We start from the raw sequence: 451,121 nt of genomic DNA on the forward strand, positions 1-451,121 counted from the left end.
TGGCCTGCGGTGCCGAGGCGGTGGCGTGGCCGAGGCGTGCGCCCGAGCCGCCGAGCACCGAGTCGGCGATGGAAGTCGGCAGCGGGGCCGGCCGTTCGAAGATGCCGATCAGCGCCAGCGCCAGGAAGAAGCCGAAATACAGCACCGTCAGGATGCGCGAGATCGTGACATAGGGCTCGTCGGCCGGCATGGCGCCGAGATAGCCGAGGCCGATGCAGACCAGCACGAACATCCAGAAGAACTGGCGCGCGATCGGGCGGTAGGTCATCGACTTGACCTTGGAGGTGTCGATCCAGGGCAGGAAGGCGAGGATCACGATCGCGCCGCCCATGGCGAGCACGCCGCCGAGCTTGTCGGGAATGGCGCGCAGGATCGCGTAGAACGGCAGGAAGTACCATTCCGGCACGATGTGGGCGGGCGTCGAGGCCGGGTTGGCCGGAATGTAGTTGTCGGCGTGGCCCATGAAGTTCGGCTGGTAGAAGACGAACCAGGCGAAGACCAGCATGAAGCAGACCATGCCGAACAGGTCCTTGATCGTCGCATAGGGCGTGAAGGGAACGGTGTCCTTCTTGACGTCCTTGACCTCGACGCCGGTCGGGTTGTTCTGGCCGACATGGTGCAGTGCCCAGATGTGCAGCCCGACGACGCCGGCGATCATGAACGGCAGCAGGAAGTGCAGCGAGAAGAAGCGGTTCAGCGTCGGGTTGTCGACCGAGTAGCCGCCCCACAGGAAGGTGACGATCGTCTCGCCGATCACCGGCAGCGCCGAGAACAGGTTGGTGATGACGGTCGCGCCCCAGAAGGACATCTGGCCCCAGGGCAGCACGTAGCCCATGAAGGCCGTGGCCATCATCAGGAGGAAGATGATGACGCCGAGGATCCAGAGCACCTCGCGCGGCGCCTTGTACGAACCGTAGTACAGGCCGCGGAAGATGTGGATGTAGACCGCCACGAAGAACATCGAGGCGCCGTTGGAGTGCAGGTAGCGCAGCAGCCAGCCGAAGTTCACGTCGCGCATGATGTGCTCGACGGAGTTGAACGCCATGGTCGCGTTCGGCGTGTAGTGCATCGCCAGGATCACGCCGGTGATGATCTGCGCCACCAGCATGAAGGCGAGGATGCCGCCGAAGGTCCACAGCAGGTTGAGGTTGCGCGGCACAGGATAGGAAACCGCGGAATCGTGCATCAGCCGCACGATCGGCAGCCGCGCATCGAGCCAGCGCTCGATCCCGGTCTTCGGTTGGTAGGTGCTGTGCCCGCTCATGCTCGCCTCAAGCTCTCTCAATTCCGCTCGATGCCGTCCTCGCCTTCAGGAGGCTCAGCCGATCTTGATCTTGGTGTCCGCAGTGAACGCGTAGGGCGGCACCGGCAGGTTCAGCGGCGCGGGACCCTTGCGGATGCGGCCGGAGGAATCGTAGTGCGAGCCGTGGCACGGGCAGAACCAGCCATCGAACTCGCCCTTCGGCTCGCCGGGGGCGTTGCCCAGCGGCACGCAGCCGAGATGGGTGCAGTTGCCGTAGACGATGAGATAGCGCTCGTGGCCCGCCTTGGTGCGCTGCTCGTCGGTCTGCGGATCACGCAGCGTCGCGACATCGACGGCCTTGGCCTCGTCGATCTCCTTCTTGGTGCGGTTGCGCACGAAGATCAGCTTGCCGCGCCAGAACAGCTTGATCGCCTGGCCTTCCGCGATCGGGCCGAGGTCGAGATCGATCGGCGCGCCGGCGGCGACGACCTGCGCGTCGGGGGCCAGCTGGCCCAGCAGAGGCACGACGACGGCGGCAGCGCCGACGGCGCCGAAAGCGCCGGTCGTCAGCATCAGAAAATCGCGGCGGGTGGGTTCGGTGCCAGTCGTATCGGTCGCGTGCGCCACGATCCAGTTCCCTGCTCGGCTGCCGGCCTGGCCGGCTGAAACAAATCAAGCGCCCCATGGGGGCGCGGGCGCACAGCCGCCTTGCGGCGGCGCGTCGCCTGCCGCGCTCTTTGGCATGCAGTTTTGACGAAGTCTACTGTCGCGCGTGCCGCAGCCCACTGCATCGCAGCAATGCCGCCGTGCAGTTTACTCAGGCCGGAATCCGCTCACTGTCGGCCAATGCGAGGAAGCCGCCGGACTGCCGGGCCCATAGACGGGCATAGAGCCCGCCGCGACGCACCAGCTCGTCATGGCTGCCCATGTCGACGATCCGGCCCTTGTCGAGCACGATCAGCCGGTCGAGCGCGGCGATGGTCGAAAGCCGGTGCGCGATCGCGATCACAGTCTTTCCTTCCATCAATGTGGAAAGCTGGGCCTGGATTTCGGCCTCGACCTCCGAATCGAGCGCCGATGTTGCTTCGTCCAATATCAGGATAGGAGCGTCCTTGAGCAGCACGCGGGCGATCGCGATACGCTGACGCTGGCCGCCCGACAGCTTCACGCCACGCTCGCCGACACGCGAATCGAAACCCTGGCGGCCATCCTGGTCGGAGAGGCCAAGAACGAAGTCGTGCGCCGCCGCCCGCTTGGCAGCAGCGGCGATCTCATCCTGCGTCGCGCCGATCCGGCCATAGGCGATGTTGTCGCCGATCGAGCGATGCAGCAGCGAATTGTCCTGCGTGACCATGCCGATCTGGCTGCGCAGCGATTCCTGCGTGACATGGGCGATGTCCTGCCCATCGATCAGGATCCGGCCCGAATCGAGCGGGTAGAGCCGCAGCAGCAGGTTGACCAGAGTCGACTTGCCAGCCCCGGACGGGCCGACCAGCCCGATTTTCTCGCCCGGCCTGATCTCGAGGTCGAGATTCTCGAACAGCCCCTGCGGCTTGCCGTAGTTGAAGCGGACATGTTCGAAGCGCACCCCGCCCTGCGCCACCTGGAGCGGCACGGCGTCGGCTGCGTCCGGCAGGTCGTGCGGCTTGGCGATCGTCTCCATGCTCTCCTGCACCGAGCCGATATTCTCGAAGATGCCGCGCACCAGATGGATCAGCCAGCCCGACATCTGCACGAGGCGCAGCACCAGCCCGATCGAGGCCGCGACCGCACCCGGCGTCATCTCGCTTTGGCTCCAGAGATGCAGGCAGAGCCAGGCCGTCGCCACGACCAGCAGGCTGTTCATCGTCTGCAGGATGACGCTGACGCCGGTGATCAGCCGCGACAGGTTGAGGAAGGAGGCGTTCCAGCGCGTCAACGAGTCGCGCACGGCCGAGCGCTCGGCATCGGCGCGGGCGAAGAGCTTCACCGTCAGGATGTTGGTGTAGGAATCGACGATGCGCCCGGTCGTGCTCGAACGTCCCAGCGAATTCGCCTCCGAGCGCTTCTTGGCCCGCGGCACGAAGTAGATCAGCAGCGCGACATAGGCCGCCAGCCAGACGATCACCGGCATGGCGAGCCAGAGGCTGGTCGATCCGAAGAAGCCGATCGCGACCGAGGCGAAGATCAGCGCATACCAGAGATCGTCGATCACCTCGATCGTCGCGCCGCGGATCGCCTGCCCTGCCTGGATCACCCGCGACGAGAGCCGGCCGGCGAAATCGTTCTGGAAATAGGAGAGCGCGTGGCCGAGCGTGTAGACATGGTTGCGCCAGCGGATCTGGTTGGTGATCTGCGGCACCACCACCTGGTCGACGATGGCGTGGTTGGCGAAATAGACCAGCGGCCGCGCCACGGTCACCACAAGCGCCGCGCCGATCAGCAGCCAGCCATGCTCACTGAAGACCTGTTCGGGCGAGTTCTTGGTCAAAAGGTCGACGAACCAACCGACCATCAGGTACATCGCCGCCTCGATGCCGGAAAAGCCGAGGCCGGTCAGCATGATCAGAGCCATCCAGCCCTTCACGCCCCTGATGTGGTGCCACATGAAGCGGAACACGCCGGTCGGCGGCGTCTGCCGCTCGTCGAAGGGCGCGAACACGTCGATGCGGCTTTCAAGGAAACGGAAGAGCGGGGCGAACATGGACTTGAGGAGGCCCTCCTCGGGCAGCTGGCGATGACGACGCTTCGTTATATGGGTCCACTGCCAAATGAAGGCCAGAGCATGGCCGAGCTGCTGCTTGACGCGTGCCTTGCGTGGGCAGCATGACGCCCCTCATGCTACGCCTCGCCCTCTACCAGCCCGACATCCCGCAGAACGCCGGCACGATGATCCGCCTGGCGGCCTGCCTTGGCATTGCCGTCGACATCGTCGAGCCGGCCGCCTTCGACGTCTCCGACCGCAATTTCCGCCGTTCCGGCATGGACTATATCGAGCGGGCGGCGGTGGCGCGCCATGATTCCTTCCGCGCCTTCGAGACCTGGCGGCGCGAGGCCGGCCATCGTCTGGTCCTGGCCGAGACCGACGGCGCCTGTGCCCATATCGACTTCGCCTTCCGGCCCGGCGACATCGTCATGGTCGGGCGCGAAAGCGCAGGCGTTCCGCCGGAGGTCTATGCTGCGGCGGAAGCCAGCGTGCGCATCCCGATGCGCCGTGATTTGCGCTCGCTCAATGTCGCCATGGCCGCGGCGATGGTAGTGGGCGAGGCGCTGCGCCAGCTCGGTGCCTATCCCGCACCGACCGACGCCTGATGAAGAGACCGCACATGACCGCACAAGCCACGCCAACCCCAGCTGTCGATCCCGCCGTCGTCGAAGCCCTGAAACCGCGCGCCGCCGCCTGGTTCGAAAGCCTGCGCGACCGCATCTGCGCCGCCTTCGAGCAGATCGAGGATGAGGCGACCGGCCCATTTCCCCCTGAGACCGACCAACCCGGCCGCTTCGTTCGCACGCCCTGGCAGCGCAGCAACCATGACGGCGCGCCCGGCGGCGGCGGCGTGATGGCGCTGATGTCGGGCCGCGTCTTCGAGAAGGTCGGCGTCCACGTCTCGACCGTGCATGGCAGCTTCGCGCCGGAATTCGCCGCACAGATTCCCGGCGCCGCGGAAGACCCGCGCTTCCACGCTACCGGCATCTCGCTGATCGCCCATCCCTGGAATCCGCACGCGCCGACCGTGCACATGAACACCCGCTTCGTCGTGACGACGAAGCCCTGGTTCGGCGGCGGCGCCGACCTCACCCCGGTGCTTGATCGCAGGCGCACCCAGGACGATCCCGATGCGCAAGCCTTCCATGCCGCGATGCGCGCCCCTTGCGAGGCCCATGCCGGCGTCGCCGACTACGAGCGCTTCAAGGCTTGGTGCGACGAGTATTTCCACCTCAAGCACCGTAACGAGCCGCGCGGTATCGGCGGCATCTTCTACGACTATGTCTGGACCGGCGATCCGGAAGCCGATCTCGCCTTCACCAAAGCGGTTGGCGAAGCCTTCCTCGACATCTATCCGCGCATCCTGCGCGGCAATCTGGCGACGCCCTGGACGGACGCCGAGCGCCATGAGCAGCAGGTCCGCCGCGGCCGCTATGTCGAGTTCAACCTGCTCTACGACCGCGGCACCATCTTCGGCCTGAAGACCGGCGGCAACGTCGCCTCGATCCTGTCCTCGATGCCGCCGACGGTCAGGTGGCCGTGACGTGACCGCCGGCCCGGTGCGCGCGTCCTCCGCCAAATGAAGGACGCGCCAGGGAGAATCCTGCCTTAGGCCACGGTGACGGAGCGGTCGATCACGGCGGGAACGATATGGCGAGACTGACACACGAGCTTTTCGTCCGAGCCAACGAGATCACGCTCGGCGACGCGGCGGTCGACAACGAGACAAAGCAGCAGATTCGCGCCAAGAAGCTCAACGTCACCGACCGCCTGGAGCAATGCGCCGTCAACGACGGAGCCAATATCCATCAGGGCAAGCCGCCCGGGCCGCATGTCCGCATCATTCACAGGGCCCTGATGAAGCTGCGTGAAGCTTCCGCGGCGAGCCCGGATCTCAACCTCGACGAAATCGAGGGCGAGAGCTTCAACGCGATGATCAAGGCGCTGAAGGCGACGCCGCCGATCTCGCCCGACGAGCTGAAGCGTGGCAGCTACGGCCCCTCCACGGTCGCCCTGGTCTACGCCTACAAGAAGGCCAGGGACATCCGGCGCTCGGCGCAGGCGGCCGTCGACAAGGTCGTCGGCATCCAGACGATCCAGTCGCTCGATGCGGATCTCAATCTGGCCGACGCCAAGCCCGCTCCGGCGCCGGAACCGCAGGCTGCGAAGCCGATGGACATCTTCATCAAGTACAGCGGCTTCGGCAAAGGCATCGCCCCGGGCTCGTGGGACCATGTCACCGACAACCTCTTTCAGAGGACGTTCGTGACTCCGGCCTATCTCAATACCCACGAGAAGCCGATGATCGCCACCTTCTTCGGTGGCCGGGGCGGGCAGGATCCAACCGCAGAGGTCGTCAAGAGAGTCAGGGCGGTGCGTCGCCGCGCGCCCAAGGGGGTCACGGTCGTCGTCGCCTTCAGCGCCGGCGGGTTTTCAGCCTTGCACACCGCCGCCAAGCTGACGGGTCTCGGTATCCGCATCGACTTCGTCGGCATCGCCGACGGCGCCTTCTTCGTCGAGGATGGCGACGTGATCGGCCTGGCGCCGGCCCGGATCAAGGCGCCGGGCAGGATCAATGCCGTCAAAACCCTCAACACCTTCCAGCAGCTCGGCCACGAAGTGCTCCGCGGCAAACCGCCCAACGTCAACACCATGGGGCTTCTGCCGGGAACGGAGGTGCATGGCTCGATCGCGGGGCTGACCGACGACGAGCTCACGGAGGCGAACGACAAGACGATCAGGGAACTTTCGCTGAGCTCCGACAGGATCATCGAAATCCCGATGATCAGGAAACATCGTGTTTCCGACCCCGCGCACATCCGGGCCGTCGCCGCTGGCCAGGACAAGATCAGCGCCGAGGTGTCTCGCCTGTTTGCGCCCTGACCTCGGCGCCGACGGCCTTCGCCGCGACCAGCGCCATCTGCGCATCGCGATCGGCCGGGCACCCCGCCTCGATCCAGGCCTCACGGGCCGCCTCGAGCACCTGCCCGACCTTCGGGCCGGCGTCGACGCCGAGTGCCAGCACATCCTTGCCGGTCGGCAGGAAGGGTGGCGTCCGCACCAGCTCGGCGATCAGCGCTTGCGTGTCAGCCGATCCGCCATCCGCTCCCAGAAGCACCAGCCCGCCCGCGACCGCATCGGCTCCGATGCGATGAGCCAGCCGCCGGAGCGCCGCGATCTCCGGCAGGCTTCCTCTCCCCGACAACGCCTCCAGCGCCGCGGCGATGCCGGAAATCCGCTCGAACTCTGCATTGGAGAGCCGCAGCCGCTCGCGCAGCCTGAGCGCATCCTCGTCGACAGCGACCGCCAAGGCCGCCAGCCGAAAGGCAGGATACACGCCCTCCCCCGGCCCATCGGCGATCGCAGAAAAGCGCGACAGGTGCGGAACGCCGCCGATCACCGGCATCAGCAACCCGGCGCCGGCCATCACCTGCAGCGTTTCCGTTGCACGCGGCGCAACGAGCAATTTGCGCAGCTCCGCCCAGACCCGCTCGCGCGACAGCCCGTCCAGGCCAGCGCGCCCGGCGATGCAGGCATCGAGCGCGCCCCGATCCGGCTCGCCGACGCCGTAGCGGGCATGGAAGCGGAAGAAGCGCAGGATACGCAGGAAATCCTCGGCGATCCGCTCGCCTGCCACACCGATGAAGCGCACCCGCCGCACTGCGAGATCGGCGAGCCCGTCGGCATAGTCGTGCAGTTCGCCCGTCGCATCGAGCCCGAGTGCGTTGATGGTGAAATCGCGCCTGAGCGCATCCTCGCGAAAGTCGCGGCCGAAGGCGACGACGGCGTGGCGACCATCCGTCTCGACATCGCGGCGCAGCGTCGTGACCTCGAAGGGCGCGCCGTCGATCACTACGGTGACGGTGCCGTGCTCGACCCCGGTCGGCACCGCCTTGAAGCCCGCAGCGCGCGCCCGCCGCATCGTCTCTTGCGGCAGGCAGGTCGTGGCGACGTCGATATCGGCGACCGGTTCGCCCAGCAGCACATTGCGCACCGCGCCGCCGACGATACGGGCTTCCTCACCATCACAATTCAGGGCGGCGAGTAGCGCGGCGACGTCGGCGCGCGCCAGCAATTCGCCGAGGCGTTGCCGTTCGACACCCATCATCGCTTCGGCCGGTCGTCGAACTCGCCGGGAACCAACTTGCCGTTCTCGACATGCGGCGGCACGAACGGCCCGGTATGGCGCGGCGCGACCAGGCCGGCATAGATGAAGGAGCCGATGCCCAGCATGAGCCCGACCACCGACAGCCAGAACAGATGGCGACTCCAGTGCTCGACATCGAACGGATTGCGCCGCCGGATCACGAGATAGCCCGCGAACAGGCAGAACGGCAGGACGAAGAGCAGGAACTCCTCGATCAGCGAGCGCAGCATTCGGCGTGACCTCTTTAACCGGCCAGCCGCTCGTAGAGATTGCGGATCATGCCGGCCGTCGCTCCCCAGATATAGCGATCGCCATGCGGCATCGCATAGTAGGTGCGATAGCGGCCGCGGAATTCGCGGCCATGGCGCTGGTGATTGGCCGGATCGAGCAGGAAGGCAAGCGGCGTCTCGAAGGCCTCGTCGACCTCATGCGGGTTGATCGTCAACGCCAGCGGCGGCTCGACCAGCCCGACCACCGGTGTGACGCGATAACCGGTGCCGGTGAGGTAGGCGTCGAGATAGCCGACCGCCCTGACCTTGCCGGGGGCAAGCCCGACTTCCTCCTCCGCCTCGCGCAGCGCCGCGACCAGGGGCGAGCCGTCGGTGGCGTCGATACGCCCGCCCGGAAAGGCGATCTGCGCCGAATGGCTGCGCAACGACGCGGCACGCTGGGTCAGGAGCACGGTCGGCTCGCCCGGATGCAGCACGATCGGGATCAGCACCGCCGCCTCGACCGCGCTGGCTTCGTCGGGGATGTCGATCGGATCGGACTGGAGATCGTGATCGCCGCGCGGCCGCGCGATCAGGTCGCCATGGGCCGGCGGCTCAGGCCTCAAGGTGCGGTGCAGCAGCGCTTCGAGGTCGCCCCCGTTCCAGAACGCCGTGTCGGCGAGCCGCTTGGCAAGATGCTGCATCAGAATCCCTCGATCTCGCTGGCCGGCGCGACCACGTGGAAGACGCCACCGGCCGCGATGCCGAACTGCGCCTCTTCGCCGCCCTCCCTGATCTCGCCGAGCGCCAGCAGATCATAGGTCAGTGCCCGCGTGAGCCGGGCCCAGAGCCCGCGCCGGACATGCACATAAGGCTTCACGCCCTCGTTCGCAGCCCTCTCGAAGCGCAAGATATTGTCAGGCCCGACGGTGACGAGATCGTCGGTGCGGGTCCGGAAGGCGATGCTGCGCCGGTCGCTCTCGCCCTCCACCGCCATCTCGACGGCCTGGAGCGGCGCATCCTCGACGGTGATCCCGACCTTCTCGACCGGGGTCACGAGAAAGTAATCCTCGCCCTCGCGCTTCAGCACCGAGGAGAACAGCTTGACCAGCGCCGGCCGCCCAATCGGCGTGCCCAGATAGAACCAGGTGCCATCCGCAGCGATGCGCATGTCGAGATCGCCGCAGAAGGGCGGGTTCCAGCGCTCCACCGGCGGCAAGCCGCGCGACGGGCCGCTCCCGAGCGCGCTCAGCAGGCGGTTCATCGCGCCCGCGGCCTCTCCAGTCACATCACCTCGCGCTTTCGTCATCGGCATGCCGGTTGCATCGCTCTCTCGCCTTGAACTCTACATAATCGTGAAGCGGACTGTTGTGCACCGCCGCCCTCTGCCCCTTGAGCATGCTCCCTGCGAGGGTCAGAGTTTGGAATCGGACAGGAAGGCCCGCGAGCGTGAGGCTGAAGGAGATCGCAATGGTGGCGCAAGCCCGTGACGCAAACGCCCCGATCAACCTCGACACCGGCATTGTCGAGGCGGCGGAAGCGGCCCTCGCCGCCATCGGCGCCGCCCGCGCCGAGATCGGCCAGGTCATCTTCGGCCAGCAGAAGGTGGTCGATCTCTCGCTGATCACCCTGCTCGCCGGCGGCCACGGCCTGCTCGTCGGCGTGCCCGGCCTCGCCAAGACCAAGCTGGTCGAGGCGATGGGCACGGTGCTCGGCCTCTCGGCCCGCCGCGTCCAGTTCACGCCCGACCTGATGCCCTCCGACATCCTCGGATCCGAAGTGCTCGACGAGAGCGAGGGCGGCAAGCGCCATTTCCGCTTCATCAAGGGCCCGGTCTTCGCCCAGCTCTTGATGGCGGACGAGATCAACCGTGCCTCGCCGCGCACCCAGTCGGCCCTGCTGCAGGCGATGCAGGAGCATCACGTCACCGTCGCGGGCGAGCGTCACGATTTGCCGGCGCCCTTCCACGTGCTGGCCACCCAGAACCCGATCGAGCAGGAAGGCACCTATCCGCTGCCGGAAGCCCAGCTCGACCGCTTCCTCCTGGAGATCGACGTCGGCTATCCTGATCGCGAGGCCGAGCGCCGCATTCTGCTGGAAACCACCGGCGCCGCCGAGCACAAGCCGGTGCAGGCGATGACGGCCGAGACGCTGATGTCGACGCAGCGCCTCGTGCGCCGCCTGCCGGTCGGCGAGGCCGTGGTCGATGCCATCCTCGACCTCGTCCGCTCGGCCCGGCCCGGCGACGGCGAGAAGGCGATCACCGACAAGCTCGCCTGGGGCCCCGGCCCGCGCGCCAGCCAGGCGCTGACCCTCGCTTGCCGCGCCCGTGCCCTCGTCGAGGGTCGCCTGGCCCCCTCGATCGACGACGTTGCCGCCCTCGCCGCTCCCGTGCTGAAGCATCGTATCGCATTGACCTTCGCCGCTCGCGCCGATGGCGAGACCGTCGAGGGTATCGTCGCCAAGCTGGTGGAGCGTCTGGGTTGAGGGCATTCTGATGCTGCGCACCCGCGTCCTCGGCCAATCCGAGCGCCAGCCGGGCCAGCCGGTCCTCAAGGCGTCGCTCGATCTCGCCGCACGCCTGCCCAGGCTGGTGCTGGAGGCGCGGCGGGTCTCGGCCAGCGTGCACGGCATCCATGGCCGCCGGCGTTCCGGCCCCGGAGAGACCTTCTGGCAATACCGGCCGCTGGTCACCGGGGAAGCCGCCTCGCGTATCGACTGGCGCCGCTCGGCCCGCGACGGCCATCTCTTCGTCAGAGAGCGCGAATGGGAGGCCTCGCACGCGATCTGGCTCTGGATCGACCGCTCGGCCTCGATGGGTTTTTCATCTTCGCTCGCCCAGGTCAGCAAGGTCGACCGCGCCTTGATCGCCGGCTTCGCGCTAGCCGAAACGCTGGTCGAGGGCGGCGAGCGCGTCGGGCATCTCGGCCTGACCCGGCCGATGGCCTCGCGCCGCATCGTCGAATTGCTGGCGCAGGCGATCCTGGCCGACCGCCGCAATGGCGAGGCCGACCTGCCGCCGGAAGAGCCGCTGCCGCGCCTCGCCGACGCGATCCTGATCACCGACGGTCTGACGCCGGCCGCAGCACTCGCGAAACGCATCGCCACGTTGGCCAGCAGCGGCGCCAGAGGCCACATCCTGCTGATCGCCGACCCGATCGAGGAGACCTTCCCCTTCTCCGGACAGGCGGAACTATTCGATCTGGAGGATGGTCTGACGCTGCGGGTCGGCGATGCCGGCAAATGGGGCGAGGACTACCGCGAGCGGCTGCAGGCCCATCGCGACGCCATCCGCGAAGCCTGCCGCCATGCCGGCTGGACGCTGACCCTGCACCGGACCGACCGGCCGGCCAGCGAAGGCGTCCTGCGCATCGCCAGCCTGATCGCCGCCTCGCGCGGCGGCCCGGCCGGCTAGCGGGAGGAGACGACGATGCTCTCATCGCTGCCGATCGCCTTCTCTGCCCCGCTGGCCCTGATCGCGCTCGCCCTGCTGCCCGTGCTCTGGCTGATCCTGCGGGTGACGCCGCCGCGGCCGAAGCGCATCGACTTCCCGCCTTTGAAGATCGTGCGCGACCTGATCCCGCAGCGCGAGACGCCGGCGCATACGCCCTGGTGGCTGCTCGCCCTACGCATGGCCGTTGCTGCCCTGGCGATCCTCGCCGTCGCCGGCCCGGTCTGGAACCCGGTGCGCGATGCTGCTGCTTTGCGCGGCCCGCTGCTGCTCCTGGTCGACAACGGTTTTGGCGCCGCGACCGACTGGCTGGAACGCCAGGCCATCGCCGAGAGCCGCATCATGGCCGCCGCGCGCGAAGGCCGGCCCGTCGCGGTCGTCGGCCTCGCCGAGGCGCCGGCCGGGATCGCGCTCGCCGAGCCGCAAGGCGCGCTCGAGCGTCTGCGCGCGCTCGGCCTGCAGCCGCATGCCCCTGATCGCAGCGCCCATCTCCAGCGTCTCGAAGCCTTCTGGCGCGCCCAGCCCCAGGCCGAGACGGTCTGGGTCGCAGATGGCCTCGGTGTCGGCGGCGGCGATGCCGATTTTCTGGCGCGGCTGAAGCAGGAGGCGAGCGCCAATCGGCTCTCGATCCATGCCGGCCCGCCCGAGCAGCGTGCCCTCGCCGCGCCCGAGAACCTCGCCGGCGCGCTGACCGTCAAGGTTCTGCGCCCGACCACGAATGCCGCCGCGAGCGGCCAGGTCCGCGCGCTCGACCTCAAGGGCCTGCCGCTCGGAGATGCCCCCTTCGTCTTCGGCAGCAGCGATCTCGAAACGACCGCGCGCCTCACCCTGCCAATCGAGGTCCGCAACGCCGTCTCGCGGCTGGAGATCGCCGGCGAGCGCAGCGCCGGCGCCGTCGCTTTGCTCGACGACCGGGCCAAGCGTCGCCGCGTCGGCATCGTTTCCGGCGCCACAGCCGATACCGCCCAGCCGCTGCTCTCGCCGACCTATTACGTCTCGCGCGCGCTCTCGCCCTTCGCCGAGATCCGCGAGCCGCGAGCCGGCTCGACCGACCCGGTCGGCGAGTTGCTGGCGCAGAACCTCTCCGTGTTGATCCTCGCCGATATCGGCGCGCTCGATGGCGACACCGCCGCCAAGGTCTCGGCCTTCGTCGAGCGCGGCGGCGTGTTGCTGCGCTTCGCTGGAGCCCGCCTCGCCGCCTCCTCGGACGAGCTGACGCCGGTGCGCCTGCGCCGCGGTGGCCGCACACTCGGCGGCGGCCTCTCCTGGGAGGCGCCGCGCAAGCTCGCGCCCTTCACCCGCGAGAGCCCCTTCTTCGGCTCGTCCCTGGCCGAGGATGTCCGCGTCACCCGCCAGATCCTGGCCGAGCCGGAGCCGGACCTCGCCCGCAAGACCTGGGCGGCGCTGGAGGACGGCACCCCGGTCGTCACCGGCGAGCGCCGCGGCGACGGCGTGCTCGCCATGGTCCATGTCACCGCCGACACGACCTGGTCGAACCTGCCGCTCTCCGGCCTCTTCGTCGAGATGCTGCGCAAGATCGTCGCCATGTCCGGCACAACGGCCGCCGAGAGCCAGGGCGGCGAGATCAAGGTCGAGACCCTGTCGCCGACGCGCGTCCTCGACGGCCAGGGCGCTTTCCGCTCACCGCCGGCAACCGCGCAGCCCGTCGCACGCAACTTCACCGGCCGCGCCACGCTCGCCCACCCGCCGGGCATCTATGGCCCGACCGACGGGGCGATGGCGGTCAACACGCTGGCTCCGGCGGATACGCTGGCAGCGCTCGACCTCGCCGCGCTGGGAGCGCCGATGCTGCCTATCGACCAGCCCGTCGCCCGCGACATCCGCCCGCAACTCCTGGTGCTGGCGCTGCTGCTCCTCGTTGCCGACACGCTGGCGACGCTCTGGCTCGGAGGCCGGATGAACCTCGCCCGCTTCCGCCGTGCGGCCCCTGCTGCGCTGCTCCTCGCCGTCGCCCTCGTGGCCCTCCCTGGCCCGGACACTGCGCAGGCCCAGCAGCAGCCGGCGCCCCCTGCCCCGCCGGCCGATCAGCGCCCGCCGGTGCCGCGCGATCTCGTCACCGCCGCGAGCGCGACCCGGCTCGCCTATGTCCTCACCGGCGACAAGACGGTCGACGACATGTCGAAGGCTGGCATGGCCGGCCTCAACATCGTGCTCGGGGCCCGCACCGCGCTGGAGCCGGGCGAAGCCGCCGGCGTCGACGTCTCCCGCGACGAGCTCGCCCTCTACCCCATTCTCTACTGGCCGGTGGTCGCTGGCCGGCCGATCCCCTCGGCCGAGACGCTGCGCAAGGTCGAGGCCTATATGAAGGGCGGCGGGCTGGTGATCTTCGACACCCGCGACGCGCTGAACGTGCGGCCCGGCGGCGGCACCACGGCGGAGGGCGATCAGCTCCGCCGCATGCTGCAGACGCTCGACATCCCCGAGCTCGAGCCGATCCCGCGCGACCACGTCCTGACCAAGACCTTCTACATCCTCGACGGCTTCGTCGGCCGCTATGACAGCGGCACGACCTGGGTCGAGGTTCTTCCGCCCGCCAGCGAGGATGGCCGCCGACCCGCGCGGGCCGGCGACAATGTCTCGCCGATCGTGATCACCTCGAACGACCTCGCCTCGGCCTGGGCCGTCGGGCGGCGTGGCGAGGCGCTCGTGCCGATGTCCGGCTCCGATCCGCGCCAGCGCGAGATGGCGCTGCGCGCCGGCGTCAATCTCGTGATGTACGCGCTGACCGGCAACTACAAGGCCGATCAGGTCCATGTCCCGGCCCTGCTCGAACGCCTCGGTCAGTAGCGAAGGAAATCCTGCCCGATGTGGAGCCTGACCTTCGCCCCGCTCGTCCCGCTGCCGCTGCTGATCGGCCTCGCCGTTCTGGCCGCGGTCGCCGCCGGCATGGCGCTCGTGCTGGCCGGACGGAGCGCGATCCTGCGTGCGCTGGCGCTCACGGTGCTCGCCGTCGCCCTCGCCGATCCCTCGCTCGTTTTCGAGGATCGCGAGCCGGTCAAGGACGTCGTCGCTGTCGTCGTCGATAAATCCGCCTCGAATCGCCTCTCCGACCGCTCGCAGCAGACGCAAGCCGCCCAGGCCGAGGTCGAGCGGCAATTGCGTGGGGTTTCCGGCGTCGAGGCCCGCACGATCGAGGTCACCGACCAGCAGGGCGCCGGCGACGGCACCCGCCTGTTTGAGGCGCTCGCCTCCGGCCTCGCCGACGTGCCGTCCGAGCGCGTCGCAGGCGCGATCGTTCTGAGCGATGGTCTCGCCCACGACGCGCCCGCCACGGCCGAGGCGCTCGGCCTGCGCGCTCCGCTGCACGTGCTGACCACCGGCCGTGAGCGCGAGATCGACCGGCGCATCGTGCTGGTCGATTCACCGCGCTTCGGCATCGTCGGCAAGGAGCAGAATGTCCGCCTGCGCGTCGTCGAGAAGGGCGGGCCGGGCCGGGCCGCGATCACGGTACGCCGCGACGGTGAGATCATCGCAAGGCGCGAGGCCATCGCCGGCGAGACCGTCCAGGTGCCCGTCCGCATCGATCGCGGCGGCCCGAACGTCATCGAGATCGAGGCCGCTCCGCTCGACAACGAGCTGACGCTCGCCAACAACCGCGCCGTCATCACCATCGACGGGGTGAGAGACAAACTGCGGGTGCTGCTGGTCTCCGGCGAGCCGCATCCGGGCGAGCGCACCTGGCGCAACCTGCTGAAGGCCGACGCCAATGTCGACCTCGTCCATTTCACCATCCTGCGTCCGCCGGAGAAGCAGGATGGCACACCGATCAACGAGCTCTCGCTGATCGCCTTCCCGACGCGCGAGCTGTTCCAGGTCAAGATCAAGGATTTCGACCTGATCATCTTCGACCGCTACGCCAACCAGTCGATCCTGCCGCTGGTCTATTTCGACAACATCGTCCGCTATGTCCGCGACGGCGGCGCCCTGCTGATTGCGGCCGGGCCGGAATATTCCGGCGCCCAGTCGCTGGCACGCACTCCGCTCGGCCAGATCCTGCCGGCGCAGCCCGATGGCAGCGTCATTGACGAGGCCTATCGCGCCCGGGTCAGCGAACCCGGCAAGCGCCACCCCGTCACCCGCGACCTGCCGGGCTCCGAGGTCGAGCCGCCGCGCTGGGGCGAATGGCTGCGCATGGTTGGCGCCCGTACCCGCTCGGGCTCTGCCGTGATGACCGGGCCGGGCGAGCGCCCGTTGTTGCTGCTGGCGCGTGAGCAGAAGGGCCGCGTCGCGCTCTTCCTCTCCGACCATGCCTGGCTCTGGGCCCGCGGCTTCCGCGATGGCGGCCCGCATCTCGATCTGCTGCGTCGCCTCGGCCACTGGCTGATGAAGGAGCCGGACCTCGAGGAGGAGGCGCTGCGCGCCAGCGCCCGTGGCCGCAACATCGAGATCGAGCGCCAGACGCTCGGCGACAACCCGGCTCCCGCGCTCATCACCGCGCCCGACGGTTCGACCCGGACCGTGCCCTTCGAGGCCGGCCGCCCCGGCCTCTTCGTCGCCCGTACCGCAGCGAGCGAGTTCGGCCTGCACAAGATCACCACCGAGAACCTGACCGCCTTCGCCAGCGTCGGCCCGGAGAATCCGCGCGAATTGATGGAGGTGGTCAGCGACCCCGGCAAGCTCCAGGCGCTCGCCGAGGCGACCGGCGGCTCCTCGCGGCGGATCGGCCAGGAGACCGGCTCGGGCGTCACCATCCCGCGCATCGTGCCGGTCCGCTCCGGGCGACAGTTCGCCGGCGCCGACTGGATCGGCCTGCGCATCAGCGATTCCGGCATCGTCCGCGGCGTCTCGATCTCGCCGCTCTTCGTCGGGCTGATCGGCCTTGCCATCCTGTTCGGGGCGCTGGTCGCCGGCTGGATCGGCGAGAGCGGGCGCAGGTTCAAGCGCGAGGCGTGACCACAATCGTCATGCTCGGGCTTGCCCCGAGCATCTCAGGCAAGATGAGGCTCCAAGCAGCGTCTTCTCGTCATGAGATGCTCGGGTCAAGCCCGAGAATGACGCCTTGACCTATCTCAGCGCCGCCACCGCGCCACGACGCTGCGCCAGCACGCCCTCGACCAACTCCAGCGCCAGGAAGCGCCCCGGATCGGCTGGACCGGGCAGGATCAGATGCCCCGGCTTGACCGGCTTGAAGCCGAAGCGGACGTAATAGGGCGCATCGCCGACCAGCAGGATCAGTTCGTGGCCGTGCTCGCGCGCCGCCTCGATCGAAGCGTTCATCAGCGCCGCGCCGATGCCACGTCCCTCGAAGGCGGGATCGACGGTGAGCGGTCCGAGCATCAGCCCTGGCCCGCCACCGGCAAGGATCGGCGTCACCCGGACGGATCCGACCAGAAAGGTGCCGACATGGCTGGCGAAGGACAGTGCCGGGTCATGCGGCGCACCTTCACGCAGGCGCGAGGCGGTGCGCGCATAGCGGCCCGGCCCGAAGGCGCGCTCGTGCAGGCGCTCGATCGCCGCGGCGTCGCCAGGCAGCTCCTGGCGGATGGTGAGGGGAAGCGAGGTCATGGTCGGGATCGCGGCATGGCCGAATTCGGCGTGATTGGCAATGGCCTCACACCGGCCGTGCCCACAGGTCCTGATGGCCGATAGTCACAGAGGCGCCGCGCTTGGCCTCCAGCCAGTTTGCAATGGTCTCTGGCGAGACATGGCCTGTCTCCGTCACGGCGGCGGCGATCCCGGCCGCCAGTTCTCGAACGAGATCGACGTGATCCACGCCTAGCTGCCATGGGCTCTCGCCGACCGTCACCGCTGTGCCAGCCTTGCGGAAGGCCTGCGCCAACGCCTCGGTGGCCTCCGGCCCGGCAGCGGGGCCGAAACCCTTGTCGCTGTGCTGGTGATGGTGGAAAGCCGCCAGCATGCGCTGATCTTCCGGATGCGCCGGTTCCCAGCTCTCGCGCCCGTCATAGGTCAGCACGGTGTAGAGCGGCAGCCGCATGCTGACGAGCGAAGCGACGAAGCGCTCGAGCCAGCGCACCGAGGCAAGATCGAACAAGGCCGCGGCCGTGACGAGGTCTGGCTGCCAGCCGAGCACCCATTCAAGGTCCTTGGTCAGGTCCGCCTGGCGGAAATCGACCGTCAGCGTCTTGTCGTCCTTGCGCAGCACGAGTTCCTCGCCCTGCTCCTGAGCCTCGTCGGCCCATTCGGCGAGCTTGCGCCGCGCCACGGACAACAGGCGCGGATCGGCATCGACCAGCGTCCAGTGTTGGCGAGCAGGCAGCACGCCGTAGCTGCCGCGCAGGTTCGAGCCGGCGCCGCAACCGAGGTCGATGATCGAAAGCGATTGCCGGCCAGCGAAGGTCGAACCCACCGCTGCCAGCACCTGCGGATTGCGGGCTGCATGGTCGGCCGGTTCACGCAGAGCGAGCCAATCGGGAGAAAATCCGCTCATGGGAATACCTTCGCACAGACTTCAGCGACGATCGTCGCAGTCCCGCGCCAGCGCGGCAATGTACCGGCTGCCTGCCAGGCTGCATCGGAGCGCCGCAGACGCTCCTGCCTGTCATCCAACAACCGTGCCAGCCCGGTACGCAGCGCCGCGACATCGCCAGGCGGCACCTTCAATGCAGCCTCGTCAGGCGCCGTCTGCGCCGCCGCACCGCCCGTGGTGCATAGGATCGGCAGGCCGCGCGCCAGCGCCTCGGTCAGCACCATGCCATAGCCCTCGAACAGCGAGGGCATGACGAAGAGATCAGCCTTCGCATAAGCGGCGTCGAGCTCGGCTTGTCCGAATGCTCCGGCGAGCCTGACCCGCTCGGATAGGCCGGCGGTCACGATCTGCTTTTTCAGCGCCGCCGTCGTAGCAGGAACGCGATCATCGGCGCCGACGATGGTGAGACGCCATGGCTTGTCGGTCATCCCCTCCAGTGCCGCGATCAAGACGTCATAGCCCTTGCGCGGCACGAGCGAGCCAACCGCAAGCAGTTCGACGGTCTCGCCATCGGAGCCGACAGCGCGCTCCGCCGGATCGACGCCCGGTTCCGCCACGGTGACCTTCTCCGCCGGTACAGCGAAATCGGTGACGAGCAGCCGCTTCGTCGTCTCGCTCGTGGCGATCACCGCCGACGCATAGCGCAAGGCCGCCGTCTCCCGCCTGACGAACTCGGTAGCCTGCGCCGGTGTCAGTCCCGTCTCAAGCCCGAGCGGATGATGCACCAACGCGACGACACGGCCTGCGAGCCCGGCCGCGACGCTCTCGGGAAAGGCGCCATAGGCGAGCCCGTCGATCAGCAGCACGCTGTCATAGGGCTGCGACAGGATCGCCCGCCCGGTCTCGGCGAGATCGGCCTCGCCTGGATTGGGAAAACTCGCCGGCAGCGGCAGATGCCGCGCCGCGACGCCCATCTCGCTCCATTCCGCCAGCAGCCGCCGGTCATAACCATAGCCGCCGGTCGGCAGCGAGAGATCGCCGGGAATGGCGAAGACGATCTCGCTCACGCGAGCGCGCCCTCATAGCTCGCCCGCGCCAGATCGGTCTCGTGCAGCGTAACGCGGATCCTGGCGAGATCGGCGGCATCGGCGCCGAGCTTGCCGGTGCGGGCCGCCAGTGCCATCGCGTCGAATACGTATTTGCAGAGAAATTCGGTGGTGGTCAGCACGCCCTCGAACTGCGGCAACGTGTCGAGGTTCTTGTAGTTCAGCGGCTTCAGCGTCTCGTTCAGCACGGTCAGCGCCGCGCCGATATCGACCACCACGTTCTGGCGGGTGAGGTTCTCGCGGAAGAAGGCGACATCGACGACGAAGGTCGCGCCATGCATCGCCTGCGCCGGGCCGAAGAACGGATCGGGCAGCGAATGGCCGATCATGATGCGGTCACGGACTTCGACGGAAAACATGGGGCAGTCTCCTTCTGCGCGCGCAGTCTTGGCGAAGGCCGGGGCGCGGCGTCAATAGCGCAAGACGGCGGTCAGCCCCGCGCCGGCGAACAGCGCCGGCAATCGCGCAGACGCATCCCTGAAGGCGATCTCGTCGGTGATCAGCGCATCGAGCCGCTCATCCGCCAGCAGCGCCAGAGCGGCCTGCATGCGGCGGGCATAGTCGAAGCGCGGCCGACGCGACGGCGAAACCTGCCCGACCTGCGAGGAAACCAGCTGCAGGCGCCGGGCATGGAAGGCGCCGCCAAGCGGGGCCGCGACGCTGCCCTCGCCATACCAGCTCAATTCGACGATGCGTGCCTCGAAGCCGGCTGCGCCGATCGCGGTCGCGAGGCCGGCGGCGCTCGCACTGGCATGGAAGACAATGTCGGCATCCACAGGGCAATCGGCCGGCAGCGCAAAGCGGCAGCCCAGCGCCTGCGCAAGCCCGGCGCGGCTTTCGTCGAGATCGACGACCGTCACTTCCGCCCCCGGCAGCCTGGCCGCGATGAACGCCACCAGCAGGCCGAGCACGCCACCGCCGACCACGACAATGCGATCGGCCGGGCCGGAGCCGGCATCCCAATGCGCGTTGAGCGCCGTTTCCATATTGGCAGCGAGCACGGCGCGTCTTGCCGGAAGCGCCTCCGGCAACAGAGTCACGCGGTCCGCAGCAACGACGAAGCGATCCTGATGCGGATGCAGGCAGAACACCGTCCGGCCAAGCAGTTCGTCCGGCCCCGCATCCACCATGCCAACGGCGCAGTAGCCGTATTTCACCGGGAACGGAAAGGCGCCCTGCTGGAGAGGGGCCCGCATGCGCTCATATTCACTCTCGGGCACGCGGCCTTCGAAGACCAGCCGCTCGGTGCCGCGGCTGATGCCGCTCCACAGCGTGCGCACCAGGCAATCGCCCGGCCCGGGCGCCGGCAGCTCCTCGATGTTCAGGACGCATTCACGCGCGGCGGCATACCAGAGCGCGGTCGCCTGCGCGCTTGCTTCATTCGCAATTGCCGGCTTTACCACGCATCGCCCTCCGCGCCGTTCCCCGCCAGCCTCGTGAGCCCATGACGGAAACCGCCATGAACCAGCGTCCCGCTCCGACCACGTTCCAGGCGGCGGCGCAAGAGGACAGCAGGCTGACGCCCGCGGGCTTGCAGTCGGTATCGACCTTGCGGGCGAGGCGCTTTCTGGTCGCGACGTTGAACCTCGCGACGCTGGCTGCCCTGCTCTGGGGCCTCGCGCATGTGCTCTCGGCTGGCGGCTGGAGCCTCGCCGACATCGCGATCTTCATCGCCTTCCTGTTCGGCGCCCCCTGGACCGTGCTCGGCTTCTGGAACGCCGCGATCGGGCTCTGGCTGCTGCACGGCACCAAGGACGGGCTCGCTCAGGTCGCGCCCTTCGCCGCGGCCGGCGAGGCACAGACCCCGCTCGCGATCCGCACAGCCGTGCTGATGACGCTGCGCAATGAGGATCCGGCCCGCGCCTTCGCCCGGCTGCGTATCGTCAAGGAAAGCGTCAACGCGACCGGCGAGGGCGGCTGGTTCGACTATTTCGTGCTCTCCGACACCAACGACCCTGCGGTCGCGGCGCAGGAAGAGGCGCTTGCCGCCGAATTCTCCCGCGATGCCGGCGAGGATTGCACGATCGTCTATCGTCGCCGCAGCGACAATACCGGCTACAAGGCCGGCAATGTCCGCGATTTCTGCGAGCGCTGGGGCGATCGCTACGAATTGATGCTGCCGCTCGACGCAGACAGCGTCATGTCCGGCGAGGCGATCGTGAAGCTCGCCCGGATGATGCAGGCCTATCCCAGGCTCGGCATCCTGCAGAGCCTGGTCGTCGGCATGCCGAGCAAGTCCGCCTTTGCCCGCATCTTCCAGTTCGGCATGCGCCACGGCATGCGGCCCTACACCATGGGCTCGGCCTGGTGGATCGGCGATTGCGGCCCGTTCTGGGGCCACAACGCCATGGTGCGGATCGCCCCCTTCCGCGATCATTGCCATCTGCCGACCGTGCCGGGCGGGCCGCCGCTCGGTGGTCCCATCATGAGCCATGACCAGGTCGAGGCGACCCTGATGCGCCGCGCCGGCTACGAGGTCCGCGTGCTCCCGGTCGAGGCCGGCAGCTGGGAGGAGAACCCGCCGACCATGCTGGAATTCGCCCGGCGCGACCTGCGCTGGTGCCTCGGCAATCTCCAGTACCTGAAGATCATGGACATCCCCGGCCTCAAGGCGATGAGCCGCTTCCAGCTGGCCTGGGCGATCCTGATGTTCATCGGTCTCCCTGCCTGGACACTGATGATCGCGCTCCTGCCGCTGAAGGTGCTGGAGGATCGCGGCATCGCCGATTACCCGGCCGGCTTCGCCGCCTTCCTCTATGTGCTGTTCTTCGCGATGTATCTGTCGCCGAAGCTCGCCGGCTTCGCCGACATCCTGCTGACGAAGGATGGCACGAAGCGCTATGGCGGCACCGCCCGCTTCGTCGCCTCCTCGCTGATCGAGATCGTCTTCGCCTTCCTGCAGGGCGCGGTCTCGACCTTCCGAACGACGCTGTTCATGGTCGGCCTCGCCTTCGGCAAGGCGAAGATCGGCTGGAATGGCCAGGCGCGCGATGCCCATGCCCTCTCCTTCGCCACGGCCTGCGCCGGCCTCTGGCCGCATCTGCTGTTCGGGCTGTACATTTTCGGCACGCTCGCTGTGCTCTCGCCGACGGTGCTGATCTGGTCGCTGCCGCTGACCGCCGGCTACGTCCTCGCTATCCCCTTCGCAATGCTGACTGCGGCGCCCGCCCTGGGAGCCTGGTTCGTCCGCACCGGCCTCTGCGGCATTCCCGAGGATTTCGACCCGCCGGCCGAGATCGTCGCGATCCAGGGCGGCAAGGCGCGATGAAGCCGGTCGCCTACCCGGAGGGCACCGCCCGGAGCCTGTCGCGCTCGCTGCGCGTCTACCATGGCGACCACGTCCGCAAGGCGGCGATGGATTCGCTCTATGCCCGCTTCCTCAGGGCCGGCGATCTAGCCTTCGACATCGGCGCCCATGTCGGCGACCGCATCTCCTCCTTCCGCCGGCTGGGCGCCCGCGTCGTCGCGCTCGAGCCGCAGCCCGGCCCCGCCCGGGCGCTGCGCCTGATCCATGGCCGCGATCCCAAGGTGACGCTGGTCGAGGCCGCCTGCGGCGACAGCCAGGGCAGCGCGACACTGAGGATCAACAGCGCCAACCCGACGGTGTCGACCCTCTCGGGCGAGTTCGTCGATGCGGCCCACGGCCAGGATGGCTGGCGCGAGCAGGTCTGGGACCGCGAGCTCACCGTGCCCTGCTCCACGCTCGATGCGCTGATCGGCGAGCATGGCCTGCCCGCCTTCATCAAGATCGATGTCGAGGGCTTTGAGGCGCATGTCCTCGCCGGCCTCTCGCAGACGCCGCCTGCCCTCTCCTTCGAGTTCACCACGATCCAGCGCGATGTCGCGGACGCCTGCCTCGCGCGGCTCGAAGCGCTTGGGCCCTATCGCTTCAACGTCGCGCTCGGCGAGAGCCAGCAACTCGCCTTCCCTGAACCGATCGGTGGCGAGGCGATGCGCGGTTACCTCCACGATCTCCCGCATGATGCCAATTCGGGCGATGTCTACGCTCTGCTGTCGCGCTGATCTCTCCTAAGCGCCGCTCTGCCCCAACCAGGCGAGCCCGGCCGCGATGAGCAGGCCGAGCCAGCCGGGGTGCCGGCCTTTGGTCGCATAGAGTACAAGGACTGAGCCGGCGAGCGTCGCGATCGCGATGATGCGGATGTGAAGCTTGTGCGTTGTCAGATCGGGCGCCCCGGCGATCACGATCAGCAGCGCCGCCAATCCCCAGCCGAGCACTGAGGTCAGGTGCCAGTTCGCCCAGAGTATCCGCAGATGCCGCTCGCGCAGCGGCGGCGGCGCGAGAAGCGGCACGATCGTCCCTGCCCGCAATTGCCGGAAGATCAGGATCTCGCCGATCACGGAATGGACGATGCCGATCAGGATCATCAGCACGCCGGAGGCCAGCAGATAGCTTTGCATCGAAGGCGGTCCCTGCACGTAAGGACCGGGCGCGCCTCACGCAGCGGCAATCTGGCCTTGCCCGCGTCGATTGCGAAAGCTGCCACGGTGTCGCGCTTTCTTCGCAGGCGCATCGGCTCTATGACCCGGCTCAGCCCACATTCATCTTGCGCTGTCCAGGCTGACCACGAACGCAACCGACCAAGGATGACCATGCTCGCTCTCGTTCGCCCGCTCGCCATCTCCATGACGCTTCTGCTGACCGCCGCCGCGGCCCACGCCGCCGGCGACGTCGCCGTAGAGGTCAAGAACGAGTCGGAGCAGGTTGCCTGCGCCGAGAAGGACAACGTCACCATCAAGGCGATCTCGCCCGAGGTCCGGCGTTTCCGCATCGAGGCGGCGCACCCGGCCTATATCGCCGGCCTGCTGCGCGACAACTGGGACGCCGACTGGACCGATTGCGACATGAGCGGCGATCCCGTCCACAAGGCACCGGTGCCGCCGCAACGCATCACCTTCTACGAGAGCATCGAGTACTGGCTGGTCGGCTACACTTTCGAGAGCTTCTGGCGCCCGGCCGAGACGACCTTCCGGGTCGGCGACCGCGTCGAGAAGGGCCTCCATCTCGTCCAGCTCTGGAAGCTCGGCAAGACCGGCTCCTACGAGGTGCTGGTCGTCTATCCGCAGGACGGCTACTGGCGCGTGCGGCCGCTGCCACCGCAGCAGCTCTCGGCTGCCGCCTATGGCTCCTCCTTCCTGTTCGGACCGGTCGAGCAGGATGGCGCCCGGCCGGTGGTGAACATCAAGGAGATCGCCTTCGATCCCAAGACGCTCTCCTTCAACCTCGCCTTCAAGGATGGCAGCTCGGGCACGCTCAAGCTCGACAGCGTCGACGAGAACCGCATGGTGCTCGACGCCGTGCTCGACAAGCCGGTCGCCGGCGGCAAAGCCTTCGCCGCGCTGCGCTCGATGTATGTCACCGAGTTCAACAACGACGTCGCCCGCATCGCCATCCGCGAGCCCGGCGCCAAGGGTTGGCGCGAGGAGGCCCTGATGCCGTTCACCGGCGGCAAGGCGACCGATGTCTGGATGGGCCGCACCACCCATTCGCGCCACAACACCTCCTCGCCCGACATGGTCTTCCGCAGCTTCTCCAGGGACCCGAATCCGCCGGCCAAGCCGGAGGCGAAGAAGTAGCTCGCCACTCTCCTTTTTCCGCGCGTCATCCCGGACAAGCCGCGCCAGCGGCGCCGATCCGGGATCCATTCCGGAACGCTTCTCGGTGAGGTTCCGGAATGGATCCCGGATCTCCCTTCGGTTGCCCGGGATGACCAGCGCTTGATTATCGATACGAGTGATCGATCAGGCTGCCCCAATGGACACCAACACCATCCTGAGCCTGATTCTCGGAGCCGCTCTCGCCGGCTTCGTGCAGGGTCTCTCCGGCTTCGCCTTCAGCCTGGTCTCCTTGTCGGTCTGGGCCTGGACGCTCGATCCCAAGCTCGCCGCGGTCATGGCCGTGTTCGGCGGTTTGACCGGCCAGACCATCGCGGCCGTGACGGTGCGCCGCGGCTTCGACTTCGCCCGGCTCTGGCCCTTCCTGCTCGGCGGCCTCGCCGGCATCCCGGTCGGCGTCCTGCTATTGCCGCTGGTCGATGCCAACCTGTTCAAGGCCGGGCTCGGCATCCTCCTGGCCGTCTGGTGCCCGATCATGCTGTTCGCACCGCATCTGCCGCCCGTCCGCTTCGGCGGGCGCCTGGCCGACAGCGCGATCGGGCTCGGCGGCGGCATCATGGGCGGCTTCGGCGGCTTCTCCGGCGTGCTGCCTACGCTATGGTGCAGCTTACGCCGCATGGACAAGGACGTGCAGCGCTCCATCGTCCAGAACTTCAACCTGACCATGCTCGCCGCGACCATGCTCGGCTATGTCCTGGCCGGGAATGTCACGCGCGAGATGTGGCCGGCCTTCGCCATCGTCGCGCCGGCGATGCTGATTCCCTCGCTCCTCGGCGGAAAGCTCTATATCGGCATCAGCGATCAGGCCTTCCGCCGCATCGTGCTGACCTTGCTGACGCTGTCCGGCCTCGCTCTGCTGTCCTCGTCCCTGCCGCGTCTGCTCGGTGTCTGATGAGGCGGAACCCAGACCATCCGCTCAGGTTATCGATGACGTACCGGTCCTAACGGGCTAGCTTGCCGCCTCGATCCGACTGATGAGACCGACCCATGCCGCGTTTTGCCGCCAATCTCTCGATGATGTTCAACGAGTGGGAATTCCTCGACCGCTTCAAGGCGGCGGCCGAAGCCGGATTCGAATCGGTCGAGTTCCTGTTCCCCTATGAACACGCACCGGAGAAGGTCGGCCTCGCGCTCGCCGGCGGCGGGCTGGAGCAGGCGCTGTTCAACCTGCCGCCCGGCGACTGGGCCAAGGGCGAGCGCGGCATGGCCGCCCTGCCCGGCCGCGAGGATGAGTTCCGCGCTGGCATCGAGACGGCGCTGGCCTATGTCCACGAGACCGGCGTCAAGCGCCTGCACATGATGGCCGGCCTCACCGACCCGAACGATCCGGCGGCCCAGAAAGCCTATCGCACCTCGCTCGCCTACGCCGCCGACAAGCTCGGCGAGCACGGCGTCGACCTGCTGCTCGAGCCGATCAACGGCAAGGACATGCCGGGCTATTTCCTCAATGATTTTGATCAGGCGGCGGCCTATGTCCGCGAATCCGGCCGGCCCAACGTCAAGCTGCAATTCGACATGTATCATTGCGAATTGATCCACGGCGATGTCGGGGCGCGGCTGGAAGCGCTCTACCCGCTGGTCGGCCATGTCCAGATCGCCAATGCCGAGGGCCGGCACGAGCCGGACGGCACCCGGCCCGACTATCCCGCGCTGTTCGCCCAGCTCGATTCGCTGGGGTATCCCGGCTTCGTCGGCTGCGAGTATCGCCCCCGCGCCGGCACGCTCGAAGGCCTCGGCTGGTTCTCGCCCTGGAAGAAGCACGCGTGAGCTCGGGCTTTCCCCATCCGGTGCTCGTCGCCGATATCGGCGGCACCAATTGCCGGCTCTCGCTGGTCCCGACCCCCGGCGCCCTGCATGAGCCGCTGGCCCGGATCAGCACCGGCGCGCATCCGACGCCGGAAGCTGCGCTCGGCTCGGTGCTGTCGACGCTGACGGTGAAGCCACGCTCGGCCATCCTCGCCGTCGCCGGCCCGCTCGACGGGCGCAAGGCCCAGCTCACCAATGCCAGCTGGCATTTCGACGGCCCCGAACTTGGCCGGGCGCTCGGCTTCGAGCAGGGTCTGCTGGTCAATGATTTCGAGGCGCTGGCGGCCTCATTGGCGGTGCTCAGGGATCGCGACCTGGTCAATCTCGTCCGCGGCCAGCCCGAGCCGGAAGGCCCCCGCCTCGTGCTCGGCCCCGGCACCGGCTTCGGCGCTGCAGCCCTGCTGCGGCGCGGCGACACCGGCATGCTGGTGCCGACCGAATCCGGCCATATCGGCATCGGCCCGGAGGACCCGGCCGAAGTGAAGCTCTGGCCGGCGCTGGCCGAGGGCATCCCGCGCGTCACGATCGAGGAACTGCTCAGCGGCAGCGGCCTCATCCGCTTTCATCGCGCAGTGATGCGTCAATCCGACGTCGCCGAGCCCGATGTCAGCGCCGCCGACGTCACCGCGCTGGCGCTCGACGGCAATCCCGGCGCACTGATGGCGGTGGTCTGCTTCTGGCGGCTGCTGGCGCGCGTCGCCGGCGATCTCGCGCTCGGCTTCAAGGCGACGGGCGGCGTCTATCTCGCCGGCGGCATCGCACCGCGCATCTTGCCGCTCGCCGACAAGGCGACGATCCACGCTGTCTTCGCCGGCAAGCCGCCGGTCGAGGATCTCGCCGCCCGCTTCGCGCTCAACGTGATCACCGCCGACGATCCCGCCGAACAGGGCCTGGCCGCCATAGCCTCGGCTCCCGGCCGCTTCGGTCTCGACGATCCCGCGCGCTTGTGGTTTGCCTGAGCGCAGCCACACTCGCCTTCCCCCTTTCAAAGACGATCTGCACCTTGCCCCAGCTCTACGGCATCCAGGTCCTGCGCGCGCTTGCGGCGCTGATGGTCGCCGTCCATCACGTCCAGGCCGATGCCGGCTTTCTCGCAGCCAGAGCCGGCACCGCCTTCGCGCCCTCGCATGCCTTGCCCTGGAATGCCGGCGTCGACCTGTTCTTCGTCATATCCGGCTTCATCATGGTGCATTCCTCGGCCGGGTTGTTCGGCAGGCCGGACGGAGCGCGCCTGTTCATCGCCCGGCGCATCGCCCGGATCGTGCCGCTCTACTGGGCAGCAACCACGCTCTTCCTCGTCGTGCTCCTCGCCTCGCCTGCGCTGCTCAATTCGGGTGCCCCGAATCTCCAGCAGATCGCCGCCTCCTATCTGTTCTGGCCGATGGCGAATGCGGTGGGCGAGCTACAGCCGATCTATTCGCTCGGCTGGACACTGAACTACGAGATGCTGTTCTACGCCCTGTTCGGTGCAGCGCTGCTCGCGCCGGGACGGCTGGTCGTGCCGCTCGTGACCGTGGCGCTCGCCGGGCTGGTCGGAGCGCAGACTCTGACCGGACCGCTCGCCCTGCCCTTCGGCTTCTGGGGCCAGCCGATCGCGCTCGAATTCGCCGCCGGCATGGCGGTCGGCCTGCTCCGCCAGAATGGCCTCCGGCTCGACGGCCGCCTGCGCTGGCTGATGGCCGCGGCCGGCATCGGTTTGCTCGTTGCCGCCGCCGGCGATGGCTGGGCCCAGACCGCCTGGGGGGCGGTCGCGCTGCGCGGGCCGGCGGCGCTGCTCCTGGTCACCGCCGCGGCCTGCGGGCGCAATGTCACCGCCCCTTCGGCGCTGGTGAGATCGCTCGCCATCCTGGGCGATGCCTCCTATGCGCTCTACCTTGTCCACCCTTTCGCGATCCGGGCGCTGCGCGAAGTCTTCGCCCGGATTGCTCCAAATGCGACCGGCCTGTTCATCGTGCTGGCATTGGTCACGGCCGTGTTCGCGGCGCTGGCGGTCTACCACTGGTTCGAGCGCCCGATGACGAAGGTGTTGCGGCGGGCTCTGCGGGCCTGAGAGGCCTACGTCTTCTTCAACCTCATCCCCTTCAGCGACTGCCCGACCACGCCGCCGTCGCGCCGGCGCTGCGGCCGCTTGGCGACGATCGTCTCGACGTGACTTTCCTGCGGGAAATAGCCGCGCTCCAGCACTTCGAGCGTATATTCCTCATAGGTCAGCCCGAGCGCCTCGGCCCGTTCCTGTCGCCGAAGCGCGATCTCGCGCGGTTTCTTCCAGGCCTTGCGATGGGCGAAGCGCCAGTCGAAAGAATGACCGATCTCGCTCTTGTCGGTTCGCGGCTTGCGCTTCTTCTCCTCGAGCGGCGGGCCGCCATTGTCGCCGATACGGGCGGTACGAGGCTTGCGGAGAGCCGGCTGTCTCATGAGCATTATCTCATATGAGATACAAATCGTATCTCATAGTGGATCAAGCAAAAGCACTCGGCAAGACCCGACAGGGTGACAGGCGCGTCGCCGCAGTCTATCCCGCCCGCCATGGCTCCTTTGCTCCACCTTCGCGACGTCGCGCTCACCTTCGGCGGCCAACCCTTGCTGGAGGGCGCGGAAATCGCCGTCTCGGCCGGCGAGCGGGTCTGCCTGGTCGGCCGTAACGGCTCCGGCAAGTCGACTTTGCTCAAGATCGTGGCAGGCATCGTCGAGCCCGACAGCGCCGAGCGCTTCGTCCAGCCGGGCGCGACCGTCCGCTATCTGCCGCAGGAGCCCGACTTCTCCGGCTACAAGACCTCGCTTGCCTATGTCGAGGCGGGCCTGGGGCCCGGCGACGATGCCTATCGCGCGCAATACCTGATCGAGGAACTGGGCCTGACCGGCGAGGAAGACCCCGCGAGCATGTCGGGCGGTGAATCGCGCCGCGCCGCGCTCGCCCGCGTGCTCGCGCCCGAGCCCGATATCCTGCTGCTCGATGAGCCGACCAACCATCTCGACCTGCCGGTGATCGAATGGCTCGAGCAGGAGCTGAAATCGCTGCGCTCGGCCATGGTGCTGATCAGCCATGACCGCCGCTTCCTGAGCTCGCTCTCGCGTGCCACGATCTGGCTCGACCGCGGTGTCACCCGCCGTGTTGAGCGCGGCTTCGGCGAGTTCGAGGCCTGGCGCGACGAGGTCCTGGCGCAGGAGGAACTCGACCGCCACAAGCTCGACCGCAAGATTGCCCGCGAGGAGGACTGGCTGCGCTACGGCGTCAGCGCCCGGCGCACCCGCAACCAGCGCCGGCTCGGCGAATTGCATGGCCTGCGCGAGCAGCGCCGCACCGCCCGCCAGGCCGTCGGCTCGGTCAGGCTGGAAGCGAGCGAGGCGCAGGCCTCGGGCAAGCTGGTGATCGAGGCTGTCGACATCGCCAAGGCCTATGACGGCCGGCCGGTGGTCAAGGACTTCTCGCTGCGCGTCGCCCGCGGCGACTGCATCGGCATTGTCGGCCCCAACGGCGCCGGCAAGACGACGCTGATCAACATGCTGACCGGCGCGCTCAAGCCCGATTCCGGCACGGTCAAGCTCGGCGCGACGCTCGAAATGGTGACGCTCGACCAGCGCCGCGAAAGCCTCGACCCGGCGACGCCGCTCGGCGATGCGCTGACCGGCGGTGGCTCGGACCAGGTCATGGTCGGCGGCACGCCGCGCCACGTCATCAGCTACATGAAGGACTTCCTGTTCCAGCCGATCCAGCGCGGCACCGCGGTCGGGGCGCTCTCCGGTGGCGAACGCGGCCGGCTGATGCTGGCCCGCGCGCTCGCCAAGCCCTCGAACCTCCTCGTGCTCGACGAACCGACCAACGATCTCGACATCGAGACGCTCGACCTGCTGCAGGAACTGCTCGCCGACTATGGCGGCACCGTCCTGCTGGTCAGCCATGACCGCGACTTCCTTGACCGCGTCGTCTCCTCGACCCTGATCTCGGATGGGGACGGCGTCTGGACCGAGTTCGCCGGCGGCTATTCCGACATGCTGGCCCAGCGCGGCCGCGGCGTCGGCGCCAAGGTACGGGCCGTTCCGGTGAAGGGATCGGCGGTGCCGTCACCGACGCCCGCTCCAACCGCCAATACCGCTACTGCGAAGCGCAAGCTCTCCTTCAACGAGCAGCACGCGCTGAAGACCCTGCCGCAGCAGCTCGACAAGCTGCAGGCCGAGGCCGGCAAGCTCAATGCGGCGCTGGCCGGTGATCTCTACACCCGCGATCCAAAGCTCTTCGCCAAGGCGACGGCAAGGCTCGACGAGGTCACACGTGAGATCGCGCAGACCGAGGAGCGCTGGCTCGAATTGGAGATGCTGCGCGAGGAGATCGGGGCTTAGAGCCGTAAGCGCTCTCTCCGTCATGCTCGGCCTTGTGCCGAGCATCCACGTCTTGAACAGCGCCCCCGATCGATGAAGACGTGGATGGTCGGGACAAGCCCGACCGTGACGAGAATGCCAAACTGCGCGATCGGCCGCCCAGCCCATACAATTCCGCTATCCGGCCAATCGCGAAAGCGTATTTATCCCGCCGGCCAAATCGTCCCACAGTCGGCGTGCAGATAGAATCCTCGAGGAAGCACCATGAGATTGAAGGGCAAGACGGCGCTGATCACCGGCGCGGCGCAGGGCTTTGGCCTCGGCATCGCCGAGACCTTCGTGCGCGAGGGCGCGCGGGTCGCGGTGCTCGACATCAACGGCGACAAGGCTCGCGAGGCCGCCAAGGCGATCGGCCGCAAGGCCTTTGCCGTCGCCTGCGATGTCGGCAAGGCCAAGAGCGTCGATGCGGCCGTGGCCAAGGTGATCAAGCGCTTCGAGCGGCTCGACATCGTCGTCAACAATGCCGGCATCAGCCATCGCAACCAGCCGATGCTGGATGTCACCGAGGCCGAGTTCGACCGCGTCTTCGACGTCAACGTCAAGTCGATCTTCCTGATGGCCAGGGCGACGGTGCCGCATTTCCGCGAGCATGGCGGCGGCGTCATCCTCAATATCGGCTCGACCGCGGGCGTGCGCCCGCGCCCGGGCCTGACCTGGTACAACGGCTCGAAGGGCGCCGCGAACCTGCTCTCGAAGTCGATGGCGGTCGAGCTTGCGCCCGACAGGATCCGCGTCAACGCCATCGCTCCCGTCGCCGGCGAGACGCCGCTGCTCGCGACCTTCATGGGCGAGGACACCCCGGAGAAGCGCAAGGCCTTCACCGCGACGATTCCGTGGGGCCGGTTCTCGACGCCGCAGGACATCGCCAATGCCGCGCTGTTCCTGTGCTCTGACGAATCCGAGATGGTGACCGGCTCGATCCTGGCGGTCGACGGCGGCCGCTGCGTCTGAGGAAACACGTCATGCTCGGGCTTGGCCCGAGCATTTCTTGCCGGAGGAGGTTCCGTTGGCACCTTCTCGTCCTGAGCTTCTCGGGCCTGCGCTTCGCTCCGCCCGAGAATGACGGCTAGACTATCCCGCCGCCGGTCAGCGGCATCAGCTGCAATTGCTTGACCGTGCCGTCGAGATCGAAGGCACGGCGCTCCAGGCTGATATGCGGGGCCGCCGGCGGCCCCTCTATGCGCAGCAGATGCCAGCAGGCGAGCTCGCCATGGCCGCCGCGCGGGCCGATCGAGGCCGAGGGCACGCCGACGATCGGCACGTCATGATCGAGGCCAGGTCGCCAGGCCAGCGAGAAACGGTGGTTGTGCCCGTGCAGGACGAGCTCCGCCCCCACCCGGCGCAGCATCTCCTCGAAGGCGTCGGCATCGACCAGCTCGCGCGTTCGCCGCGCACCGCCGACATAGGGCGGATGGTGGATCAGTACGACGCGGATCAGCCCATCGGCCTTGGCTTGCGCCAGCAGCTTCTCGGTGACGGCGATCTGGGCCGAGCCGACGCGCCCGGTCGCCATCAGCGGCATCGTCGGAATGCCGCTGTTCATCCCGATCAGCGCGACCGGGCCGCGCTGGCGATACCAGGGATAGCCCGCCTCACCGCCATCGCCGGAGCACCAAGGCTCGAGCTCATGCGAAAGCGCAGCGAGCGACGAGCGCGTATAGCAGTCGTGATTACCGGGCACGAAGCTGACGGTATCGCGCGGGCCCAGCGTGTCGAGGAAGGTGAATGCCGTCTTGAACTCGGTCGGCAGGCCGATATGGGAGACATCGCCGGTGCAGGCGATGTGGTCAGGCTTCTGCGCCAGGATGTCGGCGACGATCAGCCCGAGGATTTCCATGTCATGGGCGTGGCGCCGCTTGCGTCGCCAGTTGACATATCCGGTCGCACGCTTGCCGATCAGCTCGCGCAGCGAGAACTTGGTCAGCGGCCCGAGATGCGGGTCGGAGAGATGCGCGAGCGTGAACACACACAAGCGCTTGCCTTCAACGCCCGCGCCGCGTCAAGCATGACGGCGGCGGCGGGCGAAGATGACGCAGCCTGAAAGGCTCAGTTGGCCGAGCCCATCAGCTCCGAGACGATGCGCGGATCGGTCAGGGTGACAGCCGGCTTCCAGACGAAGCGGGGCTTGGCGTTCAGGCGGGCAGTGATGAAGGCGAGAAGCATGGTAATTTCCCCAGCGGTAACGGCGTGAGCTTGTGACCCCTATTTAAGGCGCGTTTGTGTTATATCGAGAGGGGAAACAGAGTTCTGTTATGCGTCCATTGCATAGACAATTAACCCGGCAGCAGGATTTGCCGACATCGTGAGCAACGAGGACGGATCCGGCCCGCGCTCCGGCGCATCAGGGATCGAACGGGTGCCGCGCGGGCTGCGGCGGCTGGCCGGGAAAACCTTGCACCTCTATTTCCGCCTGCGCCGCGGCATGACGCTGGGCGTCCGCGCCGCGGTGCTGAGCGAGGCTGGCGAGATCCTTCTGGTACGCCATACCTATACGCCGGGCTGGCACATGCCCGGCGGCGGGGTCGAGCCGGACGAGACGCTTCGCGACGCGCTCGCCAAGGAGCTGCGCGAGGAAGCCAATATCGCGCTGACCAGCCCGGCGGTGCTGCACGGCATCTTCCTCAACCGGCATGTCTCCGTGCGCGACCATGTCGCCGTCTTCATCGTGCGCGCCTTCGCGCAGAGTGCGCCGAAGCAGCCGGATCACGAGATCGCCGAGGCGCGCTTCTTCCCGCTCTCAGCCCTCCCGGACGGGACGACACCGGGCACACGCCGCCGGCTGGCCGAGATCATCGAGAGAAACGCGCCGCCTGCAGAATGGTGAGCCCTACTTCGCCCCCGGCAGCATCCGGCGCAGCACGCCATCCTTGCGGATGACGTAATGGAACAGCGCCGCACCGATATGCGCGCAGACCAGCAGCGCCAGCAGGATGGCGAGCCAGCCATGGACGAAGAGCACGCGCTTGGCCGCTTCCTCGTTCGGCGCCGCCAGTGCCGGCAGGTCGAACAGGTTGAACACCATCAGCGACGGGAAGAGCGAGACGCCGATCCAGCCGAGCATCGGTACGATCAGCAGCAGGCCATAGAGCGCCCAATGCACGAGGTGCGAGGCCGCCTTCTGCCACCATTCCAGCGTCGGCTCGTCCGGCGGCGCGCCATGCAGCAGCCGGTAGAGCAATCGGCCGGCGCTGAGCCAGAGCACCAGGAAGCCGAGCAGCTTGTGCGAGGAATAGAGCGCGTCGGTCACCCCGTCCCAGATGTCGAGCGTATTGCCGCGATAGGTCATGGCGAGCCCGAGCGGGATCATCACGAACACCGCCGCGACCGTGATCCAGTGCAGGGCGCGCGCCGTTGGACTGTAAACGGCGCCGCGGCCCGCGTCCGTCGTTACCGGGTCATGTCCCTGCGTCATTTCCGTTATGCGCTCCCGATCGCCATATCTGGTCAGGGTCCGCTGCCGCGACTATTCATCTGGTGTTCAATCTCGCGCTTTTATAGGCCAGTCTGCAATCGGTCGTCGGCCGGGCCTGTTGCGGCCCTGTCCTGGGAACCACGCAGAAGCGGATACGTTGTAGGAACGCGGTGTTGCATCGGATGCATCTGTCCAGGCGAGACGCGCGTAGCTAGCTCACATTCCTCCGCGCCTTCGGGCGCAATCTGACGGACTTTCCGATGCCTCAGTCGCGTAAGCTTTTCGACCGGCCGGGCGAGACCGATCTGGTCGCCGTCGACCGCGCCCTTGCCGAGTTCCGCGCCGCCCGTCCGGTGCTGCTGCGCCAGGGCGAGGAGCTGGCGCTGGCCCTGTCCGCCGAGCTCGCCGAGGCCGATCTTACAGCCCGTCTCGATTTCCTCTCCGCCGGCAAGGCTCGCCTCGTGCTGAGCGCTGCGCGCCTGCGCCGCCTCGGCGCCAAGGGACGCACCGAGACCGGCACCCTCGCCATGCCGGCGATCGACCTTGCCCGCATCGAGACCCTCGCCCTCAAGCTCGAAGCCCGCGTCGACGCCCCCGTCGGCCCGGCCAATGCGCTCGACAACGCCGCGCTCGAACTTGCCCGCCTTTCACTGGTGCTGCCGGCCGTGATCCTCGTCCCGGTCCAGGCCGCCCAGGTCGCAGGCGAGCCGCTGATCGAGGTCACCATCGACGCCGTCAACGGCTATCGCGCCGCGCAGGTCGCGCGGCTTGCCATCGTCGGCCGCGCGCCGGTGCCGCTGGAAGGCGCGCCGGAGACCGAATTCGTCGTCTTCCGCGGCGGCGAGGGCCTGCGCGACCAGGTCGCGATCATCGTCGGCAAGCCGGACCTTTCGGCTGCCGTCCCGGTGCGGCTGCATTCGGCCTGCCTGACAGGCGACCTGTTCGGCTCGCTGAAATGCGATTGCGGCGACCAGCTGCGCGAGACCGTGCAGTGGATGGCAGAGAACGAGGGCGGCATCCTGCTCTATCTCGACCAGGAAGGCCGCGGCAACGGCATCTCCAACAAGATGCGCGCCTACAAGCTGCAGAGTCAGGGCTGGGATACCTACGACGCCGACGAGGTGCTCGGCTTCGATCTCGACCAGCGCCATTTCGACTTCGCTGCTGCAATGCTGAAGCAGCTCGGCGTCTCCAGCGTCACGGCGCTGACCAACAATCCGCTCAAGATCGGCGCGATCAAGGCCGCCGGCCTCGAAGTCGCAGCGACCCAGCGCGTGCTCGGCCGCCCGAACGTCCACAATGTCCGCTATCTCGCCTCGAAGCGCGACCGCGCCGGCCACTTCATCGACATGGACGCGCTGATGGCGCGGGCCGCTCCGAAGGATTGATCCCAAGCCGGGCCTGGGGCAGGAAGCCCTCATGTCCGATGCTCCCCTGCCAGATCGGGACCACCACGAGACCGAGCCGCCGCCCGCCCCCTGGCCGACCGCCAGGGTGATGCTGCTGGTCTGTGCCGGCTGGCTGGCGCTGTCCTGGCCCTGGCTTTCCGGCGCAGTCACCGTGCCCTGGGACGCCAAGGCGCATTTCCACCCGCAGCTGCAATTCCTCGCCAGCGCCCTGCACAAGGGGCTCTCGCCGTTCTGGACGCCCTTCGTCTTCGCGGGGTCACCGCAGGTCGCCGATCCGCAATCGCTGATCTTCTCGCCGCCCTATTTCCTGATCGCTCTGCTCAATCCCAGCCCGGATTTCCGCTGGAGCGACGGCGCCCTATTAGGGTCGCTGCTCGTCGGCGCGCTCTGTCTCGTCCTGCTTTTCCGCGATCGCGGCTGGCATCCGGCCGGCGCCGTGGTCTGCGCTCTCTCCTTCGCCTTCGGGGCGGCCGCGGCCTGGCGCATCCAGCATGTCGGGCAGGTACTGAGCCTGTCCTATTTCGCGGTGACGCTGCTGCTGCTCTCTCGCGCGCTCGAACGCAGCTCCTGGCGCTATGGCTTCGCGGCCGGGCTCGCCGCCGGCTTCATGGTGCTGGGGCGTGATCAGGTCGCCCTGCTCGGCGTCTACGTCCTCGCCGGGCTGGTGCTCGCCGCCATCGCCATGGCCGACAGGCCGCTCGCGGCGCTGCGCGCCAGCCTGATGCCACTGCTGCTCGGCGTGCTCGGCGCCACGTTGGTCGCGACCATCCCGATCCTGCTCACCGCCGTACTGGCGGAGGAGTCGAACCGGCCGGTGATCGATCTCGCCGGCGCCGGCAAGGGCTCGCTGCATCCGGGCTCGCTGCTGACCGGGCTGATCGCCAATCTCTATGGCGCCTCGGGGCCGCTGGAGAATTTCTGGGGCCCGCCCAGCCCGGCCTGGGAGAAGCGCTTCGGCCCGCTCGACCTCTATCTCGCCCGCAATATGGGCGAGCTCTATCTCGGCCTGCTGCCGATCCTGCTCGTCGGCGGCGTCGGCATCGTCCGCGGCGCCCTGCTCCGGCGCGAGATCGTGGCGCTGAGCGTGGCCACACTGATCGTGCTGGTCTTCGCGCTCGGCCGCTACACGCCGGGCTTCGCTGTGCTCTTCCACCTGCCCGGCATCGACTTCTACCGCCGCCCGGCCGACGCGCTTTTCATTCTCGGCGCGCTGCTCTCGATCCTCGGTGGCTATATAACCCATCTCGTCCTGACCGATACCGCCCCGCGCCCGCGCGGCTGGCAGATCGCACTCGAAATCATCCTGCTGCTGGCGGGCTTCACTGCCGCGATCTGGCTGGCATGGACGGTCGGCCGCCTGCATGTCGCCTTCGTGCCGCTGGTGACGGCTGGCCTCTGCCTGACGCTGGTCGCCGGTGCGCTGGTCGCGGCGCGCGGGCTCGCTCTGCAGGGCGCCGGCATGGCCGCGACCATCATCCTCGCCATCGCCATGGTTGTCGATCTCGGCGTCAACAACGGCCCGAGCGAGTCGACCGCCTTGCCGGCCGGGATGTACGAGGTGCTGCGCGCCGACAGTACGAACGAGACCATCGCCCTGCTCAAGCGCGAGACCGCCCGCACCGCCGGCCCCGATCGGCGCGACCGCATCGAACTCGCCGGCATCGACTTCCACTGGCCCAATGCCAGCCTCGTCCACGGGCTCGACAACACGCTGGGCTACAATCCGCTCCGGCTCGGCCTCTACAGCGAGGCGACTGGCGCCGGCGACCATGTCGCCTTGCCCGACCAGCGCACCTTCTCGCCGCTGATGCCGTCCTATCGTTCACTGCTCGCCGACATGCTCGGCCTGCGCTTCATCGCCACCGGCGTCCCGGTCGAGGAGATCGACAAGCGGCTGAAGCCCGGCGACCTCGTCCAGATCGCGCGGACCAAGGACGCCTATGTCTACGAGAACCCGCGCGCCTTGCCCCGCGTGCTCCTCGTCACGGAGGCGCAAGCTGCCGATTTCGGCGCCATCCTGAAAAGCGGGCAATGGCCTGTTGGCTTCGACCCGCGCCGCACCGTCCTGTTCGACAAGGCGCCCCCGCCGCTGCCGACCGGCCCGGCGCAAGCTGGAAGCGTCCGCATCCGCAACTACGGCACGACCGATGTCCTGCTCGACGTGGACGCGCCGCGCGGCGGCTTTGTCGTGCTGAACGATGTCTGGCAGCCCTGGTGGCAGGTCGAGGTCGACGGCAAGCCGGCACAGCTGCTGCGCGCCAACGTCATCTTCCGCGCCGTCATGGTGCCGCCCGGCCGCTCGACGGTGCGCTTCGTCTTCCGCCCGCTCGACGGGCTCTATCACTCGATCGGCGAGCGGATCCGCAAGGCGAACCCGCCGCCGGTCTGATCAGCCCAGCGCCGCCATCGCCGCGACCGGCAGGGGCCGATGCGCCGCCAGCACCCGCTCAAGCCCATCGGGCACCACCGCGCCATCGCAGATCGTCTCGTCGCGATGGATGCCGCCGGCGATGAACAGGCTATCAAAGCCCATCATCTTCGCGCCAGCGAGGTCGGTGCGCACGGCGTCGCCGATCACCAGCACGCGCGCCTGATCGACGTCGCGCCCTGCCCGTGCCTCGCGGGCGGCAGCGAGAGCGAGGTCATAGGCCGGACGGTGCGGCTTGCCGGCCCAGGCGACATGGCCGCCGAGCTCTTCATAGATCGTCGCCAGCGCTCCGGCGCAGGGCAGAAGGTCATGGCCGACATGGACGACGAGGTCGGGATTGCCGCAGATAAAGGGCAATCCGCGCTTGGCGAAGCGCGACAGCAGCGGTCGGTACTGCTCCGGCTGCTCCGTACGATAATCGTTGAGCTCGGTCGCGACGACGAACTCGGCGTCATCCTCGCCGACGATCTCGACGTCGAAGCCCTCGAACACCGCCCGGTCCTGCGGCCAGCCGATATGATAGGCCTTGCGCAGATGCGTCTCGGCGATCAGCGCGCGCGTCACGTCGCCCGAGGTCACCAGCCGATCCCAGGCGGCGCGCGGCACACGCTTGTCGTCGAGCACGCCGGCGATCTGAGCCGAAGGGCCCGGCGCATTCGAGAGCAGCACCACCGTGCCGCCGCCCTCGCGATAGCGCATCAGCGCCTCGCAGGCCGGATCGAGCGCCAGCACACCGTCATGGACGACGCCCCAGACATCGCTGATCAGCACGTCGTAGCGGGCGAGCAGCGCGCCCGCTTCCATCAGGACTGGAACGCTCATGCCCGGCCAGCCACTTCCTGCGCGATCCGCGCTTCCACATCGGCGCGGCGTGGCAGCGGCGCCACCGCGCCATAGCCCTGCGTCGAGAGCGCTGCCGCGACATTGGCATAGGCGCCGGCAGCGAAGGCATCGCCCGTGCGGATGTATTCGGCGAGGAAGGCACCGTCATAGCAGTCGCCGGCACCGGTCGCATCGATCGCATCGACCTTGATCGGCACGAAACGCTGGCGGCTGGAAGGCGTCGCGACCAGCGAGCCTTCATGGCCGAGCGTCAGCGCCACGACCTTGGCACCGAGCTTGAGATAGAAATCGACGATGGCGTCGGGCTGCTCCAACCCCGTCAGCAGCTTGGCGTCGCCGTCGCCCGGCAACACGATGTCGGCCATCCCGCAGGCGGCGTGAACGATCGCCCGTGCCCGCGTCAGCGGCCAGAGCTTGAGCCGGAGATTGGTGTCATAGGCGGTGAGCACGCCGTTCTGGCGCGCGATCGCGAAGGCTTCGAACACCGCGTCGCAGGCGCTCGCCGAGATCGCCTGGCTGATGCCGGAGGCCTGGATCACCTTGGCGGAGGCGATGAGATCCCTAGGCAATTGCGCCGGGCCATAGAGGCTCGCGGCCGAGCCGGCGCGCAGATAGGAGAAGACATGGCCCTGCGGGCCGTGGGAGACGAAATAAAGTCCGGTCGGGGCCGAAGGATGGGTCGAGACATGGGCATGGTCGACGCCCTCCGCGGCCCACAGCGACCGCCACGTGCGACCAGGCTCGTCATCGCCGAGCGCGCCGACATAGGCGACGCTCGCCCCTTGCCGGGCTGCCGCGACCGCACAATTGGAGGTGTCGCCGCCGAGGCCGAAACGGTAGGCGCCCTCTTCGCCTCGCGTCGCGTTGAACTCGCCGAGAGGCTCACCGATACAAACGATATCCGTCATCATCCCAACCGAAACCGCCGGCCGCGAGCGCGGCCGCCCTTTCCCTAGAGCACGCGCCGATCAGTTTGCAACGCAATCTGATCGGATAACGCGTTCGCTCTCATGAGCTTGGAGACGGATTCGCTGATCAGGCTGATTCAAGCTGATCAGATCTGCCTCTGGAGCATGTTCGGCAAAAGAGGAAAACCCTCGCCGGCAGGCGCCTATTCCGCCGCCTCCCGGCTTTCCGATGCGACCAGCAGCGCATCGGCCAGCCGCACGATCTCCTGGCGCAAGGCTGCTTCTCCCGCCGCCTTGCCGCCATTCTGCTTGCGCAGCGCCGCGAGCTCGCGCTTCAAGCCTGCCCGGTCGGCACGGGCCTGATCGCGGGCGCCCTGGATTGTACCGATCTCGGCATGCAGCGCCTCGGCCATCTCATCGCGCTCGCGCAAGGCAGCGCGATGAGCGACCGCCTCGCCCGCCATCTGCTCCTTCAAGCGGGCCTCGGCCGCAGCCGCAGCCTCGATCTTGCCCTCCAGCGCCTTGATCCCCGCCAACGTCTCCGCATGCTCGGCGGATGCCTGGTTCATCGCCGCCTCCTGTCTTGCGATCTCGGCGCCGAGCTTGATGGCGTTCGCATCGGCCGTGCGCAGCGCCGCCTCCGCCTCGTTCGCGCGTGTCGTCAAGGCGTCGGCCTGCAATCTCTCGCTGTCGCGGTCGAGTTTCATGGCGGCAAGGTTGGTCCGCACCTCGGCGAGCGCCGTCTCGGCGGCGGCCAGCCGCGCCGACAGATCATCGCGCCCGGCTTCGAGCTTGAGCCTGAGCGTGCCGGCCTCGACCAGAGCGACACGCTGGAGATCATGTTCGCTGGTCAGCGCCGACAGGGCCTGGTCGCGCTCGGCGAGCATCGTCCCGGCCTTCTCATGCAACGCCCTCAGCTCGGCAAGCTCATGGCTGCGGGCGGCGAGGTCGGCCGAGGTACCGCTGAGCGACTGCCGGGTCTCGGCCAGTTGCGCTTCCAAGGCGGCAAGATCGCTGACGCGGCTCGACAGGGTCGCCTGCGTAGTCTGGTGACCGGCGCTTTCGCTGGCCAGCATCTCCCGCGCCTGCGCCAGGTCCTGCGTCCTCTGCCCGAGTTCGCTCTCGAGCGCCTCGATCCGCTGCTTGCGCTCGCTGAGGTCGGTTTCCAGCCGGCCGATCGTCATGTCGCGCCGGCCGATCTCGCTCATCGCACCGGCCTTGGCGGCAAAGCCGCTCTCGGCCTTCTGTTCCAGCGCCCGCTCGCGGACCGCCAGTTCAGCGCGCAGGTGATCGCGGTCAGCGGCGATCTCGGCGAGCGACAGCGGGAATGCGGCCTCGGCCCGGCGCCGTGCCAGCCGATCGGCCCTGCGGCTCAGCGCCGGCAAAGCCGCAAGGGCGAGCAGGCTTGCCGACAGGAAGCCGAGCGCGACGAGCATGGCGGCTTCGATCAAGGCGAGGCGGCTCCCATGTCTGTGATCAGCCTGGGCTCAGGCTGCCATGCCTTGATAGATAAGGCCAGCAGCCGTGAATTGTCAGGTCAGAACGGGTTCCACGTCGCCTCGGGCGTGAACTTCAGATAGCCGAGATTGACGCCAAGCCTCCAGCCGACGCCGGTGCGGATCGGCACGACCATGACACCGCCGGCCGTCAGCGCCGTGAAGCCGAACCCGCCGACGAAATAGACCGAGCCATCGACGCCTCCGAAGCGCTGATAGAGCGCACTCACGCTCGGCAGATTGTAGACCAGCATCATCGTGCGGGCGCCGTCGCCGCCGAAATCGAAGCCGACTGACGGCCCCTGCCAGTACACTTTGCGGTCGCCGGCATTGCGGGTGAACAGCGTGCCCTCGCCATAGCGCAGCCCGCCGACGAAGGCACCCGACGCCTCCTGGCCAAGCACATAGCCGTTCGGCTCGCCCCAGCGGCGCACGGCTTCCTCGATCGTCAGCGCAAGACCACGCGAGACATTGCCGAAGAACTGGTGGCCGGAGCCGACCAGTTCGTTCTGGGTGAAGGAACGCTCGGCCTGCTGGGCGGCAGCGGGACCGGCGGCCAAGCCTGCGCCGAGCAGCAGGGCGCTGGCGAGCAGGGTGCGGCGGGTAAAGTTCATCTCATCGTCTCCAGGCAAGCGCCGGGCATTGGGCATTCGGCCTCCTGCCGGGGTGGCGTCGACGGCGGATCGCGCGAATCCACGCGGTCACGGTAACCTCCTGGATACGCCGTATGTGTATCCAAGCAGTGAACTGCGGCGCAGGACGCGCCGTGACGCGACTAACGACCAAGGATTGGTGGGCGATGAAGGCCGCAGCAAGGCATGCCGGGATTGTGATCGCCGGCATTGTGACGGGCTGCGTTCTCCTTCTCGCCGCGCCGACGGGGCGGGCATCGGTCCTTCCGCCGGGCCTGCCGGAACTCCCCGGTCTCGGCGAGGCCATGCAGCGCGACAACCGGACCGGCCTTGCGCTCTCGGGCTTCGATCCCGTCGCCTATTTCCTGAACGATGCAGCAGTGCCGGGGCTGCCTGGCTACGAACTGCTCCATGACGGCGCGGTCTGGCGCTTTGCCAACGCCGCCAACCGCGATGCCTTCCGCGAAGCGCCGCAGGTCTATACGCCGCGCTTCGGTGGTCTCGATGCCAGCGGCGTGGCGGATGGGCGCGCGGTCGATGCCGATCCGCATTACTTCGCCGTCATCGGCTCGCAGCTCTATTTCTTCCGCAACGACGAGAACCGCCGGCGTTTCCTCAGCGAGGCGACCTTGCGAGTGAAGGCCCAGGAGCGCTGGGCGGCTGTTACGAACCTGATCGCGCGCTAGATCACGATGATTTTGGATCGAATCGATCCAAAATCATCGTGGTCGATTCTTGGAGCTTAGAGCAGGATTTCTGCGAAAAACCGGCTCCCACTTTTTCGTATCCTGCTCTGATGCCGAATCAACTGCAGCGACAGGTCGCCGCCTTCTCGATGGCGAGCCGGGCCAGACGCTCGCAGCTCGCAGCGACGAAGGGCGGATTGCGGAAGTCCCGGTCGGCATGGCCATAGCCGGGCTTCTCACCCTCGAGGGTCAGCACGATACCGCCCGCCGCGGCGAGGATCGCGTCACCAGCGGCGATGTCCCATTCCATGGTCGGCCCGCCGCGCACATGCAGGTCTGCCTCACCCGAGGCGATCAGTCCGAACTTCACGGCCGACGACACCGGCGCGCCGTCGCCTTTCGCGACCGCGGCCGCAACGCCGGCGCTGACCGGGTCGCCATGGAAGCGGCTGACCAGCATCAACGGCCCTTCCACCGGCTCGGCCCGGACATGGACCTGCCGCGCCGCGCCAAGCGGCATCGCCTCGGCATCGAGGTCCTGGGTGAAACTGCGCTCGCCTCCAAACCAGAGCCGGCCGATGGCCGGCGCGGCGATCGCCCCTGCGAGCGGGCGTGCGTCCCGGATCACGGCGATGGCGACGCAATAGCTGTCACCGGACGCGAGGAATTCACGCGTACCGTCGAGCGGATCGAGCAGGATGAAGACGGAAGCCGGCGCGACCTCGCCGACGCTCTCCTCGCTGATCACCGGAAAGCCCGGCAGCAGCTCGGCCAGTGCCTGCTTGGCGGCGAAATCGGCGGCAAGGTCGGCGGAGCAGACCGGCGAGCCGTCGGCCTTGAGCTTGACGTCCCGCGCCGCTCGCTTCGCCAGCAGGACCGCGGCGGTGCGCCGCGCTGCCTCGCCGAGGGCGCGCGCCAGCCCGTCCCGGTCGGTCAGGCGTGGATCGTCATGAGCGATGGCCATCGTTCGAACCAGTCTCGCCGGCGCCGTGTGCCATTCTCTGTTTCATGCCGGGCGGCGCCTCCGGCGATATCACGTCATTAGCTAGTGCATGGCGCGGTAAAGAAAAAGCCGGCTCGCCTTCTGGCAGCCATCTTGCCGGGGCATGCCGGCAGGATACGTCCGCATATTCCCACCCGAGCGCGCCCACGAAGCTATGGTTAACCAGCTGCAAACCAGCCTGGCGCATGCTTCACCACCGACATGGGGCGCGCGCCGCCCTGATTCTCTTGACCGCAGGACCGGATCATGACCGCCATCTCGCTTGAGCCGCTCGATCTGGCCGCGCTTCTCTGCAGCCGCGTCTGCCATGACGTGATCAGCCCGGTCGGCGCGATCGTCAACGCGCTCGAAGTGCTCGAGGAAGACGATCCCTCGATGAAGGAGTTCGCGCTCGACCTGATCAAGAAGAGCGCACGCAACGCCTCGGCCCGGCTGCAATTCGCCCGGCTCGCCTTCGGCGCCGCCGGTTCGGCCGGCGCGATGATCGACCTTGGCGACGCCGGCGCCGTCGCCAACGGCTTCCTCAACGACGAGAAGCTCTCGCTCGACTGGGAGGCGCCGCGCGCCCTCTTGCCGAAGAACCAGGTCAAGCTCGTGCTCAACCTGCTCGTATTGGCGACGCAGGCGATCCCGCGCGGCGGCAAGATCACCAGCCGCTGCACCGTGACCGGCGAGCAGGGCAGCTTCGCCATCACCGCCACCGGCTCGCATGCGCGCATTCCCGCCCATGTCGAGGAGCTGATCGCCGGTCGTTCGGAAAGCGGCGCCATCGACGCCCATGCGGTCCAGCCGGTCTACACCGGCATGGTCGCGCGTGCCGCGGGAATGAAGATCTCCTTCTCGATAGAGGGCGACACGGTCAGCATCGGCGCCGAACCGGCCTGACGCGTTAGGGAAAACCGTCCGTCGCCAGGATTCCATGCGGTTTCCGCTCGCTCTCAACTGATCATAAACCCTTGCGCCGCAATATCCGCGGCAGCATCGGTGGCGTGAGTGAGCGGTCCTTACATGGACGAGTTGCTGCAAGAGTTTCTGGGAGAGACCGGCGAGCACCTCGACATGGTCGATCGGGAGCTTGTCCGCTTCGAGCAGGAGCCGAACAACGGCGACATCCTGCGCAACATCTTCCGGCTCGTCCACACGGTCAAAGGCACCTGCGGCTTCATCGGCCTGCCGCGACTGGAGGCGCTGACCCATGCGGCCGAATCCGTCATCGGCCAGTTCCGGGACGGCGCGAGCGTTTCCTCCAGCGCCGTCACCGCGATCCTCGAGACGATCGACCGGATCAAGGAGATCATGGCCGAGCTCGCCGAGAAGGGCCAGGAGCCGCCGGGCCATGACGGCCAGCTGATCGACGAGTTGCGCGGCCTGGCGGAGCGGGCCAAGCAGGAGCTGGCCAGGCGGCAGCCCCAGGCCTCGCTCGATCCCGTCGCCGCCTATCTCGCCCGCACGGCTGAAGCGAGATCGACAGAAGCGGCCAACCCGCTCGCCTCAGGTTCGATCCCGGATGAGATGGACCTGGTTTTCCGCACTGCGCCGAGCCCGCTCGACCAGCCCGGCATGGCTCATGGCGAGACCGTCCGCGACGCCAGGGCGACCGGCCCGGCAACGCTGCGCGTCAATGTCGACACGCTCGAGCATTTGATGACCATGGTCTCCGAACTGGTGCTGACCCGCAACCAGTTGCTCGAGATCGCCCGCCGGCAGGAGGATGCCGGCCTCAAGGCGCCGCTGCAGCGGCTCTCGCTCATCACCGCCGAACTGCAGGACGGCGTGATGAAGACGCGCATGCAGCCGATCGGCAACGCCTGGTCGAAGCTGCCACGCATCGTCCGCGACCTCTCCGCCGATCTCGGCAAGCAGATCGAGCTGGTGATGGAAGGCGCCGAGACCGAGCTCGACCGCCAGCTGCTCGACCTGATCAAGGACCCTCTCATCCACATGGTGCGCAACTGCGCCGACCATGCGATCGAGGAGCCCCAGGAACGCACCGCGCTGGGCAAACCGGCAGCCGGCACGATCCGCGTCTCCGCCTATCACGAGGGCGGCTCGGTCACGATCGCGATCTCGGATGACGGCCGCGGCATGGATGTCGCACGCATTCGCAGCAAGGCGATCCAGCGAGGCCTGGCGAGCGAGGCCGAAGCCGAGCGGATGAGCGAGTCGCAGCTCCTGCGCTTCGTCTTCCACCCCGGCTTCTCGACCTCCGATTCCGTCACCGCCATCTCCGGGCGCGGCGTCGGCATGGACGTGGTCAAGGTCAATGTCGACGCGATCGGCGGCATGATCGACATCGCCAGCATCGCCGGCGCCGGCACCACGATCACGATCAAGATCCCGCTGACGCTGGCCATCGTCTCCGCCCTGATCGTCGCGACCCAGGGACAGCGCTTCGCCATCCCCCAGGTGGTCGTGCGCGAGCTGGTGCGCGTCAAGGCCAATGGCGAGCACCGCATCGAGCGCATCAACAACGCGCCCGTGCTGCGCCTGCGCGAGCGGCTGCTCCCGATCATCGCGCTGGCCGGGGTGATGAACCGGACGACGGACGCAGGCATCGCCGATGACGGCTTCATCGTGGTGACCCAGATCGGCGAGCGTCAGTTCGGCATCCTCGTCGAATCGGTGTTCCACACCGAGGAGATCGTGGTGAAGCCGATGTCGACGCGGCTGCGCCATATCCCGCTGTTTTCGGGGAACACCATCCTGGGCGACGGCGCCGTGGTGCTGATCGTCGATCCCAACGGCGTCGCCCGCCTCGTCGGCGTGGCGGCAGCGCAGGACGAGATCACCTCGGACGACCCCGTCGAGATCGGCTCTCCCGCCGAGCGCACGACGATGCTGGTCTTCCGGGCCGGCAAGGACACGGTGAAGGCCGTGCCCCTCTCCCTCGTCACCCGGCTCGAAGAGGTCGAGGCCGGGCTGTTCGAGAATGGCGGCGGACGCGCGTTGCTCAATTACCGCGGACGGCTCATGCCGGTCGTCCCGGTCGAGGGCTGCACCCTCCGCCAGACCGGCCTGCAGCCGATGGTGATCTTCTCGGAAGGTGATTTCAGCATGGCGCTGGCGGTCGACGCCATCGTCGACATCGTCGACGAGGTGCTCGACATCGAGATGCTGGCCATGCCCGAGCAGGGGCTGCTCGGCTCGGCGATCATCCGCGGCCGGGCCACCGAGATCCTTGATCTCGCGCATTATCTGCCGAAAGCCAATCCCAACTGGCTGCATCTGCGCCGCAGCGAAACCGGCTCGCCGCGGGTCCTGCTGATCGAGCCCTCCGAGTTCCTGCGCGAGATGCTCGCCCCCGTGCTGAAGGCAGCTGGCCTGCAGGTCGTCCATGCCTCGGATCCGGCGATGGCCGCCGGTCTCGCCTCCGGCAGTGCCGCGCTCGACGCCGTCGTCATCGACATCGATCGCGACGCCGACGCGGCCTTCGCCCTTGCCGCGCGACTGCGGGCTGAAGATCGTCATGCCAGGCTGCGCATCATCGGGCTGACCAGCCTGCCGACTCCCGAAGCGCATGTCGCCGCGATCCAGGCGCAGTTCGACGAGGTCGTCGCCAAGTTCGATCGGCGTGCGCTGATCGCCGAGCTGGCTGAGACCGGCCCCAGACTGAGGCGAGCCGCATGACCGAACCGCGTGAGGACAGCCCGTCCGGTCTTGCCGCCTTCGAGGACTCGCTCGACTACGTCACCGTCACGGTGGGCGGGCAATTGCTCGGCCTGCCGATCGGGCGCGTGCAGGACGTGTTCATCGCCACGCGCATCACCCCGGTGCCGCTGGCCCCGTACGAAATCGTCGGCCTGATCAATCTGCGCGGGCGCGTCGTCACTGCGATCTGCATGCGTCGGCGCATGCGCCATGCCGACACCGGCGCCGTGCCGACCGGCACCGAGGAACACGAGCTCACCGCCGTCGGGCTGGAGCAGGCCGGCGAGGCCTTCGCCCTGATCGTCGATGCGGTCGGCGAGGTGATGCGCCTCAGCCGCACGACCTTCGAGCCGGTGCCGATCCATCTCGACCGCGCCTGGGCGGCTATTGCCAAGGGCGTCCACCGCCTCGACGACCGCCTCCTGGTCGTCATCGACGTCGACGCCGTCCTCAACATCGAATTGCCGATCGCCGCCTGACGATCCGCCGCCTGGAGCCATGTCATGAAATATTGCCTCGTCGTCGACGACTCCGCGGTCATCCGCAAGGTCGCCCGCCGTATCCTGGAAGGGCTGCAGTTTCGCATCGCCGAGGCGGAAGACGGCGCGCGCGCCATCGACGCCTGCAAGGGCGAGATGCCGGACGCAATCCTGCTCGACTGGAACATGCCGATCATGGACGGCTACGACTTCCTGCGGAACCTGCGCCAGATGCCCGGCGGCAAGCGGCCCAAAGTGGTGTTCTGCACCACCGAGAACGACATCGCCCACATCGCCCGCGCCATGCATGCCGGCGCCGACGAGTACATCATGAAGCCGTTCGACAAGGAGATCGTCGCTTCGAAGTTCCACCAGGTCGGCCTGCTCTAGAGTTCGCGCTGCGCCCTCCAGTCCCGCTCTCCCATCGCGTGCCTCCATGATCGCCACGCCGCATTTCGCCGACCGGCAAGCAGCGCGCCCGAGCACCGTGGTGATCGCCGACGATTCCGTCGTGGTGCGGGGCCTGTTCGCGCGCTGGCTCGGCGAGAGCGGCCGCTTCCATGTCGTTGGGGTCGCGGGAGATGGCGAGGCTGCGATCGAGCATGCCGGGCGCCACCATCCCGACATCATGGTGCTCGACCTCGACATGCCAGTGCTCGACGGCGTCGAGGCCCTGCCACGGATCGTCAAGGAGAGCCCCCGGACGGCCGTCCTGCTGACGACCACGCTGACCGAGCGCAATGCCAGGCTGGCGATGCAATGCATGAGCATGGGGGCCGTCGACGTCCTGCCCAAGCCCGACAGCCGCAGCGGCCTGACGCTCTCGCTGGACTTCCGCAGCGAGCTGCTCGGCAAGCTCGGCAGCATCGCACAATCCCGCCTCCGCGACGGCGAAGCGGCCGCCGATAGCGTCCTCTCCGTCGTGCCGCCTAGCGGAGTCGCCGACCTGCGCCCGCTCGTCTCGGTGATGCCGCGCTATCTGGTCGTCGGCGCCTCGACCGGCGGGCCACGAGCCGTGGCGCGCGTCCTGTCCGATCTCGGCGGAGCCCTCGCCAATCTGACTACCCTGGTCGTCCAGCACATGCCGCCGCTGTTCACGGCCTCATTCGCCGACCAGATCGCCCAGCAGCTCGGCGTGCCGACGCGCGAGCCCCATGACGGCGAGCGGCTCGCCCGCGGCACGATCTATGTCGCACCGGGCGGGCGCCATCTCGGTATCGAGCGCAAGCTCGGCCACATCGTCGCCAGCGTCAGCGACGGGCCGCCGGTGAATTTCTGCCGCCCGGCGGTCGACGTCCTTTTCGCAGACGCCGCTCGCCATCTCGGCCCGGCCGCACTCGGCGTGGTCATGACCGGCATGGGCAGCGACGGGACGGATGGCGCAACGGCGCTGCGCCGCGCCGGCGCCGCAGTGATCGCCCAGGACGAGCCCTCGAGCACGGTCTGGGGCATGCCGGGCTCGGTGGTGCGCGCCGGCCAGGCCAGCGCCGTGCTGCCGCTCGGCGGCATCGGCCCCGCCATCCGCTCCCTCGTCGGCGGAGGTCGTCCGGCATGACCGAGCTCGACTTCGACTTCCTGCGCATATTGCTGCAGCGGCGCTCCGGCCTCTTCCTCAGCACCGAGAAGCGCTATCTGGTCGAGAGCCGCCTGGGCATGCTCTGCCGCCGCCGTGGCATCACCGGCATTACGGCTTTGGTCGTTCAGCTGCGCACCAGCCCCGCTTCCGACCTCGAAGCCGCGGTCATCGAGGCGATGACGACCAACGAGACGCTGTTCTTCCGCGACCGCACGCCTTTCGACCTGTTCCGCGACGTCGTGCTGCCCGAGAAGCTCGCTGCCAATGCCGAGAGCCGGACGCTGCGCATCTGGTGCGCTGCGGTCTCGACCGGCCAGGAAGCCTATTCGCTCGCCATGCTGCTCGACGAGGCTGCCGACCGCTTCGCCGGCTGGACGATCGAGATCCTCGGCACCGACATCTCCCTCGAGGTGCTCGACCGGGCCCGCCAGGGGCTCTACAGCCAGTTCGAGGTCCAGCGCGGTCTGCCGATCCAGCTCCTGCTCAAGCATTTCCGGCAGGAGGGCGACAAATGGCGCCTGTCCGAGCGCATCCGCGACATGGTCAAGCTCAGGCAGCATAACCTGCTCGAGCCGAGCCATCAGCTCGGCCAGTTCGACGTCATCTTCTGCCGCAACGTGCTGATCTACTTCGACGTCCCGACCAAGGCGCGCGTCATGGCGGCGCTCGCCGAGCGACTGGCCCGAGGCGGCGCCTTCATCCTCGGCGCAGCCGAGACCGTGATCGGCATCACCACGACCCTGGTGCCGGACCCGCAACACCGGGGCATCTACCGGGACGCCGCATCGACCCCGCAGGCGCGGCGACCGCCCTTCCCTGCCGCCCCCGAGCTCGGCGGCCCATTCTCCTCGCGGAAGATCGCGCGGCCCTGAACGCACCGGCGCTGGTTGACGACGCGCTGCTGCCGACAAACAAAAACCCCGCCTCGCGGCGGGGTCCCCGTTCACCTGTCGTGTACATCCGACGATCAGGCGATCTAACTGTTAGGCGTCGACGATGACGCCATGATGACGATATCAGGCCGGGATGCGCTCTTCGGCGTCGTTGGGCTCGCGCAGCACATAGCCGCGGCCCCAAACCGTCTCGATGTAGTTCTTGCCGTCGGAGGCGTTGGCGAGCTTCTTGCGCAGCTTGCAGATGAAGACGTCGATGATCTTCAGCTCGGGCTCGTCCATGCCGCCGTAGAGGTGGTTGAGGAACATTTCCTTGGTCAGCGTCGTGCCCTTGCGGAGCGAGAGCAGTTCCAGCATCTGGTATTCCTTGCCGGTCAAGTGCACGCGGGCGGCATCCACCTCGACGGTCTTGGTGTCGAGGTTGACGACGAGGTCGCCGGTCGTGATCACCGACTGGGCATGGCCCTTCGAGCGGCGCACGATGGCGTGGATGCGGGCGACGAGCTCGTCCTTGTGGAACGGCTTGGTCAGGTAGTCGTCGGCGCCGAAGCCGAGGCCCTTCACCTTGTCCTCGATGCCGGCGAGGCCGGAGAGGATCAGGATCGGCGTCTTGACCTTGGCGACGCGCAAGGAGCGCAGCACCTCGTAGCCCGACATGTCCGGCAGGTTCAGGTCCAGCAGGATGATGTCGTAATCGTAGAGCTTGCCGAGATCGACGCCCTCTTCGCCCAGATCGGTCGTGTAGACGTTGAAGCTCTCGGACTTCAGCATCAGCTCGATGCTTTGAGCGGTCGCGCTATCGTCTTCGATCAGCAGAACCCGCATGTCACGTCCCCAATTTCGCCCCGAGGCAGCGATTTCGCTCAACCGCCCACAACCCTCGTGGTTATGGGGGGACGAACGCTTGCCCGATGAAACGCTACGCGACACGCTACGGGGAAATGGTTAACAAACCCTGATTCCCGCACGCAAGCGCTTCTTGGCAAAAGGTTGACGATCCTTGTCGAGGTGAGTCGAATTTGACACGGATCGTTCGAGCTTCGGCCGCGAAAGCGCCTTTCGCGGAAGCCCGTGTCGCGGAAACAGGCGAAAATCGCCCGACTCTTTGGCACGGCTTCGAAACGCAGTGTTAATCACTCCGCTTAATGGAAGGTAAACGACAGGGATCATGAGCGGCGCACGACCAGGCCAGGATCGGTTATCCACACTCGCGACGATGATCGGCGAGCTCGATGCGACGTCCGTCTATGGCCGCGTCACCGCCGTGCGCGGCCTGCTCGTCGAGGTATCCGGCCCGATCGCGGCGATGAGCCTCGGCGGCCGTGTCGGCATCGAGATCGCGCCCGGCGTCCGCGTCCCCTGCGAGGTCATCGGCTTTTCCGGCGAGAAGGCACTGGTCATGCCTTATGGTGGGCTCGACGGCGTCCGCCGCGGCTGCCCTGCCTATGTCGACCGCGCCGTCGCCGGCCTGCGCCCGACCATGGCCTGGCTCGGCCGCGTCGTCGATGCGCTCGGCCGGCCGGTCGATGGCGGGCCGCCGCTGCCGCAGGGCGAACACACCATCCCCTTCCGCAACGACCCACCGCCGGCCCATGCCCGCAGGCGCGTCGGCCCGCCGCTCGATCTCGGCGTGCGTGCCCTCAACACCTTCCTGACCTGCTGCCTCGGCCAGCGCATGGGCATCTTCGCCGGCTCGGGCGTCGGCAAGTCGGTGCTTTTGTCGATGCTGGCGCGTTATGCGCGTGCCGACGTCAACATCATCGGTCTCGTCGGCGAGCGCGGCCGCGAGGTCCAGGAGTTCCTGCAGGACGATCTCGGCCCGGATGGTCTTGCCCGCTCGATCGTCGTCGTCGCGACCTCCGACGAGCCGGCGCTGATGCGCAAGCAGGCGGCGCTGACGACGCTGACCCTTGCCGAGTTCTTCCGCGACCAGGGCCTGCAGGTGATGTGCCTGATGGATTCGGTCACGCGCTTCGCCATGGCGATGCGCGAGATCGGCCTCGCCGCCGGCGAACCGCCTACGACCAAAGGCTATACCCCGACCGTCTTCGCCGAACTGCCCCGGCTGCTCGAACGGGCCGGCCCCGGCACCGGCGACGGCGCGATCACCGGCCTCTTCACCGTGCTGGTCGATGGCGGCGACCATGACGAGCCCGTCGCCGACGCGGTGCGCGGCATCCTCGACGGCCACATCGTCATGGAGCGTTCCATCGCCGAGCGCGGCCGCTACCCGGCGGTCAACATCCTGAAATCGGTGTCGCGCACCATGCCGCGCTCCTGTGACCCACTTTATTATCCCGTCGTCCAGAAGGCGCGCGCCACGCTCGCGACCTATGCCGACATGGAGGAACTGATTCGGCTCGGCGCCTATCGCCAGGGCGCATCGGCCGAGGTCGACGAGGCGATCCGGCTCAATCCCGAGCTCGAGGCCTTCCTGAAACAGGCCAAGGACGAAGCGACCCCGCTGGGCGACGGCTATGCCCGGCTCGCCCGAATCATGGGGATGTGAGCGGCGCTACAGCCGCCCGACATGGTCGAGCAGCGCCAGCGCCGCAGGCGAAGCCCAATCCGCCTCGCCGAGCATGTAGCCGCGCACGCCGCCGCGCCGATCCGTGACATAGATCACCGGCAATCCTTCGGCTGTCGACAGTGGTTGCCCTGCCCCCGATGCCGCGATGACCTTGCCGCCGCGATCGTAGAAGACAGGCAGGCGCTTGATGCCGAGGCGCTTGAGATACGCTCCGACATGGGCCAACTCGCGCTCGTCGGTGCTGATCGAGACGATCTCGACGTCGCGCGCCTTGAGTTCGGCAAGCTGCCGCTCGAAGCGCGGCAAGGTGATTCGGCAGACCGGGCACCAGGTCGCCCAGAGATAGATCAGGTTGACCTTGCCCGGGACCAGCCGGGCAATGGCAGGCTTTCCGTCGAGGCCCTGCAAGGCAAGCGGCGCCATCGGCTCGACCGGATCGAGCTCGATGAACTGGTAGCGCGCCGTCCGGAACTGCGGCAGCCGCGCCTGCGCCAAACCCGGCGCTGCGAGCAATCCGAGCGAGACCTGCAAGGCAAGGCGGCGAGTCATCGGATAGGGCGGCATCAGGTTCTGGCACTCGCTCTCACTGGAAAGGCAGCGTGATAGGTCGGGGCCTGCGCAGCGCCTAGGCACGATCGCGTCAGTGATGCAGCTGAGATTGGACGCAGCCGAGCTTGTCCTTTCGGAGGTGCGTTCACCTGCGCAGCCGCCGCACCAATACGATCATCGAGAACAGGGCGATGCACTGGATCGCAGCCGAGACCATCAACGTGCCCGAGGCCCCGAGCCGCTCGATCATCAGCGCGAACAGCAGCGGCGCGGCGGCGAAGGTCAGGTTCTGCGGCACGGTCAGGCGGCCGAGCATCTCACCGAAGCCTTTGCGGCCGAACAGGGAAAGCGGCAGGGTCGCGCGCGCCACGGCGATCACGCCCATCGCGGCATTGAACAGCATGACGAAGACGATCGCGACCGTGCTCGACCCCGGCGCCAGTGACAGCAGCAGGCAGGCGACGGGTCCGAACACGAGCCCCGCCAGCGCCACCTTCTCGACCGGAAGGCGCTCGCCCGCCACTGCGTCGACCGCCCGGGCCACCATCGTGGCCGGGCCGCTCAGCGAAGCGATCATCACCGCGGTCGCGCCTGATATCCCCGCGCCCTGCATCAACCCGATGATGTGCAGCGGCAGCCCCCAGGAGACCAGCCCACTCGCCGAGAAGCTCAGCGCCAGCAGCCAGAAGATCCCCACCCGCTGACCGGGCGGTACCCGGCCCTGCTCCTCGGCCGGCGCGACGGATGGCCCGGGGTCGGCCAATGGCTTGGCGCGATAGGCCGGGATCGCCAGATGGATCGGTAGCACGACCATGAGCTGGATCGCGGCGAACACGAAAAGGCAGGCGCGCCAGCCGTATTCAGCGCTGAGCCAGGCGGCCAGCGGCCAGAACACGCTGGACGCGAGGCCGGTCACCAGCATCATCAGTCCGATGACACGGCGGGTACGCTCGCCCATCAATTGCGCCACCGTGACATTGCCGGTGTTGGCAAGCTGCATCGCATGGCCGACGCCGATCACGAGCCAGGTCGCAAAATAGCTGATCGGCCCTTGCGCCAGTGCCAGCAATGCCAGCCCTAGCGCCGAGATCAGCGCGCCCAGCGCCATGGCCTGGCGCGTGCCACGACGATCGAGATGGCGCCCGAGCAGGGGCGAGATCAGCGCTCCGATCACCAGCAGGATGGTGATGCCGCCAAAGACAATTGTTGGGCTGAGGCCGATATCGCGTTCGAGATAGGCCGCCAGAACCGAGGGCGAATAATAGATCGAGCCCCAGCCGATGATCCGCGTCAGCGCGAGTCCGGCCAGCAGCAGACTGTATTCGGGGAGGCGGCGCGAGGCGGGCAAGGACGTGTCCGGCGCGTTGTCTCACGCGCCCCTTGTTTTGATTCGCATGAGACTAGCGCGAGCCATGCTCGGCCGGCAGAGCGCGGCACGCACCCTTCTCATGCATCGAAAGCGAGCGATCCTGGTAAGGAACGGTCAACCTCCTTGGGCCATTGTACTTTTCGTCTCGCGGGTGTTGGGCGGCGAGCCGAGGGGTCGGCTCATCGCCATGCGTAATCAGGAGTTCGGCACGACATGAAGTCGCGAGAGACCCTTTTGCGTCTCAAACGCTTCCAGGTGGACGAGAAGCGCCGCCGGGTAAGCCAGATTGAGATGATGATCGCGGAATTCAACCGTATGGCTGGCGATCTCGATCGCGAGATCCAGAATGAAGAGACCCGTGCCGGCATTTCCGACCCGGCCCATTTCGCCTATCCGACCTATGCCAAGGCAGCGCTCGGCCGTCGCGACAATCTGCGTCAGTCCGCCGACAACCTGCAAGGTCAGCTCGACGAGGCCAAGGGCGAACTGCAGGAAGCCTTTGAGGACATGAAGAAGGTCGAGATTCTCGACGATCGCGAGCGCGCCTCCGAGCGTGCCGCCGAGGCCGCCCGCGACCAGGCGATGATGGATTCGATCGGCCTGCGCACGCGGGCCTGACACGAACCTATTCGATCACCGGACAATGCGGGACGGCGCTGCGCGGCATCGCCCCGCCAAGGCGCGGATCGTCGACGACCTCGACCCCGCGCCTGAACGCCGAAAAGCCTGAGCGCTGATAGAATTCGACTGCGCCCTGATGGTCGAGCGTGCAGGTATGCACCCAGAAGCGGCTGATCGGCCTGGCCCAGGCGCGCTCCAGCGCCCGGTTCATCAGCCAGCGCCCGGCTCCCTTGCCGACGACGCTCTCGTCGAGGCCGAAGAAGGCCAGCTCGCCCTCGCCTTCCACCCGGAAATCGAGCTCGAGCAGGCCGACATCGCGCCCGCCGAAGCGGACCGCGAAGAACTCGACCAGCGGATCGGCCAATATCCCCTGCAGCTCGGCCACCGGCTTCACCAGCCGGCTGAACCACATCCAGCGCTCGCCGAGCAGGCGATAGACGGCCAGATAGCGCGCCACGTCATCGCGCCCGATTGCCTCGAGCGAGAAGCCCTCGACACCCGGAGGGTCGGCCCGCCGCACCGGCGCGGACACCATCTCGAGCGAGGTCACGATCGCGGCGATCTTGCCGGCGGGCAGATCGGTGGTGCCGTTCAGGCTGATGGCGAAGGTCTCGGACATGGTCTCGGGCGCGGCTTCCTGCATCGGCAGCCGCATCAGCGCGGCTGCACGCTCTCTGCTATCGCTTGGCTCCGATTCCGTCGAGCAGGGTCGTTATGGCCAGCGCCGCGACCTGTTCGCTGCTGGCGCCGCTGGCGCGCATCCACTCCGGCACGCGGTTCAGCCCGCCGAGGAAATACGGCACCAGCAATTGCAGATCCTGCCCATTCGAGGCCTCTCCGCTGGCGACACCGCCCGCGAACAGATCGTGCCAGAGCTGGGCGTATTTCTCGCGCATCTTGCGGCTGCGCCGCTTGATGATCGGCGGCAGGTGCTCGTAGACATGCATGTACTTCTGGTCCTTGCCGACCAGGCTCGAAACATGCAGCCCGACCGCCGCGGACAACCGGTCTGCGAACGGAGCCTCCTTCGGCAAGCCGCGCATCGTCTCCGCCAGGCGGGCATAGAGCGTCTCGATACCCTGGTTGAGGATTTCCTCGACGATCTCGTCCTTCGACCTGAAATGGTAATAGAGGCTGCCCGCCTTCATATCGACCAGCGCTGCCACCGCCCGCATCGTACAGGCGTCATAGCCCTCGCGGACGATGATCTCCGCCGCCGCGTCAAGGATCTCGTCCCGTATCGTCCTTTGCTTCGTCGTCGCCGAGCCGGCCGCCACCGGCTTTCCCGCATTGCGCGCTTTCATCCTGGATCCGCCCGTCCCCAGCGTTCGCGACGACCCGCCCCCTTTCGGGTCGACCATGCGTCCATCCGGAAGCGCATGATTACCGTCACTACTTTCCCTTGCGCTGAGGATCAAGGCGACAACCTTTCCGTTCAAGCTGAAATTCCATAGTCATCGCGTAAATTTTAAACCGAACGATAGTTTGATTTATCTTGTCGCAAGGACTTCCAGACGGTTTTTCAGCGCCGAAATCATCGCTGCGCGATCGCGCTCAGCGGAACGACCTGAGCATGATGGATTGACCGCGCGGGACGACACCGGCCTCGCAGGAGCGACATGACCGTGGCCCCGATGGGTCAGTGCTTGCCGGAGACGTCCTCGCGCTGATGCTTGCCGGCCGCCAAGCCATCGGGGTCGTCCGGCTCGTAAGGGGCATGCGGCCCGGTCGGATGGACGGAGCGGGGATTGGGGCCCGCCCGCCGCTGCTCATGCGCGCCGGACTGGCCGGGGCGCGGCGCAGTCACGAAAGCGGCGGGGGTATCGGTCAGGCGTTTCTCGTGCTTGTTCGGCATGAGGCGATCCTCTCGGGAGGAGAACTGCCTCATGCCCCATGAGTTCCGACGTAAGCGGCTAACCCGCCATGCCTGCGTCGACATGCAGCGCAAAGCCGCGCGCCTCCGGCGCGCCCAGCTCGGGCCGCAGGGTCATCGCCGGGATCAGGTAGTCACCGAAATTCTGGCGGCGGTAGCGGATCGGCACAGTCGTCGCCAAGGTTCGCATGCGCTCGCGCAGCTGTTCCGCCGCCCACTCGAAATCCGCCTCCTTGAACCGGTCGACCCGGTAGACGACGTGCGGCGGCAGCACCTCGTAGCCGGGATAGTAGAGAATGCCGTGGTTGATCGGAAACAGCAGGTCCTCGATCGGCCCGTTGATACCGCGCGGCGAGTAGTGCTCTTCCCAGCCGCCGGCAGTGACGAGCAGCATGGCGCGCTTGCCCGCCAGCGTGCCCTCGCCGAAGCGATTACCCCAGCGCTTCTCGCTATGCTCGCCGACGCCATAGGCGAAACCATAGGCGAAGACCCGGTCGACCCAGCCCTTGAGGATCGCCGGCATCGTGTACCACCACAGCGGGAACTGCAGGATCAGCGTGTCGGCCCAGAGCAGCTTCTCGATCTCGGCCTTGACGTCGGCGGTCAGCGTGCCCTGCGCGAAAGCCTGCTTCGAGGCGGCGCCGGCGGCGAAACGTTCTCCCTCGGGCCAGCTCGGGAAATCGGCGCGGCCGACCTCGGACTTCCAGCCCTCGGCATAGAGGTCGCTGACGCGGACCTCATGGCCCTGGGCTTCCAGTTCGGCAACGGCGACGTCGCGCAGCGCGCCGTTGAGCGAGCGGCGTTCGGGATGGGCGAAAACAAGCAGGACCTTCATGGCGGAGCCTTTCCGAGAGGATGAGGCTTTCCAGCTAGGCGCTACTCCGCTTCCGCGCTACAACGGCGCAATGGATATGATTATGCCATTTCATGGATAAATCAGATATCACCCTGGAGCGCATGCGCAGCTTCGTCCGCGTCGCCGAGCGCGGCAGCCTGTCGGCGGTGGCGCGCGAGCTCGGCCTCGGTCAATCCACGGTGACGCGGCAGCTCAACGAGCTGGAGGAGGCGCTCGGCATCGCCCTGCTCAGCCGCACGACCCGCCGCGTGACGCTGACCGATGAAGGCAGCCGCTATTATCAGCATTGCCTCGCCATCCTGTGCCTGGTCGAGCAGGCGAGCGACGAGGCCCGCAGCGCCGGTGGCGCCCCTGCCGGCACGGTGCGTCTCTCCTGCACCGCCTCTTTCGGCATCCTGCATGTCACGCGGCTGCTCTTCGCCTTCCAGGATCGGCACCCTGGGATCGACATCGATCTCAGCCTCAGCGACGAGCGCATCGACCTCGTCCGCGAGGGCATCGACATCGCCATCCGCCTCGGCCCTCTCGCCGACAGCACGTTGAAGCTGCGGCCTCTCGGCCGATCGCAGCGATTATTCGTCGCTGCACCGCATTATCTGGCCCGGCACGGCACCCCGACCTCGCCGGACGACCTCGCCCGGCATCAGGGCATCCGCATGACCAACGTCGCCGGCAGCGCCCTGCTCGCTTTCGCGGGCAAAGCCGGGGAGCGGTACAGCGTACCCTTCGACGGACGGCTGCGGGTCAATCACGGCCTGGCCGTGCGCGAGGCCCTCCTCGCCGGCCGCGGCATCGCCCCCACCCATCGCTGGCTGGTCAACGATCTGCTCGCCTCCGGCCAGTTGGAGCCGATCCTGAGCGGCTACACCCTGCCGAGCGTGCAGCTCAGCATGTTGATCGTCCCTGAGCGGGCGGCCGTCGCGCGCGTACGCCTGCTGATCGATTTCCTGGCGGCCGAGATCGCAACGCTCCCCGGTATGACGCCTGCTTGAGCAGGGCTTAGCGCAGCAGCGACTGGCCGGTCATCTCGGCCGGCTGCTCCAGGCCGAGCAGCGCGAGCAGGGTCGGCGAGACATCGGCGAGACGCCCCTCGGCCAGCTCTTTGGCCTGCCCGCCGATCAGCATCACCGGCACCGGGAACGTCGTGTGCGCGGTGTGCGGGTTGCCGGTGACGGGATCGACCATCAGCTCGGCATTGCCGTGGTCGGCGGTGACCAGCAGCGCCCCGCCCTTGGCGAGGATGGCCTGCGCGATCTGGCCGAGGCTCGCATCGATCGTCTCGACCGCCTTGATCGCCGCCGAGAGCACGCCGGTATGGCCGACCATGTCGGGATTGGCGAAGTTGAGCACGAAGAGGTCGTACTGCCCGCTCTCCACCGCGGCGACGACCTTGCCGGTCAATTCGGGCGCCGACATCTCCGGCTGCAGATCATAGGTCGCGACCTTCGGCGAGGGCGTCATGCTGCGCTCCTCGCCCTCGAACGGCTCCTCGCGCCCGCCATTGAAGAAATAGGTGACGTGCGGATACTTCTCGGTCTCGGCGAAGCGGATCTGCTTCAAGCCTGCCTTCGACACCGTTTCGCCCAGCCCGTTGGCGAGGCTCTGCGGCGCAAACAGCGCCGGCATGATCGGGTCGAGCTCGGAGCTGTAGGAGGTCATCCCGACCGCGCCGACGAGCTTGGGCATGCGCGGGCGCGGGAAGCCGCTGAACGCGGCGAACAGCAGCGGCGCCAGGATCTCGCGGATGCGGTCGGCGCGGAAATTGAAGCTGAGCAGGCCGTCGCCATCGGCCATGCCGCTATAGCCGCCGATCACCGCCGGCTTGATGAACTCGTCGTTGATAGCGGCGGCGTAGGCCGCCTCGATCGCCGAGCCGGCAGTCGGCATCCGCTCGCCCTCGCCGAGCGCCAGGGCCTTCCAGGCGAGCTCGACGCGCTCCCAGCGATTGTCGCGATCCATCGCGTAATAGCGGCCGCAGACCGTCGCGACCTTGACCTGCGCCGGCAGCGCGGCTTCGAGCGCCGCGACATATTCGGCTGCCGAGCGTGGCGGCGTATCGCGGCCATCGGTGAAGACATGAACCACCGCCGGCACGCCGGCGGCGACGACGAGCTTGGCCAGCGCCACCGCATGGTCCTGATGGGCGTGGACGCCACCAGGCGAGACGAGGCCGAGGATGTGGCAGGTGCCGCCGCTGGCCTTGAGCCGGCCAATCAGCCCGCTAGCGTCGAGCGCCTGCTTCAGCGTGCCGTCGGCAACCGCCTGGTTGATGCGCGGCAGGTCCTGCATCACGACACGGCCGGCACCCAGATTGAGGTGGCCGACCTCGGAATTCCCCATCTGGCCCTCAGGCAGGCCGACATCGAGGCCGGAGGTGCGCAGGAAGGCATGTGGCGAGGAGGCCCAGAACCGGTCGAAATTCGGTGTCTTCGCCAACAGGACGGCGTTGTTTTCCCTGTCGTCGCGCCAGCCCCAGCCATCGAGGATCATCAGCATGACGGGGCGGCTGGACATGCGCGTATCCTATGCATCTGCGAACAAGTGCTTGTGCGGATATCACGCTCCGCGCGGCCAAGGCGAGCGCTATCATCCCAATCCGAGTCATCCCGACCAAGCCGCAAAGCGGCACAGAGCCGGGATCCATTCCGGAACAGTTCAGGCATGGATCCCGGGTCTCCCTCCGGTCGCCCGGGATGACAATGCGGGTGATGGAAGGAGTTGCCATGCCGATCAAGGCCGTCGTCTTCGATGCCTATGGAACCCTGTTCGACGTCCAGTCGGTCGCCGGCGTCACCGAGGACGCCTTCCCCGGCCATGGCGAGACCATCACCCAGATCTGGCGCCTGAAGCAGCTCGAATACACCTGGCTGCGAGCCTTGATGGGCCGCTACGAGGACTTCTGGAGCGTGACGCAGGCCTCGCTCGACTTCACGCTGAAGACGCTCGGTCTCGAAGCCATTCCCGATCTCCTCGCTCGCATCGCGGCGGCCTATGATGCGCTGGCGCTCTATCCGGAAGCGCTGACGGCGCTGCAGGGCCTTGCTCCGACCCGCCTCGCCATCTTCTCCAATGGCAGCCCGGCCATGCTGACCAATCTCACAGGACAGGCCGGGATCGACGGACTGCTGGAAACCGTGATCAGCGTCGACGAGATCAGGACCTACAAGCCCGATCCGCGCGGTTATCGCCTGGTCGAGGACCGGCTCGGGCTGTCGAAAGACGAGATCCTGTTCGTCTCCTCCAACGGCTTCGACATCGCCGGCGCCAAAGCCTATGGCATGACGGTGGCGCGCATCGAGCGTGTAACCTTAAAGGCCCTGCGCGACGAACTCTCAGGCGCAGCGCTGATCGGGCCCAAAAGCCTGTTCAAGGCGCTGCGCATGCAGGAGGAGCAACTCGGTGCGGGTGCTGATCTCACCATCTCGGCCTTGACCGAACTCGTCCCCTACGTCGCCGCGCGCCGCTGAGCCTTTGCCTCCAGGAGACCATCCATGATCCGCTTCTACTACCACCCCTCGCCCAACCCGGCGAAGATCGCGCTCTTCCTGGAGGAAGCCGGCCTGCCTTATGAGCTCGTGCCGGTCGACACCCGCAAGGGCGACCAGTTCAAGCCGGACTTCCTCGCCATCAACCCGAACGGCAAGACCCCGGCCTTGACCGATGGCGATGTCCGGATTTTCGACAGCAACGCCATCCTGCTCTACCTCGCCGAGAAGACCGGCCAGTTCCTGCCGCCGGACACGCCCGAAATGCGCGGCCAGATGCTGTCCTGGCTGATGTTCGTCGCCACCGGCATCGGCCCCTATACCGGCCAGACCGTGCATTTCTCGCGCTTCGCGCCGGAGAAGGTGCCCTATGCGATCAACCGCTATGCCCGCGAGGCCGAGCGGCATTGGGGCCTGCTCGACGACCAGCTCGGCAGGCATCGCTACATGCTCGGCGACGATTATACGCTGATCGACATGGCGGTCTGGGGCTGGGCGACGCGGGCGCAGTTCGCCCTCGGCGACGAGGCCTTCGGCAAGCTCACGAACGTCAGGCGCCATCTCGACGAAATCTCGGCCCGCCCGGCGGCGCAGCGCGCCGTCGCGCTCAAGGATCAGTTCGCCTGGAAGACCGAGGTCGATGACGAAGCGCGGAAGATCCTGTTCCCGTCGAATGCGTTTTTGAAGGCTTAGGCCGATCGACCCTCATGCTCCGGTCAAGCCCGAGCATGAGGGTCGTTGCTTCACACCACCGCGGTCAGGCCGCCATCGACCATCAGCAGATGGCCGCTGACATAATCGGAGGCTTCCGAGGACAGGAAGATCGCCGCGCCCGCCAGCTCCTTGGTCTCACCCCAGCGACCGACCGGAGCGCGGCTCTTGACCCAGTTCGAGAAGGTCTCGTCGGCGAGCAGCGCCTGGTTCAATTCGGTGACGAAATAGCCCGGGCCGATCGCATTGACCTGGATGTTGTGCTTGCCGAGTTCGGCCGCGAGACCCTGCGTCATCAGGGCGACCGCGCCCTTCGACGCCGTGTAGGGCACGATGCTCGGCCGGCCGAGCTTGCTCATCACCGAGCCGATACTGACGATCTTGCCGCGGTTGCGCGGCGCCATGCGCTTGGCGACCGCCTGGGTGACATAGAACACCGAGTGCAGGTTCGTCGCGATCAGGAAGTGCCAGTCCTCGGCCGGGAACTCGACGAAGGCGCCGCGCCTCTGTGTGCCGGCATTATTGATCAGGATGTCTATCGGCCCGACATCCGCTTCGATCTTCGCCACGCCCGCCTCGACCGCCTTCTGGTCGGTGACATCGAAAGCGGCGACGGAGGCCTTGTGGCCAGCCGCCGCAATGGCGCTGCGCGCCTTCTCCAGCTTGGCCGCATCGCGCCCGTTCAGCACGACATGGGCGCCCGCGGCGGCGAGGCCTTCGGCGATGGCGAGGCCGATGCCCTGGCCGGAACCGGTGACCAGCGCGATGCGCCCGTCGAGCTTGAACAGATTGAGCGACATCCTATCCTCCCGAGACTTGCCCTGACCTTACCGCTTGTTAGCGTCTCAAGGGTTGGGTAAGCGCTTTAAAACGATTAGACAACCAGCCAGACGTGTCGCAGCCGCATGGCTGCCGCCCCTTCAGGAGTTCCGCCATGCGCGCCGTCGTGATCCATGCCGAGAAGGATTTGCGCGTCGAGGACGCCGCCGTACCGGAACTCGGCCCGCTCGGCGTCAAGGTCAAGATCAAGGCCGGCGGCATCTGCGGCTCCGATCTGCACTATTATCTCCATGGCGGCTTCGGCACGATCCGGGTGCGCGAGCCGCTGATCCTCGGCCACGAGATCGCCGGCGTCGTCGAGGCTGTCGGCTCCGAGGTCAGCCGGGTCAAGCCGGGCGATCTGGTCGCGGTCAATCCGAGCCGGGCCTGCGGCCGCTGCCGCTATTGCCAGGCCGGCCAGCAGCAGCACTGCCTCGACATGCTGTTCTATGGCAGCGCCATGCGCTTCCCCCATGTCCAGGGCGGCTTCCGCGAGATCCTGGTGATCGAGGAGCGCCAGGCGGTGAAGCTGCCGGCCCATGTCGGCGCAGCGCAGGCCGCCTTCGCCGAACCGCTCGCCGTCTGCCTGCACGCGGTCAAGCGCGCCGGCGCGCTGCTCGGCAAGCGCGTCCTCGTCACCGGCTCCGGCCCGATCGGCGTGCTGACCGTAGTCGCGGCCCGCGCCGCCGGCGCTTCCGAGATCGTGGTCACTGACGTCGTCGACGGCCCGCTGCCGACCGCCCTCAAGATGGGCGCCACGACCGCGATCAACGTCATGGCGCAGCCGGAGCGGCTGAAGGCCGATTATGGCGCCGAGAAGGGCGCCTTCGACGTGATGTTCGAATGCTCGGGCAACCAGCATGCGCTGACCGGCGCCTTCGATGCGCTGCGCCCCGGCGCGGTGATAGTCCAGATCGGCGTCGGCGGCAATTTCACCATTCCGATGAACGTCGTCGTCGCCAAGGAATTCGACCTGCGCGGCTCGTTCCGCTTCCACGAGGAGTTCGACTGGGCGGTCGAATTGATCGCGTCCGGCCGCATCGACCTCTCGCCGCTGCTGACCGCCTCGATCCCGATCGAGCGCGCGGTCGAGGCCTTCGACCTTGCCGCCGACAAGTCGAAAGCGATGAAGGTGCAGCTGGCGTTCTGAGGAAAGCCGTCATGCTCGGGCTTGCCCCGAGCATCTCAGTCCGGATGAAACTCCGGCCTACCCCACCCGCCGCAACGCCGCATCGGATTGCAGAGCGTCGATCACGACGCCGTCGCGCCCGCTGTGCTTGACACGGTAGAGCCCCGCATCGGCACGGGCGGCGGCGTCGGTCAGACTGTCCTCCGGCAGCGCCATGGCCGCTCCCAGGCTCGCGGTCATCGGCACTGCGCGGCCGTCACTCAGCGTCACCGGCGCCTCGCGCAGCAGCGCCGCGATCTTGTTCGCAACCAGCGCCAGCAACTGCGCCGTGCAATCGCTGATCAGCAGGATGAATTCGTCGCCGCCCCAGCGCGCGCAGGCATCGTAGCTGCGCAGGGCAGGAAGCATCCGGCGCGCGCAGGCGACCAGCACCTCGTCGCCGGCCCGGTGGCCATAGTCGTCATTGACCAGCTTGAAACGGTCGAGATCGACGATGATCAGGCCGCAGGCCGTGCCGCTGCGCTGCGCCCGGTTCTGCTCGCGCGCGAAGGCTTCCTCGAAGCCGCGGCGATTGAGCACCGAAGTCAGCGGATCGTGCTGCGCCAGCTCTTCGAGCTTCTGCGTGCGCTCGCGCACCATCGCCTCGAGCCGGCCGGTATTGTCGCCGACGGCCTGGGCCATCTCGTTGAAGGCGCGCGACAGCCGGGCGATCTCGTCATTGCCGTCCTCCTTCGCAACCGCGGTGAAATCGCCAGCGCGGACCCGGGTGACGCCCTGCTCGACCCATGCCAGCCGGTCGAGCACCTTGCGCTTGAACAGGACAGTCAGCAGCCCGGCCACGGCGATGAGGATCGCGACCATCAGCCCGGCGATCGGCGCGAACAGCTTGCGGTCGATGATGGCGTCGACATCCATCACCGTGACGTTGAACCAACCGAGCCGGTCTAGGAAGCCGACGCCCACCAGCACCTCATGCCCGTCCATCTGCATGAAGCGCGAGAGCACCAGCGCCTCGCCCTTGGCGACGCGCTGCATCATCCCGGCGAGCGCCTTGCGGTCGCCCTCCTCGTCGAGCAGGTTGAAGATGGTCCGCTTGGCCGAGGCCTCCTTGGTCAGGCTGTGGAAGTCGACGACGCGCGGGTCGCGATGCGCCTGCACCGCGCCCTGCAGGTCGACGAACATGCTCTGCACGCCGGTCTGCGGGAACTCGACGACCTCCTTGATGAACTGGGTCAGGTCGACGCCGGTGCCGATCAGGCCCAGCACCTTGCCGTCCTTCTGGATGATGCAGTTGATCCAGACCTTGGTGACCGACAGCACCTCGTCACGATTGACGTTGAGATGGCAGCCTTTGCCGAGCGCACGAGTCTTGAAGTACCAGATGTCCTGGGGGGCGTCCGGCGAGACCGTATAGCGCAGCCGGTTGTGCTCGTAAGCGTTGTCCTTGTCGTTGAAATAGTAGTGGCCGCTCTTGTCGACCACGGCGAAATAGCTGCGGTCGGTGAAGGAAAGCCGATAGTGCTCGAGCTCGGCGAGGCCGCGCCTGGCCTTCTCCGGATCGGTCTCGTCCTGCGCCCATTCGACGATCACCGGCGCGCGCGCCACCGTCTCGGCCAGCGACACCTCGCGCATCAGCGCTTCCAGCCCGCGATAGCGGTCGAACAGGATCTGCTTCTCGGCGAAGAGCGTGCCGAGCTTCACCACCGTGCCGTTGACCATCCAGAGGAAGATGCCTGATGCCGGCAGCGCGATCGCGACAAGCGTCGCCAGCACGAGCACGAGCACGCGCGCCTTCAGGCCCGAATTGGTCCAGGCGGTCCGCAAACCCATCTCGTCGGCATCTCCCGCGCTCTCCGACATCTTCGGAATCGCGCGGGCGCATGGTGGCCGGGATATGGTTTACGTTTCGTTGACGAATAGGGTGGGCGCCGTGCCCGGCCGTAAGGGCTAGAACAGCCCCTCGATCTGGCCGTGCGCGTCGATATAGATGCGTTCCGCCGCCGGCTGCCGCGGCAGGCCCGGCATGGTCATGATGTCCCCGCAGATCGCGACGACGAAGCCGGCGCCGGCCGAGAGCCGAAGCTCGCGCACCGGCACGGTGTGGCCCGACGGCGCGCCGCGCAAAGTCGGGTCGGCCGAGAAGGAATATTGCGTCTTGGCGACGCAGACCGGCAGGTTGCCATAGCCGGCCGCCTCGAGCTCGGCGAAACGAGCGGTCACCTTGGCGTCGGCCGAGATGCCGGCCGCGCCATAGATTTCGCGCGCGACCGTCTCGAGCTTCTGGCGCAGCGGCATCGCGTCCGGATAGAGCGGCGCGAAATCGGCTTCGCCGCTCTGCGTCAGCGCCGCAACCTTGGTCGCGAGCTCTTCGGTGCCGGCCCCGCCTTCCGCCCAATGCTGGCAGATCACCGCCTCGACGCCGAGATGGTTGCGGCAGAAATTCTGGATCAGCGCGTGCTCGGCAGGCGTATCGCTGGTGAAATGGTTGATCGCGACGATCGCCGGCACGCCGAACTTCCTGACGTTCTCGACATGGCGGGCGAGGTTGGAGAGGCCCGCCTCCAGCGCCTTGAGGTTCTCGGTGCCGAGCATGTCGCGAGCAACGCCGCCATGCATCTTCAGCGCACGGACGGTCGCAACCACCACCGCGACATCGGGTTTCAGCCCCGCCTTACGGCATTTGATGTCGAAGAACTTCTCGGCCCCGAGATCGGCGCCGAAGCCGGCCTCGGTCACGACATAGTCGGCGAGCTTCAGCGCGGCGCGCGTCGCGATCACCGAATTGCAGCCATGGGCGATGTTGGCGAAGGGCCCGCCATGGACGAAGGCAGGCGTGCCTTCCAGCGTCTGCACCAGGTTCGGCATCAGCGCATCGCGCAGCAGCACGGTCATTGCGCCCTGAGCGTTGAGCTCGGCCGCCGTGACCGGGCGCTTGCTGCGGGTGCGGCCGATGACGATGCGGCCGAGCCGCTCCTCCAGATCGGCGAGGTCCTTCGCCAGGCAGAAGATCGCCATCACCTCGGAGGCGACAGTGATGTCGAAGCCGTCCTCGCGCGGGAAGCCGTTCATCGCGCCGCCGAGCGAGGAGACGATCGAGCGCAGCGCCCGGTCGTTCATGTCGACCACGCGCCGCCAGGCGATATGACGTTCGTCGAGGTCGAGCCCGTTACCCCAGTAGATGTGGTTGTCGAGCATTGCCGCCAGCAGGTTGTGGGCGCTGGTGATGGCGTGGAAATCGCCGGTGAAGTGCAGGTTGATCTGCTCCATCGGCACGACCTGAGCATAACCGCCGCCGGCCGCCCCGCCCTTCTGGCCGAAGCAGGGGCCGAGCGAGGGCTCGCGCAACGCGATCATGGTGCGCTTGCCCAAGCGCGTCAGCCCGTCGCCGAGACCGACCGTCGTCGTGGTCTTGCCCTCGCCGGCCGGCGTCGGGCTGATCGCGGTAACGAGGATGAGCTTGCCGTCCGGCTTTTCGGCGAAATCCGGGATCGCGCCGGTGTCGACCTTGGCGATGTACTTGCCATAAGGCTGCAGCGCCGCATCGGGGATGCCGGCCACCTCTGCGATCGCGCCGATGGGCCGCAGGGTCGCCGCGCGGGCGATCTCGATATCGGTCGACATGCCGTTCCCTCATCGTCTCGTCGGATGGAACGCCTGTGCCGGCCAATTCCTCGCAGGGCGGACTATTGCCAAAAAGCGCCCGCAATCGCCAGCGCTCGGGCACATGGACGCAATGTGCCCACAGAAGACTTCACGCCTTCCCCGCCATCACAGTTCGGCGAGGCACTGCCTCTGCCCGAAATCGGACATCGGTCGCATGGAAAGAGGGTGATGCCGCAGGCGTGAGGAGAAGCCATGACAGATATTCCAAGTCGCCGCGACCTGCTCGCGCGCCTCTCGGCCGCGGGCTTCGCAAGCCTCGCCCTCCCGGCCGACGCACTCGCGCAGGGCGCCGAATTGCCGGCGACACCGGCCTGCGAGGGGCATGCCGCTGCGACTCCGCGCCAGACCGAAGGCCCCTATTTCACGCCCTCCTCGCCACAGCGAGCCGATCTACGGGACGACGGCAATGGCACGCTGCTGGTGCTGAGCGGTTTCGTGCTGACCCGGCAATGCCGGCCGGTTCCCGGCGCCCTGCTCGACTTCTGGCATGCCGATACCTCCGGGCAATACGACAATCGCGGCTTCCGCTTCCGCGGCCATCTCTTCGCCGACCAGCAGGGGCGCTACCAGCTCGTCACCCGCGCGCCCGGGCTCTACACCGGCCGCACCCGCCATCTCCATGTGAAGGTGCGAGCGGGCGGCCAGAGCCCGGTGCTCACCACCCAGCTTTATTTTCCGGACGAGCCCGGCAATCGCCGCGACGGCCTGTTCGACCAGAAGCTGTTGATGACTCTCCGCCCCGCAGAAGGCGGCCAGCTCGGCCGTTTCGATTTCGTGCTGGCAGCCTGAACACTATAGCCGCGCCTGCGGATCGGGGTGGCCGTCGATCCGCATCTGGAACAGGAAATAGGTCGGCGAGCAGAAGCCGTAATCCTTCACGGTCGAGGTCGCGCCGGGCACATCATCCGGGATCGCCTGGCACATGTAGTCCTCGCGGCAGAAGCTGGTGGCGCTGCAGGTGCCGCGATTGCCGCGGGTCACCGCCTTCGACAGGCAGTCGTCGAAACGATTGGTCGCGACGCAATCGTCGAAGGCCTTGCCGCCGGCGAGCCCGCAGATCTCGTCCGGCACCTTACCGTTCGCGAAGCCGGCGAAGGTCCGATCGGCCGGCGTGCACTGGCGATAGGCCATCCCGGCGGGAACCCCGATCTTGGCGGGCCGGCAGTTGAAGGCGGTCTGCGAAAAGCCGGTGGCGAAGGCACCGAACTGCCCGGTCTTGCGATAGCGGTCGAGATAGGGCTTGCCGACAGCGGTGGTGATCGCGCCGGTCAGGCAGGGCTGGCCGGAGAAGTTGCGGGCCTCGTCGAGCCTGATGCATTGGCCGAGCTCGATCCCAACCGCCTTGCTCTCGACCAGAGGCTTGCAGGCCGCACCGGCAGCACAGCCCCAGCTCTCGCCGAAAGCCTTCGCGCTCTCGCCTGTGAGGCAAGGCATGGTCAGCGCCGCCGGCCGATAGGTGAAGGGCTGCTCCACCTGCCAGCTTGCCGGCGGCGCGAAGGAAGGCGGGCGATAGCGCTCCGGCTCGGCGCCATGGGCAACCGCTGTGGCATAGGCCGCGCGGCGAAAACCCTCGGCATAGAAATGCGGGGAAATCCCGGTCTTGATCCGGTTCAGCGCCGAGGTCGAGCCGTCGTCGAGCCCGAACATGTGGAAGCCGGCGGTGGCGCCGGCCTGATGGCAGCCCATGCAGGAGCCGTTGTCGAGCCGCTCCAGCAGCGCCTTCTCGCTGCGCACCAGCCGGGTCGCGCGAAAATCGAGCCCGGCCAGCGCGCTCGCCGGCAAGGCCTCGGTGAAGGGATGATTGGCCAGCCGGGCGCTGCCGAAGGTCGAATAGGAGATCGCCTTGGTCGCCAGGAAGCGCTCGGGCAATTGGTAGACGCCCCGGTCGATCGACGGGAGATTGGTCCTGACATAGTCGATCAGGCCCTGCCGGAGCGCCGCATCGCTCTTCAGCTTCGCCACATCAGGCGTGTTCTCCAGTGGCTTGGGTTTCAGCGTGAGGCCGCCCTCGCTCCGGCCAGCCGCGAAGATGCGCTGCAGATAGGCAGCCTGCCCGCCGAACTCGGTTTCCATCCCGGACGGGAAGCGCACGATCTGGGCGTTGAGCTCGATCTGCTTGAGGCTGATCCGCTCCTTCGAAAGCGGCCCGCTGGCGAGTTGCCGCGCAAAGGCGGCCGGGTCGCCGCCGGGCGCGATCGACCAGGCCTGCGCCGCCTCGCGGCAGGAGCCGCCCTCGCCCGCCTTGACGCTGAACACCGCATTGAGTGTGAACGGCAGGCGTGAGGCCAGCCGGCGCTTCAGCTTCGCATCGTCGAAGGCATAGGCCAGCCGGTAGATCAGGCGGACCTCGCCGCAACCGCGCTCGCCGAGCAGCGTCGCGAAATCCTGTCGGTCGAGCCGGTTGACCACCGCGGTCAGCTGGAAGCGCGCGATCGGCGAGCGCAGCCAGCGCAGGTCGATCACACGGCCGACATTCCCGTCGGTGACCTCGTAGAGCTTGCGGCCATTGGCCAGCATCTCGGCGCGCAACGCCGTGACGTCTTCGCCCACCTGGCTGGCGATGGTGCGAAAGGCAGGATTGTCGCGGGCGAGATCGGCCGTGCTTCCAGCCCGGCCACCGCCGAGCACATCGGGCAGCCCGTAGCCGGTTGCTTCAAGGCGTCGCAGCGTGGCGACATCCTGGACATCGAGCAGCGGCTCGGTTGCTCTGGCGGACGCGCTCGCGGCGATACAGGCCAGCACCGCCAGACCAAGCCTGCGCCGACCCGCCCCCCGCATGACGTCCGTCTCCGGCCAATTCGCGCCACCTTGCGCAAGGGAAGGATAGCGTCACGCCTGCCAACGTCCAGCTGGAACCGATCGCGCTGACTGCCGACCGGTCAAGCCGAGCTGCGCTTCTCGCGCAATTCCCGCGCCTTGCGCGCCAGCTCCTCGAACTCAGCCCGCATCTCCTCGAGCTTGTCCTCGTCGAGCTCTTCGAGATCGAGCAGTTCCTCGCGCGCCCCTTCGAGCTTGTTGATCAGCTCGTCGAGCTTGATCTGCATCGCCGCCGTATCGCGGTTCTGGCTGTTCTGGATGATGAACACCATCAGGAAGGTGACGATCGTCGTCGAGGTGTTGATCACCAGTTGCCAGGTGTCGTTGAAGCCGAAGAACGGCCCTGACACCGCCCAGACGACGATGATGGCGAGCGCGACGAAGAAGGTCTGCGGCTTGCCGGCCCAATGCGCCGTCGCCTGCGACAGGCGGGTGAAGAGGGAGCGGGTGCTGCCCGCCGCAATGCTGGTTGCCATGGCTGCCCTCCGGTTAGGCCTGCATCGATCAACACCGATCGCGCGCAGGCGTTCCCGGAGGGCGATGGCTCGGAGTCAGTAGACGACCACCGAACGGATCGACTTGCCCTCATGCATCAGGTCGAAGCCGTGATTGATCTCGTCCAGGCTCAGCTTGTGGGTGATCAGGTCGTCGATGTTGATCTTCCCCTCCATGTACCAGTCGACGATCTTCGGCACGTCGGTGCGCCCGCGCGCCCCACCGAACGCCGTGCCCTTCCAGACGCGGCCGGTGACGAGCTGGAACGGCCGGGTCGCGATCTCCTTGCCGGCCTCGGCGACGCCGATGATGATCGACTCGCCCCAGCCGCGATGGCAGCACTCCAGCGCCTGGCGCATCACATTGGTGTTGCCGGTGGCGTCGAAGGAGAAATCGGCGCCGCCGCCGGTCAGGTCGACGATCGCCTGCACCACCTTGTCGTTGCCGATCTCGGCCGGATTGATGAAGTCGGTCATGCCGAATTTCTCGGCCATGGCACGCTTGGCAGGATTGATGTCGACGCCGATGATCTTGTCGGCGCCGACCATGCGGGCGCCCTGGATCACGTTGAGGCCGATGCCCCCCAAGCCGAAGACGACGACATTGGCGCCAGGCCAGACCTTGGCCGTGTAGATCACCGCGCCGATGCCGGTGGTCACACCGCAGCCGATATAGCAGATCTTGTCGAAGGGCGCGTCCTCGCGGACCTTGGCGAGCGCGATCTCCGGCAGAACGGTGAAGTTCGCGAAGGTCGAGCAGCCCATATAGTGGAACACCTCGCCGCCATCGCAGGAGAAGCGCGAGGTGCCGTCCGGCATCAGCCCCTGCCCCTGCGTGGCACGGATCGAGGTGCACAGATTGGTCCGGCGCGACAGGCAGGACTTACAGCTGCGGCATTCCGGCGTGTAGAGCGGAATGACGTGGTCGCCGGGCTTCAGCGTAGTGACGCCCGCGCCGACCTCGCGCACGATGCCCGCGCCCTCATGGCCGAGGATCGCCGGGAACTTGCCCTCGGAATCCAGGCCCGACAGCGTATAGGCGTCGGTGTGGCAGATGCCGGTCGCCATCACCTCCACCAGCACCTCGCCGGCCTTCGGCCCGCCGATCTCGATGGTCTCGATCGTCAGTGGCTTGCCGGCCTCCCAGGCCACGGCTGCACGTGTCTTCATTTCAGCATCCTCCTTCAGAGCGTTGCCCGCGCCTATTTCAGATAGGTTCGCAGCATCCGTATGATTTCGTCGAGCTCGGCTTCGGGCTCGAAACCGGCCTGTTCGTCGCCGCGATGTCCATGTCCGAGTGCAAGACCGAAGGTCTCGCGCAGATGGCTCTCCAGAACCTCGGCCATCAGCCCGTTGGCAGCCCCGCGCAAAGCGGCGATCTGTTGCAGCAGCGCGCTGCAATCCACGCCCGCCTCGACCGCGCGCTCCAGCGCCTCCGCCTGCCCCTTGATGCGGCGCAGGCGCGCGACGGCACGCTTCTTGTCATCCGGGCTATGCGGCATGGCGCTTCATGCCATAGGGCTAGGATACTCCATGGGAGTATGTCAACCGACAGCCCTGCTCCAAAACGAAAGCCGCGCGAGCGAGGCTCGCGCGGCTGTTTTCTTTGACTGTCGGACTTGGTCAGTACTTGCGGACGACCGGAGCCGGCGCGTAGGCGACCGGGCGCTCGACCGGGCCGCAGCAATCGGGCTCGCCGAAGTTCCAGCGCATGCCGATCTTGATGTCGTGGCTATCGATGTCCTTGATCTTGAGCGGCCCCTGCACCTGCCCGCCATAGGCGTTGACGAGGCGGCCCGACTGGGCATCGCCGAGGTTGAGGTAGCGATAGCCGACTTCGAGGGTCAGGTTCTTGTTCACCTCGTAGCCGACACCGGCCATCAGCGCCCAGGCGACACCGCTCTTGGTGCCGGCATTGGCGGTGCCGAGCGTGCTGTAGCCAGGGCCCCAGCCGCCTGGGTTCAAGGTGCTCATGACGCCCTGGTCGGTGACGCCGTGGATGCGGTTGCTCGCATAGCCGATACCAGCGCCGATATAGGGCGTCAGGCAGTTCCAGGTGCCGAGGTCGACATAGGCGTTGAACAGGGCCACCATCGAGCTGAGGTTGCCCTTGTAGGTGTTGTGCAGGACGGTTCCGCCGCCGAGATCGACCTGGTCGGTCGCACCGAAGCTGCCGCCGCCGCGATACTCGAAGGTACCGTCGACGCGGAACCAGTTGTTGAAGCGGTAGCCGATACCGAGGCCAGCGAAGAACGTGGTCGAGCGATCTTCCTTGGCAGGCCACGTTCCGTTCGCCTGGCGAACATCTTCCTGCTCGTACTTGCCGTAATTGGTGATGCCGACGCCGATATCGCCGCGCAGGTAGATGCCCGACGAAATCGTGCCGCGCAGTTCGGGCGGCGGCGGAGGAACAGGCTGGGCCATCGGAAAGTCTGCGGCACTGGCGATGGCGGATGCGCTCACGGCCATGGCGCCTGCAAGCGCAAGGGTCTTCAGGCTGCGCATGGCAGGCCCCTTCGAGTTTGCATGCAGCTGGACTCAAGTGCACGCGAGTTACCGATGGGGAAACCTTGCCAGAGATTTCTTAAACGAGACTTAACCCTAAAAACTAACCCTATCGATGCGTAAACGGCAGCATTGAACCTGGGAGCTCAGCTTCCGCGAAGGCTTTCATCGGGCGAACCGGGCCACCTCTCCAGGACAGCGCCTTGTCATTCAGATCGCGTGAAACGGAGTGCCAAAATCGATCGCAGGGCTCAGCGCCCTACGATAGATTCCGGAGCTGCCAGCCTTTGGTGCTCGCCCGGGATAATTGCGCAAGGGCTGCGGCAGCCGCTCAGGCCGCCGCCTTGGTCACCGCCTCGACCACCCCGTCGACCGCCCGCAGGACGAGATCGCGGTCGTCGCCCTCGGCCATGACGCGGATCACCGGCTCGGTGCCGGAGGGACGGATCACCAGCCGCCCACCCTCGCCGAGCAGCTGCTCGGCAGCCTTGATCGCGCTGACGACCGGCTTCTCCTCCAGCGGACGGCCCTGCTTGTAGCGGACGTTCTTGAGGATCTGCGGCAGCGGCTCGAAGCAGTGGCAGACCTCGGAGACCGGCTTCTCCTGGCGCTTGACCACGGCGAGCAATTGCAGCGCCGCGACCAGCCCGTCGCCGGTCGTGCCGTAATCGGAAAGGATGATGTGGCCGGACTGCTCGCCACCGAGATTGAAACCGTTGGCCCGCATATGCTCCAGCACATAGCGATCGCCCACCGCAGTGCGTGCCATCGACAGGCCAAGGCCCGCCAGATAGCGCTCCAGGCCGAGATTGGACATCACGGTAGAGACGATCCCGGGCGCCGAGAGCCGGCCGTCCTCCTGCCAGCTGCGCGCGATCACCCCCATGAGCTGGTCGCCATCGACGATCTGCCCCTGCTCGTCGGCGATCAGGACCCGGTCGGCGTCGCCATCCAGAGCAATGCCGAGATCGGCGCGCAATTCGCGCACCTTGCTCGCCAGCGCCTCCGGCTTGGTCGAGCCGACATCCTTGTTGATGTTGAAGCCATCGGGCTCGTCGCCGATGGTGATGACCTCGGCGCCCAGTTCCCAGAGCGCCTCGGGCGCAACCTTGTAGGCGGCGCCATTGGCGCAATCGAGCACGATGCGCAGGCCGTCCAGGCCGAGATTGCGCGGCAGGGTCCGCTTGGCGAATTCGATATAGCGGGCATGGGCGCTTTCGACGCGCTTGGCCCGGCCGAGCATCGCCGAAGACGACAGTTGCTTGCCGAGATCGGAATCGATCAGCCGGGTGATCTCCGCCTCGACCTCGTCGTTGAGCTTGTAGCCGTCCGGGCCGAACAGCTTGATGCCGTTGTCCTCATAGGGGTTGTGCGAAGCCGAGATCATCACGCCGAGATCGGCCCGCATCGAGCGGGTCAGCATCGCCACCGCCGGCGTCGGCATCGGGCCGAGCAGCAGCACGTCCATGCCGACGGAGGTGAAGCCAGCAACCAGCGCGTTCTCGATCATGTAGCCCGACAGGCGCGTATCCTTGCCGATCACCACGCGATGGCGGTGCTCGCCGCGGCGGAAGGCGATGCCCGTGGCCTGCCCGACCCGCAGCGCCAGATCGGGCGTGATCACACCGTTGGCGCGTCCGCGAATGCCATCGGTGCCGAAGTATTTGCGTGTCATGAGGTCAGTCCTCGGAGCCTTGCCCGGCTCGTTGCTTTTGCAGCTCATACAGGCTCTTTGCCTGCTCAGCTTCTCACAAATTGTGTCGGACCGTATCCGCCAGGCACCGGCTATCCCCAGCCCGCATGGCTGGCGGAGGCCCGCATGACAAAGGGCGGCTCGAAGGCCGCCCTTTGATCGTTCAGGATTTGGTCGCGCCGTCAGGCCTGCGGCTGCGGCTCCAGCCCGGCATCGGGCTCGTCGCGCTTGCGGCCCTTGCCGGCGCTCGGCACGGCCGAGCCGCGCGGGGCGTGCGGCGTGTCGGCGTCGTCGCGCGCGGGACGCTTGCCGGCGATTAGGTCGCGGATCTCGTCGCCGGTCAGCGTCTCGAACTCGAGCAGCGCCTCGGCCACCGCGACGAACTCGTCATGGTGCTTGGTCAGGATCTCCTTGGCGCTGACATAGCCCTCATTGACCAGGCGGCGGACCTCGCTGTCGATCTTCTGCGCGGTCGCCTCCGACAGGCTCTGGCTGCGGCCCATCGACATGCCCAGGAAGACCTCTTCCTGGTTGTCGCCATAGGCGACCATGCCGAGTTCGTCGGAATAGCCCATCTGCGTGACCATGGCCTTGGCCATCTTGGTCGCCTGCTGGATGTCGCCGGTGGCGCCGGAGGTGATGTTCTCCTTGCCGAAGGTGATCTCCTCCGCCACGCGCCCGCCCATGGCGACCGCGAGCTGCGAGGTGAACTCCTTGTACTTCATCGAGTAGCGATCGCCCTCGGGCAGGAACTTGACCATGCCGAGCGCGCGGCCGCGCGGGATGATCGTCGCCTTGTGCACCGGCACGCCGGCCGGGACATAGAGGCCGACGATGGCATGGCCAGCCTCGTGATAGGCGGTCAGCTTCTTCTCCTCCTCGGACATCGCCATGGATTTGCGCTCGGCGCCCATCATGACCTTGTCCTTGGCGTCCTCGAACTCGGCATGGGTGACCATGCGCTTGCCCCGGCGGGCAGCGAGCAAGGCGCCCTCGTTGACGAGGTTCATCAGGTCGGCGCCCGAGAAGCCGGGCGTGCCGCGGGCCAGCACCTTGAGGTCGACGTCCGGAGCGAGCGGGACCTTGCGCACATGCACGCGCAAGATCTTCTCGCGGCCGGCGACGTCCGGGTTCGGCACGACGATCTGGCGATCGAAGCGGCCGGGACGCAGCAGCGCCGGGTCGAGCACGTCCGGACGGTTGGTCGCGGCGATGATGATCACGCCCTCGTTCGGCTCGAAGCCGTCCATCTCGACCAGCAGCTGGTTCAGCGTCTGCTCGCGCTCGTCATTGCCACCGCCGAGGCCGGCGCCGCGATGGCGGCCGACCGCGTCGATCTCGTCGATGAAGATGATGCAGGGCGCGTTCTTCTTGGCCTGCTCGAACATGTCGCGCACGCGGCTGGCACCGACGCCGACGAACATCTCGACGAAGTCGGAGCCCGAAATGGTGAAGAACGGCACGTTCGCCTCGCCGGCGACGGCGCGCGCGGTCAAGGTCTTGCCGGTGCCGGGAGGGCCGACCAGCAGCACGCCACGCGGAATGCGGCCGCCCAGGCGCTGGAACTTCTGCGGATCGCGCAGGAACTCGACGATCTCCTGCAGGTCTTCCTTGGCTTCGTCGATGCCCGCGACGTCCTCGAAGGTGACGCGGCCATGAGCCTCGGTGAGGAGCTTGGCCTTGGACTTGCCGAAGCCCATCGCCCGGCCGGCACCGTTCTGCATCTGGCGGGACATGAAGATCCACAGGCCGATGAAGATCACGAAGGGCAGCGAATTGACCAGCAGCGCCATGAACCAGGGCGTGCCCTCGGAGGGAGCGCGGGCCGAGACCTGCACGCCCTTCTGCGCCAGCGTCCGAACGAGCTGCGGGTCGTTGTACGGCGCATAGGCGACGAAGTTGCGGCCATCGGTAAACGTACCGGTAATCTCGGGCCCGGCCACCACGACATTGGCGATACGGCCGGCCTCGGACTCGTTGATCAGCTGGCTAAAGGGGATTTCATTGGTGCTGGCACGCTGGCTCGGGCTCTGGAACAAGGTGACCAGCGCCAGGACCAGCAGGAAGATCACCACCCAGAGGGCGAAATTGCGGAAATTCGGATTCATTACGGTTCCGATCCGCTCGCCGGCGGGATTGCCGCGCGAGCCTGTGGTTTTCGCTGCTTAATCTAGGGCCGCCATGCCCCCTTGCCAAGGGAAGCCTGACCCTTCTTAGGGTTATACCGTCGCAGGGTGAACGCCCCGGCGCCTTTCGCCTTCGCGCATCAGCGTCAAAACGCCATCGCCGGCCAGCGACAAGCGAAAGCCGCCGAGCGTGCGCCGCAGCGCCCTACCCTCGCGCGCCGCGGCGATCAGTACTTTCGCGCAATCCTCGAGCCGCGCGAGACGCGGCGGTACGCTGGCCTGCGCCTCGCCATCCTGCGCCGCGGCAAGCGCGAGCCCCAGGCTCCGGATCGCGATTTCCTCAGGCTCCCCGCAGAGCCGCGCGAAATCGAACCAGCGCTTGCCGTCCTCATCCCCGGCCGGCACGCTCGCCAAGGCACGCGCCGCCAATCTGTCGAGCGCCTCGTCGGCCCGCGCCAGCCGATGCGCGAGCTGCCCGAGTCGCCCGACGGTCAGCCCTTCACGGGCCAGGACCGGCAGCATTCCGCGCCAGCGGATGCGGGCGAAGCGCGGATCGTCATTGGACGGGTCGCGGATGAAGGGAAGCCCTCGTGCCTCGCAAGTCGCGACAAGCCGAAATTTCGCGATCCCGAGCAGCGGTCTCGCCAGCACGATCCCGTTCACCGCGCTGCGCGGCGCCATACCCGCAAGGCCGGCGAGACCGGAGCCGGCCGCCATGCGCATCAACAGCGTCTCGGCCTGGTCGTCGGCAGTATGCGCGGTGACGATCGCGGTAGCGCCTGGCACCCTCGCCTCCTCCGCCAGCAGCGCATAGCGCGCCGAGCGCGCCTTCTCCTGCACGCCGGCCTGCGGCTTCGGGCCCTGCCAGCGCCGCGTACGATGCTCGACACCAAGCCTCGCGCACAGCTCGCCGACCATCACTGCCTCCTGCGCCGCCTCGGGGCGCAGGCCGTGATCGATGGTGACAGCCAGGAGCCGCGGACGCCCCAGCCCGGCCCATTCGGCGAGAAGTGCGAGAAGAGCGATGGAATCCGGCCCGCCGGACACGGCGACGATGAGCGCATCCTCGCCGGCGAGCGGGCGGAACAGGGTGTCGGCTTCCGCCGCCGTCAGCGGCTCGGAGTCGGCAGGTTCTGCGGGCGCCGCGGTCAAGCGCAGCGGGCGCGCTGCCGTTCGCGCTCGACACCCTGGCGCACCGCATTCGAAGCGGCCGGATAATCGACACCGACCTTGGCGAAGGTGGCGCAGGCCTGGTCACGCGCGCCGAGCCCGTTCAGGGACATGCCGAGCTTGAGCAGGCTGTCGGCGCCCTTGCCGGCCTTCGGAAAATCGCGCGAGATCTTCAGGAACTGCTCGGCTGCCTCGCGATAGCGCCGACGCTGGTAGTAGCTCTCGCCGAGCCAGAAGGTCGCGTCGGCCGCCAGACGGTCGCGCGGATAGCTCTGCAGGAACTCGCGGAAGCTCATCTCGGCGCGCTCGTATTCCTTGCGCAGCACATGGGCGTAGGCGACGTCGTAGAGCTCGCGCGGACTGCCCGCCTGCCCCGTCGCCGCGACGCTCGAGCCGCGCGGCGTCGCCGGAGGCAGCGCACCTCCCGGAACCGGACGCCCGACGCTGGACAGGTCCATCGGGCCCTGCCCCTGGTCCCCGGCGAACTCCTCGTCGATGATCTGGCCGAGCTGGCGCGGTCCGCCTGCGGCGCCTGGCTGGGCGGCGGGATCGAAGGCGTCGCCGCGGCGCTCGCGGCCCGGCGTCTGCTGGGGAGCGGCCGGACGAGGCGCCTGCGGCGCCGGCGCAGCAGCTGCGCCGCCACGCTGTCCGCCGCGCTCGGAGAAGCGGAAGTCGACATCTTCCTGCATCTTGCGCAGCTGCTCGGTCAGCCGCCGGTTCTCGAACTGGAGTTGCTCGATCTGGCCGGAGAGCTGGCGCAGCTGGTTCTCGAGCCGGCTCGTGCGCACCACGAGATCGGCCGCATCCTGCGCGGCGGCAGGCTGGGTCAGGCCGATCGCCAGCAGCGAAAAACCGGCAAGCAGGGCATGCCGCAGCGAGAGCCGCTTCCGGCCCGAAATCGAAATCGTCGCAAAGCTCATATCAGGCAAAACCGCATCGCCCCGGGGACTGACCTTATCACACGCGAATACCGCGGCCAAAATATGGAAAAGCCGGCGCTTTCCTTGCGGTAAGCGCCGGCCACGTCAAGCTTTTATCGAGCTGTCCGGTTCAGACGCCGCCGGCGCCGTCGAGCACCGTCACGGCGCGGCGGTTCTGCGACCAGCAGGAGATGTCGTTGCAGACCGCGACCGGCCGCTCCTTGCCATAGGAGATGGTGCGGATGCGGTTGCCGGGGATGCCGCGCGAGGCGAGGTAGTCGCGGACCGTCTGGGCGCGGCGGGCGCCGAGCGAATAGTTGTATTCGCGGGTACCGCGCTCGTCGGCATGGCCTTCGATGGTGAAGGTGTAGCGCGGATAGCGCTGCAGCCAGCCCGACTGCTTGTCGAGCGTCGCGACCGCGGTCGGGGTCAGGTCGGTCGAGTCGGTCTCGAAGAAGACGCGATCGCCGACATTGACGACGAAGTCCTGGGCGCTGCCCGGCGTGGCGGCGCCGCCGGCGCCGAAGCCGTCGGCGTTCTGGTCCTTGGCGCAGGCGCCGAGGGCGAGCGCGCCCATCAGGGCGGCGGCGATGCGCACGGTACGGGCGCTGGCTGCGAAGGAAGCGAGCATGTCAATTCTCTCCGAATTTCGGGCGCGGAGCGCGCCGGGCGGCGTCACGCGTTATCCCAATCAATGATGTGTCAACCTAAACGAGACCTTGCCAAAACAAGGCGAAGTGGCGGCATTGCGGCGTATGGTTAACCAAATATGGCCGGAAACCGACGGTTCGATGATGTTGTATTCCTGCATCAGCGCGGCACGCGCTAACGCGCGGCGGTGAGCAGCGGCGACCAGGTCGGATCGGAGGCGAAGGACGGCGTCGGCACCGGCACCTCGACCCGGCCGGTGATGTCGACCATGTAGAGCTTGCCGCCGGACTGCCCGCCGGGATCCCGGAAGAACATGATGTACTGGCCATTCGGGGCCCAGTTCGGCGCCTCGTTGTGGAAGCTCTCGGTCAGGATGCGTTCGCCCGAGCCGTCAGGCTTCATCACGCCGATCCCGAAGGTGCCCCCGCCCTGGCGGGTGAAGGCGATGAGGTCGCCGCGCGGCGACCAGGACGGCTGCGAATAGGAGCCCTGGCCGAAAGAGATGCGCTTGCCCTCGCCGCCCCCGGCGCCCATCACGTAGAGCTGCTGCGAGCCGCCGCGATCGCTCTCGAAGACGATCTGCGACCCGTCGGGCGCATAGGACGGCGAGGTGTCGATCGCTGCCGTCGACGTCAGCCGCTGCGTCGTGCGCGAGCCGATGTCGATCGCGTAGAGATTGGCGTTACCGCCCTGCTGCAGGCTGAGCGCGATGCGCGCGCCGTTCGGCGAGAAGCGCGGGCTCGTGGTCATGTCCGGGAAGTTGCCGACGACCTGGCGCTGGCCGGTCTCGATATTGAGGACATGCACGCGCGGCTGTTCGCCGGTGCGCTGTGCCATGTAAGTGACCTCCTGGGCTACCGGCGAGTAGCGCGGCGTCACCACCGAGGTCTCGCCGCCGGTCAGGTAGCGCACATTGGCGCCGTCCTGGTCCATGATGGCAAGACGCTTGCGCCGGGCCTCCTTCGAGCCGGATTCGTCGACGAAGACCACGCGGGTATCGAAGAAGCCGCCGACGCCAGTGATCTTGGTGAAGATCGCGTCCGAAATGATGTGCCCGACCCGGCGGGAATTGTTCGGGTCGGTGAAATATTGCTGGCCGTCGATCTGCTGGCCGGCGACCACGTCCCAGAGCCGGAACTCGGCCCGCAGCCGCCCGCCCTCGCGCGCAACGCGGCCGATCACCAGAGCCTGCACGCCAGCCGCCTTCCAGGCCTCGAATTGCGGCGCCGCGTCGAAGGGCGGGTTCTTCTCGGGATGGCGCGCCTTCTCGATCGGCACGAAATAGCCGCAGCGCTTCAGGTTGTTGGCGATGATACCGGAGACCAGCCCGCCGCCCTCCCCGGCGAAATCGGCGACCGCGATCGGCATCGGCTGGAAGGTGCCCTTGCGCAGGTCGATCACCAGCTCGGCCCGGGCCGGCGCGACGAGCTGCGGCAGGATGAGCCCGGAGCCAGCGAGTGCGAGTGCGCCGCGGCGGGTCAGCCCGGAGGGACGAGAAATGGAATGATCAATGCGGTCCATGGCGGTCACAGCACGTCCCTGGCGTCGAAATTCACGATGACGTCGCGCCAATCGTCGTAATAGGCAGCAAATTGCGCGGGAATGCGCAGCGGCGAGCAACGGCGCGTCGCCGTCAGCGCCGAGTCCGCCGCGACCCGGAAGAGCGGGTCCGACGAGGAGTTGGTCACACTCGCCTGGCCGATCAGCGAGCCGTCGGTGTTGAGCTTCATGCGCACCTGCGGCACCACCGGCTTCGAGGCGCTCTGCAGCGCGATCGGCACGTTCCAGCACTTCTGGAGCTGTTCCTGGATGATGCCCATCAGCTGCGTTCGCAGCGACGGCGAGAGCTTCTGCGCGGAGCCGGTCTGGGTGCCGAGCGAGGCGGTCCGGTTGATCTGCGGCGCACTCGATCCCGAGGACTGCGCCTGCTCCTTCGATTGCAGCAGCTTGGCGATGTCGTTCGGGTTGAAATTCTTGGCGATCTCGGCTTCGCGCTTGGCCTTGGCTTCCGCCTCGCGCTTCGCCTTTGCCTCGGCCGCGATCTTGGCCTTCTGCTCGGCTTCAGCTTTCGCCTTGGCTTCAGCGACGGCCTTCTCCTTGGCGGCCTTGGCCGCTTCGGCGCGCGCCTGCGCCTCCGCTTCGGCCTTCGCCTTGGCGGCGGCCTTGGCCTCCTGCTCGGCCTGCTTGGCCTTGCGCTCGAGCTCGGCTTCCTCGGCGAGCTTGGCCTGTTCCTCGCGGCGCTGCTCCGCTTCCTGGGCGGCCGCCTGCTCGGATTTCTGCGGCGGCTGCTTCACCGGTTCGGCCGGCGGTGTCGGCTTCGGGGTCGGACGGGCAGGCGGCAGCGGCGCAGCGGCATTGTCGTCGGCGACCTTGAGCTCGGGCGGCCGCGAGGGCGGCGCCGGCGTATCCTGCTTGGCCTCGCCCGCTTCCTTGCGCTCGACGATCTCGGACTGGCGCTCCGCCCGCTGCTGCGGCTTCTCCTGCACCTTCTCGGCCTGGCGCTCACCGCGGGTGACCTGGTTCAGCGCGGAAGGGTCGATCACCTCGACGGCGATCGCCTCCTGATGCTCGGGCAGCGGCGTCGCACCGGCAAAGGCCAGCAGCCCCGCGACCAGGACGGTCGCGTGGCCCAGGGCGGAAACCGCCAAGCCCGGCTCTGAGCGCGAAAGCATCAACGCAACGGCACCTTCTCGTTCAACGCGAATGTGGTTCGGTGACCAGCGCCACGCGCTTGAAGCCGGCGCTGGTGATCGTCGCCATCACCGAGGCGACGCGGCCATAGTCGACCTGCTTGTGGCCGCGCACATAGATCCGGTCCTCGAAGCCCTGCTTGGCGAGGCCCTGCAGCTTCTGCACGAGGTCGGGCTCGAGCGTCGGCTGGTCCTGCAGGAAGATCTGGCCCTTCTCGTCGATGGCGATGGTGATCGGCTTCTGATCGACGTTGATCGGTTTGGCGCCGGTCTGCGGCAGGTCGATCGGCACGCCGGTCGCGATCAGCGGCGCGGCGACCATGAAGATGATGAGCAGCACCAGCATGACGTCGATGAACGGCGTCATGTTGATCTCGGCGATGGCTCCGTGGCGACGCGGTCGACGCCCGCGGCGCCCCCCGGCCTTCCCGCCGGCAGCGGCTGACATTCCCATTGTCTACGCCCTCACGCCGCCAGACGTTCGTCGATCTGCCGCGACAGGATCGCGGAGAATTCGTCGGCGAAGGCCTCGAGCCGGTTCTGCGCCTTGGCGACCTCGGCCTGCAGCTTGTTGTAGGCCATCAGCGCGGGGATCGCGGCGAATAGGCCGATCGCGGTGGCGAACAGCGCCTCGGCGATGCCGGGCGCGACGACCGCGAGCGAGGAATTCTTCGAGACCGCGATCGCGGTGAACGAGGTCATGATGCCCCAGACCGTGCCGAACAGGCCGATGAAGGGCGCCGACGAGGCGATGGTCGAGAGCACGAGCAGCTTCGATTCGAGCCGTTCCGCCTCGCGCTGGATGGTGACGTCGAGCACCTTGTCGATGCGGGCCGACAGGCTCGCGACCGAGCGCCCGCCATTCTCGAAGGAGCGCTTCCATTCGCGCATCGCCGCGACGAAGACGGCGGCCATGTCGTTGACCGGCCGGTTGGAGAGGTCGCGATAGAGCTCCTCGAGCGAGCGCCCGGACCAGAACACCTCCTCGAACGCGTCCATGTCCTGGCGCGTGCGGCGATACAGCAAGGTCTTGTCGATGATGATCGACCAGCACCAGATCGACGCCGCCAGCAAGCCCATCATCACCAGCTTGACGACGATGTGGGCGTGCCAGAACAGCGTCCAGAACGACATGTCGACCTGCGGCGCGGCCTGCGCGATCTCCACGGCGGGGTTCATCCTGTCACCTTTCTCTCTCGAGCCTGTACCGACCAGGCTGTCACGGCCTGATCGAATCCGGCTCTGGCCGACGCGAAACCGAGTGCGGCCTCGCGCAGCCTGTTCTTTGCGCCGCGAAATTCGCGCCGCCGCCCGTTTCTGCGCTCCGGGGGTATGCCATTGACACCAATTGCCGCTGAATTCGGCGAAAGATGGGCCAAACGGCGATGTTCCCGTGCGCCAAAGGCCTTGTGTCCGGTTACGTCACCGTCAAGGTTAAGGGCCTGCATGGTTAATATCGCGTTATGACGGCCATGCGGCCGTCGGCGGGCGACCTGGCGGCGACCGAGGGTTGGGGCGATGCGGTTTGGCGAATGGCTGGCAGGCCAAGTCCGGAGCTATGCCCGGAACTATGTCTGGAATCGCACGACGCTGAGCGCGATCCTGATCGTCTCGCCGGCCATCCTCTCCTCGATCGCGACCTTCGCCCTGTCGAACTCGCTCGACCGGCGCAGCGCCCGCTTCACCGAGGAGCGCGATGGCATCGCCCGCGACCTCGGCGCGCTGGACGGCCATGTGAAGAGCTTCGAGACCCTGCAACTCGGCCGTGGCGCCCTGCTCCTGGTGCTGAACGGCTCGCAGGCCGACATGCAGTACAAATACCTGCTCGACCGGCTGTTCCGGCTGAACGCCAAGCAGACAGTGCGCCGTATCGCAGCGGTCGTTCACCCGCAGGATTGGCAGAGCCGGATGGCGCCCTATGACGCCCTCGTCGACCAGGAGTACAGCGACGCCGGAACGATCCAGAGCATCCAGGCGATGGAGAACGCCATGGTTCTGGAGGCGAGCGAGAAGCTGACCGCGCTCCAGCTGCGTCACAACATCGTCACGGGGCGTATCGCCAAGATCGAAAGCCTGAAGGCGCAGATCACCGCTGTCCTGGCTTCGCTGACCTCTGCTCTCACCATCGTGATCTTCTTCATCACCACCAACAAGCAGAAGCCCGCGCCGGCCACCGCACCAGCAGCGCCGGAAAAACGCCAACGGCCCGCCTCCGTAAGGAAGCGGGCCGCCGACGATCGATAGCTCTGAAAAGGGGCGATCAGGCGCTTTCGACAGTATCGGTGCCGGTGCTGGGGCGGCGCGTATTCATGAACTCGTCGAACTCGGCCTTGTCCTTGGCCATGCGCAGCCGGCCGAGGAAATCGTGGAACTCGCGCTGCTCGTCCTCGAGACGACGCAGCGTCTCGTCGCGGTATTCGTCGAAGGCGCGGTTGCCGCTCGACGACGGGCCGCGGCCCCAGCCGCCGAAGCCGCCACGGCCACCCCACTGCTGGGCGCCGCCCATGCGCTCACGCAGGCGCTCCATCTTGTCCTGCAGGCGATTCATCCGGTGCTCATAGCGAGCCGGTCCGCAACCATGTCCCATGCGTCCACTCCAGAAAAGAAAGGCCAGGGTCGCCAGACCCAGCGGCCAGAAGATGATGAAGCCGAGCACCGCGAAGGCGATCCAGGCTCCCTTTCCATATTCGTCAAGCTTCGCGACGATCGGCATCGATCCCTCTCGAACCTGAATGGCAGCGGCGGATGCCGCTGCCGGCCAACCTCCCGATCGGCTCTCGCCGACCGTGTGAATGTAAATCACATTCACATATCTGGACGCCACTGCCAAGGCTTTCAAGACGGCCGGATCAAAAATTTCGGAAGGAGGTCAGCCTGCCTGGTCGGGCGGCAGGCCCAGACCCTTGAGATAGATCAGCATTCCAGCTTCGAGCAGGTCGGAGGCCGACATCGGCAGTGGGCGCCGGCCGGCATCGGCGCGGCCGAACAGAGCGGCGACGCCGTGCGACATCGCCCAGATATGCAACGCCATCATCAGGGCCGGTGGCCTCTTGCCCTGGGGCAATGCCGCGATCAGCGTCTCCGCCGCCTGGCGCAATTGCTGGAACGAGCGGTCGGCGGCAGCGCGCAATTCCGGGCTGGCATCGAGAGGAACGCCGGCCTCGAACATCGCCGAATAGAAGGCCGGCTGGTCATGAGCGAAGGCGAGATAGGCCCGGCCGAGCCGATGGAATGCCGTCTCCGGATCGGGCCTGCCATTGTCCCAGGCCTTGGCGAGGGCAGCCTCGAAGGCGGCAAAGCCGTGGACCGCGACATCGGCGAGCAGTTCGTCGCGGTCGCGATAATGCCGGTAGGGTGCCGCCGGGCTGACGCCGGCCATGCGCGCGGCCTCGGCGAAGGTAAAGCCATTCGGCCCCTTCTCGCCGATCAGGCCGAGGGCGGCGCGGACCAGCGCCTCCTTGAGATTGCCGTGGTGGTACCCCCGCGGCTGCTCGGGCTCGTTGCGTTTCCAGCTCATGTTACGGGCCCTAACATGGCGATCCGCCAGCGTCGATGCCAGCCACCGCAGGAGCGATCAGAGGATTTCGAGGCCGAGGCGGTGCCGCAGCACGTCCGGGATGCGCCGTGCCTTGCCGCCGCCGACGCAGGCGACCTTGACCTGCGCCGTGACCAGCACCTCCTCGCCGCGCAGGATGCGCTGGTCGAGTTCCATGGTCGCGCCACGCGCGAGGGTCGGCTTCGTCTCGATGGTCAGGAGGTCGTCCATCACCGCGGGCCTGACGAAATCGATCAGCATGCGCCGGACTGCGAAGCCGAGCGCAGCATCGCCGTCGAAGAGCTCGCGCTGCTCGATCCCGAGATCGCGGATCAATTCGGTCCGGCCGCGCTCCATGAAGCGCAGATAGGAGGCGTGGTAGACGACGCCGGAGAAGTCGGTGTCCTCGTAATAGACACGGACGGAGATACTGTGAGCGGCGGCCATAACGGTCTTTCCGGGAGATAACGCGGGCGTTCTAGACCGCCATGCGCGCCCCGGACAACCTCATGGAACGCGCCCCGCCGCTCAGCGCTTGCAGGGCTTGCCCATGAACGAGCCGCAATCATAGGGCTGCGCCAGATCGCGCCGGACCGAGTTCTTGCCGGCGCCGATATCGTCGATGCGCCAGCCCCCGCCTTCCTCGACCATGCGGAACGGCACCGACATGGCCTTGCCGAAGCTGCGGAAGCTCGCCGTCACCACCGCCTTGCCGCCGGCCGGTCCTTGAGTCACCGTGACCTTGAGGTTCTTCACCTCGCCATCCTGGCCCTGGATGAACGGATCGGCGCCGATATGGCCGATATCGCCGCTCTCGTCCTGGTAGCGGTCGTCGCGGGCGAACAGCGCTGCCAGGCTCTTGCTCATCAGCGCATCGCGATGCGGCGGGCGCCAGGGCGGCTCGCCGCCGCCGTCCAAGGTCTTCTGCGTGGCCGCATAGGCCTTGCGCACGGTGGCGTCGGGCGTGGGCTCTGCGGCATGGCCAGCCACGGAAACCAGCATCAGGCCGGCCAGTATCATTGCAGATCGCATATCGCTTCTCCCAGCCTCGCCTGATCGAACCCGATGACAGCACGATGGGCAGGAGGCCGCATCATCCAAATGCGGGACAACCTTCGTCCGGCATCAATCCTCGTCCCCATCCCCGAACAGCCCGAACTGCGCGCCCTCGCGGCTCGGCTCGGGCATGCCGAGATGCCGGAAGGCGTGCGGCGTCAGCAGCCGCCCGCGCGGCGTGCGCTGGATGAAGCCCTGCTGCAGCAGGAAGGGTTCGATGATCTCCTCGATCGCATCGCGCGGCTCGGAGAGCGAGGCGGCGATGGTCTCGATCCCGACCGGGCCGCCGCCGAAATTGATCGCGACCGTCGTCAGATAGCGCCGGTCCATCTGGTCGAGGCCGATCGCATCGACATCGAGCAGGCCGAGCGCCTTGTCGGCCACCTTGCGGGTGACGATCGCGTCACCGTCGACGATGGCGAAGTCGCGCACGCGCCGCAGCAGCCGACCGGCGATGCGCGGCGTCCCGCGCGCACGACGGGCGATCTCGTTCGCCCCGTCATCCGACATGGGAACCCCGAGCACCCGCGCCCCGCGCGCGACGATGCCCTGCAATTCCTCGACGGTGTAGAACTGCAGGCGGATCGGGATGCCGAAGCGATCGCGCAGCGGCGTCGTCAGCAAGCCAGCGCGGGTGGTGGCGCCGACCAAAGTGAACTTCGGCAGGTCGATCTTGACCGAGCGTGCCGCCGGCCCCTCGCCGATGATCAGGTCGAGCTGGTAGTCCTCCATCGCCGGATAGAGGATTTCCTCCACCGCCGGATTGAGGCGGTGGATCTCGTCGATGAAGAGCACGTCGCGCTCTTCGAGATTGGTCAGCTGCGCCGCAAGGTCGCCGGCCTTGGCGATCACCGGCCCCGAGGTCGAGCGGAAGCTGACGCCGAGCTCACGCGCCACGATCTGCGCCAGCGTCGTCTTGCCAAGGCCGGGCGGACCGACGAACAGGACATGATCGAGCGCATCGCCGCGGGTGCGGGCAGCGTTGATGAAGACCTGGAGATTGGCGCGCGCCGCCGCCTGCCCGGTGAAATCGGCAAGCGAGAGCGGCCGCAGCGAGGCTTCGCTGTCATCGTCGCGCTTGTCCGCCGTCATCAGGCCGGGACGCTTCGGCTCACTCACAATTCAATCTCCAGCTCCAACGCATCATGCACCGGGATGTCCTGGTAGCCGGTCTTGATGATCGTCGGAACCATGGCGCGATAGGCGTCGATCGCCTCGACATAGAGGCCGGAGAAGCGGAAGCCGTGCTTCTGGTAGAAGACCAGCGCCGGCATGTTGTCGTTGGTCAGCATCGCCCTGAGCTTGCGCGCGCCGGCCGCCTTCGCCGCCGCCTTCACCGCCTCGAGCATGCGCGAGGCCGCGCCCTCCCCCGGCTTCAGCGAATGCAACGCGCACAGCACTGCGATATCGCCGTCGCGCGTCCAGCTCGCCACCGCCAGCAATTCGCCCTCGGCCGTGAACATGCCGATCAGGGGCAGTTCGGCGCAGTCATAGAGCTTCGAGCCGATCATCATCCGATGCGAGCCCCAGTGCCGCATCATCAGGGCGAGGAAGGCCGACTTGTCGGCGATCTCGCGGAAGATCACCGCCGGTCCCTTCTTCATTTCGCCAGCTCCTTCAGGCCGAGCCGGATCAGTTGCGCCGTACCGGCGCCCTCGCCCGCCTCGCGCGAGGCAGCCGCGATCGCCGCGACCGCCTGCGCCTGTGGGTAGCCGAGATTGGTCAGCGCCGAGACCGCGTCCGCCACCGGCTGCGGCAGCCGCTTGTCCTCGAGCGCGCCGGAGAGCTGCGCCAGCCCCGGGTCGACATGGCCGAAGGCCGGCGCCTTGTCCTTGAGCTCGGCGCAGATGCGCTGGGCGAGCTTGGGACCGACGCCCGGCGCGCGTGCCACTGCCGCCTTGTCGTTGGTTGCGATCGCGGTCGCGAGCGCGCCGGGCTCGAGCGTCGAGAGGATGGCGAGCGCGACCTTGGCGCCGACGCCCTGCACCATCTGCATCAGCCGGAACCAGTCGCGCTCGTTATCCGACATGAAGCCGTAGAGCCGGATCGCATCCTCGCGGACATGCGTCTCGATCGACAGCGCCGCCGCCTCGCCGATCTTGGGCAGGCGCTGCAGCGTGCGCGAGGAGCACTGCACGACATAGCCGACGCCCTGCACGTCGACGATGACATGGTCCTCGCCATACGAATCGATGAGGCCCTTGAGCTTTCCGATCATGCCTCCTGTTAGCATGGCCGCAGCCCGCCGCCAGACCGGATCATTCGCGGCGATCATGCGTTCTCCACCGGCGATGCCCGGGAGCTCGATGTGCTGACGAAAACGAGGGATCTGCGGACCGGCCGCTCAGTCTGGCAGGACAAGCGACCGCCACGCTTTCCAAGGCACGAGATCACCGGCGACACGCAAGCCGACGTCGTCGTCATCGGCGCCGGCATCTCCGGCGCGATGCAGGCCGACGCGCTGAGCACAGCTGACTTCGACGTGCTGGTGGTCGACCGGCGCGGCCCGGTCCGCGGCTCGACCCCGGCGAGCACCGCTTTGCTGCAATACGAGATCGACCAGCCTCTGACGAAGCTGACGCGCCAGATCGGCGAGGACGCCGCGATCCGCGCCTGGCGCCGCTCGCGTCTCGCCCTCGACAGTCTGGCGGCACGGATCCAGGAACTCTCGATCGCGCGCGTCGCTCGCCGCGACTCGCTCTACCTCGCCGGCGATGTGCTCGACGCCGATGCATTGGCCCGCGAGCACGAGGCGCGCCGGCACGCCGGGCTGGAGACCGCCCTCCTCAATGCCGACATGCTGAAGGAGCGCTTCGGCATCGAGCGCCCCGCTGCCCTGCTCGGCTACGACAATCTCGAAGCCGATCCAGTCATGCTCGCGGCCGGTTTCCTGCGCGCTGCTCTCGCCCGCGGCGCCCGTCTCGCCTGGCCGGTCGAGATCGTCGACCTCGACACCAAGCCGCGCTCGGTCAGCCTCCGCACGCGTGAAGGCCACCGCATCCGCTGTCGGCACCTCGTTTTCGCCACCGGTTACGAACTGCCCTTCGGCATGCTGCCCAGGGGCCACAAGGTGCTCTCCACCTGGGCTCTGGCGACGGTGCCGCAGACGAGGCGCCTCTGGCCAGAATGCTGCTTCATCTGGGAGGCATCCGACCCTTACCTCTATCTGCGCAGCACCCGCGACGGCCGCGTCATCTGCGGTGGCGAGGACGAGGATTTCGTCGACGAGGACAAGCGCGACGCCCTGGTCGAGCGGAAGACGGCCGCGATTCGGCGCAAACTCGGCGAGCTCCTGCCGCAGCTTTCGACGGAGGTCGACTATGCCTGGACCGGAACCTTCGGCACCTCCGAAACCGGACTGCCGACGCTGGGGCCGATGCCGGACCTGAGGAATTGCTGGGCGGTGATGGGCTTCGGCGGCAACGGCATCACCTATAGCCGCATCGGCGCAGAGATCGTGCGCGCCGGCCTGCTCGGCAAGGCAGATCCGGATGCCGAGATCTATGCCTTCCGCAGCTGATACTGTGCCAGCAGCGCCCGGGCACCGCGGTGCTGCGCATGGCAGATCGCGACAGCGAGCGCATCCGCCGCGTCGGCGCTGCGCGTCTCGGCCTTGGGCAGGAGCACGCGGATCATCGCCTGCACCTGCTTCTTGTCGGCATGGCCAACGCCGACCACGGTCTTCTTCACCAGATTGGCGGCGTATTCGGCGACGTCGAGCCCGGCCAGTGCCGGCACGACCAGTGCGATGCCGCGTGCCTGTCCGAGCTTCAGCGCCGATTGCGGATCGCGGTTGATAAATGTCTCCTCGACCGCGGCCTCCTGCGGCCGATGCCGCGCGATCACCTCGGTTATGCCCTCATGCAATTGCCTGAGACGATCGGCCAAGGGCTGCTTCTCGTCGCTTTCGACCACGCCGCAGGCGACGAAGGAGAGCTTGGTTCCCTCACTGATGACGAGACCCCAGCCAGTCTTCCTGAGACCGGGATCGAGGCCGAGAATGCGAATCGGATCGGACATGCGCGAACGCTATTCCCGATCTGGCTCCGACGCACCCTGTCGCCGCGAAAGAGGGGTCGAGGCGCGAGCCCCGACCCCGTCTTGCATGACGCAACCGCGGAACGGCTTGCTCAGGCGCCCTTCAGCCGGGTGTTGCACTGGCTGTAGTAGCCGCCGCCCTTCTGGATCCATTTCAGGTCGCCATTGCCGCCATTGGCCTTGTTGGCGTTGTACTGGTCATTGCAGGTCTTGAAGCGCTGCTTGCCGGCCGAGAGGGTCGAGTATTTCGGATCGACCTTGCTCGGGAACGTGGCGTTGCCGGCCGAAGCGGGGGCCGCTGCGGGCTTGGCGGGAGTAGCGGGCGCACTGGCAACCGGCTTGGCCGGAGCGGTCGTGGTCGCCGTGGCAGGAGTCGCAGCGGCAGGAGCAGCCGCGTCGCCGCATTGCGCCTTGCGGAAGTCGTTCCAGGACTGGCCGCCGAGCGTGTTGCCGGTCTTGGCAGCGTTATACTTGGTGCTGCACTCCTTCATCGTCAGCGCGAGCGCCGGCGACGATGTCTGCAACATGAAACCGCCGCTGAGCGCGAGAAGGCCGGCGGCAAGCGCGAATCTGGTGCGTGTCATGAGCGTCATCCCCTATGGGGCCGGGTGGGCGCTGCGTCGGCCTGGCGGGACATTCCGGGAGGTCACGCGGCAGGAGGACGCTAGGATCGCCAAGATGAACGCAGGATGATGGGCTCCATTAAAGTTTCGTAACGTACTGCCTCCGTCGCGCTGGCCATCCGCCTCCGCGCAAGAGCCCATCCAGCCGGGAAGCAGAGCGAAAGACCGGGACGCAGCCCAGGCATCGATGAGCCGGGCTCATCGATGCCATCACTGCAACGGGGGTTGATCGTTTCGCAGCTTGCGTGGAGGAAAGAAAATCCTTCTCCGGCGGCGTAATGACCGAACTCCTTCCCCTGCTCTTTCCCGGCGTCACGCTCCAGGGCATCGTCGTCCTCCTCGTCGCAACCTTTCTCGGCGGGCTGGTGCGCGGCTTCACCGGCTTCGGCTTCGCCATGGTGTTCATGCCGCTGGCCTCGGCCGTGCTCGGTCCCGTCGCGGCGCTCGGGCTGATCTGGGTGATCGACATGCCCTTCGCCTTGCCCATCGGGTTCCGGGCGGCCAAGCGCGCGGAATGGGGCGAGGTCATCCCCCTGCTGATCGCCGCGACGCTGACCCTGCCAATCGGCATCGCCCTGCTGACCTGGCTCGACCAGCAGACCATGCGCTGGATCCTGGCGCTGCTCGTGCTGGCGGCGGTCGCGCTGATGGCCTCGGGCTGGCGCTATCACGGCAAGCCCGGCATCCCGCTCTCGCTCGGCGTCGGGGCAGCGTCCGGCCTGTGCAACGGCCTCGCCAGCATCGGCGGCATGCCGCTCGCCGTGTTCTGGCTCGGCGCCCAGCGCAACGACCGGCACAAGACCCGCGCCAACCTGCAGACCTATATCGGCCTCAGCACCTTTGTCAGTGGCACGATCCTGGCGCTCAAGGGCATCATCACGCTCGCCTCGGCGCTGATGGCACTGCCGCTCTTTGCGATCTACGGCATAGGCCTCTGGCTCGGGACGCACGCTTTCGGCATCGCCTCCGAGCAGACCTTCCGCCGCATCGCCTATCTGACGATCTTCCTCAGCGCCCTCGTCAGCCTGCCGCTCTGGGATGCACTGATCGGGCGCTGACGGGAGCCGTCATGCTCGGGTTGGCCCGAGCATGACCATGGACAGGTCTCAGCCGAGCTTGGCCATGATGTCGTCGGCGATCTCGAAATTGGCGAAGACGTTCTGGACGTCGTCGTCATTGTCGAGCGCTTCCATCAGCTTCATCATCGAGGCCGCCTTCTCCTCGTCGAGCGGCGCCGTGGTGGTCGGCCGCCAGACCGGCTTGGCCGAAGCCGGGGCGCCGAGCGACGCTTCCAGCGCCTTGGAGACCTCGTTCAGGGCGTCGAAGGCACACAGGATGGTGTGGCCGTTCTCATCCGAGATCACATCGTCGGCGCCGGCCTCGATCGCCGCCTCCATCACCTTGTCGGCGTCCCCCGCCTCCGGCGCATAGCTGATCTCGCCGACGCGGTTGAACATGAACGAGACCGAGTTGCTCTCGCCCATCGCCCCGCCCGACTTGGTGAAGTAGGAGCGGACGGCGGAGGCGGTGCGGTTGCGGTTGTCGGTCAGCGCCTCGACGATCACGGCGGTGCCGCCGGGGCCATAGCCCTCGTAGCGGACCTCGTCATAGTTCTCGCCCTCGCCGCCGAGCGCCTTCTTGATGGCGCGCTCGATATTGTCCTTCGGCATGTTCTCGGCCCGCGCCGCCAGCACGGCCATGCGCAGGCGCGGATTCATGTTCGGGTCGGGCATGCCCATCTTGGCGGCGACGGTGATTTCACGGGCCAGCTTCGAGAACAGCTTGGAGCGCACCGCATCCTGCTTGCCCTTGCGGTGCATGATGTTCTTGAACTGTGAATGGCCGGCCATACGCCCTGATCTCCGCTGTTTATGCGCCGGCCGGCTTATACCCAGCCGGCTCGGCGCGAGGCAAGCGCAGCCGCAGCCTTTCCAATCTACTCGCTCTCCACGCCAGGCTTAAGCGTTTGTTGGCGAACTGCCAGCAATGTCGCTGTCGAGCCTCCCAGCGGAATCGAACACAGCGCGCATGAGCAACTCCATCGTCGAGCATACTGCGCGCCTGCGGACCTTCCGGATCGACGCCACCGACATCGGCCAGCTGCGGCAGCAGGCGGACTTCGCCCGCCGGCGCCTGCCGACACTGCTGCCGGAGCTGCACTCGCATTTCGAGGCCTGGCCCGAGATCCTGAGCGCCATGCAGCGGCCGGACGTGCATGAGCTGCGGCTGGCGCACTGGATCAGGCTGGTCTCGGGCGAGCTCGAGGACGGCTATCTGCAATCGGCGCACGCCCTCGCCAGCATCTTCAACGACAATGGCGTTCCCCCCCATGCCGTCGCGATCTGCCATGCGATCGTCGGCAACGCGGTCGGCGCCGAGCTCGGCCTGCTGCGTGACGGCCTCGCCAGGCTCAGCCATGTCTGGCAGGCCAAGGAATACAACCGGCGCATCGCCCTGCGCGCCGCTTTGAACAAGGCGATCCAGCTCGATCTCGAGCTGCTGCTCGAGACTTATAGCCACGTCCAGCACGAGAGCCGCGAGCGGACAAGGCGCGAGATCTCGGCCTTCGAGGTGACGATCCGGGAGGTCGTCGGCGCGGTGACCGGCAGCGCCCGCATCGTCGAGGACATGGCCCATACGATGAACGGGCTGGTGAAGGAGACCGGCACCCAGGCCGTCGCCGCCGCACGGGCTTCGGACGAGGCCTCCGACAATGTCGGCAGCGTCGCCAGCGCGACCGAAGAACTGTCCATCTCCCTCAGCGCGATTTCCGGCGAGGTTGCCCGCGCCACGACCAAGGCGCACGATGCGAGCAATGCGGCGCTGCGGACAGAGGCGATCGTCAAGGGGCTGGCGCAATCGGCGCAGACGATCGGCTCGATCGTCGACCTGATCCGCGACATCGCCGCACAGACCAATCTGCTCGCACTCAACGCTACCATTGAGGCGGCCCGCGCCGGCGAGGCCGGGCGCGGCTTTGCGGTCGTCGCCCAGGAGGTGAAGCAGCTCTCCGCGCGCACCGCCAGGGCGACCGACGAGATCGCCGCCCAGGTCCCGGCCATGCAGGCCGCGACACAGGAGGCCGTAGAGGCGATCGAGAGCATCGTCGGCTTCGTCGGCGACATGGACCAGACGACGCTGACGATCGCGAGCTCGGTCGACGAGCAGCGGGCTGCGACCCAGGAGATCGCCCGCAGCATCAGCTTCGCCTCGCAAGGCACGCAGGAAGTCGCTCAGGCCATCGCCAGCGTCAACGACTCCGCCCAGGCCGCCGGAACCGGCGTCGGCGAGATGCTAGGCCTCGCCCAGACCTTGGCCCAGCGGGCCGGGACGCTGACCGAAGCCTTCGAGAATCTGAGCAGGCAGAACCGCGTCGCCTGAGCGGAACCCGCTGCATCGGCCAGTCCGCCCACTTCCGAAACGAGAAACGCCCGGCCTGAGCCGGGCGTTCTTGTTCTGCGAAAGCCGGTGTATCGGCCTACAGGATCGTCACGCCGCCTTCCTGGCGCCGAAGGTCGGGTCGAGCTCGCCCTTGGCGTAGCGCTTGGCCATGTCGGCCAGCGTGATGACGCGCTTGATCTTCGAGGCCTGGCCGGCGGTGTTGAACTCCTCCAGCCGCTTCTTGCAGAGCGCGGTCATCGCCTCCATCGCCGGCTTCAGGTACTTGCGCGGATCGAACTCGCCGGGGTGCTCGGACAGGATCTTGCGGATCTGGCCGGTCATCGCCATCCGGTTGTCGGTGTCGATGTTGATCTTGCGCACGCCGTGCTTGATGCCGCGCTGGATCTCCTCGACCGGCACGCCCCAGGTCTGGGGCATCTTGCCGCCATACTGGTTGATGACGTCCTGCAGGTCCTGCGGCACCGAGGAGGAGCCGTGCATGACCAAATGCATGTTCGGCAGCTTCTTGTGGATCTCCTCGATGACATGCATCGCCAGGATCGCGCCGTCGGGCTTGCGGGTGAACTTGTAGGCGCCATGCGACGTGCCCATGGCGATGGCGAGCGCATCGACCTTGGTCTCGGCGACGAACTTCACGGCTTCGTCGGGGTTGGTCAGGAGCTGGTCGTGGCTGAGCTTGCCCTCGAAGCCGTGGCCGTCCTCCTTCTCGCCCTCGCCTGATTCAAGCGAGCCGAGCACGCCGAGCTCGCCTTCGACCGAGATGCCGCCGAGATGGGCCATGTCGGTGACGGTCTTGGTCACGCCGACATTGTAGTCCCAGTCGCCCGGGGTCTTGCCGTCGGCCTTGAGCGAGCCGTCCATCATCACCGAGGTGAAGCCGGCCTGGATCGCGGTCATGCAGGTCGCCGGCTCGTTGCCGTGGTCGAGATGCACGCAGACCGGGATATGCGGATAGATCTCGGTGACCGCGTCCATCATGTGCTTGAGCATGATGTCGTTGGCGTAGGAGCGCGCGCCGCGCGAAGCCTGGATGATCACCGGCGCGTCCGTCGCGTCGGCAGCGGCCATGATCGCGAGCGCCTGCTCCATGTTGTTGATGTTGAAGGCCGGAACGCCATAGTCGTTCTCGGCAGCATGGTCGAGCAATTGGCGAAGCGTGATGCGGGCCACGATGATCCTCCGGTTGGGCTCTGCTTTATCCGGAGGGTTTAGAATCGAACTGTGGCAGACGCAAAGCGAAACCAGCCAGAAAAGTGAACGCGATCAGCGGCCGCGTGCTTTCAGCACCCCGACGCGCTCCTCTCGCTCAGCCCTTCCGCAGCGCCTCGACGCCCGGCAGGGCCTTGCCTTCCATCCATTCGAGGAAGGCGCCGCCAGCAGTCGAGACGTAGGTGAGGTCCTCTGCGACCTCGGCATGGTTCATCGCCGCGACCGTATCGCCACCGCCAGCAACAGCGACGAGCCTGCCGTCGCGGACGCGCTCCGCCACGGCCTTTGCCACCGCGACCGTCGCGGTGTCGAAGGGCGGTAGCTCGAAGGCGCCGAACGGCCCGTTCCAGACCACCGTCTTCATGGTGTTCAGCTTGAGCACGACCTCGGCGACGCTGAGCGGGCCGGCATCGAGGATCATCTCGTCGGGACCGACTTCGCCGATCGAGACGACGCGATGGCCGGGGTTGGCCCTGAATTCGCGCGCCACCAGCGCATCGACAGGCAGGATGATCTCGCAGCCGGCTGCCTTGGCCTTCGCCTCGATCTCGCGGGCGGTCCCGGCGAGATCGTGCTCGCAGAGCGACTTGCCGACATTGACGCCGCGGGCGGCGAGGAAGGTGTTGGCCATGCCGCCGCCGATGGCGAGCACGTCGACCTTCTGCACGAGGTTCCCGAGCAGTTCGAGCTTGGTCGAGACCTTGGCGCCGCCGACGATCGCCATCACCGGCCGGGCGGGATTGTCGAGACCGGCCGAGAGCGCTTCCAGCTCGGCCTGCATGGTGCGCCCGGCATAGGCCGGCAGCAGATGCGCCAGACCTTCGGTCGAGGCATGGGCGCGGTGGGCGGCCGAGAAGGCGTCGTTGACATAGAGATCGCCATTGGCGGCGAGCGCCTTGACGAATTCGGGGTCGTTCTTCTCGTCGCCGGCGTGGAAGCGGGTGTTCTCCAGCAGCAGGATCTCGCCATTCTTGGCCGCAGCGATCGCCTTCGGCGCTTCCGTGCCGATGCAGTCGCCGACGAAGATCACCGGCTGGCCGAGCGCATGCGCCAGCGCCGGCACGACCTGACGCAGGCTGTTCTTCTCGTCGCGTCCCTTCGGCCGGCCGAAATGCGCCAGCAGGATGACCTTGCCGCCCTTCTGCGCGATCTCGCGGATCGTCGGCAGGATGCGGTCGATGCGGGTGGTGTCGGTGACCCTGCCCTCCTCCATCGGCACGTTGAGATCAACGCGGACGAGGACACGCTTGCCGGCGAGATCGGCGTCGTCGAGGGTGCGGAAAGCGGGCATGGCGGGCTCTCTTACAGGCGTTGAAACAGGCTGGGATAATCGATGACGAGGCCGTCCTCGTCGACCGGAAGCTCGGCGGTGAAACTGCCATCGGCCGTCTCGAACCGGAAGAGCCTCGGCGCGATGCAAGTGTAGATCTGCTCGGTGACGAACGGCTCGAAGCTGTCGAACGGTACGAACAGCATGGCGATGCGCCGTTGCTCGCCCGGTTCCCAGGCGAGGCGGCGGATCGGCAGCGTGTTGGTGAAGGGCGTGGCCGAGAGGTCGATGTCGATACAGGCGTCGAAAGCCGGCAGATGACCGCTCGACCTGTCGTGCCAGGCGCCGTCGCGCCGGGTCATGGCGAGACCACGACCATCGGTCGTCGCGATCTCGAAGGAGCGGACCGCAAAATCGGCGTCGCCATCGATGCGATAGCGCGCACCGAAGCGCTGTCCCTCACGTTCGCCGAGGATCACGGCATCGGCGCGAAAGCCGTTCGCCTGCGCGCGCAATGTCAGATGTTCGAGTCCGTCACCTTCCAGCGCCCGCCAGCGGACACTGCGCCCGTCCGCAAGATCGGCGGCCGGGCGAAAGCTCATCGCGGCAGGATCGGCGGCAGCACGCCGGGAACGCCGCTCTTCAATACGATCACCGTCAGGATAACGGTCAGAACCGCCGTGACGATGCCGGTGAGCAGCAGGGCGCCGAAGCGCGGGGTCGAATTGACGCGCTGGCGCAGGGCCGAGAGCTCCTCGCGCAAGCCGGCGAAGTCCATGGTGCCGGCGGCAAGATCGACCTTCTGGGCGCTGCGCTCCAGCGAGGCCTCGGCGCGGGTCAGCACCGCCTCGTAGCGCGCGAACTTCTCCTCGATCCGCGCAGTCTTGTCCTCGATGCGCGAGAGCTGGTCGAGCTTGCGCGGATCGCTCGGCGCGAGCGGCTCAGCCGGCTTCGCCTCTGTGGCGCGCGCCGCGGCGATCTCCGCCATGCTCGGGGCCGGCGGCACGATGACGGCCTCGGGAGACGTGGTCGACGTGGCGACGGTCGGCTCGATCTTGTTCATTGCGCGGTCCGTTCCTCGGCGGCGTGGAGGCGGCCGCACCAGATAGGCGCGGCCGCAGCGTTTGTATGGATCAGATGAGCTTCGCCATGGCGACGGCGGTGTCGCTCATGCGGTTCGAGAAGCCCCACTCATTGTCGTACCAGGTCAGGATGCGGACGAGCTTCTCGTCCAGGACCTTGGTCTGGTCGAGCGCGAAGGTCGACGAGGCCGGATCGTGGTTGAAGTCGATCGAGACGTTCGGCTGATCGGTGACGGCGAGGATGCCCTTCAGGGCGCCGCGCTTGCTCGCCTTGATGATGGCGTCGTTGATCTTCTCGACCGTGGTCTTGCGCTTCGAGATGAACTTGAAGTCGACGACCGAGACGTTCGGCGTCGGCACGCGGATCGAGGTGCCGTCGAGCCGGCCCTTGAGCTCGGGGATGACGAGGCCGATCGCCTTGGCGGCGCCGGTCGAGGTCGGGATCATCGACATCGCGGCGGCGCGGCCGCGGTAGAGATCCTTGTGCATCGTGTCCAGCGTCGGCTGGTCGCCGGTATAGGCATGGATCGTGGTCATGAAGCCCTTGTCGATGCCGACGGCGTCATGCAGCACCTTGACCACCGGCGCGAGGCAGTTGGTCGTGCAGGAGGCGTTCGAGACGACGATATGGTCCTTGGTCAGGGCCTCGTTGTTGACGCCGTAGACGACCGTGAGGTCGGCGCCGTCGCAGGGCGCCGAGACCAGCACGCGCTTGGCGCCAGCGGCGAGATGGGCCGCCGCCTTGTCGCGGGTGGTGAAGATGCCGGTGCATTCCAGCGCGATATCGACGCCGAGCGCCTTGTGCGGCAGGTCCTTGGGATCGCGGATCGCGGTCACCTTGATCGGGCCGCGACCGACATCGATCGTATCGCCGGAGACCGTCACGGTGCCGGGGAAGCGGCCATGCACGGAGTCGAAGCGGAAGAGATGGGCGTTGGTCTCGACCGGGCCGAGATCGTTGATCGCCACGACCTCGATGTCCTTGCGCTTCGACTCGATGATCGCGCGCAGCACGTTGCGCCCGATACGGCCGAAGCCGTTGATCGCCACCTTGACCGTCATCTCAATCCTCTCCTTCGCCATTCGCCGGCAGAGCCGGCGTCATTCACGCGGGCAAATCGGCCAAACCATGGCGGAACGCAAGGGCAGGCCTTAAAAATTTCAAGGAGGTCAGCCGTTGTGACGCTTGATCGCGGCCTCGGCCACCGCTTCCGGCGTGATGCCGAAATGCTTGAAGACCTCCTTGTAGGGCGCACTCGCGCCGAAGGAGGACATGCCGACGAAGCCGCCATCGGCGCCGATCACGCCATCCCAGCCGAAGCGCACGGCGGCCTCGACCGCGACCTTGACCGGGGCGTCGCCGATGACCGCGGCCTTGGTCGCATCATCCTGCTCCAGCAGCGCTTCCAGCGAAGGCACCGAGACGACGCGGGCGCGAATGCCCTTGTCGGCCAGCAGCTTGCGGGCAGCGACCGCGATCTCGACCTCGGAGCCCGAGGCGAAGAGCGAGACCTGCGCCTTGCCACCTTCCGCCGCCAGCAGCTCATAAGCGCCCTTGGCCGAACGGTTCGTCGCCGAGGCGTCGGTGCGGACCGGCGCGAGGTTCTGGCGCGAAAGGGCGAGCACAGTCGGCCCGTCAGTGCGCTCCAGCGCGATCTGCCAGGCTTCCGCCGTCTCGATCGCATCGGCGGGACGCAGCACGCGCATGTTCGGCATGGCGCGCAAGCTGGCGATCTGCTCGATCGGCTGGTGGGTCGGCCCGTCCTCGCCGAGGCCGATCGAATCATGGGTCATGACGTAGACGACCGGCAGCCCCATCAGCGCGGCGAGCCGCATCGACGGGCGGGCATAGTCGGCGAAGACCAGGAATGTGCCGCCGGCGGTGCGGAAGCCGCCATGCAGGGTGATGCCGTTCATCGCCGCGGCCATGCCGTGCTCGCGGATGCCGTAGCGGACATAGCGGCCCTTCGGGGTCTTCGGCGTGAAGTCCTCGGCCGCCTTGGTGCGCGTGTTGTTGGAGGGCGTCAGGTCAGCCGAGCCCATCACCAGCTCCGGCATGACCGGCGCGATGGCTTCGAGCGCCAGTTCGGACGCCTTGCGGGTCGCGACCGTCACCGGGTTCGCCGCCAGCGCCTTCTTGTGGGCGACCAGCGTCTTGGCGAGCTTGGCCGGCACAGTATGGGCCAGGCGACGCTCGAACTCGCCGCGCTTGCGCTCGGACAGCGCCGCCAGGCGCTCGTTCCAGGCCTTGCGTTCGGCGAAGCCGGTGGCGCCGAAGCCGCGCCAGGCCTTGAGCACGTCGGCCGCGACCTCGAACGGCCCGCCAGTGATGCCGAGCGCCTTCTTGGCGGCGGCGAGCTCTTCGGCGCCGAGCGGCTCGCCATGCGCCTTGGAGGTGCCGGCCTTCTTCGGCGCGCCGAAGCCGATCACGGTCTTGCAGGCGATCAGCGTCGGCTTGTTCGACTTCTGGGCGCGGCGGATCGCCGCCTCAATCGCGTCGGGATCATGCCCGTCGACCCGCTCGGCCTTCCAGCCGCAGGCCTTGAAGCGCGCGACCTGGTCGACCGAGTCGGAGATCGAGAGCGGTCCGTCGATCGAGATGCCGTTATCGTCCCAGAGCACGATCAGCTTGTTCAGCTTCTGATGGCCGGCGAGCGCGATCGCCTCCTGGCTGATGCCCTCCATCAGGTCGCCGTCGGAGGCCAGCACATAGGTCTTGTGGTCGACCAGCTTCTTGCCGAACTCGGCGGCGAGCATGCGCTCGGCCATCGCCATGCCGACCGCGGTGGCCAGTCCCTGGCCGAGCGGGCCGGTGGTGGTCTCGACGCCGGCGGTCATGAAGTTCTCGGGATGGCCCGGCGTCTTCGATTCGAGCTGGCGGAACTTCTTGAGGTCGTCGAGCTCCATGCCGGGCGTGCCGGTGAGATAGAGCAGCGCGTAGATCAGCATCGAGCCATGGCCGGCAGAGAGCACGAAGCGGTCGCGATCCGGCCAGCGCGGCTCGGCCGCATCATATTTCAGGATGCGGGTGAACAGCACGGCCGCGACATCGGCCGCGCCCATCGGCAGGCCGGGATGGCCGGACTTGGCCTGCTCGACGCCGTCCATGGCGAGGGAGCGGATGGCGTTGGCGAGCCGCTCGTGCTGGGCGCGGTCGATCGCAGGCGTCGTCATGGAATCTCTCCGGCGGGGGCGGAACGAGGCTCGTACCGAAGCTGGCCGGCGGCGAGCAGCGAACTCTTGAGAAAAAAGGTCGCGCGTTCGATAGGCCGCCCGCTCAAGCGGAGTCAATTCGCCTGCAAGGACGCAGATATCGAGTTTTCCCCACGCTTCGATCGGACCGCACCGGCCAAAGCGCTTTTCACGGCGATATTTGTTAAACTAGGCTTCCGAATCGGATGAGCCGGCTTCCCCGGCACGCAAAGGAAGAAGCGTGGCGTCTCCAGCACTGGATCACGCCCTGTCGCGCCTCGAAGGCGCGCTCGGCCAGCTCGAAGCAGCCGCCCGCAGACGGCTCGAGGTCGAGCGTGGCCGCGCCAATCTCGAAACCGAGCTCACCTTGATGCAGGACGATCGCGCCCGCCTCGCGGTCGAGCTCGACGGCGCCATGGCCCGGATCGGCCAGGTCGAGGGCGTGGCGCAGGAGGTCGACCGCAAGCTCGACCGCGCCATGACGGCGCTTGCCGAAGTGATCGCCCGCGTCGAGGTCCAACCCGACGAAGAAGCCGAGCAGGACGCCTGATGCCCCAGGTCAACGTCACCATCTCCGGCAAGGCCTACCGTATGGCCTGCGGCGAAGGCGAGGAGCCCCATCTGGAGGCGCTCGCCCAGCTCTATGACGGCAAGATCGAGGAAATGCGCCAGGCCTTCGGCGAGATCGGCGACATGCGCCTGCACGTCATGGCAGCACTGATGGTCGCCGACGAGGTCACCGAGCTGAAGAAGAAGGTCGAGACGCTGGAGGGCCGCCTGCACTCGCTGCAGGGCGATGCCGGCTTCGCCGACCAGCGCGCCGGCGAGGTCGAGGAGAAGGCCGCGGCCGCACTCAATGCCGCAGCCGAGCGCATCGAGAGCGTGGCGAAGAGCCTGCTGCCGGGGCAGACCGGCTGAACGGGACGACTGCTGCACCTATCGCCTTTGCAATTCCTCAATCATGCCCGACTGACGCTTCCGGACAGAAGCGAATCGATGAAGGCGGCGACGATGGGCGACAGGGTACGGGTGGCGGTTCTCCTCGGGGGCAGATCTTCCGAGCACGAGGTCTCGCTGATGTCCGCCGCCAATGTGGTCAAGGCGATCGACAAGGCGAAATACGACGTCGTGCCGATCCTGATCACCAAGGCCGGCGCGTGGCGCGAGCTCGAATTGCAGAATGGCGTCCTGCCCGACCCGATCCCGCAGGACGGCGCCGAGCTGTGCCTGCTGCCCGGCGGGAACGGGCGCCTGCTGCGCCTGCAGGACGGCGCCGCTCCGCAGGCACTGCCGAAGATCGACGTGCTCTTTCCGGTGCTGCATGGCCTCGACGGCGAAGACGGCTCGGTCCAGGGGCTGGCTCAGGTCGCCGGCATCCCGCTCGCCGGCTGTGGCATCGTCGGCTCGGCCAATGCGCTCGACAAGGACATCGCCAAGCGGCTGCTGCGCGAGGCCGGCCTCGGCGTCGCCCGCTCGCTCACCGCCCGGCTGGGCGAGGCGCTGAGCTTCGAACAGGCCAGCGCCGCGCTCGGCCTGCCGCTCTTCGTCAAGCCCGCCCGGCAGGGCTCCTCGGTCGGCGTCAGCAAGGCGACGGATGCCGAAAGCTTCCAGGCGGCGCTCGCGGAAGCCTTCCGGCACGATCGCGTGGTGCTGGTCGAGGAGTTCATCGCCGGCCGCGAGATCGAACTCAGCGTGCTGGAGCAGGCCTATGGTGAGACCATCGTCTCGCTGCCCGGCGAGATCGTCGCCGCCGCGAGCCATGGCTTCTACACCTATGAGGCCAAATATCTCGACGAAGACGGCGCCCGCGTCGAGGTGCCCGCCCATCTGCCGGAGGAAACGATCGCCAATCTGCAGGAGCTGGCCAAGCGCGCCTTCTATGCGCTCGGCTGCGACGGCATGGCCCGCGTCGACTTCTTCCTGCGGCCGGACGGCAGCGCGCTGGTCAACGAGGTCAACACCATCCCCGGCTTTACCGACATCAGCATGTTCCCGAAGGCGCTCGCCGCCAGCGGCGTCGCCTATCCCGACCTGATAGACCGGGTGATCCGGCATGGGATGGCGCGCGGGGCGTGAGGCGAAAAATCCTGACGGGTTTTCGCTGGCCGCCTCTGGCGCTTTGCCGGCATGCGCCCTACCTTGTCGCGGCGGGGCTGCCTGGTGCGTGCGAGTCATGTATTCCCGGGCCCATACGACTCCCTAGGGAGCTGTCCCTGACTGGGTCCCTGGACCCGGACACACGGCGCCCACCTACTTTGTAGGTGTCCCGGGATCGAAATCTCCACGGCCGAGGTGGCTCCGCAGCCCATGACCGACAGCGTCTCTCTCGCCCCTTCCCCCCGCAAGGCAGCGCTCCGCGTCGAGGCGCTCGCCCGGCGCGATGCCCTCGAGCTCGACGACCGCCTGATCTGGGATGAGGCCATCGTCGAACGTGTGCTGGCACTCCCAGTATTCACGCAAGGTCCCGTCTCCGCCTATTGGCCGATGCGCTCGGAGGCCGATCCGCGCCCGATCCTCGAAGCCCTTCACGAGCGCAGCCTGCCGCTCTGCCTGCCCGCGATCGCCGGGAAGCGCATGCATTTCCGGCGCTGGGCGCCCTGGGAGCCGATCGTTCCCGGCGGCTTCGGCACGCTGGTGCCGGCTCCCGAGCAGCCCGAGATCAGGCCGACGATCCTGATCGTCCCGCTCGCCGCCTTCGACCGGCGCGGCTACCGCATCGGCTACGGCAGGGGCTATTACGACCGCGCCATCACCGAGCTCGAACCGACCCTGACCATCGGCATCGCCTACGCCGCACAGGAGATCGCCGAAGTTCCGGCCGAGCCGCATGATCGCCGCCTCGACTGGGTTGTCACGCAGGACGAGGCGATCCGCTGCGGTTGATTTCGCCGCGGCGATCACGTCATTAGCGGCTGCGCCTTTCCTTCAAGACGCCGCCGTCCCGCCGTGTTTTCTCGAAACCGCAAAGTTGTCACCGCGCGGCCTGGGAAGAACCGGGACGATCGGCTTGCGTGAAAGCGCAACGGGACGGGCCGTAATCGGACAGCTCAATGGTTGGATCGTGATATGCGTCTGCTCTTTCTCGGTGACATTGTCGGGCGCGCCGGCCGCCTCGCTGTCCAGGATCGTCTTCCCGGCCTGCGCGAGCGCTGGAAACTCGACTGCGTCGTGATCAATGGCGAGAACTCCGCAGGCGGCTTCGGCATCACCGAGGCGATCTGCGACGAGACGCTTGCCGCCGGCGCCGATGTCGTCACGCTCGGCAACCATTCCTGGGACCAGCGCGAGGCGCTGGTCTTCATCGAGCGCCAGCCACGCCTGATCCGCCCGGCGAACTATCCGCCCGGCACGCCCGGCCGCGGCGCGACCGTGATCGAGGCAAGGAACGGCGCCCGTGTCCTCGTCGTCAACGTCATGGGCCGGCTGTTCATGGACGCGCTCGACGACCCCTTCGCCGCGCTGGAGCGCGAGCTCGCCGCCTGCCCGCTCGGGGATGCCGCCGACGCCGTCATCGTCGACGTCCACGCCGAGGCGACCAGCGAGAAGCTCGCCATGGCCTATTACCTCGACGGCCGCGCCAGCCTCGTCGTCGGCACCCACACCCATGTCCCGACCTCGGACACCCGCGTGCTGCCGGCCGGCACCGCCTACCAGACCGATGCCGGCATGTGCGGCGACTACGAGTCGATCCTCGGCATGCAGAAGGAAGAGGCGATCCGCCGCTTCCTGCAGAAGACGCCGGGCTCGCGGCTGGAGCCGGCACTCGGCGAGGGCACGCTCTCCGGCATCGCGGTCGAGACCGACGACCGCACCGGCCTCGCCAAGGGAGCCTGGCCGGTGCGCCTCGGCGCCACGCTCGCCGAGACCTGGCCGGCTGCCTGGGACGCATAGGCCGACCGATGTCGCAGTTCTTCTCCGCCCTGGTCGCCGCCTTCGTCGGCTACTCGGCCTCGGTCGCGGTGGTGCTCGCCGCCGCGCAGGCGATGGGCGCCACGCCGGCGCAGACCGTCTCCTGGGTGGCGGGCCTCGCCATCGCGCAGGCGCTTGCCGGCTTCTTCCTGTCCTGGCGACACCGCATGCCGATCATCTGCGCCTGGTCGACGCCTGGTGCGGCGCTGATCGCCTCTGCCAGCGGCGCCGATATCGCCTCGGCCGTCGGCGCATTCCTCGTTGCCGCGGTGCTGATCATGGCGACCGCTGCCTTCCGCCCGCTTGGGGCGCTGGTCGGGCGCATTCCCATGAGCATCGCCTCCGCCATGCTGGCCGGCGTGATCTTCCGCTTCGTCGTCGCCGTCTTCGACGAGATGCGGCTGCAGCCGATCCTGGTGCTGACGCTGCTCGTGGTCTTCCTGCTGGCGCGGCTGTGGAGCCCCTTCCTCGGCGTGATCGCGGCTTTGGGCGCGGGGCTTGCGCTCGCCTTCGCGACGGGCACCGCGACGCTGCCGGCCGGACCCGTCGCCCTGACCCATATCGAGCTGATCGTCCCGCATCTCGATTTCACTGTGATCGCCGGCATCGGCATCCCGCTCTATCTCGTCACCATGGCGGCGCAGAACCTGCCGGGCTTCGCCGTACTGCGTGCCGCCGGCTACCAGCCGCCGACGGCCTCCTGCCTGTTCGTCACCGGTCTGATGTCCTTCCTGACCGCGCCGACCGGCGCGCATATGGTCAACATGGCGGCGATCAGCGCCTCGATCTGCACCGGCGCCGACACGCATCCCGACCCGAAGGAACGCTGGAAGGCCGGCATCTGGTATGCGCTGTTCTACCTCGCTATCGCCGCCACCACGGGCCTGTTGCTGGCGCTGATCCTCGCCATGCCGAAAGCGCTGATCGTCGCCGTCGCCGGCCTCGGCCTCGTCGGCTCGCTGACAGGGGCGCTCGGCCAGGCGATGGGTAGGGACAAGGACCGCTTCGCCGCGGTCGTCACCTTCGCCGTCGCCGCCTCCAGCCTGTCGCTGTTCGGGGTCGGTTCGGCCTTCTGGAGCCTGGTCGCCGGGCTTATGGTCTTGACATTGGACCACGCCGCGGGCCGTTTGCGCGGACGATCATGAACACATCTGTCCCCCGCACCCGCCTGATGCTCGTCACGCCGCCGATCTCCGATCCCGGCGCCATTTCCTTTCGCCTGATGCAGGCCTTCGCCGGCGGCGATGTCGCCGCCGTGCTGCTGCGGCTCGCGCCCGGCGACGAGCGCAGCCTGACCGAACGGGTCAAGGCGCTGGCTCCGCCGGTGCAGGCGCAGAACGTCGCCCTGGTGGTCGAGGCCTCGGCGCAGGTCGCCAGCCGCGGCGGCGCCGACGGCGTCCATCTGACCGCGGGAGCCGAAGCCATCGCCGAAGCCCGCTCCAGCCTGAAGCAGGAGCGCATCATCGGCGCCGGAGGCTTGCGCTCGCGCCATGACGCCATGGATATCGGCGAGACCGGCGTCGACTACGTGATGTTCGGCGAGCCGCGGGCGGACGGCTCGCTGCCGGCACTGCCGGCGGTGATCGAGCGCGCCTCCTGGTGGGCCGAGATCTTCGAGACGCCCTGCATCGCCTATTGTCCGGATGCCGAGTCGGTTCCGGCCCTGATCGAGACCGGCGCCGAATTCATCGCCCTCGGCGAATGGGTCTTCGCCGAGGATGTCGACATCCGTGCAGCGGTCGCGCAGGCCGATGCCGCGATCGCCGCGCAGCACGCCCGCAGGACGGCGCGATGAGGCTTGCGCTCGCAGCGCTCGCCCTGACGTTCGCCCTCCCAGCCTCCGCGGCGGAGCCGGACCTCGCCTACGGCGCCTACCAGGCCGGACACTACCGGCGAGCCCAGGCGGAAGCCCTGAAGCGGCTCGAGGCCGATCCGAAGGACGCCGCGGCGATGACGCTGCTCGGCGAGATCTACCGGCAGGGGCTCGGTGTCCGCATCGACCCCAAGGCCGCGGCCGACTGGTATCGCCTCGCGGCAGAGAAGGGCGACATCAACGCGATCTTCGCTCTCGGCATGGCGATGCTGGAAGGTCGTGGCCTGACGCGCGATCCGAAGGCCGGCGGCGCCCTGCTGGAGAAGGCAGCCGCCGCCGGGCATCCCGCCGCCAACTACAATCTCGCCCTTGCCCTGCTCGCAACCGGGCGGCCGCAGGACGACCAGCGCGCCATCGCCTGTCTCAGGATCGCTGCCGCGGCCGATCTCGCCGACGCCCAGCACGCGCTCGGCGTGCTCTACAAGATGGGCCGCGGCGTCGCGCAGGACGATACCGTGGCGGCCGAATGGATGGGCAAGGCAGCCGCCAACGGGCTGATCGCCGGCGAAGTCGAATATGCGATCATGCTGTTCAACGGCGACGGCGTCGCCAAGGACGAACGCGCCGCGGGGAAGCTCTTCATACGTGCCGCCAACAAGGGCAACGCCATCGCCCAGAACCGGCTGGCCAAGCTCTACCAGTTCGGCCGCGCCGTCCCGCCCGATCTCTCGGAGGCGGCGGCCTGGCACCTCGCCGCGCGCGCCCAGGGCCTTGCCGACGCCACGCTCGACCAGGTTCTGGAGCGGCTTTCGCCGGAGCAGCGCGCTCGCGCCGCCCGCCTCGCCGCCGACCGGATCGAGGCCACGGCCTTGACGACGCCGAGCCAACCGAGCAAGTGACGGCTTGAAGCCGCGCCGCGCTGCACCTGCAACTCGGCCGCTACCGCTCTTTGATAGCCTGTTCCGTTCTGCCGCGCCTGTCGCGCCCCGAGGTTTGACCTATGATCCGCTCCCCCCTGATGACCGTGATGACCGATGCCGTGATGAAGGCGTCGCGTTCGCTGAAGCGCGATTTCGGCGAGGTCGAGAACCTGCAGGTCCTGGCCAAGGGCCCGGGCGATTTCGTCTCCAAGGCGGACCACAAGGCCGAGGAGATCCTGCGCGCTTCGCTGGAGAAGGCCCGCCCCGGCTATGGCTTCGTCATGGAGGAGAGCGGCATCGTCCAGGGCACGGACGAAAGCAATCGCTGGCATATCGACCCGCTCGACGGCACCCACAACTTCCTGCGCGGCATCCCGCACTGGAACATCTCGGTGGCGCTGGAGCGCGACAACCAGTTCATCGCCGGCGTGATCTACGACGCCGCCAAGGACGAGCTCTTCATCGCCGAGAAGGGCAAGGGCGCCTATGTCAACAACCGCCGCCTGCGCGTCTCCGGCCGGCGCGAATCGGCGGACATGCTGATCGGCATGGGCGTGCCGCATATCGGCAAGGGCGGCCACCCGCTGTTCCTGAAGGAGCTCGGCGCGGTGATGAGCCGCTTCGCCAATGTCCGCCGCATGGGCTCGGCCGCGCTCGACATTGCCTATGTCGCCGCCGGCCGCATGGACGCCTATTGGGAACGCGGCCTCAACACCTGGGATTTCGGCGCCGGCGCGGTGATGGTGCGCGAGGCGGGTGGCACCTTCGGCACGCTCGACGGCAAGCAGCCGACCTCGGCCAAGGACGTGATCTGCGGCAACGAAGCCGGCGAGCCGGCGTTGCGCGCAGTCCTCAAGACGGTTCTTTGACGAAACTGAGGCCGTTTTCGGCTTGATCCCGGCGTGGCGGGAGGCGACAGTCGCCGCCGCGACGAAACCGGATCGGATGAGCAGGTATGGCCAATGACGAGGCGGCCCCGGAGGTCCCGCCGCTGGAGCCCCCAGCGACGAGCCCCAATCGGCCGCAGACGTTCCGCTTCTCCCGCCCGCTGCGCTATTTCTTCCGCGCACTGGTCTTCCTCGCGCTGATCGGCTTCCTGATCTTCATCCTGCAGGACGGGCTGCGCACCGCCTTCATGACCAATCCGGGCCTCAACGGCCTGATTGTCGGCGCGCTCGCGGTCGGTGTGCTGCTGTCGCTGCGCGAGCTCTGGCGCATCGACAGCGAAGCCCGGGCCGCCACCCGCCTCGCCACCGACCCGTCCGGCGCCACGCTGCGGCGCAACCAGGTGATCAGCCCGCTCGCCCCCGTGCTGCCGGCGCTGGAGCAGCGCAGCCTCGCCCCCAGCCAGGCGGCGACCCTGCTCGAATCGATCGCGGTCCGGCTCGACGACGGCCGCGAGGTGCTGCGCTATCTCGCCGGCCTGCTCGTCTTCCTCGGCCTGCTCGGCACCTTCTGGGGCCTGCTCGAGACCGTCTCCTCGGTCGGCAACGTCATCAAGAGCCTGCGCACCGGCGCGGAGGCCGGCGTGCTCTTCGACGAGCTCAAGGCGGGCCTTGCCGCCCCGCTCGCCGGCATGGGCCTCTCGTTCTCATCCTCGTTGTTCGGCATCGCCGGCTCGCTGATCCTTGGTTTCCTCGACCTCCAGGTCGGTCAGGGCCAGCGCCGCTTCCGCAACGAGGTCGAAGGTTATCTCGGCACCGCCACGGCGCATTCCGCGACGATTCCGCTGGCGATGCCGGTCGCCGGCCCGACTGTCGCCGGCGACGTCGTCGTCGAGCGCCTCGACAAGCTCCAGGCCGCCATGCAGGACGGCTCCAACAACCGCGCGGCGACGCAGGCGCTGGCCAATCTCGCCGAGGGCATCCAGGGCCTCGTCCAGCACATGCGCTCCGAGCAGCAATTGATCCGCGACTGGGTCGAGGCGCAGGCCGCGCGCGAGAAGGACCTGAAGCGCCTGATCGAGCGCCTCGCCGCCGAGCGCGTGAGCGAGTCATGAGCCTGCCATGGTGCTGCGGCATCGCAGGGGCGACTGAGAGGGAAGGCTGAGCATGGCCCTGTCGCGCTCGCATCGCCGGGAAGAGGTCAATTTCTGGCCGGGCTTCGTCGACGCGCTCTCGACGATGCTGATCGGCATCGTCTTCCTGCTCTCCGTCTTCGTCCTCGGCCAGTTCTTCCTGTCGCAGGAGATCTCCGGCCGCGATACGGTGCTCGACCGGCTCAATCGCCAGATCTCCGAGCTCAGCGACCTGCTCGCCCTCGAGCGCTCCAGCGGCAAGGAGGCGAAGGATTCGCTGGCCCTGCTGCAATCCTCGCTCGCCAGCGAGCAGGCCGAGCGCGCCCGCGTCCAGGGCCTGCTCGACGGCGCTGCCCGCGCCAACGCGCCGACCCAGCTTGCCGATACGCAAAAGGCGCTCGACGCCGAAAAGCAGCTCTCCGCCAAGGCGCAGGCCACCGTCGAGCTGGTCAACCAGCAGATCGTCGCCATGCGCCGCCAGCTCGCCGCGCTGGAGGAGGCCATCGCCGCCTCCGAGGCGAAGGACAAGGAATCGCAGGCGCGTATCTCCGAGCTCGGCTCGCGCCTCAACGTCGCACTGGCCCAGCGCGTGCAGGAACTGGCGCGCTATCGCTCCGACTTCTTCGGCCGCCTGCGCCAGGTGCTCGGCACGCGGCCCGACATCCGCGTCGTCGGCGACCGCTTCGTCTTCCAGTCGGAGGTGTTCTTCGATGCCGGCCAGGCCGTGCTGAAGCCGGAAGGCCGCGGCGAACTCGACAAGCTCGGGGCGATCATCGCCGATCTCGCCCGCGAGATGCCGCCCGACCTGCCCTGGATCCTGCGCGTCGACGGCCACACCGACAACCGGCCGATCCGCTCGCCGCAATTCCCGTCGAACTGGAGCCTGTCGACCGCGCGCGCCGTCGCCGTGGTCGAGTACCTCGTCAGCAAGGGCATTCCCGCCGACCGCATCGCCGCGACCGGCTTCGGCGAATTCCAGCCGCTCGACGTCGCCAACAATGACGACGCCTGGCGCCGCAACCGCAGGATCGAGTTCAAGATCACCGAGCGGTGACGGAGTCGGAACGCGCGCGCCTCAATGCCGCTGGGCGATCTGGATCAGGTTGCCGCAAGTGTCGTCGAACACCGCGGTCGTGACCGGGCCGAGATGGACCGGCGGCTGGGTGAAGGCGACGCCCAGACCCGCAAGCCTCTTATGCTCGGCATGGACATCCTCGACCCCGAACGACGTCGCCGGGATGCCGTCGGCCACGAGCGCGCTCTTCCACGGCTTCGCCGCCGGATGCTCGTCGGGCTCGAGCAGGAGCTCGACGCCGTCGGGGTCACCGGCGGAGGTCAGGGTGAGCCAGCGATGATGGCCCATCGGGATGTCGTGCTTCAGTTCGAAGCCGAGGATGTCGCGGTAGAAGCGCAGTGCCTTCTCCTGGTCATCGACCAGCAGGCTCGTCACGACGATCTTGATCGGCATCGCTCGTCTCCTTCTCCGGCGGCTCGGCCAGCGGCCGCATCCACACATCCCACATCCGGCGCAGCGGCGAGCGTTCGAGGAAATGGTGTTTGCTACGCCAGCGCCATTCGGTCCGCAGCAGACCGGCCTCCTCCAGCACCTGCAGATGCTTCGACAGGGCCTGCCGCGACAGGCTCGCCCCGTGCCAGCTGATCAGGCGGACATGCAGTTCGAACAGCGTCTGACCGTCACGCTCGGCGAGCTCGTCCAGCATGCGCCGGCGCGTCGGATCGGCCAGCGCCCGGAAGAGGCGATCGAAGTCCATGACTTGTTGCTAGCACGCCGACTGCAGTCATGCAACTGAATGGTTACATGATGACGCCCCATAGGCGCCATCGTCGGCTGAGCGCAAACCTATGCGCGCAGATCCCGCAAAAAGCGGCGGCACGCCATGCCTTCACGCTAGGTGCATCGTCCCGCGTCCATGCTAGGCTTACGACTGGTATGGTAGTATCCCAGACATAGAACGCCGCAGCCGTGCCGGGCAGGAGCAGCATGATCGATATCCGCATCACCCCCGACAAGAACGAGCTCGGCCGGCAGGCCGCTGCATTCGGCGCCGAGGCGATCCGCGCGGCGATCGCGCGCCATGGCGAGGCGACGATCATCGTCGCCACCGGCGCGAGCCAGTTCGAGATGCTGCAGAATCTCGTCGTGGCCGAAGGCATTGACTGGTCGAAGGTCACCGCCTTCCATCTCGACGAATATGTCGGCCTGCCCGAGAGCCATCCGGCGAGCTTCCGCGGCTATCTCAGGGAGCGCTTTCTCGCCCCGCTCGCGGTCAAGCCGGCCTTCAATTTCGTCAATGGCGAGGGTGACCCCGCCGCCGAGACCAAGCGCCTCAACGCGCTGATCGCCGGGCGCCGCATCGACCTTTGCTTCGCCGGCTTCGGCGAGAACTGCCACCTCGCCTTCAACGACCCGCCGGCCGATTTCGAGACCGAAGAGCCCTATATCGTCGTCACGCTCGACGAGGCCTGCCGCAACCAGCAATTCGGCGAGGGTTGGTTCGAGAGCTTTGCCGCCGTACCGGAGCAGGCGATTTCGATGAGCATCCGCCAGATCCTGAAGAGTGAGCTGATCATCCTTTCAGTGCCGGACGCCCGCAAGGCGCAAGCGGTCAAGGATGCGCTCGAAGGCGAGATCACCCCGCTGCACCCGGCCTCGATCCTGCAGCGCCATCCCAACACAGTGCTGTTCCTCGATCCGCCGGCCGCCTCGCTGCTGAAGACGGGCTGAGGCGGATATGCCCGTCTCGCCCGGCCTGGTCGACCTCCAGATCAACGGTTTCGCCGGCGTCGACTTCAACGACCCGGCGATCACGGCGGCCGATCTCGACCAGGCGCTGGAGGCGATGCTCGCGACCGGCGTCACGCATTGCCTGCCGACGATCATCACCGCCCATCCGCATGAGCTGGTCGAGCGCTTTCGCGCGCTCGACGCCGCCGTCGCCGGCAGCAGGCTCGGGGCGCTGATGTGCCCGGGCTACCATCTCGAAGGGCCGTTCCTGAACCCGGCGCCGGGCTATCATGGCTGCCATCCGCCGCAGGCGATGACGGGGGCCAGGCCCGAGCTGATCGCCGAGGTCGAGCGCGGCCTGTCGCGGCCGATCCTCATGGTGACGCTCGCCGCCGAAAGCGAGGGCGCCGTCGCCCTGACCAAGACCCTGGCCGATGCCGGCAAGATCGTCGCCATTGGTCACTCCGCTGCCGACTTCGATCAGGTCGCGGCGGCAGCCGATGCGGGGCTCTCGCTCTCCACCCATCTCGGCAATGGCGTGCCGCAAACGCTGCACAAGCTTGCCAACCCGATCTTCGCCCAGCTTGCCGAGGACCGGCTGATGGCCGGCTTCATCGCCGACGGCATCCATGTCCATCCCAAGGCACTCGCTGCGCTGATCCGGGCCAAGGGCTTCGAGCGCTCGATCCTGGTCACCGATGCGGTGGTCGCCGCCGCCGCACCGGTCGGCCGCTACCATTTCGCCGGCATGGCCGTCGATCGCATGCCCGATGGCTCGGTACGGCAGGAAGAAGGCCTGCTCGCAGGCTCGGCGCTCTGCCTCGACGAGGCCATCAGGAATGTCGTCGCCTGGGGCATCGCGACGCCCACCCAGGCTTTCGCCATGGCCTCCGACCATGCGCTCGCCGCGATCCGGCCGGCGCTGTCGGCGCATGGCCTCGTGCTTGCGAAGGGTGAGGTCGAATGGTCGGATGATCTCTTCGTCCGGCGCGTCCGTCTCGCCGATCAGGAACGCCGCTACGACGCATGAGCGCCGCCATGGACGGCGCAACAACAAGAGGGGAAGGCAAATGACCAGGCATCTCAAGGGTATCGACCGTCGCACCGTGCTCGGCGGCTTAGGGGCGCTCGCCGCCGGCGGGCCGGCGCTCGCCGCTTCGCCGCCGCTGCCGACCAGCCCGGTCGTGATCAGCGTCATGGATGTCGGCGGTGCGCTCGCCTTGATGCAGAAGGCCTTCGAAGATTACCGCACGGCCAATCCCAAGCTGGTCTCGCGGATAGCCTTCGTGAAGGCCCCTGCCCCCGAGCTCGCCAGCAAGCTCAAGGCGCAGCAGGATGCCGGCAAGGTCGATCTCGACCTGATCCTGACCGGCAGCGACGGCCTTGCCGCCGGCCTGGAGCAGAAGCTCTGGCAGAAGATCCTGCCGGACTTTTCCGACAAGTTCCCGAACATCGAGGCCAATTACGAGCCGGCCGCGCTCAACCTGCACAAGGCGCAGGGCGACGGCTTCGGCGTCGTCGTCAATTACTATCCCTCCGGCCCGCTGCTCGAATACATGCCCGACCGGGTCAAGAACGTCCCGACCACGGCCGAGGAACTGCTCGCCTGGGCCAAGGCCAATCCGAACAAGTTCATGTATGCCCGCCCGACCAATTCCGGCCCGGGCCGCACCTTCATGATGGGCCTGCCCTATCTCCTCGGCGACAAGGACCCGCAGGACCCGGTCGGCGGCTGGGACAAGACCTGGGCCTATCTGCAGGAGCTCGGCCAGTACATCGAGTACTACCCGGCCGGCACAGGCGCGACGATGAAGGAGTTCGGCGACGGCTCGCGCGACATCATCATCTCGACCACCGGCTGGGACATCAATCCGCGCGCACTCGGCATCGTGCCGAAGGAAGCGAAGATCCAGACGCTGAAGGGCTTCCACTGGGTCTCCGACGCCTTCTTCATGTGCGTGCCGAAGGGCCTGCCCAATGACCGGCTTGCCGTGGTGCTCGACATCATGGCGCATGTGCTGACGCCGAAGATGCAGGCTTATTCCTATGACGAGGGCTATCTCTATCCGGGCCCGGCGGTGAAGAACGTGCCGCTCTCGCTGGCGCCGGAAGCGAGCCAGAAGGTCATCGCCGAGTTCGGTCGGCCGGAATATGCCGACCTCATCGCCAACAACCCGATCGAGCTGCCGTTGAAGCCCGACAAGATGGTCGTCGCCTTCCGGAAATGGGACGAGCTGGTGGGGGCGAAGCGGGCGAAGTGAGGCTCCACGCGAAACCCCTCTCCCGGATGGGAGAGGGGCAGGGGTGAGGGACCGCCGCTGATCGCTGAAACGCGCGAGTGCCGTAGCACCTTCTATTGGTAGGGCAGGCCCTCATCCGGCGCTCCACGCCACCTTCTCCCATCCGGGAGAAGGAAAAGGCGTCGCGGGTCCGCATTGTCACCAATTGACTTCCCTGTCCTCCTGCGCTTTTCATCGCCGCAGAGCGCATGGGGCGCCACCAGTCCGCGGCAAGGGAGCCTGCTCCCACCCATATCTTGAGCGAAGACATCGCATCATCGCTTTCTTCCGGCCTGTCGAGCGGACATCAGGCTTTTCTCGGAAGGAAGACCCATGTCTGATCCCACCCGCGAACTCACGCCCCGTTCCAACCTCGAAACCGTCCGCCGTCAGGCCAAGCGCTGGCTGAAGGAGATCGAGGCCGGCGACACGGAGGCCCTTGCCCGCTTCCGCAAGCTGATCCCGAACCATGCCGGCGCGCCGAAGCTGCGCGAGGTCCAGCACGCGCTCGCTCGCGACTATGGCCTCGCCAACTGGGCGGCGTTGAAGCAGGAACTCGCTGCGCGCGAGGTCGCAGCCCGCGGCCATGCAGCGCTCGTCGCGCTGTTCCTGGAGAAATCGGCGCTGCGCTACGGCGTCAGGCCGGGCACGCAAAGCTGGGGCGAGTACGAGGCCGACCGGCCGGCGCGCGGCGCGCTGGCGCAGCGCCTGCTGGAACGCCATCCGGAAATCATCAGCGACAGCATCCACACAGCCGTCGCCGCCCATGATCTCGATACCGTTCGTGGCTTTCTCAGCAAGGATGCGGCACTCGCGGACAAGCCGAGCGGATTCGATGGCTGGACGCCGCTCGTCCGCCTCGCCTTCACCCGCCTGCCGAGCGAGGAGCTGTCCCGCAACGCCGTCACGATCGCGCAGCTCCTGCTCGACCATGGCGCCGACCCGAACGCGCTGTTCAGCGACGGCACCAACCATTTCACCCCGTTGACCGGTGTCATCGGCGGCGGCGAGAACAGCCAGCCGCCGCATCCGCAGGCGCAGGCGTTGGCACGGTTGCTGATCGCGCACGGCGCCGATCCGCTCAATGGCCAGGCGCTTTACAACTCCTCGCTCGGCGCCGACGACGTCACCTGGCTCGATCTGCTCTGGAACGAGACGGAGAAGCGCGGCGAAACCCAGCGCTGGCATGAGCCCGTCCGCGAATTGCCCGCGCCGCCGCTCGACTACCTGCTCGGCAATGCCGTGCCACGCCAGCCCAGGCGCGCCGCCTGGCTGCTCGCCCATGGCGCCAACGCGCAGGCGCTCAACGCCTATTCGAAGCAGAGCCTGGTCAGGCAGGCCATGCTCGACGGCCGCAGCGATCTCGTGCGCCTGCTCGTCGACAATGGCGCGAGCCCGGTCGAGCTCGATGGGCAAGAGGCCTTCACCGCCGCGGTCGCCCGCGGCGACGAGACCGAGGCCCATAGCCTGCTCGCGGGCAATCCGGAGTTCCGACTGAACCCCGCGCCGCTCTTCGTTGCGATCCGGCAAGGCAAGCCCGAGATCGCAGCACTCGCCTTGCACCTGGGCGTCTCGCCGGATGCACAGACTCGCGATGGCGTCCGCGCTTTGCACGAAGCTGCCGGGAACGATGCGATCGAGATCGTCGCGCTCTTGGTCAAAGCAGGGGCAGAGATCGATCCGATCGAGCGTCCCTATGGCTCGACCCCGCTCGGCTGGGCAAGGCATCAGGGCGCCAGCGCCGTGCAGGTCTATCTGGCCTCGCGCAGCCGCGACATCCAGGCTCTGTGCGAAGCCGCCGAGATCGAGCGGCTGGAAACGCTCTTCGCCGAGGAGCCGACGCTCGCCAATGCGCCGGCGCGGGCCGGCGAGCCGCCGCTATTCTGCCTGCCCGACGACGACACCAGCGCCTGCGATCTCGTTGAGTTCCTGCTGGGAGCTGGTGCCGATCCGGCGGTGCGCAACGCGGAGGGGCTGACGCCGGCGCACATCGCACGCAAGCGTGGGCTGCTGGATGCCGCGGCGCTGCTGGAAGCTCACATTCTCCCCTCGGGGGAGAAGGTGGCAGCGCGAAGCGCTGACGGATGAGGGAAGGACGGGCCGTAGCCTGCCTTCGTCTCACCCGGTCGTACTGCCCTCATCCCCCTGCCGGGACCTTCTCCCCCGAGGGGAGAAGGGAGCTACGCCGCCTCCAGCCCAAACTGGAGCGCAGCGAGGCGCGCATAGAGCCCGCCCTCGGCGACGAGGGCGGCATGCGTGCCTTCCTCGACCACGCGTCCATCCTCCATCACCAGGATGCGGTCGGCCGACAGGATGGTCGCAAGGCGGTGCGCGACGACCAGCGTCGTCCGCCCCTGCATCAACCGGTCGAGCGCGTCCTGCACGGCACGCTCGCTTTCCGAATCGAGCGCCGAGGTGGCTTCGTCCAGCAGCAGGATCGGGGCGTCCTTCAGCACGGCGCGGGCGATGGCGAGGCGTTGGCGTTGGCCGCCCGACAAGGTGACGCCGCGCTCGCCGATGATGGTGTCATAGCCCTCAGGCAGGGCCCGGATGAAGCCATCGGCGGCGGCGAGTTGCGCGGCTTCCTCGATCTCAGCCCGGCTCGCGCTCGGGCGGCCATAGGCGATGTTGTCGGCGACGGAGACGCCGAACACGGTCGGCTCCTGCGGCACCAGCGCGAAACGGCTGCGCCAGTCAGTCGGGTCGGCTTCCGGCCCGGCGACGCCATCGACGACGACCCGGCCGGCGAAGGGGTCATAGAAGCGCAGCGCCAGTTGCAGCACCGTGCTCTTGCCGGCGCCTGACGGACCGACCAGCGCAACCCGCTCGCCCGGCTTGATCGCAAGATCGAGATCGGCGAGCGCGAGATTGCTGCGGCCGGGATAGCGGAAGGAAACACCCTCGAAGGCGAGCGCGCCGACCGGCGGTGTCGGCAGCGCCTTGGGATGCGGCGGCGCGGCGATGGCAGGCTTGGTCGCCAGGATCTCGCCGAGCCGTCCGGCCGCACCCGCTGCGGCCGAGATGTCGCCATAGACCTCGGAGAGCTGGCCGAGCGAGCTTGCCGCCAGCACAGCGTAGAGCACGAATTGCGACAGGCGCCCGCCGCTCATCCGCCCGGCGAAGACCTCGGTCGCGCCGACCCAGAGCACCAGCACGACGCTGGCCGAAACCAGGAAGATCGCGATGCCGGACAGCCAGGCGCGCGAACGCGTCGCGTCGCGCGAAGCGTCATAAGCGCCATCCGACGCCCCCTGGAAGCGCTGCGCCGTCGCGCGTTCGGCGCCGAAGGACTGCATGGTCCGAATCGCGCCGATCGCCTCAGAGGCAAAGGCCGAGGCGTCGGCGAGCCGGTCCTGCGCGGCGCGGGCGCGCTTGCGCACGCTGCGGCCGGAGAAGACCAGCGGCAGCACGACGAGCGGAATCGCGCCGATCACGATCGCCGAGAGCTGCGGGCTGGTCGCGACCATCAGCGCCAGCGCACCGAGGAACATGATGCCGTTGCGCAGGGCGATCGAGGCGGTCGAGGCGAAGGTCGACTTGATCTGGGTGGTGTCGGCGGTCAGGCGCGAGACCAGGTCGCCGGCCCGGCTGGCATCGAAGAAGGCCGGCTCGAGCCGGGTCAGGTGCGCGAAGACGTCGGCCCGCAATTGCGAGACGACGCGCTCGCCGACCGTCATCACCAGGTAGAAGCGGAACGAGCTCGCCAGCGCCAGCACGGCGACGACGCCGATCAGGATCGCGAAATAGGAATTCGCCAGCTGCTGCTCGCCGCCGGAGAAGCCGACATCGATGACGCGCCTGACCGCCATGGGCAGCGCCAGGGTCGCGACCGAGGCGACGATCAATGCGACCAGCGCGAAGGCGATCCGCTGCTTCTGCGCCAGCGCATAGGGCCAGAACGAGCGCAACGCGCTGAAATCCGGCCGCGCCTTTTTGTCTTCGTTGTTCTCGTTCGCCACGCTTACCTATCCCGAAAAGCTTGCGCCGTCGCCGCGGCTGCGCTATGGGCAGCCGACTTCACGACAGGCTCATACGAATTGTTCGAAGAGCCGGCGATGTGCGCCGTGTTCCGGCCACCCGCTTTTCGACAATTGAGGATTTCGCCATGAAGACCGGCATTCATCCCGACTACCACACCATCAAGGTCGTCATGACCGATGGCACCGAATACTTCACGCGTTCGACGCTGGGCAAGGAGGGTGACACCCTCAACCTCGACATCGACCCGAAGACCCACCCGGCCTGGACCGGCGGCACCCAGCACATGCTGGACCGCGGCGGCCGCGTCTCGCGCTTCAACTCGCGTTTCGGCGCGCTGGGCGCCCTCGGCAAGAAGTAATTCGGGTTTTTTGGGCCTTCCGGCCCGAAACCCAGACAAAGAAGCCCGGCCTCGCGGCCGGGCTTTTTGCATTCATGGCGACGATAGGCCGCGGTCGGGCTTGCCGTCATTCTCGGGCGTAGCGAAGTGCAGACCCGAGAATCTCGTGACGAGAAGGCGCCTTGAGAGCCTCATCCGGCCGGAGATGCTCGGGTCAAGCCCGAGCATGACGCCACGTCGATCAGCCCAGCAGGCCGAGCCGGGCCTGCAGGCTCTCGATCTGGCCGCGCACCGGATTGACCGGCGCGGGGCGAACGGCGCCGGACATCTGCTGGTCGAGATTGCGGATGCGCTCCTGCAGGCGGATCGAGTGGGCGATCAGGTCGCGCAGGCGCTGCGGCAGGCGCGCCGCCTCGGCACTGCTCGGCTGCAGCATCGGCTCGGCGATGCGCACCTTGTTGTGCTCGTTGCGCGCCTGATCCGCGCTCATCTCGCCCTCGGCGACGGCGCGCTGGACCAGGAGCCAGGAGGCGATCTGCATCAGCCGCGTCGTCAGGCGCATGCTCTCGGTCGCATAGGTCAGCGAGACCTCGCGCGGCAGGGCGGCCGATTCGGCCCGCCCCTCCCCGTCGAGATAGGAAGCGGTGGCCTCGACCAGCCCCATCCCCTCGCGGAACAGCTGCATGAACGCGTCGGACTTGACGAAGCTGCGCGCAAACGGGATCGCGCCATCGTCGGCCTCGGGCCTCAGCATCGTCAAATCGGTCATCCCATGTCTCCAATCGGCACAGTGGCGCGCGATCGAAGGACGCGACGCCGGACTGGCCGGGACATCGCAAGGATAACGCCATCACTCTGTCGGCGCCGTGGTAACGTGTCGTTAAGGTTAACGGTGCGATGGTCCGGCCCGTCGAACGCCCCACCCTGCCCGGCAATCCGGGCAGCAGACAAAAAAGAGCCGCCCCGAAGGCGGCTCGAAGGTCAACAGGGAGGCGTCAAACAGAGTGGGCAGGAGCCACTCGACATCCAGACAAACTGGATGATGCGATTCATACTTTGGAATCGTTAAGCGGCCGTTAACGCCGCCCGAAAACGCGACAAATTCGAACGATCCTGACGCAATCCAAAGCCTCAGCGCGTCACCGTCAGCTTCAGGCCGAAACGCTCGCTGACGAAGCGCTCGCCGAGCGAATAGCGATAGGTGCCTCCCAGGCTGACACTGGGCGCGATCTCGCGCCGGATCTCGATGCTGTGGCCACCGAGCACCGTGACCGGCGCCTGCATGATCACGATGGTCTGTGGCCAACGGAGCTGGAAAGCGGCGAGCGGCTTGCCGCCATCCTCGCGCAGTCCAATCCTGGCAGTGTCCTCGACGGCGAGCGCCGGCATGGCGGCGAGCAAGGCCGTGGCGAGTGCGACGAAGCGCATCGTCTTGTCTCCTGTCGAAAGGCAGGCGCGCGATCGGGGGCGGCGTGCAGCCGTCTCTCCGCTCGTTTCCACCTGTTGTCATTGTCGGAAGCGACCCCGGCCGAGACGTTGCGTCGGCGCGGGCGGGCGGCATTCGGCCGCCTTCTGTTCACGTCCTCAGGATAGGCGCTTCGGCCCGCCCTGCGAAGATGAATATCCGTTCATCCGCTGGCGCATCTTGTCGCGTGGCGGGAAGGACTCACCCGCGAGTGGAAATGCCACTCTGTCCGTTGTCAGTCTTGACCGTCGCGATTTCGCCTCAGGCCTTCTTGAAGAAGGCGTCGGCGGCCGAGCGCGAGGCCGACTTCTTCTCGCGCGCGTCCTTCAGCCGCTCGATCTCCGCTTCCAGAAGCGTGATTCGCTCGTCGAGTTCAGCGACCGCGAGTTGCGACAGGTCCTGCCCAAGCTCATGGGCCCGCTTCGGCGCAGGGCGATCATCATCGAGAAATCCAGCCATCGTAGCCTCGCCTTGCATCCTCGGAGGGCGGGAGCTTAATCGGACACGAACGCCAGCACCACAGGCGAGGAGACTCCGCATGACCGCCCTGCCCGCAATGATGACCGCCATCGGCTTCGATGCCCCCGGCGGTCCGGATGTGCTCAAAGCCCAGCAGCGGCCGGTGCCGCAGCCCGGCCCGGGCCAGCTCCTGGTCCATGTCGCGGTCGCCGGCGTCAACCGGCCCGACGTGCTGCAGCGCATGGGCGGCTATGCCCCGCCACCCGGCGCGTCCGACATTCCCGGGCTGGAGATCGCCGGCCGGATCGTCGCTCTGGGCGAAGGCGTCTCGCGCTACGAGGTCGGCGATCAGGTCTGCGCGCTCGTCGCCGGCGGCGGCTATGCGCAATATGCCGTTGTCCATGAGGACAATGCCCTGCCGATCCCGGCCGGGCTGTCGCTGGAGGAGGCCGGGGCCCTCCCCGAGACCTATTTCACCGTCTGGACCAATGTCTTCCAGCGCGGCGGGCTGAAGAAGGGCGAGAGCTTCATGGTGCATGGCGGCACCTCGGGCATCGGCACCACCGCGATCCAGCTCGCCAAGGCTTTTGGCGCGACCGTGCTGGCGACTGCGGGATCGGACGAAAAATGCGCGGCCTGCCGCGCGCTCGGCGCCGACCACGCTATCAACTACCGCACCGGGGATTTCGTCGCGGCGGCGAAGGCCGCGACCGGTGGGCGCGGCGTCGACCTGATCCTCGACATGGTCGGCGGCGACTACATCAACCGCAATTACGACGCCGCCGCCGAGAGCGGTCGCATCGTCCAGATCGCCTTCCTCAACGGGCCGAAGGCCGAGGTCGATTTCCGCCGCCTGATGATGAAGCGCCTGACCCATACCGGCTCGACCTTGCGCCCGCGCACGATTGCCGAGAAGGCTGCGATCGCGCGCGAGCTCGAGGACAAGGTCTGGCCGCTGCTGACGAGGGGGCGCTGCAAGCCGGTGATCCACGCTCGCTTCCCGCTGGCTGAGGCTGCGCAAGCGCATGCGCTGATGGAGAGCAACGCCCATATCGGCAAGATCGTGCTGACGACCTGATCCATCGGATTGATTGGACAGCCTTCCCGGCTTTGCCTATAAGGCGCCATCCTCCTCATCGTCGATGATTTGGATGACCGGCCGGGGCGGCCGGTCTGCGCCCGAGAGCTATTGCCCGCGACATTCCAGGAGACGGCCCGTGTCACAAACGCCGCTGATGCCGAAAGCCACTGCGGTCTGGCTGGTCGAGAACACCTCGCTGACCTTCGAGCAGATCGCCGAGTTCTGCAAACTGCATCCGCTGGAAGTGCGCGGCATCGCCGACGGCGAGGTCGCGGCCGGCATCAAGGGCCTCGACCCGATCACCTCCGGCCAGCTCACCCGCGAGGAGCTCGAGCGCGCCGCAAAGAACCCGTCGCACCAGCTCAAGCTCGCCGAGCGCAAGGTCAAGGTGCCGGAGATCAAGCGCACCAAGGGCCCGCGCTACACCCCGGTCTCGAAGCGCCAGGATCGCCCGAACGCGATTCTCTGGCTGCTGCGCAACCATCCCGAGCTCAAGGACGCGCAGATCATCCGCCTGATCGGCACGACCAAGACGACGATCGCCCAGATCCGCGACCGCACGCACTGGAACACCCAGCAGCTGCAGCCGATCGACCCGGTCAGCCTCGGCCTGACCTCGCAGATCGACCTCGACTTCGAGGTGGCCCGCGCCGCCAAGGAGCGCCCGGCCATGGTCCTGCAGAACCCCGGCTCGACCCTGCTCCCGGCCGAAGAGACCACCGCGCCCGAGCCGGCGCCGTCCTCGCAGCCCTTCGCCGACATGAGCCGGCCGAAGCGGCAGGACGAAGAGAAGATCGACGTCGATTCGGTCTTCGCCAAGCTGAAGCAGCTCAAGCGTCCGGCCGACGACGAGGACGACGACGGCGGCTACTGAGTTCGGCTGACCAGACCACGATTGGAGGCGAGCGACGATGACAACGGACCTCGCCTTCAGCTTCCTCGGCAGCGGCGCGCCGCCCGTCAGCCTGCGCCGTGCCGGCCCTGCCCATCTCGTCGAGGCGGGCGGCAGCAAGGTCCTGATCGATTGCGGTTCCGGCGTCAGCCAGCGCCTCATCGCCGCCGGCCATGCCGGAGCGCAGATCGACGCGCTCATCGTCACCCACGAGCATTCCGACCATCTGGTCGATTTCTATCAGCTGATCGTCTCGTCCTGGCATCAGGGCCGCAACCGGCCCTGGCGCGTGCTCGCGCCTGCTCCGGCACTCGCCAATATGCGTGGCCAATACGAGGCTTTCGCCCGCGAGCGTGCCTTGCGCATAGCCTTCGAGAAGCGCCCCGATGCGACCGGCCTGGAGGTCGTGTTTGAGGAATTGCGCGAAGGGCCTGTCGCCGGCATGGAAGGCCTCGGAATCGAAGCCTTCCTCGTCGATCACAAGCCGGTCGAGCCTGCGTTCGGGCTGTCCTTGTCGGCCAATGGCAGCCGCGTCGTCTTTTCCGGCGACACCCGCCTGACGCCTTCGCTCGAGCGGGCCGCGCAAGGTTGCGACCTTCTGGTCTGCGAAGTCTTCATCGACAGCCAGATGCCGGTGACCGCCGGCGTGCGTTCGGCCGAAACGGTGGCCTCGGTCCAGAGCTATCACATGACCCCGGCAGTGGTCGCCGGCCTCGCCAAGCGCGCCGACGTCAAGGCGCTGGCGCTGACCCATCTCGTCCCACCGGGAGCCGACACTGTGGCGCTCTTCGCCGAGGTCCGGGCCGGCGGCTATACTGGGCCGCTGATCGTCGGCGAAGACCTGATGCGGCTGGAATTGCCGGCGCGGCTATTGCGCTGGAACGGCGCCGCACTGGGATTCTGAGACCTTGCTCAGGCCGCTCGGCGTCGGACAGCTCCGGCCTGTCCGCGCTCGAACCGGAAGCCGCCCGCCAGTCTCGTAACCGCTTCAGCCGCCTCCGCCATGCCGCGCCCTGCCGCAGCGGTGCGCTCCGCCGCCTGCGCATTATCCTGCGTGGCCGTGTCGATCTCGGCCAGCGCCCGCTCGATCGCACCGACACCCTGCGATTGCTCCGCCGTCGCCCGGCTGATCTCGCCGAAAGCCTGCGCGACCTCTTCGACCTCGCCGGAGATCGCATTGAGGCTGGCACCGGCCTCGCGCACCAGCTTCACCCCCTCGTCGACATGGACCTTGGTCTCACTGATCAACGCCCGGACGTCGCGTGCCGCATCGGCAGATTGCTGGGCGAGCCGGCGGACCTCGGTCGCGACCACGGCGAAGCCGCGCCCGCCTTCGCCGGCCCGCGCCGCCTCGACCGAGGCGTTCAGCGCCAGGAGATTGGTCTGGAAGGCGAGCCCGTCCATGACCTCGACGATATCGACGATCCGGCGCGCCTGCTGGTCGATCTTGTCGATCGCATCGACTGCACGGCCCGCCACCACGACGCCCGATCCGGCATCATCGGCAGTAGAACGCGCCTTGCGCGCCGCGGCCTGGACGATGTCGGAGGTCTGCCGGACGGTGGCCGCGATCTCCTCGATCACGCTGGAGGTGTCCTGGACCGCATTGGCCTGGCTCTGTCCGCGTTGCGACAAATCGAGCGTCGCCGAGAGGATGTCGTCGGCGGCGCTGCGCGTCTGCGCAGCGTTATCAGCCACAGCCGCCAACGCTCCGGCGAGCGCCTCGGCCGAGCGGTTGAAATTGCCGGCGACGGCGGCGAGCCGTCCCTCGAAGCCGGTCGACATGCGCGTGCTGAGGTCGCCGTCGGCCAGCGCCGAGAGCGCATGATCAGCCTCGTCCAGGAAGGATTCGCAAGCCTGCGTCAGCTCGTCGATGCCGCTTACCAGCGCGCTGAACCGGCCGAGATCGTCCCTGCGGACGGTCCTGGCCGAGAAATCGCCGCGCTTGGCCGCATCGACGACGCCGGCGACGGCCTCGAGCAGATGCGCTTCGACCGCGGCGCGCTCGGTCTCGCTCGCTTCGCTGTCATGCCGGAGCGTTTCGGCACGCTCCTGATTCGCCAGGGCCGTCGAGGCTGCCTCGTCCGCCTGGCTGAGAGCCGCCGCCAGCCGTTGCGCGATCCAGATCAGCGCACCCGCCTCGGCCAGCAGGATGACGGCGTGGACGACGACGCGGGCGAATTCGCTGCCATCGGGGAACACAGCCGCGGGATAGACGAAGTTGAGCACGAGGTGGTGCACCGCCACGACCACCGTCGCGGCGAGGATCGAGCGCCAGCAGCACCAGGCCGTCATCACCGCAAGCGCGGCGAAGAAGGCCATGTGCATGTCGATCTGGTAGCGCGTGCCCTCGGCGGCAAAGACCAGTAGCGCAACCTGCCCATTGACCGCGATGGTCGAGATCAGGCGCGTAGACAGGCCTGTTCCGTCCGAGCGCCAGGCCAGGGTCGTCGCCACGGCGAGCAGCATCGAGACCAGCCCGATGGCGACGAGCGCCGGGTGACCGGCGAACCAGGCCACGGCGCAGGTCACCAGCACCAGCAGCCATTGCCCCGTCATCAGCGGCCTGGCGAAGGCGTGGCGGAACGTCTCGAGGCTCTGGCTCATGGGGACCGTCTCGCTGGGATGAGGGAATCGCGCGCCTGGCCGGAGCAGCCGCCGCCCAGTCCTGCCAGGACGAGCGCGGCGCCGGATTGATAGAGGCGCGCTGAGAAACCGGGAATATCCGAACGGGCCAGCAGGCCGAAGCGGCCGATCGGCGCGAGAATGACGCCGTCCGCCCGGCTCACCGCTTCGGCGGCCATAGCGGAACTCGTGGCGAGCACGACGACGACAGCCCCGTCGCGCGGAGCAAGGACGACGCCGACCGGCGCGAGCAACGCACCGATCGCCAAGGCCAGTAATCCGACGCGTGGGCGAGGCGTCATCATTTCAGATCCGGCGGGATAACAGCCTGCGATCTTGGGCGATTTTGCTTAAAGCAACGTAAAGTTGCACGTCCGCCGCATAGTAAAACTGTGCTTTCCCTGCATAATCGGGAGAGCCTTCAACCCAATCCCCTCCCCTTCAGCGCCGTCCCGATCTCGCCGAGCACGGCCGGATCCTCGATCGTCGCTGGCACAGCGTAGTCCTCGCCATCGGCGATCTTCTTCATCGTCGCGCGCAGGATCTTGCCGGAGCGGGTCTTCGGCAGCCGCGCCACGGTGATCGCCAGCTTGAAGGCGGCGACGGGGCCGATCTTGTCGCGTACCAGCCCGACCAGCTCCTTCTCGACCTCGGCCGGCGACTGCGTCACCCCGGCCTTCATCACGACGAAGCCGCAGGGCTGCTCGCCCTTGAGCGCGTCCCTGATGCCGACGACGGCGCATTCCGCCACCGCCGGATGCGAGGCCAGCACCTCCTCCATGCCGCCGGTCGAGAGCCGATGGCCGGCGACGTTGATGATGTCGTCGGTGCGGCCCATGATGAAGACATAGCCGTCCGCATCGATGAAGCCGGCGTCTGAAGTGTTGTAGAAGCCGGGATAGGTCTCGAGATAGGCGCTGCGGAAGCGGGCATCGTCATGCCATAGCGTCGGCAGCGCGCCGGGCGGCAGTGGCAGCTTCGCCACGATCGCGCCCATCGTGCCGGCCGGCACCGGCCTGCCGCCCTCGTCGAGACACTGGATGTCGTAGCCCGGCAGCGGCACACTCGGCGAGCCGTGCTTGATCGGCAGCAGCCCTAGCCCTACCGGATTGCCGACCATGCAGGCGCCGGTCTCGGTCTGCCACCAATGGTCGACCACCGGCACCTTCAAGACGTCCTCGGCCCATTTCAGCGTGTCGGGGTCGGCCCGCTCGCCGGCGAGGAAGAGCGTGCGGAACTGCGAGAGGTCGTAGTCCTTGAGATAGGTCGCCTGCGGGTCCTCCTTGCGGATCGCCCGGAAGGCGGTCGGGGCGGTGAACATCGCCACGGCCTTGTACTCCGAGATCACCCGCCAGAAGGCGCCGGGATCGGGCGTGCCGACCGGCTTGCCCTCGTAGAGGACCGAGGTCGCGCCCTGGATCAGCGGGCCGTAGACGATATAGCTGTGACCGACGACCCAGCCGACATCGGAGGCGGTGAACATCACCTCGCCGGGCCTGACGTCGTAGAGCTGCGTCATGGTCGCGAGCAGCATGACCATGTGCCCGCCATTGTCGCGCACGACGCCCTTGGGCCTGCCCGTGGTGCCGGAGGTGTAGAGCACATAGAGCGGGTCGGTCGCGGTGACCTCGACGCACTCTGCCTTCCGCCCATTCGCGCGCGCAGCGGCGACGAGCGTGCGCCAGTTCTTGTCGCGGCTGACATGCATGGAGGCGTCGACCTGCGGCCGCTGCAGCACGATGCAAGCGTCGGGCTTATGCGTGGCGAGATCGATCGCCGCATCGAGCAGCGGCTTGTACTCGACCACGCGCGTCGGCTCGATGCCGCAGGTCGCGGTCATAATCAGCTTGGGCGTGGCGTCGTCGATGCGGGTCGCCAGTTCCTTCGCCGCGAAGCCGCCGAACACCACCGAATGCACCGCGCCGATGCGGGCGCAGGCCAGCATGGCGAAGGCCGCCTCCGGGATCATCGGCATGTAGAGGATGACGCGGTCGCCCTTGCCGACGCCCTGGTCCTGCAGCACCGCCGCCAGCGTCGAAACCTCGTCGAGCATCTGCGCATAGGTGTAGCTCGCCTTGGTACCGGTGACCGGGCTGTCATAAATCAGCGCGGTCTGCTCGGCGCGGCCATCGCGGACATGCCGATCCAGCGCATTGAAGCAGGTGTTGCAGCTCGCGTCGGGGAACCAGCGGCCATAGATGCCGGCGCTCGCGTCGAAGATCTGCTGCGGCGGCTTGATCCACTCGATACCCCCGGCGATCTCGGCCCAGTAAGCTTCAGGGTCCCGCTGCCAGGCGGCATAGATCTCAGCATAGCGGCTTGCATGGCTGGCAGTCATGAAAAGCGTTCCTCTTCGCCTGGCATTGGGCCTAGAGCTGAACTCCGGGCTGGCCGTCTGCGGGCCGGATTTGGCGCGGGATCGTGCCCATGTCCGCCGCTTGCGTGCAAGCACCGCGATCTCAGACTTTCAGCGCAACCGGATGGGCTGCGCTGCACATCCCGCGCGTTCCTGCCTTTGCCCAGGCCATGGCCTTTCGACCTGCATGACCTTCGACCTCACCTTCTTCGCCGTCATGGTCCCGGCCGTCGTCCTGATGGGGCTGTCCAAGGGCGGCTTCTCGGGCTTGAGCCTGCTCTCGCTGCCACTGATGGCGCTGATCGTCTCGCCGGTGCAGGCGGCGGCGATCATGCTGCCGATCCTGATCATCCAGGATGTCGTCTCGGTATGGTCCTATCGCCATGATTTCGACCGCCGGAACCTCGCGACGCTCATCCCCGGCATGCTGCTCGGCGTCCTCGCCGGTTATCTGCTGGCGGCGAAGGTCTCGGACGCCATGGTCGGCCTCGCCGTCGGGGTGATCTCGATCGGCTTTGCCCTGCGCCGCCTCCTCGCCGGCAAGGCGACGGCCCAGCCAAAGACCACCGCCAACTACGCGGCGGGCACCGTCTGGGGCGCGATCTGCGGCTTCACCAGCATGATCGCCCATGCCGGTGGCCCGCCCTTCCAGATCTACACCATGCCGCAGCGCCTGCCGCCGGCGGTCTTCGTCGGCACCGGCGCGCTGTTCTTTGCGCTGATGAACTGGATCAAGGTGCTGCCCTATTTCATCCTCGGCCAGTTCAGCTCGCAGAACCTGCTGGCTTCGGCCGCACTTGCGCCGGTCGCGATCCTCTCGACCATCGCGGGGGTCTGGCTGGTTCGGCGCGTCCCGGCCGAGCGCTTCTACACCATCATCTACTGGCTGCTGATCGCGGTCGGCGTGAAACTGATCTTCGACGGCCTGCGTCCGCTCTTCGGCTGATTGCGGGAGGCGAAGCGCGCTTCTAGGCTTGTCGACGACAACCGCCGGGAACGCCCAGAGCCATGCCGATCTCTCCCTACGACACCGATCTCGATCGCAACCCGGCGAACTTCCAGCCGCTCTCGCCACTGCCCTTCCTCGAGCGCGCCGCCAGCGTCTTCCCGGACCACATCGCCGTCATCCACGGGCCGCTGAAGCGGACCTATACCGAGCTCTACGCCCGCACCCGCCGGCTCGCCTCGGCGCTGAAGCAGCACGGCATCGGCAAGAACGATACGGTCGCGGCGATGCTGCCCAACACCCCGGCCATGCTCGAATGCCATTACGGCGTGCCGATGTGCGGCGCCGTCCTCAACACGCTCAACACCCGCCTCGACGCCGCGATCATCGCCTTCTCGCTCGACCATGGCGAGGCCAAGGTGCTGATCGCCGACCGCGAATTCTCCAGGACGATCAAGGAGGCGCTGGCGCTCTGCAAGGTGAAGCCGCTGGTCATCGACTATGACGACCCGGTCTATGACGGGCCGGGCGAGCGCCTCGGCAGCGTCGAATACGAGGACTTCCTCAAGCAGGGCGATCCCGGTTTCGACTGGCTGATGCCATCAGACGAGTGGGACGCGATCGCGCTGAACTACACTTCCGGCACGACAGGTGATCCCAAGGGCGTGGTCTACCACCATCGCGGCGCCAATCTCCTGGCGACCTCGAACGTGCTCACCGGCGGCATGGGCAGGCACCCGGTCTATCTCTGGACCCTGCCGATGTTCCACTGCAATGGCTGGTGCTTCCCCTGGACGATCTCGCTGCTCGCCGGCACCCATGTCTGCCTGCGCCAGGTCCGGGCCAAGGCGATGTACGATGCGCTCGCCGACCATGGCGTCACCCATATGTGCGGCGCGCCGATCGTGATGTCGGCGCTGCTCAACGCGCCCGATGCCGAACGTCGCAGCTTCCCCCAGAAGGTGAATTTCTTCACCGCCGCCGCCCCGCCGCCGGAAGCCGTGCTCGCCGGCATGGCGCAGGCCGGCTTCAACGTCGTCCATCTCTACGGTCTCACCGAGGTCTATGGCCCCGCCGTGGTCAACGAATGGAACGGCGCCTGGGACGCCCTGCCCGGCGGCGAGCAGGCGGCGCTGAAGGCGCGCCAGGGCGTGCGCTATCCGGCGCTGGAAGGTCTCGACGTGCTCGATCCCGAAACGATGGAGCGCGTCCCGCGCGACGGCACGAGCCTCGGCGAGGTGATGTTCCGCGGCAATGTCGTGATGAAGGGCTATCTCAAGAACCCGAAATCGACGGCAGCGGCCTTCGCGGGCGGCTGGTTCCATTCCGGCGATCTCGGCGTGATGCACCCCGACGGCTACATCCAGCTCAAGGACCGCTCCAAGGACATCATCATCTCCGGCGGCGAGAACATCTCGTCGATCGAGGTCGAGGATGCGCTCTACAAGCACCCGGCGGTGCAGGCCGCCGCCGTCGTCGCCCGCCCCGACGAGAAATGGGGCGAGACGCCCTGCGCCTTCGTCGAGCTGAAGCCGGGGCAAACAGCTACGCAGGACGAGATCATCGCCTGGTGCAAGACGCTGCTCGCCTCGTTCAAATGCCCGCGGACTGTGGTCTTCACCGAGGTGCCGAAGACCTCGACCGGCAAGATCCAGAAGTTCAAGTTGCGCGAGATGGCGCGGGCGCTGTGATGGCGCGCTCGACAGCGGCGCCGGTCATTGCGCTCATGGCCATGCTGGCAGCGCCGGTTCGGGCCCAGGAGACATCCGTTGCGCTCCTCGGAAACTGGCAAGGCACCTATATCTGCGCCCAAGGCAAGACCGGGCTGACGCTGACGATCGACCGGCAGGACGGCAGCACGTTTTCCGGCGTCTTCCAGTTCTACCCGCTGCGCGAGAACATCACCGTGCCCGAAGGATGCTTCACGGTGTCGGGCCGCATCAGAAGCGGCGGAACGCTCGACGTCGCCGGCTCCAAATGGATCAAGCGGCCGGCCGGCTACATCATCGTCGATCTCCACGGCCGGGTCGGGCAAGGCGGCACCAACATGGCGGGAACCGTGGCGACACCGGGCTATGGCAGGCTGTGCTCCCGATTCGAATTGACGCTGACCACCGCAGAGCCTGCACCGGATGGAGCCTGCCGCGTGGAGGCCCCGGCGGTCAGCTCAATCCCTCGAAGCGGCGAAATCTCCCTCGCCACCGCTCCCTGAAACGAGACCCCACCGGCACCAGGCCCGGCATGGCGTTGTCATCGTGTCGGTGCCCTCTGCTGCCATGGCAGTGCGCATGTCGGCGATGGCGCGATCACAGCGGCGTTGTCTATAACCTGTCCAGAAACAGGCTGGAGCGCTCGGGATGACGGAGAAGAGCTGGGACAGGGTGCCGATCGAGGCACAGAGCATCGACGCCCCCCTGTCGCGCGCCGCGATCTTTCTCGTGGTCACCGTCGGAAGCGAGCAAGCCGCGCTGACGAAGGCCTGCGCGGCGCTCGACGGGCTCGACGATCTCGTCAAGACCGTCGGGTTTCGCGATCTCTCCGCCCGGCTCTCCTGCATTGTCGGCGTCGGCCGCGACCTCTGGGACCGTCTCGGCCTCGACAGGCGGCCGCGGGAGCTGAAGCCCTTCGCGCCGATCAAGGGGGCGGTCCACGACGCTCCCTCGACGCCGGGCGACCTGCTTTTCCATATCCGCTCGGAACGCCCGGATCTTTGCTTCGAATTCGAGCGCCTCCTGCTCGACAGCCTCGGCGACAGCGTCGCGGTCGTCGACGAGGTCTCGGGTTTTCGCTATTTCGACGCGCGCGACCTCCTGGGCTTCGTCGACGGCACCGCCAACCCGACCGGCCTCGACCTGCCGGCATCGTCGCTCGTCGGCGACGAAGATGCCGCCTTCGCCGGCGGCAGCTACATCGTCATCCAGAAATATCTGCACGATCTCAAGGCCTGGGCAGAGGTTCCGACGCCGCTTCAGGAAGCGATCATCGGGCGCACCAAGATCGACAATGTCGAGATCGACGACGACGACGCGCCGCGCAAATCGCACAAGTCGCTGGCCACGATCGTCGATGCCGATGGCAACGAGCACGACATCCTGCGCGACAACATGCCGTTCGGCCGGCCCGGACAGCGCGAGTTCGGCACCTATTTCATCGGCTACTCGCGCTATCTCTGGGTGATCGAGACGATGCTGCAGCGCATGTATGTCGGCGCCCCGCCCGGCGCCTACGACCGACTGCTGGATTTCTCGACGCCGCACACCGGAACAACCTTCTTCGCTCCGGCGCGCCCGACGCTGGAAGCGCTGGTGCAGGCCGCGCAGGAGAAGCTTGACGCGTCCTGACCGGTCGAGGCCGGCAAGCTTCGGAGCTGAAGGAGATGACGTCGTTGTCGTGACGGCATGCTTGGTGCTGCCCGCTTCATGCGCTGCGGAGAGCACCGGCAAATGCGCACCACCGGGGGCCACTCAGGCACGCGAGGCCGCGCCGTCCTCGACACGGTCGACCACCTCCGAAACCGGCTCGCGCTTCCATCCGAGAAAGACGAAGACGACGAAGGCAGTGACAACCGTGACGGCACAGAGGATCAGGAGCAGCACTGCGAAGGCGTCGCCATAGCCGGTGATCAGCTCAGCACGATTGGCTACCGGCATCGCCTCTGCCGCGCCGGCGAGGTTCCCTGTAACCAGTCTCTGGGCAGCAGGCCCCGCCTGGCCCACCACCCCACCGTCGGCCGCAAGATGCCGTGCCGTCAGCGCCGACAGGACGGCGCCCACTATCGCCAGCGCGATTCCTTCTCCGGCGACGCGCGTGGTGCTGAAGATGCCCGTGGCCATGCCGGCCCGCTCCTTCGGCACGACGCTCACGGCAAGGCCGTCCATCAGCCCCCAGGGCAAGCTGATGCCTATGCCGATCAGCATCATCGGCATGATGACGGCCGTGACGTCGCCGCCAACCGGAATTCGGCTCAGCCAGAACAGGCCGAGCGCACAGACCAGCAGGCCGAGACCGCAGATCGTGGCAGGCGTGAGCCAACGGGTCAGCAGCCCGGCCATGAGCGGCAGAACCAGCAGCGGCGCCGATAGCGCGATCATCAATCGGCCCGCTGCGATCTCGCTCAGGCCCTCGATGCCGATGAACCGGATCGGCAGCAGGATCAGCAGGACGACGAAAGCATAGGCCGGCGCCGCCGCCAGCAACTGCACGCCGACGAAGCGCGGATAGCGGAACAGCGTGAGATCCAGCATCGGCCGGGCGACGCGCCGCTCGATCATCCCGAAGGCGACGAACATGGCGACGGCGCCGGCGAGCAACCCAAGCACTTCCGGATCGGTCCAGCCAAGCTCCGGCACCAGCAGCACGCCATAGGTGAGCAACGCCAGGGCGGCCGTGAAGCTGAGTGCACCCGGCCAATCGAGGCCGCGGGCTTGCGGATCGCGGGATTCGGACAGCCTCCGTGCACCGAGCAGCAGGGAGAGCAAGGCCAGCGCGACGACGAGGCCGAATATGCTGCGCCAGCCGAACGCATCGATCATCATGCCCGATCCGATCGGGCCGAAGGCGAGGCCGAGGCCGAAGCTCGTGCCGACGATGCTGAAGGCGCGTACGCGCGCCGCGCCGTCGAATTCTTGGGCAAGCGCGGCCATGCCTCCGGAAAAGGCCGCCGCAGCTGCCGCGCCCTGCACTGCCCGGCCGAAGTCGAACCAGACGATGTCAGGGGCCGCCGCAAGCGCAGCCGAAACTGCGGCAAAGGCTCCAACACCGATCAGGAAGACGCGCTTGCGGCCATAGGCGTCCGCCAGCGCACCGGCCGCCATCAGACTGGATCCGAAGGTCAGCATGAAGGCGTTGGTGACCCAGTTGAGGGCAATCGGGCTGCCACCCAGCGTCTTGCCAATGGCCGGGAGTGCGACCGCTGTCCCGGTGAAGGTCAGCGGCATCGCAGCCGCCGCGAGGCAGACAGACAAAAGCACGAGCGCCCGCTCGGCCGCACGCGACCGCGAGATCTGATCCGTCATGATGAGCTGGTTCCGTTCGCTGTCTCGGGACGCGATGCACGGTGGCTCCGTCATCTCCCGACTGAAAGCATGCTATGTCGGACGCAATCACTCAAAAAGATGAGCGTAATTCCAGTCATACTGGAATAAAACGCTCGAATGTATATGCGAGAAGCCAAGCATGGACAAGCTGAACGGACTGATGCCCTTCGTACGCACCGCCGATCTCGGCAGCTTCGCCGCAGCGGGACGTGTTCTGGGAATCTCCGCCTCGGCGATCGGCAAGGCTGTGTCCCGGCTTGAGGGAGAGCTGGGGGTCCGGCTCTTCCAGCGCTCGACCCGCAATCTGCGCCTGACCGAAGAAGGCCGTGCCTTCCATGAGCGCTGCCGGCGCATTCTCGACGATCTCGACGATGCCCGCTCGATGGTCGCGCAAGCGGCGGAAACCCCGCGCGGCTCGCTGCGCATCAGCGCGCCGATCGTCAGCTACCATCTGCTGCTGCCGGTGCTGCCCGAATTCATGGCGCAGTATCCCGATATCGAGGTCGATATTGATTTCAGCGACCGTATCGTCGACCTGATCGAGGAAGGGATCGATGTCGCGGTCCGCAGCGGCGAGCTGCCGGATTCCCGCCTGATGACGCGTCCCCTCCGCCCGTTCCAGATGCTGCTCTGCGCCGCCCCTTCCTATCTGGAGCGTCACGGTGTTCCTGCCTCGCCGAGCGATCTCGACCGGCATCACGGCATCCGCTTCCGCTTTCCCAACAGCGGCAAGATTCAGCCCTGGCCGCTGCGCCTGCCTCCCGGCCAGCAGGTTCCGAGGCCGCGAACCGCGCTGGTCTGCAACAACATGGAGGCAGTCCGAGGGGCCACGGTCGCAGGACTCGGCATTGCCAGCATGCCAGACTTCCTGGTGCGCGGCCCCCTGGCTAGCGGCGAGCTCCAGACGCTCCTGGACAGCGAAGTCGAGGGTCCAGGCCAGTTCAGCCTGATCTGGCCATCCAACCGCAATCTGTCCCCGAAAGTGAGGGTGTTCGTCGATTTCGTCGGACGGCAGCTGTTCTCGACGCGCTGCGACCTCATGGCCGGCATCAAGGCAGGCTGAGCGTCGCTTGCCATAGCCTCAGGTACTGCTGGGATCGACAGCCGCCCAGTCTCCAACACGTGCCAGGAATCGATCCGCCGCCGCGAGTTCGATGACGGCGATCCACTCGTTCGGTTGATGCGCCTGTGCGATCGAGCCGGGCCCGCAGACCAGGGCCGGTATTCCAGCCTGTTGGAAGAAGCCAGCCTCGGTCCCGAACGGCATGGCAAGCGGTGGCCACAGGCCGCCGAGCCCGCGCGCCGCCGCCACAACCGGGCTGTCCGCGGCGCAATCGAGCGGCAGGACACGCGCCAGCGGCAGCGTCTCGACGCTCACCCCGTCAGGCAACCCAGCGACGAAGCCCTCCACCTCGGCAAGCACGAAACCAACGGCAGTATCGTCAGGCGGCCGGAACTCCCAGACGACCTCGCAGCGTTCGGGAACGATGTTGATGGCGCTGCCGCCCGCGATCTTGCCGATGTTGACGGTGGTCGCACCCCGGCCATCCTGCCTTCCGAAGCCGGCGAGCGCTGCAACGAAGGCAGCCGCCGGCTCGATCGCGCTGGCGCCGAGGCGCGGGTCGCTCGAATGGGCGGCTCGGCCATGGAAAACGCTGCGATAGCCGTAGAAGCCGCGATGGTTGAGCCCGATGCGCATCTGCGTCGGCTCGCCGATGATGGCGAGTGCCGGAGGTGGGCAATGGGCCAACATGTCGGCGATCAGCAGGGGAACACCGAGGCAGCCAACCTCCTCGTCATAGGACAGAGCCAGATGGATCGGCCGCCGCAGCTCTCGGGCCCGCCAGCCCGGGACGGCTGCGAGGCAGGCCGCGACGAAGCCCTTCATGTCGACGGCGCCGCGGCCATGCAGGCGCCCATCCCGGCTCGCGAGCGCGAACGGATCGCTCGCCCAGTCCTGATCATCGACCGGGACGACATCGGTATGGCCGGAGAGGACGATGCCACCCGGCTCATCCGGCCCGATCGTCGCCAGGATATTGGCCTTTTCGCCAGAGGCGTCGCTGGTCAGGCGGACGCGTGCACCCGCGCCGTCGAGATAGTCGGCAATCCAGTTGACCAGATCGAGATTGGAGCGCCGCGAGGTGGTGTCGAAGGCCACGAGCCTACGCAGGATCTCGACCGTATCCATGGCGCCCCTCAGAGCCGGGACGAGCCGGCTTGCCGCGCCAGTCGTAGCCGGGCTCCAGCCCAGGTCCCGGTCGCCAGGAAGAAGCCGGCGAGGATCAACGCCATGCCGACGAGGTGGAAGCCGCGCACCGGCTCGCCCAGGATCGCTACCGCGAGCAGGGCCGTGAAGAGCGCGACCAGATGGAACGAGACGCCGGTCACGCTCGGTCCCAGCGTCGCGACGCAATGCCCCCAGAGGATGAAGGCGATCAGCGAGGCGAACACGCCGATATAGAGAACCGCTGCCATCGAGCCGGCATCGGTGGGAATACGCGCGCCTTGCGCCAACTCGAACGCCCAGAACGGCGCAAGCACCAGCAGACCCGCCGCCATGGTCGCAGCCAGGAAGACGAGCGGGCTCAAGGTTGCCGGCTTGCGCCGCAGCAGGACGGAATAGATCGCGTAGTTGGCCACGGCGATCAGCACCAGGAACTCGCCGCCATCAGCTCGCAATCCGCCGAGCTGTTGCAGGTCCCCGCGCGCGACGATCCAGACGACACCGGTGAAGGACAATGCGATGCCGGCGAGAGTCCGGCCCGAGACGCGCTCGACGCCGAGCGCGAAAGCCGCGAGCGGCACCATCAGCGGCAGGGTCGAGTTGAGGAAGGCGACGCTGGCGGCCGGCGTCGTCCGCAGAGCGAGATAGCCGAGCGCGTTGTAGCCAGCGATGCCGAAGGCCCCGCAGGCAACGATGAGAACAAGGTGCTGCCGCAGCAGCGCCCGCTCCCGCCAGGCCTGCCGGCCGATGAAGGGAGCAAGACAGGCCAGCGCCACGAGCCAGCGCCCGACGGCGAGCGAGACCGGCGGGAAGCTTGGCCCGAGCGCCCGGCCGAGCACGAGATTGCCCGCCCAGAACAGCGGCGGCAACCAGAGCAGCAGGAGCGGCCGCGCCCAAAGCCCTTTCAACAGCGCGGACATGGCCGGCCTCACACGCCGTCGAGGCCGATGCGCAGGCGCCGGTTGTGCCGGCCCTTATTATCGATCTTCAGGATGCGCAGCGGGCGCGACGCCCCGGTCGACGCCAGATGCGTGCCGCCGCAGGCCTGGCGATCGAGCCCGGCGATCTCGACGATCCTGATCTTGCCATCGGCCGTGGGCGGCGGCGTGACCGAGCGCGAGCGGATCAGGCCGGGCTCGTCGAAGGCCTCGTCTTCGCCGACATGGGTCTCGCGGACCGGCAGATCCTGCCTGATCACATCGTTGATCGCGCCCTCGAGACTGCGCAGGCGCTCATTATCGGCCTCCGGCAGATCGAAATCGATCCGCGCCGTGCCGTCCTCGTTCATCTGGACGCCGGTGACGAGCGCGCCGTCGAAGCCCTGATAGACCAGCGCATTGACGATGTGCAGATCGGTATGGAGCTCGCGCATGAGCTGCCGGAACGGGCGATCAACCTCGGCAACCACGTTCCCCGAAAGCAAGATCGGCTCGGCGAGCAGATGCCAGATGCCGTCGGCCTGCGTCTCGAAACCCGCAATCGCGACCGCGCCGCCCGACCATTGCAATGTGCCCTTGTCGGCAAGTTGGCCGCCGCCGCCAGGATAGAACGGCGAGCGGTCGAGCCGGATGCGGCCCGGCTCGGCAGCCGTCACCACGGTTTCGAGGGCGAACACCTCCGGCTCGTCCAAGCAGAAATAGCGCGTCACACGAAGACTCCTTTTCAGGGGAGTCTGGCGATCGGGATCAGCGCGGTATTGGCGGAAATTGAGAGGTCAGCGGGCGCGGCCGGCAGCGCCCGCCCGCTGATACTGCAGGGGCGTGATGCCGAAGGAGCGCTTGAAGTGCCGGGTCAGCGCGCTCTGGTCATAGAAGCCGCTGGCCAATGCCGCGTCCGCGATGGGTGCTCCGGCCTTCAATTGCCGAATCGCCGACTTCAACCGGAGCTGGGTCAGATAGGCGTGGGGCGTCAGCCCGGCTGTGCGCTTGAACAGGCTAATGAGCTGGAACGGGGTCATGTCGATCCAAAGCCCCATCTCGTCGAGGCTGAGCCCGCTTTCCGCATGCTGCGAGGCCATCCGCTTGATCACGCGTGAAAGTGCGGCCTCGTCGCGCGGCGCGGTCGGGATCGCGTGGGCGCCGTCGCCATGGCGCGCGAAGAGCTGGCCGAAACTGGCGACGAGGAGCTCGCGCTCTTCGAGCGGATCATGGCCGTCGTCCAGGCTGCGGTGCAGCCGGCTGAAAGCCGCGATCAGATCGGTATCGCCGAGGACATTGCGCATGAAATAGGCCGGGCGGTCGATGCCGAGATCGGCCGTGACCTGATCGATGGCGGGCTGCGTCAGATAGAACGAGCGATAGCGCCAGCGTTGGCTCCAGCCCATGCGGCCGGAATGGGGCTCGGCGGGGTTGAAGACCAAAAGCACGCTCTCGCGGGCCTCGTCGCTGCGGCCCCGGCTCTTGAACTCGGAACCGCCGCTCTCCGTCACCGCGACGACGAAGGCATCGTGCTGGTGCGGCGCGTAGTCATGCGTCGTGAAGTCGGCATGGAGACAGCTGAGCCCGTCCACGCCGGTCGCGTTCCAGTAACGGGTGGTGTTGTGTCTATCGACACGGGCCAACGGCGCATCCCTCTCGGCTGCGCGCATTCTCGCACGATCTCTCGGTCGCGTCCAAGCCCGGCATCCGTGAGAGCCGGCGGCGCCGGCGGCAAATCGGAACGCTGGTGACCACAAAAAACCGGCCCCTTTCGGGGCCGGCGAAGCGCGCCTTGCGCGAATTCGTCGCGGGCCGCCGCGGCCCGCCTAGTCATCTCAGTGTAACGTCGGTGCCGGCATGGTCAGCCGCACGCGCTCGATCTCATCCTTCAGCAGCAGCTTCTTCCGCTTGAGCTCTGCCACGCCGAGATCGTTGGACGAGGGGCTGGCGACCGCCTGGGCGATGGCTTCCTCGAGCTGGCGATGCTTGCGTTCGAGCTCGGCGAGATGTGTCTGCAGCGACATCTGGATCCTCCTGATGAGCGTTCTAGCAAAAGAAGTCTGACACAGAGCCGGCTTCACGTCTGCGGGGCAGACGTGCACTGCACCATGAGTTTCTGTGATCCCTTCCGAGACCTTTCCCGAGGCGCGTGAATGCGAGCGAGCCGGCCCGCATCGCGCCGGCGACACCTTCCGGCATCGGACCGAAAAGTGGAATCCACTTTCCGTAGGAATCCGATGCCGAAACAAAGAGCTAGATCGCCACTTTGCGTCCGGTAGGACGCATGGCGATCTTGCCGGGGCCGCCTGCGCCTGCGCATAGTCGGCCGCGATCGCGGCGATGATGAGACGGCTTCATGGGATTCGAACTGAGCCAGGAGGAGATCGAGGTCCTGCAGGCCGAGCTCGCCCGCTTGCGCGAGGAGCACCGCGACCTCGACAGCGCCATCGATGCGCTCGAACGGCTCGGCCCGGTCAACCAGATCCAGATCCAGCGCCTGAAGAAGCGCAAGCTCTATCTGCGCGACCGCATCTCCCATCTCGAAGACCAGCTGACGCCTGATATCATCGCCTAGAGCCCGCTCCGACCGGTTTGCCTGCAAGCCGATCGGCAAAGCGGTCTCTGAAGCAAGAGCAAGAGACGGAAATTCCGCGGGAATCCCGATTCGGCGCTTGCCTGTGACGCTGCGGCCGGTCTAGATCGCGCGCTTCCTCCCTCCTGCCGGGAAGCGCTGATTTCATGGCCGAGCCGACCCCACCCGTCGCCATCATCATGGGCAGCCAGTCCGACTGGGCGACGATGCGCCACGCCGCCGACACGCTCGGCGAGCTCGGCATCGCCTTCGACGCCCGGATCATGTCGGCGCATCGCACACCGGACCGGATGTACGCCTTCGCCAAGGGCGCCAGGGCGGAAGGCTTCAAGGTCATCATCGCCGGTGCCGGCGGCGCAGCGCATCTGCCAGGCATGACGGCCTCGCTCACGCCCCTGCCCGTCTTCGGCGTACCCGTCGAATCCAAGGCGCTCTCCGGCCAGGACAGCCTGCTCTCGATCGTGCAGATGCCCGGCGGCATCCCGGTCGGCACGCTCGCCATCGGCAAGGCCGGCGCGATCAACGCCGCTTTGCTCGCCGCCGCCGTGCTCGCCCTTTCCGACGAAGCGATCGCCGAGCGGCTCGACGCCTGGCGCGCCAAGCTGAGCGCCGCCGTCGCCGAGCGCCCGAAGGACGACGCATGAGCCAGCCCGATCCGCGCGGCCTCGGTCCCGGCGCCGTCCTCGGCATCCTCGGCGGTGGCCAGCTCGCCCGCATGCTGGCACTGGCCGCGGCGGACCTCGGCGTGCGCGCCCACATCTTCGCGCCCGAGCCCGACAGCCCGGCTTACGAGGTCGCCGCCCGCCACACGATCGGCGCCTATGAGGACGAGGCGGCTCTCGCCAGCTTCGCCGACGCCGTCGACGTCGTGACCTACGAGTTCGAGAACGTCCCGGCCGCGACCGCCGCCTTCCTCGCCGCCCGCACGCCGCTGCATCCCGGTGCGAGGGCGCTCGCGGTGACCCAGGATCGCCTCACCGAGAAGCGCTTCGTCGCCGATCTCGGCCTTGCCGTGGCCCCGTTCGAGCCGGTCGACTCGCTCGCCGATCTGGAAAAGGCCGTCGCGAAGCTCGGCCGACCTGCCGTGTTGAAGACGCGGCGCTTCGGCTATGACGGCAAGGGCCAGGTCAAGATCGCCGACGGCACCGATCTCGCGCAGGCCTGGGACGAGATCGGCCATTTCCCGGCGATCCTCGAAGGCTTCGTCACCTTCACACGCGAAGTCTCGGTCGTCGCCGCCCGCGCCGCCGACGGCTCCTTCGCCGCCTTCGACGTCTGCGAGAACGAGCACCGCGACCACATCCTGGCGCTGACGCAGGTTCCCGCCCGGATCGGCGCAGCCGCGGCGGACGCCGCGATCGAGGCGGCCCGGCGCATCGGCGAGGCGCTCGGATATGTCGGCGTGTTCGCCGTCGAGTTCTTCCTGGTCGAGGGCAAGGGCGGCGAGCAGGTCGTCGTCAACGAGATCGCCCCGCGCGTCCACAATTCCGGACACTGGACGAGCGAGGGCGCGCAGACCTCGCAGTTCCACCAGCATGTCCGCGCCGTCTGCGGCTTCCCGCTCGGCGCGACGGCGCGACGCGGGCGCGTCACCATGCAGAACCTGATCGGCGATCAGGCGAATGACTGGCGGGCCATCCTGGCCGAGCCCGGCACGCACCTGCATCTCTACGGCAAGCGCGAGGCAAGGCCCGGCCGCAAGATGGGCCACGTCACCCGCGTCCTCCCCGAGGCCAGCTGAACGGCGAAGCGCTCCACCCCGCGAAACCCGCGTGTTTCCACGCGTTTTGCGGCACCGCAGCGTGGACAGGCTTCGGGAATTCTGGTAACCGCACGACCTTCGCGGCGATCTCTCGGACGGGAGGTCGCCGCCCCGATTCCGGACCACCGACAACGACGGACATAGAGACGTGCAGGTTCTCGTTCGCGACAACAATGTCGACCAGGCGCTGCGGGCGCTGAAGAAGAAGATGCAGCGCGAGGGCATCTTCCGTGAGATGAAGCTCCGCGGCCACTATGAGAAGCCTTCGGTCAAGAAGGCGCGCGAGAAGGCCGAGGCTGTCCGCCGCGCCCGCAAGCTGATCCGCAAGAAGCTGCAGCGCGAAGGCCTGCTGCCAGCCCCGGTCAAGCCGAAGCGCCCAGAGCGCCCCGCTCGGCCGGCGGTCTGACCACGCAAGGGTCCGGCGGCCGCCGCCCGCTACTGTTCTGATATCCGTGCGCGCCTGGGGCTTCTCCAGGCGCTCTTGTTTTTGGTGGCGTCGTTAACCAAACTTTGTCAGGGCTTGGGCGTTTTGGAGGATGGCGGCGCACCGGGGCGGTGGCGCCGCATGGCAGGCGAAAGTTCGAAGCGATGGATAAGAGCATGCTCACAGGCAGGAACTGGCTGATCGCGACGGGCCTCGCGCTCGCGCTCGCAGGCTGCGACACGGTGAGCATGAGCTCCGGCGCCGGCGTCGCCGAGCTCCAGACCGAGAACACCGAGGCTGCGAGCGTCAACATCGGCTCGCTCAGCGAGGTGATCAACCGCAACCCGAACGACCCGCAGGCCTACAACACGCGTGGCGCAGCCTATGCCCGGATCGGCCGCTACTCCGACGCCATCTCCGATTTCACCAAGGCAGTGCAGATCGACGCCAATTTCGCGCCGGCCTACACCAATCGTGGCCTGGCGCTGCGCCAGAGCGGGCGCAACGATGCCGCGCTGCAGGATTTCAACCGCGCCACCACCGCCAATCCGAACTACGCCCCGGCCTTCGTCGCTCGCGCCAACCTGCTGCGCCTGCAGGGCAACAGCCAGCAGGCCTTGGGCGACCTCAACACCGCGATCCGCCTCAATCCGGAATCGGCCGAGGCCTTCCACGCCCGCGGACTGGTCCATCAGAAGGAAGGCCAGCACCAGCAGGCCGTCACCGACTTCGACTCGGTGATCGACCGCAACCCCTATACCGCCCCGCCCTATATCGCCCGCGGCGAGAGCCTGAACGCGCTCGGCAAATACGACTCGGCGCTCGAAGACTTCACCGCCGCGCTCAATGTCGACAACCGCAATGCCTCCGCCTGGGCCGGCCGCGGCTTCGCCTTCGAGAAGCAGGGCAAGAAGACCGAGGCGAGCGAGGCCTATCAGCGCGCCCTCGGCCTCGACGGCAACAACCAGATCGCCCGCGCCGGCTCGGCTCGGCTCGGCGGCGGCGGGGGCATGTTCCGCTTCTAAGGCCTTTCGGCTACTGACGCACCGCAGTCATTGTCTCGCTGCCCGTCAGCCGGTTCGCGCCAAGATCGGCGAGGAAGCGCTGGAGCTCGGCGATTGAACCATGGGCCCGCAGATCACTGTGGTTCCCATCGGGAAAGCCGACGAAGCGCTTCGGCGGATTGGCGAGTGCGAACAGCGCCTCGCCCTGGCTGAACGGGATGACGTTGTCGCGCTGGCCATGCAGGACAAGTAGCGGCGCCTTGACCTTGCCGATCAGCAGATCCGAGCGGAACTGGTCCTTCATCAACAGGCCGACCGGTATATAGGGGTAGCGTAGCTGCGCCACCGAGACAGTGGACATATAGGGCGCCTCGAGGATGACCGCTTTCAACGGTGCCTCCGCCGCCAGTTTCAGCACCACGCCGGTGCCGAGCGACTCGCCATAGCCAATCAGCCGCTCCGCGCCGAAGCGTGCCGCGGCGGCGGCATAGGCGGCGCGCGCATCCAGCGCCAGCCCGTCCTCGCTCGGCGAACCGGTCGAGCCGCCATAGCCCCGATAGCTCACGGCAAACAGGCCCGTTCCATCCTCGGTCAATAGCCGGAAGCGCGACTGTCGTCCCCGGCCGGCGAAGTTGCCGGCATTGCCGTGGAAGAACAGCAGCACCGGCTTGCCCTCGCGTGGCGGCACCACCCAGGCGATCAGCTTCTCGCCATCGGCCGTGGTCAGCTCCGTCTCCTCGGCCCCGGGCAGGTTGGCGCTCGCAATCTCGGCACGGGCCGGATTGCGCGGATACAGCAGCTGACGCTGCTGGACATAGAGCAGCACCAGCACCGCGACATAGGCACCCAGCGTCCCGACAGCGAGAAACTTCAGGATCCTGCGCATCACCGGCTTCCTTCAGGCCCAGCCCGAAACGAAAGGGCCGGCATCGAGCCGGCCCTTTACGACGTTCCGATGACGGATGCGCCGGCTCAACTGCGCCGGCGCCTTGACGATTCCGTCAGTACCGCGCCTTCGCCGCTCAGTAGAGCAGCAGCGCCAGCAGCATGAGGACGAAGGGAACGAGCGTGGCGCGCCAGCCGATCGACGGAGCGGCGATGCCGATGCCGGTGCCGACCAGGGTCAGCAGCGTGCCGATGATGGCCGTGCCCCAGGCATGCTTGGTGCCGCCGACGGCGAGCGCAGCGACGATGGCAAGGCAAGCAACCGTACCGACCTCGGCGAAGTGCACGAAGCCCGTATAGGTGCGCTCGTGCTCCGGATAGTCCATCTGCGGAATGTCGGCAGCGTGTCCGTGGTCGGCCATGAAGAAAGTCCCGAATTCAAACCCTGTCCTGACGCCCTGTAGCGCACCTGAAAAGGGTCGGCAACGGAGGGCCGGAGTGGCGACGGCCATTTTCTGAACGACAACGGCACAACGCTACGGAAAAAGGCGCAGATATCGCCGGCCGCAGCGGTTTGGGTCACGAAACAGGCGGCGCGACTTATGGCAGCAGCTCCGGCGGAACATGATGGGGATCATAGCTGCGCGGCCGATTCTTCTGCACCCAGCCATGGAGACCGGCGACGAGGAGGCCGCCGGCCATCGTAGCGGCCAGCATGCGAAGATCACCGGTGAGCAGCACGAGGACCAGCGGCAAGGCGGCGAAGAGCAAGGCGGCGATGACGAGCAGCACCTGCATGACCTGCAGCCGCCCCTCGCTCACTCCAGCCGAGAAGCGCACGGCACCTGTCGGCCTCGCCGCGAGGGTCTTGTGCAGGTCGCGAACGAAGCCAGCATAGACCGGGCCGCGCTCGTCATCCGGAAAGCCGAAGGCGCTGCTGCCGACCACCTGCAACGGCGTAGCCCCGCCGAAATGGATGATACAGCTGCCGAAATCGCCATGCCGGTCGATATAGGCAACCGAGAGATCCACGGCGCTGATATCGGAGAGGAGCCGTGAATCCTCGCCGGTCGCGGTCGTCCAGAGCAGGCGATGACCCGTGATCGCCACGCCCTCATCCGACAGCTTGAGCGCGAACCGGCCGGGATTGCGCCGCACGAACAGGCCGTAGTCACGCCGCTGTGCCTCGTCCCCACTCGCGTCCAGCATCACGTCCCTCCAGTGGGGGATTGTGCCGCACAGGCGCGAAATTGACGATGCCAGCGATCAGTGAGCTGCGAGCCCGGCCGCCGCCAGCGCCGCCCCCTGCTCGCTCGCCACTCTGGCGACGCTGAAAGCCTCGATCTCCTGCTCGAACAGCCGGTGGAAGTTGAGCTCGGCATCGAGATGCAGGAAGACGCCCCCCAAGCCGATCGCGGCCCGGTCCATGAAGACGAATTCGCGCGGCACGGTCACCGGTCCGCGCGCCTTCAGCGCCGAATGCACCTGGAAGGCCTGCTTGCGGCCGTACTCTGCGGGGCTGACCCCTTCGGCGATCCGGCGCGTGCGATCCTCCAGCAGCGGGCCGTAGATGAACTTCGCCCAGATGTTGAGCGTGTCGATCAGTTCCTTGTTGAGCCCTTTGAAGCCCCAGACCTCATAGGCATGGACGACGCGGGCTTCCTCCCCAGTGAGCAGGCCGCGATAGAGATCGACCACGCCGCCGACGAAACTCGGCGGGAAGATGCGGATGCAGCCATAGTCGAGCAGGTTGATGCCCCCCGGCTCGCCGCCCTCCTGGAAGACCGTGTAGTTCCCGAGATGCGGATCGCCATGGATGACGCCGTGATGGCTGAACGGCCGCCACCAAGCCCGGAACATCGCGGTCGAGATCCGGTCGCGGACCTGCTGGCTCGCCTGCTTGTGGTTGAGGATCTTGTCGCCCTCGAGCCAGCCCATGGTCAGGAGCCGCCGCGTCGACAGCTCCGGCACGACCTCGGGCACGCGCACCTCAGGCGTTGTGGCCAGCATCCGCTGGTAGAGCGCGACATGCTTGGCCTCGCGGCGATAGTCGAGCTCCTCGCGGACGCGGGCACTGATCTCCTTGGCGATCTCGCTGGTGTCGATCACCGCGCCCATGCGCCGATGCAGGCCGAACAGGATCTCGAGCTGGGAGATGTCGGCTTCGACAGCCGATTCCATGTCGGGATATTGCAGCTTGGAGGCGACCCGCACGCCGTCGAGCGTCGTCGCCCGATGCACCTGCCCGAGCGAGGCTGCCGCAGCCGGCTTGAGATCGAACTCGGCGAAGCGCTCGCGCCAGTTCGCGCCGAGCTCGGCCTGCATGCGGCGCTTGACGAAGGCTGCGCCCATCGGCGGCGCCTCCGATTGCAGCTTCTGCAGTTCGGCGGCGTATTCCGGCGGCACCACATCAGGGATGGTGGCGACGAGCTGCGCCACCTTCATCAGTGGGCCCTTGAGGCCGCCGAGCGCCTTGGCCAGCGCCTCGGCATTGGTGGCGTTGCGGCCCTCCAGCCCGAACAGCTTGGTGCCGGCGATCCGCGCCGCCACCCCGCCGACATTGGCGCCGACGCGGGCATAGCGCGCCGCGCGGGCGGAGAATCGATTGGCTTCGCTATCGCGTTCGGACATTTGGGCTCGCGAGGCAATGACGGCTGTCACCGATGTAGGCGCTCCGCTGGGGAAAGCCAGCCGACACGCTGTCTCAGGACCGCCCGGTCTGCGCGATCGCCACCGGAAAGCCGCGGCCGAGCGAATTGGCGACCATGCAGATCGCCTTGGCCTTTTCGATGACGGTGCTAGCGTCGGAGCCGTCCTCCATTTCGCACTGAACACTCATGGTCGCCGCCGTGGTCAGCAACGGCGCTCCTTCCAGCTCGACCGTGACCGAGACGGCGATCCGCCCAAGCCCGACGCCGAGTTCGTGCGCGGCATAGCGCAGATCGTTGCAGAAGCAGCCGCCGAGCGCGAGCAATTGCGCACCGTTGAAGCCAAGCCCCATGCCGCCGGCCTTGCCCTCGGGACGATCGACGACGACCGTATGCGCACCAGCCCAGCCCATCGCCGCCTGCGTGCCCTCGACATTGCGCAACTCGATTGTCACCGCCGCCATGGCCCTCTCCCCGCTTGCCAGAAGTGCGAGAGGCTAATGGCTGACATCCGTCGCCACCACTGTTCCGGTCATGTCGCGAGTTGTGCCCTGACCTCCGCCACGCTCGCAGGCCTCCCGCCGGCCGCTTCGACCTTGCTGACCATGTCGGCGATCAGCTGCGCATTGCTGCGGCTCTCGCCGAAGAGCGCATCCTCCAGCCCGGCGCGGACATGGACACCGTGCGCGACCGCCGGCGCGACAATCTCGCTGAGATCGACGCCGAGCCCTGCGATCATCACCGGCGCCTGCGGCGCGCACTCTGCCAGCAAGGCGAGATGAGCCTCCAGCGCATAGGGTTTCGGCGGAAAGCCCCAGGCGAAGGCGTCGGAGAACATCAGCCGGTAGATCGGGCCGGGCATGCCCGGATAGGCCTTCGCCAGCGCTGCACCGAGCCGGGTGAAGCCGGGCTCGTAGATCGCATAGCTCGGATGGATCTTGTGCTTCTGCGCCACCGCCATCCCCTCGCGGATATGCTCGCCGGGGTTCTGGTAGATGAAGCCGGCCTCGCCCTGAGGGATGCCGGCGAAGGTCGTCCAGTTGCACGAGCCGGGATCGAGCACGCCCCATTCGACCAGGCCACGCTTCGCCAGTTCCTCCAGATGCGTGTAGCGGCCGGAGCCGATCATGTCGCCAGCGTAGCCCGAACCAAGGATGGGAATGGTCGGATAGACGATGGCGTCGACCTTGGCCCGGATGCCCTCGATCGCCTGGGCATAGAGCTCCCAGTCGTCGCGCTGGCGGCCGGTCTCGAGATCATAGACATGCAGATGGACGATCGCAGCGCCCGCTTCGACCGCGGCGATCCCGTCGGCGACGATGTCGGGGATCGCGATCGGGATGCCGGGCTGGCGCTCCTTGCCCCACGGGCCATTGATCGCGGCCTCGATCCAGATCGGGGTTTTCATGCCGGCGCATCCTTCGGCCAGTTGTCGCGGATCCAGCGCGTCAGACCCTCCTCCTCGACCTCGCCGGCGGCAAGCGCGAGGATGATCGCCGCGGCGTCGGCTTCACTCGGCGCGAAGTCGATCCCGTTCAGCCGAAGGAAGATGATCAGCGCCAGCAGCGAGACACGCTTGTTGCCGTCGATGAAGGGGTGATTCTTGGCGATACCGAACGCGTAGGCCGCCGCGAGTGCCGCCATGTCGGTCTCGCCATAGGCGAAGCGGTTGATGGGGCGCACCAGAGCGGATTCCAGAAGGCCCCGATCACGAATGCCGTCGGGGCCGCCGAAAAGCGCCAGTTGCTCGGAATGGATATCGGCGACGACGTCAGGGGTGAGCCAGAACGGCTCCGTCATTTCGCCAGCTCGCGCAGCGCATTGGCGTATTGCTTCATCGCCTTGCGCGCGATCGCCATGGTGCGCTCGTGCAGATCGTCATGAGGCGACAGCTTGAATGCGCCTTCCGGCTGCTCGATCACGGTCAGCTTGTCGCCTTCCGCCAGTTTCAGCCGCGCCAGCAGTTCCTTCGGCAGGATGATGCCGACCGAATTGCCGATCTTGCGGACCTGCAGGACCATGGCCTGCTCGCCGGCGGGCTTCTCGGGCTTGTTCATGGCAGGCTCCGCCACTTGTCTGTTGTACAAACTGTATAACAGACAAGCGGCAGACAGTCAGCCTAAAGCGGCCGACATCCGCGGACCGCCCCCGCGCAATGGGAGGCCGCCTTTTACGGTCTCGCCGCCTCACTCGCCCTTGTTGACCGAGATCGGCTTCAGCACGTTGCTCGGCTGGACATACTTTGCGACCAGCGCGTCATAGGTGCCGTTCGCCTGCAGCCGCTCCAGCGCGCCCTTGACCGCATCGCGCAGCTGGCCGCCCTCGGCGGTCTTCGGGAACGGGATGCCGGTGAGCGAGCGGGTAAAGGGCTCGCCGAGCGGGATATAGGTGTTCGGCTCGAGCTTCTGGAAGTGGCTCATCGTCTCGCTGCCCTGCACGCCGCCCTGCAGGCGCTGCGTCTTGAGCTGGGTGCGGGCGTCGACCGAGCCCTCAGTGCCGACCACGGTGATCGCCGGCTTGCCCTTGGCGACGCAGTTGGCATCGCTCCACTCGCCGATCTGCTTTGGCCAGTTGGTCGAGCGGCTGGCGCCGACGCTCTTGCCGCAGAGATCCTCCACCGACTTGATCGTCGAGGCGAAGGCGGTGACGGTGTAGAACTGCGCGCCCGAGACCATGTAGTCGACGAAATCGACCGTCTCGCGCCGGGCCGGCAGATCGCTCATCCCGGCCATCACCATGTCGACGCGGCCGGTGGTCAGCGAGGGCAGCATCTGGGCGAAGGCGGTGTCCTGCCACTCGGCCTTGACGCCGAGCTCCTTGGCGATCGCCTCGCCGAGCTCATAATCGAAGCCGGCCATCTGATTGGTCGCCGGGTCCTTATAGACGATCGGCGCGTAGTTCGGCTGGGTCGCGATGACGATCTTGCCGGCGGTCTTGATCCGGTCAGGCAAGGCCTGGGCCTGGGCGGCGAGCGCGGTGCCGGCGAGCAGCACGGCGGCGAGCGAAAGGCGAAGCATGGTGGTCTCCCTCTTGTCTTTGCTTAGGTTCACTTGGTCTTGGATCATTTGAGGACGGCGGCGATGAAGTCGCGGGTGCGGGCCTGGCTCGGCGCGACCAGCACCTGCTGCGGCGGGCCCTGCTCGACGATCTCGCCCTTGTCCATGAAGACGACGTCGCTCGCGACCTCACGGGCAAAGCCGAGCTCGTGGGTGACGACGATCATCGTCATGCCGGTGGCGGCGAGGTCGCGCATCACGTTCAGGACTTCGCCGACCAGTTCGGGATCGAGCGCCGAAGTCGGCTCGTCGAACAGCATGACCTGCGGCTTCATCGCCAGCGCGCGGGCGATGGCGATGCGCTGCTGCTGGCCGCCGGACAGCTCGATCGGATAGGAATCGCGCTTCTCGGCGAGGCCGACACGCTCGAGCAGCGCCATCGCATCCGCAATGATCTCGCGGCGCGGCCGCTTCAGCACCGTGAGCGGGCCCTCGATGATGTTCTGCAGCACCGTCATATGGTTGAACAGGTTGAAGCGCTGGAAGACCATGCCGGTCTTCAGGCGCTGGCGCGCGATCTCGGCGTCGCTGAGCTCGTGCAATTCGTTGCCGACGCGGCGATAGCCGATCAGCTCGCCGGCAACGGTGATCGCGCCGGCGTCAATCTTCTCGAGCTGGTTGATGCAGCGCAGCAGCGTCGACTTGCCCGAGCCGGACGGGCCGATGATGCATTGCACCGCGCCCGGCTCGACCGAAAGCGAGACATTGTTCAGCGCCTTCAGCGGCCCGAACTGCTTGGTGACGCTGGCGGCGACGACGATCGGGGACAGAGCGGTCACGCGGCGGCCTCCTCGGCGACCTGGGGCTTGGCGCGGCGCTCGCCCCGGCCCTTCGAGAAGGCTCGTTCGAGGAAGAACTGACCGATCTGCAGCAGGGTGACGACGAGCAGGTACCAGCCGGCCGCGACGATCAGCAGTTCGATGACGCGGGCATTGGCGTAGTAGACATTCTGCGCGTTGCGCAGGATCTCGGAGAACTGGATCACACTGGCGACCGAGGTCAGCTTGACCATGCTGATCACCTCGTTGCCAACAGGCGGGATGATCACCCGCATCGCCTGCGGCAGCACGATCCGGCGCAAGGTCGTCAGCCGGGTCATGCCGATTGCCTTGGCGGCCTCGGTCTGCCCGAGATCGACCGAGAGGATGCCGGAGCGGACGACCTCGGCGGTGTAGGCGCCCTGGTTCATGCCAAGGCCGAGCAGCGTCGCCATGAACGGGCCGATGATGTCGATGGTGCGCCACTCGACCACGCCGGGGATGCCGATTGTCGGGAAGACCAGCGCCAGGTTGAACCACAGCAGCAATTGCAGCAGCAGCGGCGTGCCGCGGAAGAACCAGATGTAGAACAGCGCGACGCCGCGCAGCACCGGGTTCGGCGACATGTACATGATCGCGAAGACCACGCCGAGCACGATGCCGAGCCCCATGGCGCAGACGGTCATGATCAGCGTGTTGACGAGGCCGGCGAGGATGGCCGGCGCGGTGAAGAACTGCGCCACCACCGGCCAGGCGATCTGCCCCTGGGCGAAGGCTTTCACGATCCAGGCCAGCACGAACAGGATCGCCGCGGCGGCGATCCAGCGGCCGTAGAAGCGCTTGGGAACGATGGTCAGGCCGGCGAGCTCGGCGAGACCGCGATCCGGCATCGTTTGGGTTGCACCGCTCATGCCGCGCGCTCCCTCGTCCACTGCGTAAAGCCGCCGAGCCAGCCGCGGAAGCGGTCGATCTGCTCGACGACCCGCGCCGGCGCCGTGCCGCCATGGCCACTGCGGGCCGCGACCGCCGCATCGAGCGTCAGGACCTCCAGCACGCTCTCGTCGAGGCGCGGATCGATCGCACGCAGTTCCACCGGCTCCAGCCCTTCGAGCTCGCGGCCCATTTCCTCGCAATAGCGCACCAGCGCGCCGCTGATCTCATGTGCCTCGGCGAAGGGCACGCCCTTGCGGGCGAGATGATCGGCGACTTCGGTCGCGAGCGCAAAGCCCGAGCCGGCCTGCGCCCGCATCACCTCGGGCCTGGCCTCCATCGTCTCGACCAGCCCGGCGAAGGCCGGCAGCACTTCGCCGAGCACGTCGACCGCATCGAAGGCGGCACGCTTGTCCTCGGCAAGGTCGCGGTTATAGGCGAGCGGCAGGCCCTTCAGAGCGCCCAGCATGGCGACGAGATCGCCGGTGAGGCGCGCCGCCCGGCCGCGCGAGATCTCGGCGATATCCGGGTTCTTCTTCTGCGGCATGATCGAGGAGCCCGTCGCGAAGGCATCGTCGAGCACGACCCAGCCGAACTGGCGCGACGTCCAAAGCGTCACCTCTTCCGCCATTCGCGACAGGTTGGTCGCCAGCATCGCCGACACGAACAGGAATTCCGCGACATGGTCGCGCGCGCCGACCGCATCGACCGAGTTCTCGCAGGGGCCGTCATAGCCGAGCGCCCTGGCGCTGAGCTCCGGCGTCAGCGCAATCGCCGAGCCCGCCAGCGCGGCGGCACCCAGCGGCGAGAGCGAAGAGCGCTTCTCCCAGTCCTGCAGGCGCGAGGCGTCGCGCGACAGCGCCTGGCCGTGCGCCATCAGCCAATGGCCGAAGGTGACGGGCTGGGCGCTCTGCAGATGGGTGAAGCCGGGGCAGACCGAGCTTGCGTGCCGTTCGGCCTGGCCGGCGATCGCCTCGAGCAGCTCGGCCAGCATCGCACCGATCGAACGCGCCTCGGCCCGCAGATAAAGCTTCAGGTTGTTGGCGGCCTGGTCGTTGCGCGAGCGCCCGGCCCTGAGCTTGGCGCCGGTCGCGCCGATCCGCGCGGTCAGCACGCGCTCGATGAAGGTATGGACGTCCTCGTCGCTCTCGTCCGGCGTCAGCGTCCCGGCGGCAAGATCGGTGGCGATCGCCTCCAGCGCCGCGACGATGGCCTTGAACTCGTCCTGGCTGAGCAGTCCGGCGCGTTCGAGCTCAGCCGCATGGGCCTTGCCGCCGGCAATGTCCTGCGGCGCGAGGCGGGCATGGGCGCCGGCCGCGCTCGACAGCTTCATCATGCGCGGATCGGGCGATTTGCGGAAACGACCGCCCCAGAGACGCGTATTATGGTTCATGGTGCTCTCCCCTTGCCTGAAACACTGCCCTCTTGACCGCGCAACCGGCAAACGAAACGATCTCCTCAAGGGTAGTCGCTGAAGGAATATCTGTTTGGCCGGTCGCAACCTCCCGCCATCGACCACGGCGCTCCGGGTTTTCCTCGCCGTCGCCCGCCTCGGCTCGACGGCGAAGGCAGCGGGCGAGGTGCACCTGACGCAGAGCGCGGTCTCCAAGCAGATCCAGGCGCTGGAGGATCATCTCGGTACCGAGCTGTTCGAACGCAGCCCTGCCGGGCTGAAACCGACCGAGGCCGGCACGATCTATCGTCCTTATGCCGAGGCCGCGATCGAGCAGATGGAGCGCGGCGCCCGCCGCCTCGCCGAGCGCGCCGCGATCGGCCGGCCGATCCGCCTGCACATGATCGCCATCGCCGGCGAGCGCTGGCTGATGGAGCGCTTCCCCGAATTCGCCCAGGCGCACCCCGAGATCGACGTCCAGTTCACCAATTTCGTCAGCGAGAAGGAGATCGAGGAGGCCGATCTCGAAATCGTCCACGGCTTTGGTCCCTGGGAAGATCGCGAGTCGCACTACCTGTTCGGCCGCCGGGTCGCACTCGTCGCAGCACCCGCAGCGCTCGAACGCCTGGGCGGCTTCACCCGCGCCGCCGATGTCCAGAAGATGACGCTGCTGCAGCATTTCCAGATGCCGGCCTTCTGGGCCGAATTCACCGAAGCTCACGGCCTGCGCGGCGCAGTGCCGGCCCACACCGTGCGTTACGGCTATTATTCCGTGATCATCCGCGCCGCCGTCGCCGGGCTCGGCGTCGCGCTCGCCCCACATTGCTATGTCGCTGAGGAGCTGGCCTCTGGCGCGCTGGTCAATCCGCTGGACTTAAGCTTCGACAGCGCGACCGGCTGCTGGCTCACCGTCAATCCGCAGAGCGAGCGCAGCCCGGCCCTCGACGCACTGGTCACCTGGCTCTGCGAGGAGGGACACCGCTTCGACGCGACGGGTTGAGCCCCTCCCCGGCATGCTCTAGACCGACCGCCATGCTTCCGATGGCGAAGGCCCGATGCGCATAGCCGTGACCGGACGGACCGGGCAGGTCGTCCAATCCCTTCTCGCCCGCGCCGAGACGGCAGGTGTGACCGTCATCCCGGTCGGCCGGCCCGAGCTCGATCTGGCGCAGCCGGAAGGCGTTCGGCAGGCGCTCGCCAACGCGCAGCCCGACTGCATCGTCAACGCCGCCGCCTACACCGCCGTCGACAAGGCCGAGACTGAACCCGAGCTCGCTCTGCGCATCAATGGTGAAGGCGCCGGCGCGGTCGCTGTCGCCGCTGCGGCGCTCGGCGTGCCGCTGATCCAGATCTCCACCGACTATGTCTTCGACGGCATGGCGCCGCAGCCCTGGCGCGAGAGCGACGCCACCGCTCCGCTCTCGGCCTATGGCCGCTCGAAGCTCGCCGGCGAGAAAGCGGTCATGGCTTCCGGCGCGGACTGGACGATCCTGCGCACCGCCTGGGTCTACAGCCCCTATGGCGGCAACTTCGTGAAGACCATGCTGCGCCTTGCCGAAACCAGGGACGAGCTCGGCGTCGTCTCCGACCAGCAGGGCTCGCCCACCAATGCGCTTGATCTCGCCGAGACGATCATCGCAATGGCGAAGGCGCTGGTCGCACGCCCCGGAGATGCCTCGCTGCGCGGTGTCTTCCACGTCGCCGGCACCGGCGAGGCGAGCTGGGCCGATCTCGCAGAGATCGTCTTCGCCGCCTCGGCAGCGCTGGGCGGACCAAGCGCCAGCATCAAACGCATCGCAACATCCGACTACCCCACCCCCGCCCGCCGTCCGGCCAATTCCAGGCTCGACTGCAGCCTGCTCGCCGAGCGCCACGGGCTGCGCCTGCCGCTCTGGCAGGAATCCGTGCGAAGCTGCGTCGCCGCGCTGCTGGCGCAGCCCAAGAACTGACAGCTTGAGAGCTGAAGGAGCCGTCCATGAAAGGCATCATCCTCGCCGGCGGCAGCGGCACGCGGCTTCACCCGATGACCATGGTGACGTCGAAGCAGCTCCTGCCCGTCTACGACAAGCCGATGATCTATTATCCGCTCTCGACGCTGATGCTCGCCGGCATCCGCGAGATACTGATCATCTCGACGCCAGACGATGCACCGCGCTTCGAGGCGCTGTTCGGCAGCGGCGAGCGCTGGGGCCTCAAGCTCTCCTATGCGGTCCAGCCGAAGCCGGAAGGCCTGGCGCAGGCCTATCATATCGGCGCCGATTTCGTCGCCGGCGGCCCCTCCGCCCTGATCCTCGGCGACAATCTCTATTACGGCGACGGCCTCACCGACGTGCTGCATCGCGCCGCCGCCCGCCAGAGCGGCGCCACCGTCTTCGCCTATCGCGTCAGCGATCCCGAGCGCTATGGCGTCGTCTCGTTCGATGCCGCCGGCAAGGCGCTCTCGATCGAGGAGAAGCCGAAGGTCCCCCGTTCGCACTGGGCGGTGACCGGCCTCTATTTCTATGACGCCGAGGTCGTCGAGATCGCCCGCAAGCTGAAACCCTCCGCCCGCGGCGAGCTCGAGATCACCGATATCAACCGTGCCTATCTCGAACGCGGCGCCCTCAACGTCGAACGGCTCGGGCGCGGCTATGCCTGGCTCGATACCGGCACGCCCGAATCCCTCATCGAAGCCTCGGAATTCGTGCGCACGCTGGAGCGCCGCCAGGGCTTCCGCATCGCCTGCCCCGAGGAGATCGCCTTCGAGAACGGCTGGATCGGCCGTGAGCAATTGCGCGCGCTCGGAGAGACCCTGTCGAAGAGCGCCTATGGCCAGTATCTGCTTGGCGTCGCCGGGCGCGAGCGGCGGGCCTGACGCCGCACTTCCCCTGACGATGCAGAGCGCTCATGCTGCATCGACAGTGGCCGAGAACGATGGGCTGGCCGAGATTGCATCGCAGCCGCGCCGAAGACGCGCACGAGGACCGAAGCTTCCATGAATGCCCCCGCCGCCACGCCGGCCACCACCCGGCATCCCGCCCTCGATGACCTGACCGCTTCCCTGCGCGAGCTTCTCGGCCCGCGCTGCTCGACCTCGGACAGCGAGCGCGAGCATCACGGCCATGGCGAATCCTATCACCCGACCAGGGCGCCTGACGTCGTCTGCTATCCGCTGACCACCGAAGAGGTCAGCCAGATCGTCAAGCTCTGCCATCAGGCGAAGGTGCCGGTCATCCCGTTCGGCGCCGGCACCTCGCTCGAAGGCCATGTCGTCGCGCTGCATGGCGGCGTCTGCATCGACCTCTCGCGCATGAACGCGATCACCGCCGTCAATGCCGAGGATCTCGACTGCACGGTCGAGGCCGGCGTCACCCGCAAGCAGCTCAACGAGCACCTGCGCGACACCGGCCTGTTCTTCCCCGTCGATCCCGGCGCCGACGCCACCCTCGGCGGCATGACCGCGACGCGGGCCTCGGGCACCAATGCGGTGCGCTACGGCACGATGAAGGACAATGTGCTGGCGCTGACCGTGGTGCTCGCCGACGGCACCATCCTGAAAGCCGGCGGCCGCGCTCGCAAATCCTCGGCCGGCTACGACCTCACCCGCCTCTTCGTCGGCTCGGAGGGCACACTCGGCGTCATCACCGAGGTCACCTTGCGCCTCTACGGCATTCCCGAGGCGAGCTCGGTCGCGGTCTGCTCCTTCCCGGACATCGCCAGCGCCGTCAATTGCGCGATCGAGACGATCCAGTGCGGCATCCAGGTCGCTCGCGTCGAATTGCTCGACGAGACCTGCATGCGCGCGATCAACCGCCACAACAATCTGAGCTATCCCGAGACGGTCGCGCTCTTCCTCGAATTCCACGGCACGGAAGCGGCCGTGGTCTCGCAGGCCGAAACGGTGCAGATGCTTGCCGAAGGCCATGGCGGCGAGGGCTGGCGCTTCGCGACCAGCGCCGAGGAGCGCAACAAGCTCTGGCAGGCAAGGCACAACATGCATTACGCGCTGCTGGCCTTGCGTCCCGGCGCCAGCAGCTGGGGCACCGACACCTGCGTGCCGATCTCCCAGCTCGCCGCCTGCATCACCGAGATCAAGGAGCATGCCAAGGATGCACCCTTCCCGGTGACGGCGCTCGGCCATGTCGGCGACGGCAATTTCCACATGGGCTTCCTGATCAGGATGGATTCGCCCGAGGAGATCCGCGAGGCCGAGCGGCTGAATGGCCTCCTGGTCAACCGCGCCATCGAGCTCGGCGGCACCTGCACCGGCGAGCACGGCGTCGGCTACGGCAAGGCGAAATTCCTGCGCAAGGAGCATGGCGACGCCGCCGTCGAGGTGATGCGCACGCTGAAGGCGAGCCTCGACCCCGACAACATCATGAACCCGGGCAAGGTGCTGCCGGCCTGACCACGGCAGCACCCGCCCTTGTACCGCTTCGCCTTGGGCGTGACCGCAGCGCACAACTGTTTTACATGCAAATGGAACGGTGACCCCTGAGGCGAGTCGGCAGCGCATGGACGACGCGGCGGATGCGGAAACGCAGCACAAGAACCACGCGGTCTATTTCGTGCCCGGCCTGCATCGCGGCCTGCGTGTCCTCGAGATCGTCGCGGCGGCGCGCCGCCCCCTGAGCATCACCGAGATCGCCTCGGAGCTCGGCCTGACGCGCTCCTCGGTCTTCCGGCTGATCTATACGCTCCGGCATATGGGCTTCCTTGAGGAGGAGCAGTCGAAGCAGTTCGCGCTCGGGCCGCGCGTCCTCAATATCGGCTTCGCCTTCCTGGCTTCGAAGGACATCATCGAGATCGCCCGCCCCGAGCTGGAGGCGCTGCGCGACGAGACGCTGGTCTCGGCGCACCTCGCGATCCGCGACGAGCGCGACGTGCTCTATCTCAGCTGCGTCCAGACCCGCTCGGGCTTCCTCAGCAACATGAATGTCGGCTCGCGTGTGCCGGCCTATGCCTCGCCGATGGGCTGGCTGCTGCTCGCCGGCCTGCCGCAAGCGGAGCTGGAGGAGCTCTTCCGCAAGGAGCGCTTCGTGCCGCTGACCAGCCAGACGCCGACCTCGACGCCGGAGCTGATCGCCACCGTCGAGGCGGCAGCGGCGCGCGGCCATGTCGTCAGCCGCGGCGTCATGGAGGCGGCCGGCAGCTCGATCTCTGCCCCAATCATCGACCGGCGTGGCACCGTCGTCGCGGCGATCGACATCTCCGGGCCGGATTCCGCCTTCGACCTCGACCAGATCGACGGCCGCTATCTCGCCGCGGTCAGGGCTGCGGCGAAGCGGATTTCCGAGCGGCTGGGCTAGAGGCCGAGGATCGCCCGCGCCTCGGCCGGTGTCGCGAGCGCGCCACCCAAGTTCTCGATGATCGTTCCGGCTTTCTCGACCAGCTCGGCATTGTCGCGCGCCAGCACGCCCTTGCGGACATAGACATTGTCTTCCAGCCCGACCCGGACATGGCCACCGAGCAGGAAGGCTTGCGCCAGCAGCGGGAATTCGTGCCGGCCGATGCCGAAGGCCGCCCAGATGCAGTCCGGCGGCAATTGCGAGGCGAAGTAGACCAGCGTCTGCGGGTTCGGGATCGCGCCATAGCGCACGCCGAGCACGATCTGGATCAGCAGCGGATTGCGCAGAACGCCCTCCGCCTGCAGGGCCTTGGCGAGCTGCAAATCGCCGCCATCGAACAGCTCCAGCTCGGGCAGCACGCCGGCGGCATAGATGCGCCGCGCCATCTCGGTGACGTTGCGCGGCGTGTTGATCACCACGGCGGTCCCTGAGAACATCGTGTTGAGGTCGAGCGTGCAGATCTCCGGCTTCAGTGCCTCGACATGCGCGACCCGCCGCTCCGGCGTGGTCAGCGTCGTGCCGGGCGCCGCGACCTTGGGATCGTCGATCCCCGGCACGAAGCGCCCGCCCTCCCCGGTCGAGAGGTTCAGGATGACGTCGGAGCCGGATTGCCGGATGCGGTCGACGATCTCGCTGAAGAGGGCAAGGTCCATGGTGCCCTTGGTCGTGGCGGGGTCGCGGGCGTGCAGATGCACCACCGCCGCGCCGGCCTTGCCGGCTTCGATCGCGGCGTTCGCGATCTCGGCCGGCGTCACCGGCAGGCCGGGATGTTGCTCGCGCGTCGTCAGATTGCCGGTGACGGCACAGGTCAGGATGGTCTTGCGCGACATGGCAGCGTCTCCTCAGGCGGCGCTGCGGGCGACGGGCAAGGTCGCGGCCAACGCTGCCCCGAGCTTCTCGACGATCTCGTCGACATGGCCGGCATCGATGGTAAAGGGTGGCGCCAGCAGGACATGGTCGCCATTGACGCCATCGGCCGTGCCGCTCGACGGGTAGCAGATCAGGCCCAGCCCCTGGGCCGTCTGCTTGATCCGGGCGGCCAGCCCCTCCTTCGCTGGGAAGGGCTGCTTGCTGTCGCGGTCGGCGACCAATTCGAGCGACTGGAGCAGCCCCCTGCCCCGGATGTCGCCGACATGCGGATGCTGGCCGAAGGCCTCGTTCAGCCGGCGCGACAGCAGTGCGCCCATAAGCTGGACATTGTCGAGCAGCCCCTCCTCCTCGATCGTCTCGATCACCGCGATCGAGGCGGCGCAGGCGACGGCATGGCTCATATAGGTATGGCCATTGGCGAGCAGGCCGGAGCCCGCCTCGATCGCGCCGGCGACTCGCTCGCTCGCCATGGTCGCGGCGATCGGCTGATAACCCGCCCCCAGCCCCTTGGCGATGGTGATGATGTCGGGCCTGACGCCTTCCTGCGCGCTGACGAACATCGCCCCGGCGCGGCCCATGCCGCACATCACCTCGTCGGCGATGAAGAGTACGCCATGGCGGTCGCAGATCTCGCGGATGCGGGCGAAGTAGCCGGGAACCGCCGTGACGCTGCCGAGCGTCGCCCCGACGATCGGCTCGGCGATGAAGGCCGCGACGCTCTCCGGGCCGAGCCGGTTAATCTCGGCATCGAGCTCGTCGGCGACGCGCAGACCGTAAGCTTCTTCCGTCTCGCCCTCGTGCTGGTCGCGATAGGCGTAGCAGGGCGCGATCTGCGAGGTCTCGATCAGGATCGGCTGGTACAGCGCCCGCCGGCCGGCATGGCCGCCGACCGCGAGCGCCCCCAGCGTATTGCCGTGATAGCTCATCCGCCGCGAGATGAAGCGGCTGCGCTCTGGCTGGCCGATTTCGACGAAATACTGCCGCGCCAGCTTGAGCGCCGCTTCCATCGCTTCCGAGCCACTGCCGAGGAAAGCGACGCGCCCCCTGCCGAAGCCGGCCGGAGCGCGCTCGATCAGCATCTGCGCCAGCGTCTCGCTCGGCTCGTTCGTGAAGAAGGAGGTGTGGGCGTATTCAAGCTTGCCGAGCTGCGCGATGATCGCCGCGGTGACGCGGGGATGACCATGGCCGAGACAGGACACCGCCGCACCGCCGCTGGCATCGAGATAGCGCCTGCCCTCGGCATCGACGAGGTGGACGCCCTCTCCCGCAAGAGCGAGCTGCGGCGTGCTGCGGAGGTTGCGATGGAGGACCGCGGACGCGCTCGCCCGGGGGCTGGGTTGTGACATGCCGCTCTCCGCAACCGGAAGAATTGTGTTGATATGCAAAACACATTTTCGTATGAGAAACAAGAACGGAGTGGCCGAGCCTTGAGCCCGCGATCTTTGAGCCCATCACGGCAGCGTCCCTTTCACGGCATCCGGGTGCTCGACCTCACCCATGTGCTCGCCGGCCCGTTCTGCGCCTATCAGCTCGCTCTGCTCGGCGCCGATGTCGTCAAGATCGAGCCGCCGCAGATGCCGGACACGGCGCGCGGCCGCGGACCGGATGACGCCCTCAACGCCGTCGGCCTCGGCATCAACTATCTCGTGCAGGGCTCGAACAAGCGCTCGCTCGCGCTCGACCTCGCGAGCGAGGAAGGCCGCGCGATCCTGCTCGATCTCGTCGACGGCACCGATGTGCTGGTCGAGAATTATCGCGCCGGCGCGCTGGAGGCCCTCGGGCTCGGAGCGCAGGCGCTGTGCGCCCGCAATCCCCGGCTGATCCATTGCTCGATCACCGGCTTCGCCCGCGGCCATGAGCGCGAGGCAGTCAACGCCTATGACAACGTCATCCAGGCTGCCTCGGGCGTGATGGCGCGCACCACAGGGCGCTCGGGCGAACCGGTGAAATCAGGCGCCTCCTTCATCGACTACGCCACCGGCTATGCCGCCGCCTTCGCCATCTCGGCCGCGCTGTTCCAACGCCAGGCCAGCGGCAAGGGCCAGGTCATCGATTGCGCCATGTTCGACACTGCGCTGACCCTGATGGCGCCGGAAGCTGCGGCAGCGCTCTATGAAGGCCCCGTGCAGCCACGCCCGAAGGAAGCCGGGCTCGGCACCTATGAGACGGCTGACGGCCTGCTGATGCTCGGCGCTTTCAACGCCCGGCAGAACAGGCGGCTCTGGGAGGCGCTGGACCGCCCGGACTTCGCCGCCCTCGATGGCTGGCCGGCGCTCTGGGGCGCCGCGCAAGCGATGCGCGAGGCGCTCGTTCCGATCATGCTCACCCGCTCTGCATCGGAGTGGGAGGACTATCTCCACGCAATCGGCATCCCGGCGGAGCGCGTGCGCACGCTGGATGAGGCCGCCCGCCTGCCACATCTGCGCGAGCGCGGCTTCTACCATGCGCTCGATGCCGCGCTGACCGGTGCCGCCCCCGTCACCGTGCCGCTCGCGCCCTTCACCTATGCCGCCGCCGGCCCGGCGATCGACCGGCCCCCGCCGAGGCTCGGCGAGCACAGCGCCGAGATCCTCGCCGGCATCGGGCGCTCACCGGCTGAGGTCGAGGCCCTGAGAGCGCAAGGCGTGATCGCATGATCGCCGCCACCTTTCCCCGGCACGAGGCCGAGCTCTTCACCCGCCTGCCGCAGGATCTGCACTGGACCGGCGAACCGACCGACTGGGTCCGCACCACGCGGCCCGGCCAGCGCCTGCATTCCTTCCTGGAAGGCCCGTGCTTCGATGCCGACGGGCATCTCTGGCTGATCGACGTGCCTTATGGCCGCTTGTTCAGGATCGCGCCGGACGGCAACTGGCAGCTCGCCTTCCAGTATGACGGCGAGCCCCATGCCTTGCGCCCGCGCGGCGACGGCACCTGGCTCATTGTCGACTACCGCCACGGCCTACTCGCCTTCGATCCCGTCGCGAACTCGGTGACGACGCTCTGCGCCCGGGTGAACACCGAGCCCTTCCGCGGCCTCAGCGACCTCACCATCGCCCCGAATGGCGATGTCTGGTTCACCGATTCCGGCCGCACCAGCCTGTCCGACCCGACCGGGCGGGTCTACCGCTTGCGCCAAAGCGAGACGAAGCCCGAGCTGATCCTGGCGAACGTGCCCTATCCGAACGGCATCGCGCTTTCGCCTGATGGAAAGCTGGTCTATCTCGCCGCGACGCGCGCCAATGCCGTCTGGCGCTTCATGGCCGAGGCGCCCGATCCGGCCTGGCCGATGGTCGGCACCTTCCTTCAGCTCTCCGGCGGCCTCGGCCCGGACGGGCTGGCGGTCGATGCCTCCGGCCGGCTCGCCATCGCCCAGGCGCAGGCCGGGCGGCTCTATCTCGTCGATGCCCTCGGTGATCCGCTTGCGGTCGTGCACACGCCGGGCGGGCTCTGGACCACCTCCTGCGCCTTCTCGCCGGACCAGTCGACGCTGTTCATCGTCGAGGCGCAGACCGGCAGCGTCTTCCGCATTCCCATGGCCACGCTTCTCGCAGACTCCGCTTCAGGACATCGCTCATGACCATGCTGACGAAGGACACGCTCAAGGGCTTCGTGCCGGCCATCGTCACGCCCTTCGACGCGCGCGGCGAGATCATGGCCGACGCCTTCGCCGATATCGTCGAGCACCTGATCGGCATCGGTGCGCAGGGCATCTGCGTCGCCGGCGACAATGGCGAGAGCTGGGCGCTCGATCGCGACGAGCGCGCCCGCCTGACCCGCATCGCCGTCGAGCGCAGCGCCGGCCGGGTGCCGGTGATGATGGGCTGCACCGCGCCGGGTTCGCGGCAGACGATCCAGTACGCACAGGCGGCAAAGGAGGCTGGCGCCAGCGGCATCCTGGTGATGCCGCAGACCTATGTGCTGAAGGCGACGCGCGAGGAATTGCTGCGGCGCTTCGAGCTGCTCGGCAAGGCGGTCGACATGCCGATCGTGCTCTACAACTCGCCGCGCCGCGCCGTGATCGAGCTCTCGATCGACGATGTCGAGGCAATCGCCGGCGTCGCGCCGGTCGTCGGCATCAAGGAATCCAACCGTGACATCGGCCATCTCACCCGGCTGATCCGCCGCATGGGCGACAGGATCGCGGTGATGGTCGGCCCGGCCTATTACATCCTCGTCGGCAGTGCTCTCGGCGCGCCCGGCTTCATCGCCACCGGCCCCGAACTCCTCGGCAAGACCGCCGGCCGCCTGATGGAGATCGGCCGCAAGGCGCCCGATGCCGGCTATGTCGATGCCCACAACAAGCTGACAATCGTCTACGAGACGCTGATGTCGCTCGGCACATGGCCCTCCTCCTTCAAGGCGGCGCTGAACCTGCAGGGCCTGCCGGCAGGCGTGCCGCGCGATCCGCTGCTGCCGCTCGGCGGAGCACAGCTCGACAAGCTCCGCACCACCCTCGACGAACTCGGCCTGCTGCCCGGCCGCTGAGATGGCGGGCGACCTGCACATCGGCTCCGCCCGGACGCGGACGGTGAGCTTCCGCTTCGACGGCGAGGCGCTGACCGCGCGGGAGGGCGAGACCCTCGCCGCGGCGCTTTACGCGCAGGGGCGGCGCACCTTGCGCATCAGCCGCGACGATGGTGGCCCGCGCGGCGCCTTCTGCTTCATGGGCGTCTGCCAGGAATGCGTCGTCGCGATCGACGGCCGGCTGACGGAAGCCTGCCGCACGCCGGTGCGCGAAGGGCTGGTCGTGGAGAGCGTGCGGTGAGCGACTACGACCTCATCGTGCTCGGTGCCGGCCCGGCCGGCGCAGCGGCAGCGATCAAGGCTCGCAGACTCGGCCTCCGCGTCGCCGTGATCGACGAGGCGCCGGCGGCCGGCGGCCAGGTCTACCGCGCGCCCTCTCCCGCATTGACCATAGCGCGGCCCGATGCCGACCGGGCGAAAGGCGACGACGTGCGGGCGCGGCTCGCCGCCAGCGGCACCGTCCTCTACGCCAACCACCGCGTCTGGTCGCTGACTCCCGGTTTCTCCGTCATCTCGATCGGCCCCGACGGCCCGCTGACGCTCGAAGCATCTAACCTCATCGTCGCCGCCGGTGCTATCGAGCGGCACATCCCCGTTTCCGGCTGGACCCTCCCCGGCGTGATCGGAGTGGCCGGCGCGACCGTCCTGCTCAAGGCCCATGGCGTGCTGCCAGGCCGCCGCGTCGTCGTCGCCGGCTCCGGGCCTTTGCTTCTGCTCGTCGCCAGCAAGATCATCGCGGCTGGTGGCGAGGTCGCCGCCGTGGTCGATGCCGCGCCGCGCACGGGCTGGCTCGCCAGGGCCGGCGCCATGCTGGCCCGGCCAGACCTGATGGCGAAAGGCTCGGGCTGGCTGCTCGCGCTGCTGAAGGCGCGGGTGCCGATCCATTCTGGCGCGGCGATCCGTGCCATCCACGGCACCGACGGCGTCGAATCCGTCACGATCGGCCGGGTCGATCGCGACTGGCGGCCGGTCGGCGCTGCCGAGCGGAGGGTTCCCGCCGATGCCGTCTGCCTCGGCTTCGGCCTGTTGCCTTCGACCGAGGTCACGCGGCTGCTCGGCGCCGAGCATCGCTATGAGCCGGAGCTGGGCGGCTGGATCCCGGCCGTAGATGCCTCGCTGCAGACCTCCGTGCCCGGTCTCTTTGTTGCCGGTGACGGAGCCGGCGTGCGCGGGGCCGATGCCGCCCCGCTCTCCGGCGAGCTTGCGGCGCTCGGCGTTATCAGCCGGCTCGGGCGTGGCGGCGATCTCGCAGGCGAGGCTACGAAGATTGAAGCCGAATGGCACAAATCGGGCCGCTTCGGCGGAGCGATGTCGGCGCTCGCCGTGCCGCCACCCGCCGCCGCCGCGATGATCGCCGCCGGGACGACCGTCTGCCGCTGTGAAGGCCTCAGCCGCGCCGCCCTCGACGCTGCGATCGTAGCCGGCGCCCGAACGCTGGCCGATCTCAAGGCGACGACACGCTGCGGCATGGGCCCTTGCGGCGGCCGGGTCTGCGGCGAGGCGGCGGCGATGCTGATCGCCGTTGCAACCGGCTGGGATCGCGAGGCGATCGGCCAGCCGAGCGCCCGTCCGCCCTTGCGCCCGGTGCCGCTCGCCGCGATCACCGGCGCCTTCGACTATGACGACCTGCCCATCCCCGCCCCGGCCCCGCTATGAGCGCGCTCTACGATCTCGCCGTCATCGGCGGCGGCATTCTGGGCGGCGCCGCAGCCTGCCGCGCGGCGGAAGGCGGAATGCGCACGATCGTTTTGGAGCAGCAGACGCTCGGCAGCGGCGCCTCGGGCGTCAATGCCGGCACGCTCTCGCTGCAGATCAAGCGCGTCAAGCTGATGCCCTATGCGATCAAAGGCCATGAGCTCTGGGAGCAGGCCGGCGAGCGCGTCGGCTTCCACAAGACCGGCGGCATCACCCTTGCCTTCAACCAGCGCGAGGCCGAGCTCCTGCACGAGCGCATGGCGCTGAAGCGCGAGGCCGGCGCGCCGATCCAACTGATCACGCCGGCGCGCGTCGCCGAGCTCGAGCCCAATCTGTCACGCAAGGTCGTCGCCGCGAGCTGGTGCGCGCAGGATGGCTATGCCAATGCCAGCCTGTCCGGCGCCTATTATCGGACGCTGCTCGATGCAGCCGGCGTCGACATTCGCGAGCGCACCCCGGTCACGGCGATCGACCGCAGCGGCGGCGCCTTCCAGCTCGCGACGCCGGCAGGCACCATCCGCGCGACCCGTTTGCTGCTCGCCTGCGGCGCCTGGCTGAAGGGTGCTGGCGCGCTGCTCGGGCTCGATCTGCCGGTCCGCGCTCGGGTCAACACCGTCTCGGTCACCGAGCGCGGGCCAGCCCTGGTCGGCACGGTGATCGGCCACGCCACCGGCCTGCTCACCTTGAAGCAGAAGCCGAATGGCAGCGTCCTGATCGGCGGCGGCTGGCAGGGCACGGGCTCGCCGGACGAAGGTCGCAGTTCGGTCGATCCGGCGACGCTGCTGCCGAACCTGCGGCTCGCCATGTTCGCCGTGCCCGGCCTCGACCGCTTCCGCGTGGTGCGATCCTGGACCGGCTTCGAGGCCAATGTGCCGGATTTCTACCCGCTCGCCGGCGCAGCGCCCGGCATCGACAACGCCTTCCTGCTCGGCTGCGTTCGCGGCGGCTACACCATCGGCCCCTATATCGGCGCGCTGATGGGCGATCTCATCCTCGGCCGCGAGCCGGAGCTGCCGCTCTTCGATCCCGGCCGCTTCGCGACGACGGCGGCAGCGGCTTGACACATGCTTGGAGCTCCTTCGGCCAATCTCCACCGTCATTCCGGACAAGCGGCGCAGCCGCGCAGTTCCGGAATCCATCGTAAAGCGCCGTTCCCTACGATGGATTCCGGCGCTCCGCTTCGCTACGGCCGGAATGACGATGGGTTGGTTAGAAGCCTGCTGGATTGAATAAAACAAAGTTTTGTATATAAATAAAAAGCAAAACCAAGGAGAACGGCATGCCGCAGGAATCGTCGATCGAGGTCGCGCGATGAGCGCTGCGCCCGTCACCACCAACCGGCTCGCGCCGCTCGCCGAGGACACGGTCGGCCCCTACTATCCCTATTCCTTCATCGATGGGGACCGCAGCGACCTGACGCGCCTGCATTACGGGCTGAGTGTTGGCCCGCAGGGGCAGCAGATCATCCTGCGCGGGCGCCTGCTCGACAGCGACGGCGCCATCGTCGACGACGCGCTGGTCGAGTTCTGGCAGGCCAACGCCGCCGGCATCCTGCGCACGCCGGACAATGACGGCCATCCCCTGCTCGACCCATTCTTCGATGGCTTCGGCCGACTGATCACCACGACCGAGCCCTTCGCCTTCAGGACGGTCAAGCCCGGCGCGCTTCCCGCTGAGGGCGGCATGGCGGCGCGCGCGCCGCACATCACCGTGACGATGTTCTCCGACGGGATCACCCGGCTGGTCACGCAGATCTTCTTTGACGACGAGCCGGTGGCGAACGCGCAGGACCCGCTGCTCGCGAGCCTGCCTGTGGAATTACGCGAACGCCTCGTCGCCAACCGGGTCGCGGCGCCCGAGGACGGTCCCGCCGTCTACGAGATCGCGATCGTGATGCGCGGCCCGGGCGAGACGCCCTTCTTCGACGATCTTTCGAGCTGAGCGGAGGCAAGCGATGTCCCTGATCATCGACCGCGGTCGCCTGATGCTGCCGGGCCCGACCGACGGCGCCGCCGAGCGGCGCGTGCCGAGCGAGCGGCTGCACCTGATCCCCGAAGCGGCCCGGCGCAGCTTCGTCCCCTGGGTCGCCGACCTGCCCGGACTCAAGCTCGGCGAGAACGACCTGACCCGGATCGCGCCCGGCCGGCCGCAGGCGCAGGGCGAGGTCATCGAGATCTCCGGCCATGTCCTCGACGAGTTCGGCCGCCCGGTCCGCAACACCCTGGTCGAGATCTGGAACGCCAACAAATGGGGCCGCTACACCCATGTGAAGGACCCGGTGCGCGAACGGCTCGATCCGAACTTCCTCGGCTTCGGCCGGACCATGACCGACGAGGCCGGCCGCTATCGCTTCCGCACCATCATGCCCGGCTCCTATCTGGCACGGCCGGACATCGACCGCTGGCGCCCGGCCCATGTCCATGTCTCGATCCGCGGCGGCTCGGCGCGGCTGATCGCCCAGATGTATTTCGCGGGCGATCCGCATCTCGCCCGCGACCCGATGTTCATCCTGCTCGGCGAAGCCCAGCCGCGCCATTTCGGCAACCTGGCAGGGCAAGGTCCGAATGGCGAAGCGCTCTATCGCTGGGACATCGTGATCGGCGGGCGCAACACCGCCTATTTCGAGAGCTGAGGCGGCCCAGCTAGGTCGCCTTACGCCGCTCGGTGACGGTGAGCGCGAGGCCGCCGAGCACGAGCAGGACGCCGAGGACGAAGAACAGTCCGAGCTCGTCGCCGAACATGGCGGCCGCGGCGGCGACACCAACGACCGGCTGCAGATACTGGATGCCGGCGGCGATGCGCGCCGGCACCGTGCGCAGCAGATGCAGCCAGAGGAACAGGCCCGCGACCGTCACCACGATGCCCAGATAGACCGCCGTCGCGAGGCCCGTGGTCGTCACCTCGAACGGCACATGCGCCATCTCCCAGGCCGCCCAGGGCAGCAGCGCCAGGAAGCCGAAGACGGTGCTCCAGGCGGCGACGGTCGCGGTGCCGTATTGCTCGGTCAGCTCGACGCTCCAGACATAGTAGAAGGCGATGGTCAGCGCCGAGAGCAGCACGAGTGCCGCACCGGTGAGCGTGGTCTGCGAGGTCGCGACGGCCGCGTCGCCGCGACCCGAGGCGACTAAAGCGATCCCGGCAAAGGCGGCGAGCAGCCCCAGCGCCTGAAGACCCGAAACCGATTGCCGCAGCCGCATCGCCGCGAAGACGACGACGAAGATCGGGATGGTCGCGGAGATGATGGTCGCGACCGAGGCCGAGGTGCCGACGACGCCGAAGGTCTGCGCCACCTGCCCGATGCCGATGCCGAGCACGCCGAGGGCGGCGATGCGCGGGAAGGCTCGACGCGGCAGGCGCTGCTTGCCGATGACGAGCAGGAACATCAACGGCAGGGCGATCCCGAAGCGCAGCGCGGTCAGCGTCAGCGGCGGCAGCGTGAGCAGGCCGAGCTTGGTGATCGGGATCGAGACGCCCCACATCAGCGCGAGCAGCAGCATCGCCGCGAAGCTGCCGACGGATGGGCTGTAGCGGGTGGCCAGCGCCGTTTGGCTCATGAGGCGGTCTTCATGCGTTGGGAGCGCACTGCGAAGGCGTTGCGTGACCGCAGGCTGTAGGCCTTCCGCTATCGCCCGACAAACCATTTGTCGTCACGTCATGAGTGAGCAACACTCACGCATGATGTCGATGTTCACCCGCCTTCCGCCGCTACAGACACTCCGCGCTTTCGAAGCGGCCGGACGGCTGTCGAGCATGACATTGGCGGCGCAGGAGCTGAACCTCACCCACGGGGCGGTGAGCCGCCATGTGAAGACGCTGGAAGCGCATCTGGGCGTTCCCCTGTTCGAGCGCCTGACTCGGCAGATCGTGCTGACCGAGGCAGGCGCCGCGTTCCTAGCGGTCGTTGCCCGCAGCCTGGCCGAGCTGACACGGGAAGCCGAACGCCTGCGCAGCCTGAACGTCGCGACGCGCCTGACGCTCAGCACGAGCGTGTCGCTGGCCAGCAAATGGCTGGCGCCGCGCCTGCACCGGCTGATGGTCCGCCTCCCGGACTATGACGTCCATCTCGACGTGACCGACATCAATGTCGATCTTTCCGACGGGCGCATCGACGCCGCCGTGCGCTATGGCGCCGGGCAGTATCCGAACGCGGTCGCCGAACGCATCCTCGACGAGACCGTCACGCCCGTCTGCAGCCCGGCTTATCGAAACAGGATCGGCACCAGCGCATCACCCGAGGAACTGGCGAGCTGCACCTTGCTGCACGAGGATCGCATGCTGGCGAACTGGGAGCAGTGGTTCGCGCTGGCCGGCCTGGCGAAGCTGCGCAGCCGCGGCCCGGCCTATAGCCATGGCAGCCTCGCCATCGAAGCGGCGCTACGCGGCGAAGGCGTGGCGCTCGGGCGCAGCATGCTCGTGGCCGAGGACCTTGCGGCCGGACGCCTCGTCGCGCCCTTCCCCGAGCTGACTCTCAAGGCCGAGCGCGGCTATGATCTGGTCTATCGTCCGGGCAACCAGGACCACCCGAAGGTCCGTGCGGTGCGCGACTGGCTCGCCGACGAGATCCGGCTTTTCCTGAGCAGCGTCGGCCGATAGGCCGACGCGAGGATGACCGCAGCTTGGGAACGTCGCTCACTCGTAGCGCGCTTCCAGCCGCCGATCGATCGCCAGCGCCGCCAGCGTGCAGAGCGCACCGGAGAGCAGATAGACGCCGACCCAGGCGAGGCCGAAAGTGCTCGACAGCGTGAGCGCGACCAACGGCGCAAAGCCCGCGCCGAGCAGCCAGGCGAGGTCGGAGGTCAGGGCCGCGCCGGTGTAGCGGTATTGCTGGCCGAAGCTCGAGGCGACTGCGCCGGCCGTCTGGCCGTAGGACAGGCCGAGCAGCCCGAAGCCGATGATCACATAGATCGTCTGCCCCGCCTGGCTGTCGCCGAAGAGCAGCGGCGCGACGATGCTGGACAAGCTGAACAGCCCGATCATCGCGCCGGAGAGCCACAGCGTGTAGCGACGCCCGATCTGGTCGGCGATCAGGCCGGAGGTGACGATCGCCCCGGCGCCGACGACACCGCCGGCCGCCTGCACCAGCAGGAACTCCGAGACCGAGCGGCTGGTGAAGAGGTTGATCCAGCTGACCGGAAAGATGGTGACGAGATGGAAGAGCGCGAAGCTCGCCAGCGGCACGAAGGCGCCGAGGATGAGCGTGCGGCCATGGGCGCGGACGAGCTCGGAGAGCCGCACCGGCACCAGCTCGCGCGTGGTCATCAATTCAGCGAACTCGTGGGTCGCGACCATGCGCAGCCGGGCGAACAGCGCGACGACATTGATCGTCAGCGCCACGAAGAAGGGATAGCGCCAGCCCCAGCTCAGGAAATCCTCCTTCGAGAGCGCGCCCTCGAAATAGGCGAAGAGCCCGGCGGCAAGGATGAAGCCGAAGGGCGCGCCGAGCTGCGGCAGCATGGCGTACCAGCCACGCCGATTCGCGGGCGCATTCAGCGCCAGCAGCGAGGACAGCCCGTCCCAGGCGCCGCCCAGCGCAATGCCCTGCAGCAGGCGGAAGGCGGCGAGGATGATGCAGGACCAGATGCCGATCGTCTGGTAGCCCGGCAGGAAGGCGATGGCGGCGGTCGAGCCGCCGAGCAGGAAGAGCGCCGCGGTGAGCTTGGTCGTCCGGCCGTAATTGCGGTCGATCGCGAAGAACAGCACCGAGCCGAGCGGGCGCGTCACGAAGGCGAGCGCGAAGATGCCGAACGCGTAGAGCGTGCCGGTGAGTCGGTCGACGAACGGGAAGACGAGCTCGGGGAAGACCAGCACGCAGCCGAGGCCGAAGACGAAGAAGTCGAAATATTCCGAGGTTCGCCCGATGATGACGCCGAGCGCGATATCGGCCGGGGTGACATGGTCCCGCCCGTGATCTTCCGCCGGAAGGGCCGATGGCTGGATCGTCGCGTCAGCGCTCATGACCGCGAATTCCTAAGCTGGCGGCCGCCCGGAGAGACCGGACTTGCCCGCACCTCTGACAAATGGATACGGTGGATAGAAGCAACACGTCAAACTGCCGCAATGGGACAGATTGTCTTATGTGCGGCGCGAAAGAATGGACCTAGAGAACGTCAGTTCCCGGAACGGGGAGGCCTCGACTCTCTTGCGGATCTTTCGAATCATAGCGGTTCTGCCGCTTTTCGCGCTGCTCGGCGGCTGCCAATGGGTGCTGCTGGCGCCGTCAGGCGATGTTGCGCTGCAGCAACGAAACCTGCTGCTGGCCTCCACCGCGCTGATGCTGCTCGTCATCGTCCCGGTGATGGCGCTGACGATCTTCTTCGCCTGGCGCTATCGAGCTTCCGCCAAGGCCGCCTATGACCCGGACTGGAACCATTCACTGCCGCTCGAGGTGGTGATCTGGTCCGTGCCGCTGCTGATCATCATCGTCATCGGCGCGATGACCTGGATGGGCACGCATCTGCTCGATCCCTACCGGCCGCTCAACCGAATCGCCGCCGGCAAGCCGATCGTCGAGGCGCGCGCAGGCAGCAGCGCGGTCAGGAAGCAGCCGCTGGTGATCGAGGTCGTGGCGCTCGACTGGAAATGGCTCTTCCTCTACCCGGCGCAAGGCATCGCCTCGCTCAACGAGGTTGTCGCGCCGGTCGACCAGCCGATCGAGTTCCGCATCACCTCGTCCGCGGTGATGAACTCGCTGTTCATCCCCGCGCTCGCCGGCCAAATCTACGCCATGCCGGGCATGCAGACCAAGCTCAACGCGGTGATCAACCATCCCGGCGAGTTCGAGGGCTTCTCCGCCAATTACAGCGGCGCCGGCTTCTCCGACATGCGCTTCCGCTTCCGCGGCGTCGACGATGCGGCCTTCGGCGAGTGGGTGCAAAGCGCGATCCGGGGCGGCAGCACGCTCGGGCGCGAGGAATATCTCGTGCTGGAGCGGCCGAGCGAGCGCGAGGCGGTCCGCTATTTCCGCGATGTCCCGTCCGATCTCTTCACGGCGATCCTCAACATGTGCGTCGACCGCGCCAAGATGTGCACGCGCGACATGATGGCGATGGACGCCAAGGGCGGAGGCGGCAAGGAGGGTATCCATACCGTCGCAGCCCTCGAATACGACAAGAGCGTGCGCCGCGGCGGCCAGCCGCTGCCCCCACGTCCTTTCGTGATGGCGATCTGCACGCCGACCGATGTCTACGGCGCCGCGGGCCTGTCAGCCCGCGCCGTCAACTAACCTGACCTGCGCCGGCGAGCCGAGGGAAGCATGACCTCCTATCCCGACTGGTGGAAGCTCATCTTCGGACGCTTCACCTTAGAGGCGATCCCCTATCACGAGCCGATCCTGATCGGGACCTTCGCGGCCGTCGCGCTCGGCGGGATCGTCGTGCTCGCGCTGATCACCCGCTACAGGCTCTGGGGCTATCTCTGGCACGAATGGTTCACCAGCGTGGACCACAAGAAGATCGGGATCATGTACATGATCCTCGGCGTCATCATGCTGCTGCGGGGCTTTGCCGACGCGCTGATGATGCGCGGCCAGCAGGCGATCGCCTTCGCCGGCAACGAAGGCTATCTGCCGCCGCACCACTACGACCAGATCTTCACCGCCCATGGCGTGATCATGATCTTCTTCGTGGCGATGCCGTTCGTCACCGGGCTGATGAACTATGTCGTGCCGCTGCAGATCGGCGCGCGCGACGTCGCCTTCCCCTTCCTCAACAATTTCAGCTTCTGGATGACGGTCGGCGGCGCCGTGCTGATCATGGCCTCGCTCTTCATCGGCGAATTCGCCAAGGTCGGCTGGCTCGCCTATCCGCCGCTGTCGGGAGCCGCCTACTCGCCCGGGGTAGGCATGGACTACTATCTCTGGGGCCTGCAGATCGCAGGCATCGGCACGACCTTGTCAGGCGTCAACCTGATCGCGACCATCGTCAAGATGCGCGCGCCCGGCATGGATATGATGAAGATGCCGGTCTTCACCTGGACGTCGCTGTGCACCAACGTGCTGATCGTCGCGACCTTCCCGATCCTGGCCGCGACCCTCGCGCTGCTGACGCTCGACCGCTATGTCGGCACCAACTTCTTCACGAACGATCTCGGCGGCAACCCGATGATGTACGTGAACCTGATCTGGATCTGGGGCCACCCGGAGGTCTACATCCTGATCCTGCCGATCTTCGGCGTCTATTCCGAGGTCGCCTCGGCCTTCTGCGGCAAGCGCCTCTTCGGCTACGCCTCGATGGTCTACGCCACGGTGGTCATCACCATCCTGTCCTACCTGGTCTGGCTGCACCACTTCTTCACGATGGGCTCGGGCGCCAGCGTGAACTCGTTCTTCGGCATCACCACGATGATCATCTCGATCCCGACGGGGGCGAAGATCTTCAACTGGCTGTTCACGATGTATCGCGGCCGCATCCGCTTCGAGCTGCCGATGATGTGGCTGCTCGCCTTCATGATCACCTTCGTCATCGGCGGCATGACCGGCGTGATGCTGGCGGTGCCGCCGGCCGATTTCGTGCTGCACAACAGCCTGTTCCTGATCGCCCATTTCCACAACGTCATCATCGGCGGCGTGGTCTTCGGCGTCTTCGCCGGCATCGCCTACTGGTTCCCCAAGGCCTTCGGCTTCAAGCTCGACCGGTTCTGGGGCGTCCTTTCCTTCTGGTTCTGGGTGATCGGCTTCTACGTCGCCTTCATGCCGCTCTACATCCTCGGCCTGATGGGCGTGACGCGTCGGCTCAGCCGCTTCGAGGACCCTTCCCTGCAGATCTTTTTCGTGATCGCGGCGGTCGGCGCGGTGCTGATCGCGCTCGGCATCCTCTGCTTCCTGATCCAGATCGGCGTCAGCATCCTGCGCCGCGAGCAGTTGCGCGATACCACCGGCGATCCCTGGGACGGGCGCACGCTGGAATGGTCGACCTCCTCGCCGCCGCCGGCCTATAACTTCGCCTTCACGCCGATCGTTCACGACCTCGACGCCTGGGCCGACATGAAAAAGCGCGGCTTTACCCGCCCGCTCGCCGGCTTCCGGCCGATCCATATGCCCAGGAACACCGGCGCGGGCGTGATCATTGCGGGGCTGGCAACGCTCTGCGGCTTCGCCCTGATCTGGTACATCTGGTGGCTGGCGGCGCTCTCCTTCGTCGCCGTGCTCGCCACCGTGATCATCCATACCTTCAACTACGACCGCGACTTCCATATCCCCGCCGACGAGGTCGTGCAGGCGGAAGATGCGCGCACCCAGCTTCTGGGCCGGGCCTGAGGGGCGATGATGGCGAAAGCAACAGCGCAGGCTGCAGGCACCGTCCCGGCCTTCTACGTCACCGAGGAAGAGCACGCGCATCCCGGCGGCTCGACCATGCTGGGTTTCTGGCTCTATCTGATGAGCGACTGCCTGGTCTTCGCAGTCCTCTTCGCGACCTATGGCGTGCTCGGGCGCAACTATGCCGCCGGGCCGTCCGGTGCCGATCTGTTCGACCTGAAGCTGGTCGCGGTCAACACCGCGATGCTGCTGTTTTCCTCGATCACCTATGGCTTTGCCATGCTGGCGATGGACAAGGGCCGGCAGGCGGCGGTGCAGGGCTGGCTCGTCGTCACAGCGCTGTTCGGCCTCGCCTTCCTCGGCATCGAGCTCTACGAGTTCGCCCACCTGATCCATGAGGGTGCGACGCCGATGCGCAGCGCCTTCCTGTCGTCCTTCTTCACCCTGGTCGGCACGCACGGGCTGCACGTCACCTTCGGCCTGATCTGGCTGGCGGTGCTGATGACGCAAGTCTCGAAGCACGGGCTGATCGAGGCCAATCGGCGCCGGCTGATGTGCCTTTCCATGTTCTGGCACTTCCTCGACGTCGTCTGGATCGGCGTCTTCACCTTCGTCTACCTGATGGGCGTGCTGAAATGAGCCAGAACCAGGCGAAGGCACAGGGCGGCCATCACGACGCCCATCATGACGAGCACGATGCCCATGGCGCGGCGCATGGCAGCATGCGCGGCTACGTCACCGGCTTCCTGCTCTCCGTCGTCCTGACAGCGATCCCGTTCTGGCTCGTCATGAACGACGTGCTCGGCAATTCGACGCTGACGGCGATCGTGATCATGCTCTTCGCCGCCGCGCAGATCGTCGTGCACATGATCTATTTCCTGCACATGAACGGCCGCTCGGAGGGCGGCTGGACCATGCTGGCGCTGATCTTCACGATCATTGTCGTCGCGATCGCCCTCGCCGGTTCGCTCTGGGTGATGTTCCACCTCAACGCCAACATGATGCCCGACATGCACCGGATGTGAGGCTAAGGCCATGTCGGCCGGCGCGAAGCGACGGCGCGGCAGCGCCCGGGCGATCTTCATCGCCGGGCTCTGCCTGGCAACGCTGGTCTTCGCCGGGCTCAGCCTCTGGCAGGTCCAGCGGCGCGGCTGGAAGCTCGACCTGATCGCCCGCGTCGAGGACCGCCTGCGGGCAGCGCCGGTCGCCGCACCCGGCCCAGCGGATTGGCCGGCGATCACGGCCCAGGCAGACGAATACCGCCGCGTCACCCTGCAGGGCCGCTATCTCGACGCTCCGGAGACGCTGACCATGGCGGTGACCGAGCGCGGCCCCGGCTTCTGGGTGCTGGCGCCGTTCCGTGCCGATGCCGGCTTCACCGTCCTCGTCAATCGCGGTTTCGTGCCGGACGACAAGCGTGCTCCCGACGAGCGCCGCAAGGTTGCCGCAGGCGAAACGAGACTGGCCGGGCTGCTCAGGCTGACCGAGCCGGGCGGCGGCTTCCTGCGCACCAATGATCCTTCAGCCGGCCGCTGGTATTCGCGTGACGTGGCAGCGATCGCGGCGGCGCGGCAGCTCGGCCCGGCCGCCCCCTATTTCGTCGATGCGGATGCGAGCGCTGAGCCCGGCCCGCTGCCGCAGGGCGGCATGACCCAGGTCGCCTTCCGCAACACCCATCTCGTCTATGCGCTGACCTGGTTCTGTCTCGCTTTGATGAGCGCCGGCGCGGTGACCTATCTGGTCAGGGCCGGATCGGACGAGGCCCAGGCGGACTGACAAGCGGCGGAAACGAAGCGTCGGGCGCCCGCGATCAGGCGAGCTCGCTCGCCCCGATCTCATTGAGCAATGCGAGCTGGCTCGCCGGGTCGGCAGCGCTTTCGCCGGCGGCCCTGCGGAGGAAGTCGGTGAGCCGGTCCAGGGCTTGCGCCGCGATCCCGGCGGAGAGCGGCTGGCGGTCATAGGCCTCGACGAAACGGCCGGCGAGATCGGTGAGCAGGCGCAGCAGCGCAGCCTGCTCGGGCGCGTCGACGCGCAGGGCCAGTGCCCGGTCCTGGAATTCGACATAGGTGCGAAGGCTGCCCTTCTGCTGCAGCAGCCAGTTCAGAAGCTCGTTCATGTCATCTCCGCGAGGGCGCGGCCTTGTTCGTGTTGAGGTGGAGTGGATTGCGGATCAGCTTCGCGGCGCGAGCCGGGCGCGACCGCCATGACGGGTCGACCAGGCGACCGGGTCGGCCAGGAAGCGCTCGATCTCGGCGCGGTCCTCCGGCGCGAGGCCGCCACCGCCCTCAGCAAGCAGCACGTCGCCCCAGTTCGCGAGAGCATGGAGCGTCAGGCCCGCCTCCTGCAGCCGGGCATCGGCACCGGGGAAGGCGTCGTGATAGAAGATCGTCAGCACATGCTCGACTTCGGCTCCCGCCGCACGCAGGCCGCGGACGAAGTTGAGCTTGCTGCCGCCATCGGTGGTCAGGTCGTCCATCAGCAGGACGCTGAGGCCCTCGACCGACCCGCCCTCGACCTGGGCGTTGCGGCCAATGCCGAGCGGGCGCTTGCGGACATAGCGCAGCTTCAGCGCCAGCCTGTCGCCGAGCCACGCCGCGAAGGGGATGCCGGCCGTCTCGGCACCTGCGATCGCGTCGAAGCTGCCCGGCGGAAAAGTCGCGGCCGCATAGCGGGCGGCAAGATCGCTGACCGCCTGGCGCAGATCGGGGTCGCCGAGCAGCAGGCGGACATCGACATAAACAGGGCTCGCCCAGCCGGCGGCCAGGATAAAGGGCTGCTGGCGGCTGACATGGATGGCGCCGGCCCTGAACAGCAGCTCCGCGACCTCGCGGCCGATCTCGTTCGCGCTCATCGCACCGCCTCCCTGATGGCGTCCCGCATCACCGCGATCCCGGCGAGGAAGTCCTCGATCGCCATCGCCTCATGCGGATTATGCGATCCGTTCTGGTTGCGCACGAAGATCATCGCGCTGGGGATGCCGGCATTGGCGAAGACCGCCGCATCATGGCCGGCTCCGCTCGGAATGTCCTCGTCGGGCAGGCCGAGATCGCGGGCGGCCGTCTTGAGCCTGGCAATCCAATCGGCATCCATCACGGCAGGAGCGGATTCGAGCCGACGGTCGACACGGAACTCGACCCCCCTCTCCTCGCCGATCAGCCCGCACTCCGAGAGGAAGAGGTCGTAGAAGGCCTCCAGCGTCTCGCGGCTCTGGCTGCGCACCTCGAAGGAGAAGCGCACCGTGCCGGGAATGCGCGCAATGGCATGCTCCTGCGGATCAGTGCCGAGCACGCCCGCTGTCACGACTACGTCGCGGCCGCGTTCCAGCAAGGTACGCCAGTGCCGGTCGAGATGGGTGATCAGTTCCGCGGTTGCGAAGACCGCGTCGCGCCTGAGCCAACGCGGCACCGCGCCGGAATGGCCGGCCTCGCCGAGGCATTCGACCTCGCGATGCCGGATATTGCCGCGGATGCCGGTGACGATGCCGACCGGCAGGTCGCGCGCGACCAGCACCGGCCCTTGCTCGATATGCAGTTCGATCCAGGCCGCGACGCTGGCCGGATCGAGCAGTCGCTCGCCCTTCTCAACGCGGGCCATGTCGATGCCCACCGACGCCATGCACTGCGCGAGCGTCCACCCGCTGGCATGGTCCCGTACCGAAAGATCGGCGGCCGAGAGCCTCCCGAACAGGGCGCTGGAGCCCATATAGGCCCGGCCGAAGCGGGAGCTTTCCTCGCCGCGCAGCGCGTAGACCTTGATCGTCCGGCGCGGGACGAAGCCTTCCTCCCTGAAACGGGCGATGACGGCGAGCCCGGCGATGACGCCGGCGGCACCGTCGAAATTCCCGCCCTGCGGCACGGAATCGAGATGCGAGCCGCAGGCGAGGAAAGGCAGCTCCGGCTCGCTGCCCGGAAGCGTCACGACAAGATTGGCACCAGCGTCCCGCTCCGTCGCGAAGCCGAATTCGCGCGCCTTCGCCTCGACGATGTCGAGCGCCAGCGACTCGCGCTCGCTATAGGCCTCGCGGGTAATGCCGACACCGTCACCCGTCGCCTCGCGCAAGGCATCGAACAGCGCCTCGGCGAGGGCGCGGTCACCCTCGTCGCCGCTGAAGACATTGCGCATCTCGGCAGCCTGCGCGCTCACGAGACCGGATCCAGCCAGGCGAGGTCGGGCTCATCGGCCTCCTCGATCACGACGCCGCGGATCAGCTCGGCGACGCGCGGGATCTCGCGGCGCAGGCAAAAAGCCTCGAGCCCGTCGATGATCGTCGTCATCGCCGCCGGCTGCAGGAAGGTCGCGGTGCCGACCTGTACGGCGCTGGCGCCGGCCAGCATGTACTCGACCGCATCATCGGCGGTGGAGATGCCGCCGCAACCGATCACCGGGATCTTCACCGCCTTGGCGCATTGGAAGACCTGGCGCAGCACGATCGGCTTGATCGCCGGCCCCGACAAACCGCCCATGATGTTGCCGAGGCAGGGCTTGAAGCTCTTCAGGTCGATCGCCATCGACAGGATGGTGTTGGCGACCACGACCGCATCGGCCCCGGCCGCCTCGGCGGCGCGCGCGACCTCAGGCACGTCGCCGGTATTAGGCGTCAGCTTGACCCAGAGCGGCAGCTTTGTCGCCTTGCGCAGTTCACGCGTGACCTTTTCGGTGGACTCAGGCCGCATCGCGAAGGCCTTGCCGTCCTCCTCGATGTTCGGACAGGAGATATTGGCCTCGATCGCGGCGATGCCGGGGATCGAAAGTTCCGCCGCGAGGCTGGCGAAGCCCTCCGCCGTCGGCGCCGAGATCGAGACGACCAGCGGCGTGTCATAGGCCGCGTAATGCGGCATGGTGTGCTCGATGAAATAGGGCACGCCCTTCGAGGGAATGCCGATGGCGTTGATCAGCCCGCCCGGCCGCTCGACCACCCGCGGCAGCGGATTGCCGGCACGCAGTTCGCGCGTGATCGTCTTGGTGACGAAGGCGCCGAGCCGGTTGAAGTCCATCACCTTCTCCAGCCCCTCGGCGAAGGTGCCCGAAGCCGGCATGACCGGATTGCGCAGGGTCAGCCCGCCGATCCTGACGGAGAGGTCGACTTTGCCTGTCGCGTTCATGGCAGCGCCTCCATCAGGTCGAAGACCGGGCCGTCCCAGCAGACACGCCGGTTGACGATCTCGCCATTGACGTTGAAGTCGCGGACGCAGCAGTAGCAAAGGCCGATTCCGCAGGCCATCTGCTGCTCCATCGCGACCTGTCCGGGCAATCCGAACTCGCGCGCCAGGCGCTGCTGCACCCGCATCAAACGGCTCGAACCGCAGGTGAAGAAGGCATCGCAGCGCCCCTCGGCGATCTGCCGGCGCAGGATGCGCTCGACATTGGCGGGCCCGCTGGTCTGTTCGGCATCCGTGACGGCGATGACGTCGGCGCCATGGCGATGGAACAGCTCGACCGAGACGAGAAGCTCCGGCCGCCTCGCGCTGAAGATCGCCGTCACCTGCGTGCCATTGGCCTTCGCTGCTCTGGCGAGCGGGGCGAGCGTCGCCAGCCCTGCCCCGCGCCCGACGGCGACGATGTGGCGCCAGTCTGGATCCAGCGTGAAGCCGACGCCGAGCGGGCCCATGATGTCGAGCCGGTCGCCCGGTTGCAGCGTGTCGAGCCCGCGCGTGCCGGCGCCCGTCACCTTGTAGAGGAACTCGACCTGGCGCTTCTCGGGATCGGCTCCGTAGAGGCTCATCGGCCGGCGCAGGAAGGGCTGCTCGCCCGCCGGTTGCGGACAGAGCAGCTGGAAGAACTGCCCCGGCTGGGCCGCTGCAGCCGCTTCGCTGCAATTGACCACGAGATGCCGATACTCGGCATTTACAGCCTCGTTGCGGACGACCTCGGCGAGCTCGGCGACGACGCTCGCCTTCCACGGCGCCGAAGAACAGACGGCACCCGCGATGGCCGCGCCGGAACGCGCGGCCTGCGACTGATCGTGCTGGATCGACATCACAATGCCCTCGTGCTCAAGCGAGCTCGGCGCCGCGCCGTTCGGGGATCAGCAGCCACATGGCGAGGATGTCGAGCACATAGAGCGTCGCCAGCAGCGCGATCGCCATCTCGAAGCTGTAGGCCGCCGCGATCGTCCCGACCACGAGCGGGCCGAAGCCGCCGACGCCGCGCCCGATGTTGAACAGCACGTTCTGCGCCGTCGCCCGCGCGGCGGTCGGGAAGAGCTCGCTGATCAGCGCGCCATAGCCGCCGAGCATGCCGTTGACGAAGAAGCCCATCACCGCGCCGGCGACCAGGAGCTGGAACGGGTCGGTCAGCCGCGAATAGACGATGACCATCACGGCGGCGCCGAGCATATAGCCGAAGAAGGCCGGGCGGCGCCCGATCCTGTCGGCTATATGGCCGAAGGCATAGATGCCGACCGCCATGCCGGCGATGGTCACCGAGGTCCAGACGGCCGATTGCGTCAGGGCGAAGCCGAAGCGGGTCGCCAGATAGTTCGGCAACCAGATCATCACGCCGTAATAGCCGAAGTTCTGGACCGAGCAGAGCACGACCATGCCGAGGCTCAGCTTCGTCGTGTCCCAATCCTTGACCAGCAGGCGCAGCGCCGATTCCTTCGGCCGGTCCTTGCTGCGGGCGACGAAAACCTCGGGCTCATGCAGCGAATGGCGGATGAAATAGGCTGCGACAGCCGGCAGGATGCCGATGGCGAACATGCCGCGCCAGCCGATCGTCGGCAGCAGGATCGGGGTCGCGATCGCCGCGGCGAGCACGCCGACCTGCCAGCCGAGGCCGACATAGGAGGAGGCGCGCGCCCGCTTCGAGGCCGGCCAGGCTTCGGCGACCAGCGCCATGCCGATGCCGAACTCGCCACCGAGGCCAAGGCCGGCGATGGTGCGGTAGATCAGGAGATCCCAATAGCCTTGCGCCAGCGCGCACATGCCGGTGAAGACGGCGAAGAGCACGATCGTCCAGGTCAGGACGCGGACGCGGCCGATCCGGTCGGAGAGCATGCCGAAGCCGATGCCGCCCAGCACCGCGCCGACCAAAGTGGCGGTGACGAGCGAGGCGGCCTGACCCTGGGTGAGCTGCAGATCGGCGGAGATGGTCCGCAGCATGAAGCCGAGGATCAGGAGGTCGAAACCGTCCATGGCGTAGCCGATGGCGGCGCCCCAGAGCGCCTTGCGGGCCTTGCCGTCGACTTCGGTCGGAGACGATAGGGCGATGGAGCCGCCCATGGCGGCCTGGTTGTCACTCACGGCGAAGTCCCCCGTTTCTGCTTTTCTTTGCGATGCGCACCAAAACGCCAAAGCACCAGCGCGCGCTTCCGCGCGCGGCTGCCGGCCGGTCTCGAGACTATTGGAGTTTGGGCGCTCGCCCACTTTCCCAGGGCGCTTGCCTGCGCCGCTTGACGGCCGAGACATCGAGTTCGACCGCGGGAAACCCGCCACGGCACCGGAAAGCCCGATGCCATCGTGTCATCACCCTATCTCACGCCAAAATCTCAATTGCAAGAACAATCTCAATTTTGCGACAAACCTTGAGCCGATGTTAAGCCGCCGACGAGGATTGCTCTTTCATCGGCGGCGGCGCGATCGCCGAGCGATCAAGCGCGGCCCGCAGCGTCGCCCCGGCCTCGCTGCCCTTGAGAGCGCGGCGCCAGAGCCCGTCGGCGATGTCCTCGTAGAGGCGCACCGGCTCCTCGTCCGCGGTCAGCATGGCGATGCCGGAGCGGAGATTCGGCAATTCACCGCCGAGACGGAACGGGCTCAGTCCCAGCAGCGTCTTCTCCGCTGTGCGAAAGAGCTGGAAGGTGATGTTCGGCACCGTCTCCTCGATCAGGCCGATCTGCACGCCCATCGGCTCGCTCTCGATCAGCCCGATCAGATGCTCGACCTCGATGCGCGCCGCCAGGCGTCGCCGGGCCTGCTCGGCGGCCGGCAGGTTGAAACGTCCGACCACGCCCAGCTTCAGCCAGCGCTCGATCTCAAGGACATTGACGAAATTGACGACGCTCAGCCGGCGGCGCTTGCGGGCATTCTTGCGCTCGTCGAGGATCGCGATGATCGCATCGATCTCCGCCACCGCCTGCTCGCGCGCGACATGGGGCGGCAGCGCCTCCACCAGGGTCTGCCGCAAATGAGCGGAGTAACCATCCGAGGTCAGGAGGTAGGACAGCGGCGGAAAATGCGCGATGACCTGGTCGGCCTGTTCCTCGACCTGCCGCATGCGCTCGAAATAGCTGAGCGGGCTGGAGTAGTACTCGACCCCTGCCCCGAGCAGCGAGGCGACGGTCGTCTCCAGCAGCGTCGCCAGCCGCTCCAGGGTCTCGATCTTGACGACGCCCCCGGCCTCGATCCGGTAGACTGCGGCCCGCGAAATCCCGAGGCGTTCGGCGACATCCTCGGCCTGCAGCTGGCGTCCCAGACGATAGGCCTTCAGCCGCTCACCGATTTCCTCGAACCGGATTGCCATCGAGCCGACCCCATCTGCCGCATCATCTGAATCTCAGATTTTAGACAGCCTAGTCGATCCAAGACGCGATGCGAAGCGTGATCGGCGGTTTTCAACGCTCTGTATTACACATCGCGGCGAACCTGGATGCGCCGAACCTGCGGTACCCGCTCGATCAGCCCGGCTTGATGCCGGCTTCCTCGACCACGCGATTGGCGCGCTGGATCTCGGCTTCGATGAATTTGGCGAAGCTCGCCGGGTCTTCGGTCACGGCTTCCGCACCGAGCGCCGTCAGCTTCTCGACGATCTCGCGATCCTTGGAAGCCGCTTGAACCGTTGCGTTCACGCGCTGCACGGTCTCGGCTGGCAGGCCCTTCGGACCCCAGAGGCCGTACCAGAGCGTGAAGTTGAGATCGGCGAGCCCCTGCTCGCCGGCGGTCGGCACGTTCGGCAGGAGCGCACTGCGCTGCGCGCCCATGATCGCGAAGGCACGGACCTTGCCGTCGGTGACGAACGACAGGGCCGAGCCGAGCGGAGCGACCATCAGCGGCACCTGGCCGGCGACCACGTCGGTGATCGCCGGAGCCGTGCCGCGATAGTTGACCAGCTCGGCGCTCGTGCCGGTGCGGAGCTTGAAGCTCTCGGTGGCGAGATGGCCCATGCTGCCCAGCCCGGAATTGGCGAAGGTGAACTCGGTCGGCTTCGCCTTCATCTGCGCGATCAGCGCCGGCAGGGTCTCGGGCGTCTTCATCGAGCCGATCAGCACCATCGGCGAGGTCGCGAAGCGCGAGATCGGCGTAAAATCGGCCTTCGGGTCGTAGGACACGCTGCGCATCACATGCCTGGCCATGATGTGGATGTCGGCATTGGTCAGATAGGTCGTGCCGTCGGGCGCGGCCCTGGCGACCTCGGCTGCGCCGAGCGTGTTGCTGGCGCCGGCCTTGTTCTCGACCACCCAGGATTCGTCGAGCGCCGGCGCAACGCGCTGGGCGTAGAGCCGGCCGATGACGTCGATCGCCCCGCCCGCAGCGGCGGGCACGATCAGCCTGACGATCTTGCGTTGGGCGAAGGCGGCACGCGGCGCGAGCGCGGCGCCGGCAAACCCTGTCAGGGCGGCACGTCGTGTGATGATCACCTGGTTTCCTCCGGATTGGGCCGCGTTGCTCGCGGTTCTCGGGTTCAGTTCGAAAGGCGGCCTGTGGTCCTCGACCTCGGCTTGCAGCGAAACCCGGTGCGGCAAGGCGGCGCCGTCAGATGCATTCGCTGCTCGCCTTAGAAGATAAGGACGCATACTTATTATCAGTATGCATTACATCTCGATGCTGTCAAACGGCGAGCAGCTCAAGCCCGGCGAAACGGAGGTCGCGCGGCCGCTTCGGCCCCAATTGCAATGTCGGAAGAAGCTGCGCCCTCAGGCGGCGTCGGAAGAGCGAACCGCGTCCAGCCGCAGCGGCACGCGGGAGGCTTCGTTGTTGAGCTCGACGAGCTGCCCGAGCATGCGCATGAAGATCTCGCGATCCTCCGGCGCGAGCGGGGCAAGGATGCGCTCCTGCGCCCGTTGCGCCAGGGGTCCGGCTTCCTGCAGGACGCGCTCGCCCTTAGGCGAGAGGTGCAGAACCTTGATGCGCTTGTCGCCCTTGCTGCCCGAGCGCTGGATCAGCTCCTTGGCCTCCATCCGCTCCAGCACATTGCCGAGCGTCGAGCGATCGAAGGCGACGAGCGCCGACAGGCGGGTCGCATCGATGCCGGGATTGTCACGCACCGTGACCAGCGCCGCGAACTGGACGGGGGTGAGATCCACCGGCGCGCATTCCTCGAGAAAGAGCGAAACGGCGATCTGCTGCGCGCGGCGGATGAGATGGCCGGGCATATGATAGATATCGTCCATCGACATCGTCGCTTTGCCTTGGTGGGTGGCGGGTGGATTCTGCCACTCAAATGTTCACGCCGCGGGCTCTTCGTCAGCCGAAGCTGGCTCGGCTCGGTCGCTAGACCTTCGGTATAGATCGTATGCTTTCAGTCCGTAAGCGGTCAAAGCACCCCGCTTTGCCTCTATCCGGACCAAGCACCCGGACATTCGCACCTCAGCCACAGTTGACACCGGAAAATCTGCGAGTATCCTGTTAATCAGTATACGGACGATTTTTCAGAGATCGCCGGATGGGAGGCTGACCCCAGCGCTTTTCGGGCGCTGGAAGGCTGGCGCCGCTCGCGCAGCGGCAGGCCGCCTCTGCATTCCTCCGTCTCTCGGATCGTCAACCCGACCTTGCAGCCGATCAGCGAGGCCCGGCCCGCAGTTTCGATCAAGGCGATTTCGGAGAGAGCGAGCAATGTGCACGTCTGACCATGGCAATCACCCCATCGCCGTCGATGTGGCCGACACGGCCGCCGCCTCGGTCGCGCCCTCCCCGGAGATCGTCGAGGAGCTCGTCGCCGCCAATCACATCCTGTTCGACCAGGGCGTCGTCGACGCCTTCGGCCATATCAGCGTGCGCCATGACAAGCGGCCCGACCGCTTCCTGCTCGCACGCAACATGGCGCCGAGCCGGGTCGCAGCCGAGGACATCGTCGAGTTTACGCTCGACGGTGAGGCGGTGAATGCCAATGGCCGCAAGGTCTATCTCGAGCGCTTCATCCACGCCGAGATCTTCCGCCGGCGTCCCGACGTGATGGCGGTGATCCACAGCCACTCGCATTCGATCGTGCCGCTCAGCGTCGTCAAGGGCATGCGGCTCAGGGCGATGTTCCACATGGCCGGCTTCGTCGGCCAGGGCGCGCCGGTCTTCGAGATCCGCGAGGCTGGCGGCGACGCCACCGACCTTTTGATCAGCAACAACCATCTCGGCCGGGCGCTGGCCGAGCATTTCGACGGGCACGACATCGTGCTGATGCGCGGCCATGGCTCGACCGTGGTCGGCGGCTCGATCAAGCAGGCGGTTTACCGTGCCGTCTATGCCGAGCTCAACGCGCGCTACCAGCTTCAGGCGATGCAGCTCGGCGAGGTCACCTATCTCACCGAGGGCGAAAGCCGGGCCTGCGTCGCCAGCATCGAGGCGCAGGTCCACCGTCCCTGGGAGATGTGGCTCGAACAGGCCCGCACCCGCCGGCGCTGAGACGCCGGCCGCGTTCGATCCCCTCAATCGTCCTGCCTCACCGAAGGTCGCCGCCATGCAGTTCCATCTCAACGGCTTCCGGACCGGCGACCCAGCCGTCTCCGAGCCGGCCACCGATCTTGCGTCCTCTGCCCGGGACACCCTGCCGCAGGAGGTCGATGTCCTGATCGTCGGCTGCGGCCCGGCCGGGCTGACACTGGCGGCTCAACTCGCGGCCTTTCCCGGGATCACCACGCGCATCGTCGAGCAGAAGCCGGGCCCCCTGGAGCTGGGACAGGCGGATGGCATAGCCTGCCGCACCATCGAGATGTTCGATGCCTTCGGCTTCTCCGAGCAGGTGCTGAAGGAGAGCTACTGGGTCAACGAAACGGTGTTCTGGAAGCCCGACGCAGCCCGGCCGGGCGCGATCACCCGCAGCGGCCGGATCCAGGATGTCGAGGACGGGCTCTCCGAATTTCCGCATGTCATCCTCAACCAGGCGCGGATCCACGACTTCTTCCTCGACGTGATGCGCCGCTCGCCCAGCCGGCTTGAGCCCGACTATTCCCGGCGCCTCGTCGACCTCCAGATCGACAACGCCTCGTCGCACCCGGTGACGGTGCGGCTGGAGCGTGTCGATCCCGCCCATGAAGGCGAGGTCGAGACCGTCAGGGCCCGCTATGTCGTCGGCTGCGACGGCGCCCGCAGCGCCGTGCGCAAGTCGATCGGCCGCACCTTGCAGGGCGATTCAGCCAACCAGGCCTGGGGCGTCATGGACGTCCTCGCCGTCACCGATTTCCCGGATGTGCGGCTGAAGGCGCTGATCCAGTCCGCCGGCGAAGGCACGATCATCATCATCCCGCGCGAAGGCGGCTATCTGATCCGCATCTATGTCGAGCTCGACAAGCTCGCCGCGAACGAGCGGGTCGCGAGCCGCAATATCGGCGTCGAGCATCTGATCGCCGCGGCACAGCGTATCCTGCGCCCCTACACTTTCGAGGTGAAGGAGGTCGCCTGGTGGTCGGTCTACGAGATCGGCCAGCGCCTCTGCGACAAGTTCGACGATGTGCCGGCGGGTGAGGTCGGGCAGCGCCTGCCCTCCGTCTTCATCGCCGGCGATGCCTGCCACACCCACAGCCCGAAGGCCGGCCAGGGCATGAACGTCTCGATGCAGGACGCGTTCAATCTCGGCTGGAAGCTGGCCGCGGTCCTGCGCGGGCAATGCCCGCCGGAGCTGCTGCACAGCTACTCGGCCGAGCGCCAGGCGATCGCCAAAGAGCTGATCGATTTCGACCGCGAATGGGCGAAGATGCTGAGCGCCCCCCTGAAAACCTCGGACAATGGCGAGGGTGTCGACCCCAAGGAGGTCGAGGCCTATTTCGTCAGGCATGGCCGCTACACCGCGGGAACCGCGACCCGCTATGCACCCTCCCCCCTGACCGGCGAGTCCACTCACGCCCATCTGGCGACGGGATTGCCGATCGGCGCGCGCTTCCAGTCCGCCCCGGTGATCCGGCTCGGCGACGCCAAGCCGGTCGAGCTCGGCCATGTCGCGCGGGCCGATGGCCGCTGGCGCCTCTACGCCTTCGCCGACCGGGCCGATCCGTCCTTGCCGACCTCGCGCCTGCGCGCGCTCTGCGAATACCTGGCGAATTCACTCTCGTCGCCCCTGCGCCGCTATACCAAGCCAGGCGACGATATCGACGCAGTCATCGACCTGCGCGCCATCCTGCAGCAGCCTCATCGCGAGGTCGCAATCGAAACCCTGCCGGGCCTGCTGCTGCCGCGCAAGGGCCGTCTCGGCCTGATCGACTACGAGAAGGTGTTCTGCCCCGATCTTCGCGATGGCGAGGACATCTTCGACCTGCGCGGCATCGACCGCGAACGCGGCTGCCTGGTGGTCGTGCGGCCCGACCAGTACGTCGCGAACATCCTGCCGCTGGATGGCCACGCCGGCCTGACGACCTTCTTTTCAGGCTTCATGCCGCCTCGGTCGGCAGGCTGAGTCAGCGCGCTGACCAATCTGTTGCTCGCGCGCGGCCAGCGCGCGCCTCCCGCCCCGCACCGGCTCGATTGCCAAGCGCGGAGCAACTCCATATGTCCGGTCGGGTCTATTCCCTCGCTGGCCAGGATTTCCGTTGGCCAAGCTTCCGGTCTCGCTTCCATGACACGCGACATCGCTGCGCGGCGGCATCAGGCCATCCTGGCCACTCTCGACCAGCAGGGCTCGGTGACCGTCGAGGAACTGGCCCAGTCGCTCGACGTCTCGCGCGAGACGGTCCGGCGCGACCTCAAGGCCCTCTCGGCGAACGGCTTGCTCTCCGTCGTCCATGGCGGTGCGGTCCGACATGAGCGCTCGGAAGCCTCCTTCGCCAGCCGCCGGACGGTGAACCGCACGGGCAAGGAGACAATCGCCGATCTCGCCATCTCGCTGCTCGGCGACGGCATGACCGTCCTGCTCGACTCCGGCACCACGACAGAGGCTCTGGCGCGTGCGCTGGCACGCTCGGATCGCAAGCGGCTGATCGTGCACACCACCTCGCTCGAGAACGCGCGGCTGGTCAGCCGGCTGCCTGGCACCCGTGTCTTCCTGATCGGCGGCGAATTCGACCGCAACGAGGACGCGACCGCCGGCACCGAGACCTTGCGGGCGATCGCCCGCCTCTCCGCCGACATCGCCTTCATCAGCGTCGGCGGCGTCGGTCCGGATGGACGCCTGACCGACTATACCCGCGCCGGAGCGGCGATCCGCAGCGCGCTGCTGGGCGCGGCCGAGCAGGGCTTCCTGATGGCCGACGCCAGCAAGTTCGGGCTCGTCCTGCCCAGCCGCATCGGCGGCGACGAACCCTGCGCCGGCCTCCTGGTCGACCAGGCGCCGCCCCCGCCCATCGCCGCGAAGCTGGCGGAGCGAGGAGTCGCAATTCGCATTTCTTGATTTGACCGATTTTGTGGTTTTTTGTTGTTTTATGAGTCAAGCGCGCTAGACTGCCTCCCATCGCGGAGGCGTTTCCATGTCCATTCCCACCCAGTCTCGTGTCGTCATCATCGGCGGCGGCATCATCGGCTGCTCGCTCGCCTATCACCTGACCAAGCTCGGCTGGCGCGACGTGCTGCTGCTGGAGCAGGGGCGCCTGTCCTGCGGCACCACCTGGCATGCGGCCGGCCTCGTCGGGCAATTGCGCAGCCAGTCCAGCATGACGCGGCTCATCCGCTATTCGACCGAGCTCTACTCCTCGCTCGAAGCTGAGACCGGGCTCGCCACCGGCTGGAAGCGCTGCGGCTCAGTCTCGGTCGCCCGAACGCCCGAACGCATGACGCAGCTGCGCCGGACGATCTCGGCCGCCCGCGCCCAGGGCGTCGAGATCGAGGAGCTCAGCCCGAAGGAGGCCGGCGACAAATGGCCGGTGATGCGCAGCGACGATCTCGTCGGCGGCGTCTGGCTCCCCGGCGACGGGAAAGCCAATCCGTCCGACATCACCCAAGCGCTGGCGCGCGGCGCCCGCAATGGCGGCGCGGTCGTGCGCGAGGGCATCCGCGTCACCGGCGTGGAAACCGACAAGGGTCGGGTCAAGGCCGTGCTCACCGACCAGGGCCGCGTCGAATGCGAGGTGCTGGCGATCTGCGCCGGGCAGTGGTCGCGCGAGGTCGGGCGGATGTGCGGCGTCTCGGTCCCGCTACATTCGGCCGAGCATATGTACATCGTCACCGGCAAGATCGAGGGCGTGACGCCCGACCTGCCGGTGATGCGCGATCCCGACGGCTACATCTACTGCAAGGAGGAGGTCGGCGGCCTCGTCATGGGCGGCTTCGAGCCGGACGCCAAGCCCTGGGGCATGCAGGGCATCCCCTACCCGTTCGAGTTCCAGCTCCTGCCCGACGACTGGGACCAGTTCGGGATCCTGATGGAAAACGCGCTGCAGCGTGTGCCGGCGCTGGAGACAGCCGAGATCAAGACCTTCCTCAACGGACCCGAGAGCTTTACCCCCGACAACAACTTCCTGCTCGGCGAGGCCCCGGAGGTCGCCGGCGTCTATGTCGGCGCGGGCTTCAACTCGATGGGCATCGCCTCGGCCGGCGGCGCCGGCCGGGCACTGGCCGAATGGATCGTCGCGGGCGAGGCGACCAGCGATCTCTGGCCGGTCGACATCCGCCGCTTCGCCGATTTCAACAACAACCCGGCCTGGCTGAAGGACCGCATCAAGGAGACGCTCGGCCTGCACTACGCCATGCCCTGGCCGAACCGCGAGCTCAATACCGCAAGGCCGTTCCGGCGCTCGCCACTCTATGATCGCCTCGCCGCCAAGGGGGCCGTCTTCGGCTCGAAGATGGGCTGGGAGCGCGCCAACTACTTCGCCCGCAGCGAGGACGAACGCACGATCGCCTACTCCTTCGGGCCGCAGAACTGGTTCGAGACAGTCGCCGCCGAGCATCGCGCCTGCCGCGAAGCCGCCGGCCTCGTCGACATGAGCAGCTTCGCCAAATTCCTGCTGCAGGGGCCGCGGGCCGAGGCCGCACTGCAGCGCCTTGCCGCCAACGACGTCGCCGTGCCGGTCGGCACCTCCGTCTACACCGCCCTGCTCAATACGCGCGGCACCTTCGAGAGCGATCTCACTGCCGCACGCATCGCGCCCGATACCTATCTGCTCCTGACCGGCACCGCCCAGGCGACGCGCGACGCCCACTGGATCAGGCGGCAACTGCCTGATGGCGCGACGCTGACGGACGTGACCTCCGCCTATGCCGTGCTCTCGCTCGCCGGTCCCATGGTGCCGGAGATTCTGGCTCGCGTCTCGCCGACCTCGTTCGACCTCGCCGACTTCCCGGCCAACGCCATCCGGCAGATCACCATCGGCTACGCCACGACATGGGCCTGCCGCCGCTCCTATCTGGGCGAGGGCTTCGAGCTCTATGTCCCCGCCGAGTTCACGCCCGCCATCTACGAGGCGCTGCACGAGGCCGGCGCCGATCTCGGCCTCGTCGATGTCGGCTACTACGCCGTCGACTCGCTGCGCATCGAAAAGGGCTTCAGGGCCTGGGGGCGCGAGCTGACGCCCGACGTCAACCCCTATGAGGCCGGCCTCGGCTTCGCGGTGAAGCTGAACAAGGGCGATTTTCTCGGCCGCGAGGCGCTCGTGACCGCGCGCGCGGCGCCCCGGAACAAGCGCCTCATCGCGCTGGCCGGCCCCCGCCCGGACGGGCAGATGGCCTGGGGCGGGGAAGCCATCCTGGCCGACGGCAAACCGGTCGGCGAGATCACCTCCGCCGCTTTCGGGGCGAGCATGGATGGCGTCGTCGCGCTGGGCTGGGCGCAGAGTGACGAAGCGATCGACCAGGCCTGGCTCGATGCCCGCACTTGGACGATTGACCTCGCCGGAACGATGGTACCCGTCAGCGCCAGCCTGGCCGCGCCGCTCGACAGGCGCTCTTAGACGATCCCCGCCTGCTCGCAGGCCCCTCAGGCAAACACGACATTGCGCCTCTGCGCCCGCAGGCGCGGATCATGCGAGCGGATCTGCACCGGCCTGCCGTCCAGCACCTCGAAGCAGCGCGCCAGCGTGTCGTCGGAGAGCCGCTGCATCGCCTCATGGGTGAAGAAGGTCAGGTGCGGGAACAGGATGACGTCGTCGCGGCCGAAGAGCGGACTGAGCAGGTGGCCTTCCCGCGCGAGCGGCTCCTGGCTGTAGACATCGAGGCCAACGCCGCCGAGCCGGCCGGCCAGCACCGCCTCGACCAGCGCCGCCTCGTCGATCAGCGCACCGCGCGAGACATTGACGAGGATCGCACCGGGCTTGAGGCAGGCAAGCTCCGCCCGGCCGATGACATGGCGGGTCGCGTCGTTCAGGACGCTATGCAGGGAGACGAAGTCGCATTGCCGCAGCATGGCGTGGAGGTCATCGACCTTCTCGATCCCCGCGGCGGCCATGGTGTCGGCATCGACATGCGGATCGTAACCGAGGACGCGGGCCCGAAACCCCTGCCCCGCCATCCGCGCCATGCTGCGCCCGATCTTGCCGGCGCCGACGAGCCCGAGCGTCGCGCCGGCGATGTCGCGGCCGAGCCAGCGCTGCGCCGGCCAGATCCAGCCCTCGCTCTGCATGGCGCGGCCGATCTCGGGCATGCGCCTGGCGAGCGCGATCATCAGCGCGAAGGCTCCTTCCGCGACGGTCTCCTCAGCATACTCAGGCACATTGACGACGGGGATGCCGCGCGCCATCGCCGCCGGGATATCGATCGCGTCGATCCCGACGCCGTATTTGACGATGCCCTTGAGCCGTTCGGCCGCGGCGATTACCCGCGCCGTGATCGGCGTGTAGCACATCAGCAGGAGGTCGGCGTCAGCGACCTCCCGCGCCAGTGCCTCCTCGGAAATGCCGTCGGGCAGCGTGACGAGCTCGATGCCGCGGGCGCGCAAGCCGGCGTCGATCTCAGGGCATTCCAACTCGCGGTCGGTGCGGACAGCCTTCATCATTGTCCCCTCAACCCGCCAGGATCGCCTGCTCGACGATCTCGAGCGCGCGATCGAGCTCGGCGCGGGAGATCACCATCGGCGGCGATAGGGTCAGGACATTGCCCTGGCTGATCTTGAAGCTGAGCCCGCCTTCCAGGCAGCGATAATAGACGCGCTCGGCAAGCGCATTGTCGGGCGTGAAATCGGCACGATCGGAGACCAGTTCCACTCCGAACAGCAGGCCGCGCCCGCGGACATCGCCGATCGCGGGGCAGCGTTCGCTGAAGGTCCGCAGGCGATCCATCGCATAGGCGCCGAGCTCGGCGGCCCGCTCGGTCAGCCCTTCCTCGCGGATGATCTGGATCGTCGTCAGCGCCGCACGGGTGGTGACCGGATTCTTCTCATGGGTGTAGTGGCCGATGGCGTAGCCGCCGGCGACGTCCAGGTCGCGGCGGGCGATGACCGCTGCGATCGGCAGGACGCCGCCGCCCAGCGCCTTGCCGAGCACGACCATATCCGGCCGCACCCCGTCATGCTCATGGGCGAAGAAGCGCCCGGTCTTGCCGAGCCCGGTCGGGATCTCGTCGAAGATCAGCAGCGTGCCGTGCCGGTCGCAGGCCTCGCGCACGCTCTTCCAGAAGCCCGGCGCCGGCGGATAGGGCGTCGCCCGCATCGGTTCGGCGACGACGGCAGCGACATCCCCTTCCCTCGCCAGCACATAGGAGATCATTTTGGCGCAGGCGCGGGCCGAATCCTCCAGGTTGTCGTGACCGTAGGCGCAGTTGCGGGTGCCCCAGGGCGCGACATGTTCGGCGCCGGGCAGAAGCGGACCGGCGATGCCGGAGCGGAAGGTCGCTTCGCCGCCGACGCTGGAGGCGCCAAAGCCGGCGCCGTGGAAGGCGTCCCAGAAGGACAAGGTCTTGAAGCGGCCGGTCGCGGCGCGGGCGAGCCGCAGCGCGACCTCGATCGCATCCGAGCCGCCGGTGGTGAAGAGCACCTTGCCGAGATCGCCCGGCGCCAATCGGCCAAGGGTCTCGGCGAGTTCGACCGCCGGCTCGCAGGTGAAGCGGCGCGGCGAAAAGCAGAGATCGTCGAGTTGCTGCTTGATCGCCTCCTTCAGGCGCGGATGGCCGTAGCCGATATGGTGGACGCTGTTGCCATGGAAATCCATGTAGCGCCGCCCCATCGTGTCCTCGATCCAGATGCCCTCCGCCCTGGCCATGGCGGTGAGGCACGGGCTCGACAGGCTCTGATGCAGGAAGGCGGCGGAATCGCGCGCCAGCAGCTCGCGCGTCGCCGCATCGCCGATGCCGGCATTCCAGCCGCTGCGGGCCGCCGAGGTGTTGGATTCGCCCTCGGTGTGAATGATCGCGGATGCTTCGGCGCGCATGACCTGGTCCCGGTTCGCGCCTCTGCCCGGCGCTGCGAGACGGAGAATGGCGGCAACCCAACGATCTGAAAAATCGTTAATTCATATCCTTTGATAAATTTTAGCGATATGATGCCAGCTCCCTCCGATCGGGTCCCATCGCCATGCGCTATGTCCAGCTCCGCGCCTTCCATCAGGTCGCGTTGTCCGGCGGCTTCTCGAAGGCGGCACAGGCGCTGCATCTCACTCAGCCGGCGATCTCCGACCAGGTCCGCCGGCTGGAGGAGGAATATGACGTTGCCCTATTCAGCCGGCGCCATCGCCAGATCGTCCTGACCGAGGCCGGCAACCGGCTGCTCGCCGTCACGCATCGCCTGTTCAGCGCCGAAGGCGAGGCGCTGGAGCTGCTGCAGGAGGAACGCTCGCTGCGCACGGGCGCGCTGCGGATCGTCGCCGATTCCGTCCAGCATGTGCTCGACGTGCTGACCGCCTTCCGCGAGCGCCATCCCGGCATCCAGGTCAGCGTCGCGCGCGGCAACACCGGCAGCATCGTCGAGATGCTGACCGGCTACGAGGCCGATATCGGCGTGCTCGGCGAACTCGGCGACGAGCGCCCGTTCGAAGTCCTTCCGCTCAACATCTCGCCGATCATCGCCTTCGCTTCCCGCAGCCATCCGGCGGCGGCGAGGGCGAGCCTTTCACTGGCGGAGCTTGGCGACTGGCCGCTGATCATGCGCGAGCCGGGCTCGCGCACCCGCCAGATGCTGGAGCAGCGGGCGGCGGAGAGCGGCATCGCGCTGCGCTATGCGGTCGAGGCCGAGGGGCGCGAGGCCGTCCGGGCGATCGTGGCCGCGGGCGGCGGGATCGGCTTCGTCTCGGCGGCGGAATTCGGCGAGGACGATCCGCGCCTTACCAGTATCGCGCTCGACGGGCCGCCCCTGCTGATGCGGGAGACGCTGATCTGCCTGCACGAGCGGCGCAACAGCAAGGCGATCCAGGCCTTCTTCGCCACAGCGCGAGCTTTGCGCAATCCGCCTGATTAGTCCGCACGCGGAGTCGCTTGAGCCAGCTTCTTCACTCCGCCGCGCGCAGGAGCCGGCTGCCGATCAGGGCGCCCTTCTGTTCGAGCAATCCATGCACCGTCGCGGCGATATGGGCGTCGATCCGCTTGAGGTCGCGGGTGATGTCGAGCTGCAGCGCGCTGACGACGACGGCCTCGCGATGGCCGGTGCGCATCTCGGCGAGATGGGACTCGATCGCCTCTCGCTCCAGCTCGCGGAAGGTCTCCTTCTCGCGCACGATCCGGCGCGCCGTCGGCTCGTCCTCGGAGATGAAGACGGTGATGGCGAGGCGCAGGTGATCGCGCAGCCGCTGGTGCATGTCGGCGATACGCTCCAGCGCCTCGGGCGGCAGCCGGCGCTGGTCGCGGATGCGCTTGCCGGCCATCTGCATGAGGTTCTTCTCGACGATGTCGCCGATATGCTCGAGGTTGATCGCCAGCACGAGCACGGCCGAGAGCCGGCGCTCGTCGGCTTCCGACAGGGCCGCCCGGGCGATCGCGCCGACATAAAGCTGGATGTGGTTGAACAGGCTGTCGAGCACGTCGTCGGCGCGGCTCACTGCAGTGACGCGCGCGAGATCATCGCCTTCGAAAGCCGAGAGCGAGGTCTTCAACATGTCGTCGACGACGTCGACCATGCGCAGCACCTCGCGCGTCGCGTTCGAGAGCGCGATCGTCGGCGTCGCCAGAGCGGACTTGTCGAGATAGCGCGAGCGCGACGGATCGGCCTCCGGGGCCGGCTCGGGCATGACGCGCATCAGCAGCCGCGCGATCGCCGGCAGCGGCACGAGGAAGAGCGCCGCCATTGCGAGGTTGAAGGCGAGGTGGAACAGGGCCGCCGCCTGCGCGGGTGCAAGCGAGAGCTGCCCGACGAACCGCGTCAGCAGCGGCAGGAGCGCCAGCCCGAGCAGGCAGCCCAGCACCCGGTTGGCGATATTGCCGAGCGGCACCCGGCGCGCCGCGGCATTGCCCTTCAGCGCCTGGACGAGCGGGTTCATCGCCGTGCCGAGATTGCAGCCCAGCACCATCGCCAGCATGGTCGGCGTGCCGATCACGCCGGTGGCGGCAAGGCTCATCACGATCAGGATGGCGGCGAGCGAGGAATGGGCGGCGAAGCTGAGCGCCGCCGCCAGCAGCAGGGCGATCAGCGGATCGTCCGAGAGCGAGCCCAGCACGGTGCGCAGCACCTGCGAATGCTCGACCGGCCCCATCGTGCCCTGCATCAGCCGCAGTGACAGCAGCATCAGGCCGAGGCCGAAGAGCGCCTTCGCCGTCTCCCGGGCGGGAAGCCGCCCGAAGCGGCGCATGCCAGCGTAACCCGCCAGGATCAGCAGCGGCACCAGCGTGCTCGTATCGAAGCTGACAAACTGGACGATCAGCGTCGTGCCGACATTGGCGCCGAGCATCATCGCCAGCGCCGGCGCGAGTGCGATCAGCCCCGCCCCCGAGAAGGAGGCGATCATCATCGCCGTGGCAGTGCTGGACTGCAGGCCGGCGGTCACCAGCACCCCTGCCCCGAAGGCGCGCCAGCGGCTGTCGAGCCCCGTCGCCAGCACGGCGCGCAGGCGGCTGCCGAAGGCAGCGGAGATGCCCGCCGTCACCATCTGCACGCTCCAGAGCAGCAGCGCGACCTCGCCGGCGAGCGCGAGCAGGATCTGGGTCGGCGTCTGTCCGGTCATGGCAACGCGCCCGGAGGAGCTAGCGCTGGCGCCAGCGTTGCAGGCGTCCGAACACCAATCGGTCGAGCCCGACATGAGCGAGCTTCACGGCGATGGCGGTCAGCATGATCACGCTCGCCATGCCGGCGGCCGAGGCGATGGCGCCGGCCTCGTCCATGTGGACGATGGCGATCGAGGCGAGCTTGGTGTCGGCGCCGTAGAGGAAGATCACGGCCGAGACCGTGGTCAACGCGTTGACGAAGACATAGACGGCGATGTCGAGGATCGCCGGCAGGCAGATCGGCGCGGTGACGCGCCGGAAGGTCGACCAGAACGGCACCTTGAGCGAGGCGGAAACCGATTCGAACTCGCCGTCGATCTGCTTCAGGCTGGTCAGGGCGGTGATGTGCCCGACCGTGTAGAAATGGGCGATCGTGTTGATCACCAGGATCGTCAGCGTCCCGTAGAGAAAGCCGAGCGGGTTCCAGCCGGCATTGAAGAAGAAGACGTAGCCGAGACCGAGCACGAGCCCCGGCACCGCCATCGGCAGCATCGCCAGGAACTGCGCGAAGGCGCGCAGGCGCGGGAACAGCTTCAGCTTCTCGATCAGATAGGCGCCGGTGAAGATCAGCGCCGTGCCGATCACCGCGGTCAGCGAGGCCAGCAGCAGCGAATTGCCATAGGTCGTCCAGCCCTCGGGGTCGACCGCGGCGAAGTCGTAATTATTCAGCGTCAGCGACAGGTTGTAGGGCCAGTATTTGACGAAAGAGCCCCAGATCGCGATGCCGTAGGGGCCGACGATGGCGAGCGCCGTCACGCTGACGAAGGCGAGAAGCGCAAGGTCGCGGCGCCGGTCGGGCCGCGGCGCATAGGGCACGGCGCGGGCCGAGAGCATGGCGCTCTGCCGGCGCTGGACGGCGCGGTCGACGAAGAAGGCGAGTACGGCCGGCACCAAAAGGATGATGCCGACGACGGCGCCCATCGGGAAGTTCTGCTGGCCGACGACCTGGCGATAGGCATCGGTCGCCAGCACGCTGAACTGCCCGCCGATCACCTTGGGAATGCCGAAATCGGTGATCACCAGCGTGAAGACCACGAAGGCCGCGCTGATCACGCCATAGCGCGCGCCCGGCAGCGTGATCGTATGGAAGATGCGCCAGCGCGTCGTGCCCATCGCCTCGGCCGCCTCGCGCAGCCGGCCGTCAGACAGGCTGAGCGCCGTGACCAGGATCAGCACGGCATGGGGGAAGCTGTAGAGCGCCTCGGCGCCGATGATGCCGACCGGCCCATAGAGTGAGGCGCCCATCATCCAGGATTTGAGCAGGCCCTGATTGCCGAAGATGTAGATCAGCGCCAAGCCCGACAGCAGCGAGGGCGCGAAGACCGGCACCATCGCCGCGGCATAGAACAGTCCGCGGCCGGGAATGCAGCTGCGGCGCAGCGCGTAGGCGTAGAGAAAGGCGAGCGGCAGCACGATTGCGGTGGTGACGCTGGCGACGAGCACGCTGTTGGTCAGCGAGGAGAGCAGCGTCGGCGTCGTCGCATAGCTGACGAAGTTCGCCAGCCCGACGAAGCGCCCTTGGGTATCCTCCAGGCTCTTGGAGAGCAGCGCCCAGAGCGGCAAAGCGATGATCAGGATGAGCACCGCGCACAGCGCCAGGATCAGCACGCCTGCGACATGGCGTTCGCTGAGCCGCGGCGGCGAGAGCTTCACGGTGGCATTCGTCATCGTCAGCGGTGTCGCGGCATGGCTCATCGACCACCCCCGGCAAAGACGTGCAGCGCCTCGGGCGGAAAGGCAACCGTGCGCACCTGTCCCGGCAGGATGCCGAGATCGCGCATCGCATTGGTCGAGAAATCGGCGGCGATCCGCGTCGAGCGCGAATTCGTCGGCTCCAGATGCGCCCGGCAATAGGAGCCGAGGAAGGAGAGATCGCCGATCGTCGCATCGAAGCGGTTCGGAGTCTCGGCCGTGATCGAGCGGGTGCGGACCTCTTCGGGGCGCATGGCGAGCCGCACCGGCGTGCCCACGCTGAACGGCGCGGCATTGGCGACGAGCAGGTCGAGTTCGCCGACGCGTACCTGGCCCGGCCCGGTGACGACGGCGTCGAGGAAGGTCATATGGCCGACGAAATCGGCGACGAAGGGCGTGCGCGGGCGGCGGTAGATCTCCTCGGGCGTGCCGACCTGCTCGACGGCGCCGTTGCTCATCACGACGATGCGGTCGGCCATGGCGAGCGCCTCCTCCTGGTCGTGCGTCACCATGATCGTGGTCACACCGAGGCGCTGCTGGAGGGAGCGCATCTCGTCACGCAGCCTGAGCCTGACCTTGGCGTCGAGCGCCGAGAGCGGCTCGTCGAGCAGCAGCAGTTCCGGCGAGGTTGCGAGCGCGCGGGCGAGCGCCACGCGCTGCTGCTGGCCGCCCGAAAGCTGGATCGGGTATTTCTTGCTCTGGTCGGGCAGGCCGACGAGCGCGAGCAGTTCATCGACGCGCCGGGAGATCTCGGCCGACGGGCGGCGCCGGTTGACCAGGCCGTAGCCGACATTGTCGGCGACGGTCAGGTTCGGGAACAGCGCATAGGACTGGAAGACGATGCCGAAATCGCGCTCGGCAGGGCTCGCACGGGAAACGTCGCGCCCACCCATCTGGATGCTGCCGCTGTCCTGCAAATCGAGGCCGGCGATCGCACGCAGCAGGGTGGTCTTGCCGCAGCCCGACGGGCCGAGGAAGCAGACGAACTCGCCGCGGTGGATATCGAGATCGATGCTGCGCAGGGCCTGGAAGGCGCCGAAGCTCTTGGCGAGCTTGCGGATCGAGATAAACGGAGCCGTGTTCGTGCTCATCGTGCCGACCTTCATCTGAACGCGCAGCTGGCTTTGGGCGCGATCTGCCATCGCGCCTTGCATGAATCGCGCCGGCAGGGCCCGCCGCGGCGAGCCATGCCGGCGCGGTGGCATCAGTTCTTCGGCGCCGCCTTCGACTCGTAGCGCTTCGACCATTCGGCAAGGACGCGGTCGCGGTTATCGGCCATCCAGGACAGGTCGTTCCTGATCATCCCCGCTTCGGCATTGGCGGGATAATTGGCCGGCTTGTTCTCGACACCGCGCGCGGCGACGATGGCATAGGTCTTGGAATAGAGCTCGTTGGCCTCCTTGGTGGTCGACCAGTCGGCGATCTTCTTGGCGACGCCGAGGTTCTTGCTGCCCTTGACGATCGCGCTCGCCTCCATCTCCCAGCCGACGCCCTCCTTCGGGATCACCACCTCGATCGGTGCGCCCTTGCTCTTCTCGGAGGCGCCGCGCATGTCGAGCGCGAGGCCGACGGTACGCTCGCCGCGGGCAGCCTGGACGCAAGGCGCAGAGCCGGAATGCAGATAGGCGGCGATGTTCTCGTGCAGCCCGTCCATGAACTTCCAGCCCTCGGCCTCGCCCATGCTCTGCAGCCAGCCGGCGACCATCAGATAGCCGGTGCCGGACGAGGCCGGATGCGGCATCACGATCTTGCCCTTGAGGGCCGGGTTGAGCAGGTCCTTCCAGGAGGTCGGCACCGCAACGCCCTTGGCCTCGGCGGTGTTGAAGCAGACGACGCCGAGATAGGCGTCCATGCCGGTCCAGGTGTAGGGCTCGTTGCCGTCGCGGAAGACCGGCTTCAGCGCATCGGCACCGTTGGGCTTGTAGGCTTCGAGCAATCCGGCCTTCTCGAACATCAAGAGGCTCGAAGCGGCCAGGCCCATCACCATGTCGGCCCGCGGATTGTCCTTCTCGGCCAGGAAGCGGGCGGTGATGACGCCGGTGGAGTCGCGGACCCAGACCACCTCGGCCTCGGGCACGGCCTTCTCGATCGAAGCCTTGAACGGCGCGAGCTGGTCGTTCTCCAGGGCGGTATAGACCGTCACCTTCGTCTTCTGCGCCTGGGCGACGCCGGGAAGCGCGAGTGCAAAGGCGCCGACGAGGCAGGTAGCAAGCCAGTTCTTCATGATCTCATCCCCTCTTTATTGATCGGTTTGAACGCTCTTTCGACGTTTCTTCCCCATGACATGCAAAAACGCAGGCGGATCGCTCCGCCTGCGTCGGTCTTCTCAGGTCACGCGCTCCAGGGCATCGACCATGTCTTGACGTTGGTGAAGGACTTCATGGCCTCGACGACGCCCTCCTTGTAACCGAGGCCGGAGTCCTTGATGCCACCGAAGGGCGACATCTCGATCCGGTAGCCCGGAACCTCCCAGAGATTGACGGTACCGACCTCCAGCTCGGCGACGAAGCGCTGGATGTAGTCGTAGCGGTTGGTGCAGATGCCGGAAGACAGGCCATAGGCAGTCGAGTTCGAGATCGCGATGACCTTGGCGATGTCGTCGGGCACCCTGATGATCGGGATGACCGGGCCGAAGGTCTCCTCATGCACAAGCTCGCAGGTGTAGGGGATCTTGTCGACCACGGTCGGATGAAACAGCGCCCCTTCGGCGCGCTTGCCGTAGAGGACCTCTGCCCCCTTGGTCACCGCATCGTCGACACGGGCCTGGAAGAGCGCGGCCGAGCGGGCGTTGATGACGGTGCCGACATCGGTCGCCGGGTCCATCGGGTCGCCGCATTTGAGCTTCTTCGCCTTCTCGACGACGAGCTTGGAGAAGGCGTCGGCGATGCTCTCGACCACCAGGATGCGCTTCACCGCCGTGCAGCGCTGGCCCGAGTTCTTCGTCGCGCCAGTGACGGCAAGCTCGGCCGCCTTGTCGAGATCGGCATCCTCCATAACGATCAGCGGGTCGTTGCCGCCGAGTTCGAGCACGATGCGCTTGTAGCCGGCGGTATTGGCGATGTGCTTGCCGACCCGGACCGAGCCGGTGAAGGTCACCAGATCCGCATCGGGATCGGTGATCATCGCATCGCCCATGGTCGAGGGATTGCCGGTGACGACCGAGAGCATCTCCGGCGGCAATCCGGCCTCGTAGAGCACGTCGGCCAGCGCCAGCGCCGTCAGCGGCGTCAGCTCGGTCGGCTTCAGCACCAGGCGGTTATTGGTTGCGATCGCCGGCGCCAGCTTGTGGCTGACCATGTTGAGCGGGTGGTTGAACGGCGTGATCGCCGAGATCACCCCGAGCAGCGGCTGGCGCGTCGTGAAGATCTTGCGGGCCTTGCCGTTCGGCGAGATGTCGCAGGAGAACATCTCGCCATCGTCCTTGATGGAGAGCTGGGCCGCGAAGGACCAGACGTCATAGGCGCGGCTGGCCTCGTAGAGCGAGTCCTTCCAGCACAGGCCGGCCTCGGCGGTGATCAGCCGGGCGAACTCCTCCTTGCGGGCGAACAGGAGTTCGGCCGTCTTCTGCAGGATGCGCTGGCGCTCATAGCGGGTCAGCACCGGCTTGAACGCCTTGGCTTTGGCGAAGGCCTCGCGGACATGTTCCGGCCTTGCCGCGGGAATGAGCCCGACCACGCTGTCATCGTAGGGATTGCGGACCTCGACCATATCCTCGGTCGAGACCAGCTTGCCGGCGATGCGCATCGCCTCGCGCCGCACCGGCGGCTTCACGGTCGCGTTCATCGTCAGTGCACCAGGTTCAGGGCGACGTCGAAGACGTCGAAATTACGCAGGATACGCCCGTCCGGGACGGCGATCGGCCGGTTGGCGATCATCGGCACGCGCTGCTCGGTGATGCCGCCATGCGAGCGCAGCGGCTCGGTCAGGCCGGAGAGGTCGTGCCTATTGGGCGAGGTGCCGATCACCTTCTGCCGGGTCGAGATCGCGACGACGTCACCGATCCGGTCGGCCGGCAGTTCGAAGCGCTCGCAGGCCTCGGCCGCCGTCACTGCCAGGGCGATGCCGTCGAGGCCGGAGATGCGGGCAGCGACCTCTTCCTGGCTGGCCCCCTCGGGCAGGTAGACCGTGGCGAAGGAGCCGAGCGCACCATGGTGGACGACATAGGGGTCGGTGATCGGCAGGATCACCCGCATCGTGCCCTTGCCGTACCACTCGTCCATCAGGCTCTGCAGATAGACGACATCCGGCTCGCCATTGGCGAGGTGCTTGTCGTTCATGCCGTGATCGGCGGTGATGACGAGCGTGCAGCCGAGCGCATCGAGCTTGCCGACATAGCCGTCGAACATCGCATAGAAGCTGTCGGCCATCTCCGAGCCCGGCGCGGCCTTGTGCTGCACATAGTCGGTGGTCGAGAGGTACATCAGGTCCGGCTTGAAGCTCTCGAGCAGCTTGACGCCGGCAGCGAAGACGAACTCCGAAAGATCGGCCGAATAGACCGACGGCACCGGCATCCCAACGAAATCCAGCACCTTCTCGATGCCGTTCTCCGCCTTGTTGGCCTTGTCGGCCTTCTCCGAGGAGAAGGCGATCGCGGTGCCCGACCCGAAATCGAGGCCTTTGCCGAGCAGGGTCCTGAGCTTGTCCTTGGCGGTGACCATCGCGACCTTGAGGCCGGCCTTCTGGAACTCGGCGAGGATGGTCGGGGCGCGCAGGAAGCGCGCATCGTTCATCATCACCTCTTCCCTGGCCTCGCGGTCGTAGAAGAAGTTGCCGGCGATACCGTGAACCGCCGGCGGCCGGCCCGTGATGATCGAGAGGTTGTTCGGGTTGGTGAAGCTCGGGATCACCGAATAGGCGTAGGTGCTCGCCCCCGCCTTCATGATCCGGTCGAGGTTCGGGGTCAGCCCCTTGGCGCTGGCCGCCTCGATATAGGCCGGCTCCGAGCCGTCCATGCAGATCACCACCGTCGGACGAGCCGGGCGGGCATAGCCGCGGCCATTGGCGATGACCGCGCCGTCGATTTTCGTATGGACCGTCATGATGTGCTCCTCAGGCGGCCGACTTCAGGCCGACGCCCATCTCGTCGAGGACCGACGACACGGTGGCGACGAAATTGCGCATGTCCTGCGCGCCGAGCGCGCCGATGCAGCCGATCCGGAAGCTGTCGGCGACTGTGAGCTTGCCGGGATAGATGACGTAGCCGGCGTCCTTCAGCGCGTCGTAGAAGCTCTGGAACACGAAGTTCTTGTCCTGCGGCATGTGGAAGGTGACGATGATCGGCGCCTGCCGGGCCGGCGGCAGCAGCGTGCGGAAGCCGAGCTCCTGCATGCCCTCGATCAGGATGCGGGCATTGTCGGCATAGCGTTCGCCGCGCCCGGCGACGCCGCCCTCGGCCCAGAACTCCTGCAGCGCCGCATGGAAGGCGACGATGACGTGGATCGGTGGGGTGAAGCGGTACTGACCGGTGCGCTCGAAGCCGGCGTTCTGGTCATGGAGGTCGAGCACCAGCGTGGTGGCGTTGCCCTTGGTCTCGGCCAGCGCGCTCTTGCGGGCAATGACGAAGCCGAGGCCGGGAACGCCCTGGATGCACTTGTTCGAGGAGGCCGCGACCGCGTCGAAATAGACCTCGCGGCTGTCGAGCGGCAGGGCGCCGAAGGCGCTCATCGAGTCGATCAGCAGCCGGCGGCCATGGCGCTTGACCAACGCGGCGACCGCCTCGACCGGGTTGCGGATGCCGCTGGTGGTCTCGCAATGGACGGTGAAGACGTGAGTGATGCCGGCGTCCGCCACCAGCATGCGATCGACCTCGGCGAGATCGGGCGGCGTGTCCTCGGCGGTCTCGTGGACGACGACGGCGCGCCCAGCGATCTCCACGATGCGCTTGGCGCGCTGGCCATAGGCGCCGTTGATCAGTACCAGGATCTTGCCGTCGCGCGGCACGAAGGTCGTCAGCATCGCCTCGACGGCGAAGGTGCCCGAACCCTGCATCGGCACGGTGACGAAGTCCTCGCCGCCATGGATGACCTTCGGCAATTCCTCGAGAACCGCCTTGTTGATCCCGACGAACGTGGCGTCGCGAGAGCCCCAGTCGTGCACCATCGCTTCCTTGATGGCCTTGCTCGTCGTCAGCGGACCGGGCGTCAGCAGAAGAGGATCACCGGTTTCGGAGGAGGCAGGGCGACGGGCCTGGGCCATGATGGTCTCGCGATGTCGTTGCGGCGGGTGATCTCGACGCTAGGATCGCGGTTGACATAGGTCCAATACATCGTTTCCATATCATCCATAGATAGGATCTATGGCATGGCCATCAGCTATTCTGGGCTCTCCGCCTTCCATGCCGTGGCCGAGGCGCAGAGCTTCACCGGCGCCGCCAGGACGCGCAATGTCAGCCAGCCGACCCTCTCCGCCCAGGTCCGCGGGCTGGAGGACGCCTATGGCGTCAGGCTGTTCGATCGCGCCGGCAGGCAGGTGAAGCTGACCCCGCTGGGGCAGAGCCTGTTCGTCATCACGGCCAGGCTGTTCGCGGCCGAGGACGAAGCCCAGTCCCTGCTCGCCGGCAGCCGCACGCTGCAGCGGGGACATCTGCGGATCGCGGCCGACAGCGCCACCCATGTCATGGCCACCCTCGCCCGCATGCGCGAGCGCTATCCGGGCCTGACCTTCTCGCTGACGATCGGCAACTCCTCGGAGGTCGTCGACCAGATCATGGACTTCGCCGCCGATGTTGCGATCACCGCACGCGCCAATTCCGACCCGCGCATCTACAGCATCAAGCTGCGCTCGGACGATCTCGTCGCCTTCGTCTCGGACCAGCATGAGCTGGCAAGGCACGAGCACTTGCCGATCGAGGCCTTTGCCGGCCAGGACATCGTCCTGCGCGAGCGCGGCTCGATCACCCGGGAGGTCTTCGAGAACCGGCTGTCGGTCGCCGGGATCAAGCCGGCGAACCTGCTGGAAGTGCAGTCGCGCGAGGCCGTCCGCGAGGCCGTCGCCTTCGGCTTCGGCATCGGCGTGGTCTTCGCCTCCGAGTTCAGGCCGGAAGCCGGCCTGAAGCGCATCGTCATCACCGGCGCCGAGTTCGATGTCGGCGAATACGTCGTCTGCCGGGCGGAACGCCAGCGCCTGCCGCTCGTGCGCAGTTTCTTCGAGACGGTTCAGGACCTCTGAAGGGCGGCCTCGCCGGGGAAACTCGCACCATCAGGCTCAGGGCGCCAGCTTCGCCGAGCCGTGCCGTCAGGGACCGAGAACCGTGAGGAGGATGCGCGCCGGCAGGTCGCCGACATTCCTGAACCAATGCTCGGTATCGACCAGCACCGTCGCGGTGTCGCCGGCTTCCAGCGTGATCGTTTCCTGCCCGGCGTGGATCTCGAGACGGCCGGCGAGGATATGGAAGATCTCGCGGGTTCCAGGCTTGTGTGCAGCGAAGCGGCTCGAGGTCGCCCCCGGCGGAACACCGTAAGACAGAAGCTCGACATCCGGGCTGGGCCGCGCCAGCGCCAGCCGCTCGATCCCTGTCGCCTCATCATAGAAGCGCAGATTCTCGCCCGCACGGGTGATCTCGGCGTTGTCTCGCTCCACCAGCTCCGCCAGCTCCAGGCCGAGCCCCCGCGCGATGGCGATCGCGTTGCGCAATGTCGGGCTGAGCAGCCCGCGCTCGACCCGCGACAGCGCTGCCGCCGAAACGCCACTCGTCCCGGCGAGCTGGTCAAGCGTCACGCCGAGCTGCGTGCGGCGCGTGCGCACCGCATTGCCGAACCGGACATCCTGGTCCTGCGACTCTGCCTCCACGCTACGCCTCCGCGCTTGACAATTTGCATATTAGCAAAAATAATTTCTTATCTGCAAATTGAGATTGCCCCATGTCCACCTTCCTCAGCGCGCTGCCGGCGCTGTCCACCGTTCTAGCTCTCGCCTTCGGAGCGCGCTCGCTCCACGCCGCCCTTCTGGGCGTGGGCACTGCCGCGCTCGCTATCCTGCTCGCCTTTCCGCTCTCGCCGGACAGCATCCTGCCCACCACCTTGCGCTGGACCCCCATCCTGATGGAAGTCCTGCTGATCGTCGCAGGCGGGCTGCTGCTGTCGGAGGTTCTGCGGCAGGCCGGTGGGCAGGCTGCGCTGGCGAGCTGGATCCGCGGACGCGCCGGCCAGGGCGTCGGCGCCATCCTGCTGGTCGTGCACGGCGTCACCCCCTTCGCTGAGTCGCTGACCGGCTTCGGCATCGGCGTGACCATCGGTATACCCTTGCTGGCGCATTTCGGCCTGCCAGCGCGCAAGGTGGCGGTGATCGGCCTGCTCGGCCTGTGCGCCGTGCCATGGGGCTCGATGGGGCCGGGAACGCTGATCGCGGCGACCATGTCCGGGCTCTCCTTTCATGATCTGGGCGTCGCATCCGCGGCGATCAGCATCATCCCCTTCGTAGTGACCGGGGTTACCGCCGCCTGGCTCGCGGCCTCGCCAAAGGAGCGCGGCAAGGCTGTCCTGCAGGGGGCGCTATCCGGCGTCGCGCTGACGCTCGCGATCGCGGCCGCCAACCTCCTGTTCGGAACGGCGCCCGCTGGCGCCATCGGCGCGCTCGTCATGATTGTCCTGCATGTCCTCGCCGGGCATCGGCGCGGCGGCACCGTGCAGCTCGAAGCCGTCGGGAACCGGGCACTGTGGAGCTACGCCATTCTGCTCGGCGGCGTGCTGATCGCCGGCTGGGCCGTGCGCACGAGCGGTCTCTCGGAGAACTGGCGCTATCTCGGCTCGCCTGCGCTCTGGCTGTTCATCGCCGCAGCCTGGTTCGCGCGCGGCCGGCCTGCGCCTCAGTCCTTGCGCAAGGCCTGGGCGTCCTGGCGCGAGGTTGCGCCAGTCACGGGCCTGTTCATCCTGCTCGGCATCCTGATGGCGGTGTCGGGCATGGCGGCGCACCTGGCCCGGACCCTGGCGGGAGCCGGCACGGCCTACCTCGCCGCTGCCCCGTTCGTCGGCGCGGTCGGCGGCTTCGTCACCGGCTCCAACGCCGGCGCGAATGCGATGTTTGCGACCACCCAGGCCGAGATCGCGCGCTCGCTCGGCGTCGACGTGCTCTGGTTCATGGCGATCCACAACGTCGCGGCGGCCTTCCTGCTCATGGCCTCGCCGGGCAAGATCGAGATGGCCGTGCAGCTGTCGCCGGCTGGAGCGGCCGAGCATCGGCGCTGGGTCCAGCTGGCGGCGCTGGGCGTCGCCCTCGTCGTCGTCTCGGCGCTGGCAGTGCTGAACATCATCCTCGGTGGACGCTGAGCGACTTGCTGAACGCAGCGCTGTCAGGCCCGCTGGCGGATGATGCTGTGCATCGAGAAGCGCTCGGCCGGGTAGATGTTGTGCGAGATCTCGAAGATCGTGTTCGGATGCGCGACATAGCGGCGCTTGACCACCAGTGCAGCGCTGTGCGGCTGCGCCTTCAGCACCGCGGCGAGCTTCGGTGAGAGGTTCGTCGCGGTGATCGCCTGCTCGACATGGTCGAGGCGCAGGCCGAACTGCTCGAGCACGATCTCGTAGATCGCCCGGTCGCCGCGCTGGACCTGGTCGCGATCCGGCGTGAAGCGCTCCGGCACCGCGACCTCGGACCAGCACAGCGGGGCGCCGTCGCTGCGGGTGGAACGCAGGCCGGCGACCCGGAACCAGCGCTTGTCGGGAAGCTCCGAGAACTCGTCCGAACCGGTGACGAAGCCCTCATAATCGATCGCGAGCGTCGTGCTCTGCGCGAAATCGAACAGGCTGCGGATGTCGCGCATGCTGTGCACGTAATGCGACACCGGCTTGTGCGAGAGCACGACCGTGCCGGTCTTGCGGCGGCGGCCCAGCAATCCCTGCTCGGTCAGGACCTTCATCGCCTCGCGGATGGTGTGGCGGCCGACGTCGAAGCGCTCCTGCAGCTCCTGCTCGCTCGGGAAACGCGCCCCGAGCGGATAGAGCCCCCGCGCGATCTCCTCGGACAATTCGGCCGCGAGCGCGGCATGCCGTGAGCCTGACTGCTGCTTGTCCATAGTGCCGAATGATTAGCCGCCGGAGCGGCGATGCTAGGCATCGGACCAGCGGAATGGCAAGCGCCGACACCGGACATATTGCGGCTTTACGCCGGTTTTTCGCGCCCGGACCGGGCATCGCAGCAGGCCGCGCAAGCTCCGGATCATATCATTCGACAATAATGAAGCGTGACACTTGATCTCGATCGCCTCCCGTCATATTCGTCGAACAAATAGACCTCGACCGATGAGGCGGCCCTGCGGGGCAGCGATGCGACAGGGAGCGTCATGATCGAATCCGTCCTGGCCGGCCTGAAGGTCGTCGACCTCACGCAGAACGTGGCCGGGCCCTTCTGCACCCAGGTGCTCGGCGATTTCGGTGCCGAGGTCATCAAGGTCGAGCGCCCGGGCCGCGGCGACGACACGCGCGACTGGCGCCCGCCAGAAATTGGCGGCCAGTCTTCGACCTTCCTCTCGCTGAACCGCAACAAGCGCAGCGTCTGCATCGATCTCGACACGCCCGGCGGCATCAGCCTGCTGCGCGAGCTCGCCGCGGGTGCCGACATCTTCATCCATTCGATGAAGCCCGGCAGCGCCGAGGCGCGGGGCTTCGGCGCAGCGGAGCTGACGGGCCTCAATCCGCGCCTGATCTATTGCGCGATCAGCGCCTTCGGCCAGAACGGACCGCTGAGCCGTCTGCCCGGCTACGACCCGCTGATGCAGGCCTTCACCGGCGTGATGAGCGTGACCGGCAGCGAAGGCGACGATCCCGTGCGTGTCGGCGTCTCGCTGATCGATATCGGGACGGGGATGTGGGCGGCGCTCGGCATCTTCGCAGGCATCGTCCAGCGCGCCAGGACGGGCGTCGGAACGGTGGTCGAGGCCAGCCTGCTCGACACCGGCGTCAACTGGATGACCGTGTTCGTCGCGAGCTATCTCGCCACCGGCGCGCTGCCCCGCAAGATGGGATCGGCCATGGCGATGACGGCGCCCTATGAGCTGTTCCATGCCGAAGACGGGCAGGTCTTCATCGCCGCCGGCAATGACGGCCTGTTCCGCCGCGTCTGCGAGGGGCTGGGCGATGCCGCCCTCGCCGACGATCCGCGCTTTGCGACGAACCCGCTACGCGTCGCCAATCGCGAAGCTTTGCGCGCCGCCCTCACGGCGCTGACCTCCCGGCTCAAGGCCGGCGAGATCGTCGCGCGGCTGCGCCGGGCCGGAGCGCCCTGCAGCGAGATGCACGACGTCGCGCAGATGCTCGCGAACGAGCAGGTGCTGGCATCGGGGATGATCGCGCCCATGCCGGTCGACGGCGTGCCGGAGCATCGCGTCGTGGCGCTGCCGCTCAAGCTCGACGGGGCGCGCAACGGGCCGCCCCGCCCTCCCCCAGAGCTGGGCGGCGACACGGCCGCGGTGCTGGCCGAATTCGGCATCGGAACGCAGCGGCTCGCGCAATTGCGCGCTGCCGGAACCATCGGCTGAGGCACAGGCCGGGACGAGGCGAGAGATGGACTTCGACTACACGCAGACACAGCAGGAGATCCGCGAGGCGGTTCGCAGGCTCTGCACCGAATACGGCCCGGACTACTGGCTGACCTGTGACGAGCAGGGCGCCTACCCGGAAGCCTTTGTCCAGGCCATGACCGAGGCCGGCTGGCTCGCGGCACTGATCCCGGAAGCCTATGGCGGCTCCGGGCTCGGCGTCATGGAGGCCTGCCTCATCCTCGAGGAGATCAACCGCTCCGGCGGTAACGGCGCCGCCTGCCACGCCCAGATGTACACGATGGCCTCGCTGCTCAATCACGGCAGCGAGGCCCAGAAGCGGAAGTACCTGCCGAAGATCGCCGATGGCACTCTCCGGCTGCAGGCCTTCGGCGTGACCGAGCCGGATGCCGGCTCGAACACGCTGAAGATCAAGACCTTCGCGCGGAAGGTGCCAGGCGGCTACGTCATCAACGGCCAGAAGATCTGGACCTCCCGCTACTTCCAGTCGCACATGTATCTGCTGATCGCGCGCACGACGCCGATCGAGGAGGTCGAAAAGAAGACCGACGGGCTCAGCCTCTTCCTCGTCGACATCGCCAAGGCCGGCGCCTCGCTCAAGGGCCGGCCGATCCGCACGATGATGAACCACCACACCAACGAGGTCTTCATCGACGATCTCGAGGTCGATGAGGAGGACCGCATCGGCGAGGAAGGCAAGGGCTTCCACTACCTCGTGGATTCCCTCAACTCCGAACGCCTGCTGGTCTGCAGTGAGTCACTCGGCGACGGCAAGTGGTTCGTCGAGCAGGCCTCGCGCTATGCCGGCGAACGGCGCGTCTTCGACCGGCCGATCGGCCAGAACCAGGGCATCCAGTTCCCGATCGCCAAAGCGCACATGAACGTCCAGGCGGCAGAGCTGATGCGCAACCGGGCGGCCGCATTGTTCGACCAGGGCAAGCCCTGCGGCACCGAGACCAACATGGCGAAATACCTCGCCACCGAAGCGAGCTGGGAAGCGGCCGAGGCCTGCATGACCACCTTCGGCGGCTATGGCGTCGCCTGCGAATACCATGTCGAGCGCAAGTGGAAGGAGGCGCGCCTGTTCCGCACGGCGCCGATCTCCAACAACCTGATCCTGGCGCAGATCGCCCAGCACGCGCTCGGCATGCCCCGCTCCTACTGACCGCAACCGCCCGGAGGACCGCGATGACGCTTCAACCCGGCAAACAGGCCGCCGCATCGGCGACACAGGACCTCGTCCGCTTCGTCACCTCCGCCACGGTCGACGAAACCGCGATCGCCCAATCGGTTTCGGTCGTGCTCGATACGCTGGCCGTGACCATTGCCGGCGCTGTCGAGCCGGGCCCGGCCGCCCTGCAAAGAGCACTGGAGCCCGATGCACGCGGCGGCGCCGTGCCCTCCTTCTGGACCGAGGCGAGCTATCGCGCCGACGATGCCGCAATGCTGTTCGGCATGGCGAGCCATGTGCTGGATTACGACGATGTCAGCATGCTGACCGTCTGCCATCCGAGCGCGCCGGTGCTCTCGGCCCTGCTGGCGGTGGCGCCCCGCGGTGAGACGAGCGGGCGCGACCTGCTCGAAGCCTTCGCGATCGGGACGGAAGTGCTGATCCGGCTCGGCCAGGCCATGGGCTTCCGTCATTACGCGCTGGGCTTCCATGCCACCGCCACCCTCGGCGCGGTCGGCGCGGCGGCGGCCTGCGCCAGGCTGATGAAGCTCGATGAAGGCCGCACCCGCCACGCCCTCGCGATCGCGGCCAGCCTGTCGTCCGGCCTGCGCAAGAACTTCGGCTCGATGGTGAAGTCGCTGCATGTCGGCATCGCCGCGGCGAACGGCCTGCGCGCTACGCGGCTGGCCGCGGCGGGTGTCGAGGGCGCGGCCGAGCCGATCGAGCGCGAGGGCTTCCTGCACGCCTTCTCCGGCGGCGAGACCGATCTCTGGCCGGTGGGGCTCACGCTCGGAGCGCCCTTCGCCATCGTCGAGCCCGGTTTCGAGCAGAAGCGCTATCCCTGCTGCTACATGCTGCACAAGATGATCGAGGCGACGCTGGCGCTGCGGCGCGAGCACGCTGTTGCCCTCGCCGACGTCGCAGCCATGCGGGTCGAGATGCCGCCGGGCGGGACCAAGCCGCTGATCCATCCCATCCCGAAGAGTGGCCTCAACGGCCTCTTCAGCGCGCCCTATGCCGTTATCGCCAGCCTCGCCGACGGTCGCATCGACCTGACGAGCTTCACCGACCCGGCGGTGCTGCGCCCGGACATCCAGGCGCGGCTCGCCGATGTAACCGTCGTCGAGGTGGCGGGAACAGCGCAGAAGGGCAGCGATCTCGGCAGCGCGCCGGTCACCGTGACGCTCGGCCTGCACGATGGTCGCACTTTGTCGCGGACGATCACCGCCTCGCCGGGGTCGCGCCAGGACCCGCTCACCGGCCCGCAGCTCGCAGCGAAATGGCTCGACTGCCTGCAGCGCGCGCAGCCGGCACTCGCCCGGGAGGACGCGCAGGCGCTGTTCACCGAGGGGATGTCGCTCGCCCGGCATGGCGAGGTCGGCGGCTGGCTGTCCCGCCTGCGCGGCAGCGCGGCGCGCCGGCAGGCGGCCTGATGCGGGAGCAGGAGCGATGCCGATGACGCAACACGCCTTCGAGACACTGAGGATCGACCGCACGCAGGAGCACGTGCTGGAGGTCACTCTCGCCCGACCCGCCGCGATGAATGCGCTCAATACCCAGATGGGCCGCGACCTCGTCGCGCTCTTCGAGGCGATCGCGCTCGATCCGGAGGGCCTGCGCTGCATCATCCTGACCGGAGAAGGCGAGAAGGCCTTCTGCGCCGGCGGCGACCTGAAGGAGCGCCGCGGCATGACCGACGAGCAATGGCAGCGCCAGCATGTCGTGTTCGAGCGCATGGTGCGCGCCTTGCTCGACTGCCCGGTTCCGCTGGTCGGCGCCGTCAACGGCGCGGCCTATGGCGGCGGCTGCGAGATCGCGGCGTGCTGCGACTTCCTCTATGCGGCGGAACATGCCCGCTTCGCCCAGAGCGAGGTGACGCTCGGCATCATGCCCGGCGGCGGCGGCACGCAGACGCTGCCGCGCGCGCTCGGCGAACGCCGGGCCAAGGAGCTGATCCTGACCGGCCGGCCCTTCACGGCGGCGCAGGCGGAGGAATGGGGCTTCGTCAACCGCGTGCTCCCGCTATCGGACCTGCTGCCGCAGAGCCGCGAGACCGCCGCCGCGATCGCCCGCAATGCGCCGATCGCCACGCGCCAGGCCAAGCTCTCCATCCATCGCGGGCTGCAGATGTCGCTGCGCGACGGGCTCGCCCTGGAGATCGAGGCCTATGCGAGGATGGTCCCGACGCAGGACCGCCATGAAGGCATCAGCGCCTTCAACGAAAAGCGTCCACCGCGCTTCGAGGGCCGGTGAGCGCCATGGCGGAACCCGTCCTGATCCGCGAGGTCGGCCTGCGCGACGGCCTGCAGATGGCGAAGACCGTCCTCTCGACCGCACAGAAGCTCGACTTCGCCCGCTCCGCCGTAGCAGCCGGCCTGCGCGAGATCGAGGCTACCTCCTTCGTGCCGGCCCATGTCATCCCGCAATTCGCCGATGCCGCCGAGGTCGCCGCCGGCGCGAAGGTGCTGGCAGGTGCAACGGTCTCGGCCCTGGTCGTCAACCTGAAGGGTGCGATCCGCGCCTTCGATGCCGGCCTGCGCAAGGTCAACTACGTCGTCTCGGCGAGCGAAGCGCACAGTCTCGCCAATGCCCGTCGCAGCACCGACGCCGCGCTGGCGGAGTTCGGGCTGATCGTCGCAGAGCGCCGCTCCCGCAACCTCGACGGTCAGGTCGTGCTCGGCTGCGGCATTGCCACGGCCTTCGGTTGCACATTGCAGGGCGAGGTCCCCGCAGCCCGTGTCGTCGCGATCGCCGAGACGCTCGCTTGCGAGGGCGCCGACGAGATCATGGCGGCCGACACCGTCGGCTATGGCGACCCGCGCCAGGTCCGCCATATGTTCGAAGCATTGTGCCGTACCGTCGGCACCATCCCGCTCGCCGCCCATTTCCATGACACCCGCGGCCTCGGCCTCGCCAATGTCGCGGCCGCGCTCGAAGCCGGCGTCCGCCGTTTCGACGCCTCGCTCGGCGGGCTCGGCGGCTGCCCTTTCGCCCCGGGCGCCACCGGCAATATCGGCACCGAGGACTGCGCCTTCATGCTCGAGGCAATGGGCTTCGACACCGGCATCGAGATCGAGGCCCTCCTGGCGCTGCGCCGCCGGCTCGAAAGCTGGCTTCCTGACGAGCGCTTCTCGGCCGGGATCGCCCGCGCGGGTCTGCCGAAAACCTTTCGTCGCATGGCGGCGCCCGACTGACCTCAGCGGATTCCAACGAAACCAAGCGGGCGAGCACAGCCCCGCACCAGCAGGGAGGGAAGACCATGAATCGCAGAGAATGCCTTCTGGGGCTGTCGACGCTGCCCTTGCTGGCCGGCGGAGCCGCGGCGCAGAGCTACCCGACCCGCTCGCCGATCATGGCCAATGGCTATCCGCCCGGCGGCTCGACCGACGTCGCCGCGCGGCTGATGATCGAGGGCATGGCGCCTGAGCTTTCCGGCCACCGCCTCGTTGTCGAGAACCGGCCGGGCGCAAGCGGCACCGTCGCCGCAACCTGGCTCACCCGGCAGCAGCCTGACGGCTACAGCCTGCTGCTGTCGGAATCCTCGTCCTTCGCGATCTGGCCCGCCATGCACGAGGCCGGCACGAAATACGACCCGCTCAAGGATTTCGACTGGGTCGGGACGGTCTGCACCGCGCCGATGGCGTTTATCGTCAGCCCCAATTTCCCGGCGAAGACGGTGGCCGAGGCGATCGAGCTGCTGCGTACGCCGAAATCGGCCGATCTCAATTATTCGAGCTCCGGCGCCGGCTCGATCCCGCATATCGGCTGCGAATTGCTGCGCCACCTGGTCGGCCCTTCCAACCAGTCGCGCCATGTGCCCTATCGCGGCGGCGCGCCGGCGGTGCTGAGCGTCTCGACCGGCGAGACAGCTTGGGGCGTCGCCTCGCTCGGCTCCGCCACCGGCCTTCTGGAAGGCGGCGCCCTCCGAGCGCTGGCCGTCACCAGCCCGCAGCGCTTCCCGCTCTTCCCGGATATCCCGACCTTCAACGAGCTCGGCTTCAAGGAGATGGAGCTGAACATCTACTATCTCATCCATGGTCCGGCGGGGCTGCCGCGCGACGTCCTCAGCCGGCTGAACCGGGCGAGCGCAGCCTCATTGAAGCAAGAGGTCACGCGCGAGCGCTTCCTGAAGGCCGGCATGGAGCCATGGGTCGGCGTCAACACGCCCGAGAGCACACGTGATATCGTCGCGGCCGAGAATGCGCGCTTCCGCGAGATCGGCAAGCGCACCGGCGTGAAGATCGCGGGCTGAGGCATCCGCCGGGCACAAGCAAGGATCGGGAGCAATGACCGCGGCAATCCTTCTGAGCGAGCATGGCGGGCCGGATCGGCTCGAACTCAGGCAGGTCGCCCTGTCCCCTCCGGGACCGGGCGAGCTCCGGCTGCGGCAGACCGCGGTCGGCGTCAATTTCCACGACGTCTATGTGCGCTCGGGCCTTTACCGCACGCTGCCCCTGCCCGGCATTCCCGGCATCGAGGCCAGCGGCGTGGTCGAAGGCCTCGGCGCCGGTGTCGACGGTTTCGCCGTCGGTGACAGGGTCTGCTACGTCACCGGCAGCTATGGCGCCTATGCCGCCGGGCGCAATCTGCCAGCGGCGCTGGCACTCAAGCTGCCGGCGGAGGTCGGCGACGAGGCCGCCGCCGCCACGATCCTCAAGGGCCTCACCGCCTGCATGCTGCTGCGCCATGAATACGCGGTCGGCCGAGGAGATTTCATCCTGGTCCACGCAGCGGCGGGCGGCGTCGGCCAGTTGCTTTGCCGCTGGGCACGGCATCTCGGCGCGACGGTCATCGCCACCGTCGGCGATGCCAGCAAGGAGGCGGTCGCGCGTGCCTGCGGTGCGCAGCATGTGATCACCGGCGCCATGGACGATCTCCCCGAGCGTGTCCGGCAGATCACAGGCGGCGAAGGCGTCGCCGTCGCCTATGATTCCGTCGGCCGCGACAGCTTCCAGGCCTCGCTGGCGAGCCTGGCCTGGTTCGGCAAGCTGGTGAATTTCGGCCAGAGCTCGGGGCCGGTCCCGCCCTTCGAAGTCTCGCAGCTCGCGGCCCGCTCGAACGCACTGTCACGGCCGATCGTGTTCCATTATCTGCGCGACCCAGCTCGGCTGCAGCGAATGGCGGGCGAGGTCTTCGCCCTGCTCGGCCAGGGCGTCCTCACGGCAGAGATCGCCCTGCGCCTGCCGCTCGCGGAGGCCAGCCGGGCACATGCCCTGCTGGAGGCACGCCGAACGATCGGGCCGACCATCCTGCTGCCCTGACCGACGCGTTCCGCCGCTGTCACAAGCCCCCTGCCGTGCCGGCCGCCTCGCGACCGTCTGCGGCCCGCGAAACCTATCGCAGGGGTGGTCGAGACCAGTTCTCGCAACCGGCGATCCGGGCTTCAGCATAAAAAGTCGAACAAAATACAAGAGCGCTGTCACCAGCTCTTGACAGCCATTCGCAACCCTTCCTTATTTGTCCGACATAAAGCGCGACGCCATGCAGCGCCGCACGTTCGGGGAAACGAAGAGAAGGGCCGTCCCATGCGCATCTCCCTCAGTCTCGCCGCTCTGGCGCTCTGCCTCTCCGGCGGCGCTGCAAGCGCCCAGGAGCGGGTCAAGCTCGGCGTCCTCAGCGACATGGGCGGTGTTTACGCCGACATCACCGGGCCGGGCTCCATCGCGGCCGCCCGGCTGGCGGTCGAGGATTTCGGCGGCAAGGTGCTGGGCCAGCCGATCGAGCTGGTCACGGCCGACCATCAGGCCAAGCCCGATGTCGGCTTGTCGATCGCGCGCGAATGGCTCGACAATCAGGGCGTCAGCGCCATCGTCGACGTGCCGGTATCCTCGATCGGCCTCGGCATCCAGGCACTGACCAAGGAGAAGCGGCGCGTCTTCCTCAACACCGCCGGCGCTTCCTCGGACTTCACCGGCAAGGCCTGCTCGCCCTATGCCACGCAATGGGCGATGGACACCTACACCATGGCCTCCAGCGCAGGGCGCGCCCTGGTCAAGGCCGGCGGCACCAAATGGTTCTTCATCACCGCCGACTACGCCTTCGGCCATGCGCTGGAGCGTGATGCCTCGGCCGCGGTCAAGGACGCCGGCGGCAGCGTCGCCGGCGGCGCCAAGCACCCGCTCAACAACCAGGACTTCGCCTCGCATCTGCTGCAGGCGCAATCCTCCGGCGCCAATGTCGTCGGCCTGGCGAACGGTACCGGCGACACCGTGCGCTCGATCAACCAGGCGCGCGAATTCGGCCTCACCGCCGCCGGCACCAAGATCGCCGCGCTGGTGCTGTTCATCAGCGACGTCCACGCGCTGGGCCTGAAGGCGGCGCAGGGCACGGTCGTGACCGAGTCCTTCTACTGGGACCGTACCGACAGCACCCGCGCCTGGGGCAAGCGCTTCATGGAGCGCAACAATGGCCGCGCGCCCGGCATGTACCATGCCGGGCTCTACAGCGCCGTGACGCATTATCTCAAGGCCGTCGAGAAGGCGGGGACGACCGATGCCGACAAGGTCTCCGCGGCGATGCGCGAGACGCCGATCAAGGACGCCCTGATCAGCAACGGCCATATCCGCGCCGATGGCAAGGTGATGCAGGACTACTTCCTGCTCGAGGTGAAGAAGCCGGAGGAGTCGAAGGGGCCGTGGGACTACTACAAGGTCCTCGCCACCGTTCCAGCCGAGGACGTCAGCAAGCCGCTGTCGCGCAGCGAATGCCCCGCCGTGAAGCTGCCGGGCTGAACCCGTATCCGCGGCGAGGAAGTGGCGGCGACACCGGCATGGAAGAGAGCTTCGACTATGTGATCGTCGGGGCCGGCTCGGCGGGATGCATCCTCGCCAACCGGCTCAGCGAGGATGGCCGCTATTCGGTCTGCGTCCTCGAGGCCGGTCCGCCCGACCGCAATCCCTACATCCATATCCCCGCCGGCTTCATTAAGACGCTGACCAATCCGGAGCTGACCTGGGCCTTCCCGAGCGAGGCGACCGCCTGGACCGGCGGCCGCAGCATCCCGCTGCGGACCGGCCGGACGCTGGGCGGGTCGAGCTCGATCAACGGCCATGTCTACAATCGCGGCCAGCGCGCCGATTTCGACATCTGGGCGCAGAAGGGCAATACCGGCTGGGCCTATGACGACGTACTGCCCTATTTCAACCGCAGCGAGACGCGTTCCGGTGCCAGCGGCCGGGGACAGGACGGAGCCCTCCCGGTCACCGACATCGACTGGCGCCATCCGCTCTGCGACGCCTTCGTCGCAGGGGTCGCCGGCCTCGGCCTGCCGCGGAACCCCGACTACAATGCCGGCCGGCAGGAGGGCGTCGGCTTCTACCAACGCCTCATCCGCGGGGGCCGGCGCGTCAGCTCCGCCCGCGCCTTCCTCAAGCCGATCCGGACACGGCCCAACCTGACGGTCCGGACCGATGCCCGCGTGCTGCGGATCATCATATCCGAAGGCCGGGCGAGCGGGCTCGTCTACGCCCATGGCCCTAATCTGACGCACACCCGCAGCATCTGCGCCCGGCGCGAGATCATATTGTCCAGCGGCACGCTCAATTCGCCCCGGCTGCTGCAGCTCTCTGGCATCGGCCCGGCCCCGCTGCTCGCCGAGCTCGGCCTGCCGCTGATCCATGCCAGGGCCGGCGTCGGCGAGAACCTGCAGGATCACTTCGCCGTCCGCCTCGTCGCCCGCATCCGCGGCGTCGACACGATCAACGACCGCGTGCGCGGCCCGCGCCTGCTCTGGGAGGGGCTGCGCTGGCTGGCCAGGCGGCCGAGCATCCTCGCGCTCAACCCCTCGCTCGCCTATGTCTTCGCCAAGTCGGACCCACTGCTCGACGACAGCGACCTGCAGTTCACCTTCACGCCGGCGAGCTATCGCGAGGGCTCGGTCGGCGTACTCGACGATTTCTCCGGCGTCACCTGCGGCGCCTGGCAACAGCGCCCGGAGAGTCGCGGCCATGTCAGGCTGCGCACGCCCGATCCGGTGCAGGCGCCGCTGGTTCAGCCGAACTATCTCCAGCATGAGCACGACCGGCGTGTGCTGGTCGCCGGGATCAGGCTGGCGCGCTCCTTCCTCGGCACGCCGGAGATGGCGCGCTATGTCGAGCGCGAGGAGCTGCCGGGTCCGCAGGCGCAGAGCGACGACGAACTGCTCGACTTCGCCCGCCAGCGCGGCTCGACGGTGTTCCACTTCACCGGCACCTGCAGGATGGGGCCGGCGAGCGATCCCTTCGCCGTCGTCGATCCGCAATTGCGGCTGATCGGCATCGACGGGCTGCGGATCGCAGACGCCTCGGTGATGCCCGATATCCCCTCTGCCAACACCAATGCAGCGACATTGATGATCGCCGAAAAGGCCGCTGCGATGATCATCGCGGCCCGGACCGGGCATCGGGCCAGCGGCATGTCCCCTTCGCCGATGCAGGTGGCGTCATGACCGATATCCCGCGGACAGGTTTCGTCGCCGGCGAGAAGGTTCCGCTCGACGCGGCAATGGTCGAGCGCGCCGTCGCGGGGCTGGCCGCCGCCGCCGGAACCGTCCGCGCGACCAGCAGCTTCGATCGGGCCGCTGTTCTCGACAAGGTTGCAGCGGCACTTGGCGCGGAGCTGGAGAGCATTGCGCGGAGCTTGGCCGAGGAGAGCGGCTATCTCGGCGTCACCGACATGAAGCTCGAGACGCAGCGTGCCATGGAGGTCTTCCAGCTCGCCGCAGCCTATGCCCGCGTCGGCACCTCGGAGACGCTCAATGTCGACGCGGTCGAGCGCGCCCGCGGCGCCGTCGCGCATATCCGGCGCGAGCCGATCGGACCGATCCTCGGCATCACCGCCTATAACGGGCCGCTGCTGATCTCCGCTCACAAGCTCGCGCCCGCGATCGCCGCCGGCGCGCCGATCCTGCTGAAGCCGTCGCCGCGTGTGCCACAAGCGGCAATCCGCCTGGCCGAGCTCGCGGTCCGCGCCGGCTGGCCCAGCGAGGCTGTCGCAGTCCTCGATCTCGACGATGCCGGGACGATGGCGCTGATCGAAGACCCGCGCCTGCCGGTGATCAGCTTCACCGGCGGCGGCTTTGGCTGGACGATCAAGGATCGCGTGCCGCGCAAGCACGTCCATCTCGAGCTCGGCGGCGTCGGAGCCGTCTTCGTCGCGGCCGACGCCAATGTCGAGGCCGCGGCCCGCGAATGCGCGGCGGCCGGCTTCGTGCGCTCCGGACAGTCCTGCATCTCGGTGCAGCGCATCTATGTCGAGCGCCCGGTCTATGACGAATTCGTCCGCCGCTTCGCCGAGCATGTCCGGCCGATGCTGCCCGGCGGCGCGGCCGCGATCAGCCCGATGGTCGACGAGGCCGCCGCCGGCCGCGTCATGGCGCTGATCGAGGATGCCCTGGCCAAGGGCGCGCAACTGGTCTGCGGCGGCAGCCTGGCACAAGCGGCGCTGGCGCCGACCGTGCTGGCGGGCGCCACCGGCGCGATGACGGTGATGCGGCGCGAGGCCTTCGGCCCGGTGGTTGCCGTGGCGCCGGTCGCCGGCGTCGAGGAGGCGATCACCGAGATCAATGCCGTCGAGGGTGCGATCCATCACGGCATCTACACCGCCGACATCGACACCGCCTTCGCCATGGCAGACCGCATCGAGGCGGGCGGCGTGATCATCAACGGCCCCGGCACCTGGCGCGTCGACCACATGCCCTATGGCGGAACCGGAACCTCCGGCTTCGGGCGCGAAGGCGTCCGCTATGCAGTCGAGGAATTCACGCGGCCGAAGGTCATCGTGGTGAGACCCTCCTTGCGGGCACGCGGCTGATCGCCGGAACGAAATCGGCAGCGCACCATGTCGGCCTCGTCAGGCCGCTACCGACAGCAATCCGATCTGGCGCGCGAGCCTTGTGCACTGCTCGCGGATGTCGGGAATGGCGACGGTCTCCCAGAACGCCGCCCGTGTCAGCGGCCCGATCGCGAAAAGCCGGCGCGAGGCCGCCCCCATGGCATCGAGCACGGCATGATCGGCCGAGACATCGATGCCGATGCGCAATGCGTCGACCCGCGCCAATCCCTGCCGCAGCAGCGACTGCAGGGCTGGGTTGCTCGAGAGACTGGGATCGCCGGTGATCCCCCTGCAATCGATGATGCTGCCGACCGACAACGTCTCGGGAGCGGACTGGCCGCGCGGGCGATAGGATACGCAGAGCCCGTGCTCGCCGGCCTCGCTGGACAGCATCCTGCCCGAGAGAATGCGCAACTGCCCGCTGGCGATCGCCTCCTGCAGCCGCCTGTCGGCCTGCGGCGCCATGCGATGGCGATGCACATCCCAATGCGCCCGCGCATGCTCGAGCAGCCGCGCTTTCGACCGGCTCGACAGTTTCCACCAGATCTCCTGGCTGAAAGGCCGCACACCGTCGACGACGCCGCGCCAGTCGCCGTCCTGGCGCTCCTGATCGGCGAGCCTGGCTCGGAACCAGCGCAGGAGCGTCGCACCGCTGGCGCCGAAGGGAATGTCTTCCTTGTCGAAGCGAACAGGCGAGGCGTCGCGGTGGACCCGCGGCAGCAGCCCACGCCGCGACAGCGCGTGAATCGGCTCGGCATATCCCGACTGCAGCAGGGTCAGGACATAGTCGACCATCGACAGGCCGGTTCCGAGAATGAGGATCGGCTTGCCGGATTCTGCCGCAGCGTCCGCTTCGACGGTCCATGGGCTGACATGGCGATCGGCCTGTTGCCAGTCATAAGCCTCGTTGCCGGTCGCGAGGATGGCGACCTGCCCGAGATGCGTCGTGCCGTCGTCGAGCGTCGCGACAACCCTGCCCGCCCTCTCCTCGATGGAGTGGCATTCGCCCCGGACGATGGTCAGCCGGTCCTCCCCCGCCGGTCCGGCACGCTCCTGCGAGACCAACTGGGACATGTACTCGCCATAGAGATGGCGCGGCGCGAAGCAGTAGGGATCCGGGCAGGGCTCGAACCGGCTCGCGGCTGCCTCGCTCAGCCAGCGCCAGAAATGCAGCGGATCGTCCGGAAAGGCGCTCATGTTCGCGGCCCGGACGTTCAGAAGATGCTCGGGACGATCGGTCGAGAAGGCGAGGCCGGGCCCGACCCGCTCGCGGCGCTCGATCAGCGTCACCACGCAATTGTCGCGCGGGTCGCGCAGCAGGTGGAACGCCATCAGCACGCCGCTGGCACCGCCGCCGACGATGATGATGTGCTTTCCCGGCGCGGCAGTCACAGGCGAGATTTCCGCTGCATTCGGTCTCCGCGGCTAGGGTCACTGCGCGGCCGGAACAATGCGGCAGCACGATCTATCTCGTTGTTATCGCGCCCGATTTTCTCAAAGGAAGGCTTCGACCGTTCGGCCCGATGCGATGGACCCAACGACATGGCTACCCCACGATAAATCAAATAGGCAAGGCCATCGCCGCGACGGAACGGTTCAGCGCAGGAGCCCTGAGCGCGCTTGACACCATTTGTCGCGGGGGTCGCCGCGACGAGCCATCTCGTCCAGAAAACAGACCCCGGCGCATAGCTGATGACAACGGGAGCGTGAGCCAGGGCCGATATCGACGCCTGGCATCTCGGCCCTCGGAATCGATCGCGCTGCATCCGGACGCTTCCGCCCGAATGCAGCGCGACCTCAAGCCGCCCTGCCGGTCAAACCAGGTCGGCCCGAGCCGATCCGGTTCTAGCCGCGCGAAGCCGCGATGCTCTCGTCCCGCAGGCGTTCATAGCTCGCCTGGTCGACCGGAGCCGCCTCGGGATTGCCGAGATCGTTCATCCGGACGCGGTAGGTCTCGCGGGCTGACCAGCAGGCAGCTGCCGCGATGACGCAGATCGCGAAGGCGATCGAACCGACCACCAGCGGGACATTCTGCGAGCCCGGAGGAGCGACCGTGGCGAACAGCGCCGGCAAGAGCGCCGTGGCCGCAGTGCCGACGTTCTGCGAGATCGCCATTGAGGAGACGCGGGTCCTGGTCGGGAACAGCTCCGGAAAGAAGCTCGGGAAGATCGCGTTGTAGCCCTGGTAAACCACGCCCCACATCAGCAGCGACATCACGATGGCCAGCGGCACGCTGTGGATCGAGATCGCATAGAGATAGCCGAAGGCGAGCAGGCCGGAGCCGAGGGCTCCGATGATGATGGGCGGCCGACGGCCGATCTTGTCGGAGAGGTTGCCGACATAGGGGATCACCAGGCAGGCGACGATGTTCCCCATCACCGGGATCCAGAGATAGACGTCCTTGTGGAAGCCGATGCCATAGGCAGCCTGGACCGCATAGGCGGCGCCGAAGATGGTGGCGACGACCGGGATGACGTTCATCAGCGCCATCAGGACAACGCGGATCATGTCCGGCCAGGTGGTCTGGATCGCTTCGATGACCGGCGAGCGCGGCGTCGCGTTCTGGCTGCCCTCCTCCTTGAAGGCCGGAGTCTCGTCGACCTCGCGGCGGATGATCCAGCCGGCGATGATGACGATGAAGCTCAGGAGGAAGGGAATGCGCCAGCCCCAGCTGTTGAAGGCGGCTTCCGGCATGAAATGGGCCAGCGGCAGGAAGACGGCCGCGGCCATGATCTGCCCAGCCTGCACCCCCTGCAGCGTGTAGCTGGCATAATAGCCGCGGCGGCCGAAGGGCGCGTGCTCGAGGATCATCGAGCTCGCCCCCGAGATCTCGCCGGCGACGGCGAAGCCCTGGATCAGGCGCATGATGACGAGCAGGATCGGCGCGAGGATGCCGACCTGCTCATAGGTCGGGAGCAGGCCGACCGCGATGGTCGAGAAGCCCATCAGGAACATGCACAGGATCAGCACATTCTTGCGGCCATGCGTGTCGCCCCAGTGCCCGAGCACGAAGGCACCGATCGGGCGGGCGACGTAGCCGACGCCGTAGGTCGCCAGCGAGGCGACGATCGCCACGGTCGGATTGCTCGACGGAAAGAAGATCTGCGGGAAGATCAGCGACGCTGCGGTCGCGTAGATGAAGAAGTCATAATATTCCAGCGCCGAGCCGATCCAGCCGCTGGCTGCCGCCTTCTTCGATTGTTGCCTGTGCTGGATGTCAGCATGCAAAGCCGCCGTCATGTTCCACTCCCGATATGATTGATTTGTTTCTGTTTTATTGCGTCGCGACATGTCGCGCGCCGCGTATTCGAGGCAGGCATAGGCCGCGACGATCCGGCGCCGCTCCCGTAAGACGCGTAGAAACCCACGACTTGTTTGAAGTCCGGCCGTCCCCGACGGCCTATCTCACTTGCAGGGGAACCCGGGACGAGAAGCAGATGGTTCGTAAGCCTGGCCGTGCCGCAGGATCGGCTCTCATCGACAGTGGCGCGAAAGCGGCCGCGCGAGCGTCGAGTAGCCCATGGCAGGGGTAGGTCTCGTGCAATCTCTCCTCCTGCTCATAACCTACCAAGCCGAAATCGCGATGAATAATGCAAACTACGCCGAAATTCATAATCTGGAGATTATGCATCTTTAAAAAAGTGCTCGGTCGAACAGCCCGGCCGGCATGCCTTTTCCGCTGAACCGGCCCCTCGACAAGCGACCAATGAACAAAGCCTCCGGCACCATCGCGGCACATATCCCTCAGCCGCGGCCTGAAACGTTTCAGATGACCTTCGGGCTACACTTCCTCCGCCAGCCGGGTATCGTTGCCCGGCGAATCCTCGCCGGCCTCCGGCCAGGCGAGCTTCGGGCATGCAGGCGCGCGCCGTCGCGAAAGGGCAGATGATGAAGACGTCAATCGCAACGGTCTCGCTGTCCGGCAATCTTTCGCAGAAGCTCGAAGCCATTGCGGGCGCCGGCTTCGATGGCATCGAGATCTTCGAGCAGGACTTTCTCGCCTCGGATTTCACGCCCGGCGAGGTCGGCCAGATGGTGCGCGACGCCGGGCTCGAGATCACCCTGTTCCAGCCTTTCCGCGATTTCGAGAGCCTGCCCGAGCCCTATCGCAGCCGGGCTTTTGCCCGCGCCGCCCGCAAGTTCGAGCTGATGAACCAGCTCGGCACCGATCTCGTACTGGTCTGCTCTACCACGCATCCGGCCGCCATCGGCGGCATCGACCGCATGGCCGCGGACTTCCATGAGCTCGGCGACCTCGCCAAGCGGCACGGCGTGCGCGTCGGCTTCGAGGCCCTGTGCTGGGGCCGCTTCGTCAACGACCATCGCGATGCCTGGGAGGTGGTGCGACGCGCCGACCATCCCAATGTCGGCCTGATCCTCGACAGCTTCCACACGCTCGCCCGGCGCATCGATCCGGATTCGATCCGCGCGATCCCCGGCGACCGGATCTTCTTCGTGCAGCTCGCCGACGCGCCTGCGATCGACATGGACCTGCTCTACTGGTCGCGCCACTTCCGCAACATGCCGGGCGAAGGCGATCTCGACGTCACCGGCTTCATGCGCGCCGTGACCGCGACGGGCTATGCCGGGCCGCTGAGCCTGGAGATCTTCAACGATCAGTTCCGCTCGGGCCTGCCGCGGCTGGTGGCGCAGGACGGCCATCGCAGCCTGATCGCGGTGATGGACCGGGTGCGCCGGGCCGAGCCGGCGCTGCCTGCGGACCTGCCCGCCTTTGCCCCGCCGGCCCCGGTCGCGGGCGTCGAGTTCCTCGAATTCGCCACCAGCGCCAAGGAAGCGCCCGGTCTGGAGGCGCTGCTGCGCTCCTGCGGTTTCGAGAAGACCGGCAACCATGTCTCGAAGCCGGTGGGCCTGTGGCGGCAGGGCGGCGTCAACGTATTGATCAACACCGATGCCAGCGGTTTCGCCAACAGCTCCTATCTCGTCCACGGCACGGCGGTGTCGGAGATCGCGCTGATGCTGCCCGATGCGCGTGCCGCCTTCGAGCGCGCCAGCGCGCTGCTCGCCCAGCCGCATGCGCAGGCCGCGGGTGAGGGCGAGCTGAGCATCCCCGCCATTCGCGGCGTCGGCGGCAGCGTCCTGCGTTTCCTGGACTCGACCTCCGATCTCGGCCGCATCTGGGACATCGACTTCAGGACGAGCCCGGCAGGCGCGGGCGCAGGGCTGACGCGGGTCGACCATATCGGCCAGACCATGCCCTATGACGAGATGCTGAGCTGGTCGCTGTTCTACACCAGCATCTTCGATGCCCATAAGTCGCCGGTCGTCGACGTCGTCGATCCCGACGGGCTGGTCCGCTCGCAGGCAGTGCAGTCCGGCGGCCTGCGCGTCACCCTGAACGGAGCCAGCGCGCGCGGGACCCTGGCCGGGCGCTTCATCGAGGACAGTTTCGGCTCCTCCGTCCAGCACATCGCCTTCGCCAGCGACGACATCTTCGCCACCGCGACGGCGATGGCCGGGCGCGGCTTCCCGGTGCTGCAGATCGGCGCGAACTACTATCACGACGTCGAGGCGCGCTTCGGCCTGCCGCCGGCGCTGGTCGAGCGGATGCGCCTGTCCAACATCCTCTATGATGAGGATGCGGGCGGACAGTTCTTCCAGTTCTATTCGGCGCCGCGGCCCGACGGCTTCTTCTTCGAGATCGTGCAGCGGCAGGGCAATTATCAGGGCTATGGCGCCCCGAACGCCCCCTTCCGCATCGCCGCCCAGAAGCGCGCAGCCCGCCCGGCGGGGATGCCGAAGCGCTAATCTTGCCGGTCGGCGTTCTCCTTGGTCAGCCGCTCCAGCAGGTCGAGGCCGGGGACCGCCGGCCCGCCCTGGCGCTTGGTCAGGCCGACCGCACCCGACAGGAAGCGCGCGCCGGTCGAGATCTCGCAGAGGTCGCCGCGGTCGAGGTCGTCGGCGACGACGCCGCGCGAAATGAACCAGACCGCATCCGAGCCGAGCAGGATCGCGCGCCCCACCGGCAGCGCGACCGTCTCGAAGGCGGGCTGCAGTCCGGCCAGGTTGAACGTCATCAGATAATCGTCGACTGCCCGGCGGATGATCGCGGTGGCGGGCGGCAGCAGCACCGGCACCCGCGCCAGCAATTGCGCCACCGGCTCGCCGCGCAGCGGATGGTCGCCGCGGGCGACCAGCGTGATCTCCTCCTCATAGAGATGGGCGAAGACCAGGCCGGCCATCTCGCTGGCCACCGGCATGCGCCCGAGCATGAGGTCGATCGCTCCCTCGCGCAGCAGCCCGACCAGATAGGAATGCGGCCCGGTTTCGATCGCCAGCACGGTCTCGGGCGCGATCTCGCGGAAGCGCAGCGCCACGCGCGGGAACAGGCGCGTCGCTGCCGTCGGCAGCACGCCGACCCGGATCGTGCTGCCCGGCGCGCCCGGATGCAGCGCCGCCGCGCCGGCTTCGAACGCCTGTAATCCGATGCTGGCATGGCGGCGGAAGAGCGCGCCTTGCTCGGTCAGCACGAGACGCCGCTTCTCGCGTCGGAACAGCGGCGTCGCCAGCAAGGTCTCCAATTCCGCGAGGGTGCGGCTCAGGGCCGGCTGCGTGATACCCTGGCGCCGTGCGACCGCCGACAGGCTGCCCTCGACCGCAATGTCCAGGAAAGCCCGGATATGACGCAGCTTGACGGCAGGGTGCATAATCATTCGATTATGGATCCAAGCGATCTTTGCATTATTCGGGTCGGTTTCACCCTGATAGGTTATGGCCAGGAGGAGAGAACATGCAAGCCTTGCCCCGTCCCTACGGAGCTCTCCACTATCGTGCGGACGGCCCGGCGGACGCTCCGACGGTGATCTTCGCCAACTCGCTCGGCACCGATCTGCGGCTCTGGGATGCGGTCCTGCCGCTCTTCCCCCGGGATTTGCGCTATATCCGCTATGACAAGCAGGGCCACGGCCTCTCGACGCTGGGCAGCGGCACCGACATCGCCGACCACGCCGACGACGCCATTGCGCTGATCGAGGCGGTCGCCGGCAAGCCGATCGTCTTCGTCGGTCTCTCGATCGGCGGCCTGATCGGCCAGACCGTGGCGAGCCGGCGTCCCGAGCTGGTCCGGGCTCTCGTCCTCTCGAACACCGCCGCCCGGCTCGGCACGGTCGAAAGCTGGCAGGCCCGCATCGACGCCATCGCCGGCCATGGGCTGGAGCATATCGCCGACGCCGTGATGGAGCGCTGGTTCGCTCCCGCCTTCCGCGCCACGCCCGAGCTCGCGCTCTGGCGCGCCATGCTGACCCGGACGCCGGCGGACGGCTACATCGCCGCCTGCAGGGCGCTCTCCCGGGCCGACCAGACCGCCGCGACCGCGGCCCTGCGCCTGCCCGCTCTAGCGATCGCCGGCGATGCCGACGGCGCCTCCCCTGCCGAGCTGGTCGAAGCAACCGCCGCGCTGATCCCCGGTTCCGCCTTCCACGTCATTCCCGGCGCGGGCCACCTGCCCTGTGTCGAGAAGCCCGCGGCCTATGCCGCCATCCTGTCCCCGTTCCTGAGGGCCCACGCCCATGACTGAGCTTGCCAAGAAGGGCATGTCGATCCGCCGCCGCGTGCTGGGCGAGGCCCATGTCGGCCGCGCCGAGGCCAACAAGTCAGAGTTCGACGCCCCGTTCCAGGCGCTGATCACCGATGCCGCCTGGGGCCATGTCTGGGCCCGTGACACGCTGCCGACGCGCGAGCGCTCGATGATGACGATCGCGCTGCTGGCCGGGCTCGGCAATTACGAGGAGCTCGCCTTGCATCTGCGCGCCACGCGCAACACCGGTGCGAGCCAGGACGACGTGATGGAGGCTCTCCTCCACGTCGCGATCTATGCCGGCGTCCCGCGCGCCAACCACGCCATCAAAATCGCGAAGGACATCTTCGCAGCCATGGCTCAGGAAGAGCCGGCTTAAGGGACGAGAGGAAACGCCATGAAACCAGCGGAGTTCTACCAGCGCGACCGGACCTGGCAGCCGCCGGCGCTGACGCCCGACTACAAGACCTCGGTCGGGCGCAGCCCGCGCCTGGCGATGCTTTCGCTCCAGGGCTCGATGTCGGAAATCACCGGCCCGACCTTCGGCCACAGCGACATCGACCCGATCGACAACGACCTGATCAAGAACTACGCCAAGACCGGCGACCCGGTCGGCGAGCGCATCATCGTCCATGGCCGCGTCCTCGACGAGAACGGCCGCGGCGTGCCGAACACGCTGGTCGAGATCTGGCAGGCCAATGCCGGCGGGCGCTATCGCCACAAGAAGGACAGCTATCTCGCGCCGATCGACCCGAATTTCGGCGGCTGCGGCCGCACGCTGACCGACGAGAACGGCTACTATTTCTTCCGCACGGTCAAGCCCGGCGCCTATCCCTGGCGCAACTGGGTCAACAACTGGCGACCGGCCCATATTCACGTCTCGGTCTTCGGCACGGCCTTCAGCCAGCGCCTGATCACCCAGATGTATTTCGAGGGCGATCCGCTGATCGCGAAATGCCCGATCGTCGCGACGATCCCCGACCAGCGCGCCATCGACCAGCTCATCGCGCCGCTGGACCTGAACGCCGCCGTGCCGCTCGACTGCCTCGCCTACAAGTTTGACATCGTGCTGCGCGGCCGGCGTTCGACCCTGTTCGAGAACCGCCTGGAGGGCAACTGATCATGGTCCAGTCCCTGCCCTATCTGAAAGAATCCGCCTCGCAGACCGCTGGTCCTTACGTCCATATCGGCCTGGCGCCGGGCGCGGCGGGCTTCGACATCTATCGCCAGGAGCTCGGCCAGACCATCGCCGGCGCGGACGTGCCCGGCGAGCGCATCCGCATCGAGGGCCTCGTCTATGACGGCACCGGCGCGCCGGTGAAGGACATCCTCCTGGAATCCTGGCAAGCCGACGCCAACGGCATCTACCCCCATCCCGAGGATCCGCGGCATGGCGAGGTCGCGCCCGGCTTCCGCGGCTGGGGCCGGATCATCACCGATTTCGACAGCGGCCTCTGGAGCTTCGAGACGATCAAGCCGGGTCCCGTGCCGGGGCGCAACAGGCGCATGATGGCGCCGCATATCAGCCTCTGGCTCGTCTCGCGCGGCATCAATATCGGCCTCAACACCCGGATGTATTTCGACGACGAGGACAACAGCGCCGACCCCGTGCTGGGCCTCGTCGAGCAGGAGAACCGCCGCCGCACCCTCATCGCAAAGCGCACCGCGCCCGGCGTCTACCGTTTCGACATTCGCCTCCAGGGTGAAGGCGAGACCGTGTTCCTGGACGTCTGAGCCATGACGCAGCCCTGCATCATCTGCGTCGCCATCACCGGCTCGCTGCCGACCAAGGCCAACAACCCGGCGGTGCCGATCACCATCGCCGAGCAGGTCGAGAGCACGCAGGAGGCCTTCGAAGCCGGCGCCAGCATCGCGCACTGCCATGTGCGCGACGACGAGGGCAAGCCGAGCTCGGACCCCGAGCGCTATGGCCGTCTGAAGGAGAGGCTTGAGAAGCACTGCCCCGGCATGATCATCCAGCTCTCGACCGGCGGCCGCTCGGGCGCCGGCCAGGCCCGCGGCGCCATGCTGTCGCTGCGGCCGGACATGGCCTCGCTCGCCGTCGGCTCGAACAACTTCCCGACCCGGGTCTACGAGAATGCGCCAGATCTGGTCGACTGGCTCGCCGCCGAAATGGTCACCCATGGCGTCAAGCCGGAGATCGAGGCCTTCGACCTCTCGCATATCCTCAAGGCGCACGAGATGTGGCAGCGCGGCCAGATCGTCGATCGCCCCTACGTCCAGTTCGTCATGGGCGTGAAGAATGCGATGCCGGTCGATCGCGACGTGTTCGACTACTACATCCGCACCGTGAAGCGGCTCTTCGGCGAGAACGCGCCCTGGTGCGCCGCCGGCATCGGCTCGAACCAGATCGTGCTGAACGAATGGGCCATCGCCAGTGGCGGCCATGCCCGCACCGGCCTGGAAGACAATGTCCGCCTCGACCGCGAACGGCTCGCGCCCTCGAATGCGGCGCTGGTGGTGCGGGCGACAGAACTCTGCCGGAAATACGGCCGCCCCGTCGCGACCTGGCAGCAGGCGCGCGAGATCCTCGGCATTCCCCTGAGGACGGGCAGCGCCGGCTGAGGCCACGCCGGCCTCCCCACTCCGGAACAGGACGGAAGACGCCATGATCAGCGGCAAGACCAGGCTCATCGGCCATCTCGGCTTCCCGACCGAGAGCTTCAAGGCGCCGCTGATCTACAACCCCTATTTCGAGCGCGACGGCATCGATGCGGTGGTCGTGCCGATGGGCAGCCGCAGCGAGGACTATCCCGATTTCCTCCGGCTGTTCTTCCGGCTCTCAAACGCCCATGGCGCGCTCGTCACCATGCCGCACAAGGTGGTGACGACCGATCTGGTCGACGATCTCATGCCGACCGCCGCGATCGCCGGAGCCTGCAACGCCGTGCGCCGCGAGGCCGACGGCCGGCTGACCGGCGACATGTTCGACGGCGAGGGCTTCGTGCGCGGCGTGCTGCGCAAGGGCCGCCAGGTTGCCGGCACCAGGGCGCTCGTGGTTGGCGCCGGCGGCGTCGGCTCAGCGATCGCCGCATCGCTCGCCAAGGCCGGCGTCGCCGAGCTCGGCCTGTTCGACATGAATGGCGGGGCAGCCGCGGCGCTGGGCGGGCGGCTGACGCGCTATTACCCCGCGCTCAAGGTTTCGACCGGCTCGAACGATCCGGCCGGCTTCGACATCGTCGTCAACGCAACGCCTTTGGGGATGAAGCCCGGCGATCCGCTGCCGCTCGACATCGCGCGCCTGCCCGCCTCCGCCTTCGTCGGCGAGGTGGTGATGGCGCAGACCATCACGCCCTTCCTGGCGGCGGCGCAGCAGCGCGGCTGCCAGGTCCAGGTCGGCACCGACATGCTGTTCGAGCAGATCCCGGCCTATCTCGAATTCTTCGGCCTGCCGACGACCACCGCCGAGGACCTGCGTGCCGTGGCTAAGCTCGGCTGAGCAGCCGCCCGCTCAGAACGGCATCTTGCAGTCCTTGCCATAGGCGTCAGGCAGCCCCTCGGCGATCTTGCTTTCGATCTGCGTGGCGTAGCTGCCATCCGAGCCCTTATTCACCGAAACGAGGTAATAATCCTGGATCGGGAACTGGTTCGGCCCGATCGCGAAGCGCCCGCGCACGGAGTCGAACTTCGTCTTGCGCAGGGCCTCGATCAGCTTCGTCCGGTCGGCGATGTCGCCCTTCAGGGAGGTCGCGGCAGCGTTCAGCCAGATCGCCGCATCATAGGCGTGCGCGGCATAGTTGGCGGGCGTGTACTTGTACTCCGCCTTGAACGTCTCGACGAAGGCGCGGCTCGCCGGCACGTCGAGCGCGGGGGACCAGTTGGTGACGCCCGACGTCCCGACCGCCGCATCCTGGAGCGCCGGCAGGTTGGTCTCGTCGATGGTGTGGGCCGAGAGCATCGGCAGCGTGACGCCGGCCTGCCGCCATTGCTTGACGAAGGTGACGCCGAGGCCGCCCGGCATGAAGACGAAGGCCGCGTCCGCCTTCGCGGCGACGATCTTGGCGAGATCGCTGGAGAAGTCCGGCTGCGTCAGCGGCACGAAGATCTCGTCGACGATCTCGCCCTTGTATTCGCGTTTGAAGCCGGCGATGACATCCTTGCCCGCCTGGTAGTTGGGCGCGACGACCACGATCTTGCGATAGCCCTTCTGCGTGGCGTGACGCCCCATCGCCTCGGCGTTCTGGTCGTTCTGGTAGGCGGCCGAGAACAGGTAGGGACTGCATCTCGCTCCAGCGATCGGAGACGGGCCGGCATTGGTGCCGATGAAGACGGTCTGGCCGTCGACCATGCGCCGGGCCGTCGCCATCAGGATGTTGGAGAAGACGACGCCAACGATGGCGTCGACCTTGTCGCGCTCGATCAGTTGCTGCACGCGCTGGATGCCGACCTCCGGCTTCAACTCGTCGTCGACGACCAGCACCTCGGCCGGAATGCCCGCGATCTTGCCGCCGAGCTGCTTGATCGCGAGCTGGAAGCCGTCGCGGGTATGCTGGCCGAGCACCGCCGGCGGCCCGGTCAGGGTGGTGACGAGGCCGATCTTGATCGATTTCGCCGGCTCGGCCGACACGGTCGTCGCGAGGGCAGTGAGAAGCGCCAGCGCGCTCGCAGTGATCCTGAGGCTATTGGACATGTCGTTGCTTCCTCCCTGATCCCTGCTCTCAAGCGATGCCGTAGCGGCCGGGCGCGATCACGCCGGCCGGGTCGAGTGCGGCCTTGATCGCCGTGCAGCTATCGCGGAAGGCCGGCATGGCCTGGCCCATATGCAGCGCGTGGTAGTCGAGCGGGGCGCGGCCGACGAAGATGCCGCGCTCGGCATAGGCCCGGGCGAGCGCCTCGTAGCAGGCGTTGGCGCGGGCGTTCTCGTCCGGGTTCTCGCGATCGAAGGTGATGACGTGCAAGCCCCTGGCGAAGCGGGCGCTGCAGACGTTCATGATCATGTAGTCCATGCCGTGCTCGGCATAGATCCGGCGCGAGATGCGCTGGCATTCGTTGGCGATGCTGCCGACCATCGGCGTGCCCGGCAGGAACCAGAGATTGCCGCCGCCGGGCCGCCATTTCAGCAGGCCGAGCTCGCCGACGCCGGGCACGCCCGAGCAGGCATTGATCGCGACCTGCAGGGCGTGGAAGCCGAGCGCCTCCTCATGCGGGATGTAGGTCGCCTTGCCGGACTTGCCGAAGGCGGCGCGCACGCGCTCGATCTGCGGTTCGATCGCGGCCATGCTCGGACCATAGAAGGCGCCCGACACCGTCCAGGCGCCGAGCCTGTCCTTCTCCCGCAAAGCGCGCCGGCCCGCATCCGAGATCGAGGTACGGCTGCCGGGTCTGTATTCCGGACTCGGATGCTCGGAACCGCAGAGATAGACGTCGTTGGCGACGCGCAGCAGCGTCGGCACGAAGTTGGAGAGCTTGAGCGCCCGGCAGATGTCGACGATCTCGGCGAGGTCGTCATCGTCGGGATAGGTGAAGTGGAAGCTGCGGACAGCCGGCGGGCGCGGCAGCAGCCAGATGCCCATGCGCGTGACGATGCCGAAATTCGATTGGGCGAACAGCCCGTCGAGGATCGGGCCGAAGCTGTACTTGCTGACATGCCAGTTCGGCAGCTCGGAGCCCGCGAGCGCGCCGTCGCCCGTGCGCAGCACCTCGCCATTCCCCAGCACGATCTCCATGCCGCAGGAGAAGCCGAAATGGTCGAAATAGGGACCGTAGCCGGCGCCCTTGTCGAGCGCATTGCCGAGCATGCCGCCCTGCGGCGGACCGGAGGTGACGTCGACCATGAACTTGTCGCCGCGCCGGACCAGCTCGTCATACATCGCCTGGTAGCTGACGCCGGGCTCGACCACAGCGAAGGCTAGGGTCTCGTCGATCTCAAGGATGCGGTTCATCCGGCGTCCGAGATCGAGCACGACCTGCCCTGCATGCACCGCCGAGCGGCTGCCGAGCCCGATATTGTTGCCGGTGCTGACCGGATAAAGTGCGACGCCATGGCGGTTCGCCGCCTTCACGATCGCCTGCACCTCGGCCGTGCTGCCGGGATAGATCACGCCGAGCGGGCGCCGGTCGCCGCCCGGCATGGTGTTCTCGCCATAGCGGCGCAGCGTCTCCTCGCTGCGATTGATCCACTCGGCCCCGATCGCCGCCGCGACCTCGTTGAAGAATGCCTCCGCCATGCCGGCGTCTCCCCTCTGTTGTCCTGTGTCTTTGCCGGTCACCAGAAGCCGGCATCGTCATTCGGCGCCGGGGCGGCAGCCACGGCCGGCGCCTCCTCACGCTGCGGTGCCGGCCGGCTCGTCAGTGTCACGCCAGCGAGGGCCGGCGGCAGCGGACCGCCCGTCGCCCAGTCCAGCAGCTCGGCGGTGTGCGCCATCGGCGCGCCGACATAGCGCCGCAGCTGCGTCAGGCAGCCGATATTGCCGGCCGCCACCACATCCGGCGCCGTACTGTCGATATTTCCTGCCTTGCGCTGGCCCAGCGTCTCCGCCGTCGCAGGCTGGAGCAGGTTGTAGGTGCCGGCCGAGCCGCAGCAGAAATGCTTCTCCGGCACGTCCACCACCTCGAAGCCCGCGGCGCGCAGCAAATCGCGCGGCGGCCGGGTGACGCGCTGGCCATGCTGCATCGAGCAGGCATCGTGATAGGTGACGCGCAGGCGCGGACGCTCCTGCGCGACCGGCCGAAGCCCGATGCCGGCGATGAATTCGGTGACGTCGCGGGCGATACTGGCGATCTCCTGCGCCTCGCCGGCAAGCGCCATCCGGGCGAGAAGATGGCCGTAATCCTTGACCGTGGTGCCGCAGCCGGAAGCGTTGACGATCACCGCGTCGAGCCCCTCGCCGCGGCGCTCGCGCATCCAGGCGCGGACATTGGCGGCGGCTGCCGCCATCGCCTCGTTCTCGCGGCCCATATGCAGCGTCAGCGAGCCGCAGCAGCCAGCGCCCGCGGCAACGACAACCTCGCAGCCATGCCGTGTCAGCAGCCGGATCGTCGCCGCGTTGATGTTGCCGTCGAGAGCCTGCTGGGCGCAGCCGGCGAGCAACGCCACCCGCGCCCGCTTCTCGCCCTCCGCCCTGAATACCTGCGGCGCCAGAATCTCGGTATGCGTCCGCTCGGGGATCATCGCCAGCAGCGGCCGCAGCCGCACCGGCAGCAGCCTCTGCAGGGGCCGACCGAACCGGCCGAGCTTCAGCGCGACCTGAAACAAGCGCGGCCGCGGCAGCACGAAGGCAAGCAGCGCCCGCAAGGCGCGCTCTGCCGGCGGGCGGCGATGATGGCGCTCGACATGGATCCGGGCCCGGTCGATCAGATGCGCATAGTCGACCTTCGCCGCGCAGGTGGTCATGCAAGACAGGCAGGAGAGGCAGCTGTCGAGATGCGCGACGGTCTGCGGCTTCGGCGGCCCGCCGCTCTCCAGCATGGCGCGGATCAGGTCGATGCGCCCGCGCGGGGATTCGTTCTCGTCGCGGCTCAGCACATAGGTCGGGCAGGTATTGGTGCAGAAGCCGTAATGCACGCAGGTTCCGAGGATGTCGGCAGCTTCCCGGATCGCGGGATCGCGCAATTGCTCGGCCGTGAAATCCGTCTGCATCGCTTCTCTGCCCCTCCGATCGGAAAGCTAGGAAGGGAGGCCGGGCGGGGTCTCGGCGCTGCGTGCAGAAAATTCCGGCTTTGAGTGCAAACCATTCTTATGAAAAGCTGGACCCGTCCCGGCAGGTTCTGTCGACTGACGGGCGGAGAGGGTCATGGGGACCATTGTCTGGGGCACGGAAGGTCTCGAACCCGATTCCGGGTTCGACTATTGGCGCGAGACCGTCTGCCGCGCCGTGCTCAACGTCACGACCGAGGCGCCCGATCCGCAGGAGGCCTTCCACGGCTCCATCACCGGGCGCAGCTTCGGCGATGTCAGAATCGCGAGCTTCCGCTCGACGCGGCACGACGTGGTGCGCACCTCCCGCCATGTCGCACAAGGCGACGACAGCGTCCTCGTCAGCCTGCAGGAGCGGGGCGAATGTCGGCTCTCGCAGGGCGACGAACGGCTCCTGCTCAAGCCCGGCGAGATCGGGCTGGTCGATGGCGCGCGGCCGTTCCGCCTCTCCTTCTCCGAGGATGTCCGGCGCGTCGTCGCGGTGCTGCCGCGCCGCACGCTCCTGCTCAAGGCGCCCTGGCTCGTGCGCGGCCGTCCGCATCGCATCGCGCTGTCCTCGCGCTTCGTGTCGCTGGCGCGGCGCCATCTCCTCGAGCTCGCCCGGCATGGCGAGGTCATCGACGAGATGTCGGCGAGCCTGCTCGCCGATAATCTCTGCAATCTGATCGGGCTGTCGAGCGACGCCGCCGGCCCCGGCCCCGACCGTTTGCATGAGGCGATCCTCGCCTTCTGCCGCGGACGCCTCGGCGACGAGACGCTCTCGCCCGGCACCGTCGCAGCGCATTTCAACATCTCGCTGCGCACACTGCATGCGCGTTTCGCCGCAACCGGCCAGAGCTTCGGGCGCTGGCTGCTGGCGACGCGGCTGGAGGAGAGCCGCCGCGCTTTGCTCGATCCGCGCCGCGCCGGCGAGGGTATCGCCGCCATTGCCTATTGCGCCGGTTTCAACGATCTCTCCGTCTTCAACCGGGCCTTCCGCAACCGCTTCGGCACGACACCGTCCGATCTGCGCGGCACGAGGCGCAACTGAGCGGAAGGTCGCGACCGATGACTTGGAATGGAGCGCCGGGCCCTCGACGGCCCGCAGGAATCCCGCTGGCCGGGCTCCTCAAGGCGGCCCTGCTCGCCCTGCTGACCGCGCTCGCCTTCCCGGCTGCCGCGTCCGATTGGCAGCGCTATGGCAATGCCCGTTTCCAGTACTGGATCGATATCCCGCCCGGCTTCTCCAAGGTCGAGGAAGCCGACAATGGCGATGGCGGCCTTTCTTCCTCTTCAGACGGCGCTGCCGAATTGCGGGTCTGGGGCAGCTACCCGACCGAAGGCAGCCTTGCAGCCGAGGCCAGGCAGCGCCAGGCATTCGACCAGCGCGACGGCTGGAGCATCAGCTACCAAACGCAGAACAAGAGCGGAGCCGTCTGGTCCGGAGCCAAGGGCAACCGCATCGTCTATGCGCGCGCCATCCCGGGCTGCGATCAGGCGGTGGCCTATTTTCGCCTCGAATACGATCGCGAGCGGCAAAAGGCGTTCGACCCGGTGATTTCGAGACTGGTCAAGTCGTTCCGAAGCGGCGACTGCCGGGCCCGCTGAACGCCCTCACCCCTAGGCCAGCTTCGTGCCCGCCCAGGCCGCGACGGTCTTCGCCATCGTCCCAAGGTGCCCGCTTGGCGAAAAGCCGGACGCCTTGCGCGGCCGCAGGTCGTGATCGCCATCCTCGAGCCAGAGCATCTCGATCGCCGGCGACAGGCTATAGCCGCCGACCTCCTCGCGCGTGCCGAATTCGTCGCGCGTGCCCTGGATGATGAGCGTCGGCGTCCTGAGATCGGCGAGATGCTGCGTCCGCAGCTGCTGCGGCTTCGCCGGCGGATGGAACGGGTAGCCCAGGCAGAGCAGGCCGCTGATCCGCCCGGCCGCGAACAAATCGTCGGCGATCATGCTGGCGACCCGCCCGCCCATCGACTTGCCGCCGATGATCAGGGATCGCGACGGCCCCAGCGCCTCGATCGCGGCCCGGTATTCCGGATTGAGCGTCTCAGCCCGCGGCGGCGGCTTGCGCCCGGCCTCGCTGCGGCGGCTGGCCATATAGGCGAACTCGAAGCGGGCGACGCGAAAGCCCTCCCCGGCCAGGCTCCCCGCCGCAGCGGTCATCGAGGCGGAATCCATCGGAGCCCCGGCGCCATGGGCGAGGAGAATGGTGTGCCTGGCCTGTTCGGGACCGTCGAAGAGGAAATGCATGTGTCTCTCCACCTGTCCCGAGCGCGGGACATCGGCAGGCTGGACCTGCGCAGCGCAAGCTAGAGGGTGCCGGGTTCCCGCGGAACCACCCGCGTCATGCCGGGCGAGCGCGGCTCGGCCGAGGATCCACATTGGAGCCGCCAGCTGCGACGACTCGCCACAGCCTCGAACAGGTCGCCCTCCAGACGGAATGAAGCATTGCTATTATATAGATGCTTATGACTTCTCGAACCAAGCAGCCGCCGCCGACCGTGGGCTTCCTGCTCCACGACGTCGCGCGCCTCCTGCGCAAGCGTTTCGAGCAGCACGCCCGCGATTCCGGGCTGACCCGTTCGCAATGGCAGGTGCTGGCCTATCTCGACCAGAATGCCGGCATCCAGCAGGGCGCGCTGGCCGAGTTGATGGATGTCGAGCCGATCACGGTCGGGCGCCTGCTCGACAAGCTCGAAAGCTGCGGCCTGGCGGAACGCCGGTCGCACGCCACCGACAGGCGCATCTGGCAGCTCTATCTGACCGAGAAAGCCCGGCCGAAGCTCAGGGAGTTGCTGGCGCTCGGCGAGATCACCCGGGCGGAGGCGTTCGGCGACATCCCACAGGCCGAGCGCGACCAGCTGCTCGCGACGCTGGGGCAGATGAAAGCGAATCTGACGGCCGCCTGCCAGGTGCCGGTGGCCGAAAGGCAGGTCCAAAATGGATGACTCAGCCAGAAAGTCAGACGTCCCCGCCGAGGCGGCTCCCGCTGCGGAGTCCGAACCCGCCTCCCCCGGCAACGTGACCGCGATCCCGCGGCCGGAGCTCAGGGCGGCACCGCAGCCGGCGGCCAAGGCTCCGGAGACCGCAGCACCGGCTGCCACGCCGGCAACTGCGGCACAGGCCGGGCGCAGCCGCACGCGCCGCATCCTCTTCGCGCTGCTGCCCGTCGCCCTCGTCGCGGGCGGCTATTATTACGTCGTTGGCGGGCAGGTGATGTCGACCGACAACGCCTATGTGCAGGCGGATATCCTGGGCATCTCGACCGATGTCGCCGGCATCGTCGGCGAGATCGACGTCCGCGACAACCAGGCGGTCAAGGCCGGCGACGTGCTCTTCCGGCTCGACAGCAAGCCGTTCCGCTTCGCGCTGGAGCGGGCCGATGCGCAGATCGGCATGGTCGGCAACGATCTCGAGGCGCTGAAGGCCAGCTACAAGGGCATGCAGAGCCAGATCGAGCAGGCCCGTACCGACATCGCCTTCTACGAGACCGCATTCAAGCGCCAGCAGGACCTCGCCACCAAATCCGTCGCCTCCCAGGCGACCTACGACCAGGCCAAGCACGATCTCGACAGCGCCCGGCTCAAGCTCGCCCAGCTCGGGAACCAGCTTGCCGGCATCGCCGCCAGCCTCAACGGCAGGCCCGACGCGCCGGTCGAGGACCACCCGCGCTACAAGGATGCGGTCGCGGCCCGGGCCGAGGCGCAGCGCCAGCTCGACCATACGACGGTCCGCGCGCCGATGAACGGCGTCGTCACCAATGTGCCCTCGCTGCAGAAGGGCCAGTACCTGGAGGCGGCGACCAATGCCTTCAGCCTGGTCTCGACCGAGCATGTCTGGATCCAGGCCAATCCGAAGGAGACCGAGCTCACCTGGGTGAAGCCGGGCCAGAGCGCCGAGGTCTATGTCGACACCTATCCGGGCGCCGTCTGGAAAGGCACGGTCGACAGCATCAGCCCGGCCTCGGCCGCGAGCTTCTCGCTGCTGCCGGCGCAGAACACCAGCGGCAACTGGGTCAAGGTCGTGCAGCGCATCGCCATGCGCGTGAAGATCGAGACCCCGCCGGACGAGCCGCTGTTGCGCGCCGGCATGAGCGTCACGCTCGACATCGACACCGGCCACGCCCGCGGCCTGCCGAGCTTCATCTCCGACGCCGTCGGCAAGAGCAAGACCAGGTAAGAGGCCCGCCATGGCCAGCGCAGCCGCCACGGCCGGGGCGCCCGTCGCCAATCGCGGCGCCATCACCGCCTGCGTGATCCTCGCGGTGATCATGCAGGCGCTCGACACCACCATCGCCAATGTCGCGCTGCCCTATATCCAGGGCAGCGTCTCGGCGAGCGCCGACCAGATCAACTGGGTCCTGACCTCCTACATCGTCGCCGCGGCGATCATGACGCCGCCTTCCGGCTTCCTGGCGGCGCGCTTCGGCCGCAAGCGCGTGCTGTCGGTGGCGATCATCGGCTTCGTCGTCGCCTCGATCCTGTGCGGGGCGGCGCAGTCTCTGACCCAGATCGTCGGCTTCCGGCTGTTGCAAGGCTTCTTCGGCGCCTCGCTCGTGCCGCTCTCGCAAAGCATCCTGCTCGACATCTACACGCCGGAGGAGCGCGGCTCCGCCATGGCGCTGTTCGGCATCTCGGTCATGGTCGGGCCGGTGCTCGGCCCCGTGCTCGGCGGCTGGCTAACCGAGAACATCTCCTGGCGCTGGGTGTTCTACATCAACCTGCCGCTCGGCGCCCTGGCACTGGCCGGCGTCTCGATCTTCGTCACCGAGACCAAGTCGAGCGCGCTCGCCAGGCTGGACTGGATCGGCTTCGGCGCGCTCAGCCTCGCGATCGCCGCGCTGCAGCTCTTCCTCGACCGTGGCGCCCAGCTCGACTGGTTCGACTCGCTGGAGATCATCGTCGAGGCGGCGGTCTGCGTCGCGGCCGTCTACATCCTGATCGTCCACACCTTCACGGCGCAGAACTCCTTCATCAAGCCGCGCCTGTTCCTCGACCGGAACTTCAATGTCGGCCTGATCTTCATCTTCATCGTCGGCATCTGCTACCTGGCCTCGCTGGCGCTGCTGACGCCTTACCTGCAGACGCTGCTGGGCTATCCAGTCGTCACCGCCGGCATCGTCATGGGGCCGCGCGGCCTCGGCACCATGGCCTGCATGTTCCTCGTCGGTCGGCTGATCGGCAAGGTCGACATCCGCATCCTGCTCGGCGCCGGCTTCCTGGTCAGCGCCTGGGCGATGTACGACATGGCCGGCTGGACGCCCGACGTCTCGCAAGAGCGGATCATGCTGACCGGCTTCCTCCAGGGCGGCGGGCTCGGCCTGCTCTTCGTGCCGCTGACGACGATCACCTTCGCAACGCTGCCGGCGGAGTATCGCGGTGACGGCACCGGCCTCTACAACCTCTCGCGCAATATCGGCTCCAGCGTCGGCATTTCGCTGGTCAGCTACCTGCTGACCCGCAACGTCCAGGTGAACCACGCCGAGATCGCGAACTATGTCACGCCCTATAACCGCCTGTTCGAGTTGCCGGCGATCAAGCACGCCTGGGATCCGGCGACGCTGGCCGGGCGCGCCGCGCTGGACGAAGTGATCACGCGGCAGGCGATGATCATCGCCTATATCGACGACTTCAAGCTGCTGATGATCCTCTGCCTCGCGGCCTTGCCGTTCCTGGCGCTGCTGCGCACGCCCCGCCGGCAGGACGCGCCCGCCGACGACCACGCCGTGGCGCTGGACTAAGGGGGGTCTCGCCCTGCGCCATCGCCTCCGCCGGGCCGTGAAAAGCAGACCCTCGGCAATGTCTACGACCTTGGCAGTAGACCGGCCTGTGCTAGCCTAGATTTAGAGCGGGATAAAAATCCGCCACCGGCTCCGCCGTTGGACACCTTCGGCGCGGCCGGCCACGCAGGGAGGTGAATGCAATGCGGAAGGCACTGATGGCCGCCGTCGCGGCGTGCGCTTTGATTGCGGCCGGAGGCACCGGCCAGGCTCAGGAAAAACTCAAGATCGGCGTCTTGGCGACGCTTTCGGGTGCGCTGACCTCGGGCGGCGAGGACGGCGTGCGCGGCGCCCAGATCGCGCTGAAACAACGTGGCGGCAAGATTGCCGGCCGCGAGGTCGAGTTCATCATCGCAGCGACCGATGCCAGCCCGGACTCGGCGCTGCGCGCCGCGCGCAAGCTGGTCGAGCAGGACAAGGTCCAGCTCATCCTCGGCCCGCTCTCGGGTTCCGAGGGCATCGCGATGCGCGATTATTCGAAGACGGTGCCCAACGTCACCGTGGTCGATGCGTCCTCGGGCGCGCTCGAGACGACCTACGTCAATCCGTCGCCGAACTATTTCCGCTTCAACAGCAACGGCGCGATGTGGATGGCCGGGCTCGGCGAATACGTCTTCAAGGACAAGGGCTACAAGAAGCTCGCCGTGATCGGCGAGGACTACTCCTTCCCCTATACGCAGGTCTTCGGCTTCGCCCTCGGCTATTGCAAGGCCGGCGGCCAGATCGTACAGCGCCAATGGGTGCCGCTCGGAACCAAGGATTTCGGCTCGGTCATCGCCAATATTCCCGATGATGTCGACGCCGTCTTCCTCGGCCTCGGCGGTGGCGACTCCGTCAACTTCCTCAATCAGTACGGCCAGACCGGCGGCAAGGCGAAGTTTGTCGGCGGCTCGATCATGGTCGACCAGACCGTGCTGTCCTCGCGTGGCGCGGCCAAGAAGCTCCTCGTCGGCACGCCCTCCTCGGGCGGCGTCGCCGATGCCTGGGACGACCCGAAATGGAAAGCCTGGGTGAAGGCCTATCAGGACGCTTTCCCGGCGGACAAGCGCTTCGCCAGCCCCTCGCTGTTCGCGACCAATTATTACAATGCCTTCAGCGGGATGGCGGCGGGACTGGAGAAGGTCAATGCCGACCTCTCCGACGGCGGCGCCAAGTTCCGGGCCGCACTCGCCAAGGTCGAGCTCGATGCCCCGAACGGGCCGATCAAGCTCGACGACGACCGGCAGGCGATCGCGACGACCTTCATCACCGAAGTCGTCGAGGCGCCGAACGGTGACCTCACCAACAAGTTCGTCCGCACCGTCCCGAATGTCTCGAAGACGATGGGCCTGTCTGCGGACGCCTTCAAGGCCGTCGGACTGCCCTCCCGGACCAATCCGGAATGCAAGCCCTAGTCGTTCCTACCGACTGACTCCCCGGACGGGAGCGCGCCAAGGATCGCGCCCTGTCCGGCCAGCCGTCCCGCTCCGGTCAACGACGTCGCGCGCTTCCTGAATGCGGCGTTGGGCGAAGGCTCACCTGATGAGGCAGCCTTAGGCCCACCGGGCTTTGCTACGCGAGGAGCCATGAGTCGCGCAGTCGCGGTCTGCCACGGTCCGTTCGGACGGGTGTCGATCTACGACCTCGATCGCCCAATGGTGGTGCATGCCCACCGCGAGGCTCATCTGATCTTCTTCCTCGACGGGTCGCGCGGCCTCGTGACCGTCAATGACCGCACGGTCCGGGTCGATCCCTTCATGGGCGTTGCGGTCAATCCCTGGGAACCGCACAATTTCCAACCGGAGCAGCCGGGTTCCTTCGGCCTGTTCCTCGTCATCTATCTCAAGCCGGAATGGCTGGCGGCGCAGGCCATGCCGTCGGCCAGTTCGTTGGTCTTCCCGTCATCCGAGCTGGTCGTGACCCGCGAGCTCGCCGCCTGGCGCGACCAGGCGGTCGAGATGCTGCTGTCGCAGCATCGCGAGCTCAACCTCGCCCCGGTGCTGATGGCGCTGGCGCAGGCTTCCAGCGAGCCGATCGGACCCGAGCTCGTCTCTTCGCTGCTACACGACACCTCGGCAGGTGCCCTCGATCGGCGGGTGCTGCGCGCCTGCCGTCTGCTGGAGCAGCATACCTCGTCCGAAGGCGCGCTCGCCCAGATCGCGCGCGAGGCCGGGCTATCGCGCGCCCATTTCTTCAAGCTCTTTCGGCAACAGGTCGGCGTCACCCCGACGGTCTTCGCCAATACCGCCCGTATCGACGCGGCACTCGAGAGGATCGTGCTGTCGAGCGACCCGGTGACCAGCATCAGCCACCGCCTCGGCTTCTCCGGCCAGAGCGTGTTCACCCGCTTCTTCACCGCTCATGTCGGCATGGCACCGCGCGACTATCGCCGGGTGCTGCGCACCGTCGGACTGCCGCAAACGCGGGCGAGCCATGTCTGACTTCATCGGCCGCCGCCCGATCTGGTCGCTGGTGATCCTGATCGCGGTCGCCCTGCTCCTCTTCCTGATCTTCGCGGTCTGGACGCCGTGGATGGAGCTGACCTTCGGCAGGAAGCGCGTCTTCCTGAGCGCGCTCTTCAACGGCATCACGCTCGGCGGGCTCTATTTCCTCGTCGCCAGCGGCTTCACGCTGATCTTCGGCCTGATGCGCAACGTCAACCTCGCGCATGGCTCGCTCTATCTGTTCGGCGGCTATGTCGGCTACAGCATCGGCAACCTGACGGGATCCTGGTTCGCCGCGCTGATCGGCGCCTTCGTGGTCGTCGCCCTTGCCGGCATCCTGATGCAGGTGCTGCTCTTCCGCTGGATGGAGGGCCAGGACCTGCGCCAGACGCTGGTCACGATCGGCCTCTCCATCATCGTCGCAGACCTCCTGCTCTGGGGCTATGGCGGCGACACCTTCCAGGTGACGACGCCGGACTGGCTCTCCGGCCCGGTGCAACTGCCCTTCATCGTCGCGCTGCGCAGCAATGGCGAGGCGGTGATGATGATGTACCCGCTGGTCCGCATCGCCATCCTGATCGGCGCGATCATCCTCGGCGTCGCGATGTGGCTGGCGCTCAACCGCACGCGGATCGGCATGCTGGTCCGCGCCGGCGTCGATGATCGCGACATGCTCTCTGCGACCGGCGTGCGCGTGCAGCTCGTCTTCGTCATGGTCTTTGCCTTCGGCGCCGGGCTTGCAGGCTTGGCCGGGGTCGTCGGCGGCACCTTCCAGTCGCTGCAGCCGGGCGAGGATACCAAGATCCTCCTGTCCTCGCTGGTCGTCGTCATCGTCGGCGGCATGGGCTCGATCCCCGGCGCGGCGATGGGCGCGCTCATCGTCGGCCTCGCCGAGCAGTTCGGCTCGGTCTACATGCCGACCTATGCGGTGATGCTGACCTTCGTCATCATGGTCGTCGTGCTGGCGATCCGGCCGCAGGGCCTGGCCGCGGTGAGGCGCTGACGATGGCGCTGGCCGAACCCCGCCTCGCAATCGCGACGCCGCGCCCTCGCGAAGGACTCGCCGAGGTGATCGCCCGGCAGGGCACCGCCTTCTGGATCGTCGCGGCGCTGCTCCTGGTGATGCCGCTGATCGCGAGCCCGTTCTGGCTCGTCCAGATCCTCGCCTACGCGATGATCCTCGGCATGATCGCGCTCAGCCTGATGTTTCTCGCCGGCTATGGCGGCATCGTCAGCCTGGTGCAGATGACCGTCGCGGCCTTCGCCGCCTATCTCGTCGCCATCTTCGGCGACAGCGCCATCACCCAGATCAGCCTGAAATGGCCGTGGTGGACGGCGGTGCCGGTCGCGATCCTGCTCGCCACCCTGTTCGGCACGCTGAGCGGCGCGCTCTCGGTCAGGACCGAGGGCATCTACACGATCATGATCACCCTCGCGATCGGCTCGGCCTTCTATTACCTCGCCCTGCAGAACTACACGATCTTCAATGGTTTCAGCGGCTTCAACGGCGTGATGCCGCCGGTCTTCCTCGGCATCGACTGGGGAAGCACAATGCCGTTCTACTATCTGACGCTCGGCTGCGCCGCCCTCGCCTATGCCGGGGTCGTCTATGTCTCGCGCGCACCTTTCGGCCTTGCCCTGCAAGGCACACGCGACAATCCCCGGCGCATGGCGGCGCTCGGCTTCGACGTCGTCGCCCATCGCATCGCAGCCTACGCCTTCGCCGCGGTGATCGCCGCCTTCGCCGGCGTGCTGCTGGTCTGGTACCAGCGCCAGGTCTCGCCCGGGACGGGCGGCGTCGGGCCGGTGGTCGACATGCTGATCATCGCCGTGGTCGGTGGCCTCAGCCGCCCGATCGGCCCCTTTATCGGCGCGCTGGTCTATGTGCTGCTGCGCACCTTCGCGCTCGACCTGCTCGACTGGGTCGGGCTCGAAGGCAAGCGCTATCAATTGCTGATCGGCGTCGGCTTCCTCGTCATCGTGCTGTTCTCGCCGGACGGGCTGGTCGGCATCTGGCAGCGCCTGCGCGAGCGCTATCGCAAAGGCCGCGAGGCACAGGACGCGCAGATGCGGACCGGCGGAGGCGCATCATGAGCGCCGTGCCGAGCCTGGAACGGCTGAGCAGCGCCGGTTCGGCCAATGCGCTCGAACTGCGCGGAGTCTCGCGCCTGTTCGGGGCGCTGGCGGCGCTGTCCGACGTGACCCTGTCGGTCCGCCCCGGCGAGCGGCGGGCGGTGCTCGGCTCGAACGGCGCCGGCAAGACCACATTGTTCAACTGCGTCACCGGCGATTTTTCGCCGAGTTCCGGCGTCATCCGCTTCTTCGGCGAGGATGTGACGGCCTTTCCGCCGCATGAGCGCATCCGCCGCGGGCTCCGGCGCACCTATCAGATCTCCTCGCTCTTCGCCGGGCTGACGGTACTCGAGAATGTCTATCTCGCCTGCCGCGGCGTCTCGCGGAACCGTTTCTCGCTCAGGCGGCCGCGGCGCGACGACACGCTCCAGCATGCCGCCGAGAGCCTGGTCGACGCCGTCCATCTCAGCGCCGTCAGGGACCGGCTGGTCGGCGAGCTCGCCTATGGCCAGCAGCGCCAGCTCGAGATCGCGCTCGCCTTGTCGGGCGCGCCGCGTTTCATCCTGTTCGACGAGCCAGCGGCTGGCCTGTCGCCGACCGAGCGGGCCGACCTCGTCCAGATCCTGACTTCGCTGCCGGCCCATATCGGCTACATCATCATCGAGCACGACATGGACGTGGCGCTGCGCGTCGTCGAGAGCGTGACGATGATGCACAATGGCCGCATCTTCAAAGAGGGGCGGCCGGACGAGATCGAATCCGACCCGGAGGTTCAGGAACTCTATCTCGGAGGCGGTCATGGCTGAGCGCCTGAAAGCCCCGCCGCCGGCCGGCATACCCGTCCTGCAGATCGCCGGCCTCAACGTCTTCTATGGCCGCTCGCACGCCGTCCAGGGCGTCGACCTCACGCTGCAACACGGTGTCCTCTCCGTCGTCGGTCGCAACGGCATGGGCAAGACCACCATGTGCAAGGCGATCATGGGTTTGGTGCCGATCGCCTCCGGCTCGATCCGCTTCTTCGGCGAGGAGATCGCCGGCCGCTCGCCGGCCGAGGTGGCACGGCTCGGCATCGGCTATGTCCCGCAGGGCCGCCGGCTCTGGCGCTCGCTGACGGTCGACGAGCATTTGCGGCTGATGCAGCGCGGCAAGCGCGGCGCCTGGACGCCGGAGCGCATCTACGAGGTCTTCCCGCGCCTGGCCGAGCGCCGCAACAATGGCGGCGGCCAGCTTTCCGGCGGCGAGCAGCAGATGCTCGCGATCAGCCGCGCGCTCCTGCTCAATCCGCGCCTGCTCATCATGGACGAGCCGACCGAGGGCTTGGCGCCCGTCATCGTCGCCCATGTCGAGGAGATGCTGGTCCGCCTCGCCGAACAGGGCGATGTCGCGATCCTGGTGATCGAACAGAACATCGGCGTCGCCACCCAGATGTCCGATCCCGTGGCGATCATGGTCAACGGCCGGATCAACCGCATCATCGCCTCGGCGACTTTGGCCGGCGACCGCGACCTGCAACAGCGCCTGCTCGGCGTCGGCCGCCATGGTCATGACGAGACCGACGCGGCTTCGGACGCGGCGCCGGCAGCCGGAACCGCCCGGCCTGCCGCTCCCGCACCGGCTGGCCCGACCCGCGTCTACATCTCCAACCCGGTCATCCCGAACCGCTGGTCGCAACCCGTGCCGGCGGCGCGGATCGAGGCGCAGGCCCGCACCATCTCGCGCCCGACATTGGCGACGCGCGACGGCCAGCCGGTCGGGGCGATCCGGCCACTCGCGGCTGCGGCGAGCAGCGAACCCTTTGTCGTCATCGCCGGCACGCTCGACACCAAGGGCGAGGAGCTGCGCTTCATCCGCGACCTGATCCGGGCGGAAGGGCTGCGCACCCGTCTCGTCGACCTCTCGACCTCAGGCCGTAGTGCGGGCGGCGACGTCACCCCGCAGGAGATCGCCCTCGCCTCGCCCAAGGGTTCGGCCGGTATCTCCTCCGGCGATCGCGGCACGGCGGTCGCGGCGATGACCGAGGCCTTCAAGGCCTGGCTGCCGCGCCAGCAGGGCCTGCTCGGCATCATCTCGGCCGGCGGCTCGGGCGCGACCGCGATGGTGACCCCGGCGATGCAGGCGCTGCCGGTCGGCCTGCCCAAGCTGATGATCTCGACCATGGCCTCCGGCGATGTCCGCGCCTATGTCGGCGCCACCGACATCGCGATGCTGCACGCCGTCACCGACGTGCAGGGTGTCAACCGCGTCTCGCGCCTCGTGCTCGGCAATGGCGCGCATGCCATCGCCGCCATGGCCAAAGCCCGTCTCGCCGAGCTGAAACCTGATGCCCCCCGACGCCGCGAGGCCGAGAAGCCGCTGGTCGGGCTCACCATGTTCGGCGTCACCACCCCTTGCGTGCAGCAGGTCTCCAGACTGCTCGCAGACGACTGGGAGCCGCTCGTCTTCCACGCCACCGGCACCGGCGGGCGCTCGATGGAGAAGCTGGTCGAGTCCGGCCTCGTCGGCGCAGTGATCGACGTCTCCACCACCGAGATCTGCGACCTGCTGATGGGCGGCTTCCTGCCGGCGACAGAAGATCGCTTCGGCGCGATCATCCGCACCCGCATTCCCTATGTCGGCTCGGTCGGCGCGCTCGACATGGTCAACTTCTTCGCGCCCGAGACGGTGCCGGAGCGCTATCGCGGCCGGCTGCTCTATCCGCATAACCCGCAGATCACGCTGATGCGGACCACCGCGGAAGAGAACGCCCGGATGGGCCGCTGGATCGGCGAGCGGCTGAACCAGATGGAAGGGCCGGTCCGTTTCCTGATCCCCGAGCTCGGCGTCTCCGCGCTGGATGCGCCCGGCCAGGCCTTCCATGACCCGGCCGCCGATAGCGCCCTGTTCCAGGCGCTGGAGCAGACGGTGCGCACCGGTCCGAACCGGCAGCTCATCCGCCTGCCGCTCCACATCAACGACCCCGCCTTCGCTGCCGCTCTGGTGCAGCAGTTCCGCACGCTGCATGGCGGCCGGCGGCGCGAGCGGGCCAGCGGAGGCAGGTCATGACGCGTTTCGACAAGAAGGCCCTGCTGAAGCGCTTCCGGGCGATGATCGCCAAGGGCGAGCCGATCGTCGGCGGCGGCGCCGGCACCGGCCTCTCGGCCAAATGCGAAGAGGCCGGCGGGATCGACCTGATCGTGATCTACAATTCCGGCCGCTACCGCATGGCCGGCCGCGGCTCGCTCTCCGGTTTGATGCCCTATGGCGACGCCAACGCGATCGTCATGGAGATGGCAGCCGAGGTGCTGCCGGTGGTGAAGAATATCCCGGTGATCGCAGGCGTCTGCGGCACCGACCCGTTCCGGCGCATGGACGTCTTCCTGGATGAGGTCCAGCGCATCGGCTTCTCCGGGGTGCAGAACTTCCCGACCGTCGGGCTGATCGACGGCACCTTCCGCGCCAATCTCGAAGAGACCGGCATGGGCTACGGCCTCGAGGTCGAGATGATCGCGTTGGCCAATGCCAAGGGGCTGCTGACCACGCCCTACGTCTTCTGCGAGGACGATGCGCGCGCGATGGCGAAGGCCGGCGCCGACATCATCGTCTGCCATCTCGGCCTCACCACCGGCGGCTCGATCGGCGCCGAGACGGCGCTCAAGCTGAAGGATTGCCCGGCATTGGTCGAGAGCTGGGCCAAGGCTGCGCTCGCCGTGAAGAAGGATGCGATCATCCTCGTTCATGGCGGGCCGGTCGCCGAGCCCGCCGATGCCGACTTCATCATGAAGAACACGGTCAACTGCCACGGCTTCTACGGCGCGTCCTCGATGGAGCGCCTGCCGGTCGAGGTCGCGATCCGCGACCAGACGCGCGCCTTCAAGCAGATCAGCCGCTCGGCGGCGACGGGAAAGCCGGCGCGCAAGGCCGGCAAGACGAAATGACCCGGGCACGGGCGGGAGGATGCTGACATGACGGGACAGCTGATCGGATCGCTGATCCTCTGGCTGATCGTGGCGGTGATCGTCATCGCCATCGTCGTCTATCTGGTGAACTGGCTCTATCGCCGTTCCTCGAAGGAGGTCTCCTTCGTCCGCACCGGCCTGTTCGGTGAAAAGGTGGTGATCAATGGCGGCGCCTTCGTGCTGCCGATCATCCACGACGTCACGCCGGTCAACATGAACGTGCTGCAGCTCGCGGTAACGCGGGCGAACAATGACGCGCTGATCACCCGCGACCGGATGCGCGTCGACATCGACGCCGAGTTCTATGTCCGGGTGAAGCCGGAGCGGCAATCGGTCTCGGTTGCTGCCGCCACGCTCGGCCGGCGCACCCTGCAGCCGGACCAGCTCAATGCGCTGCTCTCCGGCAAGTTCATCTCGGCCCTGCGTACCGTCGCCTCCGAGATGACGATGGAAGAGATGCACGAGCAGCGCGGTTCCTACGTCCAGCGCGTCAAGGATGCCGCCGCCGAGGCGCTCGACCAGAACGGGCTCGTGCTGGAATCGGTCGCGCTGACCGATCTCGACCAGACCGACCTGCAATATTTCAACCCGTCCAACCGCTTCGACGCCGCCGGCCTGACGCGGATCATCGAGGAGATCGAGGACAAGCGGAAGCTGCGCAACGACATCGAGCAGGACTCGATGATCCGCATCCGCACCCGCAATCTCGAAGCCGAGCGTCAGGCGCTCGACATCGAGCGCGAGAGCGAGGCGGCGCGGCTGGAGCAGCAGCGCGAGATCGAGATCAAGCGCGCCATGCAGCGCGCCGAGGTCGCCCGCGAACGCGCCGTCCGCGACACCGAGGCCGAGCAGGCGCAGATCACCTCGCGCGAGGAGATCGAGAAGTCGCGCATCGCCAATGAGCGCGCGATCAGCGAGGCGCGTATCGCCTCGGAGAGGGACATCCGCCAGCAGGAGATCGCCCGCACCCGCGCCGTCGAGGAGGCCGAGATCGCCGCCCGCGAGCAGGTCGAGAAGGCACGCATCGCCAACGAGCAGACGATCAATGCCGCCCGCATCGCCTCCGAGCGCGAGATCCGGCAGAAGGAGATCGAGCGCACCAGGGTGCTGGAGGCCGCCGAGATCGAGGCCAGGGAGGCGACCGAGAAGGCTCGCATCCTGCAGGAGAGCGCGGTCAATGCCGAGCGCATCGCTCGCGAGCAGGAGGTCCGCAACCGCGAGATCGAGCGCACCCGCACGCTCGACCAGGAAGACATCGCGGCACGCGAAGCCGTCGAGTCGGCGCGCATCGTCCAGGAAGAGCGCGTGCGCTCCCTCCAGATCGCCCGCAACAAGGCGCTCGACGAGGCCGAGATCGCGGCGCGCGAAGCGGTCGAGAAGGCCCGCATCGCCCAGGAGGACGTGATCACGGCCGACCGGATCGCGCTGGAGCAGCGCAAGCGGCTCCTGGAGATCGGCCGCACCGAGACAGTGGACGCCGCCGAGATCGCCGCTCGGGAGACGGTGGAGAAGGCCCGGATCAGCCAGGAGCGGATCGTCTCGGCCGAGCGCATCCGCCGCGACGAGGAGGTCCGCAACCTCGAAATCGCCCGCAACCAGGCGATCGACACCGCCGAGATCTCGGCACGCGAAGCGACCGAAGCCGCCCGCATCGCGCAGGAGAAGGTCGTCGCCGCCGAGCGCATCGCCGCCGAGCTTTCGACCAAGGAGCTCGAGATCAAGCGCAACGCCGATCTCGATGCCGCCGAACTGAAGCGCCGCGACGCGGTCGAGCGCCAGCGTATCGCCACCGAGCTCGGGCTGGAGAAGGAGCGGATCGACTCCAGCAAGACCCGCGAGATGCTGCAGATCGCCCAGAAGAAGGCGGTCGAGGTCGCCGAGGAAGAGCGCGCCATCGTGCTCGCCGCGAAGAAGGTCGAGCGCACCGACGCCGACAAGGCGCTGCGTCAGGCCGAGATCACCGCGCGCCAGCAGGTCGAGACCGTCGACATCGCCCGCGAGCAGGCGCTTGAAGCGGTCAGGATCGAGCGCCGCCGCGCGCTGGAGCAATTGGAGATCGCCCGCAACCAGGCGCTGCAGGAGGCGCAGATCGTCTCGAACGAGGAGATCGAGCGCGCCCGCATCTCCTCCGATCGTGGCCTCGACGAGGCCCGCGTCGGCCGCCAGCGCGAACTGCGCAAGCTCGAGATCGAGCGCGAGCGCGAGGTCGAGTCCGCCGCCATGGACAAGGCGATCGCGCTCTACGCCAAGTCGCTGGAGGAATCGGCGGCACAGGCCAATGCCGAGATCGCCCGCGCCAAGGCGGTCGAGGCCGAGGAGAAGGTCAAGACCGTCCGCGAGAGCGAGGGCGCGAGAAGGCGCAAGACCGTCGAGGTCCTGCTCGCCGAGAAGGCCGCCGAGGAAGCCCGCATCGCCGCCGAGGCCGAGAAGGTGCGCCGCGCCGTCGAGGCCGAAGCGCAGAAGCTGCTCTACGAGGCGGAGAACGTGCTCAGCGACGGCGCCCGCTACGGGCTGTTCCGCCGCCGCCTGCTCGACAAGATCGAGGGCATCGTGCGCGAAAGCGTCAAGCCGATGGAGAAAATCGAGGGCATCCGCATCCTCCATGTCGACGGGCTCGCTGGCGGGGCAGGAGCGAGTGGTGCTGGCGGCGCGGCACGCTCGCCCACCGACGAGGTCATCGAATCCGCCCTGCGCTACCGCGTCCAGGCGCCGATGATCGACCAGGTGCTGAAGGAGATCGGCATCGAGGGCGGCAACCTCGCCAAGATGGGCGGGCTGATGCGCGAAGCCTCCGACATGCAGCGCGTCGCCAAGGAAGCGCAGCCGGCCAAGCCGAAGGGCGGGACCGGCGGCACCGGCGGCGAATCCGGCCCGGCCGAGAAGGCGTGAGGACGAGAGCATGGCCCGCGTCTACGTTTCCAGCGTCATCGCCGCCCCGGCCGCCAAGGTCTGGGCCCGCGTGCGTGACTTCAACGGCCTGCCGAACTGGCACCCTCGCATCGCCGAGAGCCGGATCGAGAATGGCGAGCCGGCCGACAAGGTCGGCTGCATCCGCGCCTTCTCGCTGCGTAGCGGCGACCGTTTGCGCGAGCAGCTGCTCGGGCTCTCCGACTACGACATGTTCTGCACCTATTCGATCCTGGACTCGCCGATGCCGCTGACCAACTACGTCGCGACGCTCCGGCTGACGCCGATCACCGACCAGGAGCGGACCTTCATCGAGTGGTCGGCCGATTTCGACTGCGCGCCCGACAAGGAGGCCGAGCTCATCGCCGGCATCGGCACCAATGTCTTCCAGGGCGGCTTCGACGCCCTCAAGCGCGCCTTCGGGGGATAGCCATGCCCCATGTGGTCCGCAGCACGATCATCGATGCGCCGGTGGACCGGCTCTGGTCGGTCCTGCGCGACTTCAACGGACATGACCGCTGGCACCCGATCGTGGCGAGGAGCGAGATCGAGCGCGCCTACCCGTCCGACCGGGTCGGCTGCATCCGGCGCTTCCAGCTGCGCGACGGCAGCGAATTGCGCGAGCAGTTGCTGACCCTCTCGGACCTCGAGATGACCTTCAGCTACTGCCTGCTCGATACGCCGATCCCGCTGTTCAACTACGTCGCCCATGTCCGTTTGCTGCCGGTGACCGACGGCAATCGCAGCTTCTGGCACTGGGAGAGCCGCTTCACCACGCCGCCCGGACGCGAGGCAGAACTCGCGCAGCTCGTCGGCGACGAGGTCTACACCAACGGCATCGAGGCGGTGCGCCGCCTGCCGGCGATCGTCGGCGAGGAGGCTTGACATGCTCGACCTCAGAACCTGTGCCAGCCTGTCGGAAGCAGCCGGCATCCTCTCCGGCGACCGCCAGGCGCTGTTGATAGGCGGCGGCACGCTGGTGATGCGCGACGTCAACGAGGGCCGTTTGACCGATGGCACGCTGGTGCGCGTCACCGATCCGGCCTTCCGGCAGATGAGCACCGGCGGCGCCCGCGTCGAGCTCGGCGCGGGCGTGACCATGGCGATGGTGCTGGCCAATCGCGACCTTGCCTGCCTGCACGCCGCGGCGCGCGCCATTGGCGGGCCGGCGGTCAGGACGATGGCGACGATCGGCGGCAATCTCTTCGCGGCTGCGCCCTATGGCGACTTCACCGTCGCGCTGCTGGCGCTCGATGCGCAGGTCATCCTGCAATCCGGCTATGGCTCGGGCCGGGCGGTGCCGCTGGAGGATTTCCTCAGCGCCCGCGAGCGCGGCGGCCAGGGGTTGGTGACGGCAGTCCAGTTCGCCCGGCCGCAGAACTCGGCCGAGTTCCATTTCCGCAAGATCAGCCGGGTGAAGCCGAAGGGCATCTCGGTGCTCTCGATCGCGGCGCATCTGCCGCTGTCGGGCGGCCGCGTCGCGCAGGCGCGTGTCGCCTATGGCGCGATGGCGCCCACCCCGATCCGCGCCCGCGGCGTCGAGCGCGCGCTCGACGGCAAGCCGCTCGACCAGGCGGCGATCCAGCTGGCGAAGCAGGCGGCGCTCGAAGGCTGCCGCCCGGCCACCGATGCAATCGCCAGTGAGTGGTACCGGCGCGAGATCCTCCCCGTCCATCTCGGCCGGCTGCTCGCCGGCGAGCCGCGCTGAGGAGGCGCCGATGGCCAAGCTCCCGCTCCAGTTCCGGCTCAATGGCAGCGACCGCGCCACCTTCGTCGACCCGGCCAGCAACCTGCTCGACACGCTGCGGCGCGGGCTCGGCGATTTCGGCCCGAAATACGGCTGCGGCCAGGGCACTTGCGGCGTCTGCACCGTGTTGGTCGACGGCGAGCCGCAGCTCGCCTGCCTGACGCTTGCAGTGTCCTGCGAGGGCCGCCAGATCGAGACGACGTCCGGCATGGCGGATGGCCCGAACCTGCACCCGCTGCAGGACGCCTTCATGGACCATTTCGCCGCCCAATGTGGCTTCTGCACGCCGGGCATGCTGACCGCAGCGCGGGCGCTGCTGGCGAAGAACCCGCAGCCGAGCCGCGAGGAGGTCGTCGAGGCGATCAGCGGCAATATCTGCCGCTGCACCGGCTACGAGCCGATCATCGCCGCCATCCTCGCCGCGGCGAACGCGCCCGGCGCGCGCCGAGCTTGAGGGAGGTCGCCATGGCAACGATGGAGATGCGCAAGGACCTCTTCGCCGACGAGCGCGACGACAATCTCAACGTCATCGGCAAGGGCGTGCAGCGTCAGGACATGCCCGGCCATGTCACGGCGCGCACCCGCTTCTTCGACGACCACGCCTTCGACGGCATGCTGCATCTGAAGGTGGTGCGCAGCCCTCATCACCATGCCCGCATTCGCGCGATCGACATCTCGGCCGCCGAGCGCGCGCCCGGCGTCAAGCGCGTGCTGCGCGGCGCCGATGTGCCCGTGAACAAGAACACGCTGCTCAGCCTGATCAATTTCGGCAAGGACGACGAGCCGTCGCTGGCAGTCGGCAAGGTCAGCTACAAGGGCGAGCCGGTCGTCGCCATCCTCGCCGACAGCGAGGCGCAGGCGCAGGCTGCCTGCAAGCTGGTCCGGATCGATTACGACCCGCTGCCGGCAGTGTTCGACGTCGAGGAGACGCTGAAGCCCGGCGCACCGGTGGTCAACGAGACCTATCCCGGCAACTACTTCGAATATCACGAGCGCTTCGACCATCAGAAGCTGCGCTTCGGCGATGTCGAGCGCGGCTTCGCCGGCGCCGACATCGTGATGGAACATCGCTACCAGATGTCGCCGATCGAGCATGCGCCGACCGAGACCAACGGCTCGATCGCGGCGCCCGAGCAGAACGGCCGTTATCTCGTGCACTCCTGCGCGCAGGGCCTGTTCTTTGCGCTCGGCACCACCGCCAAGATCGTCGACGTCGAGTCGAACCAGCTGCATTTCATCGGCGGCACGGTCGGCGGCGGCTTCGGCGGCAAGGTCGACTCGCTGACCGAGCCGCTCGCCGTGCTCGGCGCCATGCTGACCGGTCGGCCGGTGCGCTTCGTGCTCGATCGCGAGGAGGAGATGCTCTACGGCTCGCCGCGCGGGGCCGAGCGCATCTACATCAAGGACGGGCTGATGCGCGACGGGCGGATCGTCGCCCGCCATATCCGCAGCTATTTCGACGCCGGCGCCTATACGCGGCTGTCGAGCTATGCGGCGATCAAGTGCACCGCGCATGTGCCGGGGCCCTACTGGATCCCCAACGTCGCTTCCAACATCTATGTCTCCTACACCAATCGCTGCCCCTCGACCGCGATGCGCGGCTTCGGCGTCACCGCGGTCGATTTCGCGCTCGAGGTCCAGATGGACCGCCTCGCCGAAGCCGCGAACATGGACCCGATGGAGCTGCGCATCCTCAACGCCTATCGCGATGGGGACATGAAACCGCATCGGCGCGCCGCCAAGAACACGGCACTGGTCGAATGCGTGCAGGTCGCGGCTGAGAAAGCGAACTGGCCGCTGTCGGAGCAGGCGAAACGGGCGTCCTCGTTGATCGGCGGCGGCGCCGGCGAGCGCTCGCAGATCCCGGCGACGCAGCTCGATGCCCGCGGCCAGATTGGCCGCCCGGACTCGCGCAATGGGCCGGTGACGCAGGTGCTACCGGCCGGCACGAGCCGGATCGCGCCGAGCAAGCAGCCGGTGATGGAAGGCGCTCGCGACGGCCGCGCTACGCCGACGCAGGTTCCGCGCTACGAGCCGCAGCGGCCGGTGGCCCCACCGCCTCAGGCTTACCAGCCTGCGCCGCCGCCCTATCAGCCAGCCGGGTCTTATTCGCCGCCGCCGGCTTATCAACCGGCAAGCCCGCCCCCTGCCCCGCCGGTCGCGCCGGCGCAGCCCCAGCACGGCGCGGTACGGTTCTCGTCGGTCTTCGGCACGAGGAGGCGCTGACATGGCTCGTCACGAAGGCCGCGGCATGGCCTCGGTGAATTATCCGATCGGCATGAACCTGGGCGGCGATCCCAGCCAGGCGCTGATCCATTCCAACCCGGACGGCAAGTTCACCGTCGCGCTCTCGGCGATCGATCTCGGCCAGGGCATGAAGCAGGTCTCGCGCCAGATCGCGGCCGAGACGCTCGGCGTGCCCGTCGAGGACGTCTATGTCGACACCGCCGACAGCGACACCGGCCCGCACGATATGGGCTCCTTCGCCTCGCGCGGCACGCACCGCATGGGCAACGCCATCATCGTCGCGGCGCGCGAGGCGCGCGGCGTCCTGCTCGAAGCCGCGGCGGAAGAACTCGAGGTCAACGCCGCCGACCTCGTCACAGACGGGCGCGGCAACATCCATGTCCGCGGCGCCCCCTCGCGCAGCATCACGGTCAAGGCCACGGCGCAGGCGGCGCAGTTCAAGCAGGGCAAGACCATCGCCGGGCGTGGCATCTTCCTGATCCCGCTCTCGGCCGTCGATGCCGAGACCGGCGAGATGAACCCGAACACCGCCTTCGCCCATGCCTGCCTCGTCGCCGATGTCATGGTCGACGACGAGACCGGCGAGGTCGAAGTGCTCCGCATGACCAGCGCCTATGAGCTCGGCCGCGTCATCAACCCGCGCATGGTCGAGCAGCAACTGGTCGGCGGCGCCTGGATGGGCATCAGCCACGCGCTCTACGAGACGCCGGAGCCGTACTACCCCAATCCGGAACACGGCCCGCGCGACTTCAACGAGTATTTGATGCCGGGGCCGGGTGACATCGCGCCCTATCACGTCACCGTGCTGGAACGGCCGGCGCCGGACGGGCCGTTCGGCGGCAAGGGGCCGGGCGAGATGTGCGCCAACCCGGTGCTGCCGGCGATCGCCAACGCCGTCTACAACGCCGTCGGCGTCCGGGTCGATGAGTTGCCGATCACGCCGGAGAAGATCCTGCGCGGCCTCAAGGCGAATGGCGGCGTCAAGCCCGGCCCGCGCCGCGGCGGCCCGGTGAACTGGCGGTGAACCGATGGCGCTGAGGACGACCGTCGCCGGCATCTCCAGCCCCGAGGACCTCGCCGAGGCCCTGCAGGCGGCGATGTATCTCGCCGATGACGGCATCGCGACGGCCGGCTACCTCTCGCTCGCGCTCGGCAAGCCGCTGCTGCTGGAGGGCGCGCCCGGCGTCGGCAAGACCGAGGCCGCCAAGGCGCTCGCCGGCATCCTCGGGCGCCAGCTCATCCGCCTGCAATGCTTCGAGGGCATCGACGCGGCGGCCGCGCTCTACGAATGGAACTACCCGCGCCAGATGCTCGCCATCCGCCAGGCCAAGGAGGGTGAGCAGCTCGACATCTATCGCGACGACTTCCTGATCGAGCGGCCGATGCTGACGGCGCTGCGCCGGCCGGATCAGGTCGTGCTGCTGATCGACGAGATCGACCGCTCGGACCACGAATTCGAGGCCTTCCTGCTCGAATTCCTCTCGGATTTCTCGATCTCGATCCCCGAGCGCGGCACCTTACGTGCACCCGAGCGGCCGGTGGTGATCCTGACCTCGAACCGCACCCGCGAGCTGCACGAGGCGCTCAGACGCCGCTGCGTCTACCACTACATCGCCTATCCGGAGCCCGAACGGGAGGCGCAGATCATCATGCTGCGCTCCTCCGCCGTCGCCGAGAGCACGGCGCGTGCCGTCGTCCATGCCGTCGGGCTGTTGCGAGAGGAGCCGCTCGCCAAGCCGCCGGGCGTCGCCGAGGCGGTCGACTGGGCCGAGGCCGCGACCGCGCTGGCGCAGAGCGGCGCGCCCTGGCCGGAAGCCTTTCGCCGCTCGCTCGGCGCCGCGATCAAGGACGAGGAAGACCTCGCTCACTTGCGTCCGCGTCTGCCGCTGTTCATTCCGGGGCTGGCTGCATGATCGCGCCTCTGCCTCCTGCCATCAGGCTCTTCGTCGCCTTCCCGGCGCTGCTGCGTGAGCACGGCATCGCGGTCGCGCCCGAGCAGACGAGCAGCTTCCTGATGGCGATCGAGCTGCTCGGGCCGCGCAGCGTCGAACATGTCCGCAAGGCCGCGATCGCGACGCTCGCCCCCCACCCCGAGCAGCGCGAGCGCTTCGATGCGCTGTTCGACCTGCATTTCCTTGGCGGCGCCCTCGCCGAGCCGGGCGATGACGATTTCGCGCCGGACGAGGACATCTCGGTCCAGGAGGATTCCGGCTCGCGCGAGGTGCTGATCGGCGAGGAGGCCAACGAAACCGGCCAGGTCGCGACCGGGGCGGAAGCCCTGTCGATCCGCCAGCTCAAGGCGCTCGACGACAACGAGACCTTGCGCCGTTTCGGCCGGGCGCTGCCGGCCGCCCTGCCGCGTCGGCGTGGCTATCGCCACCGGGCTGCGCGCCGCGGGCCGATGGTCGATCTCGCCCGCAGCCTCAAGGACGCAATCCGCCATGACGGCGAGGTGATGAGCCTGAAGCGGCTCCGGCGCGTGACGCGGCCGCGGCCGATCCTGCTGCTGATCGACGTCTCCGGCTCGATGAAGCAGCGCAGCGACGCCAATCTCGCGCTGGCGCATACGATCATCCACGCGACCCGGCAGGTCGAGGTCTTCACCTTCGGAACCCGCCTCACCCGCGTGACCCGGGCGCTCAGGCGCAAGCGCCGTGAACAGGCGCTGGCCGAGGCCTCCGGCCTCGTCGCCGACTGGGATGGCGGCACCCGCATCGGCGATGCGCTGCAGGCCTTCCTCGCCGTGCCGCGCTTCGCTGCCTACGCGCGCGGCGCCGTCGTCGTCGTGCTTTCCGACGGCCTCGAACGCGGCGACCCATCGGCGCTGGTCACAGCCGTCGCAAGGCTGGCCCAGCGCGCCCATCGCATCGACTGGCTGACGCCGCTCGCCGCCGATCCCGGCTACCGGCCCGAGACCGAAGCGCTCCGGCTGATCGCGCCGCGCCTCGCCAGCCTCTCGGATGGCGCCAGCACGGCGCGGATCTGCCGGCACATCCTGTCACTCGGAGGCTCGCTAGCCGCATGACCGGTCTCGTCGATTCCCATTTCCACATCTGGCGGCAGGCCGACCTGCCCTGGCTGCTCGGCCCGATGCAGCCACGCATCTTCGGACCCTATGAGCCGATCCGCCGCGACTATCCGATCGCCGAATACCTCGGGGATTGCCGGCCGGCAGGCGTGACGCAAGCCGTCTATGTCCAGGCCAACTGGGCGACCGACCGTTATCTCGACGAGGTCGCCTACGTCTCGCAGGCCTCTGACGAAACCGGCTTCCCTATCGCCATCGTCGCCTATGCCGACATGCTGGCGCAGGATGCGCGTCCGCAGCTCGACCTGCTCGCCCGCAATGCCCGTGTGCGCGGCGTGCGCATGCAACTGCACTGGCACGAGAACACGCTCTACCGCTTCGCCAGCGGGCCCGATCTCGCCCGCGACCCGAGCTTGATCGCCAATGTCGGGCGGCTGGCGGAGTACGGCTTCAGCTTCGACCTCCAGGTCTTCGCCGGCCAGATGGCGGGCGCGGCCGAGCTCGCCGCCGCCTGCCCGAAGGTGACCTTCGTCCTCCAGCATGCCGGCATGCTGGAGGACCTTTCGCCGGAGGGCATCGCCGCCTGGCGCGAGGGCATGAGGCTGCTCGCAGCCCAGCCCAACATCGTCAGCAAACTTTCTGGCCTCGGCACCTTCCAGCGTCGGAACGATCCGGAGCAGATCGCCTTCATCATCGGCGAGACGCTTGCCTTATTCGGCCCCAAGCGCTGCCTGTTCGGCTCCAATTTCCCGATCGAGAAGCTTTGGACCTCCTATGCCGAGCTGATCGCCGCACATCGCGCCGCCGTGCCGCAAGCCGCGCTGGCCGCCGTGTTCAACGAGACCGCGAGGCGGGTCTACCGCCTCGGCCAATAATCAAGGGGAGGACGTTCATGGCCCTCGAAATCAAGATCCTCGACTATGGCGATATCGAGCTGGAATCGAGCTTCCTCGTCCTCGGCCGCGATTGCGGCCGCACCCGCCGTGTGCCGACCTATGGCTTCCTGATCCTCGGCGGGCCCTGGCCGGTGGTGGTCGACACCGGCTACCGCCACAACCAGATCATGGAGAGCCTCGGCATGCGCGGCCTCCAGTTCCACGAGAACATGATCGAGAACCAGCTCGCCAAACACGGCGTGCGGATGGGCGATGTGCGCTATGTCATGCACACCCATCTCCATATCGACCATGCCGGGAAGGACGAGCTCTTCCCGATGAACACCACCGTGCTCGTCAACCGGCGCGAGCTCGAATACTCCGTCTCCGGGCTGATGCACCCGCAATACCCCGCGCCCGACATCAAGCACCTGATCGACCGTTTGCACACCCGCGATGCGCTGCGCTTCGAGGACCTCGAACTCTCGGGAATGATCGAGCTCTTCCCCGGCTGCTATCTCGAAGCCGCCGGCGCTCATACCGAAGGCTCGATGAACGTCCATGTCGATACGAACGAAGGCCGCGCCATCATCTGCGGCGACGTGATCTACGATTTCAACGACCAGATCGTCTCCCCCTTCCACGAGCTCCACGCCAACGAGCCGCGCACCACCGGCAATCACGGCGTTTCCAAGCGCGAGGAGAAGGCGGCGATCAAGAAGCTGCTCGCCAACGGCGCCTTCCTGCTGCCGGTGCACGACAAGCCGGCCAAGATCGCCCATGGCCAGGTCGTCGGCCGCATGGACATGGCGGTGCCCGGCCCGGTGGTGCAGTCGCTGCCGGCGCGCAACTGGTTCGCGGCGTGAGTACCATTTCAGCTGTCGGGGAAAGATGCTCGCTTTCCCCAGCCCTCATCCTGAGGAGCCGCGCAGCGGCGTCTCGAAGGATGGTTCAGCAAGCGCTGGAACCAACTGGAGCATCCTTCGAGACGCGCCCTGCGGGCGCTCCTCAGGATGAGGGCTGGAGGATCCCAACAGAGGCCCGTCTCGGCCAGCCGAAGTCTGCCAACGCTATTCACGGTGTTCCATGACCACCCACACCGCCGTCCAGCCCGGCTTCGCGGACCTGATCGACCTCTGGGCGCCGGTGCGTCAGCTCGGCACCGGCTTCGAATTCTGCGAGGGACCGATCTGGCATCCGCAGGAACAGCATCTGCTGTTCTCGGACATGCCGGGTGATGTCCGCCGCCGCTGGGATAAGGGCGGCGTGCGCGAGGTCAGGCGGCCGGCGAACAAATGCAACGGCATGACCTACGACGCCGCACTGAACCTGATCGTCTGCGAGCACGCGACCTCGTCGCTGGTACGCGAGCGGCCGGACGGGCAGCGCGAGGTCATCGCCTCGCATTTTGAGGGCATGGAGCTCAACAGCCCGAACGACGTCGTGGTGAAATCGGACGGCGCGATCTACTTCTCCGACCCCTGGTATGGCCGCATGCCGGTCTTCGGCGTCGAGCGGCCACGCCAGCTCGGCTTCCAGGGCGTCTATCGCATTCCCCCGGAGGGCGGAGCGCCGCAGCTCCTGGTCGACCGCTATCTCTTCGACCAGCCGAACGGGCTCTGCTTCTGCCCCACGGAAGACCGGCTCTTCGTCAACGACACGGTCCAGCACAATATCCGCGTCTTCGACGTCAAGCCCAATGGCCGGCTCGCCTCCGGCCGCATCTTTGCCTCCGGCATCGTCGGCTCCGAACCCGGTGTCCCCGACGGGATGAAATGCGATGCGCAGGGCAATATCTGGGTCACCGGCCCGGGCGGCGTCTGGGTCTACTCGATCAAGGGCGAGCTGATCGGCAAGCTGCGCGTGCCCGAGCTCGTCGGCAATCTGACCTGGGGCGGCCCGGACTGGCGCACGCTCTTCCTCACCGCGAGCCATTCGCTCTATGCGGTCGAGACCAAGGTCGGGTCGCGGATCGAGCCCTATATGAAGGCGGGTGGGAGCGCGCATTCGAGCCGCAACGCGCCGACGGAGAGGCCGATGGCCGATGCTGGCCCTGCCGCCTCCATTTCGGCGAGCGGCGTGAAGAAGGCTGCCGCCGGCTACCGGCTCGACCCGTCGCGCTGTGCCCTGATCATCCAGGACATGCAGAACGACGTCGTCATGGAGGGCGGCGCCTTCGCCGCTTCGGGCTCGCCGGAGCATTGCCGACAGCAGAACGCGATCGCCAATGGCGCGCGCCTGGCGCAAGCGGCGCGGGCGCGCGGCATCCCGGTGATCCATGTCTGGTTCATCGTCGAAGCCGGCACGCCGGGCGTCACCATGAACGCACCACTGTTCGAAGGGCTCGCCGACGCCAGGGCGCTGGTGCGCGGCACATGGGGTGCCGCAGCCGTGCCGGGCCTGGAGGCGCAAACCGGCGACCATGTCGTCGAGAAGCAGCGCATGAGCGCCTGGGAGGGCACGCGGTTGGAGACGGTGTTGAAGGCGCTCGGCCGCGACATCGTCATCGTCACCGGCGCCTGGACCAACATGTCGATCGAGCACACCGCCCGCACCGGCGCCGACAAGGGCTATTTCATGCTGGTGCCGGAAGACGCCTGCTCAACGATGAACGCCGAATGGCACACCGCTTCGGTCAATTATGCGCTGCAGAACGTCTGTGTCGTCACGGATGTCGATGCGGTGATCGCCGCGACGGACGACAGAACCTGAAGCCGCCGCTGGAAACATCGCGACAGCTCACCTCGCCGCGTCCGCTGGAACACCGATGACGTCGGCGAGCACACCGGCCCAAAGTGCGTAGCCCGCCGCATTCAGATGGACGCCGTCAGCCTCGTAATAGCGGCCCATCGGCCGGCCGTTCCGCCCGATCAGGCAGCTGCCGACATCGACATAGCCGCCGGCCTGATCGCCTGCATGGCTGTCCCTGAGCAGCGCGTTGAAGGCGTCGAACTCGCCGGCATGGAGCCAGCGTCCAGGACTGTGCTTGATCGAGAGGCGGTGGATCGGGACGGCGCCGAACTTCTCCCGGAGCCGCAGCGTCAAACGTTCCAGCGCTTCGAAGGCCGAGCCGGCGTCGAGCCCGTCATTAGCGATGTCGTTCTCGCCGAAATAGAGCACGATCCGCCCGGGCTCGACGAGATCGAGCAGGGCGTCGCAATAGCGCAGGCCGCTCTCGGCCGTGCCGCCGCCGAAGCCGAGATTGGCGACCTCCAGCGAGCCGAAATCCTCGGCCATCCGGTCCCAGTAGCGGAAGGAGGACGAGCCGAAGAAGACAACCGGCTTGCCGGCGAAGCGCCGGCGCATGATCTGGCCGCGCACCGCGAGCACGTCGTCGTCATAGCGCGTGGTGGTCCATTCCGCAGGGAGGGACGGCGTGGCGACAGGAGCGATCGAAGGATGCCGGTTCACGGAACGGGCCTCATGAGCAGGGAACGGCAGCGAGAATGCGGACGAGGCGCGCGCCGGGTCGTCATCACGCTCTCCGTCCGGAGAGGCGGGGATCGATGCGCTCGCGCAGGGCATCGCCGAGCACGTTGATTGCGATCACCAGCAGCGACAGGAACAGGCCGGGAAAGGCGATGATCCAGGGCGCGACGCGGAAGAACTGGCGCCCGCCCGCCATGACGTTGCCCCAGCTCGGCAGGTCCGGCGAGATGCCGACGCCGATGAAGCTGAGGATGGCTTCGGCGAGGATCGCCGAGGCGCAGACGAAGGTCGCCTGGACCACGAGGGCCTCGGTCGCGTTCGGCAGGATATGCCGGATAAGGACGCGCGGCGTGCTCGATCCGATCGCGATCGCCGCGTCGACATAGGGCAACTCGCGCAGGCTGAGCACCACGCCGCGCATCAGCCGCGCTGTCCGCGGGATCTCCGGCACGCTGATCGCGATCATCACGGTCGCAAGGCCGCCGCCGAGCAGCGAGGCCAGCGCGATCGCCAGCAGCACGCCCGGAATGGCCATCAGCCCGTCCATGATGCGCATCAGCACGGTGTCGGCCAGCCGGACATAGCCGGCCACCAGCCCGATCAGCCCGCCCGCTAGCAGGGTCAAAACCGAGACGCCGAGTCCGACCATGAGCGAGGTCCGGGCACCCGACAGCGTCCGCACGAAGATGTCGCGGCCGAGATTGTCCGTGCCGAACCAGTGGGTCGCGCCCGGCGGCTGCAGCGCCTCGCCCATGTTGAGATCGCTGCTGTAGCCGAGGATCGGCGGCGCCAGCAACGCGCAGGCTGCGACCGCCGTGACGATGGCGAAGCTCAGGCCGATCACGACCGTCGACGCCTTGAGGGAGCGACCGGCGCGGACCATTTGCGGCTGGGAGCTCATGAGCGCATGTCCTGCCGGATCCGCGGGTCGAACAGCGCATAGCTGAGATCGACGAGCAGGTTCACCAAGACGAGGACGAAGGCGAAGACCAGCATCACCCCCTGCACGACCGGGTAGTCGCGCGACAGGATGGCATCGACGGTCAATCGCCCGATCCCCGGCAGGTTGAAGACGGATTCGGTGACGACCACGCCGCCGAGCAGGGCCGCGAAGGAAGTGCCGACAACGGTCACCACCGGCACGCCGATATTTTTCAACGCATGCGTGGCGACGACCTTGCGCTCGGGCAGGCCCTTGGCCCGCGCGGTCCGGATATAGTCCTCCGACAGGACGTTGAGCAGCGTCGCCCGCGTGATCCGGGCGACCAGCGCGGCGAAGAGCAGAGTGAGCGCCACCGTCGGCAGCGTCAGGCTGCGCAGGCTGTTCCAGAGCCCGCTCGCCAGCGGCCGATAGCCCTGCACTGGTAGCCAGCCAAGCTCGATCGCGAAGACCTGCATCAGCGCGTAGCCGATTACGAAGACCGGGATCGAGAAGCCTGCGACCGAGAGCGCCATGACGACATAGTCGGTGACCAGGCCGAGACGCCGGGCGGCGAACACGCCCGCCGGCACCGCGACGAGGACCGAGAGCAGCGTAGTCGTAAGCGCCAGCATCAGGGTCGGCTCGGCCCTCTGCAGGATCATCGTCGCGACCGGGCGGCCCGAATAGACGGAGACGCCGAGATCGAACTGCGTCAGCTGGCGCAGATAGATCAGGAATTGCACCACGAGCGGCTGGTCGAGATGCAGCCGCTGGCGGATCTGCGCGATCTGCTCGGCACTGGCATTGTCTCCCGCCATGGCCGCCGCCGGATCGCCCGGCCCGATATGCAGGAGCATGAAGACGACGACCAGGACCGTCAGCATGACGGGCAGCGTCGCCAGGAGCCGCGAGAACAGAAAGCGCGCCATGAGCAGACCTTGAAGGCACGGGCCGGACGTTTCGTCCCGGCCCGCCGAGTTGGACAGTGCGACAGGATCAGTCGGACTTGCGCACGTTCCAATAGGTCAGGGTTGCCCCCGGGACGAAGCCCGACACGCTCTTGCGCCAGGCCGACAGGTCGTTGAACTGCCCCAGCGGGATATAGGTCACGATCTCGTTCGAGCGCGCCTGCATCTCGACAGCGATCGCCTTGCGCGCCGCATCGTCGGAGGCCAGCAGGAATTTCTGCCAGAGCTCCTGCAGGGGCTTGTCGCAGGGCCAGCCGACGAAGGCCTTCTCGCAGGCGCCGGTGACATAGGGGTTGGTCAGCGGGTCCATCAGCGCATCGCCGGCGAAACCGGTGATGAAGACGTTCCAGCCGCCCTGCTTCGGCGGGTTCTTGTTCGTCCGGCGCGTGAACATCGTCGCCGTGTCCATCTGCACGTCCTCGACGGTGAAGCCGGCCTTGCGCATCGCATTCACCATCACCGTGCCGACGTCGCGCTGGACCTTGGCATCCATCGGATGGAGATAGACGATCGGCGTCCCGTCATAGCCGGCCTCCTTCAGCAGGGCCTTCGCCTTCTCGAAGTCCTGCTTCATGAAGCGCTCGCTGCCGACATCGGTCTCATAGGGGCTGCCGCACATGAAGAGCGCCGGGCAGAGCTGGTAGAGGTCCTTGCGGCCGCCGAAGACGGCCTGCATCGAATCCGACTGGCTGATCGCGTATTGCAGGGCCTGCCTGATCTTGACGTTGTCCATCGGCGGCTGGGTGTGATTGATCACCACCTGGAAGTTCTTGCCGAGGATGGGCGCCTTAGCGACCTGGATCGACTTGTCCTTCTCCAGCACCGGCAGCATCTCGGCGGGCACCTCGGCGACATAGTCGATCTCGCCGGCCAGCAGCGCGTTGACCGCGCTGAGATCATCGCTGAACTGGATGCGCTCGATGCGATCGACCCCGGCGGCTTTCCCGCCGGCAAGGCCGGTCGGCGCCTCGCTGCGCGGCTTGTAGCCCGCATGCCTGGCGACGACGAACTTGACGCCCGGAACCCATTCCTCCGGCAAGAGCTTGAACGGGCCGGAGCCGACGAATTCCTTGAGCTCGGTCGTCGCCGGCGTCCGGGCGAGCCGCTCCGGCATGACGAACAGCGGATAGGCGGTCATGCGGGCGAAGCCGTCGATCAGGCGGGCGAAGGGCTCCTTCAGCCGGACCTCGAACGAGGTCGCATCGATCGCCCTGATCGCGTCGAGACGCTTCTCGACCTCGGCCCCGAGACTGTCCTTCTTCATCCAGCGTTCGATCGAGGCGACGCAGTCCGCAGCGGTGACGGGCTTGCCGTCATGGAAGCTCAGGCCCTGGCGCAGCTTGAAGACATAGGTCTTGCCGTCATCGGAGAGCGTGTGGCTTTCGACCATCTGCGGCTGGGCGCGATAGTTGCCGTCCAGCGAGAACAGCGTGTCGTAGATCAGATAGGCCATGTCCCGGACCGGATAGGCCGAGGTGAAGAGCGCATCGAGCTGCTTGATGTCGCCGGTGTTCTTGATCTTGAGGACCGTTTCGGCCCCTGCCGGGCCGATGGACGCCGCAAGGCAGAGCGATCCGGCCAGCCCGGCCGCCATCACGGTTCTCAACATCGTCCCTCTCCCCGATGGCCAGTGCCGCCCGGTGCGTGCCGGGCCTGTCGTTGTGCGCCGAAGCTAGCGAAGCTTGCCGCTTGCACATAGGGCCGGAGTTGTGTTTCAGATATACCAAATTGTTATATCCGAGAGGCATAACCAGAGTGAAGCTTCGGCAGCTCAAGAACTTCCTGGTGATCGCCGAGACCGGCAGCCTGATGAAGGCCGCCCTGCATCTGGGCGTGGCGCAGCCCGCCCTCAGCCGGGATCTCCGACAACTGGAAGAGGAGCTTGCGACCCGCCTCTTCCACCGTGACGGACGCGGCGTCTCGCTGACGCGCGACGGCGCAGCATTCCAGGCTGCGATCGCCCCGCACATGGCAGGGCTCGACGCGGCGAAGCAGGCCCTGGTCGGCCGGCGTGCCGGCTATGCCGGCTCGATCCGCCTGGCCTGGACCGGCACGATCAGTATCCCGCTGGCGACGCCGATCATCTCGGCCTTCACCCAGCGCTTTCCCGAGATCGAACTGCACGCCCGCGGTGGATCGAGCCTCCACATCGCCGAATGGGTGGCGCGCGACGAGATCGACATTGGCATCTTCAATTCGGAACGCCCGGCCACCGGCGCGCTCGTCGAGACATTGGCCCGCGCGCCCCTGTTCCATGTCGCGCGAGCCGACGGACCAGTGCCACCGACCATCACCTTTGCGGAGGCCGCCGCCGGCCCTCTCTTCGTTCATAGCCGGCAGAATGCGCTCGGGCGCATCGTCGAGGCTTGCGCCCGCGAGCACGACATCCCCTTGAAGATCTATGCCGAGGTCGACGACTTCCTGGCGGTCCGGCCGATGATCGAGGAGGGGCGAGCGGCGGCGATCGTGCCGCGCAGCCTTCTCTCTGGCGACGATCCGGCAAGGCTAGCCGTACGGCGCGTGACGGAGCCGGACCTGACCTTGTATTTCCACCTCGCAGTCTCGAAGGTCAAACGCAGCCGCCCCGCAGTCGTTAGCCTGGCCGATGTCATCAGGTCCGCGGTCGCAGATGCGACCCAGGCCGGCCAGTTCGACGGCGAACTCCGGAATTGAGCAGACACGGCGCGTGCTCCTGCGAAGCTCCTCAGCAGGGATGACTAGGCAGCCTCGCCAGCGAGAAGCGCGCGAAAGGCCTGCTCGGGCCGACCGACATAGCGTTCCTTGTGCCGCAGCATGACGAAGTGGCGGGAGGGGATCTCCGCCGTGACTTCTGCGAGCAGGCCCGAGCCCAAGGCGTTGGCAACGACGAGCCTCGACATCAGGGCGGCAGCGGAACCTGCATCGACAGCCGTGCGCACGGCTTCGTTGGCGGGCAGTTCCAGCAGGACGTCGAGATCGGCGACCGAGCGCCCGGCGCCAGCGAGAACCGCCTCGAGCGCCTGCCGCGTCCCTGAACCCAGCTCGCGCAGGACCCAGGGACTTTCGATGAACTCCGCTGGATCGATCCGCGCCCTGCCCGCCCAGGGATGACCGGGCGCGACGACGATCGCCAGCTCGTCCGTCGCGACGGCCTCCTGCGCCAGCAGCGGATCGTCGATCTCGCCCTCGACGAAGCCGATATCGGCAAGACCATCATGGATGGCGGCCGCGACCGTCTCGGTATTGCCGATCACCAGCGGCGTCTCGATCCCCGGATGCCGGGCGCGAAACAAAGCGAGCTTTCGCGGCAGCCAATAATTGCCGACCGTCTGGCTCGCGGCCAGGGACAGCCGCCCGCGCTTCAGCCCGGCAAGGTCGGACAGGACCCGCTCGCCCGTCGCGGCGCGAGCGAGGATCGCGCGCGCCTCGGTCAGCAACAGGCGCCCCGCATCGGTCAGCACGATCCGGCGCCCGACCCGGTCGAACAGCTTCACCGCATGGCGATGTTCGAGGGCCGCAATCGCAGCGCTCGTTGCCGACTGCGTCAGGTTCAACTCTGCGGCCGCGCGCGTGACATGCTCGCGCTCGGCGACCGCGACGAAGATGCGAAGCTGTTCGAGTGTCATGGGCGTCGATCATTCCGCGCGGCCCCGAGCAGGCTCTGGCAAACACCCGGTTTCCGGCCGCAAGACAGGCCACACAAAGAATGATCGATTTTTCCGATTGAAACAAGAAAAACAACACGTTGGATTGCTTAAGCCAAATAGCCCAGAACCCGCGCATCCAATGGCCGGGTACTGTGATGACGCTCGAAAGCCCAGATCGGACGAGTTTGGTTGACCAGGCAGCCTCGGGCGCCAAGCGCATCGGCCCGGGCCTGCTGCTGTGCCTGGCCGTTTCGGTCGCCGCGCTTGGCGCCGAACATCTCGAAGCCTGGTTCTTCCAGCGCGCCTGGCTCGAAGCGCTCGTCCTGGCGATCCTGCTCGGCACCCTGGTCAGAAGCCTCTGGAAGCCCGATAGCCGCTGGCGCCCCGGCATCTCGTTCTCGGCGAAGACGCTGCTGGAGATCGCCGTCGTGCTGCTCGGCGCCTCCCTGAGCGCCGCCACGGTCGCCGCCACCGGCGCCCCTCTCCTCCTCGGCATCGCCGCCGTGGTCTTCGTCGCGATCGGCCTGAGCTACGGCATCGGCCGTCTGCTGGGGCTGTCGAAGCGGATGGCGATCCTCGTCGCCTGCGGCAATTCGATCTGCGGCAACTCGGCAATCGCCGCTACGGCTCCGGTCATCGGCGCCGATGGCGACGACGTCGCCGCCTCGATCGCCTTCACCGCGGTGCTCGGCGTCGTGGTTGTGCTTGGCCTGCCGCTGCTGATCCCGATGCTGGGCCTCAGCGTCCATCAGTTCGGCATCCTGTCGGGCCTGACGGTCTATGCCGTTCCCCAGGTCCTCGCCGCCACGGCGCCGGCAGGCGCCGCCGCGATCCAGATCGGCACCCTGGTCAAGCTGGTGCGCGTGCTGATGCTCGGGCCCGTCATCCTCGTGCTGTCGCTGCTGTCGAGCCGGCTGCGCGATGAGACCGACAAGCCGGTCGCGCAGAGGACGGCAGAGAATTCGGCGCCGCGCCCGATCGGGATCCATCGCCTCGTGCCCTGGTTCATCGTCGGCTTCGTGGTGATGGCGGCGCTTCGCTCGGCCGGGCTCATTCCGGCGGTCCTGCTGCCGCCGCTGGCCACCGTTGCGAATGTGCTGACGATCGTCTCGATGGCGGCGCTCGGGCTCAGCGTCGACATCCGCTCCGTCGCCAAGGCCGGCCCCCGCGTCACCGCCACGGTCGTCCTCTCGCTTCTCGCGCTCGGGGTGATCTCGCTCGGCCTCATTCGCCTGCTCGGGGTGGCCTGAGGCCGGCCCGTCAACGTGCGGTTCGCGAGGGGCTCGTCAGAACTGCAAACGCGGTCGCTGTCGCGATCAGGACGATAGCCAGAAAGACCATGACCGCGCCGACGCCGAAACTCGCGGCGATCGGCCCCGTGCCGGATTGAAGAATGGCGGCACCCGCGAAGAACGCGAGATTGACGGCCGCAAGCGCCTTTCCGACATTCTCCGGGGCGACGACGACCCGTGCCATCGCGAACAGGAGCGGCTGCGACGCCAGCGCTGCGCCGAGCACGAAGAACGCAGCGACATCGAAGCCCGGCGGGAGTTGCGCCACTCCCACTGCGCTCGACAGAAGGCCACTCGGTCCGCCGGCGGCGACCGCCAGCAAGACAGCGGCTGCGACGAGATGGGTCAGCGTCAGGACGAGCCGGCGGTGGCCGAAACGCCGGTCCGCGATACCGTAGAGCATCGGGCCGGCGACGAGCGCGAGCGTCAGGGGCAGCAGGGCGTTGCCCGCTTCCAGCCGGGAGACATGCTTGATCTCCATCAGCCAGACGCCGCCCCAGAGCCCTCTTATCGCGATCCCCGCAGCGAAGGAGGCGAAAGCGAGGATCACGACGCCCCGCACGGCCGGCGAGAGGCCGATCCTGACGACCTGCCGCGCCTCGGAGCGCAGCGTGGCCTTGCGCTCGCTCGTGTCCGGTGCGGCTTTCGGCACGGTCAGCCAGACGAGAAAGGCAACGGTCACCGCCAGTGCGGCGGAGAGGCCGAAGCCGGTGCGCCAGCCATGGTGCTCGACGAGCCAGGCCATGGGACTCGCCGAGAGGAGCATCCCCGAATTGCCGACGCCCTGGATCAGGCCGGACCACAAGCCGAACTTCTCGGCCGTGAGCGTCTTGGCGGCCAATGTCATCGGGCAGAGCAGCATGCCGCAGCAGCCGATGCCGAGAATGATCTGGGCGATCAGGAAGCCTGCCGCGCCCCCGATGCAGGCGGCCAGCACGGCTCCGATGGTCACGATCGCGAAAAGCGTCAGCGAGACCGAACGGACGCCATAGCGGTCAAGAGCGACGCCGACCGGGATCTGGCCGGCGGCGAAGGCGAAGTGATAGGCCCCCGTCAGGCTGGCCAGCGTATCGGGCGAAACCGCGAGGTCGGCAGCGATGACGTCCGCGGCAACCCCGGGCAGGGTTCGCAGCAAGTTGGAGAGCATGTGCCCCAACGCGAGGACGAGCAGCGGCGTGCCGAACAGGAATGCGTTGCGGACAGCGCTTCCCTCAGGCTGTCCGCGGGTGTCCGCGATGGACGTCACGATGTCCTCGCTTGTCTGACGTTCTGGACGAGTTTCATGGCGGGGCGCTTCTCCGATGCCACCATATGAACCTGCGGCGGAAACGCCGGCAGATGGATTGAGGCATGGCGGCCCGTCATTTGCGCCGCGTCCGGCAGATGCGGCGGCAGCTAGCCGCCGGTCTGCGTCCGCTGCCCTGCTGCCAGCCTGGCCTCCAGCCACAGGCTGTAGCGGGAGGCGCAGAAGCAGACGATGAAGTAGACTAGGGCAGCGAAGACATAGGCTTCCCGGTAGAAGCCGAGCCAGTTCGGATCCGTCGCCGAGACGCGCGCCGTGTTCAGGAAGTCGAACATGCCGATGATGATCACCAGCGTGGTGTCCTGGAAGATGCCGATCGCCAGATTGACGAGTGGCGGGATCACCGCACGCAGAGCCTGCGGCAGCACGACGAGGCGCATCGTCCGCCAATAGGACAGGCCCAGCGCCTTCGCCGCCTCGTATTGGCCTGCCGGAACAGCCTGCAAACCACCGCGGACGACCTCGGCGAGATAGGCGGCGACGAACAGCGCCAGCGCCACCTCGGCCCGCAGGAACTTGTCGATCGCCGAGCCGGCCGGAAGCATCAGCGGGAACAGCAGCGTCGCGGCATAGAGCACCGCGATGAAGGGCACGCCGCGCAGCACCTCGATGAAGATAATGCAAAGGAGCCGTACGCCGCCCATCGTCGAGCGGCGGCCCAATGCCAGCAGGATCGCCAGCGGAAAAGCGCCCGCGAATGCGCCGATCGCCAGCAGGAAAGTGACCGGCAGCCCGCCCCAACGCTCCGTCGGCACGAACTCACCGGCGGGCCAGCCAAGCAGGAGCAGCGGCACGCCGAGCAGCGCGGCTCCCCAGAGAATGAGCAGGCGCCGCCCCCAGTATCCCGGCCAGGCAGTGACACCGAGCAGCGCCAGCATGAGGAGCAGCGCCAGTCCGGCCCGCCAGTGCAGATGCGGCGGATAGAAGCCGAAGGTGATAAAGCGCAGTTTCTCGCCGATGAAGGCCCAGCACGCTCCTGTCCCCGCCGCCGCGCAGGCAGCAGCATCACCTTGCCAGACCGCATCGACGATGGACCAGCGCAGGAAGGGCGGTGCGAGCCATAGTATGAGAAAGGCGACCCCGAATGTGATCGCGATATTGGTACGCGAGCCGACGAGGCCATCGCGCAGCTTGCGCCAGCGCTCGCTTCGCGGGGCGAGTGCAGCCTCCTCCGTCATTGCGCTCATGCGGCGGACCGCTCCCGCAGCGCCCAGCGCCGGTTATAGGCGTTCATCGCGATGGAAACGGCCAGACTCAGCGCAAGGTACGCCAGCATCATCACCAGGATGGCTTCGAGCGCTTGTCCGGTGGTGTTGGCGGTGGTGTTGAGGATGTTGACCAGATCGGGGAAGCCGATGGCGACCGCCAGGCTCGAATTCTTGGTCAGGCTGAGATAGCTCGACGTCATCACCGGGATGATGACGCGCAGGGCCTGCGGCAGCACGATCAGCCGCATGATCCGGCCATAGGACAGGCCGAGCGCCCGGCCCGCCTCCCACTGCCCTGCCGAAACGGAGAGGATGCCGGCACGAACGGTCTCGGCGATGCTGGCCGACGTGTTGACGACGAGCGCGATCAGCAGGGCCATGAATTCCGGCGAGAGCGAGATGCCGCCCCGGATATTGAAGCCGGCCAGCCTCGGCAGATCAATCGCTGGCGTGGCACCGAAAGCGGCGGCAATCGCCACCGGCAATATCGCCGCGGCAAGGATCAGTGCCGCACTCCGCTTGAAGTTCGAGCGGCCGGTCCGGCGCGCTCGCCATTTCAGCGCGGCGCCGACCAGCACGGCGAGCAGGAAGCTGCTCGTCAGGATCGCCGGGGTCACGCCGTCATCGGCGATGAAGGGAAAGAAAAAGCCGCGATTGCTGAGCAGGACGCCGGGCAACGGCGCCAGTGCCTGTCGTGGCCCGGGCAAGGCGTGGAACAGCGCGTTCCAGAAGAAGATCTGCAGCAGCAATGGCGTGTTGCGAACGATCTCGACATAGGCCTGCACCAGGCGCGACAGCAGCGGGTTCGACGAGAGCCTGGCAATGCCGAGCGCGACACCGAGGATGGTGGCGAGGATGCAGCCAGCCAGCGAGACGCGCACGGTGTTGAGCAGACCAACGGTGATGGCGCGCAGATAGCTGTCGCCGGCCGAATAGGCGATCAGCCCCTCGCCGATCTCGAAATTGGCGGCGTGGCCGAGGAAGCCGAAGCCGGGCGTCAGGCCGACCCGCGCCATGTTGTGTACGAGGTTGCCGCCGAGCAGCGCGAAGCCGAGACCGACGATCGCGAAGATCGCGAGCTGCGTCAGCGGCTTCTCACCCCACCATTCGGTCAGCGCACGCACGAAGCCGGGCCCTTTCGGGCCCGGCACGGCCGCCTGCAAGGATGCGGGAGAATTCATCCCTGGGCAGCGACGCTCAACGGAACGGCGGCGAATAGAGCAGCCCGCCCTGCGACCACGGCTGGTTGTAGCCGCGCTCGAAGCCGACCTTGCTCTTCTTGCCGATATTGCGCTCGAAGATCTCGCCGTAGTTCCCGACCGCCTTGACGATGTTGTAGGCAAACTTCGGATCGAGCTCGAGCGCTTCGCCGAGCGACTTGTCGACGCCGAGGAAGCGCTTGATGCCGGGATCCTCGCTCTTCAGGAACTCGTCGATATTGGCCTGGGTGATGCCGTATTCCTCGGCCTGGATCGTGGCGTAGACGGTCCAGTTGACGATCTCGAGCCAGCGATCGTCGCCCGAGCGGACAGCCGGAGCCAACGGCTCCTTCGACAGGCGCTCCGGCAGCAGCACATAGTCGTCCGGCTTGCCGAGCTGGATGCGGCGCAAGGCGAGGTCCGAGGCATCCTGGGTCAGCGCATCGACGCGGCCGGATTCAAGCGCGTTGACGAACTCCTTGGTCTCCTCGATCACCACCGGCTTGAAGCTCTTCTTCGTCTTGCGGAAGAAGTCGGCGATGTTGAGTTCGCCGGTCGTGCCGCTCTGGATGCCGATCGTGGCGCCGTCGAGTTCGGCTGCCTTGCTGACGCCGAGCGCCTTCTTCACCAGCAAGCCCTGGCCGTCATAGAAGACGATCGGGCCGAAATGGAAGCCGAGCTTGAAGGAGCGCGTCGCCGTCTGGGTGACGCCCGAGAGCAGGATGTCGAACTCGCCGGCCTGCAGCGCCGGCAGCCGCTGCTGCGGCGAGGACGAGGTGAAGCTGACCTTCTCGGCATCACCGAACACGGTCACCGCCAGCGCCCGGCCGAAATCGACGAAGAAGCCCTGCCATTTGCCATTGCTGTCCGGCGCGAAGAAGCCCGGCGAAGTGCCGACGCCAACCTTGATGGAGCCGCGCTGCTTGATCGCGTCGAGCGTTGGCCCGGCCCAGGCGGCGGTGCCCGCCAGCAACCCGGCCAGCACGACGGAATAGCCCAGCCCACGTCCGAGCCTGTTGGATGTCACGAGCATGATGATCCTCTCGATGTGAGCGCTCGCGAATGGACGTCGAGCCAGAAAAATAACTCACAATATTAATGGATAATTCAAAAGACCGTTCCTTATGTCAAATAGAATGTTCTTTTTAAGAAACGATATCGACGAAAAGAAATTCCCGCAAAGCAGGCTCACGGAGAAGAGGTTTTCGCCATTGTCATCGACGAAGGGAGCCTCCAGGACAAAGAGTGGCCCGACTCGGAGCAAGATGCCGAAGCAGTTGGATCCGGAGAACAGATTTCCTCCATCACTGGAATAATTAGTCTATTAATTTAATTGACTAATTGACCTCCTGCCCTAGCCTTTTGGGCCTGGAGGCGAGCATGACCCGTACCCGACAGCTCCATCTCAACGTCAATATCCTGCATGGCGGCTTCTACGCCTCGGCCTGGCGGGCGCCGCAGGCCGATCCGCGCGCCAGCATCGATGTCGATCACTATGTCCGCACCGCGAAGATCGCCGAGCGCGGCAAGCTCGACGCGATGTTCCTCGCCGACCAGCCGGCGCTGGAGGACAGGGCCGAGGAGAAAAGCTTCAACGGGCTGGAGCCGACGATCACGCTGGCGGCGGTCGCCGGGGCGACGAGCCATCTCGGGCTGATCGCCACGGTCTCGACGAGCTACAACGAGCCCTACAACATCGCCCGCCGCTTCCAGTCGCTCGACCTGCTCAGCGGCGGCCGGACGGGCGTCAATCTGGTCACGACCGCGAATGGCGCGGCGTCCGCCAATTTCGGCCAGAGCGTGATGGAGCATGGCCGCCGCTATGCCCGCGGCCAGGAATTCGCCGAAGTGCTGCTCAAGCTCTGGGACAGCTGGGAGGACGGAGCTTTCGTCGGCGACAAGGCCAGCAACACCCTGCTCGACAAGCACAAGATCCACCGGATCGAACACGAGGGCGAGTTCTTCAAGGTCGCCGGCCCCCTGAGCCTGCCGCGCTCGCCGCAGGGCCACCCGCTCATCGTGCAGGCCGGCGGCTCCGAGGACGGCCGCGACTTCGCCGCGCGCTACGCCGACGCCGTCTTCAGCGTCGGCGAGGACGAGGAATTGTCACTGGCCTATATCGGCGACCTGCGCCGCCGTGCCGTCGCGAACGGCCGCGATCCCCGCTCGATCGTTGCCTTGCCCGGGCTGGGCACGCTGATCGCCTCGACCGAAGCGGAAGTGCACCGGCGCGAGGAAGAGCTCGGTTCGCTGATCAATCTCAACTATGCGGTGCGCCGCATCAGCGGGACCTTCGGGCAGGACCTGTCGCATCTCGATCTCGATGCGCCCTTCCCCGACCTGCCGATTCCGCCCAATGGCGGCATCACCTTCGCGAGGGCGACACTCAACTTCGCCCGCAAGGGCAACCTCACCTTCCGTCAGCTGATCCACAAGCTCGGCGGCGGCATCGGCCACCGGGTCGTGGTCGGCACGCCGGAAGCGGTCGCCGACGATCTCGAAGCCTGGTTCCGCAGCGGCGCAGCCGACGGCTTCAACCTGATGCCGGACGTGCTGCCCGACGGGCTCGAGATCTTCGTCGATCACGTCGTGCCGATCCTGCAGAAGCGCGGCCTGTTCCGCACCGAGTACCGCGAGACGACGCTGCGCGAGCGCTTCGGCCTGCCGCGCCCGACAAGCCGCTACGCCGAGAGCGAGCGGCGCAGCGCCTGACCTCTCCCTCCCGACCGCCGGGCGCAGCAGCCCGGCCTTTTTCACGGAACGCAAACCCATGTCAGAATTCCGCCCTTCGCGGCGCCAACTCCTCGCAGCCGGCGGCCTCCTCGTCGTCACGCCGGCCGGCCTCGTTCCGGAGGCCCTCGCCCAGGCGCAACTCGCCGCGAGCCCGAAGCGTGGCGGCGTGCTGACGGCGCTGATCGATCCCGAGCCGACCGCCCTGCTCTCGGCGGTGAACGTCTCGGGGCCGACCTCCTTCGTCAGCCCCAAGGTGCATGAAGGCCTGCTCGACTATGATTTCGACCTGACGCCGAAGCCGCAGCTCGCCACCCATTGGGAAACCAGCGAGGACGGGCTCTCCTACAGCTTCAAGCTCCGGCAGGGCGTGAAATGGCATGACGGGCGCGACTTCACCGCCGATGACGTCGCCTTCTCGCTGTTCTTCCTCAAGGCGCACCACGCCCACAACCGCAGCACCTTCGCCAATCTCGCCGAGGTCAGGACGCCCGATCCGCACACCGCGATCGTCGTCTTCTCGAAGCCGGCGCCCTATTTCCTGACGGCGCTGATCGCCTCGCAGGCACCGATCATCCCCAAGCACCTGTTCGAGGGCAAGGACCCGATCACCAACCCCGCCCACAACAACCCGGTCGGCACCGGCCCCTTCGTCTTCAAGGAGTGGGTGCGCGGCAGCCATATCCTCTACGAGCGCAATCCGAACTACTGGGACCAGCCCAAGCCCTATGTCGACCGGCTGATCGTCCGGGTCGTCACCGATCCGGCCGCACGCGCCGCCGCGCTCGAATCCGGCACGGCCGACATCTCCGGCGACAATCCTGTGCCGCTCGCCGAAGTCTCGCGCTTCACCAAGCTGCCCAATCTGGCGGTCGAGGAAAAAGGCTCCGCCTATTCCGGCGACATCAACCAGCTCGTCTTCAACCTCGACAATCCCTATCTCAAGGAGCGCAAGGTCCGGCAGGCGATCGCCCATGCGATCGACAAGAAGGCCTATCTCGACATCGTCTGGTACGATTTCGGCGAGATCACCAACGGCCCGGTCGTGCCGGCGCTGAAGCAGTGGGCCGCCACCGACCTGCCGGTCTACGCCTTCGATCCCAAGCGTGCCGAGGCGCTGCTCGACGAGGCCGGCTTCAAGCGCGGCGCCGGCGGCATCCGCTTCAAGCTCACCAACGACTACCTGCCCTATGGCGAAAACTTCAAGCGCGGCTCTGAATTCATCAAGCAGGCGCTGGCGCGCATCGGCATCGAGGTGACGATCCGCGGTCAGGACTTCGCCAGCTATATCCGCCGCGTCTACACCAATCGCGACTTCGATTTCGCCAATGCCTGGCTGAGCAATTACTTCGACCCGACGGTCGGCGTGCAGCGGCTGTTCTGGACGCAGAACATCAAGAAGGGCACGCCGTTCTCGAACGGGGCGAACTACAGCAATCCCGAGGTCGACGCGCTGTTCGAGGCCGCGGCAGTCGAGCCCAATGTCGAGAAGCGCCGGGAGTTGCTGCGCAAGGTCCAGCATCTCCTGGTCCACGACCTGCCGCATTACGACCTGATCGCGCAGAAAAACCTCACCGTCTTCAACAAGCGCGTGAAGAACCACACCGTTTCCGCCAACGGACTGCGCGCGAACTTCGCCGACGTCTATATCGAAAGCTGAGATCGATGGGTGCCTTTCAAACGCCGAGCGCTGCCAGTCTCCTGTCGCCAGCACTCACTCTCCCCGCAGCGGCAAGGCCGGACGAGCTCGCCGCAGTCTTCGCCGAGATCGCGCTGACCTCGTCCGAGCGTGATGCCCGGCGCGAGCATCCTTTCGATCTCCTGACAAAGCTGAGGGCCCTGCGCTTCGGCGCCCTGCGGCTTCCCGAGAGCGACGGCGGTGCCGGCGCCTCCTGGCGCGAAGTTCTCGGCGCCCTCGTGCGGCTCGGCGAGGCTGATTCCAGCGTTGCCCACATCTTCCGCAACCATTTCTTCGTGACCGAACGCTTCATCACCGGCCGCGAGCCCGGCTACAACCCGGCCTGGCGCAAGGCGGTGGCAAGCGGCGCCCTCATCGGCCTCGCCACCACCGAGCTCGACCGCAAGCAGACCGGTGGACGTGGCGATCTCAAGACCCGGCTGACGCGCGACGGCGACGGCTATCGCCTCGACGGCACCAAGTTCTACAGCACCGGCACGCTCTATGCCGATCTGACATTGGTCCGGGCGATCTCGCCCGAGGGCGAGGATGTCTCGCTGATCATCCCGACCGATCGCGAAGGCATCGAGCGCCTGGACGACTGGGACGGCATCGGCCAGCGCGTGACCGGCACGGGAACCACCAATTTCCACGGCGTACGGGTCGAGGCCGACGAGTTGCTGACGGATGCGACGCCCTATGTCCAACCCTTCGCCAGCACGATCGCGCAGACGATCGTGACAGCGGTCAATGCCGGCGTACTCCGCGCAGTCCTGCGCGATGCCAAGTCCCTGCTGCTGAGCCGCAAGCGGAATTTCTATTACGCGCTCACGGAAACGCCGCATGAGGACCCGCTGCTGCAGCAGACGATCGGCCGGATCGCCAGCGAAGCCTTCGTCGCCGAGCTCGGCATCCTCGCCGTGGGCGACGCGCTCGACGTGGTCGCCGCGCTCAGGGCTGCAAACCCGGACGATGCCCGCCTGCCTGCGCTTGTCCACGAGGCCTCGCTGACCGCCGCGAAGACCAAGGTCGTGGTCGACGAATTCGCGCTGCGCTCCTCGACCGCGCTGTTCGATGTCGGCGGGGCTTCGGCCGCGACGCTGCGGCAGAATCTCGACCGGCACTGGCGCAATGCCCGCACCCTCTCCTCGCACAATCCCGCCAGCTACAAGGCGCTGGCGCTCGGCGCCTACGAGCTCAAGGGCACTCCGCTGCCGGCGCTCGGCTTCTTCTGAGATCGACCGATGTCACGGCCGGCAACCGGAGCCGGCCCCTGCTTCCACCTGAATGGACATTCTTCATGACCGACTACCGTCCGCTTGGACGCACGGATCTGCGCGTCTCCGCCATCACGCTCGGCACCATGACCTGGGGCCAGCAGAACACGGAGACGGACGGGCACGCCCAGCTCGACCGCGCCCTCGACGCCGGCATCAACTTCATCGACACGGCCGAGAGCTACTCGATCCCGCCGCGCGCGGAGACGCAGGGCTCGACGGAGCGCATCATCGGCACCTGGCTGAAGGCGAGCGGCAAGCGCGACAGGATCATCCTCGCCTCCAAGGTCGCCGGCCCCGGTGACCGCAACTATCTGCGCAAGGACGGCAGCCAGCCCCGCCTTGACAGGAAGAACATCGATGAAGCCATCGACGCCTCGCTGAAGCGCCTGCAGACCGACTATCTCGATCTCTACCAGTTGCACTGGCCCCACCGGAACGTCCCGCTCTTCGGCGGCGGCTCGCATGCTCCCAATCGCGGCGGCGACGGCTCGGAGGTGGCGATCGAGGAGACGCTGGATGCACTCGACGGCTTGGTGAAGTCCGGCAAGATCCGCCATATCGGCCTGTCGAACGAGACCGCCTGGGGCCTGTCCCGCTTCCTGCACCTTTCGGAGACGCGCGGCTTGCCGCGGGTCGCCAGCGTCCAGAACGCCTACAACCTGCTGAACCGCACCTATGAGGTCGGACTCGCCGAATTCCACGAGCGCGAGCAGGTCGGCCTGCTCGCCTATTCGCCGCTCGGACAGGGCTTCCTCACCGGCAAGTACCAGCGCGGCGCCCGCCCGGCCGGAACCCGCACCACCCTGTTCGAGCGCGGCCAGCGTTATCAGAAGCCGGGCACCGAGGCGGCGATCGAGAGCTATCTCGCCATTGCCCGCGACTTCGGCCTCGACCCCGCTCAGCTCGCCATCGCCTATGTCGCAAGCCGGCCCTTTGTGACGTCCGCGATCATCGGTGCCACGACCCTAGCCCAGCTCGATGCCGATCTCGCTGCGCTCAAGGTGAAGATCACACCCGAGATCGAGGCGCGGATCGATGCGGCCCATCAGCTCCATGGCAGCCCGGCGCCATGAGGGCGCGCAGCCCATCGTCTCTTAAAGAGAACGATATCGATCGATCTTCGTGAAGACGCTTCTCTGAGGCTGAGCAATGCAAGTAGAACTAGCCACAAAAGATAAATCTTCCGTGGCTACGGCGCTCCAGACAACGAAACACTCCTCCAGTTTGTTCTTTAAAAAGAACATTCTCGTTGACGCCTGCGCCGTTGAACCACAAGCTTCGGCATGGTTCAGCGCGACCTGAGACAAAGGTCGCAGCGGCATTTTCAGGAGTTCGACATGGCGATTTGGAAGAAGCTGTCGCGCCGGCAGGCAGCAGCCTTGATGGTCGGTACGGCCCTCTCCTTCAGCCTTGCCGGCCCGGCGTCCGCCACAGAGGGTCAGCTGCGCATCGCCAAGCAGTTCGGCGTCGTCTATTTGCTGCTCGACGTCGCCGCCGAGCAGAAGCTGATCGAGAAGCACGGCAAGGCGGCCGGCGTCGATATCAAGGTCGAATTCACCCAGCTCTCCGGCGGCGCGGCGGTGAACGATGCGCTGCTTTCAGGCTCGATCGAGATCGCCAGCGCCGGCGTCGGCCCTCTCTTCACACTGTGGGATCGCACCAAGGGCAAGCAGAACGTCAGGGGCGTCGCCTCGCTCGGCAATTTCCCCTACTATCTCGTCACCAACAATCCGAACGTGAAGACGATCGCCGACTTTACCGACAAGGACAGGATCGCCCTGCCCGCCGTCGGTGTCTCCGTGCAGTCGCGCATCCTGCAATGGGCCTCGGCCAAGCTCTGGGGCGACAAGGAGTTCGCCAAGCTCGACAAGATCAGCGTCGCCCTGCCCCATCCCGAGGCCGCCGCCGCGATCATCAAGGGCGGTACCGAGATCACCGGCCATTTCGGCAATCCGCCCTTCCAGGAACAGGAGCTGGCCGAGAACCCGAACGCCCGCATTGTGCTCAAATCCTACGACGTCCAGGGCGGGCCGGCCTCTTCGACCGTGCTCTATGGCACCGAGAAATTCTACAAAGACGCACCGAAGACCTATCGCGCTTTCCTCGACGCGCTCGACGAAGCCGCGAAGTTCATCACCAGCAACCCCGAGCAGGCCGCCGACATCTACCTCAAGGCTAATGGCGGCAAGGGCGACCGCAAGCTGCTGCTCCAAGTCATCAGGAATCCCGAGGTGACCTTCAAGGTCGAGCCGCAGAACACGCTCGGCCTCGGCCAGTTCCTGCATCGCGTCGGCGCGATCAAGAACGAGCCCAAGGCGCTGACGGACTATTTCTTCACCGACCCGCGCATCGCCGCGGGCAGCTGAGCGCCGGCCATGACGCTCGTCGCCGACGAACTCCTGCGCGACAGCTCGGTCGCCGAGATCCGACAGGCGCGCGCGGCGCAGGGTGCGTCAGCAGCAGCAACGCCTGACGCCAGCGCTGGCCCGCTCCTTCAAGTCGACGGCGTCAGCCTCGAATACCGCACGGCCGAGACGATCGTGCGCGCCACCCACCGGGTCGGCTTCGATGTCCATGAAGCCGACCGCTTCGTGCTGCTCGGCCCGTCCGGCTGCGGCAAGTCGACCCTGCTCAAGGCCGTCGCCGGCTTCATCGCACCAGTCGAGGGCAAGATCAGGCTCAGCGGGCGGCCAATCCGTGGGCCGGGGCCTGACCGCATCGTCGTCTTCCAGGAATTCGACCAGCTCCCGCCCTGGAAGACGGTGCTGCAGAACGTCGCCTTCCCGCTCACAGCCTCGCGTACTCTTCCGCGCCGCGAAGCGCTGGAACGGGCCCACCACTATGTCGAGAAGGTCGGGCTCGCCAAATTCGCCGACAGCTATCCGCACCAGCTCTCCGGCGGCATGAAGCAGCGCGTCGCCATCGCTCGCGCCCTCGCCATGCAGCCGAGCATCCTGCTGATGGACGAGCCCTTCGCCGCGCTCGACGCACTGACCCGGCGCCGGATGCAGGAGGAATTGCTGGCGCTCTGGGACGAGGTCCGCTTCACCCTGCTCTTCGTCACCCATTCGATCGAGGAGGCGCTGATCGTCGGCAACCGCGTCGCGGTGCTCTCACCCCATCCCGGCCGACTGCGGGCCGAGTTCAACAGCCACGAATTCGATCTCGCCAGCACCGGCGGCGCTCCATTCCAGGCCGCCGTACGGCGCCTGCACGAGCGGCTATTCGAGCATGAGCAGGCCGGCGCCGGAGAGGCAACGCCGTGAGCCTCGCCCAGCCACCGATCCGGCCGGAATATGACCAGCCGCTGCCGCCCTTTGTCGCAACCGTCGTCGAGCGCCCGCGCCCCTTGCTCGAGCGCCTCGCCGGACAGGGCTGGCTGCGCAAGGGCCTGATCCTGGTCGTGCTGGCGCTCCTCTGGGAGGCGCTGGCGCGCTGGCAGGACAACGAGCTCCTGCTGCCCACCTTCCTCGCCACGGTGCAGGCCCTGTTTGAGGGGCTGGCGAGCGGCGAGCTGATCGAGCGGGCCCGGCTCTCGTTGATCGTACTGGCGCAGGGCTATGCGGCGGGGCTGACGCTCGCCTTCCTGCTGACGACGCTGGCGATCTCGACTCAAGTCGGCCGCGACCTGCTCTCAACCCTGACGGCAATGTTCAACCCGCTGCCGGCGATCGCGCTCCTGCCGCTGGCGCTGCTCTGGTTCGGCCTCGGCTCCGGCAGCCTGATCTTCGTGCTGATCCATTCGGTGCTCTGGCCGGTGGCGCTCAACACCTTCGCCGGCTTCCAGGGCGTGCCCGACACGCTGCGGATGGCCGGCCGCAATTACGGGCTCAGCGGCCTGCGCTATGTCTTCGGCATCCTCGTGCCGGCGGCGCTGCCGGCGATCCTGTCCGGCCTCAAGATCGGCTGGGCCTTCGCCTGGCGCACGCTGATCGCCGCCGAGCTGGTCTTCGGCGCCTCATCGGGACGCGGCGGCCTCGGCTGGTACATCTTCCAGAACCGCAACGAGCTTTACACCGACAAGGTCTTCGCCGGCCTGCTGCTGGTGATCCTGATCGGCCTCATCGTCGAGAACCTCGTCTTCGCGGCGATCGAGAAGGCGACGATCCGGCGCTGGGGCATGGCGCGCTGATGCCACTCTCGCTCGCACTGACCCATGCCTTTCTGCACGGATATCCGTCCATGACCGCTGCCCTGCACTTCGTCGACGTTCCTTCCTCCGCGATCTCCGAGGCCTCCGCCGGAGACGATCCGAAGGCCTTGCTGCGGGCGCGCTATCGCACCGAAGGGCAGCCGGAGCCGGCGCACTGGAACGAGGTCATCGGCCAGATCCTGGCGCATCGCTCGGTGCGCTCCTACAAGCCCGATCCATTGCCTGAAGGCACAATCGAGACGCTGGTCGCGGCGGGACAATCCGCCGCCAGCTCGTCCAACCTGCAGACCTGGAGCGTGGTCGCCGTCTCCGATCCCGCCCGCAAGGCGCGGCTCGCCGAGGTCACCGGCAATCAGAAGCACATCCTGCAGGCCCCGACCCTGCTGGTCTTCCTCGCCGATCTCAACCGGCTGGATGCGCTCGGAGCCGCTCGCGACCATGCAGTCGATGCGCTCGACTATCTCGAGACGTTGTTCGTCGCGATCATCGACGCAGCACTCGCCGCGCAGAACGCCGTGCTGGCCGCTGAGAGCCTCGGCCTCGGCACGGTCTATATCGGCGCCCTGCGCAACGATCCCGAACGGGTGGCGAAAGAGCTCGGCCTGCCGCCGAAGGTGTTTCCCGTCTTCGGCCTCTGCCTCGGCTATCCCGCCCCCGAGGTCGTCACCGGCATCAAGCCACGCCTCTCGCCCGCCCTTGTCCTCCATCGCGAGCAATACGGCGCCGGCTACGCGCCTGAGCCGGTCGCAGCCTATGACGCGGCGATCCAGGATTTCCAGAGCGAGCAGCGGATTCCGCAGGTGCCCTGGTCGCGCCAGGCGCTCGCACGCGTCGCCGGGCCGCAATCCCTGAGCGGGCGCGACCGCATGCGCGATGCGCTGACTGCACTCGGCTTCGCGCTGCGCTGAGGTGTCTCCGCGGCCGCGGCGCTATAATGGTGACGTGAAACGAAATGGCGGAGCCCCGCCTCGGCGGGATCGACGATGAGCTGGATCGACGTCACCTATCACCTGCGCGGCTCGCCCGAGGATGCCCAGGCGCGTGCCCGGGCGATCGCTGTCGAGCAGAGCATCGAGATGCCGCCCGAGGCGGTCGACGATCCCTTCGTCCTCGGCGAGGTCCTCGGGCGTGTCGTCGCGGTCGAGCCCGAAGGCAACGGCCTGCATGCGATCCGCATCCTGCTCTCCGCCGCCACGATGGGCGACGATGCCGGGCAGCTCCTCAACATGCTGTTCGGCAACTCCTCGCTGCATGATGACCTGACGCTCGCCGAATTCGCCTTGCCACCCGAGCTGCGTGCCGGGTTCGGCGATGGCCCGCAGATCGGGCTCGACGGCCTGCGCCAGCGCGTCAATGCGGCCGGGCGTGCCCTGACCTGCTCGGCCCTGAAGCCACAAGGATTGCCGCCGGAGGAACTCGCGCGCCTGGCCGAGGCCTTCGCGCTCGGCGGCATCGACTATGTCAAGGACGATCACGGGCTGGCGACGCAAGCCTACAGCCCATTCCCGCAACGCGTCGTGGCCTGCGCCGCGGCGGTGCGTCGCGCCAGCGCCCACACCGGCCATCCGACCCGCTATGTCCCGAGCCTCTCCGGCAGCCTCGACGCCGTGCGTGAGCAATTGCGCATCATCGGCGAGGAGGGGCTCGACACGGCGATGGTCGCGCCAGCGATCCTCGGCCTTTCCAATGTCCAGCAGCTCAGGCGGGATCATCCGGATATCGCATTCCTCGCCCATCCCAGCCTGGCCGGCGCGGCGCGGATCGACCCGGCCTGCCTGACGAAGCTCTGGCGACTCGCCGGCGTCGACGCGATGATCTTCCCCAATCACGGCGGCCGCTTCGGCTATTCCGTGCAGGCTTGCCAGCGTATCGCGCAGGCTGCGCTCGCGCCCGAGCCCGGGCTCGCAGCGATCGCCCCGGTGCCGGCCGGCGGCATGAGCGTGGCGCGGGTGCCGGAGATGCTCGACTTCTACGGCCGCGACGTCATGCTGCTGATCGGCGGCAACCTGCTCGCCAAGCGCGACAGATTGAGCGAGGCCACGGCCGCGTTCGTCGCCACGGTCCATCAGCACTCGCAAACGCAAGCCCTGGCACAAGCCCATGCCTGACGCGACCAAGGATGTTCCCAACCTGCGCCGGCAGGAAGACGGCTTCGCCTGGCAGGGCGTCGAGCGGCTCGCCTACAAGCAGGATGGCGATGCGCCCTTCCGCGACGTCTCGCGCCAGATCCTGTTCTCGCGAGCCGATCTTGCCGGCGAGCTGCGCTATTTCGAGATCGGCCCGGGCGGTCACACCACGCTGGAGCGCCACGGCCATGTCCATGGCGTCATGATCGTGCGCGGTCGTGGCCGCTGCCTCGTCGGCTCCGAAGTGAGCGAGATCGGCCCGCTCGATCTCATCACCATCCCCGGCTGGACCTGGCACCAGTTCCGGGCCGCCCCTGGCGAGCCGCTCGGCTTCCTTTGCCTGGTCGATGCCACCCGCGACCGCCCGGTGCTGCCGACGGCAGAGGAGCTTGCCATCTTGCGCGCCACTCCGGAGATCGCAGCCTTCCTCGACGGCTGAACCGCAGCCGAAGCACCATCGCCCGGGCAGCCCCCTGCAATCCCCTCGCCTTGCAGTTCCCGGAAAATAGATCGATATACTGTACTTCTAAGCGGGGGACGGGCTGTGCTGACCAACAAGGGCAAATACGGCATCAAGGCCATGGTCCATCTCGCCAAGCTCGAGGCTGGCGAGACCGCGCAGATCGCCGAGATCGCGCAGCGCAACAACATCTCGAAGAAGTTTCTCGACGCCATCCTGCTGGACCTTCGCAATGCCGGCATGCTGCGCAGCAAGAAGGGGCCGGGCGGTGGCTATGCGCTGGCGAAACCAGCCCGGACCATCAAGGTCGGCGCCGTCATCCGGGCGCTGGAGGGGCCGATCGCGCCGATCGATTGCGCCAGCCAATCGGCCTTCAAGCCGTGCCAGGATTGCGGAGACATCGGAGCCTGCGTCGTCCGTGGGGTGATGCGCGAGGTGCGCGACGCCATGGCGGCGGTCGTCGACAACACCACGATCGCCGATCTCGTCAGCCGCGCCGCAGCCCACAAGCCGGAGATCGACTTCGCGATCTAAAATCTATTTCTTTAGTAGACAAATTATCACAAGAACCTATTTTCGATCGGAGCGGAAACCGCACTCCGGTGAAATCATGAATCAACAGTTCGCCCCGCCCGTCGCCGCCGATATCCATTCCGACGCGTTCAAGGCGGTGATGCGCAATGTCGCGGGCGCGGTCAGCATCATCACCGCCTCGCATGGCGGCGAGCGCGCCGGCCTGACCGCGACATCGCTGACCGCCCTTTCGGCCGAGCCGCCGACCGTGATCGTCTGCATCAATCGCGGCGCCTCGGCCTGGCCGAAGATCGAGGCGGCCGGCCATTTCGCGATCAATGTCCTGGCCGCCCGCCACCAGGCGATCGCCGACCGCTTTGCCGGTCGCGGCGGCTTCAAGGGCGAAGCCCGCTTTGCCGACGGCGACTGGACGACACTCGTGACCGGAGCCCCGACCCTCGTCGGCGCTCTCGCCGTCCTGGATTGCGAGACAGACGAGGCGATCGAGCGTCACTCGCATACGATCCTGATCGGCCGGATCAAGGCGATCCGGCAGGCGCAGGACGAGGGCGCTCTGCTCTATTGGCGCGGAATCTACGGCAAGCTCGACGAGACGCTGCAACATGGCGCCGGCATCTGAGCGACGGGGCGACTCTCCTACCTCTCCCGTCCGATGGCAGAGTATCGTTCTCTAATCAGGTCCAATTTTGCCAAGTCGTTTTATTGACCGAACAAGCCTTTGGCACCGATGATGGCATGATGAAAGGAGGCGCCGCATGGCCATCCTCATCGTTCCCGGATCAAGGGTAAAGTCTACGGATTGGCAGGCCCGCTGGGAAAGCCGGCTCGACTTCGTCGAGCGCGTAGAGCAGCCCGAAACACGCCGCCCGCATCTCGATTCATGGCTCGAAACCTTGCGCGAGCATGTCGGACAGCGCCCCAATGCCGTGCTCGTGGGCCATGGGCTCGGCGCGACAGCCATCGCTCATCTGGCAGCGCGCTATCCCGATCTGCCGATCCGCAGCGCGATGCTGGTCGCCCCGGTCGACCCCGAGGCGAGAACCGCGGTCGCCGCCGGCTTCGCCTCGTTCGGCCCGCTGCCCTGCGACCCGTTCCCGTTTCCGGCCTTCGTCGTCGCAAGCCGCACGGATCCTCACATGGACATCGAGCGGGCGCGCATCTTCGCCAATATGTGGGACGCCGCCTTCATCGATGCCGGCAATGCCGGGCATCTCGATGCCGAGAGCGGCCTCGGCGACTGGCCCGCGGGTCTCGACCTGCTCGAGCGGCTGACCGCTTTCAGTACGCCTCTCGGCAGGTCTGTCGAGCGTTTTCCAGCACGGTTCAGCCTGCACTAGGCCCCGAGGCGAAGAGCGCTTCGGCAGGCTCTAATAATCTATAAAATTAGTAGATGGATTGAATGTCGCTTTCCCGCTTGTCCGGCGTCCTGCGCAAGACCCTGATCCAGGCCGTGCCCACGGCCATCGGCATCGTCATCCTCAACTTCCTCCTGCTGCAGCTGGCGCCGGGGGACGCTGCCGACGTGATGGCCGGCGAGGCGGGCGCCGCGACCGAGGAAACGATGGCAATGTTGCGCAAGCAGTTCGGCCTCGACCTGCCGGTGCTCGACCAGCTGCTCGCCTATCTCGGCCATCTCGCGCAGGGCAGTCTCGGCTTCTCGCCGCGCTACAACATGCCTGTCGCCGATCTGATCGCACAGCGCCTGCCGGGCACCTTGCTGCTCATGGGCCTTTCCCTGTCGCTGGCACTGCTGCTCGGCATCGCACTGGGCACGGTGATGGCCCTCAACGCCGGGCGCTGGCCCGACCGGCTCATCTCCGTGGGTTCGCTGGTCTTCTATTCGGTGCCGGGCTTCTGGATCGGCCTGATGCTGATCGTGCTGTTCTCGGTCAAGCTCGGCTGGCTGCCGAGCGGCGGCGCGGAGACGATCGGGGCGGGTCTTTCGGGCCTGGACAGCCTGCTCGACAAGGCCCGCCACATGCTCCTCCCGGCCGCCTCGCTCGCGCTCTTCTATGTCGCGATCTACGCCAGGCTGACCCGGGCGACGATGCTCGAGGTGGCCTCGCAGGATTTCATTCGCACCGCGACGGCCAAGGGCCTGACGCCCTTCCACGTCGCGACCCGGCATATCCTGCGCAACGCGCTGCTGCCGGTGACCACGCTCGCCGGCATGCATTTCGGCGGCATCCTCGGCGGCGCCGTCGTGGTCGAGACGGTCTACAGCTGGCCCGGTCTCGGGCGCCTCGCCTTCGAAGCGGTGATGCGGCGCGACTTCAACGTTCTCCTTGGCGTGCTGCTGCTCTGCTCGCTGCTCGTCATCATCGTCAACATGGTCGTCGACCTGCTGCAGGCATGGCTCGACCCGCGCATCGAGGTCCGCTGATGGGTGTGATCGAACGGTCCCTGAGCCATTCCGAGGCGATCGTCTGGGCCGGGCCGACTTCCGAGCCCCTGGTGCTGCCGGGCCCTGGCTTTGGCCTGCTCACAAACCGGGAGGACGACGCAGCCAACGCACCGGATGCGCAAGCGCCCGCCCCGGTCGTTGCGACTGCCCCCTCGCCCTCCAACGGCCAGCGGGCGCTGAAAGCCTTCCTGCGCAACCCGTCGGGCCTGGGCGCGCTGGCCTTCCTTCTGCTCGTCGCGGGTATCGCTCTCGCCGCGCCCTTCCTCTATCCCGACGACCCGCTCGCAATGGTCGGCCGGCCCTTCCTCTGGCCCGGGCAGAACCCCGAATTCCCGCTCGGCACGGATTCGCTCGGCCGCGACGTCGCGGCAGGGTTGGTCTGGGGGGCGCGCATCTCGCTGCTGGTCGGCTTCACGGCCATGGCGCTCGGCGTCAGCGCCGGGATCGCGGTCGGGGCGACGGCCGGCTATTTCGGCGGCTGGATCGACGACGCGCTGGTGCGGCTGACCGAGGTCGTCCAGACCGTGCCGAGCTTCGTGCTGCTCGTCGTGCTCGTCGCCATCGCCCAGCCCTCGATCACCACCGTGACCGGCGCGATCGCGATGGTGACCTGGCCGATGGTCGCTCGCCTCGTGCGCGCCGAGTTCCGCTCGCTGCGCGAGAAGGATTTCGTCACCGCGGCGCGCGCGATCGGTTCCGGGCCGGTGCGCATCATCCTGCGCGAGATCCTGCCCAACGCGCTCTCGCCGATCATCGTCACCGCCTCGGTGCTGGTCGCCTCGGCGATCCTGATGGAGTCGGCGCTGTCCTTCCTCGGCCTCGGCGATCCCAATCTGGTGAGCTGGGGCAGCATGATCGGCGCCGGCCGGGAATTGCTGCGCACGGCCTGGTACCTCACCGCCATTCCCGGCTTCGCTATCGTCCTCACCGTGCTGGCGCTCAATCTCGTCGGCGATGCGCTGAACGACGCGCTGAACCCGCACCTCTCGGCCGGGCGCTGAGACAGCTCTCCCCTACCACAGACAAGGACACCAGACGTGACTGCCATCGACTACCGCCATCTCGGGCGCTCGGCCCTGCGCGTCTCGCCGCTGACGCTCGGCACAATGATGTTCGGCCGCGAGACGGATGAGGCGACCTCGCACCGCATCATCGACAAGGCGCGCGACCAGGGCATCAACTCGATCGATACCGCCGACGCCTACAGCAAGGGTGAGTCCGAGCGGATCACCGGGCGCGGCATCGCCAAGCAGCGCGATCACTGGGTGCTGGCGACCAAGTTCGCCAATGCGCTCGGCGACGGGCCGAACCAGCGGGGCATCTCGCGCAAATGGATCGTCGAGAATGTCGAGGCCAGCCTGAAGCGGCTCGGCACCGACTATATCGACATCCTCTACTTCCACCGCGCCCCGTTCGACGAGCCGCTAGGCGAAGCCGTGCGGGCCATCGCCGACCTGATCCGCCAGGGCAAGCTGCGCTATTTCGGCGTCTCGAATTTCCGCGGCTTCCGGATCTCGGAGGTCGCCCATCTCGCCGACCAGTACGGCATTGATCGTCCCGTCGTCAGCCAGCCACTCTACAATATCGTCACCCGCACCGCCGAAGCCGAGCAACTGCCGGCGGCGGCCTTCAACGGGCTCGGCGTGATCTCCTACAGCCCGCTCGCCCGCGGCGTGCTCACCGGAAAGTACCAGCCCGGCGCCGAGCCTGCGCCCGACAGCCGCGCCGGCCGCAAAGATCCGCGCATCCTCAACACCGAGTACCGCCCGGAATCGCTCGACATCGCCCAGCGCATCCAGCGCCATGCCGCCGTCCGTGGCATCTCGGCGCTCGACTTCGCCCTCGCCTGGGTCCTGCACAACCGGCTCGTCACCTCGGCCATCGCCGGGCCGCGGACTGAGGCTCAATGGGACAGCTACCTGCCGGCGCTGGAATACCGGCTCACCGCCGAAGACGAGGCCTTCGTCGACAGCCTCGTCCCGCCCGGCCACGCCTCGACCCATGGCTGGAACGATCCGAGCCACCCGCCGGAAGGGCGCGTGTCGCACCCGTTCGCAGAGGCGACTGCGGCCACGGCGCAGAAGGCAGCTTGAGGCGACGCCCATAACGACCGAAAGCCCCGCAGACGAGGCCTGCGGGGCTTTTCAGTGCTCCAGCGCTTGTTTCAGAGCCGCAAGCCCCGCTGCTTCAGCAGCGGCAGGATGCGCTCCTCGAAATGATCGAAATCGGCCTTGAAGTCATAGAAATTGATCTGCAGCCCGTCGATGCCAACAGCGTGCAGCGCGGCGATCTTGTCGACCACCTGCTCGGGTGAGCCGATGATCTCGATATTGCCGCCGAGCCCCAGCCCCTGCTTATGGGCGGCATCGGCGCGGCCACGCCAGGCATGGGCGTCGCTGTCATAGCCCTGATTGGTGCCCTTGCCATGCGCGGCAAAGGTCGGTCCCGCCTGCACCGGCTTGTTGTCGTGGATCGACTGCGCATAGGCCTGCGCCTCGCTTTCCGTATCGCGCGAGACGATGATCGGGTTGATCAGCGTCTTGGCCTCGCGGCCGAAGGCGCGCGCCCGATCCTTGATCGCGGCGATATGCGGCGGCAGCGTCGCCAGCGCGCTGTCGATATGTGAGCCACCCGGCGAGGTGATGAAGACCAGATCGGAATGCTTGGCGGCGAAATCGATGCCGGCCGGCGAGCCGGTGGCGTTGACCAGTATCGGCCGGCCGTAGAGCGGCTTCGGCGTGATCCAGGCATCGTGCAGGCGCCAAGGATTGAGCCTGCCTTCATAGGAATAGTTCTCGTCCTCGCTCCACAGGCGGCCCAGCACGTCGAAAAGCTCGTCCGCCATCAGATAGCGCTTGTCGTGCTCGATGCGTTGCCGGCCGAACATCTCGTGCTCGACGGCGCGGTGACCGGTGACGATGTTGATGCCCCAGCGCCCCTTGCTGATGTGGTCGAGCGTCGCGCCGAGCTTGCCGAGATGCAGCGGGTGCCATGGCCCGTAGAGGACATGGATCGTCGAGATCAGCAGGATGTTCCTGGTGATCGCCGCCATCGCCCCTAGCGCGACGAAGGCGTCGAGCGAGGCGTCGCCGTCATAGCCGCCCTTGGGCAGCCATTGCGTGCGGCTGAAGGCGATCTCGAAGCCGAGTTCATCGGCCCGCTTCACCAGCTCCGCATTGTAGTCGAAGGTCCAGGTCGAGCTCGTCGGCAGGTCCGAGAAGCGGATGTCCTGCAGATTGAGAAAAAGGCCGAGCAGCAGCGGCTGCTTCAATGCCCGCGAGAGCGGGCTGTCAGGATAGTCGGTCTGCCGGCGCAATGGCGGGCCGGCCCGGTCTTCGGCGAGCGCGGTCATCAGCAATCTCCGATCGTCGCGAGGGATTAATCGGGCAGGCCAGTCACAAAGCCCGAAGCCTCAAGATCAGCGACCATCACCCTGCCGGGACGCTATCACGGCAAGAAAAGCGCTTCTTTCCATATGCGAATGCCAAATTAGTCTATTTTTCTAGTATACTATATTGCCTGTAAAGCGACAGCCATCCTAGGCTTGGCCATTCTCCTCGCATCGCAGAGCAAGGCCATGTCCGCGCGCCTCTTAGCCACCGCCGTCGCCACCCTGCTGGCCGCGGCGCTACCCCTCTCCGGCGCTCTGGCGCAGCCCAAGCGCGGCGGCACGCTGAACATGCTGGTCGAGCCCGAGCCGCCGGCGCTCTCGACCATCGCCCATACGGCCGGCCCCTCAACCAAGGTCAGCGGCAAGGTGCTGGAGGGGCTGCTGACCTACGATCACGACTTGACGCCGAAGCCGCAGCTCGCGACGGAATGGGCGATCAGCGAGGATGGGCTGCGCTACTCCTTCAAGCTGCGCGAGGGCGTGCTCTGGCATGACGGCAAGCCGTTCACCTCGGCCGACGTCGCCGCCTCGATCGCCATCCTCAAGCAGTACCATCCGCGCGGGCGCGGCACCTTCGCCAATGTCGTCACGGTCGAGACGCCGGACCCGCTGACGGCGGTGATCGTGCTGTCGAAGCCGGCGCCCTATCTGATCAGCGCCTTCGCAGCGTCCGAGTCGCCGATCGTGCCGAAGCACCTCTACGAGGGCACCGATCCGTCGACCAATCCGAAGACGAACGCGCCGGTCGGCACCGGCCCCTACATCTTCAAGGAATGGGTGCGCGGCAGCCATGTCGTCTATGAGCGCAACCCGAACTATTGGGACAAGCCCAAGCCCTATATCGACCGGCTGGTGGTGAAGTTCATCCCGGACGCCGCCGCCCGCGCCGTCGCCTTCGAAGCCGGCTCGGTCGATCTCGGCGGCGAGACGCCAGTCCCGCTCTCCGAACTCGACCGGCTGAAGAACGACCCACGCATCGGCATCGAGGAGAAGGGCTACTCCTACAGCCCCTCGGTGCAGCGCATCGAGTTCAACTTCGAGAACAAATACCTCAGGGATGTGCGCGTGCGCCGCGCCATCGCCCATGCGATCGACAAGCGCGTGATCCTGAACACGGTCTGGTACGGCTATGGCGAGCTGACCGCGACGCCGATCAGCGCCCGCCTCACCCGCTTCCACGACCCGTCCGTGAAACCCTACGCCTTCGATCCGAAGAAGGCCGAGCAATTGCTCGACGAGGCCGGCTTCAAGCGCGGCGCCGACGGCGTGCGCTTCCGGCTCAACCACGACTTCCTGCCCTATGGCGACGGCTATCGCCGCACCGCCGACTATCTACGCCAGGCGCTGTCGAAGGTCGGCATCGAGATCACCATCCGCTCGCAGGATTTCGCCACCTATATCCGCCGCGTCTACACCGAGCGCGACTTCGACTTCACCAACAACTCGATGGGCAACACCTTCGACCCGACGGTCGGCGTGCAGCGCCTCTACTGGTCGAAGAACTTCAAGAAGGGCGTGCCGTTCTCGAACGGCTCCGGCATCAACAACCCGGAGATCGACGCCCTGCTCGAGGCCGCGACCGTCGAGCTCGACCCGGCCAAGCGCAAGCAACAATTCGCCCGTTTCCAGCAGATCGTCGCCGAGGAGGTGCCCTCGATCACGCTGCAGACGCTCGCCAACCTGACGATCTACAACCGCAAGGTGAAGGATCACACGGTCGGCGCCGACGGGCTCAATGGCAACCTCGCCGATGTCTGGATCGACCAATGACCGACCTGCCTTCTTCCTCCGCCAGCGAAGCGCTCCGCCTGCTCGGCCCCTTCCCCGACAACTGGGTCCCGGTGCGGGACGGCATCGACCATGACGTCGTCATCGTCGGCGGCGGCCATACCGGCGCGACCTTCGCCTTCGCCCTGCAGCGCGCCGGCATCCGCCGGATCAGCGTGATCGATGCCGCCTCCGACGAGGCCAGTTCCGGCGTCTGGCTGACGCGGGCACGGATGAACCTGCTGCGGACCCCGAAGAATCTGCCGGGCCCCGAACTCGGCGTGCAGGGCCTGAGCTTCCAGGCCTGGTACGAGGCCCGGCAGGGCAGAGAGGCCTATGCCGACCTCGTCCGCATCCCGCGCCGAGACTGGGCCGACTACCTCTCCTGGTTCCGCGCCACGCTGGGCCTGAAGATCCGCTACCGCACGCGGCTGCTCCGGATCGAGCCCGCAGCCGATCATCTGCGCCTGCATCTCGATATCGACGGGCAGCAGACGATCGAGACGGCGCGCAAGGTCATCCTCGGCAATGGCGTCGCCGGCAGCGGCTATCCCTACCTGCCGCCGGTGCTGGAGGCCCTGCCGCCGCATCTGCGGGCCCATACGTCGGAGGTCATCGACCTCGCCGCGCTGCGCGGCAAATCCGTCGCGGTGCTCGGCGCCGCCGCCTCGGCCTTCGACGCGGCCGGCGCGGCGCTGGAATCCGGCGCCCGCGAAGTCCATCTCTTCGCCCGGCGCGACCATATCGCAGCCACCCCGGTGTCGCGGGTACGCGGCTACCCCGGCGCCTATGACAATTACCGGCATTTGCCGGACGAGATCCGCTGGCGGCAGGCCTTCCGCTTCCGCGACGCCGGCTCGACGCCGACGCCGGATGCGATCGAGCGCGCCGTGCGCTTCGCGAACTTCCACATTCACCTGTCTTCGGAGTGGCGCAACGCCCGCGAAGAGGACGACCGCATCGCGGTCGAGCTGGAGGCCGGCAAGTTCTATTTCGACTTCGCCATCGCGGGCACCGGCTTCCGGGCAGATCTGGCGCGCCGGCCCGAGCTCGCCGAGATCGCCGGCGAGGTCCTGCTCTGGCGCGACCGCCATGCCCCGCCGGATGCCGAGCGGGACGATGACCTCGGCGCCCATCCCTATCTCGGCTTCGGACATGAGCTGCTCGAGAAGACGCCGGGCGCCGCGCCGCAGCTCCACAACATCCATGTCTACAATCCCGGCGGCTTCGTCAGCTTCGGTCTGCCGATCGGCGACGTGCCTTCGATCCGCCGCGATGTGCCAGCCGTCGTCTCGGCGATCAGCCGCGACCTGTTCTTCGCTGATATCGAGCACCACCAGACGCGCTTCACATCCAGCATCGCGCCGGAGTTCAGCGAGGAGACGTGGCGCTCGGCCGTCTGGAGCGGCGCGCGGCAAGCCGCCGAATAGGGCTACGATCGGGCGCCGGGCTTCTTCGGAAAGCCCGGCGCCATCGATCAGAACACCCGCCCGGCCTTGAGGAAGGTCGTCTCGTCGTTGATGAAATAGTCGCCGATGGCGCGCGCCTTCTGCCGCAGCGGATTGTGCGTCGAGAGCGTGCGGATGTTGCGCCAGTGACGGTCGAAATTGTAGCGGCTCGCCGTGGTCGAGCCACCGCCCGTCTCGAACAGTGCCTCTGCCGCCTTCAATGCCTGCGGATAGACCGCGATTTGCGTGCGCGACACCGCAAGCGAGCCGGCCAGCAGCAGGTCGTCAAGCTCGGGCGCATTGCGACCGAAGCCCTCGGCCGAACGGTCGAGCGCCGCGGCGGCCGCCGTGATGGCGGCGTCAATCGCGAAGGAGGTCGCGGAGATCTCGCCTACCACCTGCTGCACGAAGGGATCCTGGCGGCCGGTCTCGGCCGCGCTGTGCAGTGCCGCGCGCGCGTCGCGCTGCGCATAGGCAGTGGCATCGCTGACGATGTTGCGGACGATGCCGGCGGCGCAGGAGACCAGATGGAGCTGGCGCAGCGACGAGGTGTGGCGCCCGATCGCCAAGCCGAGCTGGCGATAGGTGACCTCGCCCGGATGCACAACGACATCGTCGAGCGTGACGCTGCCGCTAGCGGTCAGGCGCTGCCCCATCCCGTCCCAGTCGTCATGCACGGTGATGCCCGCCCGGCTCGTCGGCACCAGCACGCCGACCGGCCTCTCCTCCTCGTCCTGGGCGCTGAAGACCGCGTAATCGGCGAAGGCCGTGCCGGTTGCGTAGAACTTGCGCCCGACCAGCCGGAAGCCGTCGCCGTCGCGAAGGAGGCGCGTCGTCACCTGCCCCGGCTTGGCGGTGCCGAGCTCGGTCGAAGCGCCCGCAAAGAGAGACCCATCCAGCACGAGGCCGAGCAACTCGCGGGAACGCGGCGTGTCTTCGCCCAGGACATGGGTCTCGGTGAAGTTGAAATGCGAGCGCAGCGCATGCGCCACGTTCGGATCGGCCGCGGCGAGCGTGACGATGACCTCGAACAGGTCGCGCAGGCTGCCGCCGGGGCCGCCGAGACGGGCCGGCACGCGCAAGGCGCCGAGGCCGGATTCGCGGAACAGGCGGAAGCTCTCATACGGCAACTCGCGCCGCTGCTCGCGCTCGGAGGCACCGATAGCGAGGCGGCGGGCAAGCTCGGGCAAGCGCGCCAGCAGCTCCTCCCGGCCCGAGCCGGCCGGCTTCGCATCGCGTTTCAGAGCAGCACTTCCCGCTCGCGTCATATCGGCAGCTCCATCTGGCAGGTGAACGACCGCGGCCGTCCCTGCTCCAGAGGGCATGGCGCACATCGCCATGTCAATAGTCTACTAATTTAGAGATTAAATGACCCAGCACCGATCTTAGCACGGAGACACAGCGCTTCTCGGGCCCGCCATTCACTCAAACGGAAATTATTGATGGCACGCGGCCGCATCCACAAAATCCTCTCCCAAGTTCGGCACAAAATTAGATTATCTATTTTATAGACTAATAGGGCCTCGCTGCTAGCCTAACGGTATTCGGCCTGCAGATCGGCAGGCCGCAGTTCCGCCAGCAGCGTGACAGAGGCTCATGACGACCCTAGCCGACACATCCCTCCATCTCCTGCGCGAGCGGCAGCAGCCACGGCCACTCGCCTGGTCCGGCCTGAGCGCAGGGCTCGCCTGGGCTGCACTCGCCATCAGCGCTGTCGCCTGGCCCGATGTCAGCGACTGGCTGGAGACACGCCGCTTCGCGCTCGGCGCGGCGATCTTCGCAGCCGGCTTCATCAGCCTGACCATTGCCGGTCGCTGGCTGCCACGGGCCGGCGACTGGATCCGCGAGGCAGGACCATGGGCGACCGCCTCGGGCATCGCGCTGACGCTCTGGCAGCTCGCCTCGGCCAAGTTCGGATGGCTGCCTTTGCCCTTCTTCCCGCCGCCGCAGGCACTGCTGGAGGTCTATACCGAGGACTATGCGACGCTGGGCGCCAGCGTCTTCGCCTCGATGAAGCTGCTGGTCACCGGCTTTGTCGTCGGTGCGGTGCTCGGCTTCCTCACTGGCGTGGCGATCGGCTGGTCGCGGCAGGCGGGCTACTGGGTCCATCCGGTGCTGCGCTTCATCGGGCCGCTGCCGGCCACCGCCTGGCTGCCGATCGCCTTCTTCGCCTTCCCGTCGAGCTGGAGCGCCAGCATCTTCCTGATCGCGCTGGCGACCGGCTTTCCTGTGACGGTGCTGACCTGGTCGGGCATCGCCAGCGTCAACAGCCGCTATTACGACGTCGCCCGCACGCTCGGCGCCCGGCCCGGCTTCCTGATCCTGCGCGTCGCCGTTCCCGCCGCTTTGCCGCATGTCTTCGTCGGCCTGTTCATGGCGCTGGGCTCGGCCTTTTCGGTGCTGATGGTCGCCGAGCTGGTCGGGGTGAAGGCCGGCATCGGCTTCTACATGCAATGGGCCCAGGGCTGGGCCTCCTACGCCAATGTCTATGCCGCGCTGGTCGTGCTGGCCCTGCTCTGCTCGGGCTCGATAACCCTGCTGTTCCGCCTGCGCGATCGCGTCCTCTCCTGGCAGAAGGGTCTCGTCCAATGGTAGCGCTCGCCTTGCAGCCCGCCGCCCGGCCCATCGCCGGCGCCTCGCTCGCGATCGACAAGGTCAGCCACGCCTTCGATCTCGATGGTTCGATCCTGCCCGTGCTCGACCATGTCAGCCTCGACGTGAAGCCGGGCGAGTTCGTCGCCCTGCTCGGCCCCTCCGGCTGCGGCAAGTCGACCCTGCTGCGCCTCGTCGCCGGGCTGGAGCCGCCACGCAGCGGAACTCTGCGCGAGGACGGCAAGCCGATCGCCGGCCCCCACCCCTCACGCGTCGTCGTCTTCCAGGACCCGACCCTGTTCCCCTGGCTGACCGTCCGCGACAATGTCGCCCTCGGCCCGCGGGCACAGGGTACGCTGAAGGAGCAGTGGCCGCGCGTCGACGAGACACTGGCGCTGGTCGGCTTGAGCAAGTTCGCCAACGCCTATCCGCACCAGCTCTCCGGCGGCATGGCGCAGCGTGTCGCTCTGGCGCGGGCGCTGGTCAACGACCCGTCGATCCTCATTCTCGACGAGCCGCTCGGCAAGCTCGACTCGCTGACGCGTCTGACCATGCAAGCCGAGCTCGTCTCGCTCTGGCAGCGCAAGGGCTTCACCGCGATCCTCGTCACCCACGATGTCGAGGAAGCGCTGTTCCTGGCGACCCGCGTCGTCATCTTCAGCGACCGCCCTGCGAGCGTGAAGGCCGATTTTGCGGTCGACTTGCCCTATCCGCGCCATCGCGGCGATCCGCACCTCGCCGAACTGCGGCGCGAAAGCCTTGGCCTGCTCGGCCTCGACGCCAACTGGTAGCCGCCCCTCCCGCCCGTTTCATCTTCATCCAAGGAGATTCCGTCATGTCCGACAACAATCCGCTTCTCTCCCGGCGCACGCTCATCGCCGGCGGCTCCGCACTCGCGCTTGGTGCGCCGATCGCCGCCGGCTTCGGCTCGGCGCCTTCTCTGGCGCAAGGCGGCCCGCATAAGCTCAAGCTCGGCTGGAGCGGCACCGGTATCTGCCTGATCTCGGTGCCGGCGGCGGCCGAGAAAGGCTTCTTCACCAAGCACGGGCTCGACGTCGAGATCGTCAAGTTTGGCTCGAACTTCGACGGCAGCCTGGAAGCCGTCGCCTCCGGCAAGATCGACGCCACCGTCAACTTCATCCTGCGCTTCCTGAAGCCGCTGGAGCAGGGCATCAACATCCGCTTCACCGGCGCGCTGCATGGCGGCTGCATCCGGGTGATCTCAGGCGTGGGCTCGCAGGAGGTCGACTACAAATCGCTCAAGGGCAAGTCGATCGGCGTCGTCGACATGGCGAGCGCCGGCAAGAACTTTCTCGCCGTCCAGCTCTTCAAGGCCGGCATCAACCCGGCCAACGAGGTCGACTGGCGCGTCTACCCGGTCGACCTGCTCGGCGAAGCGATCAAGAAGGGCGAGATCCAGGCGGCCGTCGATGCCGACCCCGGCATCTTCCTGGTGCTCAAGAACAATGAGGGCAAGCTGCACGAGATCGGCGGCCTGCTCACCACCGATCCTTACAAGGACCTGTCCTGCTGCGGCATCGCGGTGCGCAAGGACTTCGCCGAGAACAACAAGCCGGCAAGCGCGGCCCTAACCCGCGCCTTGCTCGAGGCCGCCGACTGGGTCAAGAACAACCCGGACGAGGCCGCGCAGATCTTCTCCGCCTACAGCCCGATCGCCAAGCCGATCCTCGGCGAGATCATCCGCAGCCATACCCATGAGCACCATTTCGGCTCGGGCAAGCGGCTGCGCGAGGAGGTCGCGCTCTATGCCGACGATCTGCGCTCGGTCGGCGTCATCCGCCCGCGCACCGATCCCAAGGCGCTGGCCGAACGCATCACCGTCGACGTTCTCGGCTGACGTTCCCCCAGACGGATGCCGGCCGGCATCCGCCAACCCTCCCCGTCATCAGGATGCCCATACCGTGACTGATCACGCGATCACGGACAGGACTATCGCGGGCGCGCCAGCCGACATCAGCCAGCGCGACCTCAACCTCGTCTTCGCCACGCTCGCCTGGAGCGCCGCCGGTGCGATCACTTTGCTCTGGCCGAATATCCGCGACTTCGCCCTGACTACGCATCTCGCCGCCGGGCAATGGCTGATCGGCGCGGTCCTGCTGCTCGGCTACGGGCTCGGCCCCCGCCTGCGCGGCGTCGACCGCTGGCTCAGGAAGAACGGCCCCTGGCTGATCGCCCTGCCGGTGCTGCTCTCGATCTGGCAGATCGCCTCGGCCAAGACCGGCTACTGGCCGCTGCCCTATTTCCCGCCGGCGCAGGGCCTGCTCGAGGCCTATGCCAGCGACTATCCGCGCCTGCTCGAAGGCATCCGGGCCTCGCTGGTGCTGCTCTCGCTGGGCATCGCCTTCGGTGCGGTCGCGGGCTTCCTCACCGGGCTCGCCACCGGCTGGACACGGCGGGTCGGCTACTGGACCAGCCCGATCCTGCGCTTCATCGGGCCGATCCCGACGACGGCCCTGATCCCGCTGGTGCTGTTCCTGTTCCCGTCGAGCTTCAGCGCCGGCGTCTTCCTGGTCGCGCTGGCGACCTGGTTCCCGGTGACGATCCTGACCTGGTCGGGCGTCGCCGCGGTCGACAAGGCCTATTACGACGTCGCACGCACGCTCGGCGCCAGCCAGCGCTTCCTCCTGCTGCGCGTCGCGATCCCGGCCTCGCTGCCGCATCTCTTCGTCGGCCTGTTCATGGGGCTCGGCCACGGCATCGCCGTGCTGGTCGTCGCCGAGATGATCGGGGTCAAGGCCGGGCTCGGCTACTACATCGACTGGGCTCGCGGCTGGACCGCCTATGGCCATCTCTATGCCGGGCTGCTGGTCATGGCCGTGCTGTTCTCCGGCCTCACCACCCTCCTCTTCCGCATCCGTGACCGGCTTCTCGTCTGGCAGAAAGGCGTCGTGCAATGGTGATCGAATTCCCGAGCGGAGAAGCCACAGCCTCTCCCACGCGGCGCGAGGCCGTGATCACGCTCGCGCTGCTGGCGATCGTCGGTTCCACTCCCGCGCTCGCCCATGCCCATCTCGTCAGCGCCAGCCCGGCGGTGGACAGCACTGTCCGGACCGCTCCACGCGAGGTCTCGATCAGCTTCACCGAGAAGCTGGAGGAGAAGCTCTCCAGCATCGCCGTGAAGGACGCCAGCGGCCGCCGCGTCGACAGCGGCGCGGCCCGTTTCGCCGACACCAGCGGCAAGAAGCTCCTCGTCGCGCTGAACGAGCTGGCGCCCGGGCGCTACAGCGTCGACTGGGTCGCGGCCTCGGTCGACACCCACCGCACCAATGGCAGCTTCGCCTTCACGGTGAGGCCCTGACTTGGCCGGCGCCGCCCTCGACCTCCTGCTGCGCCTGGTGCGCGGCATCGAGCTGATGGCGGCGCTGACGGCGTTCGGGACGCTCGCGATCGCGCTTCTGATCCCGCGCGCCTCCGGCGATGAGCATCCCGTCGAGCTGGTCCGCCCCGCCCTGCAGTCTCTGTTGCGCCACGCGATCATCGTCGCACTGCTCGCCTCCATCCTCTGGTTGCCCCTGCAGGCGCTGCGTGCGACCGGCAGCGAGCTCGACCTCTTCGCCGCGACCCGTCTCATCGCCGTCGAGACGGTTTTCGGCCATGCGCTGCTGCTCCGCTTCGGATTGCTGGCGCTCATACTCGAAACCGCGGGCGACCTGCGCTCGCTTTGGCGCGTCGGCTTCGCCGCCTTGCTGGCGGCGGCGGCCGTGACCTTGCAGCCCTGGCTTGGCCACGCGGCCGCGGCATCGACGCCGACCCTGCCGGTCCAGATCGCGCTGCATACGGCAGCAGCCGGGCTCTGGATCGGCGCACTGCCGGCCCTGCTCCTCGTCGCCGCCCGGCTACCGGTTGCCACGGCGGCATCGACAGTCCGGCGGTTTTCCTGGCTCGGCCTCGTCGCCGTCGGCACCATCGCAGCGACCGGGTTCCTGCAATCCCTGCCGCTCGTCGGCGATCTCGGCGGCCTGTTCGGCACACCTTACGGTTTGCTCCTGCTCGGCAAGGCGACAGTGTTTGTAACGCTGCTGGCGCTCGCCGCACTGAACCGCTTCGTATTGACGCCCAGGCTGGCTGCCGGCGCGCGCCGGCCGCTCCTGATCAGCATCGCGATCGAGCTTGCTCTCGGCATCGCTGTGATCGCGATGGCGGCCTGGCTCGCCAATCAGCCGCCGGGAGCCCATGAGCAGCCGGCCTGGCCGTTCCCGCTCCAGCCCGATCTGTCGCGGATCGACGAGGCCTATTTCGCCAAGGAGCTCTGGCGCGCGGCTGCGCTGGCAGGCGTCGTCGGCGCAGGGCTCCTGGCCTTGTTCTGGCGCCGGACACGCCTCGTCGGGCCGCTCGCGGCCGCAATCGCCGTTGCGCTGCTGCCCTTCCCAAACCTGCCCTTGCTTGCCAAACCTGCCTGGCCGACCAGCTTCCAGCGCTCGGAGACCGGCTTCACCGCCGCTTCGATCCTGCAAGGCGAAACCCTACTCAAGCGCTACTGCACGCCCGACTGCTTTCGGCCGCGCGACGATCCCTCCGATCCGACGCCCTATGGGCTCTGGCAGCGCCCCGACGGCGATCTTTATGGCTGGCTGACGGACACCTTCGACCGGATCGGCCACAGCCCCTTCCCGCATGGCACGATCGCCAGCCTCGAACCGCGTGAGCGCTGGCAATTGATCGACTATTTCCGCGCCCGCATCGCCGGCACCTCCGCCAAGCGCAGCGGAAGCTGGCGCCATCCGGTGCTGACGCCGGACTTCCCGGTCCTCTGCCGCGATGGCAGCAGCGCGATGCGCGACATCCTCGGCCGCTCCGGCCCGATCGAAATCACGATCGCCGACGACCTCAGGGCCCGCCTGGAGCCCACTCCGGGCGGCATCAAGCTCACACGCGTCCTGCTTCTTTCCAAAGAGCGCCAATCCATTCCCGACGGTTTCGACTGCCTGTCGAGTTCGCCGGATGCGCTCGCAGCGCTCGCCCTGATGGCCGGCCTCGACGAGGTGAAACTCGGCGGGGTGCGCCTGCTCATCGACGCCAATGGCTGGCTGCGCAGCCGCATCCTGCCAGTCGATCCCGAGGCCACCTCATCCACCGGCTGGCGGGACGAACTCACTCGCATCGCCGCAGAGCCGTTCGAGGCCGGCGGCATCGGCACCCACCGCCATTGATCATCCCAGCAAGGAGCACGCCGCCATGAACATCGCTGCGCCCAAGGACAGTTTCGCGGCAGCCGCTGCGCCCGTCGGCCCGCGCTCGCCGGAGCTGGCTGAGCTGATCGCGCGGATCGGCGAAGGCGCCTCCGAGCGTGACCGCACCCGCACGCACCCTTATGCCCAGGTCGACCTCATCCGCGCTGCCCGCTTCGGCGCCTTGCGGGTGCCGCTAGCGCATGGCGGGGCCGGCGGCTCGCTGCGCGACCTGATCGAGGCGATCATCGCGCTCGGCGCCGCCGATCCGAATGTCGCACACGCGCTGCGCAACCATTTCAGCTTCGTCGAGCGCTTCGCCCAGCCGGCGCTCGATCCGCAGAACGGCCGCTGGCTTGCCGAGGTCGTCGCCGGCAAGATCTTCGGCCTGGCGGCCGGCGAGCTGACCGCCTTGCCGGTCGGCGGCAGCCCGCTCGAAACGCTGCTGACGGCCGATGGCACCGGCTATCGGCTGAGCGGCGAGAAATACTACAGCACCGGCACGCTCTATGCCGACTATGTCGTGGTGCGTGCCCAGGACGAGGCCGGCCGGCTGGCCTCCGCCATCCTGCCGGTCGATCGCGACGGCATCACCCGCCTGGACGATTGGGATGGCGTCGGCCAGCGCCTCACCGGGACCGGCACGACGCGGTTCGAGAATGTCCGGGTCGAGCCCGACGAGATCGTCTGGGACGAGGCCGGCGGCAGCTATGCCCGCCCCTACCACACGACCTTGCCGCATATCTTCGTGACCGCGGTCGTCGCCGGCATCATCAAGGCCGTCGCGCGGGACGCCATCGCCCTGCTCCATCGCCGTGGCCGCTCCTTCGCCCATGCGCCGGTGGCGATACCGGCGGACGATCCCTTGCTCCAGCAGGTCGTTGGGCAGGTCGAAGCCGCCGCCTTTGCTGCCGAAGCGACCGTGCTCGCCGCGGCCGAAGCGCTCGACCGGGCGACGGCTTCGGCCAGCGGCGGCGCCATCGACGAAGCCCTCGCCCATGACGCTGCCCTCGCGGCGGCCAAGGCCAAGATCATTGTCGACGAGCTCGCGATCCGCGCCGGCTCGCAACTCTTCGACGTCGGCGGCGCTTCGGCCGCCAAGCGCGAGAGCAATCTCGACCGGCACTGGCGCAATGCCCGTACGCTCGCGGCGCACAACCCGGTTTCCTACAAGGCGCAGGCGGTCGGCGCCCATGCCGTCAGGGGCACGGCCCTGCCCAAGACCGGCTTCTTCTAGAGACCTGCCCCGACAAGCCGGCGCGGCCTGCTACGGCCGCGCCGATCCTCTTCAGTTCCCAGGAAGCCCAGCCGATGAGCATTGCCCCTTCCCCGACAGCCAATGTCCTGTGGTTCCTGCCGACCCATGGCGATGGGCGCTATCTCGGCACCGCCCAGGGCGGGCGGCAGACCGATTTCGGCTATCTGCGCCAGGTCGCGCAGGCGGCCGATCAGCTCGGCTATTACGGCGTGCTGCTGCCGACCGGGCGCAGCTGCGAGGATTCCTGGATCGTCGCCTCCGCAGTCGCGCCGACCACGCAGGAGCTGCGCTATCTCGTTGCCGTCAGGCCCGGCCTGCAATCGCCGACGGTGGCCGCGCGCATGACCGCTACGCTCGACCGCGTCAGCAACGGCCGGCTGCTGGTCAACGTCGTCACCGGCGGCGACCCCGTCGAGAATGCCGGCGACGGCATCTTCGCCGATCATGACGAGCGCTATGCGGTGACGCGCGAGTTCCTGTCGATCTATTCGGCGCTGCTGCGTGGCGAGACGGTCGATCATCACGGTGCCCATCTCAAGGTCGAGGGCGCCCAGCTTCTCTATCCGCCGGCGCAGGAGAACGGCCCGCCGCTCTATTTCGGCGGCTCCTCGCCGGCCGGCATCGCGGTCGCCGCCGACACGATCGACAAATACCTGACCTGGGGCGAGCCTCCCGCCGCTGTCGCGCAGAAGATCGATGTCGTCGACAAGGCCGCCAGGGCAGCAGGCCGGAAGGTCTCTTTCGGCATCAGGCTGCATGTCGTCGTCCGCGAGAGCGAGGACGAGGCCTGGGCCGCGGCCGACCGGCTGATCAGCCATCTCGACGACGAAACGATCGCCAAATCGCAGGCGACCTTCGCCCGCATGGATTCCGAAGGACAGCGCCGGATGTCGGCGCTGCATGGCGGAAGGCGCGATCGGCTGGAGATCTCGCCCAATCTCTGGGCCGGGATCGGCCTGGTGCGCGGCGGCGCCGGCACCGCGCTCGTCGGCAACCCCGAGCAGGTCGCGGCCCGCATCCGCGAGTATCAGGCGCTGGGCATCGACAGCTTCATCCTCTCCGGCTACCCGCATCTGGAGGAGGCCTATCGCTTCGCCGAGCTGGTCTTCCCTTTGCTCGACCTCAACCATGGCAGGCCGCGCTTTTCCGGCGTCGTCAACAACGGCCCCTTCGGCGAGACCATCGCCAACGACGTCAAGCCGGCCCAGCGGCGCGCCACGAGTTCCTGAGACGATGCGAGCGGTGCCTGCCCGGCACCGCTCGCATTCGAGCAAGGCAGGACCTTGGCGGGGTTGGTCAGCGGGTTTCCGGCTCGCCCAAAGAGAGCATCAGCCGGTTGGCCCAGTTGAAGAACGAAGCCGCGTGGATCAGGTCGGCGATCGAGAGATCGTCGAGACCAAGGCGGCGCAGCTTGGCGACATGGCTCTTGTCGAAGGTGATCGGCGTCGCCGTCAGCGCCACCGAAGCCTCGATCACGGCGTTCCAGAGCGGATCGATATCGACGCCGACGCCCTCGTCGAGCAGGCGCTGGACATCGTCGCGGCGCTTCGAATGCGTCGTCGCGAAGCGGGCGTGGACCGAAGCGCAGTAGATGCAGCCATTGCTGCGCGAGACTGCAGCTGCGGCAAGCTCGCGCTCGGCCCGCGGCAGGCCAGCGCGGGTGTTGTAGAAGATGTCCTTGTCGGCCAGCGTCCGGGCGCGAAGGATATCCGGATCATGCGCGAGCAGCCGGAAATACGGGCTCTTGGCGCGAGCGATATCGACCAACCCCTGCTTCTGCCGCTCCGTCAGGGCATCTTCGGGAACGGGGTCGAGCCAGGCGTTCCAGCCGAGTTCGTCCTGGGTGAAGACAGTCGGGATCGCGGCCTTCGGATGGTCGAGTGTCGTGGCGGTCATCGGATCGCTCCTTTGTCGCGTAGCGTCAGGAACCGAGGACGCGCAAGCCATGCGCGGCGCGGATCTGGAAGGAGAGGAAGGCGACGATCTGCGACAGGGTCACGATCGCGGCCGTGCTCCAGCCGGCCTGCCGCAGAAGCGAAAGATGCGGCCCCTGCGCATCACGCGGGTGGAAGACCAGCAGGTGGACATGTTCGAGCGCGGCCGAAAGCCGCTCGCCCAGAGCGGAGCGCGCCGACGTTTCGAGCCTGAAGAGCGGCCCGGCGAGGTTCTCGCGCGAGAGCGGCCCGCTCGGATAGGCGCCGTAAGGGCCTGTCGTGGCAGCCCTCCTGGCCTGGCTGCGCAGCACGCCGATCAAATCGGCCCCTTCGGGTCGCTGTTCGAACCGGAGCAGATAATGGTTCGCGGCCGCGCCTTCGGCATCGTGCAGCAACGCGACAAAGGCAGCGATCGCCAGGCGTTCGGCTGCCGAAACCGCCGTCTCGTCGCCACTATCGAACAGCGCCTCGTAGCTGTCCTGGATGTTGCGGCGCGTCTCCGGCCGCTCATGCCGGATCACGTCGAGCGCGGAGCCGGCGGCAACCCCAGCCAGACGGTCGAGGACATCCTGCGTTGCGTGGTCGGTCATGATGGCCTCACGGTTGAAGAGCGGCAGCGGCAGCGTGAAGTCGGGGCGGCTGCCGATCGCGGAGCGGCGGGCGCCAGCCGAGTGCCGGCGCAACCTCGGATGCGGTGAGCTCGATCGAGCGCAGGACCGCTGGATGCGGCGGATCGACGGAATGGACCTGGAAGACGATGTCCGTGACGCGCGGCAGCACGCTGTCCGCTTCCAGCGAGGCGATGACGTCGTCCGGCGCGCCCACATGCGTGTCGAGCGTTCTGATCAGCCCCGGCAGGCTGCGATCGGGAATGACATGGCCACTGGCGAGGAAGCGGTCGAGCACGCGATTGAGCCCGATCTCGGCCAGCTTCAGCGCCTCGGCGCGGTTGTCGGCGACGAAGAGCGAGCGCGAGGCCATGATGCGCGGCGGGGTGCCGGCCGGCAGGTTGGCAAGATAGGCATCGACGATCGGGTGCTGGATCTCGGGCAGGGTCGCGTCCGGATTGTCGCGGCTGCGCGGCTGGGTCCGTGACAACATCAGCCCGGCGCCGGCCTTGCCGATGCGTTCGGCGCCTGCGGCCGAGAACGTCGCATGCCAGACGCGGTCCGCCAGGGTGCCAGCCTCGGGGTAGAGCCGGTTCCGCTCATGGCCGAGCGCCTCGCCCCGCCAGGCAGCGAGCAGCCTGTCGAGATGGCGCGCGAAGATCTCGCTGCGCGCCTCCTTGTCGATCCCAAAGGCGAGGAAGGTCTCGGGTGTCGTGCCGGTGCCGACGCCGACTTCCAGCCGCCCGCCCGAGAGAAGGTCGACCACCACCGTGTCCTCGGCGGTGCGGACCGGGTTCTCCATCGGCAGGATGATGATACCCGTGCCGAGCCTGATCCGGCTGGTCCGCGCCGCGACATAGGCCAGGAAGGGCAAGGGCGAGGGCAAGCCGCCCTCGTCGCGGTGGAAGTGATGCTGGGCGACCCAGGCGCTGTCGAAGCCGTGGCGCTCGGCATGGGCGATCTGCTCGGCCGCCAGCCGATAGCGCTCACCGGCGGGCGCGTCGTCGAGCAGACGGGTGAAGAAGCCGAGACGTTTCGTGCTCACGGGCCTGCTTTCCTCATGTCTCGATGCCGGCGAAAGACAGGGCGAACGGCCCTTCCCCGCGCCGATGCAGACGCTCGGCCACTGCTCCGCGTCCCGCTTGTTCAGGCGACAGCAGGCTGATCCGCGTCGACCCGAGGTCGAGGAAGGTAGCCTTGGCTTCGAGACCCGGAAGAACGCCGGCCACAATCGGCTCGGCGCCCGTCAGGGCCTGCCAGCGCCTGGTGGAGGCCGTGAGATCCCCGACAGCGATGCTGATGCCGGCAATCCCGGTGGCACCGTTGGCATGCTCCGGCGCTGCAGGAACGCGCAGCGCGCGCGGTGTCACGTCGGCGCAGAAGAACGGCAGGTCGGTCGCCTCGGGCCGAGCGGTGCGCCAGATCAGCGTCTCGCCATCGGGGCGCTTGCGACCGCCATCTTGCGGCGGGCCGTAGCCGAGCCCGGCGGCGCCCGCTTCAGCCAGCACGGCATCGAGATCTTCGGGCAGCAGGGCAAGATCGATCGGGCCGGGCCCATCGCCCTGCAGCACGCGCCACCAGAAGAAGTCCGGCTGCGGCACGGGAAAGGCGATGATCTCGATATAGGCGCCATCGGCGAAGGAGATCAGCGCGTTGACGCTACCGCGCGGATGCGTGCCGCCCGGCTCCACCGTGAAGCCGCGGGCGCGCCAATCGGCGACGGCCCGGTCGAGATCGTCGGTGACGATGACTGCGTGGTCGATCCGAAGTTTCTGTCTGGTCATGCTGCCTCCGCGCCGCCGAGATAGGCGTCCCTGATCCTCGCATCGACGAGCAGGTCGGAGGCCCTGCCTTCGAGCACGATCCGCCCTGTCTGCAGGACATAGCCGCGATGGGCGATCCGGAGCGCCAGGCTGGCGTTCTGCTCGACCATGAAGATGCTGACGCCCCGGCCGTTGATCTCGCGGATCAGCTCCAACACGCGCTCGACCCAGAGCGGCGACAGGCCCATGGTCGGCTCGTCCATGATGACGACGCGTGGCCGGCCCATCAAAGCGCGGGCCATCGCGACCATCTGCTGCTCGCCGCCCGAGAGCGTTCCCGCCTGCTGCGAGAGCCGCTGCGCGACACGCGGGAACAGCGCCAGCACACGATCGAGATCAGCGGCGATCGCCACCTTGTCGTCGCGGGTGAAGGCGCCCATCAGCAGGTTCTCGCGCACGCTCATCGCGCCGAACAGGCGCCTTGCCTCGGGCACGGTGCCGACGCCGAGCCGCACGATCTGCGGCGTCTTCAGCTTCAGGGTCGAAACACCGTCGACGCGGACATCGCCGGCAGATGGTTTCACCAATCCGAGGATGAGCTTCATCGTCGTTGACTTGCCGCTGGCATTGCCGCCGAGCAGGCAGACGATCTCGCCCTTGCCGACCTGCAGCGACAGCCCGAAATGGGCCTGAACCGGGCCGTAGAAGGTATCGACGCCCTGCAGTTCCAGGATCGGAGATGCGGTTTCGCTCATCGCCAGCCTCACGCGCTCGCCGCAGCAGGCAGGGCGGCATGGACGGCGTCGACTGCCCGGCTCTCGCCACCGACGCCGCCATGGCCGAGATAAGCCTCGATCACTGCCGGATCGTTGCGCACCGCAAGCGGCAGGCCCTCGGCGATCTTGCGGCCGTCGTCGAGCACGACGACGCGGTCGGAGAGCCGCATCACCATGTCGAGCTTGTGCTCGATCAGGAGGATGGTCTGCCCGCGCGCCTTAAGGCCGGCGATGATCTCCAGCATTTCGGCGGTCTCGGTCTGGTTCATGCCGGCGGTCGGCTCGTCGAGCAGCAACAGCTTCGGCCTTGCGGCAAGCGCCCGCGCGATCTCGACACGGCGGCGATTGGCATAGGACAGGCTGTAGGCCGGCTGGTCGATGCGCGGCAGCAGCCGCTCGCCGAAGATCGCCAGGATCTCGCGAACCTCCGCGCGCAAGGCAACATCCTCCGCCTTGACCGAAGGCGGGCGGATCAGCGCCAGCGCCAGCTCGGCCAGCGGGCCGATCACCGGCCAATCCGGCCGTACTGCGTGCAATCGGCGATGGGCGCCGACCAGCACATTGTCGGCAACGCTGAGATTGGCGAAGACGCGGCCGTGCTGGAAGGTGCGGGCGAGCCCGGCGGCAGCGACCGCCTCGGGTGGTCGGCCGGTGATGTCCGTGCCGTCGAAGCGGATAGAGCCCTCATCGGGCCTGTCGAGACCGCTGATCAGGTTGAAAGCGGTCGTCTTGCCGGCACCATTGGGGCCGATGACGCTGACGAGCTCGCCCTCGGCGATCGCAAGGTCGACGCCGGCGACGGCGGTGAGGCCACCGAAGCGGCGCACCAGCCCGCGCACCTCGAGCAGCGGGCGGGCCGCTTCGACAGAGGGCAGCGGAAAGGGAGCAGTCATGGCGCTTCTCCTCAGACCGTGCCGAGCAGGCCTTGCGGCCGGAAGCGGACGAGCAGCAGGAGCGCAATCCCGTAGAGCAGGATGCGGTACTCGGCTGCGACCCGGAACACTTCGGGCAGGCCGATCAGCGCGAGCGAGCCGAGAATCGCACCGCCGACATTGCCCATGCCGCCGAGGATCGCGATGGTCAGCGCCAGCACCGAGATCTGGGTGTTGAAGGTCTCGTGGTTGATGAACGAGTACATATGCGCGGTGAAGGCGCCGCTGATGCCGGCGAAGAAGCCACCGAAGGCGAAGGCGAGGCCCTTGTAGCGGTTGAGCCCGATGCCGAAGGAGCGCGCCGCGACATCGTCGTCGCGCACCGCCCGGAGCGTGCGGCCGAGATGCGAACCGAGCAGCCTGAGCTGCAGCAGCGCGAGGCCCGCCATCAATGCGAAGGCGAACCAGTAGATCGCGTTGGTGTCATAGAGCGCATGGCCGAACAGCTCGAGCGGCGGGATGCCGGCGACGCCGATCGGCCCATGCGTCACGCTCTCCCAGTTCAGGATGACGAGTGCGACGATCTCGCCGATGCCGAGCGTCGCGATGGAGACATAGTGGCCGCGGAGGCGAAAGGCCGGCGAGACCAGCAGCGTGCCGAGGCTCGCCGCCGCCAGGCCGCCGCAGAGCAGTGTCAGCCATACCGGCCAGCCGAAATCGGAGGCCAGCAGCGCCGAGGTATACCCGCCGATGGCGAGCAGCGCGGCGTGGCCGAGCGAGACCTGCCCGCTCGTGCCGGCGACCAGCGTCAGGCTCAAGCCGAGCAAAGCATAGAGCCAGGCATTGGTCAGCGTCTGGATCAGGTAGCCATTGTCGATCAGAACAGGCAGCGCGATGAAGAAGACGGCGGCTGCGGCGACGAGCGGGATCGGCAGCGCGGCCGGCTTGCTCGGCGCGACGAAGGTGCTGGTCATCGGCTCGGGCGGAAGCTGGCGGCGGCTGGCGAACAGGCCGTTGGGCCGCAGCACCAGGATGGTGATCAGCAGGATGAAGGCGAAGAGGTTGCGATAGCTGGTGCCGAGCAAGGCGACGCCATAGCTCTCGATAATGCCGAGCAGGAGCGAGCCGACGATCGCGCCGGGCACGTTGCCGACGCCGCCGACGACCTCGGCGACGATGCCCTTCAGCGTTGCCTCGAACCCCATCGTCGGCGTGATGACGTTGTAGTACATCCCGACCAGCACGCCGCCGACACCGCCCAGCGCCGAGGCGATGGCGAAGACGATCATGTTGACCTTGTCGACATCGACGCCCATGGCCCGCGCCGCATCGCGGTCGAGCGCCGTGGCACGCACCGCCCAACCCCATTTCGTCAGCTTGAGGAAGGCGAACAGTGCAGTTGCGGCGGTGATGCCGATGCCGCCGATCAGCAGGTCGAGCACGCCGATCGAGCCGCCACCGATCTCGATGCGCCAGTTCGGCAACTGCATTGGCACCGAGCGCGGATCGGGGCTGAACAGGATCTGCACGGTCTGGTCGAGCACGAAGCTGAGGCCGATGGTCGCCAGCAGCGGTGCGATGCGCGGCGCGTCGGCGAGCGGGCGGATGCCGAAGCGCTCGATCAGGACGCCGAGTCCGGCGGTAAGCATGACCACCAGCGCCAGCGTCACCGGAAACGGCGTCTGCAGCACGGAGACCGCGACCCAGCCGACATAGGCGCCGACGACATAGACCGAACCATGCGCAAAGTTGATCAGGCGGCTGACGCCGAAGATCAGTGCGAGGCCGACCGCCAGCAACGCGTAGATGTTGCCGATGATCAGGCCGTTGACGGTGTGGTCGAACCAGGAGGTCATCGGTCGGCCTGAGGCGTCAGTTCGTCTTCACCCCATCCCACAGCGTGAAACGTCCATTACGCACCACGAGCTGGGCACTCTGGGCGCCCAGGATGCGGCGCGTCTGGGTGTCGAATGTGGCTTTGCCATAGACCACGCTCGGCACGTCCTTCACCTTGGCCAGCGTGTCCCGGATCGTGGTGCGGTCCAGGTTCGGCGCCTCGCGCAGCACCTGGCCGAAGAGAACCACCGTATCGTAGGCATAGGCGTTGAAGGCGTCGGGCTCCTTGCCATACTTCGCCTTGAACGCGGTGACGAAGGTCTGAACCTCGGGACGCGGATCCTCCGGGAAGAAGCGCGCATTGGTGAAGACGCCTTCCGAGGCTTCGGCACCGAGCTCGATGAATTTCGGCGAATAGATCGAGCTCGACGCCGCGATCGGAACGGTGACGCCGGTCTGGCGGGCCTGGCGGACGATGAGGGCGCCATCGGCATAATAGGAGACCAGGAAAAGCCCGTCTGGCTTGGCGTCGCGAACGCGCACCAGCGTCGAGCGGAAGTCCTTCTCGTCGGGCTGGTAGCCTTCGGCGGCGACAACCTCGGCGCCCAGCTCCTTGGCCGTGGCGGCGAAATGGTCCTTGCTGGTGCGGCCCCAGTCGGTGTTCAGGAACAGGATCGCGATTCGCTTCAAGCCGACCTTGTTGACGACATAGGTCGCATTGAGTGGCTGCTCGTCGGCCTGGCTGACCGAATTGCTCCAGATGAAATCGCCCGTCTTGGTGAAGTTCGGATGCGAATTGGTGAAGCCGAACTGGACGAGGCCGGCGCGCTGATAGATCGGCGACGCCGCCATCGAGGCTGGGCTGGCGAAATCGCCGAGCTCGGCGACGATGCGCTTGTCGGCGACGAATTTCTGCGCGACCGCGACAGTCTGCTTCGGGTCGCTCTGCGTGTCCTCGAAGACATAGCGCAGCGGCCGGCCCTTGATCCCGCCGGCGCCGTTGATCTGGTCGAGCGCGAGATCGAAGCCCTGCTTCCACTGCGCCCCGTATTGCGCATTCGGCCCGGTCAGCGGTCCGCTGACGCCGAGCAGGATCGGCTCGCCTGCCGGCTCCGCGGCACGAGAAAAGCCGGAAGCAGATGCCAGAACGATAATGGCGGCCACAGAGCTCAAAAGCGCGCGACGGCTGGTCATGATGCTGCTCCGGAAGAGGCCTTTCGCCGCCTCGCCGGCGGCCTGTGCTATGCCCTTCAGAGTGCGCCCCGGCTCGCAGACCGGTCAATGAAACGTTCTTTCAAAAGAACATTCCCTGGGGAATGCAAATCCTCCCCGTTGCCCCAAGAGAGAAAATTCTCTCCAATCACGGCGAGTTTCGTGCCCTTCTTGAGAAACGGTCCACGTACTTCTGCCCCCGGCATGAAGCGCGGGCCACACTCCGGCAACATTGTTCTTTACCAAGAACGACCTGAATGCGATCGACCACGACAGGCTGCCGCAGGGGTCGTATTGCAGGCGTCGAGCTCCTTCGGCTCTGCTTCAGGCTTCGAGTGCCAGCACCGCGAAGCTCGCCAGCCAGTGCTCGCCCATATAGTCGCCGGCGATATGCGGCATGCCGGCCGCCAGATGCCGGTCCGCCGCCTCCTCGGCAACGGCGCGGCGCGCATCATCCGCCGGCAACGCCGAGGCGAGCGCGCGCCAGCACCAGGCACGGCTGAGGTTGAGGCCGTCGAGATGGGCGATCTTGCCGTCGGAGCGATCGGTCACCGTCGCCGGCCGGAACAAGGTCGCCGGCTCGCGCTGCGCGATGCGGGGCAGGAAGCGCTCGAGCCAGGGCAGGAACTCCTCCGCCGGCAGCAGGCGGCGCATGCACTCGGCCTCGATCAGCGCCGAGGACTGGAAATCGTCGCCGCTCGGCTCGCCCCAGGCCGGGCAGTCGACATCGGCGCCATACCAGCGCCGGCCGGTCTCACCGAGCAGCGCCGCAAGATCGCGGTCACCGGTGACGACGGCGTAGTCCATCGCCATCCGGAGGCCGAAGGCCGTGTTGAAATGGGTGCCGACCCGCACCGGATAGGTCGCGAGCGGCAGGAAATCCCGGAAGCGCTGCGCGAAGATCTCCGCCAGCGGCCGCAAGCGCTCCGACCGGCGCCGGTCATCGTGCAGGGCGAGCTCCTCGGCGAGCTTCAGCAGCCAGCCCCAGCCATAGGGGCGCTTGAAGCCGCGCGCGGTCGGGGCCGCCAGATAGGCGCACTCCACCGCGATCTTCTCGGCGACGAACTGCTCGTCGAACAAGGCGCGGATATCGGCCGCAACCGGCATCTCCGGGAAGAGCCGCAGCAGCCGCGCCAGCATCCAGTAGCTGTGCACGCAGGAATGCCAGTCATAGCTGCCATAGAACACCGGGTGGAGCTGGCTCGGCGTCTGGGCATCTTGCGGGCCGGCCAAAGTGTGGTCGGGCTTGTTGGGATATTCGCGCCGGACATGGCCGAGCGCGATGCCGGCGAACCGTGCCGCCAGTTCGGGCGTGAGACTAGGTTTTGCCATGACCGATCCTTTTCCGCTGGCGGCTATCCGGCCTGCATCAAACGCTGATTGCTGACAAGGCTCGCGAGGCGCGCCTCAGATGCTGGCGATCAGCCCGCCAATGACGCGAATGACGCTGCCCGTGGTGCAGGAGGCGCGCTCACTCGCAAGGAAGGCGACCGTGTCGGCATTCGCCCGCCGGCGAACGCCCCAGCGGGATCGTGCCGGCGCCTTCCGCGCTCACCGCCTCGACTGAGCGTCCCTCACCACGGCGATCGCGCCGTCGAGCCATAGCGTATCCCCAGGCATTTTCGAGCGAAGTGGACACCAGTTCGCCTGAAGGCAATGCGATAAACCAAGGGCGTGCAGCAATTCCGGGATTCGGAGAATTGCGGGATTGCTCTCGATTCAGTTGTGCTCGGGAACCAGGGCAGCAAGATCGTCGGTCACGCGCACCTCCCAGGCGATTGCCCCCTGATGCCGGCTCATCGACAACGCATTGTCGAGCAGGGTGACCGGGTCGTCTGCCCCCACCTTGCAGCGGCGGGCGATTTCAGCCTTGAGGCGGAGCATCTCGGGCATCTCCACAAGCTCGCCGCTGACTTGGCACCGCGTCATCACCGCGTCGAGAAGCTCGGCCGCTTCAACGCATCGTCCATCGCGCAACAATGCGCGCACCAGCGGAATGGACAGCGGCATCGTCTGCAGTTCCAGGTGTGAATCGTTGAGAAGCGAGATGCTGTCCTCAAGTCTCGCAATGCCGGCTGTCGCCTTTCCGCGATGAATGTCCAGCACGCCCCGCAAACCGCTCGCGGCAGCCATGAATGGGGCTAGCCCGTTCAATTGTGCACATTCGCTGAACGCGACGAGCGCCTCTTCCGCCTGGTCGAACTCATCCATCCAGATGGATATCGACAGCGCCCAGATCTGCGCCAGGCAATAGGAAACGGGGTGATCGAGCTGGGCAGCGCCAGATACGGCCTGCCGGGCCACGGCCACCGCTTCTGCCGGGTCTCCGGATAGCCATAGGGCGCGGGCGAGCATGATGGCCGCGCGTGTCCGGTGATCGATCCCGTAACGGACTGTCGAGACGCGCACCGACGGAGGGAGCAGTCTCAGCGCCTTCTTCAGATCCCTGAGCGCCTGCTTCTGATTGCCTCGGATATGATGCGAGGTGCCGGATAGTGAATGAGCAATCCCAAGTGCATGATCGTCATCGATCCTGTTGGCGACCTCCATCGCCATGTCGGCATATTCTGCCGAAGCAGCATGTTCCCCGATGCGCTTGTGGAAGATGTGGAGGAGCCCAAGTATTCGCAATTGGCTCCAGTGATCGTCGAGGGCTGTCGCGACTTCAAGCGCGCGGCTGAAGGCGCTCCCCGCTTCTGCAAAGTTGCCTCGGGCGAACATCAGCGAGATTCCCAATGCGCCCTGCAATTCGAGTTCGGCCTCCGTCCCGCGCAAGCCATCGTCGATCTCCGTGATCGCGCGGGCACACCAGCTTCTGCACTCGATCAGGTGGGACGTGTTCATGAACACGCGCGCGCTTGCGGCGGCCAGCCGAACGCCCAGCCTGCTATCGCCGCTCTGGCCGAAGCTCCAGTCGAGCGCGGCGCGGATGTTGCCGAGTTGGTGGTTCAGGTGGCGCGCATCGAGAAGGCCGACCTCCTGCGCGGCGATGGCCTCAAGTTCGGTCAAGAAGAAAGTCGCGTGCCGTTTGGCAATCTGGCCCAATGCATCCGCCGCGCCGGAAAGGAGGCGGTGCTTCGCATAGGCGCGGGTCATTTCAAGAAGGCGGAACGAGTCCGTGCCATGGGATCGATCCACCGTGACGAGCGATTTTGTCGCGATTGCATCAATGGCACCCGCAACGTCATCAGCCCCGAGATCCGCGTCGGAAACCACCGCCAAGGCCGCGTCGATCGAGAATGCTCCGACGAAGATCGCAAGGCGTTCAAGCACGGTTCGCTCGACATCGGACAGGAGCTCGAAACTCCAGTCGAGCGTGGCCTGCAGGGTCCGCTGCCGCGGCTGCGCGGTCCGAAATCCAGACCAGTTGAAGCTCAGGCGCTCGCCCAGTTGGCGGGCCGTCAGGGATGCGCCATGCGTTGCGACGCGTACAGCTGCAAGCTCGATCGGCAGCGCCATCCCGTCCAGACGATGGCACATGTCCGCGATAAGGCGGGCTGATGCTTCGTCAAGATCGAAAGAACTGTCCGCGGCTGCTGCGCGATCGCAGAACAATTGGATTGCGGGATAGGTCAGTAATTGTTCGAACGAGAGTTCAGCGGGATTATTGGGATATTCGAGCGCATCGAGCCGGTGTATGTGCTCGCCCCGCACCCGCAGTGCCTCCCGGGACGTTGCCAGGATGCGGACCTGTGGAGCTTCGATCATGAGACGCTCGACGAGGCGCGCGACTTCGTCAACCACATGCTCGCAATTGTCGAGCAAGAGCAGCAAATGGCGGCTGCGGACATGGCCTACGATAGTCGCGAGCGGGTCATCGCCATGCAATGGGGTGCCGAGTTCGCCCGCGACCGTAGACAGGACAAATGCCTGATCTTCAAGCATGCCGAGGTCCACGAAGGCCACGCCATCCTCGAATTGCTCGGCCAGGGTATGGCCGAGCACGACCGCGAGTGACGTTTTCCCCACGCCGGCCGGGCCGACGACCGTGAACATCGGCGCGGTGGCCATTCTGTCTTGCAGCAGGCGCAGATCGTGCTCACGCCCGATCAGGCGGGGGAGACGCGCCGGGAGCTTCGATACAGTCCGCGGGTGCTCGACTGTTCTGTCTACTGACAGACGCGCCGTTGCCGGCTCCCCCTTCCTGACCGGCGCGACGAATGCATATCCGACGCCCACCTGCGTTGCGATGTACCGGGCTCCGCCCTCTCCGTCGCCGAGAAGCTTTCTCAGGTTTGCCATATGAAAGCGCAGACTACCGTCCTCGACGACGACATCCGGCCAAACCCGCTTGATCAACTCGCGCTTTGACAGGACACGCCCGGGCTGTCCGGTCAGAACGCCCAACAAATCGAGAGAGCGCCCGCCGATCTCGATTTTCCGACAATCTTTGGTAAGTAGCCGCTCATTGATCGAGAGAGAGAAGGGCCCGAATGAAATAAGGTCAGAAACCCCGTGTCGCTCTGAATAATCCCGAACCGGATCAGCCTGTTTCACAGCCGCTCTCCCAGAACAGACGCGCGTGGGTATTCGGTCGTTCGCCTGTACGCAAACATGGCTGCGGTTCCAATCATACGAACGGTTACTTTGCCTGCGGACACGATCGGAGCCGCAGTCGTCGCAGCTGGTGCAACAGGAGCCGCTCGCGGCTCGACACTCCGGATCTCTTGGTCCGCCATGCGCATGAGCCCCCATCCAGGTGCTCAACTTCCGGCCGGAGCGGACCCAAGGGGCACCGTTCACGCGATGTCCATCTGTCCTGAATGCGAGCGCGGCGGATCCGTGGCGCCGCATGCGCCTTAGTCGCGCTCATCGGGCCAGGCTTCCGCCGGTTTGCCGATCGGCGGTGCATCGCTCCCATGGCTGATCAATCTCATCCCATGCGGGGCTCCTCGATTTCAACTTGACTGATCATTCCATAATTGCTAACAAGGCCCCATGGCAAGACCAAAGGAGTTCGACAGACAGGAGGCCCTCGACGCGGCGATCGGCGTGTTCCGCGAGCATGGCTACGAGGGCACCTCGGCCGGAATGCTGATCGACGCGATGAAGATTGGGCGGCAGAGCCTTTATGACACTTTCGGAGACAAGTGGCGGCTCTATTGCGAAGCCCTACAGAGCTACGCCACGGCCGAGACCAGCGCGCATCTTGCCGCCTTGAAGGGTGGGGAGAGCGCTCTCGGGGGAATCCGGGGCATGATCGGGCGCGTCGTGGCAACGGCGAGAATACCTTGCCTGGGAGTCGGGTCGATCTGCGAGTTTGGGGAGACACGGCATGAGCTCGTCGAGATCAGAGCCGCGGCGGGACATGTCCTGCATGTGGCCATGGTCGAGAAAGTACGTGCCGCCCAGGCGGACGGCGAGGTGGCGACGGAGCTGGACGCTGACGATGCTGCGATGTTCCTGACGGCGAGTATCGCCGGCATCCGGATCGCGGGACGCAGCGGCGCCCCGGAGACACGCTTGCACGCGCTGGGGGCCCTCGCCTTGCGGGCTCTCGGCTGATTTTTTGATTTGTTTTGGAACGATCATTCAAGTTGGAGAAATGACCATGCGCATCGTTGAAATGAATCGGGCTGGCGGTCCGGACGTCATTGGCCTCGTCGAGCGGCCCGATCCGCGGCCGGGGCCGAACGAGGCCCTCGTCGAGATCGCTGCGGCCGGCGTGAACTTCATGGATGTCGGCGTCAGGCAGGGCCTGTTCTGGACCGATCAGCAGGATCCGAAGCCTCTCGGCGTCGAAGGCGCGGGCAGGATCCTCGCGGTGGGAGACCAGGTTCGCCATCTCGCGCCCGGGGACCGCGTGGCCTGGATCTATGCGCCGGGAAGCTATGCTGATCGCGCCGTGATCCCGGCTGATGCGCTCGTGCCGGTGCCGGACGCGATCGACGACCGGACTGCGGCTGCCGTGATGATGCAGGGGCTGACGGCCAGCCACTTCGCGACAGATTTCTACCCGGTCCAGCCCGGAGATGTCGCCCTCGTCCATGCGGCGGCGGGCGGTGTCGGCCAGTTGTTGACCCAGATCATCAAGTCGAGAGGCGGGCATGTCATCGGTCGCGTTTCCGGAGAAGAGAAGGTCGCGAGCGCGAAAGCTGCGGGCGCCGATCATGTGATCGTCGACATGGACGGGAATTTCGCGGCCGAGGTTCTGCGCCTGACCGGCGGCGAGGGCGTGAATGTCGTCTATGACGGTTCGGGACCGAAGACGTTCCAGGGTTCTCTCGATTCGCTGCGCCGATCCGGCACTTTCTGCTGGTTCGGACCGGTGCTCGGTGGTCCCGGCGCCCTCGAGATCACGAGCCTGCCGAAGAGCGTCAAGATCGGTTACGCGACCTTCTTCGACCATATCCATACTCCCGAACTGCTGCGCGCCCGGGCGGCGCGCCTGTTCGACTGGATTGTCGCGGGAGACCTCACCGTCCAGATCGGCGGCGTCTACCCTCTTGCCGAGGCCGCACGCGCGCACGCCGACATGGAAAGCCGCAAGACGACCGGCAAATTGCTGCTGATCCCCTGACCATCCGATCGACAGCGTGGCTCTGGAAACGCGGCCGGCCGTGCTCGGCCGCGTTCATGCCAAGAGAGGGATGGCTCGGAACAGGCCTCCCCCATCTGCGGCCGAGCGGGTGCCGCCCCGGCCTTGCCGGTTGGGCACCGGTTCGTCGAGGGACGCCAGGTGACCGACAACGAAGCAAGCCGCGCGGTGGCCGGCTGTCACGGCCCTGAGGCAAGGCCTCTCCCGCCGGTCGCCCATGCCGGCGAAATGGCTTGGGATACAAGGTCTCCGATAGAGCCAAGGCCTCCCAGATCGGGGCGCCGCACAGATCTTGAAGGAGGAAGCTGGAACATCAGCCGATCGATCGCAGCTGCGAATTCGGACCGGTCTTCAGCCTGTTCACCGGTCAGTATCGCGGACCATCCCAAAGCATGCGAGCGCTGTGCGCGGATCCATTGCTCCTGGCGGGGCGCCGTGCGGGGAACGTAGAGCGTCGGGATGTCGAACGACAGGGCTTCGCAAAACGAATTGTAGCCGCACATGGCAATCATCGCCCGGGCGCCTGCAACGAGATCCTGCATGCGAGGATCAAATCTCACGATCTTGACGTGCCGCAGCGTGCTCGCACGGCGCTGAAGATCCAAGAACTCTTCGCAATGCATGTATGGACCGGTGACAATGACGGTATCCAGTTCCCGGCTCGCACGAAGGCCGTCCAACGCCGCGGAAAGGAGGGGATAGCCATCGCCGCCACCGCCCGCAGCGACGAGCAGGTAATTGCCCGAGCGATGAGGATGCAGGGCCCCGCAAGAGGCCGAGCGCGCCAGAAACCCGGTAAATCTGACCCTGTCGCGAAGTCGCTCGGGAAGCGGAATGCCTTGCAGCGGGTCATAGAAGTCCGACGGGCCATACACCCACAACTCGTCGTAGAAGCGTTCGATGCAGGCGGTCGCCCCCTTGTGCTGCCATTCCAGGCGAAGCGTATCGGGGGCATCGAGAACGTCTCGCAGGCCAAGCACGATCGTTGATCCGATATCTCTCAGGACTGCGAGGGTAGGCAGCAACTCGCCTTCGAGGCCGCCCGGCTCCTTGTCGACGATCATCAGATGAGGGCTGAGCCGGGCGGCTTCGGTTCTTATGATGGCTCGGCGTACAGCGATCGTTTCCGGATATGGCACAGCGCTGTTCCATGAGACGTAGGCACCGCTGGCCAGTTTTTTTACCGGAGGCAGTCTGATCTGTCGGATGCGGTCGCCATCCGGGAAAGCGGCGACATCCGGAGCCCCGGTCAGGATGGTCACCTCGATTGCTGAATTCTGGCGCGTGAGGGCCTCTGCGATCACCCGGCTACGGCGCAGATGCCCCAGGCCGAACGTATCGTGACTGTACATCAGCACGCGCAGGGGCAAGCGCGTCCGGCTCAGCCCGGGCCGCCCTGGGGGCGTGAGCAACGGGGCATGATCGTCCGATGAAAGGCTTTCGAGCCACATGCCAATTCTACCGGTACGGTTTACGCCTGCGGGATGTCTTCGCAGCAGGTCGGCGGGCTCCGCACTTTGCCCTGGCGTCGGGATGCGTGCTCTGTCCTTGATCGCGATCGGGGCTATCAGCTGTCATGGAGCCTCCGGAAACGGCATATTCCAGTTTCACCCGAACATGGCGTTCGGCCGAGCGAGCAGGCAAGTTTGGAAACAACGGGCTCTGTTAGATCCTGTTAGGCGGCCGGAGACTGCCTGCTCGTACCCTGGCCGGACGGTTCATTCCTGTGGCCGGCCGCCACAGGCGCGGCGTCTGCAAGCCCTCGCATCGACCGGGCCGGCATAAGACCGGAAGGCGCCGCAAATGCCTTCGATCACCGCCACCGGGTTGTTCCACGGGACGAAGGGGCGCTTCTCGCACGCTGCGCATGTACGATATTGAATAGCCACGCCAAGAGCTCCCGGGGGAAGGCTAACCCGCGCCCCGCTGCAAGGATCGATGAAGGGGCGGTTGCCCCTCCCCGTTCATGTGCTGCGGAAAGCTGATTGCTGTGGCTCAACGGGGCAGCAGGTTCTGCTTTGCGAGAGCCACCACCTCGTCACCCCGTCCGCTCATCACGGCGCGGAGCGCCCACAGCCCGAACCCCTTGGCTTGGTCCAGTTCGATCGTCGGCGGGATCGAGAGCTCCTGCGTGGCCGTCACCACGTCGAGCACGGCCGGCCCGTCATGGGCGAGCACGCTGGCCACGGCATCCGGCAGATCGCCGGGGTCCTCGGCCCTGACGCCATGGATGCCCATGGCACGCGCCATCGCGGCGAAATCGGGATTTTCAAGGTCGGTCCCGAGTTCGACGAGGCCGGCGGCCTTCATCTCCAGGGCCACGAAGCCCAGTACGCCGTTGTTGAAGATCACGACCTTGACCGGCAGCTTCTGCTGCTTGAGCGTGATCAGGTCGCCCATCAGCATGGTGAAGCCGCCGTCGCCGGAGAGCGAAACGACCTGCCGGCCGGGCTGTGCGGCCTGGATGCCGATGGCCTGCGGCATGGCGTTGGCCATCGAGCCATGCACGAGCGAGCCGACCATCCGGCGCTTGCCGTTCATCGCGAGATAGCGCGCTGCCCAGATCGTCGGCGTGCCGACATCGAAGGTGAAGGCTGCATCCTCTGCCGCGATGTCGCTGACGAGCTTCGCCAGGTACTGGGGATGGATCGGCTTGCGGCCTGGCGTGCCGCGCGCCAGCGCGTCCAGGCCTTCGCGGGAGCGCCGGTATCGGGCGAGGCTGTCGTCGAGATGCTGGCGGTCCTGCTTCACGGAGAGCTTCGGCAGCAGGGCCTCGATCGTCGCCCCGACATCGCCGACGATCCCGAGATCGAGCTTGCAGCGCCGCCCGAGCTGGGAGGCGCGGATATCGACCTGCGCGATCGTGATGTCGCTCGGGAGGAACTGCTTGTAGGGAAAATCCGTGCCGAGCATCAGCAGCAGGTCGCAGGCATGCATCGCCTCATAGCCGGAGGCGAAGCCGATGAAGCCGGTCATGCCGACATCGTAGGGGTTGTCGTATTCGACATGCTCCTTGCCGCCCAGCGCATGCACGATCGGCGCCTTCAAGGCCTCGGCAAGCTGCATCAGCTGCGGATGCGCGCCGGCGCAGCCGCGGCCACAGAACAGCGTCACGCGCCGTGCCCCGTCGATCAGGTTCGCCAGAGCGGTGACCTGCGCATCGGCAGGCCTGACGACGGGTGCCGGCGGCAACAGGCCTGCTGCCGGCGAGATGTCGCGCAGGGGCGCCGGCTTCAGCGCGACGTCGCCAGGAATCACGATGACGGAGACGCCGCGCTCTCCAACGGCGGCGCGGATCGCGTTTTCCAGCACATAGGGCATCTGGCTGGGATCGGTGACCAGCTCGCAATAGACGCTGCACTCACGAAAGAGATTCTGCGGATGGGTTTCCTGGAAATAGCCGCCGCCGATCTCCGCCGATGGAATCTGCGCGGCGATGGCCAGCACCGGCGTGCGACTGCGCTGGGCATCGTAGAGACCGTTGATCAGGTGCAGATTGCCCGGCCCGCAGGACCCCGCACAGACCGCGAGCGCCCCGGTGACCTGGGCTTCGCCGGAGGCAGCGAAGGCAGCCACCTCCTCGTGCCGCACATGAACCCATTCGATCTTGCCGGCCTGACGCAGCGCCTCGGTCAAGCCGTTCAGGCTGTCCCCGACGACACCGTAGATGCGCTCGACCCCGGCCTCGCCCAGGGTCTCGACAATCAGGTCTGCGACATTGCGTTTGGACATGTTCCTGCTCTCTCCAGCGCTTTCGAAAGGGTCCTGTGTCCCTGGCGGTCCTCGCCGATATCGAACGCCTTGGTAGCGCTTCGGCATTCCGGCGCGATCCGCTCATTGAATCAGCGTTGCGCGATGACGGCGCAATCATACGCAGGTGTGCAGCCGGCATCCCCGAGCCGGCTCGGCCTTGGCAACCTCTTCGCCCTGCAATGGGGATCCGTCGAACGCGGCACGGACCGCCGCCATACCCCAAGGCGGACTTAGCTCGCGCTTATGTTTCACCGAGATTATTTCGATGTTGTGGCCGGGAACGCAACGATAACGTCCCTGAAAAGGTCCATTTCGCTTCCGCTTTGAGAAGCACAGGACGTTTCAGGGAGCCTGCGGACATGTATCGGCCCAATATCCTCAAGCAACGCCTCAAGAACGGAGAAAAAGTCTTCGGGAGCTGGAACGTCCTTGCCAGCGCCTTCGCGACGGAGGTGATGGGCTATGCGGGTTTCGACTTCATCATCATTGATCATGAGCACGGCGTCGGCGATATGACGACGCTGGGGCATCAGTTCCAGGCTCTATCGGGCACTGGGACCACCGCGCTGGTCCGCGTTCCCAGTCATGACAGCGCCTATATCCGCCGGACGCTCGATCTCGGTGCCGCGGGGGTGGTCATACCGAGCGTGAACACGGCCGCGGAGGCGCGCGCCATCGTGCAGGCCTGCTACTATCCCACATTCGGATCGCGCGGCGCGGCTCCGGGCACGATCCGGGCATCGGGCTTCGGCGCGGAAGCTGGCCTCTATGCCCGCACGGCGAACGAGCACACGCTCGTGATCTGCCAGATCGAAACCGTCGAAGGCGTGAACAACGCCGCCGAAATCGCCGCCGTGGATGGCGTCGACATGATTTTCGTCGGCCCCTACGACCTCTCGGCATCCGCCGGCTTCATGGGCGAAATGAACCATCCGGAGGTCGTGGCGCTGATCGAAAAGGCCGAGGCGGCTGCAAAGCAAGCCGGCAAGTCGCTGGGCTCGATCCTGAGGCCCAGCGTCTCCCTCAAGGAGGTCTACGAGCGCGGCTACCAGATGATCTCGACCGGCAGCGATTCGACCCGCCTTCGCGCCGCCTGCCTGGCAGACATCGCGGCGTTCCGTCAGGCCACCGCAGCGGACGCGGCCTGAGCCGTCAAAGGGAGACAGCCTTGTCCAGCACAAGCGTCAACATCGTCCTCCGGGCCTATGACCAGTTCTGCCCGCTCATCCTCGGTGCCATCGACACGCCCGGCTTCGATTTCGACGTTCGGTTCCGGGCGCCGCTCTCCAATGAATTTCCGGAGGGCATTCACGGCGGCGAGGTTTCCTTCAACCGCTATGTGATGGCACGGGCGAATGGCGACGACCGGCTCGTCGGCCTGCCGGCCTTTGTTCTGCGGGGCTTTCGCCATCGAAACTATATCGTCCGTCGCGATTCCCCGCTGGAAAGCCTGTCGGAGCTCAAGGGCAAGCGCGTCGGCTCGAACTCCTGGAGCGATACGGGGACCATGTGGGCTCGCGCAGCGCTCCGCGAGGCCGGGGTCGAGGTCGGCGACGTGCAATGGGTGATCGGTCACCTCGACGACAAGATCCGAATGAAGCCGAAGACCCCCTTCGACGTGGAGCCGCCGCATGGCTCGACGTTCCTGGCCGGGGATCAGACGCTCATGGATGACCTGAGGGCCGGAACCGTGGACGCGGCGACGACCGCCTTCATGCCGCCGTCGGTCTATGAGGTCGGCGGCGAGTTCCGCAGGCTCGTCCGGGATTTCCGCGCCGCCGAGAGCGGATATCACCGGCGAACCGGCGTCTATCCTGCCTTTCACATCATGGCGGTCCAGCGTTCCTTCGCGGAGACGAATCCGCGGGCGGTGCTGGCGCTCTATGATGCGTTGATCGCCTCATGGGAGAACTGGTGGCTGAAGCTGAAGAACTTCGGCGAAGCCTCTCCCTGGGCGATCGAGGAGGCGGAGACGATGATCCGCGACTTCTCCGAAGACACTCCGCCGTTCGGGTTGGACAAGCCTGCGCACAGGACGATGCTGGCCGCGATGTGCCATGAGCAATACGCTCAGGGCCTGGTCGGGACGGCCGCCGATCCGGCGCGGCTCTTCAGCGATTTCGAAGAGATCGCGAAGGCCGCCGGGCGCTGACCGGCGGAGCGGGAGCGAGGCTTCCGACGGGCCAGCCTCGGCGGCACCTTGCCGCGCTGCCGAGGCGCGCATCGCACGCCGCGATCACAAGCGGGAGAATTCGATGTCCTGCCACGTCGCCTTGAAATGGGTCGCGAATGCCTTCGTGAGCTCGGTTGCACGGCGGTTGGGATAGATCAACTCGATCGAGACCCCGATCATCGGTGTGAACGGACGATAGGACAGTCGGTCCTTGGGGTGGTAGCGGAGAGAAAACTCGTCGACGAGGCCGACGCCGATCCCGTTTTCGACATGCGGGTAGACGGCCGTGACGCTTTCGACCGTCAGCCTCGCTTCCGGGCGGGGCTTGCTCTTGTCGACGGCCCTTTCAAACTGCTCCAGAAGCCATTGATGCCCCGGCGGATATGAAACCATCGGATGCTCGATCAGATCGTCATAGGTGATCGATTCCCGGCTTTCCAAAGGGTGGCCCTTCGGCATGATGCAGAAGAGGCGGCCGGAGCAGACCTTCTCGACCAACAGCCCCTCCTGCTCGGCCTCGCCCGTCTGGAAGGAGATGCCGATGTCGGCGCCCTCCGCCGCGACGGCGTGATAGACGTCCTTTCGCGGGCGAATGAGCAGATGGACCCGCGCGTCCAGCCGCCCCTGCAGAAAGCGCTGCAGCGCCATCGAGACGATGCCGTTCCCCAGCGGGCGGATGGTCGCAATGCTCATGCGTTGCGAGACGCCCTTCTGGATCATCGCGATGGCATCGGCGATCGCCTGGAAATACTTGAAGTTTCGCTGCAGCGCATCGAACAGGAGCCGCCCCTCGTTCGTCGGCACCAGCCGGCCGCGGTCCTTCTGGAACAGGGTGAGGCCCAGCTGGTCCTCGATCCTGCGGATCATCGTGCTTACGGTCGGCTGGGATATGTGAAGGCCTTCCGCCGCCGCGGTGATGCTGCCGGCGGCGACGACGGCGTAGAAGACCTCAAGCTGGCGCAGACTCATAGCTCCCAGCGATGAAAGCATCGCCATTGATAGCTCCCTGATTGTCGGCGGCGGGACGACGCTGCGAAGCCTTCAACAGGCCGAAAAGAATCGCGGAAATCAATAAAATTCTGAGAATCCAGCCGCATTCAAAAAATATAGCGAGAGAAAGGCTCACCCGGGCTCACAGCAAATAACATAGTCCATGACTATGCATCACCCAAACTTTAGCCCTTTTATAGCCGCGCCATAGCACCCACTAATTTGCGCGCCTCCCTGAATGCGATCGAGGGCTTCCTGGAGGCGGGCAGCAGGTTCGATTGCCGATGGAGGATCGACAGTGACCGGCATAATGGCTTTGAAAGATAGCCCGTCATCGGGCGGCGTCCGATCCCAGACTTCCCGGGACGTCCTGCGGGCGATCACGCCGGTCAACCACCTGCATCGGCTGGGTATCGCTGCAACTCTCTGCCTCCTGGCGCAGTTCTGCTGGCTCGCTCTCAACAACGAGAATTTCCAGTGGCATGTCGTCCTGAACTGGCTTTTCGACCCCTCCGTCATTAGCGGCCTTTACGTGACCCTCGGCCTGACGGTCGTCGCGATGCTGCTGGGAAGCGTCATCGGCCTCGGCCTGGCGATCTTCAGGCTGTCCGAGAGCCGGTTCGTGTCGGCATTTGCCGGGATCTACATATGGTTCTTTCGCGGGACCCCGATGCTCGTCCAGCTGATCTTCTGGTACAATCTCGCGACGATCTTCCCGCAGCTCTCGATCTCCATCCCGTTCGGGCCGACGCTGGCCAGCTGGGACACCAACGCGGTGATCACCCCATTGACGGCAGCCATCGTCGGGCTCGCCCTCAACGAAGCCGCCTACATGGCCGAAATCATCCGGGCCGGCCTGCTGTCGGTGGACCGTGGCCAGAGCGAAGCGGCTGCGGCCTTCGGCATGACGCGGGGCCGGGCGCTGCGGCGGATCATCATTCCGCAGGCCATGCGTTCGATCGTGCCGCCGACCGGCAACCAGCTCATCAGCATGATCAAGGGAACCTCGCTGGTCAGCGTGATCGCGATGAACGACCTGCTCTATTCCGTGCAGGCGGTCTACAATCGCACGTTCGAGGTCGTTCCCCTGCTGATGGTGGCGGTGATCTGGTACCTGGCCGTCACCTCGATCCTCAATGTCGGGCAGTCCTATATCGAGCGCTACTACGCCCGCGGCGAGCGTAGCGCCCGCTCCGGTGGCGAGGCGCGAAGCGCCAAGCAGGCGGAGGGCGTGCGATGACTATCCTGGCTTCGTCGGATCGCGGCCGGGGCGCTTCCCCCGCCCTCGTCAGCGCGCGCAACGTTCACAAGGCCTATGGTTCGCAGGAGGTGCTGACGGGCATCGACCTGGATGTCGATACCGGCGAGACGATCGTCATTCTCGGTCCGTCCGGCTCGGGAAAATCGACCTTCCTGCGTTGCATCAACCATCTCGAGACGATGCAGCAGGGCTCCATCGTCGTGGACGGGGAGCAGGTGGGGTACCAGCTCCGGCACGAGCGACTTTACCGCGTCAATTCGCGAGCCCTTGCACGCCAGCGCAAGGGCATCGGGATGGTGTTTCAGCAGTTCAATCTTTATCCCCACCTGACGGTGCTGCAGAACATCATCGAAGCTCCGGTCGGCGTCTATGGCGAAAGGCGTTCCGAAGCGGTCGCCCATGCCCACGAGCTGCTGGCGCGGGTTGGCCTGTCCGAGAAATCCGACGCCTATCCCCGGCAGCTGTCCGGCGGACAGCAGCAGCGCGTCGCGATCGCAAGGGCGCTTGCGATCAGGCCGAAGCTCATTCTCTTCGATGAGCCGACATCGGCACTCGATCCGGAACTCGTCGGCGAAGTCCTGGCGACCATGAAGGACCTTGCGACGCAAGGCCTGACGATGATCGTGGTCACGCACGAGATCGGCTTCGCGAAAGAGGCGGCGGATCGCGTCGTCTTCATGGATGGCGGCAAGATCATCGAGGTCGGCCGCCCCGACGAGGTGCTGACCAACCCGACGCATCCGCGAACGCGGGCGTTCCTGAACCGCTTCATCTAGCGGCAGGCGGATACCAACCAAAAAAAGAGGGGTTAAAATGGCGCTCAATCGTATCGGGATGGCGATCGCATCGGCGGTTGTCGCTCTGGCTTCTCCCTCCGCTGCCCAGGACATCCCGGCGCAGGCGATGAACCCCACGATCCGGGCCCTGTTGCCGGAGAAGATCAAGGCGCAGGGCTATCTGGTCGCGGTGAACAGCGGGTCGTATCCGCCCTATGACATCATCATCGGGACGAACGAGCTGCAAGGCGTCAGCAACGACGTCGCCATCGCCCTCGGGCAGCTCTTCGGCGTCGAGATTCGTCACCAGACGGTGAGCGGACTGGCTGGAATGCTGGTCGGCTTCGGCACCGGCCGCTACGACCTGGCCATCGGCCCGAACGGAGATTTTCCGGATCGGCGGGCAAAGATCGATTTCATCGACTGGGTCCAGGAATACGTCGCCTTCGCCGTTCAGAAGGGCAACCCGAAGCAGATCAAGACGCTGGACGATGTCTGCGGCCTGAACATCGCCGTCATGGCGGCAGGCTCGGCGGAGAGGGTCCTCAAGGCGAAGGCCGAGAACTGTGCGGCCACGGGGAAGCCGATGACGGTTCAGTCGTTCCCCGACCAGAATGCCGCGATCCTGGCCGTGCGGTCGAAACGCTCCGACGGCTTTTTCTCCGGCCAGGCGCCCCTGACCTATTTCGTCAGCCAGTCGCCGGACACGCTGGATCTCACCGGCACGAACCTTCCGAACGGCTTCAGCGACGTCTACCAGGGCGCTATCGCGCCCAAGGGGTCGGATATGAGCAAGGCCGTGCTTGCCGCGTTCCAGGAGCTTTTCGCCAACGGAACCTACGAGAAGATCATGAAAAAATGGAAGATCGAGCGGAATATGATCAGCAAGCCGGGGGTTAATCTGACTCCGGAAATGGAAATCTTCAAAGCAAAGCAGTAAAGGCGAATGGACTATGCAGCTTTCTCTCGCAACGTGGCGTGACGTCGAGCAATACCTCGTGACTTCCAGGGGGATCATCATTCCCGTTGGAGCGACCGAGCAGCATGGCCCCAACGGGCTGATCGGGACCGACCATCTCGATGCCGAGTTCATCGCCAAAGGAGTGGGCGACAAGATCGGCGCGATGGTCGCGCCGACGCTCGCCTACGGCATGTCGCAGCATCATCTCGGCTTCGCCGGCTCGGTGACCCTGCGGCCCTCGACGATGATCGCGATGGTGGCCGATATCGTCCGCTCCCTGGCACGGCACGGCTTCGAGCGTTTTTTCTTCATCAACGGGCATGCCGGCAACATCGGGACGATGACGGCGGCCTTCGACGAGATCTATGCCTCGCTCTCGCTTCAGCCGAACGGCCACCCCTCGCCGATCCGCTGCCGGATGCTGATGTGGTCCGACGAGAAGCGCGCAAGCAGCATCGCCGAGGAGCTTTATCCCGGCGTCAACGGCGCTCACGCCACGGCCGCCGAAGTCTCGCTCAGCCAATTTTATCACCCTGAGACGGTGAAGCCCGTGGAGATGTCCCCTGAGGTCGCCCCGCCCTTCGCTCCGTTCTATGACTGCGTCGACTTCAGGACGCGCTATCCAGACGGCCGTATCGGCTCCGCGCCGTCGCGCTCGAGACCAGAGCACGGCGAGAGGCTCTTTGCCGCCGCGGTCGAGGATATGGTCGAAGCCTACCAGGCTTTCATGGCGTAATGGGTTTTCGACCCGGGCCCGCCCAACAGCGTCAAAACGAGAGCAACTCCGCAATTCTCCGAAGCGTGGAATTGCTCTATGCCTTTGTTCTATCGCACCTTCCGCGCGCAAACCGGTATCCACCTCGCTCGAAAATGCTCTGTAGCATCGGACCGAAAAGTGGAATCCACTCTTCGGAATAGCCCGGTGCGATAACAATGCGGCGGATCATCGTGACCGCATCCGCTTGGATGCGCGATGATCTGGGCGCGCGCATGCTCGTCGGGAATCCTGCGCGAGGGTCGGTGTTCCATACGAAGGTGTGGATGAATTCAGCGGTTGCCCGGGTCGAGGATCGCGGCAAGATGGGCGGCGATGATGTCCGGCTCGACCGGCTTGTCGAGAAACGCACGGGCGCCGGCCGCCATCACACGATCGCGCGTCGCAGCCGTCGGGAAGGCCGTCATGAAGATCATCGGAAAGCGGCGCCCCGCCGCAACCAGCTCTGCCTGAAGCTGATCGCCCATCATCCCCGGCATCTGTATGTCGGCGATCATGCCATCCGGATCGCCGCTCTCGCGATCGTTCAGAAATTCCCGCGCCGAGCCATAGCTGCGGGCCTCGTATCCGAGCGAGCGGATCAAGCTGGAGAGAGAACTGCGAACGCCATCGTCGTCGTCAACGATCGCGATTATCGTCATGTGCTTCATATCCGCCATTCTGCGAGCCGGCAGGAGCGCCAAGGGAAAGCTCATGCGTGCAGTCCGACGCGTTATGGCGAATTGCGAATGCGGCGGACATCATACGCAGGTTTACGGTTGGACGATCAGGAGCGCGGGATGCCCAGTGCTTCCGCGATGCGGACGAGGTCCGCAAGTGTGCGCACATTCATCTTTCGCATGACGTTGCCGCGATGGATCTTCACAGTGATTTCACTCAGGCCGAGGGCGCCTGCGACCTGCTTGTTCATCAGGCCTGAAGACACATGCATCATCACCTCCCGTTCGCGCGACGTCAGTGTTCGGTAGGCGTCGCGAAGGCTGTCCAGCGCGGCCGAGGCGCTGCGCCGCTGCTGATCGCGTTGGATCGCTGCCATGACGGCGTCGAGCATTTCCTGAGCGCGAAACGGCTTCGCCAGGAAGTCGACCGCCCCGGCCTTCATCGCCCGGACCGTCATCGGAATATCTCCGTGCCCGGTCATGAAGACGATCGGCAGCTCAACTCCCCGCTGAATGAGCTGGCTCTGGAAGTCGAGGCCGCTGATGCCCGGCAGCCGCACATCGAGAATGATGCAGCCCGGCACGTCGGGAAGCTGCTCTAGCAGCAGCTCCGTCGGAGAGCCGAAGAGACAGGTCGTGAATCCGACGGATCGGAACAGGCTGTCGAGTGAATCGCGCACAGCAGGATCGTCGTCCACGATCACGACGAAAGGCGAACTTGGAGACGTTGAGGCCGCTCTCGCGGAAACCTGCCCGTTCATACCGATGCACCATGCTGGGAAACCGGAAGGATGAGGCTGAAGATTGCTCCGCCGTCAGGCGGGCTCTCCGCCATCAGGCGGCCGCCATGGGCTTCCGCGATCGTACGACAAATCGCAAGCCCCATGCCCATCCCATCCGGCTTGGTCGTGAAAAAGGGGGCAAACAGGCGTTCGGGATCATGCCGCGAGATACCCGGGCCGGAGTCACGCACTGCGATCGCGACCTCTGTCGGGGAAATCCGGGACGCCGTGATCGTCAGCAGCCGCTGGCCGCCGTGTTCGACCATCGCCTGCCGAGCGTTGACCATCAGGTTCACGACGACCTGCTGAAGCTGGACCCGGTCTCCGATCACCGGGGAAAGGCCGATATCGACCTCCGAGCGCAGCTCGACATGTTCCCGCGCCAGCTCGCGCTGGACCAGCTGAATCGCCTCTTCGACCAGCCCCGCAATCTCGATCTCGCTGGATCGGGGCGCGGCCTTGGTCAGGAAGGCCCTGATCCGCTTGACGATCTCGCTCGCCCGGCGCCCTTCCGAGACGACCCGCTCCAACGCCGTGCCGGCTTCGGACAGATCGGGTTGGCCACGCCGCAACCAGCGCAGCGCGGCCTCTCCGCTGGTGACCACCGCCATCAGCGGCTGGTTGACCTCATGCGCAATCGATGCGGTGAATTCGCCGAGCGTCGCGACGCGCGCCGCATGGGCCAGCTCCGCTTGCGCCTGCAAGGCCGCGTCCTGAGCCTTCCGGCGTTCCGTGGCGTCGACGGCGAAAACCATCACCTTGCAGTCGCTGTCATCGGGCGCGGGAAAGGTCAGGGCGAAGATCACCGGGATGCGGCGGCCATCGCTTCCGACGACTTCGGTCTCGTCTTCGAAGAAGGGGTCACCCCGCGCGAAAGCGGCGAGCGCCGAACCGAACGTCGTGTCCCCCTCGCTCAGGATGTCGTCCACGGAACGGAGAAAATCTTCGGTGCTTTCAACCCCCACCATCGCCAGGAAAGCCGGGTTGACATCGATGATCCGTGCGAGCTGGCGCGCCTTCACGATGAAGGCTGGGTGGTTTGTCAGGTAGCGTGACAGCGAAGCGCCATCGTTGAGCCCCAGAGCGGCAAGTTCGGCACGGACCGCGCTCCAATCCTCTTCGATGAGGCCTACCCTGCTGGCCTTGAACATGCGCCGGTAACGCCGCTCGCTTTGGACGAGCGCAGCATGCGCGGCCTCGCGCTCGGTGATATCGGTGTTGGTCTCCAGCACGCCGACGATCCAGCCCTTTGCGTCACGCCGCAGCGCCCAGCGACTCTCCACGACGATGCGTTCACCCGTCCTGGTCCAATGGACCAGCACGCCGTCCCAGCGGCCGGTCATATGCAGGGTCTGATTGATCGTGGCGCGCGGGAGTGCGTACTCCGTCTTCAGGAGTTCATCGGCGATCCGGCCTACAGCCTCCGCCGGCCGCCAACCATAGACCTCTTCCGCAGCGCGATTCCAGAACGTGATGCGTCCCTGCGAGTCGCGCGCGAAGGTCATATCGTGAGACAGGTCGAGCAACCGCGCCTGTGCAGCGAGCGTGGCGGTGTCGGCCTGGCTCTTCAGGGCGAGCAGGCTCGCGATAGCCGTCGAGGCCAGGCTGACCAGCCCGCGCAGCGCCGGCGCGCCCGCGAGGAGCAAGCCGTGCACGACGAGATAGGCGGTGACGATCAGGAACAGGCTCGACGCCGCGGCCACGAGGATGTCCCCTCGCCGGCCCGTCGCCGCCGCCAGCAGGATCACCAGCACATAAAGGACCGCAACCGCGCCTTCCAACGGCGAGAGCGTGTCGAACAGAAAGATGCCGAATGCCAGCGCTCCCGCCAGGAGGCGCAACACGGTCACGTTCATGCCCGATACCGCTTTGGAGGCCCGCGGCATACCGGCGCCCAACGCCGCGGGGGGCGAAGAGGCAAGCCGATTGAAGAAGGGGCGGTGTGACATGGAAGGCAGCGAACTCCGGTCACGGCGCGAGGCCGAGTAGAAGGGTAGATCATCCAAGCGGTCGCTGTTCGGCCGTCGGCGCGATCCTTTCAAGAAATAACAGGGCCGATCGCCCGAGCCTGCGACCTCTGGCGTGCAGCCCGATCTCGGTGTGCGGGTTCCGCATCGGTCGTCGAAGGAAGCCCTGAGCCTGACGAGGAAGGCAATAGAGACGACCCGGTCCTCGTTCTCAAGGTTCTCCTCGTCGTGGCGACATCACCGGGTTCCGCGCAAAAGCAGGGCCAGGACCACATGAGCGAACCGAATACGAACACAAGCATGAGGCCGGCATACTTTCGTCGGCTTCGGCATGCAGCGATCGGGACAGGCTGTCGGTGCGACGCTTGCACGACATCACAGCAATTAACGGGCGCGGGCGCGGCGCGAGGCGTATCGGTTTGCTGTCCCGATTACCTTGCGAAGGAGAGCAGTCATGAGCGAAGGATCCGTCGCCACCGATCCCCAACGTCGCGAATTCGTCCGGCTCGCAGCCGCCGCGGCAGCCGCTCTCGTGGCTGGCAGCGCCTCGGCGCAGACGACTGCCTCGCCGTCGACACCGCCGCGCGCCGCCGGTTCGCTCGGGCCGATCAAGCAGGTGGACGCCGGCGTTCTCAGCATCGGCTATGCCGAGATGGGGCCGGCTACCGGCGCGCCGATCCTGCTGTTCCACGGCTGGCCCTACGACATTCACGCCTTCACCGAGGTCGCGCCGCGTCTCGCCGACAAGGGCTATCGTGTCATCATCCCGCATCTGCGCGGCCACGGTTCGACCGTCTTCCGCTCCGCGGCGACGCCGCGCAATGCGCAGCAGGCGGCGCTGGCGGCCGACGGGATCGCACTCATGGACGCCCTCGGCATCCAGAAGGCCATCGTCGCAGGCTTCGACTGGGGGGCGCGAACCGCCAACATCATGGCTGTCCAGTGGCCCGAGCGCTGCAAGGCGCTTGTCTCGGTCAGCGGCTACCTGATCGGCAGCCAGGCCGGCAACGCCAAGCCCCTGCCGCCAAGCGCGGAGCTGCAATGGTGGTATCAGTTCTATTTCGCGACCGAACGCGGCAAGGCCGGCTATGCCGCCAACACCAACACCTTCAACCGCCTGATCTGGCAGCTCGCTTCTCCGCAGTGGAAGTTCGACGACGCCACGTTCGAACGCTCGGCGACGTCCTTCGTGAACCCCGACCATGTCGCCATCGTCATCCACAACTACCGCTGGCGGCTGGGGCTCGCGCAGGGCGAGAGCCAATATGACGGGTTCGAGGCCAAGCTGGCCGGCGCTCCTCCGGTCACGATCCCGTCGATCACGATGGAGGGCGATGCGAATGGTGCCCCCCATCCCGACCCGGCGGCTTATCGGGCGAAGTTCACGGCAGCTTACGAGCATCGGCTGATCACCGGCGGAATCGGCCACAACCTGCCGCAGGAAGCCCCTGCAGCCTTCGCCCAGGCGGTCCTCGACGTCGACAAGCTGGCAGGATGAGGCGTCCGGCGCGCGCAGCCCATGCCGTGCGCGTCGAGAGCTGCCCAAGGAGAGTTGCATGAAGAAAACGATCGCCTGCGCCTTCGCCGTCATCACGGTCTCAGTGGGCGTCTCGGCCTATGTCTCGGCCCAGGCTCCCGACGACCAGGCAGCGCCGGTCTACGGCGTGAAGCTTCCGGAGGGCTACCGCGACTGGAAGCTGGTCAGCGTCGCCCAGGAGAACGGGCAGAACAACGATATCCGCGCCATCCTCGGCAACGAGATCGCGATCAAGGCCTATCGGGAGAATATCCGGCCGTTTCCGGACGGTGCGATCATCGCCCGGCTGGCCTGGCGTTACGAGTCGTCCCCGCGCAACGACACCGTCTTTCCGGCTCCGCAGTCATTCGTGGCGGGCCCGCCGACGAACGTCCAGATCAGCGTGAAGGATTCCAAGCGCTATGCCGGGACCGCCGGCTGGGGCTACGGCCAGTTCGAGAACGGCCTGCCGACGAAGAATGTCGCTGCCGTGCAGTCCTGCTTCGCCTGCCATGCCAAGCTGGAGAAGCTCGAGGCCAAGGCGGACTACGTCTTCACCCATTACTCGCATTGACGCCGGTTGGGCGGTCTCGGGCCGCTCCCCCAGGCGCGTTTCCTGAAACGGCAAGGGCCAGCCCGCGAAACACGCGGCCTGGCCCTTCTTTCGTTCACCGTGCTTAAAACATCGTCCTCGCAGCAGCTCGGCAGCAAGCTCATTGCAGGAGCTGCAAACGGGTTGCGGCCGGCTACGCACAACAGCGTACCCGGCCGCAGTTTCTCGTCATGCTCCGGGGATGCCCCCATGGAGCGGCTTCGGCTCAGCGTGCGGCCGCCGCCTTCTCGATCAGCGTGGCCACGGCGGGCGCATGCGAAACCATCACGACATGCGATGCGCCCTTGACCTCCACCGTCTGGCGCGACTTGGCGCGTTCGGCCATGAAGCCCAGTGCGGCGGGCGGGATGTTCTTGTCCTGTGAGCCGTAGATGAACCAGGACGGCACGCTCTTCCAGGCCGGTGCCGTCGAGGCTTCCGTCAGTGCAGCTTCGGCGATCGGCCGCTGGCCGGCAGCCATGAGACGCGCCTGGGATGCAGGCACGTCCGCGGCGAACTGCTGCGGGAAACGCGATTGCTCGATATAGAGGTCGTTCCCGCCCGAGGTCAGCTTGACCGGCGGAGCGAGCGCGCCGCCGAGCGTGCTTCCTGGGAACTTGCCGGTCAATCCGAGCGCGGTCTCGCCGGCCTCTGGCGCGAAGGCGGCGACATAGACGAGTGCCTTCACGTTGGAGCGCCCCTCTGCCGCCTCACTGATGACGGAGCCGCCATAGGAGTGGCCCACCAGAACCACCGGGCCCTCGATGCCCTTCACGACGCCGGCGACGGCATCGGCATCGGCGCGGACGCCGCGGAGCGGATTCGCGGCCGCGACGACCCTGTAGCCGCCCCGCTGGAGGATGCTGATCACGCCGTTCCAGCTCGACGAGTCCGCGAATGCTCCGTGGACGAGCACGACCGTCGGCTTGGCCGGCCGGGCCGGCTGCGCCTGCGCCATCGGCGCGACAAGGTGAGCCGCGAGCACCAGCCCGCCAGCGATGAATCTGTTCATGTCGATCTCCTCTCGAAGGCGGCTCAGACGAGCGCGACGACGGCGTCGATATTGCCTTTGATTGCCTTGGAATACGGGCAGGTCCGGTGCGCTGCCTCGATGATCTGGCGCGCGACTGCAGGATCGACGCCGGGAACGCTGACGTTCAGGCGCGCGGCGAGCGAATAGCCTTCATCCCCATGCCGCAGCTCGACCTCGGCATCGATGGCGACGCTAGCCGGCAGGATCACACCCTTCGACTTGGCCGCGATCGCCATCGCTCCTTCGAAGCAGGCTGACCAGCCGGCCGCGAAGAGCTGCTCGGGGTTGGAGCCTTCGCCACGGCTGCCGGGCGGTGCGAGCTTGATGTCGAGGCGGCCATCCGAGCTGCGGGCGCTGCCTTCGCGGCCGCCGACGACATGGACATTGGCGGTGTACAGGGTCTTGGTATCGGACATGGTTCTTCTCCTACGGGTGGGGGGTCGATCAGCGGAACGCGCGGAAGGCGGCGCGCACTTCCTGCGCGAAGATCTGCGGCTGTTCCCAGGCGGCGAAATGGCCGCCATTGCTCGCCTCGTTGAAGTAGACGAGGTTCTTGTAGCAGCGTTCCGCCCAGCTCTTCGGCGCGCGGAAGATCTCGCCGGGGAACACGCTGACGGCGACAGGCAAGTCGATGAGGCCGCGCGCATTGAAGTTGTTGGTGTGGTCCTCCCAGTAGATCCGGGCGGCGGAGGCACCGGTGCCGGTCAGCCAGTACAGCGCGATGTCATCGACGATCTCGTCGCGGGTCAGGACACGCTCGGGCTGGCCGCCGCTATAGGTCCACTGGGCGATCTTCTCGTACATCCAGGCCGCCATCCCGGCCGGCGAGTCGACCAGCGAATAGCCGATGGTCTGGGGCCGGGTGTTCATCATCGCGGCGTAGGCGGAATTGTCCCGATAGAACGCTTCGAGCTGATCGAACGCGCCACGCTCCTTGGCGGACAGCGTGGCGGGAGCCGGGTCGCCGGCCGCCAGGACCTTGGCGATCTCGGCGGGCACCACCGCGGGCATGTTCAGGTGAATGGCGCGCAGCCCCGGCACGTGCTGGAGCGCCATGCGCTGGGAGATCACGGAGCCGCAGTCGCCGCCCTGGCTGACATAGGTCTCGTAGCCCAGGCGGCGCATCAGGACCGACCAGGCGCGCCCGATATGATCCGATCCCCAACCCAGCTTCGTCGGCTTCGCCGAAAAGCCGAAGCCCGGGATCGAGGGGATGACCAGATGGAACGCATCGTCGGCTGTGCCGCCATGCGCGGTCGGATTCGTCAGCGGGTCGATGGCCTTGAGGAATTCCAGCACCGAACCCGGCCAGCCATGGGTCAGGACCATCGGCAGTGCGTTCTCGTGGCGTGAGCGGACATGGATGAAGTGGATGTCCAGCCCGTCGATCTCGGTCAGGAACATCGGCAGCGCATTGAGCTTGGCCTCGACCTTGCGCCAGTCATAGTCGGTTGCCCAATAGCGAAGCAGCGGCTCGATCGTTTGGCGGCGAACCCCCTGATTGTCGTCGGGAGCCGGCTCCATATCCGCCCAGCGGGTTTCGGTGATGCGGCGCTTCATCGCAGCGATGTCCGCCTCCGGAACCGCGACCTTGAACGGCCTGATCGCGCTGCTGGCGGCAGTCTGAGCGCCTGCAGCGGAGGGGAGCGCACTTGCGGCCCCGGCAAGCGCTGCGCCCACCAGAAACCGGCGACGCGAGGTCGAGACATCTTCAAGCACTTGCCTTCTCCTTGAACGGGGATCCGAATTGGTCGATCCGAACGTAGAGAGGCGGCTGCGCGACGCTCGTTAGCTTCGATGATGACGCGTTAGCGCCTCACCATGCCCGGGCAATATCCCGCACCCGGCAAGGCCGCAGGCGGCCGATGATCAGCTCGTGCTGTCATCAACTAACAGGGATCGCCGCACCATAACGTGAAACCGTTGTGCCCGGCCTTCAGGTCTGGAGAGAGACGTCCGCGCGCAGAGACGTCCGCGCGAAGAGGCACAGATCATGCTGGCACCAACCCACTCCCGAAGATTTGCCACTGCCGTGCTCTTGGCCGCAGGCGCGGCGGCTGTGGCCGGCGTGACCGGCGCCATCATCGGTCCGGGCTTCGGCTCCGCTCCGCTCCGCGTCGGGGCCATTTCCTCCGCTCCGATCGGCGCGACCTCCAACCCGATACCGGCGCTTCAAAGTGCCGGGCTCTGGCTCTCCGGTGTTCCAGGTGGCCCGCAGGCACTCCGCGGCCGGGTCGTCGTCGTCAATTTCTGGACGTACTCGTGCATCAATTCGCTGCGCGCGTTGCCGTACCTGCGCACATGGAACGAGCGTTATGGGAGCAAGGGGCTGACCGTGGTGGGCGTTCACGCACCCGAATTTCAGTTCGAGCATGACCCTGCGAAGGTGCGGCTCGCCGCGAGGCAGCTTGGCGTCTCCTATCCAAATCTCCAGGACAACAACTATGCCGTCTGGCAACAATTCTCCAACGAGGGCTGGCCGGGATTCTATTTCATCGACGCTCAGGGGCGCATGCGCGGCTACCGTGTCGGCGAAGGGAAATATGCCGAAGCGGAACAGTTCATCCGGGAGCTTCTGACGGAAGCGGGGCAGGACCTTTCGACAGTTGAGACTGCCCCCATTATCGGCACCGGGATCGAGGCCGAGGCGGACTGGGCCCATCTTCGATCCCCCGAATCGTATGTCTCATACGGCAAGGGCGAGGGCTTCTCCTCCCCCGGCGGGTTTTCCCCGGATGCATCTCGCGACTATGGTCCAGCTTCGGAACTGATGTTGAATCGCTGGGACCTCTCCGGCTCCTGGACTGTCGGACGCGAGTTCACCACTCTCGACCAAAGCGGCGGCTCGATCCGGTTCCGCTTTCAAGCACGCGACATGCACCTGGTCCTGGGCGGGGCGGCAGATGGCGAGCCGATCCGGTTCCGGGTGACAATCGACGGCAGCGCTCCGGGGAACGATCACGGCGCAGATGTGGATGCCGACGGCTGGGGAGCGGTAAAGGAAGACCGGCTCTACCAACTGGTGCGGCAATCAGACGAGATCGTGGACCGCACCGTCACCATCGAGTTTGCGCGACCTGAAGTCCGCGCCTACGCATTCACATTTGGTTGAAACCGTCGCGCGTTCGAAAGCGCGTCGCTTTACCGGAACACTAATCCAGAACAATGCAGCAGCGTCTTCGGATTGCGTAACATCCAGCACAAACACGGCCATCGTATTCGGAATGCTCGTTCTTCAGCTGTTCTGGAGCCGCCCCGCAACTACATGAAGCGCGGGGCTGCTCTACATCCTTGTTCAATCGCATTTTATTTACGCGAACCGGTGCCCGTCTCGCTCGAAAGTGCTTTATTAGCGGCTGTTGCGCTGGACAAAGCTGATGACGGCTCCTGCGAAGACTTCGGCCTTCTCGACATGAGCCAGGTGGCCGCATTCGGATAAGAAGAGCAGATCGGAATTGGGGATGGCCGTCGTCAATGTCCGCGCCCAATAAGGCCCGCAGATGAAGTCAGCCTCCCCGACGATGACAAGTGTCGGCAGGTCAAGGTCGGCCAGTGCATCTCGAACGTCGAACGGCAGGCGGTCCCCGACAACGAAGGTAAAGTGCATCTCCTCCTGCATGGCAGCCAGCGGGAGGCTCGGACTATAGGGATCAGCAAAATAGGCAGGCAGCAAAGCTCGCATTGTCTGCGTATAACTTGCGTCATCGCTGATCGACGGGACGGCTTCCCAAGCCTTCAGGACGGCTTCTGCTCTTTCGTCGCCGCGATGGCGGGCTGCGAACGAACGGACATTCGCGTCCGCTTGCTCAAGGAACCCGGGGCCGGTCACAGCCGATGTGTCATATAGGATGAGGCCTGCAATTCGATCCGGATCGGAGAGCGCACAGTGCTGCACGACGAAGCCGCCATGCGAATGACCAAGCAGATGCACATCTCTCAAGCCAAGGGCGACCAGGAATCCTCGCAGTTGTTCGCTGTAACGTTCGACGCTGTATCCCATCGGGTGTTCAGCTAAACGATCGGACGCGCCAGTGCCGACAGGCTCCAGATAGATCATCGTCAGTTGATCCTCGAGGAGTGGCATCCGCAGGTAGTTCCAGGTGGCCCCGGGGCCTCCGGCATGGACCACGCATACTGGGCCTCGTCCCGCGACGAAGTACGATTGTTTGAGCCCCCCGACGAAAACAGTGTGGTGTCCCGACGATAGCGCCGCTGGCATATCCATGACGTTTTTCCCAAGCTGGTTGGCTGCTTCGCAACGCTGGACTTCCGTGCGGCTGCTGATGTGCGTTCGCCTGTCGAGGCGCCGGCATCCGAGCGTCCGTCGAAGAACCAGTCGACAGACGGTGCCGCCACCGCAGCCTCAACACCAGTTAGATGCTGTGAGCGCCTGTTCGACGGCCATCACCAATCCACATTTGCACCACGGGCTCGGCAGGAATTCCGGCCACGGGATGCCTCCCTTCGCCGCGTCCCTCCTCCTCTGCCGGTTCGGTTTGGATTATGATTGCCCAGTTGATGACCAAGTTGGCGGGGAATACGAGTGATCAACGCAATCAAGGTCGCTGCGCGTGGCTGGTGTTTTGCCGCGCTCTCTATGCCCATCTTGGCCGAGGTGATTGAGCCGAAGCCCTTGTCATCGCTCAACATCAAGCCCGGCATTCCGCGGACGATCGAGATCGCCCTCGCTAGGTAGATTAGCGCGAAACCCTCGCAAAGCCCTCCATAGCATCTGGCGGATACTTCAATCCGCGCTACATCTGGTCAGGAGTGAGAGATGATAATTTCAACTCAAATGACAAGGAACTATCCAAATTTGGCAAAATGGATTAGCGAAAATTTGCCAAAAGTAAAAAACAAAGCCAAGATTTACAAGTCATTTCTTAAATATTCAGAGTTAAACAAGACAGTTGGCAGCGCAGCTTTGACGCTAGGGAACACACCAACAATAGACTATCGATTTATGCCAGGTTCAAATGGCCAATTCGAAGGAGAAACATTCAAGGACACCGTTTTCATTTCGAACGAAATCTGTGATAAATTTGAGAATTCAGCCAAGGACGCCAAAGATAAGAGAATGCACATTCTGATAGAATCCACGATATTGCATGAGATGGTGCATTGGGGAGATTTCAAAGACGGCATCGATCAGCCAGATGAAGAGGGTAAAAAATTTGAAATAGCGGCCTATGGAAAAGACATCAATAGGTATTGGTGATGCCTAAAATACTTCGTATAGGAATAAGTATCGCCAGATGCCTTATGGCATCATCCTTAATAATTATCATTTTTAAATTCGGAGGAGGACCAGTGATGGCACAAGATAAAAGTATTGAAAAAATTCTTAACACCTTGATAAACAATTCTGAACTTGAAAAATACTACCATGTGGACGTCCGCCCTGAACGCAAGCCCCTGATAATCGCACTCAAGGGAGTTAAAGTCGGAGACGGCATTTCGCTAAACAAATTCAACGTTCCGGTCGAAATTCGCGAGGGAGACGCTAAAGGCGCTGGCGTTCTAACCGTCAATTTCGTTAAGTCGGGCAAGGACACAACCGAGATCGAATTCACCTACGCCGCCGAGGGCTTACGCGGTCGGGCAACCTTCGAGACAGCAGGTGACAAGGTCGTGCTGCGAAAATTTTCGATCATCGAGGGCTGAGCCGGACCGCTGCCGCGTCGTTGACCTGCGTGGCAGCGATACTATCCGGAGATGCGCTCATCATGCCATCCGTATTCTGCGCACTCCCGCAGGCGACCTTACTACGGTCGACGCTACGCCAGTGATCAGGAAGCCTACGAGGCCTTCACGGCCCGCCTGGAGGGCCATGACGCGGTCCTGACCAGCTCGCGGGCGGAGCGCCCGTCCTGGCGCGATGACGAGGCCGTTGTGGCGGCGCACGATTGAGCGCAACGCCTAGACGGGATTAGCTGCCGCCGCAATCAGCAGACTGGAGGACCAGACGGAGAACAGGCAGCCCAAACCAAAACGCGCCAATCTCCCCAAACCGGCGAAATCGCCGAAAATCAGGGATAAAAATCAAAGAGTTACGGAGACCGCAAAAACCGAATGGCGCTCCCATGGGGAATCGAACCCCAGTTTTCGCCGTGAGAGGGCGACGTCCTGACCGCTAGACGATGGGAGCAGCGCGGCAAGGCCGTCCGTATAATCGGCACCGGCCCGCGCCGCAAGCCCTTCCGTGCAGTCGAAGACGAAAAACCTGCGGACGAGCAAAGACCTCGTCCGCAGATGATCGCCCTACCCCTACTCCGCCGCTTGCACGCCCTGCGCCGGAACCAGCGCCGGATAGTCGGTGTAGCCCCTGGCGTCGCCGCCATAGAAGGTCGCGACATCCGGCGTGTTGAGCGGGGCGTCCAGCTTCAGCCGCTCCGGCAGGTCGGGATTGGCGATGAACAGCCGGCCGAAGGCGATGAGATCGGCTTCGCCCTTCTCCACCGTCTCGATCGCGAGTTCGCGGGTAAAGCCGTTATTGGCGATGTAGGCGCCGCGGAAGGACTTGCGCAGGGCCAGATAGTCGAAAGGCAGGTAGTCGCGCGCATCGCGCGTCGCGCCCTCGACGACGTGGATGAAGGCGATGCCGCGCTTGTCGAGTTCGCCGACGAGATGGCCGAACAGTGCCTGCGGGTCGGAATCGCGGACATCGTTGGCCGGGCTCACCGGCGAGATGCGGATGCCGACTCGTTCCTTTGGGAACACCTTGCTCACCGCGTCGACCACCTCCAGCGTCAGGCGGACGCGGTTTTCGATCGAGCCGCCATAGGCGTCCTGACGCTGGTTCGAGCCGTCGCGCAGGAACTGGTCGAGCAGGTAGCCATGGGCGCCATGCAGTTCGATGCCGTCGAAGCCTGCGGCCTTGGCGTTCTGCGCGGCGCGGACATAATCGGCGACAATGCCGGCAATCTCGTCGAGCCGGAGCGCGCGCGGCTCGGATACCTCGGCGAAGCCGCTCTCGATATAGGTCTTGGTCTTAGCCTGCAGCGCCGAGGGCGCGACCGGCGGCTGGTTGCCCGGCTGCAGCGAGACATGGCTGACACGGCCCACATGCCAAATCTGCGCGAAGATCACGCCGCCCTGCTCGTGAACCGCATCGGTCACGGCTTTCCAGCCGGCGACCTGTAGCTCGCTGTATATGCCGGGCGTCCAGATATAGCCCTGGCCCTGCTGCGAGATCTGCGTCCCTTCGGTGATGATCAGCCCGGCACCGGCACGCTGGCGGTAATACTCGACATTGAGCGCGTTCGGCGCATCATCGTGCTTGTTGCTGCGATTGCGGGTCAAAGGCGCCATCACGACGCGGTTCTTCAACTCGAGATCGCCGAGGCGGAACGGCGTGAACAGCTTGGCGGGGGAGGCATGACTCATCGTGGCGATCCTTGTCGCGAAGCGGCGCTAAGGCCGCAGGAGGCATCCATGGCGCCGGTCACCGTGAGGCGGGCCGGGGCCGTCGCAAGCAAGATAGGTGAGATGGCAGGGAATGGCAGGGGCTGCCCTGCCCTGCTCGCGAGAAAGCGAAGACACTCTCCTTGCGGCCTCCATCGCGCATGAGCCTTTCCGAAAATCCCGAACAGACCGGAAAAACCCTCTCCACGCGCTGGCTGCAGCGTGGGCGCAGCTGGCTGCGAACAGGCATCGGCAGTGCCGTTGGCCTCGTCTATCCGCCCGCATGCGTCGGCTGCCGGGCTGCCACGAGCGAGGCGCAGGGCCTGTGCGCCCAATGCTGGGCCGGGCTCGGGCTGATCGAGCGGCCCTATTGCGAGCGGCTCGGCACGCCCTTCGAGGTCGATCTCGGCCCGGGGCTGATCTCGCCGGCGGCGATCGCCGATCCGCCGGTCTTCGCTAGGGCCCGCGCCGCCTGCCGCTTCGACGGCACCGCGCGCGAACTGGTGCACCGGCTGAAATATGGCGACCGCACCGAGCTCGCCCTGATGCTCGGGCGGATGACGGCGCAGGCCGGCCGCGAGCTGATCGCCGAGGCCGATCTCGTCGTGCCGGTGCCGCTGCACCGCTTCCGCCTGTGGACGCGGCGCTTCAACCAGGCGGCGGCGCTGGCGGCGGCGATCGCCCGGCAATCGGGCCTGCCAGCTGCGCCGCAGGCACTCGCCCGCGTCAAGCGCACGAGACAGCAGGTCGGACTGACCAAGGCCCAGCGAGCCGACAACCTGCAAGGTGCCTTCAGGGTCCTGCCAGCCATGCGCCCGCTGGTCGAGGGACGGCGCATCCTGCTTGTCGACGATGTCCTGACCACCGGTTCGACTGTCAACGCCGCTTCGCGCGCCTTGCTGCGCGGCGGGGCGAGCGCCGTTGACGTACTGACCTTCGCCCGGGTCGTGACGGAAGCGTGACGGCTCCCTATATTGCCAGGCGAAGCATTCTTTCGGGATAGGCTAATGCCGCAGGTCACGATCTACACCACGGGCTGGTGCCCCTATTGCCATGCCGCCAAGGCGCTGCTGACCAGGAAGGGCGTCGCCTTCGAGGAGATCGGCGTCGATGGCAAGCCGGAGCTGCGCCAGGAGATGACGGCCAAGGCCGGCGGGCGCACGAGCGTGCCGCAGATCTTCATCGGCGGGCGCCATGTCGGCGGCTCCGACGATCTGCACGCGCTCGATGCCCGCGGCGAGCTCGACCCGCTGCTGAAGGCCGCCTGAAGGAGATCAGCCGATGACCGCGCCACGCTTCACCGCCGCCTGCGTCCAGATGCGTTCGACGCGCGATCCCCTGCGCAACCGCGACGACGCGGTCCGCTTGATCCGCGAGGCTGCGGCCGCCGGCGCGAACTTCGTCCAGACGCCGGAGGTCACCAATCTCTGCGAGCGCGACACCAAGGTCCTGCGCGAGACCAGTCAGAGCGAGGACCAGCATGAGGTGTTGGCCGGGCTGCGGCAGGTGGCGCACGAAACCAAGGTGTGGCTGCAGATCGGCTCGCTCTCGGTCAGGGCCGGCGAGAAGATCGCCAATCGCGCCTATATGATTGATCCCGCCGGTGAGATCGTCGCGCGCTACGACAAAATCCATCTCTTCGACGTCGATCTGCCCAATGGCGAGACCTGGCGCGAATCCAACACCTTCACTGGCGGCGACCGGGCGACCCTGGTCGAGACGCCCTGGGGGCTGGTCGGGATGTCGATCTGCTACGATGTCCGCTTCCCTTATCTTTATCGCGCCGAGGCCGAGGCCGGCGCCTTCATGCTGACCGCGCCGGCCTGCTTCACCCGCCAGACCGGCGAAGCGCATTGGCAGGTGCTGCAGCGGGCGCGCGCCATCGAGAACGGCGCCTTCATGATGTCGGCGGCTCAGGGCGGCCTGCATGAGGACGGCCGCGAGAGCTATGGCCACTCGATCATCGTCGATCCCTGGGGCCGCGTGCTGGCCGAGGCCGGCAACGAGCCCGGGCTGATCATGGCCGAGATCGACCTTGCCTTGGTCGCTGACGCTCGCCAGCGCATCCCGACCCTGCGCCACACCCGCTCCTTCGCGGTCGAGACCCGCAAGGGCGAACTGCGGCTCGACGCGGCGGAGTGAGCGCGAAACTTGTCGCGGAACGGCCGCGCCCCTATCTGCAGCCGTTCCGGCAGGCCTTTTGAGTAGACATGATCCGTTACACCCTGATCTGCGACAACGCCCACGAGTTCGAGAGCTGGTTCGCGAGTTCCTCCAGCTTCGACGAGCAGGCGAAGCGCGGCTTCGTCACCTGCCCGGTCTGTGACAGCGCCAAGGTCGAGCGCGCGGTGATGGCCCCCGCCGTGGCCCGGACGGATCGTGGCCCGCGACCGGCGGAACCTGCGCCTGAGGCCTCGGCACCATCGCCCGCACCCGTTCCCTCCCCTGCCCCCGCTCCCCAGCCGGCCGCGCTGATGGGCGAGAAGGAGATGGCGTTCCGTGCCATGCTGACCGCACTGCACGAGCATGTCGCCGCCAACGCCGAGCCGGTCGGCAAGCGCTTCGCCGAGGAGGCGCTGAAGATCCATCACGGCGAGACCGAGAACCGCGCCATTTATGGCGAAGCCTCCGCTGAGGACGCCCAGATGCTGCATGAGGAAGGCGTCGAGTTCCTGCCGCTGCCGCGCCTGCCGGAAGGGCGGAACTAGCACCCTGTTCCATCACCAGGATTGGTCATCCCGGGCGACCGAAGGAAGACCCGGGATCCATTCCGGAACCTATCCGATGAAGGTTCAGGCATGGATCCCGGATCGGCGCCGCTTCGCGGCTTGTCCGGGATGACTTAGGAAGGTGCATCGCCTCTCTTCCCAATCCTCTTGCATTCCCCACATCGCGGGCATATACCCGCACCTATGTCGGTTCCCTGCATCTGCACGACGCTGCGCTCGGCCTCGCGCCGGATGATCGCCTTTTATGACGAGACGATCGCTCCGGTCGGGGTCAATATCGCGCAGTTCAGCCTGATGCGCTCGATCGCCCGCGTCGAGCCGGTGACGCTGACTGCGCTCGGCCGCCGGGTCGAGCTCGACCGCTCGACTATCGGCCGCAATGTCCGCGTGCTCGAGAAGATGGGTCTGGTCGAACTCGGCCGCGGCAAGGATCAGCGCGAGGCCACCGTCGCGCTGACCGGGGCCGGACACAAGGTTCTGGAAGACGGCGCTCCTCTCTGGGACGGCGCCCAGAAAGCCCTCGACGACCGCCTCGGCGTCGAATTCATGCGTCAGCTCCACTCCGCCCTCGATTCACTCTGATTTTCTGAAACAGATACGGGCATATACCCGTAAATAAGGAACGCCCCATGCCGACAGACCTCGCAGACCAACCACAGCCCATCGGCCTCGCCGCCGCCTTCGCCCGTCGCGGCATCCATTATGGCTGGGCCGTGGCGGCGGTGACCTTCCTCACCATGCTGGTCACCGCCGGCGCCGTCGGCGCGCCGGGCGTGCTGCTCCTGCCGCTGCAGAAGGAATTCGGCTGGGCGACCTCCGAGATCTCCTCGGCGCTGGCAGTCCGGCTGCTGTTGTTCGGGCTGATGGCGCCCTTTGCCGCCGCCTTCATGAACCGCTTCGGCGTCCGACCCGTCGCCCTCGTGGCGCTCAGCCTGATCGCGGCGAGCATCATCGGCTCCTTCTTCATGACGCAGCTCTGGCAGCTGGTGCTGCTCTGGGGCTTCGTGCTCGGCTTCGGCACGGGCCTGACCGCCATGGTGCTCGGCGCCACCGTCGCAACGCGCTGGTTCGTGCAGCGCCGCGGCCTCGTCGTCGGCCTGCTCACCGCCAGCACCGCGACCGGCCAGCTCGTCTTCCTGCCCTTGCTCGCGGCCCTGACCGAGCAGGTCGGCTGGCGCGCCGCCATGACCTTCGTGCTCGGCATGATCGCGCTCGCGGCGATCGGCATCCTCGCTCTAATGCGCGATCGGCCGGTCGATGTCGGCCTCGCCCCCTATGGCGCAACGCAGATCGTGCCGGCCCCGGCTCAAGCTGCCAGCCTCGGGGCGATGCTCGCCTCGCCACTCGTCGCGCTGCGCGATGCGGCGAAGACCAGCACCTTCTGGATCCTGTTCGGTACCTTCTTCGTCTGCGGCGCCAGCACCAACGGGCTGGTGCAGACCCATTTCGTCTCGCTCTGCGGCGACTACGGCATGGCGGCGGTGACGGCAGCGAGCGTACTCGCGGTGATCGGCATCTTCGACTTCCTCGGCACCGTCGGCTCCGGCTGGCTCTCGGACCGCTATGACAGCCGCTGGCTGCTGTTCTGGTATTACGGCCTGCGCGGGCTCTCGCTGCTGTTCCTGCCCTTCACCGACTTCTCCTTCTACGGCCTTTCGATCTTCGCGATCTTCTATGGGCTCGACTGGGTCGCGACCGTGCCGCCGACGATCAAGATCGCCGCCGACCGCTTCGGTGAGAAGGCGACATTGGTCTTCGGCTGGGTCTTCACCGGCCACCAGCTCGGCGCCGCCTTCGCCGCCTATGGCGCCGGCTTCAGCCGCACCGTCTATGACAGCTACCTGCCGGCCTTCTTCATCGCCGGCGCGCTCTGCCTCTTCGCCGCCGGCTTCTGCATCATGATGCGCGGCGGCGAGGCCAAGCCCATTCCCGCCGCCGCCTGAACGGAGACCTCGCGATGACCTCCCTGCCCTATCGCAGCGCCCTGATCGTCGGCGCCGGCTCCGGCATCAGCGCCTCGGTTGCGCGTGCCCTGGCAGCACAAGGCGTCAAGGTCGGCCTCGCCGCCCGCAACACGGAAAAACTCGCCGCGCTCGCGGCCGAGACCGGGGCCACAACCTTCCAGGTCGATGCCTCCGATCCGGCCGCGGTAGCTAGCTTATTCGAAGCGGCAGACGACGGGATCGGCGAACCCGATATCGTCGTCTACAACGCCAGCGGCCGCCTGCGCGGGCCGATCGCCGAGCTCGATCCAGCTGCTGTCGCGCAGGCGCTCGCCGTCACCGCCTATGGCGCGTTCCTGGTCACGCAGCAGGCGGCGAAGCGGATGCTGCCGCATGGACGCGGCGCGATCCTGCTCACCGGCGCCACCGCCGGCATCAAGGGGTTTGCGCTGTCGGCGCCCTTCGCCATGGGCAAGTTCGCCTTGCGCGGCCTTGCCCAGAGCGCCGCGCGCGAACTCGGGCCGAAGGGCATCCATGTCGCGCATTTCGTCATCGACGGCGTCGTGCGCAGCACCCGCCATCCCGATGCGAACGACAACACGCTCGATCCGGATGCCATCGCCCAGAGCTATCTCGATGTACTCAGGCAGCCGCGCAGCGCCTGGTCGCTCGAGGTCGAGCTCAGGCCCTGGGTCGAGAGCTTCTGACCTCGTTCAGAGCTTCTCCATCGGTGGCACCTTGAAGGTTTCGACCGTCGAGGCGCCGCCGGCGAGCAGCACCTCCCATTCGGCCTCCGCCTTCACTCGCGCCAGGCAGGGCGCGAGCTTGGCCTCGACCAGCGCATGCGGCACGAAGACGAGGCCGTCATCGTCGCCGACGACGAGGTCATGCGGCTGCACGGCGACGCCGCCGAAGACGATAGGCCCGTTGACGATGCCGCGCTCCATCGAGGAGGGGCCGCGCGGCATGACCCAGCGCGAGAAGAAGACGAAGTCCGGCCATTGCGACACTGGCCCGACATCGCGCACCGCGCCGTCGACGACGACGCCGGCAATGCCCTTGCGCCGGGCCGCACCACCGAGCAGGTCGCCGATCATCGCCGCATCCTTGCGCCCGCCAGCCGCGACCACGATGACGTCGCCGCGCTCGGCAATGCTGATCGCATGGTGCACCGGCCCGTAATCGGCCGGCTCGCACCAGGCGGTGATCGCCTGGCCGACCAGGCGCTTGCCCGGCGCGAAGGGTCGTATCGGCCGGATCGCCGGATCGGCATGGCCGGTGCCGCCGAGCTGATCGGCGATCACCGAGCTCGGCACCGCCTGCCAGGCGTCGATCAGGGCTTGCGGCAGGCGTGGATGGGCGGGCGTGGCGAGACGGGTCGGCATCGGCGTTTCCTCGGTTCTTATGGCTTGTTGATTCAGGCCGCCCGGCCGGGCCGCTCGGCGAGCAGGCGGCGTACCGCCCGTTCGAGCCGGCGCACGCCCTCGACCAGCACCTCCGGCGGCGAACGCGTGAAATTGACCCGCATCGCGCTCTTCAAGGCGCCCGAAGGGTCGAACACGCTCGACGGCACGAAGGCGACATTCTCTGCCAGCGCATGGGAATAGAGCGCATCGGTGTCGATCGCCTCGTCCTTGGCGCGCATCCAGACGAACATGCCGCCCGGCGGCACCTCCCACTCGAACCAGTCGGAGAGATGCGCGGCCGCGGCAGCGCAGAGCGCATCGCGACGCTCACGATAGGTCGCTACGATCTTCGGGATGTGCTGCGCCTCGAAATCGCTCTCGATCATCTCCAGCGCGATCGCCTGCGTCAGCAGGCTGGAGGCGATGTCGGTCGACTGCTTGGCCAGCGCCAGCGTCGAGATCAGCGAAGCCTCGGCCACGACCCAGCCGACGCGCAGGCCTGGCGCCAGGCTCTTCGACAACGTGCCGAGATAGATCACCGGCCCGGCATAGGCGCCGTTGGGATGGCGCTGCGCATGATGGGCGAGAAGGCTCGGCCCGGCCGGCCCGTCGAATTGCAGCGGCAGATAGGGGTCGTCCTCAAGCAGCCAGGTCCCTGCCGCCTCGACCTTGTCGAGCAGAGCCGCGCGCTCATCCTGCGAGACCAGCACGCCGGTCGGGTTGGAATAGTTCGGCACGGCATAGACGAACTTGGCCTGGCGCAGGGCCGCATCGTGGCCGGGCGCCTGCAAGCTCCAGTCGAGCCTCTCATAACGCGGCATGCGCGGGCGCCAGGCGTCGAGCGCGCCGAGATAGGTCGGGAATTGCGAGAGGATCAGCTCGCCGGGATCGACCAGCGCCTTGCCGACGAGGTCGAGTCCCTGCATCGCACCGGTCGTCAGCAGCACGTTCTCCAGCCCGAAGCGACGCCCTGTCGTGGCGCTGAAGCGCTCGGCGATCGCCGCCCGCAGCGCCGGCAGGCCCTCGATCGCGCCGTATTCCAGGATCTGCGTGCCCCAGCGCGTCAGCGCCCGTTCCTGCGCCGCGCCGATCGCCTCGACCGGGTAGATCTCGGAGGCCGGCAAGCCGCCGGCGAGGCTGACCACCTCGGGCCGCCCGCCGATCGCCATGAACTGCTGGGTGATGCTGTTGCCGGTCGAGAGCCAGCTCGCCAGGGCGGGTCGCTCTCCCGGCCGCCGCGCATTCGATGTCACCATGACGCCTGCACCGTTGTTCCTTCGAGCGGAAACCATCGCCCTGACGCGAGTATGTAGCAGGTCAGGCGCGAGACATCCGTGCAATGATAGACTGCTTTACAGGATCGGCGCGATTTATCACCTTCAGGCGAAATTTCAGGAGTGAAATTCGCTCATGATCGATTTGGATCGCATCGACCGGAAGATCCTGGCCACGCTGCAGCAGAACGGCCGCATCTCCAACCTCGACCTCGCCGAGGCGGTCGGCCTCTCGCCGACGCCGTGCGCCCGCCGCATCAAGCGACTGGAGGAGGCCGGCGTCATCGAAGGCTATGCGGCAAAGATCAGCCCGGCGGCGCTCGGCTTCAGCATCTGCGTGATGGTCAGCGTCAAGCTCGCCAAGCAGAGCCCTGACGCCGCCGAGCAGTTCATGACCGCGATCCGCGCTCAACCAGAGATCACCGAATGCCTGCTGGTCACCGGCAATGTCGATTATCTCCTGCGCGTCTGGGTCAAGGACATCGAGGCGCTGCGCAGTTTCATCAGGGAAGCCCTGCAGGCGATCCCCTGCGTCGCCGAGACCTCGACCATGGTCATCCTGGAGACGCAGAGCGCGAACCGGCTGTTGAACGTCCCAGTCCCAGGCCGGAAAGCCCGGCCCCGCGGGGCCGACCTCCCCGCAGATCGGGTCTGAAACGGCTCATCCGAAGGTCGCACACGACTTCCGCGGCCCACTGGCGTTATCTTCGCTGCAGTGCAACAATCGAGATTGCACGAGCACAGCAAGACGGCACGGCAGGGAGCGAGCATGAACGCGATCGATCCGCTTCGGAATCAGGTCCAGCGCGACAAGCCCTGGATTTTCCGGACCTATGCCGGCCATTCCGACGCGTCAGAATCGAACAAGCTCTACCGGACCAATCTCGCCAAGGGCCAGACCGGTCTCTCCGTCGCCTTCGACCTGCCGACCCAGACCGGCTACGACCCCGACCATGTGCTCTCGCGCGGCGAGGTCGGCAAGGTCGGCGTGCCCATCACCCATCTCGGCGACATGCGGGCCCTGTTCGACCAGATTCCGCTGGCGCAGATGAACACGTCGATGACGATCAACGCGACGGCGGCCTGGCTGCTCTCGCTCTACATCGCCACCGCCGACGAGCAGGGCGCCGACCGCGCCGCCTTGCAGGGCACGACCCAGAACGACCTCGTCAAGGAATACCTGTCGCGCGGAACCTATGTCTTCCCGCCGCGCCCCTCGATGCGACTGACCACCGACATCGTCGTGTTCACGGCGCGCGAGCTGCCGAAATGGAACCCGACGAACGTCTGTTCCTATCATCTGCAGGAGGCCGGCGCCTCACCGGTGCAGGAGCTCTCCTTCGCCTTGGCGACCGCGATCGCCCTGCTGGAGTCGATCAGGGCCCGGCCGGAGGTTGCGCCGGAGGAGTTCGGCAGCGTCGTCGGCCGCATCTCCTTCTTCGTCAATGCCGGCATGCGCTTCGTCACCGAGCTCTGCAAGATGCGGGCTTTCGTCGATCTCTGGGACGAGATCACGCTGAAGCGCTTCAGCGTGCTGGAGGAGCAGCACCGCCGCTTCCGCTATGGTGTCCAGGTCAACTCGCTGGGGCTGACCGAGCCGCAGGCCGAGAACAATGTCTACCGCATCCTGATCGAGATGCTGGCGGTGACCCTCTCGAAGAAGGCGCGCGCCCGCGCCGTGCAATTGCCGGCCTGGAACGAGGCGCTCGGCCTGCCGCGCCCCTTCGACCAGCAATGGTCGCTGCGCATGCAGCAGGTGCTGGCCTATGAGACCGATCTGCTCGAATTCGGCGACATCTTCGATGGCTCCAAAGAAATCGACGCCAAGGTCGAGGCGCTGAAGGCCGCTGCGCTGGAGGAACTGGCCAAGATCGACGCGATGGGCGGCGCGCTCGCCGCGGTCGAGAGTGGCTACATGAAGATGGCGCTGGTCGAGAATGGCGCCCGGCGCATCGAGGCGATCGAGCGCGGCGAGCAGGTCGTCGTCGGCGTCAACAAGTTCACCACCAGCGAGCCCTCCCCGCTTTCGGCCGGCGACGGCGCCGTCGTGACCGTTCCGGATTCGGTCGAGATCGAGGCGGTCGGCCGGCTGAAAGCCTGGCGCGCCGCGCGCGACGGCAAGGCAGTCGAGGCCGCGCTCACCGAGCTCGCCAGCGCGGCCAAGGAGGACCGCAACGTCATGCCGGCCTCGATCGCCTGCGCCAAGGCCGGCGTCACCACCGGCGAATGGGCCCAGACCCTGCGCGAGATCTTCGGCGAGTATCGCGCCCCGACCGGCGTCGACACCACCAAGCTCGGCGACGATGCCGGCCTCGCCACGGTCAAGGCCGCCGTCGCCAAGGCGACCGAGCGACTCGGCCGGCCGCCGCGCTTCCTCGTCGGCAAGCCCGGCCTCGACGGCCACTCGAACGGCGCCGAGCAGATCGCCGTGCGCGCCCGCGACGCCGGCATGCAGGTCTCCTATGGCGGCATCCGCCAGACGCCCGAGGAGATCGTGACGCAGGCCAAGGAGACGGACGCCGACATCATCGGGCTCTCCATCCTCTCCGGCTCGCATTTGCCGCTGGTTCGCGACGTCACCGCGCGCCTGCGCGTCGCCGGAATGGATGTTCCCGTCGTGGTCGGAGGCATCATTCCCCCCGATGACGAGAACGCGCTCCGCAATATGGGCGTCGCCCGGGTCTACACGCCGAAGGACTTCGCCCTCGACGGCATCATCGGCGATGTCGCCGGGCTGGCGGCGAAGAAGGGCTGAGGGCTGGTTCGCCACTCAATCATTGTCATCCCGGACAAACGGCGATAGCCGCGCCGATCCGGGATCCATTCCTGAGCCTTTCCGATCGAGGTTCCGGAATGGGTCCCGGGTCTCCGGAGCCTGCCTTCGGGCCGACCGAAGATCGGACCCGATGGGTCGCCCGGGACGACTCGTATCACGCGAGCCACATTCCCCAGCTCTCCGCAGGCGCGAAAAGAGCTCAGGCTTCCCCAAGCGCGTGCGGATGATTATCGTCCCGAAACCGCTCGATTGTCGCCATAGTCCTGGCGTCGATCGGGTTGAATGGCGGCAGCCGGCAGGGCCGCAAGGGATTCGCTGAGGAGAGGAATGAGCGCATGCCCGCATGGCTGCAGACCAATTTGACCGGGACCAACATCCGCGCCGCCTTCATCGGCGCCATGGGCCTTGCCCTGGCGGGACCCGCCGCGGCCCAGACAATGGGCTTCGACCCCAGCGATTTCGGCAAGATCAGCATGCCGCGGCGCCAGAGCACCGGCGACGCCGCCACCCAGATCGAGAACAACAAGGGCGCCTTCGAGCCGATCGCGGAGCTCGATCAGCGCGATCCGCTCGCCAAGATGGCCAAGCCCATCGGGCGCCTCGACATCCTCCTGAAGGACAACAAGACGGGCAAGCAGTCCGGCGCCCATTGCACCGGCGAGCTGCTGCCGGGCGACTATGTCCTCACCAACCACCACTGCCTGCCGCAGAGCGGCGAGATGACGCCGGTGCGCGCCATCATCGTCATGGATTTCCTGACGCAGGACGGCAAGGGGGCCAAGGTCTTCGAGCTCGACCCCAAGCCGGTCGAGTTCAACGCCAACCTCGACTACGCCATCACCAAGGCGAAGGGCAATCCGACCGCGACCTATGGCTCGGTCAAGCTCGCGGCGACGCCGTCCGGCGGCGCGCCTTCACTGATGGTGATCCACCACCCGGCCGGCCGCCCGAAGGTGATGAGCCGCTTCCGCTGCATGGCGACGCGCCAGCAGGGTGACGCGGCCGAACTGCGCCATCGCTGCGATACGCTCGGCGGCTCGTCCGGCTCGCTGCTCTACAATGCCAGCAATGCCGGTATCGCCTTGCACAAGCAGGGCGGCCTCGCCCCCAACGACCCGAACAGCTACAACACCGCGACCAGCATGACCGCGCTGCTCCAGGCCAGCCCGCTGCTGCGCAAGATGGCGGGAGCGGGCGGACAGGCCCCGGCTGCGGATGGCGGCGGTTCGGTCGCCTCGGGCGGCGGGCAGGACGACCAGCCGAGCTCGACCGAGCGCAGCACCCTGCGCGGCTCCGACAATCTCGACACCGACGGGATGAACTCGCTGCTGAAGAACTGAAGCGGGGCATCATTCGGGGGCGCCGTGGAACGGCGAACCCGGCCCCATGAACACCACGCTATTCCAGATCGTCATGCTCGCCCTTGTGGCGAGCATCCACGTCTTGGACACCGCGCTGCCCGAAGCAAGACGTGGATGGTCGGGACAAGCCCGACCATGACGGAAAGGGCAGTTGTGAGCTCAGGCCTTCAGCCAGCCTCGCCGTGACTGCGCCCGTAAGAATTGCGCGACGGCGAGTGCCAGCCGGCGAGCGCGGCCGGATCGGCCTCGTAGATCTCGACCTTGAGCGGGTGGCAGACGGCGACGTCGCTCGAATGGGTCTGGCCGCAATCGCCGCCCGGACAGGCCGAGATCGCCCCGAGCAGGTCGATCTCGGCGAAGAGCTCGAGGAAGTCGCCGGGCCGGACCGGGCTCGCCTTCATGAAATACTGCTGCGTGTCACGGGTGAAGCCGGTGCACATGAAGACGTTGAGCACGTCATGGACATGGTGCTCGACCTCGCGTGCCGAGAGCCCCCTCGCCTGTCCCAGCGCCCGGGCGAGGTTCGAATGGCAGCAATGATGGTAGTCGCCGCCATCGCCGAGCAGCCGGTGGGTATAGGGATCGCAGCGCGTGCCGATCACGTCGTGCACGCCGGCGCCGTCCTGGTCGAAACCGTACCAGCCGAGCGTGTCATGGGTGATCGTCGCCATCGGCCGCAGATGCGGCAGGCTGCTCCAGAGCCGATCGCCCAGCCCGACATGGGTCGCGTGAAGGGCACGCGTCTTGCCGCTGAAGAAGCGCTCGTCGAGATCATCAGCGTTCCAGAGATTGAGGTCGCCGACCTGCGGCCCCTCGATGCTGACGACCCGGAAGAAGTGGCCTTTCGGCACGCGGAAGCTGCCGGCCTCGCGCGGCGGCACGATGATCTCGTCGCGCTTGGTCAAGGTCTGGCGGGCACGCGCCAGCATCGCCATGTCGGCGCCGGGCAGGCTGCCATTGGGATAGACCACGACCGGCGGCTTGCGCCGGCGCTCCTCGGCATCGACGGGGGCGATCACCTGCGAATCCATGGTCATGACTTGCTCCGCCGACGTAACTGTCCGCGGATTCCCTATCGGGAGCGGCGGGCGCGGTCCAGACTGCGGAACGTCAGACCAGCCCGCTGCTCTTCAGCGTCTGGTAGGCCTTGAGGATTTCCTGCAGCCGGCCTTCGCGCGAGCGGTCGCCGCCATTGGCGTCGGGGTGGAAGCGCTTCACCAGCTCCTTGTAGCGCGCCTTGATCGCGACGCGGTCGGCGCTCTCGTCGAGGTCGAGCGTCTCCAGCGCCTTCTTCGCCAGCACACCGACCCTGGGCTCGGCCCGTTCCTGCTCGCGGCCGGCGCGGCCACGGAACAGGTTGAAGGCATCCTGCATCTCCGGCCCGCCGGCCTCGCGCCCGCGCTGCGCCATCCGCGCGGCACTGGCGTTGACGCCGAGCTTCCAGGTCGGCCGGTGGCCGATCTCCTCCTGCTTGGCATAGGCCGCCAGCGCCTCGTCGTTCATGCCGGCGAAGTAGTTGTAGGTCGCGTTATAGGCCTTCACATGCTCGAGGCAGAACTGGAAGAACTTGCCTTCCTTGCCGCGCCCCATCGGCGCGCGGAACTCGCCCGCCTTGGCGCAGCCGGGATGGTCGCAAAGACGCGCATCGGCCTCGACCACCTCCTCCGCCTCGGAAGGGCCGATCCTGATCCGGTCGAAAAGGCGCGAGCTGAAGTTCATCGTCTCATGGTTATGCGGGCGGAACGCTGCGCCGACAAGCCGGCCGCCGCGCGGATCGTTCCGCGCTTGCAGCAAGCCGATCGCCTTGGCGGCAGCTTGACCCTGATTGCTTAAGGAACCCGGCTCAGCCGAAGCAGCCGGGACGCCCCCTAGATAGTATTCTCACGCTCCGAACTCAACGGCCGCACGCCGCATCGCCCCCGGCAGCAAGTGCACGCTTCGACATGAGAGCCCGGAAAATCCGGCTCCAATGAGGCAGCGCCGCAGAAGCTCGATCTTGACCCTCGGGCGCAGATGGGTGTTCTCGCAATCAAGGGGCGTCAGCGCTCCACTTGCTCACGAAAGAAACCCGCATGCCGACCATGGCCGACCGGATCGCCGGCAAGCTCACCACCGAGCTGACGCCCGAGCATCTCAAGGTGATCGACGAATCCCACCAGCACCACGGCCATGCCGGCTGGCGCGAGGGTGGCGAGACGCATTTCCGCGTCGAGATCGTCTCGCCCGCCTTCACCGGCAAGAGCCGGCTGGAGCGCCATCGCCTGGTCAACGCGGCGCTCTCGGAAGAACTCGCCGGCGGCGTGCACGCGCTGGCGATCGCGGCGCGGGCACCGGGCGAGGCCTGAGCCTCAGGCCGCCTTCCGTTCCGGCGTCGCCAGGTAGATCGCGGTCGAGAGCAGCAGCAGCGCTGCAAAGCCCCAATGCATGTTGGCGAACGCAGCCGCCGCACCCTGCCCGTCGGCCCGCTGCGTCGCGACGAACCAGCCGGAACCCCACTGGATCAGCCCGGCCCCGGCGATGAACAGGAAATTGATGAAGGTCATGCCGCGCCCGACCAGGTGCGCCGGGAAGAACTCGCGCGCATGTGCCATCAGGATCGCATAGGTGAAGCCGGTTCCGCCGATGATCGCAAAGAGCAGGATGGCGCCGGCCAGCGACTGCGCGCCGATCAGCGCCAGCAGCGCGAATCCGATACCAGTGGCCACGGTGCCCCAGGCGACCAGCGCCTTGCTGCGACCCGCCCGCTTCTGCAGCGCGCCATAGACGAAGGCGCCGACGACCATCATCGTCGCCATGCCGAGTGCGGCATGGCCGGCGGCGATGCTGTCGAGCCCGTGCACCTGGGTCATATAGGGCGCGATCCACAGGCCTCGCGCCGTCGCGATGATCGCGTAGCCGACGAGGGTGATCGGCGCGAGCAGCCAGAGCGGCCCGATCGCGACAATGCTCTTCAGCCCCTGCAGCAGCCCCTCATGCTTGCCCGAAGCGTCGGTTACTGGGGGCGGATCGCGCACCAGCGCCGCGGCGAGCATGGTCGCAAGCAGGAAGGCCACGGCGAAGGCGAGCATGGTCGGGCGCCAGCCATAGGCCTGGGCCGCCAACGCCAGAGGCGCAGCGCCGACGAGATTGCCGAGCGAGCCGAGGCCGATGAAGATCGAGGTCAAAAGGCCGAAGCGCGCCGGCGCCTCCGTTCGCGCAAACAGATAGAGCGACGACATGAAGATCGGCGAGCAGCCGACGCCGACCAGCGCCATCGCCGCCGTGGCGGTGCTGGCATTGCCGGCCTGCGCGAACAGGAAGGCGCCGACGGAGCCGATCGCCATGGTCACCGCCACCGTCCGGCGCGGCCCGAGCCGGTCCAGCGCCCAGCCGACCGGAAACTGTGCCAATGCGAAGGCGATGAACCACGAGGCTCCGAGCAGGCCGAACTCGGCCGGCCCGATGCCGAGGTCACCCATCACCGGCGCAGCGATCACGCTCAGGAAGGAGCGATAGAAGATCGACAGCACATAGGCCGGCAGCAGCGCGAAGAAGATGGTCACGCCGCCCCCCGGCCCATGTCAGAACAGCCGCCGACTTGAACTCGTCGGCTGCCCTCGCCTCACTTCACCCGCTCGAGCACCGATACGTAGTTCGCCACCGCAGCGCCGCCCATGTTGAAGATGCCGCCGAGGCGTGCATCCTTCACCTGCATGCCCTCCGGCGCTTCGCCGACGAGTTGCATGGCCGAAAGCACATGCATGGAAACGCCGGTCGCGCCGATCGGATGGCCCTTGGCCTTGAGGCCGCCGGAGACGTTGACCGGCAGCTTGCCGTCCTTCTGCGTCCAGCCTTCCTTGATGGCGCGGGCGCCCTCGCCTTCCTTGGTCAGGCCCATCGCCTCGTATTCGAGCAGCTCGGCGATGGTGAAGCAGTCATGCGTCTCGACAAAGGAGAGATCGTCGAGCGCGACGCCGGCATTGGCCAGCGCCTGCTGCCAGGCGCGCGCGCCGGCCTCGAACTTCAGGATGTCGCGGCGCGACAGCGGCAGGAAGTCCTGGACATGGGCCATGCCTCGGAAGCCGACGGCGCGGCGCAGGGTCTTGGCGGTCTCTTCATCGGCAAGCACGAGCGCGGCGGCGCCGTCCGAGACCAGCGAGCAATCGGTCCGCTTCAGCGGGCCGGCGACGTACGGGTTCTTCTCGCTCTCCTCGCGGCAGAAGGCGTAGCCGAGATCCTTGCGCATCTGGGCGTAGGGGTTGTCGACGCCGTTCTTGTGGTTCTTGGCCGCGATCATGGCGAGCGCGTCCGACTGGTCGCCATGGCGCTGGAAATAGGACGAGGCGATCTTGCCGAACACGCCGGCAAAGCCGCCCTGAACGTCGCTCTCCTGTGCGAGATAGGAAGCCTTCAGCAGGTTCTTGCCGATCTCCGGCCCGGGCGTCGTGGTCATCTGCTCGACGCCGACGACCAGCACCACCTTGGCCGCCCCCGCCTTGATCGCGCGCACGCCCTGATGAACGGCCGCCGAGCCGGTGGCGCAGGCGTTCTCGACGCGCGTCGCCGGCTTGAAGCGCAGCGCCGGATCGGCCTGCAGCACGAGGGAAGCGGTGAAGTCCTGGGCCGAGAAGCCGGCGTTGAAATGACCGAGCACGATCTCGTCGACCTGGTCGGCGGTAATGCCGGCATCGACCAGCGCGTCGGTGGCGACGCGAACAATCAGGCTCTCGACCGTCTCGGTATCCTGCTTACCGAAAGGCGTGTGGGCCCAGCCGACGATTGCAGCGCTCATAGCCATCTCCTGGTTGATGTGCAGATACACTATATCTGCCTCCGCGCACTCGCGGCCACAAGCCGGCAAGCGCGCATTCCTCCTGTGCGAGGAAAGGCCAACGAACCCGGTCCGAGTCAAGCTGAACCATGGCCCTGTGTCAGCGCGCGAAGGCCCGCTCTGCGATCAGGACATGGCAATCGCCTCAGCGCAATTGCTTCTCGACCGCGGACAGTGCCTTGTCCTTGCGGCAGGCCGAGAGCGGCCGCGCCTTGGCCGAGACGACCTCCAGGATGTTCTTCTCCTCGGCATCGACCTTCACGGTCAGGCAGGCGCAGCCATAGCCGTAGCTGGCATTGCCGCTCTTGCGCCATTCACCCGGCTTGTAGGGCGGCGACCAGTCACCTTCCGCCTGATGCCCGCCCTGCACTGCGATCGTCCACTCGCCATCCTTGTCGTAGAGCGAGGCATTGCCCGGGGTCGGATTGTCGAGCCAGCCGCAGCGCTGCTCGCTGCCCGGCTGCTGCGCCGTGGCTGAGCCGGCACCGAGGATCAGGGCCACCGTGGCCGCGGCGAGTGACCGGCGGATCATAGGAAGAACCTCGATTGGCTGGTGAAGCGGGCTCCCGGCAGCGGCATGCCGGCGAGGCTGGAATCGATCGGCGGCGCGAAGGTGATCGGCCGCTGCGGCCCGGCCGCCAGCAGCACGGCCTCGAACACCTCGGCGATCGCGGCGATGTCCTTGGCGTGATCGGAGCCGTTCACCATGGCGCGCGCGCCGGTATAATTGCGCGCCTTGCCACTGAAATAGGTCGAGAACTTCCTGCCGTTGGCGAAGCCATCTCCGGTGAGCATGCCATGCGACATCACCGCGTAGGCGATGGCCGGCGTCTTCACCAGTTCCGGGTCGAGCAGCAGGTTGAGCCCCTGGCCGATGGCGACACCGGTCGTCGCATAGTTCGACCACCAGGTCAGCTGGACATAGCCGCGCCCGAAATAGGCGAGCTCGGTACCGGTATCGTCGTTATAGGCCTTGACCGCGGCGCCGCCATCGACCGTGCCCATCTTGGCGCCCTTGGTCAGCTTCGAGACCACGCCGCCCGCAGTGATCTTGAACTGGTCGCCATCCTGCTCGGTGACGCGGACGCTGCCGTCGGCGAGCTTCGCGACCTTGACCGGCTCGTGATATTTGCGGCCCTTGCCATGGCCGACCTCGTCGACCGGCGCCATCGTCATCAGCCAGGCGCAACGCTTCAGCATCACGGCCTTGCCGGCCTTGTCGACCAGCGGCTTGCCCTTCTTGTTCTTGGCCTGCACGAAGCTCGTGACCGGGCTCGTGGTCTCCCAGGCGACGGTCGCCAGCATATAGGCGGCCCAGCGCACATCGGTGATGCTGGTGTCCCGGTTGATCAGGCGCAGCAGCACCAGAAGGTCGGGAATCGCATTGGCGTTGTAGCGCGGCTTCTTGCCGAAACGGTCCCGGAATTCCCGTTCGAAGATGCGCTCGTCATAGGTCCCGACATAATGATAGGTCGCCGCCATCATCCATCTCCGTAAGCCCGTCGCTTCGGGCGTACGCAGCGACTGCGACAAATCCGTGTCTCGATTTTTAAATCGCCAGCAGAAGTAGAGCCCCGACGCCGGCGACGATCATCGCCATGCCCAAAAGCTCGCGCCAGCTCGTGCCCTCAGAGAAGATCCGGCGCGAAGCGATCTGCGCCAGCGGCACCTCGACCAGCGCCAGCGTGCGCACATTGGCCGCCGTCGTCAGCGAGAAACCGAGGAACCAGCATTGCGACGCGGCTGCACCGAGGAAGCCGGCAGTAAGCGAGCGGCGCCAGTTGCGCAGGCTGAGGATCAACGCCGGGCGGTTGGCGACGAGCATGTAGAGCGTCAGAAGCAAGGTCTGCAGCGCCAGGCCCAGAGCGAGGATCGTCGTCGCCCGCATCAGGAAATGCCCCTCGGGCAGGGCCTGGATCGCACCGCGAAAGCCGATCGCCGAGAGCGCGAAGGCGGCGCCCGCGCCGATCCCGAGCGCAGCCGGGCGCATCCCCGCCGCGCTGAGCTTGTCGCCCGGCTTCCACGACATCAGCACGACGCCGGCAGTGGCGACGACGATCGCTGCGAATTTCGGCCAGCCCAGGGCATCGCCGAGCAGCGCCGCGCCGAACAGCGCGACCTGCACCGGCTCGGTCTTGGTGTAGGCGGTCGTCACCGCGAAGGAGCGTTCGCGCATCGCCGCCAGCATCAGCGCCGTGGCGAGGATCTGCGTCAGAGCCCCGAAGACGGCAAAGCCGAAGGCGCGCAGATCGGGTATCGGCGGCAAGGCACTGCTGGCGAGGCAGACCAGGACGAGGAAGAGCAATGCGAAGGGCAGGCCGAACAGGAAACGCACCTGCGTCGCGCCGACGACGCCGATCACCTCGGTCAGCGAGCGCTGAGTCAGGTTGCGCGCGGTCTGGAGCAGCGAGGCGGCGAGCGTCACCGGTATCCACAGAAGGCTGAAGCTCACGCGCCGAAGTCCCGTAGAAAGAGCAGCGCAATGCTTTGGACTGCTACGCCACGCTAGGCAAATCACCCGATGAAGGGTAGGTATGCGTCATGAGCGAGGCAGGATTGTCGCCCGCCGTCTCGAAAATGCCTCAAGCGTCGCGTTGAAGCCCCAGGCCCCCGCCAAGACAGGTTCAGACCTCAGCCGATGATCGCACTTCGCCTCGCCGCCGGCGCAACCCTCGCCTCGCTCCTCGCTGCCGCCGTTCCGGCTCAAGCCGGCACGAGCGTGGTGGTCGACGCCTCGAGCGGCGCCGTCCTGTCGAGCGAGAACCCGACCCAGGCCTGGCATCCAGCCTCCACGACCAAGATGATGACGCTTTATCTCGCGCTCAAGGCCGTGCGCGCGGGCAAGCTCGGGCTCGAGACCGCGATCCCCGCCTCGAAGCGGGCTGCCAGCCAGCCGCGGGTCAAGGTCTACATCAAGGCCGGCCAGGAAATCACGCTCGACAACGCCATGCGCATCATGATGGTGAAGTCGGCCAACGACATCGCCTATGTCATCGCCGAAGGCGTCGGCGGCGATGTCGAGACCTTCGTCTCGATGATGAATGCCGAAGCCCGGCGGCTCGGCATGAACGACACCCATTTCGTCAACCCGAACGGCTGGCACCATCCCGACCAGCAGACCAGCGCCCGTGACCTCGCGGTGCTCGCCATGGCGCTGATGAGCGAGTTCGGCGAGTACTCCGACTACTGGAACACCGGCGCCGTCCAGCTCGGCAAGCAGGTGCTGAACAACACCAACGGCCTGGTTGGCCGCTATTACGGCATCAGCGGCATGAAGACCGGCTTCGTCTGCGCCTCCGGCTTCAACGTCGTCTCGACCGCCACGCGCAATGGCCGCACCCTGATCGCCGTCGTGATGGGCGCCAGCTCAGGTGCGGAGCGCACCGTCAAGGCAGCGCAATTGCTCGACGAGGGCTTCGGCAAATGGGGCGGCTTCGGCGGCAGCATCGCCAGCATGCCGTCGGGCAATGGCGGGCGCGCCTACAGCATCTGCGACAGCGTCCGCCGCGGCGGCCACGCGTTGGGCGACGACACCGAGACGTCCGGGCCGATCAGCTTCATCTCGACCAATAGCGGCATCGGCGGCAATGCCGAGGGCACCTCGGACCGCTTTGCCGTGGCGGTACCGCAAGGCGGCTCCTCCGGCTCGGTTCTGACCCGCGCCCCTTCGGGCCGCGTCACGCTCGGTCCGCGCGCCAAGTTCGAGCCGATCCAGGTCTCCTTCGGCCGCTCGCCAGGCTCCGCCTCGGCCCCGCTCGCCGCCAATGTCGTCGCCAGGCCCGACACCCAGGTTGCGCGCGAAACGATCCAGCCGGGCGCGCCGGTCGCCGCCGGCCTCGTCTCCGGCAACCGCACCTTCTCGCGCAATGGCGCGATCCCGCCCACCTCCTCCGCCTTCGCGCCAGTCACGCCGACGCCGGAAGAGCGGCCTGCTGCGGCTGCGCTCGGCTCCGGCCCCTTGCGCCTGCAGGGAGCGATCCAGCCCGGCGCCGCGACGCCCGCGAGCCTGCGCCCGGGCGCAGCCGCCGGCATCAAGGCTGCGAACAAGCCGGCCGCCAAGCCATTGCTGACCAGGTCAAAGCAGGAAAAGGCAGAGCCGGCCAAGGCCAAGCCGAGCCAGGCGCAGGCCAAGCCGCTGGCGAAGCCGCCGGCCAGGCCGGGAGCGAAGCCCGCCGCCAAACCCGACGCCAGCAAGCCCGACGCCTGATCCGCCGGCGTGACGTGCAGGAGCGCGGCGCGTCATCGGCCCAGCACGGCCTTGCACTGGCACTCGGCTCCGCTGCCGCCTTCGGCACCAACATCGTCAGCGCCCAGCTCGCCGGCCATGCCGGACTGAGCGGGCCGCTCATCGTCTTCTACCGTGTCTTCCTGATGCTGGCGCTCGTCGTCGGCGCAGCGCTGATCTGGCGTGCCAGCCTCGCCGTGCCGCGGAAGCATTGGTCGGCGCTCGCTTTGTTCGGCCTCAGCACGGCACTCACCGCCTGCGCCTATCTCTCTTCGGTCGCCTTCCTGCCGATCACGGTGGCGGCCGTCGTGTTTTATACCTTTCCGATCCTGATCGTGCTCGCCGAGCCGTTCCTCACCCCGGCCCGCTTCAGCCTCGACCGGGTGGTGATCGCGCTCGTCGCCTTTCTCGGTGTCGCCATGGTGGTCGGGCCCGACTGGCACGGGCTCGATCCGCGCGGCCTTGCGCTTGCGTTGGCTGCGAGCGTGCTGGCGGCGGTGCAGTTCTTCTCCGCCGCGCGCTGCGCCGAGACCGGAACCATTCCGAAGCTGTTCTGGTCGCATCTCGTCATCCTGCCGGTGACGCTGGCGATCCTCGCCCTCACCGGCTTGTTCCAGCCGCCTTCAGCCCTGCTGCTCGCGCCGGTCGCGGTCGCGATCACCATCGGCGGCTACCTGATCGGCTTCCTGTTCCAGGTGATGGCGCTCGCCCGCGTCGCGCCCGGCCCGGCCGCGCTCGCCTTCTGCGGCGAGCCGGTCTTCGCCGTGGCGATTGCCGCGGTCTTCCTCGGCGAGCGCGTCGGCTCGCTGCAATATGCCGGCGGCGCCCTTGTCGTCGCCGCGATCATCGCCAATGTAATATTGGAACAAAAGCGAGCCCGCCGATTGCCGGCGGTGACCGCGCCCGGAACCTGATCCCCGATGCCCGAGCAGCCCACACGCCCTGCGCCGATCCCACTGACGCTGCTGACCGGCTTCCTCGGCGCCGGCAAGACCACTCTGCTCAACCGCCTGCTCAAAGACCCCGCGCTGGCCGACACGGTCGTGCTGGTCAACGAGTTCGGCGAGATCGGCCTCGACCACCTCTTCGTCGAGGGAATCGAGGACGGCATGATCCTGCTCGCCTCGGGCTGCCTGTGCTGCACCATCCGCGATGACCTGATCGTCACGCTCGAGGATCTGCTGCGCCGGCTCGACAATGGCCGCGTCGCGCCGTTCAGGCGCCTGGTGATCGAGACCACTGGCCTCGCCGACCCCGCGCCGGTCCTCAACGTGCTGATCAACCATCCCTATCTCGCCATGCGCTTCAAGCTCGACGGCGTCGTCACGCTGGTCGACGCAGTCAACGGCATGGCGACGCTCGACGCCCACCCCGAGGCGCTCCGGCAGGCGGTCGCCGCCGACCGGCTGGTGCTGACCAAGACCGACATCGCGACCGACGCAGATGCCGTTGCGGCCCTGCGCAAACGCCTCGGCGAGCTCAATCCGGGCATCGCGATCCTCGCACCCGACGCCCCAGCCGAAGCGATCGTCGGCGCCGGCCTCTACGATATCGCCGAACGCCCGGATGACTTGCGCCGCTGGCTCGCGGCCGAAACGCTGGAGGGACATCATCACGATCACGACCACCACCACGATCATGGCGAGGCCCACGGGCACCACCATCACGGCGGCCACGGCCATCGCCACGACGTCAACCGCCACGACGCCAGCATCCGCGCCTTCACGCTGACGGCGGAGACGCCGATCCGGGAGGCGACCTTCGACCTGTTCTGGACCCTGCTGCGCTCGACCCATGGTGCGAAGCTGCTGCGGCTGAAGGGGCTGGTCGCCCTCGCCGAGCATCCGGAAGGGCCGCTGCTCGTCCACGCCGTCCAGCAGATCCTGCATCCGCCGGTGCTGCTGCCGGCCTGGCCCGATGCCGACCGGCGCTCCCGCCTCGTCCTGATCGTGAAGGATCTGGAAGAGGAGACGGTCGCCCGGCTCTGGTCGGCCTTCCTCGGCCGCTCCGCCCCAGCTCAAACCGAGGCTCATCACCACCATCACGCCTGACTGGCTCAAGCATCGGACCGAAAAAGTGGATTCCGCTTTTCGGGAGAATCCGATGCTCCGACAAAGCCAGATCGCCACTTTGCGTCCGAAAGGACGCGGGGCGATCTGGCCGGCCCACTTCTTGGTTCGCCACGCGCAGACCCCTGCCCCGCCTTGCGCCTACGTGCCGATCCGGCACGGAAGCGCACCGAAGCGGGGCGAGCCGCGAAAGGGCTGCGCCATGCCGAACCTCGCTGCATTCCCGGCTGCGCCGGACGAGACCGCGCCGAGGCAGAATGCCGCCTTCGGCCCGGCTGGCCTCACGATCGAGCGCCGCCCGCTCGCCGCCTGCGCCGCGATCGAGGCCGAATGGCGCGACCTCGCCGGCCGCGCCATCGAGCCGAATCCGTTCTGCGAGCCCGATTTCGCCTTGCCGGCCGCGCAGCATCTCGTCGACTTCCGCGACATCTCGGTACTGCTGCTCTGGGATGGGCCGGCCACATCGCGTCGCCTGCTCGGCTTCGTGCCAGCCCGCCTCCGGCGCAGGCTGCTGGGCCAGGATGAACTGATCGGCTGGAACAATCCCCGGCTCGGCCTTGCCGCGCCGCTGATCGACATCGATCAGGCCGAGCGCGTCGCCGCCGCACTGCTTCACATCCCCGGCCGCTGGGGCCTCGCCAATACGCAAAACCTGCAGCTGAACCGCCTCGACCTCGACGGCCCACTCCTGCACAGCCTCTTGCAGGTTGCCGAGCACACTGGCCACGCCTCCGCACTCGAACCGGCACCGGCGCCGCTGGCCACCGCGGACAGGCCCGATCTCGCCGCTCTCCGCCATGGCCTGTCACGCCATGGCAAGCTCTCCTTCGCCGAATCCGGCTCACGCCAGGAACTGCGCGACATGGTCGAGCTGCATCTGGCGCTGGAAGCCTCGGGCTCTCTGGCGCGCGCCGGAGGCGCCGCGCTTCAGGACATCCGCGAGAGTGCCTTCCTGCGCGCCATGACCCGCAATCTGGCACGCAGCCATCGCTGCCGGGTCGGCCTGCTGAGCCTCGACGACAAGCCGGTCGCCGGCGCGATCCTGATCGGCAAGAGCCCGCGCCTCTGGCTCTATTCGGGCACGCAGGACGAGCGCTTCGCCAGCTTCGCACCGCTGGCCCAGCTCGTCGCCTGGCTCGGCCGGCGCGGCCGCCAGCGCGAGATCGTCGCCGACATGCCGGGCCTCCATATCGTCACGCTGCCGCTGCGCCTCGGCGACATCCGCCTGTCCGCAACCGCGAAGGCTGCGCGCCGCACGACGCCGTTCAACCGGCGTCGCGCAGCAGCCGCCTGATGATCTTGCCGGTGGTGGTCATCGGCAGTTCCTCGCGGAACTCGATCTCGCGCGGATATTCATGCGCCGCGAGCCGCTCGCGCACGAAGCCCTGGATCTCCGCGACGAGTTCCTTCGACGGCGAATAGCCCGCCTTCGGCACGATGAAAGCCCTGACGATCTCGGTGCGCAGCGCGTCGGGCTTGCCGACCACCGCCGCCAGCGCGACCGCCGGATGGCGCAACAGGCAGTCCTCGATCTCGCCCGGCCCGATCCGGTAGCCTGACGAGGTGATGACGTCGTCGTCGCGGCCGACGAAGCGGATATAGCCCTGCGCATCCTGCGAGCCCTGGTCGCCCGTCGTCATCCAGTCGCCGATGAACTTGGCTTCGGTCGCCTCCGGCTTGCGCCAGTAGTGCAGGAACATCACCGGATCGGGCCGGCGCACCGCGATCTGCCCTTCCTCCTCCGGCTCGCAGAGGCTGCCATCGGGCCGGATCACCGCGACCTCATGGCCTGGCACCGCCTTGCCGATGAAGCCCGGCTTGACCACGCCGATCGCAGCGCAGGAGGCAAGCACGAGGTTGCACTCGGTCTGGCCGTAGAATTCGTTGATGGTGAGGCCCAGCTTCTCGCGGCCCCAGGCCAGCGTCTCGGCGCCGAGCGACTCGCCGCCCGAGGCGACCGTGCGCAGCTTGAGGTCGTAGCGCCCGCGCGGATTCTCCACCGCCCGCAGCATGCGCAGCGCCGTCGGCGGGATGAAACAGTTGCGCACCCCGAGATCGGCCATCAGCCGGAAGGCCTCGTCGGGATCGAACTTGGCTGCCGGCCGCGCCACGATCGGCACGCCGTGATGCAGCGCCGGCAGGAGATTGTTGAGCAGGCCGCCGGCCCAGGCCCAGTCCGCCGGCGTCCAGAGCAGGTCGCCCGGCTGCGGCAGGAACTCGTGCGGCATCTCCACGCCAGGCAGATGGCCGAGCATCACCCGGTGGCCATGCAGCGCACCCTTGGCGTTGCCGGTGGTGCCGGAGGTGTAGATCATCAGCGCCGGGTCGTCCGGCCCGCTGTCGACCGGTGTGAAATCCTCGCTTTCAGCCTCGAGCAGGCGCGCGAGCCCTTCGGCCTTTCCATCCGGCCCATCGGCGGAGATCACCAGTTCAAGGTCGGGCAGCTTCTCCTCGATCTGGCCGAGCTTGCCGAGGCCCGCGGCATTGGTCACCAGCGCCTTCGCCCCGCAATCGCGCAGGCGGTAGGACAGCGCATCCGCGCCGAACAGCGCCGCCAGCGGCACGGCGATGGCTCCGAGCTTGTAGGCCGCCATATGGGCGATCGGCACCAGCCGTCCCTGCGGCAGCAGGATCGCGACCCGGTCGCCCTCCCCGACACCGCGCTTGCGTAGCGCATTGGCCAGCCGGTTCGACTGCGCCCGCAACTCACCATAGCTGACCGGCACGACCGACCAGTCCGACTGGATTTCGAGGATTGCGACCTTTGCCGGATCGATCGCCGCCCAGCGATCGCAGCAATCGACGCCGATATTGTAGTGCTCCGGAATCCGCCAGCGGAACGCGGCGCGCAGGCGCTCATAGTCGCGGATATCGGGAAGCATGCGGCAGGCCCAGGATGACGGATCGAGCACGCGCCGGTTGGCGCCCGCTCTTGCAAAAAGCGGCGCACGATAGGCGAAGCCCGAAGCCGCTGTCACCTTGGCCTAAGGTAAGCCGGTCTGCCGTTCAGAACGCCCGCTCGGCCTCCGCCGGTAGGAAGCCCTCGGCGAAGACGTTGCCGGCCTTCGCCTTGTCCTTGAACGAGACTGTCAGCCCGATCTGGTCGAGCCCCTTCTGCCAGCGCACCTGATCGATGCCGCCGAAGCCGTTCGCCTTGACGTTGGGGGTCATCACATAGTGGTCGAGCGCCATCTTCAGACGTTCCAGCTCGATCTCGGGGCGGGCGCCTTCGTTGCGCTGGAGAACACCGGCGATCGCCGCCTCCGGCTCGGCGACGACATCCCGGACGCTGCGCGTGATCGCCCGCAGCAGGCCGCGCACCGCCTGCGGCTTCTCGGCTAACAGCTTCGGCGAGACGATGACGGCGTTGCCGTAGAGCTCGATGCCGTAATCGGCCATCAGCAGCATGACGATGTCGTCGGCCGGCACGCCGCGCGCCTTCAGGTTGATCAGCGCGGTGTGAGCGAAGCCGAAGATCGCGTCGAGCTCGCCCGATGCCAGCATCGGCTCGCGGACGGCGAAACCGATGTTCTCAAGCTTGATCTTGGCGTCATCGATGCCGTTGACCTTCTTGAACACCGACCATTGCGCGAAGGCGCCGTCGGCAGCGGGCGCACCGAGCTTCTTGCCTTCCAGGCTCTTCGGGTCGCTGTTGATGCCGCGGCTCTTGCGCCCAACGATCGCGAAGGGCGGGCGGTCATAGACCATCATCACCGCCTTGAGATCGATCGTCGGCTTCTCGTCGCGGAAACGGATCAGCGAGTTCACATCGCCGAAGCCGGCATCGAAGTCGCCGCTCGCGACCCGCGGAATCGCTTCGCGAGAGCCCGCTCCTGGCTCGATCGTGACATCGAGCCCCTCGTCGCGGAAATAGCCCTTGTCCAGGGCGGTGAGGAACAGCGCCGCCGGCCCCTCGAAGCGCCAGTCGAGCGTGAAGCGTAACGGGATCGAAGCGGCTGCAACGGGCGCATTGTGCAGCCCGGCCCAGGCGACAAGACCGGTTCCTGCGAGGAAACGCCCGAACCCGCGCCGGGAGATCGGCGCGCCAAGCAGGGGCATGGCAACGGACATGGCAAACTCCGGAGCGACCATAGCCGACACGGACGCAAATGCCTCTCCGACAGGGCTCACGGAGCACCATACCGGAGACGCAACGCAACCAAGACCTCCCTAGCGGGCAGGTCAAGCGCCAACAGGGCGAGAACGCGGCGAAATCGCGGAAATGGTTACGTTTTTCTGCGGCAGTGCTGCAAGAGTCACAAGGGCAGCGCCCCGTCGGTCTTGACCTCCTCCATCACCGCATAGGTCCGCGTCTCGCGGACGGCCGGCAGCGCCAGCAGCACCTCGCCGAGGAAACGGCGATAGGCGTTCATGTCGGCGACGCGGGTCTTGACCAGATAGTCGAAGCCGCCGGCGACCATATGGCATTCCAGCACCTCGGGAGCCCGCTTCACCGCTGCGGCGAAGCGCTCGAATGCATCGGGCGTCGTCTTGTCGAGATAGACCTCGACGAAGACCAAGAGATGCAGGCCAAGCTTCACCGGATCGAGCGTGGCGCGATAGCCGGTAATGAAGCCCTCGCGCGCCAGCCGCTTCAACCGCTCGCCGGTCGCAGTCGGCGACAGGCCGACCTTCTCGGCCAGCTCGACACCCGCCGCGCGGCCATCGTTCTGGAGCAGAGCGAGCAGGCGTCGGTCGGTTCGATCAAGAACCGGATTATTCTCAGCCATATGAAATTCCTACGAGATAAATCACTATATATTCGCTGAAATCTCCATTGATATCCAGCCTGCTTGCGATGATCCTGCAGATCATCCCGCCGCCGAGACCCGGAGCCCGTTTCATGGCCGCCCCTGCGCCCGTCTTCCACGCCCCCTATGCCGAGGACGATGCCGCGATCGCCGGGCGTCTGCTCTCCGGCGGCCGCCGCGATCCCCTGGCCAAGGCCAGGATCGACGCTCGCGCCACCGCGCTGGTCGACGCGATCCGCACCCGCAAGGTTGGTCTGGGCGGCATCGAGGAATTGCTGCGTGAGTATTCGCTCTCGACCAAGGAAGGTCTGGCGCTGATGGTGCTGGCCGAAGCGCTGCTGCGCGTGCCGGACGCCGCCACCGCTGACCGGCTGATCGAGGACAAGCTCGGCCAGGGCGACTTCGCCCATCACGAATCCAAGTCGGACGCCTTCCTGATCTCGGCCTCGTCCTGGGCGCTCGGCATCACCGCCCGCATCATCCAGCCGGGCGAGACCCCGACCAGCATCATCGGCAACCTCTCCAAGCGCCTCGGCCTGCCCGCCGTGCGCACCGCGACGCGCCAGGCCATGCGCGTCATGGGCAACCATTTCGTTCTCGGCCAGACCATCGAGGAGGCGCTGAAGCGCGCTCGCTCCGGCTCAGGCAAGCTCTACCGCTACTCCTTCGACATGCTCGGCGAAGGCGCCCGCACGCAAGGAGATGCCGACCGCTACTACGCGTCCTACGCCGATGCGATCGACGCCATCGGCCGCTCCGCCGGCAACGATCGCCTGCCGAACCGTCCGGGCATCTCGGTCAAGCTCTCGGCGCTGCATCCGCGCTATGAGGCGACCAATCGCGAGCGCGTGCTCGCCGAGCTCACCCCGAAGGTGATCGAGCTCGCCCGCCAGGCCAAAAAATACGACCTCAACTTCACCGTCGACGCCGAAGAGGCCGACCGGCTCGAACTCTCGCTCGACGTCATCGCCGCGGTGATGGCCGATGCTTCGCTCGCCGGCTGGGACGGTTTCGGCCTCGCCATCCAGGCCTATCAGAAGCGCGCCTCGGCGGTGATCGCCCACATCGCCGCTCTCGCCGAAACCTATGACCGCCGCCTGATGGTCCGCCTGGTCAAGGGCGCCTATTGGGACACCGAGCTGAAGCGCGCCCAGGAGCGCGGCCTGCCCGACTATCCGGTCTTCACCCGCAAGGCGATGACCGACCTGAACTACGAGGCCTGCGCCAAGCAGCTCCTTAGCCTTCGCCCGCGCATCATTCCCCAGTTCGCCACCCACAACGCGCTCACCGTCGCGACCGTCGCCGAGCTTGCCGGCGACGCCGAGAATTTCGAGTTCCAGCGCCTGCACGGCATGGGCGAGGCGCTCTATGAGCGCCTGCTGCAGTCGGATGCCGGCTTCGCCTGCCGCACCTATGCGCCGGTCGGCGGCCATCAGGACCTGCTCGCCTATCTCGTCCGCCGCCTGCTCGAGAACGGCGCCAACTCCTCCTTCGTCTCGGTCTCCGGCGATCCCGACATACCCGTCGCGACGCTTCTGGTGCCGCCGGCCGACATCATCGGCTCGCCCAGCGCCGCCCGCCATCGCCGCATCCCGCTGCCGGCCGAGCTCTTCGGCACTTCGCGCCGCAACTCCGCCGGCGTCGAGCTCGGCGATGCGCAGAGCCTCTCCGCCCTCCTCGCCGAGGTCCACGCCGCCGCGGCCAAGCCCGTGCCCGAGGCAGTTCCTCTGATCGACGGCAAGCCCGGTACCGGCACCGCCCGCGACGTGCTTTCGCCGATCGACGGCAAGCCGGTCGGCCGCGTCACCGAGGGCGATGCCGCCAGCGCCGAGAAGGCGATGGCCGCCGCCAAGGCCGGCTTCCACGCCTGGAACGCGACACCCGCCCGCAACCGCGCCGCGTCCTTGCGCCAGGCCGCCGATTTGATGGAAGCGCGCCGCGGCCCGATCCTGGCGCTGCTCCAGTCCGAGGCCGGCAAGACGCTGGACGACGCCATCGCGGAACTCCGCGAAGCCGTCGACTTCCTGCGCTACTACGCCGCCGAAGCCGAGGCCAAGTTCGCCGTGCCGAGCGCGCTTCCCGGCCCGACAGGCGAGGACAACCGCCTGATCCTGCGCGGCCGTGGGCCCTTCGTCTGCATCGCGCCGTGGAACTTCCCGCTGGCGATCTTCACCGGCCAGGTCGCCGCCGCGCTGGTCGCCGGCAACAGCGTCGTCGCCAAGCCGGCGCCGCAGACCCCGCTGATCGCCGCGCTCGCCGTGCGCCTCCTGCACGAGGCCGGCATCCCGAAGACTGCGCTGCACTTCGCCCCCGGCGACGGCAAGCTCGGCGCGGCGCTGGTCGCGCACAGGGATGTCGCCGGCGTCGCCTTCACCGGCTCGACAGCGACCGCCCGCGCCATCAACCGGGCGCTCGCCGCCAAGGACGGCCCGATCGTCCCGCTGATCGCCGAGACCGGCGGCCTCAACGCCATGATCGTCGACGCGACCGCGCTGGCCGAGCAGGTCGCCGACGACGTCGTCCTCTCCGCCTTCCGCTCGGCCGGCCAACGCTGCTCGGCTTTGCGCCTGCTCGTCGTGCAGGAGGACGTCGCCGACAAGATGGTCGAGATGATCGAAGGCGCCGCCCGCGAGCTCACCCTCGGTGACCCCCGCGCGATCGAGACCCATGTCGGCCCGGTGATCGACGCTGCCGCCAAGGAGCGCCTCGACGCCCATATCGCCGCGATGCGCTCAGCCGGCCGCGTGACCTATGCCGGCAAGACGCCGGCGCTGCCCGGCACCTTCATCGCCCCGCACATCATCAGGCTCGACAAGGTCGCGGATCTTGCCGCCGAGCATTTCGGCCCGGTGCTGCACGTCGTGCGCTGGAAGGCGGGCCAGCTCGACAAGGTGCTCGCCGAGATCGAGGCGACCGGCTACGGCCTGACCTTCGGCCTGCATTCGCGCATCGAGGCCACGGTCGAGCTGGTCGTCGACCGGCTCTCGACCGGCAACATCTATGTCAACCGCAACATGATCGGCGCGGTCGTCGGCGTGCAGCCCTTCGGCGGCCATGGCCTGTCCGGCACCGGCCCCAAGGCCGGCGGCCCGAACTACCTGCCCCGCTTCGCCACCGAGCAGACGGTGACGATCAACACCGCGGCGGCCGGCGGCAACGCCAGCCTGATCGCGATGGGGGAGTGAGAGACAGCGCCCTTCTCCAGCCCAGCGCGGGAGCTCTCCCCCCTTGTGGGGGAGGGTTGGGAGGGGGGTGACCGGGTGAGCGTCGGATCGCCTGCGATCAGCCGTGCGGCTGACTTACCCCCCTCTCCAACTCTCCCCCACAAGGGGGGGAGAGGGCGCGTCGCGCTTCCCTTGCTTACCCCGCTGCCCTTGCTGCCGCCTGCTTCAGCCGCGCCAGCGCTTCCTCGGCCCCGGCCTTGACCGCCGGATCGGTCACCTGCCCCTCGGCCGCGACGCGCTCGGCCAGAGCCGCGACGCTGAAGTCGCCGCCGCCGGCCGCGAGCTTCAGCACGGCATTGGCGAGCACGTTCGGCCAATAGGCCGCGCCGCCCTTGGCCAGTCCCTTGGCTTTGCGGCCCTCGAATTCCTTGGTGAGCTGTTCGGGGGTTTTTCTGGCCATGGCGTCGGGCTTTCGGTGAATCGCTGTTGAACGCGAGCTTATAGCAGCAAGGCCGGAAAGGGCGCGCGAACCTCGACCCATCCTTCTCCCGCATCGAAGTCGGGTCTACCCGACTTCGATCACTCTGAGTGCTGATCTCGGGTAAACCCGAGATCAGCGGAGAAGGTGGCGCGGAGCGCCGGATGAGGGCCTGCCCTTGCCGCAGAAGGCGCAACGGCTCCGTTGCATTTAAGCGATCGGCGGCAGGCTCTCATCCCTGCCCTTCTCCCACACGGGAGAGGGGTTCCCCGCGCTTGTCCTTTTGCCGCTCACCCCGGGGGCATCCCGACCGCCTCGATCCGCCCCTCATGCCACGCGACCCGCCGCTCAGCCTCCTCCCAGGCCGCGTCGGCGGAGAGGCCGGCAAGGCGCAGGCCGAGCGCTTCCTTCAGGGTGGCGCGCTCCTTGTCGCTGAAGCAGGTCCGCAGGAAGGTGTGAGCGCAATGCTCGCCGCCCGGCCCGACGCAGGCCTGCGCCCGCCGGCAGTCCGGCAGGGTGCAGAGATAGCGCCAGCATTCCAGCTGCGTCGCCACGCTGCGCAGCAGGATCGGCCGCTCGCGCTGGAAACGCTCGAACTCCTCTTTGGTCGCGCCGCGATGGTCGGGATTGCGGGGCATGGAGTGCTCCTTTCCTGAGGTCTGTGTCCGAAGGCGAAGGAGCGCGGGAGCCCTCCCCCCTTTGTGGGGGAGGGTTGGGAGGGGGGTGACTGGGTGAGCGTTGAATCGCCAGCGATCAACCTCACGGCTGACTTACCCCCCTCTCCAGCTCTCCCCCACAAGGGGGGAGAGGGCGCGTCAGCGCTTCCCGCGCCCAAGCGTCGTCCCCGCCCGCAGGCTGCTCCTGCGGGCGTTGTCGTATCTGAGGGGCAGCGGAGCGCCGCGAGGCGCTGGTTTGGTGATCCGCTTCCGTTGAGCCAGGAAGCGGCGCGGATGGATTGAGCCACCATCCGCACGCCCCGTGGCGCTCCGCCAGGCGGCGATTTGAAAGCTCCGGGCCGCGCTTCTGTCGTGCCGGCATATGCAGCCGGCGCGGTCTAGCGAGCTCCTCGCGCAGGGATCGTAGTGTCCCCAGGTCGGTTCCCGAAGCCTCCCGGGAGCAAGGCGCAACCCTCGCCCGCAGGCGCCGCACCCACCCCACCAACAGACATGCCTCCGGTCGGCCGCCCCTCGGGGATGGGATGGTTCCGATCATACGGAAGGTTGGGAGGGCGGGGATAAGTTTGCGGGCTATCCCCATCGAGCACCGGAACCTCAACGTAGAACCCCTCTCCCGGATGGGAGAGGGGCAGGGGTGAGGGACCGCCGCTTATCATTGGAGCGCAACGGCGCCGCTGCGCCTTCTGCGGATAGAGCAGGCCCTCATCCCTGCCCTTCTCCCACACGGGAGAAGGGTTCCCCGCGCCCTTCCGTCATGGTCGGGCTTGTCCCGACCATCCACGTCTTTGCATAAGGCCCAAACAAAAATGCGAGTCCGCTCAGTGACTTATATAAGTATATGATTCTAATTGATTTTCTCTTCGCAAAAGATAGAATCAGCTTGGGATTCCGATATCGGGCTGTGGACGATTCGATCCATGGCGTCTGATGGGACGCTCAGCAATTTGAAGCTGGGCTAGCCGCCCCCGGATTAGACGGTGTTGGGTCCCACCATTGTCGTGGGTAGCCGAAGTACTCGAATATTTCTTTTTGCTCTGGCAGTAAGTTTGCCATCTTGAAGGACGGCATCAGCTTGAGCCCGTATCCTGAATAGGTGCGGAATCCCTCATCATCAAGAATGGAAGCCACCCTCGGTTTGAGTGCCTTGGCAAAACGCGGATCACAAGCTCCAGTATCGAATTTATCACAAGCCTTGAAGAATGCACTTGCTGCAATGTCAGCAAGTTGAAGCCCACCGCGCTCGAAAGACGGGGCGATCTCCACCAACTCACGAGACATAACGCTCCAACGTAAATCACCGAGCGGCAAGAATAGATTTCCAGCACTCGATTTCATTCTTAACCAGTCAAAATAGGTCTTCATCTGAGAATAAGAAAGACCACCACGATTGCTAAAAACCAATTTTAGCTTCTCGGGCGTTTGGAAATCGTGAATCGAACGCTCCTCAACCCAATGAGTCACACGCTCCAATAAAATTCGTGTCAACCAGCAGTAAAACCAGTTTGTATCAAGGGATCTCAATTCCGCAAATTTGTTCCTCCAGCCCTTCATATTCTTCTTGTTAGATGCAACAATAAATATGCGACATGGAAATTTGGCCAGAAGTTCGCATGAATGGAGCCTCTTAGCTTCGTTCATTTTAGCGAAATGAAGCTGGTTTGATTGGAAATTTTTGAACTGGGCCGCAATCTCGCGCACTAGAGTATCACAGCCGGCCTCGTTTTGTGCTCGGACAACAATGGCTGAAACAATCAGCCATTCGCTAGAGCCATTCTCGTCCACCGGCTTAACGCGCTTTAGGCCGGGATCACCCGACTCATCAATGTACGCTACGTAGCGATAAGGCGACATCGACTCGGAAGAATTCATGATCGCTAAGTACTAAATCCATCTCGAAAAGTACATGGCTATGCCAATTGCTTCTGAAGGCACAATGCCCGTATCCGCTTGACTCCCCCCGCCCCTCCATCCTACGCCCATCGACGGGACACGCCGCCCCAACGCGGCGCGCCCATCTGTAAGGATGGAGACATCGATGGCGAATACGATTCCGGCAGCGCGCCCGCGCGTGCCGCATTTCTCGTCCGGCCCCTGCGCCAAGCGCCCCGGCTGGAACCTCAAGGCTCTCAGTGACGCGGCGCTCGGCCGCTCGCACCGCGCCAAGATCGGCAAGGACAAGCTGAAACTCGCGATCGACCTGACGCGCGAGGTGCTGCAGGTCCCGGCTGATTACCGCATCGGCATCGTGCCCGCCTCCGACACCGGCGCCATGGAAATGGCGATGTGGTCGCTGTTGGGCGCCCGGGGCGTCGACATGGTCGCCTGGGAGAGCTTTGGCGAAGGCTGGGTCACCGATGTCGCCAAGCAGCTCAAGCTGGCGGATGTGCGCACCTTCACCGCCCCTTATGGCGAACTGCCGAACCTGAAGAAGGTCGACACGAAGAACCGCGACGTCGTCTTCACCTGGAACGGCACCACCTCGGGCGTGCGCGTCGCCGATGCGAGCTGGATCGCTGATGACCGCGAGGGGCTGACGATCTGCGACGCCACCTCGGCCGCCTTCGCCCAGCGCCTCGACTGGCCAAAGCTCGATGTCGTCACCTTCTCCTGGCAGAAGGTGCTCGGCGGCGAGGCCGCGCATGGCATGATCGTGCTCTCGCCCCGCGCGGTCGAGCGGCTCACGACCTACAAGCCGGCCTGGCCGCTGCCGAAGATTTTCCGCATGACCTCGGGCGGCAAGCTCTCCGAGGGCATCTTCGCCGGCGAGACGATCAACACGCCGTCCATGCTCGCGGTCGAGGATTACCTCGATGCGCTGGCCTGGGCCAAGAAGGTCGGCGGCCTCGACGGGCTGGTGAAGCGCGCCGACGGCAATGCCCGCGTCATCGCCAAGTTCGTGCGCGAGAACGACTGGATCGACTTCCTCGCGGTCAAGCCGAAGACGCGCTCGAACACCTCGGTGTGTCTCAAGTTCACCGACCCGGCGGTGACGGCGCTGCCGGCCGAGGCTCAGGCGGCTTTCGCCAAGCAGGTCGTCTCGATCATCGAGAAGGCCGGCGCCGGCTACGATCTCGGCCATTACCGCGACGCCCCTCCCGGCCTGCGCATCTGGTGCGGCGCGACCGTGCAGAGCCGCGATCTCAAGGCGCTGCTGCCGTGGATCGCGTATGCGTTCGCGGAAGCGAAGGCGGGGTTGAAGAAGGCGGCCTGAGGCGCTTTGCCCTGTCATTCCGGGGCGCGGGCTTTCGCCCGCGAACCCGGAACCCACGACCGGGCGAGCCCTTCCAACCGCTTCAACCAGAACCGCAGCATTGCACCCCGTCATGGGTTCCGGGTTCGGCTTCGCCGCCCCGGAATGACTGGCGGGGCGCCCTCCCCCTTCCCAGCGCCGAAACGCTCCTCGTGCAGCGCGGCGCAGCCGGAGCCATCACATGCCCGCACCCAAAGTCCTGATTTCCGACGCCCTCTCCCCCGCCGCCGTCCAGATTTTCAAGGATCGCGGCATTGACGTGACCTTCGATCCCAATCTCGGCAAGGACAAGGACAAGCTCGCCGCGATCATCGGCGACTATGACGGCCTCGCCATCCGCTCGGCGACCAAGGCCACTGCCAAGCTGCTGGAGCAGGCGACGAAGCTGAAGGTGATCGGCCGCGCCGGCATCGGCGTCGACAATGTCGAGATCCCGGCCGCCACCAGCCGCGGCGTGATCGTGATGAACACGCCCTTCGGCAACTCGATCACCACCGCCGAGCACGCCATCGCGATGATGTTCGCGCTCGCCCGGCAGATCCCGTCGGCGGATGCGTCCACCCAGGCCGGCAAGTGGGAGAAGAACCGCTTCATGGGCGTCGAGATCACGGCCAAGACGCTCGGCCTGATCGGCTGCGGCAATATCGGCTCGATCGTCGCCGAGCGCGCCATCGGCCTGCGCATGCGCGTCATCGCCTTCGACCCCTATCTCTCGCCGGAGCGGGCGGTGCAGCTGGGCGTCGAGAAGGTCGAGCTCGACGAGCTGCTGAAGCGCGCCGACTTCATCACCCTGCACGTGCCGATGACCGAGAAGACCAAGAACATCCTCTCGGCCGAGAACCTCGCCAAGACGAAGAAGGGCGTGCGCATCGTCAACTGCGCCCGCGGCGGGCTGGTCGACGAGGCCGCGCTGGCGGAGCTGATCAAGTCCGGCCATGTCGCCGGCGCCGCCTTCGACGTGTTCTCGCAGGAGCCGGCGGAGACGAACCCGCTATTCGGCCTCGACAACGTCGTCTGCACGCCGCATCTCGGCGCAAGCACCAATGAGGCGCAGGAGAATGTCGCCTTGCAGGTCGCCGAGCAGATGAGCGACTACCTGCTCAAGGGCGCGATCACCAATGCGGTGAACTTCCCGTCGATCTCGGCGGAAGAGGCGCCGCGGATCAAGCCCTTCGTCGATCTCGCCGAAAAACTCGGCTCCTTCCTCGGCCAGCTCACCGAAGCGCCGGTCAAGGGCATCCGCATCGAATACGAAGGCGCGGTCGCGAGCCTGAACCTCAAGGCGATCTCGGCGGCGGCGATCACCGGCGTGCTGCGCCCCTTCCTGCCGGAGATCAACATGGTCAACTCGGCTATGGTGGCGAAGGAGAAGGGCATCGTCGTCGAGGAGCTGACCCGCGAGGTCGCCGGCAATCTCGAAAGCGTCATCCGCATCGTCGTCGAAGCCGAGGACATGCCGCGCCATGCCTCGGGCACGGTCTTCCATGACGGCAAGCCGCGCATCATCGAGATCCGCGACATCCAGGTCGACGCCGAGTTCGCGCCGCACATGCTCTATGTCCGCAACGCCGACAAGCCGGGCTTCATCGGCGCCTTCGGCTCGCTGCTGGGCGAAGCGGGCGTCAACGTCGCGACCTTCAATCTCGGCCGCGACAAGCCGGGCGGCGACGCGATCTGCTATGTCGCCGTCGACGAGCCGGTCTCGGACGAGCTGCTGGCGAAGATCCACGAGATCCCGATGGTCAAGCGGGCGCGCCGGCTGAAGTTCTGAAGATCACCCGGCTGATCTTGGACGCTGACGGACATCCGAAAAGGGGCGCCATCCAGGCTAAGCGTGGACTGGCGCTCCTAGGCTACGCGATGCTGGCGCTCGGCCTGCCCCTGGCACTGATCGCCGCATCGCTTCCGGCCAACGAATACCGGGATGCGCTCGGCATCGACGCGCTGGACTGCGACGGTCCCGCCACCGTCTTCATCCTTGCCGTCCCGGCCCTGCTGATCTTCGGGAGCGGCCTCGTCATCAACGGCATGGCCTGGCGCAAGCGCTGGCGCCTTGTGCTGGCCTTGGCCTGCGCCGTCATCTGCGCCGCGTTGATCGCGAATCTGACCCGCGCAATCGTCGAGGACCGCGAGCAGGCGATGGCTTGCGGGTCGAGATAGCGAGACCGCCTCGCCGAGGCAGTCCGAGCGTCAAACGCTCGCCGCAATCACCCTCCCCTGTGGCGGCCCGACACAGGGGATTTTTTATGCCGACCCGCCTTGCCTTTGCCGCCGCCCTCGCGTGCCTCGCCGCTTCCCCCGCCTTCGCTGACTGGGACAAGGCCAAACTCGACAGCGGCATCCGGACGATCGAGCAGAGCACGAAGGGCCGCATCGGCGTCGGCCTGATCGACCTGAAGGACCGCAAGAGCTGGTCTTATCGCGGGACCGAGCCCTTCCCGCTGCAGAGCGTGTTCAAGCTGCCGCTCGCCATCGGCGTGCTGCAGGCGGTCGAGGCCGGCAAATTCAAACTCGACCAGCCGATTACCGTAACCCGCAACGATCTCTCGCTCTATCACAGCCCGCTCGCCAAGGCCTTCAAGGGCGAGCGCAACGACTATCCGCTGCGCGAGCTCCTGACACGCTCGACCGCCGAGAGCGACAACACCGCAGCCGACCTCTTGCTGCGCCTGATCGGTGGCCCGCAGGCGCTGACGGCCGTGCTCAAGAATGGCGGCATCACCGGCATCTCGGTCGACCGCTATGAGCGCGTCTTCCAGCCGGAGATTTTGGGCCTGCCCGGCTATGGCTGGAACGAGGCGATCGACACTGCGAAGTTCTATAAGGCGATCCAGGCGATCCCCGCCGCCGAGCGCAGGAAGCGCCTCGCGGCGACGCTGACCGACAAGCGCGACGCCGCGTCCCCCGAGGCTTCGATCGCCTTCCTCGAAGGCCTCGCCAAGGGCAACTGGCTGCGCGAGCCCGCCCATGCCGCTCTGCTCGACAAGATCATGCTGGAAGCCAAGACCGGCCCGAACCGGATCAGGGCCGGCCTGCCGAAAGGCGCGCGCTTCGCCCACAAGACCGGCCTCGGACCGAGCGCCGACGGGCTCAACCACGCCACCAACGATATCGGTATCGTCACCCTGCCGGATGGGCGCCGTTTCGCCATCGCGGTCTACCTCGCCGGCGCGCAAGTCGGCGAGAAGGAGCGCGAGGCGGCCCATGCCGCGGTCGCGAAGCTAGCGGTAGAAAGTCTGCGCTAGGCCACCAACCGGACGGCTGCCCGGCGGAAGCTCCTGTCGCCACACGGGAAAGTTGCGTTGACAAATGGGGGGCAAACCCCCATTTGTAATGCTCGATCTAGGCCGAACGAATTGGCCCGCGCTGTTTTTGCGCACCGCTGACGACCTTCCTGCTCAAATCGAAAACATGCGTGGTATGCGGCTGCGTGTGAGTTACCAACCGCAAGAAGGAATATGACTATGGCCAACGGTACAGTGAAATGGTTCAACGGCACCAAGGGCTTCGGCTTCATCCAGCCGGATGATGGCGGCCAGGACGTGTTCGTCCACATCAGCGCCGTCGAGCGCGCCGGCCTGCGCGATCTGCGCGACGGCCAGAAGATCTCGTACGAGCTCGTCCAGGACAAGCGCTCGGGCAAGATGTCGGCCGACAACCTGCGCGCCGAGTGAGCTGACGCGCTGTCCAGCGTGAGAGACCAGCGGCAGGCGACCATGGATGTACTGGCGCCAGGCCCACTCCACGCGGGGTAGCTCAGGAAGGGTCGGGATCTACCCGGCCCTTTTTTGTTTTCAAGAGATGTTCGGCCGAGGCGTTTCGACCAGACGTCTCGACCAAGTGCTTTCACAAGAAGGAAGTCCGAATGCAGGTTCTCGTCCGCGACAACAATGTCGACCAGGCGTTGCGCGTCCTGAAAAAGAAGATGCAGCGCGAAGGCGTGTTTCGCGAGATGAAGCGGCGCTCGGCCTATGAGAAGCCGTCCGAAAAGCGCGTTCGCGAGAAGGCCGACGCGATCCGCCGTGCCCGCAAGCTCGCCCGCAAGCAGGCGCAGCGCGAAGGCCTGCTCCCCGCCCCCAAGCCGAAGCCGCGTCCGGCCCGGCCGCCGCGTCCGGCAGCCGTCGCGTCCTGATCCTGATCAGAGGAGCCGCTGCCATGGCAACGAAAGGACTGACCGCCGAGCAGGCCAAGCTTCGCGCGGAACGGAATTTCGCCAAGACCGAGCAGCGGCGACAGGAAGCTGAGAACGCCATGGAGGCGGTTCAGGCTGAGCGGCGGGCCGTCGCCGAGAAGACCGCGAGGCTGCGCGCGTTGCGCCTAGCCAAAGAGGCGGCGGACGCACAGACCGCCGCCGAGCTATCGGCGGCGAAACCAGCGGCAGCGAAGAAACCTGCCGCCCGTCGCACGGTCGGGAAATCCAGCGTCGCGCGCTGACCCGCAGGCGGCGCAGAATACCGCGGCCGCCGCTATCCCGGTCTTATTTCGGCTGGCTTTCAAGCCCTGCAAGATAGCTGCTCAAGGCCCGCTCCGGCCCATGCCAGGAGGCGCCCTTGCCCTGCAGTTCCGGCGCTTCCTTCCAGCCCGGCTCGATCCCCGTCATGTTCGGCAGCAGATGCGCGATGCCCTTGTGGCAGTCGATGCAGGTCTTCTCGCCCGTGGTCAGGAAGCGGCCATGGATGTCGGCGGCGCGCCGCGTCTGCTTGGTGAAGTCCATCGCCACGGATGAGTGACAGTTGCGGCATTCGAGCGAGTCGTTGGCCTTGAGCCTGGACCATTCGTGCTTGGCGAGCTCGAGCCGCATGTCCAGGAACTTCTCGCGCGTCGAGATCGTGCCGAAGATCTTGCCCCAGACTTCCTTGGACGCCTGCATCTTGCGGGCGATCTTGTCGGTCCAGTTGTGCGGCACATGGCAGTCCGGGCAGGTCGCGCGCACGCCAGAGCGATTGGAGAAGTGCACCGTCGACTGCAGCTCCTGATAGACGTTGTCGCGCATCTCGTGACAGGAGGTGCAGAATTTCTCGGTGTTGGTGATCTCCAGCGCCGTGTTGAAGCCGCCCCAGAAGATCACGCCGCAGACGAAGCCGCCCAGCGTCAGGAAGCCCAGCGGCAGATAGGCGCTCGGCCGGCTGATGATGCGCCAGAAGGCGACCACCATGCCCCAGAGCCGCCAGAAGAGCACTTTCAGCTTGCTCATCACCGCGCCCCGCTACGGTTTACGGCCGACATCTTGGGCATCCTGAAAGAGATTGGGCACCAGCGGCGGCACATCGGTCTGCTGGACATGGCAGGCCGTGCAGAAATAGCGCCGCGGCGTCACGTCGGAGAGCACCTGCCCGTCGCGGTCCTGGAAATGGGTGACGCTGATCATCGGCGCGCCCGAGCCCTCGGTGAACTCGCGCTTGTGGCAATCCATGCAGCGATTGGTGTTGAGCGTCAGCTGGTAGCCGTCAATCGCGTGCGGGATGACCGGCGGCTGTTCCGGATAGTTGCGCATGCGCCTGACGTCATCGACCACCGGCCGGCCGAGCGCCGGCACGCGTTCGAGCGCCATCGGTTGCGGCGTCCCGGTGAGCCGCGGCACGTTTCTCACCGGTGCGCCATCCTGCGAGAGGGCCGCGCCGAAGGCGAGGACGAGGCAGGCCGCCAGCGCGGCCCCGAGGAGGGTCGGCACGCGCATCAGGCGGTGACCGGCAGGATCTTGACCGCGCATTTCTTGAAATCCGTCTGTTTGGAGATCGGATCGGTGGCGTCCAGCGTCGTCTTGTTGATCAGCTGGCTCGCATCGAACCACGGCACGAACACCACGCCGGGCGGCATGCGGTTGCGTCCGCGCGTCTCGATACGGGTGCGCATCTCGCCGCGCCGGGAGATGATGCGAACTTCGGCGCCCTGGTTCAGCCCGCGGCTGCGGGCGTCCTCAGGATGCATGAAGCAGCGCGCGCCCGGGAAGGCCTTGTAGAGCTCCGGCACGCGCATGGTCATCGAGCCGGAATGCCAGTGCTCGAGCACGCGGCCGGTGACCAGCCAGAAATCGTACTCGCCATCCGGCATCTCCGCCGGAGGCTCGTAGGGCACCGCGATGATCCGCGCCTTGCCGTCCTTGTTACCGTAGAACTCGACGCCCTTGCCCGGCTTCACATAAGGGTCGAGCCCCTCGCGATAGCGCCAGAGCGTCTCCTTGCCGTCGACCACCGGCCAGCGCAGCCCGCGCACCTGATGGTAGAGATCGTAGGGCCCGAGATCATGGCCATGGCCGCGGCCGAAGGAGGCGTATTCCTCGAACAGCCCCTTCTGCACATAGAAGCCGAAGGCCTTCGCCTCCCGGTTCTCATAGCCGGGGTCGATCTCGGAAACATCGAACTTGTCGACATTGCCGTTGCGATAGAGCACGTCGAACAGGGTCTTGCCCTTGTAGTTCGGATTGGCGTCAAGGATCTCGGCCGGCCAGACTTCGTCGGTGGTGAAGCGCTTGGAGAACTCCATCAATTGCCAGAGATCGGAGCGCGCCTCGCCGGGCGCATTGACGAGCTGGTGCCAGACATGGGTGCGCCGCTCGGCATTGCCGTAGGCGCCCTCCTTCTCGACCCACATCGCCGCCGGCAGGATCAGGTCAGCCGCCATCGCGGTCACCGTCGGATAGGCGTCGGAGACGACGATGAAGTTGTCGGGGTTGCGATAGCCCGGATAGGCCTCGTTGCTGTTGTTCGGCGAGGCCTGCAGGTTGTTGTTGACCTGGATCCAGTAGAAATTGAGCTTGCCGTCCTTGAGCATCCGGTCCTGCTCGACGGCGTGGTAGCCCGGCTTCTCCGGGATGATGCCGTGCGGGACGCGCCAGATCTCCTCGGCATGCTTGCGATGCTCGGGATTGGTGACCGTCATGTCGGCCGGCAGGCGATGGGCGAAGGTGCCGACCTCTCGCGCCGTGCCGCAGGCCGAGGGCTGGCCGGTCAGCGAGAACGGGCTGTTGCCGGGCTCGGAGATTTTCCCAGTCAGCAGATGCAGGTTGTAGACCATCTGGTTGGCCCAGACGCCGCGCACATGCTGGTTGAAGCCCATCGTCCAGAACGAGGTGACCTTGCGCTTGGGATCGGCATAGAGCTCGGCGAGCTGCTGCAGGAAGCCGGGCTCGACACCGGTCAGGCTTGCGACCTTCTCCAGCGTGTAGTCCTTCACGAAGGCGGCGAAGGCCGCAAAATCGATCGGGGTCGTCGCGGTGACGTCCTCGGCTTTCCTGGCCTTGACCTCGCGCGGATCGTCCGGCCGCAGGCCGTAGCCGATATCGGTCGCGCCCTTCACGAAGGTGGTGTGCTTGTCGACGAAGTCCTTGTTCACCCGCCCGGTCGTGATGATGTGGTTGGCGATGTAGTTCAGGATCGCCAGGTCCGTGCCCGGCTTGAACACGATCGGGATGTCGGCAAGGTCGGAGCTTCGATGGGTGAAGGTCGAAAGCACCGCGACCTTGACATGCGGGTGGCCGAGCCGGCGGTCCGTCACCCTGGTCCACAGGATCGGATGCATCTCCGCCATGTTCGAGCCCCAGAGCACGAAGGCGTCGGCATGCTCGAAATCGTCATAGCAGCCCATCGGCTCGTCCATGCCGAAGGTGCGCATGAAGGCGTAGGCTGCCGAGGCCATGCAGTGGCGGGCGTTCGGGTCGAGATTGTTCGAGCGGAAGCCGGCCCGCATCAGCTTGGTCGCGGCATAGCCCTCGAAGATCGTCCACTGGCCGGAGCCGAACATGCCGAGCGCGGTCGGCCCCTTCTCCTTCAGCACGCGCTTGGCCTGCGCCGCCATGGTGTCGAAGGCCTCGGTCCATGACACCGGCGTGAACTCGCCATCCTTGGCGTAGACACCGTTCTTCTTGCGCAGCAGCGGCTGGGTCAGACGGTCGTTGCCGTACATGATCTTGGAGAGGAAGTAGCCCTTGACGCAGTTGAGGCCGCGATTGACCTCGGCCTTCATGTCGCCATGGGTGGCGATGACCCGGCCCTCCTTGACGCCGACCATCACGCCGCAGCCGGTGCCGCAGAAGCGGCAGGGCGCCTTCGACCAGGAGATCTTCAGCGCATCGACGCCGCCGGAAACCGGCTGCGCCACGGCTTCGGAGCTGACATTGGCAGCCAGCGCGGCGATCCCCGCGGCCTGGGCCTTGAGCAGTTCGCGACGGGACAGGCTCATCTGTCGTCTCCGGTGTCGTCGAGGGGTTCGATCTGCTCGAACACCATGTTGGCCGAGAACACGCCGTCCATCAGCGCCATGATGGTGAGGCGGCTGCCGATCTCGCCGCTGCTCTGCCCTTCGATCACCACGACGATCTTGCTGCCCTCGACCGCGCGCACCTCGGTGTCCGGCAGGGCGGCGATCTGGCGGGCGATCTCGGCGCAGCGCTCCGGGCGCGCAGTGACGACCGCGCTTGAGATGTGGAAGAAGCGTTGCGGACGAGCGGAAGCGAGGTCACGCTCAGGCAGGATGTCGCCGGTGAGGAATTTGCGGCGGTCGATCTCGCGCTTGCCTGTCAGCATGGCGAGACCTCAGTGCGGCGAGCCGGGAGGCCCGGGCGGTCCGAGGACAATCTGGGACATCCAGATCAGGAACCCGTATCCGCCGACGATGCCGACGGCGACGATCGGCCAGATCAAGACCGCCAGCGTGAAGAAGGCCAGGAGCTCGGCCTTCCTGGTCGGCTGCGCCGGGGGCACTTCAGCAGTGCCCGCAGGGTCAGGTCCCATCGCCAGTCTCCATCGTCATCGGCGCCGGCGATCACATATCGCCGTCAGCCAGATTGGAGCTTGTCAAAGGAGCTTAGTCCTCGCCCACAAGTTGTCCAGCCCGGCGCACCCCGCAAGGTTAGCGGGGCACGGCCGGACTGCTTTGACATGGATCAATTCCAGGAAGGGCAAGGCCCGATTTCAGCGCAGCGGCAGATGGAGCGCCCGCCAGAACCACCAAGGAGAGAGGCCGGCTACTGCAAGGCGGACGTCACGATGGCGCGAAGACCCGCATAGCCTTGCACGCACTGCTTATCCTATGAGAGGAGGCGCACAGCAGACCGTCGCCGCACGCAAACGTGCCGAGGATTCGATGAACGTGTTCAGCCGCAAGCCACTCCGCGTCCTTGTTGTCGACGGCTACAAGCGCGAGGGGCGCGAGGAGTACATTCGCGACGCCGGCGCGACACCGTCGGAGGCCTATGCCGCGGAGCTGCGCCGGATCGAGCCCTCGCTGATCACCGATATCTGCTTGCCGGCCGACGAGGGCGCCAACCTGCCCGACGGCGCCGGCCTCGCCTCCTATGACGGCATCGCCCTGACCGGCTCCTCGCTCCACATCCACAGCCCCGAGCCCGCGGTGACCCGGCAGATCGAGCTGATGCGGGCGATCTACAAGAGCGGCACGCCCTGCTTCGGCTCGTGCTGGGGCATCCAGATCGGCGCCGTCGCCGCAGGCGGCACCGTGGCGCTCAACCCGAACGGGCTGGAGATCGGCTTCGCCCGCCGCATCGCCGTCAACGAGGTGGGGGCAAAGCATCCGCTGCTCGCCGGCCGGCCCGCCGCGTTCGATGCCCCCGCGATCCATTTCGACAGCATCATCGCCCCGCCCAGCGACGCGACCATCCTGGCATCGAACGCGATCAGCCCGATCCAGGCCGCCGAGTTCCGCCAGGACGGCGGCGTCTTCTGGGGCGTGCAGTACCATCCGGAATTCTCGCTGCGCCTGATCGCAACGATCCTGCGGCGGCACAGCAAGACCCTGATCGAGCGCGGCCTGCGCAAGGACGAAGCCGCGGCGACCGCCTGGATCGCCGATCTCGACGCGCTCGACGCCGACCCCGCCCGCCACGACCTCGCCTGGGGCCTCGGGCTGGATGAGGAGGTGATCGACCCGGTCAAGCGCGTGACCGAGCTGCGCAACTTCCTGGAGATGCGGGTGAAGCCGCAGGCGAGCGTGCGCGGGCGAGCGTGACCTACGCTGCTTCGGCTGTCCTGTTCGCCGACGCAAACACCTTCCCACCCAGCTTCCGCGCCGTGTCGAGATGCTCGGACATCTCCGGCACCGGCACCAGGAATTCCGAGGTCACGACCGGCGCGCCGCAATAGCCGAAGATGCCGTGGTCGATCTGCGTCTTCATCGCGCCGTAATAGCCATGGCGGGCGAAGGTGCGCATGTCCGCTCCGGCGAGCGCGACGAGATGGACCGGCAAATGCCCGAGCTTCTTGACCGTCTTCATGTCCTCGAGCTCGTCATAGGCCCAGCCATTGGCGAAGACCCGGTCGATCCAGCCCTTCATCAGCGCCGGCATCGACCACCAGTAGATCGGATAGACCAGCACCAGCGCATCGGCCCGGTCGACCCGCGCCTGCTCGAAGGCGATGTCGGCCGGCTGCGCGATCTCGCGGCGATGGGCGGCAAGATCGTTCAGCGAGAAGCGCGGATCGAAGCCTTCCTTGGCAAGATCGGCGATCTCGACGGTATGGCCGGCGCCGGAGACACCAGCGGCCAGCGCCTGCGCTACGGCATGGCTGAGAGAGTTCGGATCGGGATGGGCGACGACGACAAGCGCATGCATGGGATGTCTCCGGCAGTGATTGCGGTCCGCGATGGATCGCTATATACTTTTAGTAAGTTACTTTTGGTACATAAGACATGTCAACCCCGGACACCGAACGGCCGCGCCGCCAGCGCCTGACGCGCGAGGACCGCCAGCGCCAGCTCATCGAGACCGCCTGGCGGATCGTCGGCGAGGAAGGCACCGATGCCCTGACGCTCGGCCGCCTCGCCGAGCGCGCCGGCGTCGCCAAGCCGGTGGTCTACAGCCATTTCACCACCCGCAATGGGCTGCTGATCGCGCTCTATCGCGACTTCGATGGGCGCGAATACGCGATCATGGAGGCGGCGCTCGATGGCAGCGAAGCCACGCTCGCCGGCAAGGCCAGGGCGATCGCCTCGTCCTATGTCGATTGCGTGCTGGCCCAGGGCCGCGAGATCCCCGGCGTCGTCGCGGCCCTGGCCGGCTCGCCCGAGCTCGCCGCCGTGAAACGCGATTGCGACCTGATCTTCCTGGAGCGCTGCCGCGGCCTGCTCGCGCCCTTCGCCGACGGCCGCACAATCCCGACCGCGGCTTTACGCGCCATGCTCGGTGCCGCCGAGGCGCTGTCGGATGCCGCCGCGACGGACGAGATCGGTGCCGACGAGGCCAAGCGGGAATTGTTCGAGACGATTACCGCCATGGTCGCGCGCAGCGCGAAGGCCTGATCCGCGCTTCGGGGTTCCCCATGCGCCGCCCACCTTGTAAACGCGCGGCAACTTCAGTCTCGCAAGCGTCCCGGACATCATGATTCGCCTCGAAAGCATCGGCAAGCAGAACGGCCAGCAGATCATCTTCATCGAGGCCTCGGCAGCGCTGCAGAAGGGCGAGAAGGTCGGCCTCGTCGGCCCCAACGGCGCCGGCAAGACCACCTTGTTCCGGCTGATCACCGGCGAGGACCTGCCCGACGAAGGCCAGGTCAGCGTCGATCGCGGCACCACCATCGGCTATTTCAGCCAGGATGTCGGCGACATGAAGGGCCGCAGCGCCGTCTCCGAGGTGATGGACGGCGCCGGTCCCGTCAGCGTCATCGCCGCCGAGCTGAAGGAACTGGAAGCGGCGCTCGGCGATCCCGACCGCGCCGACGAGATGGAAGACCTCATCACCCGCTATGGCGAGGTCCAGGGCCGTTTCGAGGAGCTCGACGGCTATGCGCTCGACGGCCGCGCCCGCGAGGTGCTCGACGGCCTCGGCTTCAGCCAGGAGATGATGGAAGGCGATGTCGGCGCCCTCTCCGGCGGCTGGAAGATGCGCGTCGCGCTTGCCCGCATCCTGTTGATGCGGCCCGACGTGATGCTGCTCGACGAGCCGAGCAACCATCTCGACATCGAGAGCCTGATCTGGCTGGAAAGCTTTCTCAAGGGCTATGACGGCGCCCTGCTGATGACCTCGCACGACCGCGAGTTCATGAATCGCATCGTCGGCAAGATCGTCGAGATCGATGGCGGCACGCTGACCAGCTATTCCGGCGATTACGAATTCTACCAGCAGCAGCGCGCGCTGGCCGAAAAGCAGCAGCAGGCGCAGTTCGAGCGCCAGCAGGCGATGCTCGCCAAGGAGGTCGCCTTCATCGAACGCTTCAAGGCGCGCGCCTCGCATGCGGCGCAGGTCCAGAGCCGGGTCAAGAAGCTCGACAAGATCGAGCGCGTCGAGCCGCCCAAGCGCCGCCAGACCGTGCAGTTCGAGTTCCAGCCGGCGCCCCGCTCGGGCGAGGATGTCGCCACCCTCAAGAACGTGCATGTCCGCTATGGCAGCAAGACGATCTATGAGGGGCTCGACTTCCAGGTCCGGCGCAAGGAGCGCTGGTGCGTGATGGGGGTGAACGGCGCCGGCAAGTCGACGCTGCTGAAGCTGGTCGCCGGCGCCACGCAGCCGAACGAAGGCACGGTCGTTGTCGGCGGCACCGTCAAGATGGGCTATTTCGCCCAGCATGCCATGGAGCTGCTCGACGGCGACGAAACCATCTTCGAATCGCTTGAAGGCTCGTTCCCGCAGGCCGGGCAAGGCTCGCTGCGCGCCCTCGCCGGCTGCTTCGGCTTCTCGGGCGATGATGTCGAGAAGCGCTGCCGCTTCCTCTCCGGCGGCGAGAAGGCGCGCCTCGTCATGGCCAAGATGCTCTACGATCCGCCGAATTTCCTGGTGCTCGACGAGCCGACCAACCATCTGGACATCGCCACCAAGGAGATGCTGATCACGGCGCTGGCGCAGTATGAAGGCACCATGCTGTTCGTCAGCCACGACCGCCATTTCCTGGCGGCGCTCTCCAATCGGGTGCTCGAGCTGACCCCGGACGGCGTCCATAATTACGGCGGCGGCTACACCGAATACGTCGCCAGCACGGGCCAGGAAGCACCGGGCCTGCGGAGCTGAGGGCCGGCAGGCGCCTCCTGTCGGCAACACGCCAACGATCAGTGTATCTTAGCGACAATTGCCCTGAATTCGGCGGCTAAACTACCAGGACGCGAATTGCGCATGGCGATCTTGTTGGCGCCGGCGCGTCGTGCAAGTCTATCTCCTGCTTCCCCGACTATGCGTATGTCTGCCTTTCGCAAGGACAGGTGGCCCGACCGGGCAGCCTCGACTTGGCTGCGAATGGAGATGGCAGATGGCCGGCGATCTCGATTTGCTGATCGGAACCTGGACGGTCCGGGTCAAGAGTTGGGTCTGGGAATACGACTTCCGCAGCGACGGCGGCGTGACCTGGCGCGATCTCGGCAGCATGGAAAGCGGCGTCGGCAACTGGGCCGCCACCTCCAAGCTGGTCAACATGTGGTGGAAGGGCTCGACCACGCGCGAGAGCTGGCAAAGGCCGCTGACCGCTGGCAACGACCACACCTGGTACGAAGCGCCCTATTATCGCGGCAAGTACCGAATCGAGAAGACCGGCTTCGTTCCGCCCTCGCCGACCCCGCCGTCAGGGCCGACCGATGCGACCCGCATCGACGCCGCCTGGGATGCGAGCCGTTCTTCGCTCCGCTTCGCGCTGAACCGGCTGAAGCTACTGCAGCGGCAGATCAAGTATTTCGAGGACTCGCATGGCAGCGAGGACGCCTTCAACGAACTGCGCCGCAATTATCGGCGCGACATGGCGGTGATCTCGCGCAAGCTGCTGGTACCATCCAATCCGATGGATCCGGCTTTTCGCAGCGCGCTGGCGAGCGCCGTCAACCTGATCGAGCAGAACCTGGCCCTGCCCAAATCGCTCAACGCGGCGCGAGCCGGCGGTAAATGCACGGACCCCAGGCCGGCCTTCGCCTGGACGACCCCGGGGCGAAAGCCGCCCGACACCGATCTCTGCACCTCCTGGTTCGGCTCGAGTGCCGATCTCCAGCGTGACGTCGTCACGCATGAATACTTCCACACGGTGGGGCTCGGGGACATCTCGGTCTCGACCACTGCCAACGCGCTCGGCAATGCCAACACCATGGCCCAGGTCGTCGCGTTCCTGCACGATCGGGCCCGGCAGAAGAATTCCGACGGCAACGAGCAGATGGTTCCGCCACTGCCGACGCCCTGACGTAGCGAAAACCACGCTGATACCGGCAAGGGCCTGCCATCGTCGCCGGGCGGTGATGACGCCTTCGCGGCGCTGTCCCGCGTTCCGGCCCAATTCCGCCCTCGCCGCGCCGAAATCCAACGGACAAATCGCGGGCGCTTGATTTGTCGGGGGACAGAAATGATGAAGACTGGACTGGCCGCAGCCTTGATGTTCATGCCGAGCCTCGCCGGCGCCGCCGAGATCGAGCTTGCCTCGAAGATCGACCGCGTCACCGTCTATCCCGACGGCGCAGTCGTGACTCGGCTCGGCAAGGCCTCGCTGCTGGAGGGCGTCTCGCAGATCGTGCTGCGCGGCCTGCCCGCCAGCGTCGATCCCGCTTCGATTCGGGTCGAGGCGCAGGGCGACGGTTCCTTCGCGATCGGCGCTGTCGATGTCCGCCAGGTTCCAGGCGAGGCCCGCCCGGCACTCGACCAGGTGCTCGAAGGCAAGATCCGGGCACTGCAGGGCGAGAAGGCGAAGCTCGCCGGCGAGATCAGCGCGATCGAAGCCAAGCGCGCCACCATCGAGAATTTCGGCAAGATCGGCCCGGACAAGCTCGGCCCCGACGGCAAGGCCCTGCCTGTCACCGACTGGCCAGCCGTGTTCGACGCGATCGGCACCGCTTTGGTCAAGGTCCAGGGCGAATTGCTCACTTTGCGCAACCGCATCACCGATCTCGATGCCGAGGTCGCCGCGCTGGAGAAGGCCCGGCCTTTGGCGCCGCGAGCCGGCCAGCCGAAGCGCGACGTCGCCATCGCCGTCGAGGCCAAGGCGCCGGTCGCAGCCGACATCTCCGTCAGCTACCGCGTCGCCGGTGCGAGCTGGCTGCCGGTCTATGAAGCCAGGCTGACCACCGGCAGCGCCAATGCGGCCGAGATCGCCTTCACCCGGCGCGCCGAACTGCGCCAGCGGACCGGCGAGGACTGGAACGAGGTCGCGGTCGAGCTTTCGACGACGCGCTCGGCGCAAGGGACGCGCGCGCCGGAGCTGGACCCGCTGCGCATCGCCTTCTACGAGCCGCCAGTGGTCTACGAGGAGCGGGCACGCTTGCAGAGGCAAGCCTCCGAACGTGCGGCGAGGCCCCCTGCCATGGCGCTCGCCCCTGCCCCCATCGCGCCCGATCAGGCTCTAGGCGCTGCCGCCCCCAAAGAGGCCGAGGTCCAGACCGCCAGCGTCAGCGCCGGCGCCTATCAGGCGAGCTTCAAGGTGCCCGGCCGGGTCAGCATCCCGCAGGACGGCTCCAGCAAGGCGGTGGTCCTGACGCAGGGCAAGGTCAAGCCGGAGCTGTCCGCCCGCGCCACGCCGGAGCTCGAGAAGAAGGCCTATCTCGAAGCGAGCTTCAACCACGAGGACGAGGCGCCGCTGCTCGCCGGCGAGGTCTATCTTCATCGCGACGGCGCCTATATCGGCAAGGGCCGGCTCGCGCAGGTCGCGCCGGGCGACAAGGTCGAGCTCGGCTTCGGCGCCGACGATCGCCTCAAGGTGACGCGCGTCCCGGTGCGCCGGCGCGAGAACGATTCCGGCTGGCTCGGCTCGACACGAACCGACCAGCGCGAGTTCAAGACGGTGGTGAAGAGCCTGCACGCCCAGCCGGTCAAGCTGACCGTGACCGAGCGCGTGCCGTTCTCCGAGAACAGCGCGATCACGGTCGAGCTTTTATCGCAGAGCACGCCGCCGACCGAGAAGCAGGTCGGCGACAAGCGCGGCGTCTCGGCCTGGAGCTTCGAGCTCGCGCCCGGCGCGCAGAAGGAGATCCGCCTCGCCTACCGGATCAAGTATCCCGGCGACCGCGAGGTGATCTTCGACCAGACGCGGCGGTAAGGCGCCCTACTCCGCCGCGATCGCCTGCCAGCCCTGGCCGAGCTCCTGCTCGACCAGGCCGACCCAGTAGCGCACGCCAGCCGGGATGATCTCGTCGTTGAAGTCGTAGAGCGGGGTGTGCAGGCCGGCGAAGGAGCCGTCCGCCTCGACGCCGTTGCCGATGCGCATGAAGGCGCCGGGGCAGACCAGCATCATCTCGGCGAAGTCCTCGCCGCCCGTGCCGCGCAGCATCTGGCCGTTGACATGTTCGGCCCCCACCGCGCTCGAAGCCGCTGCGACCGCGACCTGGACCTGCTCGGCCGCGTTCACCAGCGGGCTGGTGCCGCGATGGTAGGAAGCTTCCGCCTCGCAGCCCCAGGCCTGCGCCGTCGCGGCCGCAAGCTCGGCGATGCGGCGCTCGACCAGATCGCGCACATCCTTCGAATAGGTCCGCGCCGTGCCGCCGATGACGAGTTCCGACGGGATGACGTTCGAGGCGTTCACGTCGCCGCCATGGATGAAGCCGACGCTGATCACGGCGGTGTCGAGCGGCGCGACATTGCGGCCGATGATGCCCTGCAGCCCGAGCACGAAATGCGCCTGCGCATAGGTGATGTCGGTCGAGCGATGCGGCTGCGAGCCGCCATGACCGCCGACGCCGCGGAAGGTCACCCGCCAGGAATCGGCCGACGCCAGGAAGGGGCCGACCGCGGTGCCGAAATGCGATGCCGGCAGGCCGGGCGTATTATGCAGGCCATAGATCGCATCGCAGGGGAAACGCTCGAACAGCCCGTCGGCGAGCATGGCGTTGGCACCGCCGCGGCCCTCTTCGGCCGGCTGGAAGATCAGGTTGACCGTGCCGCCGAAATCCCGGTTCTCGGCGAGATAGCGCGCCGCCGCGAGCAGCATGGTGGTGTGGCCGTCATGGCCGCAGGCATGCATCCGGCCGGGGAATTTCGAGGCGTGCGGCAGCTCCGTCAGTTCCTCCAGCGCAAGGCAGTCCATGTCGGCGCGCAGGCCGATGGCGCGCTGGCCGGGCCCGTTGCCGCGGATCACGCCGACGACGCCGGTCTTGCCGACAGTCTCGGTGACCTCGACACCCCATTCACGCAGCCTGTCGGCGACGAGCCTTGCGGTGCGATATTCTTCCAGGCCGAGCTCGGGATGCGCATGGATGTCGCGGCGGATCGCCGTGAACTCGGCGTGATGTTCGCCGAGCCAGTCGTCGAGCTTCGTCATGATTGTCATTCCCCAGCCTGCGGCGTTCTGTTGCAGGCATGGCTCATGCCATTGCCCGTCGCCGCGCCCTCTTCTCATACGTCCGATCGCCGCCAACTCATTCTGCTAACAAGGCAAAACAGCCATGCCTGGGGAGACTGACGAGCGGTGATATCGGGTACGAGGAGGCCGGAGAAGAGCGCTCAGCCCGCCATCGCGACTTCGGCGCCACGGCCGAGATCGGCCATCCATTGGCGATAGCGCGGCTGGGCTTCGAGCTGGTGGGCATAGTGCCGGCCAAGGGCAGCCGTGAGCTTGCCGCCGCGCTTCAATTGTGCGTCGGCGAAGCCAATCATCACCGAGTTCGGCCAGGCTTGCGGCCGGATGATGCGCAGGCGGGCGAACAGGGCATCTTCCCCCTCCTCGGGTTCAACCTGCGCCATCAGCGACAGCATCGCCGCCGTCGAGCGCGAGATGCCCATATGGCAATGCACTAGCAGGTGCCCCTCCTGCCGCTTCAGCGCGGACTCACGCAGCTTCGCGCCGAAATCGAGGATCTCGGCGACATGCGCATCGGTCGGATGCACGCGGCCTTCCTGCGGCGTGATGATGTCGTGAAAGCGCAGGGTCGTCCGCTCATGCGCCTCATAGGCCACGAAGGATTGCAGTTCCGGCAGATCGGGATCGAGCAGCGACAGCACATGGCTGACCTTGCGCGTGCTCTGCGCCGGCAGCTCCTCGATCCCGCAGACGGTGAGCGTCGAAATGGCGATCGGCAGCATGGGAATTCTTCCTCGATATTGGAACAGCCAACCGAAGGTCGGCCCCGATGGGCCGCTCGGGACGACATGGGAGCGCAGTAGCTTCCTGCTCGCCATCTCGCAATCGCCATGGGTGCCGGGCCGCCCTGCATCGTGCAGCGCCAACCTGCGCGCCGCGCAGATTATTCCCCGGCTTTGCGCGCGTCAGCCTTGACCTTGCCATTCTCTTGGACGAAGAGGGCTTGCAAGGACCTCACCCGAAACCCCGGCCTTGCGCCGGGGTTTTTGTTCGTGCGGGCGCTTGCGTCGGCGTGTTTCCGATCGAGCGATGGGAATCCGCGCCGACCCTGTAAGTCAGCGAGAGGGAATCATCCCCATGGCGAACGTGGTCGTGGTCGGCGCCCAGTGGGGCGACGAGGGCAAGGGCAAGATCGTCGACTGGCTGTCGAGCCAGGCCGATGTGGTGGTGCGCTTCCAGGGCGGCCATAATGCCGGCCATACCCTCGTCATCGACGGCACCGTCTACAAGCTCTCGCTGCTGCCCTCGGGCATCGTGCGCCCCGGCAAGCTCTCGGTGATCGGCAACGGCGTCGTCGTCGATCCCTGGCATCTCGTCGAGGAGATCGCCCGGTTGCGTGGCCAGGGCGTCGCGATCTCGCCTGAGAACCTGCGCGTCGCCGACAATGCGACGCTGATCCTGCCGCTGCACCGCGAGCTCGACCATTTCCGCGAGACCTCGAACTCGGCGCTGAAGATCGGCACCACCAAGCGCGGCATCGGCCCGGCCTATGAGGACAAGGCCGGCCGGCGCGCCATCCGCGTCATCGACCTCAAGGACGAGACCGTCCTCAAGGCCAAGATCGAGCGCCTGCTCGCCCATCACAACGCGCTGCGCCGCGGCCTCGGCATCGACGAGGTCAACGGCGTCGAGCTGCTGAAGCAGCTGACCGAGATCGCGCCGCAGGTGCTGCCCTATGCCGACACGGTCTGGGCCCTGCTCGATGCCGAGCGCCGCGCCGGCAAGCGCATCCTGTTCGAGGGCGCGCAGGGCGCCCTGCTCGACGTCGACCACGGCACCTATCCCTTCGTGACCTCCTCCAACATCGTCGCCGGCCAGGCCGCGACCGGCTCCGGCCTCGGCCCTTCCGCCGTCGGCTATGTGCTGGGCATCGCCAAGGCCTACACCACCCGCGTCGGCGAAGGCCCGTTCCCGACCGAGCTCTTCGACGAGATCGGTGAATTGATCGGCCAGAAGGGCAAGGAATTCGGCGTCGTCACCGGCCGCAAGCGCCGCTGCGGCTGGTTCGACGCCTGCCTGGTGCGCCAGACGGTCAAGACCTCCGGCATCGACGGCATCGCGCTGACCAAGCTCGACATCCTCGACGGTTTCAAGGAGATCAAGGTCTGCACCGGCTACAAGCTGGACGGCGAGATCCTCGAGCACCTGCCGGCGGGCCAGCGCGACCAGGCAAGGGTCGAGCCGATCTACGAGGTGATCGAGGGCTGGGAGGGCTCGACCGCCGGCGCCCGCTCCTGGGCCGAATTGCCGGCGCAGGCGATCAAATATGTGCGCCGCATCGAGGAACTGATCGGCGCCTCCGTCTCGGTGCTGTCGACCAGCCCCGAGCGCGACGATACGATCCTGGTCCAGAACCCGTTCGAGGGTTGACGGGCCGGGCCAACCCGGACATGTGAGGCCAATGGCCGATTTCCACCCCATTCTGGCGCGTGCGATCGCCGGACTGACCGACAAGTCTCCGGAAGCACGCCGCGCCGTCTACGATCGCGCGCGTACGGCGTTGCTCGCGCAATTGCGCAGCCTCGACCCACCGCTTTCCGAAGCCGACATCACCCGCGAGCGACTCTCGCTCGATGAGGCCGTGTCGCGCATCGAGGCGGAGATTGCGCTCGCCGAGGCGATCGAGCCGAGCCTGCCGCCGCTCCCGCTGGACGAGCCGCCGGCTGCTCCAGCGACGCCGCCCGCGCGGCCGGAGCCGAAGCCGCGCCCTGCGGTATCGCAGGAACCGCCGCGCTTCGAGGAGCAGGCCGCTCGTGACGAAGCCCAGCCAATCCGCCCACGCGTCGCACCGCCGCGCAAGCGCAGCGTCAACCCTGGCCATGTCCGCACGGCCATCGTCGGCGGTGGTGTTGCGCTCGCCGTCGCGGTGATCGCCGGCGCGGCCTACTACGTCAACAAGGTCGCCCCGCAGGACCAGCAGGTCCGCCCGCGCGTCGAAACCCAGGCCCCCCCGGCGCAGCAGGACCAGGCCGGCAAGATCAACGAGCGCGCCGGCGGGGAGACCGCCCCGACGCCGAGCCAGCCTTCCGGCCAGCGCCCGAGCCAGCAGGCTGGCGCCCAGCCCGGCAGCGACATCGCCGTCGCCCAGCGCGCCATCCTCTATATCGAGGTGCCTGAGACCCCGCAGCAGCCCCGCACCGTGCAGGGCCGCGTGCTCTGGCGGCTCGACAGCGACAGCGCCGGTCCCGGCCGGCCGGTCGAGACGATCGTGCGCGCCACCATCGAGATCGCCGATGCCGGGCTCTCGCTCGACTTCACCATCCGGCGCAACACCGATAGCGCCTTCCCGGCCTCGCACATCATCGGCATGCGCTTCACCACTTCGGGCGAGGCTGCGAACGACGCGATCCGCGAAGTCGGCGTACCGCAGTTCAAGCTCGAGGAGGGCGAGCGCGGCGCGCCGCTCTCGGCGATCTCCTCGGCGCTGGGCGAGAACCTGTTCGTGGCGGCCCTCTCGAACGTTCCGGTCGAGTCCGAACGCAATCTCGATTTGCTGCGCAACCGCAACTGGATCGACCTGCCGATCCGCTTCAACTCCGGCCGGCGTGGCATCATCACCTTCGAGAAGGGCGGCGCCGGCAACCAGACGATCGGCGATGCGCTGAACCGCTGGCAGGGCTGAGGCGAACCGGGCGCCTCAGCGCTCCCGTTGCACTGCCAGCTGCCGCATGACCTCGACCATCACGGGGTCCTTGCCGGCGGCATAGTCGGCGAAACCAGGCGCAATGGTTACGGCCGGCTGGAGATCGCCGGCCGGCACGCCGTAGATGTAGTTGAGCAGGAAGCAGGTCGTGATCTGCGACAGGCTGCAGCCTCGCTCCCAATCATGGAAGGCGGTGGTGTAGCGCACCGCGATCTTCGCGTTCGGCAGTTGCGTGCGCCCTCCCTCGCCCCAGAACTGCGAGCGGTCGCCCATCGCCTCGCCGACGAGGATGGCGCGCGCTCCAGCGAAATATTTCAACCTTGCCGCAGTGCTGATCGCCGCAGAGAAGGTGTGTGCGCTGGTCAGGACGAAAAGCCTGCCGGACGCAGGCAGCAACTCCGGCAGCCGGCGCGTGAAATCGGCCGTCAACATATAATTGCCGCCGGGATTGAAACGCAGATCGACGACGGCATTGCGAATGGGTTTCTTCGCCGCTTCGTCGAGCATCCCGGACAGATAGGCGGGCAGGTCGACCGGCCCCTGATCGCTCACACGGTTGATCTGGACATAGAGCAGATCGTCAGCCGGATAGGCGTGCCAGTAATTCGTGTCGAGATGCGTCAGATAAGCCGGCAAGGTGACGCCATCGAGAACATGTCGCCATCCGCTCGATCGAGCTGGCGGAGCCAGATTGTCGCTTGGCCATACAAGGCGCTCCTGAGATGGCCGAGTGGCCGCCTTGGCGACGAGTTCGACCGAGCCGACGGCCCCATCCGCAAAGCGTATCTCAAAGCGATTGCCATCCGCCGTCGCGGCCAGGCCGGCCGCATGGAGCAGCTCCGGCGAGATCAGGACGTTCGGCACGAGTTCCCGGGCGAGATTTGCGGGCCCGCCGACATAGGGACGCAGGGCTTCGGCCAATGCGGCGGTCGTGCGACCGTTGACGCCGAGCATCTGTCCGCCGAGGAGATGGCGCCTGTCCTCGTCGGTCGCGATCACGAACAGCCCGTCGGCGAACCAGCCGAGCCGGATCGGCACGGCGTTGAAGCCATGATCGCCGGCAAGCCCGAGCACATTGGTATGGCCGTTGTCGGCCAAAGCCACGGCCTTCGCCGCCGCCATCGCCAGGCCGGCCCGGTCGAGGTCGCCGGCGCGCGGTTCGAGCGCGGCAATCGCCCGGTCGAATGCCACGCGACTTTCGGCGGTGAAGCTGCGCTCGACCTCCGGCAGGCGGCGCAGATGGGCGAGGTCCTGCAGGTTCCTATCACGCTGGGAGCCGACCGCGGAAACGCTCGCCGCCGGATAGGGCTTCAGCGTCGAATAGAGGATGAGGCCAAGCGGGACCGCGACGAGAGCAAGCAAGGCCGCAGCGGCTGCCAATAGCCTGAGCCCGCGCCGTCGCCGTGATCGCCTGGGAACCTCACCGTCTTGTCGCATGGGCCTGACCGATCTCCGCGGGAGGGCGCCACGCTTACCATCGATCAGGACATTTGGCGGCAGCACATATGCGGCTGCCGCCCGGCGACTCAGCCACCCGAGACCTTCTGGTAGTCCTTCACGTCGGAGAAGCTGATCTCGGGCGCGCGCTCGGCGTCGTATTTCAGGGTGAACTGCGACGAGGCCATGAAGACCGGGTCGCCGTCGAGATCATCCGCCATCGAGGACGGCTTGGCAGCGGTGAACTTCTGCAGCGCCGCCTTGTCGTCGCTCGAGATCCAGCGTGCGATCGCGAACTGGCAGGGCTCGAAATCGACGGGGAGCGAATACTCCGCCTCCATGCGCTCCTTGAGCACGTCGAGCTGCAGCGCGCCGACGACGCCGACGATGGCAGGGGCGCCGTCATGCGGCAGGAAGAGCTGGACCACTCCCTCCTCCGCCATCTGCTGCAACGCTTCGCGCAGCTTCTTGGCCTTCATCGCGTCCTTGAGCTTGACGCGGCGCAAGATTTCCGGGGCGAAGCTCGGCACACCGCGGAAGACGATGTCCTCGCCCTCGGTCAGCGTGTCGCCGATGCGCAGGGAGCCATGGTTCGGCAGGCCGACAATGTCGCCGGCAAAGGCCTCCTCGGCGATCGAGCGGTCGCGGGCGAAGAAGAACTGCGGCGCATTGATCGGCATCGGCTTGCCGGTCCGGACGAGCTTGGCCTTCATCCCGCGCGAGAGCTTGCCCGAGCAGATCCGCATGAAGGCGATGCGGTCGCGATGGTTCGGATCCATGTTCGCCTGGATCTTGAAGACGAAGCCGGTCATCTTCGGCTCGCCCGCCTCGATCGGCCGCTTGTCGGCCGCCTGCGCCCGCGGGCTCGGAGCCAGCTTGCCCAGCGCGTCGATGAGGTCGCGCACGCCATAGTCGCGCAGCGCCGCGCCGAAATAGACCGGCGTCAGATGGCCCTCGCGGAAGGCCTCGAGGTCGAAGGGCTTGCAGCCCTCGCGCGCCAGGAAGACCTCCTCGCGGAAGGTGTCGACAGCGCCATGGGGCAGGAGTTCGTCGAAGAGCTTGTCGTCCTCGCCGTCGACCTTCTGGCCGGCGTCGCTCTCGTCGCCCTTCTGGTTGCGACGCAGGGTGTTCGAGGCGAGATCGAGCGTGCCGACGAACTCGCGCCCGCGCCCGACCGGCCAGGTCATCGGCGCGACGTCGAGCGCCAGCGTCGTCTCGATCTCGTTGAGCAAGTCGAAGGGATCGCGGGTCTCGCGGTCGACCTTGTTGATGAAGGTGACGATCGGGATATCGCGCAGGCGGCAGACCTCGAACAGCTTCTTGGTGCGCGCCTCGATGCCCTTGGCGGCGTCGATCACCATCACGGCGCTGTCGACCGCCGTGAGGGTTCGATAGGTGTCTTCCGAGAAGTCCTCGTGGCCGGGCGTGTCGAGCAGGTTGAAGACGTGCCCGTCATATTCGAAGGTCATCACCGAGGTGACGACCGAGATGCCGCGCTGGCGCTCGATCTTCATCCAGTCGGAGGATGTCTGGCGCCGGCCGGCCTTGGCGCGGACTTCGCCCGCGAGCTGGATGGCGCCGCCGAAATAGAGCAGCTTCTCGGTCAGCGTGGTCTTGCCCGCGTCCGGGTGCGAGATGATGGCGAAGGTGCGCCGGCGCGCATGGGGCGCCGCGGCAGCCGCCGCGCTGTCGATGGTCGAAAGATCGGTCATGGCGTGGTCAAGACAGGATGCCGCCCCTCCTGTCAATCGGGCGAGGTGTCATCACGGCGTCGTGGTCCGCCTGCGCTCCCAACGCAAATTTAACCAAACCATGGCCTTATGGGCGATGGGTCCCTCGCTGCGCACCGAGACAAAGCCGCGGCCTGCCGTTTCGCGACACAGATGGCCACGCTGCGCACCATCTCGAGCCAGATCCTCGCCGCGATATCGCTTCTCGTCATCGCCGCCGCCCTCGCCATTGGCCTCGGCGTCCACAGCCTCAGCCGCTATGCCACGATGACCAACGAGATGCAGTCGGTCACGCATCGCTCCGCCATCGCCGAGCGGATCAATGGGCTGGTCAACGCCGTCGTCATGGAATCGCGCGGGATCTACATGAGCGAGGGCGCCATAGGAGCGGAGCGCTTCGCCCCGCCGCTGCTGCAGAACCTCACCGAGATCGAACTGCTGATGGCCGAGTGGCTGCCGCTGGTCGAGGTACAGGAACGGGCCGACTTCGAACTCCTGGAAGCGCGTGTCCGGGAATTCATCCAGTTCCGGCGCGAGATCGTTCGGCTCGGGCGCCAGGGCGCCACGGCAGCGGCGCGCGCAGCCGGCAATGACGATGCCAATCGCGACAACCGCAAGGCGCTCAACGAGACGTTGAAGCGGATCGCGGGCAACTATGACAGCCGCAGCACCGCACTCGATGTCAGGCTCGCCGCCCTGCAGCGCGACAGCGTCGACCTGCAGATCGGCATCGGCAGCGCGCTGATCCTGATCGGCCTGATCCTCACCTTGCTGGTCGTGCACCGGCGCGTCGCGCGCCCGCTGCAGAGGCTGGCATCGGCGATGCGCAGCCTCGCCGATGCCGAGACGATCACGGCGGTGCCGCTGGTGCAGCGTCAGGATGAGATCGGCGACATGGCGCGCGCCGTCGAGGTCTTCCGCGACCACGCCCAGGCCCGCGAGACACTCGAAGCGGCAGCCGCGCACGCCGAAGCCGGGCGCACGGCGCGCCAGCAGCGGATCGCCGAGGTGGTCGCCGCCTTCGATGCCCGCCTCGCGGGCGCGCTGGAGACCGTCGAGACCGGTGCCCACACGCTGGAGGGCGCCGCACGAGCGGTCAGCGAGATCGCCAGCGCCCGCACCGTGCAGATCGACGGAGCGCAGAACGCCTCGCAGGACGCCTCCGACAAGGTCCAGCACGTCGCCGTCGCGGCCGAGGAACTGTCCAACTCGATCGCCGAGATTGCCGACCGCGTGGCGCGTGCGAGCGCCATGGTCAGCAGTGCTGCACGAGACGCACAGGGCGTGAGCCGGCGCGTCGACGGTCTCGCGCAGGCCTCCGAGCGCATCGTCAGTGTCATCGACCTCATCCGCGACATTGCCGAGCAGACCAATCTGCTCGCGCTCAACGCGACGATCGAGGCCGCCCGTGCCGGCGAGACCGGGCGCGGCTTCGCCGTCGTCGCCGCCGAGGTCAAGACCCTGGCGAGCCGGACCGCCGAGGCGACCAATGGCATCGCCAGTCAGATCGAGGCCTTCCGCGGCGAGGCCAGGGACGCCGTCGCCGCGATCGGCGCGATCGCCGCGACGATCACCGACGTCTCGCAGCATACCGGCGCCATCGCCACCGCGACCGAGCAGCAGAAGAGCACGACCTCCGAGATCGCCCGCAACGCCCAGGCAACAGCCGACGGTGCCGCGACCGCGGCCTTTGCGCTGGTGAGCCTTGCCGCCGCCTCGGGCGAGGCGACCGGCGCCGCCGCCGACACGCTGCGCACCGCCGAGAACCTCGCCCGCGAGGCGGAGGCGCTGCGCGGCGCCGTCGCGACCTTCTTCGGTCAGATCAAGGCCGCGTGAAGCAGCCGCCCGATCTTCAGTTCTTGAGCCGGTAGCCGGTCTTGAAGATCCAGGCGATCACCGCGATGCAGGCGCCGAGGAAGACCAGCGTCATGGTCAGGCTGACCGCGATGCCGACATCGGCCGTGCCGTTGAAGCTCCAGCGGAAGCCGCTGATCAGGTAGACGACCGGATTGACCAGCGTCACCGCCCGCCAGAACGGCGGCAGCATGTCGATCGAGTAGAACGAGCCGCCGAGGAAGGTCAGCGGCGTGATCACCAGGAGCGGGATTGCCTGCAGCTTCTCGAAGCCGTCGGCCCAGACGCCGATGATGAAGCCGAACAGGCTGAAGGTCGCCGCCGTCAGGATCAGGAAGAGCAGCATCCAGATCGGGTGCTCGATCTTCAGCGGCACGAACAGGAAGGCTGTGGCGAGGATGAGCAGGCCGAGCAGCACCGACTTCGTCGCCGCCGCCGCGACATAGGCGAAGACCGCCTCCCACCAGGCGACCGGCGCCGAGAGCAGTTCGAAGATCGTGCCGACGAATTTCGGGAAATAGATCGCGAAGGAGGCGTTGGCGATGCTCTGCGTCAGCAGCGAGAGCATGATCAGGCCGGGCACGATGAAGGCGCCATAGGGCACGCCGTCGATCGCCTGCATATGCGAGCCGATCGCCGCGCCGAAGACGACGAAATAGAGCGAGGTCGAGATCACCGGCGAGAGCACGCTCTGCAGGGGCGTGCGCCAGGTGCGGGCCATCTCGAAGCGGTAGATCGCCTTGATGGCGTGGAGATTGACGCTCATGCGTTCGCCCTCAGCAGGCCGACGAAGATGTCCTCGAGCGAGGACTGGCTGGTGCGCAGGTCGCTGAAGCGGATGCCGGCCTCGGCCAGGTCCTTCATCAGCGCGGTGATGCCGGTGCGCTCGGCCTTGGTGTCGTAGGTGTAGACGAGCTCCTCACCCTGCGCCTGCAGCGTCAGCCCGTAGCCGGACAGCGCTTCGGGGACCGCCGCAAGCGGCGCCTGGAGGTGCAAGGTGAGCTGCTTCTGGCCGAGCTTGCGCATCAGTTCGGCCTTCTCCTCGACCAGGATGATCTCGCCCTTGCTGATCACGCCGACCCGATCGGCCATCTCCTCGGCCTCCTCGATGTAATGCGTGGTCAGGATGATGGTGACACCGCTCTCCTGGAGGCGGCGCACCAGCTTCCACATGTCCTGACGCAGCTCGACATCGACGCCGGCGGTCGGCTCGTCGAGGAACAGGATCTGCGGCTCATGCGCCAGCGCCTTGGCGATCAGCACGCGCCGCTTCATGCCGCCCGACAGCGTCATGATCTTGCTGTCGCGCTTGTCCCAGAGCGAGAGGTCGCGCAGCACCCGCTCGACGATGGCCGGGTTCTTCGGCTTGCCGAACAGGCCGCGGCTGAACGACACCGTCGCCCAGACCGTCTCGAAGGCGTCGGTGGTCAACTCCTGCGGCACAAGGCCGATCCGGCTGCGCGCGGCGCGGTAGTCGCGGATGATGTCGTGGCCGTCGGCGAGGACCGTGCCGGTGCTCGGCCGGACGATGCCGCAGACGATGCTGATCAGCGTCGTCTTGCCGGCGCCGTTCGGCCCGAGCAGGGCGAAGATCTCGCCGCGCCTGATGTCGAGGTCGACGGTTTTCAGCGCCTGGAAGCCCGAAGCATAGGTCTTCGACAGGCCGGATATCTGGATGATTGGTTGCATGGGCGAACGCTATACTCGCAGCACGGCAAAGGGATGAAGCAGGATGGTGCCGTTTCGCCCTGCCGGCACGACATCCCGCGAAACAAGAATGGCCGGGCGAGCCCGGCCATAGCAAGTCCTTCTACCAGATCCTGTCAGCGCATGAAGAACCAGAGCAGGATGATGATCGGGATCGGAACGCCCACCAGCCACAGAATGATCGAACGCATCGACGCTAACCCCTTGATTGTCATCGGATGTAGATGACGGGACAACGTCGCGGGAGGGCCGGCGGTTCCGCCGCCCGGCAGCAATCTCACTTGTAGGCGATGCTGTCGATGATCGCCGACATCGCCGCATCATGCGTCTTGTGGCCCTCTAGCGAGGCCCAATAGGTCATCATGATGATCTTGCCGCTCGCAACGTTCGGATTGATCGCGATGTAGCGGATCAGCGACTCGCCGTCCTTGCTCTTGGCCTTGAGCTCGGTGAACGACCAGGCCTTGCCCTTGACCTCCTGCTTCACCGTGTCGGAGGCACCGGTGATCGTCACGCCTTCCTTCTCGAAGTAGACGTTGTGTTCCTTCTGGAGCGTGTCGAGTTCGGCGGGCGCGATCAGCTCGAACCAGAGATAGATCTCCTCGTCCGGCGTCCTGATCTCGACGCCGCGCTTGATCTTCGCGGTGGTCCAGGCATCCGGCACGGTGACGACCGCGATCGGATCGACATCGGTGATCTGCAGCGCTCCGGCAAAAGCCGGCACGCCGCTGAAACCGGCGAGCGCAAAGGCCAGCGCATGGATGGTCTTCCGCAACATGAGCGTTCTCCCCCGGGATCGGCCGGGTCCCGCGCCCCTGCGCGCACCGTGATCCGCCAGGCGCGAGGGTGTGCCACAGCCCTCGGGGATGACAAGGCAGGCAGGGGGTGTTCAGGCCAGTTCGCTGGCGCTCGGGTGCCAGAGAAGTTGATAGCCGTTCACAAGCGCCGCCAGAGACGTCGGCGGCGTGACGACGGCGACCTGACCGGACGGTCGCGGCCGGCTCGCGACGTAACCAGAGGGCGACCAGAGCAGGGCCTTGTCGCCGCGCAAGGCCAGGAACTCGCCCTCGGGGGTGGCGATCATCGCGCCGTCCGGCAGGCTCTCCGCCGGCATCCGGTGCAAGCGCTTGCGCCTACCGTCGCGCCGCTCGCGATCGAGCCGTTCGTCGATGGTGGGAAAGAGTGGGACCTCGGCAAGGCCAAGCCCGGCGACCAGCGCCGCCCGGTAGGCATGGGCGTCGCTGCGCCGGCATTCGACGCAAGGCCGGTGACCGGCGGCGAGCGCCGTCACCTCGTCGCAGAAGAACAGCTCGGTGTAGTAGCGGCCCCAGACGTCGCGCTGGCGCCCCTTGAAGGACAGCACGCAGCAGATCCACTGGCTCGTGGCGTAGAGCCGCCTCGGCAACGCCTTGGTCACCGGGTCATGAAACTTGCCGCCGCGATTGCCGAACAGCAGGCCGCGCGCCGGATCGGCGAAGAGCGAGCCATCGGGGCGGATGCGATTGGGCAGCGGCATGTGGCGACCCTAGGTCGTGGCGACGCCGGATCATGTCACCAGCGAGCTACCCTTGCGACACCTTGCCGGACTCGCAGCTCGCGACGCTTTCCGGCAAGCTCCTTGCGTGCGGAAGAAGCCGAAAGGCACACGCGGGGGCTGGCCTGCATGGATCAGACGACAGAGAGCATTGCGCCACCTCTGGCCGCACATCCCTCGCGTGGCGCGATCCTCGGCGAGATCCATGCCCGCCCTTTCGCGCCGCTGGCGACGCCACAGCGGCTGCTGCACTTCGCCTTCATGACCGACCAGGCGCAAGCCGCCGCCGATCGCGACGCCCTTGCCCGCTTCTGCGCCGAGCGGGGCGTGCCCGGCCCGGCGGAGGGGGCGAAGCACCATCGCACCAGGCTCGGCGAAACCAGCCTGCGCTGGGAGCAGCACAGCGAATTCACCACCTATACCTGGGAGCTGTCCTCCCCCGGCATGCTTCCCTTCCTGCCCGCGACCGCGGTCCTGCCGCACGGCATGCACGCTCTGCCGCAGCCCGGCCCGCATCTGGCAGCGATCGATCTGCATCTGCTGCCGGAGCGGGCAGCGCCCGAGCTCGATGCCGTATTCGATGCGGCCAGCCTCGCCGCCTCGCTGGTCGATGGCGAGGCGGCGATCGCCGCGACCGATTTTCGCGCAGGCGCCGACGGCTTCGTGCGCATCCTGGTGCTCGACCGGGCCTTGACGCCGGCCAAGGCCGGCGCGCTGGCGCAGCGGCTGCTCGAGGTCGAGACCTATCGCGTGCTCGCCTTGCTCGGCCTGCCTGAGGCTCACCGTCTCGCTCCCTCCGTGCGCCGCACCGAGGAGGCGCTGGTCCGCATCGCCGGCACGATGATGCAGACCGACGGGCTCGCCGCCGACAATGCCCTGCTCGACGAGATGACCGCGATCGCCGCGACGATGGAGTCGGAAGCTGCCTCGTCGAACTACCGCTTCGGCGCCAGCCGGGCCTATGACAGCATCGTCGGCCAGCGGCTGGAGGCGATCGACGAGGCGCCCTATGGCGGCTGGCCGACCATCGCCGCCTTCCTGTCGCGGCGGATGGCGCCGGCCATGCGCACCTGCAACATGCTCCAGCAACGCCAGCTCGACCTGTCGCGTCGGCTCGCCCGCGCCGCCAACCTCCTGCGCACCCGCGTCGATGTCGCGCTCGAACAGCAGAACCGCGACCTGCTCTCGGCGATGAACGACCGCACCCGACTGCAATTGCGCCTGCAGCAGACCGTCGAGGGGCTCTCGGTCGCGGCGATCGGCTACTATGTCGTCAGCCTGTTCGGCTATCTCGCCAAGGGCGCCAAGGATGCCGGCTTCTTGCCTGTCGATGTCGGCGTCGCGACCGCGCTGTTCGTGCCGGTCGCGATCCTCGGCGTCTGGCTGATGGTCCGGCGCATCAGGCACGGCCACCGCGACAGCTAGCGCTGCACGATGACCTTGGTCCCGGGCCTGACGCGATCATAGAGATCCGTCACGTCGCGATTGGTCATCCTGATGCAGCCCGAGGATACCGCGGCGCCGATCGTGTCGGGCTCGTTCGAGCCATGGATACGATAGAGGCTCGATCCCAGATAGATCGCCCGTGCGCCGAGCGGGTTCTCCATCCCGCCCTCCATGTAGCGCGGCAAATCGGGCCGGCGCTTCAGCATCGCCGCCGGCGGGCGCCAGTCCGGCCATTCGCGCTTGCGCGAGACGATCTTGGTGCCGGACCAGCTGAAGCCCTGCCGGCCGACGCCGACGCCATAGCGGATCGCCTGCCCCTGTCCGAGCACGTAATAGAGCCGCCTCTGGCTGGTCGAGACCACGACCGTGCCGGGCGCCTGCTTGCCGTTCCAGGGCACGACCTGACGCGGCACCGGCTGCTCGCTGAAGATGTTGAGGAAGTCTGCGACACCGCGGCTGAGCGCGTTGGAATAGGCGTAGGCGGGTGCGCAGAAAGCGAGACTCGAAACGATAACAATGGCGCGCAGCATGATGATCCCTGCAACGCCCCCCGCCCGGATTTAACCGGAAGAGGCAAAGCGGGGTCAACCCCGGCCTAGCCGCGCAGCCCGGCCGTGATCGAGCGGCGATAGGACAGCGCCGCCGGAATGAGCGCCGCCAGCGAACCGAGCAGCAGGATCAGCCCGACCTGCGCCAGCTCCGCCGAGCCCAGCGAAAAGGAGAGTCGCAGACCCGTCTGCAACTCGAACAGGCCGGAGACCGCGAACGTCGCCGCAGCGCCGAGCCCGAGGCCGGCGAGACAGCCGGCCGCGACCAGCCCGGCCATACCGAGCCAGACCACCAGCAGCACATAGGCCGGCGGCGCACCGAGCGCGCGCAGCACGGCATAGCGCCGCCGCCTCAGCCCGGTCACCGCGACGAGCAGCAGGAAGATCGCCGCCAGGATCAGCACCGCGTTGAGAACGGATGCGACGCTGAGCACCTGCCCGACATCGCCGAGCGTCCGATAGAGCCCGACCAGCACCTCGGCCGGGAAGAAGGCCATGGTGCCGCCCTGCCGGTAGCGCGCCCTGAGCGCATAGGCGTCGGCGACCGCCTTCGGCTTCACCACCAGCGCCGGCACGCCGGGAATGCGTTGGCCGTCGAAGGGCGGGCCGAGCGCGGCATCCTCGCCGGCATGGCCGTTGCCGAGCCCATGCACCTCCCAGACGCTCTCGACCGGCACCAGGATCGCCCGGTCGAAGGGCGAGCCCAGCCGAGGCAGGCGGCCGACCGCGACATAGGCATGGCCCTCATGGCGATGGCTCGCCTCTTCCGCGTCCGCGACGCCGCGCTTCGGCCAATGTCCGGCGATGGCATGAGACGGCTCGATCCTGTCGCCGAGCTTGTAGGTGACGTCGGCGCCGAGCACCGCCTCGCCCTCGCGCGCGAACAGGCGGCCCTCGCTCGGTTGCACCCGGCCCCAGCGGCCGGCGAAGGCGAGCGTCGTGCCGATCACCGGATGGCCGCGGGCGATGTCGCCGAAGGCGAGCGGCGCGACGGCGGCGACGCGCGGATCGCGGGAAAGCTCGTTGAGCAGGCGCCCGTCGATCAAGGGCAGCGCCTCGGGCTGCAGATAGATCGCCGACATCACCAGCTGCGTCTGGCTGCCGGGCGCACCGATCAGCAGGTCGAAATCATCCGCCGCCTTCGCCGAAGCCTGACGCAGCGCCCGCTCCTGCGCGCCGATGGCGACACCGATCGCCACCGCCAGCGCAACCAGCGTCACGATCGCCGCCGCCGTCCAGCGCAGCGCCCTGAGATCAGCGATGACCATCGGCAGCGGGTTCACGCCGCCGCCTTCAGCTGGAGCGGTCCATCGCCGATCACCGCGACCTGCTGCATTCGCGCCAGCAGCGCCGGGTCATGCGAAGCACAGAGCAGCGTCGCGCCGCTTTCCCTGGCGACCTCGACCAAAAGGGTCCCGACCTCGGCCGCATGCGCCGGATCGAGGCTCGCCGTCGGCTCGTCGGCGAGGATCAGCGCCGGTGCGTTGAACAGGGCCCGCGCGATCGCGACGCGCTGCTGCTCGCCGCGCGAGAGCACGGCGGCGCCCCGGCGCAGATCGGTGAGGCCCATGCGCCCGGCGAGCGCAGTCGCACGCGAGACCTGATCGCCCGTCTGCCGCCAGCCCGAAAAGCTCGCCGGCAGGGTGATGTTGGCGAGCACGTCGAGCTCAGGCACGAGGTGGAAGTCCTGGAAGACGAAGCCGACCGTCTCTCGGCGCCAGCGATCGCGCGCCGCACCCGGCAGCGCTGAGACCATGACATCACCCCAGCCGATGCTGCCGGCATCGGGCAGGAAGAACCCGGCGGCGAGATGCAGCAGCGAGGTCTTGCCGGAGCCGGATGGGCCGCGCAGGCCGATCAGCGCACCGGGCGGCACGACGAAATCGGGAATATCGAGCACCCGGAAGGGCCGCCCGTCGCCATCGCGATGATCAACCTGGATGCCGGAGAAATGCAGCGGCCGAGCCGCGCCCGTCGGCCGCTCAGACACTGTGGAAGCCGGCATCGACGAGCCTGATCTGGCTGACGAAGCCGGTCTCGGCATCGGTCGAGGAGCCGATCTCGAGCCGGCCGCTGACCGCGACTTTCTGGCCGGCGCTGACCATCGGCGTCGCAGCCCGCATGAACACCACGACGATGTCGACCGGCCAGTCGGCATCGGACTGGCAGAACGGGCAGATCGCCAGCGGCTCGCGCGTCAGCACGAAGAAATGGCTCTCCGGCTTCAGCGGCGGCGCCATGTAGCCGACCATCCTGACCGGCTTGCCGCGCAGCGAGGTCGCCCGATCGGAGAACTGGAAGCCGAGCACGCCGAAAGATTTGTAGAGCCCGTCGAAGGTCAGCGTATCCGCGTTGGCGGCAAATGCAGGCAGCGGAACGGGTAGCGCCGCGAGCCCGATGAGGAGCCCGCGGCGGGAAAGCGTCGGGAGCAGGTGCGGCCGATGCGAGATCATGCGTCCTGCTCCAGTCTAGATCACTTGCCGCCGAGGGCCAGCGCCTCCGCCATGACGCGGAAGACGAAGACGTTCGGCTTGTGGCCGCGGAAGCGCTCGGCGCCCGGGCCCATGGCAGTGAGCAGCACGTCGTCGGCCGCATGGACGCCGGAATTGGCGTCGAAGGGCAGGTTGCCCTGCTTGCGGGTGGCGAGCGGCCCGGTGCAGTCCTTCTCGTTGGCGACGTTGGTCTTGCCGTCCGGGCCCTTCACGGCCGGGACGCGCTCGCCATCCATGTACGGCTTGCCGGTGTCGCAGGTATCCGGATAGCTGCCGAAGGCGACGGCGAGACGGCGCGAGGTGTCGACCTTGGTCGGGTAGCCGTCGGCATCACGCGGACCGTAATTCGGCGGCAGCGATTCGTTGTAGGTGCCCAGCTTGTCGCGCAGCAGCTGGCCCGGGCGATCGTCGTCATAAGTGCCGATGATCGAGATCGGATGGGCGTGGTCCGGCACGACGATGATCAGCGTGTCGTTGCGATCACCGGCAAACTCCTTGGCCGCCTTGACCGCGTTGTCGAGCATGATCGTGTCGAACACCGCGCGCTCCCAGTCGAGCGAGTGGCTGTACTTGTCGATGCGGGCCGATTCCACCATCAGGAAGAAGCCGTCCTGGGCGCCCTTCAGCATCTCGATCGCGGCCTTGGTCTGCTCGACCACGTCCGGCTGGTCCGGAAACTTCGAGATCGAGCCCTTCTTGGCGAGGCGCAGGTCGAAAGCGCCGTCGATGTTCGAAGTGTTGTAGAGGCCGAGCAGCTTCTTGGAGCCGCCAGCGACCGCAGCGTTCATCTCGGTCTTGGTGGTGGCGAGCGCGTAGCCCGCTTCCTTGAACTTGGCGATGAAGTCGAGATCGTCGGTGCGCTTGGTGCCAGGGGTCGCCTTCGGCAGGAAGTTCGGCGAGCCGCCGCCCATGATCACGTCGGGCTGCACGTCGAAGAACATCTTGACGATGTCGTTGTAGTCCGAGCGGCGGCGGGTATGGGCGACCATCGAGGCCGGGGTCGCATCCTCGATCTCGGCATTGGTGACGACGCCGATCGCCATGCCAGAGCGCTTGCGCTTGATCACCTCGGAGATCGTCTCGACCTTGGGATGGTCGAGCGTCAGGGCGTTCTTGGCGCAGTAGATGCCGAGCGCATTGACGCAGGACTTGTGGCCGGTGGTGTAGGCGCTGGCAGAATTGGCGCTGTCGGTGACGATCGAGTCGGTGCCCGAGGTCGAGATCAGCGCCATGTTCGGCATGTCATCGATGGCGAGCTCGCCGCCATAGAGGCCCTGCTCCCAGCCCTTCGACAGGATGCGGGCCGCGGTGCGATGCGCGACCGACATGCCGTCGCCGACGAAGAGGATGACGTTCTTCGCCTTGCGCTCGGGCGTCGCGTAGACGGTCCAGTTGACGGTGGCCTTCTCGCTGCCCTGCGTCGCCTCGATGACGTACTGGCCGGCCGGCAGCTGGGCGCCGCGCAGCCAGAGCGCCGAATGCTTCTGGCCTTCCTCGTTCTGGACGAACTGGGCCTCGCGGCCGAAGGCCTCGTTCACCGGCTTGCCGTTGATCGTGACCCTGACATCGGCCGAGGCCGGCGCATTCGGGAACTCGACCTTGAAGTCGAAGCGCGAGCCCTCGAGGATCTCGGCACGGTTGAGCGGATAGATGGTCTGCGCCGTCGCCGGCGCCACGCTGGCGAGCATCGCCGCCGCCATCAGCCAAGTTCGCTTCTGCATGATACCCTCTCAGCCCCAGTGAATCCGGTGGCCGGTCCGTTAGGCGCACGAGATGACACTATGATTACTGCGGCCTTGACAAAATTGTAATGTTATAACAGATAGATACTGTTGAGATCGACGAACTTCGGATGTCGTGTCTACTTCGCTGGCGGCGGCAACGAACAGTCGTGGTGCGTATGCTAAAGCTCCCTCCGTAAAGGGGGACGGCAGATGAGCACCGCAAGCGATGCCCGCTTCTGGGACCGATCCTCGAAGAGCTATGCCAGGTCGCGGATTTCCGATCAGGCGGGGTATGAGCGCACGCTGGAGCGGACGAGCGCCCTGCTGAAGCCCGACGATCGCGTGATCGAACTCGGCTGCGGCACCGGGACGACGGCGCTGCGGCTTGCCGCTGCGGTCGAGAGCTATCTGGCTACCGACATTTCCGCCGGCATGATCGCCATCGCGCAGGAGAAGCTTGCCGCAAGCCCGATCGCGGGTCTCGCCTTTCGCGCCGCGACTGCCGAGGCGCTCGCTTCCGAAGCCGCTCGGTTCGATACGGTTCTCGGCTTCAACTATCTGCATCTGGTCCGCGACCTCCCCGGCACGCTGCGCAGCATCCATGCCTTGCTCGTGCCGGGCGGCCTGTTCATCTCAAAGACGCCCTGCCTCGGCGACATTAACCCCCTGATCCGCCTTGCCCTGCCACTGATGCAGATGATCGGAAAGGCGCCCTATGCCGGCGTTTTCAGCGCGCGGGAGCTGAGCGGTCTCATCGCCGCGGCGGGCTTCGAGGTCATCAGCACGGAACACCATGCGAGCAAGGGCAAGGACAGTCGCCCCTTCATCGTCGGTCGCAAGACATAGCGTGAGAAGGCGGGACCGGACGGAGCTATTCGCGCCTGCTCGCGTTTCAATCAGCGAGCGTCGGGCGAGCCGGGCTTATCCTGACAACTCCTGACAAAACGCTTCCTTATCAGCCTCGTCATTGCATGAGGAAACGCCGAAAGGGACACTGCCATGCTGACCTTCTATCACTCGCCGCAGTCGCGCTCCTTCTCGATCCTCTGGCTGCTCGAGGAGCTCGGCCAGCCCTATGAGATGGAGATCGTCGACATCCGTGCCGAGGGCGGCCCGCCGGAGAGCTACCGCGCCATCCAGCCGCACAAGAAGGTACCGGCCATCGTCCATGACGGCATCACCGTCACCGAGCGCGCCGCGATCTGCCTCTATCTCACCGAGCAGTTCCCCGAGGCTGGCCTGGCGCCGGCGATCAGCGACAAGGACCGCCCGGCCTTCCTGACCTCGCTGGTCTATACCGACGCGGTGCTCGACCCGATCATCGCGACCTCGATCCACAAGTTCAAATACGAGGCGCGCGGCTTCTCCTTCGGCTCGCATGCCGACACGGTCGCCAATCTCGCGAAGAAACTCGGCGAGCAGCCCTATGCCGCCGGCGAGCGCTTCACCGCCGCCGACACCCAGCTCGGCGCCGGCATCCATTTCGGCATGAACATCGTCGGCGTGCTGCCGCGCCTGCCGGTGTTCGAGGCCTATATGAGCAGGATGATCGAGCGCCCTGCCCTGCAACGGACCATGCAGAAGGACGGCACGCTCGAGCCCGGCCAAGTGCCTTGAGGAGGCCTACTCCTCCTTGAAGCCATAGTCGGGAATGCCCTGCTCGTTGCCATAGTACTTGTACGGCAGGAACTTGCCGGACATGGCGATCCTGACGCGGTCGCCTTTGGGGTTCGGCTCGCGCTCGAAGGCGATGTTGAAGTCGATCGCCGACATGATGCCGTCGCCGAACTCCTCCTCGATCAGGGCCTTCCAGGCGGGGCCGTTGACCATCACCATCTCGTAGAAGCGGTAGATCAGTGGGTCGGTCGGCGGCATCGGCGTGCCGGTGCCGCGATAGGGCACCTCGTTGAGCATGCGCTTTTCGGTTTCAGAGAGGCCGAACAGCGTCGCGGCCTTTTCGGCGAGCGGCTTCACCAGCTTCATCTGACCAAGCAGGGCGCCGATCACCAGCACCTCGGACATGCCGCCGATCTCGTCGGTGATATGTTTCCAGCTCCAGCCCTTCTCGCGCTTGATGTCGAGAATCTTCTCGGTGAGCTCTTCGCGCTTCATCTCGTCCTCGCCAATCGCAGCCGCCGATCGCAGCGGTCGGCAGGGCGGCTAGCAAGCGATGGGCCAGAAGGGCCGGGAGAGATGCTGTGGGCGTGCGCTCAGCGCCGCCCGAGCCGGAACTGCTCCAGCGCCGCGATCTGCTGCGCGACCGGGGAGACCTGCGCCGCCAGCGAGATGCCCTCGAAATGCCGGCGGCCGCGGAAGCGCGCGCGCTCGAAATTCGAACGGCCATCGAAGGCGGCGTTGCTGAACCAGGCGCCGCGGTCGAAGCGAGCCGCGGCGAAGTTCGCCATCTGCCCGAACCGCGCCTCCTCGAAGCCAGCATTGCCGGCGAACTCGGCTTCGCCGAAATCGGCCGCGCCCGCGAAGCGGCAATCGCCGAAGCCTGCCTCGCCGGCATGGCGCACGCCGCGGAACTGCGTCACCCCATCGAAGCGCGAACCGCGGAACCAGGCATCGCCGGCGAATTCCGCCTCGACGAAGCAGGCCACGCCTTCGCAGCGGATGTCGCGGAACTCCGCCGTGCCATGCAAGGTCGCAGCGCCGAAATCGGCATCACCCGCGAAATGCGCCCGGTCGAAGAAGGCGTCGCTGCGGAAGCTGGCGTCGCGGAAGCTCGCCGGCCCGTGGAAATGCGCCTCGGAGAACCAGGCGTCGCCGCAGAAGGCACTACCTGAAAAGCGTGCCGCCGCCGGGAAGACGATGCCGGCGACGTTGAAATCGCCCTCGAAAATCTCATCGACCAGCTCGACATCGGCAAAGAGGCGCCAGAGCGCCAGCAGCGCACCGTCGGTCCCGATTCTGCCCCGCAGGCGCGCCATCTCACCGGCCCAGCCATTCCAGGCCGCAGCGCCCTCGCCGAGCCGCGTCAAAATCGCCTCGCGCCGCGCCGCCATGAAGGCGGAAGCCTCCGGCCCGGCCGCGCCGAAGCGCGCCGCGCGCTGCGCAGCGGCAAAGCCGGCCTGATGCGGCCGCGCCCAGGAATTCGCCTGCAGCAGTTCGGCGCGCGCATCGGGCACGAGCCGGAACAGACTGGCCATATCGGGAGACGCCCTCAGTTAACGATTCATTAGCCATATGCGAGCCGTCGACATGGTTCAATCGCTGCTTTGCTCGCAATCACCGCCGAGCCCCTGCGCCGATGGGCCATACACCCCCGCATTTCATTACCCGGCGCAGCACATCGTTAAGGCTACAGCCTGATAAGCCTCTCTGGCGTAAGGCATTTGAAGTATTTTCAGGGTGATCCTGAGCTGTATCTGCCACGCGGACTGCCAGCGCCGATGAACGCCCTCCTGCCGCCGATCCTGTTTATGGTTCCGATCGATGCAGTGGCGCCGTCGACATCGAAGCACCATATTGGTGAGAACGATGCGGTGAAGGCCGACGGTGGCGAGCTGATTCCCACCATCTTCACTGCCCAGAACTGAGGGACGCCATGAACCTGCTGGCCCGCTTCATTCTCCGCCTCGGCGCCCTCCTCGCCCCGGCTCAGCCGCAGATGAAGCCGATCCCGGTCCCGGTGCGCCGCCCGCAAACGCAGCGCTGAACCGGCGGCAAACGCCTCCCATCCCTTAGCGAGCGAGCTGTCGAAAGCCCGCTCCCATATGATCTCTCTTCGCATCGTCAAGGGTCGGTCTCAGGCCGCTCCGGCCTTGACAGCAACGCGTCCGCCCCCAACTCTATGGGTATGACGACGAAGCACCGCCTCGTATTCCGGGTCGCCCCGATCGCGGAATCCTAGCCCCGGACTCGGCCCGAGCGCGCCCCGAGTCCAGGGGTGCCGTCGATGCTGTCCGCCGCCATGGCAGCACGATCCTCCAAGGCGTCTCCCCCCGAAAGAACCTCCCAGACTTTGCCGGTCGCGCCCTGGCGCCGTCGTCGCGCGCGTCATCGCAGGACACCAGACCATGACCCAGCTGAACCAGAAGACCCATCGCAAGCCGAAGATCATCGTCGGCGAGATCGACCATGAGCGCCTGACCGGCCTCGCAACCACGGCGCTCGAGCGCATCCCGGAGGTCGCCGAGGAACTGCTCGCCGAGATGGACCGCGCCAAGGTCGTCGCGCCGGCGAAGCTGCCGGCCGACGTCGTGCGCATGGGCTCCTTCGTCACCTTCGATTCCGACAGCGCCCAGCATCGCCGCGTCCAGCTCGTCTATCCCGGCGAGGCCGATATCGAGCAGGGCCGCATCTCGGTGCTGACGCCGATCGGCGCGGCGCTGATCGGCCTTGCCGCCGGCCAGTCGATCGCCTGGACCGCCCGCGACGGCAAGAAGCATGTGCTGACGGTGACGGCAGTCGAGCAGCCGGCCATGGCCGCGGCCTGAGCGGATGAATATCTCCTCCCCTCGCCTGCGAGGGGAGGACGACGCCGTGCTCAGCCGGCCGCCATCACCTTCATGATCTCGCCCTCAGGCTCGGCCCAGCGCAACTCACCCAAACGCAGCATCGCGTTCACATGCGCGAAGACCTCGCTGAAAGCGAAGGAGAGCTGGTGCGGATCGAGCGGCCGCGTGAACATCACCGGTACCAATTCGGCGACCGAATGCGGCCCCTTGGCGACTGCGCCTGCGATCAGCCGGCAGCGCTCGGCGTGATGGGCGCTGAGCGCGGCACAGCGCTCCTGCAAGCCGTAGAACGGCAGCTGGTGCCCCGGCAGGACCAGCGTCCCCGTCGGGATCGCCTGCGGCAGCGCCTTGAGCGAGCGCAGATAGAGGCCGAGCGGATCGCCTTCTGCATCCACCGCCCAGACGCTGATGTTCGGCGTGATCTTGGCGAGGATCTGGTCGGCGGCGAGGAAGACGTTCGCCTCCGGGCAGTGGAACATCAATTGCTCCGGCGCATGGCCGTCGCCCGCCAGCACGAAGAAATCGCGCCCGCCGATCCTGAGGACATCGCCGGCAACGACCCGGGTGAAGGTCGGCGGCAGCGGCGTGACCTGCCGGAGATAGCCATGGCCCAAGGTCGAGACGACCTGCGTCACCTCGGCCGAGAGGCCGTGGCGCTGATAGAACTGCTTGTAGACCGGTGCCTCGGACGCACCCGGGCTGAGCGAGATGTTGAGGCAGCCGAGATAACCGGTCTGGCTGGTCAGGAGCGGCGTGCCGAAGCGCTCGCAGAGCCAGCCGGCGAGACCGATATGGTCGGGATGGAAATGCGTGACGAAGAGCCGGGTCAGGCGCTTGCCCGCCAACGCCCCTGCCATCAGAGCGAGCCAGGCCTGCTTGGTCGCCTCGTCCCCGATGCCGGTGTCGATCACGGCGAAGCCGTCGCCGTCCTCGATCAGGTAGATGTTGACGTGGTCGAGCCGGAACGGCAGCGCGATCCGAGCCCAGAAGATGCCGGGCGCAACCTCGATCAACTGGCCCGGTGCCGGCGGTTCGGGAAAGGGGAAGGTCAGGCCCTGCGGATCGGGAGCGTGCAATTTGGTCAGCCCTGAACAATGTCTACAGGTTCATAGCAGGCAGTGATCGCGCCGGACAACGGTTGTTAAGCCTCGCGCGGCAAGATTGCATGATGAGCGATTTCGACACCCTGCGGCGCGACTGGCTCGCCCATCTCGGCCATGAGCGCCGGCTCTCGCCGAAGACGCTCGAGGCCTATGGCCGCGACATCGAGCAGTTCGCCGCCTTCCTCACTCATCACCTCGATGCGCCGCCGACATTGAAGGCCGTCGCCGCCTTGAAGCCGGCGGATCTGCGCGCCTTTCTCGGCTATCGCCGCCGCGACGGCGTCGGCAACCGCACCCTGATGCGCCAGCTCGCGGCACTGCGCTCGCTCGCCCGCTTCGGCGAACGCAGCGGCAGGTTGGCCGCAGCCGCCTTCGCCGCGACGCGCGGGCCGCGACTCGGCAAGGGCCTGCCGCGCCCGCTCGACGCCAAGGCCGCCGCCGCCGTGACCAAGGCCGACAGCCGCGCCGGCGAAGAACGGCCCGACTGGGTGCTGGCGCGCGATGCCGCCGTGCTCTCGTTGCTTTATGGCAGCGGTCTGCGCATCTCCGAGGCGCTCGGCCTGAAGCGTTCACAAGCGCCGGTCAGCACCGCCGATGCGCTGACCGTGCTCGGCAAGGGCGGCAAGACCCGGATGGTGCCGGTGCTGCCAGTCGTGGTCGAGTCGATTGCGGGTTATCTCGCACAATGTCCGTGGCGGCTGGCGCCCGAGGGACCGCTCTTCGTCGGCGTCAAGGGCGGCCCGCTCTCGCCCCGCATCATCCAGCTCGCGGTCGAGGGCCTGCGCGGCTCGCTCGGCCTGCCCGGCAGCGCGACGCCGCATGCGCTGCGCCATTCCTTCGCCACCCATCTGCTCGGCCGCGGCGGCGATCTGCGCGCCATCCAGGAGTTGCTCGGCCACGCCTCGCTCTCGACGACACAGATCTACACCCGTATCGATTCAGTCCGCCTGCTGGCGGCCTATGATTCCGCCCATCCACGGGCTCGGGGATAGCGCCCTTACCTTTGGTAAAATCGTCTTGATTCCGTCGCACGGACCGGCCATCAGGCCCGGCCTTCCCGAGGGAATCACATATGGCCTCAGCCGCACCAGACGTCACCGAAGACAGCCCGCCGACCAGCAAGACCAACAAGCGCATAGCCCTTTTGATCGGCGTGCTCGCGCTCCTGCTCGCCTTCTCCGAAATCCTCGGCAAGAACGCCGAGCAGGACGCGCTCTCCAGGAACATCGAGGCCTCCAATCTCTGGGCCTTCTTCCAGGCCAAGACGATCCGCGGCACGACGCTGCGCACCGCCGCCGACGCGATGGAGGTCGAGCTCGCCGGCTCCACCGATCCGGCTGTGCGCGAGCGCCTGCAGAAGCGCATCGACGGCTGGAAGGCGACGATCGCCCGCTACGACTCCGAGCCCGAGACCAATGAGGGCCGCAAGGAGCTGATCGCCCGCGCCAAGGCCGCCGAAGCCAGGCGCGACATCTCCAGCGCCCGCGACGACAAATACGACATCGTCTCGGGCCTGCTGCAGATCGCGATCGTCGTCTCCTCCGCCGCGATCATCACCGGCGTCGCCCTGCTCGCCTGGACCGGCGTCGGCCTTGGCATCCTCGGCTTCGTCCTGATGGTGATCGCCGAAGTCGCGCCGACCGCGCTGTTCTAAGCGAGCGAACGGCGCGACCGCTCAGTAGTGGATCGCGCCCTTCGAACCGCCGCCGCAGGCAATGGCGTCGCCATTGATCGCGACGCTGCGCGGCGAGGCCAGGAAGGCGACGATGTCGGCGACCTCGGCCATGTCGACCAGGCGGCCGATCGTGACATTGGCGGCCATGCGGCGCTCGACCTCCTCGGGCGCCAGCCCTGACGCCGCCACCCGGGCCGCGACCACGCCCGGCGTCTTCTCGGTCCGCGTCGTGCCGGGATGCACCACAGTGACGTTGATCCCTTGCGGGCCGAGCTCGTCGGCAAGGTTCTTGGTCAGCGCCGCCACTGCGACATTGCGGATCGAGCCGATGGTCGAGCCGGTCAGCCGCGCCGCCAGCCCGCTGATGTTGATGATCCGGCCCCAGCCATTGGCGGCCATCACCGGCGCCGCCTCGCGCGCCATCCTGAGATAGCCCATCACCTTGACGTTGACGTCGTCGAAGAACAGCGCGTCGGTGATCTCGGCGAGCTTGGGCGGCGTCGCCTGACCGCCGGGCTTGGCCGCGGCATTGACCAGGATGTCGAGCCCGCCCAGCGCCGCGACGGTGCCGGTGACCACCGCCTTCACAGAGGCATCGTCCTGGGTGTCGACGATGAGGCCGACGACCTTGCGGCCGGTCTCCTGCGCGAGTTCCGTCGCGGCGGCGTCGAGCTCCACCTGATTGCGCGCGGCGATGACGACGTCGACGCCCTCCAGCGCCAGCTGCCGCGCAATGGCGCGGCCGATCCCCTTGCTGCCGCCCGTGACCAGAGCGCGCTTGCCGTTCAGCATCAGATCCATGGTGAAGTCCTCGAAGACAGAATAGCGGGGCGCGCAGCTTGCGACGATTCCCCCAGTTTCGAGGGCATCCTGCGTGAGCCGCGCGACCCGGTCCAGCGCACCTGTCACACCCCTGCCCCGCTTCGCTCGCGAGGGCGGTTGACTGACCCATATCTCTGTGGTTATGAATTAATCCATAGCCAACGAGTTATTAATCGTGATGTCAGACGCCCACGACATGCTGTTCAGGACGCTCGCCGACCCGACCCGGCGCGCCATCTTCGAGCGCCTGTGCCGCGACGGCGAGCTGACCGTCGGCGCGCTGACCGCGCAGGCTGGCGTCTCGCAGCCAGCCGTCTCCAAGCATCTTGGCGTCCTCAAGCAGGCCGGGCTGGTGCGCGACCGGCAGGCCGGCCGCCAGACCCACTACAGCGCCCAGCTCGGTGCGCTCAGCCCGCTGATCGACTGGACCAGCCAGATGGCCGGGTTCTGGGAGGCGCGGTTCGACGACCTCGAAAACTTGCTCGCAAGGATGGATCAATGACCACCGCCACGCAGACCCGCTCCGTCACCGTCGAGCGCGAGATCGCCCACCCGCCGGAGAAGCTCTGGCGCGCCCTGACGCAGCCACACCTGATCGCGGAATGGCTGATGAAGAACGACTTCGCGCCCGTCGTCGGCCATCGCTTCAACCTGCGCGGCGAGTGGGGCGGCGTGCTCGACTGCGAGGTCCTCGACATCGAGCCGAACCGGATGCTGGCCTATAGCTGGGACTTCGCCCATGACGATCCGGCCTTCAACCTGAAGAGCACGGTGACCTTCACCCTGACCCCGACGCCCAGGGGCACGCTGCTGCGCATGGAACAGGCAGGCTTCCGGCCCGAGCAGAAGCAGGCCTTCGGCGGCGCCAAAGCCGGCTGGCAGGAATTCCTCGGCAAGCTCGAGCAGGTGCTGGAGCGGGCAGAATGACCATGCCGACCGCCATGTTTGTAAGGGCGCTCTCATGACCTTGAACAACGTCATCCGGCAGGGCCATCGCTGGCTCGCCATCATCTTCACGGCGACCGTCATCGCCAATTTCATCGCGATGGCGCTGGGACAGCCGCCGGCCTGGATCGTCTACTCCCCGCTGCCGCCGCTTTTCCTGCTGATGTTCTCCGGCCTCTACATGTTCACCCTGCCCTATGTCGGCGGCCAGCGACATGGGCGGCGGGCGGAAGGCTAGGAGCGGAGCGATGGCCGGCAAGACCTCGAAGGCGGCAGCGAAGCCGAAAGCCGAAGACGGACAGCCCGTGCTGCTCTCGGGCGGCAATCCGCAGATCGCCAAGGGCTATGGCGAAGAACCGGTGCAGGCCTATATCGCCGCCATGCCGGGCTGGAAGAGCGCTCTCGGCGCCCGCCTCGACGCGCTGATCAGTGCCGCCATCCCCGGCGTCAGGAAGGCGGTGAAGTGGAATTCGCCGCTGTACGGGGTGGAGGACAACTACTGGTTCCTCGGCATCCACGTCTTCGCAAGGTACGTGAAGGTCGCCTTCTTCCGCGGCGCTTCACTCGATCCGGTCCCACCCGGCACCTCCAAACAGAAGGAGGTGCGCTATCTCGACATCCGCGAGGATGACGAACTCGACGAGGCTCAGTTCACCGCCTGGGTGAAGCAGGCGGCCGCCTTGCCCGGCGAGAAGATGTGACGACGAGGATATCGGCCCGATGAAGCAGACGAACGACAAGGCAGGCGATGCAGCCTCCGCCTCCGAGCAGATCGATGCCCGGATCGCGGAACTGACCGACTGGCGCGGCGCAGCGCTCGCCAAGGTCCGCGCCATCATCAAGCAAGCCGATCCCGAGGTCGAGGAGACCTGGAAATGGCGCGGCGTTCCGGTCTGGGAGCATGCCGGCATCATCTGCACCGGCGAGACCTATAAGGCCGCGGTCAAGCTCACCTTCGCCAAGGGCGCTTCGCTGCCCGATCCCGCCGGCCTGTTCAATTCCAGCCTCGACGGCAACACCAGGCGCGCCATCGACATCCATGAAGGCGACGCGATCGACGAGGCGGCTCTGGCGGCGCTCATCCGCGCGGCAGTAGCGCTGAACACCGCCGGGAAGAAACCAAAAAAGGCCTGATCAACCCGCGTGCTGGGGAGCGCGCGGCCACTCCGGCCCCTGCCCGCGCAGCCGCTCCCAGGCCCGCGCCATCTGCAGCACGCCGAGATCGTCGAAGCGCTTGCCGGTGATCTGCAGGCCGATCGGCAGGCCGGATGCTGTCATGCCGGCATGGACCGAGATCGCCGGCTGGTCCGACATGTTGGCCGCCACTGTGAAGACGATGTGCTCGAAGGGCCGCTCGGGATCATGGATCGGCGAGGCCAGCTCGGCGGCAAAGCTCGGCACCGGTGAGACCGGCGACAGCACATAGTCGAAGGGCTGAATCGCCTTCAGCGCGGCATGGCGGATCGCCAGCATCTGGCTCATGCCGCGATGCACCTGCGCGCCGGTGAGTGTGCGGCCGCGCTCGGCCCAGGCGTAGATGTAAGGCAGCACCTTGTCCTGCCGCTCCCGCGGCAGCGAACCGATCTCGGCCCAGGCGCGCTGGCGCCAGAAATCGTCGAGCCCGTCGAGCATGTCCTGCGTCAGGAAAGGCGGCGCCAGTTCGACGATCGCTCCCACTCTCCGAAAGGCGTCGGCCGTCCTGGCGATCGCCGCCCTCACCTCCGGCTCGACGGGCAGGCCGATGCCGGCTTCGAGCTGAAGCCCGATCCTGAGCCCACGCGGCTCGCGCTCGAGCTCGCCCCAGGCGATTTCCTGCGGCGGCAGGCTCATCGGGTCGCGCTCGTCCGGCTTGGAGAGTTCGCGCATCATCAGCGCAGCGTCAGCGACGGTGCGGGTCATCGGCCCGGCGACGCGGCCGTAATAGGTCGGATCGATCGGCACGCGGCCGAAGCTCGGCTTCAGGCCGACGAGCCCGCACCAGCCGGCCGGCAGGCGGATCGAACCGCCGATATCGGTGCCGACATGGAAAGGACCGTAGCCGGCCGCGCCGGCCGCAGCCGCGCCGGCCGAGGAGCCGCCCGGATTCTTCGAGAGGTCGAACGGGTTGCGCGCCAGCTCGTGGAAGCTCGACAGGCCGGAGGAGAGCATGCCGTAATCGGGCATCGTCGTCTTGGCGAGGATGACGCAACCGGCCTCGCGCAGGCGCTGCGCCGGCGGGGCGTCCACTGCTGCAGGAGCAAGCTCCATCGCCGCCGTGCCGAGCGGAACAGGAGTGCCCCTGGTCGCGATGTTCTCCTTGATCGTGCAGGGCACGCCGTCGAGCGCCAGCGCCTCGCCACGGCGCCAGCGGCCTTCGCTTTCCTTGGCGGCGACGCGGGCGCCCTCCGGATCATAGGCATAGAGCGCCTTCAGCGACGGCTCCCAGATCTCGATGCGCTGGATCACCGCTTCAGTGACCTCGACCGGCGAGAGCTCACGCGAGCGGAAGGCCCGGAGCATGTCGACGGCGCTGAGATCGGCGAACTCGATCATGAGTGGAACTCCGCATGCATAGTAAGATCAATCGCGAGAACGGCGCATCCGCGGATCGACCGCGTCGCGCAGGCCGTCGCCGAGCAAATTGAAGGCCAGCACCGAAAGCGCGATCGCCGCGCCGGGGAAGATGGCGAGCCAGGGCTGCGCCGCCATGAAGGTCTGGGCCTCGTTGAGCATCCGGCCCCAACTTGGCGCCGGCGGCTGGGTGCCGAGGCCGAGATAGGACAGGCCGGCTTCGGCGAGGATGGCGAGCGCGAACTGGATCGTCGCCTGCACCACCAGCACGCCGGCGATGTTGGGCAGGACGTGCTGGCGTGTGATCGCCATCTCGGTCAGCCCGGCCGCACGCGCTGCCAGCACATAGTCGAGCGCCCAGCATTGCAGCGCCGCGCCCCGTGCGAGTCTTGCGAAATAGGGCAGGCTGAACAGCGCGATCGCGATCACGGCGTTCATCATGCCGGGACCCCAGACCGCGCTGATCATGATCGCCGAGAGTACCGCCGGAAAGGCGTGGCTGAAATCGGCCATGCGCATGATCAGGTTGTCGAGCCACCCGTCGCGCCTTATCGCGGCGATCAGCCCGAGCGCGCTGCCGATGGTCAAGCCGAGCCCGACCGCGCCCAAGCCCACCGCCAGCGAATTGCGCGCGCCGACCATGATCATCGAGAACACGTCACGGCCGAACTGGTCGGTGCCGAACCAGTGCTCGCCCGAGGGCGGGCGCAGGCGCTTGAGGATCGCCATCTGCGTCGGCTCATAGGGCGTCCAGGCGTAAGATGTCAGCGCCATCGCCACGACGAGCCCGCCGAGAAGCAGGCCGGCCAGGAAGGACGGCGAGGCCCACCAGCGCCGCGGCCGGGAACGGGGCGCGACCGCGCTCATGTCGCCTGCCGCAGCCGCGGATCGATCAGCCCGTAGAGCAGCTCGATCGCGAAATTGATGAAGACGACCAGCGCTGAGAACAGCATGACGAGGTCCTTGACCACGATCAGGTCATGCTGGGCGATCGACTGGAAGACGAGGCGCCCGAGCCCCGGCAGGGCGAAGACATTCTCGATGATGATCGCTCCTGCGAGGAGCACGGAAAACTGCAGGCCCAGCACGGTGACGACCGGGATCAGCGCATTGCGCAGCACATGGCGCAGCATGGTCCGTCGCCGGCTCACCCCCTTGGCCCGGGCGGTGCGGACATAATCCTCCTGCATCGTCTCCAGCATGGCCGAGCGGGTGACGCGGGCGAGGATCGCCGCCTGCGGCAAAGCGAGCGCGATGGCCGGCAGCAGCAGCGAGCGCAGCGCGGGCCAGAAGCCGGCCTGCCAGCCCGGAAAGCCGCCGGCCGGCAGCCAGCCGGCGCCGACCGCAAAGACCAGCACGAGCAAGAGACCGAACCAGAAATTCGGGATGGCGAGCCCGGCCTGGGCGAAGACCATCACCGCGGCATCGCCCGCCCGGTTGTGGTTGGCCGCGGCGAGCGCGCCGAGCGGAATGCCGATGGCGGACGCCAGCAGGATCGCCATCGAGGCAAGCGGCAGCGTCACAACCATGCGCTCGCCGATCAGCTGCGTCACCGGCACGCGATAGGTGTAGCTGAGGCCGAGATCGCCGGTGACGAGCCCGCCGATCCAGGAGAAGAAACGCAGCAGCGCCGGCTGATCGAGCCCCATCTCGGCCCGCAGCGCCGCGAGCGCTTCCGGCGCCGCATTGAGCCCGAGCGTCACCGCCGCCGGATCGCCCGGCAGGATCTCCAGCACGAGGAAGATGACGATCGCCGCGCCGAGCAGCGTCAGGGCGAACGACAGCAACCGCCGCAGGAGATAGCCCGTCATCGCGGCAGCCTCAGCGCCAGCGCACCTCCGCCAGCGGCGTCAGCGGCAGCGGCCAGTCGGTCCACATGCCCTCCAGATCGGCCTTGGTCACCGTGATCTTCGGCAGGATGAAAAGGAAGCCGTTGACCGCGTCGCGCGCCAGCATGCGCTGGGCGTCGCCATAGAGCTTGTTGCGCTCGGTCTCGTCGACGGTGCGGTCGATCTTGTCGATCAGCGCCTTGAACTCGGGATTCCGGTACTGGAAGTAGTAGTCGTCGCGCGCGTAGTTGGCGATGTCGAGCGGCTCGGTATGCGAGATGATGGTGAGGTCGAAATCCCGCGCCTTGAACACTCGTTCCAGCCATTGCGGGAATTCCAGCGGCTCGATCTTGGCGGTGATGCCGATCTGGGCCAGCAGCGCAGCAATGATCTCGCCACCCCGACGAGCATAGGCCGGCGGCGGCAAACGCAGCGTGCATTCGAAGCCCTTGGGGAAGCCGGCGGCCGCCAGCAAGGCCTTCGCCTTGGCGAGATCGACCGGATAGGTCTGGGTCAGGTCGACATAGGCCGGGTGCAGCGGCGAGAAATGGCTGCCGATATAGTCGAGATCGAAGCCGTAAATGCCGAGCGCGATCGTCTTGCGATCGAGCACATGCGAGATCGCCTGGCGCACCCGGATATCGGTGAATGGCGCCTTGGCGTTGTTGATGGCGAGGATGGTCTCGCCTTCGGTCTTGCCGAGCGTGACCTTGAGCTTGGGGTCGGCCTTGAGCTGCGGGATCGCCTCCGGCGCCGAGAGATTGGTGAAGACGTCGATGTCGCCGGCGCGCAGAGCTGCGACCTGCGCCTGCGGATCGGAGATGAAGCGGAAGACCGCCTTGGCGAGCGACGGCTTGGCGCCCCAATACTCGTCGTTGCGCGCCAGTTCGAGCCGATCGCCGCGGTTCCAGCGTGCGAACTTGAACGGGCCGGTGCCGACCGGATTGGTCTTGTTGTTGGCCGCGGTCGCCGGCGAGACGATGACCGCATCGCCCCAGGACAGGCCGTAGACGAAGTTCGCCGTCGGCTGCTTCAGCTTGATGATGACGGTGATCGGATCGGGCGCCTCGATGCTCTCGATCGGCGTGAAGATCCAGCGCTGGGCATTGGTCGAATCGGGCGCGACCGCGCGTTCGAAGGAGAACTTCACGTCGCGCGAGGCGAACGGCGTGCCGTCATGGAAGCGCGCATTCGGCCGGAGCTTGAAGGTGTAGGTGAGATTGTCGGGCGCGAGCGTCCAGCTCTCGGCCAGCGCCGGCCCGAGCTTGCCGGTGCGGTCCATCGCCACCAGCCCTTCGAAGACGTTCTGTAGCGTGACCTCGCGTATCGCCTGCGCCGCGCCAGAGGTCGGATCGAGCGTCGGCGGCTCCAGCGTCATGCCGATGGTGACGCCGTCCTTGGCCTGCGCGAGCGCGGCGAGCGGAAGCTGGGTTGCGAGCGCGGCGAGGCCCGCTCCCGCCAGAAGATCGCGCCGCGTCGTCATCGTCCGCCTCCATCGTCGTTGCGGCGCAAGATGGCGCGGGAACGAAGCGGGAGGCAAGAGCGCTGAAGGGCGCGGGAGCCCTCCCCCCTTGTGGGGGAGGGTTGGGAGGGGGGTGACTGGGTGAGCGGCTTGAGCCTCTGCTCACGATCAGCCACACGGCTGACTACCCCCCTCTCCAGCTCTCCCCCACAAGGGGGGAGAGGGCAGGCTGCGCCACCCGCGCAAAAGCTCAAACAAAATAATCCGGATAGCTCGCCTTGAGATGCACCAGATCGGGCAGCAGCGTGCCGAGATGCTGGCGCATCGCGACCACCGCGGCGGGAGCATCGTGCCGCCTGATCTCGTCGACGATGGCAAGGTGTTCGCGGATCACCATCGCCATCCGCCCCGGCACCGGCAGGGTCATTCGCCGGCAGCGGTCGATCTGGCTCTTCGCCGCCTGGGCGAGCTTCCAGACGCCGGGATAGCCGGCGATGTCGGCAAGCACCTCGTGAAAATCCTCGTCGGCGAGGTGGAAGCGCTCCTGATCGCCCGCCTCATGCGATTCATGCAGTACCGCGATCGTCGCATCGAGCCGGGCGATGTCGTCCGCGCTGGCCATCCGCGCCAGCACCTCCACCGTGGCGCATTCCAGCGCCTGGCGGATGAACACCGCCTCGGGAATCGCGCTCGTCGGGATCCGGGCGACGAAGGTGCCGGCCTGTGGGAAGATCTCGACCAGCCCCTCTTCCTTCAGCCGGATCAGCGCTTCGCGTACCGGCGTGCGGCTCATGCCGAAGCGGTTGGTAAGATCCTTCTCTGACAGGGGCACACCCGGCCGCAGCACCATGTCGAGGATCTCGCGACGAAGCTCGTCCTGCACGACGGAGGCCGCCGTGGCGCGCCCTGCCGACGCTCCGGCCAGACGCTGCGGCTTGCGCTCGCGTCGTGAGGCTCGGGCTTCGCCTATCCCTAGCGCCTCCGACATCGTCCTATCCTAGCCATGATCGCTGCCTTATTGGACCACGATGCGCGCTCCGCGGCCAATCAGGGCGTAACACGGCCGGTCAGTGCATACTAGTATATTAGTATATTGACATCACCAGCGCCGGCCCTATGGTCCGGCCCGACAGAGGAAACGCCAGCGATGCTGCTGCACGACGATCGTCTTTTGCCTGCCGAACCGGTGACGCGCGGCATTGCGCGCCGCCTCTATGCCGGCGTCCGCGACCTGCCGATCATCTCGCCGCACGGCCATACCGATCCGCGCTGGTTCGCCGAGGACAAGCCCTTCCCTGATCCGGCGACGCTCTTCGTCAAGCCTGACCACTACATTTTCCGCATGCTCTACTCGCAGGGCATCCGGCTCGAGCAGCTCGGCATCGCCCGCAAGGATGGCGGCGAGGTCGAGGGCGATCCCCGCCAGATCTGGAAGCTCTTTGCCAGCAACTGGCACCTGTTCCGGGGCACGCCGACGCGGCTCTGGTTCGAGCACGCCGCCTTCTCGATTTTCGGCATCACCGAGCGCCTCTCCGCCGAGAGCGCCGACCGCATCTATGACCGCATCGCCGAGCAGCTGGAGCAGGACGCGATGCGTCCGCGCGCACTGTTCGAGCGCTTCAAGATCGAGGCGATCGCCACCACCGAGGGCGCGCTCGATCCGCTGAAGTGGCACGACATGATCAGGGCCTCGGGCTGGGGCGGCAAGGTCGTCACCGCCTATCGCCCTGACAGCGTCGTCGACCCCGAATTCGAGGGCTTCAAGGACAATCTCGCACAGTTCGGCGAGCTGACCGGCGAGGATGTCGCGAGCTGGAACGGCTATCTCGAAGCCCATCGCAAGCGCCGCGGCTATTTCATCGAGCGCGGCGCGACCTCCTCCGACCATGGCCATGCCACGGCCCGCACCGCCAATCTGACGCCGGCCGAGTGCGAGAAGCTGTTCGCCAAGATCCTGAAGGGCAAGTTCTCGGCCGAGGACGCCGACCTATTCCGCGGCCAGATGCTGACCGAGATGGCGAAGATGAGCCTCGATGACGGGCTCGTCCTGCAGATCCATCCCGGCTCCCACCGCAACCACAACCCGCACCTGTTCGAGCAGTTCGGCCGCGACATGGGCTCCGATATCCCGCGCGGCATGGACTATGTCTCGGCGCTGAAGCCGCTGCTCGACGCGGTCGGCAACGAGCGTGGCCTCACCGTCATCGCCTTCACCCTCGACGAGACCAGCTATTCGCGCGAGCTCGCCCCGCTCGCCGGGCATTATCCGGCGCTGAAGCTCGGACCGGGCTGGTGGTTCCTCGATGCGCCCGAGGCGATGCTGCGCTTCCGCGAGCTCACCACCGAGACCGCCGGCTTCTACAACACCGTTGGCTTCAACGACGACACCCGCGCCTACCTCTCGATCCCGGCGCGCCACGACGTCGCCCGCCGGATGGACTGCCACTACCTCGCCAGGCTCGTCGCCGAGCACCGTCTCGACGAGGACGAGGCCGCCGAAGTCGCCCACGATCTCGCCTACCGTCTGGCCAAGGAGGCCTACCGGCTGTGACCAGCGCTGCAAAAACCATCGACGAACGCCAGGCCGCCCATCCGCGCGATGTGCGCGGCTATGACACCGAGACGCTGCGCCAGGACTTCCTGATCGAGCGCATCTTCGTGCCCGGCGAGGTTGCGCTGACCTACAGCCATTACGACCGCATGATCGTCGGCGGCGCCATGCCGGCGGCCAAGCCGCTGACGCTCGATCCGTTCCCGCCGACCGGCACGCCCTTCTTTCTGGCACGGCGCGAGCTCGGCGTGATCAATCTCGGCGGCGCCGGCTCGGTCAGCGTCGACGGCGAGCGCTTTGAGCTGCCCAGTCTCGACGCGCTCTATGTCGGGCTCGGCGCCAAGGAGGTCACTTTCGCCAGCGCCGATCCGGCGAACCCGGCCAAGTTCTACCTGACCAGCGCGCCGGCGCATCGCGAAGCAAAGCACCAGCTCATCCGCAAGGAAGACGCCAACACCATCCATCTCGGCTCTGCCGAGACCTCGAACAAGCGCACCATCCGGCAATACATCATGCCGAACTCGACCGGCACCAATCAGCTGGTGATGGGCATGACGGCGCTGGAGCCGGGCTCGGTCTGGAACTCCATGCCCTGCCACACCCACACCCGGCGGATGGAGGCCTATCTCTACTTCAACCTCGACCCGGCCCACCGCGTCTTCCATTTCATGGGCGAGCCGCAGCAGACCCGCCACCTCCTCGTCGCCAACGAGCAGGCGATCATCTCGCCGAACTGGTCGATCCATTGCGGCTGCGGCACCTCGAACTACTCCTTCGTCTGGGCCATGGCCGGCGACAATGTCGAGTTCACCGACATGGATGCCGCCCCGGTGGAGACGCTGCGCTGATGGCGACGGCCTCGCCCTTCTCGCTGGACGGCCGGACGGCGCTGATCACCGGCGCCAATACCGGCATCGGCCAGGGCATTGCCCTGGCGTTGGCTGAGGCCGGTGCCAAGGTCGTAGCAGCCGGGCGTTCGAGCATGGCCGAGACGGAGACGCTGATCGCCGAGGCCGGCGGCACCTGCCTCGCGCTTCAGGCCGATCTCCAGCAGGACGGCATCGCCGCACGTGTGATCGAGCAGGCTCAGGCGCTCGCCGGCCCGCTCGACATCCTCGTCAACAACGCCGGCATCATTCGCCGGGCCGATGCGCTCGATTTCAGCGAGAGCGATTGGGACGAGGTGATGAATCTCAACCTCAAGGCCAACTTCTTCCTGGCCCAGTCCTTCGCCAAGGCGGCGCTCGCCGCCGGCCGCACCGGTCGCATCGTCAACATCGCCTCGCTGCTTTCCTTCCAGGGCGGCATCCGCGTCGCCTCCTATACGGCGAGCAAGAGCGGGCTCGCCGGCCTGACGCGGCTGCTCGCCTGCGAATGGGCGGGCAAGGGCATCAACGTCAATGCGATCGCCCCCGGCTATGTCGAGAGCAATAATACGGAAGCCTTGCGCGCCGATCCTGATCGCAACGCCGCGATCCTCGCCCGCATCCCGGCCGGGCGTTGGGGCAAGCCGTCCGATATCGGCGGCGCGGCCGTGTTCCTGGCGAGCGATGCCGCGGCCTACATCCACGGCGCAATCCTTCCTGTCGATGGAGGCTGGCTGGCCCGATGAGCGACCGTCTCAACTCATTCTTCCAGCATGACGCCGAGATCGCCTGGGAGCCGACCGAGCCCGGAGTGAAGCGCAAGATCATGGCCTATGGCCCGGACCTGATGGTGGTCCGAGTCGTCTTCGAGCGGGGCGCGATCGGCAAGGCTCACCAGCACCCGCACCGCCAGGCGTCTTACGTCGAAAGCGGCGTCTTCGACGTCACCATCGACGGCAGGACCAGCCGGCTTTCCGCCGGCGACACCTTCTTCGTGCCCGAAAACCTCGTCCACGGCGTCGTCAACATCGAGGCCGGGCAACTGATCGATTCCTTCACGCCGATGCGGACGGAATTTTTGTGAGAGCTCGCCGTGCCGGCCGTGCCGGCGCGGCTCCCGTCTGGGGACAAGAACGACCGGAATAAGCCGGCGACTTTATTGGGGAGAGGACAAGACCATGCTCAATCGCAAGACCATGCTCGATCGAAGGAGTTTCTCCGCGCTCGCCGGCGTCGCCTTCGCCGCGCTGCTCGGAACCTCGGCACAGGCGCAGAACGTCACCCTGCGCTCGACCGACATCCATCCGACCGACTATCCGACGGTCGAGGCCGTCCGGCATATGGGCAAGCTGCTCGAGGAGCGCACCCAAGGGCGGATCAAGATCAACGTCTTCCACTCGGCCCAGCTCGGCCAGGAGAAGGACACGATCGACCAGACCCGCTTCGGCGTGATCGACATCAACCGCATCAACATGGCGCCGTTCAACAACCTGATCCCGGCGACCAACGTGCCCTCGCTGCCCTTCATCTTCCGCTCGGTCGAGCACATGCGAAAGGTGATGGACGGCAAGATCGGCGACGACCTGCTGAAGGATTTCGAGAAGCACGATTTGATCGGTCTCGCCTTCTACGATTCCGGCTCGCGCTCCTTCTACAACTCCAAGAAGGCGATCAGCACGCCCGCCGACATGAAGGGCATGAAGATCCGTGTGCAGCAGTCCGACATGTTCGTCGCGCTGGTCTCGGCGCTCGGCGCCAACGCCACGCCGATGCCGTTCGGCGAGGTCTATTCGGCCCTGCAGACCGGCGTCATCGACGGCGCCGAGAACAACTGGCCGTCCTATGAATCGACCCGGCATTTCGAGGTCTCGAAATTCTATTCGGTGACCGAGCACTCGCTCTCGCCGGAGGTGCTGGTGATGTCGAAGAAGAGCTTCGACAAGTTCAACGCCGCCGACCAGGCGCTGATCAAGGCCGCCGCCAAGGAATCGGTCGTCAAGATGCGCGAGCTCTGGGATGCCCGCGAGAAGGCCTCGGAAGCCAAGGTCAAGGCCGGCGGCGCGCAGGTCAACGCGGTCGAGAAGCAGCCCTTCATCGACGCGATGAAGCCGGTCTACGACAAGTTCGTCACCGACGCGAAGCTCAAGGAAATGGTCGCCGCCATCCAGGCGGTGAAGTGAGCTGACGACCGGGGCGGCTTACGGGCCGCCCCTTCCAACTTCGTCATCCCGGACAAGCGGCGAAGCCGCGCCGATCCGGGATCCATGCCTGAACCGTTGCGGCATGGGTCCCGGGTCTTCGCTTCGCTCGCCCGGGACGACTCGCAAGAACTGACAGCGCCGGGACACATCCATGCACGCCTTCACCGCGCTTCTGACGCGCCTCGGCGCCAAGCTCAGCCTCTACGCCCTGTTCACCGCCGGCACCGGCCTCGTCCTGATGACGGTGATGGTCGCCTGGGGCGTGTTCGGCCGCTATGTCCTCAACGACACACCGATCTGGGTCGAGGCCGGCTCGCTCTTCCTGATGTCCTGGTTCATCCTGCTCGGCGCCGCCGTCGGCGTGCGCGAGAGCGACCATCTCGGCTTCGAGGTCGGCCTCGCCATGTCGCCGCCGCCAGTCCGCTCCGCGCTGATCCTGATCGGCGAAGGTCTGGTCTGCGCCTTCGGCCTCGCCATGCTGGTCTATGGCACGCAGCTCGCCGCCGGCACCTGGAGCGACCGCATGCCGATCATCGGCATCTCGCGCGGCTGGGACTATGTCCCGATCGCCGCCGGCGGCGCGCTGATCGCCCTGTTCGCGCTTGAGAAAATGCTGCTCTTCGTCACCGGCGAGAAGCAGGCCCCGCTCGGCTTCGGCCATTTCGGCTCCGAGCAGGAGGTCTGAACCATGGAACTCTGGGTTCTCTTCGGCGTCTTCTCGCTGCTGCTGCTGATCGGCGTCCCCGTCGCCTTCTGCCTCGGCATCGCCTCGGTCGCGACCGTCGTCTATATGGGCCTGCCGCCGGTCGTCGTCTTCCAGCAGATGAATTCCGGCATGAACGCCTTCGCCATGATGGCGATCCCGTTCTTCATCTATGCCGGCGATCTGATGATCCGCGGCGGCATCGCCGAGCGCCTGATCCAGATGGCGGCGAGTCTGGTCGGCCATCTGCGCGGCGGCCTCGGCCAGGTCAATGTCGTGACCTGCACGCTCTTCGGCGGCATCTCCGGCTCGGCCGTCGCCGATGCGTCGGCCGTCGGCGGCCTGATGATCCCGCAGATGAAGAAGCGCGGCTATGACGCCGACTACGCCGTCAACGTCACCGCGAACGCGGCGATCATCGCGCTGCTGATCCCGCCCTCGCACAACATGATCATCTATTCGCTCTCGGCGGGCGGCAATCTCTCGATCGCCGATCTCTTCACCGCCGGCGTCATCCCCGGCCTGCTGCTCTGCGCCGCGCTGATGTTCGCGGCCTGGGCGGTTGCGGTGAAGCGCGGCTATCCGCGCGAGCCCTTCCCGGGCTTTGCCGCCGTCGGGCGCTATGTCGTGCTCGCTTTGCCCGGCATCCTGCTGATCGGCATCATCTTCGGCGGCGTCCGCTCCGGCGTCTTCACCGCGACCGAATCCTCCTGCGTCGCGGTGGTCTACGCCATCCTCGTCACCATCCTGGTCTATCGCCAGCTGACCTGGACGGCCTTCGTCGAGGCGACGCTCGGAGCCGTGCGCACCACCGCCATGGTGCTGCTGGTGATCGGCGCCGCCGGCTCCTTCGGCTGGCTGATGGCCTTCCTGCAGGTGCCGCAGGCGACGATCGCGGCGATGAAGGCGGTCTCGGACAATCCGATCGTCATCCTGCTGATGGTCAACATCATCCTGCTGGTGCTTGGCACCTTCATGGACATGGCGCCGATGATCATCATCTGCACGCCGATCTTCCTGCCGGTGGTCAAGGCCTTCGGCGTCGACCCGATCCATTTCGGCGTGATCCTGATCCTCAATGCCGGCATCGGCCTCAACACCCCGCCGGTCGGCTCGGTCCAGTTCGTGGCCTGCGCCATCGGGCGCATCTCGATCGGCGAATCCATGCGCACGATCTGGCCGTTCTACGGCGCCTCGGTTGCCGTGCTCCTGCTGGTGACCTATGTCCCCGGCATCTCCCTCTGGCTGCCGAGGCTGTTCCATTGACCCGTCTGTCCTCCGCCACTCTTGCCTCGCTTCCGGCCGCCGTCAGGCGGCCGGGCTATGACCGCAGCAAGCTCAAGCCCGGCATCGTCCATCTCGGCCTCGGCGCCTTCACGCGCGCCCATCTATGCGAGTTCACCGACGACGCGCTGGAAGCCGAATTCGGCGCCTGGGGCATCATCGGCGCCAGCCTGCAGCGGCCCGACCAGCGCGACCGGCTGAAGCCGCAGGACGGGCTCTATACCTTCCTGAAGCGCGCCCCGGCCGGCCCTGAACTGCGCGTCATCGGTTCCGTGCTCGACGTGCTCGTCGCGCCCGAAAGCCCGCAGGCGCTGGTCGCCAGGCTCGCGGCACCCGAAACGAAGATCGTCTCGCTCACCGTCACCGAGAAGGGTTATTGCCACGATCCGGCGACCGGCAGGCTCAGGGCTGATCATCCCGACATCATCCACGACCTCGCCCATCCCGATGCGCCGCGCTCGGCCGTCGGCCTGATCGCCGCCGGCCTAGCTGCGCGCAAGGCCGCGGGCCTCGGCCCCTTCACCGCCCTCTGCTGCGACAACCTCCCTTCCAACGGCCATGTCCTGGCCGGTCTCATCAGAGACTTCGCCGCGCTCCGCGACGACAAGCTCGCCGCCTGGATCGAGGCCAATGGCGCCTTCCCCTCGACCATGGTCGACCGGATCGTGCCGGCGACCACCGAGGCCGATATCGCCGAGGTCGCTGGTCTGCTCGGCCTCGATGATGCCGCTCCGGTGATCGGCGAGCCCTTCCGGCAATGGGCGGTGGAGGACGTCTTCGCCGCCGGCCGGCCGCGCTGGCACGACGTCGGCGCGCAGATGGTCTCGGAGGTCGCGCCCTTCGAGTTCATGAAGCTGCGCATGCTCAACGGCGCGCATTCGAGCCTAGCTTATCTCGGCTACCTCGCCGGGCACGAGACGGTCGCGGCGGCGAGCGGCGATCCGGTCTTCGCCCGCTTCCTGCAAGGGCTCTGGAACGAGATCATCCCGACCGTGCCGGCCCCGCAGGGCGTCGACCTCAAGGCCTATGCCAACGACCTGCTCGCCCGCTTCCAGAATCCGGCGATCCGGCATCGCACCTGGCAGATCGCCATGGACGGCTCGCAGAAGCTGCCGCAGCGCCTGCTCGGCACCATCCGCGAGCGCCTGAAGGCCGGCGCGCCGATCGAGCATCTTGCCCTCGGGGTCGCCGCCTGGATGTCCTATGTCACCGGCACCGACGAGACGGGCGCCGCGATCGACGTGCGCGATCCTTTGGCGGCCGAATTCACGACCCGCGCCAAGACTGCCGGCCGCAATGCCGGGGCGCTGAGCGAGGCCCTGTTCGGCATCGGCGCAATCTTCGGTGACGACCTGCCGCGCGAGCAGCGCTTCACGCAAGCGGTGGCGGGTCATCTCGCCAGCCTGTTCCAGAAGGGCGCAAAGGCGACGGCAGCGGCGCTGGGTTGACGACATGCGTCATGCTCGGGCTTGACCCGAGCATTTCGGGCCGGAGGAAGCTCCTATCAGCACCTTCTCGTCCTGAGATTCTCGGGTCTGCGCTTCGCTCCGCCCGAGAATGACGCACCTCTGCCCCTTGATCCCCGCCCTACCCTGGCGCCAGATACAGGCGATGTTCGCCCTCATCGCGAAAGCCCTGACGACCAGCGCCCTCGCCGCCCTGCTGCTCCTGCCCTCAGGTGGAGCGAAGGCCCAGGCGCAGCCGGCCGCGACCTATGTCGTGCCGAACTACTGGGATCCGAACGTCCGGGTCGAGCGGCCCGATCTCGGCCCGCCGCGGGTGATCCGCTTCCTCACTGATGACGACTTCCCGCCGATGCATTTCGCCACGCCGGAAGGTGGCGTCACCGGCTTTTCGGTCGAGCTCGCGCGGGCGGTCTGCGAGAAGCTCGCCCTGAGCTGCACCATCCAGGCCCGCCGCTTCGACACCTTGCTGGATTCCCTGGCCGAGGGGCGCGGCGATGTGCTCGCCGCCGCCATCCCTGTCACGAGCGAGCTGCGCTCGCGCTTTACGGCGAGCCAGACCTATCATCGCTCACCCGCTCGCCTGTTGACGACACGCGGCAATGCCCGGGCCGACCTCGAGCTGGGCGGCCTGCGCGGCACGCGCGTCGCCGTGGTCTCAGGCACCGCGCATGAAGCCTTCCTCGAGCGCCTCGCCCCATTCATCCAGCGCCGGACCGCGCCGGACCTGCAAGCCGCGCTCGCTTTGCTGCGCAGCGGCGATGCCGAGTATGTTTTCGGGGACGGGGTCGCGCTGGCGCTGAGCATCGCCGGCCGCGGCGGCAGCGAATTCGCCTTCGCCGGCGGCCCCTATCTCGAAGCCCGCTATTTCGGCGAGGGCGTCGGCTTCCTGCTGCGCAAGGACGATCTCGCACTGAAGCGGGCGATCGACTACGCGCTGCAGGGTCTCTGGGACGACGGCACCTATGCCAGGCTGTTCATCCGGTTCTTCCCGGTCAGCCCGTTCTGACTATCATCCTTGGCGGGTTGGACCGGCTTGGCCAGGCGCCCTTCCTCAGCCTTGTAGAAATACTGCGAGGCGACGAGCCAGCCCTTGAGCGGGCGCAAGGGCGGGATGCAGGTCAGCAACACCAGCGGCAAGGTCGTGACCAGATGCACCCAGGTCGGCGGGCTGTAGCTCAGCTCCAGCCAGAGCGGGAAGGCGACCGCCGGCACGCAGACGAACATCATCACGAAGAACGCCGGGCCGTCAGCCGGATCGGCGAAGGAATAATCGAGCCCGCAAGCCTCGCAGCGCGGCTTCAGCGTCAGGAAGCCGTCGAAGAGCTGGCCTTCGCCGCAACGCGGGCAGCGGCCGCGCAGGCCGGTCTTGAGCGGAGACAGTGCCGGCCAATGCTGATGTGCCATGTCGTCCTCCTGACGGTGACGCACCATGATTGACTGCATTCACCAGAGATTGACCGCTACATAGCGCCAATATTGATTGCAGTCAATATCGGCACACATGCAACACTGTCGCAGGTCATTCGGCCAGCACAGGGCCGTTATGGCCCAGCGCCTATAGTGCGCGAGCACTCACCTCCGGCGCCTGTTCCAGCGCATGCGCCATGAAGGCGAGCGCATCGCCGAGCGCCTTGCGGCCGATCGGTCCACCCAGGCAGATGCGGGCCGCCTCCGGCGCCGGTCCCTTGGCGGCGAAGGCATCGCTGGCGACGATACCGATCCCGGTCGCCTGCATCTGCCCGACGAAGGCGGCGCGGGTCCAGGGCTGGGGCAGTTCCAGCCAGAGATTGAAGCTCAGCGGATCGGTGCGGTGGAGGCCCGCAGGCAGAATCTCGGCCGCGAGACGCTGCCGCGCCGCCGTCTCTGTCCTGATGAAGGCAAGCAGCGCGTCGGCGCTGCCATCCTCGATCCAGGCCGTCGCCAGCGCCGCGGTCAAAGGTGAAGCCATGATGCTGCTGGCGCGCAGGGCCGCAGCGAAAGGCCAGCCGGAACGGAGGTCCGGCACCACGACATAGGCGAGCCGCAAACCGGCGCCGAGGCATTTCGACAGGCCGGCAATGTGCCAGCTCAGCTCCGGAGCGAGCGCAGCAAAAGGCGCCGGCGCATCGGGCGGCACGAAGCCATAGGCATCGTCCTCGATGATCGCGACGCCATGGCGACGGGCGATTCCTGCGATCTCCTCGCGCCGCCGCTCCGGCATGGTGATCGTCGTCGGGTTCTGCAGGACGGGGTTGAGATAGAGCGCCTTCGGCTTCAGGCGCGCACAGGTCTCGGCGAACGCCTCGGGGTCGAGCCCGTCGCGATCCATCACAAGGCCAGTCAGGGGCAGGCCGAGCTGCGCGCAGATCGAGCGAATGCCGGGATAGGTCAGCGCCTCGCAGAGCACTGCGTCGCCCGGCCTGGCCAGGCTGCTCAGGATCGCCAGCAGCGCCGCATTCGCACCCGGTACGACGAAGAGCTGTTCAGGAGCCGGAGCAAGCCCGCGTCGCCCGAGCCAGAGCCCAGCCGCCGCCTTGTCGGCTGGTGAACCACCGAGCGGCTGATAGCGCAGCAGGCTGACCAGCCGCTCACCGACCTCGGCCATGCCTTGCCGCAACCGAGCGACCAGCGCGGGATCGTCGGGCTCCGGCGGCAAGGTCATCGAGAGGTCGACCAATTCCGGCGCGGACGCGCGCGATATCGAGCCCCTGTCCGGCGTCATGGCTTTCATAGGCACCGCCTTGACGAAGGTGCCCTGCCCCACCCGCGACTCGACCAGCCCGCGCCGCTGCGCTTCCACATAGCCGCGCGCCACCGTGGTGAAGTCGACGGCGAGTGCCTCGGCGAGCCGCCGCTGCGGCGGCAATCTCTCCCCCGCCGACAGCACCCCCGCGGCGATGTCGGCGGCGATCCGGTCGGCGATGGCGAGATAGCGCGGCTTGTCGCTCTGGGTCAGGTCAGGAAGCCAATCCATCGATGCGATCCGTGAAAGCGCAGCACTGAATGGATTGACTGTATATTGTTGCAAAGCCGCGCTGTCACTAGCGGCGAAGCGCTCCACTCAGCCGACGATCTCGCCGCGGAAGGCCCAGCGCGTCATCCGGCGCTCGACCAGCGCGCAGGCGGCGTACATCAGGATGCCCATGATCGCGATGGCGAAGAGGCCGGCGAAGGTCGTGGCGGAGTCGTTTCGGGCGCCAGCCGAGAGCATCAGGAAGCCGATACCGCGATTGCCGCCGACCGTCTCGGAGATCACCGAGCCGATGAAGGCGAGCGTCACCGCGACCTTCAGGCTGGCGAAGAGATAGGGCATGGCGCGGGGTACGCCGACCTTGGTCAGGATCTCCCACTGGCTGGCGCCGAGCGAGCGCATCACGTCGCGCATCTCCGGCTCGATCGTGGCGAGGCCCGTGGCGACGTTCACCACGATCGGGAAGAAGGAGATGACGAAGGCGGTGATGATCGCCGGCAGCGCGCCGACGCCGAGCCAGATCATCAGGATCGGCACGATCGCGACCTTGGGCACCGCGTTGAAGGCGATCAGCAGCGGGTAGAGCCCGGAATAGATGAAGGGCGAGGCGCCGACGGCGAGGCCGAGCAGCACGCCGAAACCGATCGCCAGCACGAAGCCGATCGCCGTCGTCCACAAGGTCTCCAGGCAGTATCTCAGCAGGATGTCCCAGCGCTGGACCATCACCTCGAAGATGCGCGTCGGCCGCGGCGCCAGGATCTCCGGTACGTCGAAGACGATGCAGGCGAGCTCCCAGATCAGCAGCAACCCAGCCATGGCGAGCCAAGGCATGGCGACGAGCAGAACCTGTCTCTGGCGGTCAGTCATGATCTTGGTCCTGCCGGGGCCGCATCACGCATGCTCCATATGGATGCGCTCGCGCAGGTCGTGGACGATGTCGACGAACTCGGCGGTGAAGGTCGTCTCCAGCGTGCGCGGCCGCGGCAGATCGATTTTGCTGATCTTGACGATCTTCCCGGGCCGCCGGCTCATCACGTAGACGGTGTCGGCGAGGTAGACCGCTTCGCGCAGATCATGCGTCACCAGCACGGCGGTGAAGCGCTTCTCCAGCCAGAGCGCCTGCATCACGCCCCAGAGTTCCTCGCGCGTGAAGGCGTCGAGCGCGCCGAAGGGCTCGTCGAGCATCAGGATCTCGGGCTCGTGCACCAGCGCCCGGCACAGGCTGGAGCGCTGCTGCATGCCGCCCGAGAGCTGCCAGGGGAACTTGTCACCGAAGCCGCTCAAGCCCACCGAAGCAAGCAGCGTCTCGACCCGCTCGATGTACTCGGCCTTGTTCGCCCGGAAGCGGCGCTTGTGCGGCTCGACCACTTCGAGCGGCAACAGGATGTTGTCGCGCGTCGTGCGCCAGGGCATCAGGGTCGGCGCCTGGAAGGCCATGCCGACGCCGCGGATCGGCCCCTTTACCGGCTTGCCGTGGACGCGGACCTCGCCGCCACTCGGCGGCAACAGCCCGGTGACCAGCTTCATCAGCGTGGACTTGCCGCAGCCGGATGGGCCGACCACGGCAATGAACTCGCCCTTGGCGATGTCGAGCGTCGCATCCTCCAGCGCCAGCATGCGCGAGGGGCCGCTGCCATAGGCGAGGCTGACCTTGCGCAATTCGACTAGGGGAGTTCCGGCCCGCACTCGCGAGCCCTCATCCTGAGGAGCGGCCGCAGGCCGCGTCTCGAAGGATGGTCCAGATGTCACGGGAGCCTCCTGAAGCATCCTTCGAGACGCCGCCCCTGCCGGGGCGGCTCCTCAGGATGAGGGCTGGAGTGGATAGCCACGTTGGTTACGGCGCGACCATGCGCTCCGACTTGGGCGGCAGGTATTTGTTCGAGAACACCTTGTCGGCCGCCGGTGCGGCCGGCAGGCCAAAGGCGTCGGCGACATCGACGACCGAGCGGGCGAAGCGCGCCGGGTCGACATCGCCCATGCCGTTCTCCTTCACATAGGGCGTCAGCACGTTCATCTTCAGCGACAAATCGAGGCGCTCGGCCTCCAGCTTCTCGTCGATCAGCGGATCGCGCTTCTTCACCGCGGCGAGACCGACCGCCGGATTGGCGGCGACCTCCTTCCAGGCCTTGGCGGTGGCGCGCAGGAAGCCTTTCACCACCTCCGGCTTCTCGGCGAAGGCCGGCGAGACGATGATGCCGTTGCCGTACACGTCCATCTTGTAGTCGGAGTAGTTGAAGGAGACGATGTCCTCCTGCTTCACGCCGCGCGCCTTCAGGTCGAGCACCGACGAGAAGAAATGGCCGCTGATGAAGTCGACCGTGCCCTGCACCATCGACTGCTCGCGCAATTGCGGCGTCAGGTTGACGTGATTGACGGTCTTGGCGTCGATGCCGACCTTCTTGGCGAAGGCCGGAAAGAGCCGGAACGAAGCGTCGAACACCGGCGCGCCCAGCTTCTTGCCGGCGAGATCGGCCGGCTTGCTGATCCCGGTCTTCTTCAGCGTATGGACGCCGAAAGGCGGGAAGTCATAGGCCATGAAGACGCAGAGAATCTCCTTGCCGACGTTCTTGGCGTTGTACTCGATCAGCGAGTTCACGTCGGAGAAGCCGATGTCATAGGCGCCGGTGGCGACACGCTGGACCGCACCGGCCGAGCCTTGGCCGGGATCCATGGTCACGTCGAGCCCTTCGGCCTTGTAGTAGCCCTTCTCCAGCGCCACCAGGAAAGGCGAGGTCGGCCCCTGGAACACCCAGTCGAGCGTGAATTTCACCGCGGTCTGAGCCTGCGCCGGCGACATCGCGCTCAAGCCCAGCACAGCCGCACCGGCAAGCGCAACGCGGCGGCTGACCGCCCATGCCAAACCCTCGCCGGCCCGCTGCGAGCCGGACATCCCCCACTTCACCTCACGAACCATCGAAGCCGACCCCTGCTTATGTTGTACGACGACGCTAGCGGGGGCCGGTTCGGAGTCAATCGATCGGCCGGGGTTGTCTGCCGCTTTTTTGAGCAAGCGTTTTCCATCTTGCCGGCAGATGGCCCCACGGATGTTGCGCCGCACTTGCATATCTGCGAAACCGCCCGCTCCCCTGCCCTATCTTGCGAGACTTGAAGCCAAAATGCCCGCTTTCGACCCCGCGCTCATCGAAGCCGCCCGCGTCTCGGCCGCCTGGCCGTTCGAGGAAGCCAAGAAGCTCGTGGCGCGGCTGCAGAAATCGGGCAAGCAGGAGGTGGTGTTCGAGACCGGCTACGGCCCGTCGGGCCTGCCACATATCGGCACCTTCGGCGAGGTCGCGCGCACCTCGATGGTGCGCCACGCCTTTCAGGTGCTGACCGATGGCGCCATCCCGACCCGATTGATCGCCTTCTCGGACGACCTGGACGGCCTGCGCAAGGTGCCGGACAACGTGCCGAACAAGGAGCTGCTGGCGCAGCATCTCGGCAAGCCGCTGACCGAAGTGCCCGATCCGTTCGGCACGCATGACTCGTTCGGCCGGCACAACAATGCCCGGCTCTGCGCCTTCCTCGATCAGTTCGGCTTCGACTACGAGTTCAAGTCCTCGACCGACGCCTATCGCGCCGGCGAGTTCGACGCGACCCTGCTCAAGATGCTGGCCCGTTTCGACAAGGTCATGTCGATCATGCTGGCGACCCTGCGCGAGGAGCGCGCCGCGACCTATTCGCCCTTCCTGCCGATCCATCCGAAGACCCGGATCGTCATGCAGGTGCCGATCGAGGCGCGCGACGTCGAGGCCGGCACCATCACCTGGACCGATCCGCAGAGCGGCGAGCGCTTCACCACGCCGGTCACCGGCGGCCATGCCAAGCTGCAATGGAAGCCCGACTGGGCGATGCGCTGGGTCGCGCTCGGCGTCGACTACGAGATGGCCGGCAAGGACCTGATCGACTCGGTCAAGGTCTCCTCGCAGATCGCCCGCGCCATCGACGGCACGCCGCCGGAGGGCTTCAACTACGAGCTCTTCCTCGACGAACAGGGCCAGAAGATCTCGAAGTCGAAGGGCAACGGCCTGACCATCGAGGACTGGCTGAGCTACGGCCCGCCGGAGAGCCTGGCGCTGTTCATGTATGCGCGTCCGCGCGAGGCCAAGAAGCTGCATTTCGACGTGATCCCACGCGCGGTCGATGACTACCTGCAGTTCCTCGGCGGCTATGACCGGCAGGACTGGAAGAACCGGCTCGGCAACCCGGTCTGGCACATCCATGCCGGCACGCCGCCGCAGCCGGAGGTGATCGCCACCGGCGAGGGCGACAATGCGGTGCGCACGCAGATCTCGTTCTCGCTGCTGATGAACCTCGTCGCGGTCGCGAACTCCGAGGACAAGGCCGTGCTCTGGGGCTTCCTGCAGCGCTACGCGCCCGGCATCTCGCCGCAGACGCATCCGCGGCTCGATGCGCTCGTCGGCTATGCGCTCGCTTACTTCAGAGACTTCGTGAAGCCGGCCAAGCACTACCGCCCGGCCGACGAGACCGAGCGCGCAGCCTTCACCGCGCTCGACGCCGCCCTTGCTGCCCTGCCAGCAGATGCGAGCGCCGAAGCCGTGCAGGATGCGGCACTCGACGTCGCGCGCGCCATTCCGCGCTATCAGAACCTCACTGCCAAGAACGCCACGCCCGAGCGGCCGGGCGTCTCCGGCGACTGGTGGAAGGCGATCTACCAGGTGATGTTTGGCGAGGATCAGGGCCCACGCTTCGGCTCCTTTGCCGCGATCTACGGACTCGACAACACCCGCAAGCTGATCGCCAAGGCGCTCGATGGTGGCCTGATCCGCGAGCACGAGGCCTTCCTGGCGGCGCGCCAGCCGCTCAGCGCATGAGTGCAGCGGCGGCTGAGGCGGTCGAGAAGGCCATCGCCAGCCGCCGCGCCGTGCGCGCCTTCCTGCCCAATCCCGTCGATCCCGCTTTGGTGCGCCGCCTGATCGAGCTGGCAGCGCAGGCCCCGAGCGGCACCAACATGCAGCCCTGGCGGCTGCGCGTGCTCGGCCCCAGGACCCGCGTCAGGCTTGAAACCGCGCTGATCGCCGCGCTCGATGATCCCTCCCCGCGCGAGGAGGAGTATCGCTACTACCCCACGACGTTCCGCGAGCCCTATCTCTCGCGCCGCCGCAAGGTCGGCTGGGACCTTTACGGCCTGCTCGGCGTCGCCAAGGGCGACCACGCCGGCATGCGCCGCCAGACCGAGGCAAACCTGCGCTTCTTCGGCGCGCCGGTCGCGCTGATGTTGACGGTGGACCGCGATCTCGAAATCGGTTCCTGGCTCGATCTCGGCGCCTTCGTCCAGACCCTGCTGATCGCGGCACAGGGCCATGGCCTCGAGTCCTGCCCGCAGGCGATCTTCGCCCGCTTCCATCAGGTCGTCCGGCGCGAGCTCGGTATTCCCGAGAGCGAAGTGGTCGTCTGCGGCATCGCACTCGGCAAGGCCGATCCGGATGCACCGGCCAACCGGCTCGTGCCGGAGCGCGAGCCGGTCGAGGGCTTCACCAGCTGGCTGGATTAGCCCGAGGTCACTCGGTTCAGAGCAGGAAGTCGGAAGCCGTCAGGTTGATCTCTCCGGCGAGCTCGATCTCGAAATCGGCCACGCGATCGCCATTCATATCGGCCGTGACCAAGGTATTACCGTCGGCGATGTCGTAGCGCACCTCGCCGGCGCCGCCGCTGAAGCCGTCCGTGCCGATGAAGACGAAATCCTGAAAATCGGGTGTTACGGTATCGGCATCCACCGGCAGGCTGATGTCGTCGGCGCCTTGCGTGAAATCGTAGATGACGTCGCGCGTGGCAGCTCCGGGTAGGCTCTCGCTTTCGGTCCAGTAGACGAAGACGTCCCGGCCCACGCCGCCATGGAGGAAATCCTTCCCGGCATCGCCCCAGAGCTCGTCCGTGTAATCGAAATTGGCGGTGTCGTCGCCGCCGCCATAGATCGTGTCCGTGCCGTTGCCGCCGCGAAGGAAATCGGCGCCGTTGCCGCCCTGGATCGTATCGTTCCCGTCGCCGCCAATGAGGATGTCGCGTTCCTCGCTGCCGGAGAGCAAGTCGTTGCCAGCTTCGCCATAGGCGATGCCACCACCGATCACCACGTCGTTCCCGTTGCCGGCATAGATCAGGTCGTACTGGCCGCCGCCGTCGATGAGGTCGTTGCCGTCGCCGCCATAAAGCTGGTCGACGCCTTCGCCGCCATAGAGACGGTCATTGCCGCCGCCGCCATGAATGACGTCGAAACCATCGCCACCGGACAGCATGTCGGCGAGCGTGCTGCCGGTCATATGGTCGTCGCCACCTCTGCCATAGGCGGTCCAACCGGTCGTGCCGGTCTCGGCCACCCAGGTATCGTCGCCCTCGGTGCCATCCCAACGGTTCTGCAGAACGTTCAGGCTCATGCCTCAAGTCTCCTTGACAGCTGGCCCACCCGCTTTCGATCTCCCCGCCGACAGGGTCGGTGTGGGTTACGACATCATGATGGCAGAAGAGCGCGGCCGGGGAATTCCCCGACCGCGCTCGCAAATTCTGCCGGCGCGCCTGCCGGCTATGGAACCGATTGTCGGCTTCAGCCTGCCACGGCGGTGTACTCGGTCTCGACCGAGGAATCGTGGAGATGGTGGTCGTAGCCGTAGATGTGGATCGAGATCGCGTCGCCTACGCCGCGGTTCTGCATGCGATGGATGTTCGGCCCCGTCGGCAGCATGCAGGCGACATAACCGGCCTGGCGCTCATATTCCTGCGTCGCCACTGCACGGCTGGCATCGATGGCG

The 451,121-nt window shown here is 67.1% G+C and carries 431 protein-coding genes, 1 tRNA gene and 1 other RNA gene (2 of these 433 only partly in view); 230 read left to right on the forward strand and 203 right to left on the reverse strand.

Annotation, left to right across the window (positions count from 1 at the left end):
• The 3 genes from VGV58_RS17210 to VGV58_RS17220 form a co-directional block, all read right to left on the reverse strand.
• Positions 1-1,264: the 5' portion of a cytochrome b gene (locus VGV58_RS17210; protein ID WP_326875257.1), read on the reverse strand. 8 nt of this gene lie to the left of the window's left edge; only the first 1,264 of its 1,272 coding nucleotides appear in the window; its start codon is at positions 1,262-1,264; the stop codon falls past the left edge of the window.
• 54 nt (positions 1,265-1,318) lie between these two features.
• Entirely contained in the window at positions 1,319-1,870 is a 552-nt protein-coding gene (petA, locus tag VGV58_RS17215) for a ubiquinol-cytochrome c reductase iron-sulfur subunit (RefSeq protein ID WP_326875258.1), read from the reverse strand.
• A gap of 190 nt (positions 1,871-2,060) precedes the next feature.
• Positions 2,061-3,926: an ABC transporter ATP-binding protein gene (locus VGV58_RS17220; RefSeq protein ID WP_326875259.1), complete on the reverse strand. Its 1,866-nt coding sequence runs from the start codon at positions 3,924-3,926 to the stop codon at positions 2,061-2,063.
• Positions 3,927-4,060: 134 nt separating this feature from the next.
• Between VGV58_RS17220 and VGV58_RS17225 the strand changes: the two genes are divergently transcribed.
• From VGV58_RS17225 to VGV58_RS17235, 3 genes are all read left to right on the forward strand, one after another.
• On the forward strand, positions 4,061-4,534 hold the full coding sequence (locus VGV58_RS17225; protein ID WP_326876157.1) for a tRNA (cytidine(34)-2'-O)-methyltransferase: 474 nt from the start codon (positions 4,061-4,063) through the stop codon (positions 4,532-4,534).
• Positions 4,535-4,548: 14 nt separating this feature from the next.
• The gene (gene hemF / locus VGV58_RS17230; RefSeq protein WP_326875260.1) at positions 4,549-5,472 is read left to right on the forward strand and encodes an oxygen-dependent coproporphyrinogen oxidase; all 924 of its coding nucleotides are present in this window, start codon (positions 4,549-4,551) and stop codon (positions 5,470-5,472) included.
• Positions 5,473-5,579: 107 nt separating this feature from the next.
• A complete protein-coding gene (locus VGV58_RS17235; RefSeq protein WP_326875261.1) occupies positions 5,580-6,812 on the forward strand; it encodes a hypothetical protein in 1,233 nt (410 codons plus the stop codon).
• On the opposite strand, the gene VGV58_RS17240 is transcribed toward VGV58_RS17235, so the two are convergent.
• Genes VGV58_RS17240 through VGV58_RS17255 form a run of 4 tightly spaced genes read right to left on the reverse strand, consistent with a single transcriptional unit; the run spans position 6,778 to position 9,594 of the window.
• Positions 6,778-8,037 (reverse strand): CCA tRNA nucleotidyltransferase, encoded by a 1,260-nt coding sequence (locus VGV58_RS17240; RefSeq protein WP_326875262.1) that lies wholly within the window; start codon positions 8,035-8,037, stop codon positions 6,778-6,780. The two genes, VGV58_RS17235 and VGV58_RS17240, sit on opposite strands and share 35 nt — an antisense overlap.
• Positions 8,034-8,306, reverse strand: coding sequence for a DUF6111 family protein (locus tag VGV58_RS17245; RefSeq protein WP_326875263.1), 273 nt, complete (start codon positions 8,304-8,306; stop codon positions 8,034-8,036). Before VGV58_RS17245 ends, VGV58_RS17240 begins: the two co-directional genes overlap by 4 nt.
• Before the next feature lie 14 nt (positions 8,307-8,320).
• Complete coding sequence (locus VGV58_RS17250; protein WP_326875264.1) at positions 8,321-8,989, reverse strand: CoA pyrophosphatase; 669 nt, start codon at positions 8,987-8,989, stop codon at positions 8,321-8,323.
• Positions 8,989-9,594 carry a DUF1285 domain-containing protein gene (locus VGV58_RS17255; RefSeq protein WP_465247885.1) on the reverse strand — a complete coding sequence of 202 codons (606 nt, stop codon included), beginning with the start codon at positions 9,592-9,594 and terminating at the stop codon, positions 8,989-8,991. Before VGV58_RS17255 ends, VGV58_RS17250 begins: the two co-directional genes overlap by 1 nt.
• Before the next feature lie 161 nt (positions 9,595-9,755).
• Here VGV58_RS17255 and VGV58_RS17260 point away from each other — a divergent pair, with 161 nt between their 5' ends.
• Genes VGV58_RS17260 through VGV58_RS17275 form a run of 4 tightly spaced genes read left to right on the forward strand, consistent with a single transcriptional unit; the run spans position 9,756 to position 16,650 of the window.
• A complete protein-coding gene (locus tag VGV58_RS17260; protein WP_326875266.1) occupies positions 9,756-10,772 on the forward strand; it encodes an AAA family ATPase in 1,017 nt (338 codons plus the stop codon).
• A gap of 10 nt (positions 10,773-10,782) precedes the next feature.
• Entirely contained in the window at positions 10,783-11,700 is a 918-nt protein-coding gene (locus VGV58_RS17265) for a DUF58 domain-containing protein (protein WP_326875267.1), read from the forward strand.
• A 15-nt stretch (positions 11,701-11,715) separates the two neighbouring features.
• Positions 11,716-14,544 carry a DUF4159 domain-containing protein gene (locus VGV58_RS17270; protein WP_326875268.1) on the forward strand — a complete coding sequence of 943 codons (2,829 nt, stop codon included), beginning with the start codon at positions 11,716-11,718 and terminating at the stop codon, positions 14,542-14,544.
• An 18-nt stretch (positions 14,545-14,562) separates the two neighbouring features.
• Positions 14,563-16,650 (forward strand): hypothetical protein, encoded by a 2,088-nt coding sequence (locus VGV58_RS17275; RefSeq protein ID WP_326875269.1) that lies wholly within the window; start codon positions 14,563-14,565, stop codon positions 16,648-16,650.
• A 111-nt stretch (positions 16,651-16,761) separates the two neighbouring features.
• Here VGV58_RS17275 and VGV58_RS17280 read toward each other — a convergent pair whose 3' ends face one another.
• From VGV58_RS17280 to VGV58_RS17300, 5 genes are read right to left on the reverse strand one after another with little or no spacing between them, the layout of a single operon-like run.
• On the reverse strand, positions 16,762-17,262 hold the full coding sequence (locus VGV58_RS17280) for a GNAT family N-acetyltransferase (RefSeq protein WP_326875270.1): 501 nt from the start codon (positions 17,260-17,262) through the stop codon (positions 16,762-16,764).
• Between the two features lie 46 nt (positions 17,263-17,308).
• Positions 17,309-18,145: an SAM-dependent methyltransferase gene (locus VGV58_RS17285; protein ID WP_326875271.1), complete on the reverse strand. Its 837-nt coding sequence runs from the start codon at positions 18,143-18,145 to the stop codon at positions 17,309-17,311.
• Positions 18,142-19,191: a glycosyltransferase family 4 protein gene (locus VGV58_RS17290; RefSeq protein WP_326875272.1), complete on the reverse strand. Its 1,050-nt coding sequence runs from the start codon at positions 19,189-19,191 to the stop codon at positions 18,142-18,144. Before VGV58_RS17290 ends, VGV58_RS17285 begins: the two co-directional genes overlap by 4 nt.
• A complete protein-coding gene (locus VGV58_RS17295; protein WP_137879899.1) occupies positions 19,188-19,589 on the reverse strand; it encodes a 6-pyruvoyl trahydropterin synthase family protein in 402 nt (133 codons plus the stop codon). The genes VGV58_RS17290 and VGV58_RS17295 overlap by 4 nt, the downstream gene beginning before the upstream one ends.
• 51 nt (positions 19,590-19,640) lie before the next feature.
• Entirely contained in the window at positions 19,641-20,633 is a 993-nt protein-coding gene (locus tag VGV58_RS17300; protein WP_414644007.1) for a zinc-dependent alcohol dehydrogenase, read from the reverse strand.
• A gap of 56 nt (positions 20,634-20,689) precedes the next feature.
• Between VGV58_RS17300 and mdoH the strand changes: the two genes are divergently transcribed.
• Positions 20,690-22,498 (forward strand): glucans biosynthesis glucosyltransferase MdoH, encoded by a 1,809-nt coding sequence (gene mdoH / locus VGV58_RS17305; RefSeq protein ID WP_326875273.1) that lies wholly within the window; start codon positions 20,690-20,692, stop codon positions 22,496-22,498.
• Positions 22,495-23,253, forward strand: a complete 759-nt coding sequence (locus VGV58_RS17310; RefSeq protein WP_326875274.1) for an FkbM family methyltransferase — start codon at positions 22,495-22,497, stop codon at positions 23,251-23,253. Before mdoH ends, VGV58_RS17310 begins: the two co-directional genes overlap by 4 nt.
• 6 nt (positions 23,254-23,259) lie before the next feature.
• On the opposite strand, the gene VGV58_RS17315 is transcribed toward VGV58_RS17310, so the two are convergent.
• Complete coding sequence (locus VGV58_RS17315; RefSeq protein ID WP_326875275.1) at positions 23,260-23,649, reverse strand: hypothetical protein; 390 nt, start codon at positions 23,647-23,649, stop codon at positions 23,260-23,262.
• Positions 23,650-23,841: 192 nt separating this feature from the next.
• Between VGV58_RS17315 and VGV58_RS17320 the strand changes: the two genes are divergently transcribed.
• The 5 genes from VGV58_RS17320 to VGV58_RS17340 all read left to right on the forward strand — a co-directional run bounded on the left by VGV58_RS17320 (position 23,842) and on the right by VGV58_RS17340 (position 28,720).
• Positions 23,842-24,825, forward strand: coding sequence for a hypothetical protein (locus tag VGV58_RS17320; protein WP_326875276.1), 984 nt, complete (start codon positions 23,842-23,844; stop codon positions 24,823-24,825).
• Between the two features lie 178 nt (positions 24,826-25,003).
• The gene (locus VGV58_RS17325) at positions 25,004-25,756 is read left to right on the forward strand and encodes a sulfite exporter TauE/SafE family protein (RefSeq protein WP_326875278.1); all 753 of its coding nucleotides are present in this window, start codon (positions 25,004-25,006) and stop codon (positions 25,754-25,756) included.
• A gap of 95 nt (positions 25,757-25,851) precedes the next feature.
• Positions 25,852-26,631: a 2-oxo-tetronate isomerase gene (gene otnI, locus VGV58_RS17330; protein WP_326875279.1), complete on the forward strand. Its 780-nt coding sequence runs from the start codon at positions 25,852-25,854 to the stop codon at positions 26,629-26,631.
• Complete coding sequence (locus tag VGV58_RS17335) at positions 26,628-27,629, forward strand: glucokinase (RefSeq protein ID WP_326875281.1); 1,002 nt, start codon at positions 26,628-26,630, stop codon at positions 27,627-27,629. The genes otnI and VGV58_RS17335 overlap by 4 nt, the downstream gene beginning before the upstream one ends.
• A gap of 44 nt (positions 27,630-27,673) precedes the next feature.
• Positions 27,674-28,720, forward strand: coding sequence for an acyltransferase family protein (locus tag VGV58_RS17340; protein WP_326875282.1), 1,047 nt, complete (start codon positions 27,674-27,676; stop codon positions 28,718-28,720).
• Between the two features lie 5 nt (positions 28,721-28,725).
• On the opposite strand, the gene VGV58_RS17345 is transcribed toward VGV58_RS17340, so the two are convergent.
• Positions 28,726-29,085, reverse strand: a complete 360-nt coding sequence (locus tag VGV58_RS17345; RefSeq protein ID WP_326875283.1) for a hypothetical protein — start codon at positions 29,083-29,085, stop codon at positions 28,726-28,728.
• A gap of 111 nt (positions 29,086-29,196) precedes the next feature.
• On the opposite strand from VGV58_RS17345, the gene VGV58_RS17350 reads away from it, so the two are divergent.
• Positions 29,197-31,008 carry an ABC-F family ATP-binding cassette domain-containing protein gene (locus VGV58_RS17350; protein ID WP_326875284.1) on the forward strand — a complete coding sequence of 604 codons (1,812 nt, stop codon included), beginning with the start codon at positions 29,197-29,199 and terminating at the stop codon, positions 31,006-31,008.
• A gap of 243 nt (positions 31,009-31,251) precedes the next feature.
• Entirely contained in the window at positions 31,252-31,998 is a 747-nt protein-coding gene (locus VGV58_RS17355; protein WP_091839171.1) for a glucose 1-dehydrogenase, read from the forward strand.
• A gap of 115 nt (positions 31,999-32,113) precedes the next feature.
• On the opposite strand, the gene VGV58_RS17360 is transcribed toward VGV58_RS17355, so the two are convergent.
• Positions 32,114-33,013: a metallophosphoesterase family protein gene (locus VGV58_RS17360; RefSeq protein ID WP_326875285.1), complete on the reverse strand. Its 900-nt coding sequence runs from the start codon at positions 33,011-33,013 to the stop codon at positions 32,114-32,116.
• Between the two features lie 336 nt (positions 33,014-33,349).
• Between VGV58_RS17360 and VGV58_RS17365 the strand changes: the two genes are divergently transcribed.
• On the forward strand, positions 33,350-33,871 hold the full coding sequence (locus VGV58_RS17365) for an NUDIX domain-containing protein (RefSeq protein ID WP_414644008.1): 522 nt from the start codon (positions 33,350-33,352) through the stop codon (positions 33,869-33,871).
• Positions 33,872-33,874: 3 nt separating this feature from the next.
• Here the strand turns inward: VGV58_RS17365 and VGV58_RS17370 are convergent, their stop codons facing one another.
• Positions 33,875-34,459, reverse strand: coding sequence for a cytochrome b (locus tag VGV58_RS17370; RefSeq protein ID WP_326875286.1), 585 nt, complete (start codon positions 34,457-34,459; stop codon positions 33,875-33,877).
• Between the two features lie 260 nt (positions 34,460-34,719).
• On the opposite strand from VGV58_RS17370, the gene ribA reads away from it, so the two are divergent.
• Entirely contained in the window at positions 34,720-35,847 is a 1,128-nt protein-coding gene (gene ribA / locus VGV58_RS17375; RefSeq protein WP_326875287.1) for a GTP cyclohydrolase II RibA, read from the forward strand.
• Positions 35,848-35,878: 31 nt separating this feature from the next.
• Positions 35,879-38,257 carry a hypothetical protein gene (locus VGV58_RS17380; protein WP_326875288.1) on the forward strand — a complete coding sequence of 793 codons (2,379 nt, stop codon included), beginning with the start codon at positions 35,879-35,881 and terminating at the stop codon, positions 38,255-38,257.
• Here the strand turns inward: VGV58_RS17380 and VGV58_RS17385 are convergent, their stop codons facing one another.
• The 4 genes from VGV58_RS17385 to VGV58_RS17400 form a co-directional block, all read right to left on the reverse strand.
• The gene (locus VGV58_RS17385; protein ID WP_326875289.1) at positions 38,258-39,118 is read right to left on the reverse strand and encodes a TIGR01459 family HAD-type hydrolase; all 861 of its coding nucleotides are present in this window, start codon (positions 39,116-39,118) and stop codon (positions 38,258-38,260) included.
• Positions 39,115-40,047, reverse strand: a complete 933-nt coding sequence (locus VGV58_RS17390; RefSeq protein ID WP_326875290.1) for a sugar kinase — start codon at positions 40,045-40,047, stop codon at positions 39,115-39,117. Before VGV58_RS17390 ends, VGV58_RS17385 begins: the two co-directional genes overlap by 4 nt.
• A 203-nt stretch (positions 40,048-40,250) precedes the next feature.
• Entirely contained in the window at positions 40,251-41,498 is a 1,248-nt protein-coding gene (locus VGV58_RS17395) for a coiled-coil domain-containing protein (protein ID WP_326875291.1), read from the reverse strand.
• 86 nt (positions 41,499-41,584) lie between these two features.
• On the reverse strand, positions 41,585-42,157 hold the full coding sequence (locus VGV58_RS17400) for a DUF1134 domain-containing protein (RefSeq protein WP_326875292.1): 573 nt from the start codon (positions 42,155-42,157) through the stop codon (positions 41,585-41,587).
• 152 nt (positions 42,158-42,309) lie between these two features.
• On the opposite strand from VGV58_RS17400, the gene VGV58_RS17405 reads away from it, so the two are divergent.
• On the forward strand, positions 42,310-42,861 hold the full coding sequence (locus tag VGV58_RS17405) for a YHS domain-containing (seleno)protein (protein ID WP_326875293.1): 552 nt from the start codon (positions 42,310-42,312) through the stop codon (positions 42,859-42,861).
• 118 nt (positions 42,862-42,979) lie between these two features.
• On the opposite strand, the gene VGV58_RS17410 is transcribed toward VGV58_RS17405, so the two are convergent.
• Positions 42,980-43,825, reverse strand: coding sequence for a 3'(2'),5'-bisphosphate nucleotidase CysQ family protein (locus VGV58_RS17410; RefSeq protein ID WP_326875294.1), 846 nt, complete (start codon positions 43,823-43,825; stop codon positions 42,980-42,982).
• 285 nt (positions 43,826-44,110) lie between these two features.
• On the opposite strand from VGV58_RS17410, the gene chpT reads away from it, so the two are divergent.
• From chpT to VGV58_RS17440, 6 genes are all read left to right on the forward strand, one after another.
• Entirely contained in the window at positions 44,111-44,749 is a 639-nt protein-coding gene (gene chpT, locus VGV58_RS17415; protein ID WP_326875295.1) for a histidine phosphotransferase ChpT, read from the forward strand.
• A 123-nt stretch (positions 44,750-44,872) separates the two neighbouring features.
• Positions 44,873-47,491: a chemotaxis protein CheW gene (locus VGV58_RS17420; protein WP_326876160.1), complete on the forward strand. Its 2,619-nt coding sequence runs from the start codon at positions 44,873-44,875 to the stop codon at positions 47,489-47,491.
• Complete coding sequence (locus VGV58_RS17425; RefSeq protein ID WP_326875296.1) at positions 47,488-47,991, forward strand: chemotaxis protein CheW; 504 nt, start codon at positions 47,488-47,490, stop codon at positions 47,989-47,991. The genes VGV58_RS17420 and VGV58_RS17425 overlap by 4 nt, the downstream gene beginning before the upstream one ends.
• Before the next feature lie 24 nt (positions 47,992-48,015).
• On the forward strand, positions 48,016-48,381 hold the full coding sequence (locus tag VGV58_RS17430) for a response regulator (protein WP_057190702.1): 366 nt from the start codon (positions 48,016-48,018) through the stop codon (positions 48,379-48,381).
• Positions 48,382-48,427: 46 nt separating this feature from the next.
• Positions 48,428-49,546 (forward strand): chemotaxis-specific protein-glutamate methyltransferase CheB, encoded by a 1,119-nt coding sequence (gene cheB / locus VGV58_RS17435; protein WP_326875297.1) that lies wholly within the window; start codon positions 48,428-48,430, stop codon positions 49,544-49,546.
• Positions 49,543-50,439, forward strand: a complete 897-nt coding sequence (locus tag VGV58_RS17440; RefSeq protein ID WP_326875298.1) for a CheR family methyltransferase — start codon at positions 49,543-49,545, stop codon at positions 50,437-50,439. Before cheB ends, VGV58_RS17440 begins: the two co-directional genes overlap by 4 nt.
• Before the next feature lie 144 nt (positions 50,440-50,583).
• Here the strand turns inward: VGV58_RS17440 and ctrA are convergent, their stop codons facing one another.
• Entirely contained in the window at positions 50,584-51,285 is a 702-nt protein-coding gene (gene ctrA, locus VGV58_RS17445) for a response regulator transcription factor CtrA (protein ID WP_326875299.1), read from the reverse strand.
• 391 nt (positions 51,286-51,676) lie between these two features.
• Between ctrA and fliI the strand changes: the two genes are divergently transcribed.
• A complete protein-coding gene (gene fliI, locus VGV58_RS17450; RefSeq protein ID WP_326876161.1) occupies positions 51,677-52,969 on the forward strand; it encodes a flagellar protein export ATPase FliI in 1,293 nt (430 codons plus the stop codon).
• Positions 52,970-52,975: 6 nt separating this feature from the next.
• On the opposite strand, the gene VGV58_RS17455 is transcribed toward fliI, so the two are convergent.
• Positions 52,976-53,539: a TlpA disulfide reductase family protein gene (locus VGV58_RS17455; RefSeq protein ID WP_326875300.1), complete on the reverse strand. Its 564-nt coding sequence runs from the start codon at positions 53,537-53,539 to the stop codon at positions 52,976-52,978.
• A 145-nt stretch (positions 53,540-53,684) separates the two neighbouring features.
• Positions 53,685-54,887, reverse strand: a complete 1,203-nt coding sequence (locus VGV58_RS17460; RefSeq protein WP_326875301.1) for an MFS transporter — start codon at positions 54,885-54,887, stop codon at positions 53,685-53,687.
• 234 nt (positions 54,888-55,121) lie between these two features.
• On the opposite strand from VGV58_RS17460, the gene fliJ reads away from it, so the two are divergent.
• The gene (gene fliJ / locus VGV58_RS17465) at positions 55,122-55,526 is read left to right on the forward strand and encodes a flagellar export protein FliJ (RefSeq protein ID WP_091839090.1); all 405 of its coding nucleotides are present in this window, start codon (positions 55,122-55,124) and stop codon (positions 55,524-55,526) included.
• Positions 55,527-55,533: 7 nt separating this feature from the next.
• Here fliJ and VGV58_RS17470 read toward each other — a convergent pair whose 3' ends face one another.
• The 4 genes from VGV58_RS17470 to VGV58_RS17485 all read right to left on the reverse strand — a co-directional run bounded on the left by VGV58_RS17470 (position 55,534) and on the right by VGV58_RS17485 (position 58,237).
• Positions 55,534-56,184 carry a GNAT family N-acetyltransferase gene (locus tag VGV58_RS17470; protein ID WP_326875302.1) on the reverse strand — a complete coding sequence of 217 codons (651 nt, stop codon included), beginning with the start codon at positions 56,182-56,184 and terminating at the stop codon, positions 55,534-55,536.
• A gap of 22 nt (positions 56,185-56,206) precedes the next feature.
• Positions 56,207-56,947: a TetR/AcrR family transcriptional regulator gene (locus VGV58_RS17475; protein WP_326875303.1), complete on the reverse strand. Its 741-nt coding sequence runs from the start codon at positions 56,945-56,947 to the stop codon at positions 56,207-56,209.
• A gap of 221 nt (positions 56,948-57,168) precedes the next feature.
• Positions 57,169-57,384 (reverse strand): hypothetical protein, encoded by a 216-nt coding sequence (locus VGV58_RS17480; RefSeq protein ID WP_326875304.1) that lies wholly within the window; start codon positions 57,382-57,384, stop codon positions 57,169-57,171.
• Between the two features lie 58 nt (positions 57,385-57,442).
• Entirely contained in the window at positions 57,443-58,237 is a 795-nt protein-coding gene (locus VGV58_RS17485; RefSeq protein WP_326875306.1) for an NAD(P)H-dependent oxidoreductase, read from the reverse strand.
• Between the two features lie 92 nt (positions 58,238-58,329).
• Here VGV58_RS17485 and VGV58_RS17490 point away from each other — a divergent pair, with 92 nt between their 5' ends.
• Positions 58,330-59,250 (forward strand): LysR family transcriptional regulator, encoded by a 921-nt coding sequence (locus VGV58_RS17490; RefSeq protein WP_326875308.1) that lies wholly within the window; start codon positions 58,330-58,332, stop codon positions 59,248-59,250.
• Positions 59,251-59,257: 7 nt separating this feature from the next.
• Here the strand turns inward: VGV58_RS17490 and gpmI are convergent, their stop codons facing one another.
• Positions 59,258-60,772, reverse strand: a complete 1,515-nt coding sequence (gene gpmI, locus VGV58_RS17495; protein WP_326875310.1) for a 2,3-bisphosphoglycerate-independent phosphoglycerate mutase — start codon at positions 60,770-60,772, stop codon at positions 59,258-59,260.
• 209 nt (positions 60,773-60,981) lie between these two features.
• Between gpmI and VGV58_RS17500 the strand changes: the two genes are divergently transcribed.
• Together VGV58_RS17500 and VGV58_RS17505 are read left to right on the forward strand one after the other, a co-directional pair.
• Entirely contained in the window at positions 60,982-61,725 is a 744-nt protein-coding gene (locus tag VGV58_RS17500) for a haloacid dehalogenase type II (RefSeq protein WP_326875311.1), read from the forward strand.
• A gap of 24 nt (positions 61,726-61,749) precedes the next feature.
• The gene (locus VGV58_RS17505; protein ID WP_326875312.1) at positions 61,750-62,436 is read left to right on the forward strand and encodes a glutathione S-transferase family protein; all 687 of its coding nucleotides are present in this window, start codon (positions 61,750-61,752) and stop codon (positions 62,434-62,436) included.
• 50 nt (positions 62,437-62,486) lie between these two features.
• On the opposite strand, the gene VGV58_RS17510 is transcribed toward VGV58_RS17505, so the two are convergent.
• Positions 62,487-63,254 carry a glucose 1-dehydrogenase gene (locus VGV58_RS17510; protein ID WP_326875313.1) on the reverse strand — a complete coding sequence of 256 codons (768 nt, stop codon included), beginning with the start codon at positions 63,252-63,254 and terminating at the stop codon, positions 62,487-62,489.
• A gap of 134 nt (positions 63,255-63,388) precedes the next feature.
• Here VGV58_RS17510 and VGV58_RS17515 point away from each other — a divergent pair, with 134 nt between their 5' ends.
• Positions 63,389-64,423, forward strand: coding sequence for an L-idonate 5-dehydrogenase (locus VGV58_RS17515; RefSeq protein WP_326875314.1), 1,035 nt, complete (start codon positions 63,389-63,391; stop codon positions 64,421-64,423).
• 57 nt (positions 64,424-64,480) lie between these two features.
• Here the strand turns inward: VGV58_RS17515 and VGV58_RS17520 are convergent, their stop codons facing one another.
• Entirely contained in the window at positions 64,481-66,262 is a 1,782-nt protein-coding gene (locus VGV58_RS17520) for a sensor domain-containing diguanylate cyclase (RefSeq protein ID WP_326875315.1), read from the reverse strand.
• A gap of 87 nt (positions 66,263-66,349) precedes the next feature.
• Positions 66,350-68,023 (reverse strand): formate--tetrahydrofolate ligase, encoded by a 1,674-nt coding sequence (locus VGV58_RS17525; RefSeq protein ID WP_326875316.1) that lies wholly within the window; start codon positions 68,021-68,023, stop codon positions 66,350-66,352.
• A 234-nt stretch (positions 68,024-68,257) separates the two neighbouring features.
• Here VGV58_RS17525 and VGV58_RS17530 point away from each other — a divergent pair, with 234 nt between their 5' ends.
• Complete coding sequence (locus VGV58_RS17530) at positions 68,258-68,854, forward strand: dioxygenase family protein (RefSeq protein WP_326875317.1); 597 nt, start codon at positions 68,258-68,260, stop codon at positions 68,852-68,854.
• Positions 68,855-68,857: 3 nt separating this feature from the next.
• On the opposite strand, the gene VGV58_RS17535 is transcribed toward VGV58_RS17530, so the two are convergent.
• The 14 genes from VGV58_RS17535 to tolQ all read right to left on the reverse strand — a co-directional run bounded on the left by VGV58_RS17535 (position 68,858) and on the right by tolQ (position 84,310).
• Positions 68,858-70,843 (reverse strand): hypothetical protein, encoded by a 1,986-nt coding sequence (locus tag VGV58_RS17535; RefSeq protein WP_326875318.1) that lies wholly within the window; start codon positions 70,841-70,843, stop codon positions 68,858-68,860.
• 101 nt (positions 70,844-70,944) lie between these two features.
• Positions 70,945-71,358 (reverse strand): low affinity iron permease family protein, encoded by a 414-nt coding sequence (locus tag VGV58_RS17540; protein ID WP_326875319.1) that lies wholly within the window; start codon positions 71,356-71,358, stop codon positions 70,945-70,947.
• A gap of 75 nt (positions 71,359-71,433) precedes the next feature.
• Positions 71,434-72,546, reverse strand: coding sequence for an S-(hydroxymethyl)glutathione dehydrogenase/class III alcohol dehydrogenase (locus tag VGV58_RS17545; protein ID WP_091839044.1), 1,113 nt, complete (start codon positions 72,544-72,546; stop codon positions 71,434-71,436).
• A 32-nt stretch (positions 72,547-72,578) separates the two neighbouring features.
• Positions 72,579-72,878 carry a metal/formaldehyde-sensitive transcriptional repressor gene (locus VGV58_RS17550; protein ID WP_326875320.1) on the reverse strand — a complete coding sequence of 100 codons (300 nt, stop codon included), beginning with the start codon at positions 72,876-72,878 and terminating at the stop codon, positions 72,579-72,581.
• A gap of 121 nt (positions 72,879-72,999) precedes the next feature.
• On the reverse strand, positions 73,000-73,881 hold the full coding sequence (locus VGV58_RS17555; protein WP_326875321.1) for an outer membrane protein: 882 nt from the start codon (positions 73,879-73,881) through the stop codon (positions 73,000-73,002).
• 331 nt (positions 73,882-74,212) lie between these two features.
• Positions 74,213-75,556, reverse strand: a complete 1,344-nt coding sequence (gene glmM / locus VGV58_RS17560; protein ID WP_326875322.1) for a phosphoglucosamine mutase — start codon at positions 75,554-75,556, stop codon at positions 74,213-74,215.
• 200 nt (positions 75,557-75,756) lie between these two features.
• The gene (gene ftsH / locus VGV58_RS17565; protein ID WP_326875323.1) at positions 75,757-77,682 is read right to left on the reverse strand and encodes an ATP-dependent zinc metalloprotease FtsH; all 1,926 of its coding nucleotides are present in this window, start codon (positions 77,680-77,682) and stop codon (positions 75,757-75,759) included.
• Positions 77,683-77,793: 111 nt separating this feature from the next.
• Positions 77,794-78,852 (reverse strand): tRNA lysidine(34) synthetase TilS, encoded by a 1,059-nt coding sequence (gene tilS / locus VGV58_RS17570; RefSeq protein ID WP_326875324.1) that lies wholly within the window; start codon positions 78,850-78,852, stop codon positions 77,794-77,796.
• Positions 78,849-79,790, reverse strand: coding sequence for a tol-pal system protein YbgF (gene ybgF, locus VGV58_RS17575; RefSeq protein ID WP_326875325.1), 942 nt, complete (start codon positions 79,788-79,790; stop codon positions 78,849-78,851). Before ybgF ends, tilS begins: the two co-directional genes overlap by 4 nt.
• A 130-nt stretch (positions 79,791-79,920) precedes the next feature.
• Positions 79,921-80,421, reverse strand: a complete 501-nt coding sequence (gene pal, locus VGV58_RS17580) for a peptidoglycan-associated lipoprotein Pal (RefSeq protein WP_057190678.1) — start codon at positions 80,419-80,421, stop codon at positions 79,921-79,923.
• Positions 80,422-80,615: 194 nt separating this feature from the next.
• On the reverse strand, positions 80,616-81,962 hold the full coding sequence (gene tolB, locus VGV58_RS17585) for a Tol-Pal system beta propeller repeat protein TolB (RefSeq protein ID WP_326875326.1): 1,347 nt from the start codon (positions 81,960-81,962) through the stop codon (positions 80,616-80,618).
• 5 nt (positions 81,963-81,967) lie between these two features.
• The gene (gene tolA, locus VGV58_RS17590; protein WP_326875327.1) at positions 81,968-83,089 is read right to left on the reverse strand and encodes a cell envelope integrity protein TolA; all 1,122 of its coding nucleotides are present in this window, start codon (positions 83,087-83,089) and stop codon (positions 81,968-81,970) included.
• Between the two features lie 46 nt (positions 83,090-83,135).
• A complete protein-coding gene (tolR, locus tag VGV58_RS17595; RefSeq protein ID WP_326875328.1) occupies positions 83,136-83,585 on the reverse strand; it encodes a protein TolR in 450 nt (149 codons plus the stop codon).
• Positions 83,586-83,596: 11 nt separating this feature from the next.
• Complete coding sequence (gene tolQ, locus VGV58_RS17600) at positions 83,597-84,310, reverse strand: protein TolQ (protein ID WP_091839015.1); 714 nt, start codon at positions 84,308-84,310, stop codon at positions 83,597-83,599.
• Between the two features lie 339 nt (positions 84,311-84,649).
• Between tolQ and VGV58_RS17605 the strand changes: the two genes are divergently transcribed.
• A complete protein-coding gene (locus VGV58_RS17605; protein ID WP_326875329.1) occupies positions 84,650-85,375 on the forward strand; it encodes a hypothetical protein in 726 nt (241 codons plus the stop codon).
• A gap of 16 nt (positions 85,376-85,391) precedes the next feature.
• Here the strand turns inward: VGV58_RS17605 and VGV58_RS17610 are convergent, their stop codons facing one another.
• The 7 genes from VGV58_RS17610 to ruvA all read right to left on the reverse strand — a co-directional run bounded on the left by VGV58_RS17610 (position 85,392) and on the right by ruvA (position 89,940).
• Positions 85,392-85,844, reverse strand: coding sequence for a DUF2852 domain-containing protein (locus VGV58_RS17610; RefSeq protein WP_326876162.1), 453 nt, complete (start codon positions 85,842-85,844; stop codon positions 85,392-85,394).
• A gap of 156 nt (positions 85,845-86,000) precedes the next feature.
• Positions 86,001-86,648 (reverse strand): TetR/AcrR family transcriptional regulator, encoded by a 648-nt coding sequence (locus VGV58_RS17615; protein WP_326875330.1) that lies wholly within the window; start codon positions 86,646-86,648, stop codon positions 86,001-86,003.
• Positions 86,649-86,705: 57 nt separating this feature from the next.
• A complete protein-coding gene (ybgC, locus tag VGV58_RS17620; RefSeq protein WP_326875331.1) occupies positions 86,706-87,113 on the reverse strand; it encodes a tol-pal system-associated acyl-CoA thioesterase in 408 nt (135 codons plus the stop codon).
• Between the two features lie 81 nt (positions 87,114-87,194).
• Positions 87,195-87,698, reverse strand: coding sequence for a DUF3828 domain-containing protein (locus VGV58_RS17625; protein WP_326875332.1), 504 nt, complete (start codon positions 87,696-87,698; stop codon positions 87,195-87,197).
• Positions 87,699-87,791: 93 nt separating this feature from the next.
• Positions 87,792-88,814 carry a Holliday junction branch migration DNA helicase RuvB gene (gene ruvB / locus VGV58_RS17630; RefSeq protein ID WP_326876163.1) on the reverse strand — a complete coding sequence of 341 codons (1,023 nt, stop codon included), beginning with the start codon at positions 88,812-88,814 and terminating at the stop codon, positions 87,792-87,794.
• A gap of 23 nt (positions 88,815-88,837) precedes the next feature.
• Positions 88,838-89,326: a GNAT family N-acetyltransferase gene (locus VGV58_RS17635; protein ID WP_326875333.1), complete on the reverse strand. Its 489-nt coding sequence runs from the start codon at positions 89,324-89,326 to the stop codon at positions 88,838-88,840.
• A complete protein-coding gene (gene ruvA, locus VGV58_RS17640; RefSeq protein WP_326875334.1) occupies positions 89,323-89,940 on the reverse strand; it encodes a Holliday junction branch migration protein RuvA in 618 nt (205 codons plus the stop codon). The genes VGV58_RS17635 and ruvA overlap by 4 nt, the downstream gene beginning before the upstream one ends.
• Before the next feature lie 90 nt (positions 89,941-90,030).
• Between ruvA and VGV58_RS17645 the strand changes: the two genes are divergently transcribed.
• Positions 90,031-91,242, forward strand: coding sequence for an NAD(P)/FAD-dependent oxidoreductase (locus tag VGV58_RS17645; RefSeq protein WP_326875335.1), 1,212 nt, complete (start codon positions 90,031-90,033; stop codon positions 91,240-91,242).
• Here the strand turns inward: VGV58_RS17645 and ruvC are convergent.
• Together ruvC and VGV58_RS17655 are read right to left on the reverse strand one after the other, a co-directional pair.
• Positions 91,224-91,742, reverse strand: a complete 519-nt coding sequence (ruvC, locus tag VGV58_RS17650) for a crossover junction endodeoxyribonuclease RuvC (protein WP_326875336.1) — start codon at positions 91,740-91,742, stop codon at positions 91,224-91,226. The two genes, VGV58_RS17645 and ruvC, sit on opposite strands and share 19 nt — an antisense overlap.
• A gap of 110 nt (positions 91,743-91,852) precedes the next feature.
• Entirely contained in the window at positions 91,853-92,344 is a 492-nt protein-coding gene (locus tag VGV58_RS17655; protein ID WP_414644009.1) for a hypothetical protein, read from the reverse strand.
• Between the two features lie 317 nt (positions 92,345-92,661).
• On the opposite strand from VGV58_RS17655, the gene VGV58_RS17660 reads away from it, so the two are divergent.
• Positions 92,662-93,441, forward strand: a complete 780-nt coding sequence (locus VGV58_RS17660; protein WP_326875338.1) for a sulfite exporter TauE/SafE family protein — start codon at positions 92,662-92,664, stop codon at positions 93,439-93,441.
• 48 nt (positions 93,442-93,489) lie between these two features.
• Here VGV58_RS17660 and VGV58_RS17665 read toward each other — a convergent pair whose 3' ends face one another.
• Positions 93,490-94,233, reverse strand: a complete 744-nt coding sequence (locus tag VGV58_RS17665) for a YebC/PmpR family DNA-binding transcriptional regulator (RefSeq protein ID WP_326875339.1) — start codon at positions 94,231-94,233, stop codon at positions 93,490-93,492.
• 178 nt (positions 94,234-94,411) lie between these two features.
• On the opposite strand from VGV58_RS17665, the gene VGV58_RS17670 reads away from it, so the two are divergent.
• On the forward strand, positions 94,412-95,764 hold the full coding sequence (locus VGV58_RS17670; RefSeq protein WP_326875340.1) for a globin-coupled sensor protein: 1,353 nt from the start codon (positions 94,412-94,414) through the stop codon (positions 95,762-95,764).
• A gap of 108 nt (positions 95,765-95,872) precedes the next feature.
• Here VGV58_RS17670 and fba read toward each other — a convergent pair whose 3' ends face one another.
• The 6 genes from fba to tkt form a co-directional block, all read right to left on the reverse strand.
• Positions 95,873-96,955 (reverse strand): class II fructose-bisphosphate aldolase, encoded by a 1,083-nt coding sequence (gene fba / locus VGV58_RS17675; RefSeq protein WP_091838959.1) that lies wholly within the window; start codon positions 96,953-96,955, stop codon positions 95,873-95,875.
• A 136-nt stretch (positions 96,956-97,091) separates the two neighbouring features.
• On the reverse strand, positions 97,092-98,285 hold the full coding sequence (locus tag VGV58_RS17680; protein WP_326875341.1) for a phosphoglycerate kinase: 1,194 nt from the start codon (positions 98,283-98,285) through the stop codon (positions 97,092-97,094).
• Between the two features lie 11 nt (positions 98,286-98,296).
• A complete protein-coding gene (locus VGV58_RS17685) occupies positions 98,297-98,866 on the reverse strand; it encodes a putative glycolipid-binding domain-containing protein (protein WP_326875342.1) in 570 nt (189 codons plus the stop codon).
• A complete protein-coding gene (locus VGV58_RS17690) occupies positions 98,863-99,327 on the reverse strand; it encodes a hypothetical protein (RefSeq protein ID WP_326875343.1) in 465 nt (154 codons plus the stop codon). Before VGV58_RS17690 ends, VGV58_RS17685 begins: the two co-directional genes overlap by 4 nt.
• 70 nt (positions 99,328-99,397) lie before the next feature.
• The gene (gap, locus tag VGV58_RS17695; RefSeq protein WP_326875344.1) at positions 99,398-100,408 is read right to left on the reverse strand and encodes a type I glyceraldehyde-3-phosphate dehydrogenase; all 1,011 of its coding nucleotides are present in this window, start codon (positions 100,406-100,408) and stop codon (positions 99,398-99,400) included.
• 108 nt (positions 100,409-100,516) lie between these two features.
• Positions 100,517-102,520 carry a transketolase gene (tkt, locus tag VGV58_RS17700; protein WP_326875345.1) on the reverse strand — a complete coding sequence of 668 codons (2,004 nt, stop codon included), beginning with the start codon at positions 102,518-102,520 and terminating at the stop codon, positions 100,517-100,519.
• A gap of 259 nt (positions 102,521-102,779) precedes the next feature.
• Here tkt and VGV58_RS17705 point away from each other — a divergent pair, with 259 nt between their 5' ends.
• The 12 genes from VGV58_RS17705 to VGV58_RS17760 all read left to right on the forward strand — a co-directional run bounded on the left by VGV58_RS17705 (position 102,780) and on the right by VGV58_RS17760 (position 112,251).
• On the forward strand, positions 102,780-103,088 hold the full coding sequence (locus VGV58_RS17705; RefSeq protein ID WP_326875346.1) for a DUF4164 domain-containing protein: 309 nt from the start codon (positions 102,780-102,782) through the stop codon (positions 103,086-103,088).
• On the forward strand, positions 103,088-103,456 hold the full coding sequence (locus tag VGV58_RS17710; protein ID WP_326875347.1) for a cell division protein ZapA: 369 nt from the start codon (positions 103,088-103,090) through the stop codon (positions 103,454-103,456). Before VGV58_RS17705 ends, VGV58_RS17710 begins: the two co-directional genes overlap by 1 nt.
• Positions 103,457-103,534: 78 nt before the next feature.
• Positions 103,535-104,614 (forward strand): D-alanine--D-alanine ligase family protein, encoded by a 1,080-nt coding sequence (locus tag VGV58_RS17715; RefSeq protein WP_326875348.1) that lies wholly within the window; start codon positions 103,535-103,537, stop codon positions 104,612-104,614.
• 71 nt (positions 104,615-104,685) lie between these two features.
• Positions 104,686-104,841, forward strand: a non-coding RNA gene (ssrS, locus tag VGV58_RS17720) — 6S RNA.
• A gap of 4 nt (positions 104,842-104,845) precedes the next feature.
• Positions 104,846-105,421: a 5-formyltetrahydrofolate cyclo-ligase gene (locus VGV58_RS17725; RefSeq protein WP_326875349.1), complete on the forward strand. Its 576-nt coding sequence runs from the start codon at positions 104,846-104,848 to the stop codon at positions 105,419-105,421.
• A 183-nt stretch (positions 105,422-105,604) separates the two neighbouring features.
• A complete protein-coding gene (locus tag VGV58_RS17730) occupies positions 105,605-106,429 on the forward strand; it encodes a TIGR00282 family metallophosphoesterase (protein WP_326875350.1) in 825 nt (274 codons plus the stop codon).
• An 8-nt stretch (positions 106,430-106,437) separates the two neighbouring features.
• Entirely contained in the window at positions 106,438-107,592 is a 1,155-nt protein-coding gene (locus VGV58_RS17735; RefSeq protein WP_326875351.1) for a benzoate/H(+) symporter BenE family transporter, read from the forward strand.
• Positions 107,589-108,242, forward strand: coding sequence for a thiamine phosphate synthase (locus tag VGV58_RS17740; RefSeq protein ID WP_326875352.1), 654 nt, complete (start codon positions 107,589-107,591; stop codon positions 108,240-108,242). The genes VGV58_RS17735 and VGV58_RS17740 overlap by 4 nt, the downstream gene beginning before the upstream one ends.
• The gene (locus tag VGV58_RS17745) at positions 108,239-109,159 is read left to right on the forward strand and encodes a tetratricopeptide repeat protein (RefSeq protein WP_326875353.1); all 921 of its coding nucleotides are present in this window, start codon (positions 108,239-108,241) and stop codon (positions 109,157-109,159) included. Before VGV58_RS17740 ends, VGV58_RS17745 begins: the two co-directional genes overlap by 4 nt.
• Before the next feature lie 101 nt (positions 109,160-109,260).
• The gene (locus tag VGV58_RS17750) at positions 109,261-110,049 is read left to right on the forward strand and encodes an inositol monophosphatase family protein (RefSeq protein ID WP_326875354.1); all 789 of its coding nucleotides are present in this window, start codon (positions 109,261-109,263) and stop codon (positions 110,047-110,049) included.
• Between the two features lie 86 nt (positions 110,050-110,135).
• Positions 110,136-111,179 (forward strand): flagellar motor protein MotA, encoded by a 1,044-nt coding sequence (locus VGV58_RS17755; protein ID WP_326875355.1) that lies wholly within the window; start codon positions 110,136-110,138, stop codon positions 111,177-111,179.
• 52 nt (positions 111,180-111,231) lie between these two features.
• A complete protein-coding gene (locus tag VGV58_RS17760; protein WP_326875356.1) occupies positions 111,232-112,251 on the forward strand; it encodes a peptidoglycan -binding protein in 1,020 nt (339 codons plus the stop codon).
• A gap of 21 nt (positions 112,252-112,272) precedes the next feature.
• Here VGV58_RS17760 and VGV58_RS17765 read toward each other — a convergent pair whose 3' ends face one another.
• Together VGV58_RS17765 and VGV58_RS17770 are read right to left on the reverse strand one after the other, a co-directional pair.
• On the reverse strand, positions 112,273-112,665 hold the full coding sequence (locus VGV58_RS17765; protein WP_326875357.1) for a VOC family protein: 393 nt from the start codon (positions 112,663-112,665) through the stop codon (positions 112,273-112,275).
• Entirely contained in the window at positions 112,625-112,969 is a 345-nt protein-coding gene (locus VGV58_RS17770; RefSeq protein ID WP_326875358.1) for an ArsR/SmtB family transcription factor, read from the reverse strand. The genes VGV58_RS17765 and VGV58_RS17770 overlap by 41 nt, the downstream gene beginning before the upstream one ends.
• A gap of 230 nt (positions 112,970-113,199) precedes the next feature.
• Here VGV58_RS17770 and VGV58_RS17775 point away from each other — a divergent pair, with 230 nt between their 5' ends.
• The 4 genes from VGV58_RS17775 to VGV58_RS17790 all read left to right on the forward strand — a co-directional run bounded on the left by VGV58_RS17775 (position 113,200) and on the right by VGV58_RS17790 (position 118,310).
• Positions 113,200-113,943: a glucosamine-6-phosphate deaminase gene (locus tag VGV58_RS17775; protein WP_326875359.1), complete on the forward strand. Its 744-nt coding sequence runs from the start codon at positions 113,200-113,202 to the stop codon at positions 113,941-113,943.
• 7 nt (positions 113,944-113,950) lie between these two features.
• Positions 113,951-114,973, forward strand: a complete 1,023-nt coding sequence (locus VGV58_RS17780) for an N-acetylglucosamine-6-phosphate deacetylase (RefSeq protein ID WP_326875360.1) — start codon at positions 113,951-113,953, stop codon at positions 114,971-114,973.
• Positions 114,974-115,013: 40 nt separating this feature from the next.
• On the forward strand, positions 115,014-116,204 hold the full coding sequence (locus tag VGV58_RS17785) for an ABC transporter substrate-binding protein (protein ID WP_326875361.1): 1,191 nt from the start codon (positions 115,014-115,016) through the stop codon (positions 116,202-116,204).
• A 351-nt stretch (positions 116,205-116,555) separates the two neighbouring features.
• The gene (locus VGV58_RS17790) at positions 116,556-118,310 is read left to right on the forward strand and encodes an ankyrin repeat domain-containing protein (RefSeq protein WP_326875362.1); all 1,755 of its coding nucleotides are present in this window, start codon (positions 116,556-116,558) and stop codon (positions 118,308-118,310) included.
• A 92-nt stretch (positions 118,311-118,402) separates the two neighbouring features.
• Here VGV58_RS17790 and VGV58_RS17795 read toward each other — a convergent pair whose 3' ends face one another.
• Entirely contained in the window at positions 118,403-120,181 is a 1,779-nt protein-coding gene (locus VGV58_RS17795) for an ABC transporter transmembrane domain-containing protein (protein WP_326875363.1), read from the reverse strand.
• A 146-nt stretch (positions 120,182-120,327) separates the two neighbouring features.
• On the opposite strand from VGV58_RS17795, the gene rpmE reads away from it, so the two are divergent.
• On the forward strand, positions 120,328-120,561 hold the full coding sequence (gene rpmE, locus VGV58_RS17800; RefSeq protein WP_066471911.1) for a 50S ribosomal protein L31: 234 nt from the start codon (positions 120,328-120,330) through the stop codon (positions 120,559-120,561).
• Positions 120,562-120,781: 220 nt separating this feature from the next.
• Here the strand turns inward: rpmE and rcdA are convergent, their stop codons facing one another.
• The 3 genes from rcdA to VGV58_RS17815 all read right to left on the reverse strand — a co-directional run bounded on the left by rcdA (position 120,782) and on the right by VGV58_RS17815 (position 122,464).
• Positions 120,782-121,309, reverse strand: coding sequence for a protease adaptor protein RcdA (rcdA, locus tag VGV58_RS17805; protein ID WP_326875364.1), 528 nt, complete (start codon positions 121,307-121,309; stop codon positions 120,782-120,784).
• Positions 121,310-121,671: 362 nt separating this feature from the next.
• Complete coding sequence (locus VGV58_RS17810) at positions 121,672-121,968, reverse strand: hypothetical protein (protein ID WP_326875365.1); 297 nt, start codon at positions 121,966-121,968, stop codon at positions 121,672-121,674.
• Positions 121,969-122,266: 298 nt separating this feature from the next.
• Positions 122,267-122,464: a DUF1192 domain-containing protein gene (locus tag VGV58_RS17815; RefSeq protein ID WP_326875366.1), complete on the reverse strand. Its 198-nt coding sequence runs from the start codon at positions 122,462-122,464 to the stop codon at positions 122,267-122,269.
• A 79-nt stretch (positions 122,465-122,543) separates the two neighbouring features.
• Here VGV58_RS17815 and VGV58_RS17820 point away from each other — a divergent pair, with 79 nt between their 5' ends.
• From VGV58_RS17820 to VGV58_RS17830, 3 genes are all read left to right on the forward strand, one after another.
• Complete coding sequence (locus VGV58_RS17820) at positions 122,544-123,542, forward strand: NAD(P)H-quinone oxidoreductase (protein ID WP_326875367.1); 999 nt, start codon at positions 122,544-122,546, stop codon at positions 123,540-123,542.
• A gap of 139 nt (positions 123,543-123,681) precedes the next feature.
• Positions 123,682-124,419 (forward strand): DUF1013 domain-containing protein, encoded by a 738-nt coding sequence (locus VGV58_RS17825; protein WP_326875368.1) that lies wholly within the window; start codon positions 123,682-123,684, stop codon positions 124,417-124,419.
• 37 nt (positions 124,420-124,456) lie between these two features.
• Positions 124,457-125,341, forward strand: coding sequence for an MBL fold metallo-hydrolase (locus VGV58_RS17830; protein ID WP_326875369.1), 885 nt, complete (start codon positions 124,457-124,459; stop codon positions 125,339-125,341).
• An 8-nt stretch (positions 125,342-125,349) separates the two neighbouring features.
• Here VGV58_RS17830 and VGV58_RS17835 read toward each other — a convergent pair whose 3' ends face one another.
• The 3 genes from VGV58_RS17835 to VGV58_RS17845 form a co-directional block, all read right to left on the reverse strand.
• On the reverse strand, positions 125,350-127,044 hold the full coding sequence (locus tag VGV58_RS17835; RefSeq protein WP_326875370.1) for a methyl-accepting chemotaxis protein: 1,695 nt from the start codon (positions 127,042-127,044) through the stop codon (positions 125,350-125,352).
• Positions 127,041-127,331: a hypothetical protein gene (locus tag VGV58_RS17840; RefSeq protein ID WP_326875371.1), complete on the reverse strand. Its 291-nt coding sequence runs from the start codon at positions 127,329-127,331 to the stop codon at positions 127,041-127,043. The genes VGV58_RS17835 and VGV58_RS17840 overlap by 4 nt, the downstream gene beginning before the upstream one ends.
• A 152-nt stretch (positions 127,332-127,483) precedes the next feature.
• Complete coding sequence (locus VGV58_RS17845) at positions 127,484-129,400, reverse strand: propionyl-CoA synthetase (protein WP_326875372.1); 1,917 nt, start codon at positions 129,398-129,400, stop codon at positions 127,484-127,486.
• 205 nt (positions 129,401-129,605) lie between these two features.
• Between VGV58_RS17845 and VGV58_RS17850 the strand changes: the two genes are divergently transcribed.
• The 4 genes from VGV58_RS17850 to VGV58_RS17865 all read left to right on the forward strand — a co-directional run bounded on the left by VGV58_RS17850 (position 129,606) and on the right by VGV58_RS17865 (position 133,705).
• Positions 129,606-130,364, forward strand: coding sequence for a sulfite exporter TauE/SafE family protein (locus VGV58_RS17850; protein WP_326875373.1), 759 nt, complete (start codon positions 129,606-129,608; stop codon positions 130,362-130,364).
• Positions 130,365-130,426: 62 nt separating this feature from the next.
• Complete coding sequence (locus VGV58_RS17855) at positions 130,427-132,055, forward strand: acyl-CoA synthetase (RefSeq protein ID WP_326875374.1); 1,629 nt, start codon at positions 130,427-130,429, stop codon at positions 132,053-132,055.
• Entirely contained in the window at positions 132,052-132,576 is a 525-nt protein-coding gene (locus VGV58_RS17860) for a hypothetical protein (RefSeq protein WP_326875375.1), read from the forward strand. The genes VGV58_RS17855 and VGV58_RS17860 overlap by 4 nt, the downstream gene beginning before the upstream one ends.
• A 145-nt stretch (positions 132,577-132,721) precedes the next feature.
• Complete coding sequence (locus tag VGV58_RS17865; RefSeq protein ID WP_326875376.1) at positions 132,722-133,705, forward strand: Dyp-type peroxidase; 984 nt, start codon at positions 132,722-132,724, stop codon at positions 133,703-133,705.
• A 123-nt stretch (positions 133,706-133,828) separates the two neighbouring features.
• Here the strand turns inward: VGV58_RS17865 and VGV58_RS17870 are convergent, their stop codons facing one another.
• Complete coding sequence (locus VGV58_RS17870) at positions 133,829-135,379, reverse strand: MFS transporter (protein WP_326875377.1); 1,551 nt, start codon at positions 135,377-135,379, stop codon at positions 133,829-133,831.
• Positions 135,380-135,539: 160 nt separating this feature from the next.
• On the opposite strand from VGV58_RS17870, the gene VGV58_RS17875 reads away from it, so the two are divergent.
• Complete coding sequence (locus VGV58_RS17875; RefSeq protein WP_326875378.1) at positions 135,540-136,463, forward strand: LysR family transcriptional regulator; 924 nt, start codon at positions 135,540-135,542, stop codon at positions 136,461-136,463.
• Positions 136,464-136,481: 18 nt separating this feature from the next.
• Here VGV58_RS17875 and argE read toward each other — a convergent pair whose 3' ends face one another.
• From argE to VGV58_RS17900, 5 genes are all read right to left on the reverse strand, one after another.
• On the reverse strand, positions 136,482-137,591 hold the full coding sequence (gene argE, locus VGV58_RS17880) for an acetylornithine deacetylase (protein WP_326875379.1): 1,110 nt from the start codon (positions 137,589-137,591) through the stop codon (positions 136,482-136,484).
• Positions 137,592-137,599: 8 nt separating this feature from the next.
• Positions 137,600-138,547, reverse strand: coding sequence for a DMT family transporter (locus VGV58_RS17885; protein ID WP_326875380.1), 948 nt, complete (start codon positions 138,545-138,547; stop codon positions 137,600-137,602).
• An 8-nt stretch (positions 138,548-138,555) separates the two neighbouring features.
• A complete protein-coding gene (locus tag VGV58_RS17890; RefSeq protein ID WP_326875381.1) occupies positions 138,556-139,275 on the reverse strand; it encodes an alanyl-tRNA editing protein in 720 nt (239 codons plus the stop codon).
• Positions 139,276-139,341: 66 nt separating this feature from the next.
• Positions 139,342-140,187 carry a helix-turn-helix domain-containing protein gene (locus tag VGV58_RS17895; RefSeq protein WP_326875382.1) on the reverse strand — a complete coding sequence of 282 codons (846 nt, stop codon included), beginning with the start codon at positions 140,185-140,187 and terminating at the stop codon, positions 139,342-139,344.
• 192 nt (positions 140,188-140,379) lie between these two features.
• Complete coding sequence (locus VGV58_RS17900; RefSeq protein WP_152012182.1) at positions 140,380-140,568, reverse strand: YdcH family protein; 189 nt, start codon at positions 140,566-140,568, stop codon at positions 140,380-140,382.
• A 332-nt stretch (positions 140,569-140,900) separates the two neighbouring features.
• On the opposite strand from VGV58_RS17900, the gene VGV58_RS17905 reads away from it, so the two are divergent.
• The 5 genes from VGV58_RS17905 (at position 140,901) to VGV58_RS17925 (ending at position 144,348) form a co-directional block, all read left to right on the forward strand.
• The gene (locus VGV58_RS17905; protein WP_291673692.1) at positions 140,901-141,119 is read left to right on the forward strand and encodes a YdcH family protein; all 219 of its coding nucleotides are present in this window, start codon (positions 140,901-140,903) and stop codon (positions 141,117-141,119) included.
• Between the two features lie 164 nt (positions 141,120-141,283).
• Positions 141,284-141,781: a 5-(carboxyamino)imidazole ribonucleotide mutase gene (gene purE, locus VGV58_RS17910; RefSeq protein ID WP_326875383.1), complete on the forward strand. Its 498-nt coding sequence runs from the start codon at positions 141,284-141,286 to the stop codon at positions 141,779-141,781.
• Positions 141,778-142,878 carry a 5-(carboxyamino)imidazole ribonucleotide synthase gene (locus VGV58_RS17915; protein WP_326875384.1) on the forward strand — a complete coding sequence of 367 codons (1,101 nt, stop codon included), beginning with the start codon at positions 141,778-141,780 and terminating at the stop codon, positions 142,876-142,878. Before purE ends, VGV58_RS17915 begins: the two co-directional genes overlap by 4 nt.
• A 169-nt stretch (positions 142,879-143,047) precedes the next feature.
• Positions 143,048-143,305, forward strand: coding sequence for a 30S ribosomal protein S21 (rpsU, locus tag VGV58_RS17920; RefSeq protein ID WP_137880017.1), 258 nt, complete (start codon positions 143,048-143,050; stop codon positions 143,303-143,305).
• Between the two features lie 194 nt (positions 143,306-143,499).
• Positions 143,500-144,348 (forward strand): tetratricopeptide repeat protein, encoded by an 849-nt coding sequence (locus VGV58_RS17925; protein WP_326875385.1) that lies wholly within the window; start codon positions 143,500-143,502, stop codon positions 144,346-144,348.
• A gap of 10 nt (positions 144,349-144,358) precedes the next feature.
• On the opposite strand, the gene VGV58_RS17930 is transcribed toward VGV58_RS17925, so the two are convergent.
• The 12 genes from VGV58_RS17930 to argH form a co-directional block, all read right to left on the reverse strand.
• Positions 144,359-145,213, reverse strand: coding sequence for an alpha/beta hydrolase (locus VGV58_RS17930; protein WP_326875386.1), 855 nt, complete (start codon positions 145,211-145,213; stop codon positions 144,359-144,361).
• A 136-nt stretch (positions 145,214-145,349) separates the two neighbouring features.
• Entirely contained in the window at positions 145,350-145,634 is a 285-nt protein-coding gene (locus tag VGV58_RS17935; protein ID WP_326875387.1) for an aa3-type cytochrome c oxidase subunit IV, read from the reverse strand.
• A gap of 178 nt (positions 145,635-145,812) precedes the next feature.
• Entirely contained in the window at positions 145,813-146,421 is a 609-nt protein-coding gene (locus VGV58_RS17940) for a hypothetical protein (RefSeq protein ID WP_326875388.1), read from the reverse strand.
• 57 nt (positions 146,422-146,478) lie between these two features.
• Positions 146,479-147,843 carry an ABC1 kinase family protein gene (locus VGV58_RS17945; protein WP_326875389.1) on the reverse strand — a complete coding sequence of 455 codons (1,365 nt, stop codon included), beginning with the start codon at positions 147,841-147,843 and terminating at the stop codon, positions 146,479-146,481.
• A 73-nt stretch (positions 147,844-147,916) separates the two neighbouring features.
• Entirely contained in the window at positions 147,917-148,324 is a 408-nt protein-coding gene (locus tag VGV58_RS17950; RefSeq protein WP_326875390.1) for an OsmC family protein, read from the reverse strand.
• Positions 148,325-148,392: 68 nt separating this feature from the next.
• Positions 148,393-149,268 (reverse strand): beta-keto acid cleavage family enzyme, encoded by an 876-nt coding sequence (locus VGV58_RS17955; RefSeq protein WP_326875391.1) that lies wholly within the window; start codon positions 149,266-149,268, stop codon positions 148,393-148,395.
• Positions 149,265-149,660 (reverse strand): type II toxin-antitoxin system death-on-curing family toxin, encoded by a 396-nt coding sequence (locus VGV58_RS17960; protein ID WP_326875392.1) that lies wholly within the window; start codon positions 149,658-149,660, stop codon positions 149,265-149,267. Before VGV58_RS17960 ends, VGV58_RS17955 begins: the two co-directional genes overlap by 4 nt.
• Positions 149,657-149,881, reverse strand: a complete 225-nt coding sequence (locus VGV58_RS17965) for an AbrB/MazE/SpoVT family DNA-binding domain-containing protein (RefSeq protein ID WP_326876164.1) — start codon at positions 149,879-149,881, stop codon at positions 149,657-149,659. The genes VGV58_RS17960 and VGV58_RS17965 overlap by 4 nt, the downstream gene beginning before the upstream one ends.
• A gap of 165 nt (positions 149,882-150,046) precedes the next feature.
• A complete protein-coding gene (locus VGV58_RS17970; RefSeq protein ID WP_326875393.1) occupies positions 150,047-150,877 on the reverse strand; it encodes an ABC transporter substrate-binding protein in 831 nt (276 codons plus the stop codon).
• Between the two features lie 44 nt (positions 150,878-150,921).
• Positions 150,922-151,686, reverse strand: coding sequence for an amino acid ABC transporter ATP-binding protein (locus VGV58_RS17975; protein WP_326876165.1), 765 nt, complete (start codon positions 151,684-151,686; stop codon positions 150,922-150,924).
• A 5-nt stretch (positions 151,687-151,691) separates the two neighbouring features.
• Positions 151,692-152,585 (reverse strand): amino acid ABC transporter permease, encoded by an 894-nt coding sequence (locus tag VGV58_RS17980; protein ID WP_326875394.1) that lies wholly within the window; start codon positions 152,583-152,585, stop codon positions 151,692-151,694.
• The gene (gene argH, locus VGV58_RS17985; protein WP_326875395.1) at positions 152,582-153,997 is read right to left on the reverse strand and encodes an argininosuccinate lyase; all 1,416 of its coding nucleotides are present in this window, start codon (positions 153,995-153,997) and stop codon (positions 152,582-152,584) included. Before argH ends, VGV58_RS17980 begins: the two co-directional genes overlap by 4 nt.
• A 94-nt stretch (positions 153,998-154,091) precedes the next feature.
• Here argH and VGV58_RS17990 point away from each other — a divergent pair, with 94 nt between their 5' ends.
• From VGV58_RS17990 to VGV58_RS18010, 5 genes are all read left to right on the forward strand, one after another.
• The gene (locus VGV58_RS17990) at positions 154,092-154,997 is read left to right on the forward strand and encodes a LysR family transcriptional regulator (protein ID WP_326875396.1); all 906 of its coding nucleotides are present in this window, start codon (positions 154,092-154,094) and stop codon (positions 154,995-154,997) included.
• A 55-nt stretch (positions 154,998-155,052) separates the two neighbouring features.
• The gene (gene rfbD, locus VGV58_RS17995) at positions 155,053-155,946 is read left to right on the forward strand and encodes a dTDP-4-dehydrorhamnose reductase (RefSeq protein ID WP_326875397.1); all 894 of its coding nucleotides are present in this window, start codon (positions 155,053-155,055) and stop codon (positions 155,944-155,946) included.
• Between the two features lie 26 nt (positions 155,947-155,972).
• Positions 155,973-156,851 carry a glucose-1-phosphate thymidylyltransferase RfbA gene (rfbA, locus tag VGV58_RS18000; RefSeq protein WP_326875398.1) on the forward strand — a complete coding sequence of 293 codons (879 nt, stop codon included), beginning with the start codon at positions 155,973-155,975 and terminating at the stop codon, positions 156,849-156,851.
• 120 nt (positions 156,852-156,971) lie between these two features.
• Positions 156,972-158,384: an FAD-binding oxidoreductase gene (locus VGV58_RS18005; protein WP_326875399.1), complete on the forward strand. Its 1,413-nt coding sequence runs from the start codon at positions 156,972-156,974 to the stop codon at positions 158,382-158,384.
• Between the two features lie 106 nt (positions 158,385-158,490).
• A complete protein-coding gene (locus VGV58_RS18010) occupies positions 158,491-159,285 on the forward strand; it encodes an IclR family transcriptional regulator (RefSeq protein ID WP_326875400.1) in 795 nt (264 codons plus the stop codon).
• On the opposite strand, the gene VGV58_RS18015 is transcribed toward VGV58_RS18010, so the two are convergent.
• Both VGV58_RS18015 and VGV58_RS18020 read right to left on the reverse strand, forming a co-directional pair.
• Positions 159,282-160,154: a beta-keto acid cleavage family enzyme gene (locus VGV58_RS18015; protein WP_326875401.1), complete on the reverse strand. Its 873-nt coding sequence runs from the start codon at positions 160,152-160,154 to the stop codon at positions 159,282-159,284. The genes VGV58_RS18010 and VGV58_RS18015 overlap by 4 nt on opposite strands.
• A gap of 12 nt (positions 160,155-160,166) precedes the next feature.
• Entirely contained in the window at positions 160,167-161,540 is a 1,374-nt protein-coding gene (locus VGV58_RS18020; RefSeq protein WP_326875402.1) for an aspartate aminotransferase family protein, read from the reverse strand.
• Positions 161,541-161,636: 96 nt separating this feature from the next.
• Between VGV58_RS18020 and VGV58_RS18025 the strand changes: the two genes are divergently transcribed.
• The 8 genes from VGV58_RS18025 (at position 161,637) to VGV58_RS18060 (ending at position 169,027) form a co-directional block, all read left to right on the forward strand.
• A complete protein-coding gene (locus VGV58_RS18025) occupies positions 161,637-162,830 on the forward strand; it encodes a CaiB/BaiF CoA transferase family protein (protein WP_326875403.1) in 1,194 nt (397 codons plus the stop codon).
• Entirely contained in the window at positions 162,827-163,753 is a 927-nt protein-coding gene (locus VGV58_RS18030) for an SMP-30/gluconolactonase/LRE family protein (protein WP_326875404.1), read from the forward strand. Before VGV58_RS18025 ends, VGV58_RS18030 begins: the two co-directional genes overlap by 4 nt.
• Complete coding sequence (locus VGV58_RS18035) at positions 163,750-164,661, forward strand: dihydrodipicolinate synthase family protein (RefSeq protein ID WP_326875405.1); 912 nt, start codon at positions 163,750-163,752, stop codon at positions 164,659-164,661. The genes VGV58_RS18030 and VGV58_RS18035 overlap by 4 nt, the downstream gene beginning before the upstream one ends.
• Before the next feature lies 1 nt (position 164,662).
• Positions 164,663-164,941: a (2Fe-2S)-binding protein gene (locus VGV58_RS18040; protein WP_326875406.1), complete on the forward strand. Its 279-nt coding sequence runs from the start codon at positions 164,663-164,665 to the stop codon at positions 164,939-164,941.
• Positions 164,938-166,356: an FAD/NAD(P)-dependent oxidoreductase gene (locus tag VGV58_RS18045; protein ID WP_326875407.1), complete on the forward strand. Its 1,419-nt coding sequence runs from the start codon at positions 164,938-164,940 to the stop codon at positions 166,354-166,356. Before VGV58_RS18040 ends, VGV58_RS18045 begins: the two co-directional genes overlap by 4 nt.
• Complete coding sequence (locus VGV58_RS18050) at positions 166,353-167,456, forward strand: NAD(P)/FAD-dependent oxidoreductase (protein ID WP_326875408.1); 1,104 nt, start codon at positions 166,353-166,355, stop codon at positions 167,454-167,456. Before VGV58_RS18045 ends, VGV58_RS18050 begins: the two co-directional genes overlap by 4 nt.
• Positions 167,457-167,706: 250 nt before the next feature.
• Positions 167,707-168,336 carry a protocatechuate 3,4-dioxygenase subunit alpha gene (gene pcaG, locus VGV58_RS18055; protein ID WP_326875409.1) on the forward strand — a complete coding sequence of 210 codons (630 nt, stop codon included), beginning with the start codon at positions 167,707-167,709 and terminating at the stop codon, positions 168,334-168,336.
• A 13-nt stretch (positions 168,337-168,349) separates the two neighbouring features.
• On the forward strand, positions 168,350-169,027 hold the full coding sequence (locus tag VGV58_RS18060) for a dioxygenase family protein (RefSeq protein WP_326875410.1): 678 nt from the start codon (positions 168,350-168,352) through the stop codon (positions 169,025-169,027).
• Positions 169,028-169,037: 10 nt separating this feature from the next.
• On the opposite strand, the gene VGV58_RS18065 is transcribed toward VGV58_RS18060, so the two are convergent.
• The gene (locus tag VGV58_RS18065; protein WP_326875411.1) at positions 169,038-169,949 is read right to left on the reverse strand and encodes a DMT family transporter; all 912 of its coding nucleotides are present in this window, start codon (positions 169,947-169,949) and stop codon (positions 169,038-169,040) included.
• A 130-nt stretch (positions 169,950-170,079) separates the two neighbouring features.
• Here VGV58_RS18065 and gcvA point away from each other — a divergent pair, with 130 nt between their 5' ends.
• Complete coding sequence (gene gcvA, locus VGV58_RS18070) at positions 170,080-170,988, forward strand: transcriptional regulator GcvA (RefSeq protein ID WP_326875412.1); 909 nt, start codon at positions 170,080-170,082, stop codon at positions 170,986-170,988.
• 36 nt (positions 170,989-171,024) lie between these two features.
• Here the strand turns inward: gcvA and VGV58_RS18075 are convergent, their stop codons facing one another.
• A complete protein-coding gene (locus VGV58_RS18075) occupies positions 171,025-172,350 on the reverse strand; it encodes an MFS transporter (RefSeq protein WP_326875413.1) in 1,326 nt (441 codons plus the stop codon).
• A 184-nt stretch (positions 172,351-172,534) separates the two neighbouring features.
• Here VGV58_RS18075 and cyoA point away from each other — a divergent pair, with 184 nt between their 5' ends.
• Genes cyoA through VGV58_RS18100 form a run of 5 tightly spaced genes read left to right on the forward strand, consistent with a single transcriptional unit; the run spans position 172,535 to position 177,424 of the window.
• Complete coding sequence (gene cyoA / locus VGV58_RS18080) at positions 172,535-173,617, forward strand: ubiquinol oxidase subunit II (protein ID WP_326875414.1); 1,083 nt, start codon at positions 172,535-172,537, stop codon at positions 173,615-173,617.
• 30 nt (positions 173,618-173,647) lie between these two features.
• Positions 173,648-175,648 (forward strand): cytochrome o ubiquinol oxidase subunit I, encoded by a 2,001-nt coding sequence (gene cyoB, locus VGV58_RS18085; RefSeq protein ID WP_326875415.1) that lies wholly within the window; start codon positions 173,648-173,650, stop codon positions 175,646-175,648.
• Positions 175,649-175,654: 6 nt separating this feature from the next.
• Positions 175,655-176,287: a cytochrome o ubiquinol oxidase subunit III gene (gene cyoC / locus VGV58_RS18090; protein ID WP_414644014.1), complete on the forward strand. Its 633-nt coding sequence runs from the start codon at positions 175,655-175,657 to the stop codon at positions 176,285-176,287.
• On the forward strand, positions 176,284-176,673 hold the full coding sequence (cyoD, locus tag VGV58_RS18095; protein WP_326875417.1) for a cytochrome o ubiquinol oxidase subunit IV: 390 nt from the start codon (positions 176,284-176,286) through the stop codon (positions 176,671-176,673). Before cyoC ends, cyoD begins: the two co-directional genes overlap by 4 nt.
• A gap of 10 nt (positions 176,674-176,683) precedes the next feature.
• A complete protein-coding gene (locus VGV58_RS18100) occupies positions 176,684-177,424 on the forward strand; it encodes an SURF1 family protein (protein WP_326875418.1) in 741 nt (246 codons plus the stop codon).
• Positions 177,425-177,458: 34 nt separating this feature from the next.
• Here the strand turns inward: VGV58_RS18100 and VGV58_RS18105 are convergent, their stop codons facing one another.
• The 9 genes from VGV58_RS18105 to VGV58_RS18145 all read right to left on the reverse strand — a co-directional run bounded on the left by VGV58_RS18105 (position 177,459) and on the right by VGV58_RS18145 (position 185,978).
• Positions 177,459-177,764, reverse strand: a complete 306-nt coding sequence (locus tag VGV58_RS18105) for a hypothetical protein (RefSeq protein WP_326875419.1) — start codon at positions 177,762-177,764, stop codon at positions 177,459-177,461.
• A 54-nt stretch (positions 177,765-177,818) separates the two neighbouring features.
• Positions 177,819-178,499: an orotate phosphoribosyltransferase gene (locus tag VGV58_RS18110; RefSeq protein WP_326875420.1), complete on the reverse strand. Its 681-nt coding sequence runs from the start codon at positions 178,497-178,499 to the stop codon at positions 177,819-177,821.
• A complete protein-coding gene (locus tag VGV58_RS18115; RefSeq protein WP_326875421.1) occupies positions 178,496-179,791 on the reverse strand; it encodes a Zn-dependent hydrolase in 1,296 nt (431 codons plus the stop codon). The genes VGV58_RS18110 and VGV58_RS18115 overlap by 4 nt, the downstream gene beginning before the upstream one ends.
• Positions 179,788-180,750 carry a dihydroorotate dehydrogenase gene (locus tag VGV58_RS18120; RefSeq protein WP_326875422.1) on the reverse strand — a complete coding sequence of 321 codons (963 nt, stop codon included), beginning with the start codon at positions 180,748-180,750 and terminating at the stop codon, positions 179,788-179,790. The genes VGV58_RS18115 and VGV58_RS18120 overlap by 4 nt, the downstream gene beginning before the upstream one ends.
• Entirely contained in the window at positions 180,747-181,625 is an 879-nt protein-coding gene (locus VGV58_RS18125; protein ID WP_326875423.1) for a dihydroorotate dehydrogenase electron transfer subunit, read from the reverse strand. The genes VGV58_RS18120 and VGV58_RS18125 overlap by 4 nt, the downstream gene beginning before the upstream one ends.
• A 16-nt stretch (positions 181,626-181,641) precedes the next feature.
• Positions 181,642-182,889, reverse strand: a complete 1,248-nt coding sequence (locus VGV58_RS18130; RefSeq protein WP_326875424.1) for an MFS transporter — start codon at positions 182,887-182,889, stop codon at positions 181,642-181,644.
• A 292-nt stretch (positions 182,890-183,181) separates the two neighbouring features.
• Entirely contained in the window at positions 183,182-184,105 is a 924-nt protein-coding gene (locus VGV58_RS18135) for a helix-turn-helix domain-containing protein (protein ID WP_326875425.1), read from the reverse strand.
• 154 nt (positions 184,106-184,259) lie between these two features.
• Positions 184,260-185,219, reverse strand: coding sequence for a Bug family tripartite tricarboxylate transporter substrate binding protein (locus tag VGV58_RS18140; RefSeq protein ID WP_326875426.1), 960 nt, complete (start codon positions 185,217-185,219; stop codon positions 184,260-184,262).
• Positions 185,220-185,495: 276 nt separating this feature from the next.
• Positions 185,496-185,978: a MarR family winged helix-turn-helix transcriptional regulator gene (locus VGV58_RS18145; protein WP_326875427.1), complete on the reverse strand. Its 483-nt coding sequence runs from the start codon at positions 185,976-185,978 to the stop codon at positions 185,496-185,498.
• 436 nt (positions 185,979-186,414) lie between these two features.
• Here VGV58_RS18145 and VGV58_RS18150 point away from each other — a divergent pair, with 436 nt between their 5' ends.
• The 4 genes from VGV58_RS18150 to VGV58_RS18165 all read left to right on the forward strand — a co-directional run bounded on the left by VGV58_RS18150 (position 186,415) and on the right by VGV58_RS18165 (position 192,605).
• Positions 186,415-187,197, forward strand: coding sequence for a class II aldolase/adducin family protein (locus VGV58_RS18150; RefSeq protein WP_326875428.1), 783 nt, complete (start codon positions 186,415-186,417; stop codon positions 187,195-187,197).
• A 55-nt stretch (positions 187,198-187,252) separates the two neighbouring features.
• Positions 187,253-189,181: an FAD-binding monooxygenase gene (locus tag VGV58_RS18155; protein ID WP_326875429.1), complete on the forward strand. Its 1,929-nt coding sequence runs from the start codon at positions 187,253-187,255 to the stop codon at positions 189,179-189,181.
• A 159-nt stretch (positions 189,182-189,340) separates the two neighbouring features.
• On the forward strand, positions 189,341-190,111 hold the full coding sequence (locus tag VGV58_RS18160; RefSeq protein WP_326875430.1) for a DeoR/GlpR family DNA-binding transcription regulator: 771 nt from the start codon (positions 189,341-189,343) through the stop codon (positions 190,109-190,111).
• 76 nt (positions 190,112-190,187) lie between these two features.
• Positions 190,188-192,605 carry a GcvT family protein gene (locus VGV58_RS18165; protein WP_326875431.1) on the forward strand — a complete coding sequence of 806 codons (2,418 nt, stop codon included), beginning with the start codon at positions 190,188-190,190 and terminating at the stop codon, positions 192,603-192,605.
• A gap of 26 nt (positions 192,606-192,631) precedes the next feature.
• Here the strand turns inward: VGV58_RS18165 and VGV58_RS18170 are convergent, their stop codons facing one another.
• Together VGV58_RS18170 and pbfA are read right to left on the reverse strand one after the other, a co-directional pair.
• A complete protein-coding gene (locus VGV58_RS18170) occupies positions 192,632-193,645 on the reverse strand; it encodes a 2-hydroxyacid dehydrogenase (protein ID WP_326875432.1) in 1,014 nt (337 codons plus the stop codon).
• A 7-nt stretch (positions 193,646-193,652) separates the two neighbouring features.
• Positions 193,653-195,014 carry a (R)-1-hydroxy-2-aminoethylphosphonate ammonia-lyase gene (pbfA, locus tag VGV58_RS18175; RefSeq protein ID WP_326875433.1) on the reverse strand — a complete coding sequence of 454 codons (1,362 nt, stop codon included), beginning with the start codon at positions 195,012-195,014 and terminating at the stop codon, positions 193,653-193,655.
• A 143-nt stretch (positions 195,015-195,157) separates the two neighbouring features.
• On the opposite strand from pbfA, the gene VGV58_RS18180 reads away from it, so the two are divergent.
• Positions 195,158-196,036, forward strand: coding sequence for a LysR substrate-binding domain-containing protein (locus tag VGV58_RS18180; protein ID WP_326875434.1), 879 nt, complete (start codon positions 195,158-195,160; stop codon positions 196,034-196,036).
• Positions 196,037-196,067: 31 nt separating this feature from the next.
• Here the strand turns inward: VGV58_RS18180 and VGV58_RS18185 are convergent, their stop codons facing one another.
• From VGV58_RS18185 to VGV58_RS18215, 7 genes are all read right to left on the reverse strand, one after another.
• Complete coding sequence (locus VGV58_RS18185; RefSeq protein ID WP_326875435.1) at positions 196,068-197,732, reverse strand: Na/Pi cotransporter family protein; 1,665 nt, start codon at positions 197,730-197,732, stop codon at positions 196,068-196,070.
• Positions 197,733-197,751: 19 nt separating this feature from the next.
• Positions 197,752-199,467 carry a putative 2-aminoethylphosphonate ABC transporter permease subunit gene (locus tag VGV58_RS18190; RefSeq protein WP_326875436.1) on the reverse strand — a complete coding sequence of 572 codons (1,716 nt, stop codon included), beginning with the start codon at positions 199,465-199,467 and terminating at the stop codon, positions 197,752-197,754.
• Positions 199,464-200,555 (reverse strand): putative 2-aminoethylphosphonate ABC transporter ATP-binding protein, encoded by a 1,092-nt coding sequence (locus VGV58_RS18195; RefSeq protein ID WP_326875437.1) that lies wholly within the window; start codon positions 200,553-200,555, stop codon positions 199,464-199,466. The genes VGV58_RS18190 and VGV58_RS18195 overlap by 4 nt, the downstream gene beginning before the upstream one ends.
• A gap of 113 nt (positions 200,556-200,668) precedes the next feature.
• Entirely contained in the window at positions 200,669-201,688 is a 1,020-nt protein-coding gene (locus tag VGV58_RS18200; RefSeq protein ID WP_326875438.1) for a putative 2-aminoethylphosphonate ABC transporter substrate-binding protein, read from the reverse strand.
• 107 nt (positions 201,689-201,795) lie between these two features.
• Positions 201,796-203,247: a phosphonoacetaldehyde dehydrogenase gene (phnY, locus tag VGV58_RS18205; protein ID WP_326875439.1), complete on the reverse strand. Its 1,452-nt coding sequence runs from the start codon at positions 203,245-203,247 to the stop codon at positions 201,796-201,798.
• A gap of 2 nt (positions 203,248-203,249) precedes the next feature.
• Positions 203,250-204,503 carry a phosphonoacetate hydrolase gene (gene phnA, locus VGV58_RS18210; protein WP_326875440.1) on the reverse strand — a complete coding sequence of 418 codons (1,254 nt, stop codon included), beginning with the start codon at positions 204,501-204,503 and terminating at the stop codon, positions 203,250-203,252.
• Positions 204,504-204,513: 10 nt separating this feature from the next.
• The gene (locus tag VGV58_RS18215) at positions 204,514-205,659 is read right to left on the reverse strand and encodes a 2-aminoethylphosphonate--pyruvate transaminase (protein ID WP_326875441.1); all 1,146 of its coding nucleotides are present in this window, start codon (positions 205,657-205,659) and stop codon (positions 204,514-204,516) included.
• A gap of 105 nt (positions 205,660-205,764) precedes the next feature.
• Between VGV58_RS18215 and VGV58_RS18220 the strand changes: the two genes are divergently transcribed.
• On the forward strand, positions 205,765-206,631 hold the full coding sequence (locus VGV58_RS18220) for a LysR substrate-binding domain-containing protein (RefSeq protein WP_326875442.1): 867 nt from the start codon (positions 205,765-205,767) through the stop codon (positions 206,629-206,631).
• A gap of 66 nt (positions 206,632-206,697) precedes the next feature.
• Here the strand turns inward: VGV58_RS18220 and VGV58_RS18225 are convergent, their stop codons facing one another.
• Positions 206,698-207,252: a helix-turn-helix domain-containing protein gene (locus tag VGV58_RS18225; RefSeq protein WP_326875443.1), complete on the reverse strand. Its 555-nt coding sequence runs from the start codon at positions 207,250-207,252 to the stop codon at positions 206,698-206,700.
• Positions 207,253-207,323: 71 nt separating this feature from the next.
• Between VGV58_RS18225 and VGV58_RS18230 the strand changes: the two genes are divergently transcribed.
• A complete protein-coding gene (locus tag VGV58_RS18230) occupies positions 207,324-208,727 on the forward strand; it encodes an L-lactate permease (RefSeq protein WP_326875444.1) in 1,404 nt (467 codons plus the stop codon).
• 23 nt (positions 208,728-208,750) lie between these two features.
• Here the strand turns inward: VGV58_RS18230 and VGV58_RS18235 are convergent, their stop codons facing one another.
• Positions 208,751-209,473, reverse strand: coding sequence for a GntR family transcriptional regulator (locus tag VGV58_RS18235; protein ID WP_326875445.1), 723 nt, complete (start codon positions 209,471-209,473; stop codon positions 208,751-208,753).
• Positions 209,474-209,740: 267 nt separating this feature from the next.
• On the opposite strand from VGV58_RS18235, the gene VGV58_RS18240 reads away from it, so the two are divergent.
• From VGV58_RS18240 to VGV58_RS18285, 10 genes are all read left to right on the forward strand, one after another.
• A complete protein-coding gene (locus VGV58_RS18240; RefSeq protein WP_326875446.1) occupies positions 209,741-210,934 on the forward strand; it encodes a CaiB/BaiF CoA transferase family protein in 1,194 nt (397 codons plus the stop codon).
• Positions 210,935-210,959: 25 nt separating this feature from the next.
• A complete protein-coding gene (locus VGV58_RS18245; protein WP_326875447.1) occupies positions 210,960-212,120 on the forward strand; it encodes an acyl-CoA dehydrogenase family protein in 1,161 nt (386 codons plus the stop codon).
• A 23-nt stretch (positions 212,121-212,143) separates the two neighbouring features.
• Positions 212,144-213,559: an MmgE/PrpD family protein gene (locus tag VGV58_RS18250; protein ID WP_326875448.1), complete on the forward strand. Its 1,416-nt coding sequence runs from the start codon at positions 212,144-212,146 to the stop codon at positions 213,557-213,559.
• 22 nt (positions 213,560-213,581) lie between these two features.
• Positions 213,582-214,379, forward strand: a complete 798-nt coding sequence (locus VGV58_RS18255) for an enoyl-CoA hydratase/isomerase family protein (protein WP_326875449.1) — start codon at positions 213,582-213,584, stop codon at positions 214,377-214,379.
• Positions 214,380-214,384: 5 nt separating this feature from the next.
• Complete coding sequence (locus VGV58_RS18260) at positions 214,385-215,320, forward strand: hydroxymethylglutaryl-CoA lyase (RefSeq protein ID WP_326875450.1); 936 nt, start codon at positions 214,385-214,387, stop codon at positions 215,318-215,320.
• 65 nt (positions 215,321-215,385) lie between these two features.
• Positions 215,386-216,378 carry a Bug family tripartite tricarboxylate transporter substrate binding protein gene (locus VGV58_RS18265; RefSeq protein ID WP_326875451.1) on the forward strand — a complete coding sequence of 331 codons (993 nt, stop codon included), beginning with the start codon at positions 215,386-215,388 and terminating at the stop codon, positions 216,376-216,378.
• A 34-nt stretch (positions 216,379-216,412) separates the two neighbouring features.
• A complete protein-coding gene (locus VGV58_RS18270; RefSeq protein ID WP_326875452.1) occupies positions 216,413-217,387 on the forward strand; it encodes a quinone oxidoreductase family protein in 975 nt (324 codons plus the stop codon).
• Between the two features lie 264 nt (positions 217,388-217,651).
• Positions 217,652-218,857, forward strand: a complete 1,206-nt coding sequence (locus tag VGV58_RS18275; protein ID WP_326875453.1) for an ABC transporter substrate-binding protein — start codon at positions 217,652-217,654, stop codon at positions 218,855-218,857.
• Between the two features lie 38 nt (positions 218,858-218,895).
• Entirely contained in the window at positions 218,896-220,551 is a 1,656-nt protein-coding gene (locus VGV58_RS18280; RefSeq protein WP_465247886.1) for a GMC family oxidoreductase, read from the forward strand.
• On the forward strand, positions 220,548-221,915 hold the full coding sequence (locus VGV58_RS18285; RefSeq protein ID WP_326875455.1) for an aldehyde dehydrogenase family protein: 1,368 nt from the start codon (positions 220,548-220,550) through the stop codon (positions 221,913-221,915). Before VGV58_RS18280 ends, VGV58_RS18285 begins: the two co-directional genes overlap by 4 nt.
• A 39-nt stretch (positions 221,916-221,954) precedes the next feature.
• On the opposite strand, the gene VGV58_RS18290 is transcribed toward VGV58_RS18285, so the two are convergent.
• On the reverse strand, positions 221,955-223,328 hold the full coding sequence (locus VGV58_RS18290) for an FAD/NAD(P)-binding protein (protein ID WP_326875456.1): 1,374 nt from the start codon (positions 223,326-223,328) through the stop codon (positions 221,955-221,957).
• 453 nt (positions 223,329-223,781) lie between these two features.
• Positions 223,782-225,176: an MFS transporter gene (locus VGV58_RS18295; RefSeq protein WP_326875457.1), complete on the reverse strand. Its 1,395-nt coding sequence runs from the start codon at positions 225,174-225,176 to the stop codon at positions 223,782-223,784.
• A gap of 648 nt (positions 225,177-225,824) precedes the next feature.
• Here VGV58_RS18295 and VGV58_RS18300 point away from each other — a divergent pair.
• Positions 225,825-227,702 carry a bifunctional sugar phosphate isomerase/epimerase/4-hydroxyphenylpyruvate dioxygenase family protein gene (locus VGV58_RS18300; protein WP_326876166.1) on the forward strand — a complete coding sequence of 626 codons (1,878 nt, stop codon included), beginning with the start codon at positions 225,825-225,827 and terminating at the stop codon, positions 227,700-227,702.
• Here VGV58_RS18300 and VGV58_RS18305 read toward each other — a convergent pair.
• Positions 227,699-228,607, reverse strand: a complete 909-nt coding sequence (locus VGV58_RS18305; RefSeq protein ID WP_326875458.1) for a LysR substrate-binding domain-containing protein — start codon at positions 228,605-228,607, stop codon at positions 227,699-227,701. The genes VGV58_RS18300 and VGV58_RS18305 overlap by 4 nt on opposite strands.
• A 77-nt stretch (positions 228,608-228,684) precedes the next feature.
• On the opposite strand from VGV58_RS18305, the gene pcaD reads away from it, so the two are divergent.
• Genes pcaD through VGV58_RS18335 form a run of 6 tightly spaced genes read left to right on the forward strand, consistent with a single transcriptional unit; the run spans position 228,685 to position 232,930 of the window.
• Positions 228,685-229,470 (forward strand): 3-oxoadipate enol-lactonase, encoded by a 786-nt coding sequence (pcaD, locus tag VGV58_RS18310; protein WP_326875459.1) that lies wholly within the window; start codon positions 228,685-228,687, stop codon positions 229,468-229,470.
• A complete protein-coding gene (gene pcaC / locus VGV58_RS18315; protein WP_326875460.1) occupies positions 229,463-229,849 on the forward strand; it encodes a 4-carboxymuconolactone decarboxylase in 387 nt (128 codons plus the stop codon). Before pcaD ends, pcaC begins: the two co-directional genes overlap by 8 nt.
• 18 nt (positions 229,850-229,867) lie before the next feature.
• Positions 229,868-230,590: a protocatechuate 3,4-dioxygenase subunit beta gene (gene pcaH / locus VGV58_RS18320; RefSeq protein ID WP_326875461.1), complete on the forward strand. Its 723-nt coding sequence runs from the start codon at positions 229,868-229,870 to the stop codon at positions 230,588-230,590.
• 2 nt (positions 230,591-230,592) lie between these two features.
• Positions 230,593-231,204: a protocatechuate 3,4-dioxygenase subunit alpha gene (pcaG, locus tag VGV58_RS18325; protein ID WP_326875462.1), complete on the forward strand. Its 612-nt coding sequence runs from the start codon at positions 230,593-230,595 to the stop codon at positions 231,202-231,204.
• 3 nt (positions 231,205-231,207) lie between these two features.
• The gene (locus VGV58_RS18330) at positions 231,208-232,056 is read left to right on the forward strand and encodes a 3-oxoadipate:acetyl-CoA acetyltransferase (protein ID WP_326875463.1); all 849 of its coding nucleotides are present in this window, start codon (positions 231,208-231,210) and stop codon (positions 232,054-232,056) included.
• Between the two features lie 43 nt (positions 232,057-232,099).
• The gene (locus VGV58_RS18335) at positions 232,100-232,930 is read left to right on the forward strand and encodes a shikimate dehydrogenase family protein (protein ID WP_326875464.1); all 831 of its coding nucleotides are present in this window, start codon (positions 232,100-232,102) and stop codon (positions 232,928-232,930) included.
• A 12-nt stretch (positions 232,931-232,942) separates the two neighbouring features.
• Here VGV58_RS18335 and VGV58_RS18340 read toward each other — a convergent pair whose 3' ends face one another.
• From VGV58_RS18340 to glcF, 3 genes are read right to left on the reverse strand one after another with little or no spacing between them, the layout of a single operon-like run.
• Positions 232,943-234,121, reverse strand: a complete 1,179-nt coding sequence (locus tag VGV58_RS18340; protein WP_326875465.1) for an ABC transporter substrate-binding protein — start codon at positions 234,119-234,121, stop codon at positions 232,943-232,945.
• 28 nt (positions 234,122-234,149) lie between these two features.
• On the reverse strand, positions 234,150-235,658 hold the full coding sequence (locus VGV58_RS18345; RefSeq protein ID WP_326875466.1) for an FAD-binding oxidoreductase: 1,509 nt from the start codon (positions 235,656-235,658) through the stop codon (positions 234,150-234,152).
• A 38-nt stretch (positions 235,659-235,696) separates the two neighbouring features.
• The gene (gene glcF, locus VGV58_RS18350) at positions 235,697-237,070 is read right to left on the reverse strand and encodes a glycolate oxidase subunit GlcF (RefSeq protein ID WP_326875467.1); all 1,374 of its coding nucleotides are present in this window, start codon (positions 237,068-237,070) and stop codon (positions 235,697-235,699) included.
• Positions 237,071-237,224: 154 nt separating this feature from the next.
• Between glcF and VGV58_RS18355 the strand changes: the two genes are divergently transcribed.
• Together VGV58_RS18355 and VGV58_RS18360 are read left to right on the forward strand one after the other, a co-directional pair.
• On the forward strand, positions 237,225-238,157 hold the full coding sequence (locus VGV58_RS18355; protein ID WP_326875468.1) for an AraC-like ligand-binding domain-containing protein: 933 nt from the start codon (positions 237,225-237,227) through the stop codon (positions 238,155-238,157).
• Positions 238,158-238,174: 17 nt separating this feature from the next.
• Positions 238,175-238,714 (forward strand): hypothetical protein, encoded by a 540-nt coding sequence (locus VGV58_RS18360; protein ID WP_326875469.1) that lies wholly within the window; start codon positions 238,175-238,177, stop codon positions 238,712-238,714.
• Between the two features lie 12 nt (positions 238,715-238,726).
• On the opposite strand, the gene VGV58_RS18365 is transcribed toward VGV58_RS18360, so the two are convergent.
• Positions 238,727-239,359 carry an alpha/beta hydrolase family protein gene (locus VGV58_RS18365; RefSeq protein ID WP_326875470.1) on the reverse strand — a complete coding sequence of 211 codons (633 nt, stop codon included), beginning with the start codon at positions 239,357-239,359 and terminating at the stop codon, positions 238,727-238,729.
• 218 nt (positions 239,360-239,577) lie between these two features.
• Between VGV58_RS18365 and VGV58_RS18370 the strand changes: the two genes are divergently transcribed.
• The 22 genes from VGV58_RS18370 (at position 239,578) to VGV58_RS18475 (ending at position 264,835) form a co-directional block, all read left to right on the forward strand.
• Positions 239,578-240,057 (forward strand): MarR family winged helix-turn-helix transcriptional regulator, encoded by a 480-nt coding sequence (locus VGV58_RS18370; RefSeq protein WP_326875471.1) that lies wholly within the window; start codon positions 239,578-239,580, stop codon positions 240,055-240,057.
• Positions 240,050-241,288, forward strand: a complete 1,239-nt coding sequence (locus VGV58_RS18375) for an HlyD family secretion protein (RefSeq protein WP_414644015.1) — start codon at positions 240,050-240,052, stop codon at positions 241,286-241,288. Before VGV58_RS18370 ends, VGV58_RS18375 begins: the two co-directional genes overlap by 8 nt.
• Positions 241,289-241,298: 10 nt before the next feature.
• Positions 241,299-242,849, forward strand: a complete 1,551-nt coding sequence (locus tag VGV58_RS18380) for a DHA2 family efflux MFS transporter permease subunit (RefSeq protein WP_326875473.1) — start codon at positions 241,299-241,301, stop codon at positions 242,847-242,849.
• Positions 242,850-243,031: 182 nt separating this feature from the next.
• Positions 243,032-244,282, forward strand: coding sequence for an ABC transporter substrate-binding protein (locus VGV58_RS18385; protein ID WP_414644016.1), 1,251 nt, complete (start codon positions 243,032-243,034; stop codon positions 244,280-244,282).
• 171 nt (positions 244,283-244,453) lie between these two features.
• Positions 244,454-245,308: a helix-turn-helix transcriptional regulator gene (locus VGV58_RS18390; protein WP_326875474.1), complete on the forward strand. Its 855-nt coding sequence runs from the start codon at positions 244,454-244,456 to the stop codon at positions 245,306-245,308.
• A complete protein-coding gene (locus VGV58_RS18395) occupies positions 245,301-246,314 on the forward strand; it encodes a branched-chain amino acid ABC transporter permease (protein WP_326875475.1) in 1,014 nt (337 codons plus the stop codon). The genes VGV58_RS18390 and VGV58_RS18395 overlap by 8 nt, the downstream gene beginning before the upstream one ends.
• A 2-nt stretch (positions 246,315-246,316) precedes the next feature.
• On the forward strand, positions 246,317-247,405 hold the full coding sequence (locus VGV58_RS18400) for a branched-chain amino acid ABC transporter permease (RefSeq protein WP_326875476.1): 1,089 nt from the start codon (positions 246,317-246,319) through the stop codon (positions 247,403-247,405).
• Positions 247,402-248,190, forward strand: a complete 789-nt coding sequence (locus VGV58_RS18405) for an ABC transporter ATP-binding protein (RefSeq protein ID WP_326875477.1) — start codon at positions 247,402-247,404, stop codon at positions 248,188-248,190. Before VGV58_RS18400 ends, VGV58_RS18405 begins: the two co-directional genes overlap by 4 nt.
• Positions 248,183-250,426 (forward strand): ABC transporter permease, encoded by a 2,244-nt coding sequence (locus tag VGV58_RS18410; protein WP_326875478.1) that lies wholly within the window; start codon positions 248,183-248,185, stop codon positions 250,424-250,426. The genes VGV58_RS18405 and VGV58_RS18410 overlap by 8 nt, the downstream gene beginning before the upstream one ends.
• Positions 250,423-251,298, forward strand: a complete 876-nt coding sequence (locus VGV58_RS18415; protein WP_326875479.1) for a phosphoenolpyruvate hydrolase family protein — start codon at positions 250,423-250,425, stop codon at positions 251,296-251,298. Before VGV58_RS18410 ends, VGV58_RS18415 begins: the two co-directional genes overlap by 4 nt.
• A gap of 27 nt (positions 251,299-251,325) precedes the next feature.
• A complete protein-coding gene (locus VGV58_RS18420; protein ID WP_326875480.1) occupies positions 251,326-254,208 on the forward strand; it encodes a flotillin family protein in 2,883 nt (960 codons plus the stop codon).
• 10 nt (positions 254,209-254,218) lie between these two features.
• On the forward strand, positions 254,219-254,656 hold the full coding sequence (locus VGV58_RS18425) for an SRPBCC family protein (protein WP_326875481.1): 438 nt from the start codon (positions 254,219-254,221) through the stop codon (positions 254,654-254,656).
• A 2-nt stretch (positions 254,657-254,658) separates the two neighbouring features.
• Positions 254,659-255,111 carry an SRPBCC family protein gene (locus VGV58_RS18430; protein ID WP_326875482.1) on the forward strand — a complete coding sequence of 151 codons (453 nt, stop codon included), beginning with the start codon at positions 254,659-254,661 and terminating at the stop codon, positions 255,109-255,111.
• 1 nt (position 255,112) lies between these two features.
• The gene (locus VGV58_RS18435) at positions 255,113-255,934 is read left to right on the forward strand and encodes an FAD binding domain-containing protein (protein WP_326875483.1); all 822 of its coding nucleotides are present in this window, start codon (positions 255,113-255,115) and stop codon (positions 255,932-255,934) included.
• A gap of 10 nt (positions 255,935-255,944) precedes the next feature.
• On the forward strand, positions 255,945-256,427 hold the full coding sequence (locus tag VGV58_RS18440; protein ID WP_137879628.1) for a (2Fe-2S)-binding protein: 483 nt from the start codon (positions 255,945-255,947) through the stop codon (positions 256,425-256,427).
• 11 nt (positions 256,428-256,438) lie between these two features.
• Positions 256,439-258,199, forward strand: coding sequence for a xanthine dehydrogenase family protein molybdopterin-binding subunit (locus tag VGV58_RS18445; RefSeq protein ID WP_326875484.1), 1,761 nt, complete (start codon positions 256,439-256,441; stop codon positions 258,197-258,199).
• Position 258,200: 1 nt separating this feature from the next.
• Positions 258,201-259,244, forward strand: coding sequence for a xanthine dehydrogenase family protein molybdopterin-binding subunit (locus VGV58_RS18450; protein ID WP_326875485.1), 1,044 nt, complete (start codon positions 258,201-258,203; stop codon positions 259,242-259,244).
• Between the two features lie 4 nt (positions 259,245-259,248).
• A complete protein-coding gene (locus tag VGV58_RS18455; protein ID WP_326875486.1) occupies positions 259,249-260,133 on the forward strand; it encodes an AAA family ATPase in 885 nt (294 codons plus the stop codon).
• Positions 260,130-261,245: a vWA domain-containing protein gene (locus tag VGV58_RS18460; RefSeq protein ID WP_326875487.1), complete on the forward strand. Its 1,116-nt coding sequence runs from the start codon at positions 260,130-260,132 to the stop codon at positions 261,243-261,245. The genes VGV58_RS18455 and VGV58_RS18460 overlap by 4 nt, the downstream gene beginning before the upstream one ends.
• Entirely contained in the window at positions 261,242-262,123 is an 882-nt protein-coding gene (locus VGV58_RS18465) for an amidohydrolase family protein (protein ID WP_326875488.1), read from the forward strand. Before VGV58_RS18460 ends, VGV58_RS18465 begins: the two co-directional genes overlap by 4 nt.
• A gap of 17 nt (positions 262,124-262,140) precedes the next feature.
• Entirely contained in the window at positions 262,141-262,989 is an 849-nt protein-coding gene (locus VGV58_RS18470; protein ID WP_126111056.1) for an N-acyl homoserine lactonase family protein, read from the forward strand.
• A gap of 220 nt (positions 262,990-263,209) precedes the next feature.
• Positions 263,210-264,835 (forward strand): isochorismatase family protein, encoded by a 1,626-nt coding sequence (locus VGV58_RS18475; protein WP_326875489.1) that lies wholly within the window; start codon positions 263,210-263,212, stop codon positions 264,833-264,835.
• Between the two features lie 27 nt (positions 264,836-264,862).
• Here the strand turns inward: VGV58_RS18475 and VGV58_RS18480 are convergent, their stop codons facing one another.
• From VGV58_RS18480 to VGV58_RS18495, 4 genes are all read right to left on the reverse strand, one after another.
• Positions 264,863-265,534, reverse strand: a complete 672-nt coding sequence (locus VGV58_RS18480) for a GDSL-type esterase/lipase family protein (protein ID WP_326875490.1) — start codon at positions 265,532-265,534, stop codon at positions 264,863-264,865.
• A gap of 64 nt (positions 265,535-265,598) precedes the next feature.
• Positions 265,599-266,453, reverse strand: coding sequence for an ABC transporter permease (locus VGV58_RS18485; protein ID WP_326875491.1), 855 nt, complete (start codon positions 266,451-266,453; stop codon positions 265,599-265,601).
• The gene (locus VGV58_RS18490; RefSeq protein ID WP_326875492.1) at positions 266,450-267,403 is read right to left on the reverse strand and encodes an ABC transporter permease; all 954 of its coding nucleotides are present in this window, start codon (positions 267,401-267,403) and stop codon (positions 266,450-266,452) included. Before VGV58_RS18490 ends, VGV58_RS18485 begins: the two co-directional genes overlap by 4 nt.
• A 67-nt stretch (positions 267,404-267,470) precedes the next feature.
• Entirely contained in the window at positions 267,471-269,051 is a 1,581-nt protein-coding gene (locus VGV58_RS18495; protein ID WP_326875493.1) for an ABC transporter substrate-binding protein, read from the reverse strand.
• 146 nt (positions 269,052-269,197) lie between these two features.
• Between VGV58_RS18495 and VGV58_RS18500 the strand changes: the two genes are divergently transcribed.
• Positions 269,198-270,115 carry a LysR family transcriptional regulator gene (locus VGV58_RS18500; RefSeq protein ID WP_326875494.1) on the forward strand — a complete coding sequence of 306 codons (918 nt, stop codon included), beginning with the start codon at positions 269,198-269,200 and terminating at the stop codon, positions 270,113-270,115.
• A gap of 44 nt (positions 270,116-270,159) precedes the next feature.
• Here VGV58_RS18500 and VGV58_RS18505 read toward each other — a convergent pair whose 3' ends face one another.
• Positions 270,160-271,047 carry a LysR family transcriptional regulator gene (locus VGV58_RS18505; RefSeq protein WP_326875495.1) on the reverse strand — a complete coding sequence of 296 codons (888 nt, stop codon included), beginning with the start codon at positions 271,045-271,047 and terminating at the stop codon, positions 270,160-270,162.
• Positions 271,048-271,223: 176 nt separating this feature from the next.
• On the opposite strand from VGV58_RS18505, the gene VGV58_RS18510 reads away from it, so the two are divergent.
• On the forward strand, positions 271,224-272,318 hold the full coding sequence (locus VGV58_RS18510; protein WP_326875496.1) for a YeiH family protein: 1,095 nt from the start codon (positions 271,224-271,226) through the stop codon (positions 272,316-272,318).
• 10 nt (positions 272,319-272,328) lie between these two features.
• Here the strand turns inward: VGV58_RS18510 and VGV58_RS18515 are convergent, their stop codons facing one another.
• The 4 genes from VGV58_RS18515 to VGV58_RS18530 form a co-directional block, all read right to left on the reverse strand.
• Positions 272,329-273,606, reverse strand: a complete 1,278-nt coding sequence (locus VGV58_RS18515) for an MFS transporter (RefSeq protein WP_326875497.1) — start codon at positions 273,604-273,606, stop codon at positions 272,329-272,331.
• 149 nt (positions 273,607-273,755) lie between these two features.
• On the reverse strand, positions 273,756-274,850 hold the full coding sequence (locus VGV58_RS18520; protein ID WP_326875498.1) for an amino acid ABC transporter permease: 1,095 nt from the start codon (positions 274,848-274,850) through the stop codon (positions 273,756-273,758).
• A complete protein-coding gene (locus VGV58_RS18525; RefSeq protein WP_326875499.1) occupies positions 274,847-275,995 on the reverse strand; it encodes an amino acid ABC transporter permease in 1,149 nt (382 codons plus the stop codon). The genes VGV58_RS18520 and VGV58_RS18525 overlap by 4 nt, the downstream gene beginning before the upstream one ends.
• 73 nt (positions 275,996-276,068) lie before the next feature.
• Positions 276,069-277,103, reverse strand: coding sequence for an amino acid ABC transporter substrate-binding protein (locus VGV58_RS18530; RefSeq protein ID WP_326875500.1), 1,035 nt, complete (start codon positions 277,101-277,103; stop codon positions 276,069-276,071).
• A 347-nt stretch (positions 277,104-277,450) separates the two neighbouring features.
• Here VGV58_RS18530 and VGV58_RS18535 point away from each other — a divergent pair, with 347 nt between their 5' ends.
• The 16 genes from VGV58_RS18535 (at position 277,451) to VGV58_RS18610 (ending at position 293,528) form a co-directional block, all read left to right on the forward strand.
• Entirely contained in the window at positions 277,451-278,782 is a 1,332-nt protein-coding gene (locus VGV58_RS18535) for an LLM class flavin-dependent oxidoreductase (RefSeq protein WP_326875501.1), read from the forward strand.
• Positions 278,783-278,840: 58 nt separating this feature from the next.
• Positions 278,841-280,460: an ABC transporter substrate-binding protein gene (locus VGV58_RS18540; protein ID WP_326875502.1), complete on the forward strand. Its 1,620-nt coding sequence runs from the start codon at positions 278,841-278,843 to the stop codon at positions 280,458-280,460.
• Between the two features lie 5 nt (positions 280,461-280,465).
• A complete protein-coding gene (locus VGV58_RS18545) occupies positions 280,466-281,713 on the forward strand; it encodes an acyl-CoA dehydrogenase family protein (protein ID WP_326875503.1) in 1,248 nt (415 codons plus the stop codon).
• 65 nt (positions 281,714-281,778) lie between these two features.
• Complete coding sequence (locus VGV58_RS18550; RefSeq protein WP_326875504.1) at positions 281,779-282,831, forward strand: aldo/keto reductase; 1,053 nt, start codon at positions 281,779-281,781, stop codon at positions 282,829-282,831.
• Between the two features lie 264 nt (positions 282,832-283,095).
• The gene (locus tag VGV58_RS18555; protein ID WP_326875505.1) at positions 283,096-284,124 is read left to right on the forward strand and encodes an ABC transporter substrate-binding protein; all 1,029 of its coding nucleotides are present in this window, start codon (positions 283,096-283,098) and stop codon (positions 284,122-284,124) included.
• Between the two features lie 9 nt (positions 284,125-284,133).
• Positions 284,134-285,024, forward strand: a complete 891-nt coding sequence (locus VGV58_RS18560; RefSeq protein ID WP_326875506.1) for an ABC transporter ATP-binding protein — start codon at positions 284,134-284,136, stop codon at positions 285,022-285,024.
• Entirely contained in the window at positions 285,021-285,890 is an 870-nt protein-coding gene (locus VGV58_RS18565; RefSeq protein ID WP_326875507.1) for an ABC transporter permease, read from the forward strand. Before VGV58_RS18560 ends, VGV58_RS18565 begins: the two co-directional genes overlap by 4 nt.
• A gap of 50 nt (positions 285,891-285,940) precedes the next feature.
• The gene (locus tag VGV58_RS18570) at positions 285,941-286,819 is read left to right on the forward strand and encodes an NADPH-dependent oxidoreductase (RefSeq protein ID WP_326875508.1); all 879 of its coding nucleotides are present in this window, start codon (positions 285,941-285,943) and stop codon (positions 286,817-286,819) included.
• A gap of 75 nt (positions 286,820-286,894) precedes the next feature.
• Entirely contained in the window at positions 286,895-288,019 is a 1,125-nt protein-coding gene (locus tag VGV58_RS18575) for a RuBisCO large subunit C-terminal-like domain-containing protein (protein WP_326875509.1), read from the forward strand.
• On the forward strand, positions 288,012-288,476 hold the full coding sequence (locus tag VGV58_RS18580; protein WP_326875510.1) for a cupin domain-containing protein: 465 nt from the start codon (positions 288,012-288,014) through the stop codon (positions 288,474-288,476). Before VGV58_RS18575 ends, VGV58_RS18580 begins: the two co-directional genes overlap by 8 nt.
• Positions 288,477-288,581: 105 nt before the next feature.
• Positions 288,582-289,031: an RrF2 family transcriptional regulator gene (locus tag VGV58_RS18585; RefSeq protein WP_326875511.1), complete on the forward strand. Its 450-nt coding sequence runs from the start codon at positions 288,582-288,584 to the stop codon at positions 289,029-289,031.
• 76 nt (positions 289,032-289,107) lie between these two features.
• Positions 289,108-289,650, forward strand: a complete 543-nt coding sequence (locus VGV58_RS18590; protein ID WP_326875512.1) for a flavin reductase family protein — start codon at positions 289,108-289,110, stop codon at positions 289,648-289,650.
• A 136-nt stretch (positions 289,651-289,786) separates the two neighbouring features.
• Positions 289,787-290,368 carry an RBBP9/YdeN family alpha/beta hydrolase gene (locus VGV58_RS18595; protein ID WP_326875513.1) on the forward strand — a complete coding sequence of 194 codons (582 nt, stop codon included), beginning with the start codon at positions 289,787-289,789 and terminating at the stop codon, positions 290,366-290,368.
• Positions 290,369-290,430: 62 nt separating this feature from the next.
• A complete protein-coding gene (locus VGV58_RS18600; RefSeq protein ID WP_326875514.1) occupies positions 290,431-291,414 on the forward strand; it encodes an ABC transporter permease in 984 nt (327 codons plus the stop codon).
• On the forward strand, positions 291,414-292,436 hold the full coding sequence (locus tag VGV58_RS18605; RefSeq protein WP_326875515.1) for an ABC transporter permease: 1,023 nt from the start codon (positions 291,414-291,416) through the stop codon (positions 292,434-292,436). The genes VGV58_RS18600 and VGV58_RS18605 overlap by 1 nt, the downstream gene beginning before the upstream one ends.
• Positions 292,437-292,481: 45 nt before the next feature.
• On the forward strand, positions 292,482-293,528 hold the full coding sequence (locus VGV58_RS18610; protein ID WP_326876168.1) for an aldo/keto reductase: 1,047 nt from the start codon (positions 292,482-292,484) through the stop codon (positions 293,526-293,528).
• Between the two features lie 71 nt (positions 293,529-293,599).
• Here the strand turns inward: VGV58_RS18610 and VGV58_RS18615 are convergent, their stop codons facing one another.
• Positions 293,600-294,787, reverse strand: coding sequence for an LLM class flavin-dependent oxidoreductase (locus tag VGV58_RS18615; RefSeq protein ID WP_326875516.1), 1,188 nt, complete (start codon positions 294,785-294,787; stop codon positions 293,600-293,602).
• Positions 294,788-295,012: 225 nt separating this feature from the next.
• Between VGV58_RS18615 and VGV58_RS18620 the strand changes: the two genes are divergently transcribed.
• Complete coding sequence (locus VGV58_RS18620) at positions 295,013-296,596, forward strand: ABC transporter substrate-binding protein (protein ID WP_326875517.1); 1,584 nt, start codon at positions 295,013-295,015, stop codon at positions 296,594-296,596.
• The gene (locus VGV58_RS18625; protein WP_326875518.1) at positions 296,593-298,023 is read left to right on the forward strand and encodes an NAD(P)-binding domain-containing protein; all 1,431 of its coding nucleotides are present in this window, start codon (positions 296,593-296,595) and stop codon (positions 298,021-298,023) included. Before VGV58_RS18620 ends, VGV58_RS18625 begins: the two co-directional genes overlap by 4 nt.
• A 47-nt stretch (positions 298,024-298,070) precedes the next feature.
• On the opposite strand, the gene VGV58_RS18630 is transcribed toward VGV58_RS18625, so the two are convergent.
• On the reverse strand, positions 298,071-299,309 hold the full coding sequence (locus VGV58_RS18630) for an acyl-CoA dehydrogenase family protein (RefSeq protein WP_326875519.1): 1,239 nt from the start codon (positions 299,307-299,309) through the stop codon (positions 298,071-298,073).
• Positions 299,310-299,637: 328 nt separating this feature from the next.
• On the opposite strand from VGV58_RS18630, the gene VGV58_RS18635 reads away from it, so the two are divergent.
• The 8 genes from VGV58_RS18635 (at position 299,638) to ssuD (ending at position 308,309) form a co-directional block, all read left to right on the forward strand.
• Positions 299,638-300,636 carry an ABC transporter permease gene (locus VGV58_RS18635; RefSeq protein WP_326875520.1) on the forward strand — a complete coding sequence of 333 codons (999 nt, stop codon included), beginning with the start codon at positions 299,638-299,640 and terminating at the stop codon, positions 300,634-300,636.
• The gene (locus VGV58_RS18640; RefSeq protein WP_326875521.1) at positions 300,630-301,424 is read left to right on the forward strand and encodes an ABC transporter ATP-binding protein; all 795 of its coding nucleotides are present in this window, start codon (positions 300,630-300,632) and stop codon (positions 301,422-301,424) included. The genes VGV58_RS18635 and VGV58_RS18640 overlap by 7 nt, the downstream gene beginning before the upstream one ends.
• A 44-nt stretch (positions 301,425-301,468) precedes the next feature.
• On the forward strand, positions 301,469-302,491 hold the full coding sequence (locus VGV58_RS18645; RefSeq protein ID WP_326875522.1) for an ABC transporter substrate-binding protein: 1,023 nt from the start codon (positions 301,469-301,471) through the stop codon (positions 302,489-302,491).
• Positions 302,492-302,555: 64 nt separating this feature from the next.
• Positions 302,556-303,554 carry an ABC transporter permease gene (locus VGV58_RS18650; RefSeq protein WP_326875523.1) on the forward strand — a complete coding sequence of 333 codons (999 nt, stop codon included), beginning with the start codon at positions 302,556-302,558 and terminating at the stop codon, positions 303,552-303,554.
• Entirely contained in the window at positions 303,548-303,952 is a 405-nt protein-coding gene (gene copC / locus VGV58_RS18655) for a copper homeostasis periplasmic binding protein CopC (RefSeq protein WP_326875524.1), read from the forward strand. The genes VGV58_RS18650 and copC overlap by 7 nt, the downstream gene beginning before the upstream one ends.
• A 1-nt stretch (position 303,953) precedes the next feature.
• Complete coding sequence (locus VGV58_RS18660) at positions 303,954-305,804, forward strand: CopD family protein (RefSeq protein ID WP_326875525.1); 1,851 nt, start codon at positions 303,954-303,956, stop codon at positions 305,802-305,804.
• A gap of 25 nt (positions 305,805-305,829) precedes the next feature.
• Complete coding sequence (locus tag VGV58_RS18665; RefSeq protein WP_326875526.1) at positions 305,830-307,059, forward strand: acyl-CoA dehydrogenase family protein; 1,230 nt, start codon at positions 305,830-305,832, stop codon at positions 307,057-307,059.
• Positions 307,060-307,133: 74 nt separating this feature from the next.
• Entirely contained in the window at positions 307,134-308,309 is a 1,176-nt protein-coding gene (gene ssuD / locus VGV58_RS18670; RefSeq protein ID WP_326875527.1) for an FMNH2-dependent alkanesulfonate monooxygenase, read from the forward strand.
• A 67-nt stretch (positions 308,310-308,376) separates the two neighbouring features.
• On the opposite strand, the gene VGV58_RS18675 is transcribed toward ssuD, so the two are convergent.
• The 10 genes from VGV58_RS18675 to VGV58_RS18720 form a co-directional block, all read right to left on the reverse strand.
• Entirely contained in the window at positions 308,377-308,976 is a 600-nt protein-coding gene (locus VGV58_RS18675) for an alkylhydroperoxidase domain protein (RefSeq protein ID WP_326875528.1), read from the reverse strand.
• 25 nt (positions 308,977-309,001) lie between these two features.
• Positions 309,002-309,604, reverse strand: a complete 603-nt coding sequence (locus VGV58_RS18680; RefSeq protein ID WP_326875529.1) for a CMD domain protein — start codon at positions 309,602-309,604, stop codon at positions 309,002-309,004.
• Between the two features lie 7 nt (positions 309,605-309,611).
• A complete protein-coding gene (locus VGV58_RS18685) occupies positions 309,612-310,667 on the reverse strand; it encodes a putative FMN-dependent luciferase-like monooxygenase (protein WP_326875530.1) in 1,056 nt (351 codons plus the stop codon).
• 13 nt (positions 310,668-310,680) lie between these two features.
• A complete protein-coding gene (locus tag VGV58_RS18690; protein ID WP_326875531.1) occupies positions 310,681-311,406 on the reverse strand; it encodes a VOC family protein in 726 nt (241 codons plus the stop codon).
• Positions 311,403-312,140: an ABC transporter ATP-binding protein gene (locus VGV58_RS18695; protein ID WP_326875532.1), complete on the reverse strand. Its 738-nt coding sequence runs from the start codon at positions 312,138-312,140 to the stop codon at positions 311,403-311,405. Before VGV58_RS18695 ends, VGV58_RS18690 begins: the two co-directional genes overlap by 4 nt.
• Before the next feature lie 8 nt (positions 312,141-312,148).
• On the reverse strand, positions 312,149-313,054 hold the full coding sequence (locus tag VGV58_RS18700) for an ABC transporter ATP-binding protein (RefSeq protein WP_326875533.1): 906 nt from the start codon (positions 313,052-313,054) through the stop codon (positions 312,149-312,151).
• 11 nt (positions 313,055-313,065) lie between these two features.
• On the reverse strand, positions 313,066-314,889 hold the full coding sequence (locus tag VGV58_RS18705; RefSeq protein WP_326875534.1) for an ABC transporter permease: 1,824 nt from the start codon (positions 314,887-314,889) through the stop codon (positions 313,066-313,068).
• Between the two features lie 16 nt (positions 314,890-314,905).
• Entirely contained in the window at positions 314,906-316,063 is a 1,158-nt protein-coding gene (locus VGV58_RS18710) for an ABC transporter substrate-binding protein (RefSeq protein WP_326875535.1), read from the reverse strand.
• Positions 316,064-316,405: 342 nt separating this feature from the next.
• On the reverse strand, positions 316,406-317,413 hold the full coding sequence (locus tag VGV58_RS18715) for a DUF2891 domain-containing protein (protein WP_326875536.1): 1,008 nt from the start codon (positions 317,411-317,413) through the stop codon (positions 316,406-316,408).
• 387 nt (positions 317,414-317,800) lie between these two features.
• Entirely contained in the window at positions 317,801-320,578 is a 2,778-nt protein-coding gene (locus VGV58_RS18720) for an ATP-binding protein (RefSeq protein WP_326875537.1), read from the reverse strand.
• A gap of 441 nt (positions 320,579-321,019) precedes the next feature.
• Here VGV58_RS18720 and VGV58_RS18725 point away from each other — a divergent pair, with 441 nt between their 5' ends.
• On the forward strand, positions 321,020-321,586 hold the full coding sequence (locus VGV58_RS18725) for a TetR/AcrR family transcriptional regulator (RefSeq protein WP_326875538.1): 567 nt from the start codon (positions 321,020-321,022) through the stop codon (positions 321,584-321,586).
• 46 nt (positions 321,587-321,632) lie between these two features.
• Positions 321,633-322,601 (forward strand): quinone oxidoreductase family protein, encoded by a 969-nt coding sequence (locus tag VGV58_RS18730; protein ID WP_326875539.1) that lies wholly within the window; start codon positions 321,633-321,635, stop codon positions 322,599-322,601.
• Between the two features lie 197 nt (positions 322,602-322,798).
• Here the strand turns inward: VGV58_RS18730 and VGV58_RS18735 are convergent, their stop codons facing one another.
• Positions 322,799-324,070 carry a glycosyltransferase family protein gene (locus tag VGV58_RS18735; protein ID WP_326875540.1) on the reverse strand — a complete coding sequence of 424 codons (1,272 nt, stop codon included), beginning with the start codon at positions 324,068-324,070 and terminating at the stop codon, positions 322,799-322,801.
• 544 nt (positions 324,071-324,614) lie between these two features.
• Complete coding sequence (poxB, locus tag VGV58_RS18740) at positions 324,615-326,351, reverse strand: ubiquinone-dependent pyruvate dehydrogenase (protein WP_326875541.1); 1,737 nt, start codon at positions 326,349-326,351, stop codon at positions 324,615-324,617.
• Between the two features lie 380 nt (positions 326,352-326,731).
• Between poxB and VGV58_RS18745 the strand changes: the two genes are divergently transcribed.
• A complete protein-coding gene (locus VGV58_RS18745; protein ID WP_326876169.1) occupies positions 326,732-327,520 on the forward strand; it encodes an HpcH/HpaI aldolase family protein in 789 nt (262 codons plus the stop codon).
• Between the two features lie 20 nt (positions 327,521-327,540).
• Positions 327,541-328,524: an ABC transporter substrate-binding protein gene (locus VGV58_RS18750; protein WP_326875542.1), complete on the forward strand. Its 984-nt coding sequence runs from the start codon at positions 327,541-327,543 to the stop codon at positions 328,522-328,524.
• Between the two features lie 84 nt (positions 328,525-328,608).
• Here VGV58_RS18750 and VGV58_RS18755 read toward each other — a convergent pair whose 3' ends face one another.
• Positions 328,609-329,541, reverse strand: a complete 933-nt coding sequence (locus VGV58_RS18755) for a LysR family transcriptional regulator (protein WP_326875543.1) — start codon at positions 329,539-329,541, stop codon at positions 328,609-328,611.
• Positions 329,542-329,845: 304 nt separating this feature from the next.
• Between VGV58_RS18755 and VGV58_RS18760 the strand changes: the two genes are divergently transcribed.
• The 4 genes from VGV58_RS18760 to VGV58_RS18775 are packed head-to-tail and all read left to right on the forward strand — an operon-like array spanning position 329,846 to position 333,269.
• Positions 329,846-330,775, forward strand: coding sequence for an amino acid ABC transporter permease (locus VGV58_RS18760; RefSeq protein WP_414644044.1), 930 nt, complete (start codon positions 329,846-329,848; stop codon positions 330,773-330,775).
• A complete protein-coding gene (locus VGV58_RS18765) occupies positions 330,772-331,572 on the forward strand; it encodes an amino acid ABC transporter ATP-binding protein (RefSeq protein WP_326875545.1) in 801 nt (266 codons plus the stop codon). The genes VGV58_RS18760 and VGV58_RS18765 overlap by 4 nt, the downstream gene beginning before the upstream one ends.
• Positions 331,573-331,609: 37 nt before the next feature.
• The gene (locus tag VGV58_RS18770; RefSeq protein WP_326875546.1) at positions 331,610-332,512 is read left to right on the forward strand and encodes an ABC transporter substrate-binding protein; all 903 of its coding nucleotides are present in this window, start codon (positions 331,610-331,612) and stop codon (positions 332,510-332,512) included.
• Between the two features lie 13 nt (positions 332,513-332,525).
• Positions 332,526-333,269: a creatininase family protein gene (locus VGV58_RS18775; RefSeq protein ID WP_326875547.1), complete on the forward strand. Its 744-nt coding sequence runs from the start codon at positions 332,526-332,528 to the stop codon at positions 333,267-333,269.
• Between the two features lie 311 nt (positions 333,270-333,580).
• Here VGV58_RS18775 and VGV58_RS18780 read toward each other — a convergent pair whose 3' ends face one another.
• From VGV58_RS18780 to VGV58_RS18790, 3 genes are all read right to left on the reverse strand, one after another.
• Positions 333,581-333,991 carry a response regulator transcription factor gene (locus VGV58_RS18780; protein WP_326875548.1) on the reverse strand — a complete coding sequence of 137 codons (411 nt, stop codon included), beginning with the start codon at positions 333,989-333,991 and terminating at the stop codon, positions 333,581-333,583.
• Between the two features lie 83 nt (positions 333,992-334,074).
• Positions 334,075-334,728, reverse strand: coding sequence for a response regulator transcription factor (locus VGV58_RS18785; RefSeq protein ID WP_326875549.1), 654 nt, complete (start codon positions 334,726-334,728; stop codon positions 334,075-334,077).
• Positions 334,725-336,605, reverse strand: coding sequence for a PAS domain-containing sensor histidine kinase (locus VGV58_RS18790; protein WP_326875550.1), 1,881 nt, complete (start codon positions 336,603-336,605; stop codon positions 334,725-334,727). The genes VGV58_RS18785 and VGV58_RS18790 overlap by 4 nt, the downstream gene beginning before the upstream one ends.
• Positions 336,606-337,170: 565 nt before the next feature.
• Between VGV58_RS18790 and VGV58_RS18795 the strand changes: the two genes are divergently transcribed.
• On the forward strand, positions 337,171-338,214 hold the full coding sequence (locus tag VGV58_RS18795) for an alpha/beta fold hydrolase (RefSeq protein ID WP_326875551.1): 1,044 nt from the start codon (positions 337,171-337,173) through the stop codon (positions 338,212-338,214).
• A 58-nt stretch (positions 338,215-338,272) separates the two neighbouring features.
• The gene (locus VGV58_RS18800) at positions 338,273-338,806 is read left to right on the forward strand and encodes a cytochrome P460 family protein (protein WP_326875552.1); all 534 of its coding nucleotides are present in this window, start codon (positions 338,273-338,275) and stop codon (positions 338,804-338,806) included.
• Positions 338,807-339,050: 244 nt separating this feature from the next.
• Here the strand turns inward: VGV58_RS18800 and VGV58_RS18805 are convergent, their stop codons facing one another.
• From VGV58_RS18805 to VGV58_RS18815, 3 genes are read right to left on the reverse strand one after another with little or no spacing between them, the layout of a single operon-like run.
• A complete protein-coding gene (locus tag VGV58_RS18805) occupies positions 339,051-339,836 on the reverse strand; it encodes an alpha/beta fold hydrolase (protein ID WP_326875553.1) in 786 nt (261 codons plus the stop codon).
• Between the two features lie 23 nt (positions 339,837-339,859).
• Positions 339,860-340,273 carry an organic hydroperoxide resistance protein gene (locus VGV58_RS18810; RefSeq protein ID WP_326875554.1) on the reverse strand — a complete coding sequence of 138 codons (414 nt, stop codon included), beginning with the start codon at positions 340,271-340,273 and terminating at the stop codon, positions 339,860-339,862.
• A gap of 28 nt (positions 340,274-340,301) precedes the next feature.
• Entirely contained in the window at positions 340,302-341,576 is a 1,275-nt protein-coding gene (locus tag VGV58_RS18815; RefSeq protein ID WP_326875555.1) for an epoxide hydrolase family protein, read from the reverse strand.
• Between the two features lie 274 nt (positions 341,577-341,850).
• Between VGV58_RS18815 and VGV58_RS18820 the strand changes: the two genes are divergently transcribed.
• On the forward strand, positions 341,851-342,969 hold the full coding sequence (locus VGV58_RS18820; protein WP_326875556.1) for a redoxin family protein: 1,119 nt from the start codon (positions 341,851-341,853) through the stop codon (positions 342,967-342,969).
• A gap of 237 nt (positions 342,970-343,206) precedes the next feature.
• Here VGV58_RS18820 and VGV58_RS18825 read toward each other — a convergent pair whose 3' ends face one another.
• The gene (locus VGV58_RS18825) at positions 343,207-344,082 is read right to left on the reverse strand and encodes an alpha/beta fold hydrolase (RefSeq protein WP_326875557.1); all 876 of its coding nucleotides are present in this window, start codon (positions 344,080-344,082) and stop codon (positions 343,207-343,209) included.
• A gap of 318 nt (positions 344,083-344,400) precedes the next feature.
• Here VGV58_RS18825 and VGV58_RS18830 point away from each other — a divergent pair, with 318 nt between their 5' ends.
• The 3 genes from VGV58_RS18830 to VGV58_RS18840 all read left to right on the forward strand — a co-directional run bounded on the left by VGV58_RS18830 (position 344,401) and on the right by VGV58_RS18840 (position 345,521).
• Positions 344,401-344,553, forward strand: a complete 153-nt coding sequence (locus VGV58_RS18830; protein WP_326875558.1) for a hypothetical protein — start codon at positions 344,401-344,403, stop codon at positions 344,551-344,553.
• 81 nt (positions 344,554-344,634) lie between these two features.
• Positions 344,635-345,075 carry a hypothetical protein gene (locus VGV58_RS18835; RefSeq protein ID WP_326875559.1) on the forward strand — a complete coding sequence of 147 codons (441 nt, stop codon included), beginning with the start codon at positions 344,635-344,637 and terminating at the stop codon, positions 345,073-345,075.
• Between the two features lie 95 nt (positions 345,076-345,170).
• Positions 345,171-345,521 (forward strand): hypothetical protein, encoded by a 351-nt coding sequence (locus VGV58_RS18840; protein ID WP_326875560.1) that lies wholly within the window; start codon positions 345,171-345,173, stop codon positions 345,519-345,521.
• Between the two features lie 409 nt (positions 345,522-345,930).
• On the opposite strand, the gene VGV58_RS18845 is transcribed toward VGV58_RS18840, so the two are convergent.
• Together VGV58_RS18845 and VGV58_RS18850 are read right to left on the reverse strand one after the other, a co-directional pair.
• Positions 345,931-346,005 (reverse strand) — tRNA-Glu (locus VGV58_RS18845).
• 119 nt (positions 346,006-346,124) lie between these two features.
• The gene (locus VGV58_RS18850; protein WP_326875561.1) at positions 346,125-347,243 is read right to left on the reverse strand and encodes an alkene reductase; all 1,119 of its coding nucleotides are present in this window, start codon (positions 347,241-347,243) and stop codon (positions 346,125-346,127) included.
• Positions 347,244-347,422: 179 nt separating this feature from the next.
• Between VGV58_RS18850 and VGV58_RS18855 the strand changes: the two genes are divergently transcribed.
• The 7 genes from VGV58_RS18855 (at position 347,423) to VGV58_RS18885 (ending at position 352,640) form a co-directional block, all read left to right on the forward strand.
• Positions 347,423-348,223 carry a ComF family protein gene (locus VGV58_RS18855; protein ID WP_326875562.1) on the forward strand — a complete coding sequence of 267 codons (801 nt, stop codon included), beginning with the start codon at positions 347,423-347,425 and terminating at the stop codon, positions 348,221-348,223.
• Between the two features lie 45 nt (positions 348,224-348,268).
• On the forward strand, positions 348,269-348,529 hold the full coding sequence (gene grxC, locus VGV58_RS18860) for a glutaredoxin 3 (protein ID WP_326875563.1): 261 nt from the start codon (positions 348,269-348,271) through the stop codon (positions 348,527-348,529).
• A gap of 13 nt (positions 348,530-348,542) precedes the next feature.
• Positions 348,543-349,403, forward strand: a complete 861-nt coding sequence (locus VGV58_RS18865) for a carbon-nitrogen hydrolase family protein (RefSeq protein ID WP_326875564.1) — start codon at positions 348,543-348,545, stop codon at positions 349,401-349,403.
• A 68-nt stretch (positions 349,404-349,471) separates the two neighbouring features.
• Positions 349,472-349,969 carry a DUF1178 family protein gene (locus VGV58_RS18870; protein WP_326875565.1) on the forward strand — a complete coding sequence of 166 codons (498 nt, stop codon included), beginning with the start codon at positions 349,472-349,474 and terminating at the stop codon, positions 349,967-349,969.
• A gap of 204 nt (positions 349,970-350,173) precedes the next feature.
• Positions 350,174-350,572 (forward strand): MarR family winged helix-turn-helix transcriptional regulator, encoded by a 399-nt coding sequence (locus tag VGV58_RS18875; protein WP_326875566.1) that lies wholly within the window; start codon positions 350,174-350,176, stop codon positions 350,570-350,572.
• Positions 350,573-350,619: 47 nt separating this feature from the next.
• Positions 350,620-351,933, forward strand: a complete 1,314-nt coding sequence (locus tag VGV58_RS18880) for an MFS transporter (protein WP_326875567.1) — start codon at positions 350,620-350,622, stop codon at positions 351,931-351,933.
• A gap of 14 nt (positions 351,934-351,947) precedes the next feature.
• A complete protein-coding gene (locus VGV58_RS18885) occupies positions 351,948-352,640 on the forward strand; it encodes an SDR family NAD(P)-dependent oxidoreductase (RefSeq protein WP_326875568.1) in 693 nt (230 codons plus the stop codon).
• Positions 352,641-352,646: 6 nt separating this feature from the next.
• Here the strand turns inward: VGV58_RS18885 and VGV58_RS18890 are convergent, their stop codons facing one another.
• Both VGV58_RS18890 and VGV58_RS18895 read right to left on the reverse strand, forming a co-directional pair.
• Positions 352,647-353,318, reverse strand: a complete 672-nt coding sequence (locus VGV58_RS18890) for an RraA family protein (RefSeq protein WP_326875569.1) — start codon at positions 353,316-353,318, stop codon at positions 352,647-352,649.
• A 32-nt stretch (positions 353,319-353,350) separates the two neighbouring features.
• Positions 353,351-354,595 (reverse strand): aminotransferase-like domain-containing protein, encoded by a 1,245-nt coding sequence (locus tag VGV58_RS18895; RefSeq protein WP_326875570.1) that lies wholly within the window; start codon positions 354,593-354,595, stop codon positions 353,351-353,353.
• A gap of 154 nt (positions 354,596-354,749) precedes the next feature.
• Here VGV58_RS18895 and VGV58_RS18900 point away from each other — a divergent pair, with 154 nt between their 5' ends.
• From VGV58_RS18900 to VGV58_RS18910, 3 genes are all read left to right on the forward strand, one after another.
• A complete protein-coding gene (locus VGV58_RS18900) occupies positions 354,750-355,268 on the forward strand; it encodes an Lrp/AsnC family transcriptional regulator (protein WP_326875571.1) in 519 nt (172 codons plus the stop codon).
• 114 nt (positions 355,269-355,382) lie between these two features.
• Entirely contained in the window at positions 355,383-357,368 is a 1,986-nt protein-coding gene (locus VGV58_RS18905) for a protein meaA (RefSeq protein WP_326875572.1), read from the forward strand.
• Between the two features lie 356 nt (positions 357,369-357,724).
• Positions 357,725-358,729 carry a trypsin-like serine peptidase gene (locus VGV58_RS18910; protein WP_326875573.1) on the forward strand — a complete coding sequence of 335 codons (1,005 nt, stop codon included), beginning with the start codon at positions 357,725-357,727 and terminating at the stop codon, positions 358,727-358,729.
• Positions 358,730-358,917: 188 nt separating this feature from the next.
• On the opposite strand, the gene VGV58_RS18915 is transcribed toward VGV58_RS18910, so the two are convergent.
• Together VGV58_RS18915 and VGV58_RS18920 are read right to left on the reverse strand one after the other, a co-directional pair.
• The gene (locus VGV58_RS18915) at positions 358,918-359,787 is read right to left on the reverse strand and encodes an urea carboxylase-associated family protein (RefSeq protein ID WP_326875574.1); all 870 of its coding nucleotides are present in this window, start codon (positions 359,785-359,787) and stop codon (positions 358,918-358,920) included.
• A gap of 73 nt (positions 359,788-359,860) precedes the next feature.
• On the reverse strand, positions 359,861-360,544 hold the full coding sequence (locus VGV58_RS18920; RefSeq protein ID WP_326875575.1) for a J domain-containing protein: 684 nt from the start codon (positions 360,542-360,544) through the stop codon (positions 359,861-359,863).
• A 278-nt stretch (positions 360,545-360,822) separates the two neighbouring features.
• On the opposite strand from VGV58_RS18920, the gene VGV58_RS18925 reads away from it, so the two are divergent.
• The gene (locus tag VGV58_RS18925) at positions 360,823-361,095 is read left to right on the forward strand and encodes a BolA family protein (protein ID WP_326875576.1); all 273 of its coding nucleotides are present in this window, start codon (positions 360,823-360,825) and stop codon (positions 361,093-361,095) included.
• A 3-nt stretch (positions 361,096-361,098) separates the two neighbouring features.
• Here VGV58_RS18925 and VGV58_RS18930 read toward each other — a convergent pair whose 3' ends face one another.
• The 5 genes from VGV58_RS18930 to VGV58_RS18950 all read right to left on the reverse strand — a co-directional run bounded on the left by VGV58_RS18930 (position 361,099) and on the right by VGV58_RS18950 (position 366,012).
• Positions 361,099-362,292, reverse strand: a complete 1,194-nt coding sequence (locus VGV58_RS18930; RefSeq protein WP_326875577.1) for an MFS transporter — start codon at positions 362,290-362,292, stop codon at positions 361,099-361,101.
• 59 nt (positions 362,293-362,351) lie between these two features.
• Positions 362,352-363,521: an acetyl-CoA acetyltransferase gene (locus VGV58_RS18935; RefSeq protein WP_326875578.1), complete on the reverse strand. Its 1,170-nt coding sequence runs from the start codon at positions 363,519-363,521 to the stop codon at positions 362,352-362,354.
• Positions 363,522-363,705: 184 nt separating this feature from the next.
• Positions 363,706-364,092: a DUF4087 domain-containing protein gene (locus tag VGV58_RS18940; RefSeq protein WP_326875579.1), complete on the reverse strand. Its 387-nt coding sequence runs from the start codon at positions 364,090-364,092 to the stop codon at positions 363,706-363,708.
• A complete protein-coding gene (locus VGV58_RS18945) occupies positions 364,089-365,042 on the reverse strand; it encodes a glycoside hydrolase family 19 protein (RefSeq protein WP_326875580.1) in 954 nt (317 codons plus the stop codon). The genes VGV58_RS18940 and VGV58_RS18945 overlap by 4 nt, the downstream gene beginning before the upstream one ends.
• Before the next feature lie 67 nt (positions 365,043-365,109).
• Positions 365,110-366,012 (reverse strand): EamA family transporter, encoded by a 903-nt coding sequence (locus VGV58_RS18950; protein WP_326875581.1) that lies wholly within the window; start codon positions 366,010-366,012, stop codon positions 365,110-365,112.
• Between the two features lie 186 nt (positions 366,013-366,198).
• Between VGV58_RS18950 and VGV58_RS18955 the strand changes: the two genes are divergently transcribed.
• The 4 genes from VGV58_RS18955 to VGV58_RS18970 all read left to right on the forward strand — a co-directional run bounded on the left by VGV58_RS18955 (position 366,199) and on the right by VGV58_RS18970 (position 371,148).
• Positions 366,199-367,767 carry a D-alanyl-D-alanine carboxypeptidase family protein gene (locus tag VGV58_RS18955; protein WP_326875582.1) on the forward strand — a complete coding sequence of 523 codons (1,569 nt, stop codon included), beginning with the start codon at positions 366,199-366,201 and terminating at the stop codon, positions 367,765-367,767.
• A gap of 14 nt (positions 367,768-367,781) precedes the next feature.
• Complete coding sequence (locus VGV58_RS18960; protein WP_326875583.1) at positions 367,782-368,699, forward strand: DMT family transporter; 918 nt, start codon at positions 367,782-367,784, stop codon at positions 368,697-368,699.
• 6 nt (positions 368,700-368,705) lie between these two features.
• On the forward strand, positions 368,706-369,836 hold the full coding sequence (locus VGV58_RS18965; protein WP_326875584.1) for a CobW family GTP-binding protein: 1,131 nt from the start codon (positions 368,706-368,708) through the stop codon (positions 369,834-369,836).
• A gap of 220 nt (positions 369,837-370,056) precedes the next feature.
• A complete protein-coding gene (locus tag VGV58_RS18970; RefSeq protein WP_326875585.1) occupies positions 370,057-371,148 on the forward strand; it encodes a GNAT family N-acetyltransferase in 1,092 nt (363 codons plus the stop codon).
• Here VGV58_RS18970 and VGV58_RS18975 read toward each other — a convergent pair.
• The 3 genes from VGV58_RS18975 to VGV58_RS18985 form a co-directional block, all read right to left on the reverse strand.
• Complete coding sequence (locus tag VGV58_RS18975; RefSeq protein ID WP_326875586.1) at positions 371,120-372,736, reverse strand: acyl-CoA synthetase; 1,617 nt, start codon at positions 372,734-372,736, stop codon at positions 371,120-371,122. The genes VGV58_RS18970 and VGV58_RS18975 overlap by 29 nt on opposite strands.
• Positions 372,737-372,860: 124 nt before the next feature.
• Complete coding sequence (locus VGV58_RS18980) at positions 372,861-373,925, reverse strand: ABC transporter substrate-binding protein (RefSeq protein ID WP_326875587.1); 1,065 nt, start codon at positions 373,923-373,925, stop codon at positions 372,861-372,863.
• Between the two features lie 185 nt (positions 373,926-374,110).
• The gene (locus tag VGV58_RS18985; protein ID WP_152012054.1) at positions 374,111-374,584 is read right to left on the reverse strand and encodes an Lrp/AsnC ligand binding domain-containing protein; all 474 of its coding nucleotides are present in this window, start codon (positions 374,582-374,584) and stop codon (positions 374,111-374,113) included.
• 113 nt (positions 374,585-374,697) lie between these two features.
• Between VGV58_RS18985 and putA the strand changes: the two genes are divergently transcribed.
• Positions 374,698-377,790, forward strand: a complete 3,093-nt coding sequence (putA, locus tag VGV58_RS18990) for a bifunctional proline dehydrogenase/L-glutamate gamma-semialdehyde dehydrogenase PutA (protein ID WP_326875591.1) — start codon at positions 374,698-374,700, stop codon at positions 377,788-377,790.
• A gap of 175 nt (positions 377,791-377,965) precedes the next feature.
• On the opposite strand, the gene VGV58_RS18995 is transcribed toward putA, so the two are convergent.
• The 3 genes from VGV58_RS18995 to VGV58_RS19005 all read right to left on the reverse strand — a co-directional run bounded on the left by VGV58_RS18995 (position 377,966) and on the right by VGV58_RS19005 (position 380,775).
• Positions 377,966-378,229, reverse strand: a complete 264-nt coding sequence (locus tag VGV58_RS18995; protein ID WP_326875592.1) for a hypothetical protein — start codon at positions 378,227-378,229, stop codon at positions 377,966-377,968.
• Positions 378,230-378,537: 308 nt separating this feature from the next.
• The gene (locus VGV58_RS19000) at positions 378,538-378,885 is read right to left on the reverse strand and encodes a hypothetical protein (protein ID WP_326875594.1); all 348 of its coding nucleotides are present in this window, start codon (positions 378,883-378,885) and stop codon (positions 378,538-378,540) included.
• Positions 378,886-379,860: 975 nt separating this feature from the next.
• Positions 379,861-380,775, reverse strand: coding sequence for a DUF3800 domain-containing protein (locus tag VGV58_RS19005; protein ID WP_326875595.1), 915 nt, complete (start codon positions 380,773-380,775; stop codon positions 379,861-379,863).
• A gap of 184 nt (positions 380,776-380,959) precedes the next feature.
• Between VGV58_RS19005 and VGV58_RS19010 the strand changes: the two genes are divergently transcribed.
• The 7 genes from VGV58_RS19010 to VGV58_RS19040 all read left to right on the forward strand — a co-directional run bounded on the left by VGV58_RS19010 (position 380,960) and on the right by VGV58_RS19040 (position 386,608).
• Positions 380,960-382,135, forward strand: coding sequence for a phosphoserine transaminase (locus VGV58_RS19010; RefSeq protein ID WP_326875596.1), 1,176 nt, complete (start codon positions 380,960-380,962; stop codon positions 382,133-382,135).
• Between the two features lie 220 nt (positions 382,136-382,355).
• A complete protein-coding gene (serA, locus tag VGV58_RS19015) occupies positions 382,356-383,945 on the forward strand; it encodes a phosphoglycerate dehydrogenase (RefSeq protein ID WP_326875597.1) in 1,590 nt (529 codons plus the stop codon).
• Between the two features lie 89 nt (positions 383,946-384,034).
• On the forward strand, positions 384,035-384,334 hold the full coding sequence (locus VGV58_RS19020; RefSeq protein WP_326875598.1) for a hypothetical protein: 300 nt from the start codon (positions 384,035-384,037) through the stop codon (positions 384,332-384,334).
• A gap of 86 nt (positions 384,335-384,420) precedes the next feature.
• Entirely contained in the window at positions 384,421-385,419 is a 999-nt protein-coding gene (bla, locus tag VGV58_RS19025; RefSeq protein WP_326875599.1) for a class A beta-lactamase, read from the forward strand.
• Between the two features lie 219 nt (positions 385,420-385,638).
• Positions 385,639-385,848 (forward strand): cold-shock protein, encoded by a 210-nt coding sequence (locus VGV58_RS19030; RefSeq protein WP_091836184.1) that lies wholly within the window; start codon positions 385,639-385,641, stop codon positions 385,846-385,848.
• Between the two features lie 191 nt (positions 385,849-386,039).
• Positions 386,040-386,306 carry a 30S ribosomal protein S21 gene (gene rpsU, locus VGV58_RS19035; protein WP_152012046.1) on the forward strand — a complete coding sequence of 89 codons (267 nt, stop codon included), beginning with the start codon at positions 386,040-386,042 and terminating at the stop codon, positions 386,304-386,306.
• Positions 386,307-386,329: 23 nt separating this feature from the next.
• Positions 386,330-386,608, forward strand: a complete 279-nt coding sequence (locus VGV58_RS19040) for a hypothetical protein (protein WP_326875600.1) — start codon at positions 386,330-386,332, stop codon at positions 386,606-386,608.
• A gap of 43 nt (positions 386,609-386,651) precedes the next feature.
• Here the strand turns inward: VGV58_RS19040 and VGV58_RS19045 are convergent, their stop codons facing one another.
• From VGV58_RS19045 to napE, 5 genes are read right to left on the reverse strand one after another with little or no spacing between them, the layout of a single operon-like run.
• Positions 386,652-387,368: a cytochrome c3 family protein gene (locus VGV58_RS19045; protein ID WP_326875601.1), complete on the reverse strand. Its 717-nt coding sequence runs from the start codon at positions 387,366-387,368 to the stop codon at positions 386,652-386,654.
• Between the two features lie 12 nt (positions 387,369-387,380).
• Entirely contained in the window at positions 387,381-387,884 is a 504-nt protein-coding gene (locus tag VGV58_RS19050) for a nitrate reductase cytochrome c-type subunit (RefSeq protein WP_326875602.1), read from the reverse strand.
• Complete coding sequence (gene napA, locus VGV58_RS19055; protein ID WP_326875603.1) at positions 387,851-390,352, reverse strand: periplasmic nitrate reductase subunit alpha; 2,502 nt, start codon at positions 390,350-390,352, stop codon at positions 387,851-387,853. The genes VGV58_RS19050 and napA overlap by 34 nt, the downstream gene beginning before the upstream one ends.
• A complete protein-coding gene (locus VGV58_RS19060; RefSeq protein ID WP_326875604.1) occupies positions 390,349-390,696 on the reverse strand; it encodes a chaperone NapD in 348 nt (115 codons plus the stop codon). Before VGV58_RS19060 ends, napA begins: the two co-directional genes overlap by 4 nt.
• A gap of 9 nt (positions 390,697-390,705) precedes the next feature.
• Complete coding sequence (napE, locus tag VGV58_RS19065; RefSeq protein ID WP_326875605.1) at positions 390,706-390,903, reverse strand: periplasmic nitrate reductase, NapE protein; 198 nt, start codon at positions 390,901-390,903, stop codon at positions 390,706-390,708.
• A 352-nt stretch (positions 390,904-391,255) separates the two neighbouring features.
• Here napE and VGV58_RS19070 point away from each other — a divergent pair, with 352 nt between their 5' ends.
• Positions 391,256-392,137: a type 1 glutamine amidotransferase gene (locus tag VGV58_RS19070; protein ID WP_326875606.1), complete on the forward strand. Its 882-nt coding sequence runs from the start codon at positions 391,256-391,258 to the stop codon at positions 392,135-392,137.
• A 1-nt stretch (position 392,138) separates the two neighbouring features.
• On the opposite strand, the gene VGV58_RS19075 is transcribed toward VGV58_RS19070, so the two are convergent.
• Positions 392,139-392,741: an NAD(P)H-dependent oxidoreductase gene (locus tag VGV58_RS19075; RefSeq protein WP_326875607.1), complete on the reverse strand. Its 603-nt coding sequence runs from the start codon at positions 392,739-392,741 to the stop codon at positions 392,139-392,141.
• Positions 392,742-392,818: 77 nt separating this feature from the next.
• Between VGV58_RS19075 and VGV58_RS19080 the strand changes: the two genes are divergently transcribed.
• From VGV58_RS19080 to VGV58_RS19095, 4 genes are all read left to right on the forward strand, one after another.
• A complete protein-coding gene (locus tag VGV58_RS19080) occupies positions 392,819-393,427 on the forward strand; it encodes a TetR/AcrR family transcriptional regulator (RefSeq protein ID WP_326875608.1) in 609 nt (202 codons plus the stop codon).
• Between the two features lie 79 nt (positions 393,428-393,506).
• The gene (locus VGV58_RS19085) at positions 393,507-395,129 is read left to right on the forward strand and encodes an ABC-F family ATP-binding cassette domain-containing protein (protein ID WP_326875609.1); all 1,623 of its coding nucleotides are present in this window, start codon (positions 393,507-393,509) and stop codon (positions 395,127-395,129) included.
• A gap of 235 nt (positions 395,130-395,364) precedes the next feature.
• On the forward strand, positions 395,365-396,276 hold the full coding sequence (locus VGV58_RS19090; protein WP_326875610.1) for a hypothetical protein: 912 nt from the start codon (positions 395,365-395,367) through the stop codon (positions 396,274-396,276).
• A gap of 162 nt (positions 396,277-396,438) precedes the next feature.
• The gene (locus VGV58_RS19095) at positions 396,439-398,118 is read left to right on the forward strand and encodes a mucoidy inhibitor MuiA family protein (protein WP_326875611.1); all 1,680 of its coding nucleotides are present in this window, start codon (positions 396,439-396,441) and stop codon (positions 398,116-398,118) included.
• Positions 398,119-398,124: 6 nt separating this feature from the next.
• Here VGV58_RS19095 and VGV58_RS19100 read toward each other — a convergent pair whose 3' ends face one another.
• Entirely contained in the window at positions 398,125-399,336 is a 1,212-nt protein-coding gene (locus VGV58_RS19100; RefSeq protein ID WP_326875612.1) for an amidohydrolase, read from the reverse strand.
• Between the two features lie 182 nt (positions 399,337-399,518).
• Positions 399,519-400,097, reverse strand: a complete 579-nt coding sequence (locus tag VGV58_RS19105; RefSeq protein WP_326875613.1) for a tyrosine phosphatase family protein — start codon at positions 400,095-400,097, stop codon at positions 399,519-399,521.
• Positions 400,098-400,452: 355 nt separating this feature from the next.
• Between VGV58_RS19105 and VGV58_RS19110 the strand changes: the two genes are divergently transcribed.
• Complete coding sequence (locus tag VGV58_RS19110; RefSeq protein WP_326875614.1) at positions 400,453-401,745, forward strand: adenylosuccinate synthase; 1,293 nt, start codon at positions 400,453-400,455, stop codon at positions 401,743-401,745.
• Positions 401,746-401,776: 31 nt separating this feature from the next.
• Positions 401,777-402,997 (forward strand): serine/threonine-protein kinase, encoded by a 1,221-nt coding sequence (locus VGV58_RS19115; protein WP_326875615.1) that lies wholly within the window; start codon positions 401,777-401,779, stop codon positions 402,995-402,997.
• A 15-nt stretch (positions 402,998-403,012) separates the two neighbouring features.
• Here VGV58_RS19115 and VGV58_RS19120 read toward each other — a convergent pair whose 3' ends face one another.
• Complete coding sequence (locus VGV58_RS19120; protein WP_326875616.1) at positions 403,013-404,398, reverse strand: hypothetical protein; 1,386 nt, start codon at positions 404,396-404,398, stop codon at positions 403,013-403,015.
• Between the two features lie 146 nt (positions 404,399-404,544).
• Positions 404,545-406,167, reverse strand: a complete 1,623-nt coding sequence (locus VGV58_RS19125) for a peptide chain release factor 3 (RefSeq protein WP_326875617.1) — start codon at positions 406,165-406,167, stop codon at positions 404,545-404,547.
• A gap of 171 nt (positions 406,168-406,338) precedes the next feature.
• On the opposite strand from VGV58_RS19125, the gene VGV58_RS19130 reads away from it, so the two are divergent.
• The gene (locus VGV58_RS19130) at positions 406,339-408,021 is read left to right on the forward strand and encodes a methyl-accepting chemotaxis protein (RefSeq protein WP_326875618.1); all 1,683 of its coding nucleotides are present in this window, start codon (positions 406,339-406,341) and stop codon (positions 408,019-408,021) included.
• Positions 408,022-408,037: 16 nt separating this feature from the next.
• Here the strand turns inward: VGV58_RS19130 and VGV58_RS19135 are convergent, their stop codons facing one another.
• From VGV58_RS19135 to VGV58_RS19150, 4 genes are all read right to left on the reverse strand, one after another.
• Complete coding sequence (locus VGV58_RS19135; protein WP_326875619.1) at positions 408,038-408,805, reverse strand: ABC transporter permease; 768 nt, start codon at positions 408,803-408,805, stop codon at positions 408,038-408,040.
• A complete protein-coding gene (locus VGV58_RS19140; protein ID WP_326875620.1) occupies positions 408,802-409,728 on the reverse strand; it encodes an ABC transporter ATP-binding protein in 927 nt (308 codons plus the stop codon). Before VGV58_RS19140 ends, VGV58_RS19135 begins: the two co-directional genes overlap by 4 nt.
• Before the next feature lie 295 nt (positions 409,729-410,023).
• Positions 410,024-410,524, reverse strand: coding sequence for a hypothetical protein (locus tag VGV58_RS19145; protein ID WP_326875621.1), 501 nt, complete (start codon positions 410,522-410,524; stop codon positions 410,024-410,026).
• 111 nt (positions 410,525-410,635) lie between these two features.
• Positions 410,636-411,262, reverse strand: coding sequence for a hypothetical protein (locus VGV58_RS19150; protein WP_326875622.1), 627 nt, complete (start codon positions 411,260-411,262; stop codon positions 410,636-410,638).
• Positions 411,263-411,409: 147 nt separating this feature from the next.
• Here VGV58_RS19150 and VGV58_RS19155 point away from each other — a divergent pair, with 147 nt between their 5' ends.
• A complete protein-coding gene (locus VGV58_RS19155) occupies positions 411,410-412,705 on the forward strand; it encodes a DUF3422 family protein (RefSeq protein ID WP_326875623.1) in 1,296 nt (431 codons plus the stop codon).
• Here the strand turns inward: VGV58_RS19155 and VGV58_RS19160 are convergent.
• The 5 genes from VGV58_RS19160 to VGV58_RS19180 form a co-directional block, all read right to left on the reverse strand.
• Positions 412,702-413,256: a L,D-transpeptidase gene (locus tag VGV58_RS19160; RefSeq protein WP_326875624.1), complete on the reverse strand. Its 555-nt coding sequence runs from the start codon at positions 413,254-413,256 to the stop codon at positions 412,702-412,704. The two genes, VGV58_RS19155 and VGV58_RS19160, sit on opposite strands and share 4 nt — an antisense overlap.
• A 65-nt stretch (positions 413,257-413,321) precedes the next feature.
• Positions 413,322-414,557 (reverse strand): FtsX-like permease family protein, encoded by a 1,236-nt coding sequence (locus tag VGV58_RS19165; RefSeq protein ID WP_326875625.1) that lies wholly within the window; start codon positions 414,555-414,557, stop codon positions 413,322-413,324.
• Positions 414,554-415,279 (reverse strand): ABC transporter ATP-binding protein, encoded by a 726-nt coding sequence (locus VGV58_RS19170; protein ID WP_326875626.1) that lies wholly within the window; start codon positions 415,277-415,279, stop codon positions 414,554-414,556. The genes VGV58_RS19165 and VGV58_RS19170 overlap by 4 nt, the downstream gene beginning before the upstream one ends.
• On the reverse strand, positions 415,257-415,727 hold the full coding sequence (locus VGV58_RS19175) for a hypothetical protein (RefSeq protein WP_326875627.1): 471 nt from the start codon (positions 415,725-415,727) through the stop codon (positions 415,257-415,259). Before VGV58_RS19175 ends, VGV58_RS19170 begins: the two co-directional genes overlap by 23 nt.
• Positions 415,728-415,747: 20 nt before the next feature.
• A complete protein-coding gene (locus VGV58_RS19180; protein ID WP_326875628.1) occupies positions 415,748-417,487 on the reverse strand; it encodes an alkaline phosphatase in 1,740 nt (579 codons plus the stop codon).
• A 213-nt stretch (positions 417,488-417,700) separates the two neighbouring features.
• Here VGV58_RS19180 and VGV58_RS19185 point away from each other — a divergent pair, with 213 nt between their 5' ends.
• Both VGV58_RS19185 and VGV58_RS19190 read left to right on the forward strand, forming a co-directional pair.
• Entirely contained in the window at positions 417,701-418,336 is a 636-nt protein-coding gene (locus VGV58_RS19185; protein ID WP_326875629.1) for a class I SAM-dependent methyltransferase, read from the forward strand.
• Between the two features lie 153 nt (positions 418,337-418,489).
• The gene (locus VGV58_RS19190; RefSeq protein ID WP_326875630.1) at positions 418,490-419,107 is read left to right on the forward strand and encodes a glutathione S-transferase family protein; all 618 of its coding nucleotides are present in this window, start codon (positions 418,490-418,492) and stop codon (positions 419,105-419,107) included.
• A 6-nt stretch (positions 419,108-419,113) separates the two neighbouring features.
• Here VGV58_RS19190 and cynS read toward each other — a convergent pair whose 3' ends face one another.
• Complete coding sequence (gene cynS / locus VGV58_RS19195; RefSeq protein ID WP_126115768.1) at positions 419,114-419,602, reverse strand: cyanase; 489 nt, start codon at positions 419,600-419,602, stop codon at positions 419,114-419,116.
• A gap of 98 nt (positions 419,603-419,700) precedes the next feature.
• On the reverse strand, positions 419,701-420,642 hold the full coding sequence (locus VGV58_RS19200; protein WP_326875631.1) for a pentapeptide repeat-containing protein: 942 nt from the start codon (positions 420,640-420,642) through the stop codon (positions 419,701-419,703).
• Between the two features lie 243 nt (positions 420,643-420,885).
• On the opposite strand from VGV58_RS19200, the gene VGV58_RS19205 reads away from it, so the two are divergent.
• Both VGV58_RS19205 and rnk read left to right on the forward strand, forming a co-directional pair.
• The gene (locus VGV58_RS19205) at positions 420,886-421,032 is read left to right on the forward strand and encodes a hypothetical protein (protein ID WP_326875632.1); all 147 of its coding nucleotides are present in this window, start codon (positions 420,886-420,888) and stop codon (positions 421,030-421,032) included.
• Positions 421,033-421,521: 489 nt separating this feature from the next.
• Positions 421,522-421,932, forward strand: coding sequence for a nucleoside diphosphate kinase regulator (gene rnk / locus VGV58_RS19210; RefSeq protein WP_291671932.1), 411 nt, complete (start codon positions 421,522-421,524; stop codon positions 421,930-421,932).
• Between the two features lie 50 nt (positions 421,933-421,982).
• On the opposite strand, the gene VGV58_RS19215 is transcribed toward rnk, so the two are convergent.
• Complete coding sequence (locus VGV58_RS19215) at positions 421,983-423,029, reverse strand: MBL fold metallo-hydrolase (RefSeq protein WP_326875633.1); 1,047 nt, start codon at positions 423,027-423,029, stop codon at positions 421,983-421,985.
• A gap of 89 nt (positions 423,030-423,118) precedes the next feature.
• Here VGV58_RS19215 and VGV58_RS19220 point away from each other — a divergent pair, with 89 nt between their 5' ends.
• Together VGV58_RS19220 and VGV58_RS19225 are read left to right on the forward strand one after the other, a co-directional pair.
• The gene (locus VGV58_RS19220; protein ID WP_414644021.1) at positions 423,119-424,048 is read left to right on the forward strand and encodes a tyrosine recombinase XerC; all 930 of its coding nucleotides are present in this window, start codon (positions 423,119-423,121) and stop codon (positions 424,046-424,048) included.
• A gap of 80 nt (positions 424,049-424,128) precedes the next feature.
• Positions 424,129-424,710 carry a DUF4337 domain-containing protein gene (locus VGV58_RS19225; RefSeq protein WP_326875635.1) on the forward strand — a complete coding sequence of 194 codons (582 nt, stop codon included), beginning with the start codon at positions 424,129-424,131 and terminating at the stop codon, positions 424,708-424,710.
• Between the two features lie 21 nt (positions 424,711-424,731).
• Here VGV58_RS19225 and VGV58_RS19230 read toward each other — a convergent pair whose 3' ends face one another.
• The gene (locus VGV58_RS19230; RefSeq protein ID WP_326875636.1) at positions 424,732-425,532 is read right to left on the reverse strand and encodes an SDR family NAD(P)-dependent oxidoreductase; all 801 of its coding nucleotides are present in this window, start codon (positions 425,530-425,532) and stop codon (positions 424,732-424,734) included.
• 199 nt (positions 425,533-425,731) lie between these two features.
• Between VGV58_RS19230 and VGV58_RS19235 the strand changes: the two genes are divergently transcribed.
• The 5 genes from VGV58_RS19235 to VGV58_RS19255 are packed head-to-tail and all read left to right on the forward strand — an operon-like array spanning position 425,732 to position 427,632.
• Positions 425,732-426,055: an ArsR/SmtB family transcription factor gene (locus VGV58_RS19235; RefSeq protein ID WP_110488509.1), complete on the forward strand. Its 324-nt coding sequence runs from the start codon at positions 425,732-425,734 to the stop codon at positions 426,053-426,055.
• Complete coding sequence (locus VGV58_RS19240; RefSeq protein WP_326875637.1) at positions 426,052-426,480, forward strand: SRPBCC family protein; 429 nt, start codon at positions 426,052-426,054, stop codon at positions 426,478-426,480. Before VGV58_RS19235 ends, VGV58_RS19240 begins: the two co-directional genes overlap by 4 nt.
• Positions 426,481-426,514: 34 nt before the next feature.
• Positions 426,515-426,736: a hypothetical protein gene (locus VGV58_RS19245; protein WP_326875638.1), complete on the forward strand. Its 222-nt coding sequence runs from the start codon at positions 426,515-426,517 to the stop codon at positions 426,734-426,736.
• 10 nt (positions 426,737-426,746) lie between these two features.
• Positions 426,747-427,199: a DUF1801 domain-containing protein gene (locus tag VGV58_RS19250; RefSeq protein WP_326875639.1), complete on the forward strand. Its 453-nt coding sequence runs from the start codon at positions 426,747-426,749 to the stop codon at positions 427,197-427,199.
• Positions 427,200-427,218: 19 nt separating this feature from the next.
• On the forward strand, positions 427,219-427,632 hold the full coding sequence (locus VGV58_RS19255; protein WP_326875640.1) for a DUF1801 domain-containing protein: 414 nt from the start codon (positions 427,219-427,221) through the stop codon (positions 427,630-427,632).
• On the opposite strand, the gene VGV58_RS19260 is transcribed toward VGV58_RS19255, so the two are convergent.
• From VGV58_RS19260 to VGV58_RS19280, 5 genes are all read right to left on the reverse strand, one after another.
• Positions 427,633-429,030 (reverse strand): amidase, encoded by a 1,398-nt coding sequence (locus VGV58_RS19260; protein WP_326875641.1) that lies wholly within the window; start codon positions 429,028-429,030, stop codon positions 427,633-427,635.
• 27 nt (positions 429,031-429,057) lie between these two features.
• Positions 429,058-429,915, reverse strand: a complete 858-nt coding sequence (locus tag VGV58_RS19265) for an ABC transporter permease (RefSeq protein WP_326875642.1) — start codon at positions 429,913-429,915, stop codon at positions 429,058-429,060.
• Positions 429,912-430,859: an ABC transporter permease gene (locus VGV58_RS19270; protein WP_326875643.1), complete on the reverse strand. Its 948-nt coding sequence runs from the start codon at positions 430,857-430,859 to the stop codon at positions 429,912-429,914. Before VGV58_RS19270 ends, VGV58_RS19265 begins: the two co-directional genes overlap by 4 nt.
• Before the next feature lie 10 nt (positions 430,860-430,869).
• Positions 430,870-432,360 carry an ABC transporter substrate-binding protein gene (locus tag VGV58_RS19275; RefSeq protein ID WP_414644022.1) on the reverse strand — a complete coding sequence of 497 codons (1,491 nt, stop codon included), beginning with the start codon at positions 432,358-432,360 and terminating at the stop codon, positions 430,870-430,872.
• A 229-nt stretch (positions 432,361-432,589) separates the two neighbouring features.
• Complete coding sequence (locus tag VGV58_RS19280; protein ID WP_326875644.1) at positions 432,590-433,327, reverse strand: GntR family transcriptional regulator; 738 nt, start codon at positions 433,325-433,327, stop codon at positions 432,590-432,592.
• A gap of 159 nt (positions 433,328-433,486) precedes the next feature.
• On the opposite strand from VGV58_RS19280, the gene uxaC reads away from it, so the two are divergent.
• The 9 genes from uxaC (at position 433,487) to VGV58_RS19325 (ending at position 442,416) form a co-directional block, all read left to right on the forward strand.
• Positions 433,487-434,890: a glucuronate isomerase gene (gene uxaC, locus VGV58_RS19285; RefSeq protein WP_326875645.1), complete on the forward strand. Its 1,404-nt coding sequence runs from the start codon at positions 433,487-433,489 to the stop codon at positions 434,888-434,890.
• Positions 434,887-435,738 carry a 5-dehydro-4-deoxy-D-glucuronate isomerase gene (kduI, locus tag VGV58_RS19290; protein ID WP_326875646.1) on the forward strand — a complete coding sequence of 284 codons (852 nt, stop codon included), beginning with the start codon at positions 434,887-434,889 and terminating at the stop codon, positions 435,736-435,738. The genes uxaC and kduI overlap by 4 nt, the downstream gene beginning before the upstream one ends.
• Complete coding sequence (gene kduD, locus VGV58_RS19295) at positions 435,738-436,502, forward strand: 2-dehydro-3-deoxy-D-gluconate 5-dehydrogenase KduD (RefSeq protein WP_326875647.1); 765 nt, start codon at positions 435,738-435,740, stop codon at positions 436,500-436,502. Before kduI ends, kduD begins: the two co-directional genes overlap by 1 nt.
• Positions 436,499-436,840 carry a cupin domain-containing protein gene (locus VGV58_RS19300; protein WP_326875648.1) on the forward strand — a complete coding sequence of 114 codons (342 nt, stop codon included), beginning with the start codon at positions 436,499-436,501 and terminating at the stop codon, positions 436,838-436,840. The genes kduD and VGV58_RS19300 overlap by 4 nt, the downstream gene beginning before the upstream one ends.
• 112 nt (positions 436,841-436,952) lie before the next feature.
• Entirely contained in the window at positions 436,953-437,936 is a 984-nt protein-coding gene (locus tag VGV58_RS19305; RefSeq protein WP_326876171.1) for a TRAP transporter substrate-binding protein, read from the forward strand.
• A gap of 172 nt (positions 437,937-438,108) precedes the next feature.
• Positions 438,109-438,642, forward strand: a complete 534-nt coding sequence (locus tag VGV58_RS19310; protein WP_326875649.1) for a TRAP transporter small permease — start codon at positions 438,109-438,111, stop codon at positions 438,640-438,642.
• Between the two features lie 3 nt (positions 438,643-438,645).
• Positions 438,646-439,926: a TRAP transporter large permease gene (locus VGV58_RS19315; RefSeq protein WP_326875650.1), complete on the forward strand. Its 1,281-nt coding sequence runs from the start codon at positions 438,646-438,648 to the stop codon at positions 439,924-439,926.
• Positions 439,923-441,392, forward strand: a complete 1,470-nt coding sequence (locus VGV58_RS19320) for a mannitol dehydrogenase family protein (protein ID WP_326875651.1) — start codon at positions 439,923-439,925, stop codon at positions 441,390-441,392. Before VGV58_RS19315 ends, VGV58_RS19320 begins: the two co-directional genes overlap by 4 nt.
• 163 nt (positions 441,393-441,555) lie before the next feature.
• Complete coding sequence (locus VGV58_RS19325; protein WP_326875652.1) at positions 441,556-442,416, forward strand: transporter substrate-binding domain-containing protein; 861 nt, start codon at positions 441,556-441,558, stop codon at positions 442,414-442,416.
• Here the strand turns inward: VGV58_RS19325 and VGV58_RS19330 are convergent.
• The 5 genes from VGV58_RS19330 to VGV58_RS19350 all read right to left on the reverse strand — a co-directional run bounded on the left by VGV58_RS19330 (position 442,371) and on the right by VGV58_RS19350 (position 447,250).
• Positions 442,371-442,814 carry a DUF983 domain-containing protein gene (locus tag VGV58_RS19330; RefSeq protein WP_326875653.1) on the reverse strand — a complete coding sequence of 148 codons (444 nt, stop codon included), beginning with the start codon at positions 442,812-442,814 and terminating at the stop codon, positions 442,371-442,373. The two genes, VGV58_RS19325 and VGV58_RS19330, sit on opposite strands and share 46 nt — an antisense overlap.
• Positions 442,815-442,965: 151 nt before the next feature.
• Positions 442,966-444,363: an aminotransferase-like domain-containing protein gene (locus VGV58_RS19335; RefSeq protein WP_326875654.1), complete on the reverse strand. Its 1,398-nt coding sequence runs from the start codon at positions 444,361-444,363 to the stop codon at positions 442,966-442,968.
• An 87-nt stretch (positions 444,364-444,450) separates the two neighbouring features.
• On the reverse strand, positions 444,451-445,227 hold the full coding sequence (locus tag VGV58_RS19340; RefSeq protein ID WP_326875655.1) for an ABC transporter permease: 777 nt from the start codon (positions 445,225-445,227) through the stop codon (positions 444,451-444,453).
• A 24-nt stretch (positions 445,228-445,251) separates the two neighbouring features.
• The gene (locus VGV58_RS19345) at positions 445,252-445,977 is read right to left on the reverse strand and encodes an ABC transporter ATP-binding protein (RefSeq protein WP_326876172.1); all 726 of its coding nucleotides are present in this window, start codon (positions 445,975-445,977) and stop codon (positions 445,252-445,254) included.
• A 217-nt stretch (positions 445,978-446,194) separates the two neighbouring features.
• Positions 446,195-447,250 (reverse strand): ABC transporter substrate-binding protein, encoded by a 1,056-nt coding sequence (locus VGV58_RS19350; RefSeq protein WP_326875656.1) that lies wholly within the window; start codon positions 447,248-447,250, stop codon positions 446,195-446,197.
• Positions 447,251-447,476: 226 nt separating this feature from the next.
• Between VGV58_RS19350 and VGV58_RS19355 the strand changes: the two genes are divergently transcribed.
• The gene (locus VGV58_RS19355) at positions 447,477-449,192 is read left to right on the forward strand and encodes a lysine--tRNA ligase (RefSeq protein ID WP_326875657.1); all 1,716 of its coding nucleotides are present in this window, start codon (positions 447,477-447,479) and stop codon (positions 449,190-449,192) included.
• Positions 449,189-449,872, forward strand: coding sequence for a nitroreductase (locus tag VGV58_RS19360; protein ID WP_326875658.1), 684 nt, complete (start codon positions 449,189-449,191; stop codon positions 449,870-449,872). Before VGV58_RS19355 ends, VGV58_RS19360 begins: the two co-directional genes overlap by 4 nt.
• A 16-nt stretch (positions 449,873-449,888) precedes the next feature.
• Here the strand turns inward: VGV58_RS19360 and VGV58_RS19365 are convergent, their stop codons facing one another.
• Positions 449,889-450,749, reverse strand: coding sequence for a calcium-binding protein (locus VGV58_RS19365; protein ID WP_326875659.1), 861 nt, complete (start codon positions 450,747-450,749; stop codon positions 449,889-449,891).
• Positions 450,750-450,916: 167 nt separating this feature from the next.
• Positions 450,917-451,121, reverse strand: partial view of a cysteine dioxygenase gene (locus VGV58_RS19370; protein ID WP_326875660.1) — the final stretch only. 317 nt of this gene lie beyond the right edge of the window; only the last 205 of its 522 coding nucleotides appear in the window; its start codon lies beyond the right edge, outside the window; the stop codon is at positions 450,917-450,919.

Source organism: Allobosea sp. (assembly GCF_035944895.1).
GTDB lineage: Bacteria > Pseudomonadota > Alphaproteobacteria > Rhizobiales > Beijerinckiaceae > Allobosea.

Bases quoted from the DNA above. Each gene is read 5' to 3' on its own strand.
- VGV58_RS17220 (WP_326875259.1), bottom strand. From the start codon at position 3,926: ATGTTCGCCCCGCTCTTCCGTTTCCTTGAAAGCCGCATCGACGTGTTC.
- VGV58_RS17225 (WP_326876157.1), top strand. From the start codon at position 4,061: ATGCTACGCCTCGCCCTCTACCAGCCCGACATCCCGCAGAACGCCGGC.
- hemF (WP_326875260.1), top strand. From the start codon at position 4,549: ATGACCGCACAAGCCACGCCAACCCCAGCTGTCGATCCCGCCGTCGTC.
- VGV58_RS17235 (WP_326875261.1), top strand. From the start codon at position 5,580: ATGGCGAGACTGACACACGAGCTTTTCGTCCGAGCCAACGAGATCACG.
- VGV58_RS17240 (WP_326875262.1), bottom strand. From the start codon at position 8,037: ATGATGGGTGTCGAACGGCAACGCCTCGGCGAATTGCTGGCGCGCGCC.
- VGV58_RS17245 (WP_326875263.1), bottom strand. From the start codon at position 8,306: ATGCTGCGCTCGCTGATCGAGGAGTTCCTGCTCTTCGTCCTGCCGTTC.
- VGV58_RS17250 (WP_326875264.1), bottom strand. From the start codon at position 8,989: ATGCAGCATCTTGCCAAGCGGCTCGCCGACACGGCGTTCTGGAACGGG.
- VGV58_RS17255 (WP_465247885.1), bottom strand. From the start codon at position 9,594: ATGACGAAAGCGCGAGGTGATGTGACTGGAGAGGCCGCGGGCGCGATG.
- VGV58_RS17260 (WP_326875266.1), top strand. From the start codon at position 9,756: ATGGTGGCGCAAGCCCGTGACGCAAACGCCCCGATCAACCTCGACACC.
- VGV58_RS17265 (WP_326875267.1), top strand. From the start codon at position 10,783: ATGCTGCGCACCCGCGTCCTCGGCCAATCCGAGCGCCAGCCGGGCCAG.
- VGV58_RS17270 (WP_326875268.1), top strand. From the start codon at position 11,716: ATGCTCTCATCGCTGCCGATCGCCTTCTCTGCCCCGCTGGCCCTGATC.
- VGV58_RS17275 (WP_326875269.1), top strand. From the start codon at position 14,563: ATGTGGAGCCTGACCTTCGCCCCGCTCGTCCCGCTGCCGCTGCTGATC.
- VGV58_RS17280 (WP_326875270.1), bottom strand. From the start codon at position 17,262: ATGACCTCGCTTCCCCTCACCATCCGCCAGGAGCTGCCTGGCGACGCC.
- VGV58_RS17285 (WP_326875271.1), bottom strand. From the start codon at position 18,145: ATGAGCGGATTTTCTCCCGATTGGCTCGCTCTGCGTGAACCGGCCGAC.
- VGV58_RS17295 (WP_137879899.1), bottom strand. From the start codon at position 19,589: ATGTTTTCCGTCGAAGTCCGTGACCGCATCATGATCGGCCATTCGCTG.
- mdoH (WP_326875273.1), top strand. From the start codon at position 20,690: ATGAACCAGCGTCCCGCTCCGACCACGTTCCAGGCGGCGGCGCAAGAG.
- VGV58_RS17310 (WP_326875274.1), top strand. From the start codon at position 22,495: ATGAAGCCGGTCGCCTACCCGGAGGGCACCGCCCGGAGCCTGTCGCGC.
- VGV58_RS17315 (WP_326875275.1), bottom strand. From the start codon at position 23,649: ATGCAAAGCTATCTGCTGGCCTCCGGCGTGCTGATGATCCTGATCGGC.
- VGV58_RS17320 (WP_326875276.1), top strand. From the start codon at position 23,842: ATGCTCGCTCTCGTTCGCCCGCTCGCCATCTCCATGACGCTTCTGCTG.
- VGV58_RS17325 (WP_326875278.1), top strand. From the start codon at position 25,004: ATGGACACCAACACCATCCTGAGCCTGATTCTCGGAGCCGCTCTCGCC.
- otnI (WP_326875279.1), top strand. From the start codon at position 25,852: ATGCCGCGTTTTGCCGCCAATCTCTCGATGATGTTCAACGAGTGGGAA.
- VGV58_RS17345 (WP_326875283.1), bottom strand. From the start codon at position 29,085: ATGAGACAGCCGGCTCTCCGCAAGCCTCGTACCGCCCGTATCGGCGAC.
- VGV58_RS17350 (WP_326875284.1), top strand. From the start codon at position 29,197: ATGGCTCCTTTGCTCCACCTTCGCGACGTCGCGCTCACCTTCGGCGGC.
- VGV58_RS17355 (WP_091839171.1), top strand. From the start codon at position 31,252: ATGAGATTGAAGGGCAAGACGGCGCTGATCACCGGCGCGGCGCAGGGC.
- VGV58_RS17370 (WP_326875286.1), bottom strand. From the start codon at position 34,459: ATGACGCAGGGACATGACCCGGTAACGACGGACGCGGGCCGCGGCGCC.
- ribA (WP_326875287.1), top strand. From the start codon at position 34,720: ATGCCTCAGTCGCGTAAGCTTTTCGACCGGCCGGGCGAGACCGATCTG.
- VGV58_RS17380 (WP_326875288.1), top strand. From the start codon at position 35,879: ATGTCCGATGCTCCCCTGCCAGATCGGGACCACCACGAGACCGAGCCG.
- VGV58_RS17385 (WP_326875289.1), bottom strand. From the start codon at position 39,118: ATGAGCGTTCCAGTCCTGATGGAAGCGGGCGCGCTGCTCGCCCGCTAC.
- VGV58_RS17390 (WP_326875290.1), bottom strand. From the start codon at position 40,047: ATGACGGATATCGTTTGTATCGGTGAGCCTCTCGGCGAGTTCAACGCG.
- VGV58_RS17400 (WP_326875292.1), bottom strand. From the start codon at position 42,157: ATGAACTTTACCCGCCGCACCCTGCTCGCCAGCGCCCTGCTGCTCGGC.
- VGV58_RS17410 (WP_326875294.1), bottom strand. From the start codon at position 43,825: ATGGCCATCGCTCATGACGATCCACGCCTGACCGACCGGGACGGGCTG.
- chpT (WP_326875295.1), top strand. From the start codon at position 44,111: ATGACCGCCATCTCGCTTGAGCCGCTCGATCTGGCCGCGCTTCTCTGC.
- VGV58_RS17420 (WP_326876160.1), top strand. From the start codon at position 44,873: ATGGACGAGTTGCTGCAAGAGTTTCTGGGAGAGACCGGCGAGCACCTC.
- VGV58_RS17425 (WP_326875296.1), top strand. From the start codon at position 47,488: ATGACCGAACCGCGTGAGGACAGCCCGTCCGGTCTTGCCGCCTTCGAG.
- VGV58_RS17430 (WP_057190702.1), top strand. From the start codon at position 48,016: ATGAAATATTGCCTCGTCGTCGACGACTCCGCGGTCATCCGCAAGGTC.
- cheB (WP_326875297.1), top strand. From the start codon at position 48,428: ATGATCGCCACGCCGCATTTCGCCGACCGGCAAGCAGCGCGCCCGAGC.
- VGV58_RS17440 (WP_326875298.1), top strand. From the start codon at position 49,543: ATGACCGAGCTCGACTTCGACTTCCTGCGCATATTGCTGCAGCGGCGC.
- ctrA (WP_326875299.1), bottom strand. From the start codon at position 51,285: ATGCGGGTTCTGCTGATCGAAGACGATAGCGCGACCGCTCAAAGCATC.
- fliI (WP_326876161.1), top strand. From the start codon at position 51,677: ATGATCGGCGAGCTCGATGCGACGTCCGTCTATGGCCGCGTCACCGCC.
- VGV58_RS17455 (WP_326875300.1), bottom strand. From the start codon at position 53,539: ATGACTCGCCGCCTTGCCTTGCAGGTCTCGCTCGGATTGCTCGCAGCG.
- fliJ (WP_091839090.1), top strand. From the start codon at position 55,122: ATGAAGTCGCGAGAGACCCTTTTGCGTCTCAAACGCTTCCAGGTGGAC.
- VGV58_RS17470 (WP_326875302.1), bottom strand. From the start codon at position 56,184: ATGCGGCTGCCGATGCAGGAAGCCGCGCCCGAGACCATGTCCGAGACC.
- VGV58_RS17480 (WP_326875304.1), bottom strand. From the start codon at position 57,384: ATGCCGAACAAGCACGAGAAACGCCTGACCGATACCCCCGCCGCTTTC.
- VGV58_RS17485 (WP_326875306.1), bottom strand. From the start codon at position 58,237: ATGAAGGTCCTGCTTGTTTTCGCCCATCCCGAACGCCGCTCGCTCAAC.
- VGV58_RS17490 (WP_326875308.1), top strand. From the start codon at position 58,330: ATGGATAAATCAGATATCACCCTGGAGCGCATGCGCAGCTTCGTCCGC.
- gpmI (WP_326875310.1), bottom strand. From the start codon at position 60,772: ATGTCCAGCCGCCCCGTCATGCTGATGATCCTCGATGGCTGGGGCTGG.
- VGV58_RS17500 (WP_326875311.1), top strand. From the start codon at position 60,982: ATGCCGATCAAGGCCGTCGTCTTCGATGCCTATGGAACCCTGTTCGAC.
- VGV58_RS17505 (WP_326875312.1), top strand. From the start codon at position 61,750: ATGATCCGCTTCTACTACCACCCCTCGCCCAACCCGGCGAAGATCGCG.
- VGV58_RS17510 (WP_326875313.1), bottom strand. From the start codon at position 63,254: ATGTCGCTCAATCTGTTCAAGCTCGACGGGCGCATCGCGCTGGTCACC.
- VGV58_RS17515 (WP_326875314.1), top strand. From the start codon at position 63,389: ATGCGCGCCGTCGTGATCCATGCCGAGAAGGATTTGCGCGTCGAGGAC.
- VGV58_RS17520 (WP_326875315.1), bottom strand. From the start codon at position 66,262: ATGTCGGAGAGCGCGGGAGATGCCGACGAGATGGGTTTGCGGACCGCC.
- VGV58_RS17525 (WP_326875316.1), bottom strand. From the start codon at position 68,023: ATGTCGACCGATATCGAGATCGCCCGCGCGGCGACCCTGCGGCCCATC.
- VGV58_RS17530 (WP_326875317.1), top strand. From the start codon at position 68,258: ATGACAGATATTCCAAGTCGCCGCGACCTGCTCGCGCGCCTCTCGGCC.
- VGV58_RS17535 (WP_326875318.1), bottom strand. From the start codon at position 70,843: ATGCGGGGGGCGGGTCGGCGCAGGCTTGGTCTGGCGGTGCTGGCCTGT.
- VGV58_RS17540 (WP_326875319.1), bottom strand. From the start codon at position 71,358: ATGGCAACCAGCATTGCGGCGGGCAGCACCCGCTCCCTCTTCACCCGC.
- VGV58_RS17545 (WP_091839044.1), bottom strand. From the start codon at position 72,546: ATGAAGACACGTGCAGCCGTGGCCTGGGAGGCCGGCAAGCCACTGACG.
- VGV58_RS17550 (WP_326875320.1), bottom strand. From the start codon at position 72,878: ATGCCGCATAGCCCGGATGACAAGAAGCGTGCCGTCGCGCGCCTGCGC.
- VGV58_RS17555 (WP_326875321.1), bottom strand. From the start codon at position 73,881: ATGCGCAGCCTGAAGACCCTTGCGCTTGCAGGCGCCATGGCCGTGAGC.
- glmM (WP_326875322.1), bottom strand. From the start codon at position 75,556: ATGACACGCAAATACTTCGGCACCGATGGCATTCGCGGACGCGCCAAC.
- ftsH (WP_326875323.1), bottom strand. From the start codon at position 77,682: ATGAATCCGAATTTCCGCAATTTCGCCCTCTGGGTGGTGATCTTCCTG.
- ybgF (WP_326875325.1), bottom strand. From the start codon at position 79,790: ATGAGCTTTGCGACGATTTCGATTTCGGGCCGGAAGCGGCTCTCGCTG.
- pal (WP_057190678.1), bottom strand. From the start codon at position 80,421: ATGCTCGCTTCCTTCGCAGCCAGCGCCCGTACCGTGCGCATCGCCGCC.
- tolB (WP_326875326.1), bottom strand. From the start codon at position 81,962: ATGGACCGCATTGATCATTCCATTTCTCGTCCCTCCGGGCTGACCCGC.
- tolR (WP_326875328.1), bottom strand. From the start codon at position 83,585: ATGGGAATGTCAGCCGCTGCCGGCGGGAAGGCCGGGGGGCGCCGCGGG.
- tolQ (WP_091839015.1), bottom strand. From the start codon at position 84,310: ATGAACCCCGCCGTGGAGATCGCGCAGGCCGCGCCGCAGGTCGACATG.
- VGV58_RS17605 (WP_326875329.1), top strand. From the start codon at position 84,650: ATGCGGTTTGGCGAATGGCTGGCAGGCCAAGTCCGGAGCTATGCCCGG.
- VGV58_RS17610 (WP_326876162.1), bottom strand. From the start codon at position 85,844: ATGCCGATCGTCGCGAAGCTTGACGAATATGGAAAGGGAGCCTGGATC.
- VGV58_RS17615 (WP_326875330.1), bottom strand. From the start codon at position 86,648: ATGAGCTGGAAACGCAACGAGCCCGAGCAGCCGCGGGGGTACCACCAC.
- ybgC (WP_326875331.1), bottom strand. From the start codon at position 87,113: ATGGCCGCCGCTCACAGTATCTCCGTCCGTGTCTATTACGAGGACACC.
- VGV58_RS17625 (WP_326875332.1), bottom strand. From the start codon at position 87,698: ATGCGATCTGCAATGATACTGGCCGGCCTGATGCTGGTTTCCGTGGCT.
- ruvB (WP_326876163.1), bottom strand. From the start codon at position 88,814: ATGACGGCGGACAAGCGCGACGATGACAGCGAAGCCTCGCTGCGGCCG.
- VGV58_RS17635 (WP_326875333.1), bottom strand. From the start codon at position 89,326: ATGAAGAAGGGACCGGCGGTGATCTTCCGCGAGATCGCCGACAAGTCG.
- ruvA (WP_326875334.1), bottom strand. From the start codon at position 89,940: ATGATCGGAAAGCTCAAGGGCCTCATCGATTCGTATGGCGAGGACCAT.
- ruvC (WP_326875336.1), bottom strand. From the start codon at position 91,742: ATGTCCGATCCGATTCGCATTCTCGGCCTCGATCCCGGTCTCAGGAAG.
- VGV58_RS17655 (WP_414644009.1), bottom strand. From the start codon at position 92,344: ATGACACGCACCAGATTCGCGCTTGCCGCCGGCCTTCTCGCGCTCAGC.
- VGV58_RS17660 (WP_326875338.1), top strand. From the start codon at position 92,662: ATGACCGAACTCCTTCCCCTGCTCTTTCCCGGCGTCACGCTCCAGGGC.
- VGV58_RS17665 (WP_326875339.1), bottom strand. From the start codon at position 94,233: ATGGCCGGCCATTCACAGTTCAAGAACATCATGCACCGCAAGGGCAAG.
- VGV58_RS17670 (WP_326875340.1), top strand. From the start codon at position 94,412: ATGAGCAACTCCATCGTCGAGCATACTGCGCGCCTGCGGACCTTCCGG.
- VGV58_RS17680 (WP_326875341.1), bottom strand. From the start codon at position 98,285: ATGCCCGCTTTCCGCACCCTCGACGACGCCGATCTCGCCGGCAAGCGT.
- VGV58_RS17685 (WP_326875342.1), bottom strand. From the start codon at position 98,866: ATGAGCTTTCGCCCGGCCGCCGATCTTGCGGACGGGCGCAGTGTCCGC.
- VGV58_RS17690 (WP_326875343.1), bottom strand. From the start codon at position 99,327: ATGAACAAGATCGAGCCGACCGTCGCCACGTCGACCACGTCTCCCGAG.
- gap (WP_326875344.1), bottom strand. From the start codon at position 100,408: ATGACGGTCAAGGTGGCGATCAACGGCTTCGGCCGTATCGGGCGCAAC.
- tkt (WP_326875345.1), bottom strand. From the start codon at position 102,520: ATGACGACGCCTGCGATCGACCGCGCCCAGCACGAGCGGCTCGCCAAC.
- VGV58_RS17710 (WP_326875347.1), top strand. From the start codon at position 103,088: ATGCCCCAGGTCAACGTCACCATCTCCGGCAAGGCCTACCGTATGGCC.
- VGV58_RS17715 (WP_326875348.1), top strand. From the start codon at position 103,535: ATGAAGGCGGCGACGATGGGCGACAGGGTACGGGTGGCGGTTCTCCTC.
- VGV58_RS17725 (WP_326875349.1), top strand. From the start codon at position 104,846: ATGACCGACAGCGTCTCTCTCGCCCCTTCCCCCCGCAAGGCAGCGCTC.
- VGV58_RS17730 (WP_326875350.1), top strand. From the start codon at position 105,605: ATGCGTCTGCTCTTTCTCGGTGACATTGTCGGGCGCGCCGGCCGCCTC.
- VGV58_RS17735 (WP_326875351.1), top strand. From the start codon at position 106,438: ATGTCGCAGTTCTTCTCCGCCCTGGTCGCCGCCTTCGTCGGCTACTCG.
- VGV58_RS17740 (WP_326875352.1), top strand. From the start codon at position 107,589: ATGAACACATCTGTCCCCCGCACCCGCCTGATGCTCGTCACGCCGCCG.
- VGV58_RS17745 (WP_326875353.1), top strand. From the start codon at position 108,239: ATGAGGCTTGCGCTCGCAGCGCTCGCCCTGACGTTCGCCCTCCCAGCC.
- VGV58_RS17750 (WP_326875354.1), top strand. From the start codon at position 109,261: ATGATCCGCTCCCCCCTGATGACCGTGATGACCGATGCCGTGATGAAG.
- VGV58_RS17755 (WP_326875355.1), top strand. From the start codon at position 110,136: ATGGCCAATGACGAGGCGGCCCCGGAGGTCCCGCCGCTGGAGCCCCCA.
- VGV58_RS17760 (WP_326875356.1), top strand. From the start codon at position 111,232: ATGGCCCTGTCGCGCTCGCATCGCCGGGAAGAGGTCAATTTCTGGCCG.
- VGV58_RS17765 (WP_326875357.1), bottom strand. From the start codon at position 112,665: ATGCCGATCAAGATCGTCGTGACGAGCCTGCTGGTCGATGACCAGGAG.
- VGV58_RS17770 (WP_326875358.1), bottom strand. From the start codon at position 112,969: ATGGACTTCGATCGCCTCTTCCGGGCGCTGGCCGATCCGACGCGCCGG.
- VGV58_RS17775 (WP_326875359.1), top strand. From the start codon at position 113,200: ATGATCGATATCCGCATCACCCCCGACAAGAACGAGCTCGGCCGGCAG.
- VGV58_RS17780 (WP_326875360.1), top strand. From the start codon at position 113,951: ATGCCCGTCTCGCCCGGCCTGGTCGACCTCCAGATCAACGGTTTCGCC.
- VGV58_RS17785 (WP_326875361.1), top strand. From the start codon at position 115,014: ATGACCAGGCATCTCAAGGGTATCGACCGTCGCACCGTGCTCGGCGGC.
- VGV58_RS17790 (WP_326875362.1), top strand. From the start codon at position 116,556: ATGTCTGATCCCACCCGCGAACTCACGCCCCGTTCCAACCTCGAAACC.
- rpmE (WP_066471911.1), top strand. From the start codon at position 120,328: ATGAAGACCGGCATTCATCCCGACTACCACACCATCAAGGTCGTCATG.
- rcdA (WP_326875364.1), bottom strand. From the start codon at position 121,309: ATGACCGATTTGACGATGCTGAGGCCCGAGGCCGACGATGGCGCGATC.
- VGV58_RS17810 (WP_326875365.1), bottom strand. From the start codon at position 121,968: ATGCGCTTCGTCGCACTCGCCACGGCCTTGCTCGCCGCCATGCCGGCG.
- VGV58_RS17815 (WP_326875366.1), bottom strand. From the start codon at position 122,464: ATGGCTGGATTTCTCGATGATGATCGCCCTGCGCCGAAGCGGGCCCAT.
- VGV58_RS17820 (WP_326875367.1), top strand. From the start codon at position 122,544: ATGACCGCCCTGCCCGCAATGATGACCGCCATCGGCTTCGATGCCCCC.
- VGV58_RS17830 (WP_326875369.1), top strand. From the start codon at position 124,457: ATGACAACGGACCTCGCCTTCAGCTTCCTCGGCAGCGGCGCGCCGCCC.
- VGV58_RS17835 (WP_326875370.1), bottom strand. From the start codon at position 127,044: ATGAGCCAGAGCCTCGAGACGTTCCGCCACGCCTTCGCCAGGCCGCTG.
- VGV58_RS17845 (WP_326875372.1), bottom strand. From the start codon at position 129,400: ATGACTGCCAGCCATGCAAGCCGCTATGCTGAGATCTATGCCGCCTGG.
- VGV58_RS17850 (WP_326875373.1), top strand. From the start codon at position 129,606: ATGACCTTCGACCTCACCTTCTTCGCCGTCATGGTCCCGGCCGTCGTC.
- VGV58_RS17855 (WP_326875374.1), top strand. From the start codon at position 130,427: ATGCCGATCTCTCCCTACGACACCGATCTCGATCGCAACCCGGCGAAC.
- VGV58_RS17865 (WP_326875376.1), top strand. From the start codon at position 132,722: ATGACGGAGAAGAGCTGGGACAGGGTGCCGATCGAGGCACAGAGCATC.
- VGV58_RS17870 (WP_326875377.1), bottom strand. From the start codon at position 135,379: ATGACGGATCAGATCTCGCGGTCGCGTGCGGCCGAGCGGGCGCTCGTG.
- VGV58_RS17875 (WP_326875378.1), top strand. From the start codon at position 135,540: ATGGACAAGCTGAACGGACTGATGCCCTTCGTACGCACCGCCGATCTC.
- argE (WP_326875379.1), bottom strand. From the start codon at position 137,591: ATGGATACGGTCGAGATCCTGCGTAGGCTCGTGGCCTTCGACACCACC.
- VGV58_RS17885 (WP_326875380.1), bottom strand. From the start codon at position 138,547: ATGTCCGCGCTGTTGAAAGGGCTTTGGGCGCGGCCGCTCCTGCTGCTC.
- VGV58_RS17900 (WP_152012182.1), bottom strand. From the start codon at position 140,568: ATGTCGCTGCAGACACATCTCGCCGAGCTCGAACGCAAGCATCGCCAG.
- VGV58_RS17905 (WP_291673692.1), top strand. From the start codon at position 140,901: ATGGGATTCGAACTGAGCCAGGAGGAGATCGAGGTCCTGCAGGCCGAG.
- purE (WP_326875383.1), top strand. From the start codon at position 141,284: ATGGCCGAGCCGACCCCACCCGTCGCCATCATCATGGGCAGCCAGTCC.
- VGV58_RS17915 (WP_326875384.1), top strand. From the start codon at position 141,778: ATGAGCCAGCCCGATCCGCGCGGCCTCGGTCCCGGCGCCGTCCTCGGC.
- VGV58_RS17925 (WP_326875385.1), top strand. From the start codon at position 143,500: ATGCTCACAGGCAGGAACTGGCTGATCGCGACGGGCCTCGCGCTCGCG.
- VGV58_RS17930 (WP_326875386.1), bottom strand. From the start codon at position 145,213: ATGCGCAGGATCCTGAAGTTTCTCGCTGTCGGGACGCTGGGTGCCTAT.
- VGV58_RS17935 (WP_326875387.1), bottom strand. From the start codon at position 145,634: ATGGCCGACCACGGACACGCTGCCGACATTCCGCAGATGGACTATCCG.
- VGV58_RS17940 (WP_326875388.1), bottom strand. From the start codon at position 146,421: ATGCTGGACGCGAGTGGGGACGAGGCACAGCGGCGTGACTACGGCCTG.
- VGV58_RS17945 (WP_326875389.1), bottom strand. From the start codon at position 147,843: ATGTCCGAACGCGATAGCGAAGCCAATCGATTCTCCGCCCGCGCGGCG.
- VGV58_RS17950 (WP_326875390.1), bottom strand. From the start codon at position 148,324: ATGGCGGCGGTGACAATCGAGTTGCGCAATGTCGAGGGCACGCAGGCG.
- VGV58_RS17955 (WP_326875391.1), bottom strand. From the start codon at position 149,268: ATGAAAACCCCGATCTGGATCGAGGCCGCGATCAATGGCCCGTGGGGC.
- VGV58_RS17960 (WP_326875392.1), bottom strand. From the start codon at position 149,660: ATGACGGAGCCGTTCTGGCTCACCCCTGACGTCGTCGCCGATATCCAT.
- VGV58_RS17965 (WP_326876164.1), bottom strand. From the start codon at position 149,881: ATGGTCCTGCAGGTCCGCAAGATCGGCAATTCGGTCGGCATCATCCTG.
- VGV58_RS17970 (WP_326875393.1), bottom strand. From the start codon at position 150,877: ATGCTTCGCCTTTCGCTCGCCGCCGTGCTGCTCGCCGGCACCGCGCTC.
- VGV58_RS17980 (WP_326875394.1), bottom strand. From the start codon at position 152,585: ATGAGCGGTGCAACCCAAACGATGCCGGATCGCGGTCTCGCCGAGCTC.
- argH (WP_326875395.1), bottom strand. From the start codon at position 153,997: ATGAACCATAATACGCGTCTCTGGGGCGGTCGTTTCCGCAAATCGCCC.
- rfbD (WP_326875397.1), top strand. From the start codon at position 155,053: ATGCGCATAGCCGTGACCGGACGGACCGGGCAGGTCGTCCAATCCCTT.
- rfbA (WP_326875398.1), top strand. From the start codon at position 155,973: ATGAAAGGCATCATCCTCGCCGGCGGCAGCGGCACGCGGCTTCACCCG.
- VGV58_RS18005 (WP_326875399.1), top strand. From the start codon at position 156,972: ATGAATGCCCCCGCCGCCACGCCGGCCACCACCCGGCATCCCGCCCTC.
- VGV58_RS18010 (WP_326875400.1), top strand. From the start codon at position 158,491: ATGGACGACGCGGCGGATGCGGAAACGCAGCACAAGAACCACGCGGTC.
- VGV58_RS18015 (WP_326875401.1), bottom strand. From the start codon at position 160,154: ATGTCGCGCAAGACCATCCTGACCTGTGCCGTCACCGGCAATCTGACG.
- VGV58_RS18020 (WP_326875402.1), bottom strand. From the start codon at position 161,540: ATGTCACAACCCAGCCCCCGGGCGAGCGCGTCCGCGGTCCTCCATCGC.
- VGV58_RS18030 (WP_326875404.1), top strand. From the start codon at position 162,827: ATGATCGCCGCCACCTTTCCCCGGCACGAGGCCGAGCTCTTCACCCGC.
- VGV58_RS18035 (WP_326875405.1), top strand. From the start codon at position 163,750: ATGACCATGCTGACGAAGGACACGCTCAAGGGCTTCGTGCCGGCCATC.
- VGV58_RS18040 (WP_326875406.1), top strand. From the start codon at position 164,663: ATGGCGGGCGACCTGCACATCGGCTCCGCCCGGACGCGGACGGTGAGC.
- VGV58_RS18050 (WP_326875408.1), top strand. From the start codon at position 166,353: ATGAGCGCGCTCTACGATCTCGCCGTCATCGGCGGCGGCATTCTGGGC.
- pcaG (WP_326875409.1), top strand. From the start codon at position 167,707: ATGAGCGCTGCGCCCGTCACCACCAACCGGCTCGCGCCGCTCGCCGAG.
- VGV58_RS18060 (WP_326875410.1), top strand. From the start codon at position 168,350: ATGTCCCTGATCATCGACCGCGGTCGCCTGATGCTGCCGGGCCCGACC.
- VGV58_RS18065 (WP_326875411.1), bottom strand. From the start codon at position 169,949: ATGAGCCAAACGGCGCTGGCCACCCGCTACAGCCCATCCGTCGGCAGC.
- gcvA (WP_326875412.1), top strand. From the start codon at position 170,080: ATGTTCACCCGCCTTCCGCCGCTACAGACACTCCGCGCTTTCGAAGCG.
- VGV58_RS18075 (WP_326875413.1), bottom strand. From the start codon at position 172,350: ATGAGCGCTGACGCGACGATCCAGCCATCGGCCCTTCCGGCGGAAGAT.
- cyoB (WP_326875415.1), top strand. From the start codon at position 173,648: ATGACCTCCTATCCCGACTGGTGGAAGCTCATCTTCGGACGCTTCACC.
- cyoC (WP_414644014.1), top strand. From the start codon at position 175,655: ATGATGGCGAAAGCAACAGCGCAGGCTGCAGGCACCGTCCCGGCCTTC.
- cyoD (WP_326875417.1), top strand. From the start codon at position 176,284: ATGAGCCAGAACCAGGCGAAGGCACAGGGCGGCCATCACGACGCCCAT.
- VGV58_RS18100 (WP_326875418.1), top strand. From the start codon at position 176,684: ATGTCGGCCGGCGCGAAGCGACGGCGCGGCAGCGCCCGGGCGATCTTC.
- VGV58_RS18105 (WP_326875419.1), bottom strand. From the start codon at position 177,764: ATGAACGAGCTTCTGAACTGGCTGCTGCAGCAGAAGGGCAGCCTTCGC.
- VGV58_RS18110 (WP_326875420.1), bottom strand. From the start codon at position 178,499: ATGAGCGCGAACGAGATCGGCCGCGAGGTCGCGGAGCTGCTGTTCAGG.
- VGV58_RS18120 (WP_326875422.1), bottom strand. From the start codon at position 180,750: ATGAACGCGACAGGCAAAGTCGACCTCTCCGTCAGGATCGGCGGGCTG.
- VGV58_RS18125 (WP_326875423.1), bottom strand. From the start codon at position 181,625: ATGTCGATCCAGCACGATCAGTCGCAGGCCGCGCGTTCCGGCGCGGCC.
- VGV58_RS18135 (WP_326875425.1), bottom strand. From the start codon at position 184,105: ATGGCAATCCGGTTCGAGGAAATCGGTGAGCGGCTGAAGGCCTATCGT.
- VGV58_RS18145 (WP_326875427.1), bottom strand. From the start codon at position 185,978: ATGTCGATGGACGATATCTATCATATGCCCGGCCATCTCATCCGCCGC.
- VGV58_RS18150 (WP_326875428.1), top strand. From the start codon at position 186,415: ATGTGCACGTCTGACCATGGCAATCACCCCATCGCCGTCGATGTGGCC.
- VGV58_RS18155 (WP_326875429.1), top strand. From the start codon at position 187,253: ATGCAGTTCCATCTCAACGGCTTCCGGACCGGCGACCCAGCCGTCTCC.
- VGV58_RS18160 (WP_326875430.1), top strand. From the start codon at position 189,341: ATGACACGCGACATCGCTGCGCGGCGGCATCAGGCCATCCTGGCCACT.
- VGV58_RS18165 (WP_326875431.1), top strand. From the start codon at position 190,188: ATGTCCATTCCCACCCAGTCTCGTGTCGTCATCATCGGCGGCGGCATC.
- VGV58_RS18170 (WP_326875432.1), bottom strand. From the start codon at position 193,645: ATGATGAAGGCTGTCCGCACCGACCGCGAGTTGGAATGCCCTGAGATC.
- pbfA (WP_326875433.1), bottom strand. From the start codon at position 195,014: ATGCGCGCCGAAGCATCCGCGATCATTCACACCGAGGGCGAATCCAAC.
- VGV58_RS18180 (WP_326875434.1), top strand. From the start codon at position 195,158: ATGCGCTATGTCCAGCTCCGCGCCTTCCATCAGGTCGCGTTGTCCGGC.
- VGV58_RS18185 (WP_326875435.1), bottom strand. From the start codon at position 197,732: ATGACCGGACAGACGCCGACCCAGATCCTGCTCGCGCTCGCCGGCGAG.
- VGV58_RS18190 (WP_326875436.1), bottom strand. From the start codon at position 199,467: ATGAGCCATGCCGCGACACCGCTGACGATGACGAATGCCACCGTGAAG.
- VGV58_RS18195 (WP_326875437.1), bottom strand. From the start codon at position 200,555: ATGAGCACGAACACGGCTCCGTTTATCTCGATCCGCAAGCTCGCCAAG.
- VGV58_RS18200 (WP_326875438.1), bottom strand. From the start codon at position 201,688: ATGAAGAACTGGCTTGCTACCTGCCTCGTCGGCGCCTTTGCACTCGCG.
- phnY (WP_326875439.1), bottom strand. From the start codon at position 203,247: ATGAACGCGACCGTGAAGCCGCCGGTGCGGCGCGAGGCGATGCGCATC.
- phnA (WP_326875440.1), bottom strand. From the start codon at position 204,503: ATGACGGTCCATACGAAAATCGACGGCGCGGTCATCGCCAATGGCCGC.
- VGV58_RS18215 (WP_326875441.1), bottom strand. From the start codon at position 205,659: ATGGCCCAGGCCCGTCGCCCTGCCTCCTCCGAAACCGGTGATCCTCTT.
- VGV58_RS18220 (WP_326875442.1), top strand. From the start codon at position 205,765: ATGGCCATCAGCTATTCTGGGCTCTCCGCCTTCCATGCCGTGGCCGAG.
- VGV58_RS18230 (WP_326875444.1), top strand. From the start codon at position 207,324: ATGTCCACCTTCCTCAGCGCGCTGCCGGCGCTGTCCACCGTTCTAGCT.
- VGV58_RS18235 (WP_326875445.1), bottom strand. From the start codon at position 209,473: ATGGACAAGCAGCAGTCAGGCTCACGGCATGCCGCGCTCGCGGCCGAA.
- VGV58_RS18240 (WP_326875446.1), top strand. From the start codon at position 209,741: ATGATCGAATCCGTCCTGGCCGGCCTGAAGGTCGTCGACCTCACGCAG.
- VGV58_RS18245 (WP_326875447.1), top strand. From the start codon at position 210,960: ATGGACTTCGACTACACGCAGACACAGCAGGAGATCCGCGAGGCGGTT.
- VGV58_RS18250 (WP_326875448.1), top strand. From the start codon at position 212,144: ATGACGCTTCAACCCGGCAAACAGGCCGCCGCATCGGCGACACAGGAC.
- VGV58_RS18255 (WP_326875449.1), top strand. From the start codon at position 213,582: ATGACGCAACACGCCTTCGAGACACTGAGGATCGACCGCACGCAGGAG.
- VGV58_RS18260 (WP_326875450.1), top strand. From the start codon at position 214,385: ATGGCGGAACCCGTCCTGATCCGCGAGGTCGGCCTGCGCGACGGCCTG.
- VGV58_RS18265 (WP_326875451.1), top strand. From the start codon at position 215,386: ATGAATCGCAGAGAATGCCTTCTGGGGCTGTCGACGCTGCCCTTGCTG.
- VGV58_RS18270 (WP_326875452.1), top strand. From the start codon at position 216,413: ATGACCGCGGCAATCCTTCTGAGCGAGCATGGCGGGCCGGATCGGCTC.
- VGV58_RS18275 (WP_326875453.1), top strand. From the start codon at position 217,652: ATGCGCATCTCCCTCAGTCTCGCCGCTCTGGCGCTCTGCCTCTCCGGC.
- VGV58_RS18280 (WP_465247886.1), top strand. From the start codon at position 218,896: ATGGAAGAGAGCTTCGACTATGTGATCGTCGGGGCCGGCTCGGCGGGA.
- VGV58_RS18285 (WP_326875455.1), top strand. From the start codon at position 220,548: ATGACCGATATCCCGCGGACAGGTTTCGTCGCCGGCGAGAAGGTTCCG.
- VGV58_RS18295 (WP_326875457.1), bottom strand. From the start codon at position 225,176: ATGACGGCGGCTTTGCATGCTGACATCCAGCACAGGCAACAATCGAAG.
- VGV58_RS18300 (WP_326876166.1), top strand. From the start codon at position 225,825: ATGAAGACGTCAATCGCAACGGTCTCGCTGTCCGGCAATCTTTCGCAG.
- VGV58_RS18305 (WP_326875458.1), bottom strand. From the start codon at position 228,607: ATGATTATGCACCCTGCCGTCAAGCTGCGTCATATCCGGGCTTTCCTG.
- pcaD (WP_326875459.1), top strand. From the start codon at position 228,685: ATGCAAGCCTTGCCCCGTCCCTACGGAGCTCTCCACTATCGTGCGGAC.
- pcaC (WP_326875460.1), top strand. From the start codon at position 229,463: ATGACTGAGCTTGCCAAGAAGGGCATGTCGATCCGCCGCCGCGTGCTG.
- pcaH (WP_326875461.1), top strand. From the start codon at position 229,868: ATGAAACCAGCGGAGTTCTACCAGCGCGACCGGACCTGGCAGCCGCCG.
- pcaG (WP_326875462.1), top strand. From the start codon at position 230,593: ATGGTCCAGTCCCTGCCCTATCTGAAAGAATCCGCCTCGCAGACCGCT.
- VGV58_RS18330 (WP_326875463.1), top strand. From the start codon at position 231,208: ATGACGCAGCCCTGCATCATCTGCGTCGCCATCACCGGCTCGCTGCCG.
- VGV58_RS18335 (WP_326875464.1), top strand. From the start codon at position 232,100: ATGATCAGCGGCAAGACCAGGCTCATCGGCCATCTCGGCTTCCCGACC.
- VGV58_RS18340 (WP_326875465.1), bottom strand. From the start codon at position 234,121: ATGTCCAATAGCCTCAGGATCACTGCGAGCGCGCTGGCGCTTCTCACT.
- VGV58_RS18345 (WP_326875466.1), bottom strand. From the start codon at position 235,658: ATGGCGGAGGCATTCTTCAACGAGGTCGCGGCGGCGATCGGGGCCGAG.
- glcF (WP_326875467.1), bottom strand. From the start codon at position 237,070: ATGCAGACGGATTTCACGGCCGAGCAATTGCGCGATCCCGCGATCCGG.
- VGV58_RS18355 (WP_326875468.1), top strand. From the start codon at position 237,225: ATGGGGACCATTGTCTGGGGCACGGAAGGTCTCGAACCCGATTCCGGG.
- VGV58_RS18360 (WP_326875469.1), top strand. From the start codon at position 238,175: ATGACTTGGAATGGAGCGCCGGGCCCTCGACGGCCCGCAGGAATCCCG.
- VGV58_RS18365 (WP_326875470.1), bottom strand. From the start codon at position 239,359: ATGCATTTCCTCTTCGACGGTCCCGAACAGGCCAGGCACACCATTCTC.
- VGV58_RS18370 (WP_326875471.1), top strand. From the start codon at position 239,578: ATGACTTCTCGAACCAAGCAGCCGCCGCCGACCGTGGGCTTCCTGCTC.
- VGV58_RS18375 (WP_414644015.1), top strand. From the start codon at position 240,050: ATGGATGACTCAGCCAGAAAGTCAGACGTCCCCGCCGAGGCGGCTCCC.
- VGV58_RS18380 (WP_326875473.1), top strand. From the start codon at position 241,299: ATGGCCAGCGCAGCCGCCACGGCCGGGGCGCCCGTCGCCAATCGCGGC.
- VGV58_RS18385 (WP_414644016.1), top strand. From the start codon at position 243,032: ATGCGGAAGGCACTGATGGCCGCCGTCGCGGCGTGCGCTTTGATTGCG.
- VGV58_RS18390 (WP_326875474.1), top strand. From the start codon at position 244,454: ATGAGTCGCGCAGTCGCGGTCTGCCACGGTCCGTTCGGACGGGTGTCG.
- VGV58_RS18395 (WP_326875475.1), top strand. From the start codon at position 245,301: ATGTCTGACTTCATCGGCCGCCGCCCGATCTGGTCGCTGGTGATCCTG.
- VGV58_RS18400 (WP_326875476.1), top strand. From the start codon at position 246,317: ATGGCGCTGGCCGAACCCCGCCTCGCAATCGCGACGCCGCGCCCTCGC.
- VGV58_RS18405 (WP_326875477.1), top strand. From the start codon at position 247,402: ATGAGCGCCGTGCCGAGCCTGGAACGGCTGAGCAGCGCCGGTTCGGCC.
- VGV58_RS18410 (WP_326875478.1), top strand. From the start codon at position 248,183: ATGGCTGAGCGCCTGAAAGCCCCGCCGCCGGCCGGCATACCCGTCCTG.
- VGV58_RS18415 (WP_326875479.1), top strand. From the start codon at position 250,423: ATGACGCGTTTCGACAAGAAGGCCCTGCTGAAGCGCTTCCGGGCGATG.
- VGV58_RS18420 (WP_326875480.1), top strand. From the start codon at position 251,326: ATGACGGGACAGCTGATCGGATCGCTGATCCTCTGGCTGATCGTGGCG.
- VGV58_RS18425 (WP_326875481.1), top strand. From the start codon at position 254,219: ATGGCCCGCGTCTACGTTTCCAGCGTCATCGCCGCCCCGGCCGCCAAG.
- VGV58_RS18430 (WP_326875482.1), top strand. From the start codon at position 254,659: ATGCCCCATGTGGTCCGCAGCACGATCATCGATGCGCCGGTGGACCGG.
- VGV58_RS18435 (WP_326875483.1), top strand. From the start codon at position 255,113: ATGCTCGACCTCAGAACCTGTGCCAGCCTGTCGGAAGCAGCCGGCATC.
- VGV58_RS18440 (WP_137879628.1), top strand. From the start codon at position 255,945: ATGGCCAAGCTCCCGCTCCAGTTCCGGCTCAATGGCAGCGACCGCGCC.
- VGV58_RS18445 (WP_326875484.1), top strand. From the start codon at position 256,439: ATGGCAACGATGGAGATGCGCAAGGACCTCTTCGCCGACGAGCGCGAC.
- VGV58_RS18450 (WP_326875485.1), top strand. From the start codon at position 258,201: ATGGCTCGTCACGAAGGCCGCGGCATGGCCTCGGTGAATTATCCGATC.
- VGV58_RS18455 (WP_326875486.1), top strand. From the start codon at position 259,249: ATGGCGCTGAGGACGACCGTCGCCGGCATCTCCAGCCCCGAGGACCTC.
- VGV58_RS18460 (WP_326875487.1), top strand. From the start codon at position 260,130: ATGATCGCGCCTCTGCCTCCTGCCATCAGGCTCTTCGTCGCCTTCCCG.
- VGV58_RS18465 (WP_326875488.1), top strand. From the start codon at position 261,242: ATGACCGGTCTCGTCGATTCCCATTTCCACATCTGGCGGCAGGCCGAC.
- VGV58_RS18470 (WP_126111056.1), top strand. From the start codon at position 262,141: ATGGCCCTCGAAATCAAGATCCTCGACTATGGCGATATCGAGCTGGAA.
- VGV58_RS18475 (WP_326875489.1), top strand. From the start codon at position 263,210: ATGACCACCCACACCGCCGTCCAGCCCGGCTTCGCGGACCTGATCGAC.
- VGV58_RS18485 (WP_326875491.1), bottom strand. From the start codon at position 266,453: ATGAGCTCCCAGCCGCAAATGGTCCGCGCCGGTCGCTCCCTCAAGGCG.
- VGV58_RS18490 (WP_326875492.1), bottom strand. From the start codon at position 267,403: ATGGCGCGCTTTCTGTTCTCGCGGCTCCTGGCGACGCTGCCCGTCATG.
- VGV58_RS18495 (WP_326875493.1), bottom strand. From the start codon at position 269,051: ATGTTGAGAACCGTGATGGCGGCCGGGCTGGCCGGATCGCTCTGCCTT.
- VGV58_RS18505 (WP_326875495.1), bottom strand. From the start codon at position 271,047: ATGACACTCGAACAGCTTCGCATCTTCGTCGCGGTCGCCGAGCGCGAG.
- VGV58_RS18510 (WP_326875496.1), top strand. From the start codon at position 271,224: ATGACGCTCGAAAGCCCAGATCGGACGAGTTTGGTTGACCAGGCAGCC.
- VGV58_RS18520 (WP_326875498.1), bottom strand. From the start codon at position 274,850: ATGAGCGCAATGACGGAGGAGGCTGCACTCGCCCCGCGAAGCGAGCGC.
- VGV58_RS18530 (WP_326875500.1), bottom strand. From the start codon at position 277,103: ATGCTCGTGACATCCAACAGGCTCGGACGTGGGCTGGGCTATTCCGTC.
- VGV58_RS18535 (WP_326875501.1), top strand. From the start codon at position 277,451: ATGACCCGTACCCGACAGCTCCATCTCAACGTCAATATCCTGCATGGC.
- VGV58_RS18540 (WP_326875502.1), top strand. From the start codon at position 278,841: ATGTCAGAATTCCGCCCTTCGCGGCGCCAACTCCTCGCAGCCGGCGGC.
- VGV58_RS18545 (WP_326875503.1), top strand. From the start codon at position 280,466: ATGGGTGCCTTTCAAACGCCGAGCGCTGCCAGTCTCCTGTCGCCAGCA.
- VGV58_RS18550 (WP_326875504.1), top strand. From the start codon at position 281,779: ATGACCGACTACCGTCCGCTTGGACGCACGGATCTGCGCGTCTCCGCC.
- VGV58_RS18555 (WP_326875505.1), top strand. From the start codon at position 283,096: ATGGCGATTTGGAAGAAGCTGTCGCGCCGGCAGGCAGCAGCCTTGATG.
- VGV58_RS18560 (WP_326875506.1), top strand. From the start codon at position 284,134: ATGACGCTCGTCGCCGACGAACTCCTGCGCGACAGCTCGGTCGCCGAG.
- VGV58_RS18570 (WP_326875508.1), top strand. From the start codon at position 285,941: ATGACCGCTGCCCTGCACTTCGTCGACGTTCCTTCCTCCGCGATCTCC.
- VGV58_RS18575 (WP_326875509.1), top strand. From the start codon at position 286,895: ATGAGCTGGATCGACGTCACCTATCACCTGCGCGGCTCGCCCGAGGAT.
- VGV58_RS18580 (WP_326875510.1), top strand. From the start codon at position 288,012: ATGCCTGACGCGACCAAGGATGTTCCCAACCTGCGCCGGCAGGAAGAC.
- VGV58_RS18590 (WP_326875512.1), top strand. From the start codon at position 289,108: ATGAATCAACAGTTCGCCCCGCCCGTCGCCGCCGATATCCATTCCGAC.
- VGV58_RS18595 (WP_326875513.1), top strand. From the start codon at position 289,787: ATGGCCATCCTCATCGTTCCCGGATCAAGGGTAAAGTCTACGGATTGG.
- VGV58_RS18600 (WP_326875514.1), top strand. From the start codon at position 290,431: ATGTCGCTTTCCCGCTTGTCCGGCGTCCTGCGCAAGACCCTGATCCAG.
- VGV58_RS18605 (WP_326875515.1), top strand. From the start codon at position 291,414: ATGGGTGTGATCGAACGGTCCCTGAGCCATTCCGAGGCGATCGTCTGG.
- VGV58_RS18615 (WP_326875516.1), bottom strand. From the start codon at position 294,787: ATGACCGCGCTCGCCGAAGACCGGGCCGGCCCGCCATTGCGCCGGCAG.
- VGV58_RS18620 (WP_326875517.1), top strand. From the start codon at position 295,013: ATGTCCGCGCGCCTCTTAGCCACCGCCGTCGCCACCCTGCTGGCCGCG.
- VGV58_RS18625 (WP_326875518.1), top strand. From the start codon at position 296,593: ATGACCGACCTGCCTTCTTCCTCCGCCAGCGAAGCGCTCCGCCTGCTC.
- VGV58_RS18630 (WP_326875519.1), bottom strand. From the start codon at position 299,309: ATGACGCGAGCGGGAAGTGCTGCTCTGAAACGCGATGCGAAGCCGGCC.
- VGV58_RS18635 (WP_326875520.1), top strand. From the start codon at position 299,638: ATGACGACCCTAGCCGACACATCCCTCCATCTCCTGCGCGAGCGGCAG.
- VGV58_RS18640 (WP_326875521.1), top strand. From the start codon at position 300,630: ATGGTAGCGCTCGCCTTGCAGCCCGCCGCCCGGCCCATCGCCGGCGCC.
- VGV58_RS18645 (WP_326875522.1), top strand. From the start codon at position 301,469: ATGTCCGACAACAATCCGCTTCTCTCCCGGCGCACGCTCATCGCCGGC.
- copC (WP_326875524.1), top strand. From the start codon at position 303,548: ATGGTGATCGAATTCCCGAGCGGAGAAGCCACAGCCTCTCCCACGCGG.
- VGV58_RS18665 (WP_326875526.1), top strand. From the start codon at position 305,830: ATGAACATCGCTGCGCCCAAGGACAGTTTCGCGGCAGCCGCTGCGCCC.
- ssuD (WP_326875527.1), top strand. From the start codon at position 307,134: ATGAGCATTGCCCCTTCCCCGACAGCCAATGTCCTGTGGTTCCTGCCG.
- VGV58_RS18675 (WP_326875528.1), bottom strand. From the start codon at position 308,976: ATGACCGCCACGACACTCGACCATCCGAAGGCCGCGATCCCGACTGTC.
- VGV58_RS18680 (WP_326875529.1), bottom strand. From the start codon at position 309,604: ATGACCGACCACGCAACGCAGGATGTCCTCGACCGTCTGGCTGGGGTT.
- VGV58_RS18690 (WP_326875531.1), bottom strand. From the start codon at position 311,406: ATGACCAGACAGAAACTTCGGATCGACCACGCAGTCATCGTCACCGAC.
- VGV58_RS18695 (WP_326875532.1), bottom strand. From the start codon at position 312,140: ATGAGCGAAACCGCATCTCCGATCCTGGAACTGCAGGGCGTCGATACC.
- VGV58_RS18700 (WP_326875533.1), bottom strand. From the start codon at position 313,054: ATGACTGCTCCCTTTCCGCTGCCCTCTGTCGAAGCGGCCCGCCCGCTG.
- VGV58_RS18705 (WP_326875534.1), bottom strand. From the start codon at position 314,889: ATGACCTCCTGGTTCGACCACACCGTCAACGGCCTGATCATCGGCAAC.
- VGV58_RS18710 (WP_326875535.1), bottom strand. From the start codon at position 316,063: ATGACCAGCCGTCGCGCGCTTTTGAGCTCTGTGGCCGCCATTATCGTT.
- VGV58_RS18715 (WP_326875536.1), bottom strand. From the start codon at position 317,413: ATGGCAAAACCTAGTCTCACGCCCGAACTGGCGGCACGGTTCGCCGGC.
- VGV58_RS18725 (WP_326875538.1), top strand. From the start codon at position 321,020: ATGGCAAGACCAAAGGAGTTCGACAGACAGGAGGCCCTCGACGCGGCG.
- VGV58_RS18730 (WP_326875539.1), top strand. From the start codon at position 321,633: ATGCGCATCGTTGAAATGAATCGGGCTGGCGGTCCGGACGTCATTGGC.
- VGV58_RS18735 (WP_326875540.1), bottom strand. From the start codon at position 324,070: ATGTGGCTCGAAAGCCTTTCATCGGACGATCATGCCCCGTTGCTCACG.
- poxB (WP_326875541.1), bottom strand. From the start codon at position 326,351: ATGTCCAAACGCAATGTCGCAGACCTGATTGTCGAGACCCTGGGCGAG.
- VGV58_RS18745 (WP_326876169.1), top strand. From the start codon at position 326,732: ATGTATCGGCCCAATATCCTCAAGCAACGCCTCAAGAACGGAGAAAAA.
- VGV58_RS18755 (WP_326875543.1), bottom strand. From the start codon at position 329,541: ATGGCGATGCTTTCATCGCTGGGAGCTATGAGTCTGCGCCAGCTTGAG.
- VGV58_RS18760 (WP_414644044.1), top strand. From the start codon at position 329,846: ATGGCTTTGAAAGATAGCCCGTCATCGGGCGGCGTCCGATCCCAGACT.
- VGV58_RS18765 (WP_326875545.1), top strand. From the start codon at position 330,772: ATGACTATCCTGGCTTCGTCGGATCGCGGCCGGGGCGCTTCCCCCGCC.
- VGV58_RS18770 (WP_326875546.1), top strand. From the start codon at position 331,610: ATGGCGCTCAATCGTATCGGGATGGCGATCGCATCGGCGGTTGTCGCT.
- VGV58_RS18775 (WP_326875547.1), top strand. From the start codon at position 332,526: ATGCAGCTTTCTCTCGCAACGTGGCGTGACGTCGAGCAATACCTCGTG.
- VGV58_RS18785 (WP_326875549.1), bottom strand. From the start codon at position 334,728: ATGAACGGGCAGGTTTCCGCGAGAGCGGCCTCAACGTCTCCAAGTTCG.
- VGV58_RS18790 (WP_326875550.1), bottom strand. From the start codon at position 336,605: ATGAACGTGACCGTGTTGCGCCTCCTGGCGGGAGCGCTGGCATTCGGC.
- VGV58_RS18795 (WP_326875551.1), top strand. From the start codon at position 337,171: ATGAGCGAAGGATCCGTCGCCACCGATCCCCAACGTCGCGAATTCGTC.
- VGV58_RS18800 (WP_326875552.1), top strand. From the start codon at position 338,273: ATGAAGAAAACGATCGCCTGCGCCTTCGCCGTCATCACGGTCTCAGTG.
- VGV58_RS18805 (WP_326875553.1), bottom strand. From the start codon at position 339,836: ATGAACAGATTCATCGCTGGCGGGCTGGTGCTCGCGGCTCACCTTGTC.
- VGV58_RS18810 (WP_326875554.1), bottom strand. From the start codon at position 340,273: ATGTCCGATACCAAGACCCTGTACACCGCCAATGTCCATGTCGTCGGC.
- VGV58_RS18820 (WP_326875556.1), top strand. From the start codon at position 341,851: ATGCTGGCACCAACCCACTCCCGAAGATTTGCCACTGCCGTGCTCTTG.
- VGV58_RS18825 (WP_326875557.1), bottom strand. From the start codon at position 344,082: ATGGATATGCCAGCGGCGCTATCGTCGGGACACCACACTGTTTTCGTC.
- VGV58_RS18835 (WP_326875559.1), top strand. From the start codon at position 344,635: ATGATAATTTCAACTCAAATGACAAGGAACTATCCAAATTTGGCAAAA.
- VGV58_RS18840 (WP_326875560.1), top strand. From the start codon at position 345,171: ATGGCACAAGATAAAAGTATTGAAAAAATTCTTAACACCTTGATAAAC.
- VGV58_RS18850 (WP_326875561.1), bottom strand. From the start codon at position 347,243: ATGAGTCATGCCTCCCCCGCCAAGCTGTTCACGCCGTTCCGCCTCGGC.
- VGV58_RS18855 (WP_326875562.1), top strand. From the start codon at position 347,423: ATGAGCCTTTCCGAAAATCCCGAACAGACCGGAAAAACCCTCTCCACG.
- grxC (WP_326875563.1), top strand. From the start codon at position 348,269: ATGCCGCAGGTCACGATCTACACCACGGGCTGGTGCCCCTATTGCCAT.
- VGV58_RS18865 (WP_326875564.1), top strand. From the start codon at position 348,543: ATGACCGCGCCACGCTTCACCGCCGCCTGCGTCCAGATGCGTTCGACG.
- VGV58_RS18870 (WP_326875565.1), top strand. From the start codon at position 349,472: ATGATCCGTTACACCCTGATCTGCGACAACGCCCACGAGTTCGAGAGC.
- VGV58_RS18875 (WP_326875566.1), top strand. From the start codon at position 350,174: ATGTCGGTTCCCTGCATCTGCACGACGCTGCGCTCGGCCTCGCGCCGG.
- VGV58_RS18880 (WP_326875567.1), top strand. From the start codon at position 350,620: ATGCCGACAGACCTCGCAGACCAACCACAGCCCATCGGCCTCGCCGCC.
- VGV58_RS18885 (WP_326875568.1), top strand. From the start codon at position 351,948: ATGACCTCCCTGCCCTATCGCAGCGCCCTGATCGTCGGCGCCGGCTCC.
- VGV58_RS18890 (WP_326875569.1), bottom strand. From the start codon at position 353,318: ATGCCGACCCGTCTCGCCACGCCCGCCCATCCACGCCTGCCGCAAGCC.
- VGV58_RS18895 (WP_326875570.1), bottom strand. From the start codon at position 354,595: ATGGTGACATCGAATGCGCGGCGGCCGGGAGAGCGACCCGCCCTGGCG.
- VGV58_RS18900 (WP_326875571.1), top strand. From the start codon at position 354,750: ATGATCGATTTGGATCGCATCGACCGGAAGATCCTGGCCACGCTGCAG.
- VGV58_RS18905 (WP_326875572.1), top strand. From the start codon at position 355,383: ATGAACGCGATCGATCCGCTTCGGAATCAGGTCCAGCGCGACAAGCCC.
- VGV58_RS18910 (WP_326875573.1), top strand. From the start codon at position 357,725: ATGCCCGCATGGCTGCAGACCAATTTGACCGGGACCAACATCCGCGCC.
- VGV58_RS18915 (WP_326875574.1), bottom strand. From the start codon at position 359,787: ATGACCATGGATTCGCAGGTGATCGCCCCCGTCGATGCCGAGGAGCGC.
- VGV58_RS18925 (WP_326875576.1), top strand. From the start codon at position 360,823: ATGCCGACCATGGCCGACCGGATCGCCGGCAAGCTCACCACCGAGCTG.
- VGV58_RS18935 (WP_326875578.1), bottom strand. From the start codon at position 363,521: ATGAGCGCTGCAATCGTCGGCTGGGCCCACACGCCTTTCGGTAAGCAG.
- VGV58_RS18940 (WP_326875579.1), bottom strand. From the start codon at position 364,092: ATGATCCGCCGGTCACTCGCCGCGGCCACGGTGGCCCTGATCCTCGGT.
- VGV58_RS18945 (WP_326875580.1), bottom strand. From the start codon at position 365,042: ATGGCGGCGACCTATCATTATGTCGGGACCTATGACGAGCGCATCTTC.
- VGV58_RS18955 (WP_326875582.1), top strand. From the start codon at position 366,199: ATGATCGCACTTCGCCTCGCCGCCGGCGCAACCCTCGCCTCGCTCCTC.
- VGV58_RS18965 (WP_326875584.1), top strand. From the start codon at position 368,706: ATGCCCGAGCAGCCCACACGCCCTGCGCCGATCCCACTGACGCTGCTG.
- VGV58_RS18970 (WP_326875585.1), top strand. From the start codon at position 370,057: ATGCCGAACCTCGCTGCATTCCCGGCTGCGCCGGACGAGACCGCGCCG.
- VGV58_RS18975 (WP_326875586.1), bottom strand. From the start codon at position 372,736: ATGCTTCCCGATATCCGCGACTATGAGCGCCTGCGCGCCGCGTTCCGC.
- VGV58_RS18980 (WP_326875587.1), bottom strand. From the start codon at position 373,925: ATGTCCGTTGCCATGCCCCTGCTTGGCGCGCCGATCTCCCGGCGCGGG.
- VGV58_RS18985 (WP_152012054.1), bottom strand. From the start codon at position 374,584: ATGGCTGAGAATAATCCGGTTCTTGATCGAACCGACCGACGCCTGCTC.
- putA (WP_326875591.1), top strand. From the start codon at position 374,698: ATGGCCGCCCCTGCGCCCGTCTTCCACGCCCCCTATGCCGAGGACGAT.
- VGV58_RS18995 (WP_326875592.1), bottom strand. From the start codon at position 378,229: ATGGCCAGAAAAACCCCCGAACAGCTCACCAAGGAATTCGAGGGCCGC.
- VGV58_RS19000 (WP_326875594.1), bottom strand. From the start codon at position 378,885: ATGCCCCGCAATCCCGACCATCGCGGCGCGACCAAAGAGGAGTTCGAG.
- VGV58_RS19005 (WP_326875595.1), bottom strand. From the start codon at position 380,775: ATGTCGCCTTATCGCTACGTAGCGTACATTGATGAGTCGGGTGATCCC.
- VGV58_RS19010 (WP_326875596.1), top strand. From the start codon at position 380,960: ATGGCGAATACGATTCCGGCAGCGCGCCCGCGCGTGCCGCATTTCTCG.
- serA (WP_326875597.1), top strand. From the start codon at position 382,356: ATGCCCGCACCCAAAGTCCTGATTTCCGACGCCCTCTCCCCCGCCGCC.
- VGV58_RS19020 (WP_326875598.1), top strand. From the start codon at position 384,035: ATGCTGGCGCTCGGCCTGCCCCTGGCACTGATCGCCGCATCGCTTCCG.
- bla (WP_326875599.1), top strand. From the start codon at position 384,421: ATGCCGACCCGCCTTGCCTTTGCCGCCGCCCTCGCGTGCCTCGCCGCT.
- VGV58_RS19030 (WP_091836184.1), top strand. From the start codon at position 385,639: ATGGCCAACGGTACAGTGAAATGGTTCAACGGCACCAAGGGCTTCGGC.
- rpsU (WP_152012046.1), top strand. From the start codon at position 386,040: ATGCAGGTTCTCGTCCGCGACAACAATGTCGACCAGGCGTTGCGCGTC.
- VGV58_RS19040 (WP_326875600.1), top strand. From the start codon at position 386,330: ATGGCAACGAAAGGACTGACCGCCGAGCAGGCCAAGCTTCGCGCGGAA.
- VGV58_RS19045 (WP_326875601.1), bottom strand. From the start codon at position 387,368: ATGAGCAAGCTGAAAGTGCTCTTCTGGCGGCTCTGGGGCATGGTGGTC.
- VGV58_RS19050 (WP_326875602.1), bottom strand. From the start codon at position 387,884: ATGCGCGGTCAAGATCCTGCCGGTCACCGCCTGATGCGCGTGCCGACC.
- napA (WP_326875603.1), bottom strand. From the start codon at position 390,352: ATGAGCCTGTCCCGTCGCGAACTGCTCAAGGCCCAGGCCGCGGGGATC.
- VGV58_RS19060 (WP_326875604.1), bottom strand. From the start codon at position 390,696: ATGCTGACAGGCAAGCGCGAGATCGACCGCCGCAAATTCCTCACCGGC.
- napE (WP_326875605.1), bottom strand. From the start codon at position 390,903: ATGGGACCTGACCCTGCGGGCACTGCTGAAGTGCCCCCGGCGCAGCCG.
- VGV58_RS19070 (WP_326875606.1), top strand. From the start codon at position 391,256: ATGAACGTGTTCAGCCGCAAGCCACTCCGCGTCCTTGTTGTCGACGGC.
- VGV58_RS19075 (WP_326875607.1), bottom strand. From the start codon at position 392,741: ATGCATGCGCTTGTCGTCGTCGCCCATCCCGATCCGAACTCTCTCAGC.
- VGV58_RS19080 (WP_326875608.1), top strand. From the start codon at position 392,819: ATGTCAACCCCGGACACCGAACGGCCGCGCCGCCAGCGCCTGACGCGC.
- VGV58_RS19085 (WP_326875609.1), top strand. From the start codon at position 393,507: ATGATTCGCCTCGAAAGCATCGGCAAGCAGAACGGCCAGCAGATCATC.
- VGV58_RS19090 (WP_326875610.1), top strand. From the start codon at position 395,365: ATGGCCGGCGATCTCGATTTGCTGATCGGAACCTGGACGGTCCGGGTC.
- VGV58_RS19095 (WP_326875611.1), top strand. From the start codon at position 396,439: ATGAAGACTGGACTGGCCGCAGCCTTGATGTTCATGCCGAGCCTCGCC.
- VGV58_RS19100 (WP_326875612.1), bottom strand. From the start codon at position 399,336: ATGACGAAGCTCGACGACTGGCTCGGCGAACATCACGCCGAGTTCACG.
- VGV58_RS19105 (WP_326875613.1), bottom strand. From the start codon at position 400,097: ATGCTGCCGATCGCCATTTCGACGCTCACCGTCTGCGGGATCGAGGAG.
- VGV58_RS19110 (WP_326875614.1), top strand. From the start codon at position 400,453: ATGGCGAACGTGGTCGTGGTCGGCGCCCAGTGGGGCGACGAGGGCAAG.
- VGV58_RS19115 (WP_326875615.1), top strand. From the start codon at position 401,777: ATGGCCGATTTCCACCCCATTCTGGCGCGTGCGATCGCCGGACTGACC.
- VGV58_RS19125 (WP_326875617.1), bottom strand. From the start codon at position 406,167: ATGACCGATCTTTCGACCATCGACAGCGCGGCGGCTGCCGCGGCGCCC.
- VGV58_RS19130 (WP_326875618.1), top strand. From the start codon at position 406,339: ATGGCCACGCTGCGCACCATCTCGAGCCAGATCCTCGCCGCGATATCG.
- VGV58_RS19135 (WP_326875619.1), bottom strand. From the start codon at position 408,805: ATGAGCGTCAATCTCCACGCCATCAAGGCGATCTACCGCTTCGAGATG.
- VGV58_RS19140 (WP_326875620.1), bottom strand. From the start codon at position 409,728: ATGCAACCAATCATCCAGATATCCGGCCTGTCGAAGACCTATGCTTCG.
- VGV58_RS19145 (WP_326875621.1), bottom strand. From the start codon at position 410,524: ATGTTGCGGAAGACCATCCATGCGCTGGCCTTTGCGCTCGCCGGTTTC.
- VGV58_RS19150 (WP_326875622.1), bottom strand. From the start codon at position 411,262: ATGCCGCTGCCCAATCGCATCCGCCCCGATGGCTCGCTCTTCGCCGAT.
- VGV58_RS19155 (WP_326875623.1), top strand. From the start codon at position 411,410: ATGGATCAGACGACAGAGAGCATTGCGCCACCTCTGGCCGCACATCCC.
- VGV58_RS19160 (WP_326875624.1), bottom strand. From the start codon at position 413,256: ATGCTGCGCGCCATTGTTATCGTTTCGAGTCTCGCTTTCTGCGCACCC.
- VGV58_RS19170 (WP_326875626.1), bottom strand. From the start codon at position 415,279: ATGCCGGCTTCCACAGTGTCTGAGCGGCCGACGGGCGCGGCTCGGCCG.
- VGV58_RS19175 (WP_326875627.1), bottom strand. From the start codon at position 415,727: ATGATCTCGCATCGGCCGCACCTGCTCCCGACGCTTTCCCGCCGCGGG.
- VGV58_RS19180 (WP_326875628.1), bottom strand. From the start codon at position 417,487: ATGCAGAAGCGAACTTGGCTGATGGCGGCGGCGATGCTCGCCAGCGTG.
- VGV58_RS19185 (WP_326875629.1), top strand. From the start codon at position 417,701: ATGAGCACCGCAAGCGATGCCCGCTTCTGGGACCGATCCTCGAAGAGC.
- VGV58_RS19190 (WP_326875630.1), top strand. From the start codon at position 418,490: ATGCTGACCTTCTATCACTCGCCGCAGTCGCGCTCCTTCTCGATCCTC.
- cynS (WP_126115768.1), bottom strand. From the start codon at position 419,602: ATGAAGCGCGAAGAGCTCACCGAGAAGATTCTCGACATCAAGCGCGAG.
- VGV58_RS19200 (WP_326875631.1), bottom strand. From the start codon at position 420,642: ATGGCCAGTCTGTTCCGGCTCGTGCCCGATGCGCGCGCCGAACTGCTG.
- VGV58_RS19205 (WP_326875632.1), top strand. From the start codon at position 420,886: ATGAACGCCCTCCTGCCGCCGATCCTGTTTATGGTTCCGATCGATGCA.
- VGV58_RS19220 (WP_414644021.1), top strand. From the start codon at position 423,119: ATGATGAGCGATTTCGACACCCTGCGGCGCGACTGGCTCGCCCATCTC.
- VGV58_RS19225 (WP_326875635.1), top strand. From the start codon at position 424,129: ATGGCCTCAGCCGCACCAGACGTCACCGAAGACAGCCCGCCGACCAGC.
- VGV58_RS19230 (WP_326875636.1), bottom strand. From the start codon at position 425,532: ATGGATCTGATGCTGAACGGCAAGCGCGCTCTGGTCACGGGCGGCAGC.
- VGV58_RS19235 (WP_110488509.1), top strand. From the start codon at position 425,732: ATGTCAGACGCCCACGACATGCTGTTCAGGACGCTCGCCGACCCGACC.
- VGV58_RS19240 (WP_326875637.1), top strand. From the start codon at position 426,052: ATGACCACCGCCACGCAGACCCGCTCCGTCACCGTCGAGCGCGAGATC.
- VGV58_RS19245 (WP_326875638.1), top strand. From the start codon at position 426,515: ATGACCTTGAACAACGTCATCCGGCAGGGCCATCGCTGGCTCGCCATC.
- VGV58_RS19250 (WP_326875639.1), top strand. From the start codon at position 426,747: ATGGCCGGCAAGACCTCGAAGGCGGCAGCGAAGCCGAAAGCCGAAGAC.
- VGV58_RS19255 (WP_326875640.1), top strand. From the start codon at position 427,219: ATGAAGCAGACGAACGACAAGGCAGGCGATGCAGCCTCCGCCTCCGAG.
- VGV58_RS19260 (WP_326875641.1), bottom strand. From the start codon at position 429,030: ATGATCGAGTTCGCCGATCTCAGCGCCGTCGACATGCTCCGGGCCTTC.
- VGV58_RS19265 (WP_326875642.1), bottom strand. From the start codon at position 429,915: ATGAGCGCGGTCGCGCCCCGTTCCCGGCCGCGGCGCTGGTGGGCCTCG.
- VGV58_RS19270 (WP_326875643.1), bottom strand. From the start codon at position 430,859: ATGACGGGCTATCTCCTGCGGCGGTTGCTGTCGTTCGCCCTGACGCTG.
- VGV58_RS19275 (WP_414644022.1), bottom strand. From the start codon at position 432,360: ATGACGACGCGGCGCGATCTTCTGGCGGGAGCGGGCCTCGCCGCGCTC.
- VGV58_RS19280 (WP_326875644.1), bottom strand. From the start codon at position 433,327: ATGTCGGAGGCGCTAGGGATAGGCGAAGCCCGAGCCTCACGACGCGAG.
- uxaC (WP_326875645.1), top strand. From the start codon at position 433,487: ATGCTGCTGCACGACGATCGTCTTTTGCCTGCCGAACCGGTGACGCGC.
- kduD (WP_326875647.1), top strand. From the start codon at position 435,738: ATGGCGACGGCCTCGCCCTTCTCGCTGGACGGCCGGACGGCGCTGATC.
- VGV58_RS19300 (WP_326875648.1), top strand. From the start codon at position 436,499: ATGAGCGACCGTCTCAACTCATTCTTCCAGCATGACGCCGAGATCGCC.
- VGV58_RS19305 (WP_326876171.1), top strand. From the start codon at position 436,953: ATGCTCGATCGAAGGAGTTTCTCCGCGCTCGCCGGCGTCGCCTTCGCC.
- VGV58_RS19310 (WP_326875649.1), top strand. From the start codon at position 438,109: ATGCACGCCTTCACCGCGCTTCTGACGCGCCTCGGCGCCAAGCTCAGC.
- VGV58_RS19315 (WP_326875650.1), top strand. From the start codon at position 438,646: ATGGAACTCTGGGTTCTCTTCGGCGTCTTCTCGCTGCTGCTGCTGATC.
- VGV58_RS19325 (WP_326875652.1), top strand. From the start codon at position 441,556: ATGTTCGCCCTCATCGCGAAAGCCCTGACGACCAGCGCCCTCGCCGCC.
- VGV58_RS19330 (WP_326875653.1), bottom strand. From the start codon at position 442,814: ATGGCACATCAGCATTGGCCGGCACTGTCTCCGCTCAAGACCGGCCTG.
- VGV58_RS19335 (WP_326875654.1), bottom strand. From the start codon at position 444,363: ATGGATTGGCTTCCTGACCTGACCCAGAGCGACAAGCCGCGCTATCTC.
- VGV58_RS19340 (WP_326875655.1), bottom strand. From the start codon at position 445,227: ATGACTGACCGCCAGAGACAGGTTCTGCTCGTCGCCATGCCTTGGCTC.
- VGV58_RS19345 (WP_326876172.1), bottom strand. From the start codon at position 445,977: ATGCTGGCGCTGGAGGATGCGACGCTCGACATCGCCAAGGGCGAGTTC.
- VGV58_RS19350 (WP_326875656.1), bottom strand. From the start codon at position 447,250: ATGTCCGGCTCGCAGCGGGCCGGCGAGGGTTTGGCATGGGCGGTCAGC.
- VGV58_RS19355 (WP_326875657.1), top strand. From the start codon at position 447,477: ATGCCCGCTTTCGACCCCGCGCTCATCGAAGCCGCCCGCGTCTCGGCC.
- VGV58_RS19360 (WP_326875658.1), top strand. From the start codon at position 449,189: ATGAGTGCAGCGGCGGCTGAGGCGGTCGAGAAGGCCATCGCCAGCCGC.
- VGV58_RS19365 (WP_326875659.1), bottom strand. From the start codon at position 450,749: ATGAGCCTGAACGTTCTGCAGAACCGTTGGGATGGCACCGAGGGCGAC.